At 35.8% G+C, this 450125-nt stretch carries 451 protein-coding genes, 6 pseudogenes, 7 riboswitches and 2 other annotated features (1 of these 466 cut by a window edge); of the genes and pseudogenes, 358 read left to right on the top strand and 99 right to left on the bottom strand.

The features are described 5' to 3' along the window. On the top strand, positions 1-783 hold the 3' portion of the coding sequence (locus BAQ44_RS05980; RefSeq protein WP_000609805.1) for a tripeptidase T. Its footprint begins 336 nt before the window's first position; 783 of the gene's 1119 nt are visible here — the last part of the coding sequence; its start codon lies off the left edge, out of view; the stop codon is at positions 781-783. Between the two features lie 44 nt (positions 784-827). On the opposite strand, the gene BAQ44_RS05985 is transcribed toward BAQ44_RS05980, so the two are convergent. Beyond that, entirely contained in the window at positions 828-1028 is a 201-nt protein-coding gene (locus BAQ44_RS05985) for a hypothetical protein (protein WP_061678090.1), read from the bottom strand. Positions 1029-1169: 141 nt separating this feature from the next. Here BAQ44_RS05985 and BAQ44_RS05990 point away from each other — a divergent pair, with 141 nt between their 5' ends. Next, positions 1170-2408, top strand: coding sequence for a DNA polymerase IV (locus tag BAQ44_RS05990; RefSeq protein ID WP_061678091.1), 1239 nt, complete (start codon positions 1170-1172; stop codon positions 2406-2408). Between the two features lie 41 nt (positions 2409-2449). Here the strand turns inward: BAQ44_RS05990 and BAQ44_RS05995 are convergent, their stop codons facing one another. The 3 genes from BAQ44_RS05995 to BAQ44_RS06010 form a co-directional block, all read right to left on the bottom strand. Further along, complete coding sequence (locus tag BAQ44_RS05995) at positions 2450-3151, bottom strand: MgtC/SapB family protein (RefSeq protein ID WP_061678092.1); 702 nt, start codon at positions 3149-3151, stop codon at positions 2450-2452. A gap of 110 nt (positions 3152-3261) precedes the next feature. Next, on the bottom strand, positions 3262-5967 hold the full coding sequence (mgtA, locus tag BAQ44_RS06000; protein WP_071721203.1) for a magnesium-translocating P-type ATPase: 2706 nt from the start codon (positions 5965-5967) through the stop codon (positions 3262-3264). 328 nt (positions 5968-6295) lie between these two features. Then, a riboswitch (M-box (ykoK) riboswitch) is annotated at positions 6296-6463 on the bottom strand. Positions 6464-6649: 186 nt separating this feature from the next. After that, the gene (locus BAQ44_RS06010) at positions 6650-6901 is read right to left on the bottom strand and encodes a DUF3932 family protein (RefSeq protein WP_000656495.1); all 252 of its coding nucleotides are present in this window, start codon (positions 6899-6901) and stop codon (positions 6650-6652) included. Between the two features lie 189 nt (positions 6902-7090). Between BAQ44_RS06010 and rnz the strand changes: the two genes are divergently transcribed. The 4 genes and pseudogenes from rnz to sdaAA all read left to right on the top strand — a co-directional run bounded on the left by rnz (position 7091) and on the right by sdaAA (position 10206). Further along, positions 7091-8014 carry a ribonuclease Z gene (rnz, locus tag BAQ44_RS06015; RefSeq protein WP_063260855.1) on the top strand — a complete coding sequence of 308 codons (924 nt, stop codon included), beginning with the start codon at positions 7091-7093 and terminating at the stop codon, positions 8012-8014. A 319-nt stretch (positions 8015-8333) separates the two neighbouring features. Then, a pseudogene (locus BAQ44_RS31765) lies at positions 8334-8570 on the top strand (hypothetical protein). Between the two features lie 79 nt (positions 8571-8649). After that, positions 8650-9309: an L-serine ammonia-lyase, iron-sulfur-dependent subunit beta gene (gene sdaAB / locus BAQ44_RS06020; RefSeq protein WP_061678097.1), complete on the top strand. Its 660-nt coding sequence runs from the start codon at positions 8650-8652 to the stop codon at positions 9307-9309. An 18-nt stretch (positions 9310-9327) separates the two neighbouring features. Beyond that, positions 9328-10206 (top strand): L-serine ammonia-lyase, iron-sulfur-dependent, subunit alpha, encoded by an 879-nt coding sequence (gene sdaAA, locus BAQ44_RS06025; protein ID WP_063260856.1) that lies wholly within the window; start codon positions 9328-9330, stop codon positions 10204-10206. Between the two features lie 53 nt (positions 10207-10259). On the opposite strand, the gene proI is transcribed toward sdaAA, so the two are convergent. After that, positions 10260-11099 (bottom strand): pyrroline-5-carboxylate reductase ProI, encoded by an 840-nt coding sequence (proI, locus tag BAQ44_RS06030; RefSeq protein ID WP_000027261.1) that lies wholly within the window; start codon positions 11097-11099, stop codon positions 10260-10262. 165 nt (positions 11100-11264) lie between these two features. On the opposite strand from proI, the gene BAQ44_RS06035 reads away from it, so the two are divergent. Both BAQ44_RS06035 and BAQ44_RS06040 read left to right on the top strand, forming a co-directional pair. Beyond that, entirely contained in the window at positions 11265-12218 is a 954-nt protein-coding gene (locus BAQ44_RS06035) for an MBL fold metallo-hydrolase (RefSeq protein ID WP_001976451.1), read from the top strand. Positions 12219-12227: 9 nt separating this feature from the next. Continuing rightward, positions 12228-13022, top strand: a complete 795-nt coding sequence (locus BAQ44_RS06040) for an SDR family NAD(P)-dependent oxidoreductase (RefSeq protein ID WP_063260857.1) — start codon at positions 12228-12230, stop codon at positions 13020-13022. A 30-nt stretch (positions 13023-13052) separates the two neighbouring features. On the opposite strand, the gene BAQ44_RS06045 is transcribed toward BAQ44_RS06040, so the two are convergent. Continuing rightward, entirely contained in the window at positions 13053-13238 is a 186-nt protein-coding gene (locus BAQ44_RS06045; protein ID WP_063260858.1) for a YqzH family protein, read from the bottom strand. Between the two features lie 224 nt (positions 13239-13462). Between BAQ44_RS06045 and argC the strand changes: the two genes are divergently transcribed. From argC to BAQ44_RS06080, 7 genes are all read left to right on the top strand, one after another. Further along, on the top strand, positions 13463-14512 hold the full coding sequence (gene argC, locus BAQ44_RS06050) for an N-acetyl-gamma-glutamyl-phosphate reductase (protein WP_071721205.1): 1050 nt from the start codon (positions 13463-13465) through the stop codon (positions 14510-14512). A 10-nt stretch (positions 14513-14522) separates the two neighbouring features. Then, on the top strand, positions 14523-15746 hold the full coding sequence (argJ, locus tag BAQ44_RS06055; protein WP_063260860.1) for a bifunctional glutamate N-acetyltransferase/amino-acid acetyltransferase ArgJ: 1224 nt from the start codon (positions 14523-14525) through the stop codon (positions 15744-15746). An 11-nt stretch (positions 15747-15757) separates the two neighbouring features. Then, complete coding sequence (argB, locus tag BAQ44_RS06060; RefSeq protein WP_063260861.1) at positions 15758-16525, top strand: acetylglutamate kinase; 768 nt, start codon at positions 15758-15760, stop codon at positions 16523-16525. Further along, on the top strand, positions 16522-17682 hold the full coding sequence (gene argD, locus BAQ44_RS06065; protein WP_071721206.1) for an acetylornithine transaminase: 1161 nt from the start codon (positions 16522-16524) through the stop codon (positions 17680-17682). The genes argB and argD overlap by 4 nt, the downstream gene beginning before the upstream one ends. Positions 17683-17694: 12 nt before the next feature. After that, positions 17695-18645, top strand: a complete 951-nt coding sequence (gene argF, locus BAQ44_RS06070) for an ornithine carbamoyltransferase (RefSeq protein ID WP_063260863.1) — start codon at positions 17695-17697, stop codon at positions 18643-18645. Between the two features lie 180 nt (positions 18646-18825). Continuing rightward, on the top strand, positions 18826-19386 hold the full coding sequence (locus tag BAQ44_RS06075; protein WP_061678133.1) for a DUF2062 domain-containing protein: 561 nt from the start codon (positions 18826-18828) through the stop codon (positions 19384-19386). 58 nt (positions 19387-19444) lie between these two features. Further along, complete coding sequence (locus tag BAQ44_RS06080; RefSeq protein ID WP_063260864.1) at positions 19445-19651, top strand: hypothetical protein; 207 nt, start codon at positions 19445-19447, stop codon at positions 19649-19651. Between the two features lie 24 nt (positions 19652-19675). On the opposite strand, the gene BAQ44_RS06085 is transcribed toward BAQ44_RS06080, so the two are convergent. Then, positions 19676-20122 (bottom strand): MarR family winged helix-turn-helix transcriptional regulator, encoded by a 447-nt coding sequence (locus BAQ44_RS06085; RefSeq protein ID WP_000445817.1) that lies wholly within the window; start codon positions 20120-20122, stop codon positions 19676-19678. Positions 20123-20196: 74 nt separating this feature from the next. Beyond that, positions 20197-20976 (bottom strand): GDSL-type esterase/lipase family protein, encoded by a 780-nt coding sequence (locus BAQ44_RS06090; protein ID WP_071721208.1) that lies wholly within the window; start codon positions 20974-20976, stop codon positions 20197-20199. Positions 20977-21340: 364 nt separating this feature from the next. Between BAQ44_RS06090 and cpdB the strand changes: the two genes are divergently transcribed. Then, complete coding sequence (cpdB, locus tag BAQ44_RS06095) at positions 21341-23725, top strand: bifunctional 2',3'-cyclic-nucleotide 2'-phosphodiesterase/3'-nucleotidase (protein ID WP_071721210.1); 2385 nt, start codon at positions 21341-21343, stop codon at positions 23723-23725. 49 nt (positions 23726-23774) lie between these two features. Here cpdB and nhaC read toward each other — a convergent pair whose 3' ends face one another. Continuing rightward, positions 23775-25148, bottom strand: a complete 1374-nt coding sequence (gene nhaC / locus BAQ44_RS06100) for a Na+/H+ antiporter NhaC (RefSeq protein ID WP_061678110.1) — start codon at positions 25146-25148, stop codon at positions 23775-23777. A gap of 277 nt (positions 25149-25425) precedes the next feature. Next, positions 25426-25646 (bottom strand) — a binding site (T-box leader). A 142-nt stretch (positions 25647-25788) separates the two neighbouring features. On the opposite strand from nhaC, the gene BAQ44_RS06110 reads away from it, so the two are divergent. The 8 genes from BAQ44_RS06110 (at position 25789) to BAQ44_RS06145 (ending at position 32551) form a co-directional block, all read left to right on the top strand. After that, on the top strand, positions 25789-26145 hold the full coding sequence (locus BAQ44_RS06110) for a hypothetical protein (RefSeq protein ID WP_061678111.1): 357 nt from the start codon (positions 25789-25791) through the stop codon (positions 26143-26145). Positions 26146-26267: 122 nt separating this feature from the next. Continuing rightward, entirely contained in the window at positions 26268-27656 is a 1389-nt protein-coding gene (gene bioA, locus BAQ44_RS06115) for an adenosylmethionine--8-amino-7-oxononanoate transaminase (protein WP_071721214.1), read from the top strand. Continuing rightward, complete coding sequence (bioD, locus tag BAQ44_RS06120) at positions 27656-28384, top strand: ATP-dependent dethiobiotin synthetase BioD (protein WP_061678113.1); 729 nt, start codon at positions 27656-27658, stop codon at positions 28382-28384. Before bioA ends, bioD begins: the two co-directional genes overlap by 1 nt. After that, positions 28350-29537 (top strand): 8-amino-7-oxononanoate synthase, encoded by a 1188-nt coding sequence (bioF, locus tag BAQ44_RS06125; RefSeq protein ID WP_071721216.1) that lies wholly within the window; start codon positions 28350-28352, stop codon positions 29535-29537. Before bioD ends, bioF begins: the two co-directional genes overlap by 35 nt. Further along, positions 29534-30274: an alpha/beta fold hydrolase gene (locus tag BAQ44_RS06130; protein WP_061678115.1), complete on the top strand. Its 741-nt coding sequence runs from the start codon at positions 29534-29536 to the stop codon at positions 30272-30274. Before bioF ends, BAQ44_RS06130 begins: the two co-directional genes overlap by 4 nt. Then, positions 30240-31049: a malonyl-ACP O-methyltransferase BioC gene (gene bioC, locus BAQ44_RS06135; RefSeq protein ID WP_071721218.1), complete on the top strand. Its 810-nt coding sequence runs from the start codon at positions 30240-30242 to the stop codon at positions 31047-31049. The genes BAQ44_RS06130 and bioC overlap by 35 nt, the downstream gene beginning before the upstream one ends. Before the next feature lies 1 nt (position 31050). After that, complete coding sequence (gene bioB, locus BAQ44_RS06140; RefSeq protein ID WP_000815865.1) at positions 31051-32049, top strand: biotin synthase; 999 nt, start codon at positions 31051-31053, stop codon at positions 32047-32049. A 181-nt stretch (positions 32050-32230) separates the two neighbouring features. Beyond that, positions 32231-32551 carry a hypothetical protein gene (locus BAQ44_RS06145; RefSeq protein WP_000549787.1) on the top strand — a complete coding sequence of 107 codons (321 nt, stop codon included), beginning with the start codon at positions 32231-32233 and terminating at the stop codon, positions 32549-32551. A gap of 29 nt (positions 32552-32580) precedes the next feature. On the opposite strand, the gene ribH is transcribed toward BAQ44_RS06145, so the two are convergent. The 5 genes from ribH to BAQ44_RS30265 all read right to left on the bottom strand — a co-directional run bounded on the left by ribH (position 32581) and on the right by BAQ44_RS30265 (position 36854). Further along, on the bottom strand, positions 32581-33042 hold the full coding sequence (ribH, locus tag BAQ44_RS06150) for a 6,7-dimethyl-8-ribityllumazine synthase (RefSeq protein WP_000230901.1): 462 nt from the start codon (positions 33040-33042) through the stop codon (positions 32581-32583). A gap of 18 nt (positions 33043-33060) precedes the next feature. After that, on the bottom strand, positions 33061-34254 hold the full coding sequence (ribBA, locus tag BAQ44_RS06155; protein ID WP_071721220.1) for a bifunctional 3,4-dihydroxy-2-butanone 4-phosphate synthase/GTP cyclohydrolase II: 1194 nt from the start codon (positions 34252-34254) through the stop codon (positions 33061-33063). Positions 34255-34266: 12 nt separating this feature from the next. Then, the gene (gene ribE / locus BAQ44_RS06160; RefSeq protein ID WP_061678118.1) at positions 34267-34911 is read right to left on the bottom strand and encodes a riboflavin synthase subunit alpha; all 645 of its coding nucleotides are present in this window, start codon (positions 34909-34911) and stop codon (positions 34267-34269) included. After that, a complete protein-coding gene (ribD, locus tag BAQ44_RS06165) occupies positions 34893-36005 on the bottom strand; it encodes a bifunctional diaminohydroxyphosphoribosylaminopyrimidine deaminase/5-amino-6-(5-phosphoribosylamino)uracil reductase RibD (protein ID WP_061678119.1) in 1113 nt (370 codons plus the stop codon). Before ribD ends, ribE begins: the two co-directional genes overlap by 19 nt. Before the next feature lie 309 nt (positions 36006-36314). Further along, a riboswitch (FMN riboswitch) is annotated at positions 36315-36458 on the bottom strand. A gap of 189 nt (positions 36459-36647) precedes the next feature. Next, a complete protein-coding gene (locus BAQ44_RS30265) occupies positions 36648-36854 on the bottom strand; it encodes a CDGSH iron-sulfur domain-containing protein (RefSeq protein ID WP_071721222.1) in 207 nt (68 codons plus the stop codon). 139 nt (positions 36855-36993) lie between these two features. On the opposite strand from BAQ44_RS30265, the gene BAQ44_RS06175 reads away from it, so the two are divergent. Continuing rightward, positions 36994-37239: a DUF2552 family protein gene (locus BAQ44_RS06175; RefSeq protein WP_000360810.1), complete on the top strand. Its 246-nt coding sequence runs from the start codon at positions 36994-36996 to the stop codon at positions 37237-37239. Between the two features lie 10 nt (positions 37240-37249). On the opposite strand, the gene BAQ44_RS06180 is transcribed toward BAQ44_RS06175, so the two are convergent. Then, complete coding sequence (locus tag BAQ44_RS06180) at positions 37250-38173, bottom strand: alpha/beta hydrolase (protein ID WP_063260879.1); 924 nt, start codon at positions 38171-38173, stop codon at positions 37250-37252. An 81-nt stretch (positions 38174-38254) separates the two neighbouring features. On the opposite strand from BAQ44_RS06180, the gene BAQ44_RS06185 reads away from it, so the two are divergent. Both BAQ44_RS06185 and BAQ44_RS06190 read left to right on the top strand, forming a co-directional pair. Beyond that, positions 38255-38734 carry a GNAT family N-acetyltransferase gene (locus BAQ44_RS06185; RefSeq protein ID WP_071721224.1) on the top strand — a complete coding sequence of 160 codons (480 nt, stop codon included), beginning with the start codon at positions 38255-38257 and terminating at the stop codon, positions 38732-38734. Between the two features lie 102 nt (positions 38735-38836). Further along, positions 38837-39700 (top strand): LacI family DNA-binding transcriptional regulator, encoded by an 864-nt coding sequence (locus BAQ44_RS06190; RefSeq protein WP_071721226.1) that lies wholly within the window; start codon positions 38837-38839, stop codon positions 39698-39700. Positions 39701-39723: 23 nt separating this feature from the next. On the opposite strand, the gene BAQ44_RS06195 is transcribed toward BAQ44_RS06190, so the two are convergent. After that, a complete protein-coding gene (locus tag BAQ44_RS06195; RefSeq protein ID WP_061678124.1) occupies positions 39724-41043 on the bottom strand; it encodes a Na+/H+ antiporter family protein in 1320 nt (439 codons plus the stop codon). Between the two features lie 130 nt (positions 41044-41173). Next, positions 41174-42172, bottom strand: coding sequence for an alpha/beta fold hydrolase (locus tag BAQ44_RS06200; protein WP_071721228.1), 999 nt, complete (start codon positions 42170-42172; stop codon positions 41174-41176). Positions 42173-42293: 121 nt separating this feature from the next. Here BAQ44_RS06200 and BAQ44_RS06205 point away from each other — a divergent pair, with 121 nt between their 5' ends. Further along, positions 42294-42770: a ribbon-helix-helix domain-containing protein gene (locus BAQ44_RS06205; RefSeq protein ID WP_000151918.1), complete on the top strand. Its 477-nt coding sequence runs from the start codon at positions 42294-42296 to the stop codon at positions 42768-42770. A 124-nt stretch (positions 42771-42894) separates the two neighbouring features. Here BAQ44_RS06205 and BAQ44_RS06210 read toward each other — a convergent pair whose 3' ends face one another. Next, the gene (locus BAQ44_RS06210; RefSeq protein ID WP_071721230.1) at positions 42895-44484 is read right to left on the bottom strand and encodes a bifunctional metallophosphatase/5'-nucleotidase; all 1590 of its coding nucleotides are present in this window, start codon (positions 44482-44484) and stop codon (positions 42895-42897) included. 201 nt (positions 44485-44685) lie between these two features. Here BAQ44_RS06210 and BAQ44_RS06215 point away from each other — a divergent pair, with 201 nt between their 5' ends. The 3 genes from BAQ44_RS06215 to BAQ44_RS06225 all read left to right on the top strand — a co-directional run bounded on the left by BAQ44_RS06215 (position 44686) and on the right by BAQ44_RS06225 (position 46493). Further along, entirely contained in the window at positions 44686-44949 is a 264-nt protein-coding gene (locus BAQ44_RS06215) for a YqkE family protein (protein ID WP_071721232.1), read from the top strand. Between the two features lie 70 nt (positions 44950-45019). Beyond that, complete coding sequence (locus tag BAQ44_RS06220; protein ID WP_071721234.1) at positions 45020-45544, top strand: GrpB family protein; 525 nt, start codon at positions 45020-45022, stop codon at positions 45542-45544. 121 nt (positions 45545-45665) lie between these two features. Beyond that, a complete protein-coding gene (locus BAQ44_RS06225) occupies positions 45666-46493 on the top strand; it encodes an aldo/keto reductase (protein ID WP_071721236.1) in 828 nt (275 codons plus the stop codon). Positions 46494-46522: 29 nt separating this feature from the next. Here BAQ44_RS06225 and lolS read toward each other — a convergent pair whose 3' ends face one another. Next, entirely contained in the window at positions 46523-47437 is a 915-nt protein-coding gene (gene lolS, locus BAQ44_RS06230; RefSeq protein ID WP_071721238.1) for an aldo/keto reductase, read from the bottom strand. A 198-nt stretch (positions 47438-47635) separates the two neighbouring features. Further along, positions 47636-47770 (bottom strand): Z-ring formation inhibitor MciZ, encoded by a 135-nt coding sequence (gene mciZ / locus BAQ44_RS06235; RefSeq protein WP_000870297.1) that lies wholly within the window; start codon positions 47768-47770, stop codon positions 47636-47638. Between the two features lie 74 nt (positions 47771-47844). Between mciZ and BAQ44_RS06240 the strand changes: the two genes are divergently transcribed. Beyond that, positions 47845-48384, top strand: a complete 540-nt coding sequence (locus BAQ44_RS06240; protein WP_071721240.1) for an NUDIX hydrolase — start codon at positions 47845-47847, stop codon at positions 48382-48384. Between the two features lie 24 nt (positions 48385-48408). Here BAQ44_RS06240 and BAQ44_RS06245 read toward each other — a convergent pair whose 3' ends face one another. Continuing rightward, entirely contained in the window at positions 48409-48960 is a 552-nt protein-coding gene (locus BAQ44_RS06245; protein ID WP_061678131.1) for a GNAT family N-acetyltransferase, read from the bottom strand. A gap of 155 nt (positions 48961-49115) precedes the next feature. Between BAQ44_RS06245 and spoIIM the strand changes: the two genes are divergently transcribed. The 9 genes from spoIIM (at position 49116) to corA (ending at position 57324) form a co-directional block, all read left to right on the top strand. Next, positions 49116-49733: a stage II sporulation protein M gene (gene spoIIM, locus BAQ44_RS06250; protein WP_226544967.1), complete on the top strand. Its 618-nt coding sequence runs from the start codon at positions 49116-49118 to the stop codon at positions 49731-49733. 106 nt (positions 49734-49839) lie between these two features. Then, on the top strand, positions 49840-50295 hold the full coding sequence (fur, locus tag BAQ44_RS06255) for a ferric iron uptake transcriptional regulator (RefSeq protein WP_000392657.1): 456 nt from the start codon (positions 49840-49842) through the stop codon (positions 50293-50295). A 103-nt stretch (positions 50296-50398) separates the two neighbouring features. Then, positions 50399-50629, top strand: a complete 231-nt coding sequence (locus tag BAQ44_RS06260) for a YqzK family protein (protein WP_001250433.1) — start codon at positions 50399-50401, stop codon at positions 50627-50629. 6 nt (positions 50630-50635) lie between these two features. Then, positions 50636-51526, top strand: coding sequence for a site-specific tyrosine recombinase XerD (gene xerD, locus BAQ44_RS06265; protein ID WP_000390083.1), 891 nt, complete (start codon positions 50636-50638; stop codon positions 51524-51526). 147 nt (positions 51527-51673) lie between these two features. Beyond that, the gene (locus tag BAQ44_RS06270) at positions 51674-52414 is read left to right on the top strand and encodes a FixH family protein (protein WP_000733664.1); all 741 of its coding nucleotides are present in this window, start codon (positions 51674-51676) and stop codon (positions 52412-52414) included. Positions 52415-52968: 554 nt separating this feature from the next. Then, complete coding sequence (gene deoB, locus BAQ44_RS06275) at positions 52969-54153, top strand: phosphopentomutase (protein WP_061679094.1); 1185 nt, start codon at positions 52969-52971, stop codon at positions 54151-54153. 12 nt (positions 54154-54165) lie between these two features. Then, a complete protein-coding gene (locus tag BAQ44_RS06280; RefSeq protein WP_001078444.1) occupies positions 54166-54987 on the top strand; it encodes a purine-nucleoside phosphorylase in 822 nt (273 codons plus the stop codon). 7 nt (positions 54988-54994) lie between these two features. Continuing rightward, a complete protein-coding gene (locus BAQ44_RS06285) occupies positions 54995-56299 on the top strand; it encodes a pyrimidine-nucleoside phosphorylase (RefSeq protein WP_071721242.1) in 1305 nt (434 codons plus the stop codon). Positions 56300-56361: 62 nt separating this feature from the next. Next, complete coding sequence (corA, locus tag BAQ44_RS06290; protein ID WP_061679123.1) at positions 56362-57324, top strand: magnesium/cobalt transporter CorA; 963 nt, start codon at positions 56362-56364, stop codon at positions 57322-57324. Between the two features lie 35 nt (positions 57325-57359). Here corA and BAQ44_RS06295 read toward each other — a convergent pair whose 3' ends face one another. Both BAQ44_RS06295 and BAQ44_RS06300 read right to left on the bottom strand, forming a co-directional pair. Beyond that, positions 57360-58649 (bottom strand): NCS2 family permease, encoded by a 1290-nt coding sequence (locus tag BAQ44_RS06295; protein WP_061679096.1) that lies wholly within the window; start codon positions 58647-58649, stop codon positions 57360-57362. 134 nt (positions 58650-58783) lie between these two features. Continuing rightward, on the bottom strand, positions 58784-59455 hold the full coding sequence (locus BAQ44_RS06300) for an SIMPL domain-containing protein (RefSeq protein WP_061679097.1): 672 nt from the start codon (positions 59453-59455) through the stop codon (positions 58784-58786). Positions 59456-59768: 313 nt separating this feature from the next. On the opposite strand from BAQ44_RS06300, the gene BAQ44_RS06305 reads away from it, so the two are divergent. Together BAQ44_RS06305 and BAQ44_RS06310 are read left to right on the top strand one after the other, a co-directional pair. Next, positions 59769-60188 (top strand): MarR family winged helix-turn-helix transcriptional regulator, encoded by a 420-nt coding sequence (locus BAQ44_RS06305; RefSeq protein ID WP_061679124.1) that lies wholly within the window; start codon positions 59769-59771, stop codon positions 60186-60188. A gap of 102 nt (positions 60189-60290) precedes the next feature. Further along, a complete protein-coding gene (locus BAQ44_RS06310) occupies positions 60291-60836 on the top strand; it encodes a hypothetical protein (protein ID WP_071721244.1) in 546 nt (181 codons plus the stop codon). Positions 60837-60860: 24 nt separating this feature from the next. Here BAQ44_RS06310 and BAQ44_RS06315 read toward each other — a convergent pair whose 3' ends face one another. The 4 genes from BAQ44_RS06315 to BAQ44_RS06330 are packed head-to-tail and all read right to left on the bottom strand — an operon-like array spanning position 60861 to position 64258. Beyond that, entirely contained in the window at positions 60861-61925 is a 1065-nt protein-coding gene (locus tag BAQ44_RS06315) for an ABC transporter permease subunit (RefSeq protein ID WP_071721246.1), read from the bottom strand. Between the two features lie 12 nt (positions 61926-61937). Further along, positions 61938-63002 (bottom strand): ABC transporter permease subunit, encoded by a 1065-nt coding sequence (locus BAQ44_RS06320; protein ID WP_071721249.1) that lies wholly within the window; start codon positions 63000-63002, stop codon positions 61938-61940. Further along, positions 62992-63873, bottom strand: a complete 882-nt coding sequence (locus BAQ44_RS06325; RefSeq protein WP_071721252.1) for an ABC transporter ATP-binding protein — start codon at positions 63871-63873, stop codon at positions 62992-62994. Before BAQ44_RS06325 ends, BAQ44_RS06320 begins: the two co-directional genes overlap by 11 nt. Beyond that, complete coding sequence (locus BAQ44_RS06330; protein ID WP_063260891.1) at positions 63839-64258, bottom strand: GntR family transcriptional regulator; 420 nt, start codon at positions 64256-64258, stop codon at positions 63839-63841. Before BAQ44_RS06330 ends, BAQ44_RS06325 begins: the two co-directional genes overlap by 35 nt. A gap of 166 nt (positions 64259-64424) precedes the next feature. Here BAQ44_RS06330 and dacF point away from each other — a divergent pair, with 166 nt between their 5' ends. The 14 genes from dacF (at position 64425) to BAQ44_RS06405 (ending at position 75049) form a co-directional block, all read left to right on the top strand. After that, positions 64425-65615: a serine-type D-Ala-D-Ala carboxypeptidase DacF gene (gene dacF / locus BAQ44_RS06340; protein WP_000831998.1), complete on the top strand. Its 1191-nt coding sequence runs from the start codon at positions 64425-64427 to the stop codon at positions 65613-65615. Positions 65616-65785: 170 nt separating this feature from the next. Further along, positions 65786-66136, top strand: a complete 351-nt coding sequence (spoIIAA, locus tag BAQ44_RS06345) for an anti-sigma F factor antagonist (protein WP_000059133.1) — start codon at positions 65786-65788, stop codon at positions 66134-66136. Continuing rightward, positions 66137-66577 carry an anti-sigma F factor gene (spoIIAB, locus tag BAQ44_RS06350; RefSeq protein WP_001243399.1) on the top strand — a complete coding sequence of 147 codons (441 nt, stop codon included), beginning with the start codon at positions 66137-66139 and terminating at the stop codon, positions 66575-66577. It abuts the gene before it with no gap. Positions 66578-66589: 12 nt separating this feature from the next. Further along, complete coding sequence (sigF, locus tag BAQ44_RS06355; RefSeq protein WP_000350734.1) at positions 66590-67348, top strand: RNA polymerase sporulation sigma factor SigF; 759 nt, start codon at positions 66590-66592, stop codon at positions 67346-67348. Between the two features lie 139 nt (positions 67349-67487). Next, positions 67488-69014, top strand: a complete 1527-nt coding sequence (locus BAQ44_RS06360; protein ID WP_061679103.1) for a sodium-dependent transporter — start codon at positions 67488-67490, stop codon at positions 69012-69014. Beyond that, on the top strand, positions 69014-69112 hold the full coding sequence (locus BAQ44_RS06365) for a methionine/alanine import family NSS transporter small subunit (RefSeq protein ID WP_000016829.1): 99 nt from the start codon (positions 69014-69016) through the stop codon (positions 69110-69112). Before BAQ44_RS06360 ends, BAQ44_RS06365 begins: the two co-directional genes overlap by 1 nt. Positions 69113-69228: 116 nt before the next feature. Next, positions 69229-69849: a stage V sporulation protein SpoVAA gene (gene spoVAA, locus BAQ44_RS06370; protein WP_071721256.1), complete on the top strand. Its 621-nt coding sequence runs from the start codon at positions 69229-69231 to the stop codon at positions 69847-69849. Further along, positions 69842-70258 (top strand): stage V sporulation protein SpoVAB, encoded by a 417-nt coding sequence (gene spoVAB, locus BAQ44_RS06375; protein WP_061679105.1) that lies wholly within the window; start codon positions 69842-69844, stop codon positions 70256-70258. Before spoVAA ends, spoVAB begins: the two co-directional genes overlap by 8 nt. A gap of 14 nt (positions 70259-70272) precedes the next feature. Beyond that, the gene (gene spoVAC, locus BAQ44_RS06380) at positions 70273-70731 is read left to right on the top strand and encodes a stage V sporulation protein AC (protein ID WP_061679106.1); all 459 of its coding nucleotides are present in this window, start codon (positions 70273-70275) and stop codon (positions 70729-70731) included. Between the two features lie 13 nt (positions 70732-70744). Beyond that, entirely contained in the window at positions 70745-71761 is a 1017-nt protein-coding gene (gene spoVAD, locus BAQ44_RS06385; protein ID WP_071721259.1) for a stage V sporulation protein AD, read from the top strand. Positions 71762-71764: 3 nt separating this feature from the next. After that, positions 71765-72115, top strand: coding sequence for a stage V sporulation protein AE (gene spoVAE, locus BAQ44_RS06390; RefSeq protein WP_071721261.1), 351 nt, complete (start codon positions 71765-71767; stop codon positions 72113-72115). A gap of 5 nt (positions 72116-72120) precedes the next feature. Beyond that, a complete protein-coding gene (spoVAEA, locus tag BAQ44_RS06395; protein ID WP_071721263.1) occupies positions 72121-72690 on the top strand; it encodes a stage V sporulation protein SpoVABEA in 570 nt (189 codons plus the stop codon). Continuing rightward, the gene (gene spoVAF / locus BAQ44_RS06400) at positions 72677-74149 is read left to right on the top strand and encodes a spore germination protein SpoVAF (protein ID WP_071721265.1); all 1473 of its coding nucleotides are present in this window, start codon (positions 72677-72679) and stop codon (positions 74147-74149) included. The genes spoVAEA and spoVAF overlap by 14 nt, the downstream gene beginning before the upstream one ends. 96 nt (positions 74150-74245) lie before the next feature. Then, complete coding sequence (locus BAQ44_RS06405) at positions 74246-75049, top strand: Cof-type HAD-IIB family hydrolase (protein ID WP_061679111.1); 804 nt, start codon at positions 74246-74248, stop codon at positions 75047-75049. A 31-nt stretch (positions 75050-75080) separates the two neighbouring features. Here the strand turns inward: BAQ44_RS06405 and BAQ44_RS06410 are convergent, their stop codons facing one another. Further along, positions 75081-75947 carry a DUF1002 domain-containing protein gene (locus BAQ44_RS06410; RefSeq protein WP_000850509.1) on the bottom strand — a complete coding sequence of 289 codons (867 nt, stop codon included), beginning with the start codon at positions 75945-75947 and terminating at the stop codon, positions 75081-75083. Positions 75948-76134: 187 nt separating this feature from the next. Here BAQ44_RS06410 and BAQ44_RS06415 point away from each other — a divergent pair, with 187 nt between their 5' ends. From BAQ44_RS06415 to ribT, 3 genes are all read left to right on the top strand, one after another. Continuing rightward, entirely contained in the window at positions 76135-76572 is a 438-nt protein-coding gene (locus BAQ44_RS06415) for a peptidylprolyl isomerase (RefSeq protein WP_000853785.1), read from the top strand. Positions 76573-76793: 221 nt separating this feature from the next. Then, positions 76794-76976: a hypothetical protein gene (locus BAQ44_RS31350; protein WP_071721267.1), complete on the top strand. Its 183-nt coding sequence runs from the start codon at positions 76794-76796 to the stop codon at positions 76974-76976. A gap of 67 nt (positions 76977-77043) precedes the next feature. After that, on the top strand, positions 77044-77412 hold the full coding sequence (gene ribT, locus BAQ44_RS06425) for a GNAT family N-acetyltransferase RibT (protein ID WP_000908397.1): 369 nt from the start codon (positions 77044-77046) through the stop codon (positions 77410-77412). Between the two features lie 20 nt (positions 77413-77432). Here ribT and BAQ44_RS06430 read toward each other — a convergent pair whose 3' ends face one another. Both BAQ44_RS06430 and BAQ44_RS06435 read right to left on the bottom strand, forming a co-directional pair. Next, a complete protein-coding gene (locus tag BAQ44_RS06430; RefSeq protein WP_071721270.1) occupies positions 77433-77951 on the bottom strand; it encodes a DUF309 domain-containing protein in 519 nt (172 codons plus the stop codon). Between the two features lie 97 nt (positions 77952-78048). After that, the gene (locus BAQ44_RS06435) at positions 78049-78144 is read right to left on the bottom strand and encodes a YjcZ family sporulation protein (protein ID WP_000510194.1); all 96 of its coding nucleotides are present in this window, start codon (positions 78142-78144) and stop codon (positions 78049-78051) included. A 169-nt stretch (positions 78145-78313) separates the two neighbouring features. On the opposite strand from BAQ44_RS06435, the gene BAQ44_RS06440 reads away from it, so the two are divergent. The 6 genes from BAQ44_RS06440 (at position 78314) to phnF (ending at position 83575) form a co-directional block, all read left to right on the top strand. Next, positions 78314-79057 (top strand): segregation/condensation protein A, encoded by a 744-nt coding sequence (locus BAQ44_RS06440; RefSeq protein ID WP_061679113.1) that lies wholly within the window; start codon positions 78314-78316, stop codon positions 79055-79057. A 159-nt stretch (positions 79058-79216) separates the two neighbouring features. Next, positions 79217-79789 (top strand): segregation/condensation protein ScpB, encoded by a 573-nt coding sequence (gene scpB, locus BAQ44_RS06450; protein ID WP_061679114.1) that lies wholly within the window; start codon positions 79217-79219, stop codon positions 79787-79789. A 78-nt stretch (positions 79790-79867) separates the two neighbouring features. Beyond that, a complete protein-coding gene (locus tag BAQ44_RS06455; RefSeq protein WP_061679115.1) occupies positions 79868-80770 on the top strand; it encodes a ComEC/Rec2 family competence protein in 903 nt (300 codons plus the stop codon). A gap of 208 nt (positions 80771-80978) precedes the next feature. Then, positions 80979-82121 carry an N-acetylglucosamine-6-phosphate deacetylase gene (nagA, locus tag BAQ44_RS06460; RefSeq protein ID WP_063260915.1) on the top strand — a complete coding sequence of 381 codons (1143 nt, stop codon included), beginning with the start codon at positions 80979-80981 and terminating at the stop codon, positions 82119-82121. Positions 82122-82125: 4 nt separating this feature from the next. Beyond that, entirely contained in the window at positions 82126-82914 is a 789-nt protein-coding gene (gene nagB, locus BAQ44_RS06465) for a glucosamine-6-phosphate deaminase (RefSeq protein ID WP_001024205.1), read from the top strand. Beyond that, positions 82844-83575 (top strand): phosphonate metabolism transcriptional regulator PhnF, encoded by a 732-nt coding sequence (gene phnF / locus BAQ44_RS06470; RefSeq protein WP_002194085.1) that lies wholly within the window; start codon positions 82844-82846, stop codon positions 83573-83575. The genes nagB and phnF overlap by 71 nt, the downstream gene beginning before the upstream one ends. 70 nt (positions 83576-83645) lie before the next feature. Here phnF and BAQ44_RS06475 read toward each other — a convergent pair whose 3' ends face one another. Then, positions 83646-84452 carry a Cof-type HAD-IIB family hydrolase gene (locus tag BAQ44_RS06475; RefSeq protein ID WP_061679116.1) on the bottom strand — a complete coding sequence of 269 codons (807 nt, stop codon included), beginning with the start codon at positions 84450-84452 and terminating at the stop codon, positions 83646-83648. A 165-nt stretch (positions 84453-84617) separates the two neighbouring features. Between BAQ44_RS06475 and glcT the strand changes: the two genes are divergently transcribed. From glcT to ptsP, 4 genes are all read left to right on the top strand, one after another. Continuing rightward, complete coding sequence (gene glcT / locus BAQ44_RS06480; protein ID WP_071721272.1) at positions 84618-85466, top strand: glucose PTS transporter transcription antiterminator GlcT; 849 nt, start codon at positions 84618-84620, stop codon at positions 85464-85466. A 339-nt stretch (positions 85467-85805) separates the two neighbouring features. Beyond that, on the top strand, positions 85806-87869 hold the full coding sequence (gene ptsG, locus BAQ44_RS06485; RefSeq protein ID WP_063260899.1) for a PTS glucose transporter subunit IIABC: 2064 nt from the start codon (positions 85806-85808) through the stop codon (positions 87867-87869). Between the two features lie 135 nt (positions 87870-88004). After that, complete coding sequence (ptsH, locus tag BAQ44_RS06490) at positions 88005-88268, top strand: phosphocarrier protein HPr (protein WP_000411080.1); 264 nt, start codon at positions 88005-88007, stop codon at positions 88266-88268. Beyond that, complete coding sequence (gene ptsP, locus BAQ44_RS06495; protein ID WP_071721274.1) at positions 88268-89968, top strand: phosphoenolpyruvate--protein phosphotransferase; 1701 nt, start codon at positions 88268-88270, stop codon at positions 89966-89968. Before ptsH ends, ptsP begins: the two co-directional genes overlap by 1 nt. Before the next feature lie 97 nt (positions 89969-90065). Here the strand turns inward: ptsP and BAQ44_RS06500 are convergent, their stop codons facing one another. The 3 genes from BAQ44_RS06500 to BAQ44_RS06510 all read right to left on the bottom strand — a co-directional run bounded on the left by BAQ44_RS06500 (position 90066) and on the right by BAQ44_RS06510 (position 91757). Further along, the gene (locus BAQ44_RS06500) at positions 90066-90434 is read right to left on the bottom strand and encodes a DUF3915 domain-containing protein (protein ID WP_000468032.1); all 369 of its coding nucleotides are present in this window, start codon (positions 90432-90434) and stop codon (positions 90066-90068) included. 196 nt (positions 90435-90630) lie between these two features. Beyond that, positions 90631-90849: a hypothetical protein gene (locus BAQ44_RS06505; RefSeq protein ID WP_000100490.1), complete on the bottom strand. Its 219-nt coding sequence runs from the start codon at positions 90847-90849 to the stop codon at positions 90631-90633. Between the two features lie 290 nt (positions 90850-91139). Beyond that, on the bottom strand, positions 91140-91757 hold the full coding sequence (locus tag BAQ44_RS06510; RefSeq protein ID WP_061679120.1) for a nitroreductase family protein: 618 nt from the start codon (positions 91755-91757) through the stop codon (positions 91140-91142). Between the two features lie 331 nt (positions 91758-92088). Between BAQ44_RS06510 and BAQ44_RS06515 the strand changes: the two genes are divergently transcribed. From BAQ44_RS06515 to BAQ44_RS06530, 4 genes are all read left to right on the top strand, one after another. Further along, complete coding sequence (locus tag BAQ44_RS06515; protein ID WP_071721276.1) at positions 92089-93381, top strand: GGDEF domain-containing protein; 1293 nt, start codon at positions 92089-92091, stop codon at positions 93379-93381. Positions 93382-93471: 90 nt separating this feature from the next. After that, on the top strand, positions 93472-94608 hold the full coding sequence (locus BAQ44_RS06520; protein ID WP_071721278.1) for a serine hydrolase: 1137 nt from the start codon (positions 93472-93474) through the stop codon (positions 94606-94608). A 4-nt stretch (positions 94609-94612) separates the two neighbouring features. Next, the gene (locus BAQ44_RS06525; RefSeq protein ID WP_071721280.1) at positions 94613-95491 is read left to right on the top strand and encodes an NAD(P)-dependent oxidoreductase; all 879 of its coding nucleotides are present in this window, start codon (positions 94613-94615) and stop codon (positions 95489-95491) included. Positions 95492-95496: 5 nt separating this feature from the next. Beyond that, complete coding sequence (locus BAQ44_RS06530; RefSeq protein WP_061680346.1) at positions 95497-95829, top strand: DUF3909 family protein; 333 nt, start codon at positions 95497-95499, stop codon at positions 95827-95829. A 42-nt stretch (positions 95830-95871) separates the two neighbouring features. On the opposite strand, the gene BAQ44_RS06535 is transcribed toward BAQ44_RS06530, so the two are convergent. From BAQ44_RS06535 to BAQ44_RS06560, 6 genes are all read right to left on the bottom strand, one after another. Beyond that, positions 95872-96147, bottom strand: coding sequence for a hypothetical protein (locus BAQ44_RS06535; protein WP_071721282.1), 276 nt, complete (start codon positions 96145-96147; stop codon positions 95872-95874). Between the two features lie 306 nt (positions 96148-96453). Then, positions 96454-96966, bottom strand: a complete 513-nt coding sequence (locus BAQ44_RS06540; protein ID WP_061680345.1) for a 1,2-dihydroxy-3-keto-5-methylthiopentene dioxygenase — start codon at positions 96964-96966, stop codon at positions 96454-96456. Then, entirely contained in the window at positions 96944-97582 is a 639-nt protein-coding gene (locus BAQ44_RS06545) for a methylthioribulose 1-phosphate dehydratase (RefSeq protein ID WP_071721284.1), read from the bottom strand. The genes BAQ44_RS06540 and BAQ44_RS06545 overlap by 23 nt, the downstream gene beginning before the upstream one ends. Beyond that, positions 97579-98238, bottom strand: a complete 660-nt coding sequence (locus BAQ44_RS06550; protein ID WP_071721286.1) for a 2-hydroxy-3-keto-5-methylthiopentenyl-1-phosphate phosphatase — start codon at positions 98236-98238, stop codon at positions 97579-97581. Before BAQ44_RS06550 ends, BAQ44_RS06545 begins: the two co-directional genes overlap by 4 nt. After that, entirely contained in the window at positions 98235-99479 is a 1245-nt protein-coding gene (gene mtnW, locus BAQ44_RS06555) for a 2,3-diketo-5-methylthiopentyl-1-phosphate enolase (protein ID WP_071721288.1), read from the bottom strand. The genes BAQ44_RS06550 and mtnW overlap by 4 nt, the downstream gene beginning before the upstream one ends. Before the next feature lie 64 nt (positions 99480-99543). After that, a riboswitch (SAM riboswitch) is annotated at positions 99544-99649 on the bottom strand. 64 nt (positions 99650-99713) lie between these two features. After that, on the bottom strand, positions 99714-100892 hold the full coding sequence (locus BAQ44_RS06560) for a pyridoxal phosphate-dependent aminotransferase (RefSeq protein WP_071721290.1): 1179 nt from the start codon (positions 100890-100892) through the stop codon (positions 99714-99716). A gap of 99 nt (positions 100893-100991) precedes the next feature. Between BAQ44_RS06560 and BAQ44_RS06565 the strand changes: the two genes are divergently transcribed. The 4 genes from BAQ44_RS06565 to BAQ44_RS06580 all read left to right on the top strand — a co-directional run bounded on the left by BAQ44_RS06565 (position 100992) and on the right by BAQ44_RS06580 (position 104669). Then, a complete protein-coding gene (locus tag BAQ44_RS06565; protein WP_071721292.1) occupies positions 100992-101771 on the top strand; it encodes a carbon-nitrogen family hydrolase in 780 nt (259 codons plus the stop codon). A gap of 71 nt (positions 101772-101842) precedes the next feature. Continuing rightward, positions 101843-101985: riboswitch (SAM riboswitch) on the top strand. Between the two features lie 88 nt (positions 101986-102073). Further along, entirely contained in the window at positions 102074-103255 is a 1182-nt protein-coding gene (gene mtnK / locus BAQ44_RS06570) for an S-methyl-5-thioribose kinase (RefSeq protein ID WP_071721293.1), read from the top strand. Beyond that, positions 103252-104313 (top strand): S-methyl-5-thioribose-1-phosphate isomerase, encoded by a 1062-nt coding sequence (gene mtnA / locus BAQ44_RS06575; RefSeq protein ID WP_061680339.1) that lies wholly within the window; start codon positions 103252-103254, stop codon positions 104311-104313. Before mtnK ends, mtnA begins: the two co-directional genes overlap by 4 nt. Positions 104314-104531: 218 nt before the next feature. Then, entirely contained in the window at positions 104532-104669 is a 138-nt protein-coding gene (locus tag BAQ44_RS06580) for a YvrJ family protein (RefSeq protein ID WP_000393345.1), read from the top strand. A gap of 174 nt (positions 104670-104843) precedes the next feature. Here BAQ44_RS06580 and BAQ44_RS06585 read toward each other — a convergent pair whose 3' ends face one another. Continuing rightward, a complete protein-coding gene (locus tag BAQ44_RS06585) occupies positions 104844-105620 on the bottom strand; it encodes a 3-hydroxybutyrate dehydrogenase (protein WP_071721296.1) in 777 nt (258 codons plus the stop codon). Between the two features lie 195 nt (positions 105621-105815). On the opposite strand from BAQ44_RS06585, the gene BAQ44_RS06590 reads away from it, so the two are divergent. The 4 genes and pseudogenes from BAQ44_RS06590 to BAQ44_RS31770 all read left to right on the top strand — a co-directional run. Beyond that, entirely contained in the window at positions 105816-106148 is a 333-nt protein-coding gene (locus BAQ44_RS06590) for a PadR family transcriptional regulator (RefSeq protein WP_063263329.1), read from the top strand. After that, positions 106148-106915, top strand: a complete 768-nt coding sequence (locus BAQ44_RS06595; RefSeq protein ID WP_071721298.1) for a DUF1129 domain-containing protein — start codon at positions 106148-106150, stop codon at positions 106913-106915. The genes BAQ44_RS06590 and BAQ44_RS06595 overlap by 1 nt, the downstream gene beginning before the upstream one ends. A gap of 13 nt (positions 106916-106928) precedes the next feature. Further along, positions 106929-107690, top strand: coding sequence for a DUF1129 domain-containing protein (locus BAQ44_RS06600; RefSeq protein ID WP_071721300.1), 762 nt, complete (start codon positions 106929-106931; stop codon positions 107688-107690). A 10-nt stretch (positions 107691-107700) separates the two neighbouring features. Beyond that, positions 107701-107775: pseudogene (locus BAQ44_RS31770) on the top strand (DNA-binding protein); the annotation flags it as partial. Positions 107776-107853: 78 nt separating this feature from the next. Here BAQ44_RS31770 and BAQ44_RS06605 read toward each other — a convergent pair. Continuing rightward, positions 107854-108471 (bottom strand): ImmA/IrrE family metallo-endopeptidase, encoded by a 618-nt coding sequence (locus BAQ44_RS06605; protein WP_071721302.1) that lies wholly within the window; start codon positions 108469-108471, stop codon positions 107854-107856. A 161-nt stretch (positions 108472-108632) separates the two neighbouring features. On the opposite strand from BAQ44_RS06605, the gene BAQ44_RS06610 reads away from it, so the two are divergent. The 3 genes from BAQ44_RS06610 (at position 108633) to BAQ44_RS06620 (ending at position 110801) form a co-directional block, all read left to right on the top strand. Further along, on the top strand, positions 108633-108926 hold the full coding sequence (locus BAQ44_RS06610; protein WP_000288327.1) for a DUF3928 family protein: 294 nt from the start codon (positions 108633-108635) through the stop codon (positions 108924-108926). A 110-nt stretch (positions 108927-109036) separates the two neighbouring features. Continuing rightward, positions 109037-109486, top strand: a complete 450-nt coding sequence (locus BAQ44_RS06615) for an NUDIX hydrolase (protein ID WP_063263325.1) — start codon at positions 109037-109039, stop codon at positions 109484-109486. 139 nt (positions 109487-109625) lie between these two features. Beyond that, entirely contained in the window at positions 109626-110801 is a 1176-nt protein-coding gene (locus BAQ44_RS06620; RefSeq protein WP_061680446.1) for an acetyl-CoA C-acetyltransferase, read from the top strand. A 28-nt stretch (positions 110802-110829) separates the two neighbouring features. Here the strand turns inward: BAQ44_RS06620 and BAQ44_RS06625 are convergent, their stop codons facing one another. Together BAQ44_RS06625 and BAQ44_RS06630 are read right to left on the bottom strand one after the other, a co-directional pair. Continuing rightward, positions 110830-111582, bottom strand: coding sequence for an AAA family ATPase (locus BAQ44_RS06625; RefSeq protein WP_071721304.1), 753 nt, complete (start codon positions 111580-111582; stop codon positions 110830-110832). A gap of 10 nt (positions 111583-111592) precedes the next feature. After that, a complete protein-coding gene (locus BAQ44_RS06630) occupies positions 111593-111862 on the bottom strand; it encodes a hypothetical protein (RefSeq protein ID WP_063263323.1) in 270 nt (89 codons plus the stop codon). A 148-nt stretch (positions 111863-112010) separates the two neighbouring features. Here BAQ44_RS06630 and BAQ44_RS06635 point away from each other — a divergent pair, with 148 nt between their 5' ends. Further along, the gene (locus BAQ44_RS06635) at positions 112011-112739 is read left to right on the top strand and encodes a DUF4184 family protein (RefSeq protein WP_063263322.1); all 729 of its coding nucleotides are present in this window, start codon (positions 112011-112013) and stop codon (positions 112737-112739) included. Between the two features lie 36 nt (positions 112740-112775). Continuing rightward, complete coding sequence (locus BAQ44_RS06640) at positions 112776-113540, top strand: hypothetical protein (protein WP_063263321.1); 765 nt, start codon at positions 112776-112778, stop codon at positions 113538-113540. 46 nt (positions 113541-113586) lie between these two features. Here the strand turns inward: BAQ44_RS06640 and BAQ44_RS06645 are convergent, their stop codons facing one another. After that, positions 113587-114018: a DUF3997 domain-containing protein gene (locus BAQ44_RS06645; protein WP_000758776.1), complete on the bottom strand. Its 432-nt coding sequence runs from the start codon at positions 114016-114018 to the stop codon at positions 113587-113589. Between the two features lie 131 nt (positions 114019-114149). Between BAQ44_RS06645 and BAQ44_RS06650 the strand changes: the two genes are divergently transcribed. From BAQ44_RS06650 to BAQ44_RS06660, 3 genes are all read left to right on the top strand, one after another. After that, on the top strand, positions 114150-114605 hold the full coding sequence (locus BAQ44_RS06650; protein WP_071721306.1) for an RDD family protein: 456 nt from the start codon (positions 114150-114152) through the stop codon (positions 114603-114605). 333 nt (positions 114606-114938) lie between these two features. After that, the gene (locus tag BAQ44_RS06655; protein WP_063263319.1) at positions 114939-115037 is read left to right on the top strand and encodes a hypothetical protein; all 99 of its coding nucleotides are present in this window, start codon (positions 114939-114941) and stop codon (positions 115035-115037) included. A 64-nt stretch (positions 115038-115101) separates the two neighbouring features. Continuing rightward, complete coding sequence (locus BAQ44_RS06660) at positions 115102-115611, top strand: SDR family NAD(P)-dependent oxidoreductase (protein ID WP_000218416.1); 510 nt, start codon at positions 115102-115104, stop codon at positions 115609-115611. A gap of 65 nt (positions 115612-115676) precedes the next feature. Here the strand turns inward: BAQ44_RS06660 and BAQ44_RS06665 are convergent, their stop codons facing one another. Continuing rightward, complete coding sequence (locus BAQ44_RS06665) at positions 115677-116777, bottom strand: ABC transporter ATP-binding protein (protein WP_071721308.1); 1101 nt, start codon at positions 116775-116777, stop codon at positions 115677-115679. A gap of 260 nt (positions 116778-117037) precedes the next feature. Between BAQ44_RS06665 and malL the strand changes: the two genes are divergently transcribed. Next, entirely contained in the window at positions 117038-118714 is a 1677-nt protein-coding gene (malL, locus tag BAQ44_RS06670) for an oligo-1,6-glucosidase (RefSeq protein WP_071721310.1), read from the top strand. A 38-nt stretch (positions 118715-118752) separates the two neighbouring features. Here the strand turns inward: malL and BAQ44_RS06675 are convergent, their stop codons facing one another. Then, on the bottom strand, positions 118753-120513 hold the full coding sequence (locus BAQ44_RS06675; protein ID WP_063260483.1) for an alpha-glycosidase: 1761 nt from the start codon (positions 120511-120513) through the stop codon (positions 118753-118755). A 324-nt stretch (positions 120514-120837) separates the two neighbouring features. Between BAQ44_RS06675 and BAQ44_RS06680 the strand changes: the two genes are divergently transcribed. The 4 genes from BAQ44_RS06680 to malR all read left to right on the top strand — a co-directional run bounded on the left by BAQ44_RS06680 (position 120838) and on the right by malR (position 125606). Then, positions 120838-122097, top strand: coding sequence for an extracellular solute-binding protein (locus BAQ44_RS06680; RefSeq protein WP_061678308.1), 1260 nt, complete (start codon positions 120838-120840; stop codon positions 122095-122097). 64 nt (positions 122098-122161) lie between these two features. Beyond that, positions 122162-123460, top strand: a complete 1299-nt coding sequence (malC, locus tag BAQ44_RS06685; RefSeq protein ID WP_071721312.1) for a maltosaccharide ABC transporter permease MalC — start codon at positions 122162-122164, stop codon at positions 123458-123460. Continuing rightward, positions 123461-124303, top strand: a complete 843-nt coding sequence (malD, locus tag BAQ44_RS06690; protein ID WP_001022594.1) for a maltosaccharide ABC transporter permease MalD — start codon at positions 123461-123463, stop codon at positions 124301-124303. It begins immediately after the preceding gene. Between the two features lie 280 nt (positions 124304-124583). Next, a complete protein-coding gene (gene malR / locus BAQ44_RS06700) occupies positions 124584-125606 on the top strand; it encodes a maltose operon transcriptional repressor MalR (protein WP_061678306.1) in 1023 nt (340 codons plus the stop codon). A gap of 13 nt (positions 125607-125619) precedes the next feature. Here malR and BAQ44_RS06705 read toward each other — a convergent pair whose 3' ends face one another. Together BAQ44_RS06705 and BAQ44_RS06710 are read right to left on the bottom strand one after the other, a co-directional pair. Next, the gene (locus BAQ44_RS06705) at positions 125620-126783 is read right to left on the bottom strand and encodes an aminotransferase A (protein WP_061678305.1); all 1164 of its coding nucleotides are present in this window, start codon (positions 126781-126783) and stop codon (positions 125620-125622) included. Between the two features lie 125 nt (positions 126784-126908). Then, positions 126909-127109: a protein YkzT gene (locus tag BAQ44_RS06710; RefSeq protein ID WP_000929281.1), complete on the bottom strand. Its 201-nt coding sequence runs from the start codon at positions 127107-127109 to the stop codon at positions 126909-126911. Between the two features lie 310 nt (positions 127110-127419). Here BAQ44_RS06710 and kinB point away from each other — a divergent pair, with 310 nt between their 5' ends. Next, entirely contained in the window at positions 127420-128694 is a 1275-nt protein-coding gene (kinB, locus tag BAQ44_RS06715) for a sporulation sensor histidine kinase KinB (protein ID WP_061678304.1), read from the top strand. Positions 128695-128747: 53 nt separating this feature from the next. Here kinB and BAQ44_RS06720 read toward each other — a convergent pair whose 3' ends face one another. After that, on the bottom strand, positions 128748-129497 hold the full coding sequence (locus tag BAQ44_RS06720) for a DUF3967 domain-containing protein (protein ID WP_063260481.1): 750 nt from the start codon (positions 129495-129497) through the stop codon (positions 128748-128750). Between the two features lie 237 nt (positions 129498-129734). Here BAQ44_RS06720 and nucA point away from each other — a divergent pair, with 237 nt between their 5' ends. Both nucA and comJ read left to right on the top strand, forming a co-directional pair. Next, complete coding sequence (nucA, locus tag BAQ44_RS06725) at positions 129735-130169, top strand: DNA-entry nuclease (protein ID WP_063260480.1); 435 nt, start codon at positions 129735-129737, stop codon at positions 130167-130169. 36 nt (positions 130170-130205) lie between these two features. Then, the gene (comJ, locus tag BAQ44_RS06730) at positions 130206-130595 is read left to right on the top strand and encodes a competence protein ComJ (RefSeq protein ID WP_071721316.1); all 390 of its coding nucleotides are present in this window, start codon (positions 130206-130208) and stop codon (positions 130593-130595) included. A 37-nt stretch (positions 130596-130632) separates the two neighbouring features. Here the strand turns inward: comJ and metE are convergent, their stop codons facing one another. Beyond that, positions 130633-132921 carry a 5-methyltetrahydropteroyltriglutamate--homocysteine S-methyltransferase gene (gene metE / locus BAQ44_RS06735; protein WP_063260478.1) on the bottom strand — a complete coding sequence of 763 codons (2289 nt, stop codon included), beginning with the start codon at positions 132919-132921 and terminating at the stop codon, positions 130633-130635. A gap of 128 nt (positions 132922-133049) precedes the next feature. Continuing rightward, positions 133050-133237, bottom strand: a riboswitch (cobalamin riboswitch). A 330-nt stretch (positions 133238-133567) separates the two neighbouring features. Here metE and BAQ44_RS06740 point away from each other — a divergent pair. After that, positions 133568-133999 (top strand): NUDIX hydrolase, encoded by a 432-nt coding sequence (locus BAQ44_RS06740; protein WP_071721319.1) that lies wholly within the window; start codon positions 133568-133570, stop codon positions 133997-133999. A 186-nt stretch (positions 134000-134185) separates the two neighbouring features. On the opposite strand, the gene BAQ44_RS06745 is transcribed toward BAQ44_RS06740, so the two are convergent. Beyond that, positions 134186-134743 carry a PadR family transcriptional regulator gene (locus tag BAQ44_RS06745; RefSeq protein ID WP_071721321.1) on the bottom strand — a complete coding sequence of 186 codons (558 nt, stop codon included), beginning with the start codon at positions 134741-134743 and terminating at the stop codon, positions 134186-134188. A 90-nt stretch (positions 134744-134833) separates the two neighbouring features. Continuing rightward, positions 134834-136375: an MDR family MFS transporter gene (locus BAQ44_RS06750; RefSeq protein ID WP_063260476.1), complete on the bottom strand. Its 1542-nt coding sequence runs from the start codon at positions 136373-136375 to the stop codon at positions 134834-134836. 421 nt (positions 136376-136796) lie between these two features. Here BAQ44_RS06750 and BAQ44_RS06755 point away from each other — a divergent pair, with 421 nt between their 5' ends. Then, positions 136797-137297 carry a hypothetical protein gene (locus tag BAQ44_RS06755; protein ID WP_063260475.1) on the top strand — a complete coding sequence of 167 codons (501 nt, stop codon included), beginning with the start codon at positions 136797-136799 and terminating at the stop codon, positions 137295-137297. Positions 137298-137329: 32 nt separating this feature from the next. Here BAQ44_RS06755 and BAQ44_RS06760 read toward each other — a convergent pair whose 3' ends face one another. Further along, positions 137330-137563, bottom strand: a complete 234-nt coding sequence (locus BAQ44_RS06760; RefSeq protein ID WP_000939452.1) for an SPP1 phage holin family protein — start codon at positions 137561-137563, stop codon at positions 137330-137332. 164 nt (positions 137564-137727) lie between these two features. Here BAQ44_RS06760 and BAQ44_RS06765 point away from each other — a divergent pair, with 164 nt between their 5' ends. Together BAQ44_RS06765 and BAQ44_RS06770 are read left to right on the top strand one after the other, a co-directional pair. Then, positions 137728-138369, top strand: a complete 642-nt coding sequence (locus tag BAQ44_RS06765) for a diguanylate cyclase domain-containing protein (protein ID WP_063260474.1) — start codon at positions 137728-137730, stop codon at positions 138367-138369. Positions 138370-139028: 659 nt separating this feature from the next. Beyond that, positions 139029-139691 carry a YkyA family protein gene (locus BAQ44_RS06770; protein ID WP_063260473.1) on the top strand — a complete coding sequence of 221 codons (663 nt, stop codon included), beginning with the start codon at positions 139029-139031 and terminating at the stop codon, positions 139689-139691. 31 nt (positions 139692-139722) lie between these two features. Here BAQ44_RS06770 and BAQ44_RS06775 read toward each other — a convergent pair whose 3' ends face one another. Next, positions 139723-140181 carry a YkyB family protein gene (locus BAQ44_RS06775; RefSeq protein WP_000804861.1) on the bottom strand — a complete coding sequence of 153 codons (459 nt, stop codon included), beginning with the start codon at positions 140179-140181 and terminating at the stop codon, positions 139723-139725. Between the two features lie 168 nt (positions 140182-140349). Between BAQ44_RS06775 and ppx the strand changes: the two genes are divergently transcribed. After that, the gene (gene ppx / locus BAQ44_RS06780; RefSeq protein WP_376749164.1) at positions 140350-141897 is read left to right on the top strand and encodes an exopolyphosphatase; all 1548 of its coding nucleotides are present in this window, start codon (positions 140350-140352) and stop codon (positions 141895-141897) included. Between the two features lie 107 nt (positions 141898-142004). After that, positions 142005-144113, top strand: a complete 2109-nt coding sequence (locus BAQ44_RS06785) for a polyphosphate kinase (RefSeq protein WP_071721325.1) — start codon at positions 142005-142007, stop codon at positions 144111-144113. Positions 144114-144288: 175 nt separating this feature from the next. On the opposite strand, the gene BAQ44_RS06795 is transcribed toward BAQ44_RS06785, so the two are convergent. Both BAQ44_RS06795 and BAQ44_RS06800 read right to left on the bottom strand, forming a co-directional pair. Further along, positions 144289-144525, bottom strand: coding sequence for a hypothetical protein (locus BAQ44_RS06795; protein WP_061678291.1), 237 nt, complete (start codon positions 144523-144525; stop codon positions 144289-144291). 94 nt (positions 144526-144619) lie between these two features. Next, positions 144620-145480: a metallophosphoesterase gene (locus BAQ44_RS06800; protein ID WP_063260471.1), complete on the bottom strand. Its 861-nt coding sequence runs from the start codon at positions 145478-145480 to the stop codon at positions 144620-144622. 244 nt (positions 145481-145724) lie between these two features. Here BAQ44_RS06800 and fadH point away from each other — a divergent pair, with 244 nt between their 5' ends. The 3 genes from fadH to BAQ44_RS06815 all read left to right on the top strand — a co-directional run bounded on the left by fadH (position 145725) and on the right by BAQ44_RS06815 (position 148632). Continuing rightward, positions 145725-146489: a 2,4-dienoyl-CoA reductase gene (fadH, locus tag BAQ44_RS06805; RefSeq protein ID WP_063260470.1), complete on the top strand. Its 765-nt coding sequence runs from the start codon at positions 145725-145727 to the stop codon at positions 146487-146489. 254 nt (positions 146490-146743) lie between these two features. After that, entirely contained in the window at positions 146744-147961 is a 1218-nt protein-coding gene (locus BAQ44_RS06810; protein ID WP_000564301.1) for an EAL domain-containing protein, read from the top strand. Between the two features lie 182 nt (positions 147962-148143). Beyond that, positions 148144-148632, top strand: a complete 489-nt coding sequence (locus BAQ44_RS06815; RefSeq protein WP_061678288.1) for a DUF3993 domain-containing protein — start codon at positions 148144-148146, stop codon at positions 148630-148632. A gap of 110 nt (positions 148633-148742) precedes the next feature. Here BAQ44_RS06815 and BAQ44_RS06820 read toward each other — a convergent pair whose 3' ends face one another. Further along, entirely contained in the window at positions 148743-148979 is a 237-nt protein-coding gene (locus BAQ44_RS06820) for a glutaredoxin family protein (protein ID WP_000717880.1), read from the bottom strand. A 233-nt stretch (positions 148980-149212) separates the two neighbouring features. On the opposite strand from BAQ44_RS06820, the gene BAQ44_RS06825 reads away from it, so the two are divergent. The 10 genes from BAQ44_RS06825 to BAQ44_RS06870 all read left to right on the top strand — a co-directional run bounded on the left by BAQ44_RS06825 (position 149213) and on the right by BAQ44_RS06870 (position 156201). Continuing rightward, positions 149213-149449: a YkuJ family protein gene (locus BAQ44_RS06825; RefSeq protein WP_000055151.1), complete on the top strand. Its 237-nt coding sequence runs from the start codon at positions 149213-149215 to the stop codon at positions 149447-149449. Between the two features lie 215 nt (positions 149450-149664). Beyond that, a complete protein-coding gene (locus BAQ44_RS30975) occupies positions 149665-149814 on the top strand; it encodes a hypothetical protein (protein WP_071721327.1) in 150 nt (49 codons plus the stop codon). A 74-nt stretch (positions 149815-149888) separates the two neighbouring features. Continuing rightward, entirely contained in the window at positions 149889-150407 is a 519-nt protein-coding gene (locus tag BAQ44_RS06835) for a ribonuclease H-like YkuK family protein (protein ID WP_000896653.1), read from the top strand. A 108-nt stretch (positions 150408-150515) separates the two neighbouring features. Further along, positions 150516-150707, top strand: a complete 192-nt coding sequence (gene abbA, locus BAQ44_RS06840; protein ID WP_000818083.1) for an antirepressor AbbA — start codon at positions 150516-150518, stop codon at positions 150705-150707. 169 nt (positions 150708-150876) lie between these two features. Then, a complete protein-coding gene (cbpB, locus tag BAQ44_RS06845) occupies positions 150877-151320 on the top strand; it encodes a cyclic-di-AMP-binding protein CbpB (protein WP_016086509.1) in 444 nt (147 codons plus the stop codon). Positions 151321-151461: 141 nt separating this feature from the next. After that, positions 151462-152346 carry a transcriptional regulator CcpC gene (gene ccpC, locus BAQ44_RS06850; protein WP_061678286.1) on the top strand — a complete coding sequence of 295 codons (885 nt, stop codon included), beginning with the start codon at positions 151462-151464 and terminating at the stop codon, positions 152344-152346. Positions 152347-152417: 71 nt separating this feature from the next. Then, positions 152418-153140 (top strand): 2,3,4,5-tetrahydropyridine-2,6-dicarboxylate N-acetyltransferase, encoded by a 723-nt coding sequence (dapD, locus tag BAQ44_RS06855; protein WP_061678285.1) that lies wholly within the window; start codon positions 152418-152420, stop codon positions 153138-153140. Between the two features lie 60 nt (positions 153141-153200). Beyond that, positions 153201-154331, top strand: a complete 1131-nt coding sequence (locus tag BAQ44_RS06860) for an N-acetyldiaminopimelate deacetylase (RefSeq protein WP_071721329.1) — start codon at positions 153201-153203, stop codon at positions 154329-154331. A 254-nt stretch (positions 154332-154585) separates the two neighbouring features. Beyond that, positions 154586-155452, top strand: coding sequence for a hypothetical protein (locus BAQ44_RS06865; protein ID WP_061678283.1), 867 nt, complete (start codon positions 154586-154588; stop codon positions 155450-155452). 83 nt (positions 155453-155535) lie between these two features. Continuing rightward, complete coding sequence (locus tag BAQ44_RS06870; protein WP_000504032.1) at positions 155536-156201, top strand: potassium channel family protein; 666 nt, start codon at positions 155536-155538, stop codon at positions 156199-156201. A 38-nt stretch (positions 156202-156239) separates the two neighbouring features. On the opposite strand, the gene rnjA is transcribed toward BAQ44_RS06870, so the two are convergent. After that, positions 156240-157907, bottom strand: a complete 1668-nt coding sequence (gene rnjA, locus BAQ44_RS06875; RefSeq protein ID WP_000670372.1) for a ribonuclease J1 — start codon at positions 157905-157907, stop codon at positions 156240-156242. Positions 157908-157911: 4 nt separating this feature from the next. After that, entirely contained in the window at positions 157912-158124 is a 213-nt protein-coding gene (locus BAQ44_RS06880) for a DNA-dependent RNA polymerase subunit epsilon (protein ID WP_000576434.1), read from the bottom strand. A gap of 547 nt (positions 158125-158671) precedes the next feature. Here BAQ44_RS06880 and BAQ44_RS06890 point away from each other — a divergent pair. Then, the gene (locus BAQ44_RS06890) at positions 158672-159445 is read left to right on the top strand and encodes a Cof-type HAD-IIB family hydrolase (RefSeq protein WP_061678282.1); all 774 of its coding nucleotides are present in this window, start codon (positions 158672-158674) and stop codon (positions 159443-159445) included. Between the two features lie 59 nt (positions 159446-159504). On the opposite strand, the gene def (BAQ44_RS06895) is transcribed toward BAQ44_RS06890, so the two are convergent. Continuing rightward, complete coding sequence (gene def, locus BAQ44_RS06895) at positions 159505-160059, bottom strand: peptide deformylase (protein ID WP_061678281.1); 555 nt, start codon at positions 160057-160059, stop codon at positions 159505-159507. A 164-nt stretch (positions 160060-160223) separates the two neighbouring features. After that, positions 160224-160304 (bottom strand): annotated as a pseudogene (locus tag BAQ44_RS31775) (YjcZ family sporulation protein); the annotation flags it as partial. 579 nt (positions 160305-160883) lie between these two features. Between BAQ44_RS31775 and pdhA the strand changes: the two are divergent. The 5 genes from pdhA to BAQ44_RS06925 all read left to right on the top strand — a co-directional run bounded on the left by pdhA (position 160884) and on the right by BAQ44_RS06925 (position 166245). Continuing rightward, positions 160884-161999 (top strand): pyruvate dehydrogenase E1 component subunit alpha, encoded by a 1116-nt coding sequence (pdhA, locus tag BAQ44_RS06905; protein ID WP_000536893.1) that lies wholly within the window; start codon positions 160884-160886, stop codon positions 161997-161999. Positions 162000-162002: 3 nt separating this feature from the next. Further along, on the top strand, positions 162003-162980 hold the full coding sequence (gene pdhB / locus BAQ44_RS06910) for a pyruvate dehydrogenase complex E1 component subunit beta (protein ID WP_000068166.1): 978 nt from the start codon (positions 162003-162005) through the stop codon (positions 162978-162980). A gap of 93 nt (positions 162981-163073) precedes the next feature. Next, the gene (gene pdhC / locus BAQ44_RS06915) at positions 163074-164363 is read left to right on the top strand and encodes a pyruvate dehydrogenase complex dihydrolipoyllysine-residue acetyltransferase (protein WP_071721331.1); all 1290 of its coding nucleotides are present in this window, start codon (positions 163074-163076) and stop codon (positions 164361-164363) included. Positions 164364-164368: 5 nt separating this feature from the next. Next, positions 164369-165781 (top strand): dihydrolipoyl dehydrogenase, encoded by a 1413-nt coding sequence (gene lpdA / locus BAQ44_RS06920; protein ID WP_061678278.1) that lies wholly within the window; start codon positions 164369-164371, stop codon positions 165779-165781. 236 nt (positions 165782-166017) lie between these two features. Next, positions 166018-166245: a hypothetical protein gene (locus BAQ44_RS06925; protein ID WP_061678277.1), complete on the top strand. Its 228-nt coding sequence runs from the start codon at positions 166018-166020 to the stop codon at positions 166243-166245. A 1-nt stretch (position 166246) separates the two neighbouring features. Here the strand turns inward: BAQ44_RS06925 and BAQ44_RS06930 are convergent, their stop codons facing one another. Continuing rightward, on the bottom strand, positions 166247-166639 hold the full coding sequence (locus BAQ44_RS06930) for a DUF1885 family protein (protein WP_061678276.1): 393 nt from the start codon (positions 166637-166639) through the stop codon (positions 166247-166249). A 129-nt stretch (positions 166640-166768) separates the two neighbouring features. Between BAQ44_RS06930 and BAQ44_RS06935 the strand changes: the two genes are divergently transcribed. The 4 genes from BAQ44_RS06935 to BAQ44_RS06950 all read left to right on the top strand — a co-directional run bounded on the left by BAQ44_RS06935 (position 166769) and on the right by BAQ44_RS06950 (position 167751). After that, positions 166769-167065 carry a DUF3055 domain-containing protein gene (locus BAQ44_RS06935; RefSeq protein WP_033656384.1) on the top strand — a complete coding sequence of 99 codons (297 nt, stop codon included), beginning with the start codon at positions 166769-166771 and terminating at the stop codon, positions 167063-167065. A gap of 194 nt (positions 167066-167259) precedes the next feature. Beyond that, the gene (locus BAQ44_RS06940) at positions 167260-167388 is read left to right on the top strand and encodes a GapA-binding peptide SR1P (RefSeq protein ID WP_000536778.1); all 129 of its coding nucleotides are present in this window, start codon (positions 167260-167262) and stop codon (positions 167386-167388) included. 59 nt (positions 167389-167447) lie between these two features. Further along, positions 167448-167576 carry a GapA-binding peptide SR1P gene (locus BAQ44_RS06945; protein WP_000536800.1) on the top strand — a complete coding sequence of 43 codons (129 nt, stop codon included), beginning with the start codon at positions 167448-167450 and terminating at the stop codon, positions 167574-167576. A 46-nt stretch (positions 167577-167622) separates the two neighbouring features. Next, positions 167623-167751: a GapA-binding peptide SR1P gene (locus BAQ44_RS06950; protein WP_063260464.1), complete on the top strand. Its 129-nt coding sequence runs from the start codon at positions 167623-167625 to the stop codon at positions 167749-167751. Between the two features lie 40 nt (positions 167752-167791). On the opposite strand, the gene BAQ44_RS06955 is transcribed toward BAQ44_RS06950, so the two are convergent. Beyond that, positions 167792-168622 carry a protein-glutamine gamma-glutamyltransferase gene (locus BAQ44_RS06955; RefSeq protein ID WP_061678274.1) on the bottom strand — a complete coding sequence of 277 codons (831 nt, stop codon included), beginning with the start codon at positions 168620-168622 and terminating at the stop codon, positions 167792-167794. Between the two features lie 75 nt (positions 168623-168697). After that, positions 168698-170170 carry an arginine decarboxylase gene (gene speA / locus BAQ44_RS06960; RefSeq protein ID WP_063260462.1) on the bottom strand — a complete coding sequence of 491 codons (1473 nt, stop codon included), beginning with the start codon at positions 170168-170170 and terminating at the stop codon, positions 168698-168700. 366 nt (positions 170171-170536) lie between these two features. On the opposite strand from speA, the gene BAQ44_RS06965 reads away from it, so the two are divergent. Then, positions 170537-170806: a UPF0223 family protein gene (locus BAQ44_RS06965; RefSeq protein ID WP_000456541.1), complete on the top strand. Its 270-nt coding sequence runs from the start codon at positions 170537-170539 to the stop codon at positions 170804-170806. An 81-nt stretch (positions 170807-170887) separates the two neighbouring features. On the opposite strand, the gene BAQ44_RS06970 is transcribed toward BAQ44_RS06965, so the two are convergent. Then, the gene (locus tag BAQ44_RS06970; protein WP_000175088.1) at positions 170888-171514 is read right to left on the bottom strand and encodes a YktB family protein; all 627 of its coding nucleotides are present in this window, start codon (positions 171512-171514) and stop codon (positions 170888-170890) included. 206 nt (positions 171515-171720) lie between these two features. Here BAQ44_RS06970 and BAQ44_RS06975 point away from each other — a divergent pair, with 206 nt between their 5' ends. Further along, positions 171721-171909, top strand: coding sequence for a YkzI domain-containing protein (locus BAQ44_RS06975; protein WP_001250166.1), 189 nt, complete (start codon positions 171721-171723; stop codon positions 171907-171909). Between the two features lie 88 nt (positions 171910-171997). Further along, the gene (locus BAQ44_RS06980) at positions 171998-172789 is read left to right on the top strand and encodes an inositol monophosphatase family protein (protein ID WP_063260460.1); all 792 of its coding nucleotides are present in this window, start codon (positions 171998-172000) and stop codon (positions 172787-172789) included. A 44-nt stretch (positions 172790-172833) separates the two neighbouring features. Here BAQ44_RS06980 and BAQ44_RS06985 read toward each other — a convergent pair whose 3' ends face one another. Further along, a complete protein-coding gene (locus tag BAQ44_RS06985) occupies positions 172834-173013 on the bottom strand; it encodes a DUF5325 family protein (protein ID WP_000400130.1) in 180 nt (59 codons plus the stop codon). A gap of 140 nt (positions 173014-173153) precedes the next feature. On the opposite strand from BAQ44_RS06985, the gene typA reads away from it, so the two are divergent. The 3 genes from typA to BAQ44_RS07000 all read left to right on the top strand — a co-directional run bounded on the left by typA (position 173154) and on the right by BAQ44_RS07000 (position 175748). Beyond that, entirely contained in the window at positions 173154-174998 is a 1845-nt protein-coding gene (typA, locus tag BAQ44_RS06990) for a translational GTPase TypA (RefSeq protein WP_000914755.1), read from the top strand. 157 nt (positions 174999-175155) lie between these two features. After that, positions 175156-175458, top strand: a complete 303-nt coding sequence (locus BAQ44_RS06995) for a YlaH-like family protein (protein ID WP_000893660.1) — start codon at positions 175156-175158, stop codon at positions 175456-175458. A gap of 14 nt (positions 175459-175472) precedes the next feature. Then, positions 175473-175748, top strand: a complete 276-nt coding sequence (locus BAQ44_RS07000) for a hypothetical protein (protein ID WP_063260459.1) — start codon at positions 175473-175475, stop codon at positions 175746-175748. Between the two features lie 35 nt (positions 175749-175783). Here BAQ44_RS07000 and BAQ44_RS07005 read toward each other — a convergent pair whose 3' ends face one another. Then, complete coding sequence (locus BAQ44_RS07005; protein ID WP_001995040.1) at positions 175784-175984, bottom strand: YlaI family protein; 201 nt, start codon at positions 175982-175984, stop codon at positions 175784-175786. A 145-nt stretch (positions 175985-176129) separates the two neighbouring features. Here BAQ44_RS07005 and BAQ44_RS07010 point away from each other — a divergent pair, with 145 nt between their 5' ends. Both BAQ44_RS07010 and BAQ44_RS07015 read left to right on the top strand, forming a co-directional pair. Beyond that, on the top strand, positions 176130-176585 hold the full coding sequence (locus BAQ44_RS07010; RefSeq protein WP_071721333.1) for a pyridoxamine 5'-phosphate oxidase family protein: 456 nt from the start codon (positions 176130-176132) through the stop codon (positions 176583-176585). A gap of 246 nt (positions 176586-176831) precedes the next feature. Next, entirely contained in the window at positions 176832-178160 is a 1329-nt protein-coding gene (locus BAQ44_RS07015) for a PhoH family protein (RefSeq protein WP_000358079.1), read from the top strand. A gap of 45 nt (positions 178161-178205) precedes the next feature. On the opposite strand, the gene BAQ44_RS07020 is transcribed toward BAQ44_RS07015, so the two are convergent. Further along, positions 178206-178703 (bottom strand): molybdopterin-binding protein, encoded by a 498-nt coding sequence (locus BAQ44_RS07020; protein ID WP_071721335.1) that lies wholly within the window; start codon positions 178701-178703, stop codon positions 178206-178208. Positions 178704-178853: 150 nt separating this feature from the next. Here BAQ44_RS07020 and BAQ44_RS07025 point away from each other — a divergent pair, with 150 nt between their 5' ends. The 3 genes from BAQ44_RS07025 (at position 178854) to pyc (ending at position 184228) form a co-directional block, all read left to right on the top strand. Beyond that, positions 178854-179141: an Fpa/YlaN family protein gene (locus BAQ44_RS07025; RefSeq protein WP_000135698.1), complete on the top strand. Its 288-nt coding sequence runs from the start codon at positions 178854-178856 to the stop codon at positions 179139-179141. A gap of 125 nt (positions 179142-179266) precedes the next feature. Further along, entirely contained in the window at positions 179267-180448 is a 1182-nt protein-coding gene (gene ftsW, locus BAQ44_RS07030) for a putative lipid II flippase FtsW (RefSeq protein WP_061678268.1), read from the top strand. Positions 180449-180781: 333 nt separating this feature from the next. Further along, entirely contained in the window at positions 180782-184228 is a 3447-nt protein-coding gene (gene pyc / locus BAQ44_RS07040) for a pyruvate carboxylase (protein WP_063260457.1), read from the top strand. A gap of 113 nt (positions 184229-184341) precedes the next feature. Here the strand turns inward: pyc and ctaA are convergent, their stop codons facing one another. Then, on the bottom strand, positions 184342-185277 hold the full coding sequence (gene ctaA / locus BAQ44_RS07045) for a heme A synthase (RefSeq protein WP_061678266.1): 936 nt from the start codon (positions 185275-185277) through the stop codon (positions 184342-184344). A 497-nt stretch (positions 185278-185774) separates the two neighbouring features. Between ctaA and ctaB the strand changes: the two genes are divergently transcribed. From ctaB to ctaG, 6 genes are all read left to right on the top strand, one after another. After that, positions 185775-186698: a protoheme IX farnesyltransferase gene (gene ctaB, locus BAQ44_RS07050; RefSeq protein ID WP_071721337.1), complete on the top strand. Its 924-nt coding sequence runs from the start codon at positions 185775-185777 to the stop codon at positions 186696-186698. Between the two features lie 93 nt (positions 186699-186791). Then, positions 186792-187841, top strand: coding sequence for a cytochrome c oxidase subunit II (gene coxB, locus BAQ44_RS07055; protein ID WP_000745278.1), 1050 nt, complete (start codon positions 186792-186794; stop codon positions 187839-187841). Positions 187842-187901: 60 nt separating this feature from the next. Further along, the gene (ctaD, locus tag BAQ44_RS07060; RefSeq protein ID WP_170955056.1) at positions 187902-189737 is read left to right on the top strand and encodes a cytochrome c oxidase subunit I; all 1836 of its coding nucleotides are present in this window, start codon (positions 187902-187904) and stop codon (positions 189735-189737) included. After that, positions 189737-190360 carry a cytochrome c oxidase subunit III gene (gene ctaE, locus BAQ44_RS07065; protein WP_000557861.1) on the top strand — a complete coding sequence of 208 codons (624 nt, stop codon included), beginning with the start codon at positions 189737-189739 and terminating at the stop codon, positions 190358-190360. The genes ctaD and ctaE overlap by 1 nt, the downstream gene beginning before the upstream one ends. Before the next feature lie 3 nt (positions 190361-190363). Further along, positions 190364-190696 (top strand): cytochrome c oxidase subunit IVB, encoded by a 333-nt coding sequence (gene ctaF / locus BAQ44_RS07070; RefSeq protein WP_061678265.1) that lies wholly within the window; start codon positions 190364-190366, stop codon positions 190694-190696. A gap of 85 nt (positions 190697-190781) precedes the next feature. After that, positions 190782-191687 carry a cytochrome c oxidase assembly factor CtaG gene (gene ctaG / locus BAQ44_RS07075; protein WP_061678264.1) on the top strand — a complete coding sequence of 302 codons (906 nt, stop codon included), beginning with the start codon at positions 190782-190784 and terminating at the stop codon, positions 191685-191687. 36 nt (positions 191688-191723) lie between these two features. Here ctaG and BAQ44_RS07080 read toward each other — a convergent pair whose 3' ends face one another. Next, positions 191724-192089, bottom strand: coding sequence for a YugN family protein (locus BAQ44_RS07080; protein ID WP_061678263.1), 366 nt, complete (start codon positions 192087-192089; stop codon positions 191724-191726). Positions 192090-192295: 206 nt separating this feature from the next. Between BAQ44_RS07080 and BAQ44_RS07085 the strand changes: the two genes are divergently transcribed. The 6 genes from BAQ44_RS07085 (at position 192296) to BAQ44_RS07110 (ending at position 195832) form a co-directional block, all read left to right on the top strand. After that, the gene (locus tag BAQ44_RS07085) at positions 192296-193330 is read left to right on the top strand and encodes a CAP domain-containing protein (RefSeq protein ID WP_071721339.1); all 1035 of its coding nucleotides are present in this window, start codon (positions 192296-192298) and stop codon (positions 193328-193330) included. A gap of 186 nt (positions 193331-193516) precedes the next feature. Continuing rightward, complete coding sequence (gene ylbD, locus BAQ44_RS07090; RefSeq protein WP_071721341.1) at positions 193517-193960, top strand: YlbD family protein; 444 nt, start codon at positions 193517-193519, stop codon at positions 193958-193960. Positions 193961-193972: 12 nt separating this feature from the next. Then, the gene (locus tag BAQ44_RS07095; protein ID WP_001200991.1) at positions 193973-194218 is read left to right on the top strand and encodes a YlbE-like family protein; all 246 of its coding nucleotides are present in this window, start codon (positions 193973-193975) and stop codon (positions 194216-194218) included. A gap of 82 nt (positions 194219-194300) precedes the next feature. Continuing rightward, positions 194301-194873, top strand: coding sequence for a histidine phosphatase family protein (locus tag BAQ44_RS07100; protein ID WP_063260489.1), 573 nt, complete (start codon positions 194301-194303; stop codon positions 194871-194873). Between the two features lie 116 nt (positions 194874-194989). Then, on the top strand, positions 194990-195439 hold the full coding sequence (locus BAQ44_RS07105) for a YlbF/YmcA family competence regulator (protein WP_061678260.1): 450 nt from the start codon (positions 194990-194992) through the stop codon (positions 195437-195439). A 126-nt stretch (positions 195440-195565) separates the two neighbouring features. Then, on the top strand, positions 195566-195832 hold the full coding sequence (locus BAQ44_RS07110) for a YlbG family protein (protein ID WP_061678315.1): 267 nt from the start codon (positions 195566-195568) through the stop codon (positions 195830-195832). 53 nt (positions 195833-195885) lie between these two features. Here BAQ44_RS07110 and BAQ44_RS07115 read toward each other — a convergent pair whose 3' ends face one another. Beyond that, on the bottom strand, positions 195886-196275 hold the full coding sequence (locus BAQ44_RS07115; RefSeq protein WP_000616014.1) for a DUF7147 family protein: 390 nt from the start codon (positions 196273-196275) through the stop codon (positions 195886-195888). Positions 196276-196782: 507 nt separating this feature from the next. Here BAQ44_RS07115 and rsmD point away from each other — a divergent pair. Beyond that, entirely contained in the window at positions 196783-197349 is a 567-nt protein-coding gene (gene rsmD, locus BAQ44_RS07120) for a 16S rRNA (guanine(966)-N(2))-methyltransferase RsmD (RefSeq protein ID WP_001266982.1), read from the top strand. Continuing rightward, on the top strand, positions 197346-197837 hold the full coding sequence (gene coaD, locus BAQ44_RS07125; RefSeq protein WP_000200598.1) for a pantetheine-phosphate adenylyltransferase: 492 nt from the start codon (positions 197346-197348) through the stop codon (positions 197835-197837). The genes rsmD and coaD overlap by 4 nt, the downstream gene beginning before the upstream one ends. Here the strand turns inward: coaD and ylbJ are convergent. Then, positions 197829-199058 carry a dipicolinic acid transporter SpoVV gene (ylbJ, locus tag BAQ44_RS07130; RefSeq protein ID WP_063260455.1) on the bottom strand — a complete coding sequence of 410 codons (1230 nt, stop codon included), beginning with the start codon at positions 199056-199058 and terminating at the stop codon, positions 197829-197831. The two genes, coaD and ylbJ, sit on opposite strands and share 9 nt — an antisense overlap. 113 nt (positions 199059-199171) lie before the next feature. Here ylbJ and BAQ44_RS07135 point away from each other — a divergent pair, with 113 nt between their 5' ends. Both BAQ44_RS07135 and BAQ44_RS07140 read left to right on the top strand, forming a co-directional pair. Next, positions 199172-199963 carry a patatin-like phospholipase family protein gene (locus tag BAQ44_RS07135; protein WP_061678258.1) on the top strand — a complete coding sequence of 264 codons (792 nt, stop codon included), beginning with the start codon at positions 199172-199174 and terminating at the stop codon, positions 199961-199963. Beyond that, positions 199956-200981 carry a SepM family pheromone-processing serine protease gene (locus tag BAQ44_RS07140; RefSeq protein WP_061678257.1) on the top strand — a complete coding sequence of 342 codons (1026 nt, stop codon included), beginning with the start codon at positions 199956-199958 and terminating at the stop codon, positions 200979-200981. Before BAQ44_RS07135 ends, BAQ44_RS07140 begins: the two co-directional genes overlap by 8 nt. Positions 200982-201006: 25 nt before the next feature. On the opposite strand, the gene BAQ44_RS07145 is transcribed toward BAQ44_RS07140, so the two are convergent. Continuing rightward, positions 201007-202248 carry a nucleotidyltransferase gene (locus BAQ44_RS07145; protein WP_169833822.1) on the bottom strand — a complete coding sequence of 414 codons (1242 nt, stop codon included), beginning with the start codon at positions 202246-202248 and terminating at the stop codon, positions 201007-201009. Positions 202249-202401: 153 nt separating this feature from the next. On the opposite strand from BAQ44_RS07145, the gene BAQ44_RS07150 reads away from it, so the two are divergent. The 3 genes from BAQ44_RS07150 to BAQ44_RS07160 all read left to right on the top strand — a co-directional run bounded on the left by BAQ44_RS07150 (position 202402) and on the right by BAQ44_RS07160 (position 203774). Beyond that, a complete protein-coding gene (locus BAQ44_RS07150) occupies positions 202402-202902 on the top strand; it encodes a YceD family protein (RefSeq protein ID WP_061678255.1) in 501 nt (166 codons plus the stop codon). 61 nt (positions 202903-202963) lie between these two features. After that, positions 202964-203137, top strand: coding sequence for a 50S ribosomal protein L32 (gene rpmF / locus BAQ44_RS07155; protein WP_001984764.1), 174 nt, complete (start codon positions 202964-202966; stop codon positions 203135-203137). Between the two features lie 130 nt (positions 203138-203267). Further along, the gene (locus tag BAQ44_RS07160; RefSeq protein WP_071721346.1) at positions 203268-203774 is read left to right on the top strand and encodes an RsfA family transcriptional regulator; all 507 of its coding nucleotides are present in this window, start codon (positions 203268-203270) and stop codon (positions 203772-203774) included. A 35-nt stretch (positions 203775-203809) separates the two neighbouring features. Here BAQ44_RS07160 and BAQ44_RS07165 read toward each other — a convergent pair whose 3' ends face one another. Continuing rightward, positions 203810-204283 (bottom strand): N-acetyltransferase, encoded by a 474-nt coding sequence (locus BAQ44_RS07165; RefSeq protein WP_061678253.1) that lies wholly within the window; start codon positions 204281-204283, stop codon positions 203810-203812. A gap of 374 nt (positions 204284-204657) precedes the next feature. Here BAQ44_RS07165 and panE point away from each other — a divergent pair, with 374 nt between their 5' ends. The 39 genes from panE to pyrE all read left to right on the top strand — a co-directional run bounded on the left by panE (position 204658) and on the right by pyrE (position 248270). After that, a complete protein-coding gene (gene panE, locus BAQ44_RS07170; RefSeq protein WP_084669478.1) occupies positions 204658-205548 on the top strand; it encodes a 2-dehydropantoate 2-reductase in 891 nt (296 codons plus the stop codon). A gap of 79 nt (positions 205549-205627) precedes the next feature. Continuing rightward, positions 205628-207244, top strand: a complete 1617-nt coding sequence (gene bshC / locus BAQ44_RS07175) for a bacillithiol biosynthesis cysteine-adding enzyme BshC (protein ID WP_071721348.1) — start codon at positions 205628-205630, stop codon at positions 207242-207244. 368 nt (positions 207245-207612) lie between these two features. Next, entirely contained in the window at positions 207613-208545 is a 933-nt protein-coding gene (rsmH, locus tag BAQ44_RS07180; protein ID WP_061678251.1) for a 16S rRNA (cytosine(1402)-N(4))-methyltransferase RsmH, read from the top strand. A 15-nt stretch (positions 208546-208560) separates the two neighbouring features. Continuing rightward, the gene (gene ftsL, locus BAQ44_RS07185; RefSeq protein WP_000067081.1) at positions 208561-208923 is read left to right on the top strand and encodes a cell division protein FtsL; all 363 of its coding nucleotides are present in this window, start codon (positions 208561-208563) and stop codon (positions 208921-208923) included. Between the two features lie 21 nt (positions 208924-208944). After that, positions 208945-211092: a penicillin-binding protein gene (locus BAQ44_RS07190; protein ID WP_084669479.1), complete on the top strand. Its 2148-nt coding sequence runs from the start codon at positions 208945-208947 to the stop codon at positions 211090-211092. 81 nt (positions 211093-211173) lie between these two features. Further along, a complete protein-coding gene (locus tag BAQ44_RS07195) occupies positions 211174-213090 on the top strand; it encodes a stage V sporulation protein D (RefSeq protein WP_061678249.1) in 1917 nt (638 codons plus the stop codon). Positions 213091-213297: 207 nt separating this feature from the next. Continuing rightward, a complete protein-coding gene (gene murE / locus BAQ44_RS07200; RefSeq protein WP_061678248.1) occupies positions 213298-214773 on the top strand; it encodes a UDP-N-acetylmuramoyl-L-alanyl-D-glutamate--2,6-diaminopimelate ligase in 1476 nt (491 codons plus the stop codon). Between the two features lie 22 nt (positions 214774-214795). Beyond that, on the top strand, positions 214796-215770 hold the full coding sequence (gene mraY / locus BAQ44_RS07205) for a phospho-N-acetylmuramoyl-pentapeptide-transferase (RefSeq protein ID WP_000893058.1): 975 nt from the start codon (positions 214796-214798) through the stop codon (positions 215768-215770). Next, positions 215771-217123: a UDP-N-acetylmuramoyl-L-alanine--D-glutamate ligase gene (murD, locus tag BAQ44_RS07210; protein ID WP_071721352.1), complete on the top strand. Its 1353-nt coding sequence runs from the start codon at positions 215771-215773 to the stop codon at positions 217121-217123. It abuts the gene before it with no gap. Between the two features lie 89 nt (positions 217124-217212). After that, positions 217213-218304, top strand: a complete 1092-nt coding sequence (gene spoVE / locus BAQ44_RS07215; protein ID WP_000753515.1) for a stage V sporulation protein E — start codon at positions 217213-217215, stop codon at positions 218302-218304. A gap of 104 nt (positions 218305-218408) precedes the next feature. Beyond that, positions 218409-219503, top strand: a complete 1095-nt coding sequence (gene murG, locus BAQ44_RS07220; protein ID WP_061678246.1) for an undecaprenyldiphospho-muramoylpentapeptide beta-N-acetylglucosaminyltransferase — start codon at positions 218409-218411, stop codon at positions 219501-219503. Positions 219504-219564: 61 nt separating this feature from the next. Further along, complete coding sequence (murB, locus tag BAQ44_RS07225; protein ID WP_071721354.1) at positions 219565-220470, top strand: UDP-N-acetylmuramate dehydrogenase; 906 nt, start codon at positions 219565-219567, stop codon at positions 220468-220470. A gap of 98 nt (positions 220471-220568) precedes the next feature. Then, positions 220569-221339 (top strand): cell division protein DivIB, encoded by a 771-nt coding sequence (divIB, locus tag BAQ44_RS07230; protein WP_000798232.1) that lies wholly within the window; start codon positions 220569-220571, stop codon positions 221337-221339. A gap of 400 nt (positions 221340-221739) precedes the next feature. Continuing rightward, positions 221740-223047 carry a cell division protein FtsA gene (ftsA, locus tag BAQ44_RS07235; protein ID WP_001087544.1) on the top strand — a complete coding sequence of 436 codons (1308 nt, stop codon included), beginning with the start codon at positions 221740-221742 and terminating at the stop codon, positions 223045-223047. 39 nt (positions 223048-223086) lie between these two features. Next, positions 223087-224241 carry a cell division protein FtsZ gene (ftsZ, locus tag BAQ44_RS07240; RefSeq protein WP_000888981.1) on the top strand — a complete coding sequence of 385 codons (1155 nt, stop codon included), beginning with the start codon at positions 223087-223089 and terminating at the stop codon, positions 224239-224241. A gap of 300 nt (positions 224242-224541) precedes the next feature. Next, positions 224542-225459, top strand: a complete 918-nt coding sequence (gene spoIIGA / locus BAQ44_RS07245; RefSeq protein WP_061678244.1) for a sigma-E processing peptidase SpoIIGA — start codon at positions 224542-224544, stop codon at positions 225457-225459. 19 nt (positions 225460-225478) lie between these two features. Then, positions 225479-226198, top strand: a complete 720-nt coding sequence (gene sigE, locus BAQ44_RS07250) for an RNA polymerase sporulation sigma factor SigE (protein WP_000976947.1) — start codon at positions 225479-225481, stop codon at positions 226196-226198. A 157-nt stretch (positions 226199-226355) separates the two neighbouring features. Further along, complete coding sequence (gene sigG, locus BAQ44_RS07255) at positions 226356-227135, top strand: RNA polymerase sporulation sigma factor SigG (RefSeq protein WP_000197753.1); 780 nt, start codon at positions 226356-226358, stop codon at positions 227133-227135. 165 nt (positions 227136-227300) lie between these two features. Next, entirely contained in the window at positions 227301-227585 is a 285-nt protein-coding gene (locus BAQ44_RS07260; protein ID WP_033665236.1) for a YlmC/YmxH family sporulation protein, read from the top strand. 121 nt (positions 227586-227706) lie between these two features. Then, on the top strand, positions 227707-228525 hold the full coding sequence (pgeF, locus tag BAQ44_RS07265) for a peptidoglycan editing factor PgeF (protein WP_063260450.1): 819 nt from the start codon (positions 227707-227709) through the stop codon (positions 228523-228525). Further along, entirely contained in the window at positions 228522-229196 is a 675-nt protein-coding gene (locus BAQ44_RS07270) for a YggS family pyridoxal phosphate-dependent enzyme (RefSeq protein WP_063260449.1), read from the top strand. Before pgeF ends, BAQ44_RS07270 begins: the two co-directional genes overlap by 4 nt. A 19-nt stretch (positions 229197-229215) precedes the next feature. Further along, positions 229216-229686 (top strand): cell division protein SepF, encoded by a 471-nt coding sequence (locus tag BAQ44_RS07275; protein ID WP_000119136.1) that lies wholly within the window; start codon positions 229216-229218, stop codon positions 229684-229686. Between the two features lie 6 nt (positions 229687-229692). Beyond that, positions 229693-229956 carry a YggT family protein gene (locus tag BAQ44_RS07280; RefSeq protein WP_061678240.1) on the top strand — a complete coding sequence of 88 codons (264 nt, stop codon included), beginning with the start codon at positions 229693-229695 and terminating at the stop codon, positions 229954-229956. A 15-nt stretch (positions 229957-229971) separates the two neighbouring features. Further along, entirely contained in the window at positions 229972-230739 is a 768-nt protein-coding gene (locus tag BAQ44_RS07285; protein ID WP_071721356.1) for a YlmH family RNA-binding protein, read from the top strand. A gap of 89 nt (positions 230740-230828) precedes the next feature. Then, the gene (gene divIVA, locus BAQ44_RS07290; protein ID WP_001131611.1) at positions 230829-231335 is read left to right on the top strand and encodes a septum site-determining protein DivIVA; all 507 of its coding nucleotides are present in this window, start codon (positions 230829-230831) and stop codon (positions 231333-231335) included. A gap of 51 nt (positions 231336-231386) precedes the next feature. Beyond that, positions 231387-231610: a binding site (T-box leader), on the top strand. 71 nt (positions 231611-231681) lie between these two features. Beyond that, the gene (ileS2, locus tag BAQ44_RS07295; protein WP_061678238.1) at positions 231682-234447 is read left to right on the top strand and encodes an isoleucine--tRNA ligase; all 2766 of its coding nucleotides are present in this window, start codon (positions 231682-231684) and stop codon (positions 234445-234447) included. 158 nt (positions 234448-234605) lie between these two features. Next, a complete protein-coding gene (locus BAQ44_RS07300) occupies positions 234606-234935 on the top strand; it encodes a TraR/DksA C4-type zinc finger protein (RefSeq protein ID WP_001004659.1) in 330 nt (109 codons plus the stop codon). Positions 234936-235059: 124 nt separating this feature from the next. Further along, the gene (gene lspA, locus BAQ44_RS07305; RefSeq protein ID WP_000642179.1) at positions 235060-235518 is read left to right on the top strand and encodes a lipoprotein signal peptidase LspA; all 459 of its coding nucleotides are present in this window, start codon (positions 235060-235062) and stop codon (positions 235516-235518) included. 4 nt (positions 235519-235522) lie between these two features. Beyond that, positions 235523-236431, top strand: coding sequence for an RluA family pseudouridine synthase (locus BAQ44_RS07310; protein ID WP_061678237.1), 909 nt, complete (start codon positions 235523-235525; stop codon positions 236429-236431). Between the two features lie 204 nt (positions 236432-236635). Next, a complete protein-coding gene (gene pyrR, locus BAQ44_RS07315) occupies positions 236636-237178 on the top strand; it encodes a bifunctional pyrimidine operon transcriptional regulator/uracil phosphoribosyltransferase (RefSeq protein WP_001156490.1) in 543 nt (180 codons plus the stop codon). A gap of 146 nt (positions 237179-237324) precedes the next feature. Beyond that, positions 237325-238608: a uracil permease gene (uraA, locus tag BAQ44_RS07320; protein WP_063260446.1), complete on the top strand. Its 1284-nt coding sequence runs from the start codon at positions 237325-237327 to the stop codon at positions 238606-238608. Between the two features lie 148 nt (positions 238609-238756). Further along, positions 238757-239671, top strand: a complete 915-nt coding sequence (gene pyrB, locus BAQ44_RS07325; protein WP_071721358.1) for an aspartate carbamoyltransferase — start codon at positions 238757-238759, stop codon at positions 239669-239671. Next, positions 239655-240941: a dihydroorotase gene (gene pyrC / locus BAQ44_RS07330; protein ID WP_063260445.1), complete on the top strand. Its 1287-nt coding sequence runs from the start codon at positions 239655-239657 to the stop codon at positions 240939-240941. The genes pyrB and pyrC overlap by 17 nt, the downstream gene beginning before the upstream one ends. Then, positions 240938-242035, top strand: a complete 1098-nt coding sequence (locus tag BAQ44_RS07335; protein ID WP_000828668.1) for a carbamoyl phosphate synthase small subunit — start codon at positions 240938-240940, stop codon at positions 242033-242035. Before pyrC ends, BAQ44_RS07335 begins: the two co-directional genes overlap by 4 nt. Further along, positions 242020-245238 (top strand): carbamoyl-phosphate synthase large subunit, encoded by a 3219-nt coding sequence (carB, locus tag BAQ44_RS07340; protein ID WP_061678234.1) that lies wholly within the window; start codon positions 242020-242022, stop codon positions 245236-245238. The genes BAQ44_RS07335 and carB overlap by 16 nt, the downstream gene beginning before the upstream one ends. After that, positions 245235-246014, top strand: a complete 780-nt coding sequence (pyrK, locus tag BAQ44_RS07345) for a dihydroorotate oxidase B electron transfer subunit (protein WP_061678233.1) — start codon at positions 245235-245237, stop codon at positions 246012-246014. Before carB ends, pyrK begins: the two co-directional genes overlap by 4 nt. Next, entirely contained in the window at positions 246011-246940 is a 930-nt protein-coding gene (pyrD, locus tag BAQ44_RS07350) for a dihydroorotate oxidase B catalytic subunit (protein ID WP_071721361.1), read from the top strand. The genes pyrK and pyrD overlap by 4 nt, the downstream gene beginning before the upstream one ends. Continuing rightward, a complete protein-coding gene (gene pyrF / locus BAQ44_RS07355; protein ID WP_000083496.1) occupies positions 246925-247641 on the top strand; it encodes an orotidine-5'-phosphate decarboxylase in 717 nt (238 codons plus the stop codon). Before pyrD ends, pyrF begins: the two co-directional genes overlap by 16 nt. Continuing rightward, positions 247638-248270 carry an orotate phosphoribosyltransferase gene (gene pyrE, locus BAQ44_RS07360; RefSeq protein WP_071721363.1) on the top strand — a complete coding sequence of 211 codons (633 nt, stop codon included), beginning with the start codon at positions 247638-247640 and terminating at the stop codon, positions 248268-248270. Before pyrF ends, pyrE begins: the two co-directional genes overlap by 4 nt. Positions 248271-248309: 39 nt before the next feature. Here pyrE and BAQ44_RS07365 read toward each other — a convergent pair whose 3' ends face one another. From BAQ44_RS07365 to BAQ44_RS07375, 3 genes are all read right to left on the bottom strand, one after another. Next, positions 248310-248987, bottom strand: a complete 678-nt coding sequence (locus BAQ44_RS07365) for an HAD family hydrolase (protein WP_071721366.1) — start codon at positions 248985-248987, stop codon at positions 248310-248312. A gap of 22 nt (positions 248988-249009) precedes the next feature. Continuing rightward, on the bottom strand, positions 249010-249264 hold the full coding sequence (locus BAQ44_RS07370; protein WP_025689243.1) for a YbeF family protein: 255 nt from the start codon (positions 249262-249264) through the stop codon (positions 249010-249012). Positions 249265-249431: 167 nt separating this feature from the next. Beyond that, positions 249432-250817 (bottom strand): hypothetical protein, encoded by a 1386-nt coding sequence (locus tag BAQ44_RS07375; protein ID WP_071721367.1) that lies wholly within the window; start codon positions 250815-250817, stop codon positions 249432-249434. A 156-nt stretch (positions 250818-250973) separates the two neighbouring features. On the opposite strand from BAQ44_RS07375, the gene BAQ44_RS07380 reads away from it, so the two are divergent. Together BAQ44_RS07380 and BAQ44_RS07385 are read left to right on the top strand one after the other, a co-directional pair. Next, the gene (locus BAQ44_RS07380) at positions 250974-251339 is read left to right on the top strand and encodes a YoqO family protein (protein ID WP_063260438.1); all 366 of its coding nucleotides are present in this window, start codon (positions 250974-250976) and stop codon (positions 251337-251339) included. Between the two features lie 15 nt (positions 251340-251354). Then, positions 251355-251723, top strand: coding sequence for a YoqO family protein (locus tag BAQ44_RS07385; RefSeq protein WP_071721368.1), 369 nt, complete (start codon positions 251355-251357; stop codon positions 251721-251723). Positions 251724-251755: 32 nt separating this feature from the next. On the opposite strand, the gene BAQ44_RS07390 is transcribed toward BAQ44_RS07385, so the two are convergent. After that, positions 251756-252280, bottom strand: a complete 525-nt coding sequence (locus BAQ44_RS07390) for a DinB family protein (RefSeq protein ID WP_071721370.1) — start codon at positions 252278-252280, stop codon at positions 251756-251758. Between the two features lie 82 nt (positions 252281-252362). After that, positions 252363-253433: a M24 family metallopeptidase gene (locus tag BAQ44_RS07395; RefSeq protein ID WP_071721372.1), complete on the bottom strand. Its 1071-nt coding sequence runs from the start codon at positions 253431-253433 to the stop codon at positions 252363-252365. 435 nt (positions 253434-253868) lie between these two features. Here BAQ44_RS07395 and BAQ44_RS07400 point away from each other — a divergent pair, with 435 nt between their 5' ends. Beyond that, positions 253869-255032: a lysozyme inhibitor LprI family protein gene (locus BAQ44_RS07400; protein WP_071721375.1), complete on the top strand. Its 1164-nt coding sequence runs from the start codon at positions 253869-253871 to the stop codon at positions 255030-255032. Positions 255033-255084: 52 nt separating this feature from the next. Here BAQ44_RS07400 and BAQ44_RS07405 read toward each other — a convergent pair whose 3' ends face one another. Further along, positions 255085-256794: an Rqc2 family fibronectin-binding protein gene (locus BAQ44_RS07405; protein WP_063260433.1), complete on the bottom strand. Its 1710-nt coding sequence runs from the start codon at positions 256792-256794 to the stop codon at positions 255085-255087. 105 nt (positions 256795-256899) lie between these two features. On the opposite strand from BAQ44_RS07405, the gene BAQ44_RS07410 reads away from it, so the two are divergent. The 17 genes from BAQ44_RS07410 to spoVM all read left to right on the top strand — a co-directional run bounded on the left by BAQ44_RS07410 (position 256900) and on the right by spoVM (position 274893). Then, entirely contained in the window at positions 256900-259623 is a 2724-nt protein-coding gene (locus BAQ44_RS07410) for a calcium-translocating P-type ATPase, SERCA-type (RefSeq protein ID WP_071721377.1), read from the top strand. Positions 259624-259723: 100 nt separating this feature from the next. Next, positions 259724-260599 carry a YicC/YloC family endoribonuclease gene (locus tag BAQ44_RS07415; protein ID WP_061678224.1) on the top strand — a complete coding sequence of 292 codons (876 nt, stop codon included), beginning with the start codon at positions 259724-259726 and terminating at the stop codon, positions 260597-260599. Positions 260600-260666: 67 nt separating this feature from the next. After that, positions 260667-260930: an extracellular matrix/biofilm regulator RemA gene (remA, locus tag BAQ44_RS07420; RefSeq protein WP_001251456.1), complete on the top strand. Its 264-nt coding sequence runs from the start codon at positions 260667-260669 to the stop codon at positions 260928-260930. Positions 260931-260943: 13 nt separating this feature from the next. Further along, positions 260944-261561: a guanylate kinase gene (gene gmk / locus BAQ44_RS07425; protein ID WP_001257740.1), complete on the top strand. Its 618-nt coding sequence runs from the start codon at positions 260944-260946 to the stop codon at positions 261559-261561. Positions 261562-261563: 2 nt separating this feature from the next. Beyond that, positions 261564-261776 carry a DNA-directed RNA polymerase subunit omega gene (gene rpoZ / locus BAQ44_RS07430; protein ID WP_000933965.1) on the top strand — a complete coding sequence of 71 codons (213 nt, stop codon included), beginning with the start codon at positions 261564-261566 and terminating at the stop codon, positions 261774-261776. A 172-nt stretch (positions 261777-261948) separates the two neighbouring features. Next, complete coding sequence (coaBC, locus tag BAQ44_RS07435; protein ID WP_071721379.1) at positions 261949-263154, top strand: bifunctional phosphopantothenoylcysteine decarboxylase/phosphopantothenate--cysteine ligase CoaBC; 1206 nt, start codon at positions 261949-261951, stop codon at positions 263152-263154. Further along, complete coding sequence (gene priA, locus BAQ44_RS07440; protein WP_061678222.1) at positions 263151-265556, top strand: primosomal protein N'; 2406 nt, start codon at positions 263151-263153, stop codon at positions 265554-265556. Before coaBC ends, priA begins: the two co-directional genes overlap by 4 nt. A gap of 11 nt (positions 265557-265567) precedes the next feature. Further along, positions 265568-266038, top strand: a complete 471-nt coding sequence (def, locus tag BAQ44_RS07445; RefSeq protein ID WP_061678221.1) for a peptide deformylase — start codon at positions 265568-265570, stop codon at positions 266036-266038. A gap of 23 nt (positions 266039-266061) precedes the next feature. Next, positions 266062-267006, top strand: coding sequence for a methionyl-tRNA formyltransferase (gene fmt, locus BAQ44_RS07450; protein ID WP_000598793.1), 945 nt, complete (start codon positions 266062-266064; stop codon positions 267004-267006). After that, a complete protein-coding gene (gene rsmB / locus BAQ44_RS07455) occupies positions 267003-268337 on the top strand; it encodes a 16S rRNA (cytosine(967)-C(5))-methyltransferase RsmB (RefSeq protein ID WP_071721380.1) in 1335 nt (444 codons plus the stop codon). The genes fmt and rsmB overlap by 4 nt, the downstream gene beginning before the upstream one ends. Before the next feature lie 4 nt (positions 268338-268341). Continuing rightward, positions 268342-269430: a dual-specificity RNA methyltransferase RlmN gene (rlmN, locus tag BAQ44_RS07460; protein WP_000450538.1), complete on the top strand. Its 1089-nt coding sequence runs from the start codon at positions 268342-268344 to the stop codon at positions 269428-269430. Positions 269431-269434: 4 nt separating this feature from the next. Next, on the top strand, positions 269435-270187 hold the full coding sequence (locus BAQ44_RS07465) for a Stp1/IreP family PP2C-type Ser/Thr phosphatase (RefSeq protein WP_000648694.1): 753 nt from the start codon (positions 269435-269437) through the stop codon (positions 270185-270187). A gap of 8 nt (positions 270188-270195) precedes the next feature. Continuing rightward, positions 270196-272169, top strand: a complete 1974-nt coding sequence (gene prkC, locus BAQ44_RS07470; RefSeq protein WP_071721381.1) for a serine/threonine protein kinase PrkC — start codon at positions 270196-270198, stop codon at positions 272167-272169. Positions 272170-272437: 268 nt separating this feature from the next. After that, positions 272438-273319 carry a ribosome small subunit-dependent GTPase A gene (rsgA, locus tag BAQ44_RS07475; protein ID WP_001113938.1) on the top strand — a complete coding sequence of 294 codons (882 nt, stop codon included), beginning with the start codon at positions 272438-272440 and terminating at the stop codon, positions 273317-273319. Between the two features lie 2 nt (positions 273320-273321). Next, positions 273322-273966 carry a ribulose-phosphate 3-epimerase gene (gene rpe / locus BAQ44_RS07480; RefSeq protein WP_061678216.1) on the top strand — a complete coding sequence of 215 codons (645 nt, stop codon included), beginning with the start codon at positions 273322-273324 and terminating at the stop codon, positions 273964-273966. 99 nt (positions 273967-274065) lie between these two features. Continuing rightward, the gene (locus tag BAQ44_RS07485) at positions 274066-274746 is read left to right on the top strand and encodes a thiamine diphosphokinase (RefSeq protein ID WP_061678215.1); all 681 of its coding nucleotides are present in this window, start codon (positions 274066-274068) and stop codon (positions 274744-274746) included. 66 nt (positions 274747-274812) lie between these two features. Continuing rightward, positions 274813-274893 carry a stage V sporulation protein SpoVM gene (spoVM, locus tag BAQ44_RS07490; protein ID WP_001213599.1) on the top strand — a complete coding sequence of 27 codons (81 nt, stop codon included), beginning with the start codon at positions 274813-274815 and terminating at the stop codon, positions 274891-274893. Positions 274894-274966: 73 nt separating this feature from the next. Here spoVM and rpmB read toward each other — a convergent pair whose 3' ends face one another. Then, a complete protein-coding gene (gene rpmB / locus BAQ44_RS07495) occupies positions 274967-275155 on the bottom strand; it encodes a 50S ribosomal protein L28 (protein ID WP_000124776.1) in 189 nt (62 codons plus the stop codon). A gap of 375 nt (positions 275156-275530) precedes the next feature. Here rpmB and BAQ44_RS07500 point away from each other — a divergent pair, with 375 nt between their 5' ends. The 95 genes from BAQ44_RS07500 (at position 275531) to BAQ44_RS07975 (ending at position 388094) form a co-directional block, all read left to right on the top strand. Continuing rightward, positions 275531-275893 carry an Asp23/Gls24 family envelope stress response protein gene (locus tag BAQ44_RS07500; RefSeq protein ID WP_000021109.1) on the top strand — a complete coding sequence of 121 codons (363 nt, stop codon included), beginning with the start codon at positions 275531-275533 and terminating at the stop codon, positions 275891-275893. A gap of 22 nt (positions 275894-275915) precedes the next feature. Continuing rightward, positions 275916-277592, top strand: coding sequence for a DAK2 domain-containing protein (locus BAQ44_RS07505; protein WP_063260424.1), 1677 nt, complete (start codon positions 275916-275918; stop codon positions 277590-277592). 289 nt (positions 277593-277881) lie between these two features. Beyond that, positions 277882-279930 carry an ATP-dependent DNA helicase RecG gene (gene recG / locus BAQ44_RS07510; RefSeq protein WP_071721383.1) on the top strand — a complete coding sequence of 683 codons (2049 nt, stop codon included), beginning with the start codon at positions 277882-277884 and terminating at the stop codon, positions 279928-279930. Between the two features lie 88 nt (positions 279931-280018). Beyond that, the gene (fapR, locus tag BAQ44_RS07515; protein WP_000747352.1) at positions 280019-280612 is read left to right on the top strand and encodes a transcription factor FapR; all 594 of its coding nucleotides are present in this window, start codon (positions 280019-280021) and stop codon (positions 280610-280612) included. Beyond that, on the top strand, positions 280609-281601 hold the full coding sequence (plsX, locus tag BAQ44_RS07520) for a phosphate acyltransferase PlsX (protein WP_000684108.1): 993 nt from the start codon (positions 280609-280611) through the stop codon (positions 281599-281601). Before fapR ends, plsX begins: the two co-directional genes overlap by 4 nt. A gap of 14 nt (positions 281602-281615) precedes the next feature. Continuing rightward, a complete protein-coding gene (fabD, locus tag BAQ44_RS07525; RefSeq protein ID WP_061678212.1) occupies positions 281616-282560 on the top strand; it encodes an ACP S-malonyltransferase in 945 nt (314 codons plus the stop codon). Next, the gene (gene fabG / locus BAQ44_RS07530; RefSeq protein ID WP_061678211.1) at positions 282560-283300 is read left to right on the top strand and encodes a 3-oxoacyl-[acyl-carrier-protein] reductase; all 741 of its coding nucleotides are present in this window, start codon (positions 282560-282562) and stop codon (positions 283298-283300) included. Before fabD ends, fabG begins: the two co-directional genes overlap by 1 nt. A 69-nt stretch (positions 283301-283369) precedes the next feature. Continuing rightward, positions 283370-283603: an acyl carrier protein gene (gene acpP, locus BAQ44_RS07535; protein WP_000786062.1), complete on the top strand. Its 234-nt coding sequence runs from the start codon at positions 283370-283372 to the stop codon at positions 283601-283603. A 58-nt stretch (positions 283604-283661) separates the two neighbouring features. Beyond that, a complete protein-coding gene (rncS, locus tag BAQ44_RS07540) occupies positions 283662-284399 on the top strand; it encodes a ribonuclease III (protein WP_001146868.1) in 738 nt (245 codons plus the stop codon). A 146-nt stretch (positions 284400-284545) separates the two neighbouring features. After that, on the top strand, positions 284546-288115 hold the full coding sequence (gene smc, locus BAQ44_RS07545) for a chromosome segregation protein SMC (protein ID WP_071721385.1): 3570 nt from the start codon (positions 284546-284548) through the stop codon (positions 288113-288115). Positions 288116-288130: 15 nt separating this feature from the next. Continuing rightward, a complete protein-coding gene (gene ftsY, locus BAQ44_RS07550) occupies positions 288131-289120 on the top strand; it encodes a signal recognition particle-docking protein FtsY (RefSeq protein ID WP_000007660.1) in 990 nt (329 codons plus the stop codon). A 134-nt stretch (positions 289121-289254) separates the two neighbouring features. Beyond that, positions 289255-289587 (top strand): putative DNA-binding protein, encoded by a 333-nt coding sequence (locus tag BAQ44_RS07555; RefSeq protein ID WP_000891061.1) that lies wholly within the window; start codon positions 289255-289257, stop codon positions 289585-289587. A 12-nt stretch (positions 289588-289599) separates the two neighbouring features. Further along, positions 289600-290949, top strand: coding sequence for a signal recognition particle protein (ffh, locus tag BAQ44_RS07560; RefSeq protein WP_000863466.1), 1350 nt, complete (start codon positions 289600-289602; stop codon positions 290947-290949). Positions 290950-291049: 100 nt separating this feature from the next. Then, positions 291050-291322, top strand: a complete 273-nt coding sequence (gene rpsP, locus BAQ44_RS07565; protein ID WP_000268750.1) for a 30S ribosomal protein S16 — start codon at positions 291050-291052, stop codon at positions 291320-291322. 14 nt (positions 291323-291336) lie between these two features. After that, positions 291337-291564: a KH domain-containing protein gene (locus tag BAQ44_RS07570; protein ID WP_000737399.1), complete on the top strand. Its 228-nt coding sequence runs from the start codon at positions 291337-291339 to the stop codon at positions 291562-291564. A 121-nt stretch (positions 291565-291685) separates the two neighbouring features. Next, positions 291686-292201 carry a ribosome maturation factor RimM gene (rimM, locus tag BAQ44_RS07575; RefSeq protein WP_000170282.1) on the top strand — a complete coding sequence of 172 codons (516 nt, stop codon included), beginning with the start codon at positions 291686-291688 and terminating at the stop codon, positions 292199-292201. Continuing rightward, on the top strand, positions 292201-292935 hold the full coding sequence (trmD, locus tag BAQ44_RS07580; protein ID WP_061678208.1) for a tRNA (guanosine(37)-N1)-methyltransferase TrmD: 735 nt from the start codon (positions 292201-292203) through the stop codon (positions 292933-292935). Before rimM ends, trmD begins: the two co-directional genes overlap by 1 nt. 146 nt (positions 292936-293081) lie before the next feature. Beyond that, positions 293082-293426, top strand: coding sequence for a 50S ribosomal protein L19 (rplS, locus tag BAQ44_RS07585; RefSeq protein WP_001186518.1), 345 nt, complete (start codon positions 293082-293084; stop codon positions 293424-293426). 101 nt (positions 293427-293527) lie between these two features. After that, entirely contained in the window at positions 293528-294079 is a 552-nt protein-coding gene (lepB, locus tag BAQ44_RS07590; RefSeq protein WP_071721387.1) for a signal peptidase I, read from the top strand. A gap of 20 nt (positions 294080-294099) precedes the next feature. Further along, positions 294100-294990 carry a ribosome biogenesis GTPase YlqF gene (gene ylqF, locus BAQ44_RS07595; RefSeq protein ID WP_000236692.1) on the top strand — a complete coding sequence of 297 codons (891 nt, stop codon included), beginning with the start codon at positions 294100-294102 and terminating at the stop codon, positions 294988-294990. A 51-nt stretch (positions 294991-295041) separates the two neighbouring features. Next, the gene (locus BAQ44_RS07600; protein WP_071721389.1) at positions 295042-295815 is read left to right on the top strand and encodes a ribonuclease HII; all 774 of its coding nucleotides are present in this window, start codon (positions 295042-295044) and stop codon (positions 295813-295815) included. A gap of 194 nt (positions 295816-296009) precedes the next feature. Further along, positions 296010-297170: an ADP-forming succinate--CoA ligase subunit beta gene (gene sucC / locus BAQ44_RS07605; protein ID WP_001020792.1), complete on the top strand. Its 1161-nt coding sequence runs from the start codon at positions 296010-296012 to the stop codon at positions 297168-297170. Positions 297171-297189: 19 nt separating this feature from the next. Next, the gene (sucD, locus tag BAQ44_RS07610; protein ID WP_000115178.1) at positions 297190-298092 is read left to right on the top strand and encodes a succinate--CoA ligase subunit alpha; all 903 of its coding nucleotides are present in this window, start codon (positions 297190-297192) and stop codon (positions 298090-298092) included. 87 nt (positions 298093-298179) lie between these two features. Further along, positions 298180-299049 (top strand): DNA-processing protein DprA, encoded by an 870-nt coding sequence (gene dprA, locus BAQ44_RS07615; protein WP_071721391.1) that lies wholly within the window; start codon positions 298180-298182, stop codon positions 299047-299049. A 144-nt stretch (positions 299050-299193) separates the two neighbouring features. After that, positions 299194-301272, top strand: a complete 2079-nt coding sequence (topA, locus tag BAQ44_RS07620; RefSeq protein WP_001286953.1) for a type I DNA topoisomerase — start codon at positions 299194-299196, stop codon at positions 301270-301272. A 48-nt stretch (positions 301273-301320) separates the two neighbouring features. Continuing rightward, positions 301321-302625: an FADH(2)-oxidizing methylenetetrahydrofolate--tRNA-(uracil(54)-C(5))-methyltransferase TrmFO gene (gene trmFO / locus BAQ44_RS07625; RefSeq protein WP_071721393.1), complete on the top strand. Its 1305-nt coding sequence runs from the start codon at positions 301321-301323 to the stop codon at positions 302623-302625. A gap of 65 nt (positions 302626-302690) precedes the next feature. Next, complete coding sequence (gene xerC / locus BAQ44_RS07630) at positions 302691-303590, top strand: tyrosine recombinase XerC (RefSeq protein WP_063260416.1); 900 nt, start codon at positions 302691-302693, stop codon at positions 303588-303590. Positions 303591-303632: 42 nt separating this feature from the next. After that, positions 303633-304175, top strand: coding sequence for an ATP-dependent protease proteolytic subunit HslV (hslV, locus tag BAQ44_RS07635; RefSeq protein WP_000526271.1), 543 nt, complete (start codon positions 303633-303635; stop codon positions 304173-304175). A 22-nt stretch (positions 304176-304197) separates the two neighbouring features. Then, positions 304198-305589, top strand: a complete 1392-nt coding sequence (gene hslU, locus BAQ44_RS07640; RefSeq protein ID WP_061678204.1) for an ATP-dependent protease ATPase subunit HslU — start codon at positions 304198-304200, stop codon at positions 305587-305589. Positions 305590-305666: 77 nt separating this feature from the next. After that, positions 305667-306446, top strand: coding sequence for a GTP-sensing pleiotropic transcriptional regulator CodY (gene codY, locus BAQ44_RS07645; protein ID WP_000421290.1), 780 nt, complete (start codon positions 305667-305669; stop codon positions 306444-306446). 350 nt (positions 306447-306796) lie between these two features. Next, positions 306797-307498: a 30S ribosomal protein S2 gene (gene rpsB / locus BAQ44_RS07650; RefSeq protein ID WP_000111485.1), complete on the top strand. Its 702-nt coding sequence runs from the start codon at positions 306797-306799 to the stop codon at positions 307496-307498. A 103-nt stretch (positions 307499-307601) separates the two neighbouring features. Beyond that, positions 307602-308489, top strand: a complete 888-nt coding sequence (tsf, locus tag BAQ44_RS07655; RefSeq protein ID WP_001018583.1) for a translation elongation factor Ts — start codon at positions 307602-307604, stop codon at positions 308487-308489. A 66-nt stretch (positions 308490-308555) separates the two neighbouring features. Further along, positions 308556-309278, top strand: a complete 723-nt coding sequence (pyrH, locus tag BAQ44_RS07660; RefSeq protein ID WP_000042667.1) for a UMP kinase — start codon at positions 308556-308558, stop codon at positions 309276-309278. A 2-nt stretch (positions 309279-309280) separates the two neighbouring features. Continuing rightward, positions 309281-309838 (top strand): ribosome recycling factor, encoded by a 558-nt coding sequence (gene frr / locus BAQ44_RS07665; protein ID WP_000531505.1) that lies wholly within the window; start codon positions 309281-309283, stop codon positions 309836-309838. An 85-nt stretch (positions 309839-309923) separates the two neighbouring features. Beyond that, positions 309924-310700: an undecaprenyl pyrophosphate synthase gene (uppS, locus tag BAQ44_RS07670; RefSeq protein ID WP_000971311.1), complete on the top strand. Its 777-nt coding sequence runs from the start codon at positions 309924-309926 to the stop codon at positions 310698-310700. A gap of 17 nt (positions 310701-310717) precedes the next feature. After that, entirely contained in the window at positions 310718-311509 is a 792-nt protein-coding gene (cdsA, locus tag BAQ44_RS07675) for a phosphatidate cytidylyltransferase (protein WP_071721395.1), read from the top strand. Between the two features lie 23 nt (positions 311510-311532). Then, positions 311533-312675 (top strand): 1-deoxy-D-xylulose-5-phosphate reductoisomerase, encoded by a 1143-nt coding sequence (gene dxr / locus BAQ44_RS07680; protein ID WP_061678201.1) that lies wholly within the window; start codon positions 311533-311535, stop codon positions 312673-312675. Between the two features lie 17 nt (positions 312676-312692). Continuing rightward, complete coding sequence (rseP, locus tag BAQ44_RS07685) at positions 312693-313949, top strand: RIP metalloprotease RseP (RefSeq protein WP_063260414.1); 1257 nt, start codon at positions 312693-312695, stop codon at positions 313947-313949. A gap of 109 nt (positions 313950-314058) precedes the next feature. Beyond that, a complete protein-coding gene (locus BAQ44_RS07690) occupies positions 314059-315759 on the top strand; it encodes a proline--tRNA ligase (protein WP_061678199.1) in 1701 nt (566 codons plus the stop codon). A 124-nt stretch (positions 315760-315883) separates the two neighbouring features. Next, positions 315884-320185, top strand: a complete 4302-nt coding sequence (locus BAQ44_RS07695) for a PolC-type DNA polymerase III (RefSeq protein WP_063260412.1) — start codon at positions 315884-315886, stop codon at positions 320183-320185. Between the two features lie 332 nt (positions 320186-320517). Then, entirely contained in the window at positions 320518-320988 is a 471-nt protein-coding gene (gene rimP, locus BAQ44_RS07700; RefSeq protein WP_063260411.1) for a ribosome maturation factor RimP, read from the top strand. A gap of 17 nt (positions 320989-321005) precedes the next feature. Further along, complete coding sequence (gene nusA / locus BAQ44_RS07705; RefSeq protein WP_000102596.1) at positions 321006-322112, top strand: transcription termination factor NusA; 1107 nt, start codon at positions 321006-321008, stop codon at positions 322110-322112. Positions 322113-322123: 11 nt separating this feature from the next. Next, on the top strand, positions 322124-322396 hold the full coding sequence (gene rnpM, locus BAQ44_RS07710; protein ID WP_000071127.1) for an RNase P modulator RnpM: 273 nt from the start codon (positions 322124-322126) through the stop codon (positions 322394-322396). Next, the gene (locus tag BAQ44_RS07715; RefSeq protein WP_001286520.1) at positions 322397-322708 is read left to right on the top strand and encodes a YlxQ family RNA-binding protein; all 312 of its coding nucleotides are present in this window, start codon (positions 322397-322399) and stop codon (positions 322706-322708) included. A 4-nt stretch (positions 322709-322712) separates the two neighbouring features. Beyond that, positions 322713-324773 (top strand): translation initiation factor IF-2, encoded by a 2061-nt coding sequence (gene infB / locus BAQ44_RS07720; RefSeq protein ID WP_061678197.1) that lies wholly within the window; start codon positions 322713-322715, stop codon positions 324771-324773. Beyond that, positions 324770-325051: a DUF503 domain-containing protein gene (locus BAQ44_RS07725; protein ID WP_017151268.1), complete on the top strand. Its 282-nt coding sequence runs from the start codon at positions 324770-324772 to the stop codon at positions 325049-325051. The genes infB and BAQ44_RS07725 overlap by 4 nt, the downstream gene beginning before the upstream one ends. Before the next feature lie 15 nt (positions 325052-325066). Beyond that, entirely contained in the window at positions 325067-325423 is a 357-nt protein-coding gene (rbfA, locus tag BAQ44_RS07730; RefSeq protein ID WP_000776444.1) for a 30S ribosome-binding factor RbfA, read from the top strand. 86 nt (positions 325424-325509) lie between these two features. Then, positions 325510-326433: a tRNA pseudouridine(55) synthase TruB gene (truB, locus tag BAQ44_RS07735; protein WP_063260410.1), complete on the top strand. Its 924-nt coding sequence runs from the start codon at positions 325510-325512 to the stop codon at positions 326431-326433. A 43-nt stretch (positions 326434-326476) separates the two neighbouring features. Next, on the top strand, positions 326477-327448 hold the full coding sequence (ribF, locus tag BAQ44_RS07740) for a bifunctional riboflavin kinase/FAD synthetase (RefSeq protein ID WP_000766716.1): 972 nt from the start codon (positions 326477-326479) through the stop codon (positions 327446-327448). Between the two features lie 100 nt (positions 327449-327548). Beyond that, entirely contained in the window at positions 327549-327818 is a 270-nt protein-coding gene (gene rpsO, locus BAQ44_RS07745) for a 30S ribosomal protein S15 (protein ID WP_001229392.1), read from the top strand. A gap of 160 nt (positions 327819-327978) precedes the next feature. Continuing rightward, positions 327979-330117, top strand: coding sequence for a polyribonucleotide nucleotidyltransferase (gene pnp / locus BAQ44_RS07750; protein WP_061678193.1), 2139 nt, complete (start codon positions 327979-327981; stop codon positions 330115-330117). A 151-nt stretch (positions 330118-330268) separates the two neighbouring features. Beyond that, positions 330269-331168 carry a polysaccharide deacetylase family protein gene (locus tag BAQ44_RS07755; RefSeq protein WP_071721397.1) on the top strand — a complete coding sequence of 300 codons (900 nt, stop codon included), beginning with the start codon at positions 330269-330271 and terminating at the stop codon, positions 331166-331168. A gap of 86 nt (positions 331169-331254) precedes the next feature. After that, positions 331255-332496: a M16 family metallopeptidase gene (locus tag BAQ44_RS07760; RefSeq protein WP_000593004.1), complete on the top strand. Its 1242-nt coding sequence runs from the start codon at positions 331255-331257 to the stop codon at positions 332494-332496. A gap of 130 nt (positions 332497-332626) precedes the next feature. Beyond that, positions 332627-332878 (top strand): YlmC/YmxH family sporulation protein, encoded by a 252-nt coding sequence (locus tag BAQ44_RS07765; RefSeq protein ID WP_060631972.1) that lies wholly within the window; start codon positions 332627-332629, stop codon positions 332876-332878. A 273-nt stretch (positions 332879-333151) separates the two neighbouring features. Next, the gene (gene dpaA / locus BAQ44_RS07770; RefSeq protein ID WP_000954736.1) at positions 333152-334054 is read left to right on the top strand and encodes a dipicolinic acid synthetase subunit A; all 903 of its coding nucleotides are present in this window, start codon (positions 333152-333154) and stop codon (positions 334052-334054) included. After that, positions 334051-334650, top strand: a complete 600-nt coding sequence (gene dpaB, locus BAQ44_RS07775) for a dipicolinate synthase subunit B (protein WP_001049480.1) — start codon at positions 334051-334053, stop codon at positions 334648-334650. Before dpaA ends, dpaB begins: the two co-directional genes overlap by 4 nt. 150 nt (positions 334651-334800) lie before the next feature. Further along, positions 334801-335847 carry an aspartate-semialdehyde dehydrogenase gene (asd, locus tag BAQ44_RS07780; protein ID WP_061678191.1) on the top strand — a complete coding sequence of 349 codons (1047 nt, stop codon included), beginning with the start codon at positions 334801-334803 and terminating at the stop codon, positions 335845-335847. 23 nt (positions 335848-335870) lie between these two features. Next, positions 335871-337103 carry an aspartate kinase gene (dapG, locus tag BAQ44_RS07785; protein ID WP_063260407.1) on the top strand — a complete coding sequence of 411 codons (1233 nt, stop codon included), beginning with the start codon at positions 335871-335873 and terminating at the stop codon, positions 337101-337103. 11 nt (positions 337104-337114) lie between these two features. After that, on the top strand, positions 337115-337993 hold the full coding sequence (gene dapA, locus BAQ44_RS07790; RefSeq protein ID WP_061678190.1) for a 4-hydroxy-tetrahydrodipicolinate synthase: 879 nt from the start codon (positions 337115-337117) through the stop codon (positions 337991-337993). Positions 337994-338743: 750 nt separating this feature from the next. Continuing rightward, the gene (locus tag BAQ44_RS07800) at positions 338744-340414 is read left to right on the top strand and encodes a ribonuclease J (RefSeq protein WP_000823086.1); all 1671 of its coding nucleotides are present in this window, start codon (positions 338744-338746) and stop codon (positions 340412-340414) included. A gap of 104 nt (positions 340415-340518) precedes the next feature. Beyond that, the gene (tepA, locus tag BAQ44_RS07805; protein WP_071721399.1) at positions 340519-341268 is read left to right on the top strand and encodes a translocation-enhancing protein TepA; all 750 of its coding nucleotides are present in this window, start codon (positions 340519-340521) and stop codon (positions 341266-341268) included. Next, positions 341265-341468: a YlzJ-like family protein gene (locus BAQ44_RS07810; RefSeq protein WP_000605027.1), complete on the top strand. Its 204-nt coding sequence runs from the start codon at positions 341265-341267 to the stop codon at positions 341466-341468. Before tepA ends, BAQ44_RS07810 begins: the two co-directional genes overlap by 4 nt. 212 nt (positions 341469-341680) lie before the next feature. Then, entirely contained in the window at positions 341681-344065 is a 2385-nt protein-coding gene (locus tag BAQ44_RS07815) for a DNA translocase FtsK (RefSeq protein WP_071721401.1), read from the top strand. Between the two features lie 203 nt (positions 344066-344268). Further along, a riboswitch (purine riboswitch) is annotated at positions 344269-344370 on the top strand. A 233-nt stretch (positions 344371-344603) separates the two neighbouring features. Next, the gene (locus BAQ44_RS07820) at positions 344604-345329 is read left to right on the top strand and encodes a GntR family transcriptional regulator (RefSeq protein ID WP_061678186.1); all 726 of its coding nucleotides are present in this window, start codon (positions 344604-344606) and stop codon (positions 345327-345329) included. 92 nt (positions 345330-345421) lie between these two features. Then, entirely contained in the window at positions 345422-346498 is a 1077-nt protein-coding gene (locus tag BAQ44_RS07825; RefSeq protein ID WP_063260403.1) for a BMP family lipoprotein, read from the top strand. 118 nt (positions 346499-346616) lie between these two features. Beyond that, entirely contained in the window at positions 346617-348149 is a 1533-nt protein-coding gene (locus tag BAQ44_RS07830; RefSeq protein ID WP_071721404.1) for an ABC transporter ATP-binding protein, read from the top strand. Continuing rightward, the gene (locus tag BAQ44_RS07835) at positions 348142-349200 is read left to right on the top strand and encodes an ABC transporter permease (protein WP_001085261.1); all 1059 of its coding nucleotides are present in this window, start codon (positions 348142-348144) and stop codon (positions 349198-349200) included. Before BAQ44_RS07830 ends, BAQ44_RS07835 begins: the two co-directional genes overlap by 8 nt. After that, complete coding sequence (locus BAQ44_RS07840) at positions 349201-350160, top strand: ABC transporter permease (RefSeq protein WP_071721406.1); 960 nt, start codon at positions 349201-349203, stop codon at positions 350158-350160. A 199-nt stretch (positions 350161-350359) separates the two neighbouring features. Next, a complete protein-coding gene (yfmF, locus tag BAQ44_RS07845) occupies positions 350360-351634 on the top strand; it encodes an EF-P 5-aminopentanol modification-associated protein YfmF (protein WP_061678184.1) in 1275 nt (424 codons plus the stop codon). Continuing rightward, a complete protein-coding gene (yfmH, locus tag BAQ44_RS07850; protein ID WP_071721407.1) occupies positions 351635-352921 on the top strand; it encodes an EF-P 5-aminopentanol modification-associated protein YfmH in 1287 nt (428 codons plus the stop codon). It abuts the gene before it with no gap. Between the two features lie 103 nt (positions 352922-353024). Next, positions 353025-353738 (top strand): elongation factor P 5-aminopentanone reductase, encoded by a 714-nt coding sequence (ymfI, locus tag BAQ44_RS07855; RefSeq protein WP_071721408.1) that lies wholly within the window; start codon positions 353025-353027, stop codon positions 353736-353738. Between the two features lie 75 nt (positions 353739-353813). Next, positions 353814-354062: a DUF3243 domain-containing protein gene (locus tag BAQ44_RS07860; protein WP_000114455.1), complete on the top strand. Its 249-nt coding sequence runs from the start codon at positions 353814-353816 to the stop codon at positions 354060-354062. Between the two features lie 139 nt (positions 354063-354201). Beyond that, the gene (locus BAQ44_RS07865; protein ID WP_000574107.1) at positions 354202-354987 is read left to right on the top strand and encodes a DUF3388 domain-containing protein; all 786 of its coding nucleotides are present in this window, start codon (positions 354202-354204) and stop codon (positions 354985-354987) included. Between the two features lie 21 nt (positions 354988-355008). Further along, positions 355009-355920, top strand: coding sequence for a helix-turn-helix domain-containing protein (locus BAQ44_RS07870; RefSeq protein ID WP_063260399.1), 912 nt, complete (start codon positions 355009-355011; stop codon positions 355918-355920). Positions 355921-355983: 63 nt separating this feature from the next. Next, positions 355984-356562, top strand: a complete 579-nt coding sequence (pgsA, locus tag BAQ44_RS07875) for a CDP-diacylglycerol--glycerol-3-phosphate 3-phosphatidyltransferase (RefSeq protein WP_001052972.1) — start codon at positions 355984-355986, stop codon at positions 356560-356562. A gap of 20 nt (positions 356563-356582) precedes the next feature. Next, positions 356583-357821, top strand: a complete 1239-nt coding sequence (gene cinA / locus BAQ44_RS07880; RefSeq protein WP_071721409.1) for a competence/damage-inducible protein CinA — start codon at positions 356583-356585, stop codon at positions 357819-357821. Between the two features lie 144 nt (positions 357822-357965). After that, complete coding sequence (recA, locus tag BAQ44_RS07885) at positions 357966-358997, top strand: recombinase RecA (RefSeq protein ID WP_063260397.1); 1032 nt, start codon at positions 357966-357968, stop codon at positions 358995-358997. 481 nt (positions 358998-359478) lie between these two features. Beyond that, on the top strand, positions 359479-361044 hold the full coding sequence (rny, locus tag BAQ44_RS07890; RefSeq protein WP_016086643.1) for a ribonuclease Y: 1566 nt from the start codon (positions 359479-359481) through the stop codon (positions 361042-361044). Positions 361045-361188: 144 nt separating this feature from the next. Then, positions 361189-361983, top strand: a complete 795-nt coding sequence (locus BAQ44_RS07895) for a 2',3'-cyclic-nucleotide 2'-phosphodiesterase (RefSeq protein WP_001221093.1) — start codon at positions 361189-361191, stop codon at positions 361981-361983. Between the two features lie 149 nt (positions 361984-362132). Continuing rightward, positions 362133-362393, top strand: coding sequence for a stage V sporulation protein SpoVS (spoVS, locus tag BAQ44_RS07900; protein ID WP_000404341.1), 261 nt, complete (start codon positions 362133-362135; stop codon positions 362391-362393). Positions 362394-362451: 58 nt separating this feature from the next. Beyond that, positions 362452-363375 carry a dipeptidase gene (locus BAQ44_RS07905; RefSeq protein ID WP_071721410.1) on the top strand — a complete coding sequence of 308 codons (924 nt, stop codon included), beginning with the start codon at positions 362452-362454 and terminating at the stop codon, positions 363373-363375. Between the two features lie 227 nt (positions 363376-363602). Beyond that, entirely contained in the window at positions 363603-365360 is a 1758-nt protein-coding gene (locus BAQ44_RS07910) for a 2-oxoacid:acceptor oxidoreductase subunit alpha (protein WP_000625416.1), read from the top strand. Then, positions 365347-366213, top strand: coding sequence for a 2-oxoacid:ferredoxin oxidoreductase subunit beta (locus BAQ44_RS07915; RefSeq protein WP_000190158.1), 867 nt, complete (start codon positions 365347-365349; stop codon positions 366211-366213). Before BAQ44_RS07910 ends, BAQ44_RS07915 begins: the two co-directional genes overlap by 14 nt. A 429-nt stretch (positions 366214-366642) precedes the next feature. Beyond that, the gene (miaB, locus tag BAQ44_RS07920; RefSeq protein ID WP_061678178.1) at positions 366643-368172 is read left to right on the top strand and encodes a tRNA (N6-isopentenyl adenosine(37)-C2)-methylthiotransferase MiaB; all 1530 of its coding nucleotides are present in this window, start codon (positions 366643-366645) and stop codon (positions 368170-368172) included. A 3-nt stretch (positions 368173-368175) separates the two neighbouring features. Next, positions 368176-368607 carry a YlbF/YmcA family competence regulator gene (locus tag BAQ44_RS07925; protein WP_000870464.1) on the top strand — a complete coding sequence of 144 codons (432 nt, stop codon included), beginning with the start codon at positions 368176-368178 and terminating at the stop codon, positions 368605-368607. A gap of 125 nt (positions 368608-368732) precedes the next feature. Further along, positions 368733-369275, top strand: a complete 543-nt coding sequence (gene cotE, locus BAQ44_RS07930; RefSeq protein ID WP_001288800.1) for an outer spore coat protein CotE — start codon at positions 368733-368735, stop codon at positions 369273-369275. Between the two features lie 181 nt (positions 369276-369456). Beyond that, complete coding sequence (mutS, locus tag BAQ44_RS07935; protein ID WP_071721411.1) at positions 369457-372129, top strand: DNA mismatch repair protein MutS; 2673 nt, start codon at positions 369457-369459, stop codon at positions 372127-372129. 8 nt (positions 372130-372137) lie between these two features. Continuing rightward, positions 372138-374081 (top strand): DNA mismatch repair endonuclease MutL, encoded by a 1944-nt coding sequence (gene mutL / locus BAQ44_RS07940; RefSeq protein ID WP_071721412.1) that lies wholly within the window; start codon positions 372138-372140, stop codon positions 374079-374081. Between the two features lie 518 nt (positions 374082-374599). Further along, positions 374600-377728: an anti-phage protein gene (locus BAQ44_RS07945; RefSeq protein ID WP_071721413.1), complete on the top strand. Its 3129-nt coding sequence runs from the start codon at positions 374600-374602 to the stop codon at positions 377726-377728. A gap of 447 nt (positions 377729-378175) precedes the next feature. Continuing rightward, positions 378176-379891: an MORN repeat-containing protein gene (locus BAQ44_RS07950; RefSeq protein ID WP_211274087.1), complete on the top strand. Its 1716-nt coding sequence runs from the start codon at positions 378176-378178 to the stop codon at positions 379889-379891. Between the two features lie 275 nt (positions 379892-380166). Continuing rightward, positions 380167-382101, top strand: coding sequence for an ATP-dependent nuclease (locus BAQ44_RS07955; RefSeq protein WP_084669480.1), 1935 nt, complete (start codon positions 380167-380169; stop codon positions 382099-382101). A gap of 1 nt (position 382102) precedes the next feature. Beyond that, positions 382103-384007: a UvrD-helicase domain-containing protein gene (locus BAQ44_RS07960; RefSeq protein ID WP_161491750.1), complete on the top strand. Its 1905-nt coding sequence runs from the start codon at positions 382103-382105 to the stop codon at positions 384005-384007. A gap of 123 nt (positions 384008-384130) precedes the next feature. Continuing rightward, positions 384131-385645 carry an AAA family ATPase gene (locus BAQ44_RS07965; RefSeq protein ID WP_071721415.1) on the top strand — a complete coding sequence of 505 codons (1515 nt, stop codon included), beginning with the start codon at positions 384131-384133 and terminating at the stop codon, positions 385643-385645. Next, positions 385638-386735 (top strand): HNH endonuclease family protein, encoded by a 1098-nt coding sequence (locus BAQ44_RS07970; protein ID WP_071721416.1) that lies wholly within the window; start codon positions 385638-385640, stop codon positions 386733-386735. The genes BAQ44_RS07965 and BAQ44_RS07970 overlap by 8 nt, the downstream gene beginning before the upstream one ends. Positions 386736-387107: 372 nt before the next feature. Further along, positions 387108-388094 (top strand): choloylglycine hydrolase family protein, encoded by a 987-nt coding sequence (locus BAQ44_RS07975; protein WP_071721417.1) that lies wholly within the window; start codon positions 387108-387110, stop codon positions 388092-388094. 346 nt (positions 388095-388440) lie between these two features. On the opposite strand, the gene BAQ44_RS07980 is transcribed toward BAQ44_RS07975, so the two are convergent. Then, entirely contained in the window at positions 388441-388632 is a 192-nt protein-coding gene (locus BAQ44_RS07980; protein ID WP_071721418.1) for a hypothetical protein, read from the bottom strand. 483 nt (positions 388633-389115) lie between these two features. On the opposite strand from BAQ44_RS07980, the gene BAQ44_RS07985 reads away from it, so the two are divergent. Then, a complete protein-coding gene (locus BAQ44_RS07985; RefSeq protein WP_071721419.1) occupies positions 389116-391899 on the top strand; it encodes a dynamin family protein in 2784 nt (927 codons plus the stop codon). Positions 391900-391983: 84 nt separating this feature from the next. Here the strand turns inward: BAQ44_RS07985 and BAQ44_RS07990 are convergent, their stop codons facing one another. From BAQ44_RS07990 to BAQ44_RS30795, 3 genes are all read right to left on the bottom strand, one after another. Continuing rightward, complete coding sequence (locus BAQ44_RS07990) at positions 391984-393903, bottom strand: LTA synthase family protein (RefSeq protein ID WP_071721420.1); 1920 nt, start codon at positions 393901-393903, stop codon at positions 391984-391986. Positions 393904-394337: 434 nt separating this feature from the next. Then, positions 394338-395675, bottom strand: coding sequence for an NAD(P)/FAD-dependent oxidoreductase (locus BAQ44_RS08000; RefSeq protein WP_071721422.1), 1338 nt, complete (start codon positions 395673-395675; stop codon positions 394338-394340). 254 nt (positions 395676-395929) lie between these two features. Next, positions 395930-396091: a hypothetical protein gene (locus BAQ44_RS30795; RefSeq protein WP_161491751.1), complete on the bottom strand. Its 162-nt coding sequence runs from the start codon at positions 396089-396091 to the stop codon at positions 395930-395932. 135 nt (positions 396092-396226) lie between these two features. On the opposite strand from BAQ44_RS30795, the gene BAQ44_RS08005 reads away from it, so the two are divergent. The 9 genes and pseudogenes from BAQ44_RS08005 (at position 396227) to BAQ44_RS08035 (ending at position 402910) form a co-directional block, all read left to right on the top strand. Further along, positions 396227-398068 carry a S8 family peptidase gene (locus BAQ44_RS08005; RefSeq protein WP_071721423.1) on the top strand — a complete coding sequence of 614 codons (1842 nt, stop codon included), beginning with the start codon at positions 396227-396229 and terminating at the stop codon, positions 398066-398068. Between the two features lie 177 nt (positions 398069-398245). Continuing rightward, positions 398246-399235 carry a phosphatidylinositol diacylglycerol-lyase gene (plcA, locus tag BAQ44_RS08010; RefSeq protein ID WP_071721424.1) on the top strand — a complete coding sequence of 330 codons (990 nt, stop codon included), beginning with the start codon at positions 398246-398248 and terminating at the stop codon, positions 399233-399235. A 31-nt stretch (positions 399236-399266) separates the two neighbouring features. Further along, positions 399267-399341 (top strand): annotated as a pseudogene (locus BAQ44_RS30270) (GntR family transcriptional regulator); the annotation flags it as partial. Positions 399342-399595: 254 nt separating this feature from the next. Then, a complete protein-coding gene (locus tag BAQ44_RS08015) occupies positions 399596-399787 on the top strand; it encodes a hypothetical protein (RefSeq protein ID WP_071721425.1) in 192 nt (63 codons plus the stop codon). 30 nt (positions 399788-399817) lie between these two features. Next, a pseudogene (locus BAQ44_RS30275) lies at positions 399818-399901 on the top strand (bacillithiol biosynthesis deacetylase BshB2); the annotation flags it as partial. Positions 399902-399945: 44 nt separating this feature from the next. Beyond that, on the top strand, positions 399946-401379 hold the full coding sequence (pdxR, locus tag BAQ44_RS08020) for a MocR-like pyridoxine biosynthesis transcription factor PdxR (protein WP_071721426.1): 1434 nt from the start codon (positions 399946-399948) through the stop codon (positions 401377-401379). 33 nt (positions 401380-401412) lie between these two features. After that, on the top strand, positions 401413-401769 hold the full coding sequence (locus BAQ44_RS08025) for a CidA/LrgA family holin-like protein (protein WP_071721427.1): 357 nt from the start codon (positions 401413-401415) through the stop codon (positions 401767-401769). A 23-nt stretch (positions 401770-401792) separates the two neighbouring features. Next, positions 401793-402464 (top strand): LrgB family protein, encoded by a 672-nt coding sequence (locus BAQ44_RS08030; protein ID WP_071721428.1) that lies wholly within the window; start codon positions 401793-401795, stop codon positions 402462-402464. Positions 402465-402484: 20 nt separating this feature from the next. After that, on the top strand, positions 402485-402910 hold the full coding sequence (locus BAQ44_RS08035; protein WP_061678161.1) for a YfmQ family protein: 426 nt from the start codon (positions 402485-402487) through the stop codon (positions 402908-402910). Positions 402911-402932: 22 nt separating this feature from the next. Here the strand turns inward: BAQ44_RS08035 and BAQ44_RS08040 are convergent, their stop codons facing one another. Then, positions 402933-403334 (bottom strand): CBO0543 family protein, encoded by a 402-nt coding sequence (locus BAQ44_RS08040; protein ID WP_116758353.1) that lies wholly within the window; start codon positions 403332-403334, stop codon positions 402933-402935. Next, on the bottom strand, positions 403309-404487 hold the full coding sequence (locus BAQ44_RS08045) for a DUF2515 domain-containing protein (protein WP_071721430.1): 1179 nt from the start codon (positions 404485-404487) through the stop codon (positions 403309-403311). Before BAQ44_RS08045 ends, BAQ44_RS08040 begins: the two co-directional genes overlap by 26 nt. A gap of 310 nt (positions 404488-404797) precedes the next feature. On the opposite strand from BAQ44_RS08045, the gene BAQ44_RS08050 reads away from it, so the two are divergent. The 4 genes from BAQ44_RS08050 to BAQ44_RS08065 are packed head-to-tail and all read left to right on the top strand — an operon-like array spanning position 404798 to position 408151. Further along, positions 404798-405784 (top strand): UDP-N-acetylglucosamine 4,6-dehydratase family protein, encoded by a 987-nt coding sequence (locus tag BAQ44_RS08050; RefSeq protein WP_071721431.1) that lies wholly within the window; start codon positions 404798-404800, stop codon positions 405782-405784. Further along, the gene (locus BAQ44_RS08055) at positions 405781-406692 is read left to right on the top strand and encodes an SDR family oxidoreductase (RefSeq protein WP_071721432.1); all 912 of its coding nucleotides are present in this window, start codon (positions 405781-405783) and stop codon (positions 406690-406692) included. The genes BAQ44_RS08050 and BAQ44_RS08055 overlap by 4 nt, the downstream gene beginning before the upstream one ends. Positions 406693-406717: 25 nt before the next feature. Then, positions 406718-407038, top strand: a complete 321-nt coding sequence (locus tag BAQ44_RS08060) for a DUF6572 domain-containing protein (RefSeq protein WP_071721433.1) — start codon at positions 406718-406720, stop codon at positions 407036-407038. A 48-nt stretch (positions 407039-407086) separates the two neighbouring features. Beyond that, entirely contained in the window at positions 407087-408151 is a 1065-nt protein-coding gene (locus BAQ44_RS08065; RefSeq protein ID WP_071721434.1) for an undecaprenyldiphospho-muramoylpentapeptide beta-N-acetylglucosaminyltransferase, read from the top strand. 83 nt (positions 408152-408234) lie between these two features. Here the strand turns inward: BAQ44_RS08065 and BAQ44_RS08070 are convergent, their stop codons facing one another. Next, entirely contained in the window at positions 408235-410955 is a 2721-nt protein-coding gene (locus BAQ44_RS08070) for a sensor domain-containing phosphodiesterase (RefSeq protein WP_071721435.1), read from the bottom strand. A gap of 422 nt (positions 410956-411377) precedes the next feature. On the opposite strand from BAQ44_RS08070, the gene BAQ44_RS08075 reads away from it, so the two are divergent. The 4 genes and pseudogenes from BAQ44_RS08075 to BAQ44_RS08090 all read left to right on the top strand — a co-directional run bounded on the left by BAQ44_RS08075 (position 411378) and on the right by BAQ44_RS08090 (position 413961). After that, positions 411378-411767 carry a VOC family protein gene (locus BAQ44_RS08075; RefSeq protein WP_071721436.1) on the top strand — a complete coding sequence of 130 codons (390 nt, stop codon included), beginning with the start codon at positions 411378-411380 and terminating at the stop codon, positions 411765-411767. A 195-nt stretch (positions 411768-411962) separates the two neighbouring features. Continuing rightward, positions 411963-412778, top strand: a pseudogene (locus BAQ44_RS08080) (alpha/beta fold hydrolase). A 30-nt stretch (positions 412779-412808) separates the two neighbouring features. Further along, positions 412809-413417: a histidine phosphatase family protein gene (locus tag BAQ44_RS08085; RefSeq protein ID WP_071721437.1), complete on the top strand. Its 609-nt coding sequence runs from the start codon at positions 412809-412811 to the stop codon at positions 413415-413417. A 226-nt stretch (positions 413418-413643) separates the two neighbouring features. After that, complete coding sequence (locus tag BAQ44_RS08090) at positions 413644-413961, top strand: hypothetical protein (RefSeq protein WP_063260665.1); 318 nt, start codon at positions 413644-413646, stop codon at positions 413959-413961. Between the two features lie 92 nt (positions 413962-414053). Here BAQ44_RS08090 and BAQ44_RS08095 read toward each other — a convergent pair whose 3' ends face one another. Further along, positions 414054-414692, bottom strand: coding sequence for a YczE/YyaS/YitT family protein (locus BAQ44_RS08095; RefSeq protein WP_071721438.1), 639 nt, complete (start codon positions 414690-414692; stop codon positions 414054-414056). A 192-nt stretch (positions 414693-414884) separates the two neighbouring features. On the opposite strand from BAQ44_RS08095, the gene pepT reads away from it, so the two are divergent. Further along, positions 414885-416117 (top strand): peptidase T, encoded by a 1233-nt coding sequence (pepT, locus tag BAQ44_RS08100; protein WP_063260664.1) that lies wholly within the window; start codon positions 414885-414887, stop codon positions 416115-416117. A gap of 37 nt (positions 416118-416154) precedes the next feature. On the opposite strand, the gene BAQ44_RS08105 is transcribed toward pepT, so the two are convergent. Genes BAQ44_RS08105 through BAQ44_RS08115 form a run of 3 tightly spaced genes read right to left on the bottom strand, consistent with a single transcriptional unit; the run spans position 416155 to position 418170 of the window. Then, positions 416155-417066: a DNA-3-methyladenine glycosylase family protein gene (locus BAQ44_RS08105; RefSeq protein ID WP_063260663.1), complete on the bottom strand. Its 912-nt coding sequence runs from the start codon at positions 417064-417066 to the stop codon at positions 416155-416157. After that, entirely contained in the window at positions 417063-417593 is a 531-nt protein-coding gene (locus tag BAQ44_RS08110; protein ID WP_063260662.1) for a methylated-DNA--[protein]-cysteine S-methyltransferase, read from the bottom strand. Before BAQ44_RS08110 ends, BAQ44_RS08105 begins: the two co-directional genes overlap by 4 nt. After that, a complete protein-coding gene (locus BAQ44_RS08115; RefSeq protein ID WP_071721439.1) occupies positions 417574-418170 on the bottom strand; it encodes a bifunctional transcriptional activator/DNA repair enzyme AdaA in 597 nt (198 codons plus the stop codon). Before BAQ44_RS08115 ends, BAQ44_RS08110 begins: the two co-directional genes overlap by 20 nt. Positions 418171-418324: 154 nt before the next feature. On the opposite strand from BAQ44_RS08115, the gene BAQ44_RS08120 reads away from it, so the two are divergent. The 6 genes from BAQ44_RS08120 (at position 418325) to BAQ44_RS08145 (ending at position 424055) form a co-directional block, all read left to right on the top strand. Beyond that, positions 418325-419083, top strand: coding sequence for an exodeoxyribonuclease III (locus tag BAQ44_RS08120; protein ID WP_071721440.1), 759 nt, complete (start codon positions 418325-418327; stop codon positions 419081-419083). Positions 419084-419368: 285 nt separating this feature from the next. Further along, positions 419369-420334 (top strand): iron-hydroxamate ABC transporter substrate-binding protein, encoded by a 966-nt coding sequence (locus BAQ44_RS08125; protein ID WP_060631908.1) that lies wholly within the window; start codon positions 419369-419371, stop codon positions 420332-420334. Positions 420335-420361: 27 nt separating this feature from the next. Beyond that, positions 420362-421369, top strand: coding sequence for a FecCD family ABC transporter permease (locus BAQ44_RS08130; RefSeq protein WP_071721441.1), 1008 nt, complete (start codon positions 420362-420364; stop codon positions 421367-421369). Next, positions 421362-422384, top strand: coding sequence for a FecCD family ABC transporter permease (locus BAQ44_RS08135; RefSeq protein WP_071721442.1), 1023 nt, complete (start codon positions 421362-421364; stop codon positions 422382-422384). Before BAQ44_RS08130 ends, BAQ44_RS08135 begins: the two co-directional genes overlap by 8 nt. Before the next feature lie 14 nt (positions 422385-422398). Continuing rightward, positions 422399-423220: an ABC transporter ATP-binding protein gene (locus BAQ44_RS08140; RefSeq protein WP_071721443.1), complete on the top strand. Its 822-nt coding sequence runs from the start codon at positions 422399-422401 to the stop codon at positions 423218-423220. A 16-nt stretch (positions 423221-423236) separates the two neighbouring features. After that, positions 423237-424055 (top strand): alpha/beta hydrolase, encoded by an 819-nt coding sequence (locus BAQ44_RS08145; protein ID WP_071721444.1) that lies wholly within the window; start codon positions 423237-423239, stop codon positions 424053-424055. A gap of 39 nt (positions 424056-424094) precedes the next feature. Here BAQ44_RS08145 and BAQ44_RS08150 read toward each other — a convergent pair whose 3' ends face one another. Further along, positions 424095-424784: a class I SAM-dependent methyltransferase gene (locus BAQ44_RS08150; protein WP_071721445.1), complete on the bottom strand. Its 690-nt coding sequence runs from the start codon at positions 424782-424784 to the stop codon at positions 424095-424097. Between the two features lie 90 nt (positions 424785-424874). Between BAQ44_RS08150 and BAQ44_RS08155 the strand changes: the two genes are divergently transcribed. The 11 genes from BAQ44_RS08155 to BAQ44_RS08205 all read left to right on the top strand — a co-directional run bounded on the left by BAQ44_RS08155 (position 424875) and on the right by BAQ44_RS08205 (position 434677). Beyond that, positions 424875-425939, top strand: a complete 1065-nt coding sequence (locus tag BAQ44_RS08155; RefSeq protein ID WP_071721446.1) for a helix-turn-helix transcriptional regulator — start codon at positions 424875-424877, stop codon at positions 425937-425939. Between the two features lie 187 nt (positions 425940-426126). Continuing rightward, entirely contained in the window at positions 426127-426501 is a 375-nt protein-coding gene (locus tag BAQ44_RS08160) for an ArsR/SmtB family transcription factor (protein ID WP_061678136.1), read from the top strand. 66 nt (positions 426502-426567) lie between these two features. Next, positions 426568-427275: a 2,3-diphosphoglycerate-dependent phosphoglycerate mutase gene (gpmA, locus tag BAQ44_RS08165; protein ID WP_071721447.1), complete on the top strand. Its 708-nt coding sequence runs from the start codon at positions 426568-426570 to the stop codon at positions 427273-427275. A 55-nt stretch (positions 427276-427330) separates the two neighbouring features. Continuing rightward, positions 427331-427573, top strand: a complete 243-nt coding sequence (locus tag BAQ44_RS08170) for a ferredoxin (protein WP_071721448.1) — start codon at positions 427331-427333, stop codon at positions 427571-427573. Positions 427574-427619: 46 nt separating this feature from the next. Next, complete coding sequence (locus BAQ44_RS08175) at positions 427620-428567, top strand: cation diffusion facilitator family transporter (protein ID WP_063260652.1); 948 nt, start codon at positions 427620-427622, stop codon at positions 428565-428567. Between the two features lie 258 nt (positions 428568-428825). Further along, positions 428826-429053 carry a hypothetical protein gene (locus BAQ44_RS08180; RefSeq protein ID WP_071716246.1) on the top strand — a complete coding sequence of 76 codons (228 nt, stop codon included), beginning with the start codon at positions 428826-428828 and terminating at the stop codon, positions 429051-429053. 178 nt (positions 429054-429231) lie between these two features. Further along, a riboswitch (SAM riboswitch) is annotated at positions 429232-429341 on the top strand. Between the two features lie 262 nt (positions 429342-429603). Further along, complete coding sequence (gene metQ / locus BAQ44_RS08185) at positions 429604-430410, top strand: methionine ABC transporter substrate-binding lipoprotein MetQ (protein ID WP_071721449.1); 807 nt, start codon at positions 429604-429606, stop codon at positions 430408-430410. A 397-nt stretch (positions 430411-430807) separates the two neighbouring features. Continuing rightward, entirely contained in the window at positions 430808-431110 is a 303-nt protein-coding gene (locus BAQ44_RS08190; RefSeq protein ID WP_000349636.1) for a metal-sensing transcriptional repressor, read from the top strand. A gap of 202 nt (positions 431111-431312) precedes the next feature. After that, entirely contained in the window at positions 431313-431519 is a 207-nt protein-coding gene (gene copZ / locus BAQ44_RS08195) for a copper chaperone CopZ (protein ID WP_000436980.1), read from the top strand. Between the two features lie 95 nt (positions 431520-431614). Then, positions 431615-434035 carry a heavy metal translocating P-type ATPase gene (locus tag BAQ44_RS08200; protein ID WP_071721450.1) on the top strand — a complete coding sequence of 807 codons (2421 nt, stop codon included), beginning with the start codon at positions 431615-431617 and terminating at the stop codon, positions 434033-434035. Between the two features lie 162 nt (positions 434036-434197). Then, positions 434198-434677 carry a GNAT family N-acetyltransferase gene (locus BAQ44_RS08205; RefSeq protein WP_071721451.1) on the top strand — a complete coding sequence of 160 codons (480 nt, stop codon included), beginning with the start codon at positions 434198-434200 and terminating at the stop codon, positions 434675-434677. A gap of 19 nt (positions 434678-434696) precedes the next feature. On the opposite strand, the gene BAQ44_RS08210 is transcribed toward BAQ44_RS08205, so the two are convergent. Together BAQ44_RS08210 and BAQ44_RS08215 are read right to left on the bottom strand one after the other, a co-directional pair. Further along, a complete protein-coding gene (locus BAQ44_RS08210) occupies positions 434697-434969 on the bottom strand; it encodes a non-specific DNA-binding protein Hbs (RefSeq protein WP_001043902.1) in 273 nt (90 codons plus the stop codon). Between the two features lie 141 nt (positions 434970-435110). Continuing rightward, positions 435111-435926, bottom strand: coding sequence for a formate/nitrite transporter family protein (locus BAQ44_RS08215; RefSeq protein ID WP_071721452.1), 816 nt, complete (start codon positions 435924-435926; stop codon positions 435111-435113). Positions 435927-436121: 195 nt separating this feature from the next. Here BAQ44_RS08215 and BAQ44_RS08220 point away from each other — a divergent pair, with 195 nt between their 5' ends. Continuing rightward, the gene (locus BAQ44_RS08220) at positions 436122-437015 is read left to right on the top strand and encodes a metallophosphoesterase (RefSeq protein ID WP_071721453.1); all 894 of its coding nucleotides are present in this window, start codon (positions 436122-436124) and stop codon (positions 437013-437015) included. A gap of 190 nt (positions 437016-437205) precedes the next feature. Here BAQ44_RS08220 and BAQ44_RS08225 read toward each other — a convergent pair whose 3' ends face one another. Beyond that, entirely contained in the window at positions 437206-438288 is a 1083-nt protein-coding gene (locus tag BAQ44_RS08225; RefSeq protein WP_071721454.1) for a chitinase, read from the bottom strand. A 270-nt stretch (positions 438289-438558) separates the two neighbouring features. On the opposite strand from BAQ44_RS08225, the gene gabP reads away from it, so the two are divergent. The 8 genes from gabP to entD all read left to right on the top strand — a co-directional run bounded on the left by gabP (position 438559) and on the right by entD (position 447537). Beyond that, positions 438559-439953, top strand: coding sequence for a GABA permease (gene gabP / locus BAQ44_RS08235; RefSeq protein WP_071721455.1), 1395 nt, complete (start codon positions 438559-438561; stop codon positions 439951-439953). 133 nt (positions 439954-440086) lie between these two features. Further along, on the top strand, positions 440087-440425 hold the full coding sequence (locus tag BAQ44_RS08240) for a hypothetical protein (RefSeq protein WP_002072695.1): 339 nt from the start codon (positions 440087-440089) through the stop codon (positions 440423-440425). Between the two features lie 317 nt (positions 440426-440742). Then, positions 440743-441285: a DUF420 domain-containing protein gene (locus tag BAQ44_RS08250; protein ID WP_000228316.1), complete on the top strand. Its 543-nt coding sequence runs from the start codon at positions 440743-440745 to the stop codon at positions 441283-441285. 115 nt (positions 441286-441400) lie between these two features. Beyond that, the gene (locus BAQ44_RS08255) at positions 441401-442564 is read left to right on the top strand and encodes an iron-containing alcohol dehydrogenase (protein WP_071721456.1); all 1164 of its coding nucleotides are present in this window, start codon (positions 441401-441403) and stop codon (positions 442562-442564) included. Positions 442565-442722: 158 nt separating this feature from the next. After that, positions 442723-443475: a DeoR/GlpR family DNA-binding transcription regulator gene (locus BAQ44_RS08260; protein ID WP_061680371.1), complete on the top strand. Its 753-nt coding sequence runs from the start codon at positions 442723-442725 to the stop codon at positions 443473-443475. Continuing rightward, positions 443472-444383: a 1-phosphofructokinase gene (gene pfkB / locus BAQ44_RS08265; RefSeq protein ID WP_071721457.1), complete on the top strand. Its 912-nt coding sequence runs from the start codon at positions 443472-443474 to the stop codon at positions 444381-444383. The genes BAQ44_RS08260 and pfkB overlap by 4 nt, the downstream gene beginning before the upstream one ends. Before the next feature lie 13 nt (positions 444384-444396). After that, positions 444397-446256 carry a PTS fructose transporter subunit IIABC gene (locus BAQ44_RS08270; RefSeq protein ID WP_071721458.1) on the top strand — a complete coding sequence of 620 codons (1860 nt, stop codon included), beginning with the start codon at positions 444397-444399 and terminating at the stop codon, positions 446254-446256. A gap of 348 nt (positions 446257-446604) precedes the next feature. Beyond that, positions 446605-447537 (top strand): cell wall-binding protein EntD, encoded by a 933-nt coding sequence (gene entD / locus BAQ44_RS08275; protein ID WP_071721459.1) that lies wholly within the window; start codon positions 446605-446607, stop codon positions 447535-447537. 62 nt (positions 447538-447599) lie between these two features. Here entD and BAQ44_RS08280 read toward each other — a convergent pair whose 3' ends face one another. Beyond that, a complete protein-coding gene (locus BAQ44_RS08280) occupies positions 447600-447845 on the bottom strand; it encodes a hypothetical protein (RefSeq protein ID WP_048545845.1) in 246 nt (81 codons plus the stop codon). A 334-nt stretch (positions 447846-448179) separates the two neighbouring features. Between BAQ44_RS08280 and miaA the strand changes: the two genes are divergently transcribed. Both miaA and hfq read left to right on the top strand, forming a co-directional pair. After that, positions 448180-449133 (top strand): tRNA (adenosine(37)-N6)-dimethylallyltransferase MiaA, encoded by a 954-nt coding sequence (gene miaA / locus BAQ44_RS08285; protein WP_071721460.1) that lies wholly within the window; start codon positions 448180-448182, stop codon positions 449131-449133. A gap of 21 nt (positions 449134-449154) precedes the next feature. Continuing rightward, on the top strand, positions 449155-449379 hold the full coding sequence (gene hfq, locus BAQ44_RS08290) for an RNA chaperone Hfq (protein WP_000813896.1): 225 nt from the start codon (positions 449155-449157) through the stop codon (positions 449377-449379). Between the two features lie 80 nt (positions 449380-449459). Here the strand turns inward: hfq and BAQ44_RS08295 are convergent. Next, positions 449460-450125, bottom strand: a 666-nt coding sequence (locus BAQ44_RS08295) for a Gly-Xaa-Xaa repeat protein (protein ID WP_131801848.1), incomplete at its 5' end; no start/stop codon positions are given.

Consider the following 450125-nt stretch of genomic DNA (forward strand, 5'->3'; position numbering starts at 1 on the left):
GCATCAATGTTCGAAGCAATTCGTGTTTTAAAAGAGAAAAATATCCCGCATGGTAAAATTGAATTTATTATTACAGTTGGAGAAGAATCTGGTCTTGTTGGTGCAAAAGCATTAGATCGTGAGCGCATTACAGCGAAATACGGTTACGCATTAGATAGCGATGGAAAAGTTGGTGAAATCGTTGTTGCAGCTCCAACACAAGCGAAAGTGAATGCAATTATTCGCGGGAAAACAGCTCATGCTGGTGTAGCACCAGAAAAAGGTGTATCTGCAATTACTATTGCAGCAAAGGCAATTGCGAAGATGCCACTTGGTCGTATTGATTCTGAAACAACTGCAAATATTGGACGTTTTGAAGGTGGTACACAAACAAATATCGTTTGCGATCATGTACAAATCTTTGCAGAGGCGCGTTCTTTAATCAATGAAAAAATGGAAGTACAAGTTGCGAAAATGAAAGAAGCATTTGAAACAACTGCAAAAGAAATGGGTGGTCATGCAGACGTTGAAGTAAACGTTATGTACCCAGGATTTAAATTTGCTGATGGCGATCACGTTGTAGAAGTTGCAAAACGTGCAGCTGAAAACATTGGTCGTACACCTTCTCTTCACCAAAGTGGTGGCGGAAGTGATGCAAACGTAATTGCAGGACACGGTATTCCAACAGTTAACTTAGCGGTTGGTTATGAAGAAATTCATACAACAAACGAAAAGATTCCTGTTGAAGAATTAGCGAAAACAGCAGAATTAGTTGTTGCAATTATTGAAGAAGTAGCGAAGTAATGTAATAGAAAAAGCGTGTAAATCATAATTGATTTACACGCTTTTTATTTTGATTCGATTGCTTTTACAAGGCGGATCAGCCAATATAAGAAAATCCATGGCAGTATATCATTTGTTATAATGCCCAGTAGACTTGGAAGAATCCCTGCTACGTTTATATTAAAAATAGGGAGTAATAAATAATTAATTAAAATGATTAATATAATAATGAGAAATGTATAGTTGAGTTTGCTGTGTGATTTCATAACAAATCACTCCTTTTACAATAATATCCATCACTCGTATTAAGTATAGCAAAAATAGGGATAAAAAGAATAAGTAATTATTATATTGTGCATGAATTTGATATAATGAAGGAACAAATGTTCTTCGAAGGGGTGAGTACTATGCGAGAAATGTATCCGAAAAAGGGTCGTGTTATTTTACATGTAGATATGAATTGTTTTTTCGCATCTGTTGAAATTGCTCATGACCCATCATTACAAGGAAAGCCGTTAGCGGTTGCTGGAAATGAAAAAGAAAGAAAAGGAATTATCATAACATGTAGTTATGAGGCGAGAGACTATGGAATACGTACAACGATGCCTCTTTGGGAAGCGAAAAGGTTATGCCCGCAATTAGTTGTAAGGCGTCCTAATTTTACATTATATCGTGAAGCTTCATTTCAAATGTTTCAAATCCTTTCCCGTTTTACGGAAAAAATACAACCAGTCTCAATAGATGAAGGGTATTTAGATATTACAGATTGTTACGCACTCGGTTCGCCTCTTGAAATAGCAAAGATGATTCAACAAGCATTATTAACAGAGTTACAGCTGCCGTGTAGCATCGGAATTGCTCCAAACCTTTTCCTAGCAAAAACAGCTTCTGATATGAAAAAGCCTCTCGGTATTACTGTGCTTCGAAAACGAGATATTCCAGAAATAATTTGGCCACTTCCAGTTGGAGCAATGCATGGAATTGGAGAAAAAACAGCTGAAAAATTAAATGATATTCATATACAAACAATTGAGCAGTTAGCAAAAGGAAACGAACATATCATTCGCGCTAAAATTGGAAAGCATGGTGTTGATTTAAAGCGGCGGGCAAACGGTATGGATGATAGGGAAGTTGATCCGAGTCAAATGGGACAGCATAAAAGTGTTGGTAATTCGATGACCTTTTCAAAGGATATGGATGAAGAGAAAGAATTACTTGATATGTTAGAACGGCTATCAAAATCAGTGAGTAAAAGATTACAAAAGCGAACTCTTGTCAGCTATAATATTCAAATTATGATTAAATATCATGATAGGCGGACAGTAACGCGGAGTAAGCAATTGAAAAATGCGATTTGGGAAGAACGAGATATTTTTCAGGCAGCATCTCGCTTATGGAAGCAACATTGGGACGGTGATTCCGTCCGTTTACTAGGTGTTACAGCTACTGAAATAGAGTGGAAGACAGAATCGGTGAAACAATTAGATTTGTTTTCATTTGAAGAAGATGCGAAAGAAGAGCCACTACTTGCTGTCATCGATCAAATTAATGATAAATATGGAATGCCCCTTTTACAACGAGGTAGTCAATTGTTACGTAAGCAAGAAAAGTCTTTTCAGCAAAAATTAGAAAATAAGTTTATGTAGAAGGTGTCATGAAGCTGTACATATCATGACACCTTTTATTTTTAACTTGCTTCTAAATCTAATGAAGTTTTCCAACCAGCTGCAGTAACGCCAGCTTCTAATAGCATTCTACTCACTATTTTTTCAATTAAGACTGCTGCATTTGTATTGCAATGTAATGTAGCTTGTATACACACTTTTTGCTTAGAATCTACGTCTTCACTATACAATTCTTTTAAACCAATGCCTTCAGAACTGACCATATGCATAAGTAAAAACCGAATATGGGCTTCGTGTTCTTCTGAACAAGTAAGAGAAAGGAAGTAGTTCGTTTGTTCAGGTGATTCTTCTTTTGATTTTTGATTCATAAAGAGAGCGATTGGACGGAGTAGTATATTTGCCAGTAAAACGCCGGTTGCACCTAATATAGCTGCAACGAGGAAACCAGCGCCTGTAAGAGTACCAACAGCAGCTGCGCACCATAGAGTAGCCGCAGTATTAAGCCCTCTAATACTAAAACCATCGCGGATAATAACGCCGCCTCCTAAAAAACCAATCCCACTAACGACTTGAGCGGCAATACGTGAGGGGCTAGCATCGTGATCAAGCATGACGGATAATAAAACAAATATACAGGCACCAAGTGATACGAGAGCATTTGTCCGTAATCCAGCCATCCTGTGTCTCCATTGCCGTTCCATTCCGATGCAAGCACCTACAATAATTGCGATAAATAATCTTAATACAATGTCATACCATACCATCCTGGTCACCTCCATACATATAAGTCCATGTTATGTTTTTGAGAATGAGTGGGTACTCCCACTCATTCTCATTTCTATCCCGCTATTTGCGGGCTGATGAAAGCTTCACTTTATAACCAGCTATGAAACTTTTTAATATAAACTTTTTTTAGGAACTGTGTTAAGAAAGCATAGCCTAATAGTATTCCTATTAACCAAGGGAAATAGCTAAGTGGTAATGCTTGTAATCCAACAGCTGCTCCAAGTGGCGAGAATGGAATATAAATTCCGATTGCCATAATACAAGCGGTTAATAAAAGAACTGGTATTGATGCAGTACTTTGAATGAACGGAATCTTCTGTGTTCTTATCATGTGAACAATTAAAGTTTGTGTTAGTAATCCAACGACAAACCAACCAGATTGGAATAATGATTGTTCGCTAGCTGTATTTGCGCCGAAGACGTTCCACATGACTACATATGTGATGATATCAAATATGGAACTAATTGGACCGATACAAATAATGAAGTTCCGTAAATTCGCAGTATCCCATTTTCTTGGTTTTTCTAAAAACTCTTTATCCATTTTGTCCCATGGAATAGACAGTTGTGAAATATCATAAAGCAAGTTTTGAATTAAAAGGTGAATGGCAAGCATCGGCAAGAAGGGGATGAAAGCACTTGCTACTAACACACTAAATACATTTCCAAAGTTAGAGCTAGCTGTCATTTTAATATATTTTAAAATGTTTCCAAATGTAGTGCGTCCTTCTAAAATACCTGCTTCTAATATGGTTAAACTTTTTTCGAGTAAAATAATGTCGGAAGACTCTTTTGCAATATCGGTAGCAGTATCAACAGATATGCCAACATCAGCTTCACGTAATGCTACGGCATCGTTAATGCCATCTCCCATATAACCTACAGTGTGTCCGTTTCCTTGTAATACTCGTATAATGCGAGATTTTTGCATTGGATTTAGTTTAGCAAATACAGTTGTTTCTTCGGCCAATTTTGCTAATGCTTTATCAGGTAAAGAATCGATTTCGTAACCAAGGACAGGCTCACCGATATTTAATCCAACTTCTTTGCAAACTTTTCTTGTCACGATTTCGTTATCGCCAGTTAAAATTTTTACTTGTACTCCATGTTTCTGTAATGCTTGAATGGCAGTAGCTGCAGATGGTTTCGGTGGATCTAAAAAGCCGATATATCCAGCGAGAATCATATCATTTTCATCTTGTACCGTGTACTCTGTATCATGTATTGGTCTATCTTTTTTATAAGCTACAGCAATAACACGCATACCTTCACTATTTAATGTCTCACTTAGTTGTTTTACATGTGAGCGCATGTCATCGGTAAGAGAATCAACTTTTCCATCTACTTCAGTGTAGTTACAAATAGATAAAATTTCTTCTACTGCCCCTTTACAAACCATTGTATGTTCACCTGAAATATCTTTCACGATGACAGACATACGCCGGCGTGCAAAATCAAATGGAATTTCATCTAGTTTTTGAAAAATGGATGGATTAAACTTCTGGTTTTCTTCTGTATGTTTCATAACAGCTTTATCTATTAAATTTTTCAATCCTGTTTGATAGAAGCTATTTAAATAGGCGAAGTGTAATACACGATTACATGTATTACCGTTTGGATCTAAATGCCGGACAAGTACGACTTTATCTTCTGTTAAAGTACCTGTTTTATCGGTACAAAGAATGTTCATAGCACCTAAGTTTTGAATAGAATTCAGTTGTTTTACAATTACTTTCTGTTTAGACATGTTAACGGCACCTTTTGCTAAATTAGCAGTTACAATCATTGGTAACATTTCAGGTGTGAGGCCAACAGCAATTGCGATAGCGAAGAAGAAAGCCTCTTGCCAATCCCCTTTTGTGAATCCGTTAATGAGAAGAACGATAGGCGCCATAATAAGCATGAATGTAATTAAGAGCCAGCTTACTTTGTTTACACCTTTATCAAAGCTTGTTTCTACTCGTTTGCCGATTACCTTTTTTGCTAAAGAGCCGAAATACGTATCGGTACTTGTGGAGATGACAACAGCTTTTGCACTACCACTTACAATATTTGTACCCATAAAACAAAGGTTTTCCATATCGAGTGGATTGTAATTTTTTTTCATGTTTTTCGGTAACATATGTTTATTCTCTGTATGGTAGCAGTTTTCATACTTTTCCACAGGAAGTGCTTCCCCAGTTAAAGAAGACTGATTCACAAATAAATCTTTAGCTGATAGAATACGCACATCAGCCGGAACGATATCACCGGCTGAAAGTGAAATAATATCGCCAGGTACAAGTTCTTCAATTGGAATTTCGGTTGAATCATTTTGCTTCAAATTCATTACGTTTTTTGTTTCGTGTACAAATCCATCTATTCTAAAGACGCTTGCCGTTGTTCGAACCATAGCTTTTAACTGATCCGCAGCTTTTTGAGAACGAAATTCTTGTAGAAAGCGAATCGTTGCACTTAGCATTACCATTACAGATACGACAATGGTTCCTTGTATGTCATCTGTGAAAAAAGAGAGTGCGCCGAGAGCTAATAAAACAAAAATAAATGGATTTTTAAATGCCAGTAGAAATTGAATGTACCACGGTGATGTTTTATTATGAGCGATTTCATTCGGGCCATATAAAGTAAGTCTACGAGCCGCTTCTTGTTTAGAGAGTCCATCTTCTGTTGTTTCTAAAAGTTGTAACGCCTTGTTTGCACCTTGTGTTGCGACTTCCACCAATAATTCGTTATTTGTTTTCATGCGATCTTGATCGTATGAATGTTTTGTTTCTTGTCTTTGTAAATTTAACATCGGTAGTTCCTCCTTTTTCATGAAGGAGGAAACAATCTGTTACTCGACTATTTAAAATTAGGAGGAACAGCTTCTTTCCTACCTACATGATGAAATATTAATGTAATACATATGGGTATCTGGGCCGAATCATCAATTGCCAACTGTTCCTCACCTCCGTACAATTTAGTAGTTTCTGAATATGCTATGTTTGTTTCATAGTAAGGTGCATATATAAAAAGACCTTTACTCAAAACGAGTAAAGGTCTGAATTCGCAGTTAAAAGAGTCCACAACAAAGACTGTTAGTAAACATAGATAAAAACAGTTTTTGTGTATGACAAAAATACATGCACCTCTCCCTCGTTGAGTTTTAGCACTGTATAGCATAGGTACTGAAACCAGCTACGTTAAGAAAGGCCTTCATTCCGACCTTTCCTGTTGACCCATTGGCGTCTCTCGACATTTTTGGGCAGCAGCGTTTCTCTATACAGGAGCCTCACCTAACAGAGACCATATTCAATTACAATTTGAATGTTAGCACTGTAAATTTATAGTGTCAATATATTTTTTGAAAAATCAAATAGGTTTATGATGGCTATATAGTAGGAAATAAGCGGAGTATTTTTGAAATAGGATTGGAAAATAAATACTGTAATGAACATAAATAAAAAGCACTGATTACAGTGCTTTTTATTTATAGATTATGAGATTGTAGCATTTTCAAAAATAACAATTTCTGAACTGTTTGTTGTTGAAACGCGTTGTGCGTAATATGTTAAAGCTGAAGAAATATATGTTGGTAACGAATCATTTGTATGTGTTGTTGTATATTCATGGATTAATTCTTTCAAAGTCGTCCATTCTAATTGTGCTGGGTGATCAGACACGAAAGAACTTACCCAGCGGTCAAATGAAGATGAAAAATCAGTTTGTAAACGAAATGCTTCTTTCATAATAAAACGCTCCCTTAAAATGTAGTATAATCATTTTAACATAAAACACGAACGATTACTAAGTTTTTTAAGTATAACGTTCGTGATATATAGTTGTCTAGATGATTGGTTATGTAAATTCGATTTGCCATTTGAAATAACATTCCGTAAGATAAAAGGTAGATTATATAAAGAGCTGGAGGAAAGAAAGTGGAATTTGTATTTTTAGGAACTGGTGCAGGTGTTCCTTCGAAAGGAAGGAACGTTTCGGCAATTGCTTTGCAATTGTTAGAAGAACGAGGACAGACTTGGTTATTTGATTGTGGCGAGGCGACGCAACATCAAATACTACATACATCAGTACGCCCACGCCGCATTGAAAAAATATTTATTACGCATTTACATGGTGATCATATTTTTGGCTTACCTGGTTTATTAGGAAGCCGTTCATTTCAAGGAGGGACTACACCTTTAACAGTGTATGGACCAAAAGGAATTAAACAATTTATTGAAGTGGCATTATCAGTAAGTACGACACATGTAAAATATCCACTTAAAATTATTGAGATAACAGAAGAAGGTACTGTATTTGAAGATAATGAATTTCACGTGGAAACGAAAAGATTGTCACACGGCATTGAATGTTTTGGGTATCGAATCGTAGAGAAAGATATACAAGGTGCTCTTTTAGTCGATAAATTGCTGGAGATGGGTGTGAAACCAGGCCCGCTCTTTAAACGTTTAAAAGATGGAGAAGTAGTTGAATTAGAAAATGGTACGATACTAAATGGAAAAGACTTTATTGGTCCGCCTCAAAAGGGAAGAATTATTACCATTTTAGGTGATACAAGATATTGTGAAGCGAGTAGAGAGCTGGCACAAGACGCTGACGTACTTGTCCATGAGGCAACTTTTGCGGCAGAAGATGAACAACAAGCGTATGATTATTTTCATTCTACATCTAAGCAAGCTGCGAGTATTGCACTTCAGGCAAATGCAAAACGATTAATATTGACTCATATTAGTTCTCGTTATCAAGGAGATACATATAAGGAATTATGGAAAGAGGCAAGAGAGCTATTTTCTAATACGGAAATAGCTACGGATTTGAAATCATTTCCAGTGGATAGATAATAATGGTGTAAAAAAATGGTGACAAAAGGTCGCCATTTTTTTATTTCTAAAAAAAAATAAAAATAAATCTGTTATCATTTTATACTTATATGGGATGAAACAGAAAATTTTTATGATGTGAAGATATAGGATAAAAATACATAGTACCGATTATTTAGAGAAACTGTTATATAAGTCAGACGACATACGAGTGGTACAAATACCAAAAACGGATTGTTATTCAGAACTTTTAAAATTCATTAAAAGTAAGCGTTTTATTAAAAACAAGCTATAATGAGGGCAGATTATAATTTATCCGCTATTTGTGGGCTAATAATCAGTGGGATGGATAAGATCTCTACCGATTAAAGTTTCACTTGTTTATGCTATCCTTGTAAGTGGTTCTGTGTTAAACTTTGGATTGCTACCAGACTTTATTCTGGATTAGCTTATATTATTTTTAAATGAAGGTAATGCGAAGTTTCTTATTTATTATGGTCACTAGTATTATTTCAGGATATATTGTTTCACTGTTACTCAAAAACAATCCAATTCGTATAGCGGAATAAGTTCGTAGTACAACTGGAAAAGCAACCGATTTGGTAGCTTAATAGAATAGTAAAAAATTTTTTCATAGAGGTTTAGGGGGAGTTATGATGAAGTATCGCTCAGTATTTGATATTATTGGTCCAGTTATGATTGGTCCATCAAGTTCACATACAGCAGGCGCAGCAAGAATGGGGCAAGTTGCTCGCCAGCTGTTTCGTCATGAACCAGAAAGAGTAAGCATTTCATTATATGGATCATTTGCAAAGACGTATCGTGGGCATGGTACAGATGTAGCACTGATCGGTGGGATATTAGGGTTTGAAACAGATGACTTACGTATTCCAGAGGCGCTAGACATAGCAAAAGAGCGCGGAATTGAAGTAGAATTTATTGAAGAAGATGCAAATGCACCTCACCCAAATACAGCGAGAATTCGTTTGTATAAAGGTGAAGAAGAAATTGAAGTTGTTGCTTGCTCAATTGGTGGCGGTAAAATTGAAGTTGTAGAATTAAACGGGTTCGATCTTCAATTAACAGGCACGAGTCCAGCACTACTTATTGTAAATAACGATCGCTTTGGTGCTATTGCAGCAGTAGCTTCAATCCTTGCGAAACACGAGATTAACATTAGTACAATGAGTGTTTCTCGTAAAGAAAAAGGAAGAAGAGCGCTTATGGTTATCGAAACAGATGAATTATTAGCAGATGAAGTGATTGAAGAGATAAACGCGCAACAAAATATTTGTCAAGTAACTATTATGGAATAATTGCAGGGGGGACACACCATGTTTCGGAACGCAGCGGAACTAGTGGCGCAAGCTAAAGAACAAAATGTAAAAATCGCAGAAATTATGATTAAATGTGAAATGGAAACAAGAAATATTTCACGTGAAGAAGTAATTGCTGGTATGGAAAAGAACTTAGTCGTAATGGAGCAAGCAGTAGAACGTGGTATTCGCGGAGTGAAATCACCAACTGGTTTAACTGGTGGAGATGCTGTAAAAGTTCAGACGTATATGAATAGCGGAAAAGGCTTATCTGGAGATACGATTTTGGACGCAGTGAGTAAAGCTGTTGCAACAAATGAAGTAAACGCAGCGATGGGAATTATTTGTGCAACGCCAACAGCAGGGTCTGCTGGAACAGTGCCAGGTGTACTATTTGCACTAAGAGAAAAATTGCAGCCTACACGTGAAGAAATGATTGAATTCTTATTTACAGCAGGAGCTTTCGGCATGGTTGTTGCAAATAACGCTTGTATTTCTGGTGCAGCGGGAGGATGCCAAGCTGAGGTTGGTTCAGCAAGTGGCATGGCAGCTGCAGCTGCAGTTGAGATGGCTGGTGGAACACAAGATCAAGCAGCTACAGCGATGGCGATTTCATTAAAGAATATGCTTGGTTTAGTATGTGATCCTGTTGCAGGGCTTGTAGAAGTACCTTGTGTAAAACGTAATGCAGCAGGAGCTGCGAATGCGATGATTTCAGCTGATTTAGCATTAGCTGGTGTAACGAGTACAATTCCATGTGATGAAGTAATTGAGGCAATGTTTAGAATCGGACAAACGATGCCAGTAGCACTTCGTGAAACAGCGGAAGGTGGACTTGCAGCAACACCAACTGGCCGTCGTCTGCAAGAAGAGATTTTCGGGAAAACTAATAACTAAACAATATATATTTATAAAAAAATGGAGCTCAAGTAAGATTGAGCTCCATTTTTTTATTTCTCTTTTGTTAGTTGTTCTAATGTTTTTCCAAGATTATGTGATCGTTGTGTAGCCTGTGTAATACAAGAAATAAGTGCTTGTTGAAATTTATGTTCTTGTAATACTTCAATGCCTGCTTCGGTCGTTCCGCCAGGAGAAGTAATTTCCTTTCGCAAAACAGAAGGGTGTTTTTCACTTGCTTTTAGCATTTCAGCAGCACCAATCATCGTCTGAAGAATAAGTGACTTTGCAACATCTTCTTTTAAACCAATTGTTTTTGCGGCTTCTTCCATCGCTTCCACTACGTAATAAATATAAGCAGGTCCACTTCCAGATAATGCAGTGACAGCATGCATATCTTCTTCCTCTACAACAGAGACGAGACCGATCGTTTCAAATAAGGCTATGGCAGTCTGAATATGTTCCGCTGTTGCATGCTTTGAAGGCGAGATAGCAGTGGCTGACTTTAAAATAGCTGCAGATGTATTTGGCATCGCACGAATAATCGGAACATCTTTTTGAAGTAGGTTTCTAATTGAGTGAGTAGAAACACCTGCTAATAACGAAATAATAAGCAGGTTATTATGTATATCTTCTTTAAAAGGAGTCAGTGCTTCTGCAACATCCTTCGGCTTCATTGCTAGAAAAAGAATAGTTGTATCAGTAAGTAGCTCTTTTTTATTATGTGTACCTTTGACGCCGTATTTTTTATGTAGCTCCTGCAACCTTGTCTCGTTAGAACGATTACTTACAGTAATTTGTTCGCCTTTCACAACATTTGCATGTAACAAGCCACCAATAATAGCTTCAGCAATAGAGCCTGCACCGAGAAAGGAAATGTTTTGAATAGACATGATGTTCCTCCTTTAAATTTGGTTAGAAATTCTTATAAATGTACATACATTCGTTTTTTTATAGGAAACACCTCTTTTTATCTGAAAATAATGACAAATATATGTAGAAGATGTAAACTGAAGAAGTATTCATTTTTGAACCGGAAAGAGACAGGGGGGCTAAGCATGACGGCGATTCACCGAATGGAGATTCCTGTGCCATTTGCAGTTGAAACTGTGAATGTGTTTTTAGTTGAGGGGGAGACATTAACATTAATCGATACAGGGACGAAGACAGAAGGGGCAAGAAGTGCGTTAGAAAGTCAATTAGGTGCATTAGGATATACGATAGAAGATATTGAAACAGTAGTCATTACGCACCATCATGCGGATCATTGTGGGCTTTTAAATATATTTTCTGAGAAGACGAACATTATTGGGCACCCTTGGAATGAGCCTTGGATCACGCAAAATCCAGAATTTCTAAAGCGCTATCATGAGTTTTTTAGAGAGACTGCTTTGCAATTTGGTGTGCCAGCAGCATTTTTGAAAGACGAGGCGTTATTGACGTCAAAGACACTGAAGTATTCTTGTAATAGATCGTTAACGCATACTGTGAGAGAGGGAGATCGTATTGATTCTTTACCTGGGTTTACAGTTATTGAAACACCAGGTCATGCTTCCACTCATATTTCATTATATAGAGAATCTGATGGAATATTAATTGGCGGGGATGCTCTCATTAGTCATATTTCTTCGAATCCCATATTAGAACCACCATATGAAGGACAAACAGAAAGGGCACGCCCATTATTACAATATAATCAAACGTTAAAACGTTTAAGTGAAATGAATATTTCACGCATTTTATCAGGACATGGAGAAGATGTTCTAAATGTGAAACAACTTATTGAAACGAGATTACAAAAGCAAGAAACACGTGCGTTTAAAGTGCTTGAGTTATTAAAGGAAAAACCAATGACAGCATTTGAAGTATGTGTAAAACTATTTCCAGTATTATATAAGGAACAATTGCCACTTACTATTTCAGAAACTGTTGGACAATTAGACTTTTTAGCATATAATCAACAAGTGATGATTGATGAATCTTCACAACAATTGATTTATTATGCAAAGTAGGTGACAGCAATGACAGGACGTTTACAAAATAAAGTAATCGTCATTACAGGTGCTTCTAGTGGAATTGGAGAGCAAGTTGCAATGCAAGTTGCAGAGCTGGGGGCGACTCCAGTATTAATGGCTAGAACAGAAGAAAAATTAAAAGCGTTAGCAGAGAAAATTAAAGAAACGTATAATACGCCTTGCTATTACTATGTATTAGATGTAAGTGAAGAGACGGAAGTACAATCTGTTTTTTCAAAGGTATTACAAGAAGTAGGACGTATTGATATATTAGTAAACAATGCGGGATTTGGTATTTTTAAAACGTTTGAAGAGGCGTCAATGGATGAAGTGAAAGATATGTTCCAAGTAAATGTATTTGGATTAGTAGCTTGTACGAAAGCGGTACTACCTTATATGGTGAAAAGAAACGAAGGGCATATTATTAATATTGCTTCACTTGCTGGGAAAATTGCAACTCCGAAATCGAGTGCGTATGCTGCGACGAAACATGCAGTATTAGGGTTTACGAATAGTTTACGCATGGAGTTATCTAGTACAAATCTTTTCGTAACAGCGATTAATCCAGGTCCGATAGATACGAACTTTTTTGAAATAGCTGATCAATCCGGTACATATGTGAAAAATATGGGACGATACATGTTAAAACCAACATATGTTGCAGAGCAAATCGTAAAATCGATGCAAACGAAAAAGCGTGAAGTAAACTTACCGAAGTGGATGGGCATGGGTCCAAAACTTTATGCTCTCTTCCCAGGTTTATTTGAGCGTTTTGCAGGCAAATCATTAAGTAAAAAATAGGAGATTTCCATATGGAAATCTCCTATTTTTTTATTTTCCAGTCACATAATCGTAAACGATATCCTCAACTGCCTCGTATACATCAATTTCAGTATTTGTATGAATTATCGTTTGAATATGTTTAATTAGCATTTCCTGATCCTCATTTGACATAGGATTACATTGATATTGTTGAAAACTTTTTATAATCATTTTCTCAATGAATTTCTCATTCATGTTTTTCCCCGCCTGTATGTACGTATGTATTGTTTTATTGTACTTGAAGTGAAACAAAAAAACTACTATGCAATATTTATGTATAAAAATTCGAATGTGTATATTGTTTTTCTAGTAAAATTAAGTTTTTTAAGTTTGTAAAATTTATAAATATTTAATTGACTCTATAAATATACAATATTATAATCATACTTAATTTAAAGAATTGATATGAGGAGGAGCATATGAAAGTCGCAATTATTGGAGCAACTGGGTATGGAGGTATTGAGTTAATTCGGTTATTAGAGCAACATCCATATTTTTCGATAGCATCTCTTCATTCTTTTTCGCAAGTTGGCGAGTGTATAACAAATGTATATCCACATTTTCAAAATGTTCTTGTTCATACGTTACAAGAAATTGATGCGGAGGAAATAAAGAAGAAAGCAGAAATTGTATTTTTAGCAACCCCAGCAGGAGTATCAGCAGAGTTAACTCCGAAATTATTAGCAGTAGGTTTAAAAGTAATTGACCTATCTGGAGACTTTCGTATGAAAGATCCTTCGACATATGAACAGTGGTATAAAAGGACAGCTGCAAAAAAAGAAGTTCTTAGGGAAGCTATATATGGGTTAAGCGAATGGAAAAGGTCCGAAATTCAAAATGCAAATTTAATTGCAAACCCAGGATGCTTTGCTACAGCTGCATTATTAGCGATATTACCGTTAGTAAGTAGCGGCATAATTGAAGAAGATTCCATTATTATTGATGCGAAATCAGGCGTATCTGGAGCAGGAAAAACGCCAACAACGATGACTCACTTTCCTGAGTTATACGATAACTTACGTATTTATAAAGTAAATGAGCATCAACACGTTCCTGAGATTGAGCAAATGCTTGCAGAGTGGAATAGGGAAACGAAGCCAATTACGTTTAGTACACATTTAATACCGATATCACGAGGGATTATGATTACACTTTATGCGAAAGTAAAACGAGAAATAGAAATAGAAATAGAAATAGAACAGCTTCAAAAGTTATATGAAGAAACGTATGAACAATCGCCTTTCATTCGAATTCGCACACAAGGAGAGTTTCCAAGTCCGAAAGAAGTGAGGGGCTCAAATTATTGTGATATGGGTATAGCTTACGATAAAAGAACAGGAAGAGTGACAGTCGTTTCTGTTATAGACAATATGATGAAAGGTGCTGCTGGGCAAGCGGTTCAAAATGCAAATATAGTAGCGGGACTAGAAGAAACAACAGGCTTACAACATATGCCGCTTTATCTATAAGGGGGACATGATGATTAAAGTAGAGTCTATTACAAAATTAGAAAATGGTTCCATTGTAGCACCAAAAGGATTTTCGGCAATCGGTACTGCAAATGGTTTGAAAAAAGAAAAAAAGGATTTAGGTGTAATCATTTGTGAAGTGCCAGCATCATGTGCCGCTGTTTATACAACGAATCAAATACAAGCAGCCCCGTTGCAAGTAACGAAAGAAAGTATAGCGGCTGAGGGGAAATTACAAGCTATTATCGTCAATAGTGGAAATGCAAACGCTTGTACAGGAATGAAAGGCTTACAAGATGCTTACGAGATGCGTGCATTAGGGGCGGAACATTTTGGAGTGAAAGAACATTACGTTGCAGTAGCTTCAACAGGTGTAATTGGTGTTCAGCTCCCGATGGATATAATTCGAAAGGGAATTGTAACTCTTATCCCGACGAAGGAAGTAAGTGAAGCACGTTCTTTTTCTGAAGCAATTTTAACGACGGATCTTATAACGAAAGAAACGTGCTATGAGATGATTATTGATGGAAAAAAAGTGACGATTGCTGGTGTTGCGAAAGGTTCAGGGATGATTCATCCAAATATGGCAACGATGCTAAGTTTTATTACGACAGATGCTCATATAGAGCATGACGTATTGCAAACAGCATTATCACAAATAACGAATCATACATTTAATCAAATTACGGTAGATGGAGATACTTCTACGAATGATATGGTCATCGTTATGGCAAGTGGATTATCAGAAACGAAACCAATCAATATGGAACATGCAGATTGGGAAACTTTCGTATTCGCTTTACAGAAGGTGTGTGAAGATTTAGCAAAAAAAATTGCGCAAGATGGTGAAGGCGCTACGAAGTTAATAGAAGTAAATGTGCTAGGAGCCCGAACGAATGAAGAGGCAAAGAAAATTGCAAAGCAAATAGTCGGTTCGAGTCTTGTGAAAACAGCAATACATGGTGAAGACCCAAATTGGGGCCGAATTATAAGCAGTATGGGACAAAGTGAAGTAGCGATTCATCCAAATACAATTGATATTACTCTTCAATCTATCGCAGTGCTAAAAAATAGTGAACCTCAAATGTTTTCTGAAGAGGAAATGAAAAAGAAATTAAAAGAACATGAAATTATGATTGATGTGCATTTACATTTAGGAGAAGAGAACGGATCAGCTTGGGGCTGTGACTTAAGCTATGAATATGTGAAAATAAACGCTTGTTATCGTACATAAGGAGAGGGAAGATGAGCGATTATATTGTAGTGAAATGCGGCGGTAGTATGTTGGATCAATTAAATGATGTGTTTTTTGATTGTATAAAGAAATTGCAACAGAAGTATAAAGTAGTGATTGTCCATGGTGGCGGCCCAGAAATTGATGCGCAATTAAAAGATTGTAACATCAAAGTAGAAAAAAGAGATGGGTTACGAGTAACACCAAAAGAAGTTATGGATATTGTTCAAATGGTGCTATGCGGAAGTACGAATAAAAAATTTGTGATGAAGTTGCAAAGGCATAATTTACTTGCGGTAGGTTGTTCAGGGTGTGACGGCAAATTACTTCAAGTTCAACCTGTCAGCGAAGAAATAGGATATGTGGGAGAAGTAAGTTATGTTGAAACATCCTTACTAAAAGGATTGATAAATTTGAACTATATTCCTGTTATTGCTCCGGTCGGGATAAATGATAATGAGATTTATAACATAAATGCGGATACAGCTGCAGCTGGAATTGCGGCCGCATTATCCGCAAAAGAACTCATTTTTATTACGGATGTAGATGGGATATTACATGAAGGGAAATTAGTAAAGAAAACGGATGAATCGGAAATTATTACTTTAATAGAAAAAGGAGTTATTACAGGCGGGATGATCCCGAAAGTACAGGCGGCACTAACGTCATTAAAAATGGGAGTGCAAAAGATAAGTATTGTGAACGGTACAAAAGATTTTACTGAAGTTACGGGCGAGTGTATTGGAACGACGGTAACGAAAGGAGTAAGTATCGTATGACAAGTCATCTTTTTCAAACGTATGGGAGAAGAAATATTGAGCTTGTAAAGGGAAGTGGAACGAAAGTTATTGATGAAAATGGTAAGCAATATTTAGACTTCACATCAGGAATTGGCGTATGTAATTTAGGGCATTGTCATCCTACGGTTATGAAAGCTGTTCAAGAGCAACTTCATGATATGTGGCATATATCTAACCTGTTTACAAACAGCTTACAAGAAGAAGTAGCGTCATTATTAACAGAAAATACAGCGTTAGATTCTGTTTTTTTCTGTAATAGCGGGGCAGAGGCGAATGAAGCTGCTTTGAAGCTAGCTCGTAAGCATACTGGAAAATCTCTCGTCATCACATGTCAGCAGTCTTTTCACGGTAGAACATTCGGAACGATGAGTGCGACGGGGCAAAATAAAGTGAAAGAAGGATTTGGTCCGCTCCTTCCGTCTTTTTTACATACCCCGTTTAACGATATAAAGGAGTTAGAGGAAGTAATGAATGAAGAAGTAGCGGCGGTAATGGTAGAAGTTGTTCAAGGAGAGGGAGGAGTCATTCCTGCTGATCTATCTTTTTTGAAAGCAATTGAAACATTATGTAATAAGTTCGGTTCCTTATTTATTATAGACGAAGTACAAACAGGGATTGGAAGAACAGGGACATTATTTGCTTACGAACAAATGGGAATAGATCCTCATATTGTTACTGCCGCTAAGGCGCTTGGAAATGGCATACCCGTTGGAGCGATGATTGGCCGGAAAGAACTTGGAGCATCGTTTACTGCAGGATCACATGGTTCAACGTTTGGTGGAAATTATATTGCAATGGCTGCAGCGAAAGAAGTATTGCAAGTAAGTAAGAAACCATCGTTTTTAAAAGAAGTAAAGGAAAAGAGCGAATACGTATTAGAGAAGTTGCGAGAGGAATTACGACATGTTGAATGTATTCAAAATATACGTGGTAAGGGGCTTATGATCGGGATCGAGTGTAAGCATGAAGTTGCAAGTTTTATAGAACAACTAGAGAAAGAAGGACTTCTCGTATTACAAGCAGGACCTAATGTGATAAGACTATTACCACCACTTATTGTAACGAATGAAGAGCTAGAACAGGCAGTATATATGATAAAAAAAGTAGTTTGTACAAAAAACGTATCAATCATATAAGGGGGAAATTCCATGTCAACTGTACAAGTACCGAAATTAAATACGAAAGATCTTTTAACATTAGAAGAATTGACGCAAGAAGAAATCATTTCTTTAATTGAGTTCGCTATCTATTTAAAAAAGAATAAGCAAGAGCCTTTATTACAAGGAAAAATATTAGGGCTTATCTTTGATAAACATTCAACTCGTACTCGCGTATCTTTTGAAGCAGGAATGGTACAGCTTGGAGGACATGGCATGTTTTTAAGTGGGAAAGAGATGCAAATTGGAAGAGGGGAGAGCGTTTCAGATACTGCGAAAGTATTATCTCATTATATTGACGGGATCATGATACGTACATTCTCACATGCCGATGTAGAAGAGCTTGCAAAAGAATCGAGCATACCTGTTATTAATGGATTAACGGACGATCACCACCCTTGTCAAGCGTTGGCAGATTTAATGACGATTTATGAAGAAGTGAAGACATTTAAAGGAATTAAATTAGCTTATGTAGGTGATGGGAATAACGTATGTCATTCATTGTTGTTAGCGAGTGCGAAAGTCGGAATGAATATGACTGTAGCGACGCCTATAGGATATGAACCGAATGAGGAAATTGTAAAAAAAGCGTTAATGATTGCTGAAGAAACAGGAGCTGAAATTGAAATTTTGCATAATCCTGAATTAGCGGTGAGTGAAGCAGATTTCATTTATACTGACGTTTGGATGAGCATGGGGCAAGAAGGAGAAGAAGAGAAATATACTTTATTTCAACCTTACCAAATTAATAAAGAACTTGTTATGCATGCGAAGCAAACATATCGTTTCTTACACTGTTTACCCGCCCATCGTGAAGAAGAAGTAACAGGAGAAATTATAGATGGACCACAGTCTATCGTGTTTGAGCAAGCTGGTAATCGATTGCACGCGCAAAAAGCATTATTAGTAAGTTTATTTAAAAATGTAGAAGAACTTTCTTAAATGAGGTGCATCTCCAGTTGTTAGACATGAATAACAATTGGATGTGTACTTTTTTACATTGAAATGTCGTATGTATATTTGGTTAATCATCTCTATATCATTTATAATAAAAGGAGTAAACTACATTTGTTTTTCATATCATGTAAGGACATACTAGATAGAAAAAATATAGTTAAAGAGATGATGAATTTGAAAGCACCTAAGAAAACATATTCGTTTTTTCAGCGGATGTGGAGAATATTAAAGTTTCAATATTATAAGTTGCTTCGATCACCAGAAGGAGCAAAGAAAGTATCGTTAGGTTTTGCGATTGGGTTTGGTTTAGAGATGCTGGTCATATATACGGCATCGCTCGTATATGTCATATTTTATCCGATCGTTCGATTAGCAAAGGGATCTTTTCCTGCTGCGGTTATTGGCAATATTATTGGGAAAATATCGTTTTTACCGGTATTTTTATTTCCAGTTGCTTATGCGTTAGGAAAAATGATTTATCCATTTCATGTGAAAAAAATACATCATGAACCATTTACGATATCTGACTTGTTTTCAAGCCATATTTTCACAATGTTAAAGAGCTTATTACAGAGTGAAGTGTATGTATTAATTGGTATGACGATAATAGGAGTTGTGTTTGGGGTAATTTCATATTTCGTTGTGCATTATTTATATGAAAAGAACCGTAAGTTACGTTTGAAGAATAGAAAGAAACGAGTGAGAGAACCGCTCGTGCAAATATAAAGAGTGTCACATTCATTTTCTCCTCGGAATATGTTTAAGAAAAAGGAGGAGAGAACGAATGTATTATTATTACGTACCGCAAGTATATCCATATGTAAATTATTATCCGGTTTATGATATGAATAGACAATACGAATTATATCGACAACAGCCATTACAGCAATTACCACAAATACCGCCACAACAATCTACTCAAGAACAAAAACCATATTTAACAACATGGCCATATTCAAATGTATACTATGGTAATTATTACGAATCATAAAGCTGCTTCTATTTAGAAGCAGCTTTATGCGTTTGTTTTCAAAATTAAATTTTGAATGGTTTGAAGAGAGTGAATGAGTTTTTCACGTTCTTCCTCAGATAAAGTTTGGAAATTTTCTTTTAATTTGTCTAAAATGAATTGTTGATATTGATTTACTAACAATTTCCCTTCAGCTGTTAGGGAAATTAAAATGACCCGTCGATCTTTTTCGCTATAATGACGCTCTATTAGTTCTTCTTGAATTAGTTTGTTTAATAGAGGTGTCATGTTAGGCCTTGAAATCGCTAGCCGTTTGCCGATTTCGGAAACTGCTAATGTGCCATTTTCATGCAGAAGTAGTAATACTTGTGTATGTGATGGCGGCATATGTCTTTGAGAAGAAAATTCTCCAGGAAGCATAAATTTGCGATAAAAAAGAGGCACTAGCGAAAGAAGATGATCAACAATACGTTCCCACTCGCGTGATTCCATATAAAGGCCCCCTTCCACACTATCATTGTAACAAAAAAGACAGGGTATAAAAATAGAATTGTTTCATGACCGCTTTAATATTTGTAGGATAACACTTGCTTTGTAAACGTATTAGCAATAATCGCGTAGCCGTTATCATTTGGGTGTACTTGGTCAAAGAGTAAATCTTTTTTATCATTTGATATTAATTTACGAATTGGTAAAACGATAGATGGTTGATTTGCTTTTGAAATGGAATAAACGGATTCATTCCAGCCATCTAAAAACATATCTGCATAACTGGCGATGGAGTCATCGAGTTGTAACGGGTTATAGAGCTCTGAGAGAATGAGTAAAGCGTCCGGGTTTTGATCGCGAACTGTCTTTACAATAGTTTTTATATCCGCTTCAAAATGAGCTTTTTCTTTATTTAACATTTTAATACCGTCTATAACACCGACATCACGATTTAAGCGAAATAAATTATTTCCTCCAATATTAATCGTAATGATATTTGCTGCTCTAATCTTTTGTTTTACATCTTCTGATTGAACTTTTTTTGCGAGACGATCTGTTGTAATACCGTTTATTCCAAGGTTTTCTACGGTAATTGGTTTATGAATTTGTGCTTCTATTTGTCTAGAAGCTAATTCAGCAAATCCCCCTTGTGTCGACCCATATCCTTTGGCGAGTGAATCACCTAGTACGAGATGATAGAAGGAATCGTTTGTTTGTTTATCAATCCAACTTGGAGTAGATGTTTTTTCTGTTTTTTCTTCAGGTTCATTTTGTTTTGTCTCATCGTTCTTCTCAAAATAAGAATAAGAAATGATTAGAAGGAGGAGACAAACAATTGTTAAGATGACTTTTTTCATAAATTCATCCTCCTTGTAATTGGTAATTGTATCATATTCAGCAGTATTAACAATGTAAGGGCATATTATATATTTATGAAAAGTTTACAATAACTTTACAGAAAATTTGTAGAAGTATGTCAAAAAATATTGACGATATGAAAGTACATTATATATGATAATGTCAGATAAGGTGAAATTTTAATGAGTAGGACTTTATTTCCTTCTAATTAAAATTTCAACAATCGGGCGTTAAAGGGGGACTACTCATTAGCGCAGGATGAAATGGAAATCTTGTCTCTAATAAAAGAAAAAAAGGTATGTGGTTAGAGACAAATAGAGATTCATTTCATTATTTTGGGTAATTGTATAAGGGGGATTTTTTGTGAAAAAGTCAAAAAAAATGCTAGCTGGAGCAACTCTTGCTATTGGTGTAATAGCACCACAAGTGTTGCCAACAACAGCTTATGCGGAAGAGAACAATGGGGAGAGTACGGTTAACTTACGAATTCTAGAAACATCAGATATTCACGTTAACTTAATGAATTACGATTATTATCAAACGAAAACAGATAATAAAGTAGGTCTCGTACAAACGGCAACACTTGTTAATAAAGCACGTGAAGAAGCGAAGAACTCTGTCCTATTTGATGATGGGGATGCATTACAAGGGACACCGCTTGGAGATTACGTAGCGAATAAAATAAATGATCCGAAGAAGCCTGTGGATCCTAGTTATACACATCCATTATATCGTTTAATGAATTTAATGAAGTATGACGTCATCTCTCTTGGGAATCATGAATTTAACTACGGTTTAGACTATTTAAACAAAGTAATTAGTAAAACAGAGTTCCCAGTTATTAACTCGAACGTCTATAAAGATGATAAAGATAATAATGAAGAGAACGATCAAAATTACTTTAAACCATATCATGTCTTTGAAAAAGAAGTAGAAGATGAATCAGGTCAAAAACAAAAGGTGAAAATTGGTGTAATGGGATTTGTTCCACCTCAAGTTATGAACTGGGATAAAGCGAATTTAGAAGGAAAAGTGAAAGCAAAAGATATAGTTGAAACAGCGAAGAAAATGGTGCCAAAAATGCAAGCAGAAGGTGCAGATGTTATCGTAGCACTAGCGCATTCTGGTGTTGATAAGAGTGGATACAACGTTGGCATGGAAAACGCTTCGTATTATTTAACAGAAGTTCCTGGTGTAGATGCAGTATTAATGGGACATTCACATACTGAAGTGAAGGATGTATTTAATGGTGTTCCAGTTGTAATGCCTGGTGTCTTTGGAAGTAACTTAGGTATTATTGATATGCAGTTGAAAAAGGTAAACGGAAAATGGGAAATACAAAAAGAGCAATCGAAGCCGCAACTTCGTCCGATTGCTGATAGTAAAGGGAACCCATTAGTACAATCTGATGAAAAATTAGTTAATGAAATTAAAGATGATCACCAAGCGACAATTGAGTATGTGAATACAGCTGTAGGAAAAACGACAGCGCCAATTAATAGTTATTTCTCATTAGTACAAGATGATCCTTCTGTACAACTTGTAACAAATGCACAAAAATGGTATGTAGAAAAGTTATTTACGGAAAATGGACAGTACAGCAAATATAAAGGAATTCCAGTTTTATCTGCAGGCGCACCATTTAAAGCAGGTGGCCGAAACGGTGCTACATATTATACGGATATTCCAGCTGGAACGTTAGCAATTAAAAACGTTGCAGATTTATATGTATATCCAAATACGTTATATGCTGTAAAAGTAAATGGGGCACAAGTGAAAGAATGGCTTGAAATGTCTGCAGGTCAGTTTAATCAAATCGATCCAAAGAAAACAGAAGAACAACCATTAGTAAATATAGGCTATCCTACATATAACTTCGATATTTTAGATGGCGTAAAATACGAAATTGATGTAACACAACCAGCGAAATACGATAAAGATGGAAAAGTTGTAAATGCAAATACGAATCGTATTATAAATATGACATATGAAGGTAAGCCAGTAGCTGACAATCAAGAGTTTATCGTTGCTACAAATAACTATCGTGGAAGTAGCCAAACGTTCCCGGGTGTAAGTAAAGGGGAAGTTGTATACCAATCACAAGATGAAACACGTCAAATCATTGTGAAGTATATGCAAGAAACACCAGTTATTGATCCAGCAGCAGATAAAAATTGGACGTTTAAACCGATTGTTGCAGATAAATTAAATACAACATTCGATTCTTCACCAAATGCACAAAAGTATATAAAGAAAGATGGGAAAATATCATATGTTGGGCCATCTGAAAATGAATTTGCTAAATATGCAATTGATATAACGAAGAAGAACGATGATGATAAGGAAACTGGTGGAGAGAATCCAACAACACCGCCAACAGGTGAAGGAAATAATGGAGGAAATCCAACGACACCACCAACAGGTGAAGGAAATAATGGAGGAAATCCAACGACACCACCAACAGGTGAAGGAAATAATGGAGAAAATCCAACGACACCGCCAACAGGTGAAGGAAATAATGGAGAGAATCCAACGACACCACCAACAGATGAAGGAAATAATACAGGATCTGGACAAACTACAACGGATAATCAAAACTCAAAAGAAACAACAACTGTAAGTGAAAATAAAGAAGAACGTGATTTACCGAAAACAGGTACAAGTGTTGCTTCTACAATTGGAGCAGGCTTGGCGTTTGTTGGAGCGGGATTACTTCTGTTATTTAGAAGAAAGAAAGCAAATAGATAGTCGAGAAATATAAAAAGGATTACCGATTCAGGTAATCCTTTTTAGTATATTATGAGATTGTAACTGCTTTTTCTTTCTTCCATGAAAGGCCAAATCCAGTAAAGCCAACGATAATTGTTAAGACTGGGCAAGCTAAACAGAAAATTGCGAATGGAAGGTAATCAAATGTCGGAACGCCAAGGACGTTCGATAAGAATACACCACTTACTCCCCATGGTACGAGCGGGTTAATAACTGTACCTGCATCTTCTAATACGCGTGATAAATTACGACGCTCTAAACCGACTTCATCGTATTTATTAGCAAATGCTTGTCCTGTTAAAACGATGGATAAGTACTGCTCACCAAGTAAGAAGTTTACACCAATTGCAGTTGAAGCAGTAGAAATAATTAAACGTGTGCTATTTTTTACGAAGCTAGAGATAATATTCATTAGCTGCGTGATAATACCCATTCCTTGTAATAATCCTCCCATACAAAGAGCTAGGAAAATAAGGGCAATCGACATCATCATGCTTTGCAGGCCACCGCGAGATAGTAAGCTATCAATGTCTTTAATACCAGTTTTAGAAACGTAGCCGTCTTGCATAATTTTCATTAAATCAGCTAAAGAAGTGCTAGGTTTAAAAATAAAGAGAATAATAATTCCTACCACAATTCCTGCAAGTAATGTTGGAACTGCTGGAACTTTTTTAAATGCGAATAAGAACAGTAATAAAATTGGAATAAGTGTAACGATAGAAATCGTTGCATTTTTCTCTAATGTGCTAATAAAGCTTGTGAAGTCAACGTCTCCACTAGTGCCGCCTCCTAAAATGAAAAAGGCGATAAAAGCAATAATGAATGCTGGAACTGTTGTCCAAAGCATGTTACGAATATGCTCAAATAAATCTACACCCGTAACAGCAGGAGCTAAGTTAGTTGTATCAGATAAAGGAGACATTTTATCTCCAAAGAATGCACCAGAAATAATTGCACCAGCGATTAGAGCCGGATCGTATCCGAGAGCACTACCCATGCCCATAAAGGCAAGTCCTACAGTTGCGGCAGTTGTAAAGGCACTACCGATACTTGTTCCAACAATTGCACAAACAACAAAAACAGTCGGAACGAAAATCTTTGGAGATACAAGCTGGAAGCCGTACACCATTAAAGTTGGAATTGTTCCAGCAGCGATCCAAACACTGATTAATACGCCTACAAGTAAGAAAATAAAAATAGATGGAATACCAGCTGAAATACTACTGATCATCCCTTTTTCCATAGTAGACCAAGAGATTTTTTTCATAAATCCAAATGCTAATAAAAGAACGATACCAAATAAAATTGGGATGTGTGGTGAAACTTCTAATTGAATAACACTAAAGCCAATACAGAAAAAGATAAATAATGTTAAAAGAACAGATTCAATTTTTGAAACCATTGTTTTCCCCTCCTAAGTAATCTAAAATAGCTCTTTTTTATATAAAATTCGCCAATATTGTTTATTTCCTTCTTAAATTTAGAATTTTGTGACAAATTACCGGTAATTGTTGATCCTTCAATATGATACGGAAATGATTGGATAAAAAAACGTCCCTGCATATAATTATGCAGGGACGAAGAAATCGCGGTACCACCCTAGCTTGTGAAATGAATGTATCACAAAATAAAGGGTCGTATGATATGCGCTAATAAAATAAAAACGCCCCTGCAATATATGCAGGGACGAAAAATTCGCGGTACCACCCTAAATTGTGAAACAGTTTCGTTTCACCACTCTTTAGATATAACGGTCTATAACCGTCTTTCACTACTCCTTACGTTTCGCAAAAGAAGCTCCAGGGGGTAATTCATAATTCGCTCTGTACTGGTTCGCACCGACCACCAGCTCTCTGAAATCAGAAATCGAAATACTACTAAATCCTATCAATGCCGATTCATATGATGTTAGTTAAATTTTTATCACATTTTCAACTTATATGTCAATAAAAATGTGCAATATTTTTTTAGGGAAATAAAGGTTAAATGTTTTTAATGTTCTAAATTTGTACGTTATAATGAATTTGAAAGGGGAGGAAAGAGTGAAGAAAAAAATAATTCTTTTTACCACCTTACTAGTCATTGGCGGAAGTGCTGGAATTTACACAGCTTTTGCAGCTGAATCAGAGCAGGCGAAGCAAAAGCAAATACAGCAGTCAGAAGTGAAGAAAGTGAAAGAAACGGAAGAGAAGAAATCGATGGAAAAAGCAGCTGAGAAACTAGGAGTTTCTACTGAAGGGAAAACAAAAGAAGAAGTTACGAAAGAAGTAGATAAGGCTAGATTTGAGCAGCGCCATGATTTATTAATTGAACATGCAAAACAACTTGGAATTGATACAGAAGGAAAAAAAGATGAAGAGATTATTTTAGAAATCGGAAAGATACAACACGGAAAGTAGAACAACTTATCGTATGATAAGTTGTTCTTTTTTAAGAACTATTTGATTTAAAAATAATTGACAGTCATTTGGATTTAATGTTAACTATATCTATAAACTAGTTAACATTAGGGGTGACAATTGTGACTGTTAATAGTAATACGACTGAAAAATCGTCTTATACATATGAAGAATTATCGGAGAAAAATAAAGCTTATGTATGGCATCCGTTTACACAAATGAAAGATTATTTAGAAGAAGATCCTGTCATTATTGAACGTGGAGAGGGAAGAAAGCTATACGATGTAAATGGAAATGAATATTGGGACGGTGTTTCATCTATTTGGTTAAATGTTCACGGACATCAAGTACCAGAGTTAGATGAAGCAATTCGTGAGCAATTAAATAAAATTTCCCATTCTACTATGCTAGGACTTGCTAACGTTCCATCTATTTTATTAGCAGAAAAAATAATTGAAGTTGTACCAGAAGGTTTGAAGAAAGTATTTTATTCAGACTCTGGTTCTAGTGCCGTTGAAATTGCAATTAAGATGGCCTTTCAATATTGGCAGCATAAAGGAAAACCGAAGAAACAAAGATTTGTTACATTAAAAGAAGCGTATCACGGTGATACAATTGGAGCTGTTTCAGTAGGAGCAATAGACTTGTTTCACCAAGTGTATAGTTCACTTTTATTTGAAGCAATTAAAATGCCTTATCCATATACATATCGTTCTCCTTATGGAAATAATAAGGCGGAAATTGTAAAAAAACATTTAGAAGAAATGGAAGAGTTGCTGAAAGACAAACATGAAGAAATTGCGGCGATTATTGTAGAACCTTTAATGCAAGGTGCTGGCGGTATGATTACAATGCCAAAAGGATACTTAAAAGGGCTACGTAATTTATGTACAAAATATAATGTTTTATTTATTACAGATGAGGTAGCGACTGGATTTGGGCGTACCGGGAAAATGTTTGCATGTGAACATGAAAATGTAACGCCGGACATTTTAACAGCCGGAAAAGGTTTAACGGGCGGATATTTACCAGTTGCAATCACCGTAACGACAGATGAAATTTATAATGCCTTTTTAGGCGACTATGAAGAACAAAAAACGTTTTTCCACGGTCATAGTTATACAGGGAATCCGTTAGGGTGTGCGGTAGCAATTGCAAATTTAGAACTATATGAGAAAACAAATTTAATAGAAGAAGTGGCACGTAAAACAGAATATGTGGCGATGCAATTAGAAGAACTCTTTGCATATAAACATGTAGGGGATATTCGTCAGTGCGGGTTAATGGTTGGAATTGAACTTGTGAAGAATAAGGAAACGAAAGAAGCGTTTGAATGGACAGAGAGAGTCGGTGTTCAAGTGTGTAAACGCTCAAGGGAGCTTGGCATGATCTTGCGACCGCTCGGTAATACGATTGTATTTATGCCTCCTCTTGCTTCTACAATTGATGAGATTGATGATATGTTACGTATTTTATATAAAGCAATCTCGGATGTTACGGAGGGAGTATAATGAGTGGTTTTTTTGTAACAGCAACGGATACTGAAGTGGGAAAAACTGTAGTTGCAGGTGCATTAGCAGGTGTATTTAGAGAATTGGGATATAACATAGGGGTATATAAACCGTTGCAAAGTGGACATGTTGCATCTAATCCAGAGGGAGATGCAGCAAGGCTAAAAGCATTATCGGGTGTACCGACAAAAGAAGATGAAATTTGCCCTTATTCTATTGAAGAACCGCTTGCTCCGAGACTTGCCATGAAAAGAGCTGGAAGAGTAGTACATTTAAAGGACATTATGGATCACTATAATGAACGATTGAAAGAGTTTAATAGTCTACTTGTAGAAGGAGCAGGCGGACTGGCTGTTCCGTATACAGAAGATGCTTTAGTAATTGATTTCGCAAAAGAATTACAGCTTCCTCTTATTGTAGTAGCACGTCCTACATTAGGAACAGTAAATCATACCGTTTTAACGATTGCTTATGCGAAGGCACAGGGCTTAACAGTAGCAGGTGTAATTTTATCCGGCTGCAAAGAATGTGAAATGGAAAGAGTACAAGAAAATAAAGAAATGATTGAAGAACTAAGTGGGGTACCGGTTTTAGGATTATTACCATTCTTTGAAGGTGCGTTTACAAAAGAAGAAGTCTTGGAATCTGCTAAAGAGTATATAATGATTTCAAAATTAGAGGAGTTTATCCGAAATGAATCAAACGTGGCGCACACATCTTCAATCTAAATTGCAACAATTAAATGAGCAAGGGCAGTATCGCAATTTGCATGTAACAGAACGAGCAGCAGAGACATGGCTTATTCGAGATGAAAAAAGGATGCTAAATTTAGCGTCAAATAATTATTTAGGGTTAGCTGGAGATGAAAGGTTAAAAGAAGCTGCTATAGCATGCACAAGAAAATATGGAACTGGGGCGACAGCATCAAGGCTCGTTGTAGGAAATTATTCACTGTATGAAGAGGTTGAGAGAAATATATGCGATTGGAAAGGCACTGAAAAAGCCTTAGTTGTAAATAGTGGATATACGGCAAATGTTGGAGTGATTTCTTCATTAGCTAGTCGTCACGATATTGTGTTTAGTGACAAATTAAATCACGCAAGCATCGTTGATGGAATTATATTAAGCGGAGCAGAGCATAAAAGATATCGTCATAATGACTTAGATCATTTAGAGAAGCTGTTGCAAGTAGCGCCGCCAAAAAAGAAGAAATTAATCGTAACGGATACTGTTTTTAGTATGGATGGTGATACTGCATATTTACGAGAGTTAGTGCACATAAAAGAGAAATACGGAGCAATGATTATAGTTGATGAAGCACATGCGAGTGGAATATATGGAATGAATGGAGCGGGATTATCTCATATAGAAAAAGATGTTGCTCAAAAAATTGATATACACATGGGGACGTTTAGCAAGGCTTTAGGGTGTTATGGTGCGTATTTGACAGGCGATGCAATTTATATAGAGTATTTACAAAATATGATGAGAAGCTTTATTTTTACTACTTCTTTACCACCAGGAACGTTAGGGGCGGTACAAAAGGCAATTGAAATTGTGAAAGAAGATAATGAAAGAAGAGAGAGACTTATAGAGAATGGAGCCTATTTTAGGACACATTTGCAAGAAGCTGGTTTTGATATTGGGAATAGCTCAACTCATATTGTACCGATTGTAGTCGGTTCAAATGAAACAGCTTTACGGTTTAGTAAAAGGTTGCAAGAAGTAGGTATTGCAGCAATTGCAATTCGTCCACCAACGGTTCCAGTTAATAGTTCACGGGTCCGTTTTGCAGTTACGTCCCAACATACAATTGCTGATTTGAACTGGGCTATTCAGCATATTATACGTATTGGTAAAGAAGAGGGGTTTTTAGTATGAAAGAGCTAAAGATTATTTTTATTCCTGGGTGGGGAATGGAAGAAGGTGTTTGGACTTTAGTTCTGCCGTATTTTAAAGGATATTCTGTTCAATGTATCAATTGGCGTAATGTGAAAGAACAAAGTGAATTTGCGGGGCGAATAATAGATGCAGCAAAAGATGAAAATGTGATTTTAGTTGGATGGTCACTAGGAGCGTTAGCGGCAGTTCAAGCTCATAAAAAGGTTAAGGCGAAAGGTATCGTATTAATTGGTGGCACTGCTAAATTTACAAATACGAGCGACTATACGTGTGGATGGAATGCTTTGCATGTAGAACGGCTGAAAAAGAATGTAGCGAGAAAGAAAGAAGATACGCTCAAGCGGTTTTATGAAAATATGTTTACAAAAAATGAGCTGAAAGAGAATAAAAGGTTTGAAGATATGATAAAACGCTTTAAAGGTGATTCTATTCAGTCTTTGCAATTAGGTTTGGAGTATTTAATCGAAGCAGATATGAGGGAAGAACTGAAAGAAGTTAAAGTACCTATACTACTTATTCACGGAGAGCAGGATGTCATATGCCCATTATCTGCAGCGCGTAGTATGGCTGAGAATGAGACTGCCACGCTCAAGGTAGTAAGTAAGGCTGGACACGCATTATGTGTAACGAATTTTGAATATTGCGGAAATGAAATAATTCAATTTGTAGAGGGGATACGACATGATCAACAAAACGTTACTACAAAAACGGTTTAACGTGGCAGCTGTATCCTACGATCAATATGCAAATGTACAAAAAAAGATGGCACATTTATTACTTTCTACATTGAAGCGGCGATATAGTGCAAATTCAAGGATACGTATTTTAGAACTTGGATGCGGGACAGGATATGTTACAGAGCAATTATCAAGTTTATTTCCGAAAGCGCATATTACAGCTATTGATTTTGCTGAAAGTATGATTGAGGTTGCGAAAACTAGACAAAATGTAAAAAATGTAATGTTTTACTGTGAGGATATCGAAAGATTACGACTAGAAGAAACGTATGATGTCATTATTTCGAATGCCACATTTCAATGGCTAAATGATTTAAAACAAGTGGTAAGAAATTTATTTCATCATTTGTCTATAGATGGGATATTACTCTTTTCGACGTTTGGACACGAAACATTTCAAGAATTGCATGCTTCGTTCCAGCGGGCGAAAGAAGAAAAAAATATACAAAATGAAACATCGATTGGACAACGTTTTTATTCGAAAAATCAGTTGCGCCATATATGTGAAATAGAAACAGGGGATGTGCATGTTTCTGAAACATGTTACATAGAGAGATTTACAGAAGTTAGGGAGTTTCTACATTCTATTCGAAAAGTAGGAGCGACTAATAGTAATGAAGAATCCTATTGTCAAAGTCCCTCACTCTTTCGTGCGATGCTTCGCATATACGAAAGAGACTTCACGGAAAATGAGGGGATAATGGCGACGTATCACGCTTTATTTATGCATATAACAAAAGAGGGGAAGAGATGAAATGAAACAAGTACAAACAAAAAGGGATTGGAAAAAACTTGCATATGACGTAGTAGAAGAGAAAATGATTACGAAAGAGGATGCAATAGCGATATTAGAAGCTGATGAGACAGAAGTTTTAGAAATTATGAATGCAGCTTACATCATTCGTCATCATCACTTTGGTAAGAAAGTAAAATTAAATATGATTATTAATACGAAATCTGGATTATGTCCTGAAGATTGCGGATATTGTTCACAGTCTATTATTTCAGAGGCGCCGATTGATAAATATGCATGGCTAACGCAGGAAAAGATTGTAGAAGGAGCACATGAAGCAATTCGCCGTAAAGCGGGTACATATTGTATTGTAGCGTCTGGTCGTCGCCCGACGGATAAAGAGGTGAATCACGTAATTGGAGCTGTTAAGGAGATTCGTGAAACGACAGATTTAAAGATTTGTTGTTGTTTAGGTTTCTTAAACGAAGATCAAGCAGGACGTTTAGCGGAAGCGGGTGTACATCGTTATAACCACAACTTAAATACACATGCAAATAATTACGAAAGTATTTGCTCCACTCATACGTATGACGATCGTGTTGATACAGTTCAAAAAGCGAAACAAGCGGGTATTTCACCATGCTCAGGGGCGATTTTTGGAATGGGCGAGACAATAGAAGAACGTGCTGAAATTGCATTTGAATTACAACGTATAGATGCAGATTCAATTCCATGTAATTTCCTTGTTGCTGTAAAGGGTACGCCGCTTGAAGGACAAAAAGAATTAACGCCGGTAGAATGTTTAAAAGTGCTGGCGATGATGCGTTTTGTAAACCCAACGAAAGAAATTCGCATTTCAGGAGGACGTGAAATCAATTTACGCTCTGTGCAGCCAATCGGTTTATTTGCAGCAAACTCTATTTTTGTTGGAGATTACTTAACAACAGCTGGACAAGAACCAACTGCAGACTGGGGTATGATTGAAGATTTAGGGTTTGAGATTGAAGAATGTGCATTATAAGGTAGGTAAAACGCAAACTTGTAAAAGAGTTTGCGTTTTTTGTAAATAAAATGTAATAAATAGTTGTGAACGCTTGATATTATTGGTTTTTGAGCGAAAAAAAGAATTTTGGTGGACGAATTTTCCAAGCCCCAATTGTACATAGTAAATATGTAATTTATATTGGGTTGGAGGATTTTACATGCACAAATATATATTAGCGATTATGACTTGTCTAATTTTACTAAAAGCAATAAGTACTGATCCAGTTAAGGCCGCCGAAAATCCTGAACAAAAAGAGATGCAACAACGAATTGAGCAACATTTTCGAACGAAAGCTGAACATTTTGGATTGAAAACCGAAGGGAAAGATTTAAAGGAAGTTCGAAAAGAAATTACTATTATAGAAGAAGCGAAGAAAAGAGAGAATGTATGGAGAACAGCACAAACGCTTCGTATACAAACAGAAGGAAAAACAATGGATGAATTAATAAAAGATGTACGGAAAAAAGTAAAAAAATAAAAAAGAGGCCGCAGCCTCTTTTTATTTTTTTATGCCCATTGTTTTGATAAGTGAGCCATTTCAATCGCAGCAACGGCAGATTCATAGCCTTTATTACCAGCTTTCGTGCCTGCACGTTCAATGGCTTGCTCAATCGTTTCAGTCGTTAATACACCGAATATAACTGGGATGTCTGTTTGTAGTGATAAAGATGCAACCCCTTTTGCTACTTCATTACAAACGTAATCGTAATGTGTTGTAGCACCGCGAATTACAGTACCTAGCGTAATAACAGCGTCATATTTTCCGCTACTAGCCATCTTTTTAGCAATTAAAGGAATTTCGAATGCGCCAGGAACCCAAGCAACATCGATATCAGTTTCTTCTACACCGTGGCGCTTTAATCCATCTAAAGCTCCGCCGAGTAACTTACTTGTAATAAATTCATTAAAACGTCCAACAACAACCCCAACTTTTAATCCTGTACCAACTAAATGACCTTCGAATACCATAATGAATCTCTCCCTTTATTATAAGTTTAGTAAATGTCCTAATTTGTTTACTTTCGTTTGTAAATACGTTTTATTTTCTTCTTTTGTTGGCATTTGCAACGGTACACGCTCGATTACTTCTAAATCGTAACCTTGTAAGCCAGCAATTTTTCGCGGGTTATTTGTTAATAATCGTAAATGTTGTAAACCTAAATCTTTTAAAATTTGAGCACCAATACCGTAATCACGCAAATCAGCTGGGAATCCAAGTTTTTCATTTGCTTCTACAGTATCGAATCCTTCTTCTTGTAACTTATAAGCGCGAAGCTTATTAAGAAGGCCGATGCCTCGTCCTTCTTGTCTCATATAAAGAAGAACGCCTTTTCCTTCACGCTCAATTTGAGCAAGTGCAGCATGGAGTTGTGGTCCGCAATCACAACGGCATGAGCCAAATACATCACCTGTTAAGCACTCTGAATGAACGCGTACAAGTACAGGCTCTCCTGATGAAATATCACCTTTTACGAGTACGATATGTTCTTTCGTATCTAATGAATTAGAATAGCCAATTGCATGGAAAGTACCGAAATCAGTAGGTAATGTAATTTCTACTTCTCTCGTCACTAATGTTTCATGGTGGCGGCGATAAGCAATTAAATCTTCTATTGTAATCATTTTTATATCAAATTGTTTTGCACACTGTAGTAAATCAGGTACGCGTGCCATCGTACCGTCCTCATTGATAATCTCGCAAATAACTCCAGCTGGTTCTGCTCCGCAAAGCTGTGCTAAATCGACAGCGGCTTCTGTATGACCAGCGCGGCGCAGGACACCACCTTCTTTCGCGATTAATGGAAAGATATGTCCAGGACGATTGAAATCAGCACCTTTTGATGCAGGGTTTAACAATTCTTGTATCGTAGTTGCCCGTTCGTGAGCGCTAATTCCTGTTGTTGTAGAAACGTGATCAATGCTCACCGTAAATGCAGTATGATGCGAATCTGTATTATGAGCTACCATTGGTTCTAACTGTAGACGTTCTGCGTACCCTTCCGTAATAGGTACACAAACGAGGCCACGCCCATGTGTAATCATAAAATTAATCGTTTCCGGCGTAATATACTCTGCTAATGCGATAAAATCGCCTTCATTTTCACGGTTTTCATCATCACATACGATGACGACTTTTCCTTGTTTTAAATCTTCTAGAGCTTCTTCAATACGATGGAACATCATGCTTCCCCCTTATAGAAATCCGTTTTCTTGTAAAAAGCTTTCGTTCATTGAACCTGTTCGTTTTACAGGTTTAGAAATAAAGCGCTCGATATATTTACCGATCATGTCACACTCAATGTTTACGATGTCACCGGCATTCTTTTCTCCGATAACAGATTCACTTACTGTGTGCGGGATGAGTGAGATGGTGATGGAAGATTCATCTATATCAAATATTGTTAAACTCGTTCCATCAATAGCAACGGATCCTTTATGCAAACAATAGCGCAGCAATTCATCAGCAATAGCTATTTTGTAATAGACGGCATTATAGTGTTGTTTTTTATTTAATATTGTTCCGATGCCATCAATATGTCCTGAAACGAAATGTCCACCGAATCGTCCGTTTGCAGCCATCGCCCGTTCTAAATTTACTTTAGAGTGTGGCTTAAGCATGCGAAGTGATGTGGATTGCATCGTTTCAGGCATTGCGTCCACTGTGAATGAAGTTGTTGTGAAACTCGTTACAGTTAAGCAAATCCCGTTAACCGCGATACTATCACCTAAGTGAGCATCTGATAAAATTTTATTTGCGTGGATCGTTAACTTCATCGCTTCTCCGCTTTGTTGCATGTTTGCAATCGTTCCTAACTCTTCTACAATTCCTGTAAACATTCCGTCACCTCGCTTCGGGCATTCGCAACGATTTTTATATCATCGCCAATTTGTTTCATCTCTTGAATTTCCAAGGAAAGTGCATCTTGTAATGCTGCGAAACCATTTCCGCCAAATAAAGTAGGGGCATCATTCCCGCCAATTAATATCGGGCTTATATAAGTTATAATTTCATTGAAATGCTTTGTTTGTAAGAAGCTTGCATGAATCGATTGGCCTCCTTCAACGAATATAGAAAGAATTTGCTTCTCTCCAAGAAAGAAAAGGAGATCCTCAATTTCAATTTGCTTCGTTTTCATTTGGAATATAGCTACATTTTCAGATTCATAAGAAGCTATTTTCTCTTTATTTACATCCTTACCGACAAAAATCCATGTCGGTGCTAAACCATCTGTTATGACATGAGAAGATGGTGGTGTTCGTAAATGGGTATCTAAAATAACGCGTATAGAATGTTTACCCCCGTTAGGAATTCTTGTCGTTAAATGCGGATTATCAGCTATAACTGTATTTACTCCCACGAGAATCGCATCATGTGTATGGCGATATTGGTGAACATCAGCACGTGCTTCTTCACCTGTAATCCACTTACTTTCACCAGTGACAGTTGCTGTTTTCCCATCTAAGCTCATCGCTGTTTTTATGGTTACAAATGGACGTTTCGTTTTCATGTAGTGAAAAAAGAAACGATTTAATAAGGTGGCTTCTGCTTCAAGAACACCGGTAGTTACGTCGATGCCAGCTTTTTCTAATCTCTTTTTTCCATTACCAGAAACGAGAGGGTTGCAATCAAGAGTAGCAATTACAACCCGTTTGACTCCGTTTTTGATGAGCGATTCACAGCAAGGTGGTGTTTTTCCGAAATGGCTACAAGGTTCAAGTGTTACATACACGGTAGCTCCTTTTGCTTTTTCACCAGCCATATGAAGAGCATGAACTTCTGCGTGTTCTTCACCAGCACGTAAATGAGCGCCCATACCGACGATGTTTCCATCTTTTACAACAACAGCACCAACCATAGGATTTGGACTTGTTTGTCCGGATGTTCCTTCTGCTAACTGTAGGGCAATCCTCATATATTCTTGATCTGTCATTCTCTTCACCTCTCCTGAAAAAATCAAAAAACCCCAAGGATTTTATATCCTTGGGGTTTGGGAGACGTGATTTCTAGAAATATAGTTCGAATACGAAAGTATAGGAAAGAAACCTAACGATGATTGATATTTTTGCATAAGGAAAAAACCTAGCAAAATATCGAATTTTTCAAACGCTAGTCGTATCTTTTTATTCCAGTATAGAAACATAAGTATACAAAATAAAACATATATAAAGATTCAAAATGAAACTTTAAAAATATGCATACTGAAATAAAAGTGTATTCGCTATATAAAATTACTAGAAAACATATCCTTCTCCCATCCAGACTATACTGTCGGCCCTAGAGTTTCACTAGATCCACCGTTTTCGAGTTGAAAACGGGTCACGGACTTAGAAGTTTGCACTTCATCACCGCCGGTTGGGAATTTCACCCGACCCCGAAGGATGTTGTTTGCTCAAATTATAGCACAAAAAAGAAAAAAGGCTAGTGAAAAATATTCGAATGTGAAGAATTGTGTGAAAATATATGTAGCCTAGCATGGAGACAAAAGTGTGAGAAATGTTGTAAGGAGAAGGGATATAACGGAGGTGTAAAAAAGAAAAACATGCACAAAAAAATGTGCATGTCACATGTGAAATTATTCTGCCTCTGGTGCTCTAACAACAGATTCGAATTTACCTTTATGCGAAGCATCGCAATAAGGCATATTTTTTGATAAACCACAACGGCATAAAGAAAAAGCCGGTTTTGCTGGGAATATATTCCCTTGTGAATCGACTAATTCCACGTCCCCTGTAACGCGAAAAGAGCCATTATTATTTACTTTAATTTGTACTTTAGCCAACGCTATCCCTCCTTCCCAAACGCTTAATTTCATCATATAATCAAGAGAAGTACTTGACAATATCAAATGAGCACTTTCTTTGGGAGAGAAGAGAGTGTTATAATGTTTTTTATAACTGACTAGAGTAAGGTGACGAAAGATGGATAAACAATTACGTACATTACGAAATATTGCAAATGAGCGCACGTGGGCATCATTTTTGAATGATAATCATCCATATAGTTTGTTACACTGGTCCATTGCAGGTGTAGGACAAGAGTCAAAGGATGTTTGGTTACTTCAAGATGAGGTAACATTTCAAACGACAGAATTTCCAACGTTAGATGATGCAATGCAATGGATTTCTGAAAATATGGAACAAGTTACAGATGTTTTAGCGCAATAAAAAAACAGGCTTATGCAAGCCTGTTTTTTGTTTCTTTTACATATGAGTTTAAAAATTGATCAACGGCTGCTTCATACTCTTCTTTATTTTCGTTATAAGAGCAAGCGTGTGCGCCGCGTTCTGCAATATAAAGTTGTTTATTGTTTTCTTTTGCTTCATATAGTGCTTTCGTCATATCAGCTAAAATATAATCATCATCTTTACTGTGAATAAAGAGGATGGGATTGTTAATATTTTTTATACAATCGATTGGTGAAACTTCGCGAATCGTATAACCGTCACGCACTTTTAAAAAAGCATTTGCTAAAGGTAATAAAGGCCATTTAGGTAAATGGAATTCAACCTTTAAACGGTGTTGTAATTGCCCGTAGAAATCAGAAAAAGGACAATCTGCAATATAGAAATCAGCACCATCTTCTACAAGTCCTGCGTATTGAAGAAGTGTTGCAGCTCCCATAGATTCACCATGAATACCGAGTGTTATATTTGTTCCAAAACGATTTTTTAGCCAGTCAACTACTGATTTTAAATCATGTTTTTCATAGTATCCATAGCTTGTTGTTTTTCCGCCAGTTTTACCATGACGACGATGATCATAAATAATGACATTATACCCTCTGTTTAAAAATAACCGTGCATATTTTACAGAGTTCATTTTATTTACAGTTACGCCGTGACAAAAAATCATAAACTTATTGGAATGACCAGCAGGAATGTAATATCCGTGAAGATCATATCCGAATTGCGAAGGAATGTGAATTTCTTCTTTATGAAGAGCATCAAAATCCTCTATACGAAAATGTTTTTTCGTTTCTCTTTCGAGTACTTCTTCCTCTGTTTTTTTCTTTAAGTACATCACTTTATTTGTAAAGAAAATCCCAAGGGCAGTTATCGCACCTAGTATAGTAAACAATGCTGCAAAAAAACGTTTCATACTTTACCTCATCCTCCAAATACCGTTACATGTGATACACTTATATTGTATCACAATGATAGAAAAGGGGAGAAATAGGAAATGGTGTATATACAAAAAATTACGCCAGCGATGAAAGAAACAATCCGAATGTTCATGTGTGAGAACTGGGGGAGTTCATTGATGGTTTCACGTGGGAAGGGGCATCAGTTAGAAGAGTTGCCAGGATTTGTTGCGCTCTTGGATGACAGAATAATCGGAATTGTAACGTATGAAGTGATCGGAAATATGTGTGAAATTGTGTCGTTAGATAGCTTTGAAGAAAGAAAAGGAATAGGGACAAAACTTGTGGATTGTGTATTACAGGTTGCAGAAGAAGAACGGTGCGGGCGGGTTTGGCTCATAACAACAAATGATAATATGAATGCGTTACGTTTTTACCAAAAACGTAATTTTGTGATGACAAATTTATATGTGAATGCAGTAGAAGAGGCACGAAAAATCAAGAAAGAAATTCCACGTATTGGGTATGATAATATCCCAATTTTACATGAAATTCAGTTAGAGTATCGTTTAGTATGATGATGTAACAATTTTCAGAAATATAAGTTATTAACCTTGACGAATATTGTAATTTAGGTTACCGTAAAATTGTAATCTATTACCATATTAAGGGGTGACGATGTGGCAACTATACGTGATGTTGCAAAATTGGCAGGTGTTTCAGTCGCAACTGTTTCACGAGTTATTAATGAAAAAGGATACGTTCATGAGGACACAGTAAAACAAGTAAAGGAAGCAATTGAGGAATTACATTATAGGCCAAATAGTACAGCAAAGCCATTGTTTAAAGAGAATTCAACAATAATTGCATTACTTGTAGATAATTTATATAACCGATCAAACATCACTTTGCTACATTGTATTGAGGAAATAGCATATAAAGAAGGATATCAAATCATTGTTTGTAATATAGAGAATAAAGATAGATACATACATATGTTGAAGGAAAATAACGTTGCAGGTGTTATTTTGACAAAATCAGTTTTTAAAAGTATAGGAGAAATTCCATTTCCATTTGTTGTGATCGACGAAAAAAAATCCCATACAAATTATTATGAAAGTGGACAAAGAGCGGTTTCTGTATTAAAAGAAAAAGGCTGTCACTTCCTTGCTTATTTCGGTGAGGGAGAAGATAGTGAAGAAATGGAAGAGCACATATCGGGGTTTTTAGATACTGTTTGGGAGGAAGGAATCTCTTATCGAGAAGAATGTGTACAAGGGTATACGAATAAACAGTTTATTACATTATTGCAAACTTATCCGTATATAGATGGCATTGTAACTTCAAGTGATAAGATTACTTTTGAGTTAATGCGAGCAGCGAAAAATTTAAATATCCGTATACCAGATAAATTGAGAATTATTGGACTGAACGGGAGTATAGACAGTGAGTGGACAGGTCCGTCATTCATGCAAATGGAGAGTTGTGTCGAAGAAAATGGGAAAATAGCGTTGCAACAATTAAAAGGAAAAATAAAAAAGTAAAAGGTGCGTATAAAACGCACCTTTTATAATGTAATGGCGGCAATAAAGCCGAATATAAGTAACGGTATATTATAGTGTAGAAACGTTGGTACACATGTATCCCATATATGATGATGTTGACCATCAGCGTTTAAACCGGATGTTGGTCCAAGTGTACTATCTGATGCTGGTGATCCTGCATCCCCTAACGCTCCGGCTGTACCGATAATTGCAATTGTAGCCATTGGACTAAATCCAAGCTGCATGCAAAGAGGTACAAAAATTGTTGTTAAGATAGGGATGGTTGAAAAGGATGAACCAATTCCCATCGTAACGAGAAGTCCAATCACAAGCATAAGAAATGCAGCGAGTGGTTTGTTATTTCCAATTATATGTGCACTCGTTTGCACAAGAGATTCAACATGTCCTGTTTTTCGAAGAACAGCGCCAAATCCAGCGGCAGCGATCATAACAAAACCAATAAAGGACATCATGCGCATGCCGCTTGTTAATATTGCATCTGCTTCTTTAAGAGGTAGACTACCACTTACTGATAAGACGATAATCCCTGCTAAAGCACCGAAAATCATTGATTCTGTTGCTAATTGAACAGTTAATGTAGCTATGATAGATAATAATCCGAAAGTAATGCTACGTTTTGTGTAGGGAACGATTTCATTTGCAGTAGTATGAACTTGTTCTGTTTCATACGTACGAGGTTTCCGATACGTAATGAATACCGCTACACATAATCCAATAATCATACCGATTGCTGGAATAGTCATTGCTTTTGGAATAAGTGTAACATCAAATGTAAGGCCGCTTTGCGCAGCATTTGTTTGCAATACGTCATGATAAATTTTTCCGAACCCCGCTGGAATCCACATATAAGGAGTAATCAATCCGAATGTAATAATACATGTAACAAGTCTGCGATCCACTTTCAGCTCATTTAGTACTTTTAATAGTGCTGGAATTAAGATGGGGATGAAAGCGATATGAACTGGAATCACATTTTGTGAGAAGCAAGCCATCGTTAAAATGATGAATAAAATAAGTATTTTAGAATAAACTTGTTTTTTCGTGTCTTGTTCATTGCCAATCCATTTTAATGCAGTTTGAATCATGGCATCTGGAAGTCCTGTTTTGGAAAGGGAAATAGCGAAACCGCCAAGCATTGCATAACTTAAAGCGATTGGGGCGCTGTTTCCAAGGCCAGTTGTAAAAGTGTTAATCGTTTCTGAAATACCGAGTCCGCCGATAATTCCGCCTGTTAAAGCTCCAACAATGATGGCGACAATGACCTGGACACGTAACAAACTAAGCAATAGCATAACTGCTACTGCGACGAGTACAGCATTCATAATAAATGTAATCTCCCTAAATTTTTATTGTGCTAAGGCAAGTAAATATGAAGCACTTTGCTATATTTATACATAGTTGCGACATATTATTATAAATTGTTTTCTATGAAATGTAAAAGAGCCTTTGTTACTAATGCTGAAAAGCTAGCTCTTGTTTAATTGCTTGTAAAGAATTGGCGAATAATTCTGGTTCTTCTAAATCAGGAGAATGTGCTGAATTTGGGAACCAAATCATTTTTTTTATGGGTGCTGCTATCACATCGCAATATTCCTGAACGAGTGCATAAGGAGTTTGATAATCATATCGACCAGAACAAAAATAAACCGGAATAGATAAACTTGAAATAGAAGAAAAGAAATCGATTGTCAGCATTTCTTCCCATAAAACACCAGATTTTAAATTTCCTGCGAGAAACTTGAACCAATCTAATAGTGTATATTCAGGAGAAAAGAAGCCTTTTCGTATGAAAGAAAAGGAAGATCCGTTTTGGATTGCTCCTCCGAATGTGCCAAGCCATTTTCTTTGAATAATAAGGCGTCTCGTATCTAAAAATGGTGGTTTGCCTAATTTTAAAAGGGACGCTAATGCTTTTTTATGATCATGTTTTTTTGCAGAACGAATTAAATGCTGATATAGCAATTCTTCGTTTTGTTTCATATGTACAATCTGCCCAATACCGATGTAAGCCTCGATATACTGTGGATATTGATGTGCTATGTTAAGCCCAATAATACTTCCCCAAGAATGACCAGCGAGAAATAGTTTCTGTTTATTGAACTTTTTAAGTACATATTGAATCACTTCTTTTGCATCGGAAACGAATTGTTCAATTGTAAAATTCGCTCCGAAATCTTTCATTGAAAAGGATTTACCTGCCCCGCGCTGATCCCAATTAATAACGATGAAGTGTTTCTCCAATTCTTTTTGAAAATGACGAATAAATCCGATTTGTGCCATGCCGGGTCCACCATGGCAGCATAATAAAATAGGTTGCTCTATGTTTTGCCCGCGAATAAGGAGAGTTTGTTTTCGATTATGAATCATAACGCTTTCCATCGTAGCAATACTATTAGGAATGAGTTGTTTATTTTCATTATAAAACTGTGGGGTATGGCTACGAAAAAGCATATTGAAAACCTCCTTTTCTGAAATCGTATGAATCGCACAGGCTATTTGTTTTGCATATACTGTTAGAAAATCATTGTAACATATCATACTAGTGTCATTTCAACACGGGAGGAGGGAAATTGTGACGATTGGAGAAATTATAGATTGCTTAAATAGACGTGAATCCATCGCTATCATAGCAAAACGTCTTGAAATAAGCCCGTATACATTATCAAAGAAGTTAAGATTGATTGGATATGAATATGATGGAGAACAGAAGAAACGTATTTTTGTAGGAGATGGAGAAGAACCTCGTCACTTACAACTCCAAGAAGCGACAGCCCTTCAATATGCGAAAACGGATTATCAATTATTAATTTATGAACAATTACAAAGTATTTATGAATTACTAAGCAAGAGAGAAGAAGTAATCGCGCCCATTATGAGTATAAGTACAGAAAAAAAGAAACGTACTTTTTCTATTAATAAAGAAATATTAGCAAAACTAGACGTTATATCAGAAGCGAAAGGAATTCAAAAATCTAAACTTGTAGAAGAGGCGTTACAACAATTTTTACAGCAATATGACTTTAACAAAACAGCACGTTTGGATGACTAAAGAAAAGGATACTAAGTTCATTGTAAGAACGAGTATCCTTTTTAGGTTTTACTAATATTGTGGATTAAGTAAGTATAAGTGTACCCTTTACAATAAAAATCTGGATCGCATATTAGGGAAATACTTAATTTGTTTTTTGAATTCTACCATCAATAATTGGCTGAATTGGTTCTTTTAATTGTTTTACATAATCGACTAGCGCTTCAAAGTCGTTTGGACCAGTTTCTGAATTCTTCCCATTTTTAAATGATACGAATCCGTCACCGCCAGAAGCTAAGAAAGCATTCGCAACTACGCTATATGTTTTAGTTGGAGATAACTCCTCGCCATTTGTTAAGCGTATATTCGTAACCTTTTCACCGTTTGGTTTATTTGCATCCCACGTATATTGAATACCTGAAATTTGAAGCATTCTTGTTGTTCCTTTTTGCCATTGCTGATTTAAAATGTCGCGAATATCTTGACCTGTTAAATCTACTTTAATCAATTGGTTTCCAAAAGGCTGAATGCCATATAATTCGCCCCAAGTAATATCGCCAGCATCTAAGTCATTACGAATGCCACCAGGATTCATAAGTGCGATTTGAGCTTGCATTGTTTGACGCTGAGCGTCGGCAATTACATTCCCAAGAGTAGATTCACCAGCATCATTTTGTTTACGGTCGATAGGTGCTGTAGATTTTCCTACAACTTCATTTACAAGAGGTGCGATCTTTTCTTTATATTGATCTATTTTTTGTTTTACTTCTTTATCAGGTTCCACACCTTCATGATATGTTGTGATCACTTCAGCTTTTTTCTTTACAATATCTTTTGTTTTACGATCAATTGTTACATCTACGTCTGAGAAAGCTGTTCCGTAAGAGTTCGCTTGGACGATTAGTTTATTATTTACAGTACCATTTACATACGTGTGACTATGCCCACCGAAAATAACATCAACTTCTGGATCTGTTTCATTTGCAATTCGAGTAAGGTCTCCATTTGTCACGCCAGATTCATCAGTTGTTCCGCCGACATGGGCAAGGACGACGATGGATTTAACACCGAGACGCTTTAATTGTTGCGTTGATTTATTAATTGCTTCTACTTCGTCAGTGATCTGTACATTTTTAAGCATAGTAGGCATCACGACATTTGGTGTATCAGTTGTAACAACGCCAATGAATCCTACAGGAACACCATCTACCATTTTTACAGTAAATGGTGGTAAAAATAAGCGGCCAGTTGATTTGTTATAGAAGTTAGCAGCGACGTAAGGGAAGTTAGCACCTTTGAAATTCCCCGTTTTCTCGTGATATCCACCGTAAATGAGGCGTTTCATTTCATCGATACCTTCATCAAATTCATGGTTTCCGATTGTACCGACATCGAATTTTAAGTCATTCAAAAATTCAATCGTTGGTTCGTCTTGTAACAATGCTGAAACTGGTGGACTAGCTCCGACAATATCGCCAGCATGTACGAGAAGTGTATTCGGGTTTTGCTTTTTACGTTCTTTTAAATAAGTAGCTAAGTAATCAGCGCCACCGGCTTCTTTGTTATTAATTTTTTTAACAGTATCTAGTTGTCCATGGAAATCATTAATACCAAGCATTTGTACGTCTATGTAGCGGTTTTGTTCAGCTGGAGTCTGGGATGGGGGAGCGGCAAATACAGTTGAAAAGGTAATGGTGCTTAAAACGGCAACAGTAGGAATGATTTTTTTCCACATAATTCATTTCTCCTTTTTTTATAATCTGACATCATACGACATAATTTTAATAGATTCATAGGATTATATCTATATAAAAATTTAGTTTTTTCGAAAAATTAACATATTTACAAAAGGTGAATAATAGAGTAAAGAACCTTTTTTATTGTCGAGTTCATTGTGTATCTACTATAATGGAGAAAAAAGTAAAAGGTGAGTAGCATGAAGAAAAAGAAACAAAGACAAATGCAAAGACAATCGCAAGTAAATAAACCAGAGAAAGAGTCGCTTACATTAGGCGATCAATTAAATGATTCACTCGTGCAGCAATTAAAGAATAAGAAGAAAGAATTGCAAGTGAGAGAAGAGAAAAAAGAGGCAGCTGAACTGGAAAGAAAGCGTCAAGAACAAAAAGAACGTGAAAAGAATAAATCATTTGAAGAACTGCTAAGTGAAAGTAGCCTTACTTGGAAAGACTTTAAATAATATAAAAAAATGATCAGTGTATATCGCTGATCATTTTTTTGACGAGTTTGTAAGAAAAGGGGAGTGTAAAATGAGAAAAATTGTAGTCGTTCCGCATGAAAATCATTGGAACGAAAAATTTCAAATAGAGGCCGAACGATTAAAATCGGCGATGCCAGAAATGGTGAAAGTCCATCATATTGGAAGTACGTCAGTGCCAGGACTGGCAGCTAAACCAATTATAGATATGATTATGGAAGTAGAGAGTATCCACAGAGTAGATCATTGGAATGAACGTTTTATAGAGCTTGGTTACATCGCAAAAGGGGAAAATGGTATTTCAAGACGTCGTTATTTTATTCATGGAACTGAGGAAAAACGCTCGTATCACTTACACGTGTTTGAAAGAGGAAATCCTGAGATAGTAAGGCATTTAGCATTTCGTGATTATATGATGGCCCATTGCGAAGAAGCTGAGGCATATGCAACTTTAAAGAAAGAATTAGCTGAAAAGTATACATATGATGGCACGTTATATTCGGAAGGGAAAACTGAATTTGTACGTAATGTTGATGAAAAAGCGAAAGAATGGAAAGAAGGAAATGTGAATAATTGAGTTCACGTTTTAGTGTATAAAATTATTATGTAAACTGTACATATGTTTTGACTTTTTGGTTGAATCTTGTTCAAATAAAGTGGTGGCTTATAAAAAATGTAAGAATGAGAGGGAGACGACTGTGCACATTCCAACAACTACACTTCATAATGGCGTGAAAATGCCGATGATTGGTCTAGGCGTTTATAAAGCGAAAGAAGGCGACGAAGTAAAACAAGCAGTAAAAACAGCGTTAGAAGTTGGATACCGTTCGATTGATACAGCGACTGTATATGAAAATGAAAGCGGTGTCGGAGAAGCGGTTCGTGAATCAGGAATTCCGAGAGAAGACATATTTATTACAACAAAAGTTTGGAACGACGATCAAGGATACGAGGAAACACTTGAGGCGTTTGAAAAAAGCTTAAAGAAATTACAAATGGACTATGTAGATTTATATTTAATACATTGGCCAATAAGAGGAAAGTATGTTGATACGTACAGAGCGTTAGAAAAACTGTATGAAGAAGGTAAAGTGCGCGCGATTGGTGTTTCTAATTTTCATAAACATCATTTAGAGCTATTATTACCAAATTGTAAAGTAAAGCCGATGGTAAACCAAGTAGAACTTCATCCGATGTTAGCGCAATTTGAATTGCGTAATTTCTGTCAAGGTGAGCAAATTCAAATGGAAGCATGGAGCCCATTAATGAGAGGCGGGGAAGTATTCGAGCACCCGGTTATTCAGGCCATTGCTACTAAATATGAAAAAACACCTGCGCAAGTTATATTAAGATGGGATATTCAAAGCGGGGTCGTGACAATTCCTAAATCTGTTACACCATCTCGTATTAAGGAGAATTTTACTATCTTTGATTTTGCACTAACAGAAGAAGAGATGAATCAAATTAATACGTTAAATCGTAATTTACATGTAGGAACGAATCCTGATAAATATGATACGCTATAAAAAGACGCTACCAGTATGGTAGCGTCTTTTTAACGATGTAAAGCGTAAGTATCACATTTAGCAATTTGCTGAAGTTGTATATATTCTGCTGTTGTTAACTGTGTTTGTTTACTAGCCTGTACATTTTCTTGCAATTGTTGGATAGAGCTTGCACCAGGTATAACTGCTGCAACAGTTTCGTTATGTAAGCAATATTGAATAGCTGTTCCTGTTAATGAGCTTTCCCCGATTATCTCTTTTACACTTGCGAGTGTCGCATATAATTCATCGTAAGAATAAGAAAGGTAATCTTTTTCTTTTACTCTTTCTATCTTTCTTGCATTATTGTCAGTTAGAATTCCTTTTGCAAGTGGTCCGCGAGCAATAATGCTAATTTGATGTTCACTGAAAAGTGGGAACCATTCTTCAGGGCGACGATTTAAAAGGCTATATTCCATTAGCACACTAACGATATTTGAACGTTTTGCATACTCACGGATGACATTTGGACGTATAGAAGAAATACCGTAATGGCGAATGATCCCTTCTTTTTTTAATTCTTCAAAGGCTTCAATTGTTTCATCTATTGGATCTTCAATCGTCCCGCCGTGAAGTTGATAAAGATCAATATAATCAGTTTGAAGTCTACGTAAACTTTCTTTCACTTCAGCCTTTATGTAATTCTTAGAAGGATCCCAAGACCAGCCGTTTTTTTCTTCTGTCCATCGATTTCCAACTTTCGTTGTAAGAACAATTTGGTCTCGTTTCCCTTTTAATGCTTTTCCAACAAATTCTTCGTTTAATCCATAATCGTATAAATCCGCTGTATCAAAAAAATTGATTCCTAAATCGATTGCTTCATCGATAATACGCATAGCTTCTGTTTCAGATGTACCGAGAGACATACAGCCAAGGCCCATTTCTGTAACAAACAAATCTGAGTTTCCTAATTGACGTTTTTTCATAGGTCAACCTCCTTACCTTTATTGTACGAAAGGGAAAAGAGGTTGACAAACGTTTCCTTTTTACCCCGCTTTAACGGGCAGTAAGACCCCCACTTTAAAATTCAGCTCATACGAGGAAGTTAGGTGGGAGATTAACTGCCCGTAAAAGCCCGATTCGTTCAACTAATAATCAGAGGGGGTGAACAAAACCCCCTCTGATTAAAGTTTCACTTTATTTGCTGTAATCCACTCTTGTACAGTTGTATACTCTTTGCCATATTGTTTTAGTTTATGGCGAATTTGCCATGCTTTTCCGACTAAAGTGACGCGATTTGGTAAAATATAAACTTTCATTTCTATCACGCTCCTTTCAATGTGGTAAAATGTATGAGGAAAGAATAGGAAATAGAACAGGGAGATGAAGTAGTATGAGTAATCTTGCAGAGAGAACAGTAAAAACTGAACCGATTTTTGATGGTAGAGTTATAAAAGTTCGTGTTGATGATGTAGTATTACCAAATGGAGCAATGAGTAAACGTGAAATTGTAAATCACCCTGGTGCAGTTGCTATTATTGCTATTACTGATGAGGGGAAAATCGTACTTGTTGAGCAGTATCGTAAGGCGCTTGAAAAGGCGATTATAGAAATTCCGGCCGGCAAGTTAGAACCTGGTGAAAAACCTGAGGTGACAGCAGTTCGTGAATTAGAAGAGGAAACAGGATATGTATGTGAAAATATGGAGCTTATTACTTCTTTCTATACATCTCCAGGATTTGCAGATGAAATTTTATATGTATATAAAGCGACAGGTTTGACGAAAAAAGAAGATAAAGCCGAGTTAGATGAAGATGAGTTTGTGGAATTGATGGAAGTATCGTTAGAAGAAGCGACTACTCTTATGAAAAATCTTCGTATTCATGATGCGAAAACGATGTTTGCAGTACAATATTTACAACTACAAAAATAAACACTCGCCAAAGGCGAGTGTTTTTTAATTGATTTTTGCGTATACGCGTGCATCACGTAAGCTACCATCTGGTGCTATGAAATCATTTTCCATTGTACCTTCTAGAATAAATTCTAAACGTTCTGCTAGGTTACATGCATTTGTATTTGTTGCATCAATACGAATTTCAATTCTTCTAGCACTTAGCTTATCAAAGGCAAATTGAATGGCACCTTTAATAGCTTCAGTCATATAGCCTTGTTTTGTATACGTACTATGCAGCCAGAAGTGAAGTGAAAACTTTGGAATATCCCAGTTTTCAGGTTTAAGCGTTATAGCCCCGATGAATGTACCAGATACTTTATCGTATAAGTGAAAATCAAGTGTTTCACGAAGTAAAAACTGTCCGTGAGCGTTACGAACGATTTCTTCAGCACTTTCTTCTGTTTCAGCGTTAATTGGCATCCACGGTACTAAGTCTTCTAGAGAAGCTTGGATTGCTTCATACACTTCTGTACCATCACCTGGAAATGGCTTACGAACTTGTAAGCGTTCAGTTTGAAATAATGTTGGAAAATCTAATAATAATGGTTTCAAGTGAAATCCCTCCTATTCTCTACTTTTTAGTTTAGCAAAGTAGAGCGGAATTTCAATGTTAATTCGTCATACTTTTTTCTTTCTTTCATACATTTTTAGTAAGAGTGTGAACGGAGGGAAGAAAAATGTGGAGAAAAACTTGGCAAGACCGTGTAATGTCTCACATACAGGAAAACTCTTCATTATATATATTTAACGCTGTTTTATTATTGATGGGAGTAATATTTGGGGCCATTCTCGTAAATAGTCTACAATTAAATCAAAAACAAGATTTATCATTTTATTTACAACGTTTTTTTGGACAAGTTTCTAAAGGAGAATTTGCTATTGCAAGCGAAATGTTTCGAGAAAGTTACTTTTCGCAATTAAAATACATTGGATTTATTTGGATTTTGGGGATTTCAATTATTGGATTGCCACTTATTTTTATTTTATTGTTTGTAAAAGGAGTAGTTGTCGGATTTACAGTAGGTTTTTTAGTCAGTCAGCATGGATGGAATGGATTATTATTAGCATTCGTTTCTGTATTGCCACAAAACCTCATTATTATTCCAGTATTTCTCGTTATGACAACAATTGCCGCAAGCTTTTCCTTACGCATGATTAGGCATCAATTTATTCGGAAAATAACCGAGCCGCTATTACCGTTATTAATTCGTTATACATGCTTCTTTCTTGTAATTGGAGCGGTGTTAGCTCTTGCTTCTAGTGTAGAAGCTTATGCATCACCAGTTTTAATGAAAGAAGTCGTTGAGGCTATTAATAAACAATAAATACTTTATGAGAATAATTATCAATTTGTTTTTATTGTTTTTCTTTTGACAGAAGCCCTTCTTCTGATATAATGGTGTAAGAGTGGCGAGGAGGGAGTAGTACCGAATGGAAGAAAGAATTGAACGAATTAAGAAGCAATTACATGCAGCGAGCTACAAGTTAACACCGCAACGTGAAGCAACAGTTCGTGTGCTGCTAGAAAATGAAGAAGATCATTTAAGCGCAGAAGATGTTTACCTCCTTGTAAAAGAAAAGTCGCCAGAGATCGGACTAGCAACCGTCTATCGAACTTTAGAACTATTATCTGAGTTAAAAGTTGTCGATAAGATTAACTTCGGAGACGGTGTTTCACGCTATGACTTACGCCAAGAAGGTGCGCAGCGTTTCCACCATCATTTGATTTGTACACAATGTGGTGCTGTACAAGAAATACAAGAAGATTTACTTGGTGAAGTGGAAAGGAAAGTAGAACGTGACTGGAGCTTTAAGGTGAAAGATCATCGTTTAACATTCCATGGGATTTGTAAAAATTGTCAAGAAAATGAAACGGATGAAAAATAACCTTTTCCTATTTATCTAGGAAGAGGTTTTTTATTTGAATAAGGTATAAATTGGTGAAAGCTTGGCATATGTTGTAATAACTTATATTTTGGAGGAGTTTACAATGCGCCGAGCTTTAAAATTAACTTTTGATGGAATAAAAGTATTTTTATTATTTACAAGTTGTACGATTTTGTTTTATTTCGCTATACTATGGATAAATGAAGAATATGAAAGCTATCATCGTTATGAAAAGCCACAAGAAGAGACTGTAGAAAAAGTATCAGGGAATGAAGAGCCGGCAAAGGATGCTTTCGTAAATAGAATGATGTTTTTCTATGAAAATGGGGAGTAGTGTAGATTGGAAGATCAATTAAAAGATTTTATTCATTATATGGTTGTCGAAAAAGGGCTTGCGAAAAATACAGTAGTATCTTATGAACGTGATTTAAAAAGTTATGTAAAGTATTTGCAAAATGTAGAACAGGCGAAAAGCTTTCATGAAGTGACACGCTTACACATTGTTAATTTTCTGCAGCACTTAAAAGAAAACGGGAAATCTTCGAAAACATTAGCACGTCATATTGCATCGATTCGCTCGTTTCACCAGTTTTTACTTCGTGAACGAGCGGTAGAGCACGATCCATCCGTACATATTGAAACGCCGCAAGGAGAACGAAAATTACCGAAAGTACTATCAATCGATGAAGTAGAAGCGTTACTTCAGACACCAAAAATGACGAGTGCTTTTGGGGTTCGTGATAAAGCGATGCTAGAGTTATTGTATGCGACAGGGCTTCGTGTTTCGGAATTAATTGCCTTAAATTTAGAAGATGTACATTTAACGATGGGATTTGTTCGTTGCATAGGGAAAGGGAATAAAGAAAGAATTATTCCACTAGGAAGTTTAGCGACGGAAGCGATTCAAAAGTATATTGAAAAGGGAAGAAGAGAATTGATGGGTAAAAAAGTAGTAGATGCACTCTTTTTAAACCATCATGGGAATCGATTATCAAGACAAGGATTTTGGAAAATTTTAAAACGATTAGCGAAAGAAGCAAATATTGAAAAAGAGCTTACGCCGCATACGTTGCGCCATTCTTTTGCTACGCATTTATTAGAAAATGGAGCAGACTTGCGTGCTGTGCAAGAAATGCTAGGACATGCAGATATTTCAACGACGCAAATTTATACGCATGTTTCAAAAGCTAGATTAAAAGATGTATATAAACAGTTTCATCCGAGAGCATAGTGACTATGCTCTTTTTTTCATAGATTCAAAAGGCTATAGTACTTCACAAAAACTTCACAAACATTTCGTACATTGTTTTCAGCAGAAGACTAGAATATTATAATGTATTTCCTCTATACTAAGGAAAGTATGAAGGAGGAAATACAGATGAAAAAACTTATTATGACTTTATTTATCGCGATGCTAGCATTGGCTGGCTGTAATACAAACAAAGAAGAACCGAAAAAAGAACAGAAACTAGAAGCTGTAAAAGTAGCAGTTCAAACAAATCCGAAAGAAATTAAACCTGGTGAAAAAACAGAAGTACAAGCACTTGTTACGCAAGGAAAAGAAAAAGTAACAGATGCTGATGATGTAAAATTTGAAATTTGGAAAGCTGGCGACGAAAAGCACGAAATGTTAGATGGTAAGCATAAAGGTAAAGGTGTTTATGCTGTAGAGAAAACGTTCGAGACGGATGGCGTGTACCATATTATCGCTCACACAAATGCGCGTGAAATGCATGTTATGCCAGAAGTAAAAGTGGCTGTAGGAAATGCGAAAGTAGAAGATGCGAAAAAAGAAAATAGTGATCACGGTGCAGGGCATGGCGATCATAAAAGTGATACAATGATCCACCTTATGGCTGGTGACATAAAAGCAAACGCTGAATCGACTATGAAAGTTCATTTAAAACAAAAAGAAGAAGCGTTAACTGGTGCTGAAGTACAACTTGAGATTTGGAAAGATGGTGTTGAAAAACACGAATTTATTCCAGCGAAAGAAGGAAATAAAGGAGAGTATGAAACGAAACATACTTTCAAAGAAAACGGTTCTTACAAAGTGAAAGTTCATGTTAAAAAAGGCGAACTGCATGAACATAAAGAAGAAACAGTAGAAGTAAAATAAAAAGTAGCTCTTTAGAGCTGCTTTTTTTATTTTTATCCCGCTTTAATGGGCAGTAAGACCCCCACCTCAAAATTCAACGAAAGCAAAGAAGTTAGGTGGGGGATCAACTGCCCATAAAAGTCCGATTGGTTCAACTAATAATCAGTGGGGGATGAAGAAAACCCCCACTGATTAAAGTTTCACTTTATCTCGTTATTTGTGAGCTAATTAATTTTTTACTTTATATGAAGAAATAAATCATGAAATAATTAGCACTTCTTTGCATAATGGATTACAATAGAAGTGTGAAGAAAATGAGAAAATCTACGAAAATGTATTAAAAAGAAAGCGTAAACATGGTATGATATCCGTATCAGATGTCTGACATCTGACTTAGAAAAAACTAGAAATGTTTTTGAGTCGTTTCAAAGTAAACGAAATAGGTTAGAGAATCATTTAAAGAAGTACTGTTTGACAATGAGAACGAAAGATAATTCTTATGGAGAACAGTTTCACTTTATAGCGTTTTGAACATACTACAAGAAGTAGAACTGAACTTATAGGAGGTCGCAGTTATGAATAAATATAAACGTATATTCCTAGTCGTAATGGATTCTGTTGGAATCGGTGAAGCACCAGATGCTGAACAATTTGGTGATTTAGGATCTGACACAATCGGTCACATTGCTGAACATATGAATGGATTACAAATGCCTAATATGGTGAAATTAGGTCTTGGTAACATTCGTGAAATGAAAGGTATCTCTAAAGTAGAAAAGCCACTTGGATATTATACAAAAATGCAAGAAAAATCTACTGGTAAAGATACAATGACAGGACACTGGGAAATCATGGGTCTTTACATTGATACACCATTCCAAGTGTTCCCTGAAGGATTCCCGAAAGAATTACTTGATGAATTAGAAGAAAAAACAGGTCGTAAAATCATCGGTAATAAACCGGCTTCTGGAACTGAGATTCTTGATGAACTTGGTCAAGAACAAATGGAAACAGGCTCTTTAATCGTTTACACTTCTGCTGATAGCGTATTACAAATTGCAGCACACGAAGAAGTAGTGCCACTTGATGAGTTATATAAAATTTGTAAAATTGCACGTGAATTAACGTTAGATGAAAAGTACATGGTAGGTCGCGTTATTGCTCGTCCATTCGTTGGTGAGCCTGGAAACTTTACACGTACACCAAACCGTCATGATTATGCATTAAAACCATTCGGCCGTACGGTAATGAATGAATTAAAAGATAGTGACTACGATGTGATTGCTATCGGTAAAATCTCTGACATCTATGATGGTGAAGGGGTAACTGAATCACTTCGTACGAAGTCTAATATGGATGGAATGGATAAGCTTGTAGATACATTAAATATGGACTTTACAGGTCTTAGCTTCTTGAACTTAGTTGACTTTGATGCATTATTTGGACACCGCCGTGATCCACAAGGATACGGAGAAGCATTGCAAGAATATGATGCTCGTCTTCCAGAAGTATTCGAAAAACTAAAAGAAGATGACTTATTATTAATTACAGCAGACCATGGTAATGATCCAGTTCACCACGGTACTGATCATACACGTGAATATGTACCGTTATTAGCATATAGCCCAAGCATGAAAGATGGCGGACAAGAACTATCACTTCGCCAAACATTTGCTGATATTGGTGCAACGGTAGCAGAAAACTTCGGTGTGAAAATGCCAGAACACGGAACAAGCTTCTTAAACGAGCTAAAGAAATAGGGGGATAAACAAATGAATCGTGAACTTATTACAAAATCAGCTTCATACTTAAAAGAGAAATTTCAAGAAACGCCACAAGTAGGACTAATCCTTGGATCAGGACTAGGTGTATTAGCAGATGAAATCGAGAACGCAGTAACAGTACCTTACAGTGAAATCCCTGAATTCCCAGTATCAACTGTAGAAGGACATGCAGGTCAATTAGTATTCGGTACACTTCAAGGTGTAACAGTAGTAGCAATGCAAGGACGTTTCCACTTCTATGAAGGATACGACATGCAAAAAGTAACATTCCCAGTTCGTGTTATGAAAGAATTAGGTGTAGAAACAGTTGTTGTAACAAATGCAGCTGGTGGTGTAAATACATCATTCGAGCCAGGCGATCTTATGTTAATTTCAGACCATATTAACTTCATGGGTACAAATCCATTAATCGGACCAAATGATTCTGAGATGGGTGTACGTTTCCCTGATATGTCTACATCATATACGACAGAACTTCGTGAAATGGCGAAACAAGTCGCAGCAGACTTAAATATTAAAGTACAAGAAGGTGTATACGTTGGAATGACAGGTCCTGTATATGAAACACCTGCTGAAATTCGTATGCTTCGTACACTTGGCGGAGATGCAGTTGGTATGTCAACAGTACCTGAAGTAATTGTAGCGCGTCATGCTGGTATGAAAGTACTTGGTATTTCTTGTATTTCAAATATGGCAGCTGGTATTTTAGATCAGCCACTTCACCACGATGAAGTAATCGAAACGACAGAACGTGTTAAAGCTAACTTCTTAGCATTAGTAAAAGCAATTGTAAAACAAATGAAGGGGTGACCTCACAATGAGAATGGTGGACCTAATTGCAAAAAAACGTGACGGACATGCATTAACAACAGAAGAAATTAACTTTATTGTTGAAGGATATACGAATGGTGATATTCCTGATTATCAAGTAAGTTCACTTGCAATGGCAATTTTCTTCCAAGATATGAACGATCAAGAGCGTGCTGATTTAACAATGGCAATGGTAAATAGCGGTGATACAATCGACTTATCAGCTATTGAAGGAGTAAAAGTAGATAAGCACTCAACAGGTGGCGTTGGTGATACAACAACACTTGTATTAGGTCCATTAGTAGCCGCTTTAGGTGTACCGGTTGCAAAAATGTCTGGACGTGGTCTAGGACATACTGGTGGTACAATTGATAAATTAGAAGCAGTTCCAGGATTCCATGTTGAAATCGAAAATGATGAATTCATGCGTCTTGTAAATGAAAATAAAATCGCAGTTATTGGTCAAAGTGGAAACTTAACACCTGCAGATAAAAAATTGTATGCACTTCGTGATGTAACGGCAACAGTAAACTCAATTCCGCTTATTGCAAGCTCGATTATGAGTAAAAAAATTGCTGCTGGTGCAGATGCAATTGTTCTTGATGTAAAAACTGGAGCAGGTGCATTTATGAAAACAGATGAAGATGCAAAACGTTTAGCAGAAGCAATGGTGCGCATTGGTAATAACGTTGGTCGTAATACGATGGCTGTTATTTCTGATATGAGTCAACCACTTGGTGAGGCGATTGGTAACGCACTTGAAGTACAAGAAGCAATTGATACGTTACAAGGTAAAGGACCGAAAGATTTAGAAGAGTTATGTTTAACACTTGGAAGTCAAATGGTATACCTTGCTGGACAAGCTTCATCTTTAGAAGATGCACGTGAGAAATTAATTGAAGTCATGAACAATGGTAAAGCGCTAGAATCATTTAAAACGTTCTTATCAGCGCAAGGCGGCGATGCATCTGTTGTTGATGATCCTTCTAAATTACCACAAGCACAGTTTAAAATTGAAGTAGAAGCGAAGGAAGACGGTTATGTATCAGAAATCGTTGCAGATGAAATCGGAACAGCAGCAATGCTTTTAGGAGCAGGACGTGCGACGAAGGAATCTGAAATTGATTTAGCAGTTGGCTTAATGCTTCGCAAAAAAGTAGGGGACAGCGTGAAAAAAGGTGAATCCCTTGTTACCATTTACGCAAACCGTGAAAATGTGGAAGATGTAAAAGCAAAAATTTATGAGAACATGAAGATCTTTACAGACCACGTAGATGCACCAACTTTAGTGCATGGTATTGTAACGAAGTAATAAAAAAAGGCCAAGGAGTATTTCTCCTTGGCTTTTTTTGCTATTTTTTGTTTATAATAATAATGGGTGAAATTATGATTAGAATTTGTGCAATAACAAAAACAAATGAAGTATTATATGATGTTTCGCTAGAGGAAACAAAGAAAGACCATATTGTATGGTATTGGCTAGATTTATATAAGCCAACGAAAGAAGAGTATACATACATTTTACAAGACCATTTTAAATTCCATCCTCTTGCGATTGAAGACTGTATAGAATATGTACAGAGGCCAAAAGTTGATTTTTATGATGGATATAACTTTTTAGTTCTTCATGCATTTGGTGAGGATGGATTAGAACCGCACGAGATTGATTTATTTATAAGTGATCGTTATATTGTTTCTTTCCACTTTTCTCATAATAATGCAATCGAAAGAGTATGGAAAACACTTGGAGAAAAGAAGCGTATTAAAAATAGTCCTTTACACGTAGCGCATACCATTATCGACCAAATTGTGGACGACTATTTTGCGCCTGTATATTACATTGAGGATCATTTAAATGCCATTGATGATAATTTAACGGGTGAGACAGCAGGAAGTGTACTAGAAGAAGTATTTGATATACGTGCAGATTTATCGAAACTAAGACGTACAATCATTCCGATGCGTGATTTATTGTATCGTATTTTAAATTCGACTCGTTTTTACGGTATAAGTGATCATGAAATTTACTTTAAAGATATACATGATCATTTACTGAAACTGACAGAAATGATTGAGGCAAGCCGGGAGTTAACGGCAGATATTCGAGATAGCTATTTTTCATTAAACTCACATCATATGAATAACATCATGAAAACATTAACTGTATTCTCGACTATTTTCATGCCATTAACATTTATTGCGGGAGTATACGGAATGAACTTTACGCATATGCCAGAGCTTGGTGGACAATATAGTTATTTTGTTTGTCTACTTCTAATGGCACTAATTGGCGGTGGCATGATGGCTTGGTTTTATAAAAAAGGATGGTTTAAGTAAAAAAACACCGAGGAAAATTCCTCGGTGTTTTTTACTTAACCAATAGCATGTAATATAAACATGGCTAAGAATAAGCATGTAACGATATACATAGACGGTGCGACTTCTTTACGCTTTCCAAGAGCAACTTTTAAGATAGGATAAGCAATAAATCCGAACGCAATGCCATCAGCGATACTATATGTGAGCGGGATCATGACGATAATTAAGAACGCTGGAAATCCTTCTGAAAAATCGTTCAGAGGAATTTGCTGAATGCTTGTAATCATCAGGCCGCCAATAATAATTAAGATTGGTGCAATGGCACTATCAGGAATTAGTTTGACAAACGGAAGTGCAAACAATGATGCAAAGAATAACAACCCTGTAACGATAGACGTCAGACCTGTCTTTCCGCCTGCAGTAATACCTGCGGCACTCTCTACTGTTGATACGGTAGGGCTTGTGCCAAATAGACCACATGTCATTGCTGAAATTGCATTGGCTTGGTAAGCACGTGGGAATTTACGGTCATCTTCTAATAAACCGTGCAGAAGTCCCATGTTCTCAAAAATAAGCACCATGCTTAAGGAGAATGTTGCAATCCAAAACGGTAAGGAAGAAAGTTTGCCAAATGACATAGCTCCAAACACATCGCCGTAACTCGCGAATGAGAATGAACTATTTCCGATTTGACTTGTATCAACAAGACCAAATAGCCATGCAATACCAGTTCCTATTGCAATCGTCCATAAAAAGCTTCCACGTACGTTACGAATAAATAGTACAAGTGCAATGATAAGAGTAAGTATTGTCGCAAGAACGACAGGGCTACTTAATTTACCCATTGCAACAGCAGTATTTGGATTCGAAACGACTAAACCACCTTTTTGCAATCCGATAAATGCTAAAAATAATCCGATGCCGACAGTAATAGCTTCCTTTAATGACTTTGGAATCGATACTGAAAGCACGCGAGCGATTGGTGTAAACGCAGCAATTGCAAAAATAATACCAGAGATGAAGACAGCCGCTAATGCTTCCTGCCAAGTTAATCCAAGCGTATGCACAGCAGTGTACGTGAAGAATGCATTTACACCCATACCAGGGACAAGAATAGCAGGTGCATTTGCCCAAAATGCCATGAGCAGACATCCGACAAATGAACTGAAAACAGTTGCTAAAATTCCAGCTTCAAGAGGAATGCCAGCATCGGATAAAATTGATGCATTTACAATCATAATATATACGATCGTGAAGAATGACGTAACTCCAGCTAAAACTTCTTGTTTTGGTGATGTTTCGTGTAAACCTAATTTAAATGTTCTTTCAAGTATTCCTTTCATGTTAAACCTTCTTTTTCATATCCCTCTCCCACCCGTGATATCTCTTTTGTAAGAGCTCACCGTCCTTTATTATATCAGAACATCATGTTTTTACAACAAGGAAAATGATAACGTTTACTTATAAATGAAATTATTTATAAATACGTAAAAATCGCTCGTATTGTTGAAATGATTTCTAATTCTCCCGATTGAATGGGCGGAGCTGCTTGCGCATGTAAAGTAGCAAAGGACGTCACTTCCCGTGGTAATTGGGCAGATTCTTCAACGAATGAGAGTGGAACAGGATTAATGTTTAAATTGTATGTACTCGCAATAGCACGAGCTTTTTCTACCGCTTGTTGCAGAGCTTGAATGAGAGCTTGCTCATAATATTTATTTGGGTGAGATATTCGAAAACGTAAACCTTTTGCTAAGTTTGCTCCATTTGAAACGGCTATATCATATACTTCCCCTGCTTTTTGTACATTTAAAACGGTAATTTCATACAAATGTTCCACACGGTATCCTTGTAGTAATGCTTTATCATTTACATATTCGTACTGGGGCGTAATCGTATATGAAATGGTTTCTATATTTTTGTCGGCAATACCTAGTTGTTTTAGTGCATCTAATAATTGTTGTGATTGCACTGCATTCTCTTCTTGTGCCTGCTTTACATTTTTATGATCTGTACGAATACCAATCGTTAATATAACAACATTTGGTTTTGCTTTTACAACACCTTCACCTTGCACTGTAATGGTAGCTTCTTTTCCAGTATTAGCTGTACGTACATTGTGTAAATAAGGGTTCATTCCACCTTGCATTTTCCATCACCATCCTTATTTATCCCGCTATTTGCGGGCAGTAAGCCCCCCACCTTAAAATTCAGCGGAAGCAAAGAGGTTAGGTTGGGGGATCAACTGCTTGTAAAAGCCCGATTGGTTCAACTAATAATCAGTAGGGGATGAACAAAACCCCCACTGATTAAAGTTTCACTTTATATGTATATGTGTGAACAAAAAAGAAATTTGTATGAAAAAGTTACATAAATGGGAATGTTACAGAAAGAAAGCATATACAACGAGGGTATTTATAGATTATAATATGTGTAAATATGATAAAAAAGGGACGAGGCTAGTGAACGAAAAAAGAGAAACACTGATTTTAGAATTATCCGGATCATTTCGAAAGATGATACGTTTATTACAAAATGATATTAATACACGTTTTGCAGAACATATGCCATACAACGAATTTTCTGTATTACGCGCGTTATTTTTAAACAGTCCACAGATGGCTTCGCAAATTGCGAGTGAAGTAAACGTAACCTCCAGTCATATTACAGCTGTTACTGATCGTCTCGTACGAAAAGGGTTTGTAGAAAGAAAGCGTTCAAATTCAGACCGTCGTATCGTGTACTTAGAAATTACAGAACACGGAAGAGAAGTAACTGAAAAACTTGAAGCTGTGCGTAAAGAATATTATAAAGATAGATTTAAAGGTTGGAGCGACCAAGAAATAGAAATGGTATTAGAGCTATTTGGCCGCGTATTATAATAAATGAGGATAGGAAGCGAAAGCTTTCCTATCCTTTTTCTTTTGAATAAAAACATTTTGAAACTCCAATACTTTAATTAAAAAGAATCGGAGTGAAAAATTATGAAACGTTTTTCTATGCTTCTTATTATGATTGGAAGTTTTTTCTGCTTTTATCAATTCGCGGATGCCGCAACGCCTCTTCAAGTCGTTCAAAAAGAATTACAACATATTTCAAATAAGCAACCTGTTTTATATTCAAAACTATGGATTCGTTCAATGCAGAATGCTATTTTATTTCATCATAGTGATAACATTCGGCATGAAGACACGATCAGTAATGTAACAAAGTCTTCTCTTGTAAAAGTAAAACAACTGCCACTTAAAAAAGCATCGCAGTACATCCCGAGATTATCACAATATATTTCTAAGTTTGAGGCTGAGAATGTGCAAGTATATTATGTTGCAGCTCGTTATGAAGTGAAAAAAGAAAATCCGTATCAGTTAAATGGAATGAATTATTTTATGCAAGTGTTTATTCAACAAGGGGGGGAATGGCGAATTGCTGAGAGCATAGTTGCTCCAACAGATCAAATCGTGGCAAATGGTGATGGATTTGGAACGAAGCAAGAAAAAGAGTATGGGAAAAGAAGAGAGAATGTGAAATAACCTCCTCATCGAGAGGAGGTTATTTTATTTAAAATTCCAAGAGACTTTCCATTTTAATATTTTAGGTAGGAGGAAATACGTAATGAAACTAGTTACTAAAAATCCGATGTAAAAGCTGGACAATGAGTGCGCTCGACTTAGCATTAAACCTCCAACGATCCCGCCAAAGAAAATCGCACAAGCTAAAACTACTTTTTGTAGTTTTGGATATAATAAGTAGTTACCATTTCGCTCATTGACTGAACGGGCATATAAATATATACCGAGTGGTAATAAAATAATGATATGTGCGATAGGGCCAAGCAATGTTTTTGCTGGTGGAATCTTTGTAAAGTTTGGTTCGTTATGACGTACTCCATTTTGATCAGTATAAGCGCTTTGTGGATCATAATTAAAGTTAATAGTAAAATCTTCTGCTGGACTAGAAATACGTATGCTTTCCATCATATCATGTATAAGGCCATTGTCCTCATGAAATTCAGTGTTTGAGTGAACAGCAATGACTCCTGAGATAAGTGATGGAAGTAAAGCTGGGAAGATTAATATAGCTGTAGTGAGAAATCCTTGCGATATAATATTCCCTGTGATTGTACCTATACATAAGGTAAGTGTATAAATAGCAATTAATACAATTAACATGTATATAAAATAACTATGAAAAGGGGAAAATACTTGATATTTATTATGAAAAGTTACCTTTTTCATAATAGCAAATAGCCCCCAGTTTAAAATGACAACAGCGGCAATATTACAGATTCCAAACAACCACTTTGTTATATAGAGGTGTGAACGTTTAAATGGCATAGACCATAACAAGTCGCTAGCGTTATTTTGTCTTTCCCATCCAATTAACGTACAAGCTAGAACGATCAGTACGCTACCTAACAGCATGACAGAATCTAGAAGTGTTAAATCAAAGTGGTAATGATATACATAGTTCCACTTTTTATTGTCATTTAGAAATTGTTGCTCTTGAATAGAAGTCATATAGTAGTTATATGACAAAGTATAGAAGCTGACGAGCCAAAATAACCATACAACATATTTACTTTGTTGATATGTTCTGAGCCACAGTGCTTTTTGAAACATAGGATCTCTCCTTTAAAAAACTTTATAATTTGTTAGGCGTGATAATATAACATAAGTAATGATTCCGGTTAGAAACAAACCTATATAGTAGCTAGGTAAGAAATGAAAATGGTTTATTTTATAGCCGCCTAGTAATGCAAAGTAAATGGTTGTCCCCCATATCCATATTCGTAAATGCTTTTGGAAAATAAATATCTTCTGACCGTTTTCATTTGGCGATCGTGTATATAAATATATCCCAAGTAGTAAATAAAATATCGTATAGAAAATAGGGACTAACATTGATTTGGCTGAATAATATATATGAGATGCTGGATCTCTTAAAGCAGTTGGATTGTTCTCGATCTTACGGGATTCCGGATCATAGTAATAATTAATAGAAAAGTGATTAATTGGTGCAACTGTATTTGTTTTTTGATTGATTTCATAAAGTTGTCGATATAAGTTTTCATTTTTAATATCTGCAGCGTACAAATGGTTTGTTGTAAAAGTGTATAGTAATGTAATAAATGTAACCCCTGCTAGTAACCACGGAATACAAAAAATAATCTGTGAAACAATACTGCCAGTAAAAGTACCGATGCATAGTGCAGCTGTATAGACTGCGATATAAGAAACAATTGCATAAAGAAAGTATCGATGAAACGGACTAAATGATTGATAATCAAAATGAATAGTTGTTCTATAAATAACATACATAAGAATCCAATTTACAAGTAATGAGCTTACAATACAAAAGGAACCGAAAGCCCATTTCGATAAGAAAACATCTTTTCTTTTAAACGGCATCGTCATAAGTAGTGTATTAGATTGGTTACTACGTTCCCAACCTATCAATAAGCAGGCTAAAGCGATGATAAGAAGAGTTAACCAAAAACTATTACCTTCTCCTGAAGTAAAGGTATAAAAATAATAATACTGTTTCCCTTTTTCTTGTAATTCGTAATATTTATCGAGTTCCATCTGAGCACTTCTATAGTATCCTAAAGATAAAAGATAAAGCGAACTAAAGAAGAATAGTAACACAGCATATTTCCCGCGTTTCCAATTCCACATCCACAACGCCTTATGAAACATACCCATCCTCCTCCAGTGTCGTAACGAAGACATCTTCAAGTGACATTGTTAATTCCTCAATGAGTATAGGTTGTTCTTTATAAAACTTCTCCAGTGTTGTAGCTACATTTCCCTCAATTAAGATTGTAAATACTTTTCCTGTTTGATTTAATATTTTAATATTGCTTAAGTTTTCTAGTTTTTGAGGTAATGACCGTTCATAAGCTACTTGTATTTTTGCAAATCGTGATTTTGCATCATCTAGTGATGTAATAGACGAGATAGTATGGCCTTTTAATATAATGATTGTATCTGCGATTTGTTCCACCTCATCTAAATGGTGAGTTGAGATGAAAATGGTAATCTCTTTATCTGCAACTTCTCCAACGAGAAATTGGAGGATCTGCCGTTTGACGATAGGATCAAGTCCGTTTGTCGGTTCATCTAAAATGATATAGTCTGCTTTTGTAGAAACAGCTAAAATGATGGCAAGCAGTGCTTTCATTCCTTTTGAATAGCTACGAATTCGTTTGTTTGGTAAGTTAAAACGTTCTAACAGTTCATAGAAATATGCTTCATCAAATGCGGTATAAACTTGCTTGTAAAACTTTACAATTTCTTTTATCGTATATCCGTTCAATATGTTAGTAGAATCCGGAACATATACGATTTTTTGCTTTATTTCAGGACACTGATGAATGTTTGTATCTTCATATGTAACAGTCCCTGCATCAGGGTCTAAAATGCCGACCATCGTTCGTAATAAAGTTGTTTTCCCTGCGCCGTTTCTTCCGAGTAATCCGATGATACTTCCTCTTTGTAATGTGAAAGAAACATCATCTAAAATCGTTTGATTATCAATTGTTTTCTTCACGTTCGTCACTTTCAGCATCCGCATTTCCTCCAATCTCTTTATAGTATGAATCTATCCAATCATGAATTTTATCTTTCGTAACACCAAGATAAGAGGCTTCTAATAGTAATTGATGAAATTGCTTTTCAACCATAGCGATTTTCCTTTCGTCTAATGTTGGGGTAATCGATTGGGATACAAATGTTCCTTTTCCTCGTAATGTTTCAATAATCCCTTGTCGCTCTAACTCTTGGTACGCTTTACTTACTGTATTTGGATTTATAACGAGTAAAGAAGCGAGTTCGCGTACAGAAGGTAGTTTGTCACTTGGAGCTAACATGTTCTTTAATACGAGTTCTTTTATATTTTGAACAATTTGTTCCCATATCGGAGTGTTGCTTCTTGGATCAAGTTGAATATGCAAGAGCAATGTCTCCTTTCTGACTTGTATTAAGTGTACTACTTCATGTAATACACTTAATACAATATAGGCGATGAATGTATTTGTCAACTGAAAATGTTAGAAAAATATGGTATTAAAAAATGAGGAATTGGAAAAAATAGGTCTGATATAGAATGGAGGGTTAGTCATGAAGCGAGTTTTTGGAATACTTGTTTGTTTCATGTTATTGCTTTCTGGTACTTCAGTTAGTTTCGCACAATCTGAGAAAACGAAGCAGGAGAAAACAGAAGAAACAACACCGAAGTTAGCGGAACAAGCGTCGTCAGCAATTGTAATTGAACAAGATACAGGTAAAGTTTTGTTTGATAAAAATCCAAATGAGAAGTTACCACCTGCTAGTATGACGAAGATTATGACAATGCTATTAATTATGGAACAAGTTGAAAAAGGAAAACTAAAACTGACCGATAAAGTTAGAGCAAGTGAGCATGCAGCTTCAATGGGTGGATCACAAATCTTTTTAGAGCCTGGGGAAGAGATGACTGTAAATGAAATGCTAAAGGGTATTGCCATTGCATCTGGAAATGATGCATCTGTTGCAGTAGCGGAGCATATCGCTGGTTCAGAAGAAGGTTTTGTAAATATGATGAACAAAAAAGCGAAAGATTTAGGATTGAAAAACACTCATTTTCAAAACCCAACAGGTCTTCCGGCTAAAGACCATTATTCTACAGCAAATGATATGGCTATAATGGCGAGAGAATTAATGAAGTACCCACTTATTCGCAAATACACAGGTAAATATGAAGACTATTTACGTGAAGATACGGATAAGAAGTTTTGGCTCGTGAATACGAATAAGTTAGTACGTTTTTATCCTGGAGTAGATGGCGTGAAAACGGGCTTTACGACAGAAGCAAAATATTGTTTAACAGCATCGGCTGAAAAGAATGGGATGCGTGTTATTTCAGTTGTTATGGGTGCACCTACATCGAAAGAACGGAACAATCAAGTAACGAAGCTTCTTGACTATGCATTTGGTCAATATATGACAAAGAAATTGTATACACGAGGCGAAAAAATTAAGACTGTCCAAGTAGGAAAAGGGAAAAAAGAAAAAGTAGATTTAGTTGCGTCTGACAATGTGTCTCTTCTTATGAAGAAGGGCGAAAATATGGACAAAGTAAAGCAAGAAGTAATTGCTGAAAAGAAAGTGAAAGCGCCGATTAAAAAAGGCGATGCACTTGGTACACTTGTTATTAAAAAAGACAAAGATGTTTTATTAAAACAAACAATTGTAGCAAAAGAAGATGTTGCTGCAGCGAGCTGGTGGGAGTTATTTAAAAGAAGTTTTGGGATGTTTTCAACATCAAAATAGCGGCAAACATTTTGCCGCTTTTCTATTCGTATGAAAGTAAATAATTGCTGAATGGTTTCACTTTATGGCGAAATAGTTCTTCTTTTGTCGGTAGGAAGGATTCTTATGTTGAATCACGAAAATCTTTATGTATGTAAATGAGTAAAGTTTGAGCATAAGGAGGAAATCGTGTGAGTCTTTCCATGCAATTAGAAGTAAAACGTGACGTCCTATGTGTGAGACTAGCGGGTGAATTAGATCATCATACTGCTGAAGAGTTGCGAACGAAAGTAACAGATATGATTGAGACACATGGTGTTCATCATATTGTTTTGAGCCTAGAGAACTTATCGTTTATGGATAGTTCTGGTTTAGGTGTTATATTAGGCCGATATAAGCATGTAAAGGGATTAGGTGGAGAAATGGTTGTTTGTGCAATTTCACCACCTGTTAAACGTTTATTTGAAATGTCGGGCTTATTTAAAATTGTTCGCTTAGAAGAAAGTGAAGCGCATGCGCTCGCGACGTTGGGGGTGGCATAAATGAGAAATGAAATGAACCTTCAATTTTCAGCATTAAGTCAAAATGAATCGTTCGCTCGCGTTACAGTAGCTGCTTTCATTGCGCAACTAGACCCAACGATGGAAGAACTTACGGAGATTAAAACAGTTGTGTCAGAAGCAGTTACAAATGCAATTATTCATGGGTACGAAGGAAATGCAGAAGGTGTTGTTTATATTTCTGTAATTTTGGAAGAAGCAATGGTGAAACTCACGATTCGAGATGAAGGGATTGGCATCTTTGATTTAGATGAAGCAAGACAACCCCTTTTTACAACTAAACCTGAATTAGAGCGTTCCGGAATGGGATTTACTATCATGGAAAATTTTATGGATGAAGTAGAAGTTATTTCAAACGAATCTTTCGGGACAACAATCCATTTGACAAAATACTTATCAAATAGTAACGCTCTATGCAATTAAGGAGAATAGCCTATGGACATAGAGGTCAAAAATGAGAAGAAGAAACCTCAGTTAAAGGACCACGAGCTAAAAGCGTTAATTCAACAAAGTCAAGATGGAGATCAACAAGCGAGAGATACAATCGTTCAAAGTAATATGCGTCTCGTATGGTCGGTTGTGCAGCGTTTTCTTAATCGAGGATACGAACCAGACGATTTATTTCAAATTGGATGTATTGGGCTCTTAAAATCGGTAGATAAATTTGATTTATCTTTCGACGTGAAATTTTCAACATATGCAGTTCCAATGATTATTGGAGAAATACAACGATTTTTACGTGATGATGGATCGGTGAAAGTAAGTAGATCTTTAAAAGAAACAGGAAATAAAATTCGAAAGATGAGAGACGAGCTTTCGAAAGAATTCGGAAGGGCCCCAACGATTAATGAAGTAGCAGAAGCGTTAGAACTAACGCCAGAGGAAGTGGTTCTGGCGCAAGAAGCGAGTCGAGCTCCTTCATCTATACATGAAACGGTGTATGAAAACGACGGGGACCCAATTACTATTTTAGATCAAATTGCAGATCAATCTGAAACGAAATGGTTTGATAAAATTGCTTTAAAAGAAGCAATTAGAGAATTAGATGAGCGAGAACGTTTAATTGTGTATTTGCGCTACTATAAAGACCAAACGCAATCTGAAGTAGCGGAGCGAATAGGTATTTCGCAAGTACAAGTTTCAAGACTCGAAAAGAAAATATTAAAACAGATGAAAGATCGAATAGATGAATAGCTATCTATTCGATCTTTTTTTATGGCTTTAAATAGGAGTAGATTGGTAAACTTTCGTAAAAGTTTACAGAATTTATTGATAATTTAGTAAATTTAAAATATAATCCAATTATGAACTTGTCACAAAGGGGGAAGGAAATATGGAAACGAGGCAACAATGGGGAACGAGGGCTGGATTTATTTTCGCAGCGGTCGGCTCTGCCGTTGGATTAGGAAACATATGGCGTTTTCCTTATACAGCGTATGAAAATGGAGGAGGCGCATTCTTTTTACCGTACTTATTCGCATTATTAACGACTGGTATTTCATTATTGGCGTTTGAATTTGCTCTTGGGCATCGTCACCGTGGTTCAGCGCCACTTACGTTCTTCCGTATTCATAGGCGTGCTGAATTCATTGGATGGTGGCAAATGTGTGTAACGTTTATCGTTTCAACATATTATGCAGTAATTATTGCTTGGTCTATTTCATATACGTACTTTGCAATTACTGGAGCATGGGGGAAAGACACGCAATCATTTTTATTTAAAGAGTACTTACATGTTGCAGATAAGCCAGGGCAGTTTGGGGGGCTTGTGCCGGAAGTATTAATTCCATTAGCTCTCGTTTGGATTATTGTGCTTGGTGTTGCATTCAAAGGAGTTAAAAAAGGAATTGAAGTAGTTAACCGTATTTTCATCCCTTTACTAGTAGTTATGTTCCTTATTATCGTAGTTCGTGCAGTGACGATGGAAGGTGCGATGCAAGGATTAGATGCATTTTTCAAGCCAGATTGGAGTCGTATTTTTGATGGAAAGGTATGGCTTGCTGCTTATGGTCAAATTTTCTTTAGTTTATCTTTAGCATTTGGAATTATGATTACGTATTCTAGTTATTTACCGAAAAACTCAGATACAACAAATAATGCCTTTATTACTGGTTTTGCAAACTCAGGATTTGAATTATTAGCAGGGATTGGGGTCTTTGCAGCTCTTGGATTTATGGCAAACAATATGGGAGTACCAGTTGATAAAGTAGCGAGTGCTGGTGTAGGACTTGCATTCGTAGTATTCCCGCAAATTATTAATGAATTACCGATGTCACCGTTATTTGGCGTATTATTTTTCTTATCATTAACAGTTGCCGGAATTACATCCCTCATTTCGCTTGCGGAAGTATGTTTTGCTGCCGTATCTGAAAAGTTCAGCTTAAGCCGCCAAAAAACAATTGGAATTATGGGGACGCTCCTCGTGCTAGTTTCTCTTGTTTTTGCAACACGTGGCGGGCTTATGTTCCTAGATGTTGTTGATTATTTCGCTAATAACTTCGGATTAATTTCAATTGCATTAGCGGAAGTAGTTACGATAGGACTCATTTTACGCCGTTTACCAGTTTATCAAAATCACGCAAACTTCGTATCTGATATTAAGTTAGGGACGTTTTGGAGAGTGAGTTTACTCGTTATTACCCCGCTTATGTTAGGGTACATGTTAATTGATGGTACAATCCAAAATATTAAAAAGAACTATGGAGATTATCCAACGGAGTTTGTCGTAACATATGGTTGGTCAATTGCAGCAGCGTTCCTTATCATTGCGCTAATCATTAGTCTGAAGAAATGGAATGCACAAATACATTCAGATTCTGCTAAGCTTGAAAAAGAATGGAAAGATCGGGGTGTTTCATAATGAGTGGATCAGCGATTATGATGATGGTTATTGGTATGGTAGTCATTTGGGGAGGACTCGCATTAAGTATTGCAAATTTATTTAAGAAAAAGGCATAAACTAAAAAACATCTGTACCGAAATGGTACAGATGTTTTTTTATGAAAAAATTGTATTAGAAAAAAATTCAATAACCATACTACAACTACGAGGAAGAGTGAAGAGGTGAATGAAAATTGGAACAAACAATTTATATTAAAATGCGTAATCGATTAAAAGTTTCTCCTATGTATGAAGTGAAGCTGGGTGATGTTGCTCAACTTGCGGGAGACGCTCTCGTAGTTCAGTCGTTACAGGATGAGGTAGTTTACAAAATAACAGCTCATGATAAGACGCATGTCGTAATTGATGTTATGAAAATAATTGAGATTATTAGGAAAAAAGCGGCTCATATACAAATTAATTTACTCGGTTCTGGACAAACTCTTGTTGAAATTATATATGAAAAAAAGAAAGTGCATCCAATTTTCTTCGGACTTGTATGGTTGTTACTTTTCATTGGAGCGGCCCTTGCGATCATTTATTTCCATGAAGATGTAAGCATGCAACAAGTGCACCAGCGCCTATATTACATGATTACGGGAGAATTTAAGGCACAACCACTTTTATTTCAAATTCCTTATTCATTAGGTCTTGGGTTAGGTATGGTCTTATTTTTTAATCATGTATTTCAAAAGCGAATTAATGAAGAGCCGAGTCCGTTAGAAGTGGAGATGTTCCAATATCAGCAGTCACTTGACCAATATGTAATTGTTCATGAAAACAAGGACAATATGAAACAACTTGCCGATGATTGAGTCTGGGCTTGTTATTTTAATTGGTTTAGCGGGAGGGATTGCAGTAGGTAGCGGATATGTCGCATTTTTAGCTGTACTTGGCATAATCCCTCGTCTAGCTCAATTAACGAGAAGTGGAAAGCACATTCAATATTTTGAGTGGGCAGTTATTGCAGGTACGTTAACAGGGGCTTGGTGTAGTTTGAAAAACCTTACATTTCAAACGTCGCAATATTGGCTTGTTATATTAGGGATATTTTGTGGCACATTCGTAGGAATGCTTGCAGCCGCATTAACAGAAGTGTTAAATGTTTTACCTATTTTAGCGAAACGAGTAGGGGTAGAGGGGAAAATTGTTGTTTTACTCGTTGCTCTTGTACTTGGGAAAGTAATAGGCTCGTTGTTTCACTGGATTTATTTCGTAAAGTAGGAGGCAATATATAAATGACAGGGCGAAAACTAAAGGATGATTACATAAATAAAGTGAAGGAGTACCATCCGAAACCAAATTATTTCATAAATTGTGTTAAGGCATTTCTTGTAGGTGGACTCATTTGTACTGTCGGAGAAGTATTGATGAAATTTTATATACATTATTTTCATTTCAGTGAACAAGAGGCAGGAAATCCGACAGTTGCAACGCTTGTATTGTTATCGGCGATTTTAACAGGTTGTGGTGTATATGATAAAATCGGTCAATTTGCTGGAGCGGGATCAGCAGTACCTGTTACGGGATTTGCGAATTCTATGGCGAGCGCTGCGCTAGAACATAAGAGTGAAGGAATTGTGCTTGGGGTTGCTACAAATATGTTTAAGCTAGCGGGAAGTGTTATCGTTTTTGGAGTCGTTGGTGCATACGTTATTGGGTTAATACGATATACTTTTAACATTTTTATGTCTTAAAGGAGGGGCTAGTATGAGGTTGACCGGAAAACAAACGTGGGTATTTCAAAATGATATTTATGTGAATGCAACCGGTACTGCTGTCGGTCCAAAAGAAGCTGAAGGCCCTCTTGGAAAGGATTTTGATATTTCATACGATGATTTACATTGCGGAGAGGAAAATTGGGAACTTGCTGAACGAAGATTAATGTCAGATTCAATTCAACAAGTCTTGCAAAAAGGAAATGTAAAAACATCACAAATTGATTTCTTTCTAGCGGGTGATTTATTAAATCAAACAGTGACAGCAAATTATGTTGCGCGTAAGTGGGAGATTCCCTTTTTAGGGATGTTTAGTGCTTGTGCAACCTCGATGGAGACTTTAGCGGTTGGATCAGCCTTTATAGATGGTGGATTCGCAAATCGTGTTTTAGCGACAGTAAGTAGTCATAATGCGACGGCTGAAAGACAGTTCCGTTATCCAACAGAGTATGGGGGACAAAAACCAGGAACAGCAAATTGCACTGTTACAGGTGCGGGATCTATATTAATTAGTAAAGAAAAAAGTGCCATTAAAATTACGGCAGCTACGATTGGAAAAGTACAAGATTTAGGGATTGCAAATCCTTTAGATATGGGATCAGCGATGGCACCTGCTGCTGCTCACACAATTCAACAACATTTTGAAGATTTGAAGAGAAGTGCAGCAGATTATGATTTGATTGTTACCGGTGATTTATCAGCTATTGGGACACCAATTGCGAAACAGCTTTTACTGGAAGAAGGTTATGGTCTTGGGCATATATATAATGATTGCGGATTAATGATCTATAATTCCGATCAAGAAGAAGTATTCGCTGGTGGTAGTGGTTGTGCTTGTTCAGCTGTTGTCACATATGGTCATTTATTAAGTGAGATGCAAAAAGGGAATTTACAACGGATTTTTGTTGTTGCTACTGGTGCGTTATTAAGCCCGATGATGATGCAGCAGAAAGAAACCATTCCAACAATTGCACATGGTGTTGTATTTGAGAGAGTGAAGGGAGAGTGAATTGTGGATTTTATATATGCATTTCTTGTAGGAGGCGCTATTTGTGTAGTTGGACAAGTATTGTTAGATTTCGCAAAGCTAACACCAGCCCATTTAATGGCTACCTTTGTAGTACTAGGAGCAGCTTTAGATGGATTCGGATTGTACGATAAGCTTATAAAGTTTGCTGGTGCTGGTGCGACAGTTCCTATTACAAGTTTTGGACATTCCCTATTACACGGGGCAATGCATGCGGCAGAAAAACACGGATATATAGGGATTGGTATGGGTATGTTTAGTTTAACGTCTGCAGGCATTTCAGCAGCGATATTATTTTCATTTTTTGTAGCACTTATATGTAAACCGAAAGGATAAATCAAATGAGACGAAGGGTTATTTTGGTCACAGATGGAGATGAATATGCAAAGCGAGCAATTGAGCTTTTAACGAAGGAATTTGGGGGAAGGTGTATTTCAGCATCACAAAGTAATCCAACCAAATTGACAGGGAAGAAAGTTGTTGAGCTTATTATGCAAACGCCATATGACCCTGTATTTGTTATGTTTGATGACAGTGGATTTATTGGAGAAGGATCTGGTGAAAAGGCTTTAAAATATGTAGCTACACATAAACAAATTGATGTACTGGGGATTTTGGCAGTAGCATCTAATACACATCATTGGGAATGGGCACGTGTAGATGTAAGTGTAGATCGAAACGGGAATTTAACCGAATACGGTGTTGATAAATTTGGACTTCCAGATGGTGAAATTGGCAGGATTAGCGGAGATACAATTTATTGTTTAGATGATTTGAATGTCCCTGTCATTGTTGGAATTGGTGATATTGGTAAGATGTGTGGAAACGATGAATGGGAGAGAGGATCACCCATTACTAAAAAAGCGATTCAGTTAATTTTGGAAAGGAGTGGGTTTTATGACGAAGCCTAAAAAAGTAGAGATCCCTATTTCAACTTTCATAAGTGACAATGAAAATTATTTAAAACAAACGGTTGGATTAGGCGTTACATTTGATGTTGGTATTCGTAAATTTCAAATTTTGAATAAAGAAATTGCTGTGTTATTTGTAAATGGACTTTGTGATACCAATTATATCATTCCTATTTTAGAAGAAGCTGTAGATACAAATGAAATTCGAGATGTTGAAGAAGAGACAGTGAAGCTTTTAGAGAATCGTTTAATTCATCAGCAAGTAAGTAAAGTGAAAACGATGGATGAAGTAATGGTTCAAGCGTTATCGGGACTTATTATTATATTTGTGGAAGGAGAAACAGAAGCGTTTGCGATAGATGTTCGTAGCTATCCAGGACGAACACCGACAGAGCCAGATACCGAAAAAGTAGTGCGCGGTGCGAGGGATGGATTTGTTGAAAATATCGTTGTAAATACGGCATTAATTCGTAGGAGAATTCGAGATCCACGTCTTCGAAATGAAATTATTCGAGTAGGAGATAGATCGCAAACAGATATTTGTATTACATATGTACAAGATGTTGCAAATCCAGATTTAGTAAAGATTATAAAACAAGAATTAAATAACATCGATGTAGATGGAATTACGATGGCGGATAAAACAGTGGAAGAATTTGTTGTAAAGCAAAGCTATAATCCATTCCCACTTATTCGATATACAGAAAGACCAGATGTAGCGGCAAATCATCTATTAGAAGGACATGTGTTAGTACTAGTTGATACATCACCGAGTGCTATGATTACTCCAACAACATATTTCCACCATTTACAGCATGCAGAAGAATTTAGACAAAATCCGGCTGTCGGTACATTTTTACGCTGGGTACGCTTTTTAGGTGTCTTATTTTCCTTGTTTTTACTACCATTTTGGTTAGTATTTGTATTTGATCCAACTCTTTTACCAGCAAATCTTGCTTTCATTGGACCGAATAAGATGACGCATTTACCGATTTTATTACAAGTGTTGATGGCCGAAATCGGACTTGAGTTTTTAAGGATGGCAGCCATTCATACTCCAACGCCGTTATCGTCTGCAGCAGGATTAATTTCCGCTATATTAATTGGTCAAATAGCAATCGATGTAGGTTTGTTTGTACCAGAAGTTATTTTATATGTAGCAGTTTCTATGATCGGTGCATATGCAACACCGAGTTATGAATTAGGACTCGGAAATAAGGTTGGAAAGTTATTTGTTATTATTTTGACAGGTCTCTTCCATGAGATGGGATTTGTAATTGGTATGACAATATTGCTTTTATTTTTAACATCGATAAAGAGTTTACAAACACCATACTTATGGCCATTTCTACCATTTGATTGGGGAGCTTTAACGAAGATTCTAATCCGCCCAACAATGTCTAGTTTAAAAGTACGTCCAAGTATCGTAAGACCTCAAAATGTAAAAAGACAAAAATAAACGGGATTATACACCCGTTTATTTTTTTAACAAAAATTTATTGTTTTTTAACAAAAATCAAACATTTTTTGTGTACACTTAGAGTAGATATTGTGTATGGAAGGGGAAGAGGACATGATTAAATTATTTGTAAGTGATTTAGATGACACGCTCGTTTACAATGTGAATCATATGCAAAAAGAAGATGAACGTGCAATTAGTTGGTTAGCTGAAAAAGGGACAAATATTTGTTTTGCCTCTGGCCGCTTTACTCATCGGATTGATGAAGTTGTAAATAGGTTTGCATTCCCGTATTACACAACGAGTTTAAATGGAGCGACGATGTTACTGCCGGATGGACAAATATTTCATGAATCAAGTTTTGAAGATGGGATTGCCCAGGAAATATATCGATATATCCATAAAAAGGGACTAGCAGATATTGTTTGTGCAAATGAGCAACGGTATACAAAAAGAAAGAATGAACATCATCATAATTTTGAAACGTATATGGGCGTGCATATTGCTGAGATAGAAGCGTTAGAAGAGGAATTTGGTAAGACTGTACATCCTGCGAAATTGTTTGTTTTTGGGGAAGAGGAGACAATTGCAGCATTAGATCAAGAGTTACGAGATACATTTCAGAGCGAAGCAGAAGTTTTTATGTCTGGTAAACGCTATGTTGATATTATGCCAAGGGGAGTAAGTAAAGGAAGTGCTTTAAGGCGATTAATGGAACATTTACAAATTGAAGCAAATGAAGTTGCATGCATTGGAGATTCTTTCAATGATATTTCTATGTTTGAAGTAACCCCGCATTCATTTACTCTTCATCATGCTCATCCATATGTGAAGGAGAAGGCAAATCATGTTGTTCGTTCGGTTGAAGAAGCTGTTATGAAATTGCCGTTACTTGTATAAAAAAAGAAGCTCGCTATTAGCGAGCTTCTTTTTACTTGAATAACGATTTAACAAAATCAATGATACTTGAGAAGAAATCTTTAACTTTATCTAGGAAACCTTGCCCTTCTTCAGATCCTAAAAAGGCAGAAACATGTTCTTTTGCTTTATTTAACTGACTGCCAACTTGATTCCAATCGATATTAAGATTTTTCATTTTATCAAATAACGCAACTAAGTTATCTAACTGTTCATCCGTTAATGTAATACCAAGTTGATCCGCAATTTTTTTAATTAATGAACGTAAATCTTCAGTCGTTTTTGGCTGTTCTTTGGCAATTTCTTCTTTAATTTTTGCAACAAGTTGAACTGCTTTTTCTTCACCAATTTTATCGCCGAGCTGGGCTGTTTGCACCATTTCTTCATTGGCTACTTTTTTTACTTCCTCAGGAATTGCTTTGTTCGATGTTGTTTCGTAGGCTTTCATTAAACCGGTTAAAGCAGCAGTTCCTGAAACTTTAAATGGTGCAGTAATTTGAATTTCTGCATCTTTTACACCTGCTGTAATAAGTGCATTTGTGTACATTGCATCTGTTATCGAATTAATGTTTTTTGAACGTACAATGAGACCAGATCCTGGCTTTGTGTATGTAATCATAGAAGAGGAAATTGCTCTCGTACCAATTTGCGCTTTTGGAACAATCCCTTCTAGAAATTTATGTTCTTCCGCATTAGACACAGTAATAATTGTAGCATCTTTTGGTGCTTTCATTTCTTTTAACAGATCTTGTTTTTGTTGTTCAGACAAGTTTTCTCCTAGTGTAACAATTGATTCTCCTTCGATGATGTCTGCAAACGAAGCTGTTGGCATCATAAATACCGTTACAGCTAATAGCAGAGCTAGTAATTTCGTTTTCACGAAAAATCGCTCCCTTTCTCTTTCTAAAATTTTCGGGCAACACAGTTATTATAGTATATATTTCTTATTTGTCACCTAGCTTTTACCACATTTCAAAAAAGAAGTATGTAGATTGTCGGATTCTTTTTGTTTCTAGTCATGAATGTGGTAATATAGTGCTGAGATAGTTGAAAGGAGACATATACATATGAAAACTTTAGGATACATATTAATGGAAAATGGTGAAAAAATCGATTTAGAATTTTTCCCAGAAGAGGCACCAAAAACAGTAGAAAACTTTAAAAAACTAGCAGAGCAAGGATTTTATGATGGTGTGACATTCCACCGCGTTATTCCTGGCTTCGTAAGCCAAGGTGGAGATCCAACAGGAACAGGTGCAGGTGGCCCAGGCTACTCTATCCCATGTGAAACTGATGGAAATCCTCATAGACACCTTGTAGGATCACTTTCTATGGCTCACGCTGGCCGTAACACTGGCGGTAGCCAATTCTTTGTTGTTCATGAGCCACAACCACATTTAGATGGTGTACATACTGTATTCGGTAAAGCAACAAGTGGTATTGAAACAGTATTAAACATGCGTCAAGGCGATGTAATGAAAGAAGTTAAAGTTTGGGAAGAATAAGTGAATGGGAAAAGAGAGCTATGGCTCTCTTTTTTGTTTTTTTTAATAGGAATGGGGATTTCGTTTGCGGTACATGATACAAGTAGTACTGTTATTGTAGTGAAAATATGGCGCTTATGAGAACAAAATTTTAACATATTACATAGAATACATTAGATTACATGTTTCAATAAATATTTTTTATTACATTCATTTCGCTAGAATTCATTTGCTCTCAGGTGATGAATATTGAAGTGATAATGAGTGGTGGCTGTATCTTTTCGCTTTCATATAACAACGTTTCACCTTCTATCTACTTAGCAAAAATAGTACTGAAACATATATTTGACTTTCTTCTTTTCGCTTTGTATGATTATCAAGTTGTTTTAAGCCCTTCTCACTCTGTTGAAAATATTGTAAAATGAATGTGATATGAAAAGAGTGGTTGAGGGGATTAATAGTTTGTAACTTTTGTAAGAAGGGATAAGGGTTATGTTAATTCGTTTTAAAAAAAGTTATGAAAAGATTGCAATGGGGCTTCTTTCATTTATGCCAACGGAAAAAGATGTGAAAACATTACAATTGACTATGAAAGATTATGAAGCAAAAGATGATTGGCAATTGTATTTGTGGAAACAAAACGAAGATTTTGTTGGGATAATGGGGATTGTAAAAAAAGAGAATCAAGTTTTGGAAATTCAGCATTTGAGTGTGAATCCATCTCACCGTCATATGGGTATTGGGACGAAGATGGTACAAGAGTTAAAGAGCAAATTTCTTGAGTTTACAATTTGCGGAAATGAGCAAACAGCAAGTTTTTGCAAAAAGTGTAAAGGGCTTGAACAAAATATACATTCGTGAAAGCAGAGATAAGTAGTTTATTATCTCTGCTTTCTTTTTTGTAATTGCTCGTTTCGTTCAGTAATGACTTCTGTTCGATCACGTAATGTGTGCTTATGTACTATATATTCACTAGAAGAAGCATTCACGTCTTTCCAAGGTAGGTTTTGTTTCTGACATAATTCCATGCAATGCTTTTCTAATGTTGTATCTGATAATGGTAAAAATAACGGTGTGAAATTTTCTTCTTTCTGTATAGATTGCAATCTATCCTTGAGTAAGAATGGGAGTTGTGTGGCATTTATTCCTAAACGTAGTAAAGGTGCACTGTTTTTTTCTAAAATCGTTATGGCACTTTTCATCATTTTTTCTGCGCCATTCCAGTTAGAGCGTCTTTGATGGTATAAAGAAACTGCAATTTGAATGAGACCAACTAAATAATGATCGCGATCTCCTCTTGGTTTTTCTTTCCAATATTCTTCCAGTATTTCATGGCATTCAAAATAATCATAATCTCCGTGAAAATGAATTAAAAATTGTATGTATTCGGTAGGATACATGTTCTTCACCCCTGTTTAACGGTTATAAATACAAGTGTATCATAGAAATATGAACAATAAACGACTAGGGACATATCCCTAGTCGTTATTGTTCATATTAGCAGAAGCAAGCTGCCCCTACAATAATTAGTAAAATAAACAATACAACAAGTAATGCGAACCCACCGCTAAAACCGCAATCAACGTGACCCATAGTTTTTTGACCTCCTACATTGTTCTTACTACACTGTTATCATATGAAGCGATGGGCATGATGACATAGGCATCGGTCTATTTTTAATTAAATTTCTTAAAAAGGTTGGATAGAACATGAGTATGCTCTATACTTATGATGTTATAGAAAAAATGTGGTGGGATGCTTTGTGCAGTATAATTTTAAAGTAGAGGCTTTTGAAGGGCCTTTAGATTTATTGTTACATTTAATACATCGTTATGAAATTGACATATATAATATTCCTGTAGCGGAAATTACAGAGCAATATTTATCTTATGTACATACGATGAAAGAACTACAATTAGATGTTGCAAGTGAGTATTTAGTAATGGCTGCGACTTTATTACAAATTAAAAGTAAAATGTTGTTGCCGAAACATGAAGAAGATGTACTTGATAACGGTGATGACTTTATAGATGATCCTCGTCAAGAATTGATGGAGAGGTTAATTGAATATAAGAAATATAAGCAAGTTGCTACTGAACTAAAAGAAAGAGAACTAGAAAGAGCACAGCTATATACACGTCCGCCAATTGATTTTACATCATTGCAACAAGAAGAGGAGACAAACTTGCCTCTTGATGTTACGTTATATGATATGCTAGCGGCATTTCAAAAATTAATGCGCCGTAAAAAAGCAAAGAAACCTGTAACAACACGTATTACTCGTCAAGAAATACCAATTTCACAGCGCATGACTGATATTTTAAAGCAGTTAGAAATACAAGGTGGTCGTCAAAGTTTTTATGATTTGTTTGTTGATGATGAACGGGAAATAATGGTTGTAACATTTTTAGCGGTTCTTGAGCTTATGAAAAATCAACAAATTATAATTGAACAAGAACATAATTTTGATGAAATTTTCGTATCAAGCTCTACTAAATCTGCATAGAGTTAGTATGGTAAATGAGATAGCAATAGTTATATCTCATGCTAGGTTTGAATGTATCGTTTGGAACAAGAGAAAAAATATTGAACCGAACGCATGAATTGTGATTCGGTTTTTTGATGTGTATTTTTATGGAGAAAATAGGAGGAAGGAGCTCGTGAAATGGATAGAGCAGAACAGAAATCAATCATTGAAGGGCTTTTATTTGTGTCTGGTGATGAAGGAATTTATCCAGAACAAATAGCGAAAGTCCTTGAAATTGAAGGAAATGAAGTAATCGATATTTTAGAAGAAATGCAACAGGAATGTGAAGGTGTACACCGAGGCTTGCAAATTGTACAGTATGCAAAAGTATATCGTTTTGCTACAAAGAAACAACATGCTTCGTACTATCAAAAATTAATAGATACCCCAACAGCTGCTTCACTCTCTCAGGCTGCTCTAGAAACGTTAGCGATTGTGGCATATCGTCAACCCATTACAAGGACTGAAATGGAAGAGATTAGAGGCGTAAAAACCGATAAGGCGTTACAAACGTTAGTTTCACACTTACTTATAAAAGAAATGGGAAGAGCAGAAGGGCCCGGGCGTCCTATTTTATATGGAACAACGAAAGAGTTTTTAGATACATTTGGACTGAAAACATTAGATGATTTACCAGCACTTTCTGAAGAGAATGAACAAATGAATGAAGCAGATTTATTCTTTGGTTCTTTACAGGAGATATCGAAATAAAAGCTTAGCATTTTGCTAAGCTTTTTTTGTATATCAATTTTATACCGTGCCATACTAATTGAAAAAAGGAGACGAGTTATGAGAGGTATGCGAAGTATCTTATTGTTAGTTTCTGTTTTGTTATGCTTTTCTTTAAATAGTACATCGGCCAAAAGATATATGATGTCTATTCATACCACGTCTCCTTTACATACGCAGCGGCAACATCTTGGTAAAATGAAAGTGAGTTTTTTAAAAGTTGGCCAAGGTGATGCAACACTTATTACATTGCCAAATGGACAAACGATGTTAATTGACGGAGGACCTTATGAAGCTGGTGAGGTTATTATTCAAAAACTAATCGAAAAAGGGATTAATCATTTAGATGCTATCGTCAGTACGCATCCTGATATGGATCATATTGGAGGATTGATTCCGATTGTAGAGCAAATGCCGGTATCACTTATATTAGATAGTGGAAAAACGTATAGTTCTTTTACGTATCACACATACCGGAATCATATTAAAAAAAGAGGAATTCCTTTCGTTTCAGTAAAAGAGGGACAATACATACCACTAGATCCGCATGTTTCCATACAAGTATTAAACAATGGGAAATCAAAAGATGAAAATAATGAATCTTCAATTGTGTTAAAGGTACGATATGGAAAAGCGGATTTTTTACTAATGGGTGACGCTGATGTGCGGACGGAAACGGAAATATTAAAGCAATTTGATGTACATGCAGATGTGTTAAAGGTGGGACATCATGGCTCATATACTTCAACAAGCGAAATGTTTCTTAAGAAAGTAGAGCCACAGTTCGCAATTCTTTCATATGGAAGCAGAAATCCGTATGGGCATCCGCACCAAAGTGTAGTGAGACGCTTAAACAGACATGGTATAATGATATATGGAACAAATAAACGTACAGTAGAAATGGAAACAGACGGCGAGCATATTACAATAGGCACTAGTGGATTAATGCCATTACTTAAATGAGTAATAGGATACGAGGATATTCTCCCTTTTTAGAAAACTGAATAACATATATTATAATTGAGAGAGACGCAGCAAGTGTCCTTTTTGTTAAACAAAAAGGAAATTTCATTCGAATGTCTAGACAACTACTCGTGCATATATTAAGATGGAATTAGGCGAATAAGGTAATAATAACAAGTAGGTATTTCATGGGAAAGGATCGATGAAAATGAAAACGCAAGTTGTCATCAATGCCAAAATTTATACAGGTCAAGAAGTAGTGGAAAACGGATTTATTCGTTACGCAGAAAAAATTAAAGAAATTGGTTTGATGGCTCAATATGTATCACAAGAAAATGAAGCGGTTTTAGATGCGGCAGGTAAAATTGTGATTCCAGGTATGATCGATGTTCATATTCATGGTGGATACGATATTGATGCGATGGATGCAAATAGCGATGGATTAGTAACTCTAGGTAAAGAAATGTTAAAAGAAGGAGTTACAACTTACTTTCCAACAACAATGACACAAGCTCCAGAAGCAATCGAAGCAGCACTACATGCTGCGAAGGAAGCGAAAGAAAAAGGAGCACATTTCGAATATATTCACTTAGAAGGACCGTATGTTTCAAAAAAACGTGCAGGTGCACAACCACTTGAACATATTGTTCCTGCGAATATTGAACAATTTAAACAATGGCAGGAAGCAAGCGGGAATCTAATTAAATTAGTAACATATGCACCTGAAGAAGAAGGTGCGTTAGAGTTTGAACAGTATCTTGCTGAAACTGGTGTTGTGGGCACAATGGGTCATACAGATGCAATTGATGCGCAACTAAAAAATAGAAACATTACACATGCAACGCATTTATACAATCAAATGCGTGGATTACATCACCGTGAACCAGGAGTTGTTGGTCATGTGTTATTAAATCCAGATGTAATGGTTGAAGTAATTACAGATGGTATTCACATTCACCCTGATATGGTGAAATTAGCATATAAATTAAAAGGACCGAAAAAAGTAAGTGTTATTACTGACGCAATGCGTGCAAAAGGTCTTGAAGATGGATTATATGAGCTTGGCGGACAGCCAGTACATGTAAAAGATGGTAGTGCTCGATTAGAAGATGGAACGTTAGCTGGTAGTATTCTAAAAATGGATCAAGCTTTCCGAAATGTAATTGAATTTACAGGTTGTTCAATCGAAGATGCGGTACTAATGACATCAGTTAACCAAGCAGAAGAGTTTGGATTAAATCATAAAGGTGCATTAGCGGTAGGAAAAGATGCAGACTTTGTTGTGATGAATGAAGATTTACATGTATATGATACGGTTCGTTTAGGAATTCATATGAAGGAAGGGAAGTAATTAAATGAATATTCTTGTTGTAAAAACTCCAGAAGAACTAGCAGAAGCAGGTTATAAATTAATTGAAGAAGTTGTAAAAACAAAAGAAAATCCAACATTAGGAATGGCTACAGGAAGCTCTCCATTAGGTATTTATGCAGAAATGCGAAAAAATAAACTTGATACAAGCCGTGTAACCACTGTAAACTTAGATGAGTACGTAAATTTACCACATGAAGATAAAAACAGCTATCACTATTTTATGCAAGAACAGTTGTTTGATCATCTTCCATTTAAACAAACTTATGTACCAAACGGGATGGCAAGTGATTTAGAGGAAGAGTGCAAACGTTACGAGGGCATTCTAGCTGCTAACCCAGTTGACCTACAGATTCTTGGAATCGGTGAAAACGGTCACATCGGATTTAACGAACCAGGAACACTGTTTAATTCTCCAACAAACATTGTTGAATTAACAGAATCTACACGCCAAGCAAACCTTCGCTTCTTCGAAAAAGAAGAAGATGTGCCAACTCATGCGATTACAATGGGAATCGGAAGCATTATGAAAGCGAAACAAATTCTACTTGTTGCTATGGGTTCTAAAAAGGCAGAAGCTGTTAAAGAATTATTGCAAGGTGAATATAGTGAAGCGTGTCCTGCTACAGTTTTACAACGTCATCCGAATGTAACCGTAATCGCTGATCAAGAAGCTCTATCTTTATGCAGTGAGGCGATTGCTGATGAACATCGACAAGTATTCACCATTTCCGATCTATTATCAGATTCAAGAGTGGGTGAAACAGCTAATTGAGGACGGCGAATGGAAGCCGGGAGATAAAATCCCATCTGAGAATGAACTTTGCGATAAGTTCGAAGTGAGTCGTATGACAATCAGACAGGCGATTAATAATTTAGTGGAACAAGGTTATTTATATCGGAAACGTGGAATCGGTACGTTTGTCCAACTTCCGAAAGTGGAACAAAAATTGCAAGGAATGACGGGATTCACAGAAGATATGATTTCTCGTGGGATGAACCCAAGTAGTCAATTACTTAGTTTCCGCCTAGTTCCAGCTACTGCGAAAATCGCAGACCGGCTGAGAATACAGGAGGGAGAGTCGGTTTATGAAGTGAGGCGTATTCGCTTAGCTGATGATGAACCGATTGCTTTTGAGACGACATATTTGTCGCCAGCTCTTGTAAAAGATATTAACGAAGAAATATTGCAACAATCTTTATATGAACATTTAGAGAAAAAACTGGGCTTTAAACTTGTTAGCGCTACTCAATCGATTGAAGCTTCAATTGCAACGGATAATGAAGCGGAACATCTGCATATTCCTAAAAAGGCGCCAGTGCTTGTAATGCGTCAATGGTCATATTCAGAAGGTGAAGTACCGTTAGAGTATGTGAAATGTATTTATCGTGGAGATCGTTATAAGTTTATTACAAACATCGCACGTAACAAATAATATATTTCAGTTCGTGAAGTACAGTTAATGTCAAATTGTTTAACATGTAAAGAAAAAATACGACTCATCCTTACAAGGAGTGAGTCGTATTTTTATTATGAGCAATTACGTGGTTAACAGCATCTTTAACTGTATTTACTACATAGTGAGCGTGTTCTTTTACTGCGTCATCTGCTTGAGACATAGCAAAACTGTGAGGAGTTAAAGAAAACATTGGGATATCATTATAAGAATCCCCTATGCAAGCAACTTCATCTGGCTGTATTTGAAACTCTTTTAATAAAACAGAAATAGCAGCCCCTTTACTAATATTAGGTGGCATTACATCTAAACATTGTTCTGCTGAAATGAATGTACTAACTTTTCCGTGGAATTTTTCATCAATTTTTTTCTGAAGGATTTGTAAGCTTTCCTTTGTTCCACCGACAGAGATTTTATTTGGAAAAATTGTATCATCAATTTTCTGTAATAGATGCGGTTCTTCAACAGAAGTCATCGTGACTTGTTGTTCGAGCTCATGAATAAACGGTGTTTTTTCTTCAATGTAATAATTATGCTCATCACTTACATAACGAAAATAAGGATCTTCATTTGTCATTGCTAACAGATCAGGTAGAATACTCGAATCGAATGTTGCGGATAATAGTTGCTCGTTTTCATGTGTGTACACGAAAACACCATTTACACTAATGCGATGGAAATTTGTATTTATAGCTTTCATTAAGTCTGCAATCTCATTATCAAGTCGGCCAGAAGCGAAACAAAGAATAACATTTTGCTCAGCAAGACTACGAAGTGCTACAAAATCCTGTTCGTCAATTAATCCTCCGTGTTGCATCATTGTACCATCGATATCACTTACAAACATTTTAATCATGTTGTTATCCCCTTTCTATGTACAGTTGCTCTTACATTATACGCATCATATATAAACATGTCTAAAAAATGAATTTTTATGAAATGGTAGATGTTTTACATTGACGACAAAGAAGAATGTTCTGTAACATAAAAGCAGGCTATTTAAGTACGAGGGTGGTGTTATATGAGTAATTATCTAGAAATTAAAAAAGTTTTAAATAATAATGTCATCATTGCTAGCCATCCTGAACACGAGGAAGTAGTAGTGATTGGTAAAGGAATTGGATTTGGGAAAAAAGCGAAAGACGTATTGGAGCAAGAACAAATTGAAAAAATGTTTGTTTTGAAAAATGAACGTGATCGTGAACAATACAAACTGTTAGTGCCGCATGTGAGTGAAAAATTAATTGAATTAATGAATGATATTATGTTCTACATTCAAGAAAAAGCAAAATCACCATTGAATGAACATATTCATATCGCTTTAACAGATCATATTTCTTTTGCAATTAAGAGATTAAAACAAGGACTTACAATTGATAATCCTTTTTTAGTTGAAACAAAAATGCTCTATCCAGAGGAATATGAAATTGCTGAAGGTGTTGTAGACCTTTTAAATTCTCGTTTGCAAATTATATTGCCAGAAGGAGAAATTGGGTTCATTGCACTCCATATTTACAGTTCACTTACAAATTCAGATTTATCTTCAGTTAATCAAAACTCCCGTCTTATTGCACAGCTTGTATCTTTAATTGAGACAAACTTACAAATTACATTAGACCAAGAAAGTATCCACTACTTACGCCTTATCCGTCATTTACAATATGCTATTGAACGGGTGAAAAAAGGGGAGAAAGTAGAGGAATCACAAAGCTTTGCTGATTTATTAAAGGCGGAATATCCCGTCTGTTATAATTTAGCTTGGAAACTAGTAAAGGTCATGCAAAAAGAATTGCAACTTCCTGTGTATGAAGCAGAGAGCATATATTTAACGATGCACCTGCAGCGCTTAGTGAAAGCAGAGCATGTGTAAAAAGACATATATTTTTGTCTAAAATGAAAACGTTAAAAAAAATCATTGAATCGCTTACAATAGTTATGTATAATAACTAATGCAAAGTTATACAAATTTCGACAAACACATTAAGGTAAGTAACGAAAACGTTTGCCTTAATTATAGTGAACTTATAAGTAATCCTATTTTTGACACGTGTTACTGATTCGATCAGGCATGAGTGGAGAAAAGTAAGGAATGTAAGCTTGAGAAAGGGATATACTACCCTTTGTATAGCTATCGTTCTATCTTTTTTTCCTCATGTCTTTTTGGCGTTTGTCGGAAGGTATCAATATAGATAAGAGAGGAAGGGTTTCCATGTTTAAGAAGATCTTTGGTGTTCTTCAAAAAGTCGGAAAAGCGTTAATGCTTCCAGTAGCGATTTTACCGGCAGCAGGTATTTTACTTGGATTTGGTAATGCATTTCAAAATCCACAGTTAACAAATGTTATTCCTGCTTTAAAAGCAGATTGGTTCGTAATGGTAGCAAAGATTATGGAACAATCTGGTGATATTATTTTCGCTAACCTTGCATTATTATTCGCAGTTGGGGTAGCAATTGGTTTAGCTGGTGGAGACGGAGTAGCTGGATTAGCAGCATTCGTCGGCTACTTAATTATGAACAAAACGATGAGTGTGTTCTTAGAAGTAGATAAGCTAGTGAAAGTAACAAGTTCTGGAGCAGATCCAGTAAAAATTGGATTTTCTGATCCAGCATATGCAAACGTATTAGGAATTCCAACGCTACAAACGGGAGTATTTGGTGGTATTATCGTCGGTATAGTAGCCGCATATTGCTACAATAAATACTTCAACATTGAATTACCATCATACTTAGGTTTCTTCGCAGGTAAGCGTTTCGTACCGATCGCAACTGCAACATTCTCTTTAGTAGTAGGTATTATCATGTGTTTCATTTGGCCATACATTCAAGGTGGCTTAAATACGTTCTCACATCAAATGATTGATGCAAATAGAACATTAGCAGCATTCATATTCGGTTTAATTGAACGTTCATTAATTCCATTTGGATTACATCACATTTTCTATTCACCGTTCTGGTTTGAATTCGGTCAGTATACAAATGCAGCTGGCGAATTAATCCGTGGTGATCAAAAAATCTTTATGGCACAGTTAAAAGACGGTGTAGAATTAACAGCAGGTACATTTACAACTGGTAAGTATCCGTTCATGATGTTCGGTCTTCCAGCAGCAGCATTAGCAATGTACCATGAAGCACGTCCAGAAAATAAAAAATTAGCAGCAGGTATTTTAGGTTCTGCCGCATTAACATCTTTCTTAACAGGTATTACAGAACCACTTGAATTTTCATTCTTATTCGTAGCACCAGTACTATTCGGAATTCATGCCGTATTCGCTGGTCTATCATTTATGACAATGCAAATTTTAGGTGTTAAAATTGGTATGACATTCTCTGGTGGTTTAATCGACTTTATGTTATTCGGTGTACTACCAGGCCGTACAGCATGGTGGTGGGTAATTATTGTTGGTCTTGTACTAGCAGTTATTTACTACTTCGGATTCCGCTTTGCAATCCGTAAATGGGATTTAAAAACACCTGGTCGTGAAGTAGCAAATGCGAATGACGGCGCAGGTAAAACAGAAGCGGGTGAACTTCCTCGTGAGGTATTAGTGGCACTTGGCGGTAAAGAAAACATTGCTTCTTTAGATGCTTGTATTACTCGTTTACGTGTGCAAGTTAACGAACAAAAGAATGTAAACAAAGATCGCTTAAAAGAGCTTGGAGCAGCTGGTGTACTTGAAGTAGGAAATAACATTCAAGCTATTTTCGGACCTAAATCTGACACATTAAAATCACAAATTCATGATATTATGTCAGGTCGTACACCTCATGTTGAAAAAGAAGAGCCTGTAAAAGTAGAAGAAGCTCCTCAGCAAGTTGATGAAAACGAAACAATCGTTTCACCAATTGAAGGGAAAATCTTACCGATTACAGAAGTACCTGATCAAGTATTCTCAGGAAAAATGATGGGAGACGGATTTGCAATCGAGCCAACAGAAGGAACAGTAGTTTCTCCAGTTAACGGTGAGATCGTCAACGTATTCCCTACAAAGCATGCGATTGGCATTCAATCTGAAGGCGGAAAAGAAATTTTAATCCATTTCGGTATTGATACTGTAAAATTAAATGGTGAAGGTTTTGAAGCACTTATAGCACAAGGCGACAAAGTGAAACAAGGACAACCATTATTAAAAGTAGATCTTGCATTTGTAAAAGAAAATGCACCATCTATCATTACACCAATTGTCTTTACGAATTTACAACAAGGACAACAAGTCGAATTGAAAAAAGATGGAAATGTTAAGAAGGGCGAAAACGCTATTATTGACATTCAGTAGGAATTTGACGCAAAATGTTTATAATTATAATAGGCGATGTGGTTGACCGAACATCGCCTATTATATACAATAGATGATGTAGTACTCACGTCTATACAACTAAAAAATACTGTAATTTAAAGGAGATAAATTATCATGGAAAAAATCTTTAAAGTAACTAGCGACTCAGGAATTCATGCTCGTCCAGCAACTCTACTTGTAAACACTGCAAGCAAATTTGGTTCTGACATTAACTTAGAGTATAACGGAAAAAACGTTAACTTAAAATCAATCATGGGCGTTATGTCTTTAGGTATTCAACAAAACGCAGAAATTAAAATCACTGCAAATGGTGATGATGCAGCTCAAGCACTAGCAGCTATCGAAGAAACTATGAAAAACGAAGGATTAGGAGAATAATGACTCTTAACATTCAAGGGATCGCTGCATCAAGTGGGATTGCTATTGCAAAGGCTTTCAGACTTGAGAATCCTGAATTTAACATTGAAAAGAAATCAATTACAAACGAAGCTGCTGAAATTGCACGCTTAGACGCTGCGCTTGAGAAAGCAAAAACTGAATTAGAAGCTATTAAGGACCACGCTTTTGCTGAGCTAGGTGCTGATAAAGCTGCGATCTTTGAAGCACATTTATTAGTGTTAAATGATCCAGAACTAGTAAACCCAGTAAAAGATAAAGTAAATAGCGAAAAAGTAAATGCTGAATTTGCAATGGATGAAGTTGCATCAATGTTTATTTCTATGTTTGAAAACATGGATAACGAATATATGAAAGAACGTGCTGCGGACATTCGTGACGTAACAAAACGCGTTCTTGCACATTTACTAGGAATTAACTTCTCAAACCCTGGTACAATTTCTGAAGAAGTAATCATCATTGCTGAAGATTTAACACCATCTGATACAGCTCAGTTAAACCGTAAGTATGCAAAAGGTTTTACAACTGATATCGGTGGACGTACATCTCACTCTGCAATTATGGCTCGTTCTATGGAAATTCCAGCTGTTGTTGGTACGAAAGTTGTTATGGAGAAAATCCAAAACGGCGATATCGTAATCATCGACGGTTTAGATGGAGAAGTAATTGTTAATCCATCAGAAGAAACTCTTCGTTCTTTTGAAGAAAAGAAAGCGAAATTTGAAGAGCAAAAAACTGAATGGGCAAAATTAAAAGACCAAGCTACTGTAACAAGTGATGGACATCACGTTGAGCTTGTTGCAAATATCGGAACACCAAATGATGTACAAGGTATTATCGATAATGGCGGAGAAGGCGTTGGTTTATACCGTACAGAATTCTTATACATGGGCCGTGACAATCTTCCAACAGAAGAAGAGCAGTTCGAAGCGTATAAAGCAGTTCTTGAAGGTGTAAAAGAAGGTCAACCTGTTGTTGTTCGTACACTTGATATCGGTGGAGATAAAGAGCTTCCATACTTACATTTACCAAAAGAAATGAACCCATTCTTAGGATACCGTGCAATTCGCTTATGTCTTGATGAGCAAGATGTGTTCCGTACACAACTTCGTGCTAGCGTATACGGTAACTTAAAAATTATGTTCCCAATGATTGCAACTCTTGATGAGTTCCGTCAAGCGAAAGCAATCTTATTAGAAGAGAAAGCGAAACTTGTAGAAGCGGGTACAACTGTTTCTGATTCTATTGAAGTGGGTATGATGGTTGAAATCCCAGCTTCAGCAGTATTAGCAGATCAATTCGCAAAAGAAGTTGATTTCTTCTCTATCGGAACAAATGACTTAATCCAATACACAATGGCTGCAGACCGTATGAACGAACAAGTAGCTTACTTATACCAACCGTATAACCCATCTATTTTACGTCTTGTAAAAATGGTTATCGAAGCGGCTCATAAAGAAGGAAAATGGGCTGGTATGTGTGGTGAGATGGCGGGAGATTCACTTGCTATCCCATTATTATTAGGATTAGGTTTAGATGAGTTCAGTATGAGTGCAACATCTATTCTTCCTGCAAGAACACAACTAAGCAAGTTGTCAAAAGCAGAAATGGAAACATTAGCAGAAAAAGCATTAATGATGTCAACTGCTGAAGAAGTTGTTGAACTAGTTAAAAGCATATAATCAATAAAAAAACCTGAGTCGATTTGAAATCGGTCTCAGGTTTTTTCTATGAGAAAAGTAAATCTTATTTTCTTACTATAGAGGATAAGGAACAGAATTAGATAGCGATAGCAACGATATCAGTTGGGCATACACGTAAAATACCAGTAAAAGTATTTCGGTTTTGATTGTTCTTATCGTCTTTATTGTTATCTTTGTTATCTTTGTCGTTATTACGAGCTAAAGCAGAGAAAAGAGCAACACCGTTAGCGAAACCTTCAAAAATTACATTGTTGAATGTGCCGTTACCTCTAATGCTTAAAAGAGAAAGCTCTGTTCCAACTGAAATGCTAGCAAGTACGTTACATACAGCTGGTTGTTGTGGTTTTACCTCTCTCTCTTTCTCGCGATGGTCACGATGGTCACACTCTCTTTCACGATGATGACAGTCTCTAAAGTTATCACAGCATCCAAATGATCCAAACATAATCCTCATCACCCCCTTCACACTTATAATCTATGTAAGTTCGGTAGTGAGTGACTGGACAGAGAGTGGAATTTTTTCTAGGGGATTTTCTCATTTTAAATGACTAGCTGGGTGTTTATTACGGGATGATGTTTAAAATAGGATAGATATCACAAAAAAGTGTAAGGACCACCGGAATGAATGAAATAGGTAGCCTTTACACTTTTTTGCTTTTATATAAAACGATGATATATACAGGAAGAGCTAAGAGTAGTGGTGCAATGGATCTTGCAGTATGTTTTTCCGCTTCTAATTGAAACGCTTCTTCTTTTGGGAATTGTAACACTGATATGTTTGCAGCATCGCCAATAAAATATAACAGCAGTACAGTTACTATGTAGCTTAAAAGTGCGATAAAGCTTCCGTATGAACTCAATGAAAATCCCTCTCTTGTTATCTATTTGTTATCATTGTATCATAATTGTAACAAAAACACACGGTTATATTTCGTTGTTTTAACAAATTTCGACATGAAACGCCATTTTTGTTTATGGAAATAGCATAAAATTTACTATTTTTTTATGTAAAGCTGTCGAATAATACATTGTAATATTACGGATGTGTGACAGAAGAAAAAGAAACGAAGGTAATGAAATTACCTTCGTTTCTTTTTTATCCCGCATTAACAGGCAGTAAACCCCTCATATTGACTAAAGGTTCACTTTCTTATTTTGCCCATTCACTCACTTGTTCTACGCTCATTCGTGGTGCAGGGTGGCCTTTTAAAGTTGATTCACCAATTGTAATAAGCATAATTGGTACGTAACGAGATGAAACATTGAATTCTTCTATAAGTGCTTGTGGGTTGAAACCACCAATAGCACAAGTATCCCAGCCAGTTGCTTTAGCTGCAAGCATAAGTTGCATTGCTGCTAAAGATGCATTTGAAAAGGCTGCATCTCTTGGGAATTGCTCACGAGCATATGCAGACTCAATATTTTTAGCTAAGCGCTCTTTAGCTTCTTCTTTCATGAATCCTTGTTCTACAATTGGACCATAAACCGGTTCAACGTTTTTATAAGCTTCTAAATCACCTAAAATAGCGACTACAGCAGAAGCATCAAGTATTTGTTGCTGGTTATAAGCAATTGGATGTAATCGTTTCTGTACATCTTCACCTTGGAATACGAGGAATTTCCAGTGCTGCAAGTTCCAAGCAGAAGGTGCTTGAGCAGCTCCCTTTAAAATCTCGTGTAACTCTGTAGATGAAATTTCTTTCTCCGGGTTGAATGCACGTGTAGATGTGCGTTCATATAGAACATTAAAAAAATTATCGTTTGTCATTATATATCCTCCAAATTACATATCAAATTATGAAAAAATACATGTAGTATATTCTACTTACATTTTGTAAGTTATCGAATTTAAGAATATAATATCTTTATTTTAATTGTCAAGTTTTAAAGAGGAAGCTAGGGCATTCATACAAACGATACAATTCCGATAATCATACACTAAAAAAGGAATTTATAGAGTGAAAAAGAAAAGAGAACATTCTCAATTAGCTTGTTAATATGTATCCCTCACTCATTAAAATTTTTTGAGAGCAGCTTTTTATAAAATGTTTGTGAGGAATTCAGTAGAACAAGATATATGAAGTGAGTGAAGACTAGTGATGAACATACTACATTTTTTATTAGAGAATACGGTTTTCCAAAATGTATTACAAGATCTTCAGTTAAATGTCCTTTATATAGAAAATGGATGTACACATCAACAAACGATAGAAAATATTCATCCAAAATGTATGTTTATAGCAAATAGTTTTGAAGAAGGAGAATTATTGTTTCAGAGGACTAAACCACATATTGTAATTATGTATGTAACAGATTTTTCTCAAATAAAATATATAAAGAATATGTATAATCCACAGAGTACATTTATTGTCATTTGGGATCAACAAATAACAAGCGAGTTTGCAGAGGTGCTTACGTTAGGAATACGTAATATTGTGATAGCCCCTGTGACCCCACAAATGGTGTTAGAGGAAGTGAATAAGAGTTTGTATCAGCTTTCTTTAGTACGGCAAGTAAGTTTGCAACAAGAACTACTTCAAATGATGTTTGATTTTCAAAATGATCTATTATTTATAGTAGAAGACGATGAGATCGTTGATTGTAATACAAACTTTTTAGAGTTTTTCGGATATGAAAATTTGTTTGCCTATCGTGAGCAACATTTAGTATTTGCTGAACATTTTATTCGAGAAAATGGATACTATTCAACAACCCATGATATAACATGGTTAGATGATACATTATCATATGATAGAAGAATTAAGATGTCCAATTATGAAGGGGAAGTGTCAACTTTTTTATTGCGTGCGACACCACTGCCAGAAGATTTATCAAGATTTATTGTGAAGTGCACAGAGATTACAGAATTAGATGAAATCTATCAAGAACAAGAAAGGCTTGCGATGATAGATTCGTTAACAGAGATTTATAATCGTTTGAAGTTCCAACAAATACTAGAGGCAGAATGGGATAATGCAATGCGTAACGATGAAAAAATAGCGCTCATTTTATTTGATATAGATAATTTTAAAACAGTAAATGACACGTATGGTCATGATTTTGGTGATTTAGCGTTAATTCAGCTTGCAGAGCTTATGAAATCTAAAGTGGAGGAGCAACATGTATTTGCAAGGTGGGGAGGAGAAGAATTTATTATATTAGTAACGAATACTGTAGAAAAAGAGGCATTTCAGGTTGCGGAATCATTACGATTTTTCATTGAAACAAAGCAATTCTCAGGGATTTCGAAATTAACAGCCAGTTTTGGAGTTGCATTATATGAACAAGGGATTACAAGAGAAGAATTAATGCAACGAGCGGATATTGCATTATATGAAGCGAAAAAAAATGGGAAAAATCAAGTATGTGTATATAGAAAAGAAAAAAAATAAATTTTCGCAACAAATTGTTGCGATTTTTTTTTATTGTTTGATAATAGAATGTGGGGGGGATTTTGGAAGAAGGAATTATGGAGGAACAATATGATAAAAAAAATAATGACGATGGCTTTGCTGTCTGCTGTAGTTGGTGGTGGAGTATACTATTTTCTCTATAATCCCAATATAAAGGAAAGTACTGTATTAACAACTAAGGTGAATCCTACTATTGAATCAGAAGTACAAGAGAATATAGAAGAAAAAGAAGAACAACAAATTGATTATGCTAGTATATCTCAAAAGTTAGATCAATATTTAATAGGAAAGCAATTTAATGGAACAGTTTTAGTGACAGATAAAGAGCATGTTATATTGAATAAAGGATATGGGTATGCTGATGTTCAAAATAAGATAGAAAATACGCCTCAAACCAAATATCGTATCGGTTCTATTACGAAAACAGTCGTGGCCACATCTATTTTACAGCTGCAGGAACAAGGGAAGTTAAATATTCAAGACAATGTAAATAAATATATTCCCTCTTTTCCGGTAGATAAAAATATCACCTTATATCATTTGTTAACACACACATCAGGTTTACCAGAAAGCGGAAAAGGGAAAGTGAATGCCGCTTCTCGTATAAACTTAGTAAATTGGATTGGAAGTCAAAAATTAGAATTTCCACCAGGCGCAGGTTGGAGATATACAGATTATAATTATATGGTGCTTGCCTATATTATAGAAAGCATATCAAAAAAAACTTTAGGAGATTACATAAAAGAAAATATATTTACTAAAGCAGAAATGCATGAATCTGGTATGGGAAATATGGCTCAGGGAGATCAGCATTTTACTAAAGGATATGTAAAGAAAGAGAATGTCCTTGAACCTGCACAAAAATTGTTAATGGAGTGGTTATACGGATGCGGTGAGATGTATACGACAGTTGGCGATATGAAGAAATTAGACGAAGCGATTATAAATGGGAAACTTCTTTCTGAACAAAGTATACAAGCGATGTTTTCACCTTCAACAGAACGAAAATATGCATTTAGTTTTTACATATATCCGGATTATTTTTATAATCATGGTGTACTATCTGGTTGGAATACTTTCAATAATTTTAATAAAGAAAAAGGCACTTTTGTTATTTTATTTTCAAATGTGAAAAATAGTATAGATGATGATTTTAATAATGAGTTTCGAAAGATGGTAAGTAATTTATTAGAACAAAGGGGATGAGAAAATGGAACGTAAAAATGTATCAATAGGTTTTATCGGTATTGGTGTAATGGGAAAAAGTATGGTGCGTCATTTAATGCAAGGCGGTTATAAAGTATATGTATATAATAGAACAAAAGCGAAGACAGACTCTTTAGTGCAAGATGGTGCAAATTGGTGTGATACACCGAAAGAGTTAGTAAAACAAGTTGATGTTGTAATGACTATGGTTGGATATCCACATGATGTAGAAGAAGTATACTTTGGGATAGATGGAATTTTGGAGAATGCAAATGAAGGTACGATAGCAATTGATTTCACGACATCTACACCAACATTGGCAAAACGTATTAATGAAATTGGTAAAAGTAAGAATGTATATACGTTAGATGCACCTGTATCAGGAGGAGACGTTGGTGCGAAAGAAGCAAGACTTGCAATTATGGTCGGTGGCGAGAAAGAAATATATGAAAAATGTTTACCTTTATTTGAAAAGTTAGGAACAAATATTCAGTTGCAAGGGCCAGCTGGAAGTGGACAACATACAAAAATGTGCAATCAAATAGCGATTGCTTCAAATATGATTGGAGTATGTGAAGCTGTTGCTTATGCGAAAAAAGCTGGACTAGATCCAGATAAAGTATTAGAAAGTATTTCAACGGGAGCAGCAGGTAGCTGGTCATTGAGTAATTTAGCTCCTCGAATGTTAAAGGGAGATTTTGAACCAGGGTTTTATGTAAAGCATTTTATGAAAGATATGAAGATTGCTTTAGATGAGGCGGAAAACTTGCAATTACCAGTACCAGGTTTAAGTTTGGCGAAGGAATTGTATGAAGAGTTAATGAAAGATGGGGAAGAGAATAGCGGAACACAAGTGTTATACAAAAAGTACATAAGGGGGTAAATGAGATGGATCTTCAAAAATTTGATGAGATGATTGATACTGTACAACGAGCAACTTGTATAAAAATTAATGAAAAACAAAAAGAAGCTTTTAAACAAAAATATGATTTTGAGCCGAAATTCGAATATGGAAGAGATGAAAAGGGGCATTATGTTATTCGATCTTCAAAAAAGATGCTAGAAGAAATGGAGTTTTATTTGGCATTGAAATATGATCGAGATGGAGTTGATCTATATATGCAAGCTGAGATTGACGGTATATGTCACGTATCTGTTAGCTATAGTGAAGACGTCTTGCACCTACAAGAATTGTTTCAATTTCTAGAAGAAAATAAATAAAAGTCCTCATTTGAGGACTTTTATTTATTTTTAATTTTATAATTATAAGTTAGAAGCCCGGCGGCATCGTTCGATTGGGAATGGAATAACTTGTGCGATATGATTAGGACCGAATTGTTTTGCACGAGCATGGCGTACTATATAAAATGCACACAGAATTGAAACAGGAATAGCACCGAATAAGCCGAAAAATAAAGCGCTTACACAAGATGCAACAAAACCTAAAACACCAACTTCCAACTCTTCCATAATAGCTCCTAGAATAACAGGAAGTGCTCCACACGTAACCCCTAGTATAAGTGCGATAAGTAAACTCATGATTATCCCCCTCTGTTTGCGATATTCTTTTCCTTATTAGTTAATTGTAGTATATCATATACAAAACAGAATTTTCAGAAAAAATTCAAAAAAAGTTCAATAAATGTTCAAAAAGTGTTAAAAAAATCACTTAAAAAATAGAAGGAGAGATTGTTTTTGAATAGAAGGACTCATATGTTTGAGAAAATAAAAAATCAGGCTTATTTCATTTTTCGAAATAAGCCTGTTCCATAGGAGGATGTATATATGTAGAGTGAATAAAAGGTTGGAAAAGGGGATCCAAGTCCTTTTATTCAACTAACTACCTTAATAAATTGGAACCCAGCCTTCAGTTGTAACAAAAATACGAATAGCTACAACTTGACGATCATCTTGCAAGGTAAAATAATGTCTTGCATTTTCAGGAACAGATATGAGATCGCCTGGCTCAAGTTCAACGTCAAAGAATTTCCCATCTTTTCCTTCAATGGCAAAGATGCCATGCCCACTAACAATAAAGCGAACTTCATCATCAGTATGATGGTGTTCTTTTTGGAAATTAATTAATAATTCGTCAAGGTTAGGTGTGCTATTTGAAAGGGAAATTACATCATGTGCTTTATAACCTCGGCGCGCTGAAACATCAGCGATTTCTTTTGAAAACACAGCTAATATTTCAGCTTTGTTTTCATCTGTTAACGAATAATTTTCATTTAAATGAGTAGGAAGATGAGCGATATTCCATCTCTCATATAAAACACCTTCCTCTTGTAGAAATTTAGATACTTCCACTTCATTTTCGATGCGAGTATTTACTTCATGAATACGAATTTGCGCCATTAGAAACGCCTCCTTGAATTGATAATAGTTTTATATGAAATTGGAATAAAAACTCATAAGCTTCTAATCTTTTCTTTGTATCAAAGCTATCACGGCCCCATACGGTAATACCGTGGTTACGGATTAATACTGCTCCAGAATCTCCTTGTATATGCTTGCGGAAGTTTTCACCAAGCGTTGGGATATGGGCATGGTTTTCGATAATAGGAATGTGAATTGTTGCGCCTTCTTCCCAAATATCGAGAGCTTTAATAATTTCTTGATTTTGAAGGGTGACTGCATCACTATATAAATTTGTGATGACATTATTATCAGTTGTATGAACATGAAGTACGCACCCGGCATTCGTATTGTTATAAATATGTGCATGTAATATTGTTTCTGCTGAAGGGCGTAATTCAGTCTCTAATACGGGAACCCCTAGATGATCTACTAATAGAAAATCATCTGGAGTAGTTTTTGTTTTATCTTTACCACTTGCTGTAATAAGAAAAGTAAGTGGCTCATGACTAACCTTTATAGAAATATTACCACTCGTTGCTGGAAACCAATTTCGTATTGTTAACTCTTTTTTTATCTCGCTTAAGTCATACCACTGACGAAAAAGTTGTTTCATGATTTCACCTCCAACAAATGTTTTAATTCAGTTTGAACATCATGGAATGTTTCAAACGGTGTATAAGCAATAGCATTCTCTTCACACTTTGTAATAAGGAAGTCACGAGCAAATACTTTATCTGCTTGTTTCGCAGCTTGTAAATCAGTAATTGAATCTCCAATCACAATATGGAAGTCATTCGAATCACTTAATTTACGGATTAACGATGATTTGCATAATCCGCAATGATTTTGACAATGGTGATCACAAGGATGAGGCCACTTAACGGTAATAAATTCACGTGAAAAGTCTGTTTCATTACAGTAAATTTTCTCTTTTGGAATGATTTCTTGTAAGAGTGGATAGACGAAGAAGTCCATTCCACCTGATATAACGTAAAAAGAAATGTTATTTTCATTTACAAATTGTATAAATTCATGAAAGCCACTACGGATTTCAGCAGTTTCTATTAAAAATTGAATCATATCATCGTGTAGACTAGTAGGTATTAATTGAAATAATTGAGAAACACCTTCTTGAATAGACAACTCTTGTGATAAAATTCTATTCTTTACTTCTTCCGCTTCTGGTGGTGCAAATTTTTCCATAATGGACATAATGTTATCATTATTTGTAATCGTGCCATCGAAATCACAAAATACTTGAATACTCATAATTTCACCCCATGAGAAGGGTTTCCCCATATTTGTAGTGCACTATGCAAATTTATATCATCCACTTCATGGAGTGGTGTATTTTGCAAAGTAGCATCAATTGCAGTACGGAAAGCTTTACCACCGCCTTGCGCCCCGCTTGGATGTCCATGTATCCCGCCGCCAGCATTAATAACAACATCTTTACCAAAATCTCTTAAAATAAAGGGAACGAAACCAGGGTGAATACCAGCAGACGGAACAGAAAAACTCTTCTTGAAAAATGGATCGTCTTCAGTTAAATATTTTGAGATAGCAAGAGCTTCTTCTTTTTCTAGTGCAACACTTCCGTATGGAGATGGGAATAATGAAAAGTCAGCCCCAGCATAACGTAATAGCTTTCCTAGTAATAATGGAGATGAAACGCCATATAACTTGGAGGCTGAGTAAGCACCACTTACAGCAGGGTGTGCCATAATAGGAACTGGGATTTCATCATCTTCTGCTAGTGATTGTAGTACATCTAGTCCATAAGCAAATACGTTAAATAATAGAATGTCAGCTCCAGCGTGCACGGCGCGTTTCGCATTTTCTTTTAAATCAAAAGTTCGACCTGTTAAATTTACGGCATATAACGTTTTATGGCCGTATGTTTCATATACGGATTGTAAAACTTCTTTTCCAGATACAATGCGTTTCGTAAGTGGTGTTAATGTATTCTCAAATAATATTTCATCATCCTTTACGATATCTACACCACCAATTGCTTGATCACGTAATTGTGTTTTTAAATACCCAATATTTCGTCCAATCATTCCTTTAAAAATGCTCATTAAAAGGGGACGCTCATGTACTTGTAAAAGATTTCGAATACCATCTATCCCGAACTTTGGACCAGGGAAATACTTTTTTAACTCGTCTGAAAAGGTTAAGTCAATTAATTTCACTTCGCCATCAAGTGACAGTTTTCCGAATGTAGTTGTTAAAATTGCTGGTAAGTCTGGACTGAAGTTTAATAACGGATATTCAATTTTAATAATCCCGCGTTTAACTTTTTTACGTAAATACGAATTGGTATGTTCTTGTTCAGCTAATTCTTCAACATGAATGACGTTGCCTTTATGCTGTTTTAATTGTTCTTGCAGTAAGTGTGGCAAGTGAGTCCAAGAGCCAATTGTTAAACCGAGTGCAATTTGCTCGGCCTTTTTTTCTAAGTTATGTGAATCATCATGGATTAAATACGTTGCTATAATTCCGCTCATTGTTAAAACCTCCTAGTTAAATAAAAAAACCTCTCAGCTAAGGAGAGGTTTTTTTACAACCAGCTCCTTATCTGTCAGCATAACGCTGCGAGAATTAGCACCGTGTCTACAATTGTAGATCGGTTGCCGGGTTTCGTCGGGCTCGTCCCTCCACCTGCTCTTGATAAGAAGTATTTAGAAATGTTCAAATTTTTAAGATAACTGAATTTTGTCAGATATTTTTCGTGTTGTCAATTACTTTTTGAAAAAATTTAATTTATCAATTCGATTAATGGCTTCTCGTAATCTATCTTCTGTATGTAAGAGACCAACACGGACATACCCTTCGCCATGTTCACCAAATCCAACACCAGGGGCAACTGCAACGTGTGCTTTTTCTAGTAAAATATCAGAAAATTGTTCAGATGTATAACCTTCTGGTACAGGAAGCCATGCAAAGAATGATCCTGTTGGAATGTCTACATCCCAACCAATTGAGTGACAAGCTGAAATAAGAGCGTTTCTGCGAGATTCGTAACTATTTACAAGGTCTACGACGCAAGATTGTGAACTTAATAGTGCTTCACGGGCAGCATCTTGAACTGCACCAAAAATACTAACATACATATGATCTTGTAATAAGTTAATTGTTTCAATGACACTTGCATTTCCCACAGCAAAAGCAATACGCCATCCAGCCATATTGAAAGTTTTTGATAAAGTGTAAATTTCAATACCTGTATCTTTAGCACCGTCTGCTTGCAAGAAACTAACAGGCTTTTGACCATCGAATCCAATTGCACCGTAAGCAAAATCATGAACGACTAATATATTATGTTCATTAGCAAAATGAATCGTTTCATCAAAGAAATCTTTTGATGCAGTAGCACCAGTAGGATTGTTTGGATAATTTAAAAACATTAACTTTGCACGCTCAGCGATAGTGTCATCAATTTTCGTATAATCCGGCAAAAAATTATTCTCTGCAAGTAGCGGCATTGTTTCAAATTGTGCTTTTGCTAAAGCAACTCCAGATAAATAATCTGGATATCCTGGATCTGGAACGAGAATGGTATCACCAGGGTTTGTAAAACAAATTGGTAATTCTACTAATCCAGCCTTTCCACCAAACAAAATAGCAACTTCTGTTTTTGGATTTAATTCTACGCCGTATTCACGATTATAGAATGTTGCCACAGCTTCTTTTAAACTTTCATGTCCACGAAATGGCGGATATTTATGATGAATGGCCTTTTCAGCAGCGTCTTGCAAAGCTTTTACGATATGATGCGGTGTTGGTTGATCTGGATTACCTTGTCCTAGATTAATAACATCGTGACCTGCTGCAACGACTTTGTTAACTTTTGCAACAAGTGAAGCGAAAAATTGTGTTGGCAATGATGTTACTATCTCAGAAGGTTGAAATAATTTCATACTTTCCACCTCTTTTGAAAGTTGTTACAATTCTAGTGACAAATGATATAATCTTTCCAGTATTTTGTAAAGGAAAAAATTAAGAATGGGGCTGACAAAATGAAAGTCGCATGTATTCAAATGGATATTGTCTTTGGAGATGTAGAAAAAAATATTGAAAATGCTAAAAATAAAATAAGTGAAGCGATGAAAGAAAGACCAGATGTGATTGTCTTACCAGAACTGTGGACAACAGGATATGATTTAACTAGGCTTTCTGAAATTGCAGATAGGGATGGATTAGAAACGAAAGAAAAGCTGAAAGAGTGGTCGAAACAATATGGTGTACATATTGTCGGTGGCTCTATAGCGAAGCAAACAGATCAAGGTGTTACAAATACAATGTATGTTGTAACGAATAAAGGTCAGCTAGTCAATGAATATAGCAAAGTGCACTTATTTCAGCTCATGGATGAACATAAATATTTAATCGCTGGAAATAGTACAGGCGAATTTAAGTTAGATAATATAGAGTGCGCTGGTACAATTTGTTATGATATTCGTTTTCCGGAGTGGATGCGTGTTCATACTGCTAAAGGTGCAAAAGTTCTATTTGTTGTAGCAGAATGGCCATTAGTTCGTTTAGCACATTGGCGTTTGCTATTGCAAGCAAGAGCAGTTGAAAATCAGTGTTATGTTGTTGCATGTAATAGGGCAGGAAAGGATCCGAATAATGAGTTTGCGGGTCATTCTTTAATTATCGATCCTTGGGGTGAAGTTGTTGTAGAAGTGAATGAAGAAGAATCAATTTTATTTGGAGAGCTTCATTTTGAGAAAATTAAAGAAGTACGCAAAGGAATTCCAGTTTTTGCAGATCGTCGTCCAGAATTATACAAATAAAATGTTGACAAGTGATTTTTATTCTTGGTATAGTCTTCAACATAAAGTTAAAAATTCAAAAAATTATACAACTCTTATCAAGAGCAGGTGGAGGGATTTGGCCCGATGAAGCCCAGCAACCGACCGTAATACCATTGTGAAATGGGGCGTTTATTTACGCCAAAAGGCACGGTGCTAATTCCAGCAGAAAGTAAAACTTTCTGGTAGATAAGAGGGGAGAAGATAAACTTCAAACCTCTTTCTTTGTGGAAAGAGGTTTTTCTATTTTAGAAAAACCTCTGAATAAAAAGGGGGAGAAGACGATGGGATATTATTCATTAACTGAAACGACAGCTATACAATATGCGAAAGAACACGATTATTTTGAAAAGAAAGCAAATGTAGTTTGTCATGAAATTGGAGATGGCAATTTAAATTACGTGTTCAAATTAGATGATGGAGAGAAGTCTATTATAATAAAACAAGCACTGCCATATGCGAAAGTAGTTGGTGAGAGCTGGCCATTGTCTATAAAAAGAGCGACGATTGAAAGTAAAGCATTACAAATTTTTGCGAAGTATGTGCCGGAATATGTGCCGGTAGTGTACAGTCATGATGAAGAGTTAGCAGTAACAGTTATAGAAGATTTATCAAGACTAACAATTACAAGAAAAGGATTTATAGATGGAGAGGAGTACCCACTTTTATCCCAACATATCGGTCGTTTTCTAGCACATGTGTTGTTTTATACTTCAGATTTCGGGTTAGAGTCAGAAGAGAAGAGGGTACTAGAAGGTGCATTTGTAAACCCAGACCTTTGCAAAATTACAGAAGATTTAGTGTTTACAGATCCGTTTGGTCATTACGATACGAATGATTATGAACCAGATTTGCAGCTAGCTGTAGATGAACTATGGAGTGACAAAACTGTCAAACTAAAAGTGGCACAGTATAAATATAAATTTTTAACGAGAAAAGAAGCACTCATTCATGGAGATTTACATACGGGAAGTATTTTTTCATCACCTTCTGAAACGAAAGTGATTGATCCAGAATTTGCAACATATGGTCCATTTGGATTCGATCTTGGGCAATTTATTGCAAATTTATTATTAAATACGTTATCACGTGAAGAGGCAAAAAGAAATGTGCTATTTTTCCATATTGAAAAAACATGGAGTTATTTTGTAGAAACTTTTACGAAGTTATGGATTGGAGAAGGTGTAGAAGCATATACGAAAGAGAAACAATGGTTGCCAATTATTTTGCAAAATATTTTTACGGATGCCGTTGGATTCGCTGGATGTGAGCTTATCCGTAGAACGATTGGCTTAGCGCATGTAGCTGATTTAGATGAAATAGCAAATAAAGAAACGAGAATTCAAGCTAAGAAACAAGCGTTAACCTTAGGTAGAGAACTAATAAAATATGAATCTAAGAATGCTGATATTCAACTGTTCCGAACACTATTCCAACAGACAGTTTCTGGAGGGGTAAAAGCATGAGTACAATTGTTACTATTCCGAGGTCTGTTAGTTGGAAAGGGGATGCTATTGCAGTATTAAATCAAACAAAGTTGCCACACAGTACAGAATACAAAACATTAACGACGATTGAAGAGGTATGGAAAAGTATTATCATGCTAGAAGTAAGAGGTGCACCTGCAATTGGAATTGTAGCTGCATTTGGTTTGGCGCTTGCATCCAAAAAATATAACACTGTACATATTGAAGAATTTCAAAAGAAGTTTAATAGAGATTGTAATTATTTAGGAACGTCACGCCCAACAGCAGTCAATTTATTTTGGGCAATCGATCGTATGAGAGAATCCATTCGAGAAATTACTACAATAAAAGAAGCACAAAAAAAATTAGAAGAAGAAGCGCTTCTCATTCAGCAAGAAGATGAATCCGTATGCCGGAGTATTGGAGAACATGCATTAACATGTTTTAAAGACGATGATAACATTTTAACAATTTGTAACGCTGGCAGTATTGCAACTGCTAGATATGGTACTGCATTAGCACCGTTTTATATTGGGAAAGAAAAAGGTGTACGTTTACATGCGTATGCGTGTGAAACGAGACCGGTTTTACAAGGTGGACGTTTAACAACCTGGGAATTAAAACAGGCAAATATTGATGTAACACTTATTACAGATAATACGGCAGCTCATGCTATTCAAACGAAAGAAATAAACGCGATTATAGTAGGAGCGGACCGAATTGTCGCAAATGGAGATACAGCAAATAAAATTGGAACAATGAATTTAGCTATATTAGCAAAGTATTTTGATATCCCGTTCTATGTTGCAGCTCCGCTATCCACATTTGATATTACGAAACAAACAGGTACTGAAATTGTTATTGAAGAAAGAGATGAAACAGAAGTTACGAAAATTTTTGGAAAACAAGTGGCGCCAATTGGAACTGATGTTTATAATCCTGCATTTGACGTAACGCCGAATGAATTAATTACAGGTATTATTACCGAGAAAGGTATTATACGGGGGGATTATGAACAGGAAATTGCATCATTATTTGAAAGACAAGCTAATACATAATAGCTTGTCTTTTTATCCCGCATTAACGGGCAGTAAGACCTCCACCTCAAAATTCAGCGGAAGCAAAGAAGTTAGGTGGAGGTCAACTGCCCGTAAAAGCCCGATTGGTTCAACTAATAATCAGTGGGGGATGAACAAAACCCCCACTGATTAAAGTTTCACTTTATGCCTAAATGTTTTCTTTTCTCTTATTTATATAGTGGAAGGAGGCGGAAAAGATGGAAGAGTGGATCAGGATGGTAGGTAATGTAGGGTTTCCGATTGTTGTAACATTGTATTTACTCCATCGTATTGAAAGCAAATTAGATGGGGTAATTGTTGCAATCGAGAAACTCCCTAAACAATTACTAAAGTAGGAAGGTCCTCGCGGTAAAAAATAAAGTTTGCTCTTCGGGAGCAAACTTTATTTTTTATCCCGCTTTAATGGGCAGTAAGACCCCCACCTCAAAATTCAGCGAAAGCAAAGAATTTAGGTGGGGGTCGGGCTGTCCATTAAAGTCCGATTGGTGAGGGCTGATTAAAGTTTCACTTTATTGAGCAGTATAACCACCATCGATAACGACAGCTTGACCAGTTATACCTTTCGCCTTTTCGCTCGCTAAAAACATAGCATAATCAGCGATTTCTTGTACTTGCAATAAGCGTTTTTGTGGTACAAGTGGATAAATAACATCTTCTAAAACATTTTCAAGCGGTACATTTCGTGTAGTCGCTAAATCTTGTAGTTGATTACGTACAAGAGGGGTATCCACATAACCAGGGCAGAGCGCATTAACGGTAATTCCGTGAGTAGCGCCTTCTAAAGCGGCGACTTTTGTTAATCCAATTACGCCATGTTTCGCGCTATTGTAGGCGGATTTTCCTGCAAATCCAACGAGGCCATTAATGGAGGCTACATTAATAATTCGGCCATACTTTTGTTTTTTCATAATTGGGAAGGTATGTTTAATTGCGATAAAAGGAGCGATTTGCATAATTTTAATAAGTAGTTCAAACTTTTCGGTTGGAAAATCTTCAATTGGTGAAACGTGTTGCATTCCTGCGTTGTTAATTAATATATGTAATGAACCGAAATGAGTAACGGTTTGAGAAATTGCAGCTGTAATTTCTTCTTCAGATGTAACATCACATTTTAAACCGATAGCTTGATAGCCTTCTTTTTGTAATTGTTCAGCAGCTTCTTTTGCACGTTCTTCAAGACGATCGGTAATAACAACCTTTGCACCTTCTTTTGCAAAAGCGGTTCCCATTTCATAACCAATGCCACTTGCAGCACCTGTTAAAAAGACAACACGATTTGTAACCATGGTGAAAAACATCCCTTCGTAATAAAGTTCTCATATTGCTCTATTTAGAGAGCGGATAATAAAATTCCTGCAAAGATTTGGAAAAATATTGTTAGCTATCTTGTTTTGCAAAATAGTCTCTGCTATACTATTTTGTAAAGCAAGATACTTACGCTTATCTATCTTGTAAAACAAGATAGTGGGAGGATTTGAATTATGTCGACAAGTCAAATGCTGAAAGGGATTTTAGAAGGATGCTTACTTGCTATTATTTCTGAAGGTGAAATATACGGTTATGAAATGAGTGAAAAGCTAGCGAAGTATGGCTTTACAATGGCGAGTGAGGGAAGTATTTATCCGTTATTAATACGAATGCAAAAGGAAGGATTAATAACAAGTGTAATGAAGGAATCTCCATCTGGCCCAAAGCGAAAATATTATACATTAACAGAAAAAGGCGAGGAAGCACTTAATGAATTTATGGATCGCTGGGAAGCGATGCAAAGTAGTGTAGAGCGTCTACTTGAGGGGAAGGGGAGCAAAAAATAATGCTATCAAATGAAGCACGAAAGTTTTTATTAGATATGAGATTATTTTTAGTGGCAAAGGGTGTGAAAGAAAGCGATATTGAAAATTTTATAGAAGATGCAGAACTTCATTTAATCGAGGGTGAGAGTGATGGGAAAAGTGTAGAAGATATTTTTGGAAGCTCACCGAAAGAATATGCAAATGAACTTGTAAAAGTAATGGAAAAGGATAGACAGGAGACGTGGAAGCAAATTGGTTTTACAGTAATGAATATCGTATCGTTTTGGATCATTGCTTCTATCTTAATAGTAAATAACGGAATGTTACAGATATCACTTATTCAGTGCGTGGGGTATAGTTTGTCATTGATTTTAGTTGTTATGGGCCCTAATTTTCTACTCCGTAAAATGACCTTCGTAACAAGTTTTACAAAAACGTGGTTTTCTATGTGGTTTTTAGTTATGATTGCGCCAATGTTTTTAATAGGAGTTGTTACGATATTAGATGTGATCTATCCTACAAAAATGTTTACATTCACCCAAACACAAAGTTATATATTAGCTGGAGCTATTTTTATTATTACAATAGCAATAAATATATATTTTGAAGGATGGTTTAAAAACTTATATTTAATCATTCCACTTTCAATTATGTTACTGTTTAAAACATTTACTTCGGAAGATCTCATGCCAATGTTATTTCAAATTATATGCTTATACGGAAGTTTGTTTATTTTAATTTTCCTTGAAATTATGCTGAAGACGAATAGAAGAGAAGCGGTTAAATAAGGGAGGGGTTATCATGCAGATTTCTAAAGAAGGAGAAAAGTTTTTAATCGATACGAAAGTGTATTTAATAACAAAAGGAATAAAAGAAGAAGATGTGGACGCCTTTCTAGAAGATGCAGAACTTCATTTAATAGAAGGCGAGAAAGAGGGAAAGACGGTAAAGGATATATTCGGTGATTCACCAAAAGAGTATGCGGAAGAATTAGCGAAAGAGATGGAAAAGGATAAAGGCGGGAGTATAAAGAGTATTCTTGCGATGATAATTGGTATTGGCGGGTATTGGATATTAACTCATATTTTATTTAATAATCCAAATCAGCAATTTACACTAACGAATATACAGTTAATTGGCTATCCTATCGTCTTAATCATTACGATTATTGGAACCATTGTTGCGTTTAGAATGTCTTCTTTTAAAAATAAATTTGTAGAGTTCGGGATTATTTACATAATAGTAATGGTTCCCATTTTATTATTAGTATTATTGATGTTTGTTGATAAATGGTACGGTACACCTATTTTGCAATTGTCGACAATGCAAACATATATATTAGCAGCGAGTATCTTTTTAATACTTTTCGTTGGAGAAGTGTATGTCCTTGGTTGGATGGGTGTTTTGGTGCTAATTGTTCCTTTAGCGATTATGTTTATATTTAAAGGCTTAGAAGAAAAAAATGGATTTTGGGGAATTGCAAAGATATTACTTATGTATGGAAGTATATATGGATTAATGAGATGGTCTTTAAAATTTGAAGAGAGAAAAAGTGTAAACTAGTATTTCAAAAAAAAGGCTGCTCTGGATATACAAAAAATTATTTCCAAAGAAATACTATATTTTGATTTTTAGAGGGATTCGGTTTAGGTGTGTAGTGTATCCTTTGCAGCCGTGCTTTCGTTTGGTAATTGGAATAAGTTGTTTTTAAACAGTAACATGACGGTTACTGTTTTTTTCTTTGTAATAAAGAACTTTGTAAAGAGAGTGTTTTTTGTTCGTTCGTTAATAGGGACTGAATATGGACATTTTCAGGGTGCGGGACTATTGGATACATAAGATTTGATGGAGAAGGATGGTGCTCCGAGCCAGTTGGGGAATGAGGATCTGCGTGAGTAAGTTTTCCATGAATACGTCTTGTAAATAAAATATGACCGATTTCATGAGCGAGCGTATATATATTTTTCATAGGAGCAGCCGAATTTGTTAAAACGATATAACCAGTAAGTTGCTGTTGTTTTGCTAAAGAGTAAGCGCAGGCAATTACTGCTGTTTCTTTGAAATAATCACTGCCAATATAACAAATGTAAAGGGCGCATTCAGGAGCTTCATTTACACACGTTTGGAAAAAGGATGCTAATTTTTCCTGACTTTGAATAGAATTTTTATAACTAATTTCACGGTCAGAAAAACGAAAAAGTTCATTTAAAATAATTACGTCTTTAATTTGAAATGTAATCGGGTGCCAAATTGACTCTGCAACTGCTAAATCTTTTGCGATACGGTCATCAGAAATATCGGCGCCTGGAGTAATGCAAATACATATATTGACGTATGGATCCATAAGGAACACCTCAACTGAAAAAATTCTTCTTATAATATATGTTAGGAAAAGACCCGATGTATGGATAAACGCCTTGTTTATTACAAGTCGAAAAAATTTCATAGTTCTATAACGTAGTGTGATCATCTTTTTGATATAGTAAAGAAAAGGGGGGAGAATATATGTATACATTAAAAATCGTTTCAGACAGAGAAGCTCTTTATCAATTTGCAAGTTATGTAAGAGTTGTACAAGGGGTGGAAGATGTATATGTAGAGGTGGGAGAACCTTTATATGAACATCCGTTGATGAAGTTTTATGTACATATTAAGCTGGAGGAAACATATGAGCAACATAAAGCGTTACAAGAAATAGCAAGATTAGTAGAGTTAGGACGTTTTACATATGTTCATTATCGTAATGATGAAATTGAAGAAGCTTTTGAAGCTGTAAAATATGAAAGTTTTAAGAAATAAGGATGAAAAAAGGGAGGCGAAAGCTTCCTTTTTTTTCTTGGAAATTACATCAACAAAAGGAGAAAAATTTTGTTATGATAAGGGAGGGTGAGGAAAGGAGAGTTTACATAATGGGGTATATTGAAGAGTTACGCAAAGTCGTTGGGACAAGACCGCTTATTCTCGTTGGATCAGCAATAATTATACTAAATGATAATCAAGAAGTATTGCTTCAATATCGTTCAGATACATATGATTGGGGTGTACCTGGCGGTGCGATGGAACTAGGAGAAACGACAGAAGAAACTGCTCGCCGAGAATTATTCGAGGAGACGGGATTAACTGCAAAAATAATGCAATTTCTAGGTGTCTTATCAGGAAAAGAAGTATATTTCCGTTATCCTAATGGGGATGAAATTTTTAATGTTATTCATCTGTATCAGGGGCATCATGTGAGTGGAGAATTAAGGCTTGATCATGAGGGATTGAAGCTTCAATATTTTCAGGTAGATAAGTTACCAAAATTGAATGAAACGACAGAGAAAATTTTACAAAAATTTTTATATGCATTAACAGAATAGAAGGTTAATTCCTTCTATTTTTATTATATTAAATATTTTGATTTTTTAGTATGTTTATAGTATGATAGATGTAGACATACATCTTATGGAATTTCACCTAAAAACTGACTAGGGTACATAAGAGAGGGGCAAGTGCAAAATGCATAATGTTGTTATTACAGCTGCAGTTCGTTCGCCAATTGGAACTTTTGGAGGAGCGCTAAAAAATGTAACGCCAGTAGAATTAGCGGTTCCTGTACTTCAGGAAGCTGTAAAACGAGGCGGGGTAGAACCACACGAAGTTGATGAAGTAATTTTAGGTCATTGTATTCAAAGAACTGATGAAGCAAATACTGCAAGAACAGCTGCATTAGCGGCAGGATTTCCTGACACAGTTACGGGTTATACAATCCAACGCCAATGTTCTTCAGGTATGCAAGCAATTATGTCAGCTGCAATGCAAATTCAATTAGGTGTAAGTGATGTTGTTATTGCAGGTGGAGTAGAAGCAATGAGTTCAAGCCCTTATGCATTAAAACAGCACCGCTGGGGACAACGTCTACAGCACGGAGAAATTCGTGATACGGTGTGGGAAGTACTAGAAGATCCGATTCACCATATTATGATGGGTGAAACAGCTGAAAATCTAGTTGACCAATATGAAATTACAAGAGAGGAACAAGATGAAGTTGCGCTTCGTAGTCATACATTGGCACTGCAAGCAATTGAGTCTGGATACTTTGACGATCAAATTGTTCCTATTACGATAAAAGAACGTAGAAAAGAAATAGTATTTTCGAAGGATGAACATCCACGTGCAGATATTACAGCGGAAAAATTAGCAGGATTAAAACCAGCTTTCCGTAAAGACGGATCAGTAACGGCAGGGAATGCATCTGGCCTGAATGATGGAAGTGCGGTTCTAGTATTAATGAGCGAAGAAAAAGCGAAAGAAAAAGGCTTACAACCGTTAGCTAGAATTGTTGGATATTCAGTAGCTGGAGTAGATCCGAAAATTATGGGTATTGGACCAGCACCAGCAATTCGTAAAGGATTAGAAAAAGTAGATTGGTCATTAGAAGATGCAGATTTACTTGAAATTAATGAAGCTTTCGCGGCTCAATACCTAGCTGTAGAGAAAGAATTAGGTTTAGACCGTGAAAAAGTGAATGTAAACGGTAGTGGTGTAGGACTTGGACATCCAATCGGTTGTACAGGAGCTCGTATTACGGTAAGTTTAATTCATGAATTGAAGAGACGTGGTTTAGAAAAAGGAATTGCCTCTCTATGCGTCGGCGGCGGTATTGGGGTAGCATTATTTATAGAAGCACTATAAAAAAGAAGCAGCGCTTGCTGCTTCTTTTTTACGATTCAAATAGATGCTGGAATAGTCGATCACGGTTTTCAAAGAAAAGTTTTGTTGTTTGGTAATGCTCAGTGTCTTCTAAGGCGGATTCATGAATCCCTTCTTGTGTTAAAGAGTATATAGTGGATTCAGGGTAAGCCATTAAAATAGGAGAATGCGTCGCGATAACAAATTGTGAACCTTGTTCCGCTAGTTCGTGCATTCGAATGAGCATGGAAAGTTGTCTCATTGGTGATAAAGCGGCCTCAGGCTCATCTAAAATGTATAAACCTTGTCCTGAAAAACGATGCATAAATAAGGAGAAAAATGATTCACCGTGTGATTGGTTGTGTAGTGAGGTGCCGCCATATGAGTCAATAACTGGATTTCCACGTGCGTATGGATCGGCATCCATTTCATCAATATAAGAAGCAACGTTATAAAATGATTCAGCGCGAAGAAAGAAACCATCACTTGGTGTATTGAAACTTTTGGAAATGCGAAGGTATTCATGTAAAGATGAATGTGAATTGTTTGTGCTAAAGCGGAAATTTTTCGTTCCACCTTCTGCATTAAATCCTAAAGCGATTGCAATCGCTTCGAGTAATGTTGATTTACCCGTTCCGTTTTCTCCAATAATGAATGTTACATTTGGGTGGAAAGCTAGAGATTGTAATGTTCGGATAGCGGGTAGACAGTAAGGATATGCAGAAAAACTAGAGATATTTTCTTTTTTTAATGTGACATTTTTTAAAAAGGGTACGTCAATCAATATATAAACCTCAATTCATAACGGATTTTGATTCTAAAAAAGTAGCAAATACAAGGGTAAGACAACTTGCAAATAGTATTGTATATTGAAGTGCGCCAAAGCCAAGACCTTCCCAGCCGAAAGTCATTCTCTTCCATATGAAAATAAAAAGAACGCTTATAAAACCAACGAGAGCAGGCATATATTTTATAATTTTTAAGTGCTTCCACAGAAAAAAGCCGATGTATGTAAGTACAAAGAAGATAAGCAGAATGAGAAAAAAGACAAGTGTTAATGACACGTGACCCCCTCCTTATTTTCTGAATATTTCATGTGGATTATAACATGTAAACTACCATATTCCAATGTGAAAATAAATATTGCATCAAGATCAATTCTCTCGTTATGATAGATGGTATCCTATTGAAGATTTGAAAAGGAGTTAAAACATGCCGTTTACATTTGCACATCCAGCAGCAATTCTTCCTTTGGTGAAAAAGCGTTCTCAATATATTTCAGTAACGGCTCTTATATTAGGGAGTATGGCGCCTGATTTTGAATATTTTTTACACTTTAGACCGTATGGTGTTATTGGCCATACATGGCTTGGGTTCTTATATTTAAATTTACCTCTTGTATTTTTACTCGCATACATATATCATTACATTTTAAAAAAGCCGTTTATAACACATTTACCTAAACCGTTTGCTGGCTACTATACATATGCAGTAGATGAGAGGTGGGGGCTTCATACATGGAAGGATTTCTTTGTATTTTGCTATTCCGCTTTATTTGGTATGCTCACGCATGTCGTTTGGGATGCGTTTACTCATCATACAGGCTACTTCGTTATGAAAATAGCATTGCTACAAAGAGAATTACATAGTATTCCAGTGTATAAATACATGCAACATGGAAGTACATGTGTAGGTTTATTATTACTATTATACGTACTATGGAAGTATAAAGATGAAACAGGGAAAGATATTATGATAGCTTCAGAAAAAAGGAAGTATTGGGTTTCGTCAATCAATGTCGCAGCTCTAGTATTTATCGTTCACGCGTTTATAGATCCCTATTTTCATATTTTCCAAATAGGAGGTATAATAGTATCTGGACTGACAAGTTCATTTTGTGGACTTCTCATTGTTTCTATAGTTTACAAAGCAAGGGACTAATTTACATTACTGAATGATAGTGTTAGGAGAAATTATATGATGAAAGCATGGAAAAGTATTTTTGTTTTATGTAGTTTTCTTCTTATGTTAAGTGGTTGCTTCCATCAAGAAGAAAAGAAAGCTGAACCGAAGAAGAAAGAATCTATTCCTGAAACAAAAGAATATGGTGGGCGTGAGCTGAAAAAAGTAGGACAAAAAGTGAAAGAAACAGGATGGGGTACTTTTAAATTAGAACAGATTCATCCTGTGAATCAAACATTTGAAGTAGCACCAATGAAAATTCACGTACAAGATGTGAAAGTAATCTCTTTATCGCAGATGAGTAAAGATGCAAAAAATACATTAAAAGTATATACGGCATTAACTCCTGAAGAAGTAAAGCGTAGATTAGGAGATAAAGTAAGTCAAGAAGATGCGGAGTTATATGCATCGATCAGTGGTACTGAGATTAGTGATACGATTCGTTACGTTGAAATTACATATAAGGTGGAAAATAGCGGGAATAAAAATATGCAATTTTTCTCTATGAATGATGTTACGATTAATGATAAGCAACATTTTAAAGTAGCAACTCAAAACTTTTTATATGATGAAGATACGCTCGTTGGTACAAAAAATGTATCAAGAGAAGACTATAAGCCTGGTGAAACAAGAGATGGTATTATCGGCTTAATACTTGATGATGGAAAAGAAAAGGTAAAGGATATTAAGTTTACAACAGATAATGTAATCGCAGCAGATACAGAAACGCAAGATGTTGTAAAAGAGCCACAAACTTTTAACATCTCACTTTCTGAGTAAGAGTGTTTTAAAAATATGTAAGAAAAAACAGTCAGCGCTTAAACAACTATGCTGACTGTTTTTTCTGTTCTTTTATGTATGAATCTACACTTTGAAAAGGTACCTTAATTTTAAACGCATCTTTTTGTTCATTAAATTGCTTTTCATTATAGGGGCCAAACCGTTTATTATGCTTTACGTCGATAATCCAATAATGCTCACTTTTTTTATTTGCAATTGCCCCGTCAGGGTTATTCGGATCTGATTTTTCCTCAATTTGTTTTGCAATAATGTATTTATCATCCCAAGCTATGTCTGTAAGTTTTGCAGGAATGTATTGTGTGGCATATACAGCATCTTGCGATGGGAAAAGTTCAAATGCATTTCCAGAAGTACGTATGAGTTCGTATTCATCGTTAATCGTATAAGTTATATGATTTGTATTTCCAGCACAACCGGCTAATAGGAATGCGACGAATAGGATTATCCATTTTTTCAATATGGGAACCTCCTTTATAATGCTGTTGTAACACATTGTACAAGAAAAGTAAGAGAAACGCTAGTTTACAATGTTTTTTAGAAGTGGTACGATGAGACGGGTAAAGAAGGATATGAAGGAGTCGACATAAAATGAAGTTAAAGATGCATCGTCCAGCGCTTGTAATGAATCGCATAGGTGCTTCCCTAATTGACATGTTTTTAATCTCGGTTATGTATGGCGCAGTAGTAGCTATTATGACCGGAAATTATAGTGCTATTTTTAATCGCTTTAATATTAGTTTTGGTGATTATAGATATGATCTCGCAGTAGTTTTTATATTAATGGCGATATATTTTATTTTGGTACCCTTTATTTGGAACGGTGTTACACTTGGTAAAAAGGTAACGAGAATAAAATTAATTTCATTGAAGAGTGAAAAATTAACAATACAAACATTAATTATAAGATTTTTTGTATTGTTATTACCGAACATATTGCTACTTGGAATTCCGGTATTATGTAACGTATATATGATGTTATTCCGCAAAGATAATTGTGGTTTTCAAGATTTAATTACAAAAACAAAAGTGATAAGTCTTGTATAATAAAACAGAGACCTTTTTATACTTAAAATAAGAGGGTCTTTTTTTATCCCGCTTTAATGGACAGTAAGCCCCCCACCTCAAAATTCAGCGAAAGCAAAGAAGTTAGGTGGGGATCAACTGTCCATAAAAGTCCGATTGGTGAGGGCTGATAATCAGTGGTGGATGAAGAAAACCCCCACTGATTAAAGTTTCACTTTATTATTCAAATATATTTTAAAGGATATATAATAAGGAAAAGTTAATCCATATCATTTTTGGTTTTAATAGATTGAAAATTAAGAAAATGTTATAATAATTAAAATAATATCTTTATATAATAAGGGGGAAATTGAAATGACTGGAGGTAGCGTAATCTTTTGGGGGATTTTAATTTTCATCGGTTTAGTTTTTGATCAGCGTAATAGTAAGAAAAAAGAAGGAACAAAAAAGTAATCGCTTACAAATAAATAAGCAACTTTTCTTGCTTGCAGACTAATCTCATAAAGCAGTATACTGAATAACGGTAAGACTTATAGAAGGGGTAATGAAAATGAAGCTTGCAGGAAAAGTTGCTATCGTAACTGGCGGTGGCATCGGTATTGGACGTAATACAGCTCTTTTGTTGGCTAAACAAGGCGCAAAAGTAATTGTGACGGACATTGATCAAGAAAGTGGACAAGCAACAGTGGAGGAAATTACGAATCTAGGCGGAGAAGCCCTTTTTGTATCCTATGATATGGAAAAGCAAGGAGATTGGCAACGCGTTATCAGTATTACTTTGAATGCATTCAGTCGCATTGATATGCTTTTTCAAAATGCTGGTTTATATAAAATAGATTCTATTTTTTCTCGCCAACAAGAGAACGATTCCAATGTACTTTGTATTAATGACGTTTGGATAGAGATAAAACAATTAACGTCATCTTTTATGAAACAGCAAGAAGAAGTGGTGCTGAGTGACTTACCGATTTTCGGTATTATTGGCACGAAAGGACAATCATTTCATACAGTAGAAGCCCTCGTATAATAATGAAAACCGCCCTCAAAATATGTGGACGGTTTTTTTGTATGTTATATAGGGAAAAATTATTTTTAACGGATACGTTGTTCCGTTTGACTATCAAAGAAATGCGCTTTATTCATATCAAATGCTAGTTTAATTTCGTCACCAGGTGAAAATGTATGTCTTGCATCAACACGTGCTGCAAAATCTTGATCTCCAAGTTTCATATATAAAATAGATTCAGCACCAAGTAACTCAGCAACTTCGATTTTTGTTTTGAAAGTAGTAGATTGAGAAGCTTCTAAAAATAAGAGTTCATCATGAATGTCTTCAGGGCGAATGCCTAAAACAATTTCCTTATTCACATAGCCTTGTTCACGTAACATCTTCATTTTTCCTTCAGATACTTTGACCTTTATTGTATTGTCTATAACAAAATCGTTTTCAGTTAATTTACCACGGAAGAAATTCATCGCTGGAGAGCCGATAAATCCACCAACGAAGATATTTTCAGGTGTTTCATATACTTCTTTTGGAGTTCCGATTTGTTGAATCTTTCCGTCTTTCATAACAACAAGGCGTGAAGCCATTGTCATTGCTTCTGTTTGATCATGTGTTACGTAAATTGTTGTCGTTCCAAGACGATGGTGTAATTTAGAAATTTCTGAGCGCATTGCAACACGTAATTTAGCGTCTAAGTTGGATAAAGGCTCATCCATTAAGAAAACTTTCGCGTCTCGAACAATTGCTCTACCTAACGCAACACGTTGACGTTGTCCACCAGATAATGCTTTCGGTTTTCTATCTAAATATTGTTCCAGTCCTAAAATTTTTGCTGCATCTTTCACACGACGATCGATTTCATCTTTTGGTATTTTTCTAAGTTTTAATCCAAATGCCATATTATCATAAACACTCATATGTGGATATAGAGCATAGTTTTGGAAGACCATTGCGATATCGCGATCTTTTGGAGGGACATCATTCATTAGCTTACCATCAATTGAAAACTCTCCTTTTGAAATATCTTCAAGCCCAGCCACCATTCGTAATGTTGTAGATTTTCCGCATCCAGAAGGACCGACAAATACGATAAACTCTTTATCTTGAATGTGTAAATTGAAGTCTGTTACAGCCGTTACGTTATTATCATATATTTTATAAATGTTTTCTAATTTCAGTTCTGCCATGGTATTTCCCCCTAGAAATAATTATGCAAACGTTTTCTTTGAGTTCATTATAAACTAATAGATTTAAAAAATAAACAAAAAAATAAAACGTTTTCATTTATTGGAGGAATATTAGTACTTTTCATATGTTTTCTTAGAAAAATAAGAACAAAAGTTGTAAGCGCTATTTTAAATTAAGATAGAATCTGTTATCATTCATTAATGAAAACGTTTGCGCCTTAAAAAAGAAAATCGAATTATTAATGAAATGGGGTAGCATAATGGAAAAACAATGGTGGAAAGAAAGTGTAGTATATCAAATTTATCCTCGTAGCTTTATGGATAGTAACGGTGATGGTATTGGAGATCTTCGTGGTATTATTTCAAAGCTAGATTACTTAAAAGAATTAGGGATTGATGTCATTTGGTTATCGCCGGTCTATGAATCTCCAAATGATGATAATGGTTATGATATAAGTGATTATTGTAAAATTATGAATGAGTTCGGAACGATGGAAGATTGGGATGAGCTACTACATGAAATGCATGAACGTAATATGAAACTTATGATGGACTTAGTTGTTAACCATACTTCTGACGAACATAATTGGTTTATTGAGTCACGTAAATCAAAAGATAATAAATATAGAGATTACTATATATGGCGTCCTGGAAAAGAAGGAAAAGAGCCGAACAACTGGGGCGCAGCTTTTAGTGGATCAGCATGGAAGTATGATGAAATGACAGATGAATATTATTTACATCTGTTTTCTAAAAAACAGCCGGATCTAAATTGGGATAATGAAAAGGTAAGACAAGATGTTTATGAAATGATGAAGTTTTGGTTAGAAAAAGGAATTGATGGCTTTCGTATGGATGTTATTAATTTTATCTCTAAAGAAGAGGGCTTACCAGCTGTAGAAACAGAAGAAGAGGGGTATGTTTCAGGCCATAAGCATTTTATGAATGGCCCAAACATTCATAAATATTTACATGAAATGAATGAAGAAGTATTGTCTCATTATGATATTATGACGGTTGGTGAAATGCCTGGTGTAACGACAGAAGAGGCGAAAATGTATACTGGGGAAGAACGAAAAGAACTGCAGATGGTATTCCAATTTGAACATATGGATTTAGATTCAGGAGAAGGCGGGAAATGGGATGTAAAACCATGTTCACTCCTTACTTTAAAAGAGAATTTAACGAAATGGCAAAAAGCATTAGAGCATACTGGATGGAATAGCCTGTATTGGAATAACCATGACCAGCCTCGCGTTGTATCTCGTTTTGGTAATGATGAAATGTATCGCATTGAATCTGCTAAAATGTTAGCGACGGTACTTCATATGATGAAAGGAACACCGTATATTTATCAAGGAGAAGAAATCGGAATGACAAACGTTCGATTTGAATCGATTGATGAATATCGAGATATTGAAACATTAAATATGTATAAGGAAAAAGTGATAGAGCGCGGTGAAGATATAGATAAAGTGATGCAGTCTATTTATATAAAAGGCCGAGATAATGCTAGAACACCGATGCAGTGGGATGATCAGAATCATGCTGGATTCACAACAGGTGAGCCTTGGATTACGGTAAACCCTAACTATAAAGAAATCAATGTGAAACAAGCGATCCAAAATAAAGATTCAATTTATTATTACTATAAAAAATTAATTGAGTTACGTAAAAATAATGAGATTATTGTGTATGGATCATATGATTTAATATTAGAGAATAACCCTTCTATTTTTGCATACGTAAGAACATATGGAGAAGAAAAACTTCTTGTCATTGCAAACTTTACGGCGGAAGAATGTGTATTTGAATTGCCTGAGGACATTAAGTATAGTGAAGCAGAGTTATTCATACACAATTACGACGTAGAGAATGTATCGATAGATAACATGACATTACGTCCGTATGAAGCGATGGTATTTAAATTGAAATAAGAAAAAGCCTTATACCACTTGGTATAAGGCTTTTTTGATTACCATTTTAAGATTGAGAATCCATATGGAGGAAGTGTAACTTGTAATACACTTGCTTCCGCTGAAAATTCTTCGTTTGTATAAATGTTAATGATTTTCTTTCCAGTAACATGGAGAGGGAGGGAAGCAGTGATTTCACTATCAGTCGGATTTAAAACGAAAAAGATAGTTTCATCTTCATATGTTTTCGTATAAGAAATATAATTATGTTCATCATTTGCTTCGATGAATTGGAAAGTACCATGTCCTCCAAATGCTTTATATTGCTTTCGTAATGAAATTAATGTTTGTACATGTGTAAATAATGTATGATCTTGTTTTTTCGTATCCCAAATCATGCATTTGCGGCAAGCTGGATCCATACCGCCGTCCATACCAATTTCGTCTCCATAATAAATACAAGGAGAGCCGATGAAAGAAAGGTGGAATACATAAAGTAACTTTAACTTATTTTTATCTCCGTTACATGTTGTCAATATTCTTGGTGTATCATGGCTGTCTAATAAATGAAACGCTGCTTCATTTACGTTCATAGAGTAGGAATGTAGAGATTCTGTAATTTGTTTCATAAATTCATTTGCTTTAATGGAATCGTTAGCAAAGTAAGACAGTAGAGCGTTTGTAACAGGATAGCTCATTACAGCATCAAATTGATCTCCTTGTAGCCAAGGAAGTGCATCATGCCAAATTTCTCCTAAAATATATACTTCAGGATTTAATGTCTTTATCTCGCTTCGGAATTCTCTCCAAAAGCTATGATCGACTTCATTTGCTACATCAAGGCGCCAACCGTCTATATTGAATTCTCTTACCCAGTAACGCCCAACTTCAAGTAAGTATTCTTTTACATCAGGATGTGCTGTATTTAATTTAGGCATATACGGTGTAAACGCAAAAGTATCATAATTCGGAAGTGGCTCAGTTCTAATCGGAAATTCATGAATATGGAACCACTCTTTATAAGCAGACTTCTCACCGTTTTCTAGCACGTCTTGGAATTTATCGAAAAAGTATCCACTATGATTAAACACGGCATCGAGCATTACTTTTATACCGTGTGTATGACATGCCTGAACGAGTTCTTTGAACGTTTCTTTCGTCCCGAATTGCGGATCGATTTCCATGTAGTCAATTGTGTCATATTTATGGTTTGAATGTGCTTTGAAAATAGGTGTGAAGTATATCCCTGAAATTCCAAGCTTCACAAGGTAATCAAGGTTTTGAATAATACCAGCAAAATCTCCACCGAAAAAATTAGTTGGAGTTGGCTCAGCACAGCCCCAAGGAAGAGTGTTTTCTGGATTTAGTGCAGGATCACCATTCGCGAACCGTTCTGGGAAAATTTGATACCAAACGGTTTCTTTAATCCAAGAAGGTGCTTTGAATACATCATTTGCATGAATAAATGGAAAACAGAAAAAGTTACCAACGTCATCATTTGGAATGGTAGAGAAAAATCCGCGTTCTGAATAAATAAGCGTTTCTGTATCATTTTTTAATTCGAATCCATAACGTAAGCGCTTAAATTTCGGTTCGATAGAAATGGACCAATAATCAAACAATGCGGTAGAACCAGTTTTTTTCATCGGTGTATTTGATGTAATCCATTTCCCGTCTTTCCAGTCATAAGGATCACCGTAAATAAGAGTGGCGCTTTGAACATCGTCTCTTTGAGTACGTATTCGGATGTGAATCGTTTTTTCATCGTAAGCGTATGCGTAATTATCTTTTGGCCTATGATAAATGGCTTCTTTAAGCATATAGAAAATCCCCCTTTAATATCTCCATACTTATTGTTCCCTTACGTGTAATAATAAAGCATATGTTGCAAACGATTGCCTTTTGCATAGCTTTAATATTGCTTATAAGAGTAGTATTCATTTCATATAAAGTCAATGTATAAGGAGTATAGTAATAATATTTTAAAAATTAATATTTGCAAAATGAATAAAAGAATGTATAATGATAGACAAATAGCGCAAACGTTTTCATAGATTGAGATATTGTTTGCGCTTCTATTAAACCATTCAATGCAAACGTTTTCAATTAGTAAGGTACATATACAACTTAGGGAGGTTTTTGGGATGAAGAAAGCATTATCATTATTAACGATTTCAGCATTATCAATTGGTATGTTATCTGCATGTGGACCGAAAGATTCAGGGAAGAAAGAAGAAAGTAAAGCAAAGAAAGATTACGATCTTCTCGTTTGGGAAGATGATAAAAAAGGTGTTGCTTTAGAACCAGCAGTGAAAAGTTTTGAGGAAAAATATAAAGTAAAAGTAAAAGTTGTTGAAATGCAAATGACAGATCAAGTGAAGAAGTTACGCCTTGATGGACCAGCGGGGACTGGACCAGATGTTGTAACATTGCCACATGATCAAATCGGAAACGCAGTAACAGAAGGTTTACTTTCAGAAGTGAAAGCTGATGATGCTGTAAAGAGTAAATTTACTGATTCATCAATAGCAGCACAGACATATAACGGGAAATTATATGGTTTACCAAAAGCAATTGAGACACCAATCTTTATTTACAATAAAAAATTAATGCCAAAAGCACCAGAAACGATGGACGAGCTGTTTAACTTCTCGAAAGAATTTACGAAGGATGGCAAGTACGGATTTTTAACACTAGGAGATAACTTCTACTTTGCTAATGCATTCATGGCAGGTATGGGTGGCTATGTGTTTGGTGAAAAAGATGGAAAGCCAAATGCAAGTGATGTTGGATTAAATAATAGCGGAGCAGTACAAGGTGCGGAATACCTTCAAAAATGGTACAAAGAAAAGTTATTCCCGAAAGGTATTATCGGTGAATCTGGTGGACCTGCTGCTGATGGACTATTTAACGAAGGAAAAGCAGCATCTATCATGAATGGTCCATGGGCGTTCCAAGCAATGGAAAAGAACGGAATTGATTATGGTGTTGCTCCAATGCCAAAATTACCAAATGGTCAACCAATGAAAACGTTTGTTGGGGTTAAAGGATGGCATGTAACAAGTTTCTCTAAACAAAATGATTTAGCTACAAAGTTCACTGAATGGGTAACGAATGAAGAAAACGCAAAAATTCGATTTGAGAAAACAAAAGAAATTCCTCCAGTAAAATCAGTGATGGAAGATCCAATTATTAAAGATAATGAAGCTGCAAAAGCAGTTGCAACGCAATCTGAAAATGGAATTCCAATGCCAAACATTCCGGAAATGCAAGAAGTATGGAAACCAGCTGGAGATGCGCTTCAATTAGTTGTTACGGAGAAAGAGGCACCAAAAGCAGCACTTGATAATGCTGTGAAGCTAATTAAAGGTAATATTGAGGCAAACCATAGTAAGCAAAAATAAGGTGAAATTCGTGCCTCTAATATGAGAGGCACGAATTCTCTCCCAGAAAAAAGGGGGAAGGAACATGCAAACATTGGAACCAGCAAACGGCTTAAACGGTTCAAAACATAGGAAAATGGCAACCATGTTATCAATCATTCCAGGCATGGGCCAAATGTATAATAAACAATTTGTAAAAGGTCTTATTTTTCTAGTATTAACAGGTTCATTTATTGTAGCATTTGCTGATTTATTAAATATGGGATTATGGGGAATTGTAACGCTTGGTACAGAAGTTCCACGTGACCATTCTGTCTTTCTATTAGTAGAAGGAATCTTGGCACTCATTGTCATCGTGTTTGGACTCGGAATATATGCATTTAATTTATATGATGCATACCAAAACGGGAAGAAACGTGATATAGGAACCCCATTAAACTCTGTAAAAGAGCAATACCGTAATTTACTAGATCAAGGTTTTCCATATTTAATGGTTTCACCAGGTTTTCTATTACTTATCTTTGTAGTTGTATTTCCAATCATCTTCGTAATTTTAATTGGATTTACGAATTATGATTTATACCACTCTCCTCCAGCTAAATTAGTAGATTGGGTGGGCTTCAAAAACTTTATTGATATCTTTACATTACCGATGTGGAGAGAGACATTTTTAAGCGTATTTTCTTGGACTGTCATTTGGACATTCGTTGCAACGACATTACAAGTTGCGCTTGGTATTTTCTTAGCGATTATCGTAAATCAGCCTGGTATTAAAGGGAAGGCAATTATTCGAACAATCTTCATTTTACCGTGGGCGGTCCCAGCATTCGTATCTATTCTTGTTTTCTCTGGTATGTTTAATGAAACATTTGGAGCAATTAACAATCAAGTATTGGCGTTATTTGGAATCGAAAAGATTGCTTGGATGACAGATCCGTTTTGGGCAAAAATCGCTTTAATTATGATTCAAACGTGGCTTGGATTCCCGTTCGTCTTTGCAATGACAACAGGTATACTGCAATCGATTCCAGGGGAGTTATATGAAGCTGCTACAGTAGATGGAGCTACAGCTTGGCAACAGTTTCGTAAAATTACATTGCCACTTGTTCTATATGCAACAGCACCAATATTAATTACGCAATATACGTTTAACTTTAATAACTTTAGTATCATCTATCTATTTAACGGCGGAGGTCCTGCTGTAGCTGGACAAGACGCAGGTGGAACGGATATTTTAATTTCATGGATTTATAAGTTAACGATGACTTCAGCGCAGTACGGGAAAGCAGCAGCTCTTACAATGATATTATCGTTAATCGTTATTACAGTTGCGTTATGGCAATTTAAGAGAACAAAATCATTCCAAGAAGAGGATATGATGTAAATGAATATTAAAAGACAAAAGATGTTACGTCTCTCATTAAGTTATTTCGTTATTTTCGTAATGTGTGCCATCATTTTCTATCCGTTATTATGGATTATTGGCTCATCGTTTAATCCAGGAGATAGTTTATCTGGATCAAGTATTATTCCGCAAAATGCAACGTTAGATCATTATCGTAAGTTATTAGATTTAGAGAATAGTAATTATTTACTATGGTATAAAAACACATTAAAAGTAAGTGTTATAACGATGATTTTCTCAGTGTTAGCAATTAGTTTTACTGCTTATGCATTTTCAAGATACCGTTTTGTTGGAAGAAAAAATGGATTATTAACATTTTTAATTCTACAAATGATCCCGAACTTTGCGGCGCTAATCGCTCTATACGTATTAGCACAGTTAACAGGGTTAATCGATACGCACCTTGCATTAATTTTAATTTATGTAGGCGGGGCAATTCCAATGAATACATGGCTTATGAAAGGATATTTTGATACGATTCCGAAAGAATTGGATGAGTCAGCTCGTATGGATGGGGCAGGACATTTCCGTATTTTTTGGCAAATCATTATGCCACTTGCAAAGCCAATCGTAGCGGTTGTGGCGTTATTTACTTTCATCGGTCCATTTACAGATTTCATTTTAGCGAGTGTTATTTTGCGCACACCAGAAAATTATACGTTAGCAGTTGGCTTATATGAAATGGTAGCGAAGAAATTTGGTAATGAATTTACAACGTTCGCAGCGGGTTCAGTATTGATTGCAATCCCAATTTCAATTTTATTCCTATCACTACAAAAATACTTTATCTCTGGTTTAACTGCTGGAGGTACGAAAGGATGAAAAATGGGACGTTACGTCCCATTTTTCTTTTCATCGCCCTATAAAAAATTTTATAGGGCGATGAAAAGAGATTTGACATCACATATGAAAAGAAGTGAAATAAATAGTATATTATTGTATAGGAAAAAAGAGCTATATCCCTTACAATACATGGAGAGGGAGAATATGATAGGTTTTACAAGATAGACTCAATAAAAGTTAATGACTTCTCCTATTACTTGCAACGGGTGCAAGATTAAAATATAAAAAATGACAGAGAAGTGAGAGGAGGGGGATTTTTATGACAGTTACAATTAAAGATGTGGCGAAGAAGGCTAATGTAGCACCATCTACCGTTTCTCGTGTAATTGCTGATAATCCAAGTATAAGTGAAAAAACAAAGCGTCGTGTTCGGAAAGTAATGAGTGAACTAGGGTATCATCCCAATTTAAACGCAAGAAATCTAGCTAACCAAACAACGAAAACACTTGGACTTGTTATGCCAAGTTCTGCAAGTAAAGCTTTTCAAAATCCGTTTTTCCCAGAAGTTATAAGAGGGATTAGTTCATTTGCACATGTGGAAGGGTATGCGCTTTATATGTCGACAGGTGAAACGGAAGATGAAATTTTTAATGGTGTTGTAAAGATGGTACAGGGACGCCAAATTGGTGGCATTATTCTTTTATATTCAAGAGAGAATGATCGGATTATTCAATATTTGCATGAACAAAATTTCCCGTTTGTTTTAATCGGGAAACCGTATGATCGAAAAGATGAAATTACATATGTAGATAATGACAATTATACAGCTGCAAGAGAAGTAGCAGAATATTTGATTTCATTAGGTCATAAACAAATCGCGTTCATCGGCGGTGGATCAGATTTACTTGTAACGAGAGATCGTTTGGCTGGTATGAGTGATGCTTTAAAATTAGCAGACATTGTATTACCAAAAGAGTATATTTTACATTTTGATTTTTCGAGAGAAAGTGGTCAACAAGCCGTTGAGGAGCTAATGGGGCTGAAGCAACCACCGACAGCAATTGTGGCAACGGATGATTTAATTGGACTTGGTGTGTTAAGTGCACTTTCTAAAAAAGGATTCGTTGTACCGAAGGATGTTTCTATTGTAAGCTTTAATAATGCTTTATTATCAGAAATTGCGAGTCCGCCACTTTCGACAGTTGATGTGAATATATATCAACTAGGGTATGAGGCAGCAAAAGCTTTAGTGGATAAAGTAGAGAATGCGGAGTCTACTGCAAAGTGTATTATTATTCCTCATAAATTACTGAAGCGCCAAACTTGTGATCATTATGCATAAAAAAGCTAAGAGTTTAACTCTTAGCTTTTTGTTGTAGAAAGGCCTCTAATCGATCGCAGCCTTCTTTTAAAGTTTCAATACTATATGCATAGGACAAGCGAAGATAGCCTTCACCATATTCAGAAAATGCTGTCCCAGGAACGACAGCTAATCCAGCTTCTTTTACAAGATCAAGTGCAAAATCAAATGATGAAGATGTTAAATGCCCAACATATGGGAATAAGTAAAATGCACCTGTGGGCTTTTCAACTGTTAAGCCCATTTGAATGAGTCTATTATATACGTAATCACGGCGCTTTTTGTATTGATGACGCATCATTTTTGGTGCATCTTTAGCAGCTGTTAATGCTTCAATTGCAGCATACTGAGCGATTGAAGTAGCGCACGTTACGTTGTACTGATGAACTTTTAGTATATGTCCTGCTAAATAGCTTGGTGCGAATAATAGACCGATACGCCAGCCAGTCATAGAATGAGATTTTGATAAACCGTTAATGACGATAGTTTTTTCACGCATTTCTGGGAAATGAGCGATAGACGTATGTTTTTGTTCATATACAAGTTCGCTATAAATTTCATCAGAAAGGACGAAAATATTTTTATCTTTTAAAACATCTACAATATCTTGTAGTTCTTCTTTTGATAAAGTTACACCAGTTGGATTAGAAGGATACGGCAAAACGACGCATCTTGTTTTTTCTGTAATAGCATTTTCTAGTGCTTCGGCTGTTAAACGGAAGCCAGTTTCACGAACATCGATAAAAATAGGTGTTGCGCCGCATAATCGAATAATTGGTTCGTATCCTGGATAAATAGGCGCAGGTAAAATAACTTCTGTTCCTGGCTCTAAAATTGTTCGGAATGCTACATCAATAGCTTCACTGGCACCGATTGTAACGATGGTTTCGTTTTCAGGTGAATACTGTAAATCGTAGTTATCTTTTACAAAGTTACAAGCTGCCTTGCGTAATTCTAATAAACCAGCGTTATGTGTATAGCTCGTGTAATTTTCTGTAATAGCCCGTTTTGCCGCTTCTTTTACGAGAGAAGGTGTAGGAAAATCGGGTTGTCCAATTGTTAAAGAGATAAGATTATCATAGTTTTGAATCATGTTAGAGAATTGACGGATTCCAGAAATTTGGATGTCCTTTACTCTAGGATTAATGAATTGTTCCATTGTATCTCCCTTTCTTCCGTTTGAAAATTAAGTTCATTTTAACATATTTTCTATGATTTCGCTTGCGTATATGTTATGTAGAAAGAGAGAGAGAATAGAAAAAAAAAGCCGCTATAAGCGACTTTTTAATATCCGTACTCCCAATCTATTTCATCTTCATTCCATAGTACAGAGGATACTTTGCCAAGGTGAACAACTGATTCATTCACAGCACATGTGCAATTTTCATCTCCTGTTTTATGCTGTAACTCTTCATATACCGATTTTTCAACATTTTCTAGAACGACCAAATTTTCTTCTTTTAAAACAAGCGTAGTACCCGCCATATTTATCTTCCTCCTACTAAAATAATGATCACTTATTTGTAAACATAGATAGTATGGATTATATGCTGTATTTTGCTATAGTTGTCCGTCTCATGAAGTATTTTTTTATTTTCTTTGTAATCCGTATTCATTGTATACTGCCAGGCAGAAATTTGGTACAGGGTTTACATTCATTTCGAAAATCTGTAACAATTATTATGTGATGTTAACAAAGAATTAACAAATATGTTAAGAAAAATCAAAATTTTAAAACAAATAAAGCCGTAAAATGATATAATCATATCAAAATACATATAGGGGATGAGAGGCTATGGAGCTTATCCGTGATTTAATGATCCAAATTGCCATCATTATTTTGCCACTATTTTTATATGAAGCGATTCGCCTAAATCGTTATCAAGAAATGCCTCCGAAGCCGAACCGCTACTTTATTATGTTTCTATCTAGCATTACACTCGTTCTCTCCATGACATACTCTATTTGTTTTGGTGACATTTGTGGGTATAACTTTCACCCAATCCCGATTGTTAGTGGTTTTTTATATGGTGGGATTGTTGGTTTAATCCCGGCCGTTATTTTTGTTGCATATGAATGGGCACTAAAAGGAATGAACCTTCTTCCAGTCATAGAAGTAATATTTCTATTAATCGTTCCATTATTTTTATCAAAGAAATGGTCTCTATTTTCAAGAGATAAGAAGCTAATTTTAGCATTTATGATTTCATCATTGTACGTACTTGTTTCTCTAGTGATTGGCATAATTACTGTTCTGTTAGAAACGGGGTTTACACCGCATATTTCGCACATATATAGCGGATATATATTTGCTTCGCTTATTATGGTTATGACAATGGTATTTCAGGTGTACTTAACAGAATATTTAAATGAAAATGCAATACTACGTACAGAGATGCAAAAGTCAGAAAAGCTTAATATTGTAAGTGAGTTGGCAGCAAGTGTTGCACATGAGGTTCGGAATCCGCTCACTGTTGTTCGTGGCTTTATTCAATTGCTAGAAAGTACGGAAGATGTGAAGAATAAGGATTATATGCGTCTCGTCTTAGCAGAATTGGACCGGGCAGAACAAATTATTTCAGATTATTTAAATTTAGCAAGGCCACAAATTGAGAAAAAAGAACACATTTGCTTATCCGCTCAATTAATAGAAATGACAACTCTTATGTCATCATTTGCAGCGATGCAAGGTGTATATTTGCAAGTTGAGATTTCTGAAAGTCTTTATACGATTGGCGATAAGACGAAATTGAAACAAGCTATTATGAATGTTGTTAAAAATGGTATTGAAGCAATTCAAGGAAATAAAGGGTATTTAAAAGTAACGGCTATGCAAAAAGATGAAACGATTGTAATAAGAGTTAAAGATAGTGGTGTTGGAATGACGAAAGAACAGTTAGCTAGGCTAGGACAACCATATTATTCTTTAAAAGAAAAAGGAACAGGATTAGGGCTTATGGTAACATTTAGTATTTTACAAGCGCATAATGGTACGCTGGAATATAAAAGCGAAAGTGGGAAAGGGACGGAAGCGATTATTATATTGCCAGCTGTACGAAATAAGGAATAAAAGTTACCGTTGGAAGGTAACTTTTTATTTTATATAGGAAAAAATATATTATTTTATTCAGTTGTTTTTCCTTCTTTTGTTCTGCTAAATAAACTCCTAAATGATTGGAAAAAGCTTTGTTCTTTTGAAGCTGCGACTAATCGTTTTGTTTCTTGAATTTCACGAATCACTTGCATAAGTTGTGCATCGCGGTTGCTGTCTTTATTATAAATTTGATTTACGAGTTTATTCATTTTTTCTTCTTGCTTAGATTCTCGTTTATACATATGATTCATTAATAAGTCCATCTTTTCTTTTTGTAGGGCATCTGTTTGAGCGGCATGATCTACTAACTCTTGTAGCATTTTTTCTTGAGAGCCTTCTTTTACATAGACTTGTTGCATCAATTCATCTAGCTTTTCATCTTTTAAACGATTTTGGGTAATAAGGGTAGAATTTTGATGAATAATTGCTTCATTTAATTGAGCGAGCATTTCAAGCTTTAACATGAACTCCTCAAAGTTACGCCCATCTTCTTTTTCTTTCGGTTGTATTTCTTGCGTATCTTGTATAACTGGTACAGGTGGGGCCTCTTTTTCTTTTAAAATAAGGGGTATTGTTTCTGAAATGTCTTCTTGCAATGTAGCAGCTCTTTCATGTATAGATTTCAATAGTTTTAAATCATCCAATTTATAAATACGAGCATCAGCTGTTTTGGAAATCATATAACCATGTTCCTCTAACAGTTGACTATATTTGCGAACTATATGTTTTGGGATGCCTGTTTTATTCGTGACATCTTTCGTTTTATAGGTAGCTTCCATAATATTTCCTCCCCAAAAAGTATCGTATATATCATTTCAATCTTTTATGAGGACTTCCTTTGAAAAAGAATGTCGGAAGGTTATTAGTTTTCTACAGCATTAGTGAAAAGATGAAGGAAAATGAGAGTTTTTTGGCGGAATGGCGAAGAAGAGCTAAAATAATGTCTGAAAACATATACAGGAGAAGTTTGTTATAATAACTGAGGAAAAGAAACTGGTAGAATCATGGAGGTATACATGAAGCAATTAAAAGGTATTATCATTTCAATTATTGCAATTCTTTCTATTGTAGTAGCGGTTTATGAAGTACTTGTTCCAGGGGAAACAAGTATCAAAAAAACAAATGCGTATGATCAAGTTCTAGAATTTCCGAAAGAGCGATATCCAGAGACAGGGAAACATATTACGGATGCTATAAAAGAAGGACATTCAGAAGTTTGTACAATCGACCGTGGTGGTGCTGCGGATAGAAGAAAATTATCGTTAGCTCCATATCCATCAAAAAAAGGGTATGATCGTGATGAATGGCCAATGGCGATGTGTAAAGAAGGCGGAAAAGGAGCACATATTGAATATATAAGTCCAGCGGATAACCGCGGGGCAGGGTCTTGGGTAGGAAATAAGTTAGACAAATACCCAGATGGTACACGTGTGAAATTTGACGTAAAGTAGTAGTTGCATATTTCATAATGAAGGAGAAGGGGAACGATGGAGTTAACAATTTCGTATTCGCAATTAATGTTGATGAACTATGACGGTGAGCAGCCTTACGTTGACTGGACAGATGAAGATTTTGAAAGAGGTTATGCGAAGGCGGATGGAACTGTTATTTTTGAAGCACTCTCTGATTATACTTGTGAAGTAAAAGTGACCCAAGGGAAACATATTGAAAAAGAAGAAGTGATTAGAACGGTTACAGTTCCTTTCACAGTTGAAAATGAATGTATCGTTGTAACAAGTATTCTTTCAAATAAATTTCAAATCCCTATTCCAAATGGTGAGTATACAGTTGTATTACAAGCAACTCCTCTTGAAGAACCAACGGATGATGAATTATATAAAATACAATACGAATTCTTTTTTGAAAGTAAAGAATAAAAAATGGGTTATCCTCAAAAAGGATAACCCATTTTTGTTATGCGTTTGTTTTTAGCAGGGAACGAGCATCTTTTGCTGCTTGCACCATGTGTTCTAAAGCTGGAATAACTTCTTCTGTTCTTCTCGTTTTTAAACCACAATCAGGATTAATCCAGAAATATTTAGGATCGCATACTTCTAAAGATTGTTCTACGATTTTATACATTTCATCTTTACTCGGTACACGTGGGCTATGAATATCATATACACCTAGACCGATGCCTTTTTCATATGTTGTATGTTTTAATGTATCAATAAATTCACCGTGACTTCTTGAAGTTTCGATAGAAATCACATCTGCATCTAATGCACGAATTGCGTCAACAATATCTTCGAAGTTACTGTAACACATATGAGTATGAATTTGTGTTTCATTTGCTACAGAAGAAGTTGCTAAAAGGAAGGATTGTACTGCCCATGTAATATAAGCGTCCCAATCTTTTTCTTTTAGTGGCATTCCTTCACGAAGTGCTGGCTCATCGACTTGGATTACTCGAATTCCGGAAGATTCAAGTAATTCAATTTCGTGACGAAGAGCTAATGCAATTTGATACGAAACTTCTTTTCTTGGAATGTCATTTCGAACGAAGGACCAATTTAAAATTGTAACAGGTCCAGTTAACATTCCTTTTACAACTTTCTCTGTTAAGCTTTGTGCATAAACAGTTTCCTTAATAGTCATTCCGTTAATAAAGGCTACATCACCATAAATAACAGGTGGTTTTACGCAGCGGGAACCGTATGATTGCACCCAACCGTTTTTAGTGAATGAGAAACCAGCAAGACGCTCACCGAAATATTCGACCATGTCAGTTCTTTCGAATTCACCATGTACAAGGACATCAAGACCAATTTCTTCTTGGTAACGAATCCATTTTTCTGTCTCTTTTTCAATGAATTGTTCATATTGTTCATTTGAAATAACACCGTTACGCCATTCTTTTCGCGTTTGACGAACTTCAGTTGTTTGCGGGAAGCTACCGATAGTCGTTGTTGGTAACAATGGTAACTCCAGGGCAACTTGTTGTAATTCATAGCGCTTTTCAAATGGAAGAGGACGTGAAAAATCTTCTTCTTTTAGTGCTGTACGTGCTGCTTTCACATCTTCTCGGTTACGTGCAGCAGACGACCGAATTGTATGATGTACATTTCGGTATGTTTCCAGCTCATTACTAATGCTTTCTGTACCTTGAGTCAGAGCGGAATGAATAAGAACTAACTCTTCTAATTTTTGATTTGCAAATGCTAACGCATCAAATAGCTCAGTCGATAAGTGAGTTTCTTCTGTTTTATCGATTGGTGTATGCAATAAGCTACAAGAAGGCTGAACGATGAAATCTTTCGTTTGGACTTGTTTTTGTAACGTTGTAAATAACGTAAGAACTTCATCAAGGTCAGCTCTCCAAATGTTACGGCCATCTATACAACCGACAGCTAAAGTTTTATCAGCTGGGAATCCGTATTTTGAAATAGCATTTAGATTACCTTCTTTACCATGAACGAAATCTAATCCAATACCGGATACAGGGAATGTAATAATTTCTTCATAGTTTTCTTCTACACTATCAAAATATGTTTGTAAAAGAAGAGTCGCATTTGGAACATCTTTACGAATAGCTTCATAAATTTCTTTTGCTTGTTGTACTTCTTCTTTCGTTAAAGAAGCGAAAATCGGTTCATCAATTTGAATGACTTGTGCACCAGCTGCATGTAGTTCTGAAAGCAGTTGTACGTATGGTGCAACTAATTGTTTTAAAATTGTAGCGAATTGTTCTTGTGTATACCCTTTAGCTAATTTCAAGAAAGTATATGGTCCTAAAATAACAGGCTTTCCATCTACTCCTAATTCTTGTTTTGCCTCTTCGTATAAGCGAAGTGGACGATTATCTTTTAAAGAGATTTGTAATCCCTCTTCATATTCAGGAACTATATAATGATAGTTTGTGTTAAACCATTTTGTCATTTCGGAAGCTACGTGATCTTTAGAGCCACGCGCCATTGCGAAATATACATCAAGATAAGATGTAAACTCAGAAAAACGTGATGGAATAAATCCTAGCATATAAGCAGTATCCAAAACGTGATCATAATATGTAAAGTCGCCAACTGGAATGAGTTCAATCCCTTTTTCTTGCTGTACTTTAACGTGTTGAAGGCGAATTTCTTTCATCGTTGTTAAAAATTGTTCTTCATCGATTTTATTGGACCAAAAAGCTTCCAATGTTTTTTTCCACTCTCGTTGTAGTCCGATACGTGGATAACCTAAATTACTTGTTTGAATTGCCATTTCAAATTCCTCCCTAATTGAAAGTAAGCATTTCCGTTTACTAGGAAATACCTATAACAAAAAGTATAAAGGCATAGAAAATAAGCCTTCCTTTTTGTTTTAACACCTCATCATCATCCGTGAATCTATCAGTGTTGTTAAAACAGGCAGGTCTCCTGACTTATGCTTCATATAATTTCTTTCACCTTCCCGTTTTCACAGTGGCACTAAAAAGAAATCTCAGCATTTACAGTGGCGGGACCGTGTTGGATTTTCACCAATCTTCCCTTTTAAACACGAAACGAAATTTTCGTGTACCTATTTTCCTTTTGAAAGGAATTTAACAAGCGATATGATATTGAAACAAATTCTAACACAATTTTTGGAATTTTGTCTACTGTTTTAAAATAAGAAAATTCTAAAGTTTTTTTATTTTTATTATTCGGATTCTTCTGATTTTTTAGGGGGTGAATCGCGGTTAAACATACAAAGAAAATGTACTTGTACAGAGATAAGATGATAGTTATGTTATTTGAAAATTCGTCCATATTTTGGAATGAGGAAGGGAATTGGATGGTTCATTTTGAAATAGTAAGTTATTACAAGAAAGAACAAGATTTCTGTATAAAGATACATAAACTAAGTTTATAGAAATGGGGAATTTCAATTGGAACAAAGTACACAAAATATATATTCACCGCCAAAACATATAGTTTCAGCAGCGACAATTGTAATGAATGAACAAAATGAAATCCTATTAATTAAAGGACCTAGAAGAGGATGGGAAATGCCAGGTGGACAAGTTGAAGAAGGGGAGTCTTTGAAAGATGCTGCAATAAGGGAAACGAAAGAGGAAACGGGTATTGATATTGAGGTTTTAAAATTTTGTGGAGTATTTCAAAATGTGAACCATTCAATATGTAACACATTGTTTTTAGCTAGACCAGTTGGAGGTAAATTAACGACTACACCAGAAAGTTTGGAAGTAGGGTTTTATCCTATTGAGCAGGCGTTAGAGATGGTGAATTTTATGAATTTCAGACAAAGAATTGAATATAGCTTGGATGAAAATCGACAACCTTTTTATATAGAGTTTTAAGAAATAATCTTCCATTATGGGACTATGGTGATGAAGAAATCCTTGTTATATTTTTGAGCGCAGTGAAGTATCTTATAACCAAAATTAAACAAGCATAATCCGTCCTAAATTAGAACAGGGCTATGCTTGTTTTAGATTATCAAATGAAATAACTTTATTATCTTTTACAGTTGCTTCTTTATAACCTCAACCTTCATTTTTATCAATTTCTGAAAGGCGTCCTGCAACTGCATCTGTAAGGAGGGTGTTTAACCATTGCAATTCAACTGTAATATGTTCAATAACACTTTGTAAAATATATAGTTGTGCACGTGGGATTTGTCCTTTGCTACAATCATGAATAGTTTGCATTTTATGTAAATATTGAACGGTATCATTTTTCTTTTTTTCTAAAATCGGAACTAACTCTTGGTCATCACCAAAATGAGCGAAAGAGAGTGCCGAATAAATTGGTTTATATATTTGATTTTTTGCTTCGAATTGTTTTAATAGTAACTTGTGAAATAATTGTTTACCTTCTTCTGTTATATGAAAGATTGTTTTATCTGGTCTATTCGTATCTCGAACAATAGTTGTAATACTAATTGCACCTTGCTTTTCTAATTGCTCGAAGGCGTAATAAAGTGATCCTTTTGCATATTTAATATAACAATCCATTTGTCTTTCTTTCATGATGTGTTGCACTTCATATGGATGTTTATCCCCTTCGAGTAGCAAGCCGAGAATGACTAATTTCATGCTCATGCTATCTCAACTCCTATAAATAAAAACTTTATACATATTATAAACGGCATACCCTTTTTCATAAAGGATATGCCGTTTCTTTTTTCTATACTAACTTACTTGCTTTTGTTTTTGTTTCGTTTTTGGACCTGTAAAGAGGCGTTCATTTCCCATAAGTAAAATACAAATAATACTTAGTACAGCGGGGATAAGTGCCCAGAAGAATGTGCTGGCAATAGATGTTGCTAGAGCCTCTTTAATACCAGTTAATATTTCAGCTGGTATTTTCTCGGTAGCACCTTGTGATAATAAGAAACTTGTGTCTCCACCTTTTGGAGCTAATTTTGCTAGTTCAGGAGGGAATACAGTGTTTAGTTTATCCGTAAAAGTATGATTTTGAATGGTACCAAAAATTGTTACACCAAGAGTCATACCGAGTGAACGGAAGAATGAGTTTGTTGATGTAGCAGAACCACGGTCTCGCATTTCTAACTTGTGGATAGAAGACATACTTAAAACTGAGAACGAGAAACCAACTCCAAGTCCAGTGAGAACCATAAATAGCGTTACAAGTAGACGAGGTGTATCCATTGTTAACGTGCTTAGTAAATAAATACCAATTACGAAGAAAACACCAGATACCACCATGATGTTACGATAACTTGTTCGAGAAGCTAACTGTCCACCTGTTTGGCTTCCAATTACAGAGCCAACCATCATAGGTGTTAAAATTAATCCAGCATTTGAGGCTGAACCACCGAGAACACCTTGAACGAAGATTGGGATATAAACAGTACAGATAATAAAAGCGGCACCATAGAAAAAGGCAACGCCTTGGCTAGCTGCGAATAAAGGCTTTTTAAATAGATGGAAAGAAATGATAGGTTCAGTTGCTTTTCGTTCTACGAAGAAGAAAATAATAAGCATAATAACAACTGTTGTAAATAAACCGATAATTACAGTGGAATTCCATGCATATTCTTTACCGCCAAGTTCTAAGGCAAACATTAAGCACACGATACTAATAACAAGTGTAATAGCGCCAGCCCAATCGATTTTTTGTTTTCTAAATTCTAGAGATTCACTGTAGTATTTAGTAATGAAGAAGAAGGAGATAAGTCCTAATGGAATATTAATATAGAAGACCCAATGCCAACTTATATAGTCTGTAATATAAGCACCTAATAAAGGACCGAATACACTAGATGTCCCGAAAACCGCACCGAATAGCCCTGTCATTTTTCCGCGCTTTTCTGGTGGGAATATATCGTACATAATTGTAAAGGCGATAGGCATAAGAGCACCGCCACCGATTCCTTGAATTGCTCTATAAATACTTAGTTGCTCAATACTAGATGCTGTTCCGCAAAGTGCAGAACCGAATAAGAAAAGAATAAGACCACCAATATAAAAGCGTTTCCGTCCGTACATATCAGAAAGTTTTCCGAAGATAGGCATCCCTGCCATTGTTGCTACCATATATGCAGACGTGACCCAAACGAACTTGTCAAATCCTCCTAGGTCTCCAACAATCGTTGCCATTGCTGTTGCAACGATTGTATTATCCATTGCCGCCATTAAAATACCAAGTAATAAACCTGCAACAACAAATTTTGTATTGTTGGAGTCTGTTTTTGATAATTGAGATTCCAAATATAACCCTCCTTTAATAATAAGTAAACTATATGAAGTTTTGAGTGCAGCGCATAAAAATGTAAAGTATAGTTCTTTCAAATCAATTTACACAAGTGCACAAGCCATAAAGAATATTATAGTCAAATTTGACTAAAAGGCAAACTTTTTCTTCCGTCAAAATATTCTGTTGTATGGACTGTGAAAGAGTGAGTAATACTTAATATTGGTATAAAGTCAATGAAGGAAATTGTAAAAAAATATTTCAGTAAGAATACCGTCTGTGAACAGATGAAAAATGGTTTTTTCTTTACATTGTCGAATAGGATAAAAGGAAGAGTAATAATTATATATCGTTTGTAACAAACTTTATTAATATGGTGTAGAGAGGCAGAATAAGGTCGTATGGATATGATGCATCTGAAATGGGGTGAATATTATTATGAAAATATGGAAACGAATTTCGGATCAAGGAAGGCGTTCAATACCGCTACAACCGGTGTTATGGATTGATGGCTCAAAAAAGGAAAACGAATGTCCTAATGTAGCAGTTACATTGCAAATCCGTAGTATGTATAAAGAAAAATTTTCATATGAACTGACCTATGATGTAAATGACATACTTATTATTCGAATGGAAGTTGAAAATAAAGGAATGGAAATGATTTCACGAGTTGTAGTAAGTCATATGATTCGAGATTATTTTGCCTATATTCCAAACTCATTAAAGGCTGATAAGGGGATGAGTGAGTTCCTGTTCCAGCTTGTAAGGTGGCGGATTGATAATTTGTTACCGAATGAGAAGGTGGAACTAATTTGTAAAATAAAAGCAAATAAAGATAAAGCACTTAAAAACGCATTATTTCAGGCTACATATACATTTCAATATAAAGGAGTATCATATGGTCCACTGCAAACAAATGAAGTTGTAGTGCGGCAATGAAAAAAAGGAACCTGTACGAAAGGTTCCTTTCTTTAATGGAGGTTGTGTTTTTTGAGTACTTTTTTTTGCTCGATTCCTTTTTTTCCTACATAATTATTTTTATAACCAAAATATAGGATGAAAAGAAAGGAAGCAACATTTACAATAGCGTCTATTTGATCGTTGGTAATAAAGTTCACTCCGAAAGAATTAAACAGTAATTTTAATGATAATAGAAAGCCTGCTAGTAAACGTATAATATCTGATAGATTTTCTTTTTGTAGCATACAGATCACCTCTTCCTAAAAACGATATATAGTATATATATGAAATGGAATAGAAATGGTAGACAAGCTTAAGCGGAAATGTACACTCAATATGTACATTTTTTATTTTGTAGAAAAACATAATTGTTATAGAAACATATATTGGTATAGAAGGGAGGAAAAGTATGAAACATAAAGGGAAAATTAGTGGATTATTACTTGGGAATACAGTGGCAGTTACAGAATGGATTGCGCTTCAGGATGTAATTACAAAACTGGATTCGCGATCATTTTATACCGTCTTTATTATTTATATATTGCAAATGATACTCAGCTATTATTTTGGACATTGGTATGATAAAAGAGCGAGTGGGCGTCTGGATACGGAAGTAGGAGGAATGGCAAGTAATGATTTTGTAGTTGATTTCTTTGAGAAAGTAGCTGCTTTATCAGAGCGGGATTCTCATAATATTACAGTGTACATTCTTTCTGTGAAAGAATGGAAAGGACTAAAAGAAACAGTGCAAGAAAAAAAATTGGAGGTGCTAGTACAAAAATTGGAGAGTACGATTGTAAAGACAATTCGTAAAGGAGATGTCGTTACTAAGTGGGATGAAAATAAGTATGTTATTGTGGCGATTGATAACGGACATGAAAAGTCGACAATAACAAACCGATTAATGAAAAGTATTGAAAGCGAAATAGAAAATGGTTTGTTAAGTATAACCCTATTATTTGGAGCTGCTAGTTATCCAATAGAAGGAAAAACTTTTGAAGAATTGTTAAGAAAGGCACAAAATCAATTGTACCAACATAGGGATTTGTAAGGAAATGAGTGAAACTTTGATTTAAAGAAATATGAAATGAAGAAGTTTTAAATGTAACATTTTTTTGACTTTTATTACAAAAAGAACTTTTATTGTAATAAAAGTCTTTAAAAATATATAGAATAAGCATATAATTATGATGGATGTGTCAATGCATTTTGCACAATGTGTTTCATTTTAAAAGTGTAGAGGAAAGCATGCTCTACACTTTTCCTTTTTAGGGGATAATAAGAATAATTGTAAGTTGTTGCAAGGTAGCATTTAAACTGTGTAAAATGAACAAAGAAATTATTTGATAGAAAGCGGAAAGGGAATGATAGAATGATAGACGTGAGAGAACAACGAACATCTTTTATCAGGTGAATTATTACTGTTGTTCTTCAAATTATTATGGCTGTGATGAATTCCGTTGTACTTTTATGTAATACATAGTATGAACAAGTTTTAAAAAGTGCCAAGTAAAAGTATATGTAAAGATGGATACGAAATTGCTATTGAGCTCAAAGACGTAAAATGTAATTTCAAGTAATACAATTTGACAAGTATTAATAAATAATATCAATGATTTTCGTAAAAAAGGTGCGAGTGTGGAGTTTATAGAAGGATATATAATTTTCATAGCTTTTTACACGATGATCGTATATAAGTAGGAGGAAAAGATGTTGAAGTATAGTAAATTAGCAATTGTAACTGCATTATCAATGACTTTATTAGCCGGTTGTTTCGGGCCGAAACCAGAAGAGGAATTATATGTTGCGTTTGAAAATGCTGCAAAGCAAGAAAAAACAATGTTTGAAGATGCAAAAAAACTTGAAACTTTAGAGAAAGAGGGACAAGAATTATATAACCAGATTGTTCAAGAGGGAAAAGATAATAATCAAACTGTTAAGGAAAAACTGAATCAAGCAGTGAAAAATACAGATGAACGAGAAAAAGTGCTTACAAAAGAAAAAGAATCTTTAAATAAGGCACAAGAAGAAGTGAAATCAGCAGATAAATATGTGAAGAAAATTGAAGATAAGAAATTGAAAGATCAAGCGGATAAAGTGAAAAGTACATATGAGAAACGACATGATTCATTTAACAAAATGTATGATAGCTATGGTAAATCGTTAAAACAAGAAAAAGAATTATATACAATGCTACAAGATAAAGGTACAAAATTAAAAGATATTAGTGAAAAAGTAAAAGTAGTAAATCAATCTTATAAAGATATTGAATCAGAAAAAGATAAGTTTAATGAATTTACGAAATCTTATAATACAGAAAAAATAGCTTTTTATAAACAAGCAAATATTAAAATTAAAGAAGAGAAAAAATAAAACAGTTTGGCCTACAATTGGCCAAACTGTTTTATTTTTTTGTATAAGTACGACTATACCATGGGACAGGTTCACTTAATTTTTTCTCTTGTTTCAGTGCTTCAGGACCAATATAATCTTGAAGTGTCTTTTTTGCTACTGTTAAAGATAAGTTTGTTTTCGGATTTCGATAGGAGGATTCAAGATGACCAAGATGTGGTAGGATTCGAAAATCTTCTTTTGTAGGAGGAATATGGAAAAAATAATCACCTAAACGGATAAGAACATCCGATTGTTGTTGGCTAAAGCGTGGATTTCTAGAAAAATGTAATCCTTCTTTAATAGCTTTTTTTTCAGCAATTAAGCGTTCTAAAGCCGTCTTTTTTAACCAATATAAATACTTCGGATTAGTTGCAGCTTTAGCATGACGATTCACAACGAAAATAGATTGAGCTAGTCGATTAATAGAATGTTGGTTTTGTAATTGAGATTGTGGTTGTGAAGGTTTCATATGGAATCTCCTTTCAATTTTTCATTATTATAACATAAATAAAATAGATTTTTATTATATGCAAAAAGTGATTGTATATATTTTCAATATTAAAGCAATATTGTTACAAAAAACAACTATTTTGTATAATAGTAATAGAATGTGCTTTAGAAATTTGATAATGAAAGAGTGAGAAGTTTGAAAGAAATATTAAAACAGCAATATGCCATTATAGATATTGGATCTAATACAATGCGTTTAGTTATTTATGAAAAGCAAAACGGAGGTTTTTATAAGGAGATTGAAAATACGAAAGTGGTTGCTCGGTTAAGGAATTATTTAATCGATGGTGTGTTGATTGAAGAAGGAATAGACGTGTTGTTACGAACATTATTTCAATTTCAAGAAAGTACACGATTCCACCAGTTGCATCATGTACTTTGTGTTGCAACAGCAACAATTAGACAGGCCGAGAATCAAGAGGCTATTAAAAAGCTTGTTGAAGGACAAACAGACTTTACTCTTAGAGTATTATCAGAATATGAGGAAGCACGTTACGGCTATTTAGCGGTTATGAATTCAACTTCGTTCTCTGAAGGAGTTACAGTAGATATTGGTGGAGGAAGTACGGAAGTTACATACTTTCGAAATAGAGAAATTTTAGAGTACCATAGCTTTCCTTTTGGAGCACTTTCTTTAAAGCAACAATTTATTAAAGAGGATATACCTACTAAAGACGAATTGGAAAAGATTCAAACGTACTTAGAATATCAATTTCGAACATTACCATGGTTAATTGATAAGAAATTGCCTCTTATTGCAATTGGTGGTAGTGCGAGGAACTTAGTGAAAATCCATCAAAATTTAATTTGTTATCCTATAGCAGGGGTACATTTATATAAAATGAAAGAAGAAGATATTAAACATGTGAAAGAAGAATTGGAAGCATTGTCGTTCATAGAACTTCAAAAATTGGAAGGATTGGCAAAAGATCGAGCAGATACAATTATTCCAGCAGTCGAAGTTTTTCATACGCTTGTTAATGTTATAGAGGCACCAGCATTTGTATTAAGTAGAAAAGGGTTACGAGAAGGTGTTTTCTATGAAGAGTTGACAAAAGATTTGGGGATTTCATATTATCCGAACGTAGTCGAAGAAAGTCTGCATTTATTATCACATGAATATGAAATGGATATGGAATTTGTAATTCAGCTTATTAAACATGGAAGATTGATTTGTCAACAGCTTGAGGAAACAGGGCTAATTTCTATGTCAGAAAAAGACTGGGAAGTATTCCATCAAGCGGCGAAAGTATTTAATATAGGTAAATATATAGACGAAGAAGCGAGCCGCTTACATACGTTTTATTTATTAGCGAATAAAACAATCGATGGTATGATGCATAAAGAGCGAGTTAGATTAGCGCTTATTGCGTCTTATAAATCAAAAATGTTATTTAAACAACACTTGTCCCCATTTGAAGGATGGTTCGATAAAAATGAACAAAAAAAAATTCGTCTATTAGGGGCTGTTTTACAATTTTCAGCAGCTCTAAATATAAGGCAAAGATCGCTTGTTGAATCGATATCTATAACAGATAGTAAAGAGGGATTAACATTTACAATTGTATGTGAGCAATCGGCATTAGCGGAAAAAGTGCAAGCTGAAAAGCAAAAAAAGCAGCTGGAAAGAGTGTTGAAAACGACTATTCACTTATCCTTCGAATCAAACTGTTAAGTTGTACGGATGTCTTTACAAAAAATTAACACTTTGGAATATTGTAATTTGCTAAAATGAAAGTAACTAAATTATAGTAAAAAAGTTTCAAGGGAAGTGTGAAGAGGATGGAAATGTTGAAGGGGAATATAGTTAATTTAAATGATACAGCTTATTACAATAATCGAGAATTAAGTTGGTTAGCATTTAATGAACGTGTACTGCAAGAAGCACAGGATGAAACGAATCCGCTCTTGGAAAGATTAAAGTTTATTAGCATTTTCAGCTCAAATTTAGATGAATTCTTTATGGTACGCGTGGCAGGATTGAAGGATCAAGTGAGTGCTGGGTTTAACCAACCAGAAAATAAGGCTGGATTAACACCAAAAAAGCAATTAAACAAAATTGCGATAAAGGCCCATGAATTAATGACTGTACAATATAATACGTTTAAAAATTATGTGTTGCCAGCGCTGGAGATAGAAGGAATTGAGCGTTTAACATTCCATGATTTGACGAAGGAACAGAGAGAATTTATAGAAGAGTATTTTGATGAGCAAATTTTCCCAGTCTTAACACCTGTAGCTATCGATGCATATCGTCCATTTCCAATGTTATTAAATAAAAGTTTGAATTTAGCTACTCTTTTATATGATGAGAAACAAGTGGAGGAGGAAAACCGTACAAAGTTAGGAATTGTACAAGTTCCTTCATTACTTGAACGTTTCATATTTTTACCGAGTGAAGGGCAAAAGCATAAATTTATTTTATTAGAAGATGTAATTAGTGGTTTTACTCATAAATTATTTACAGGATATAATGTATCATCTGTTACTCGTTTCCGTATTACACGCAATGCGGATTTAACAATTCATGAAGAAGGTGCGAGGGATTTATTAAAGGTAATTGAAAAAGAATTAAAGAAGCGTAAGTGGGGAGCTGCTGTACGTTTAGAAGTTGGCAAAGAGCATATTGATGAAAGAGTATTAGCATTATTATATGAGGTGTTGGAAGTAAAAGATGAAGATGTGTATATAATGGATGGACCGCTAGATTTAACATGTCTATTTTCTTTATATAAAAAACTAGCTCCTTTATATGAACATTTAGTATATCCGGCTCTTATTCCGCAAAGGCCTCAAGACTTAGGGGATGCGGAAGATGTATTTGAAAAAGCAATTGAGCATGATATTTTATTACATCATCCCTTTGAATCGTTTCAGCCAGTAGTTGATTTTGTCCGTGATGCGGCAGACGATCCGAATGTACTTGCGATCAAACAAACATTATATCGAGTAAGTGGGGATTCGCCGATTATTCAGGCGCTAAAAGTAGCGGCTGAAAAAGGAAAGCAAGTGACGGTATTAGTTGAGTTAAAGGCAAGATTCGATGAAGAAAATAATGTGCATTGGGCTAAAGAATTAGAAAAGGCAGGCTGTCACGTTATTTACGGTGTAAGTCATTTGAAAACACATAGTAAAATTACACTAGTTGTAAGAAGAAAAAACGGAAAAATCGAAAGGTTCGTACATCTTGGGACTGGGAATTATAATGACGCAACAGCAAAGTTATATACTGATTTCGGGTATATTACATCACGAAAAGACTTTGGGGTCGATGCAACAAATTTCTTTAATTATTTGAGTGGTTATACAACAAAGCCACATTTTCATCATTTATCGGTTGCACCATTTGATATAAGAGAGCAATTTATGGATTTAATAGATGAAGAAATTCGTTATCATAGGCAATATGGAAATGGATATATTATTGCTAAGATGAATTCATTAACAGATAAGCCATTAATAAAAAAAATGTATGAAGCATCACAAGCTGGAGTGAAGGTAGAGCTCATCGTTCGAGGAACATGTTGTTTAAGGCCTGGTATTCTAAATGTAAGTGAAAATATTCGGGTAGTTAGTGTTGTCGGGAGATATTTAGAACATAGCCGAATTTATTATTTCCATCATAATGGAGAGGAAAAGATATATTTATCTTCAGCTGATTGGATGACGCGAAATATGGAAAAACGAGTAGAAATATCTTTCCCGATATTAGATATTGAAATGAAGGCGAGAATTAAGGCGATTTTACAGCTTACATTAGCTGATAATGTGAAAACGCGTGAACAAAATAAAACTGGTGATTATTATTATGTTATTAATAGTAGTACAGAAGAAATTGATAGCCAAGTGAAGTTGTTTAAGATGGCGTATCAAAACACGGATGCTGAATAATGAGAACAAAGAAAAAAACCTCTTAAAAAAAGAGGTTTTTTTACTTTGTTCTCTACTTATTATACGTTCTCTAAATAGAAGAATCTGTAGAGAGAATAGTTTTTATTGTAAGCATGTTAATAGATTATAGATTAGTCAAGAGAGGGAATAACATTGGTAGAATTGTTACAGTACATTAATAATAGTATGGTTGTTGACAAGGTCCACCATAACAAGGGAAAGGTGTTGGCGGTGGGAAAGGTGGTGGATATGGTGGGTAATACGGTCTAGGACCGAAAGCCAATGCTCCGCCGAGCAGTCCACCAGCAATGCCAGCTAGAAATGGGACGCCAAAAAACGGAAAGAAGCGTGAGTCGCCTACTGGACCAATAGGTGCTGAACGGACTGGGATTGGTTGATAATATGGATACATGAACAAACCTCCTTTATTGGACTCACTTTTATCATATGGTAAATGAAACGTGGATGAGCGCGTACAAGAAAGGATATGTAAGAAAATAGGCGAATTATTGCGAATGTTGGAGCGTGAAAATCGTAATTTCAGGTTTTGACATAAATCGGAATGGGACACGTGTTCTTCCAAGGCCTCGATTGACATAGAGAGCTAAATCTTGAATCGTATAGAAGCCCTCAACATAGTTTTTAGCAAGTGATGGGGTAATGATAGCGCCTACAAAAGGAATTTGTACTTGTCCGCCATGGCTATGACCAGAAAGTTGCAAGTTAACTGGATACTTCGCTATTTGAGGTGCAATATCTGGCTCGTGAACAAGAACAATGTTATAAGTGTGTTCCCTTGCGTGCTGTAGTGTCTCCTCTATTTTTGGTTTACCTAGTAGTATATCATCGAGCCCGAAAATGGAGATTTCACTATTATCCAGTAGACGAATTTTCTTTTCGCTATTTAGCAATAGTTCAAATCCAGATTCACGCATGATGTGCTCGTAGTATTCCGTCCCATATCCACCGTGATCGTGGTTACCATAAATAGAAAATTTACCGAAGGGTGCTTGTATATTTTTTAAAATAGATGCAACGAAAGGAGTGTCAGTATATGTTTGATAATTATCAATGAGATCACCAGTAAAAAGAACAATATCTGGCTTTACATCATTAATTTTAGAAACGATTTGAGATAAATGTTGGAGAGAGAAATAGTATCCAAGATGTAAATCGCTAAATTGAAGAATCTTCATACCATGAAAACTTTTTGGTATGAGCTGTGATGTAAGTGTATGTTCTGTCAAAGCGAGTAAATGAGGCTCAATATATTTAGCGTAATAGTATCCGATACTAGTGGTTATAAATGAATATAGACAAGTGCGCATGCCAACTTTTAAAAAATCTCTTCTTGTAATTTTCTTCATAAAAATATGAGTATACCTATTTGACTTATATTACATATGTTTGTTACATTTGCAGGTTACTCAAATCTCCTTTCAGTTTATTTAAAATATATTTTAAATAATAAAAAAGTAGTATAGATTACGAAATAAACAAATGAAAAGAAACCTCTTTACGTTAAAATATCAGAAAAGTTTAAAAATATAAAGATTTCTATCAAATAAAATGATAAAATGAATGTGTATTCATTTTTTGGAGGGGATGTATGTGAAAGAAAAGGTAGTTATTATAACAGGTGGATCAAGCGGAATGGGAAAAGGAATGGCAATTCGTTTTGCAAAAGAAGGGGCACGAGTTGTTATTACAGGACGTACAAAGGAAAAACTAGAGGAAACAAAGTTGGAAATTGAACAATTTCCAGGGCAAATATTACCTGTACAAATGGATGTAAGGAGTACGGACGATATTCAGAAAATGATTGAACAGATTGATGAGAAGTTTGGACGAATTGATATTTTAGTAAATAATGCAGCTGGAAACTTTATTTGTCCAGCAGAAGATTTATCCGTAAATGGCTGGAATTCGGTCATTAATATTGTGTTAAATGGTACATTTTACTGTAGCCAGGCTGTCGGAAAATATTGGATTGAAAAAGGTATAAAAGGGAATATCATTAACATGGTAGCAACATATGCATGGGATGCAGGTCCAGGAGTTATTCATTCGGCTGCAGCGAAGGCTGGAGTATTAGCAATGACGAAGACGCTTGCTGTTGAGTGGGGACGTAAATATGGAATACGAGTAAATGCTATCGCACCAGGACCAATTGAACGTACAGGCGGTGCTGATAAATTATGGATTTCAGAAGAAATGGCTAAGCGTACGATACAAAGTGTTCCGCTTGGAAGGCTGGGTACGCCAGAAGAAATCGCAGGTTTAGCTTATTATTTATGTTCAGATGAAGCTGCGTACATAAATGGAACTTGCATGACAATGGATGGAGGACAACATTTACATCAATATCCATTTTAAAAGGGATGAGAAAATGAATGTTAATTCATTTTTCTACGGTTAAATGTGACGGAATTGTGACATATGAAAGAAAGGTGTTTACAAGAGGTCATATATACGTTATATTTAAGACCTCTTTTTTCTTCATAGTAGAATTGCTAATTCCCCTTAGCATTTTACCCCTCTAATCCCTTCAGGAAAACTGAAGGGATTTTTTATTATTTTTCCGTAAATATCATGTTATAATTTTTGAAAAGTAAAGGGAGGGAAGCACGTTGATAGATGCATTAGATGTAATGAGTAACTTGGATAAAGTCCTTCCTTATTATCAAGCTATTTTTAGTGCTGATGAGCATACTGTAATCGGATATGAAGTAGTAGGACGTATTCAAACAGAAGAGGGCATACAAAGTTTAGCTTCTTTCTTTCATGATGATTCTATTCCAAGTGAGTTTCAACTGGAAGCGGACAATATTATAGTAGAAAAAGCTTTAAATCGTTATTTAGAAAGTGATCAAAAACTATTATTATTTATACATCGGAATGCTAACGTATTAATGAACGATGATGATGAAAGTTTACTTCAACTTTTATTGATGTATGAAGAGCAAGGTTTAAATTTGAAACACATTGTTTTAGAAATTACAGAACATGAATGCAAAGAAGATATAGAGCAATTTAATCATTTGCTTATGTATTATCGTACATATGGTATTCAAATTTCGATTAATAAAGTCGGAACGGGTACAAGTAATTTAGAACGTATTAGCGTGTTAGCGCCAGATATTTTAAAAGTAGATTTAACAAACTTAAGGCAAACTGCACTTTTACAATCTTATCAAGATATTTTATATTCTTTATCATTACTTGCTAGAAGAATTGGTGCGACATTGTTGTATGAAGAGATAGATGCTTTTTATCAACTACAATATGCTTGGAAAAACGGTGGTAGATATTATCAAGGGAATTATTTGAAAGAGTGCTTACCTGATTTTATTGAAACGAACGTTTTGAAAGAACGACTTGGTAATGAGTGTCATCAATTTATTCAACATGAGAAGAAGAAATTACAAAAAATTTATAATTTAACAGAAATGTTACGTGATCGAATTGGTGATGTTCTAGCCAAACAGAAAAAGAATGAAGATATAAATGATTGGTTATTACAATTTAGCCAAAGTGTATCACAGTATAGTTTCCGCATATTTATTTGTAACGAAGATGGTTTCCAACAATCAGGAAACGTTATGAAAAAAGATGGGGAATGGATTGTGATGCCCGAGTATTATATGAAAAACTGGAGTTGGCGTCCGTATTTTCTAGAAAATATTATGAAAATGCGTTTTGAGAATAAGGCAAGACTTTCAGATTTATATGCTGATATTGAAACCGGTGAGATGGTACGAACATTTTCTTTCCCAATTGATGATGAAAACTTTTTATTTATAGATTTATCGTATGAATATTTATATGAAGAAGATGTTTTATTTTAATGCACGAAGAGATTCGTGCATTTTTTGTTTGTTTTTATCATAAATTGGTAATAGTGAAAATGGTGATGAAAATGCTGTCTATCGTTGTAAAGATTTTACGAACGAAACCAGCCCTTTCTTGGCATAATCATTGTTACAATGAATACTACAAAGACAAGTTCTCTTAAAAGGAAGGTGAAAAAATGAGGAAATATGGAATATGGTTAGTTCTATTTGTATGCGTTGCCTTTCTAGTTGGTTATAGTGTCACAACTGTTTTAGGTAAAGAGGAAGTGAAAATCGATCAGAAAGAAGTGTTTACAACGATACAAAAAGGCTATGAAACCCAATTCTCAATTCGTGGGAAGCATTTGCCGATGAATAAGATGATAGAAACGTTATCACCATATTTTACAGAGAATTTCCTTCAAGTATTTACAGATGAAAATAGTAGAAGTGATAAACAAAGTGGTGAATATTTACTTCCGGCAAAAGAAGCACCGTTTTCTTTTCATTCAGAAACGAAAATGTCATATGATGAAGAGCATAAAATTTTATATGTATATGAGCGGGCAAAAAGTGGACAATATCAAATTGTAACATTGCAAAGAGATCAAGGGAAATGGAAAATGGCTGGATATCATGAAAGTCAAGAACTTTTAACTGAAATAAAAAGATTACAACAATTATAAAGTAAAATTTTAATTGGTGGGGGATATTCACTTCTAACTGAGTAATAGCCTGCACCAATTGGGCTATTACTACCCACAAATATTGAATAAGAATAGGTCTTCACCTATTCTTATTCAATATTGAGTAGCTGTTGTAATTTTTCAATTTGAAAACCAGCAACAACTTCTCCATCAATTACAACTGTTGGAGTTGAATATGAATCATAGTCATATAAAAGACGATTGCGTGCAGCAGCGTCTTTTTTTACGTCAAATTCTTCATATACAACGTTATTATGCTTTAAAAATTCTTTCACAATGACACATGGCGGACAATCAGGTTGTGTGTAAACCTCAATTTTTTTCATTGTAATTCCTCCTTTTTTCTGTTTTTTATTATATTCTTCCAGTATAAAAATCGCAATAAAGAAGGGAAAAGATGTTCTTTCTGTTTTTTCCTTCGCATTTCGACAAATTTTTAGTTGAGTTTCTGGCCAATAACCTTTATCCTAGACTGTGGAACATTTTTTCTGTTATGACGGATAGAATGAGTATAGCTGTAAAACCTATTGGTAGGAAGATCAGAGAAAGGAGAGATTTCATGTCTCTACTCCAAGGAATTTTAACTCGACTTGTTAGTCTACAAGAACAAGCTGAAAGCGGTGAAGTAGCACAACGCTATTTTGAAGTGAACGGTGAGCGCAAATGTAGCGTGAAATTTTTCGATAAAAGTGAAATGTATGAGTTAGAAGTGTATCAACAAGGTGAAAAACCTCAAGTGTATCAATTCGATAATATCGACATGGTTGCAATTGAGATTTACGATATCATTTCTTGATACATATAAAAAAGGTGTTGCCATATGGCAACACCTTTTTTAGTTCTATTACTTTTTAGGATATATGTATAGGGATTTTTCATTTTTCCTACAATGGTAATAAAGTAACATTGTAATCAGTAGGGATTCTTCGTCCTATACTGATTATTAGCCATCACCAATTAGTTGTTTACAGATAGCAAAAGCGTGATAAAGATAACGAGGAGGTGTGTTGTATGGAACGTTTACCAGTTGTGATTTGTCCTAAATGTCACAATTCTGCTGAGATTATTCATGTATTAACGGCTCAATCGAATCAAAATGTAATTTATACGTGCCAAGTTTGCCAGTATATAATTCGAAATATTGAAACGAATAAAGGATAGGAAGTTATAATTTTTATTTTTGTCCCATACAATGAGAATACGAAAAGTCTGTCTAATTGAAAGGACGTGACTATGTGGCCGGTGAACATACATTTTATAATGTTTCAGAGAGACATTTAAATTTTGATATGGTCTTTAGCCGTATTTGTAGCTTCATTGAAAAGGATCCACGAAATTTGTATCGCTTATCTATTGGGACAGACTCACAAGCACATCAAAAGGATACGAGGTTTATTACGGCAATTCATATTCATCGCGTTGGAAAAGGTGCCTGGGGGTGTTTACACCATAAATCAGTGAAAGATAAGCCAGCAACTTTACGTGAGAAAATATATTTAGAGACGCAGTTTAGCCAAGAAATCGCATGCCTATTTACTCCAAAACATATACAAACAATATGGGATTTATTGCATCCATATGCTCAAGATGGGGCTGGATTTATAATGGAAATTCACTTGGATATCGGAAATGATGGTTTAACAAAAGAATTTATTCTAGATATGACAGCGAAAATTCAAGCGATGGGATTAACTGCAAAAATTAAGCCAGATGCTTATGCGGCGTTTAGTTATGCAAATCGATATACGAAATAAAAAACAATTTTTATATATCTTTCACTAAAAACTGAATATTACATCTATTAAATAGGCTGGAAATTTTATATAATAAGAGTAACGATGCGAGTATAAGGAGAGGGGTATATGAAAAGGGAAGTTGTTTTAACAGAAGAAGAAGAGAGTTTGTTACTAGATATTTTATTTCAGCAAAATTATGCGAGTGAAATTTTAGCTGTGGAACTTACAGATATTGAGAATGGTTTAAAACGGACAGATGTGACGCAATATAAAAAAATTACAAGGTTATTTTACAGATTAAAAAATAAGGGGTATTAAGCGCTACCGGAATGGTAGTCTTTTTTTTGTGTTGTATGCTAAAATAGCTGTGTAATTTTGTTTTTATTGAAATAAAGTAAGGACAAAATAATAATATGAAAACGCTATCATAAAATGTGAATAGAGTCGGTGATTAAAAGTAGGAAAAAGGGAAGATGGGGGATGTAACATGATTAGTATTCCGAAAGACGAGTTTCAACAAATTTTTGTGAAAGATTTAATGATTTCATCAGAAAAAGTAGCACATGTCCAAATGGGGAATGGTTTAGAGCATGCTTTACTCGTTCTTGTGAAATCTGGATATTCGGCGATACCTGTTTTAGACCCGATGTATAAATTGCACGGGTTAATTAGTACTGCTATGATTTTAGACGGTATGTTAGGGCTAGAGCGCATTGAGTTTGAAAGACTTGACGAAATGAAAGTAGAACAGGTGATGAAGGAAGACATTCCGGTTCTTAAGTTAGAAGATTCATTTGCGAAAGCTTTAGAAATGACAATTGATCATCCTTTTATTTGCGCTGTTAATGAAGAGGGATATTTTGAGGGGATTTTAACACGTCGAGCTATTTTAAAATTGTTGAATAAAAAAGTAAGACAACATAATCGATAATGTGAGAAAAGTGACTTCATAGAAGCGGAGAAGTCACTTTTTTTCGTGCATATCAGTTGTGTATGTATTATATTTAAAAAGATAAAAAATATAAGAGTATATAGTTAAATTAAGGATGAAAAGCTTATTGAGATAAGGTGTATGGAAGCTAAGGAAAGAGGGAGAAAGTTGCAAATTGATGATTTTCAAATGATGGTTGTGTTAGCTCAGGAATCAAATATGAGAAAAGCAGCGGAACGTTTATTTGTTTCACAACCTGCGCTTAGTCAACGATTACAATCTATGGAGAAGCAATGGGGAATGAAGTTTTTTATTCGCTCGCAAAAAGGATTGACAATTACACCTGAAGGGGAAAAAGTCGCAAATTATGCAAAAGAGATGCTACAAAAAGAAGAGGATATTAAAAGTGAGCTAGCTGTTTTTAGAACAGAAACTCACGGAACGTTAAAAATAGCTGTTGCATCAGTTATTGGTCAATATTGGCTTCCGCCCGTTTTGAAGAAGTTTGTACATAAATACCCTTCTGTGAAAATATCGCTGTTTACTGGCTGGAGTAGTGAAGTGCAAAAGCAATTTTATGAAGGGGACGTTCATGTTGCTATATTGAGAGGCACACAAGAATATAAAGGTCAGAAACAACAATTATTTGAAGATGAACTTTATTTAGTGGACAAAGAAATAAAAGATATTTCGATGTTAAAAGAAACAAATAGACCATTTATTCAATTTAAAAGTGATTCGACTTATTATGGACAAATACAAAATTGGTGGTATGGTTTATTTTCTAATCCGCCTAAGAGAACAATTGTGGTTGATCAAATTGAGACGTGCAAACAACTCGTTTTAAATGGTATAGGTTATGCTCTTTTACCTTCTACTGTTTTAAAAGAAGTACAGGAAAATATGTATAAAACACCTGTTCAATTAACGAGAGAAACATGGTTATTGACGAGTGAATCGGCCAGACAATTGAAGCAAGTACGGGCGTTTTTAGAAATTATAGAAGAAATTCAAATGGAAAAATAGGATTATTATCTTGCTACTCGCTCTATCGTTTGGTAGAGTAACATTATAAATGGATTTAGGAGGCAACAAGAATGAAAATGATGGACGCTAACGAAATTATTTCGTTTATTCAAAAAAGTGAAAAGAAAACTCCTGTAAAGGTATACATAAAAGGGGATTTAAAAGAAGTAACATTCCCTGAAACGGTACAAGCATTTGTAAATAAAAAGTCTGGTGTATTATTTGGAGAATGGTCTGATATTAAGACAATTCTTGATGAAAATAGCAAGCACATTGTTGATTACGTTGTTGAAAATGACCGTCGTAATTCTGCGATTCCAATGCTTGATTTAAAAGGTATTAAAGCTCGTATTGAGCCAGGCGCGATTATTCGTGACCACGTTGAAATCGGCGACAACGCTGTTATTATGATGAATGCAACAATTAATATCGGTGCTGTAATTGGTGAAGGTACTATGATTGACATGAACGCGGTACTTGGTGGACGTGCAACAGTTGGTAAGAACTGTCACGTAGGTGCGGGTGCAGTACTTGCAGGTGTTATTGAGCCGCCGTCAGCAAAACCAGTTATTGTTGAAGATGATGTTGTAATTGGTGCTAACGTAGTTGTGTTAGAAGGCGTTACAGTAGGTAAAGGTGCAGTTGTAGCAGCAGGCGCTGTTGTAACAGAAGATGTGCCTCCATATACAGTTGTTGCGGGTACTCCAGCACGTGTAATTAAAGAGATTGATGAGAAGACAAAAGCAAAAACTGAAATTAAACAAGAGCTTCGTCAATTAAACCCAGAGAAATAAAAACAAAAAAGCGTAAGAGCATAACTGGCTCTTACGCTTTTTATAGATAGAGGTGCAAAAATGGCAGTAAGCAAATTCATTCAAATACGTAGAGACTTACACAAAATACCGGAAATTGGATTTAAAGAGTGGAAAACACAACAGTATATTTTAGATTACATAGGAACGCTTTCGAATGAGTATGTGGAAGTGAAAGTATGGAAAACGGGTGTCATTGTTAAAGTAAATGGAAAGAATCCAGAAAAAATTATTGGTTATCGTGCAGATATAGACGGTTTACCAATTACCGAAGAAACTGGATATGAATTCGCTTCTATTCATGAAGGAATGATGCATGCATGTGGACATGATTTACATACAACAATCGGTTTAGGCCTTCTAACAGCAGCTGTAACAGAAAGAATAGATGATGACCTTGTGTTTCTATTCCAACCAGCTGAAGAAGGTCCAGGAGGGGCTCTTCCTATGTTAGAGAGTGAAGAGTTAAAAGAATGGAAGCCGAATATAATTCTTGGCCTTCATATTGCACCTGAATATGCTGTAGGAACAATTGCGACAAAAGAGGGGCTATTATTTGCGAATACATCAGAGTTATATGTTGATTTAAAGGGGAAAGGTGGACATGCAGCCTACCCGCATACTGCAAATGATATGATTGTTGCAGCAAGTCACCTTGTTACACAACTTCAATCCGTTATTAGTCGTAATGTGAATCCACTTGATAGTGCAGTAATTACAATCGGAAAAATAACAGGTGGTACAGTTCAAAATATCATAGCAGAAAAGTCTCGGTTAGAAGGAACGATCCGAACGTTATCAGTGGAATCAATGAGTCGTGTTAAAAGTAGGATTGAGGCAATTGTTGCAGGTATAGAAGCTTCCTTTCAATGTGAAGCCGCCATTGACTACGGGGCGATGTATCATCAAGTATATAACCATGAAGCATTAACGAGAGAGTTTATGCAGTTTGTAAGTGAACAAACTGATATGAATGTAATTACATGTACTGAGGCAATGACAGGAGAAGATTTTGGTTATATGCTTCAAGAGATTCCTGGCTTTATGTTTTGGCTTGGGGTAAATTCAGAATATGGTTTACACCACGCAAAATTAAAACCAGATGAAGAGGCTATTGAGAAAGCTATCGCATTTTTAGGTCAATATGTGAAGTGGAAAGGGACTAGAAAGTAAACTTGCTCGCCAAATTTGCAAAAATTTAAAGTGGGTACTTTTTAGTTCCAAGATGGAAACATCTTTTATATTTGTTTTGGATATTCATCGGCATACAAATGGATAAAGTAATGAGCAGTGGTTTTGAGCCGCTGCTCATTATTCATTATCGCTTATTGAGAAGATGATTAGTTAACTAGCTTATATATGTTTACATTTCGTGTAAAAAGTGTGTAAAATCAATGTGAAACATAGAAAAAAGGGTGGGGAATTACGTGCAAATTAGCAGTGCAATCTTGTGTTTCGTCTTATATGCGTATGTAATTATTGCGGCGGTGTATTTTGGGATAAGTTTTTATGCCTACCGTTTAGTAGATAATCATGAATATGACGAAACATATAAATGGGTGAAGAGATATTTATCACCTGTATTAGAAATTATGAATGGGTTTGTGCTTTTTTTATTTATTGGATTGATTGCTTTCTCAACGAGTTTAGTAGGGAATAAAACGACATTATTTGTACTAGGTATCATTATTTTTATGTTGTTAGGAATACGGATTGGTAACACGGTGTTTTGGAATGAAAGAAAAGTAGATGGTTGGACTGGAATGCTAATCCCGTGTATGTTAGCGGCTATCGTGACAAACATAGAGCATGAGTATTATCAATTGCATTTTTGGCTTATTATCGTTTTAACAATTCTTTCAGTTTTGTATATAAGTACGGTAGTACTAACATACATTGCACATGAAAAAGGTGATGTTAAAGGAACTCTCTTCTTTAGAGGACGAGCATTATTTTGGAGTGTGCCAACGATGGCGGTTATAGGGATTATTGCGATATTAGTAAATGGATATCAATTTACTAATTGGCAACTATTTTTAGAAAATTGGTGGATTTTCATCATTTCGTTTATCGCTTTTTTAGGCGCAACACATTATTTATTCCATCAACATCATTATATATTGGCATTACTATTCGCATTTACACAATTATTATTTGCTTTCTTCGGACAAGAAACGTTATTATTCGTTTTTGAAACATTTAGTTCATTTGGAAATATATTTGTATTTGGTATGTTAATTTTCAGTATCGCATTTTATTTACAACAGTATTTTTATATGCAAAAACAAAAATAAGAATGATATACAGGTTTTTGTAGCAAATCTAAAGTATGTTACAATAAAAATACATAGTATTCGATGTTATTGGAGGAATTCCTGTGGGTGAAAAAGAGAAAGAATTTGCTGTCATTGGGCTTGGACGTTTTGGTGGAAGTATTTGCCGGGAACTTGCTCAATTAGGTATGGAAGTAATGGCAATTGATTCAGATGAGGATAAAATTAATGAGTTTGCAAATATAGCTTCACATGCTGTAATTGCAGATTCGACAGATGAGATGGTATTAAAAAGTCTTGGTATTCGTAATTTTGACCATGTAGTCGTTGCTATTGGAGACAATTTAAATTCAAGTATTTTAACAACATTAATTCTGAAAGAGTTAGGTGTAAAAAATATTACTGTAAAAGCTCAAAATGATTACCATGAAAAAGTGTTAAGTAAAATAGGGGCAGATCACATTGTGCACCCAGAGCGTGATATGGGAAAAAGGATTGCTAATAATATTGCATCAAGTAATGTATTAGACTATCTTGAGCTTTCAGATGAGCATAGTATTGTAGAGATTATTGCAAATAAAAAAATTGATGGTCATTCTTTAATCGAATTAGATATTCGTGCGAAGTTTGGATTGAATATTGTAGCGATTAAACGTGGTAAAGAAGTTATTGTATCTCCTCGAGCTACGGAAAATATTCAAGCGGGAGATATATTAATTGTAATTGGTCATGACGATGAAGTAGATCGTTTTAAACACTTTTTAAGATAAGAGAAAAGGACAATACCATGAAGGTATTGTCCTTTTTCTTATATTTCCATAATGATTGGTAAAATCATTGGGCGACGTTTCGTTTTTTCATATAGGAATGGTGCTAATGTGTCTGTAATTTCATTTTTAATTTCAGACCATTGTGTTGTTTTACGCTCCATTACTTTTTCTAAATGAGTTGTAATTAATGTTTGAGCATCATTAATTAAATCACTACTTTCGCGCATATACACGAAACCACGTGAGATAATATCAGGTCCTGCTGCAACTTTAAACTCTTTCATATCAATGCTTACAACTACAATAACAAGTCCTTCTTCAGAAAGAATACGACGATCGCGTAATACGATATTACCGATATCTCCAATACCATTTCCGTCAATATAGACAGATCCGGATGGTATTTTACCAGCTACGCTTGCTTCATCTGAACGAAGAGCAAGAACATCTCCATTATCCATGATGAAACAGTTTTCTTCTGGAATACCACAATCATTTGCTAACTTCATATGCATACGTTGCATACGATATTCACCATGAATTGGCATGAAATACTTCGGTTTAATTAGACGAAGCATTAGTTTTTGTTCTTCTTGTCCACCGTGTCCACTCGTATGAATGTTTGACAGTTTTCCGTGGATTACATCAGCACCAGCACGATACAACATGTTAATTGTACGGCTTACACTAATTGTGTTACCAGGGATTGGTGAAGAAGAGAAAACAACTGTGTCGCCAGGAATGATTTGAATTTGACGATGAGTACCATTAGCAATACGTGAAAGTGCTGCCATTGGTTCACCTTGACTACCTGTACATAAAATAACAACTTTATTAGCCGGTAGGCGGTTTAGTTGAGATGTATCTATGAATGTATCTTTCGGACAGCGAATATAACCGAGGTTTTGTCCGATTTCAATCGCTGCTTCCATACTGCGACCGAACACAGCAACTTTACGATTGTTTTCAACAGCCGCTTCAACAACTTGTTGTAGACGATGGATATTTGATGCAAAGGTTGCGAAGATAATACGACCTTCTACTTTGCGGAAAATATCTTGAATACTATCACCAACACGGCGCTCAGACATTGTAAAGTTTGGAACTTCACTGTTTGTACTGTCAGATAAGAGACAAAGTACACCGTCTTTTCCGATTTCAGCCATTTTTGTTAAGTCCGCTGGTTCACCAACTGGTGTGAAATCAAATTTGAAATCACCAGTATGAACAACTTGTCCTTGAGGTGTTTTCACAACAACTCCGTATGAATCTGGAATACTGTGAGTTGTACGGAAGAAGGAAACAGATGTCTTTTTAAATTTAATAACATCATCTTCTTGAATTTCATAAAGTTTTGCTTTACGAAGTAATCCGTGCTCTTCTAATTTGTTTTTGATTAGCGCAATTGCTAATTTTCCGCCATAAATCGGGATGTTTACTTGACGTAATAAGTAAGGAATTCCACCAATATGATCTTCGTGACCATGTGTAATGAATAATCCTTTAATTTTATCTTCGTTTCGCACAAAGTAAGTGTAATCTGGTATTACATAATCGATTCCGAGGAGTTCGTCTTCTGGAAATTTAATTCCAGCATCAATAATAATAATTTCATCTTGAAATTGAACAGCATATGTATTTTTACCGATTTCACCAAGTCCACCTAAAGCAAAAACGGCAGCCTGATCATTCTTTAGAAATTTCATATGACTATACGATTTCCGCTAATGTTAAATCAGCGTTTTCTTTTTCATATTCAAGATGTGCACCAGTAACAGACTGAACGAACTCGATATTATATGCGAACTTATTTAATTTCTTACGAACATCCTTTTCAGACGTAGCCTCTAAATATAAAACTTTTGTATTTTCACGTACTGGAACCTCAGTCATTTTGTCTTGATAAAATACTTTAAAAATCATTTGGAAAACCTCTCCTTGTCTATGTTTTGCATTATCTGTTACTTATTATAAAGCAAACAGTCACGATTTTCATGTTTTTTCGAATGAGAATGAAGAAAAAGCCCGAAATGGGCACAATTTAAGCGATTGTCTTTTTACGGACTAGATCTTTTAAATAACGCTTGAGCTTTTTCTTCAGCTTCTTCAGCATGATTACTCCTTCCTTTCCTTATTTTAAACATGCATATTACTAGTGAAAACTCCGCCTCTGATATAAGAAAGAAGACAAAAGTGAATGTTGAATCTTGTCCTTTCTCATACAGGGAAAGTTATTCTATAGCAACGATTAGTAGCCGTTAGTTATAGGTATAGTATGAGAAAGAATAGAAAAGAAAATTCATACGAACAAGTATCCACATTTTTTACTAATATATATATGCAGGTTTCATAAATAAGGTCAGAAAGTGAACGCTTTCTTCACAGATGTTTAATATGTTATACTTTTTTTTAGAATTTGAAAAGCGATAATCAAAATGGGAATATAGAGTAACAGAAAGGATTTTGACAAATGAATGATAAAATTGTCTTTTTTGATATTGATGGAACATTATTAGATCATGATAAGAAGATTCCGCAATCTACACGAGATGCAGTAAGACATTTACAAGAAAAAGGCGTGCATGTAGCAATTGCGACAGGACGTGCGCCATTTATGTTTGAAGATATTCGTGAGGAACTCAATATACACAATTATGTTAGCTTTAATGGACAGTACGTTGTATTTGAAGATGAGGTAGTATTTAATAACCCGTTACATCCAGCTGCCTTACATAAGTTTACTCAATTTGCAAAACAAGAAGGATATCCACTTGTATATCTTGATCATCAAGAAATGAGAGCATCAGTGGAATATCATGATTATGTGAAAGAAGGTTTTGGAAGCTTAAATTTTGAGCATCCGGCATATGAACCTGATTTCTATGAGAAACGTAATATTTATCAAACGCTTCTTTTCTGTGAAGTGAATGAAGAGGAAAAGTTTATTAATCAGTATCCAGACTTTCATTTCATTCGCTGGCATGCATATTCAATGGATATTATTCCAAATGGTGGTTCGAAGGCGAAAGGAATTGAGAAATTCATTGAAAAATTAGGATTTAACCGTGAACAAGTGTATGCATTTGGAGATGGCTTAAATGATTTAGAAATGATTGAAGCAGTTGGGACAGGTATTGTGATGGGGAACGGTCATGAAGACTTGAAAAAACTTGCAAATCATGTGACAAAGGATGTTAGTGAAGACGGCATATATCATGGCTTAAAATGGGCTGGATTGCTATAAGTGAATATGGAACCCATTTCATAAAAAAAGGCGGAAGATTTACTCCCGCCTTTTTTTTATTATCGCTCTAGAGGTTTTGAATCGTCAGGAGCAGCAAATGGATTTTCTTTATTAATGTGGTCATAGAACATAACACCATTTAAATGGTCAATCTCATGCTGAAATACGATTGCTGGTAAACCTTTTAAACGTAATTTTAATTCCTCGCCGTTGATAGATGTTGCTTTCACTGTAATTCTTGTGTAACGAGGGACATAACCAGGTACTTCGCGGTCTACTGATAGACAGCCTTCCCCACTTTGTAAAAATGTACGTTCAACAGAATGACTAATGATTTTTGGGTTGAATAATGCATGACTATATAACGTACCGTCCGTATCTGTTACGTGAACTGCAATCATTTTCTTTGAAATACCGATTTGCGGAGCAGCTAATCCGATTCCAGGGCGTAAACTATATTTTTCAGCCATTTCAGGATCTTGGCTATTGATTACAAATTCAATCATTTCTTTAAGGGCAGTTGTATCTTCTTCGCTCGCCGGCATTGATACCTCTTCTGCAACGTTTCGCAAAATAGGATCTCCTTCGCGAATGACATCTTTCATTGTAAGCATATGTAATCTCTCCTTTCTTCTTTAGTCTACCAAAGGAGATGGAAAAAGTCATCGACAAGTAGGGAAGCGCTTTGGAAAGCGTTTTACTATAGAATATTTATGTATGTAATAAAAAAACAGACGGCAAAGCCGTCTGTTTTTTTCCATAGTTGTTTCATTTTACATTAGCGAATGCAAGCAGCACCAACGATAATTAAAAGAATAAACAACACAACGATTAAGGCGAAGCCGCGTCCAGACCCACCACAAGAATCGCCATAACCGTAGGAAGGATATGAACAAGTTGGATAGCAATATGAGTATCCGTACATGAGATGACCTCCTTTATCATTTCCCGCTAATATTGCGGTTACTATAATGTATGGAGGGAAGAGTAGAAATGTATGGGTAATTACCTATAAAAGGAAGAAGAGTTTGTATATTTTTGTTAAGAAGAGAGAAAAACTAAAAAGAATTAAATCGTTTACATATTATTCTAAGAGAAAAAACAAGTTAAAAAGGGAATAATATAACAGCAGGTTAATGCTTACTAATACAGATGTGAAAAATAAAAACACGTTTGTGTAGAAGAAACCTGCAGATTATTTATAAAAAAACGTATTCAAAGTAATTGACATCGTAATTAGAATAGTTGTAAACTAAAAAACGTGATCAAGATTGTATTAATATGTTTCTGAAAAAACATTAGTACAGATTGTTAGGTACACAAAATTATTCTCAACCGACAGATAAATTTGTTGGTTTACATTGTTGCGTTTTCAGTCTAGCTAATAGATAGTGAAAGCGTTTCAGAATATGGTTCAAGAGAGGAAGAGGTGAACGGAATGGGTACTAAAACAAAAAAGACCCTATTTAATGTTGATGAGCAAATGAAAGCTATCGCAGCTCAATTTGAGACATTACAAATTTTAAATGAAAAAGGCGAAGTTGTGAATGAAGCAGCTATGCCTGAATTATCAGATGATCAATTAAAAGAATTAATGCGCCGTATGGTGTATACTCGCGTACTAGATCAACGTTCTATTTCTTTAAACCGTCAAGGACGTTTAGGTTTCTACGCACCAACAGCTGGACAAGAGGCTTCTCAATTAGCAAGTCATTTCGCACTTGAAGCAGAAGATTTCATCTTACCAGGATATCGTGATGTGCCACAATTAGTATGGCACGGTTTACCATTATACCAAGCATTCTTATTCTCTCGTGGACATTTCATGGGTAACCAAATGCCTGAGAATGTAAATGCACTTGCTCCACAAATCATTATCGGTGCGCAAATCATCCAAACTGCTGGTGTTGCGTTAGGTATGAAATTACGTGGTAAAAAATCTGTTGCAATTACTTACACTGGTGACGGTGGTGCTTCACAAGGTGACTTCTACGAAGGTATGAACTTTGCAGGTGCTTTCAAAGCTCCAGCAATCTTCGTTGTACAAAACAACCGTTATGCAATCTCTACTCCAGTAGAAAAGCAATCTGCAGCTAAAACTGTAGCACAAAAAGCAGTAGCAGCAGGTATTTACGGAATTCAAGTAGACGGTATGGATCCATTAGCTGTATACGCAGCAACTGCTTTCGCTCGTGAGCGTGCAGTAAATGGCGAAGGCCCTACTTTAATCGAGACTTTAACATTCCGTTACGGTCCACATACAATGGCTGGTGATGACCCAACTCGTTACCGTACAAAAGATATCGAGAACGAATGGGAACAAAAAGATCCAATCGTACGCTTCCGTGCATTCTTAGAAAACAAAGGCCTATGGTCTCAAGAAGTTGAAGAGAAAGTAATCGAAGAAGCAAAAGAAGATATCAAACAAGCAATTGCTAAGGCTGACCAAGCTCCAAAACAAAAAGTTACTGATTTAATGGAAATCATGTACGAAAAAATGCCTTACAACTTAGCTGAACAATATGAAATTTACAAAGAAAAGGAGTCGAAGTAAGCCATGGCTCAAATGACAATGATTCAAGCAATCACTGATGCTTTACGCGTTGAAATGAAAAATGACCCTAACGTACTTGTGTTTGGTGAAGACGTTGGTGTAAACGGCGGTGTATTCCGTGCTACTGAAGGTTTACAAGCTGAATTCGGTGAAGATCGTGTAATGGATACTCCACTTGCAGAGTCTGGTATTGGTGGACTTGCAGTTGGACTTGCATTAGAAGGTTTCCGTCCAGTTCCAGAAATCCAATTCTTCGGTTTCGTTTATGAAGTAATGGATTCAATTTCTGGTCAATTAGCTCGTATGCGTTACCGTTCTGGTGGACGTTGGACTGCTCCAGTAACAGTTCGTTCTCCATTCGGTGGCGGTGTTCATACTCCTGAACTACATGCTGATAGCTTAGAAGGATTAGTGGCTCAACAACCTGGTCTAAAAGTTGTTATTCCATCTACTCCATACGATGCAAAAGGTCTTTTAATCTCTGCGATTCGTGACAACGATCCAGTTATCTACTTAGAGCATATGAAATTGTACCGTTCATTCCGTCAAGATGTACCAGAAGGCGAATACACAATTGATTTAGGTAAAGCTGATATCAAACGTGAAGGTACAGATGTATCTGTTATCGCTTACGGTGCTATGGTTCACGCTGCATTAAAAGCTGCTGAAGAACTTGAAAAAGAAGGTATCTCTTTAGAGGTTGTTGACTTACGTACAGTTCAACCATTAGATATCGAAACAATCATCGCTTCTGTTGAAAAAACAGGCCGCGTAGTTGTAGTTCAAGAAGCGCAAAAACAAGCTGGTATTGCAGCTAACGTTGTAGCGGAAATTAACGACCGTGCAATCTTAAACTTAGAAGCTCCAGTTGTACGTGTTGCAGCTGCTGATACAGTATTCCCATTCTCTCAAGCTGAGAGCGTATGGTTACCAAACCATAAAGATATTGTTGAAGCTGTTAACAAAGTAATGAACTTCTAATTTTTAGCTTTTCATGTGCAAAAGAAATCAGCACATGCTGGTTTCTTTTGTACATATTCCATAATAATGAAATGAATCAGGGGGCTGAATTCCGTGGCATTTGAATTTAAACTACCAGATATCGGTGAAGGTATCCACGAAGGTGAAATCGTAAAATGGTTTATTAAACCAGGCGATGAAGTAAACGAAGACGATGTACTTCTTGAAGTACAAAATGATAAAGCAGTAGTAGAAATCCCTTCTCCTGTTAAAGGTAAAGTACTTGAAGTACTTGTAGAAGAAGGAACAGTTGCAATTGTAGGAGATACATTAATTAAGTTTGATGCTCCTGGATACGAAAACCTTAAATTTAAAGGTGACGATCATGACGAAGCTCCAAAAGCTGAAGAAGCAGTAGAAGCTCCAGCAGCGGAAGCTACTCCAGCAGCAACTGCAGAAGTAGTAAATGAGCGCGTAATCGCTATGCCATCTGTTCGTAAATATGCTCGTGAAAACGGCGTAGACATTCATAAAGTAGCTGGTTCTGGTAAGAACGGCCGTATCGTTAAAGCTGACATCGATGCATTTGCAAATGGTGGACAAGCAGTAGCAGCAACTGAGGCTCCAGCAGCAGTAGAAGCTACTCCAGCAGCAGCGAAAGAAGAAGCAGCACCAAAAGCACAACCTATCCCAGCTGGTGAATATCCAGAAACTCGTGAGAAAATGAGTGGTATCCGTAAAGCGATTGCGAAAGCAATGGTTAACTCTAAGCACACAGCTCCTCACGTAACATTAATGGATGAAGTTGATGTAACTGAGCTTGTTGCTCACCGTAAGAAGTTCAAAGCTGTTGCAGCTGACAAAGGTATTAAATTAACTTACCTTCCATACGTTGTTAAAGCTTTAACATCTGCATTACGTGAATTCCCAATGTTGAATACTGCTTTAGACGATGCTTCTCAAGAAATCGTTCATAAACATTACTTCAACATCGGTATCGCAGCTGATACAGACAAAGGTCTATTAGTACCAGTTGTTAAAGATACAGATCGTAAATCAATCTTCACTATTTCTAACGAGATCAATGATCTTGCTGGTAAAGCACGTGAAGGTCGTTTAGCTCCGGCTGAAATGAAAGGTGCTTCTTGCACAATTACAAACATTGGTTCTGCAGGTGGACAATGGTTCACTCCAGTTATCAACCACCCAGAAGTAGCAATCCTTGGTATCGGCCGTATCGCTGAGAAGCCAGTTGTGAAAAACGGTGAAATCGTTGCAGCTCCAGTATTAGCATTATCTCTAAGCTTTGACCATCGTTTAATTGACGGCGCAACTGCTCAAAAAGCATTAAACCAAATTAAACGTCTATTGAATGACCCACAATTATTAGTAATGGAGGCGTAATAACAATGGTAGTAGGAGATTTCCCAATTGAATTAGATACAGTCGTTGTTGGTGCAGGTCCTGGTGGATACGTTGCGGCAATTCGTGCAGCACAATTAGGTCAAAAGGTAGCAATCATTGAAAAAGCTAACCTTGGTGGCGTATGCTTAAACGTTGGATGTATTCCTTCAAAAGCGTTAATCAATGCAGGTCATCGTTATGAGAATGCAATGCATTCTGATGACATGGGTATCACTGCAGAGAACGTAAAAGTTGACTTTACAAAAGTTCAAGAATGGAAAAACGGCGTAGTTAAGAAATTAACTGGCGGTGTTGAAGGCCTTCTTAAAGGTAACAAAGTTGAAATCATTCGCGGTGAAGCTTACTTCGTAGATGCTAACACATTACGCGTAATGACTGAAGATGCAGCTCAAACGTATACGTTTAAAAATGCTGTTCTTGCAACTGGTTCTACACCAATCGAAATTCCAGGATTCAAATACTCTAAACGTGTTATCAACTCTACAGGTGCTTTAAGCTTACCTGAAATTCCTAAAAAACTTGTTGTAATCGGCGGCGGTTACATCGGTATGGAATTAGGAACTGCATATGCTAACTTCGGTACAGAAGTTACTGTAGTAGAAGCTGGCGACGAAATCTTAGCTGGTTTCGAAAAAGCTATGAGCTCTGTTGTTAAACGTGCTCTTCAAAAGAAAGGTAACGTTAATATCCATACAAAAGCTATGGCTAAAGGCGTTGAAGAAACAGAAACTGGCGTAAAAGTTAGCTTTGAAGTTAAAGGTGAAATCCAAACTGTAGAAGCAGATTACGTATTAGTAACTGTAGGTCGTCGTCCAAACACTCAAGAAATCGGTCTTGAGCAAGTTGGAGTTAAAATGACTGACCGCGGCATCATCGAAATCGATGAGCAATGTCGTACAAACGTACCAAACATCTATGCAATCGGTGATATCGTTCCTGGACCACCATTAGCTCACAAAGCTTCTTACGAAGGTAAAGTAGCTGTTGAAGCAATTAGTGGCCATGCATCAGCAATCGATTACATCGGAATTCCTGCAGTATGCTTCACTGATCCAGAATTAGCATCTGTTGGTTACACTAAGAAACAAGCAGAAGAAGCAGGAATGACAGTAGCTGTATCTAAGTTCCCATTCGCTGCTAACGGTCGTGCGTTATCATTAAACAGCACTGACGGTTTCCTACAACTTGTAACACGTAAAGAAGACGGTCTTCTTGTAGGTGCTCAAGTTGCAGGTGCAGGCGCTTCTGATATTATCTCTGAGATTGGTTTAGCTATCGAAGCAGGAATGACTGCAGAAGATATCGCTCAAACAATCCATGCTCACCCAACATTAGGTGAGATCACAATGGAAGCAGCTGAAGTTGCTCTTGGAATGCCAATTCACATTGTAAAATAATTTAAGTAATGAAAATAGCCCATCTCTTATTTAAAGAGATGGGCTATTTTTTATTTTAATAAAATGGCTTGCAAGGTCTTTAAATGTACTTGTCGAATGAATATATAATACTTTAAATGAATCGGTAGAACATATATGAATCCAAAAGCTGTATACATGCTTTCGTATAATATGTAATTGATTCAAACATAATCCCATATATTAATAAAATAGAGCATGTCAAAGGAGAAGATTCCATGAGAATATTACATGTTATATTTTATCATTTTTTATTATGGAGTGGTTTTTCTGTTGTATTATCATTGTCAAATGGTGATAAGTTGCATTACAAAGTCATTCTATTTTTTGTATTCCTTTATTTAGCATATGTGATTGCATATTTTGTATTGCATATCAGAAAGCAGGCTTTATTCCTTACGTGTTCAAATTGCATACTTTTCTTAATTATATTTTCTGTTTTTTAAATTAACGTTTATAGAAATACATTGTTCTTCCATTAAATAATTGTAATTCTCCTTCTAATTTCTTCGCTAGAAAACGGCAAAATTCATTTGCTTTTCCTTTATCACCAAATGTTGCATTAGGTGGTAAAGAAATCTGAATAAAAGATTGTTCCTTTTCTATACCAACACCAACATAAATAGAGTCATATCGATCGTGAGTAGATTGTAGTTTTAATGTTGTTGCTGATGTATCCAAAATTTCATAAGGAAAAGCGGTATTTGTATAAGCGTAATTGATTTGAACACCAGTTTTGGAAGTAACTGTTTTATAGTACTGAAAAAGTTGTTTTATATCATCTGTTGAAACAGCTTGTTGATTGGATTTAGGTACAAGCGTAATAAAGGCATGTTGCATATAAGTTTCCTCCTAACCTTAGTAGAATACTCTCATTCTACATCCTACTGAATTTTTTGACAATTAAAAGGAGTATTCCTTTTTTTGTTTAATATACTAATGAAAGGTGATGTAGAAAGGTGGAAACCGATGTTTGAAAAATTGTATGATGAGCATGAAAGTGTGAAGGTACGATTTTTGGGGTTTATGACACATGATACTCGTTATGATTTTGGCGTTATTTATACAAATATGTTTTTTGGAAAGCCACTCATTGTTTGCATGCAAACAGGAAGATCTACTTTACTTGGACGAGATGATGTAGAGAATGTGCAACATATACAGGAAGTTTTTAAATTAGGATCAGAAGAGGAAGCGGCAGAGTTAGCGCAGTTTTTTAAATTTTTAGTCCCATCTACTTCTTTGCATGCGGAATATGAAGAATAATTAATGTAAAACAGTCGTACGTATAAATATGGCTGTTTTTTTGTTTGAATATCGCATACTAATTTAAATTAAAAATATTTAATGTGTTATACTAAAAACCTATTGACGTAAAAAGTATAACATATTAAAATAAAGACAGAAAGTTAAGCGGTTACAAAAGTTTTTGGGATTATAAACTTAGGGGGAAATGAAAAATGGGAACGATCGTATGTCAAGATTGTGAAGGTACAATTGCACACTTCGAGGATGAGAAAGTAACGGTACTTTACGGGAAATGTGGATCTTGCGGATGTGATCACACAGAGCATACAAAAGCCCAATAATTGATAGGAAATGGACAGCTAAAAGTTTTTAGGACCATAAACTTAGGGGGAAATGAAAAATGGGAACAATCGTATGCCAAGTATGTGAAGGAACAATCGGTCATTTTGAAGATGAAAAAACGACAGTGCTTTACGGAAAATGTGGTACAAATTGTGACTGTGCTAATAAAGACAAAGCGAAAGCTTAATTATAAATAAGTAGATTATTATTAAAACTCAGGGGGGAAATGAAAAATGGGAACAATCGTATGCCAAGTATGTGAAGGAACAATCGGACATTTTGAAGATGAAAAATCAACAGTACTATACGGGAAATGTGGATCTCATTGCGAATGTGACCATAAAGAACATAAAAAAGCTTAAATAAGAAAAAGCGCCTACATATACACATGTAGGCGCTTTTTTAATAAATTGTAGTTGTATGACCAACTGTTGCAACGATTGCATCATCTCTAATCGGAATAAATCCTATCGATGTCTGTGGAGTGCTAGGAGAGGCGTAGTGGCTCATGAGACGGCTATCAATACGGGTAATAGTATCGGTCAAGAAAGCTGAAATAAAAGCGTAAGGGACGCGTCGTTCATTTAATGCGTATATAATTTCTTCTTTTGTTTTTACACCTACGCCATGTCCGTAAAAAAAGAAGTTTCCTAGATAGATTGTATTTTCTCCTTGCCACTCGATTGTAGCTGGATTCACTTGTGGATTTTTAAAATAAACGAGGTCGCCGGGAACTAGATCGCCACCCGTTTTTGTTATGAGCTTTAAATCTTGATCGTAGTCCCACGTATAAAGTAAAAGGTTTGCAAAGAGACGGTTGAACGTTTCTTCCTCATACAAGGATAGTAAAGCTTTGTAAAAAATAATGATCATAGCGGTGGCACATTCAGTTCCATATAGTTTTCCGTTTTTGAAAATATCTTGTATGGCAATGGAAGGGGGTATGTTTGGGAGGAGCTCGAATCCCCCAAGTGACGTTCTTTTCCAATACTGGGGGTTGCAAAAGGACTGTTGAAATGTGCGAAACTGAAATCCACTTTGAAAAAGTTCTAATGCAGAAGTAATAATATTAACGCGCAAATTTAGATCAAAGCTGAGTTCATCAGCTGTTCGGAAGGAATAGATTTCTTGATTTCCTGCCATTATAGATAAAATTTGTTGTTTCTCAGATGCAAATGGCTCATATTCATTTGTGATATAAGGATGTACAATAGAACGGCCTATTACAATCATAATAGTATCCCCACCTATACATTACATTACTTCATATCGTATGAGAAAAGGGGAAAAGGGTGAAAGAAAAGCCTATCAACTGATAGGCTTGTACTCTTTAATCACACGTAATGTTTGTAATGTCATATCTTCAGGACCTTGTACAGGTAAACCTGCTTCTAAGTTTTTACGAATATACTCTAAGTTATCTTGTGTAATAATTTCCCCCGGAGTAAAGATTGGAATCCCTGGCGGATAAACCATAACGAAATCAGCTATAATACGACCTGCTGCATTTTCAAACGGAATGACTTCTGTTTCCGAATAAAAAGCATCTCGAGGAGAAAGTGCTAGCACTGGTATTTCTGGGATTTCTACTTGTATTTGAACACCTTTATCGGCTTTATTTCTAAATGTTGCTGCTAAATCTTGTAATGCCGCAATAAGTGTATTTGTCTCACTTTCTGTATCTCCGAAAGTGACAAGGCATAGTATGTTGTATAAATCTGAGAGTTCTACTTCAATGTTATATTGCTCTCTAAGCCACACTTCAGCCTGATGGCCTGTAATACCTAAATCTTTTACAGATACGATTATCTTTGTAGGATCATAGTTAAAAGTAGCATCCGTACCTAGCATTTCTTTCCCAGGACAGTAAAGATCCTCAATAGCATTAATAGCATCACGAACTTGTTCCGCTAATTGTATTGTTTGTTCTATGAGTGCTGTTCCTTCTGTAGCAAGACGTTTTCTAGCAGCATCTAGGGATGCTAACAAGATGTAAGAAGTTGATGTCGTCGTAAGCATGCTAATAATAGATTGAACATGTTTTACGTTCACAAGACCTTCCTTCACGTTAAGAATAGAACTTTGTGTTAAAGACCCTCCTAATTTGTGAACACTTGTTGCTGCCATATCTGCACCGGCTTGCATCGCTGACATCGGCAATTCATCGTGAAAATGAATATGAACACCATGAGCCTCATCAACGAGTACAGGGATATCGTAAGAATGTGCTAATTGGACAATCTGTTCTAAGTCCGCAGCAAAGCCAAAGTATGTTGGGTTAATAACAAGTAAGCCTTTTGCATCTGAATGCTCTTCAAGTGCCTTTTTGACAGATTGAATTGTGATTCCATGTGAAATACCAAGTTTTGGATCGATTTCAGGATGCATGAAAATCGGTTTTGCACCTGAGAAAATAATAGCTGACATTACTGATTTATGCACGTTTCGTGGCACTAGGATTTTGTCACCAGGACCGCAAACGCTCATCACCATTGTCATTATTGCACCACTTGTACCTTGAATAGAAAAGAAAGTATGATCCGCACCAAATGCAGCGGCTGCTAAATCCTGTGCTTCTTTAATCATACCTTTTGGATGATGTAAATCATCGAGCGGCGCAATATTAATTAAATCAATTGCTAATGCATTATGCCCAATAAATTCGCGAAATGTAGGATCCATACCCTGTCCTTTTTTATGACCAGGAATATGGAATTGAATTGGATTTCGCTTACTGTGCTCAACTAAAGCGGTAAACAATGGTGTTTCGTATTGGGACAATCTATACACTCCTTCTTCTTCATAATATTTAGTATTATTTGTTTTATATAATCCTGTTCTAAAAAAGTTAAATCCTTTTTAGTATGAGGCTTGTTTTTCTGCCATTCACAAAAGTGTTTTTGAGATGGTAGGTTCACTTTGTTTTCTATAAAACAAAAGCATTATATCACCAATAATTATAGATGTATAGAAAAAAATATTTTTACAGTGAGTATGTTAAATAGTTATTTCCAATTATCTTATAGAGGAAGACAATTCCATCATAAGGAATAAATAGTGTATAATGCAAAGTGGCTATAGTGAAGAAGAAAAAATTCCTTTAAGATAGCATATTGAAATAAGAAGAAATGATAAATGAGGTGCAAAATGGAATATCAATATCCGCTAGATTATGATTGGTCAAATGAGGAAATGGTTGCAATTGTGAAGTTTTATGAAGCAATTGAGAAAGCATACGAAAAAGGAATTATAAGAGAAGAATTAATGGGATTATATCGTCGTTTTAAAGAGATTGTTCCATCTAAAGCAGAAGAGAAGAAAATTGATAAAGAGTTCCAAGAAGTAAGTGGATATTCTATATATCGTGCGATTCAAAGGGCAAAAGAAACTGAAGAACAAAAGCTTGTGAAAATGTAAAAAATATTTTGAAAAATGAAAACTGAAGTGATATAATGTGATAACAACTAAAAACGGACAATATAAATTGTCCGTTTTCTACTATCGATTACAAAGTGCATATAAAGGAAGGAGTGATTGCATCGTAGATTCAATCTTAGCAAGGAATTGTTCGTTGGTCATTGCTGAAAACTCCTCTGGTGATATATGAATACCAACTAATAATTCTGCTTTTTTCACAGTAGCTAGACGTTCAATCATCTTTTGTAAGTCTTCTGTTTCAAGTGTTCTATGTAATTTTACACTTGGTTTAGTATGGTCAATGGACCAAACGAAGTCATTTGGAATATTTGTTTTTAAATCATTTAAATGTTCTAAGAAGGCGTGAGCCGTCTCCACTTTTTGTGGACACTCATAGATTAATCCAAAGTATATGAAGGCATGAGTACCCCATAATCCAATTTGGAAATGTGGTAGCATTTTATATCCGCGTTTATTTGTTGAAAAAGCAACCCAAGTATCGTTTGGTGGATTGACTTTGCGACGTGCATGTTTTGCTACATGATAAAAAAAGTTCTCATCAGTTTGTTTGGATAAATACGTTGCAAACTGTTCCCCTAAAGCTTCCAGCTTAGGATGAATGTTCGTTTTAATTGCACTCATTCGTTCTTCGAGACCATCAACTGTAAAGACCTCAAAATCAGTTGACTTGAATGTTTGTAGTGTCATGATTGTTCCTCCAACTCCTATTTTGCTTTTATTTTAGCATAGCTTGTACTATTCATAAAAAAAACAGCACAAAAAATTTTAAATAAAAAAATATAATTTTGTTGCATAGATGATTTATCCAACATAGTATAGTATAAAACAAAAAATCAGAAAATTGAATCAATTCTAGTCCGAGGGCAGACGAATATTGGGAGGAGGCAAATAATATGAGACAGGTGATTAATGCGTTAAAGAGAACAGATGCTGAAAAGAGAATACCGGTGCTACGTTTGGAGCTAGATTATGAATTAGCAACTTTATATGATGCGATGATGGAAAATGATAAACTGAAAAAAGAAGAGTGTGTACAAAAGTTAGAAGTGTTAAGACTTGAAATGATTCGTTTAGAGGCGTAATAATAGTATATGTATAAAAAATTAGTTGGTGCGAACCTTATAAAGGGTTCGTTTTTTCTGTGAACAGTATAGATCGGAGTGTTTAAACATGCAAGAAGTATGGAAAGACATCGATGCACACGCCAAACAGTGGATTCGAGATGCAGGAGAGTTTTTAATGGCATCAATGGAAAAAGCACTTATTATAGAAACGAAATCTAATGCAGCTGATTTAGTAACAAATATGGACCGAGAAATAGAACAGTTTTTAATTGGGAAAATTAAAGAAACATTCCCGAACCATAATATTTTAGGAGAAGAAGGTTATGGAGATGAGGTAACTTCGTCTGATGGGGTTGTTTGGTTAATTGATCCAATTGATGGCACGATGAACTTTGTTCATCAAAAAAGAAATTTCGCAATTTCAATTGGAATTTATGAGAACGGTATCGGAAAGGTTGGACTCATTTATGATCCAGTTCATGATGAATTATACCATGCGGTAAAGGGAGCTGGAGCATTTTGTAATGAAGTACCAATACCTTTATTGGAAAAAGGAACTGTAGAGCAAGGTATTGTAGCTTTAAATGCGATATGGCTTACCGACAATCCATTGCTGAATAAGGAAAGTATGATGGCACTGGTTAAGAAAGCAAGAGGCACGAGATCATATGGTTGTGCAGCGTTAGAGATGGTATACGTTGCAACAGGAAGAATAGATGCATATGTAACGCCGAGATTATCACCATGGGATTTTGGTGGGGGACAGATAATTGTAGAGGAAGTTGGAGGCAAGGCGACAACATTTGCTGGATCCTCGCTTTCTATCGTAGAAAAGAGCAGCGTATTAGTTGCAAAACCAGGAGTGTACGAAGAGGTGTTACGATTTATAGCGGAGTAACAAAAAAAGTAAGAGGCTGTATAAGCGCTTCTTACTTTTTGACGTTATTGCGATTTACGCATTTTTCTTTTTGTTACAAAACCGTATCCAACTGTAACAAATGTGCCGATAATGCAAATAATAACACCGATGGGACTATTTTCAGCAACCATAATACCGATACCGATTAAGAAAATAACACCGATAATTGCAGTTAATAAAAAGCGATATTGAATGTGTTCCATTTCTTCACCCTCCAATTTTATTTTACTTTCACAAAAGTAAGAATACAACTATATTTTCATTCTTGATTTTATTTTGATTGCCATTGTATCCCCTTCGCTCTTATAATAGAGAAGGATTAAAAAGACATTAGGAGTTGGACATGTTGAAAAAACGACAAGATTTACGAAATATAGCAATTATTGCCCACGTTGACCATGGTAAAACAACACTTGTTGACCAGTTATTACGTCAAGCGGGGACGTTCCGTGCGAATGAACATATTGAAGAACGCGCAATGGACTCAAACGATCTAGAAAGAGAACGTGGTATTACAATTTTAGCGAAGAATACTGCGATTCACTATGAAGATAAAAGAATTAACATTTTAGATACACCTGGTCACGCTGACTTCGGTGGAGAAGTAGAACGTATCATGAAAATGGTTGATGGTGTTCTACTTGTTGTTGATGCATATGAAGGTTGTATGCCACAAACACGATTTGTTTTAAAGAAAGCTCTTGAGCAAAACTTAACTCCAATCGTTGTTGTAAACAAAATTGACCGTGACTTCGCTCGCCCTGATGAAGTAGTTGATGAAGTAGTTGACTTATTCATCGAACTTGGTGCAAACGAAGATCAATTAGAGTTCCCAGTTGTATTTGCATCAGCAATGAACGGAACAGCAAGCTTAGATTCAAATCCAGCAAATCAAGAAGAGAATATGAAATCATTATTTGACACAATTATTGAACATATTCCAGCACCAGTTGATAACAGCGAAGAGCCACTTCAATTCCAAGTAGCACTTCTTGATTACAATGACTATGTTGGTCGTATCGGGGTTGGACGCGTATTCCGTGGTACAATGAAAGTAGGACAACAAGTTGCATTAATGAAAGTTGACGGAACTGTAAAACAATTCCGTGTAACGAAATTATTTGGTTACATTGGATTAAAACGTCAAGAAATTGAAGAAGCAAAAGCTGGAGATTTAGTAGCTGTTTCAGGTATGGAAGACATTAACGTAGGTGAAACAGTATGTCCGGTTGAGCATGAAGAGGCTTTACCATTATTACGTATTGATGAGCCAACACTACAAATGACATTCCTTGTAAACAACAGCCCATTTGCAGGTCGTGAAGGTAAATTCATTACATCTCGTAAAATTGAAGAGCGTCTTCGTTCACAATTAGAAACAGATGTAAGTTTACGTGTAGATAATACAGATTCTCCTGATGCTTGGATCGTATCTGGACGTGGGGAATTACATTTATCTATCTTAATTGAAAACATGCGTCGTGAAGGTTATGAACTACAAGTATCTAAGCCTGAAGTAATTATTAAAGAAGTTGATGGCGTAAGATGTGAGCCTGTAGAGCGCGTACAAATCGATGTACCTGAAGAATACACTGGTTCTATTATGGAATCTATGGGTGCACGTAAAGGTGAAATGTTAGATATGGTGAATAACGGAAACGGTCAAGTTCGCCTTACTTTCATGGTTCCAGCACGTGGTTTAATTGGTTACACAACAGAATTCTTAACATTAACTCGTGGTTACGGTATTTTAAACCATACATTCGATTGCTACCAACCAGTACACGCTGGACAAGTTGGTGGACGTCGCCAAGGTGTTCTAGTTTCACTTGAAACAGGAAAAGCATCACAATACGGTATTATGCAAGTTGAAGACCGTGGTGTAATCTTCGTTGAACCAGGTACAGAAGTATATGCTGGTATGATTGTCGGAGAACACACTCGTGAGAACGACTTAACAGTTAACGTTGTGAAAATGAAACAACAAACTAACATTCGTTCTGCGACGAAAGATCAAACTTCAACAATGAAAAAACCACGCTTAATGACTTTAGAAGAGTCATTAGAGTACTTAAACGATGATGAGTTCTGTGAAGTAACTCCAGAATCAATTCGTTTACGTAAAAAGATTCTTGATAAGAGTGAGCGTGAAAGAGCTGCTAAGAAAAAGAAATCTGTAGAAGCGTAAAATAATAGAACAGCTACCTTTGAGGGGTAGCTGTTTTTTTTATTATATTTATTTTTGGAATATTTACTCTTTTTTGTGGACAGTATTTTTTTTGCAGGTTACTCTTGTATTAAGTACATAAATAAAATTTGTTTTTTGTGAGAAAGGGGGATGAATGATGTTAGAAAGAATGTCGTTTTTTGCGAAATTATGTAAAGTTGATGAAAATCCAGAACTAGGGATGTGGTTACTATATGGCACCATTATTATATTAAGCGCACTTGTGTATAATTTAGGTTTTGCAAGAAAACTATCAATAATAAAAAATATAGTGATATATATATCGTTAGCGATTGGGTGTACAGTTTTAACTTTCTTTGCAGTTTTTTTACCTGTTGGAGAGGGGCTTGTTGTAGCGGCGATTGTACTTGGGATTTATAGGTTGCGTTTACGTCAAGCAAGACAACAAAAAGCAGGATAAGGGGGCGGATTTTTATGCGTTCAGTACAAGATGCACTATATAATTGGTTAACAATTAAAACAGTTGCCGAAGCACGTCCAGATGATCGTGCTGCAAAAGAAACGTATTTGTTATTTCAAAATATGATATATGAAGAACATAAATTAAAAAATGTGGAAGTTAAAAAGAACGAAGAAATGTATTTAATTACATATGAAATGAATGGAGAAAAAAAATCTGCCAGGTTTCCATTAGAAGCTATTGATTGCTTTTTGGATCAAATGAATCGTGAACCTGAAAAATATAAATAAGTCCTTATCTATGTGATTAAGGACTTATTTATATTTTACCAATCGTCTTCGACTTTTTTATCACGATATAATCGGAAATTACCACTTGCATGACGTTCCATCGTACGTTCTGCAATTCGTTCCGAACATTCCATGCACATATATGTATGAATAGGGCGGTTACGCAGTTTTTTTGCCATAGGATTTTCATCATCTAACATATCTTTTTTATCACAAATCATACATTTGACTCTCATTTCGTCACCTCAATACGAATTCTATCAGTATAAGTATATCATGGAAGTATAATGTTTTTGAATAATAGCGGGAAAAAATAATATTTTCGCAATTCGAAAAATAAGTTATGATAAGGATATATTAAGTATATTTGGAGGTGGAAATATGGCGAATGTAGTAGAGCCTACATTAACAGATGATTTAGTACAAACGTTACGTAAAGAATGTATTGTTATGATAGCAACAACAGACTTCGAAAAACAAGTTCCTAACGTAAGTGCTATTTCTTGGGTGTATGCAGTGAGTAAAACTAGTATTCGATTTGCAGTAGATCAGCGTTCGCGTATTGTGGAAAATATACGGCATAGTACTGGGGTGGTATTGACTATAATGGCGAATGAATCCGTATTTTCCATAAGTGGTGCAGGTGAAATTTTGACTGATAGAATGGAAGGCATTCCTCTAAAATTAACTGTAATAGAAGTAAATGTACAAGAAGTGCGTGATGTTATGTTTTATGGAGCCAAACTTGCAATTGAACCAACGTATGAAAAAACATATGATATTCGCGCAGCGAAGAAGTTGGATAACCAAGTGTTAGTAGGAATAAAAGAATTATAAATGTGATAAATAAGAAATTCAGTTATTAACTTTTGTAATCGGTTATTGTGATTTTATGTTAATAATTATAATTAAAAGTAATATATTGAATAGAAATGAATAAAAAATAAATAAAAGGTTTAATGGCTATGGATTTCGATTCTACCTCGTTTATACGGTACATATAATTATAACAATGGTTCGTCCATATTTTATGGATGAAACCCTTGTTCTACAAATTTAAAAGTGGAGTCAGGGGGTAACAGGTTGGATAAAATTTATGTGTTAGATACGAATGTACTTTTGCAGGATCCTTTATCTATTTTTTCATTTGAAACAAATGAAGTAGTGATTCCAGCAGTTGTATTAGAAGAGGTTGATTCGAAAAAACGTTATATGGATGAAGTAGGACGAAATGCTCGTTATGTATCCAAGTTAATAGACAAATTTCGTGAAATAGGAAAGCTGCATGAAAGTATTCCGCTAGAAAACGGCGGTACATTTCGTATAGAATTAAATCATCGTTCATTTGTTCAACTACAAGATATTTTTGTAGAAAAAACAAATGATAATCGAATTTTAGCTGTAGCAAAAAATTTATCTTTAGAAGAGCAAGAAAAAGAGGATGGGAAGTCTGTTATTTTAGTAAGTAAAGACGTGCTCGTAAGGGTAAAAGCTGATGCAATTGGTTTGAAGGCGGAAGATTATTTAAGTGATCGTGTAATTGAAGTAGATAATATATATTCAGGATTTTTAGAAGGGTATATATCAAAAGAGCAATTGGATTATTTTTATGAAAAAGGTGAATTACCTTTATCCGAAATTGCAAATCACCCTTTTTATCCAAATCAATTTGTAGTAATGAAAGATGCATTAGGGGGATCTAGTTCAGCACTTGGTATTGTGGATCACTTAGGTAAGAAGGTAAAGAAACTTATTTTTCACAATGAACAAGTATGGGGGATACGACCACGAAATGTGCAGCAAATTATGGGATTAGAATTGTTGCTTCGTGAAGATATTCCGCTAGTAACGTTAACAGGGAAAGCTGGTACAGGAAAAACATTACTAGCTTTAGCTTCGGGGCTCATGCAAACTGAAGATTTAGGGCTATATAAAAAATTACTTGTCGCAAGACCAATTGTTCCAGTCGGAAAAGATATCGGTTATTTACCAGGAGAAAAAGAAGAAAAGTTAAGACCGTGGATGCAACCGATTTTTGATAATCTAGAGTATTTATTTAATACGAAAAAGCCAGGAGAGTTAGATGCTATTTTAGCTGGAATGGGTTCGATTGAAGTAGAAGCTCTTACCTATATACGTGGGAGAAGTATTCCGGATCAGTTCATTATAATTGACGAAGCACAAAATTTAACGAAACATGAAGTGAAAACGATACTAACGAGAGTAGGAGAAAAAAGTAAAATCGTATTAATGGGAGATCCTCAGCAAATTGATCATCCGTATTTGGATGAGTATAATAACGGTTTAACATATGTTGTAGAGAAGTTTAAAGAGCAGCGTATTAGTGGTCATGTAAAGTTTGTTAAAGGGGAGCGATCGAATTTAGCTCAACTAGCAGCAGATTTATTATAAAAGGAGTGAGCTGAGGCTCACTCCTTTTTCTTCCAATTATACACTTTAAATAATTGTGAATTTACGGATGTTACGGATTGGATCTTGTCTATTAGATCCATCATTGTAATATAGATGAACAGGTCCATCCTCTTTTAATGGCTTTCCTTCTTTTGAAAAACCAAGAATAGCATTTTCTACAGTTTCTAATGGAAGTATTATCGTTTGATCTACTGTTTCAATTTCGACTTGCGTAGCGTCATCTGAAATTTCGGCGTTAGCAAGGAATGGATGAAATGGTATACCGAACGTTCCAGTAATTAGTTGTTCTTTTTTATATTTTTTTACACTTTGTTGTATCGGTGGAAACGCAGCACCATCACGAATTTCGCGATCCCAATGTTCTGAAGTGTTTTTTAAATAAGTTTCTAGTTCTGATGTGTTTTCTCTTGTTTCATTAAAGTAAGTTGTCAAATCTACTTTTCGATCATCAAAGATCCAAACAGTTGGATCGATAGTGATTGGAAAACGAACTTTTCCATTAATAAATAAAATTTCGCTCATTGTTGTTCCCCCATTTGTATTATACTCCCACTTTTCAGTATAATAGCATTAGACACGGTTGTCACAAAAAATGTTTCTATTGCAATTTACTAAAACTATCGCTAATATTAATAGATAGGAGAGAGTAGGACGGAAACGGAGGGAATCAATTTGGCGTCTGAGACAGTATCAAATCATCAGGAAAAGGCACTAGCCCTTCTACAAGCGGATGCGGAGAAGATTTTAAGACTTATTAAGGTGCAAATGGACAATCTTACAATGCCGCAATGTCCATTATATGAAGAAGTGTTAGACACACAAATGTTTGGACTATCCCGCGAGGTCGATTTTGCAGTTCGCCTTGGTCTTATTGCAGAAGAACAAGGGAAAGCAATGTTAGGAGAGCTTGAACGTGAGTTATCTGCACTTCATGAAGCATTTACAAACAAACAACAATAACGGGTTCAAATAGGGGAGCTCAAACTGAAATAGTTTGGGCTTTTTATTTGTATAATAAAGCAGGAAGAATCAATGTACATATGGAATACAACAATAATTAAATTGAAACAGAAAGAGGAAATGAAATGAAAAGAGTATGGAAATCAATGGATTATTCATTATTACTTCCTCTTGTTATCTTATGTGTTTTGGGAGTTATAATGGTATATAGTTCTAGTTCCATTGTCGCGATTTCGTCGAAAAATAACTGGCCAGCAGATCACTTTTTTAAAAAACAATTAGTTGCTCTTGCTATTGGAACGGTAATACTAGTGATTGTCGTTATAATCCCTTATAAATTTTGGAGAGAACAAATAGTTCTAGCAGCAATTGGGTTCGGGAGTCTAGCCTTACTAACAGCAGCCTTAGTTTTCGGGCAGGTTATAAATGGTGCAAAAGGATGGATATTAGGTATACAACCGGCTGAGTTTGTAAAAATAACGGTTATTATTACGCTAGCAACCTTTTTTGCTAAGAAACAAGAGAGGCAAACCCCTTTTTTCCAAGGGATAATACCTCCCCTGGTTATTGTCGGTGGATCGATGGTATTAATTTTATTACAAAATGACTTAGGGACTGACATTTTAATAGGTGGAACAGTGTTAATCATGTTCTTTTGTTCAGGGGTTAATGTGAACTTGTGGATAAAAAGATTTTTATTAACATCTGTCGTGTGGATTCCAGCGTTGTATTTTATTGGAAACTACAAATTAAGTGACTACCAAAAAGCTCGATTTTCAGTTTTTCTTGATCCGTTTAGTGATCCTCAAAATGATGGATTTCAATTAGTTAATTCTTTTATTGGAATTGCTTCAGGTGGGCTAAATGGTAGAGGATTAGGAAATAGTATACAAAAGTATGGCTACTTGCCAGAGCCGCAAACGGATTTTATTATGGCGATTATATCTGAAGAACTCGGGTTTATAGGAGTAGCTATCATTTTAATCTGTTTATTACTTATTATTATTCGTTCGTTTAGAGTGGCACAAAAATGTAAGGATCCATTTGGAAGTTTAGTTGCGATTGGAATTGCAAGTTTACTTGGGATACAAACCTTTGTTAATGTTGGTGGTATGTCTGGATTAATACCGCTTACAGGGGTACCTTTACCGTTTATTAGTTATGGTGGTAGTTCCTTGTTGGCTAATCTAATCTCGATGGGTATATTGTTAAATATTGCTAGTCATGTAAAACGACAAGAGAAGCAGCAAAATGAGGAAATGAAAGAAAGAGAACAAGATGGACCACGTCTTGTTGTTGTAAAATAAAAACACATTGTGCTTTAGAGCGCGATGTGTTTTTTATTTTTAAAAAATATTAAATAGGATACATTAATCGGTATTCATAATAAAAAAATATATCACATTCGAATTAATGTGATATACAATTAAGTTGTTAGAAAAGGAAGAGGTATGCTATACTATTTTTGTGAAACAAATTGATCAGAAAACTTATCATTTGTTAAAAAATAAGGTATGATGGATAAAAATAAAGTGAAGCTTTCTAAGTATAATATAATGTAGAAAGTGAAGAACTTCACGCTCTTTATGGTGTGTATATATTTTATCTCTAGAGTGGTAGGAAAGTAGAGGGGGAAAATCATGACAAAGCTGCAACGTATTCAAAAAGTATTGGTAGCTAACCGTGGAGAGATTGCAATTCGTGTGTTTCGAGCTTGTTCGGAACTTGGATTAAAAACAGTTGCAATCTATTCTAAAGAGGATAGTGGTTCTTATCATCGTTATAAAGCCGATGAGTCCTATTTAGTTGGGGAAGGGAAAAAGCCAATTGATGCTTATCTAGATATTGAGGGCATTATTGAGATTGCGAAAAGTAATCATGTAGATGCAATCCACCCTGGATATGGTTTCTTGTCAGAAAATATTCAATTCGCAAAACGTTGTGAAGAAGAAGGAATTATCTTTATCGGTCCAAAGAGTAAGCATTTAGATATGTTTGGAGATAAAGTGAAAGCAAGAACACAAGCGCAGCTAGCACAAATTCCAGTTATTCCTGGTAGTGATGGGCCAGTAAATTCAATAGAAGAAGTCAAAGAATTTGCTGAAAAGTATGATTACCCGATTATTATTAAAGCTTCCCTTGGTGGTGGCGGTCGTGGTATGCGTATTGTACGTACTAGTGAAGAATTAAGAGAGTCGTATAATCGAGCGAAGTCAGAAGCAAAAGCAGCCTTTGGTAATGATGAAGTATACGTAGAAAAATTCGTTGAAAAACCTAAACATATAGAAGTTCAAATTTTAGCAGATGAAGAGGGCAATGTTGTTCATTTATACGAGCGTGACTGTTCTGTACAACGTCGTCACCAAAAAGTTGTAGAAATTGCACCTAGTGTGTCACTTTCAGATGATTTGCGTCAGCGTATTTGTGATGCTGCTGTTAAGTTAACGAAAAATGTAAATTATTTAAACGCAGGAACAGTAGAATTTCTTGTAAAAGGTGATGAGTTTTACTTCATAGAAGTAAATCCACGTGTTCAAGTTGAACATACGATTACAGAAATGATTACAGGAGTGGACATCGTTCAATCGCAAATTTTAATAGCTGATGGACATGCATTACATAGTAAAATAGTGGGTGTTCCGAAGCAAGAGGAAGTAGTTGTACATGGATTTGCAATACAATCTCGTGTAACGACTGAAGACCCATTAAATAATTTTATGCCGGATACAGGGAAAATTATGGCATACCGCTCAGGTGGTGGTTTCGGTGTTCGTCTTGATACAGGTAATAGTTTCCAAGGTGCTGTTATTACACCGTACTACGATTCTTTACTTGTAAAAGTTACAACATGGGCACTTACTTTTGAACAAGCTGCTGCGAAAATGGAACGTAACTTAAAAGAATTCCGTATTCGTGGTATTAAAACAAATATTCCATTCCTAGAGAATGTAGTAAAACATAAGAACTTCTTATCAGGAGAATATGACACTTCATTTATTGATGCGTCACCTGAACTATTCTTGTTCCCGAAACGTAAAGACCGCGGAACGAAAATGTTAAATTACATTGGGACAGTAACGGTCAATGGCTTCCCAGGAGTAGGAAAAAAAGAGAAACCAATTTTCCCGGATGCTCGTATACCGAATGTATTACACTCAGAGCCGATCCAAAATGGAACGAAACAAATTTTGGATGCGCGTGGAGCAGACGGATTAGTAAAGTGGGTACAAGATCAAAATCGTGTACTTTTAACGGATACAACATTCCGTGATGCGCATCAGTCATTACTTGCGACGCGTATTCGTACAAAAGATTTACATCAAATTGCAGAGCCGACAGCGAGAATGTTACCGAACCTATTCTCAGCGGAAATGTGGGGCGGTGCAACGTTTGATGTTGCATATCGTTTCTTAAAGGAAGATCCATGGGAACGATTACTAGATCTTCGTGAAAAAATGCCAAACGTTTTATTCCAAATGTTACTTCGTTCTTCAAACGCAGTTGGTTACAAAAACTATCCAGATAATTTAATTCAAAAATTTGTGGAATGTTCTGCTCAAGCTGGAATTGATGTGTTCCGTATTTTTGATAGCTTAAACTGGGTAGAAGGTATGAGAGTTGCGATTGATGCTGTGCGAGATACTGGCAAAATTGCAGAAGCAACAATGTGCTACACAGGAGATATTCATGATCCGTTACGTAGTAAATATGATTTAAATTACTATAAAAACTTAGCAAAAGAGTTAGAAGCATCAGGAGCACATATATTAGGAATTAAAGATATGGCAGGCTTATTAAAACCTAATGCGGCATATGATTTAGTTTCTGCATTAAAAGAGACGGTATCGATTCCGATTCACTTGCATACACACGATACGAGTGGAAATGGTATATTAACGTATACAAAGGCAATTGAAGCAGGTGTTGACATTGTCGATGTAGCAGTAAGTTCTATGGCTGGTCAAACGTCACAACCAAGTGCGAACACGCTATACTATGCATTAGGTGGAAACGAAAGACAGCCAGACGTTAATATAGATTCATTAGAAAAATTATCTCATTACTGGGAAGATGTACGTAAATACTACGCACCGTTTGAAAGCGGTATGAATGCACCCCATACAGAGGTATATATGCACGAAATGCCAGGCGGACAGTATAGTAATCTACAACAACAGGCGAAAGCGGTTGGCTTAGGAGATCGCTTCGATGAAGTGAAAGTAATGTATCGCCGTGTGAATGACATGTTTGGCGATATTGTTAAAGTAACACCATCATCTAAAGTTGTCGGTGATATGGCATTATTTATGGTTCAAAACCACTTAACAGAACAAGATGTTTTAGAACGTGGGCATTCTATGGACTTCCCAGGATCTGTTGTTGAAATGTTCTCAGGGGATTTAGGACAACCATACGGTGGTTTCCCGAAACAATTACAAGAAATTATTTTAAAAGGGAAAGAGCCATTAACAGTAAGACCGGGTGAATTATTAGAGCCAGTAGATTTCGACGCGTTAAAAGAAGAGCTATTCCATAAACTTGGACGCGAAGTGACGATTTTTGATGTCGTTGCATATGCATTATATCCAAAAGTATTTATGGATTACGAAAAAGTTGCTGAGCTTTATGGAAGTGTATCTGTGCTTGATACACCGACATTCTTCTATGGTATGAGACTTGGTGAAGAAATCAATGTGGAAATCGAACAAGGTAAAACATTGATGGTAAAACTAGTATCAATCGGAGAGCCTCAGCCAGATGGAAATCGTGTTCTTTACTTGGAGTTTAACGGTCAACCACGTGAGATTGTTGTGAAAGATGAAAGTGTGAAAGCAACAGTGGCACAACGTGTGAAAGGAAACCGTGAAAATCCAAACCACATTAGTGCAACAATGCCAGGAACGGTTATTAAAGTAGTTGTTAAAGAAGGCGATGAAGTGAAAAAAGGCGATTCTATGGCAATTACAGAAGCGATGAAAATGGAAACGACAGTTCAAGCGCCGTTCAATGGTAAAGTGAAAAAAGTATATGTTAACGATGGAGATGCAATTCAAACGGGTGATTTACTGATTGAATTAGATCACTAAAATAGAAAAAGAGCTGTGTACATGCAGCTCTTTTTCTTTATCCCCATTGATTAAAGTTTCATTTTATCGCAAAAAAATACCTTGCCAATTCGGCAAGGTATTTTAATTTGAATTTATTTTGTTTGTTTAGAAGTTGATTCAGCCTCTTTTGCATTCGCTTTACTTCTTGTACCTAACATAACTAAATAGCATAGTACAGCAAACAAGCAAGAAATGAATAGTGAATGTAATAATGCCATTGCTAAACTAGCATTTGTAAATACGACTAAAATTCCTACGATAGCTTGAAGTGTAACAAGGATAAATGAAATGATCCATCCCCAGTATACGACAGGCTGCTGTTTGTAATGGCGAATAGCGAGAATCATCGCGTATAGTATCCAAGCGAAAATTAACATCGCTGCAACTCTATGTCCCATTTGAACCCATTCATGGAGTTGAGTTGGCATAGGTCTATTTTTGCTACATAAAGGGAAGTCTGGACAGGCTAAGCTAGCTCGTTCGTGGCGTACTAAAGCTCCTGTGTAGACAACGAGATAACAGTAAATTGTTACACCATAAATATGAAATTTCATTTTTTTGTCCATAATAAGTGAACGTGCATCAAATTTTTGGTCAATTTCAAAGATAAGACACGTTAATAAAATAACAGAAGCAAATGAAATTAAGGAAATACCGAAATGGATAGCAAGTACAGCTGGCATTTGTCCCCAAACAACTGCTGCAGCCCCCATTAATGCTTGTGCAACTAAAAATACGAAGGATAAAATTGCTAACGTTTTTGTTTCGCGCACATGTTTATAATATTTCCAGGACAAAATACAAAGGAGAGTGACAAGAATTCCTGCGGATCCTGATGTAAGGCGGTGACTCAGTTCAATAATAGTTTCCATTGATAAATTAGATGGAACAAATTCACCGTTACAAAGTGGCCATGATTTACCGCAGCCTTGGCCAGAACCCGTTTTTGTAACTAAGGCGCCTCCTAGTAAAACTATTAATAAATCAAGACTTGTAATGACTGCTAACCATTTAATAAAGCGTTGCAATCTCTTTCACCATCTTTCTGCTATGAAGTTATTGCGAAATATTTTCATTCCATTATGTATAGAATAAAACGCGCTAGTTCCTATGATATATAAAAAATAATAAAATAGCAAAGAAATGGCGGGGGAAGACAGGGGAGAGAAAATGGGTGTAGAAATAGGATATATAAGGAAAAAAACAGGGGGAAAATAGGCTATTTTGAAAAGAAATGGGGAGAATACGTGTTAAATATGACAAAAAAGTTTATGATAGAAGGTAACATCATGTTATGATAAGGACAAGTAAGAATTAAGTTTTTTATGTTCGACACAAAAAGTTCATGTTTTCTTCACAAAATGTTCGGGAAATATGATTTAATATATTGGAGTATGGGCGTAGATTAGTAGTAGAATGGGTTAACAATGTTTCTACTGTAATAATATTGCTATATAGAAGCGAAATATTTCATTCGAAATAGGCGCAAAAAGAAAGATGAAAGTTTTAAGAGGGGGTTAAAGTGATGAACCATGCAACAAGTGAGCTGCATGATGAGTCTGCTGTTACAAGTGTACCGGAAACAACTCGGTTACAAGATTTAAAAGCGCTCGTTAAAATGGGGATTGTAAACTCAAATACACTTACTGTATTTACAGGATTTTGGTTGGCATTACACTTCAATGGATTAAATGTGATGGACAATCTGGATAAGTTATTTTTTACAATCGTTGGTTCTGGATTAGTTATGGCAGGGGTATGTTGTTTAAACAACTACATTGATCGAGACATCGATCCATTAATGGAAAGAACAAAGACCCGTCCAACGGTTACTGGAAAGTATAAACCAGGATTTGCACTTACATTTGGATTAGTTATATTACTTCTTGGGTTTGTATTTTTATTATTAACAACACCAATGGCAGTATTAATGGGCTTTATTGGTGCTTTCACATATGTTGTTCTATATAGTTTATGGACAAAGAGAAAGTATACACTAAATACTGTTGTAGGTAGTATCTCTGGTGCAGTTCCACCTTTAATTGGATGGGCAGCAATCGATCCATCTTTAGGCCATCCAATTGCTTGGATGCTATTTTTGATTATGTTTATTTGGCAAATCCCACATTTCCTTGCATTAGCAATGAAACGTGTTGATGAATATCGAAATGCAGGAATTCCAATGCTTCCTGTAGTTCATGGATTTGAAATTACGAAACGCCAAATTATGATTTGGACAGTATGTTTATTACCACTACCATTTTATATGAGTGGTCTAGGGATAACATTTATGGTAATTGCAACATTGTTAAACATCGGATGGATCGTTTTAGGATTTTATGGCTTCCGTAAGAAAGATGACATCAAATGGTCCGTACAAATGTTTGTTTATTCCCTAAATTATTTAACAATCTTATTTGTATCAATGATTGTAGTTACATTCTTCTAAGACAACGACATAATTGGATTTCTTTACGTTGAGATTTACTTTACTTAACTATAAAGTACAATCTAATTCACAAGGAAAGTGGGGGTTGTTTGTATGAAGAAACAGTGGCGACTGCTTTCGTTCGTTTCACTGCTGGCTTTACTGTTAGGGGGATGCGGTAAAGCCTTTCAATCTACTTTAATTCCGCAAGGAGAAGTAGCAAAAATGCAATATGATTTGCTCTTACTAGCAACTGCGATTATGGTAGGAGTAGTACTAGTAGTTACTATTATTTTCTTATATGTAATTGTGCGTTTCCGACAAAAGAAGGGTCAGGAAGATTATATTCCGGAGCAAGTTGAAGGGAATCACAAACTAGAAATTATATGGACAGTTATTCCGATTATTCTTTTGTTAATCTTAGCTGTTCCAACGGTTACATATACATTCAAACTTGCTGATGTAAGTGCGATGGAGAAAAAGAATATTGATAAAGATACTATCGTTGTTGATGTAACAGCGAATCTTTATTGGTGGGAATTTTCTTATAAATCAGAAAAAATAGTAACTTCTCAAGATTTAGTCATCCCCACAGGTAAGAAAGTGTATTTGAATTTGAAGGGTGCCGATATTAAACATTCGTTTTGGGTTCCATCTTTAGCTGGGAAAATGGATACAAATACAGATAATGTGAACAAAATGTGGTTAAAGGCAGATAAATCGGGCACTTATAATGGTTTTTGTACAGAATTTTGCGGCCCATCACATTCTTTAATGCAATTCAAAGTGAAAGCTTTAGATGAAAGCGAGTACAAAAAATGGCTTGCTGATATGAAGAAGATTGATGGGAAGAAAGAAGTAGCTTCAACAAAGGCGCAAGAGGGCCAAGAAATATTTAATAAAAGCTGTATTGGTTGTCACGCAGTTGGATCTAATGATAGTAGACCACCTTCCGCTCGTATCGCACCAAACTTAGCAAACTTTGCGGATCGCGATATGGTTGCCGGTATTGCCGAAAACAATGAAGAAAACTTAAAAAAATGGCTGAAAGATCCTGAAAATATGAAACCAGGAAATAAAATGACTGGTAAATATGGCAACTTAACGGATGATCAAATTGATGCATTAAATGCATACTTACAAACGTTAAAAGTTGAAAAGTAAAGAGGGATTATTCGCGAAGGGGAGGTTGAAAACGTGAGTTCTGTAGCAAAAAAACAGGGGATGGGTGCTGTCATATGGGATTATTTAACGACAGTAGACCATAAAAAGATTGCCATTCTCTATTTAATTGCAGGTGGATTGTTTTTTGTAATAGGCGGAATAGAAGCTCTATTTATTCGCCTTCAATTAGCGATTCCTAACAACGCTTTTCTTGTTGGGGATGCTTATAATCAAGTATTAACGATGCACGGTACAACAATGATTTTCCTCGCAGCTATGCCACTCGTGTTCGCATTTATGAACGCCGCTGTACCACTTCAAATTGGTGCACGCGATGTAGCGTTCCCGTTTTTGAATTCACTCGGATTTTGGTTGTTTTTCTTTGGTGGAGTATTTTTAAATTTAAGTTGGTTTTTAGGTGGAGCACCTGATGCAGGATGGACGTCTTATGCATCTTTAGCTTTAGCCTCTAAAGGCCATGGTGTTGATTTTTATGTACTCGGTTTGCAAATCTCTGGTATTGGTACATTAATTGGAGGTATTAACTTCCTTGTAACCATTATTAATATGCGTGCGCCAGGGATGACGTATATGCGTATGCCGATGTTTACATGGACGACATTTGTAACATCTTCGCTAATATTATTCGCTTTTCCGCCGTTAACTGTAGGATTAGGACTTTTAATGTTAGATCGTTTATTTGGAACAAGTTTCTTTAATCCAGCATTGGGCGGGAATACAATTATATGGGAGCATTTATTCTGGATTTTCGGTCATCCGGAAGTATACATTCTTATACTCCCAGCTTTCGGAATATTCTCAGAAATCTTCGCGACATTTTCGAAAAAGCGATTATTTGGTTATTCATCGATGGTGTTTGCGACGGTATTAATTGGATTCTTAGGATTTATGGTATGGGCGCATCATATGTTTACTGTTGGGCTTGGTCCAGTTGCAAATGCTATTTTCTCAGTTGCAACAATGGCGATTGCGGTTCCGACCGGTATCAAAATATTCAACTGGCTCTTTACAATGTGGGGCGGGAGTATTCGTTTTACGACACCGATGATGTGGGCAGTAGCTTTCATTCCATCATTCGTAATGGGTGGAGTTACAGGTGTTATGCTAGCATCTGCACCAGCTGATTATCAATTTCATGATAACTATTTCGTAGTAGCACACTTTCATTATGTAATTGTCGGCGGTGTTGTATTTGGTTTACTAGCAGGAGCTCATTATTATTGGCCACTGATGTTTAATAAAGTATTGAATGAAACGTTAGGGAAGATAACGTTTTGGCTATTCTTTATCGGTTTCCATTTAACGTTCTTTATTCAGCATTTCCTAGGGTTAATTGGTATGCCTCGTCGTTACTACACATATCTTGAAGGTCAAGGATTGGAAATGGGGAATATGATTAGTTCTATTGGAGCGGTGTTTATGGCTCTTGGAACGATTGTTCTTCTATTCAATGTAATTAAAACAACGGTATCAAAAGAAAAGGCTGGTCGTGATCCATGGGATGCACGTACATTAGAATGGACAATGCCAGCACCTACACCGGAATATAACTTTAAACAATTACCATTTGTGCGTGGATTAGATCCGTTTTGGATTGAAAAACGTGAAGGGAATAAAGAGATGACAGCGGCGGAACCAGTTGGCGATATTCATATGCCAAATCCATCGTTTTCACCATTTATCATTTCGTTAGGATTGTTTATAGCGGCATTCGGTGCAATGTATATGCAGGGCGGAAAAGATAAGTTTTGGTTATTAGTAGCAATTATTGGTTTAATCATTACCTTTGGAACGATGTTCCTACGTTCAGTAATCGATGATCATGGATATCATATTCATAAGGAAGATTTAGAAGATAAGGGGGGCAAGGCATAATGCATGTAGATGAAAAATTAACGAATGAAACATTTCCAGCAGAGCCTGAAAAAGCAACCCTTGAGGGAAAAAATAAGTTTGTCGGTTTTTGGTTATTTCTTGGAGGCGAAACAGTATTGTTCGCTTCCTTGTTTGGCACATATTTAGCGTTAAAAAATTCTACAAATGGTGGACCGACATCTCAAGAGATGTTCCAAATGCCACTCGTTTTCATTATGACGATGCTTTTATTAACGAGTAGTTTAACGAGCGTATATGCGATGTATCATATGAAAAACTTTAACTTTAAGAAAATGCAACTTTGGCTACTAGTAACAGTGTTGCTAGGTTTAGGATTTTTAGGGTTTGAGATATATGAGTTTTATCATTATACGCATGAATTTAAGCATACTATGAGAAGTAGTGCGTTTGGTTCCGCGTTTTATGCTCTTGTTGGTACGCATGGACTCCACGTATTGTTTGGATTGTGTTGGATTTTAACATTAATCTTTAGAAATGCGAAGAGAGGGCTAAATTTATACAATGCACCGAAGTTTTATGTTGCATCGATTTATTGGCACTTTATTGACGTAGTTTGGGTGTTTATTTTCACTGTAGTATATTTGATGGGAATGGTGGGATAAACAATGGCGATAAAGCAAACGAATAATCCTAAAGTTGATCTTGTTTATCGGAAGAGAAAAAGTGCGGAGGAAATGAAGCATCAAGTTATTACATTTACATTAATGATTTTTTTAACATTAGTTGCATTTGCAGCAGTAGCATATCCGAAAACTTTTAGTCCGACTTTCTCAGTACCATTTATTTTACTATTAGCAGTGGTACAAGTAATTTTTCAATTGTATTATTTTATGCATATGAGTCATAAAGGACATGAAGCGGCGAGTTTCTTTCTTTATTCTGGTCTGTTAATCGGGTTAATTACAATTTTAGCTTTTATGACAATTGTGTGGATTTGAAAAGTGAAAAATAAGGGAGCTTGTGTTGTCACAGCTCCCTCTTCATATTATGTGAAAGGGTAACCTTCAGAAGGTGGGTGTGGCAATGAGCAACTTGTGGATATTTGGTTTTCAAGCTTTATGGAGTCCAATCTTTTTATTATTTATGCTTTCGATTCTTATTGGGTACTTTTTAATTATTGGGCCATATAGAACGCGATTTGAAAATGCGACGAAGGTAAGTAAGAAGCAAATTTTTTATTTTACGACCGGGATTGTTCTTTTGTACTTTGTAAAGGGAGGGCCTATTGATTTAATTGGTCATATTATATTTAGTGCACATATGTTTGAAATGGCAGTTATGTATATTGCAGTTCCGCCGTTATTGTTGCTTGGTATACCAGTTTGGTTATATCGTTATATTACTTCTTTTAAGTTCGTTCAAATTATATTAAAGGTATTTGCTAAGCCGCTAATTGCATTGTTTGTATTTAATGGCCTGTTTTCTTTTTATCATTTACCAGTTGTTTTCGATACAGTAAAACAAAGTCAAATTGCACATCCTATTTGTCTTGCTATATTGTTCTTTACGGCAATCATGATGTGGTGGCCGATGCTAAATCCATTACCCGAATATCAAACGTTAAGTGATATAAAGAAACTTGGTTATATGTTTGCTAACGGTATATTATTAACGCCAGCTTGCGCGTTAATCATTTTTGCGACTGCACCGTTATTTGCAACGTATACGGATTCAGCTGCTTGGATGAAGGCGATGGAACTATGTGTACCGGCGGGAACTTTATCAGATTTAAATATAACAGGACCAGAATTTTTACACTGGATGCCAGTCGTACAAGACCAACAAACAGGTGGCATCATTATGAAAATTGTCCAGGAAATAGTGTATGGTACAATTATCGGCTATGTATTCTTTCGATGGGCGCGTCGAGAACGTGAAAAGGATAAAGAGCAGTTGCAACAATTGCCGCCGTATTTACAAACGAAATAAAAGTGAGTGCATCATATTGATGCACTCACTTTTATTTTATTCAATGATTTGGAACTCTTTTAACTCTTTTTCGACATTTTGTAGGAGTTGTTCGCTTTTTTGAAGTACATTCGTTGGGAAAGTTTCACCATCACCATATTCAACGCCATGAGGATAATAATGTTTTCCTAATAAGGGAGGAAGTAACTTTACTTCAGCGTGTCTGCTACCAATGTCACCTTCAACAGCAAAACCTTGTACACGCAAATAATAAACATCGTCTAATATTTCGAATTTATAATCGTATGTAACCCGCTCATAATCCCATTGTCCAGCAAGTACAAAATGGTTCTTTTCCATAATTTCTGTTAATAGTGTTAAATCAACGACTGCCCCATTAAATTTCGTATTTGTAAATTGCATATAATACCTCCTCTTTTCATGTTATGTCATTGTTTTTATAATAGTATGAATAATAAGAAAGTGCAATTCATATTGAGAGAAAAGGGATAATCCAGACTTTTTTTGCGAAAATATGATATAGTGAAAAGAGTACGGTACACACAAAAAAGGAAAGAAAAGGATTTGTGTATATCTCAATTTTATGTTTTGTGCAGGAGGTATATCGAGTGAAGAAATTATTGCGTATCGTAATGATTACATTTTTAATTTTAGCTATTGATTTATACGGGAAATTACTCGTTTCACAATATATATTAACCCCATCTCAATCAAAGCAAGAAAATAAAATTGTGAAAAAGAAAAAACAAGTAAATGAAGACTCGTCTGATACTGTTTTAAGTATAATTGGTGGGGACTCTGAAAATTTATTAGCAAAATGGGGAGAACCATCTCGAATAGAGCCATCTGCTTACGGATATGAATGGTGGGTATACAATCAAGATTTAACTCAGTATGTGCAATTTGGGGTTGCAGAACGAAAAGTTGTAACAGCGTATGTTGCTGGAGAGCAAGTTAAGGTGCCGCCTTATTATATAAATGAAAAGTATGAAGAAGTGTATAAAAAGAATCCACTCTCGCATGAGATTTCGTTAAAAAGAGGGAAAAATAGTTATCAATTTGAGTTATCTGACACGGAAGTGATGGAACAACCATTAATACCTGTAGAAGATGGCTGGGCACAATTATATTTTGATCATTTTACACATGAGCTTGTTGGTGTTCGTTATATGGATGATGAAACATTATTACGCCAAAAACCGTATCAGCTTGTTTATTCAGGTGAATTACTAGCGGAACAACCATTGACTCCAGATAAAATGAAACAAATAGAGAATGGGAATATGCAACAAATTTTTGATTTAACAAATATTATTCGAAGTCGTCATAAGTTACCGTTGTTAGCTTGGGATCAAGAAACAGCAGATGTGGCTATAGGGCATAGTAAAGATATGAAGGATAATAATTACTTTGCACACGATTCACCTATACAAGGTACGTTAGGAGATCGTTTACAGCGCGGGAAAGTAGGGTTTCAACTTGCTGGTGAGAACATAGCGGCGCAACATAGTGATGGAATTGCGGCGGTGCAAGGTTGGTTAAATAGCGAAGGGCATAGAAAGAATGTATTAAATGAACAATTTACAGGGTTAGGTGTCGGAGTATACGATAAGTTTTATACACAAAACTTTATTCGAAAATAAAGTGAAACTTTAAGTTGTGTAGGGGACACCTGACGTTTCAGTACTTCGTATTTACTGAATTGTAGGTGAGAATCTTACCGTATGCAAATAGCAGGATAAAAAGGTGCATGAATCGTCTAAAAATAGGCGAACCATGTGCCTTTTTTTTCTTACTATATAGTAGATATACATGAAGAGGTGAGGATTATGCCAACAACAAAAGGACCGTTACATCCATCGGTTCAACAGTTTAAAGAGTTTGTAAACCATCACCCTAAAATGGTTCATGAGGTTAGAAGTGGTCACAAAACTTGGCAACAGTTTTATGAAGAATGGTACTTACTTGGTGAAGAAGATCCGATATGGGAAACTTTCAGACCGGATGGAGCGCCAGCTTTTTCTTCGGTAAAAGAAAATAAACAAGAAAAAGAAAAAGATAATCGAACTGAAGAGGAAAAAACTGCTGATGTGATGGGGCAAATGCTTTCTTTCTTTAAAAAGCTAGATGTGGAACAGATGCAACACCATTTAGCGAATGTGACGAGTGCTATTGGTAGTGTGCAACAAGTGTTTCAACAATTTCAAGGGAAGCCCGCGCGGCAAGAAGAAAGTACTTCCGAAAATAATCCATTTTTCTTTCAGAAGGATTAGGGGGGAAAGCGGATGAGAGCAGAAATTATGGAGTTTATAAAGGCGGATGAGGATTTATCTCGCTATATTAGGGAGCAACCGTACTGGTATAGAAAATTAACGCGAAACCCTGAAGAAAAAGAGGCATTTGAGTTAGCGGCTATGCAACATTTCAAAAAAACGATACCAGATAAAGTTGAGAAATTTCAAAATCAATTGGCAGTGGCTTCCATTATGATCGATATGTTTCAGTATATGAAGCAGCAAAATACAACATAATTGGAAGGGAAAACTATGTCCGTCATGCAGAACTTTTGATACAATAGAAGCGGATTATTTAAAAAGGAGTTGCAGCATGAGCATGACGGAAATTTGTTTAGTACGACATGGACAAACTGATTGGAATTTTCAAGAGATTATTCAGGGACGTGAAGATATTCCACTTAATGAAGTGGGAAAGAAGCAAGCAAGTCAAAGTGCGGCTGCTTTGCAAGCGGAAGCATGGGATGTAATTATAAGTAGCCCATTAATTAGAGCGCACGAAACAGCTAAGGAAATCGCAGGGGCTACAGGACTGGAATCGATTTTATTAGATGAGCGATTTGTTGAACGTAATTTTGGTGAAGCTTCTGGGAAGCCGGTTGCGACTGTTAGGGAGCTAATTGCAGAAGGTAAAGTAGAAGGTATGGAGCAAGATGAAGAGATTGTAACTCGTTGCTTTGCTGCTGTAAAAGATGTTGCAGAAACTCATTCTGGCAAACGTATTATCATTGTAGCTCATTCACATGCGATAAAAGCAATTTTACATGCAATTGCACCGGAAGATATTTCGTTTAAGACACCATTAAAAAATGCATGTATTAGTTACGTGAAAGAAAATAGTGGGAAATGGGATGTTCTGAAATATAATATTGCGGAACATATTAATGTATAAGTATGTGCTAGAATTATATGGAAAATAGTTAGAGTGATATCTTTCTGTTTAGTGAGGCACTTCAATTAGTAGTTCTATTCTAAATGTGGTATGATGGATACTCGGAGGTGTCTCTCATGATTGTAGCGACGCTGGAAAGCGTATTGATATTAGATAAGGCAGAGCAGCTTGCAAAAGCGATCATCTGTTCAGATATAGCAGAAGATTATCGTAAGTGTTATAAAGAATTGCATGAAGATGTGGAAGTTCAGACGTTAATTCAGCAATTTACAGCGATGAAAGAACGATATGAAGAAGTGCAACGTTTCGGTAAATACCATCCTGATTATACTTTTGTTTCGACGAAAATGAGGGAGTTAAAGCGTTCTATAGACTTACACGATAAGATTGCAGCTTTTAAACGAGTAGAAACAGCTTTGCAAAAGTTGTTAGATGAAGTTAGTGTAGCAATCGGTTCGGAGGTGTCTTCTTCCATCAAAGTTCCAACAGGAAATCCATTTTTTGATGCTGGTGGCTGTGGTGGCGGTTGTGGTACTGGCGGAGGTTGTGGCTGTAAAACGGGGTAAATCACCCCGTTTTTTAGAAGGTAGAAGAAAACGTATACAGAGTTTGTCCTGTAATGTCATAAATTTCTGATTGGTTTTCATAAAATATAAAATATATGTTTTTAAAAGGAGAAGATGGAGAAGATTATGTTCGGGCAACGACAAAGTATGATTGTTTATTTACATTCATTGAAACATGCCAAGATTTTAAGGAAATATGGTAACATACATTACATATCAAAACGCTTAAAATACGCAGTAGTATATTGTGATATGGAACAAATTGAGCATATGATGCAAAAGTTGAACAAACTTCCTTTTGTGAAAAAGATAGAACCGTCGTACCGCCCGTATTTAAAAACGGAATTTGAAAATTCACGTCCTGATCGGGCAAAAGAATACGATTATAGCTAATAAAAAAATCCCTTGCTAATTTTAGCGGGGGATTTTTTATTTGAAATAAAGTGTTATTTCATTGGAGGAATGAAATTATTCATTCGTAAAATACCAATTAAATGATTGAAGAATAGTTCTTTTTCTGGGAAAGTTGTGGATGGTTTTACCGTAAAGGTAGTTACTTTTTTTCCTAGTTGTTCAGCTGTTTCTTCAAATAAAATGACGCGTTTACTTTTTTTATTTTCAAGTACAGGAATGCCTTCACGACATATGTATAATGGTTGGAAATCACCAGTAGTAGTTGGTTTTAATATTACAACAAGTGAGCACACTTTTTTTTCATTTTTAATCGTTTCAAATTGTAACATATGTGTTATACGTTCTTGATTTGATTTGGCAATTTCAAGTAATTCATATAAATCAGAGTAGCCTTCTCCGAGTTCTATAAAGCGTTGAATCATATTTTTTCCTCCTCTTTCTTTTACTTACTGTACCATCTCATTTTTTAAATGAAAAGTAGACAAAGAAAAAAAACCCTGCAAAGCAGGGCCCTTCTTATACTAGCTTGTACTAGTAAGAAGGCAAAGGGAGAGGAGAAACCGGAGGAAGAACTTATGGGGAAACGTAAGTCTTCTCCGCGGTTGGCAACAACATCGAAGGTGATGTTGTTATAATTATTTATGTCCAATCTAAATGAAGATATACATCATGAAATTAAATTTTATGTTTGGCTTTTTATTTTTCTTTTTTTTATTTTATGATAGGATAAAAAAGGTAAAGTGAAATGAATAGTTCGTGTTAGCGAATAGTGAAATGAATACATAAAAATGCAGAGCGGTTATTTTAAGCTAAGTTCTTCTAGTGTTCGTTGAAAGATGAATGGAATCGTATAGTTTGGTAGCGGTTACTGAATGGAGAAGGGCTTTCTATAATTGCTCGATAGATTGAAATAAAGGTAGTGACAACAGATGAGAGTAGTTTCAGGAAAATGTAAAGGGCATCCACTTAAAGCGGTGCCAGGTAATACAACACGTCCAACGACAGATAAAGTAAAAGAATCAATTTTTAATATGATAGGCCCTTATTTTGATGGTGGTACCGCTCTTGATTTATTTGGCGGTAGTGGTGGTCTTGGAATTGAGGCTATAAGTAGAGGGATTGATAAAGCAATCTTTGTTGATCGAGATAATAAAGCGATAAAGGTAATCCATCAAAATTTAGAAAGTTGTCGCATACAGGAACAAGCTGAAGTATATCGAAATGATGCAGAACGTGCGGTAAAGGCTCTTATAAAACGTGAAATATCATTCGATCTTATATTAATTGATCCTCCATATAAAGATCAAAAAATTGTATCTTTAATTAGTGTGATGGATCAACATGGATTGTTACATAGAGATGGATTAATTATGTCAGAGCATGGTAATGATGTGGTTTTACCTGAGTCTATAGGGAGACTTGTAAAAGTAAGAGCTGAAAATTATGGGATTACAGCAATATCGATTTATAAGTATGAAGGTGAGGGGACGGAATGACTAGTATAGCTATTTCTTCGGGAAGTTTTGATCCAATTACCCTTGGGCATCTGGATATTATTAAAAGGGGAGCAAAAGTATTTGATGAGGTATACGTAGTAGTTTTAAACAACTCGTCAAAAAAACCGTTCTTTTCAGTTGAAGAGCGCTTAGATTTAATTCGAGAAGCAACAAAGGATATCCCGAATGTAAAGGTAGATTCACATAGTGGACTATTAGTGGAGTATGCGAAAATGCGTAATGCAAACGCGATTTTACGTGGGTTACGAGCGGTTTCTGATTTTGAATATGAGATGCAAATTACTTCTATGAATCGAAAATTAGATGAAAATATTGAAACATTTTTTATTATGACAAACAATCAATATTCATTTTTAAGCTCGAGCATTGTGAAAGAAGTTGCGAGATATGGCGGAAGCGTAGTAGATCTTGTACCTCCTGTTGTAGAACGTGCTTTAAAAGAAAAGTTTCAAACCCCGTTAAAGTGAACGGGGTTTTTCTTTGTTGCTACGAAAAAATAATAAGATAACATATACATATAAACAAAATAATGTGAATATCGGTCCATAATGCACAAAGGATGTCCAAATTTCATGCAATATAGAAGAATGATTTGGTAAAAATACGGGGATATCTTTTTGCATGGGTGAAAAAGATGTTACTTTTTCATAAAATGGTTTCCAAAATATAAGAGTGAAAATAGGAGCAAGAATACTTTGAATAATTCGCGCGAAAAAATAGGGCTTAAATCGGATGTCTGTTTCAGCTAATATGCTAGCAACTTGTGCCTGAATAGAAAGGCCGCTAAATGCTAAAATAAAGCTTGTTACCATAGCTTGCTGCAGGAGGGGTGTTTCATTTACTTGACTAATCATTTGGCTTCCGAGTGTCATTTCAAAAATGCCTGATAATATCGGAAGGCTAAATTCTGTAGTTAGTTGGAAGAATGATAAAATATGTTGCATAATAAAAGAAAGTGCTGCTGTAATATGGAATACAGTAATCATTTTATTTAAAACAGAGAATAAAATAATAAATCCACCAATCATAAGTAACGTTTGAATAGAAGAAACGATAGCGTCCCCAAGTAATTTTCCTATTGGTCTTTTTTCTTGCATGCGTGTCTCGTGTAGGATTGAAAAAGGGTTTTGAAAAGGACGTTTTTTAGTAGTATGTTTATCATTCGTGGAAACGTTGTTATTGCCGTAAAAACGCATCAATAACCCGACGGCAAAGTTACTTAAATAATGTGCAGCAGCTAATACGATTCCTAATTTCGGATTATTGAAAAAACCGATAGAAACAGCTCCAAAAATAAAGAGTGGATTAGATGAGTTTGTAAAAGATACGAGGCGCTCTGCTTCGATTTGTGTTAGCTGATTACTTTTACGCAGTCTAGCGCTTAATTTGGCGCCAGCAGGGAATCCTGAAGCCATTCCCATTGCCCAGACAAATCCGCCTATCCCTGGAACGCGAAAAAGTGGTCGCATGAGTGGTTCTAATATAACACCTATAAATTTTACAACACCAATACTAATTAGAAGTTCCGCAATGATGAAAAACGGTAAAAGTGAAGGGAATACAACTTCCCACCATATATTTAACCCTCGAATGGAAGCTTGCAAAGCAGCTTGGGGGTGGAGTACAAGAGAAAAGGTTAAAAACAATGTTGATATGGTAAGGAAAGCCGTTTTCCATTTTTCATACATGTAAGTAAATCCCCCTTTGTCCCAAAAACGTTCATTTCAGTATACGTGGATACGTGGTGAATTTAGACCATAAGTATGAAAAAAGGAATGAAAAAAAATAAAGGGTGAGAAAAATGAAAGAACCGAAAATTGGTTTAGCTCTTGGGTCTGGGGGGGCAAAAGGATTTGCTCATATTGGTGTTATAAAAGTTTTAAGGGAAAATGGTATACCGATTCATATGATTGCAGGAAGTAGTATGGGGGCATTAGTTGGTACATTTTATGCAGCTAGCTCAAACGTTGAAAGGCTGTATAAACTGGCAAATGTTTTTAAGAGGAAATATTATTTAGATTTTACGGTTCCGAAAATGGGATTTATTGCTGGAAAACGTGTCAAAGATATGATTAAAATGTTTACATATAATAAAAATTTAGAAGAGTTAGATATCCCGACGGCTGTTGTGGCTACTGACATCTTGAAGGGGGAAAAAGTAGTTTTTACAAGTGGTCCTGTTGCAGAGGCGGTGAGAGCTAGCATATCTGTACCTGGAGTGTTTGTGCCAGAAAAAATAGATGGACGATTATTGGTGGATGGCGGAGTGATTGATCGCATTCCAGTATCGGTTGTGAAAGAGTTAGGTGCCGATATTGTTATTGCTGTTGATGTATCCCCGATTAAAGTGAATGGAGAGGTTACGTCTATTTATGATGTAATTATGCAGAGTATTGAAATTATGCAACATGAGCTTGTGATGAATCGGCAAATTGCATCGGATTTAATGATGCGACCAGCTGTAGAACAATTTAGTTCACGTGCTTTTACAAATATTGAAGACATTATTCGAGTTGGAGAAGTAGAAGCTGAAAAACATGTTGCAAATATTTTTTTATTAATTGAGCAATGGAAGGAGAAACATAATGTTTAAGCGTTTTCGGTTTATATATGCAATTTTAATAGGGGTTATATTGGCGATGTTACTTGTTTACGTACGTTTACCTTATTATGTAACAAAACCAGGAATGGCGGCCAAATTAGAGCCATACGTTCAAGTGGAGGGTGGAACGAAAGAATCTGGTGATTTTATGCTTGTTACGGTTTCAATGGGACCAGCAAATGTGGTGAATTTAATAGCGGCACAGTTTAATAAATATACACATATTTCGAAAGCGGAAGAAATATTGCAAAAAGGTGAAAGTGATGAAGAATATCAATTTCGCCAAAATTATGCGATGAAAGATTCGCAAAATGCAGCCATCTATAATGCTTATAAACGTGCAAATCGTACTGTTTCTTTTGAAAATAAAGGTGTATTGGTTGCTGGTGTAGCGAAAGGGATGCCGTCAGAAGGAAAGCTTAAACTTGGAGATGTTATCGTAGCTGTCGACGGAAAAACTTTTGAAAAGACGGAGCAATTTATTGAATATATGACAGGGAAAAAAGAAGGAGATACAGTAAATATTGAGTACAAGAGGAATGGAAAACAGTTAAAAGAAGATCTAAATGCAAAGACCATCCCAAATGGAAATGGACGCGTTGGCATAGGGGTTTCTATCGTTACGGAAAGAGAATTAGTGGTAGATCCGAAAGTGAAAATTGATTCTCATGAAATAGGCGGACCATCGGCAGGCCTAATGTTTACATTAGAAATATATAATCAACTTGTGGAAGATGATTTAACAAGAGGGCATGAAATAGCTGGAACAGGGACGATTAATGAAAAGGGAGAAATTGGACCGATTGGTGGTATTCAGCAAAAAGTGGTCGCTGCAAGTGATGCTGGTGCTGAAGTGTTCTTTGCGCCAAATGAAAAAGGTGCGGAGAAATCGAATTATAAAGATGCACTTGAGGCTGCGAAAGATATTAAAACAAAAATGAAAGTTGTGCCAGTAGATACGCTGGATGATGCATTACTGTATTTGGAAAAAATGGGCGAGAAAAAATAAACCTCTCTGAAAAAGAGAGGTTTTTTTATAGAAATTTTGCAGTTGATTCATCATAACGAATTGGGTGGTGTGTTGCATCTTGTTTTAGTAGTTGTGTTCGTAATGGTTCTTGCATGATGGAGAAATATACAGAATTGGCTTTTCTCTCTATATGTAAAATAGGATGGTCAAATGTTTTTGTATGGGTAAGGATGGGAAGTTCTATTTTTTTCTTGTTTTTTGAAAGGTAAGTTTGTCCTTTTTGTGACATGCCTAGTAGACGAATGTACGGTGCATGCTGCTCTATATTTGCGCTATGTATTTCTTCTTTTGTTGTATTTGTTAAAATGTGTGTACAAGCTCTTTGTAATCTAGTCCACGTATAACGCTTCGTTTTTAATGCTTCCATGAATGAATGGAAGGAGGAGCTGGTTTGTATTTTTGATAAAATACGATGCTCTAAACCTTCTTCTATTTCATATATATGTCGTAAGTCTTCCGGAGACATCGTCATGAGTTTGTATTTAAAAAATGGAAAGTATTGTTCCCAATTATGTAAAATCCCGTAGTTTTGTTTGTAACTTGCTAAAAGAGAAGCAGTCGCTTTTGGGATAAAAGGTTTAATTTCTGCAAAAGAACTATTTTCGCTAAAAAGTTGCTTACGAATACTAGTTGCGCTTGCAATATGTTGATCGCTAAATGTTTCATCATGATAATGAGATGCGAATCTTTTTATCGTTTGTGCTTGTATAGAACTATTTTGTAAGAAAATTGATTTCATGTATTGGAATCCTAATATGTTATTCGGTTGTGACATGTCTATGTTTTTTTCGGATGGTAAAATGTGTAGGAAGGCGTCAGATGTAGCTTTTGCGTAACTGTTACCCGCATTCATAAATTGCTTTACAAGACGATTAAAAGTCTCTTCTTCATTTTTTTGCACAGAGATGGTGTTATGAAAATTTTCGATCTGTCCATCTTCACTACCGAAACAAATTTCAGAAACGTGTAGAGCGTTTAAAATGGAAATAGCACCATTTGCAAAGGTTTCAGCCTTTTGTGTTGAAAAGGCATATGGAAGCTCTACAACAAGGTCTACACCGCATGATAAGGCCATTTTGGTACGATACCATTTGGATAGGAGCGCTGGCTCACCACGCTGTAAAAAAGGGCCACTCATAACAGCGATTGTAATATCAGCGTGTGTTAACTTTTTTGTTTGTTGCACATGATAATCATGACCGTTATGAAAAGGGTTATATTCAACAACAATACCACTGGCTTTTATGGTAATCTCTCCTTTCGATGTAGCATCTTTTTGAAAAACGTGATACTCTATATATTATTTACTATGATGACTTCATTATAGTGTAAAGAAAAAACATTGACAAATATAAAATGGCTAGCTATAATTTTGTTTGTTGCCTTGAGGTGATATGATATGAAATGGTCCATCCATCAATTGAATAAATTGAGAAATAAAGGATTGACATTGGATGAGATGGTAGATGTAAGTGAGCTACAAGAGGTCGAGAAAGATATTCGTGAAATTAATCCTGTTCATGTAACAGGAAGGGTTGATTTTGGCTCCGGTAAGTTTACGTTCCATCTACATATAACTGGAAGCATGGTTTTACCATGTTCTCGCTCTTTAGTAGATGTGACATTACCATTTGACATTAAAACAACTGAGGTGTTCCAAACTTCACAAGAAGAATTTGAAACTGAAGCTGAAATTCATTGTTTAGAAGGAGAAGTACTTGACTTACTGCCCGTAATCAAGGAAAATATACTTTTGGAGATTCCAATGCAAATTTTCAGTGATGATGTTTCTGGTGGAGCACCGATGCAAGGTCAAGACTGGCAAGTGATTTCGGAAGAAAACAAAGAAAAGACTGTTGATCCACGATTAGCAGGACTTGCAAAGTTTTTTGACAAATAATCGGAAGACTGGTTTAGGCCTTCATATGAAAATAACTATTTCTTTTAAGGAGGTGGGAAGAATGGCTGTACCTTTTAGAAGAACTTCTAAAACAGTAAAAAGAAAGCGTCGTACGCATTTCAAATTATCAGTACCTGGTATGGTAGAGTGCCCAAGCTGTGGTGAAGCGAAATTAGCTCACCGTGTATGTAAAGCATGCGGTACTTACAAAGGTAAAGAAGTAATCAGCAAGTAATTGCGGGAAATAAACGTAGAAGATATCTTCTACGTTTATTTTTTTTTTGTCTTATTCTTCATTTGTTGTATTCTATCTTTTCTAGTAACTGCATATGTTTAATAAAAAATGCATAGGGAGGACTAGAGAGATGGCGACAACAAGACAAGATGCTTGGACTGATGATGAAGATTTGCTTCTGGCAGAAGTAGTACTCCGGCATATTCAAGAAGGTGGAACGCAATTATCTGCCTTTAAAGAAGTGGGAAGACATTTATCTCGTACACCAGCAGCATGTGGATTTAGATGGAATTCTTACGTTAGGAAGCAATACAAAGAACGTATCGAAGAAGCGAAGCAACTACGTAAAGTAGAAAATTATGAAGTGAAAGAGACGAAAGTATTAGAGCCCACGTCAATTACTTTGAATGATGTTATTGATTTCTTGCAAAATTATAAAGATGAAAACTCCTTAATGATGTTGCAACAGCAAATTGAATCGTTACAAACAGAGAGAGAGAGTCTTTTGGAGCGATTATCAGTATATGAGGAAGAATATAGAACATTGCTTGATTATATCGATCAAAAAAGAAGTGTAATGGTAGCAGAAAGAAATAGTGTTCGTTCGAATGGGAAGTTAGAAAAGTTAAAGAAATAAAAAAACAGCTGCTATGTAGCTGTTTTTTTTATTTCTTATGCAGACTCTTCATTTGTAACCGCATTCAAATTTGTTTCTGGTTTCCAAACATAAAAATCACCATCGGGTACTGATACAGGCTGGAAATTTAATTTATCCCAAAAACCAGCTGAATGGATACGTGCGATCGTTTTAATTGGGAACTGTAGCCCCTTCGCATAATTTACAAGCATTTCTCCGAATCCTTGTTTTTGGAAAGTTGGTAATACTTCAAGTTTATAGAGTTCTAGGTAAGTACCTGTAATTTCGAATGGTTCCCCGCCGTTTCTTTTCATATATAGACTCATACGTGCAATTAGTGATCCGCCATAATAAATACCGTAATATGGAGATTCACTATCATTTTCAATAATATTTGCCTGTAATTCTTCTAACATGGATAGTTCTTGAGCTCCGCAACCTTTAAATTTTTTAAACTCGTCTAATGTTTTATAATTGATGAGCAAGCGCTCAACTTTTGGGAATCCCATAACATCACATCCTTTTCTTGTCTCGTTGAATGCAGAAAAGTAAAAATATTTATAATAATATTATAACTCATTTTTTTATTTTTATGAAGATTATAGTATATTTCTTTTATTATTTTTTTGAGGATTTGCTAAACTAAGAGTAGAAGTATATGAATAGGTAGTATATACATATTGAAGAAGAGGTTGCATTTGTTTGTCAAAGAGCAATGAAATTGTAAACTGTATTCATGCAATTAAGGAAGATAAAGTGAAACTGTAATCGGTGGGATTTGTTCACCTGTAGTTAATTATGATTCCGCGCCAATCAGGTTTTTGCGGGATGAAAAGGGGGAGGGAAAAGGGACTTATGTAACGTGTTCATATGAGTTCCTTGTGTGAAAATGAAAATCGGAATTGTAGGACCAGGAGCGATCGGTCTATTGTATGCATTTTATTTACAAAAAAGTAAGCAAAATGTTACGTTGTTTACAAGGACAGCTAAACAGGCTGAGGAATTGAATGTAACGGGTGTAACTTGTATGAGGGAGGGGGAATCTGAAACGGTATTCCCGCCTGTTTTACCAATAGAAAGTATGCTAGATCAGAAGCTAGACTATATATTTATTGCTGTTAAGCAATATCATATAACTGACATACTGCCTTTTGTGCGAGGGGAATCCTCATTAATCTTTTTGCAAAATGGAATGTCGCATCTTCATGCTATGAAGCAAATCGGGAATGAAAATATTGCGGTTGGGATTGTAGAGCATGGTGCGAAAAAAGAAGAAAAACATATCGTTTATCATACAGGGATAGGTGTAACGAAGTTTGGAATCGTGCACGGCCAGTCTATGCAGTTTGAAAAAATATTTAATTGTTTTCCTTTTCCTCATTTTCCGATTCAAATAGAAGATGATTGGAAGAATGTTATGCACAAAAAATTAGTAGTTAATGTATGTATCAATCCATTGACAGCATTATTACAAGTTCAGAACGGAGAGTTGATTACGAACCCATTTTTTTATCGATTGATGGAACAAGTATTTCAGGAAGTCGTCTTTCTCGTTAAAGAAGAAAAAGAAATGGTATGGGAAATGGTACGCCGCGTATGTGAAAGAACGTCTCATAATACATCATCTATGCTGGCGGATGTCAGAGCGAATAGACAAACGGAAATTGGTGCGATTGTTGGATATGTGATAGAAGAAGCTAAGAAACAGCAACGATCTGTTCCAACACTTCAATTTTTGTTCAATGCAATAAAAGGATTAGAAGTAAAAGAATAAGTGTAATTCTTTGCTTTTACGGGCAACATTGACTACAATGTGGATTGGTGAGAGAACAGGATACGAAAGGAAGAATTATATGGAGATAAAAGAGATCTCTGTTCCGCAACAAGGTGTTGTAGCGGACTATATGAACGGTAAAAAAGAGATACAGTCGTGTTTTGACTATATGTTAACAGAAGATGCTTTTAAGCAGCGTGTACATGATTTGCGTGAGAGGGAGTTTTTCCGCCAAGATTTAGTAGCGCATTTATTAGAATATAATACAAAATTACAAGCGGGAGAAGCTACGATTCAAAATGTAAAAGCGCTTGGAGATGAAAATACATATGTTGTTATAGCTGGACAACAAGCTGGGTTATTAACTGGACCACTTTATACAATTCATAAAATTATTTCAGTTTTACAGCTTGCCAGAGAAAAGGAAGAAAGTTTAGGTGTTAAAGTTGTTCCTGTTTTCTGGATTGCTGGTGAAGACCATGATATGGATGAAATTAATCATACTTTTGTAACGAAGAATAAAAAAATAAAAAAGACTATTTTTCATGATCGTAATCCGAAAAAAGCGAGTGCTTCAGAGTCTGAGCTTTCTTTGGAAGACTGTAGAAAGTGGATTGAAGAAATTTTCAAAACATACCCTGAAACGAATTTTACAAAGGATGTATTGCAATTTATTGATGATTCTTTGGGGAAATCGAATACGTATGTAGATTTCTTTGGCCATCTTATTATGAAAATGTTCGTGAATTCTGGTTTAATTCTTGTCGATTCGCATCATCCTGAATTAAGAAAATTAGAAGTGCCGTTTTTCAAGCGAATTATAGGTAAGTATAAAGAAGTGCAAGAGGGGCTTCATAACCAACAGGAAGTAATTAAAGAATTAGGATATAAACCGATTATTGAAACAAAGTATAATGCAGTGCATATATTCATGGAAATTGATAACGAGCGAGTGTTACTTGAAGATAATCAAGGAAAGTTCGTTGGGAAGGATGGAGCGTATTCCTTTTCGTATGAGGAATTGATGGAAGAGATGGAGAGAAGCCCGGAACGCTTTAGTAATAATGTCGTAACGCGCCCTCTTATGCAAGAGTATGTATTTCCTACGCTCGCGTTTATTGGAGGGCCAGGGGAATTAGCTTACTGGAGTGAATTACAACAAGTCTTCCATACTATCGGTTTCCGAATGCCACCTGTCGTTCCGCGTATTACAATCACTTATATAGAGAGGGATATTGCGACAGATTTACACGATTTACAATTGCAAGACAGTGATCCGTTTTTAAATAACGTGGATACGCTGCGTGAAAACTGGTTATCTAATCAAATAGAGGAACCGATAGATGATCGATTTGTAGAGGCGAAAAAAGAAATCATTGATATCCATACGTCATTGCAACAGTTTGTGAAGAAAATAGATCCTGGATTAAGTACGTTTGCAGGGAAAAATGAATTCAAAATTAATGAACAAATTGAACTGTTGGAAAGAATGTTGAAAAGAAATGTTGAGAAAAAACATGAAGTGCAGTTAAATAAATTCCGTCGCATACAATTTGCGCTTCGTCCATTAGGGGCGCCGCAAGAGCGTGTGTGGAGTGTATGTTACTATTTAAATCAGTTCGGTTTGGATTTTGTTGATCGTGTAATGGAAAACCCGTTTTCTTGGGATGGAAAACATCATGTTATAAAACTATAGAATCTTGCTCTTAGGAGCAGGATTTTATTTTTGTTCCGTTGAATTTACTGTGAAGTGAAATTTTTCTGAATTATTAATTTAAAAATAATGGATATCGTAATTATGCAGGATACTTAAATATATGACAAAATAGCACAAAATGTAAACGTATTATTATCTTTTTCGACAGTTTTTTATTTAAATTCCCGCAAAAGATGATAAAATTTAGTATATAATAAAAGAAAATAGCGATTTGTATAGTATGCTGCCTTTGTAGGCAAGTTAAATGAGTCGTTCTTTCATAGTATTTCGTTCTCTAATCGTGAAATGTGCGTTTAGGGGAAGAGATGCATTCAACATAATTAATTGAAAAAAGAGTAGGTGCAACAATGTTTAAACACGTAACAGTGCTTTTAAAGGAAACAGTAGACGGCTTAGATATAAAGCCAGGTGGTACATATGTAGATTGTACACTGGGGGGAGGAGGACATAGTTCTTATTTATTATCCCAATTAACTGAAGGTGGAAAATTAATCGCGTTTGATCAAGATGAGATAGCGATTCAAAATGCGAAAGAAAAGTTTTCTTCATACGGTGAGCAGTTCATAACAGTAAAAAGTAATTTCCGTTATTTATCTGAAAAACTACAGGAATTAGGTATAACAGAAGTAGACGGTATTTTATTTGATTTAGGTGTTTCATCCCCGCAATTAGATACACCAGAGCGTGGCTTTAGTTATCATCATGATGCACCGTTAGATATGCGAATGGATCAAGATGCCCCCTTAACAGCATATGATGTTGTAAACAGCTGGTCATATGAGCAACTTGTAAGAATTTTCTTCCAGTATGGTGAAGAGAAATTTTCAAAACAAATAGCTAGGAAAATTGAAGCATACCGTGAGAATAAAGCTATTGAAACGACAGCGGAATTAGTAGAACTAATTAAAGAGGGTATCCCAGCTCCTGCTCGTAGAACGGGTGGACATCCTGCGAAGCGAGTGTTCCAAGCAATCCGTATTGCCGTAAATGATGAATTGAAAGTATTTGAAGAAGCGTTGGAATCTGCAATTGAGATGGTCAAGCCAGGCGGAAGAGTTAGTGTTATAACATTCCATTCTTTAGAAGACCGTATTTGTAAAACGACGTTTAAGCGAAATAGTACAACTCCACAATTGCCACCAGGATTACCGATTATTCCTGACGAATTTAAGCCGAAATTAAAGCTTATTACAAGAAAACCGATTTTACCTTCTGATATAGAGTTAGAAGAAAATAATCGAGCGCGTTCTGCGAAATTGAGAATCGCTGAAAAACGATAAAAAGGGGAGAGAGGTATGAGTAACTTAGCTGTAAAGTACAAACAACAAGCGCAAGAAGAGGTACAGATTCAAACGCCCCCACAGCAAATGGTTCAGCCAAAAGCTAAAGCGAAGATTACAAGAATCGAAAAACTGTTGTATGTAGCATTTATTGGCTTTTTATTGTATGCCTGTGTAGCGTTTATTGGAAATAAAGCAGGCCTTTATCAAGTTAATGTAGAAGCAGCGACGATAGAACAAAAGATTGTGCAGCAGCAAAAAGAGAATCAAGAGTTACAGGCTGAAGTAGAGAAGTTAAGTCGCTATGAACGAATCGCTGAAGTTGCAAAAAAACACGGGCTAGAAATTAATGCGAATAATGTGAAGGGCCTCAAATAAGGCAATAGGTGTGAAGGGAAAATGAAGAGAAATATGACTAAATTTCATACCAATAAGGGAGCAGGGTACTTTATGATTTTATTCCTCCTGCTCTTTTTGCTATTATTAGCCCGATTTTTCTACATACAAGCAACAGGAACAGTGCATAATCAAGATTTGGATAAACTCGCTCAGCAAAAACATAGTAAAGCAGGAGTTCTCGAAGCAAATCGAGGAACGATTTATGACCAAAATGGTCATGTATTAGCGCAAGATGCAAACTCTTATAAACTTGTAGCGGAATTAAAAGGTGCGAAGCCGGTTGAGAATAAAGAGGACACTGCAAAGAAAATTGCAGGAGTACTTGGAAAAGGCGAAGAGGATATTTTAGCTGCGTTAAATAAAGATAAAAGTCAAGTGGAATTCGGGAAATTAGGTAGGGGCTTGACGAAAGAACAGAAAGATCAAATAGAAGCATTAAAAATGCCAGGTATATCTTTTATTACTGAAAATGCCAGAGTATATCCAAACGGTGATTTCGCATCTTATGTCGTAGGTCATGCGAGACCTGATGATAAGGGGATTGCTATAGGACAATTTGGTTTAGAAAAGAGTTTGGATAAGTATTTAGGAGCTTCTAACGGAGAAGTAGCTTATACAGGCGATCGTAGAGGTGTATCTCTTGACGGCGGAAAAGTGAATGTAAAGGCACCTAAAAATGGAGATAATGTATATTTAACGCTTGACCAGCGTATTCAAAGTTATTTAGAAGACGCAATGAAAGAAGCGAGTAAACATTATGAACCAGAAAGTTTAATAGGGATTGTTGCGGATCCAAAAACAGGGAAAATACTAGGGATGTCTAGTAAGCCTAGTTATGATCCGAACCAAGAGAATAATAAGTACTTTTATAATGACGCAATTGCAAATGCATTTGAACCTGGGTCAACAATGAAAATATTCACGCTAGCAGCAGCTATTAATGAAGGTGTGTATAAAGGGCAAGATTATTATCAGTCTGGTACATATCAAGTCGGCAACCGAAAAATAAAAGATCATAACGGCGGCGCTGGATGGGGATCTATCACATTTGATGAAGGGGTAGAGCGTTCTTCAAACGTAGCGTTTGCAATTTTAGGGGATCAAAAACTTGGTCCAGAACGTTTCCGAAAGTATATTCATAGCTTTGGATTAGATGAAAAAACGAACATTGATTTACCTGGTGAAGGTTCAAATACAATTATATTCGATCAGCAAATACAGCAAGTTACAACAGCATTTGGACAAGGTTCTACTGTAACGCCAATTCAGCTTGTGCAAGCTGCAACTGCTATTGCAAATGATGGGAAAATGATGAAACCTTATACAGTTGATAAAATTGTAAATCCAATAACAGGCGAAGTAAAATTAGAACATAAGCCAGAAGAAGTGGGAAAACCTGTTACAAAAGAAACAGCAGCGCAAGTAAGACAGTTATTAGAACGTGTTGTTACATCGCCGAAAGGAACAGGAACTGCTTATAAAGTCGATGGTTATTCAGTTGGTGGTAAAACAGGAACAGCGCAAATTCCGGATGGAAAAGGTGGCTATATGACAGGGAGAGAGAATTATATATTCTCGTTCTTAGGTATGGCACCTATGGATGATCCGCAACTTGTTGTATATGTAGCTGTTAAACAACCGAAATTGAAAGATGATGAGAGTGGCGCACAACCTTTAGCTGATATTTTTAAATATGTAACGAAGAATAGTTTAGAGTATTTAAAGATTAAGCCTAATGAAGTGAAAGATCCGAAGAAATATGTGAAAGAGCAGCAAACTGCTGTTCCAGATGTAACCGGAAAAACGATGGAAGAAGCGAAAAAAGCTATTGATAAAGCAAAACTTCGTCCAATCGTATTAGGTGAAGGGAAAGTGCAGCAGCAAGTACCGAAAGCGACTGAACAAACATTGAAGGGTGACCGAGTCTTCTTAGTAGGAGATAAACCTACAATGCCAAATATACAAGGTTGGGCGCTTCGTGATGTTATGAATTTAGCAAAAACATTAAAGCTTAACTTAAAACCTACTGGTACAGGGTACGTAACCGAACAAAGTGTGCCAGAAGGAACATTGTTGCAACCTGGTACAGAGTTAGGTGTAACACTTATACCGCCACTTGAACCACAACAAGAAGCAGAAAAACCGTAATGGTAAAATAGAAGAAGTTCTAATTAAATAAGTACAAGCATATATTGGAACAAGCTAGGCGTAAGGGAGGCTTGTTCCAATATGCGTGTATCAAATGTAACGGTTAGAAAACGACTTATTTTTATACTTATATCAGGTATACTTATTTTCACTATCATCGATATTCGTCTTGGATATGTGCAATTTTTTCTTGGCAATATGTTAACAGATCGTGCGAAGGATTCGTGGAGTCGTAATATTACTTTTGAACCTGAACGTGGTAAAATTTTAGACCGAAATGGTGTGGAACTTGCTACGAATAAAAGTGCCCCAACTGTCTTTGTTGTACCGAGGCAAATTGAAAAACCAGCAGAGACTGCAGAGAAGTTAGCTGCAGTATTAGGTGTGGAAAAAGATGAGATTTATAAAAGAATTACAAAAAAAGAATCAATTGTAAGGTTAGATAAAGGCGGAAGGAAAATATCACATGATAAAGCGAAAGAGGTACGAGGTTTAAGTTTGAAAGGTGTTTATATCGCAGAGGACTCGATCCGGTACTATCCATTTGGCAACTTTTTATCACACGTATTAGGGTTTGCAGGTAGTGATAACCAAGGTCTTATGGGACTAGAAAAATATTATGATAAAGAGTTAAATGGTGATGACGGTCATGTGCGTTTTTTTGCAGATGCAAAAGGACAAAGGATGCCTAATGTTGGTGATGATTTCAAAAAACCAGAAGCTGGTTTGAATTTAGGTTTAACAATTGATGCACGTATTAATAGAATTATGGAAAGAGAAATGAATATTGCAGAGTCGACATATAATCCAGATGGTATGATTGCGATTGCAATGAATCCGAAAAATGGTGAAATTTTAGGTATGTCGAGTCGGCCGAGCTTTGATCCAGCAGATTTTCAAAGTGTTTCTCCAGAAGTGTATAATAGAAATTTACCAGTATGGAGTACGTATGAGCCTGGTTCAACGTTTAAGATCATTACGTTAGCAGCAGCCTTGAATGAAAATTTAGTAGACTTAGAGAAAGATACGTTTTATGATGATGGAGCAGCTGAAGTGGGTGGAGCTAGATTGAAATGCTGGAAAGCAGGAGGCCATGGTAGCCAAACGTTTTTAGAAGTAGTTCAAAACTCATGTAACCCAGGATTTATTGAACTTGGTGATCGTCTTGGTAAAGACCGATTGTTTAAATATATTCGTAATTTCGGCTTTGGACAGAAAACCGGAATTGATTTGCAAGGTGAAGGTAGTGGGATTTTATTTAATTTAGATAAAGTCGGTCCAGTCGAGCAAGCGACAACTTCATTCGGTCAAGGTGTTTCTGTTACGCCAATTCAACAAGTAGCGGCAGTAGCAGCGGCTGTGAATGGTGGAACATTGTACCAGCCGTATATAGCTAAGGAATTTATTGATCCGAAGAACAATCAAGTTGTAAGCAAAAAGACACCTGTGGAAAAAAGAAAAGTTATTTCCAAGGAAACTTCAGAAAAAGTTCGGTATGCATTAGAGAATGTTGTAGCAAAGGGATCTGGTAAAGGTGCTTTCATTGATGGCTATCGTGTAGGTGGAAAAACAGGTACGGCTCAAAAAGTGAAAGATGGTAAATATTTAGAGAATAATTATATAGTATCTTTTATCGGCTTTGCTCCAGCGGACGATCCGGAAATTGTTGTTTATGTTGCTGTTGATAATCCGAAAGGTGTAACGCAATTTGGTGGAGTGGTAGCAGCGCCAATTGTTGGGAACATTCTTCGTGATGCACTTCCTGTTATGGGCGTGAAACCGAGAACAGAACAAGTTGAGAGAGAATATAAATGGGGCGATATACCAACTGTGGAAGTTCCGAATTTAATTGGTATGAAAAAGAAAGATTTACAGACGCAACTCGTCGATTTGAAGCTTGATATAAGCGGAGACGGAGATAAAGTTATTAAACAATCCCCAGAAGCAGGAGCTAAAGTAAAAGAGGGCTCAAAAATTAGAATTTACTTCGGGAATTAAAGGTAACCTAGTACGTTTTATGGTACAATTGGTGGAAGTGAGTTCTTTATAGAAGAGTTACTTAATTTGAGACCGTAAGAGTTTCAATTATAAATAAGTCTATTTATTAGACACAGTAGCACTTACCTCCTATTTTACATATTTAGGAGGTAACGTGTTGCTTATTAAAAAAGAGATAAATACACAATGTAGAGAGGGTTTAGTGAAATGAAGTTGCATACACTTGTATCATGTTTGCATGATTTTCCAGTTGTTCCAAAAGAAAATCCAGAAATCACATCTATAGAAGCTGATTCACGTAAAGTGAAAGAGGGAAGCTTATTTATATGTATGAAAGGATATACGGTTGATAGCCATGATTTTGCTAAGCAAGCAGCGGCACAAGGAGCGGCTGCTATTGTTGCGGAAAGACCAATTGATGTTGACGTTCCAGTTGTACTTGTGAAAAACACTTTTCGTTCGTTAGCGATTTTAGCTGATTATTTTTATGGTCAACCAACACACAAGTTACATTTAATCGGAATTACAGGTACAAATGGAAAGACAACAACATCGCATATTATGGATGAGATTATGCGCGCACATGGTCATAAAACGGGGTTAATTGGAACGATTAATATGAAAATCGGTGATGAAACATTTGAGGTGAAAAATACAACACCAGATGCACTAACACTTCAACAGACATTTTCAAAAATGGTTGAGCACGGTGTAGATAGTACAGTAATGGAAGTTTCGTCACATGCTTTAGATCTTGGTCGTGTACACGGATGTGATTACGATGTAGCAGTGTTTACAAATTTAACACAAGATCATTTAGACTATCATAAAACGATGGAAGAATATAAACATGCAAAAGGGTTGCTATTTGCACAACTTGGCAATAGTTATAATCATAATCGTGAAAAGTACGCGGTACTGAATAACGATGATGCTGTAACTCCGGAATATATGAGAAGTACTGCGGCGACTGTTGTAACGTATGGAATTGATACAACAAGTGATATTATGGCCAAAGATATCGTTATGACGAGTGGTGGAACTACATTTACGCTTGTCACACCGTATGAAAGTGTAAATGTTACGATGAAATTGATTGGGAAATTTAATGTATATAACGTATTAGCGGCAACAGCGGCAGGACTTGTTTCTGGTGTAAGTTTAGAAACGGTTATTGATGTAATCAAGCAACTAGCTGGAGTTCCGGGACGTTTTGAAGTAGTTGATGGTGGACAAAATTATACAGTTATTGTTGATTATGCACATACACCAGATAGCTTAGAGAATGTATTAAAAACAGCAAAACAGTTTGCAAAAGGCGATGTATATTGTATCGTCGGTTGTGGCGGAGATAGAGATCGAACAAAAAGACCAATCATGGCAAGTGTTGCAACAAAATATGCAACTCACGCAATTTACACTTCAGATAACCCAAGAAGTGAAGAGCCGGGGGCTATTTTAGATGATATGGTGCAGGGTGCAAATGGGAATAATTATGAAGTAATTATTGATAGAAAAGAAGCGATATACCATGCAATTGCTAACGCGAAAGCTGAAGATATCATCATTATTGCTGGTAAGGGTCATGAAACGTATCAAATTATTGGTAAAGATGTTCATCATTTTGACGATCGTGAAGTCGCTAAAGAAGCAATTACAGAGCGTTTAAACAACGAAGAGTAACAACGTGAGAGGAGGACTACATGTGCTTGAGCAAGGTTTATTAGTAACGGCTGGGGTAGCATTCTTAATTTCTGTTGCCCTTTCGCCATTGTTTATTCCATTTTTAAGGAAATTAAAGTTCGGACAGAGTATTCGTGATGAGGGACCAAAGTCACATCAAAAAAAATCAGGGACACCGACAATGGGTGGTATTGTCATATACGTATCTATGATGGTAACTTCACTTATTATGGCAATTAAATTTAATCATTTAGGTGCAGAGGTTTCGTTATTATTATTAGTGACTTTTGGCTACGGATTAATTGGATTTTTAGATGACTACATAAAGGTAGTTAAGAAGAGAAATCTTGGTTTAACATCAAAACAAAAACTAGTAGGTCAGCTTGTTATTGCTATTGCGTTCTTTTTAATTGGAAAAGGGCAAGCGTTCCACACATACATCATGATTCCGGGAACAGACGTTAAGTTTGAACTAGGTTGGGCGTATTTTGTACTTGTATTATTTATGCTTATTGGTGGATCAAATGCAGTTAACTTAACTGACGGTTTAGATGGTTTATTATCAGGAACAGCTGCTATTGCATTTGGAGCGTTTAGTATTATTGCAGTCGCACAAGAGCAATTTGGAGTAGCTATATTCTGTATGGCAGTTGTAGGAGCTGTACTTGGATTTTTAGTATTCAATGCAAATCCAGCGAAAGTGTTTATGGGAGATACAGGTTCTTTAGCTTTAGGTGGAGCCATTGCAGCTGTAGCGATTTTATTAAAACAAGAATTACTACTTGTAATCATTGGTGGAGTATTCGTAATGGAAACTTTATCTGTTATTATTCAGGTCATTTCTTTTAAAACAACAGGAAAACGTGTCTTTAAAATGAGTCCATTACACCATCATTATGAATTATGTGGTTGGTCAGAGTGGCGTGTTGTTGTGACGTTTTGGTCTGTAGGATTTTTATTAGCTGTGTTAGGAATTTATATCGGGGTGTGGATGTAATTGAAAACTGTAACTGAATTTCAAAATAAAAATATTCTTGTATTAGGCATTGCAAAAAGTGGTTATGCAGCAGCGACGCTGTTACAAAAATTAGGGGCAAATGTTATTGTAAATGACGGAAAGCCTTTAGCGGATAATGTACTTGCTGCAGAATTACAAGCAAAAGGAATGGACGTTGTATGCGGTGGTCATCCTTTAGAATTGTTAGAGAGAAATATTTCTCTTGTAGTAAAAAATCCAGGAATCCCGTATTCTAATCCAATATTAGTAGCTGCGAAAGAAAAGCAAATTCCGATTGTTACGGAAGTGGAATTAGCATATCGTATTTCAGAAGCTCCATTTGTTGGGATTACGGGGTCTAACGGTAAAACGACGACGACAATGCTTACATTTGAAATGCTAAAAGAAGGACAAAAGCATCCTGTAATTGCAGGGAACATTGGAACTGTAGCGTGTGAAGTAGCACAGGATGCAAAAGAAAATGAAGTTGTAGTTACAGAACTTTCATCTTTCCAATTGATGGGAGTAGAATTGTTCCAACCTAAAATTGCTGCGTTTTTAAATTTATTTGAGGCCCACTTAGATTATCACGGGACGAAGAAGGAATATGGTTTAGCAAAAGCAAATATCTTTAAAAACCAAACAGAAAATGATTATAGTGTAATAAATGCAGATGATGCAGATGTGATGGCTTTATCTGCTTATAGTAAAGGGCAAAAAGTACTATTCTCGACAACGAAAGAAATTGAAGATGGTGCGTGTATAAAAGAGAATGCTCTTTATTTTAAAGGTGAAAAAGTTGTTGAATTAGGCGATATCGTTTTACCTGGTCAACATAATTTAGAAAATATTTTAGCAGCGATGAGTATCGCAAAATTATTGGGTGTTTCTAATGAAGCGATTACGGCGGTGTTAAAACGTTTTACAGGTGTAAAACATCGTTTAGAATATGTAACAACTATTAACAATCGTAAGGTTTATAATGACTCAAAAGCAACGAATATGTTAGCGACTGAGAAAGCTTTATCTGCGTTTACACAACCGATTGTGTTATTAGCAGGTGGGCTTGATCGTGGAAATGAATTCGATGATTTAATTCCGTATTTCAAAAATGTAAAAGCAATTGTGACATTTGGACAAACAGCTCCAAAATTAGTAAGAGCTGCAGAAAAAGCGGGATTAGATACAATTGAAAGTGTCGATACTTTAGATGAAGCTGTAGTGAAAGCTTATGCTCATTCTACAGATGGCGATGTAATCCTTCTTTCTCCAGCATGTGCAAGCTGGGATCAATTTAAAACATTTGAAGAAAGAGGAGACATTTTTATACAAGCTGTGCATAAACTTATATAAAGTAAATCAAAACATCAGTAGGCTAACACCTACTGATGTTTTGTTACATAGGCAAAAGTTTCTGCCTAAAGAGGTGGTGTTTATGGGTAATGAAGAAAACGCCTGATTTTATTCTCATCATCGTTACACTTGCGTTGTTAACAATCGGAATGATTATGGTGTATAGTGCGAGTGCGGTTTGGGCCTCTTATAAAATGGGGGATTCATTCTTTTTTGCAAAAAGGCAATTACTATTTGCAAGTCTAGGTGTAGTGGCTATGTTTTTTATTATGAAGATTGATTATTGGGTGTGGCGTACGTATTCAAAAGTAATTTTGCTAGTTTGCTTCATTCTTCTTATTCTTGTTCTTATTCCTGGAGTAGGACTTGTTCGAGGAGGAGCGCGAAGTTGGATTGGAATCGGGGCATTTTCCATTCAACCGTCAGAATTTATGAAGTTTGCGATGATTATTTTTTTAGCGAAGTTTTTAGCGGAACGACAAAAATTAATTACCTCTTTTAAACGTGGCTTACTACCAGCACTAGGTTTTGTATTTCTTGCTTTTGGAATGATTATGTTACAGCCAGATCTTGGGACAGGAACGGTAATGGTTGGGACATGTATCATCATGATATTTGTCTCGGGAGCAAGGGTCTTTCACTTTGCAATGTTTGGTTTGCTTGGTGTAGCAGGATTTGTAGGGCTAATTGCATCAGCACCGTATCGGATGAAACGTATTACATCATATTTAGATCCGTGGTCAGATCCGCTTGGAAGTGGATTTCAAATTATTCAATCGTTACTCGCAATTGGACCTGGTGGATTATTCGGGCTCGGACTTGGACAAAGTAGACAAAAGTTTCTTTATTTACCTGAACCACAAACAGACTTTATATTTGCAATCTTATCTGAGGAATTAGGTTTTATTGGTGGTTCATTTGTGTTATTATTATTTAGTCTGTTATTATGGCGTGGGATTCGTATAGCTTTAGGAGCGCCAGATTTATATGGTACGTTTTTAGCAGTAGGTATTGTGGCGATGATTGCGATTCAAGTAATGATTAATGTTGGTGTTGTAACAGGATTGATGCCTGTTACGGGTATTACTTTGCCGTTTTTAAGTTATGGTGGATCAAGTTTGACATTAATGTTAATGGCAGTAGGTGTATTATTAAATATAAGTCGCCATTCTCGCTACTAAACCCTGTTTTATAAGACAGGGTTTTTCGTATGTGCAAGAAGAAACATGATGTATATAGAAATAAATACGACTGAAATCAGAAAAGAGAAGCGGAGGAGTTAGTAGTGCGTGTATTAGTAAGTGGTGGGGGCACTGGAGGTCATATTTATCCGGCTCTTGCTTTAATAAGAGAAATAAAAAAATTAAATCCGGAAGCAAGGTTTTTATATATTGGTACGGAGAGTGGATTAGAGAGCACAATCGTTCCAAAAGCAGGTATACCGTTTCAATCTATTGTTATAAGTGGATTTAAGCGTAAAATATCGTTAGATAATGTGAAAACGGTGATGCGTTTCCTAAAGGGTGTACAAGATAGTAAACGATATATTCGTCGTTTTAATCCGGATATTGTGATTGGAACGGGTGGATATGTATGTGGACCAGTTGTATATGCTGCGGCAAAATTAGGTATTCCAACTATTGTACATGAACAAAATAGTGTACCTGGTGTAACGAATAAATTTTTAAGCCGCTATGTTGATAAAGTTGCAGTTTGTTTTGAAGCGGCTGCAGAACATTTTCCACAGTCAAAAGTGGTAATGACAGGAAATCCACGAGCATCAGAAGTAATGGATCAGAATGGAATGAAAGGAAAACGTTCCGTAGGTTTATCTCTTCCTAAAAAGTCCGTACTTATTTTTGGTGGAAGCCGTGGGGCTAGACCAATTAACGATGCTTTCGTTGAGGCAATTGAACAGTTTGGAAATAAAAGTTACGAAATATTGTATGTAACCGGTGAAGTTCATTATGATAAAGTGATGGAAGCTGTGAAGCAAAAAGGGAATCCGAATAATGTTATTATTAAACCTTTCATTCATAATATGCCAGAGGTACTTACAGGTGTAGACCTTGTTGTTTCAAGAGCGGGGGCAACAACACTTGCAGAATTAACAGCGCTAGGTAAGCCAAGTGTGTTAATTCCGAGTCCTTACGTAACAAATAACCATCAGGAAAAAAATGCGCGTTCTGTTGTCGATAAAGGAGCAGCAAAAATGTTACTTGAAAAAGATTTAACAGCAGAAACGCTTATTCGTGATATTGATGAAATTTTATTAGATGCACAAACATTACAAAATATGAAGCTGGCTGCGGCACAATTAGGTATTCCAGATGCAGCAAATAAGCTGTATGAAGTAATGAATAAGCTTGTAAAAAAATAACGTTAGGTGAACGCCCTGCATACTACTGTAATAAGGATAATTAGTATGGGGGAGATTGTTTATGGAGCAATTAGTAAATGAGCTTATAGAAGCAAAAGTTGGTCGCGTGTTAGTGAATGAAGCGTTAGCGCGTTATACCACTATGAAAATAGGTGGACCAGCTGATATTTTAATTGTGCCAAAGCATGTTGCCGGTATTGAAAAAACGTTGCAGTTAGTAAAAAAATATAAAACAAAGTGGACAGTAATTGGTCGCGGTTCGAACCTTCTTGTATCTGATTTAGGTATAGAAGGTGTCGTTATTCGTTTAGGAGAAGGATTAGACCACTTAGAAGTCGAAAAACATAGAGTAAGAGTTGGTGGTGGGTATCCCCTTATTAAATTATCAACTTTACTTAGTCGTCAAGGGTTATCCGGTCTGGAATTTGCCAGTGGTATTCCAGGAAGTGTTGGTGGTGCAGTGTATATGAATGCAGGAGCACATCAATCGGATATATCAAACATATTATCAAAAGCTCTTATTTTGTTTGAAAACGGAACAATTGATTGGTTAACGCATGAAGAAATGGGGTTTTCCTATCGTACTTCTGTATTGCAAACGAAACGTCCTGGTATTGTTTTGGAAGCTGAGTTTCAATTGCAGGTAGGAGAGCGTGAAGGAATCGTAAGTGTCATGCAAAAGAATAAAGACTACCGCCGTGAAACACAGCCGTGGAATCATCCTTGTGCAGGAAGTATATTTCGGAACCCAATCCCATACTTTGCAGGAAACTTAATAGAAAAGGCGGGGCTTCGTGGTTATCAAATAGGCGGAGCTCAAATTTCTGAAATGCATGGGAATTTTATTATTAATACTGGGGGAGCCAGTGCGCAAGATGTCTTATCTTTAATTGCATTCATAAAACAAACAATCAAGGATAAATTTGGCGTAGAAATGCATACAGAAGTAGAAATCATTGGAAGATAACGGTTATTCGTTCCGCTCATTATCATTTATGTTATAATAAGAAGATAAGAACGGCATGAGGAACATGCCGTTCTTTATGTTACGTAGGGGGATCGTACATGAAAAATAGTAAAGTGATTAAACTACAGGATCGTGTACCAAAGTTAAAAAATCAACAGAAGAAAAACAAGAAAAATGTTAATCATCGGTTGATTCTATACATATCAATTTTATTTTTATTAGTGCTCTTTTTAATTTACTTTCGGTCTCCACTAAGCAATATCAAAAAGATAAGTGTGTTTGGAAATCATTATATGACAGATGAACAAGTGATGAAAGAATCAGGTGTGACGTATGATACAAGTTATTTCCGAGTGACAGCACATAAAGCAGAAGAAAACCTAACGAAACGAAAAGAAATTAAAGCGGTAAATGTAAAAAAACGTTTTCCAAATAAAATTGATGTTCATATTGAAGAATATTTAACGATTGGTTATATAAACAAAGATGGGAAATTACAACCGTTATTAGAGAACGGGAAAACACTCGATGTACTTCCGAACGGAAAACTCCCTGTTGCAGCGCCAATTTTTGAACCTTTTAAAGAGGAGAAAATGAAGGAGTTAATTGCTGAGCTTGAAAAATTAACACCAACTATTTTAAGATCTATTTCTGAGATTCGTTATTCACCGACGAATGCGAATGAAGATCATCTTACTTTATATATGAACGAAGGATACGAAGTGAGCACTACGATTCAAAATTTCGCAAAGCGTATGGAAGCTTATCCGCTTATCCTAAAAACAATTGAGCCGGGTAAAAAGGTATTAATTGACTTAGAAGTAGGGGCATATACGAAAGAATTAGGAGCGGAAGAAAAAAAAGAATAGAAAGATAGTTTTCACTACGTCATGGTAGAAAAAACGAAACGAATGTTCTGCTTGATGCATCTGAATTTACAAGAATGGTTCATTTGATGAAAAAGATGTAAAAATTCTTAGATTCATACTAGGATTGGTACAAGTTTCACTTTTCTATGAGTACATCTTAGTGTAGACTTATACTTGGCGGTAATCTTTACACTTGAAATAGAATTATTTCAAGATAAGCAGTTATTCACAGTTTACTGCGATATTCTTAAATGAATGTTAAATAAAAATAAGAAAAATATAGGGTTAAAAAAGGGAAACGTATAAAGACGTTGAATATTTTTCTTATAAATAGTAAAGTTGCGATTGTTGTTCCATATATTGAGTTGTATGGTATAAATAAAGAAGGAGGTGCCAAAGAATGAACAGCAATGAAATATATGTTAGTCTTGACATCGGTACATCCAATGTTAAAGTCATCATTGGTGAAATGGTTAATGACAGCTTAAACATTATTGGTGTTGGAAATGTAAAATCAAATGGTTTAAAGAAGGGATCGATAGTTGATATAGACGAGACTGTTCGATCAATTAAAAAAGCAATTGAACAAGCTGAGCGCATGGTGGGAATCCACATTGAGCAAGTTGTAGTAGGTGTCAATGCAAACCAGGTACAGCTACTTCCTTGTCATGGAGTAGTCGCTGTTTCAAATGAAGATCGTGAAATCGGGAATGAAGATGTCTTACGCGTTCTAGATGCAGCACAAGTTGTGTCAATTGCTCCAGAACGTGAGTTTATTGATGTGGTACCTCGACAGTTCATTGTAGACGGTCTTGACGAGATTAACGATCCACGCGGGATGATCGGTGTAAGATTAGAAATGGAAGGTACACTTATAACAGGCTCGAGAACTTTACTACATAACCTACTTCGTTGTGTAGAAAAAGCAGGTCTTGAAATAGTTGATATTTGTCTTCAACCTTTAGCGGCTGCAACAGTTGCTATATCTTCAGATGAAAAACATAGAGGAGTAGCCCTTGTTGATATGGGGGGAGGATCTACAACTTTATCTATTTTTAAAGATGGAGAGTTACAAGCGACGAGCGTATTACCGTTAGGTGGAGACCATATAACGAAGGATATTGCGATTGGGTTGAAAACTTCAACAGAAAATGCAGATCAAATTAAGTTGAAATATGGACATGCTTTTTATGATACAGCATCTGAAGAAGAGATGTTTACGGTTCCTATTATGGGAAGCGATCAAACAGAACAATATTCTCAGTTGGAATTATCGGATATAATAGAGGCTCGTGTAGAGGAAATTTTAATGTTTGTTCAAGATGAAGTGCGTAAGTTAGGAGTAAAGCAAGTAGCTTCTGGTTATGTACTAACTGGTGGAATTGCTTCTATGCCTGGTGTTCTTGATCTTGCATATGATATTTTACATGAAAATGTTCGTATAGCGACTCCTGATTATATTGGTGTGCGTGAGCCCCAATATACAAGTGGAGTAGGATTAATTAAACATTCTTATCAAAAAGCTAAATTACGTGGAAAAAATGTGCAGGAAAAGCAAGAACATTTTGAACCAGTACCAGCACCAGCACCAACGCCGGTACAACAGCAACCTGCGAAACAAAAAACTCGTAATCAAAACAATAATAATCAAAATGATGACCGTATGATGTCAAAAGTAAAACGTGTATTCCGTTATTTATGGGATTAAAATTGGACACGAAAAATGAGGTTCTAGGGGGATTTCGACATGTTAGAGTTTGATACTACTCAAGATCAATTAGCGAATATAAAAGTTATCGGTGTCGGCGGTGGCGGAAACAATGCTGTAAACCGTATGATTGAACACGGTGTACAAGGTGTAGACTTTATCGCTGTGAATACTGATGCACAAGCATTAAATCTATCAAAAGCTGAAACAAAAATGCAAATTGGTGGAAAATTAACACGTGGACTTGGTGCAGGTGCAAACCCTGAAGTAGGGAAAAAAGCTGCAGAAGAAAGTAAAGAACAGATCCAAGAAGCACTTCGTGGTGCAGATATGGTCTTCGTAACTGCTGGTATGGGCGGCGGAACTGGAACTGGTGCAGCTCCAGTTGTTGCCCAAGTTGCAAAAGAATTAGGTGCATTAACAGTTGGTGTTGTAACACGTCCATTTACATTTGAAGGACGCAAGCGTGCAACACAAGCAGCATCTGGTATTGCGGCATTTAAAGAAAATGTAGATACACTTATTGTAATTCCAAATGATCGCTTATTAGAGATTGTTGATAAAAATACGCCGATGTTAGAAGCATTCCGTGAAGCAGATAACGTATTACGTCAAGGTGTTCAAGGTATTTCTGATTTAATTGCAACACCAGGTTTAATTAACTTAGACTTCGCAGACGTAAAGACAATTATGTCTAATAGAGGTTCTGCTTTAATGGGTATTGGTTCTGGTAATGGAGAAAATCGTGCTGCTGAAGCTGCGAAAAAAGCGATTTCTAGTCCATTATTAGAAACATCTATTGATGGAGCTCAAGGTGTTATCATGAATATTACGGGTGGAGCTAACTTAAGCTTATATGAAGTACAAGAAGCGGCAGACATTGTAGCTTCAGCTTCAGATCCAGAAGTAAATATGATCTTCGGTTCTGTTATTAATGAAGGATTAAAAGATGATATCGTTGTAACTGTAATTGCAACTGGTTTTGATGATAGTGCTGCGACGCAGCCACCAAAACCAATTATCCGTCCGACTGCGAATCACACGCAACAACAGCAACAGCAAGTAGCTCAACCTTCAAAACAACGTGAAGTTAAGCGTGAAATGAAACGTGAAGAGCCGGTTGTGCATGAGCGTCATACAGATTCAGATGACATCGATATTCCAGCATTCTTACGTAACCGTCGTAGACGATAAAAGAAAAGGAGCTTTCATGCTCCTTTTTTGTTTTATAAAGGAAAAAGATCTGCTAAGCAGGTCTTTTTTTATTTTGTATATTTCGATTTATCCAGCTGTTTTTCGGGCAGTAAGCCCCCAATCTGAAAATTCGGCGAAAGCAAACAAGTATAGTATTCTATGAAACATATACTTTTATTTTTTACCGACAGATTCTGTCTAGAAAGCACAAAATAACAAAAAAACACCTCCGCAAATTGACACACTTTCCTATTGGATATGCATTATACTAGTCTCAACTCAAAAAAAGAGGTGAATTGTTTGGTTGTTTACGCCGACGTTGTTTGGTTGCTAAACGCCTGCATTGATTTTCTTTTACTTTTATTAACAGCTACCGTGTTAAAAAAGAAGATCAAAAGATGGAGGCTTGTGTTAGGGGCATTTATAGGTTCAACCATTGTTATTTTTGCCTTTACTCCTTTTGCTTCTATGATGACACATCCAATTATGAAACTACTGTACTCGTTACTAATTGTGTATACAGCATTTGGGTTTACAACGTTTAGAAATTATGCACAAACTGTTTTTACTTTTTACTTTGTAACCTTTATGGTTGGCGGAGGGTTAATTGGCACTCATTTCTTTTTGCAAACGAATGAAATGGTAAATGGATTGGTTCAATCTCAATCCATTTCTTATGGTGATCCAATTAGCTGGTTGTTTGTCGTTTTTGGTTTTCCAGTAATTTATTATTTTTCTAAAAAGCGTATTGAAAGCGTAGAGGTTACAAAAATACACTATGATCAAATTGTGAAATTGAAAATTCAATTAGCTGAAGAGGAACTAGAACTTGCAGGTTTAATTGATAGTGGGAACCAACTTTACGACCCGTTAACAAAAACACCCGTTATGATTATGCATATTTCATCATTAGAACATTGCTTGCCAGCGTGGTTAACAGAACAAATTTATTCCAAAACAGAGATTCCTCAAATACCAGAGAATGATTCTGGGTGGGCGACAAAATTACGATTAATTCCTTTCCGAGCAGTAGGAGTAGAGAGTCAATTTTTATGGGCCGTTAAGCCAGACAGTGTGCAAATTGATTATGAAGGTAGTTCTATTGTAGTCAGCAAAGTATTGATTGGATTAAATACACAACAGTTGTCAACCAATGGAGAGTATCAATGTATTGTGCATCCGAAAATGTTAATTTCGCAAAAAGTAGTAATTGCTTAATAATGGGAGGCGGGATAATATGATGAAATTAAAATTTTATTTAGTATACCTTTGGTATAAAGTATTGTTGAAATTAGGAATTAAGACCGATGAAATTTATTATATTGGTGGAAGTGAAGCGTTGCCACCACCGTTAACGAAAGAAGAAGAGGAAGTTCTTTTGAATAAATTGCCAAAAGGAGATCAGGCAGCAAGGTCGTTACTGATTGAACGAAACTTACGGCTAGTTGTATATATAGCAAGAAAGTTTGAAAATACAGGGATAAATATTGAAGATTTGATTAGTATTGGAACAATCGGCCTTATTAAAGCGGTTAATACATTTAATCCAGAAAAGAAAATAAAATTAGCAACGTATGCCTCACGTTGTATAGAAAATGAAATTTTAATGCATTTGCGCCGAAATAATAAAAACCGATCAGAAGTTTCTTTTGATGAACCGCTTAACATCGATTGGGACGGGAATGAACTTTTATTATCGGATGTATTAGGTACAGACGATGATATTATTACAAAAGATTTAGAAGCTACTGTAGATCGTCATCTTCTAATGAAAGCATTGCATCAATTAAATGATCGTGAAAAACAAATTATGGAACTCCGGTTTGGGCTTGCTGGCGAAGAGGAAAAGACGCAAAAAGATGTGGCAGATATGCTTGGGATTTCACAGTCATACATTTCGCGTTTAGAAAAAAGAATCATAAAAAGATTACGAAAAGAATTTAATAAAATGGTGTAAAGAAGAAGACCAGCCGTTATCTAGGCTGGTCTTCTTCTCTTTCGTTGTATGGGAAGAGACAACGAAAATGAAAAATGAAGAGAAAACCGCATGCATAAAATCCCCTCCAAAGGAAATACTTTACACTGTACAGCAACTCCCGATAGGAGGGAACACTTTGACGAGAAACAAAGTAGAAATTTGCGGTGTTGATACAGCTAAACTTCCCGTACTAAAAAATGATGAAATGCGTAAATTATTTCGTGAAATGCAAAGTGGAGAGATAAGCGCAAGAGAGAAATTAGTGAATGGAAACTTACGTCTTGTACTGAGCGTCATCCAAAGATTTAATAACAGAGGAGAATATGTTGACGATTTATTTCAAGTTGGTTGTATCGGACTTATGAAATCCATTGATAATTTTGATTTAGGCCAAAATGTAAAATTTTCAACGTATGCTGTGCCGATGATTATTGGGGAAATACGCAGATATTTGCGTGATAACAATCCGATTCGCGTATCTCGATCATTACGAGATATTGCGTATAAAGCGTTACAAGTAAGAGAGAAATTGATTGCAGAAAATTCAAAAGAACCAACAGCAATGGATATTGCAAAAGTGCTTGAAGTGACTCATGAAGAAATTGTTTTTGCTTTAGATGCGATTCAAGATCCAGTTTCATTATTTGAGCCGATTTATAACGATGGGGGAGATCCTATTTTTGTTATGGATCAGTTAAGTGATGAAAAACAAAAGGACGAGCAGTGGGTTGAAGAGTTAGCATTGAAAGAAGGAATGAAGCGTTTAAATGATCGTGAGAAAATGATTATTCGAAAACGTTTCTTCCAAGGAAAAACACAAATGGAAGTCGCAGAAGAAATTGGGATTTCTCAAGCGCAAGTGTCACGTTTAGAGAAATCGGCTATTAAACAAATGAATAAGACGATTCAAGGATAAGGTTTCACCATTTATGGTGAAACCTTTTTATATGTAATATAGTTTGTCTTCGCTCATAGTAGGGAAGTTGTGTTCATATAATGAAAATCATATGGGGTTAGTAGAGGTGCTTCCTGTAAATTTGAGAAACGGTGTTTTTTCAATTCGTCATATATAAGGGAGAGGATGAAAGTGATAAGAATTTCGGAGTTGCAGATGAAAGAGATAATAAATGTTTCGGATGGAAAAAGGCTTGGAAATATTGGAGATATCGAAATTGATATAAACACAGGGAAGATCGGGTCTATTATTATTTCCAAACAGGCACGCATGTTAGGGATTTTTGGGAAAGATGTAGAAATTGTAATTCCTTGGAAGGAAATTGTGAAAATTGGGGAAGATGTCATACTTGTTAGAGTAAATCCGGTTAATTCTGTAACAGAATCAATACAAACACCGACAATTTCATAAAGAATATTACAAATTCCTCTTTTTTTTCTGTTGGGATTATGAAAAAATAAAAGTATGGTAAAATAGACAGGAAGTACCATGCTTTTTTATGTTATTTTAATTAAAAAGGGGTCGCTTTGTTATGAGAGAACCATTTAAATATGTGGACGGTATACTGTATTTACAAGCGTGGAAAGAACTTGGAAACATTACTGCTGGATTTACGACAAAAGATGATGGGATAAGTACGGGCTCCTTTCATGCGATGAATTTAGGATTACATGTGAATGATATCGTGGAGAACGTTCATGAAAACAGACGTATTTTAGCAAATAAGTTACAAAAACCATTAGAAAACTGGATTTGCTCTGAACAAGTTCATGATCATCATGTTGAAAAAGTAGGACAACAGGAAAAAGGAAGTGGCGTCTATTCATATGAAGACGGTATTTCAAAAACAGATGGCATTTATACGACTGATAATGATGTTCTTTTAACATCATGTTACGCGGATTGTGTTCCACTCTATTTTTATGCGCCATCACATGGTATGATAGGACTTGCGCATGCTGGATGGAAAGGGACTGTAAAAGAGATTGCAAAGGAAATGATTCAAAAATGGAATGCAGAAGGGATTTCAAGTGATGAAATTCATGTTGCAATTGGACCAGCAATTGGATCTTGTTGTTACGTTGTTGATGATAGAGTGTTAACAGCAGCAGAGCAAGTAGTAAACGGTTCTGTCCCTTATAAAAAAATTTCTGATGGGCAGTACGCAATTAATTTAAAAGAAATTAATCGTATATTATGTGTGCAAGCAGGCATAAAAGAAGAGAATATTGTAATGTCATCTCTTTGTACAAGCTGTGAAGAGCAACTATTTTTCTCTCATCGCCGTGATCAAGGTAAGACAGGGAGAATGTTGAGTTTCATAGGTTTTAAGGAGGAAGAAAGCAAGTGACAGTACAAAAAAATTTAACAACTGTAAACGAAGCAATTAAACAATCTTGCGCACGAGCAGGACGTTCGTTGCAAGATATTAAACTCGTTGCAGTTACAAAAACGGTAGGAATTGAAAAGACAAACGAAGTAATTGAAGCTGGAATTATTGATTTAGGTGAAAATAGAAATGAAGGTTTCTTACAGAAGTACGAACATTTCGGTTCAAAAGTGAATTGGCATTTTATTGGATCATTACAAACGAGAAAAGTAAAAGAAATCATTAATGAAATTGATTATTTACATTCGTTAGATCGCCTTTCACTTGCAAAAGAAATTCAAAAACGTGCTGATAAGAAAGTGAAATGTTTTATTCAAGTGAAAACATCATCTGAAGAATCAAAGCAAGGATTGGCAATAGAAGAAACTATTTCTTTTATTCAAAGTTTGCAAGAACTGGATAAGATTGAAGTGGTTGGACTAATGACAATGGCTCCGTTTACAGAAGAAGAGGAAGAAATCAGACGCTGTTTTAAGGAGTTACGTAAGCTACAAACAGAGGTGCAGGAGCTAGAGTTATTACATGCGCCATGCAGAGAGTTATCAATGGGAATGTCCAATGATTACACGATTGCAATTGAAGAAGGTGCTACATATATTCGTTTGGGGACGATTTTAGTAGGAAAAGCGTAAAAGGAAGGAGAAACTTATTATGAGTTGGTCAAAAGTAAAATACTTCTTTTTTGATACACCGGAAGAAAAAGAAGCAGCTCAATATAGTTATGAAAAGGAGCAAACAGACATGAAGAAGCAGCAAGATCCGCCAGAACAACAAGATGTTACGTTTCCAAAAGCGCAACCGAAACAAAATGTTGTGAGCATTGAAACGGCAAAGCAATCTTCAAAAGTTGTTTTATTAGAACCACGCACATATTCAGAGGCGCAAGGGATTGCGGACCATTTAAAAGGTAGACGAGCTGTTGTAATTAATTTACAACGAATGTCTACTGATCAAGCTGTACGTATCGTTGACTTTTTAAGTGGTACTGTATACGCTATAGGCGGGGACATTCAAAAAATAGGACCGAAAACATTTATGTGTACCCCTGAAAATGTAGATATTGTTGGTGCAATTTCAGAGTTATTCGGTGAAGAAGAAGACACAAATATAAAGAGGTGGTAATACGCCATGGAAACAGTTTTAAGGCTTTTAGTTTATGCTATCGAGATTTACTCGTGGGCACTTATTATTTACATTCTCCTATCATGGTTCCCGGGTGCAAAGGAATCAACTTTTGGAGATGTTCTTGCGCGTATTTGTGAACCGTATTTAGAACCATTTCGCAGATTTATCCCGCCGCTTGGTATGATTGATATCTCTCCACTCGTTGCGATTTTTACATTAAAGCTTGCTACGAAGGGTTTAGTAAGTATATTCGGCTATTTCTTATAGTAAGAGGTTAAATACATGAGCATCTATGAACATTTCAGACCCGATGAAGAGGTCTTTGTGGATAAGGTGTTAGAGTGGAAGCGAGTAGCGGAGTACCATCAAGTGAAGTTAACAGACTTCCTTGATCCAAGACAACAACAAATTGTCACTATGGTGATAGGACAAGGGGATGTTTCTGTACAGTTTGATGGTGCAACGCCTCATGCGGAGCGCAAAAGAGCACTCATTTATCCGGACTATCTAGTAGTAAATGAAGAAGAATTTCAAGTAGAAGTATTGGAAATTGACTATCCTTCCAAGTTTTATACGCTAGAACATAGGCAAATATTAGGTACATTTATGTCTCTCGGTTTAACGAGAGACAAGTGTGGTGATATTTTGCTTCAAGAAGATCGTGCCCAAATTGTAGTCGCAAAAGAAGTTGTATCTTATATTGAGATGAACTTACAATCTATAGGGAAAACGAAAGTTTCCTTATCGCCAGTGCAAGGAGAAAAAATTCTACAGATGCAAGAAACATGGGGAGAGAAATCTGGAACGGTTTCTTCACTTCGTTTAGATGTTATGTTAGCTGAAATGTTACATATATCCAGACAAAAAGTACAACCTTTCATAAAAAATGGTTTAGTAAAAGTGAACTGGAAAACAGTGGAGCAAACTTCTTATGAATGTTATCCAGGAGATGTTTTTTCAGTGAGAGGATATGGCCGAAGTAAATTGTTTTCTGTAGAAGGTAGAACAAAGCGCGACAAATGGAGAATTTTGTATGGTATACTAAAATGATTGGTTTTTTAGAAGGAAATCCTCCTATTTTGTCGAAGAAAAGATATAATTGAAAGAGGAAATTTAGATAATTACTTGGAGGTGGCGTTGTGCCGTTAACACCATTAGATATTCATAACAAAGAATTTGGTCGCGGATTCCGTGGCTATGATGAAGATCAAGTAAATGAGTTTCTTGATCAAATTATCAAAGATTATGAATTAGTCATTCGTGAGAAAAAAGCTTTAGAAGAAAAAGTTGCGCAATTAGAAGGAAAGTTAGATCATTTCTCTAATATTGAAGATACGTTAAACAAATCGATCGTTGTTGCACAAGAAGCAGCGGAAGAAGTAAAACGTAATGCGCAAAAAGAAGCAAAATTAATCGTACGTGAAGCTGAAAAGAATGCAGACCGTATTATTAACGAAGCGTTAGTAAAATCAAGAAAAGTTGCTTTTGATATTGAAGAGCTAAAGAAACAAGCGAAAGTATTCCGCACTCGTTTCCGTATGTTACTAGAAACACAGCTTGAAATGTTAAACAACGATGATTGGGATAAACTAATTGAGCTAGAAGACGAAGTAGATGAACTGTTGAAAAAAGAAGAAACAGTGTAAGCTTGACGTTTTTCTCATTATTACATATAATTTTAAACAACATATTTATTAAGAAAAACGAAGATAGGGATAAGTACCTTTTCATACCTTATATAGCGAACTGAGGATGGTGTAAGCTCAGGATAAGGAGATAATGGGAATATCACCCTGGAGTTCCGCGCTGAACAAATAGAGTAAGCGTAGGCGTATATTCGCGTTAAGAATATAAAGAGGATTGTATACATATGTATAGGATCTACTAGGGTGGTACCGCGGGAGACTTTCTCGTCCCTTTTTGGGATGAGAAGGTCTCTTTTTTATTCCGTTTTTTAAGTGTTTCTTTTATACATGTAAGGAGGAATTGAGCATGGAGTACAAAAATACATTACTAATGCCAAAAACAGAGTTCCCAATGCGTGGGAATTTACCAAAACGTGAGCCTGCAATGCAAGAACAGTGGGCTGAAATGAATATTTATGAAAAGGTACAAGAACATACGAAAGGTCGTCCTTTATTTGTATTGCATGATGGCCCTCCATATGCGAATGGTGACATTCATATGGGACATGCGTTAAATAAAGTGTTAAAAGACTTTATTGTTCGTTATAAATCAATGACTGGTTACTGTGCACCATATGTACCAGGTTGGGATACACACGGTTTACCAATTGAGCAAGCTTTAACAAATAAAGGTGTAAAGCGTAAAGAAATGACAGTTGCTGAGTTCCGTAAGTTATGTGCAGAGTATGCATATGAACAAGTAGAACGTCAACGTGAACAATTTAAGCGTTTAGGTGTACGTGCTGATTGGGATAACCCATACATTACTTTAGAGCCAGCTTATGAAGCGCAACAAATTAAAGTGTTTGGTGATATGGCGAAAAAAGGTTATATCTATAAAGGGCAAAAACCAGTTTATTGGTCTCCAACGAGTGAATCTGCTTTAGCAGAAGCTGAAATTGAATACCAAGATAAAAAATCAGCATCTATTTACGTAGCATTCCCTGTAAAAGACGGAAAGAACGTATTAGAAGGTGATGAGAAATTCATTATCTGGACAACAACACCTTGGACGTTACCTGCAAACTTAGGTATTTCTGTTCACCCAGAACTTGAATACGCTATTGTAAAAGTAAATGATGAAAAATATATTATTGCTTCTGAACTATTTGAGACAGTTGCAAAAACGTTAGAGTGGGAAAATACTGAAGTTGTGAAAACGGTAAAAGGTAGCGAACTTGAGTATACAGTTGCAAAACATCCATTCTACGATCGTGATTCATTAGTTATGCTAGGAGATCACGTAACAACAGATGCAGGTACAGGTTGTGTTCATACAGCACCAGGACACGGGGAAGATGACTTTGTTGTTGGTAAAAAGTATGGATTAGAAGTACTTTGTCCAGTTGATGATAAAGGTGTATTAACAAATGAAGCACCTGGATTTGAAGGCTTATTCTATGATAAAGCTAACAAGCCAATTGCAGAGAAATTAGAAGAAGTAGGCGCGTTACTGAAATTAACATTCATTACGCATTCATACCCACATGATTGGAGAACGAAAAAACCAATTATTTTCCGTGCGACAGCACAGTGGTTTGCATCTATTGAAGCGTTCCGTAAAGAATTATTAGAAGCAGTTGCGGAAACAAAATGGGTACCAGCATGGGGAGAAACTCGTCTTCATAATATGGTTCGTGACCGTGGTGACTGGTGTATTTCTCGTCAGCGTGCATGGGGTGTACCAATCCCTGTATTCTATGCAGAGAATGGCGATCCAATTATTACAGATGAAACAATTAACCATGTAGCAGATTTATTCCGTGAGCACGGTTCTAACGTATGGTTCGAGCGTGAAGCGAAAGATCTATTACCAGAAGGATTTACACATACAGGTAGCCCGAATGGTGAATTCCGTAAAGAAACAGACATCATGGATGTATGGTTCGATTCAGGTTCTTCTCACCAAGCGGTATTAGAAGAGCGCGATGACTTACAACGTCCAGCTGATTTATATTTAGAAGGATCTGACCAGTACCGTGGTTGGTTTAACTCTTCATTATCAACAGCAGTTGCTGTAACAGGTAAAGCTCCATATAAAGGCGTACTAAGCCATGGTTTCGTATTAGATGGTGAAGGACGTAAAATGAGTAAGTCGATTGGAAATATCGTCGTACCGAAGAAAATTATGGATCAACTAGGCGGAGACATTTTACGCTTATGGGTATCTTCAGTTGACTATCAATCTGATGTACGTATTTCAGATGATATTTTAAAACAAGTAGCAGAAGTGTATCGTAAAATCCGTAACACATTCCGTTTCTTATTAGGAAACTTAGATGACTTTAAGCCAAGTGAAAATACAGTAGCTGTAGCTGAACTTCGTGAAGTAGATCGTTACATGTTAGTGAAATTAAATGACTTAATTACAAAAGTAAAAGAAGCATATGAAACATACGACTTCGCTGCTGTATATCATGCAATTCATAACTTCTGTACAATTGATTTAAGTTCATTCTACTTAGACTTTGCAAAAGACATTTTATACATTGAAGGTGCAAACCATGAAGATCGTCGTGCAATTCAAACTGTATTATATGATGTTCTTGTTGCGTTGACGAAACTTGTAACACCAATCTTACCGCATACGGCTGATGAAGTATGGCCATACGTTCCAGGTGTAACAGAAGAAAGTGTACAATTAACTGATATGCCAGAAGCTGTACAATTAGATGGTGCGGAAGAATTAAAAACAAAATGGGATGCATTTATGACATTACGTGATGATGTATTAAAAGCGTTAGAAGTAGCTCGTAATGAAAAAGTAATCGGTAAGTCATTAAATGCAAGCATTACACTATATCCAACTGCAGAAATGAAAGCTATGTTAGAGTCTATTAGTGAAGACTTAAAGCAATTATTCATCGTCTCTGAGTATAAACTTGGTGGCATGATGGAAGAAGCGCCAGCAGATGCGCCGAAGTATGAGCATACAGCGGTTGTTGTTGCTCAAGCAACTGGTGAAACATGTGAACGTTGTTGGGTAGTTTCAGAAACAATTGGTAAAGATGCTGAACATGAAACATTATGTGAGCGTTGTGCAACAGTTGTTAAAGAAAACTATGTAAAATAATAAAAAAACTGACTGTGCCTAAGTGCAGTCAGTTTTTTTTATTGACGATATATTGAAATAACTTTCACTCTCTTTCCTATGAAGGAAAAATGTGTGTGAGGTAAGCATAGAAATTTCGGACACACTAATCGTACATTGCAGCTGGGAGGAATGTACACGTGAATGAAATGTATATGGAAATCAAAGAAGAATTGCAATTGATGCGAAAAGAGTTACAAGAGAGGCTAGCTAAAGAGGTCATGCACAAATATGATACAGAGTTTAGCGAAGAGCTTGGATATGAAATTAAGGAAGAGATAAAGAAAAAACTCCTATTACATGATATAAAAGAGGACTTAAAAGATGTAGAACGTGCATTATTTAAAATGGAAATAGATATGTATGGTATTTGTGAAGAGACAGGGAGAGTAATCTCGGTAAAACAAATGAAGACGATGCCGACTGCCCGTACCATTCATGAATTTTTCTATGAAAAAGTAAATGTATGAATGCGCACAACGATATTATATTACCTTTTTTTAATTTATTTTATTCTTCTATAAAGGTTCATTGTGAAAAGGTTGCAGCTATGCTAAAATTTTGAGGTACACTGTCTTTGTGGGGGAAATGAAAATGATATATTATGTAATAGCGTTATTTGTCATTGCCATCGATCAAATATCGAAATGGCTAATTGTAAAGAACATGGAATTGGGTACGAGCATTCCGATTATCGATAATGTATTATACATAACATCACATCGGAATAGAGGAGCTGCCTGGGGGATTTTAGAAAACAAAATGTGGTTCTTCTACATTATTACAGTCGTTTTTGTAGCATTTATCGTAATTTATATGAAAAAATATGCGAAAACAGACAAACTTCTAGGAATTTCATTAGGTCTAATATTAGGCGGAGCAATTGGTAATTTCATTGATCGTGTATTTAGACAAGAAGTAGTGGATTTCATTCACGTGTATATTTTCTCGTACAACTATCCAGTATTTAATATAGCTGATTCAGCATTATGTATTGGTGTTGTATTAATTATTATTCAAACATTATTAGAAGGCAAGAAAACGAAGGAGTAATTGAATGAGTGAAGTAGTACAAGTAACAGTTGCAGAAGAACAAAAAAGCGAGCGAATTGATAAATTCGTTGCAGAAATAAACAGTGAATGGTCACGTTCACAAGTACAACAATGGATTAAAGATGATGTTGTTACAGTTAATGGAAAGTCGGTAAAAGTGAATTATAAAGTTAGAGAAAACGATGAAATTACAGTAACGATTCCTGATCCAGAAGAGTTAGATATTCAAGCAGAAGATATGAACTTAGAAATTTATTATGAAGATGCAGATGTACTCGTTGTTAACAAGCCGCGTGGTATGGTTGTACATCCAGCACCAGGTCATACAAGTGGTACGCTTGTGAACGGTCTTATGCACCACTGTACAGACTTATCAGGCATTAACGGTGTAATGCGTCCAGGTATCGTGCATCGTATTGATAAAGATACATCAGGCCTATTAATGGTTGCTAAAAATGATGTGGCGCATGAATCACTTGTAAATCAACTTGTAGCAAAAACAGTAACAAGACGTTACAAAGCGATCGTACACGGTGTTATTCCGCATGATAAAGGAACTATCGATGCACCAATTGGTCGCGATAAGAAAGAGCGTCAAAGCATGACGGTTGATGAAAATGGTAAGAATGCTGTTACGCACTTCCAAGTGTTAGAACGTTTTAAAGACTTTACACTTGTAGAATGTCGCTTAGAAACGGGACGTACGCACCAAATTCGTGTTCATATGAAATATATTGGTTATCCACTTGCTGGAGATCCAAAGTATGGTCCGAAGAAAACATTAGACATGAATGGACAAGCGCTTCACGCAGGTATTTTAGGATTCGATCATCCTCGCACGGGTGAGTATATTCAGTTTGAGGCACCGATTCCAGAAGTGTTTGAAGATGCATTAAATATTTTAAGAAAATAGTATTGACAAATCATAAGAAAACTGAGATACTGACAACAGTTAAATAATGATCCTTTAACACAGCCCCGTGAGGTTGAGAAGGTAACGGTTTGAAATACATAGGGTATGCTGTACCCTTTTTTCAAAAGTCCTCTCGCACACGCTGAGAGGACTTTTTTTATACCATTACTCTCACGCAAGAAAAAAAGCTTGGAGGTGTAGAGCATGCAAGAGAAAGCAGTCGTTTTAGATGACCAAATGATTCGCCGCGCTTTAACACGAATTAGTCATGAAATCGTGGAACGAAATAAAGGTGTCGATAATTGTGTTCTTGTCGGAATTAAAACTCGTGGAATTTTTATTGCACAACGTTTGGCAGAACGAATTGGTCAAATTGAAGGAAAAGAAATGGAAGTTGGAGAGCTAGATATTACGTTATATCGTGATGATCTAACACTACAATCAAAAAATGAAGAACCACTTGTAAAAGGTTCTGATATCCCTGTAGATATTACGAAGAAAAAAGTTATCCTTGTAGATGATGTATTATATACAGGAAGAACAGTTCGAGCAGCAATGGATGCTCTTATGGATTTAGGTAGACCATCACAAATCCAACTGGCGGTTCTTGTTGATAGAGGTCATCGTGAACTACCAATTCGCGCTGATTATGTAGGGAAGAATATTCCAACATCAAGTGAAGAGCGTATCGAAGTTGATTTGCAAGAGACAGATCAACAAGATCGAGTAAGCATATACGATAAGTAAAGCCCTTTTAAATGTAGTCCTGTGAGGCTGCCAAAGGGTCTTGGCTTTCATATGTCAAATTTGGCATACGAAAGTGTAGGACTCTTTGTGCACAGGCACAAAGAGTTTTTTTATTGCAAAGAATTAAACTGAAGGAGGATGTAACAATGGAACAAAAGCCAGTGTTAGACGTTAATGAAGTACCGAAACCGGGAAAATGGTTATTTTTAAGTATACAACATTTGTTCGCGATGTTTGGATCAACAGTGCTGGTTCCGTTTTTAACAGGATTGAATCCGTCAGTAGCATTAATATCAAGTGGATTAGGAACGCTAGCGTTTCTTCTTATAACGAAAGGTCAAGTACCTGCCTATCTAGGATCATCATTCGCCTTTATCGCACCGATAATAACAGCGAAAACAGCAGGTGGACCTGGAGCAGCAATGCTCGGTGGTTTGTTAGCGGGACTTGTGTATATCTTAATTTCACTCGGAATTAAGAAGTCAGGATCACAGTGGATTATGAAATTACTTCCGCCAATCGTAGTTGGTCCAGTAGTAATGGTAATCGGTCTAGCTTTAGCACATACAGCAGTTAACATGGCGATGAACGGTGCGGATGGCAAATATAGCTTTACACACTTTTCAGTAGCGTTAGTAACATTAGCAATTACAATTATCTGCTCTATATTCGGAAGAGGGTTTTTCAGTATCATACCAGTGTTACTGGGCATTATCGGCGGATATATCTTCGCTTACTTCCAAGGGCTAGTAAACTTAAAGCCGATAGCTGAGGCAAAATGGTTTGTTGTACCAGATTTCACAGTACCATTTGTAACATATACTCCGGAATTTTCGTGGAAGATTGTACTCTTGATGGTACCAGTTGCACTAGTAACAATTTCAGAGCATATCGGACATCAAATTGTACTTGGAAATGTTATTAAAAGAGATTTAATTGAAAAACCAGGTTTACACCGTTCAATCTTCGGTGATGGAGTAGCAACATTAATCGCATCACTTATCGGTGGACCACCGAATACAACGTATGGTGAAAACATCGGTGTGCTAGCAATTACGAGAGCATACAGTGTATACTTATTCATCGGTTCAGCAGTGTTCGCAATCATGTTCGGGTTTATCGGTAAGATTTCTGCACTGATTCATTCGATCCCAACACCGGTTATGGGTGGTGTATCAATCTTACTATTCGGTGTAATCGCATCAAGCGGATTACGCATGATGGTAGATGATAAAACAGACCTAAGTGACAAACGAAACTTAATGATTGCATCAGTAATACTAGTAATCGGTATTGGTGGAGCGGTACTTCACGTAGGAGAATCGTTCCAAGTAGAAGGAATGGCACTAGCAGCAATTGTAGGTGTACTGTTAAATCTACTACTACCAGAAACGAAACAAATAACACAATCTAAGCAGATTGCTTCATAATAATAACCTTTTAATTCAGTCCTGTGAGACCGGAAAGGGTGGCTTCTTTCTTGCACCCTAGTCTCACATGACTAGGGTATTTTTATACAAAGGTTGTTATAAATATACAAAAGTGGTAACATAAAAATCAGAAAGATGAGGGATGACGATGAGCCATTTGTTAACGATGAGTGAATTATCGGAAGTAGAAATTTCAGAAATCCTAAAAGACGCAGAAGATTTCGCGAATGGAAAAGAGAGCAAAACGACAGAGCAAACTTTTGTTGCGAACTTGTTCTTTGAGAATAGTACGAGAACGAGATTTAGCTTTGAAGTTGCTGAGAAGAGATTAGGACTTGAAGTTTTAAACTTTTCAGCTGATGCATCTAGCGTACAAAAAGGAGAAACTTTATACGATACGATAAGAACACTAGAATCAATCGGAACAAAAGCGGTAATCGTCCGCCATGAGAAAGATCGCTACTTCGATGAACTGAAAGATCAGGTAAATATCCCAATCTTAAACGCTGGAGATGGATGTGGAAACCACCCAACGCAGTGCCTACTCGATCTTCTTACAATTAAACAAGAGTTTGGAAGATTTGAAGGATTAAAGATTGCGATAGTAGGAGATGTTCGTCATAGCCGAGTAGCACGTTCTAATGCAGAAGCATTAACGAAACTGGGTGCAACAATTTACTTTGCAAGTCCAGAAGAGTGGAAAGATGAAGACAGCACATTTGGAACATACAAACCATTAGATGAACTTGTTCCAGAAGTGGATGTAATGATGTTACTTCGTGTACAACATGAGCGTCATGATCATTATGAAACAGACATTATGAAAGAGTATCATGAGAAACACGGATTAACAGTGGAAAGAGAAAAGCGTATGAAAGAAGGAAGCATTATTATGCATCCAGCTCCTGTAAACCGTGATGTTGAAATTGCAAGTGAACTTGTTGAGTGTGAGCGTTCACGCATATTTAAACAAATGGAAAATGGAGTTTACGTAAGAATGGCTGTACTAAAACGCGCCTTACCAAATGTATTAGGAGGAATGAAACATGAATTACTTGTTTAAAAATGGTCGTTATATGAATGAAGAAGGAAAAATCGTAGCAACAGATCTTCTCGTACAAGACGGTAAAATCGCTAAGGTAGCAGAAAATATTACGGCAGATAATGCTGAAGTAATCGAAGTGAACGGAAAGTTAATCGCACCTGGATTAGTAGATGTACACGTACATCTTCGTGAACCAGGTGGTGAACATAAAGAAACAATTGAAACAGGTACACTAGCAGCGGCAAAAGGTGGATTCACTACAATTTGTGCAATGCCAAATACACGCCCAGTACCAGATTGCAGAGAACATATGGAAGACTTGCAAAATCGTATTAAAGAAAAAGCGCATGTCAACGTACTACCATACGGAGCAATTACAGTACGCCAAGCGGGTTCTGAAATGACAGATTTCGAGACGTTAAAAGAACTTGGAGCATTTGCTTTCACTGATGACGGTGTAGGCGTACAAGATGCTAGCATGATGTTAGCTGCTATGAAGCGTGCAGCGAAATTAAATATGGCAGTGGTTGCGCACTGTGAAGAGAATACTCTTATTAATAAAGGTTGTGTACATGAAGGGAAGTTTTCTGAGAAACACGGATTAAACGGTATCCCATCAGTATGTGAATCTGTACATATTGCAAGGGATATACTGCTAGCTGAAGCGGCAGATTGTCACTATCACGTATGTCACGTAAGTACGAAAGGATCTGTACGTGTAATCCGTGATGCGAAACGCGCTGGAATTAAAGTAACAGCAGAAGTAACACCTCACCATCTAGTGTTATGTGAAGATGATATCCCATCAGCTGATCCTAACTTTAAAATGAACCCACCGCTTCGTGGAAAAGAAGATCACGCAGCATTAATTGAAGGTTTACTAGATGGAACAATCGATATGATCGCAACTGATCATGCACCGCATACAGCGGAAGAGAAAGCACAAGGAATTGAAAGAGCACCATTCGGAATTACTGGTTTTGAAACAGCATTCCCACTTTTATACACAAACCTTGTGAAAAAAGAAATTATTACATTAGAACAGTTAATTCAATTCTTAACAGAAAAGCCAGCTGATACATTCGGCTTAGAAGCAGGTCGCCTGAAAGAAGGCAGAACAGCTGATATTACAATCATTGATTTAGAACAAGAAGAAGAGATTGACCCAACAACATTCTTATCAAAAGGAAAAAATACACCATTCGCAGGTTGGAAATGCCAAGGATGGCCGGTAATGACAATCGTTGGTGGTAAGATCGCATGGCAAAAGGAGAGTGCATTAGTATGAAAAGACAACTTATCTTAGAAGATGGAACAGTATTAATTGGAAAAGGTTTCGGAGGAGAAATCGAAAAGTCAGGTGAGGTTGTATTTACAACAGGAATGACTGGATATCAAGAAACATTATCTGATCCATCATATTGCGGTCAAATCGTAACATTCACGTACCCATTAATCGGAAACTACGGCATCAACCGTGACGATTTTGAATCGATTCATCCATCTGTAAATGGTTTAATCGTAAACGAAATTTGTGATCACCCATCAAACTTCCGTAATGAAATTTCGTTAAATGATTACTTAAAAGAAAGAAATATCCCAGGCTTAGCAGGAATTGATACGAGAAAATTAACGAGAAAAATTCGTCAATACGGTACATTACGTGGGCGTCTATGTAACATGGATGCAGATGTAGAATACATCGTGAGCCAATTAAAAGCGACAGTATTTACAGATCACGTGAAACGCGTATCAACGAAAGATCCATACCCAAGCCCAGGCCGTGGACACCGAGTTGTACTTGTAGACTTCGGAATGAAACATGGTATTTTAAGAGAATTAAATAAACGTGATTGTGATGTAATTGTAGTACCTTACAATACAACAGCAGAAGAGATTTTACGCCTTAGCCCAGATGGAATTATGTTAAGTAACGGACCTGGGGATCCAAAAGATGTACCAGAAGCAATTGAAATGTTAAAAGACATTATCGGTAAAGTTCCTTTATTCGGAATTTGCCTAGGACATCAATTGTTCGCTCTAGCATCTGGTGCGAATACAAGTAAGTTAAAATTCGGTCACCGTGGTTTAAATCATCCAGTAAAACATCTTGCAACTGGAAAAGTAGCAATTACATCTCAAAACCATGGTTACGCAGTAGAAGAAGAATCAGTTAAAAATACAGAACTTGAAATTACACATGTCGCTTTAAATGATGGAACAGTAGAAGGTCTTCGTCATACGAAGTTCCCAGCATTTACAGTACAATACCATCCAGAAGCTTCAGCAGGACCAGAAGATGCAAATGATTTATTCGAAGATTTCTTAGCAATGATTGAAAACTTCAAGAAAGAAGGGGAAGAGTTATGCCAAAACGCCTAGACATTAACACAATTTTAGTAATCGGATCAGGACCAATTGTAATTGGGCAAGCAGCAGAGTTTGACTACTCTGGTACACAAGCTTGTCAATCTCTTAGAGAAGAAGGTTACAAAGTAATCCTTGTTAACTCTAACCCAGCAACAATTATGACAGATACTGCAACAGCAGATAAAGTATACATTGAGCCTTTAACATTAGAATTCGTAAGCCGAATCATTCGTAAAGAACGTCCAGATGCAATCTTACCAACATTAGGTGGTCAAACAGGCCTGAATATGGCTGTTGAACTTGCGAAATCAGGCATACTTGAAGAGTGCGGAGTTGAAATTTTAGGAACAAAATTATCAGCAATTGAGCAAGCGGAGGATCGTGATTTATTCCGTACATTAATGCAGGAATTAAATGAACCAATTCCATCTAGTACCATTATCCATACGCTAGAAGAAGCACATGAATTTGTAAAAGAAATTGGATATCCAGTTATTGTTCGCCCAGCATTTACAATGGGGGGAACAGGTGGCGGAATCTGTAGTAATGAAGAAGAACTAATTGAAATCGTATCAGGTGGATTAAAACATAGTCCAGTAACACAATGTTTATTAGAAAAGAGTATTGCTGGTTGTAAGGAAATTGAATATGAAGTAATGCGTGATTCAAATGATAACGCGATTGTAGTATGTAACATGGAAAATATCGATCCAGTTGGAGTTCACACAGGTGATTCTATCGTTGTGGCACCGAGCCAAACATTAAGTGACCGTGAATATCAAATGTTACGAAACACTTCATTACGAATTATTCGTGCATTAGGAATTGAAGGTGGATGTAACGTTCAGCTTGCACTTGATCCACATAGCTTCCAATACTATGTAATCGAAGTAAACCCACGTGTAAGTCGTTCATCTGCACTAGCATCTAAAGCAACTGGATATCCAATTGCAAAGCTAGCGGCAAAAATTGCAGTCGGTTTAACATTAGATGAAATTATAAATCCAGTAACACAAAAAACATACGCTTGTTTCGAACCAGCATTAGACTATGTTGTTTCAAAAATTCCGCGCTGGCCATTTGATAAGTTTGAATCAGCAAATAGAACGCTTGGAACGCAGATGAAAGCAACTGGTGAAGTTATGTCAATCGGACGTAACCTAGAGCAATCATTATTAAAAGCGATCCGTTCTTTAGAACTTGGCGTTTATCACTTAGAGTTAGCGCATTTAAAAGAGCTTGATAAAGAGACAATGAAAAAACGCATTATAAAAGCTGATGATGAGCGACTGTTTATTGTAGCAGAAGCAATTCGTCAAGGTGTAACGAAAGAAGAAATCAACGATTGGTGTGAAATGGACTTCTTCTTCTTACAAAAAGTTGAAAACATCGTAAATATGGAACGCGAAGTAAAAGCAAATGTAGGAAATATGGAAGTACTACAATCTGCGAAAGAAATGGGCTTCAGTGATCACTACATTGCAGCAGCTTGGAACAAAACAGAGCGTGAAATTTACGATATGCGTAAAGAAAGCAATATAACTCCTATTTATAAAATGGTAGATACTTGTGCGGCAGAGTTTGAATCTGCAACACCATACTACTACAGCACATATGGTGACGAGAATGAATCGGTTAGAACAGATCGTAAGAGTGTTGTCGTACTAGGGTCTGGTCCAATCCGTATCGGTCAAGGTGTTGAGTTTGACTATGCAACAGTTCACTCTGTATGGGCAATTAAAGAAGCTGGATATGAGGCAATCATTGTTAATAATAACCCAGAAACAGTTTCAACAGACTTCAGTATTTCTGACAAATTATACTTTGAACCATTAACAATCGAAGATGTAATGCACATTATCGATTTAGAAAAGCCAGAAGGTGTTATCGTCCAATTCGGTGGACAAACGGCGATTAACTTAGCGGCTAAATTAGAAGCTCACGGTGTGAAAATCTTAGGAACATCACTTGAAGATTTAGACCGTGCAGAAGATCGTGATAAGTTTGAAGCAGCTCTAACACAGCTTGGTATCCCGCAACCAGTTGGTAAAACAGCAACGACTGTAGAGCAAGCAGTAGCAATCGCTGACAAAATTGGTTACCCAGTATTAGTAAGACCATCTTACGTACTAGGTGGACGTGCGATGGAAATCGTATATCGTCAAGAAGAACTGCTGCACTACATGAAAAATGCGGTTAAAGTTCACGCTGATCACCCAGTATTAATCGATCGTTACATGGTTGGTAAAGAAATTGAAGTAGATGCAATTTCAGACGGTGAGAATGTATTCATTCCAGGTATTATGGAACATATTGAACGCGCTGGAGTTCACTCTGGTGACTCAATCGGAGTATATCCACCGCAAAGCTTATCTGCAAAACTGAAAGAACAAATTATTGAACATACAATTGCACTTGGAAAAGGTTTAAATATTGTTGGATTACTAAATATCCAGTTTGTAGTATTTGAAGATCAAGTGTATGTAATTGAAGTAAACCCACGTGCGAGCCGTACAGTACCATTCTTAAGTAAAATTACAGGTGTACCGATGGCGAATGTTGCAACGAAAGTTATTTTAGGTCAAAATCTTGTAGAACAAGGATACGGAACTGGTTATCACCCAGAAGAGAAAGAAGTGTATGTAAAAGCACCGGTATTCTCATTTGCGAAACTACGTTCAGTTGATACAACATTAGGACCTGAAATGAAGTCAACAGGGGAAGTAATGGGGAAAGACTTAACACTTGAAAAAGCATTATACAAAGGGTTAGTTGCTTCTGGAATTAACATTCCAACGCACGGATCAGTAATCATTACTGTAGCGGATAAAGATAAAGAAGAGGCGATGGAAATTGCAAAACGTTTCCATGAAATCGGCTATAACTTATTAGCAACAGCTGGAACAGCACAATCGTTAGCAGAGCAAAACATTCCAGTACAAGTTGTAAACAAAATTGATTCTGAAGACTACAACTTACTAGACATTATCCGTCAAGGAAAAGCGCAGTTTGTAATCAATACATTAACAAAAGGCAAACAACCAGCGCGTGATGGTTTCCGCATTCGCCGTGAATCAGTAGAAAATGGTGTGGCTTGCTTAACATCACTTGATACAACGAGAGCAATCTTACGAGTACTAGAATCTATGACATTCTCAGCTCATTCAATGAAAGAAATTACGCAAACAAAGCGTCACGAGGTGGTACATGCATGATGCAAAAGCAAAATATGATCGTCGTTAATCAAAAAGAAATCGCAAAAAACATTTACGAATTAGTGCTTCAAGGAACGTTAGTACAGCAAATGAACGAACCAGGGCAGTTTGTACACATTAAGGTAGCAGAGGGCATTGCGCCCCTTCTGCGCCGCCCGATTAGTATTTGTAATGTAGATCAAGAGAAGAACGAATTTACAATGCTATATCGTGCAGAAGGACAAGGGACAAAAACATTAGCAACTAGAAAAAAAGGTGAAATGGTAGACGTACTAGGACCACTAGGACACGGTTTTCCTGTAGAAGAAGCAGAAGCTGGTCAAACAGCTTTACTAGTCGGCGGGGGGATTGGCGTACCACCACTTTATGAATTATCACAGCGCCTTGTTGCAAAAGGTGTACGCGTAATTCACATCTTAGGTTTTCAAACGAAAGATGTCGTTTTCTATGAAGAGAAATTTGCAGAACTTGGTGATACGTACGTTGCGACAGTAGACGGTACACACGGCACAAAAGGATTTGTCACAGATGTAATTGATAATTACGGAATTGACTTTGATATTCTTTATTCATGTGGTCCGTTAGCGATGCTTCGTGCATTAGAAGGACGTTACAAAGAGAAAAAAGCTTATATTTCTTTAGAAGAACGTATGGGCTGTGGTATTGGAGCTTGTTTCGCATGTGTATGCCACTTACAAGAAGATCCAAGTGGACATTCTTACAAGAAGGTGTGTAGCGACGGACCAGTATTTCCAATCGGGGAGGTTGTACTATGAACAGATTGCAAGTTGAATTACCGGGATTATCATTAAAAAATCCAATTATACCGGCATCTGGATGCTTTGGATTTGGTCGTGAATATGCACAGTTTTACGATTTAAGTGTACTAGGATCAATCATGATCAAAGCGACGACAGAACAACCACGTTATGGAAATCCGACGCCTCGTGTTGCTGAAACACCGGGCGGCATGTTAAATGCAATCGGACTTCAAAACCCAGGGTTAGAAAAAGTAATGAATTCTGAATTACCATGGTTAGAACAATTTGATCTTCCAATCATTGCGAACGTTGCAGGCTCACAAGCTGAGGATTACGTAGCGGTTGCAAAGGAAATTTCTAAAGCGCCTAATGTCCACGCACTAGAATTAAATATTTCTTGTCCGAACGTAAAAACAGGTGGTATCGCCTTTGGTACAAATCCTGAAATTGCTGCTGATTTAACGAAGCGAGTAAAAGAGGTTTCTGAAGTACCTGTATACGTGAAGTTGTCACCGAACGTGGCAAACATTGTGGAAATTGCAAAAGCGATTGAAAATGCAGGTGCAGACGGTTTAACGATGATTAATACATTGCTTGGTATGCGTCTAGATTTAAAAACAGCTAAACCAATTTTAGCAAACCGTACAGGCGGATTATCAGGTCCTGCGATTAAGCCAGTAGCGATTCGTATGGTACATGAAGTAAGCAAAGCGGTTAACATTCCAATTATCGGAATGGGTGGTATTGAAACAGCGGAAGATGTAATTGAATTCTTCTACGCTGGCGCAAGCGCAGTTGCAGTAGGTACAGCGAACTTTATCGATCCGTTCGTATGTCCAACAATTATTGAAGAGTTACCAAGACTATTAGATGAATTAGGATTTGATCACATTTCGGAATGTCAAGGAAGGAGCTGGAAGCAAACATGTCACAGTCGTTAATCGTTGCACTAGATTTTCCAGGGAAACAAGATGTAGAACAATTCTTGCGCCACTTTGAAGGGGAAGAGTTATTTGTCAAAGTTGGTATGGAGTTATTTTATAAAGAAGGTCCTGCGATTATTACGTACTTAAAAGAAAAAGGACATAAGATCTTTCTAGATTTAAAACTTCATGATATTCCGAATACAGTAAAAAGCGCTATGCGTAGCCTAGCTAGTCTAGATGTTGATATGGTAAATGTTCATGCTGCTGGGGGAAGCAGTATGATGAAAGCTGCGATTGAGGGATTAGAGGAAGGTAAGCAAGAAGGAAAAGAGAGACCGATTTGTATTGCAGTTACACAACTAACAAGCACTTCGGAAGCTATGATGAAAAAAGAGATCGGCATTGAGAAAACGTTAGAAGAAGCGGTTGCTCATTATGCAAAACTAACGAAAGAAAGTGGACTTGATGGCGTTGTTTGTTCAACACTTGAAGTTCCAAAATTACGTGAAGTATGCGGAAATGAATTTGTAACAGTAACACCGGGGATTCGTCTTGCAAGCGATGATGTAAATGACCAGGTGCGCGTAGCAACACCGAAACGTGCGAGGGAACTTGGCTCAAGCTACATCGTAGTTGGACGTAGTATTACAAAAGCAGAAAATCCGCTTGAAGCGTATAAAACAGTAAAACAACAGTGGGAAGGTGTAACAGTATGAAAAAAGAAATCGCATCGCATTTATTAGAAATTGGAGCAGTATTTTTACAACCGAATGATCCATTCACTTGGTCTTCAGGTATGAAATCACCAATTTATTGTGATAACCGTTTAACTTTATCTTATCCAAAAGTACGTCAAGCAATTGCAGCTGGATTAGAAGAGTTAATTAAAGAGCACTTCCCAACTGTAGAAGTTATTGCAGGAACAGCAACTGCTGGTATTGCGCACGCTGCATGGGTAAGTGATCGTATGGATTTACCAATGTGCTACGTACGTAGTAAAGCAAAAGGTCACGGTAAAGGGAACCAAATCGAAGGAAAAGCTGAAAAAGGTCAAAAAGTAGTAGTAGTAGAGGACCTAATTTCAACTGGCGGTAGTGCAATTACATGTGTAGAAGCACTTCGCGAAGCTGGCTGTGAAGTATTAGGAATCGTATCAATCTTCACATACGAGCTAGAAGCAGGAAAAGAAAAACTAGAATCAGCTAACGTAGCATCATATTCTTTAAGCGACTACAGTGCATTAACTGAAGTAGCAGCAGAAAAAGGTATGATCGGACAAGGTGAAACGAAAAAATTACAAGAGTGGCGTAAAAATCCAGCTAACGAAGCTTGGATCACAGCGTAACACGAAAAAAAACGACCGCGGGGGAACGCGGTCGTTTTTTTATATTATTGTTAAAAATTCATGTAAAGAACAGATAGTAGGAACATCACAATTGAGTTGCAAGTTATCCCGATTTAACCATACCCCTTGCATTCCAGCTGCTGTACTACTAATTGCATCTGTTTCTAATCGATCGCCAATATAATAGCAATCTTTCATTTCAAGATTCGATTGTAATACAGCTCTTTGAAAAATTTCAGGGTTTGGTTTCGATATACCAATTTCACTAGAAGTAAATATGCATTTGAAATATTGTAGAATGTTTAGAGCGGTTAATTTTTCGACTTGTTGTTCATAGTCACCATTACTAATGATACCTAATGAGTGTCCACCATGCTGCAAGGTCTGTAATGTATAGTGTACATCTTCAAACAAGGTCCAGTTGTTCTTATATAGTTCTATATATTGATTGAATCTGTGCTGAGATTCCTCGGGTGATAAGTTTAATCCATATGTTTTAAATAAATGATACATTCGCATCCCTTGTTGTTCTTGAAAAGATAATTCTTTGGATAAAAATTTGTTGAAATATTCTTCGGATAATTCATGCCAGACTTTCATGGCCTCTAATTCATTATCTGAAAAAATAGTACTATATACTTGAAAGAAATCTATAATACCATTTCTTTCCGCGGTCTCATAATCAAGTAAAGTTCCGTCGATATCAAAAAAAATCATATGACAATCTCCTCGTTAATAACTATTTAGCGTTTTCCGCAACCTCATATCCTTTCACAAACAATAGCGTCATATAAGAAACAATAAATGAGAAGATGCTGTACATGCCAACCCAAAAGAAAAATTTTGGAGTAAAGGCGATAACACCTATTATTAAAAAACTAGCAAACGTTACAATCGGCATGACGTAATACGTTTTCGTCTTGCGTGTTCCAATAACAGAAACGATAAAGATAAGTAATGGACAAATTAATAAGACGAAAATCAATTCATTCATAGTTATGTCCCCTTTGCGAATGGAAGTAATCTGTTTCTCGTAAACGTTTTGAAATAAATACTCTCCTAATATAACTTCGCTAACATATACATAATCCCTTTTGAAAGCCAACAATTCATGATGAATTTTACAATGAAAAAACATAAGCAAGAGAACACTTGCTTATGTTATAGGATAAACATCGCAACGATGGTGGTGACAATTAAGCCAATCACAACTGGTAAAAAGTTTCGGCGTGCAAGTTCAAACGGATCCACTTTACAAATGGCAGCGGCAGGAATAAGCGCCCAAGGAATTAAAGTCCCGCCTCCGGTCCAGATTGCAGCAATTTGCCCAAGTGCTGTTAAGGTAGCTGTTCCATGCCCAAGTGCTGTTCCGAAAAGATTGGCAATCGAACCAGCAAGTGATATACCAGAAAAGCCAGATCCATCTAAGCCTGTTATGACACCAACGATCGTTAATGTTCCCGCTGATACATATTGGTTTAAAGGGACAGTTTGAGATAAGGCGATCCCTAAGTCGTTAATGATTCCATGTGAACCTTTCGGTAAATAGTCCCCAATAATTTTCACAAACCCGCTATCTCCTAAATAAAAGAGTGCAGCAATTGGGATAACTGGACCAAAGATTTTAAATCCAAACTGGAGCCCTTCTATAAAATAATCGGTCGTTTTATTTAGTCCATTACCTTTGTAGGCGATAAGGGAAATGATGATAATCATAATAACAGTTGTCCCGCCGATAAGTGCAGTTGCGTCGCTTCCTTGTAATTTAAATTGAATCATGCAAAGGATATCGATGGCATATACGATCGGAATGCAAATAGCGAGCCATTTTTTTGTCCGAGAAGATAATGAAGTGAGAGTTTTAGAAGACTCAGTTGATGGAATAGATTCTTGTATAGATAAGCCTGTATGAAATTCTTTTCGTAAGAAGAAAAATGCGACGGAAGTTGTCACAATGCCCATAACGATTACGAGGGGAACACTGGCAGAAACAACGCTGGAAACAGGAAGACCAGCAGCATCCGCTGTTAATTTCGGTGCACCTTGAATAACGAAGTCACCAGATAAGGCGATGCCGTGTCCGAATAAGTTCATAGCAATGGCAACTCCAATTGGCGGAAGACCGACGCGTACAGCGACGGGTAATAAAATAGCTCCCATTAAAGCGACAGCTGGGGAAGGCCAAAAGAAGAAAGAAATTGTCATCATCAAAAGGCCGATAATCCAGTAGGCGAGGGTAGGGGTACGAATCATTTTTGTAAATGGTGAAATCATCGTATCATTTATGCCTGTATGAACGAGTAGATTGCTTATTGATACGATAATGGAGATGATTAATATAGTTGGTAATAGCTCAGTAATAGCGTAAATGAAACTTTGAAAAATACCGCTAATGGCAAGAGGGATAGAACTTGTAGCGGTTAATGCTAATAAAAAGATAAAAACGATACAAATAATCGTCGTATCTTTCCGGAGAATAAAAAAGGCGATAATAGTGAGTAAACAAAGAATATAGAGAGCGTGTAACAGCGTTAATTCAACTCCCATAACATTCACATCCTTTAGGCATTCGTGTAGTTTATTGTATGAAAGCAGTGAAAGTATGTGAGTATAGGAAAAAGAAAAAGTGAAATTTCATGTACTGTAATGGTAAATGGATGTTACAATACAATTAATCCTAAAAATGGAATTTGAGGAGGGCTTATGCACAAAAAAATTGGATTTTGGGGATTCGTTATATCTTGTAGTCTATTAATCATTTTAAACCTGTTTACAAATAATGAATGGATCAGTATCATACCTGTTTTCGGGTTTGTATTTGTACTTTTATATAACTGGGATGATATGAAACAATATAGCAAGAAAAGTATTGGAATTATGATAGGTATCATTGTTGTTAGTTCGTTTGTCATAGGGTTTGTTTTAATAGAAGGTCAGAAGCAAATGGAGAAAATGTCTATTTTTCAAGAATGGATGTCGTCTGCAAAAGGTCTTTATATTGTCATTGTAGTAGTTATTTTTCTAAAAATTGTTATAAGCATAGCAAGTTACATATTAAAGGGAAAGTAGAATGGGGGAGTATGAATGAGAGAGAGAATAGGTTATTATGGTGTGCTCGTTTGTTTACTGTTATCTGTTATTTCAGGGCAATTTCTTAAAAGTGAATGGGTACCAGTTATATTATGTATAGGAGTATTGATTTTTGCACCTATGTATCGCTGGAATGAATGGAAAGCATATAGCCGAAAAAAGAAAATTGTTTTCAGCATCGAGTTTGTCATTATAATTAGTACAATTCCATTTTTATTATTGAAAGGGAATGAGATAATAGATGGAATTGTAATGTTTCAAGGATGGTTATTTATTGCGAAATTGATATATTTAATATGCATTTTAATGTTGGTAGCGGTAGTGGCCAAAAAAGTAAATGAAAAGCTTTTCGCTAATGAATAAAAGAAAATGCCACCTTATTCGGTGGCATTTTCTCATTTTACTGAATGAGCTTTTTGCATCTTTTTAATTAAACGAATTTGTCCGCGATGATTGATTTCATCTTCAAAAACGTGAAACCATTTAAAGTAGTTGTTTGCAGGTTTGTCATACCAAAATTCTGTCGTTTGAAATAGCCATTCATCAGGTAACGATTGAAAAGTCTCGATCGTCTTGGAACGTACTTCTTGTAATGAATTTATGTAAAATTCTATCGAGTTTCCTTTTATTTTCTCGCGTCCAAGATCACCTAACTCAATAGCAGGTAACCACCGTACTAACTCAGCCTCCGTTGGTTCACGGTCTTCAAAAGTATGAATCTGGTAGTAAAATTCAATAGCAGCCATATGGTACAAAAGCATGCCAATTGAGTTTGCTTCCTCATCATATAAATAATCAAGTTCTTCAATTGTTAAACCTTCCACCGCTTGCATTGTTGTGTAGCGAGCGTAATTCATCATGGAAACAAGTTTAGAAAATTCAGGATGTAAACCATCTATTTTATCAATTACAAAATTCAATTTAAATTCCCCCTCTTTAAACGATGACTCCAGAGAAAGAATTCTATGTGCAACGAAAAACTCCTTTAAATAGGCTATGATTTTAACAAGGGATAACAATTAGTTCCCGATTTGATTTTGTAATAACTTCATATCCGTCTTTTGTAATGACAATATCATCTTCAATTCTACAACCGCCCCAGTTTGGTATATAAATGCCTGGTTCCACTGTAACAACCATACCTTCTTCTAAAGTAGCTTTACTTTCTTGGGATAAGCGGAGAGGTTCATGAATTTCTAACCCAAGACCATGACCAGTAGAGTGTCCAAAATATTGACCGTATCCATGTTCTGTAATGTAATCTCTCGTTATATCATCGATATTTTTCGCAGTTTCCCCAGGTTTAATTGCTTCCGTCCCACGTTTTAACGCTTCTCGTACAATATTGTATATCTTTTTGAATTCTTCTGACGGTTCTCCAATTGCTACAGTACGTGTTATATCGGAACAATATCCATTATAAAGTGCACCGAAATCTAATGTAACGACGTCGCCTCGTTCGATTATTTTATTTGATGCAACTCCATGAGGAAGTGAAGAACGGACGCCAGAAGCTACAATGATTTGGAAGGAAGAGGATGTAGCCCCTTTTTTTCGCATGAAAAATTCTAATTCATCTCGTACATCATTTTCACTAATTCCTGGTTTTAGAAACGTAAGGATGTGGTGAAATGCTTCGTCAGCAATATTAGCTGCGATTTTCATTGTTTCTATTTCAGGCGTGTCTTTAATGATACGAATATTTTCGATGATTTCGCACACTTGAACCAATTCCGCATGTACGTATTTTTGTAAGTTTTTATATTGTTGCAATGTCATGTTGTTTTCTTCAATTCCGAGTTTTTGAATGTTTAATTTCGATACTTGATTTGCAATTTCTTTTTCTAAATTTCCTGTATGCATAATAATTTCAGCATCTTTTATTTGTGATTTCGCTTGATCTATATAGCGAAAATCAGTGATAAAAACAGCTTTATCCGCAGAGATTAAGACGACGCCAGCACTACCTGTAAAGCCTGTTGCATATTGGCGATTTTCTTTTTTTGTAATCAGTAATCCGTCAATTTCATAGTTTTGAAGTTGATTTTGGATTTTATTAATTTTCAAAGTCATGTTAATTCCCCCTATTCACAGTATTGAATAAAGCAAATAGCGTGCCAAAAAAATATTTTTAGAGAAAAAATAGCAGAAGTTGCATATATTTTAGGTAGGCAATTTTGCCCGCTATTTGTGGGTGGTGGGCTGCTCGTGAAATACAGATTATTTCAATTATCAGTGGGAGAATGAGAAAAATATCGATCCAAATTCACTTTCTTCACAAGGTGTCAAAAAATTTATACAAATTCGGAATAGCACTGTCAATTTTTTTGACAATATGGAAGAAAAGGATAAGAGATTTTTTAGTATATATTTTGAAAGTATGTCCTTTGTTTTAATATAAAATTAAATATATAAATATATAGCTGTTATTGATATAATAGGTAATTGTTGGATTTCTCTCGAAAATAGGGAAACGTAACGAATATGAAGGAATAAGGATTGTGAGTAATGAAGAAATTAAGTAAAGTAATGTCATTTTACTTGGTGGCTAGTATGCTAGTTGTAACAGGCTGTGAAAAAAGTGAAAACAAAGTTCAAGTAAATGAAACGATTGAACAGCTTGATGAAGCGCCAGAAGTGACAGAAAAAGAAGCGAAAAAGATTGTAAGAAAGAGTGTAGATGCAATAGCAAATGCATTTAGTGAGATGGAAAAAGAAAATGGATGGAGCCGAAATAATCCTGGAGATTTAGGTACAGCTAAAAAAGGCGTTAAGGGGCTAGTTTCAGATAAGTTTGTGGAGAAGGAGCTTCCAGGATTGCTTGATACATTTAATAGATCAAGGGAAACTGATATGTTACCATTTCCGATTCATATTGAGCCGGACGTGAGGATAACTTATTCACAGAAAAATGATGTTTTAAAGAGTGAGACGCTTACTCTTGCAAATGATATGGGGAATGAAGCGCAGATGTGGGAATTTGTTTTAGTGTATATCGATGGAAAATGGTTAATGGATAGATGGTCATCAAATACGTCAGTAGATTTAAATTTAACTAAAGAAGAAGCTAAAGAACTTCTTAGAGTACAAGGTTTCAAGAATGTCTCTTTTGTTAGAGAAGAGAATAGTGTAAATAAAAAATATATTTTTAAAGAAAGTAACGGAGTAGTTGCTGTCGACGCAAAAAACTTGGTTATTACTCACAATGTAGATGATGAAGAGCAAGAAAAGGTAACGAAAAAAGATTTTGTTCAAGAGCAAGAAACAGTTAAGGGGAATGATTCTAGTACGTATACTAGTTCAAAAAAAGAAACTTCATCAACTGTAAGTAAAACTAAGGTTTTAAATGAGTTAGCAGCTCTAGAAAACCAAGAAAAACATATAAATGCTATATCAACAAATGACATAGTAAATGAAATAGAAGAAAATTATCAACTGTGGGATAATAAACTAAATGAAATTTACAGCACATTAAAAAATACGATGTCAGCTGATGCGTTTCAGTCGTTGAAAACGAAACAAGTTGCATGGGTTAAAGAAAAGGAAAGTAAGGTTAAAGCCATTGCTATGGATGAAAATAATGGAACGATGAAATACATTGAAGCTGCAGATGAAAAATATAAGATGACAAAAGAAAGATGTTATGAATTAGTGAATGGGTACATGAACTAGTGTGAACGAATACAAAAAATGCGCTGCTTATAAGCAACGCATTTTTTTATATTTACGCTTTTAATTTCATTACAGTATCAGCATCCGGCGTTACATATACGGTTTGCTGATTGTCGTACGTAACAAAACCAAGTTTTGCACCACTCGGTTTTTTGACATGGCGTATTTTGGTGAAATCTACAGGAACAGAACTAGAATCTTTTGCTTTACTGAAATAGGCAGCGATTTTAGCAGCTTCTAACACAGTTTCTTCGGTAGGTTCAAGAGAACGAATGACAACATGAGACCCAGGGATATCTTTCGTATGTAACCAAATTTCATCACGACGGGCAAACTTCGTTGTTAAATAATCATTTTGCTTATTGTTTTTACCAACGAAAATCTCTGTACCATCACTTGCAAAATATTTATCTAATACTGGTTTGGTTGGCTTTTTCTTTGCGTTTTTCGTTTTACGATTGCGCATATAACCTTCTTCAGCTAATTCCTCACGAATTTCTTCAATATCTTTTGAAGATGCAGCTTCCATTTGTTGAAGTAAGCTATCAAAATAAAGAATTTCTTCATTTGTTTTTTCGATTTGTTCTTCTACAACAACAACTGAATTTTTTGCTTTTTGGTACTTTTGGAAATAGCGTTGCGCATTGTCAGATGGTGTTTTTAAAGGATCTAATGTAATTTTTACAGTTCCGCCATTTTCGTCGTAATAGTTAACGACTTCAATATCTTTATCACCTTTTTTCAAAGCGTACATATTGGCTGTAAGTAGTTCTCCAAATAGTTGATATTTATCTGCTTTTCCGGCATCTTGTAATGTTTTTTCTAGTTTAATGAGTTTTTTCTCATTTTTATTTTTTTCGTTTTGCATAAAGCGCTCTAAATCATAAGCTTGTTGTTTTACACGATCGCGCTCTGCTTTTCCGAAAAAGAAACGGTCTAGCAATTCACTAACAGATGAGAAGGTCTTGTCTTCTCCTTGCAAGTGTGCAAGAGGGAAAAGATAAAAGAATTCTTTCCCATTTGAAGTAGTCATTGTTGGTGAATATGTATGAGTTAGTAATGGTTTTTGTATGGAGAAAAATGCGTCCGCTAATGCTTTTTCATTTACCATACCTGCTTTTTTCACTACTTCTTTTGCGAATAACGGCGATATTCCCGTAAAGGTGCCGACAAGCTGTTTATCCATGTTTCCAGATAGAAAGTCTAGCGGCCTAATAAATTCATCATTTGTTTCAATCTGAAGTGGGTTAATTTTATGTTGTGCTGGTGGTGCAACATATTCCGCCCCGGCGTATACAGTTCGATGTCGGTTTACTGCTAGAGAAACGTGTTTTAAGCTATCTAAAATATTGTTTGTTTTTGTGTCTATTAAAATGATGTTACTATGTCGTCCCATTATTTCAATTACTAATGTTTTTAGCGATTCGTCACCAATTTCATTTCTGCTGCGAACTGTAATTTGAATAATGCGCTCTAAATCAATTTGTTCAATTTTTTCAATGAATCCACCTTCTAAATGCTTGCGAAGAAGCATACAAAACATTGGCGGAAGTGCGGGTGAATCGTAATTTTGATTTGTTAAGTGTAAACGTGCATATGTCGGATGAGCGGAAAGAATCAGTTTTTGATTTTTTCCGTTTGCTCGAATATGTAATAAAATCTCGTATTTTGAAGGTTGGTATATCTTGGAAATTCTTCCTGTGTAAAGAGAATTTGCAATTTCATGTGTAATTGCTCTTGTAAATAATCCATCGAATGCCATAAATGAACACTCCTTTCTAACTAAAAGTTAATTATAGCATTTTTTTGGACGAGGCTGAATAAGCTTTGAATAGAGTATGTCTGGAATCAGGAGGTCGATAGCGGGATGAACTGGTATGAAATGCGTGCACACGAAGTGGAAGAAAGAACGAATACGAATGTGAAGGTTGGACTTACAGAGAAGGAAGCAGAAGGGCGAATAAAAAAATTTGGTACAAATGAATTAGATGAAGCCAGAAGGCCTTCTGCACTGATGGTATTTTTGGCGCAGTTTAAAGATTTTATGGTACTTGTTTTATTTGGTGCAACAATCGTTTCAGCTTTTTTAGGTGAATACATTGATTCTATTGCGATTGTTGCGATTGTTATTATCAATGGTATTCTAGGCTTTTTTCAAGAAAGAAAGGCTGAAAAGTCACTGGAAGCTTTAAAAGAGCTAGCCGCCCCGCAAGTTACTGTAATGCGGAATGGAAAGTGGGTAAAAGCACCATCTAAAGCACTCGTTTTAGGGGATGTTATTAAATTTTCTAGTGGTGATCGTATTGGGGCAGACGTACGTCTTGTTGAGGCATCAAGTTTATATATCGAAGAATCAGCTTTGACAGGAGAGTCAGTACCAGTGCAGAAGAAGGTAGAAGCTCTGCAAGGGCAAGATGTTTCAATTGGTGATCAAAAAAATATGGCTTTTATGGGTACGATGATTACACGAGGAGCTGGAACAGGGGTCGTTGTAGCAACTGGTATGAATACAGCGATGGGCCAAATTGCAAATATGTTACAAAATGCAGAGCAGATGGAAACGCCACTGCAAAGAAGATTAGAGCAACTCGGAAAAATATTAATTATTGTGGCACTTATTTTGACAGCGCTTGTCGTATTAGCCGGTGTGTATCAAGGGAATGAAGTATATCATATGTTTTTAGCAGGCGTGTCGCTAGCTGTTGCTGCTATTCCTGAAGGATTACCAGCAATCGTTACAGTAGCTTTATCGCTTGGCGTACAGCGTATGATTAAAAAGAGAGCAATTGTAAGGAAGTTACCAGCGGTAGAAACGTTAGGATGCGCTTCTGTTATATGCTCTGATAAAACAGGAACAATGACGCAAAACAAAATGATGGTAACACATATGTGGTCAGGTGGAGAGTTATGGAAAGTGACGGGTCAAGGGTATGAACCTAATGGCTCTTTTTTGAAAGGTGAAAAAGAATGCGATCCAGCTAAAACAAAAGCACTGTATCAACTACTTACATTCGGTTCACTATGTAATAACGCAAATATTATTCAAAAGAAAAAGGCGTATGTATTAGATGGAGATCCAACTGAGGGAGCGCTTGTAGCTGCAGCAATGAAAGCAGGGATAACGCGTGAGGCACTGAAAGGGAAATTTGAAATTATTCGTGAATTTCCATTCGATTCAACTCGGAAAATGATGAGTGTTATTGTGCGAGATGGAGAAGGGAAAAAGTTTCTTGTTACGAAGGGAGCGCCAGATGTCCTCCTGCAAATGAGTCAAACGATTTTATGGGGGGATAAGCAACAACCGTTAAGTGAGTTATATAGAAAAGAAGTACAGGCAGCTATTCATAGCTTAGGTAGTCAAGCGCTTCGAACAATTGCAGTAGCATTTAAGCCGTTAAAAGTAACGGATTCTATTGAACATGAAAGAGACGTTGAAAAAGATTTTATGTTGGTCGGGATACAGGGAATGATTGATCCGCCAAGACCAGAGGTAGAACAGGCTGTAAAAGAGTGCAGAGAAGCTGGTATTCGAACAGTGATGATTACAGGAGATCATAAAGTAACAGCGATGGCAATTGCGGAACAATTAGGGGTTTTACCAACTGGTGGACGTGTTGTTGAAGGAGTAGAACTCGCGAATATGGATGTAGAGGAACTAGAAAGTGTTGTAGAAGATACGTATGTATTTGCTCGAGTATCACCCGAACATAAATTAAAAATTGTTAAGGCGTTGCAAAATAAAGGGCATATAGTAGCGATGACAGGTGATGGAGTAAACGATGCTCCGGCTATAAAAACAGCGGATATTGGGATAGCGATGGGAATTACAGGAACAGACGTTGCGAAAGAAGCTTCTTCTCTTGTTTTGTTAGATGATAATTTTGCTACGATTAAATCAGCAATTAAAGAAGGTAGAAATATATACGAGAATATACGTAAGTTTATTCGATATTTATTAGCATCGAACGTAGGAGAAATTTTAGTCATGTTATTTGCAATGTTACTTGCATTACCGCTGCCGATGGTTCCCATTCAAATTTTATGGGTGAACTTAGTTACTGACGGTTTACCGGCGATGGCATTAGGATTGGATAAGGCGGAAGGGGACGTGATGAAGAGAACGCCGCGTCATCCGAAAGAAGGGGTATTTGCTAGAGGGCTTGCATGGAAAATTATAAGCCGTGGTTTTCTAATTGGAGCAGTGACGTTAGTGGCGTTTATTATTGCTTATAATCAACATCCAAATGAGCTGAAATATGCACAAACTGTGGCGTTTGCGACGTTGGTACTTGCACAACTTATTCATGTATTTGATTGCCGAAGTGAACATTCTATCTTCCACCGTAATCCGTTTGGGAACGTGTATTTAGTAGGAGCGGTTATCATTTCTTTACTGTTAATGTTAGTGGTTATATATTACCCACCGCTACAACCGATCTTTAGTACAATGCCAATACAAGCGAGAGATTGGTTGTTAATTGGAGGCTTGTCATCAATTCCGACCTTCTTATTAGTAGGTTCTTTATTAACAGGGAAAAAGGGGAAGAAGGAAAAGCCAGTATTATATAAGAAGGGATTAAACTTGAAATAGTCAATGATATGAAAATGTGATATAATTTACAGAAGGTAGTAGAGCCTTGTCTCTATTACCTTTTTCATTGAGTTATTTCATGGCTTGGATGTGATAAAAAATGATTTGTAGTATGACAGGATTTGGAAGGTCGAGAGTGGAAAATGATACTTTTCAAATTACAGTAGAAATGAAATCGGTGAACCACCGTTTTCTAGAGATGAGTATTCGACTTCCGAAGCAAATGATGGTATTTGAAGACAAAATTCGTAAAATAATTGCAGAACAAGTTCGACGTGGGCGCATTGAAGTGTCTATTAGTATAACGGGTGAAGGGCTTGTTGAAAGAAAATTAAGTGTGAATTGGTCGCTTCTTGAGCAGTACCAATCGATTATGGAAGATATAAAAGGAAAATTTCAATTACAAGATTCTATTACACTTCAGCAATTAATGGCAATGCCAGAAGTAACAGCTATTGAAGAAGTAGAAAATGTAAATGAACAATTTGAGAACAGTTTATATGAGGCTGTTCGCCAAGCTGCTCATATGTTAAAAACGATGAGAGATGGCGAAGGAGAACGATTACATAAAGATATAGCGTATCGTTTACAAGAGATTCACAATTGTGTAAATGCAATTATTCCGCATGCACCGATTGTTACGCAAAAATATCGTGAACGATTAGAAAATCGCTTAAAAGAATTACATAATCAAGAACTAGATGAACAAAGATTGTTAACAGAAGTCGCAATCTTTGCAGAGCGTTGTGATATTCACGAAGAGTTAGTTCGTTTGCAAAGTCATTTAGAGCAATTTCGTGAAACACTGCAGATTGAAGAGCCTGTTGGAAGGAAAATGGATTTCATCGTACAAGAGATGCATAGAGAAATTAATACGATTGGTTCTAAGGCAAATGACTTAACAATTTCAAAATATGTTGTAGAAATGAAAAATAACCTTGAAAAAATTCGTGAACAAGTACAAAATATTGAGTAGCTTTCAAAAAATATATAAAGTTATACGTGGTGGAGAAATCGGATAGACTTACTAGGAGGCGCAAACTATGGCCATGCGGTTTTTAAATATTGGATACGGAAATATTGTATCTGCTCATCGAATTATTGCTATTGTAAGTCCGGAGTCAGCTCCTATTAAACGAACAGTACAGGAAGCACGCGAACATAATGCTTTGCTTGATGCTACGTATGGGAGAAAAACAAGGGCGGTTATTGTTATGGATGATGGGCATGTGGTATTAAGTCCAATTCAGCCAGAGACGATTGCACATCGTTTGAATAATAAAGAAGATTTAAGTGAGGAAGGGTAGGTTTTACATATTTATGAGAAGTAGAAGAGGATTGCTCATCGTTCTTTCAGGACCTTCTGGGGTTGGTAAAGGAACGGTTCGAAAAGAGCTGTTTAGTCATGAGGATACACGTTTTCAGTACTCCATTTCAGTAACGACACGTAAGCCACGTGAAGGTGAAGTAGATGGTGTGGATTATTTCTTTAAAGAGAGAGAAGAATTTGAGGAAATGATTCGTAATGAAAAATTACTTGAGTGGGCTGAGTTCGTAGGTAATTATTACGGAACACCGATTGACTATGTTGAAAAAACATTACAAGAAGGAAAAGATGTATTCTTAGAAATTGAAGTGCAAGGAGCAATTCAAGTTAAGAAAGCATTCCCAGAAGGTGTATTTATTTTCTTAGCACCTCCAAGTTTATCTGAACTAAAGAACCGTATTGTCGGTCGTGGTACAGAAACTGAAGATGTTATTGAAAATCGTTTAACGGTAGCGAAAGAAGAAATCGAAATGATGGACGCTTACGACTATGTTGTAGAAAACGATCAAGTTGAACTAGCTTGTGAAAGAATTAAAGCAATTGTGGTTGGTGAACATTGCCGCCGCGAAAGAGTAGCAAAATATTATAAAGAAATGACGGAGGGTCTATAATTATGTTAAATCCATCAATTGATTCATTATTAACAAAAATCGATTCTAAATATACACTTGTAACAGTAGCTGCAAAACGTGCGCGTGAAATGCAACTTGCTGATAACTGTGTTATCGAGCAACCTGTTTCTCATAAATGTGTAGGTAAATCACTAGAAGAAATCGATGCAGAAGTATTAAAATATGTACCAAGCGAAGGCAAAATCATCGATTAAGACATTCTTTTCGACAAATGAAAACATAGACTTTATAATTTTCTATGTAACGGTAACAACCTATTTACAAGTAGGTTGTTATTTTTTTACGATAGGGAAGAAATATTGGTACTGACGAGCTGGGAATTCTGATTCAGTATTATAAGTTTGAAAAAGAAAGAGGACGAGCCATATGCTAAAAGGGAAAAAGATACTTCTATGTGTAACAGGAGGCATTGCGGTCTTTAAAGCGGCTGCGTTAACTAGTAAATTGACACAAGCTGGTGCTATTGTAAAAGTAATGATGAGTGAGTCGGCAATGAAGTTTGTTACGCCTCTTACATTTCAAGCACTTTCTCGCCATGACGTATATACAGATACATTCGATGAGAAAGACTCAGCTGTTATTGCACATATCGATTTAGCGGATTGGGCAGATGTAGTACTTGTTGCACCAGCTACTGCCAATTGTATTGGGAAGTTAGCTGGCGGTATTGCAGACGATATGATTACAACTACTTTGTTAGCTACTACAGCCCCAGTGTGGATTGCACCAGCTATGAATGTGCATATGTATGAAAATAAAATTGTTCAAAAAAACATGATGACGTTAAAAACATTAGGATATACATTTATTGAGCCTGGAGAAGGCTTTTTAGCGTGTGGTTATGTAGCGAAGGGAAGACTAGAAGAACCGGAAGCAATTATTGCACGGTTAGAAGAGGTTTTTTCAGAACAAAAACCATTGCAAGGAAAAAAAATATTAATAACTGCTGGCCCAACTCGTGAAAAGATTGATCCAGTACGTTTTATGACCAATTTTTCTTCTGGGAAAATGGGATATGCAATAGCGGAAGTGGCAGCGAACTTAGGTGCTGATGTCATACTTGTTTCGGGACCGACAGCATTAAACCCGCCATTACATGTAAATACGGTACAAGTGGAATCTGCACAAGATATGTTAGAAGTAGTTCTGCAACAGTATCAAAACGTAGATGTTGTCATTAAAACAGCAGCAGTTGCAGATTATCGCCCGAAATATGTTCATGATAATAAAATGAAAAAGAAAAATGGTGATGCTGTAATCGAACTCGAGAGAACAGTAGATATTTTAAAAACGTTAGGTGAGATGAAGGACAAACAGTTACTGATCGGTTTTGCGGCTGAAACGACAAACGTAGAAGAATACGCAACAAAAAAATTACGTGAGAAAAATGCGAATATGATTGTTGCGAACGATGTAAAGGCGCAAGGAGCTGGATTTGGTACAGATACGAACATTGTAACAATGTATAGAAAAGATGGAGAAGTTATAGAGTTGCCACTTTTAACGAAGAAAGAGGTTGCTCGTGAAATATTAAAGCAAATTGAAATGATGTTAGAAGATGATCGTCTATGAAATTTGCAAGTGTAATTGTTGATGTACCTGCACGTCAGACAGATCGACCATTTGATTATATTATCCCTAAAAAGTGGGAAGATATTGTCCAGACAGGCATGCGTGTAGTAGTTCCATTTGGCCCAAGGAAATTGCAAGGCTTTATTATTGGGATCAAAGATTCGGCTGAAGTAGAAAGTAAGAAATTAAAGACAATCCATGAAATATTAGATGTAACACCAGTTTTAAACGAGGAATTATTAAAGCTTGGATATTGGCTTACAAGCGAAACGTTATGTTATATGATTTCAGCCTTTCAAGTCATGCTTCCAACGGCGATAAAAGCGACGTATAAAAAGCGTCTACAACTTCGTAAACAAGAAGAAGTAGCACCTGAACTACTGTTTTTATTTCAGGACAAAGAAGCGATAGATTGGGAAGTTATTGAGACGCAGCCACATCTATACCGCACGATTCAACAAGAAATTAAAAATGGCACGATTGAAGTTGTTTATCAAGTAAAAGATAAAGTGCAAAAGAAGAAACAAAGAGTCGTCCAACCGGAGTTGCCAGAAGATAAATTGGAATTAGCAGCATTTGAACTGAAAAGTAAAAAACAACAAGATGTACTCTATTATTTTGTGGAAAATTATAAAAGTGTGCCGTTGAAAGTGATAACAGAAGAGTTGCAAATAACAGATGCTCCGATTAAAGCACTTGTTAAAAAAGGGATAATCTCAGAAAAGTATGTGGAAGTATATCGGAATCCGTATGACGATGATGATTTTGAACAAACGAAACCATTCCCACTTACGGAGGAACAAAAGCAAGTTATTACACCGATTTTATCATCAATTACAAATGAAACTTACAATCCATTTTTACTATATGGTGTTACAGGAAGCGGAAAAACAGAAGTGTATTTACAATCTATAGCAGCGGTACTCGCGAAAGGGAAAGAAGCTATTGTGCTTGTTCCTGAAATTGCACTAACGCCTCAAATGGTAGATCGTTTTAAAGGCAGATTTGGCTCGCAAGTTGCGGTTCTTCATAGTGCGCTGTCTGTTGGAGAAAAATATGATGAATGGCGTAAGATTTTAAGAAAAGAAGTGAAAGTTGTAGTTGGTGCACGTTCAGCCGTATTTGCACCTTTTGAAAATTTAGGGATTATTATTATTGATGAGGAGCACGAATCGAGCTATAAGCAAGAAGATAATCCGAGGTATCATGCAAGGGATGTAGCTGTGTGGAGGGGACAATATCATAAATGTCCTATTGTTCTTGGTAGTGCAACACCGACACTTGAATCGTTTGCAAGGGCGAAAAAAGGTGTGTATGAATTACTAACGATGGAAAAACGTATGAACGAACAAGCTTTACCAACAGTAGAGATTGTTGATATGCGTGAGGAACTTCGTGACGGGAATCGTTCAATGTTTTCGAAGGCATTGCATGAAAAAATAGCAGATCGATTAGAAAAGAAAGAACAGATGGTGCTCTTTTTAAATAGAAGAGGTCATTCTACATTTGTTATGTGCCGTGATTGCGGGTATGTTGTACAATGTCCGCATTGTGATATCTCGCTGACATATCATAAAATGAACCATCGTTTAAAATGTCATTATTGCAGTCACGAAGAGAATATGCCGACTGAGTGTCCTGCTTGTCAAAGTACATATATTCGTTTCTTTGGTACAGGTACACAAAAGGTAGAAGAAGAAATTACAAAACTATTTCCAGAGGCACGAGTCATTCGAATGGATGTAGATACGACAAGTCGCAAAGGAATGCATGAAAAATTATTAAAGGCGTTCGGGGAAGAAAAAGCAGATATACTACTTGGAACACAAATGATTGCGAAAGGATTAGATTTTCCTAAAGTAACGCTTGTCGGGGTTTTAACTGCAGATACGATGCTTCACTTACCTGATTTTCGAGCGAGTGAAAAGACGTATCAGTTATTGACGCAAGTAAGTGGACGGGCAGGCAGACATGAATTGCCAGGGGAAGTTATAATTCAAACGTATACGCCAGAACATTACAGTATAGAATTAGCAAAGAACCAACATTATGATGTGTTTTTTGATCAAGAAATGCAAATGAGACGAACAAGACAATATCCACCTTATTACTATGTTGTACTTGTAACAGTATCTCATCCAGAATTATTAAAGGCAGTGCAAGTGACGGAAAAAATTGTCGGTCATTTACGGGCGCACTGCACGCAGCAAACGATGGTGTTAGGACCGGTTGCTTCAGCAATTCCAAGGATAAAAGATAGATATCGTTATCAATGCATGATAAAATACAAACGGGAACCAAACTTAAAGAACGTGCTCAAAATGGTAAATGAACATTATCAAGCAGAAATGCAAAAAGAGCTACAAATCTCAATTGATTTTAATCCAACAATGTTAATGTAGCGGAGGGAAATATGGCAGTTTTAGAAATAGTAAAGCATCCAAATGAAGTGTTAGAAACACCATGCGAAAGAGTAATTAACTTTGATAAAAAGTTAGTGAAATTGTTGAAAGATATGCATGAAACAATGTTAATTGCGGACGGAGTCGGTTTAGCCGCGCCTCAAGTAGGTGTAAGCTTGCAAGTAGCGGTAGTTGATATCGATGATGATACGGGGAAAATCGAGTTAATCAATCCATCGATACTAGAAAAACGTGGTGAACAAGTAGGTCCCGAAGGTTGTCTAAGCTTCCCGGGACTTTATGGTGAAGTGGAACGTGCGGATTATATTAAAGTACGTGCGCAAAATCGCCGAGGTAAAGTATTTTTACTAGAAGCAGAAGGATTTTTAGCACGTGCCATTCAACATGAAATCGATCATTTACACGGTGTGTTATTTACATCGAAAGTGACAAGATATTATGAAGAAAACGAATTAGAATAGGTATTAAAAGGAGCGGTTTTTTAATGATAAAAGTAGTATTTATGGGAACACCGGACTTTTCAGTGCCGGTGCTTCGTCGTCTTATCGAAGATGGCTATGATGTAATAGGTGTTGTGACACAGCCTGATCGTCCGGTAGGTAGAAAAAAAGTATTAACACCTACACCTGTTAAAGTTGAAGCAGAAAAACATGGTATTCCGGTGTTACAACCGTTAAGAATTCGTGAAAAAGACGAATATGAACAAGTCTTGGCATTAGAGCCAGATTTAATTGTAACAGCTGCTTTCGGTCAAATTGTACCAAATGAAATTTTAGAAGCACCGAAGTATGGATGTATTAACGTCCACGCGTCTTTACTACCTGAACTTCGTGGTGGTGCACCAATCCATTATGCAATTATGGAAGGTAAAGAAAAAACGGGTATTACAATTATGTATATGGTAGAGAAATTGGATGCTGGTGATATCTTAACGCAAGTAGAAGTGGAGATTGAAGAGCGTGAAACGACAGGTTCTTTATTCGATAAGTTAAGTGAAGCAGGGGCACACCTTCTATCTAAAACAGTACCTTTATTAATCCAAGGTAAGTTAGAACCAATTAAACAAAACGAAGAAGAAGTAACGTTTGCATATAATATAAAACGTGAGCAAGAGAAAATTGATTGGACAAAAACAGGTGAAGAAGTATACAATCACATTCGCGGATTGAATCCATGGCCAGTTGCTTATACGACTTTGGCAGGACAAGTTATTAAAGTATGGTGGGGAGAGAAGGTCTCTATTACAGAGAAAGCTGAACCAGGTACAATAGTAGCTCTTGAAGAAGATGGATTTGTTGTTGCAACAGGGAATGAGACAGGTGTTAAAATCACTGAATTGCAACCTTCTGGTAAAAAACGTATGAGTTGTTCGCAATTTTTACGCGGCACAAAACCTGAAATTGGAACGAAGTTAGGAGAAAATGCATGAGTAAAAATGTTCGTGAGTTAGCTCTTGATGGCTTAATTCAAGTAGAAAAAAGTGGTGCATACAGTAACTTACTTTTAAACAATCTAATTGAAAAAAATGCAATTGATAGAAAAGATATTGGTTTGTTAACTGAAATTGTATATGGAACGATTCAACGTCGTGACACATTAGATTATTATTTACAGCCTTTTTTAAAAAAGAAGGTTGAGGCGTGGGTAAGAGTATTACTTCGCTTATCTTTATACCAAATGATTTATTTAGATCGAGTGCCCGAAAGAGCGGCTATTCATGAAGCAGTTGAAATTGCAAAGCGTCGCGGGCATAAAGGGATTGCTGGTATGGTAAACGGGGTATTACGTTCGATTCAGAGAGAAGGAGTACCTTCTGTAGATGAAATCAAGGATCCAGTAGAACGTTTGGCAATTGCAACAAGTCATCCAATGTGGCTTGTTCAAGACTGGGCATCTGAATATGGTTTAGAGACAGCAGAGAAAATGTGTGAAGTGAACATGTTACCCCCAGTACCAACAGCGCGTGTAAATGTTGATAAAATAACAGTAGAAGAAGCGATTGAGTTGTTGGCTAGTGAAGGTATTGAAGCGAAGCGCGGCGATTTATCAGAGGATGCAATTCAAATTGAAAGAGGGAATGTAGCGCATACAGATGCGTTCAAAAAAGGTTTTCTTTCTATTCAAGATGAAAGTTCTATGCTTGTAGCGCGCGCTTTAGAACCAAATGAGGGAGATGTAGTTCTTGATAGTTGTGCTGCTCCGGGCGGAAAAACAACGCACATTGCAGAGCGATTAAAAGGAACAGGTCAAGTTATGTCTCTTGATTTACATGCACACAAAGTACGTTTAATTAAACAACAAGCAGAGCGACTTGGTCTAGAAAATGTCGAAACAAAAGCACTAGATGCTAGAAAAGTGCAAGAACACTTTGCAAATGAAACATTTGATAAAATATTAGTAGATGCACCATGTTCTGGATTTGGTGTGATTAGACGTAAACCTGATATTAAGTTAGGTAAAAATAAAGGCGATAGTGAAAGATTATCGACGATTCAACTTGCAATACTAGAAAAAATAGCACCATTGTTAAAACAAGGTGGTCGCCTTGTTTATAGTACGTGCACAATAGAAAAAATAGAAAATGAACAAGTAATTAAGCAATTTTTACAAGAGCATCCTGAATTTGAATGGGATACTACGATAAAAGATCGCATGCCAGAAAAGTTAAATCCGTATATTGATGAAGGTCAAGTACGAATTTTACCGCATTATTTTGCAACAGATGGCTTTTATATTGCTTGTTTAAGGAAGAAGGTGTAGCATCGTGGAAACGACTGTGAGAAAACAAAAGAAAAATCTAGAAACGAAGAAACCATCAATTTATTCTTTACAACTTCATGAAATGCAAGATTGGTTAAAGGAACAAGGAGAACCAAAGTTCCGTGCAGGACAAATCTTTGATTGGCTATATAAAAAACGTGTAAAAAATTATGACGACATGTCGAATCTTTCTAAAGGATTACGCGACAAATTGTCGAATTCCTTTGATATTACTACTTTAAATACATTGGTAAAACAAACGTCTTCTGATGGAACAATTAAATTCTTATTCCAATTATATGATGGGTATTCTATTGAAACAGTGTTAATGCGACATGAATATGGAAATTCTATTTGTGTAACAACACAGGTCGGATGCCGTATTGGTTGTACGTTCTGTGCATCTACACTTGGTGGGTTAAAACGAAACTTAGAGGCTGGAGAGATTGTAGCGCAAGTAGTAGAAGTGCAACGTGCACTTGATGAAACAGAAGAACGTGTAAGTTCACTTGTTGTTATGGGGATTGGAGAGCCGTTTGATAATTACGACAACTTAATGTCATTCTTACGCATTATAAACCATGAAAAAGGAATTCATATTGGCGCAAGACATATGACAGTTTCAACAAGTGGAATTGTTCCAAAAATTTATAAGTTCGCTGAAGAAGATATGCAAATTAATTTTGCGATTTCATTGCATTCTGCAAATACAGAGTTACGTTCAAAATTAATGCCGATTAACCGTGCTTATAAGCTACCAGACTTAATGGAAGCTGTTAAATACTATGTAAATAAAACAGGGCGTCGTATTACGTTTGAATATGGCTTATTTGGAGGAGAAAATGACCAAGTTGAGCAAGCTGAAGAACTTGCTGCGCTTTTAAAAGGTGTAAAATGTCATGTAAACTTAATTCCGGTAAACTACGTACCTGAACGTGATTATGTACGTACGCCACGTGAACAAATTTTCTTATTTGAAAAAACGTTAAAAGATCGTGGAGTGAATGTAACAATTCGCCGTGAACAAGGTCATGATATTGATGCAGCCTGCGGTCAGTTACGTGCGAAGGAGCGTAAAGAAGAGACGAGGTGACGAGATGAAAGCCGTGTTTCTATCGGATAAAGGAAAAGTTCGTCAACATAATGAAGATAGTGCAGGAGTTTTTCACAATTTAGATGGAAATATTTTAGCGGTAGTAGCAGATGGAATGGGAGGTCATCGAGCTGGTGATGTGGCTAGCTCGATGACCATTCAATTATTCCATGATTATTGGAAGCAAACGCATAATATGAATGAACCAAAAAAAGTAGAAGAGTGGTTACATACGAGTGTTGGGATTATTAATGAGCGTATATATGAGTACTCTAAACAACATGTAGAATGTAATGGTATGGGAACAACACTTATAATAGCGATTTGTACGCCAAACTTTGTGACAATAGGTCATATAGGAGATAGTCGTTGTTATATGGTATCAGAGGGGGAAATCTCGCTTGTAACGGAAGATCATTCCCTTGTAAATGAACTTGTGAGACATGGTGAAATTTCAAAAGAAGACGCAGAATATCACCCGAAGAAGAATGTTTTGTTAAGGGCATTAGGAACAGAAGAAAAAGTCGGATTAGATGTGAAAACATTGGTACTTGAGGAAGATGATCAGTTACTTCTTTGCTCTGATGGATTATCTAACAAAGTTTCTATTGCTGATATGCAACAAATTTTACAGTTAAATGAACAGCTTGAAACTAAGGGACAACGTCTCATTCAATTGGCGAATGATCGTGGCGGGGAAGATAATATCACCCTTGTTCTTATTGATTATGCGGGTTCGACAAACGAAAGTAGGTGAAGTGCAACGTGCTGATTGGAAAACGCTTAAATGACCGTTATAAGCTACTGAAAATGATTGGTGGCGGTGGAATGGCCAATGTGTATTTAGCTCATGATGATATACTTGGCCGAGATGTAGCGGTAAAAATATTAAGACTCGACTATTCAAATAACGAAGAGTTTATTAAACGTTTCCATCGAGAAGCGCAGTCTGTTACAACGTTGTCGCATCCAAATATTGTGAATATGTATGATGTCGGAGAAGAAGATGGTATATATTATCTTGTAATGGAGTATGTACCAGGACAAACATTGAAGCAATACATAATTGAGAGAGGGATGTTACCTATAGGAGAAGCTCTTGATATTATGGAGCAGTTAACATCCGCCATGGCACACGCCCATCATTTTGAAATTGTGCACCGTGATATTAAACCACACAATATTTTAATTCGAGCTGATGGAGTAATAAAAGTAACAGATTTTGGAATTGCGACAGCTACAAGTGCAACAACAATTACACATACAAATTCGGTACTTGGTTCGGTGCATTATTTATCACCAGAACAAGCACGCGGTGGGATAGCAAATAAACAATCAGATATTTATTCTCTAGGAATCGTTATGTTTGAGTTGTTAACAGGAAGACAACCGTTTTCTGGCGAATCTGCTGTTGCTATAGCTTTAAAACATTTACAAAGTGAAATTCCGTCTCCAAAGAGATGGAATGAAAATATTCCGCAAAGTGTCGAAAATATTATATTAAAGGCAACTGCGAAAGATCCGTTTCACCGATATCAATCTGCCAATGCGATGAAACGAGATATTGAAACTGCGCTATATCCAGAGAGGATAAATGAGCAGCCATTTTACATACCGGAAGATATGGAAGCGACAAAAGCGATTCCTATTATTCAACAAGAACAATTATTCGAAAATGTAACTGATGAAACAATTGTTTTAAAAGGAAATAAAGTGGACGAACAGAAAAGAAAAGAAGAAACGGAATTAAATAAGAAGAAAAAAAGAAGTAATAAATGGATTAAAGTTTTAATAACGACATTTTTACTTTTAGCAATTGGAATAACGTTAGCGCTTACTGTTATTCCAGGATTCTTTATTCCAAAAGATGTAAAAGTACCTGATGTGGCTGGTATGAAGTATGCGACAGCAGTAAATAAATTAGTTGAAAAGGGTTTTGAGGTTACGGAACCCAATATTGTATATACAGATGATGTTGAAGCCGGTGATGTGATAAAAACAGACCCTGTGGCAGGAAGAGTCGTGAAAGAAAACTCTAAAATTACTATCTATCAATCAGGCGGAAAAAAGAAAAGTAAGATGAGTGATCTCACAGGAAAAGATTTTGAGAGTATAAGGGCTGAATTAGAAGAAAAATATAAGCAAGTAACAATAAATTATATTGAAAATGATAGGCCAAAAGGTGAAATCGTAGAGCAAATTCCGACGCCGGATCAAATGGTAGTAGAGACGGAACAAGAACTGAAGATTTGGGTAAGTAAAGGTCCTTATCAAATTAGGCCAGGTGATTTTTCAGGATGGACTGAAAATAGCGTAAATGGTTATTTGAATGAGAGAAAACTAACTCCAGATATAAAACGAGAGTATTCCGATACTGTTGATAAAGGACTTGTAATTTCGCAATCTCCAAAACCAGGAACACCGTTAAAAGAAGGAGATAAAGTGACGATTGTCATCTCAGAGGGTCCTAAGCCGAAAGTAACGAAAACAGTGAAAGTGGATAATATTTCTATTCCGTATGAGTCTTCTATAATAGGTGAGAAAAAACCGCAAACAATAGAAATTTATAAAGAAGATATGCAACAAAAAATGGATAGACCAATTGAAACTAGAACAATTTCAGAGTCGGCAACTATTTCTTTAGAATTTGTAATTCAAGAAGGTACAAAAGGACACTATAAAATTGTACGAGATGGTGTAACGATTATCGACAAAGAAGTACCATACCCAACTCAATAATAATGACTTCCATTTCCTTTCTAGAGGGGATGGAATGTATTACTCTTGCCTGTTATGCTGTCCACTTATAGTGGAATGTATAACAGGCAAAAATATATGATTCAAAAAGTTATAAAAGTGATACTGTTATAAATAATATGTTGAATTTGATGGTAGATTAAATATATTAACTTGTATATATGACGGGTTTTGAAATAAGTATTTAAAGAATTCTAATCCATTCAATATGAATTACAGGTTCACTTTATACAAAATAAAGGAGAATTATATGCCAGAAGGAAAAATTGTAAAAGCTCTAAGTGGGTTTTATTATGTGCAGCATGAAGAAGGGATTACCCAATGCCGCGGGCGTGGTGTGTTCAGAAAAAATAAAATTACACCACTGGTAGGAGACCAAGTTGTTTTTCAAGCAGATAATCCGAGTGAAGGATACGTGCTTGAAGTATTTGATCGAAAAAATGAACTTGTTAGGCCTCCTATTGCTAATGTTGATCAAGCAATTCTCGTTTTCTCAGCAGTAGAACCAGATTTTAATCCGGGACTGTTAGATCGATTTTTAGTGCTGATTGAATATCATAATATTAAGCCGATTATTTGCATTAGTAAGATGGATTTAGTGGATGAAAGAATGAGAGAGACTGTTGAATCTTATGCGAATGACTATCGTGAGATGGGATATGATGTATTATTTACTTCTATAAATACATCGGAAAGTATTGATATTTTAAAACCATTCTTAGAAGGCTGTGTTTCTGTTGTAGCAGGGCAATCTGGTGTTGGAAAATCTTCTATGCTTAACGTTTTACGCCCAGATTTAGAATTGAAAACGAATGATATTTCCTCGCATTTAGGACGCGGGAAACATACGACAAGACACGTAGAATTAATTGCGGTTGGAAGCGGACTAGTTGCAGATACACCTGGTTTTAGTTCACTTGATTTCATAGATATAGAGGTAGAAGATCTTACATATTGTTTTCCAGAGTTGAAAGAAGCGAGCCAATACTGTAAATTTAGAGGGTGTACACATCTTTCTGAACCGAAATGTGCTGTGAAGGCTGCGGTTGAAGAAGGAAAAATTACAGAATATCGTTATAAGAATTACAAACAATTCGTAGAAGAAATTAGAGAGAGAAAGCCGAGGTATTAGTTATGATTAAAATTGCACCATCGATCTTATCAGCAGATTTTTCAAAATTAGGGGAAGAGATTAAAGATGTAGAAAAAGGCGGAGCGGATTACATTCACGTCGATGTAATGGATGGACATTTCGTACCAAATATTACGATTGGACCATTAATTGTAGAAGCTATCCGTCCGATTACATCGTTACCATTAGATGTACATTTAATGATTGAAAATCCTGATAACTATATCCCGACTTTCGCAAAAGCGGGAGCGGATATTATCACTGTTCATGTAGAGGCGTGCCCTCATCTGCATCGTACAATTCAGTTAATTAAATCTCATGGCATTAAAGCGGGAGTTGTATTAAATCCGCATACGCCAGTTTCAACGATTGAGCATGTATTAGAAGATATAGATATGGTATTACTTATGACAGTAAACCCAGGATTTGGTGGGCAGAAATTTATCCATTCTGTATTACCGAAAATTAAACAAGTTGCAGAAATGGTTAAAGAGCGCAATCTAGAAGTAGAAATTGAAGTTGATGGTGGTGTAAATGCTGAAACAGCAAGACTTTGTGTTGAAGCAGGAGCAAATGTGCTTGTAGCTGGATCAGCAGTATACAATCAAAAAGACCGCGGTGAAGCAATTCGTGTCATTCGTGGATAATGAATGAACGAGTCTTTATCCTAGTGAAACTTCTAGTGTAGTAAGTTTTCACTATTTATAAAGGATAGAGAAAAAATATGTAAAAAGGCAATCTACCGAATGGCAGATTGCCTTTTTACAATAGAAGGGGAAGGAAACATGATTATTCATATTTTAGCGGGCGGACCTGCGGAATATTGTGCAGATTTTTCTCGATATGAAAGTGAGAAAGTAGTGTGGGCGGCAGTTGATAGAGGCGTATATCGTTTATTAAAAGGAGGAATTACTCCAGCTGTTGCGTTTGGAGATTACGATTCAGTTACTGAAGAAGAATTAGTATGGATGGGCCAGCAAACAAATGACTTACATATTGTTCCTCGTGAAAAAGATCAAACAGATTTAGAAATTGCGATTAACTGGGCGTTAGAACAAAATCCGACATTGATTCGTATTTTTGGTGCCACTGGTGGAAGGCTGGATCACGGTTTAGCAAATATACAGATGCTTTTAAGAGGGTTAGAAGTAGAGATAGAAATGTGTATTGTAGACAATAAAAATGAAATAAGCGTGAAAAAAGTGGGTACACATATAATTGAAGACAATAAAAATTTCCCTTATGTATCTTTTGTGCCGGTTACTGAAATAGTGGAAGGGATTACATTGCTTGGATTTAAGTATCCTCTAACTAATAAAACAATAGAATGGGGATCAACACTTTGTATTAGTAATGAACTCGTTGAGGAAAAAGGTACTTTTTCATTTACTTCTGGCATATTAATGGTGATAAGAAGCACTGATTAAAGAAACAATTTTGCTCCTTACATCATATAGTGAACAAGTGGAGTAATGGGGATTAGGAGGGAAACCATGAGATTTTATACAATTAAGTTACCTAAATTTCTTGGTGGAATTGTTCGTGCCATGTTAAATACCTTCAAAAAAGATTAAAAAAAGCACCTATTACCGGTGCTTTTTTCATTGTCATAGTAAAAAAAGAGCCTAGAGGCTCTTTTTTTTATTATTAAACACGTTCGATTTTGCCAGATTTTAATGCTCTAGCAGAAACGTAAACACGTTGAACTTTTCCGTCGATGCGTACGCGAACTTTTTGAAGGTTAGCGCCCCATTTACGTTTTGTAGCGTTCATTGCGTGAGAACGAGAGTTACCAGAACGAGCTTTTCTTCCAGTGATAGCACAAACACGAGCCATTTATATTTCCCTCCCTTGATACCTTACCATACGTAATTTTTCAATGTTAGTCTTTTTTGCGATGCTAAAAACACTACTATAATTTAACACAACTAAAAAGAGAATGCAACACCGTAGAAAAAAGAAATCAAGAAAAATTACTTGACACCATATGTCGATGATGAAAAGCTGAAATCAAGAAAAATTACTTGACATATTATAGTGGTACATGTTGTATAATAACAATGGACTATTTTGCTCATCATAAAAAATGTGATTTAAAACATAAAATATGAGAGTGAAAAGAAAGAACGATGGAATTTTCTTTAAAAAGATTATATGATAGTAACTAAAGTAGTCTAGCTCACTTTCACCATTTATGAAGGGGGAAACGAGATGTCAATTGAAATTAAAACGAAGTATGGTCAAATTGATATTAGTACAGATGTAATTGCAACAATTGCTGGAGGTGCCGCAGTAGATTGCTACGGTATCGTAGGTATGGCATCAAAAAATCAGTTAAAAGATGGTTTAACAGATATTTTACGAAAAGAAAACTTCACTAGAGGTGTTATTGTTCGTAAAGATGAAGATGAAGTACATATTGATATGTATATTATTGTGAGCTATGGTACGAAAATTTCAGAAGTAGCACATAACGTGCAGACGAAAGTGAAATATACATTAGATCAAACTGTAGGACTAGCAGTAGATTCTGTAAACATCTACGTACAAGGAGTTAAAGTAATAAACTTGTAATGTGCATTAAGGAGGAAAATCTGTGTCAATTCAAAAAATTGATGGGAAACGTTTATCACAAATGATCATGCAAGGAGCGAATAATTTAACAAATAATGTTCAGCTTGTTGATGCATTAAACGTATTTCCAGTTCCAGATGGCGATACCGGTACAAACATGAACTTATCAATGACTTCAGGCGCACGTGAAGTGAAAGAAAATCCTTCACAGCATGCTGGTAAAGTCGGCGTAAGTTTAGCCAAAGGATTATTAATGGGAGCTCGTGGTAACTCTGGTGTTATTTTATCTCAGTTATTCCGTGGTTTCTCTAAATCCATTGAACAAAAAGAAGAATTAACAACAGTTGATTTTGCTGCAGCTTTAGATGCTGGGGTAGAAGCGGCTTACAAAGCGGTTATGAAACCGATTGAAGGAACGATTTTAACGGTTGCAAGAGAAACGGGTAAATATGCAGTGACAGTTGCGAAAAAACAGCGCGACTTTGTTTTGTTTATGGAAGACGTTGTGAAAGAAGCAAATGCATCGTTAAATCGTACGCCAGATTTATTACCTGTATTAAAACAAGTTGGCGTTGTAGATAGCGGTGGTAAAGGTCTTGTTGTTGTATATGAAGGATTTTTAGCTGACTTAAAAGGAGAAACGATTTCTTCTAATGTGTCTGCCCAACCATCTATGAATGACATGGTACGCGCAGAACATCACCGTAGTGTACAAAGCCAATTGAGTACAGAAGATATAAAGTATGGATATTGTACGGAATTCATGGTGAAATTAGAGCCTGAAAAAATGAAAGAGCATAATTTCTCTGAACAAAAATTCCGTGAAGATATTAGTGTATACGGAGATTCACTACTTGTTGTATCAGATGATGAGGTTGTTAAGGTTCATATTCATGCGGAACATCCTGGAGATCCTATGAATTATGGACAACGCTATGGTAGTTTAATTAAGATTAAAGTAGAAAATATGCGTGAACAGCATACTGCTTTATTAGATGAGCCTACTATGATGCCTGAGCCGACTAGCCAGTCCAAAGAGAAACAACCGTACGGTATCGTAACTGTAGCTATGGGATCTGGTATCAAAACTTTATTTGAGAGCATTGGCGCGACGAAAGTGATCGAAGGTGGCCAAACGATGAATCCAAGTACGGAGGATATTGTGAAGGCGATTGAAGAAGCGAACGCTGAAAAAATCATTATTTTACCGAATAACGGAAATATCGTGATGGCAGCAGAACAAGCAGCGTCAGTTGTTGATCAAGAAGTGATTGTGATTCGTTCGAAAACAGTTCCTCAAGGTATGGCTGCAATGTTAGCATTTAATCCAGTTGGAACGTTAGAAGAGAATGAAGAAAACATGAAAGAAGCTTTATCTCATGTGAAAACCGGTCAAATTACGTATGCGGTACGTGATACGGAAATTGATGGTGTAGCAATTCAAAAAGATGACTTCATGTGTATTGCAGATGGAAAAATCGTATCAACAAATGCAGAAAAAGTTGGAGCTGCGAAGCAATTACTTGAAGCACTTATTGATGAAGATTCTGAAATCGTAACGATTCTACAAGGTGAAGATGCAACTGATGAAGAAGTAGCTGAGTTAGTTGAATTTGTAGAAGAGAAATTTGAAGATGCAGAAGTAGAAGTACATGCTGGAAACCAACCGGTGTATTCTTTCATCTTCTCTGTAGAATAAGAAAAATTCGTTTTGAAAATAAATGGATTACTTACTTGCTAATGGATAAGAAGTAGTAATATGAAGTTTATTACTAGTTTTTATTCAAAAGGCTAGCATATTGAAGATAAAAAAGAGCCTTGCTGCTAATAGTGAGGCTCTTTTCTTTCGTGTTGCTTATGAGGGATTTGAGTAGTTTCTCTTAGAATGCCTATGATAGAATATATAAGGTGAAAAAGAGCGATTACAGATGTCAATCGTGTTAGTCGATAATGTATCAAAGAAAATAATGTGACGGAGCGTGAGAATCTTGAATGAAGTTGTACAAGTTCCTGTTACGGATGTAAAGGGAATCGGAGGAGAAACATCTGAATTACTACACGAGATGGGAATTTATACAGTTTCTCATCTATTAGAACATTTTCCGTACCGTTATGAAGATTATGCGATGAAAGATCTTGCTGAAGTAAAGCATGATGAACGGGTAACAGTTGAAGGGAAAGTTCATAGTGCTCCTTTACTACAATATTATGGGAAGAAAAAGTCGCGCCTTACGGTTCGTGTCCTTGTCGGTCGTTATTTAATTACAGCTGTATGTTTTAATAGACCGTACTATAAGCAAAAGTTAACTTTAGATGAAACGGTAACGATAACAGGTAAATGGGATCAGCACCGTCAAACGATTGCGGTATCAGAGCTTCATTTCGGACCAGTTGCACGCCAACAAGACGTAGAGCCTGTATACTCAGTGAAAGGGAAACTTACAGTAAAACAGATGCGCCGTTTTATTGCCCAAGCATTCAAGGAGTATGGAGAATCTATAGTTGAAGTGTTGCCTGATGGATTGTTAAGTCGATATAAATTATTGCCGCGTTATGAAGCGCTCAAGGCGCTTCATTTTCCAGCAGGACAGGAAGATTTAAAACAAGCGCGTCGCCGTTTTGTATATGAGGAATTTTTCTTATTTCAGCTGAAAATGCAAACATTACGGAAAATGGAGAGGGAAAATTCGAAAGGGACGAAAAAAGAAATTCCTTCAGCAGAATTGCAAGAGTTTATCGATGCACTTCCGTTTCCGTTAACTGGTGCGCAGAGCCGGGTAGTAGATGAAATTATGAAAGATATGACATCTCCTTATCGAATGAATCGTCTGTTGCAAGGTGATGTAGGTTCTGGGAAAACAGTCGTTGCAGCGATTGGCCTTTATGCAGCGAAATTAGCACATTATCAAGGTGCTTTAATGGTTCCTACAGAAATTTTAGCGGAGCAACATTATCAATCGCTCGCAGAGACGTTCTCACACTTTGGTATGAAGGTTGAATTGCTAACAAGTTCTGTTAAAGGTGTAAGGCGTCGAGAGATTTTGGCGAAATTAGAACAAGGAGAAATAGATATCCTTGTCGGAACACATGCTTTAATTCAAGATGAAGTTATCTTTCATAGGTTAGGTCTCGTTATTACTGATGAACAACATCGATTTGGTGTAGCACAGCGACGAGTTTTAAGGGAGAAAGGTGAAAGTCCAGATGTATTATTTATGACAGCGACCCCAATTCCGCGTACGTTAGCAATTACTGCATTTGGAGAGATGGATGTTTCTATAATCGATGAGATGCCAGCTGGTAGAAAGGTAATTGAAACATACTGGGCAAAACATGATATGTTAGATCGAGTTCTCGGTTTTGTGGAGAAGGAGATAAAAAAAGGAAGACAAGCATATGTAATTTGTCCCCTTATTGAAGAATCTGAGAAACTTGATGTACAAAATGCGATCGACTTACATAGTATGCTGACTCATCATTATCAAGGGAAATGTCAAGTTGGATTAATGCATGGAAGATTATCATCTCAAGAAAAAGAAGAGATAATGGGACAATTTAGTGAAAATAAAGTGCAAATTCTCGTGTCGACAACGGTTGTTGAAGTAGGTGTGAACGTACCGAATGCGACTGTAATGGTTATTTATGATGCAGAGCGTTTCGGTTTATCGCAGCTTCATCAGCTCAGGGGACGTGTTGGGCGTGGTAGTGAACAATCATATTGTTTATTAATCGCGGATCCAAAATCGGAAACGGGAAAAGAGCGAATGCGTATTATGACCGAAACGAACGATGGATTTGTATTGTCAGAAAAAGATTTAGAGTTAAGAGGTCCTGGAGATTTCTTTGGAAGTAAGCAAAGTGGTTTACCAGAATTCAAGGTTGCTGATATGGTACATGATTATCGAGCGTTAGAAACTGCAAGACAAGATGCAGCATTACTAGTAGATTCCGAAGCGTTTTGGCATAATGATCAATATGCTTCGCTGCGTACTTATCTTGACGGGACAGGTGTGTTCCAAGGAGAGAAGCTCGATTAAAGGGAGGCAACAAAAGTTTTTGTTGCATTCTACTTTTAATGATTATATACTACTGTTAGTACCTAGTCATAAAAATGGATGGTGCGGTATGAAAAAAAGAAGAAGTAAAAAAGAAAGACAAGAATTATTACAACAAACAATAGAAACGAATCCTTTTATTACGGATGAAGATTTAGCAGAAAAATTTCAAGTGAGTATACAAACCGTACGTCTTGATCGTATGGAATTATCTATTCCTGAATTAAGAGAAAGAATTAAACATGTAGCTACGAAGCAACATGAAGAAGATGTGAAATCTTTACCGTTAGAAGAGGTTGTCGGAGAAATTATCGATATAGAATTAGATAGACATGCGATTTCTATCTTTGAAGTGAAGGTAGAACACGTATTTAAAAGAAATCAGATTGCCCGTGGGCATCATTTGTTTGCACAAGCAAACTCACTAGCTGTTGCAGTTATTGATGAAGAATTAGCTTTAACTGCAAAGTCTACCATTCGATACATTCGTCCTGTAAAATTAGGAGAGCGTGTTGTTGCAAAAGCACGCGTTGAAGATGTAGAGAATGATAAAGGACGGACCGTTGTAAAAGTGCGTAGCTTTGTTGGAGAAGAACTTGTTTTTACAGGCACTTTTGAAATGTATCGATCTAGTAATTATAGTGAGGAAGGTAACAACTTATGAAAATCGCAATAGATGCAATGGGCGGCGATCACGCTCCAAAGGCTGTCGTATTAGGAGCAATGAAAGCTATTAAGGAATATTCTGATTTACATATTACGTTAGTAGGGAAAGAAGAGGAAATTCGTCAATACTTAACGAGTGAAGAACGAATTACTATACTTCATACAGATGAAAAAATCGAATCGACAGATGAACCAGTAAGAGCGGTTCGTCGAAAAAAACAAGCTTCAATGGTACTAGCAGCGCAGCAAGTGAAAGATGGCGTAGCGGATGCTTGTATATCAGCTGGTAGTACAGGAGCTTTAATGGCGGCTGGATTGTTTGTTGTAGGTCGTATGGAAGGAATTGAGCGACCAGCTTTATCCCCTACAATGCCAACTGTTGATGGAGAAGGTTTTGTTATGTTAGATGTTGGAGCGAACGTTGATGCAAAACCAATTCATTTATATCAATATGCAGTAATGGGATCTGTATACGCTGAGAAAGTAAGGGGGATTAAAAATCCTCGCGTTGGACTTTTGAACGTTGGAACAGAGGATGGCAAAGGGAACGAGCTTTCAAAACAAGTCTTTGCAATGCTTAAGGATGCCCCAATTAATTTCGTTGGGAACGTTGAATCAAGAGATTTATTGCAAGGTGTAGCAGATGTTGTTGTGTGTGATGGTTTTACAGGGAATGTAGCGCTAAAATCATTAGAAGGAACGGCACTTGCATTATTCTCTATGTTAAAAGAGCAGTTAATGAGTTCGTTTACGAGTAAATTAGCAGCAGCGGTATTAAAGCCAAAACTTATGGTATTAAAAGATAAAATGGATTATTCGGAGTATGGGGGAGCGGCATTGTTTGGATTGAAAGCTCCTGTCATTAAGGCTCACGGTTCTTCCAATGACCAATCGATATTTAGTGCGATTCGTCAAACGAGAGAAATGGTAGCGAAAGAAGTAATTCCTACTATTTCAAGTGTAATGGAGAAAGAGCCACTCCAATAAGAGGAGGATTTGAAATGGGAAAACTAGCATTTCTTTTTCCGGGCCAAGGTTCACAGGCAGTTGGAATGGGTAAACAGTTAGCGGAGAATAATAAAGAGGTTGCAAATGTGTTTGCAAAAGCAGATGAGGTGTTGCAAGATTCACTTTCAGAAGTGATTTTTGAAGGACCGCAGGAAAAGCTTACGTTAACGACAAATGCGCAGCCTGCCTTATTAACAACGAGTTTTGCTATTTTGACAGCTTTGAAAGAGTATGATATTACACCAGATTTTGTTGCAGGACATAGTTTAGGTGAATATAGCGCACTTGTAGCAGCGGGTGCAATAACTTTTGAAGACGCTGTATACGCTGTAAGGAAACGTGGGGAATATATGGAAGAAGCTGTTCCTGGCGGAGAAGGTGCAATGGCCGCTATTTTAGGTGCTGATCCACATATGCTGAAACAAGTTACAGAAGAAGTAACAAGTGAAGGATATGCAGTACAAATCGCTAATATGAATAGTACGAAGCAAATTGTGATTTCTGGAACAAAGCAAGGAGTCGAGATTGCTTCTCAAAGAGCGAAAGAAAATGGTGCAAAGAGAGCAATTCCGCTTAAGGTAAGTGGACCGTTCCACTCTTCACTTATGAAGCCGGCAGCTGAGAAGTTCCAAAGTGTCCTAAATGAAATTACAATTCAAGATACGAATATTCCTGTTATCGCAAATGTAACAGCAGACGTTATTACAAGCGGTACACATATTCAAGAAAAGCTAATTGAACAGCTCTATTCGCCTGTCTTATGGTACCCGTCCATTGAAAATATGGTGAGTCAAGGTGTAGATACATTTATTGAGATTGGACCTGGGAAAGTACTTGCTGGACTGATGAAGTCAATTGATTCATCAGTGAAAGCATATGCGATATATGATGAAGAGACATTAAAAGATACCATTTCAAATCTGAGAGGAGAAAACTGATGTTAAAAGGGAAAGTAGCATTAGTAACTGGCGCGTCACGTGGAATTGGTCGTGCGATTGCGATTGATTTAGCGAAACAAGGGGCAAATGTTGTAGTAAATTATGCTGGTAATGAGCAAAAGGCAAATGAAGTAGTTGATGAAATAAAGAAATTAGGTTCGGATGCAATTGCTGTAAGAGCAGATGTTGCAAATGCTGAAGACGTTACAAATATGGTGAAACAAACTGTAGATACATTCGGACAAGTTGATATTCTTGTAAATAATGCAGGTGTAACAAAAGATAATTTATTAATGCGTATGAAAGAAGAAGAATGGGATACAGTTATTAATACAAACCTAAAAGGTGTATTCTTATGTACGAAGGCAGTATCTCGATATATGATGCGTCAACGTCATGGACGTATTATTAATATCGCTTCTGTTGTTGGAGTAACAGGTAATCCAGGACAAGCAAACTATGTTGCTGCTAAAGCGGGTGTAATTGGATTAACAAAAACATCAGCAAAAGAGTTAGCGAGCCGTAATATTACTGTAAATGCAATTGCTCCTGGGTTTATTGCCACAGATATGACAGACGTATTAGATGAAAATATAAAAGCTGAAATGTTAAAATTAATTCCTGTAGCTCAGTTTGGTGAAGCGGAGGATATCGCAAATGCTGTAACTTTCTTTGCTTCTGATCAAAGCAAATATGTTACAGGTCAAACGTTAAATGTTGATGGCGGTATGGTAATGTAATAAAAGAATGGATTTCAGCTAGTTTTTTTGGCCAATATTTAATATAATATTTGAGGGGAGGTGAATGGAATGGCAGATGTTTTAGAGCGTGTAACAAAAATCATCGTTGATCGTTTAGGTGTAGAAGAAACTGAAGTAGTACCAGCTGCGAGCTTTAAAGAAGATTTAGGCGCAGACTCCCTAGATGTAGTAGAACTTGTAATGCAATTGGAAGATGAATTCGAAATGGAAATTTCTGATGAAGATGCTGAAAAGATTGCTACTGTTGGCGATGCTGTGACTTACATAGAGAGTCATCTATAATGCTTAAGTGAAGTCCCGTTTTTTAGCGGGGCTTCTCGGCTTATATCTGGAGGGACTTATGCCGTACCGAAAACATAGAGAAAAAAAATACGAAACAAAATATCGTGAAGCGTTTAAAGTATTTCAAGAAGAAATAGGTATTACGTTTTCAGATGAAAAATTATTGATTCAAGCATTTACGCATTCATCGTATGTGAATGAGCATCGAAAAAAACCGCATGAGGACAATGAGCGTCTTGAATTTCTTGGTGATGCTGTATTGGAACTCACTGTATCGCAGTATCTGTTTCAAAAATATCCGACAATGAGCGAAGGAGAGTTAACAAAACTACGTGCAGCTATTGTATGTGAACCATCTCTTGTTCGTTTTGCAAACGAATTGTCATTTGGTAGCCTTGTTTTATTAGGAAAAGGCGAGGAAATGACGGGTGGACGTGAACGACCAGCTTTATTAGCGGATGTCTTTGAAGCGTTTATTGGTGCCCTTTATCTTGATCAAGGGCTTGAAACAGTTTGGGGATTCTTAAAAGAAGTTGTATATCCGAAAATTAATGAAGGTGCTTTTTCTCATGTGATGGATTATAAGAGTCAATTACAAGAGTTGATTCAGCGTGATGGTAGTGGCAATATTGAGTATCAAATTTTGCAAGAAAAAGGACCGGCTCATAACCGAGAATTTGTGTCACGTGTTACGTTAAATAACGTGGCTTTAGGTCTTGGTAGTGGCAAGTCGAAAAAAGAAGCAGAGCAACAAGCTGCTGCAGAAGCATTGAAAAAATTAAAAGAACAACTATAAGGAATCCCCCTTTGAATGAGGGGGATTCCTTATGCATAGAATGAAACTTTCTTTTGTTTGTGAATAAAGGGAAGGGAAATCCGTATAATAGCTCGTTTTTGTATAGATAACAGTTATAACAACGGAGAATAGGAGGAAGGCCTTTCGTGTTTTTAAAAAGATTAGAAATAGCAGGATTTAAGTCGTTTGCTGAGCGCGTATCTGTTGATTTTGTCCCAGGTGTAACTTCTGTAGTAGGACCTAATGGAAGTGGGAAAAGTAATATTACTGATGCGATTCGCTGGGTACTTGGTGAACAATCTGCAAAATCATTACGTGGTGCAAAGATGGAGGATATTATTTTTGCGGGCAGTGATACGAGAAGAGCAGTTAATGTTGCTGAAGTAACATTAACTTTAAATAATGAAGATCAACGTTTACCGATTGAATATAATGAGGTGTGTGTAACACGTCGTGTATCTCGTTCTGGTGATAGTGATTTTTATATTAATAAACAATCATGTAGATTGAAAGATATTATCGATTTATTTATGGACTCTGGTATGGGAAGAGAAGCTTTTTCGATTATTAGCCAGGGGAAAGTTGAAGAGATTTTAAGTAGTAAATCGGAAGAACGTCGTGGTGTATTTGAAGAAGCCGCTGGAGTGCTGAAATACAAACTTCGTAAAAAGAAAGCTGAAGCAAAATTAGCAGATACACAAGAAAACTTAAATCGTGTACAAGATATCATTCACGAATTAAGTAGTCAAGTAGAACCTTTAGAAAGACAAGCTTCTATTGCGAAAGATTATCTTGAGAAAAAAGAAGAATTAGAGAAAGTAGAAGCGGCGCTTATTGTACATGAAATTGAAGAATTACATGAGAAATGGGAAGCGCTTCGAAATCAGTTTGGACATAATAAAAACGAAGAAGCTAAAATGTCAACGCATTTACAAAAAGGTGAAGAAGAGCTAGAGGAATTACGAGGACAATTACAAGCAGTAGATGAGTCGGTAGATTCCTTACAAGAAGTACTTCTTCTTTCTAGTAAAGAGCTAGAAAAGTTAGAAGGACAGCGTGAGTTATTAAAAGAGAGAAAACAAAATGCAACGACGCATTGTGCGCAACTCGAGCAGTTAATTGTTGAATTAACAGAGAAAGCTACAAGTTATGATGGTGAAATTGAATCCAGTACAGAAGTGTTGATGCAATTTGTAAATCAAGTAAAAGAGTTGGAAACGAAATTGCATGATAATGAGTTACTGCTTGCAACTTTTGCTGACAATTTAGAGGAACAAATTGAGAATTTAAAAGGTGACTATATTGAACTTTTAAATCAACAAGCTAGTCATCGCAATGAGTTGTCTATGATTGAAGAACAATCTAAACAACAAAACTCTAAAAATGAACGCCTTGATGAAGAAAATGCGAAATATGTAGAAATGCGTATGGAAATTACCGCGAAAAAGACTAAGCTTGTGGAAAGTTATGAACAAGTGAAAGAAAAAGTAGCTGGTATCCTTTCGAATATACAAAAGACAGAAGCGGCACTTGGGAAATGCAAGACGCAGTATAGTGAAAATGAAACAAAACTGTATCAAGCGTATCAATTTGTACAACAGGCACGTTCTCGAAAAGAAATGCTAGAAGAGATGCAAGAAGATTACTCTGGTTTCTATCAAGGAGTACGTGAAGTATTAAAAGCTAGAGAAAATAAGCTGCAAGGTATCGAGGGTGCTGTCGCAGAACTGCTAACAGTACCGAAAGAATATGAAATTGCAATGGAAATTGCTCTAGGTGCAGCAATGCAGCATATTGTCGTACAAAAAGAAGAACATGCTCGTAATGCAATTGCGTTTTTAAAACAAAATAAGCATGGACGAGCAACGTTTTTACCGCAAGCTGTTATTAAAAGTAGATCGTTATCATTTGAACAATTACGTATTGTAAATCAACACCCATCGTTTGTAGGTGTGGCGGCAGAACTTGTGCAATATAATAATAAATATGAAAATGTAGTTTCGAATTTATTAGGTACTGTTATTGTTGCAAAAGATTTACGCGGGGCAAATGAGTTAGCGAAACAACTGCAATACCGTTATCGCATTGTAACAATCGAAGGTGATGTAGTGAACCCTGGTGGTTCTATGACAGGTGGAGCGGTAAAACAGGCGAAATCTTCTTTATTAGGACGTCAACGTGAACTAGAAGAGTGGACGAGCAAGTTAACTGATATGGAAGAGAAAACAACGAAGTTAGAAAACTTTGTTAAAGCAGTAAAGCAAGAGATTCAAGAAAGAGAAGTGCAAATACGCGAACTAAGGCAAAGTGTAGAAGTAGAGCGTGTAGATGAACAGAAATTAAGAGAAGAAATTAATCGTTTAGAATTAGAAGAACATCGTATTAATGATCGTTTATCTATTTACGATTTAGAGATTGAAGGATTCTTACAAGATCAAGTGAAGATACAAGGGCGTAAAGAAGAGCTAGAAAAGATTTTAGCGACTCTTCAAGCTGAGATTACGGGATTAGATAGCAAAATTGTCGCTTTAACAAAACAAAAAAGTGAGCAGCATTCTTCTAAAGAAAAAGTTCAAAAAGAAATGACTGAGTTAAAAGTGCTGGCGGCTGAAAAGCAACAACGCTTATCTAATCAAAAAGAAAAAGTTGAACGATTGACTAAGGAAAAAGAAGAAACGGATGCAACGCTTGTCAAAACGAAAGAGGATTTAGCATTCTTAAAACAAGAAATGACATCGAATTCAAGTGGTGAAGAACAAATTACGAATATGATTGAGAAGAAAGCATATGATCGTAATCAAACTTCAGAGTTAATTCGCTCTCGTCGTGAACAACGCTTATCGTTACAAGAAAGAGTAGAACAGTTAGAGCGTAATCTGAAAGAAACAACAGGTAAGCATAAATACATTCTTGAGATGTTGAAAGATCAAGAAGTAAAAATAAACCGACTTGATGTAGAGTTAGAAAATAGATTACAACATTTACGTGAAACATATACAATTTCATTTGAAGCAGCAAAACTGAAGTATACAATGATAATGCCTGCCGAGGATGCACGTAAAAAGGTGAAACTAATTAAACTATCCATCGAAGAGCTAGGCACAGTAAACTTAGGGGCAATTGAAGAGTATGAGCGTGTAGCAGAGCGTCATACATTCTTACTAGAGCAAAAAGATGACCTAGAAGAAGCGAAAACGACATTACACCAGCTTATTACTGAAATGGATGAAGAAATGAAAAAACGCTTTTCTACTACGTTTGAAGGAATCCGAATGGAGTTTCAATCAGTATTCTCTGAATTATTTGGAGGCGGTAGAGCGGATTTAGTCATGACGAATCCAGAGGACTTATTAAATACGGGTATTGATATTGTAGCGCAACCGCCAGGGAAGAAACTACAAAACTTAGGTTTACTTTCAGGTGGAGAGCGTGCTTTAACAGCAATTGCGCTGTTATTTGGTATTTTAAAAGTGCGTCCAGTTCCATTCTGTGTACTAGATGAGGTAGAGGCGGCTCTTGATGAGGCGAATGTTGCCCGTTTTGCACAGTATTTAAAGAAATTTAGTGATGAGACACAGTTTATTGTCATTACACATAGAAAAGGTACAATGGAAGAGTCTGACGTATTGTACGGTGTAACAATGCAAGAGTCAGGGGTATCTAAACTTGTTTCGGTTCGTTTAGATGATGGAGAAGAACTAGTGGCAAGTAATTAGGAAGGATGGGACAGTATGAGCTTTTTTAAAAAATTAAAAGAAAAAATTTCAAAACAAACAGATACGGTAACAGAGAAATTTAAACAAGGGTTAGAAAAGACGAGGAATTCGTTTGCAGATAAAGTAAATGATTTAGTTTATCGTTATCGTAAAGTAGATGAAGATTTCTTTGAGGAACTAGAAGAAATTTTAATCGGTGCAGATGTCGGAGTTTCGACGGTAATGGAATTAATTGATCAATTGAAAGAAGAAGTGCAACGTCGTAACATCCAAGATCCAAAAGAAGTACAAGCTGTTATTTCAGAAAAGTTAGTAGGAATTTACAAAGGTGACAGTGAATTTAGCAACGAAATTAATATGCAAGAGGATCAATTAACAGTTGTTTTATTTGTCGGTGTTAATGGCGTAGGAAAAACGACGACGATTGGTAAACTAGCACATAAATTCAAAACAGAAGGTAAGTCTGTCCTATTGGCAGCAGGAGATACATTCCGCGCGGGAGCGATTGAACAATTAGAAGTATGGGGCGATCGCGTTGGTGTAGAAGTGATTAAACAAGGATCAGGATCTGATCCAGCGGCGGTTATGTATGACGCTGTACAAGCTGCGAAAGCACGTAAAGTAGACGTATTACTATGTGACACAGCAGGGCGCTTACAAAATAAAGTAAACTTAATGAAAGAGTTAGAGAAAGTGAAGCGTGTAATTGAGCGTGAAGTACCGGGGGCTCCTCATGAAGTATTACTTGTTATTGATGCAACAACAGGACAAAACGGTTTAAGTCAAGCGAAAACATTCCGTGAAGCAACGAATGTTACTGGTATTGTTTTAACGAAGTTAGATGGAACTGCTAAAGGTGGTATTGTATTAGCGATTCGTAACGAAATGGATGTACCGGTGAAATTTGTTGGATTAGGGGAGCAAATGGATGACTTGCAGCAGTTTGATCCAGAACAATATGTGTATGGTTTATTTGCGAACTTAGTAGAAACAGAAGAAGTGTAAGTGAAAGAAGCGGTATTTTCCGCTTCTTTTTCTATAAAAAATATGTGATGTTAAGAAAAAAACTTGACACTCTTTTGTACTCCATGTAAACTAATTCATGTAAAGGGAAATCACTTAACAAAGGATGATCCAACATGCTCGAGAAAACAACGAGAATGAACTATTTATTTGATTTTTATCAATCGTTGTTAACGCAAAAACAAAGAAGTTATATGTCGCTTTATTATCTAGATGATTTATCTCTTGGTGAAATTGCGGAAGAATTTGATGTAAGTCGCCAAGCCGTGTATGATAACATTAAACGGACTGAAGCGATGCTTGAAGAATATGAAGATAAATTAGTATTACTTCAAAAGTTTCAAGAGCGACAGCGACTTGTTGCAAAGCTAAAACAGCTAATCAGCGAAGAAGAGCATGTGAATGAAGAAATGAAACAAGTTGTTGAAGCTATCGAAAAATTAGATTAGGAGGGCGGCAATATGGCATTTGAAGGATTAGCCGACCGACTTCAACAGACAATGCAAAAAATCCGCGGCAAAGGAAAAGTTTCTGAAGCCGATGTGAAAGAAATGATGAGAGAAGTTCGTCTAGCTCTTTTAGAAGCGGACGTTAACTTTAAAGTAGTAAAAGATTTTGTAAAGCGTGTGTCTGAACGTGCTGTCGGACAAGATGTAATGACAAGTTTGACACCTGGACAACAAGTAATTAAAGTCGTACAGGAAGAACTTACAGAACTTATGGGCGGAGAGCAAAGCAAAATTGCTGTTGCTAATAGGCCACCGACTGTTATAATGATGGTTGGTCTGCAAGGTGCGGGTAAAACAACGACGACAGGTAAGCTTGCGAATTTGCTTCGTAAAAAGCATAATCGTAAACCAATGCTTGTTGCAGCGGATATTTACCGTCCAGCAGCGATTAAACAGCTTGAAACATTAGGGAAGCAATTGGACATGCCTGTATTCTCTTTAGGAGATCAAGTAAGTCCTGTTGAAATTGCGAAACAAGCGATTGCAAAAGCAAAAGAAGATCATCACGATTATGTTTTAATCGATACAGCAGGTCGTCTGCATATTGATGAAGAACTAATGGATGAATTAGCGAAAGTGAAAGAAGTTGCGAAACCGGATGAAATTTTCCTTGTTGTCGATGCGATGACGGGTCAAGACGCGGTAAATGTTGCACAAAGTTTCCATGAACAGTTAGGTTTAACAGGTGTTGTATTAACGAAATTAGATGGTGATACGCGCGGTGGTGCGGCATTATCTATTAAGGCTGTAACAAATACACCGATTAAATTTGCTGGTATGGGTGAAAAACTAGATGCGATTGAAGCGTTCCATCCAGAGCGTATGGCATCCCGTATTTTAGGGATGGGAGACGTCTTAACATTAATTGAAAAAGCGCAAGCTACAGTTGATGAAGAGAAAGCAAAAGAACTTGAGCAAAAAATGCGTACGCTTTCGTTTACGCTTGACGATTTCCTAGAACAACTTGGACAAGTGCGTCAACTTGGACCGCTTGATGAATTGTTAGGAATGCTTCCTGGTGCAAATAAAATTAAAGGGCTGAAAAATGCGCAAGTTGATGAAAAACAAATTGGGCATATTGAGGCAATTATTCGTTCTATGACTAAATTAGAGCGAGAACAACCGGAAATAATCAATGCTAGTCGCAAAAAGCGCATTGCCAAAGGTAGCGGTACAACGGTACAAGAGATCAATCGTTTAATCAAGCAATTTGATGATATGAAAAAGATGATGAAAACGATGACTGGCATGCAAAAAGGTAAGAAAAAAGGACTAGGTGGATTGAAGTTTCCATTCATGTAAGGAAAAAAGATGGCTCTGTTAAGAAAAAATACTTTACAAAGCAATAGTCTTTTTGCTAATATAATTATCTGTGTGAAATAAATTCGGAGGTGCTTTATAAATGGCAGTTAAAATTCGTTTAAAACGTATGGGAGCTAAAAAAACTCCTTTCTATCGTGTAGTTGTTGCAGATTCTCGTTCTCCTCGTGACGGACGTTTCATTGAGGAAATCGGTACTTACAATCCGGTTGCTCAACCAGCTGAAGTTAAGATCAACGAAGAAGCAGCATTAAAATGGTTAGGAAATGGTGCTAAACCATCTGATACAGTTCGTAACTTATTCTCTAACCAAGGTATCATGGAGAAATTCCACTTATCTAAACAAGGTAAGTAATTGAGGCAATGACTATGAAGAAGTTAGTCGAGACGATTGTCAAGCCTCTTGTCGATCATCCTGAAGATGTAAAAGTTACACAGGAACTTTACAACGGAGAGATAAAGTATCGATTAACTGTACATCCTGAGGATGTTGGAAAAGTCATTGGAAAGCAAGGGAGAGTTGCAAAAGCAATTCGAATGCTCTTGTATTCAGTGGGACATCATAATGATGAAAAAGTAACACTGGAAATTCAATAAACGTAAAAAGGGCGAGGAGTTATTTCCTCTCCCTTTTTTAACATTTAAAGAGAAGTTGCATGTTCCATATATGAAATGGAAATGCTTAATTTATATAGAAACCAGGGGTGACATACTATTTATGACAAAGTGGTTTAACGTAGGGAAAATTGTAAATACTCATGGCGTAAGAGGAGAAATTCGTGTTATTTCTCGTACTGATTTTCCAGAAGAGCGATATAAAGTAGGAAACACATTATACATAAGTAATGAGAAAAGTACAGACTACCTTCCGGTGAAGGTAACTTCTCATCGTCAACATAAGACATTTGATTTATTAACATTTGAAGGATACAACAATGTAGATGAAGCAGAGAAATTTAAAGGTTCTTTAATAAAAGTACCAGAAGAGCAGTTAGGTGAACTAGCTGAAGGCGAATACTACTACCATGAAATTATTGGTTGCAGTGTTGTAACGGAAGAAGGAGAAGCGTTAGGAACAATAAAAGAAATTTTATCTCCTGGTGCAAATGATGTTTGGGTAATTAAACGTCCAAAAGGTCAAGATCTATTAATTCCTTATATTGATGATGTTGTACTTCAAGTTAACATTGAGAATAAATTAGTAACCATTCATGTAATGGAAGGATTGCTATAATGAAAATTGACATTTTAACATTGTTTCCAGATATGTTTACGGGTGTGTTTGGATCTTCAATTTTAAAGAAAGCACAAGAAAAAGAAGCGGTAGAGCTTCGTGTTGTCAATTTCCGCGATTATACAACGAGTAAGCATAATAGCGTAGATGATTATCCGTATGGTGGTGGAGCTGGGATGGTATTAACCCCTCAGCCTATCTTTGATGCAGTGGAAGAGTTAACGAAGGAAACAGACCGTAAACCGAGAGTTGTTTTAATGTGTCCACAAGGAGAGCGTTTTACGCAGAAGAAGGCAGAAGAGCTTGCTGAAGAAGAGCATGTTATTTTTGTGTGTGGTCATTATGAAGGGTACGATGAACGAATTCGTGAGCATCTCGTAACAGATGAGATTTCTATTGGTGACTACGTATTAACCGGCGGAGAGTTAGCCTCTATGGTTATTACTGATAGTGTCGTGCGTCTTCTGCCAGGAGTGTTAGGAAATCATGCTTCACAAGTTGAGGATTCGTTTAGTACAGGTCTATTAGAACATCCTCATTATACACGTCCAGCTGACTTTCGTGGTATGAAGGTACCGAATGTATTAATGTCAGGAAATCATAAAAATATTGATGAATGGCGACACAAAGAATCACTACGTCGTACGTACACGCGTAGACCGGATTTACTGGAAGAACGAGAATTATCTAAGCAAGAAGTGAAATGGCTAGAACAGATTAAAGAAGACAAGTAAGGGCTAGATATATTTTCTATTGCAACAGTCCTAGCAATATGCTATTATAACACTTGTGCTACTGAAATCAGTGGCCGTATTAACGATGTTCCGCTGTAATTTATTAAGACTTTATAAGAGCATCTGTTTAAAGGAGAGAATTTAATATGCAACAATTAATCGCAGAAATTACTCAAGGCCAATTAAAAACTGACCTTCCTTCATTCCGTCCTGGAGACACTTTACGTGTACACGTAAAAGTAGTTGAGGGAACTCGTGAAAGAATTCAGCTTTTCGAAGGTGTTGTAATTAAACGTCGTGGTGGCGGAATCAGTGAAACATTCACAGTTCGTAAGATTTCTTACGGTGTAGGTGTTGAGCGTACATTCCCAGTTCACACGCCAAGAATCGCGAAACTTGAAGTACTTCGTCGTGGTAAAGTACGTCGTGCTAAGTTATACTACTTACGTAACCTTCGCGGTAAAAAAGCACGTATTAAAGAAATTCGATAAGACATGTATGGGAGCTTGTAAATGCACAAGCTCCCTTTTTCCAATCTATATAAAATTTTGATATAATACGAGCAGCTTACATAATCGTGGAGGGGAAATGCATGAAGAAAGAAAAGAGTTCACTTTGGGAATGGATCAAGGCAATTTTGATTGCTGTTGTATTAGCGGGTGTTATTAGACAGTTTTTCTTTGCGCCAATTCTCGTAGATGGAGTGTCGATGGCGTCTACTTTACATGATCGCGATCGAATGATTGTCAATAAAATTGGTTATCACATAGGAGATCCGAAACGATTTGATATTATCGTATTCCGAGCAACGGAAGATAAGGATTATATTAAGCGCATTATCGGCCTGCCAGGCGATGAAATAGAGTATCGTAATGATAAACTATATGTTAACGGAGAGGCTTATGAGGAGCCGTATTTAGACAAGCAGAAAAAACAAATTGCTGACGGACCGCTTACATATGATTTTACTCTTGAAGAAATGACAGGGAAGAAAACTGTTCCAGAAGGTCAATTATTTGTTTTAGGCGATAATCGTCGTTTTAGTAAAGATAGTCGCTCGATTGGTACAATTTCAATGGACCAAGTGATTGGAAAAGCAAATATACTATATTGGCCGTTAAAAGATGCTCGTATTGTGAAATAAAAGAAAAAGAAGGTGGCAACATGGTAATTCAATGGTTCCCGGGACATATGGCAAAGGCTAGACGCCAAGTAACAGAAAAATTAAAGTTAATTGATGTTGTAATTGAGCTTGTAGATGCTCGATTACCTTTATCTTCTCGAAATCCAATGATCGATGAGATCATTACACATAAACCGAGGCTTGTTGTTTTAAATAAAGCGGATATGGCAGATGATCGTTTAACAAAGCAATGGATCGCATATTTTAAAGAAAAAGACCAAATGGCAATTTCAATTAACGCACAAGCTGGACAAGGTATGAAGGAAATTGCAGCGGCTTGTAAAGTGTTGGTGAAAGAAAAATTTGATAAAATGGCTGCAAAAGGTATTAGACCGAGAGCGATTCGTGCATTAATTGTAGGTATACCGAATGTTGGTAAATCTACGTTAATTAATAAGTTAGCGAAGAAAAATATCGCTAAAACAGGAGATCGCCCTGGTGTGACAACAGCTCAACAATGGATTAAAGTTGGGAAGGAAATGGAACTGTTAGATACACCTGGTATTTTATGGCCTAAATTTGAAGATCAATTAGTCGGTCTTCGTTTAGCGACAACGGGCGCAATTAAAGATTCAATTTTAAATTTACAAGATGTTGCTGTTTACGCACTACGTTTTATGGAGAAACATTATCCAGAACGTTTGAAAGAGCGATATAATTTAAATGAAATTCCAGAAGATATTGTAGAGTTATTCGATGCAATTGGAAAAAATAGAGGCTGTTTAATGGGCGGCGGAATGATTGATTATGATAAAACATCTGAGCTTGTACTTCGTGAGCTTCGCGGTGGAAAACTTGGAAAAATGACGTTTGAAACACCGGAAGAGTTTGCAGAGCAGACAGAAGATGTAGAAAAAATAGAAGAAGTATAAGACGTGCGTTAGTGCGTCTTTTCTTTTTTGTATATAAAGGGAGTGGCATGAATGCAAAAAGTGACTATTCAAGAAGCGGAACGTTTACTGCATGAAATAATGAGTGAAGAAGATGATCGCTTTCAACTATTAATGAAAGACGAACGAAAAGGGATACAAAAGCTCATTTTGAAGTGGCATAAACAAAAAGAGCTAGCGCAGAAAGAAAAAGAAAAGTTTTTCGAAATGTCTAGGTACGAGATTGCATTACGTGAAAAAGGGCTCAAACTTATCGCGGGTATAGATGAAGTAGGGCGTGGGCCACTAGCTGGGCCTGTCGTGACAGCAGCTGTTGTCCTTCCGGAAGATTTTTATATTCCAGGGTTAAATGACTCGAAAAAGCTGAGTGAGGCGAAGCGAGAGCGTTTTTATGATGAAATCAAAGCACAAGCAATTGCAATTGGAGTTGGAATTGTATCACCACAAATGATTGATGAGATAAATATTTATCAAGCGACGAAACAAGCGATGTTAGATGCTGTTGCGAATTTATCTTGTGCACCAGAATATTTATTAATTGATGCGATGAAACTTCCTACACCAATTCCGCAAACATCCATTATTAAAGGTGATGCGAAAAGTATTTCTATTTCAGCTGCATCCATTATTGCGAAGGTAACGAGAGATCGTATGATGAAAGAACTTGGAGAAAAGTATCCTGCATATGGATTTGAACAACATATGGGATATGGTACAAAACAACATTTAGAAGCGATTGAAGCGCATGGAGTATTAGAAGAACATCGGAAATCGTTTGCACCAATTAAAGATATGATTCAAAAATAAGCTGCGAATATGCAGCTTATTTTTTTATTTTGGTATATGAACATTACTATTTTCAAAAAAGAATAAAGCGATTTCAGTTTTCTGACACTTTATTGTAGACAGCGTGCCAATCATCTTATACAATGGCAATGTAATGTTTTTTAAACATTAAAAAACTTTTCGAGTAAAACAGGAAAACAGGGGAGGATGGGACCATGAATATCCATGAGTACCAAGGTAAGGCAGTCCTTAGAAGCTATGGGGTTAGCGTTCCGAACGGGAAGGTTGCATTTACAGTAGAAGAAGCTGTAGAAGCAGCGAAAGAATTAGGAACGGATGTATGTGTAGTAAAAGCACAAATTCACGCTGGTGGACGCGGCAAAGCTGGCGGAGTAAAAGTTGCAAAAAATTTAGATGAAGTTCGTACATATGCAGAGAGCATTTTAGGAACTACACTTGTGACACATCAAACAGGTCCTGAAGGTAAGGAAGTAAAACGCTTACTTATCGAAGAAGGTTGCGATATTAAAAAAGAATATTATGTTGGTCTAGTTTTAGATCGTGCAACTTCTCAAGTTGTTTTAATGGCATCTGAAGAAGGTGGAACAGAAATTGAAGAAGTAGCAGAACAAACACCTGAAAAAATCTTTAAAGAATATATTGATCCAGCAGTAGGCTTACAAGGCTTCCAAGCACGCCGAATCGCATTTAACATCAATATTCCAAAAGAGCTTGTAGGACAAGCTGTGAAGTTTATGATGGGCTTATACCGTGCGTTTATCGAAAAAGATTGCTCTATCGCGGAGATTAATCCACTTGTTACAACAGGTGACGGTAAAGTTATGGCATTAGATGCGAAATTAAACTTTGATTCTAATGCTTTATATCGCAATAAAGACATTTTAGAACTTCGTGATCTTGATGAAGAAGATTCAAAAGAAATTGAAGCTTCTAAATATGACTTAAACTACATTCCTTTAGATGGAAATATCGGTTGTATGGTTAATGGTGCAGGTTTAGCGATGGCAACAATGGATATCATTAAACATTACCATGGCGATCCAGCCAACTTCTTAGATGTTGGTGGCGGTGCAACGGCTGAAAAAGTTACAGAAGCATTCAAAATTATCCTTTCTGACAAAAATGTAAAAGGTATCTTCGTTAACATTTTTGGTGGCATTATGAAGTGTGATGTTATCGCAGAAGGTGTTATTGAAGCGACGAAACAAGTAGGTCTTGAATTGCCTTTAGTTGTACGTCTTGAAGGTACAAACGTAGAGTTAGGTAAGAAGATTTTAAATGAGTCTGGCTTAAATATTGTTGCAGCAGAATCTATGGCAGACGGTGCACAAAAAATTGTTTCACTAGTGGGCTAATAGAAAGCGGGGGAGAAAAATGAGCGTATTAGTTAATAAAGATACAAAAGTTATTGTTCAAGGTATTACAGGTTCTCAAGGATTATTCCACACAAAACAAATGATTGAATACGGTACGAAAATTGTCGGTGGTGTAACGCCAGGTAAAGGTGGCACTGATATTGAAGGTGTACCAGTATTTGATACTGTAGAAGATGCAGTGAAAGCAACAGGCGCAAATGCTTCAGTTGTATACGTTCCACCCGCTTTTGCGGCTGATGCAATTATGGAAGCAGTTGATGCAGAAATCGATTTAGTAGTATGTATTACTGAAGGAATTCCTGTATTAGATATGGTAAACGTAAAGAGATATATGGCAGGTAAACATACACGTTTACTTGGACCAAACTGTCCTGGTGTTATTACGCCTGATGAATGCAAAATTGGTATTATGCCAGGTTACATTCATAAAAAAGGCCATGTAGGTATCGTATCTCGCTCTGGTACATTAACGTATGAGGCTGTACATCAGTTAACACAAGAAGGTATTGGCCAATCTACTGCTGTAGGTATCGGTGGGGACCCAGTTAACGGTACGGACTTTATTGATGCGTTAAAAGCATTTAATGAAGATGAAGAAACGCATGCTGTAATTATGATTGGTGAAATCGGTGGTACAGCGGAAGAAGAGGCAGCTGAATGGGTGAAAGCTAATATGACAAAACCTGTTGTAGGCTTCATTGGTGGCCAAACAGCGCCTGCAGGCAAACGTATGGGCCATGCTGGTGCAATCATTTCTGGTGGTAAAGGAACTGCTGCTGAAAAGATTAAAACAATGGAAGCTTGTGGTATTAAAGTAGCGGAAACTCCAGCGGTTATGGGCGAAACGCTAATCTCTGTCTTAAAAGAAAAAGGTCTATTTGAGACTTGTAAAAACTACTAATCTGTTGAAAGACACCTTCTTGTTTGAAGGTGTCTTTTTACGTAATTCTTGTTTACATAATAAAAATTATGGGTAAGGAGAATTGATATGAAAAGAGAACGATTATTACACCTTCATTATTTTTTAGCAGATCATTGGAAGGCGATGGAAAGACTACTATATGTTGATCCTGAATTGAAGGGAATATACACTTTTAATGCAGCACAAATGGAATACTACACTGGAATATCCTCGAAAAAATCTTCAGAATTAGTACGTTTTCTTCAAAGTTCAAATCTTTCGCAATATATATCTTATTTAGAGAAAAATCAAATCTTTTATATGACTATCTGTGATGAAGATTATCCACAATTATTACGTGAAATACAAGATCCGCCCTTTGTGTTATATGGAAAAGGTGAGAAGGATTTTCTCAATAAGGCGAATAAATTAGCGGTTATTGGAACGAGAGAACCGACTTTATATGGGCATGAGAGTTTACAATTTATTTTACACCCATTATTAGAAAGAGAATGGCTTATTGTCAGTGGGTTTGCAAGAGGGATAGATACAATGGCTCATGAAATTACAGTAAGACGGCATTGTCCGACTATTGCAATACTAGGACATGGATTATCGTATATGTATCCAAAAGAGAATAGACATTTATATGAAACATGGAATGAATATATATTGTTATTAACAGAGTATCCGCTGCACTATGCACCGAAAAAATGGTATTTTCCAAAAAGGAACCGAATCATTAGTGGTATAAGTAAAGGTGTTTTAGTTGTAGAAGCGAAATCAAGAAGTGGAACACTTATTACTGCGGACCTTGCTTTAGAGCAAAATAGAGAGGTATTTGCACTTCCTGGACCTATATTTATAGATAGTGCATCAGGAACGAATCATCTAATTCAACAAGGAGCAAAACTAGTAAGAAATGCAGAAGATATCTTGGAAGAGATTTTAAATTAACCTTATATTTTCATGTTTTTATTAAACAATTATTGACAAATGGTAGAAAGGCACTGTATGGTATATTCATTCTTGATTGACAAAAACAAGAGAAATCAATAAGATTGATGAAGACTTGAATCCACCTCTTAAGGAGGCACTAGCATGTCAGATTACCTCGTAATCGTGGAGTCGCCTTCTAAGGCGAAGACCATTGAGAAATATTTAGGGAAAAAATACAAAGTTGTCGCGTCTATGGGACACGTTCGCGATTTACCTAAAAGCCAAATGGGGATAGAAGTAAAGAACAACTTCACCCCGAAGTATATTACCATTCGTGGTAAAGGTCCCGTCTTAAAAGATTTAAAATCAGCGGCAAAAAAAGCAAAGAAAGTCTATCTCGCGGCCGATCCAGACCGCGAAGGGGAAGCAATTGCTTGGCATTTAGCCAATACGTTAAATGTGGACGTTGAATCAGATTGCCGAGTTGTGTTTAATGAGATTACAAAAGATGCAATAAAAGAATCATTTAAACATCCTCGTGCGATTAATATGGATTTAGTAGATGCACAACAAGCAAGACGTATACTAGATCGTCTTGTGGGTTACAATATTAGTCCTTTATTATGGAAGAAAGTAAAAAAAGGATTAAGTGCAGGACGCGTACAATCTGTAGCAGTTCGTTTAATTATCGAACGTGAAAAAGAAATTCAAATCTTTGAGCCTGAAGAATTCTGGACAATCAAGACAGAATTTGTGAAGGGGAAAGACACATTTGAAGCAAGTTTTTACGGTGTAGATGGTGAAAAAGTTCAATTAACGAATGAAACGCAAGTGAATGAAATAATTGAACAGATGAAAGATAATGCGTTTTCAGTTGAAAATGTAACGCGAAAAGAGCGAAAACGTAATCCTGCATTACCGTTTACAACATCTTCCTTGCAACAAGAGGCAGCTCGTAAGTTAAACATGCGAGCAAAGAAAACAATGATGCTCGCGCAGCAATTGTATGAAGGGATAGATCTTGGCAAGCAAGGAACTGTAGGTCTTATTACGTATATGAGAACTGACTCAACACGTATCTCAGAAACAGCTCAAACAGAGGCGCGTACTTACATTACTGAGGCGTTTGGTGCGGAATACATAGGAACAGAAAAGAAGAAAGAAACGAAAAAGTCGAACGCACAAGATGCGCATGAGGCAATTCGTCCTACTTCGGTAATGAGAAGGCCAGAGGAACTAAAGAGTTTCTTAAGTCGTGATCAACTTCGGTTGTATAAACTGATTTGGGAGCGATTTGTTGCAAGTCAAATGGCGTCTGCTATAATGGATACTGTGACAGCTAGACTCATTAATAACAATGTTCAGTTCCGTGCAAGTGGATCGGTTGTAAAGTTTCCAGGATTTATGAAAGTGTATGTAGAGTCGAAAGATGACGGGGCTGAAGAAAAGGATAAAATGTTGCCACCTTTAGAAGTAGGGGAAACGGTATTTTCGAAGGATTTAGAACCGAAGCAACACTTTACACAACCTCCGCCGCGCTATACAGAGGCTCGTCTAGTAAGAACACTTGAAGAGCTTGGAATTGGAAGACCATCGACTTACGTACCGACACTTGAAACGATTCAAAAACGTGGATACGTAGGTTTGGATAATAAACGCTTTGTTCCAACTGAACTTGGTGAAATAGTAATTGAACTTATTTTAGAGTTTTTCCCAGAAATTATTAACATTGAATTTACTGCTAACATGGAGCAAAGTCTTGATGAAGTAGAAGAAGGAAATGCGAATTGGGTAAAAATTGTTGATGATTTCTACGTAGGCTTTGAACCGCGTTTAGAAAAAGCGGAAAAAGAAATGCGTGAAGTGGAAATTAAAGATGAACCAGCTGGGGAAGACTGTGAATTGTGTGATCACCCAATGGTCTTTAAAATGGGTAAATACGGGAAATTTATGGCTTGTTCGAATTTCCCAGATTGTCGTAATACAAAACCGATTGTGAAAGAAATCGGTGTTACTTGTCCGAAGTGTGATAAAGGTCAAATTATTGAACGCCGTAGTAATAAAAAGAAACGTCTTTTCTATGGATGCGGTACGTATCCAGAGTGTGACTTTGTATCTTGGGATAAACCAATTGGTCGTAAATGTCCGAAGTGCGAAGGTATGCTTGTAGAGAAGAAGTTGAAAAAAGGCGTGCAAGTACAATGTATTTCGTGTGATTATGAAGAAGAACAACAAATGTGAGCGTAACTGCTCACATTTTTTTCGGGAAGAAAAGGAAAGGTGATTAATATGACAACACAAGTAGTAAACGTCATTGGCGCAGGTCTTGCAGGAAGTGAAGCAGCTTACCAAATTGCAAAACGTGGTGTCCAAGTAAAATTATATGAAATGAGACCAGTAAGGCAAACACCAGCTCATCACACAGATAAATTTGCAGAGTTAGTATGCAGTAACTCGCTTCGCGCAAACACATTAACAAACGCTGTTGGTGTTATTAAAGAAGAAATGCGTCTAATGGACTCTGTTATTATTCGTGCAGCTGATGAGTGCTCTGTACCAGCAGGAGGAGCTTTAGCTGTAGATCGTCATGAATTTGCGGCAAAGGTAACGGAGTATGTGAAAAAACATCCGAACGTAACTGTGATGAATGAAGAAATTACTGAAATTCCAGAAGGGCCTACTGTTATCGCGACAGGTCCACTTACGTCTCCTGATCTTGCTGCACAATTAAAAGAATTAACAGGTGAAGATTATTTTTATTTCTATGATGCTGCAGCACCGATTGTTGAGAAAGACAGCATTGATATGAATAAAGTATATTTAAAATCTCGTTACGATAAAGGTGAAGCTGCATATTTAAACTGCCCAATGACGGAAGAGGAATTTGACCGTTTTTACGAGGCTTTAATTGCTGCTGAAACAGTACCTTTAAAAGAATTTGAAAAAGAAATTTTCTTTGAGGGTTGTATGCCAGTAGAAGTTATGGCGAGTAGAGGAAGACAGACGTTAGTATTTGGACCGATGAAACCTGTTGGATTAGAAGATCCGAAAACAGGGAAAACGCCATATGCTGTTGTTCAGTTACGTCAAGATGATGCAGCAGGAACGTTATACAATATCGTAGGTTTCCAAACGCATTTAAAGTGGGGACCACAAAAAGAAGTGTTACAGTTGATTCCAGGACTGGAAAACGCAGAGATTGTACGTTATGGTGTAATGCATCGTAATACGTTTATTAATTCACCTAACTTACTTCGTCCAACATATCAATATAAACAACGTGATGATTTATTCTTCGCTGGTCAAATGACTGGAGTAGAGGGATATGTTGAATCGGCAGCATCAGGATTACTAGCAGGTATTAACGCTGCTCGACTTGTGAAAGGTGAAGAGCCGGTTGTATTACCATCTGTAACTGCAATGGGAAGTATGGCGAATTATATTACTGCGACAAATGCGAAAAACTTCCAACCAATGAATGCAAACTTCGGTCTGTTTGCACCGTTAGAGAAGAAAATTAAGAAAAAAGCAGAACGAAATGAAGCCTATGCAACACGCGCTTTAGAAACAATTCAAAATTTTGTAAATATTTAGTTAAATTTCTTGCAAAGGCTACTAAGTTGTGATACGATTTAGTAGCCTTTATTGAGGTGAATTGTGTGAATGTGAAGAAATTGTTACAATTATTCGTTGGATATTTACAAATTGAAAGAAATTATTCAAAATATACAATTGCAAGTTATCAAAATGATTTAGAACATTTTGTGCAATTTATGGAGCGAGAAGGCATATCCTCTTTTTTAGATGTTACATACGCGGATGTTCGTTTGTACTTAACGACGTTGCACGATGAAAAGTTAGCCCGTAAATCTGTCGCGAGAAAAGTATCAAGCCTACGAAGTTTATATCGTTTTTTGATGCGTGAAGGTTATCGGAAAGATAATCCGTTTGCACTTGCGTCACTCCCCAAAAAAGAATTGTCAATCCCAAAGTTTTTATATGCTGAAGAATTAGAGGAATTGTTTGAAGTTTCTGATACGGAAACGCCGCTAGGTCAAAGGAATCAAGCTTTATTAGAATTGATGTATGCGACTGGAATCCGTGTGAGTGAATGTGTCAATTTACAACTTACCGATATTGACTTCGCGGTGGGAACAATTTTAGTAATGGGAAAAGGAAAAAAACAAAGGTATATTCCGTTCGGAAGCTATGCGCAAGATGCTTTAATTACTTATATAGAGAACGGGAGAAAACAGTTAGCTCGCAAAACTGAAGAACACTCTCATATGGTATTTTTAAATGCGAAAGGCACGCCGCTAACAAGTCGAGGGGTACGCTATGTATTAAACGAACTCATTAAGAAAGCTTCACTGACAATGCGGATCAGTCCCCATATGTTAAGGCATACATTTGCTACACATATGTTAGATGAAGGGGCAGATTTGCGTACTGTACAGGAGCTACTCGGTCATGAGAATTTGTCGACGACACAAATTTATACGCATGTCTCTAAAGAAAGATTGCGTTCGGTCTACATGAAGCATCACCCACGGGCATAAATTGCTTTTAAAGCTATAAAAACATATAAAGGAGTTTTTTCTATGGGAAATTTCCACGCTACAACGATATTTGCAGTTCATCATAATGGAGAATGTGCAATGGCTGGAGATGGCCAGGTGACGATGGGAAATGCAGTTGTAATGAAACATACAGCTCGTAAAGTCCGTAAACTTTTCCAAGGGAAAGTTTTAGCTGGCTTTGCAGGTTCCGTTGCTGACGCATTTACTCTTTTTGAAATGTTTGAAGGAAAATTAGAAGAGTACAATGGAAACTTGCAGCGTGCTGCAGTTGAGATGGCAAAACAATGGCGTGGCGACAAAATGTTACGTCAACTAGAAGCGATGCTCATTGTCATGGATAAAACAACTATGCTTCTTGTTTCAGGTACAGGAGAAGTAATCGAACCAGATGATGGTATTTTAGCGATTGGATCTGGTGGGAATTATGCGCTTTCTGCAGGTCGTGCTTTAAAACAATATGCAAGTGAACATTTAACAGCGAAGCAAATTGCGAAAGCGAGTTTAGACATTGCTGGCGATATTTGTGTTTATACAAACCACAATATAATTGTGGAAGAATTGTAGAATCGTAAGGGAGGCATTTTATATGCATTTACATTTTACTCCGCGTCAAATTGTGGAAAAATTAGATCAATACATTATCGGTCAAAAAGATGCGAAGAAAGCGGTTGCTGTAGCTTTAAGAAATCGATATCGTCGAAGTAAATTAGCTGAAAATCTACGTGATGAAATTGCGCCTAAAAATATTTTAATGATTGGACCAACGGGTGTTGGTAAAACAGAGGTAGCACGACGAATGGCGAAACTCGTTGGAGCACCTTTTATTAAGGTTGAAGCTACGAAATTTACAGAAGTTGGATATGTAGGTAGAGATGTAGAATCGATGGTACGTGACCTTGTGGAAACGTCAGTTCGTATCGTGAAAGAAGAAATGGTAGTTAAAGTACAAGATAAAGCAGAAGAACAAGCGAACCAACGTCTTGTAGAAATTTTAGTGCCGAGTCCAGAGAAACAATCTGGATTTAAAAACCCATTAGAAATGCTATTTGGTGGTGCTCAAAATTCGAATCAAACATCTGATGCACAGGAAGATGTTGAAATCGAAAAGAAACGTCAAGATGTGGAAAGAAAGCTTGCTGCAGGACTTCTTGAAGATGAAATTGTATCGATTGAAGTGACTGAGCAACAGTCTTCCATGTTCGATATGTTACAAGGAACTGGCATGGAACAAATGGGGATGAATTTCCAAGATGCATTAGGAAGTTTTATGCCGAAAAAAACAAAAAAACGTAAACTTTCTGTAAAAGAAGCAAGAAAACTCTTGACAAATGAGGAAGCACAGCGCTTAATTGATATGGATGAAGTTACACAAGAGGCTGTTTATCGTGCTGAACAGCTCGGGATTATTTTTATCGATGAAATTGACAAAATTGCTGGTAAGCAGTCGAATAGCGTAGATGTATCACGTGAAGGTGTGCAACGTGACATTCTGCCGATTGTAGAAGGATCGAATGTTGCGACAAAATACGGATCAGTAAAAACGGATTATATTTTATTCGTTGCAGCTGGAGCGTTTCATATGTCTAAACCGTCGGATTTAATTCCGGAACTGCAAGGGAGATTTCCGATTCGAGTAGAATTAACAAAATTATCGACAGATGATTTTGTTAAAATATTAATCGAGCCTGACAATGCGTTAATTAAACAATATATGGCTTTATTAGCGACTGAAGGTATAGAAATTGAATTTTCAGACGAAGCTATTCGTAAGATTGCTGAGATTGCTTATCAAGTTAATCAGGATACAGATAATATTGGAGCAAGAAGACTTCATACGATTATGGAGAAGCTCCTTGAAGATTTATCGTTTGAAGCATCTGAAATTACGTTAGAGAAAATAACGATAACGCCTCAGTACGTTGAGGAGAAATTAGCAACGATTGCTAAAAATAAAGATGTGAGCCAGTTTATTTTGTAATTGTGTCATCAGGTGACTCGCCCTAGTTTCCAAGTGATGAAAAAATATGTGAGTAACATGTAGGAGGAACTTTTGAAATGGAATTATTAGCAAAAACAAGAAAATTAAATGCGTTATTACAGAGCGCAGCAGGAAAGCCTGTAAACTTTAGAGAAATGTCTGACACAATGTGTGAAGTAATCGAAGCGAACGTATTCGTAGTAAGTCGTCGTGGTAAATTACTAGGTTATGCAATTCACCAACAAATTGAGAATGAGCGTATGAAACAAATGCTTGCAGAGCGTCAATTCCCGGAAGAATACACACAAAGCTTATTCAACATTACAGAAACATCTTCTAACTTAGATGTAAACAGTGCTTACACAGCATTCCCAGTAGAAAATAGAGAATTATTCGGTCAAGGTTTAACTACAATCGTACCAATCGTTGGTGGCGGTGAGCGTCTAGGTACATTAGTATTAGCTCGTCTTGGTCAAGAGTTCTTAGACGATGATTTAATCCTTGCTGAATACAGTTCAACTGTAGTAGGTATGGAAATCTTACGTGAAAAAGCGGAAGAAATCGAAGAGGAAGCACGTAGTAAAGCTGTTGTTCAAATGGCGATTAGCTCATTATCTTACAGTGAGTTAGAAGCAATTGAGCATATCTTCGAAGAATTAAATGGAACAGAAGGTTTACTAGTTGCAAGTAAAATTGCTGATCGCGTAGGAATTACTCGTTCTGTAATCGTAAATGCATTACGTAAATTAGAAAGTGCTGGTGTTATTGAGTCTCGCTCTTTAGGTATGAAAGGAACATACATTAAAGTGCTAAACGACAAGTTTCTACAGGAACTTGCTAAATTAAAAACAAACTAATTTATAAAACTCTCCTCATTTTTTGAGGAGAGTTTTTTGTGTATAAAAGATTGCTGGTGTTGGCAAGTAGCGTCATAATCGTGTTTTTCGGAAAAGCTATGAATTGAATTTCATTTCTTTGCTTAAAAGAAATACAGGTTGGTAATACTAGAATTCGAGTGTGAACAAAGAAAGTTTTACATTCTTCGCATTTTCGACTTGATTGTAATATTTCAGTATGATATAGTAAGCAGTGGTGTCAGTACAAAGTACACACGTTTACTGATTTAAGTGTTGGTGCTACGTTTGTAGTTTCGCTTAGAGATGAAGTAAACGGAGGATATCAAAAACCATTTAGGAGGAACTATATTATGTCAGTAATTTCTATGAAGCAATTGCTTGAAGCTGGTGTTCATTTCGGACATCAAACTCGTCGTTGGAACCCAAAAATGAAGCGTTACATTTTCACAGAGCGTAACGGTATCTACATCATCGACTTACAAAAAACTGTGAAAAAAGTTGAGGAAGCTTACAGAACGATGCGCGACATCGCTGCTGAAGGTGGAGACATCTTATTCGTAGGTACTAAAAAACAAGCACAAGAAGCTATTAAAGAAGAAGCAACTCGTGCTGGTATGTACTTCGTTAACCAACGTTGGTTAGGTGGAACTTTAACAAACTTCCAAACAATCCAAAAACGTATCAAGCGTCTTAAAGACATCGAAAGAATGCAAGAAGATGGTACTTTCGAAGTACTTCCTAAGAAAGAAGTTGTTCAACTTAAAAAAGAGTTAGAGCGTCTTGAGAAATTCTTAGGCGGTATTAAAGATATGAAAGGTCTTCCAAGTGCATTATTCGTAGTAGACCCTCGTAAAGAGCGTATTGCAGTTGCTGAAGCACGCAAATTACACATTCCAATCATCGGTATCGTTGATACAAACTGTGATCCAGACGAAATCGATCACGTTATCCCAGCAAACGATGATGCAATTCGTGCTGTAAAACTTCTTACATCTAAAATGGCAGACGCGATCCTTGAAGCAAAACAAGGTGAAGAAACTGTTACTGCGTAACAAAGTTGGAAAGGTGATAAGGGGTTCGGCCTTTTATCACCTTTTTTAAGGTATAAACACCTTTATAAAAGGTATAAATACATATTTTAGGAGGATGAATAGTATGGCAATCACTGCACAAATGGTAAAAGAATTACGTGAAAAAACTGGCGCAGGTATGATGGACTGCAAAAAAGCTTTAACAGAAACTAATGGCGACATGGAGAAGGCAATTGACTTCTTACGTGAAAAAGGTATCGCGAAAGCTGCTAAAAAAGCAGACCGCATCGCTGCTGAAGGTTTAACTTTCATCGAAACAAACGGTAACGAAGCTTTAATCTTAGAATTAAACTCTGAAACTGATTTCGTTGCGAAAAACGAAGGTTTCCAAGCGTTAATTAAAGAATTAGCTGCTCACTTATTAGCTAACAAACCAGCTAACATTGAAGAAGCTATGGCTCAAACAATCGAAGGCGGCAAAACAGTAGAAGAGCACATCAACGAAGCAATCGCTAAAATTGGTGAAAAACTTACACTTCGTCGTTTCGAAATCGTATCAAAAACTGATGCTGATGCATTCGGCGCTTACCTACACATGGGTGGACGTATTGGTGTATTAACAGTTCTTGAAGGTTCTACTGACGAAGCAGCTGCTAAAGATGTAGCAATGCACATCGCAGCAGTTAACCCTAAATACATCGACCGCGATGCTGTAACAGCTGAAGAAGTTGAGCATGAGCGTCAAGTATTAACACAACAAGCTTTAAACGAAGGCAAGCCTGAAAAAATCGTTGCAAAAATGGTTGAAGGACGCCTTGGCAAATTCTTCGAAGAAATTTGCTTACTTGACCAAGCATTCGTTAAAAACCCTGATATGAAAGTTCGTCAATTCGTTGAGTCTAAAGGCGGAACATTAAAAGGATTCGTTCGCTACGCTGTTGGTGAAGGTATCGAAAAACGCGAAGACAACTTTGCTGAAGAAGTAATGAACCAAGTAAAAGGTAGTAACTAATAAAGATTAGGGAACACATTGTGTTCCCTTTTTTAAAATAAAGATGTAAGCAATTGGAGGTTCATTATGAGTAAACCGAAATATAATCGTGTCGTATTAAAGCTAAGCGGAGAAGCGTTAGCTGGCGAACAAGGATTTGGAATTAACCCATCTGTTATTAAATCAGTTGCGGAACAAGTGAAAGAAATTGCAGAACTTGATGTAGAAGTTGCTGTTGTTGTTGGTGGCGGAAACATTTGGCGTGGAAAAATCGGAAGTGAAATGGGAATGGATCGTGCTGGAGCAGATTACATGGGTATGTTAGCAACAGTTATGAACTCATTAGCTCTTCAAGATAGCCTAGAGAACATTGGAATTCAAACTCGTGTTCAAACTTCAATTGAAATGCGTCAAGTAGCAGAGCCTTACATTCGTCGTAAAGCAGTTCGTCATCTAGAGAAAAAACGTGTTGTGATCTTTGCAGCAGGTACAGGTAACCCGTATTTCTCTACAGATACAACGGCAGCACTACGTGCAGCGGAAATCGAAGCAGACGTTATCTTAATGGCGAAAAACAATGTAGATGGCGTATATAATGCAGATCCATCTCTTGACCCAACAGCTACGAAATACGAAACACTTACTTACTTAGATGTATTAAAAGAAGGTTTAGGTGTAATGGATTCAACAGCTTCTTCTTTATGTATGGACAATGATATTCCATTAATTGTATTCTCTGTTATGGAAAAAGGTAACATTAAACGTGCCGTTTTAGGCGAAAATATTGGAACAGTTGTAAGGGGGAAATAAATATGGGACAACAAGTATTGAAGTCTTCAAATGAAAAAATGGAAAAAGCAGTTGCTGCTTACTCTCGTGAATTGGCAACAGTTCGCGCAGGTCGTGCAAGCTCGTCTGTATTAGATAAAGTACAAGTTGATTACTATGGTGCACCAACACCTGTTGTGCAATTAGCGAACATTACAGTTCCAGAAGCACGTTTACTTGTAATTCAACCGTATGATAAAACTTCTATCGGTGATATCGAAAAAGCAATTTTAAAAGCAGATTTAGGCTTAAACCCTTCTAATGATGGAACTGTAATTCGTATTGCATTCCCTGCATTAACAGAAGAGCGTCGTCGTGATCTTGTTAAAGTTGTGAAAAAATATGCTGAAGAAGCGAAAGTTGCTGTTCGTAACGTACGTCGTGACGGTAACGATGATCTTAAGAAGCTTGAAAAAGCTGGCGAGATTACAGAAGATGATTTAAGAGGATATACTGAAGATATCCAAAAAGAAACAGATAAATATATTGCAAAAGTTGACGAAATCGCAAAAAACAAAGAAAAAGAAATCATGGAAGTGTAATAGCGATACCTTCGCAAATATGACCCTCTTCTTAAGGGGGTCTTTTTACACTTTTAGGCATACGTCTGCTTGCTGGAGGGTATGAATGATGTTTAAAAACTTTCCTTTTTTTAAAAGTAAAAAGGTCGCATCGTTTGATCATCTCGTTGAAAAAGTGAAAAAAGGATATATCCCAGAACATATTGCCATCATTATGGATGGTAATGGAAGATGGGCAAAGAGGAGAGCGATGCCTCGTATTGCGGGACATCATGAAGGCATGCAAGTTGTAAAGAAAATCACAAAATTTGCAAGCAAACTTAATGTAAAAGTATTAACTCTTTATGCTTTTTCAACTGAGAACTGGAAAAGACCTAAAAAGGAAGTTGACTATTTAATGAGGCTTCCAGAAGAATTTCTAGGTACATTTTTACCAGAATTGATTGAAGAGAACGTACAAGTCCGAGTAATAGGACAACAAGATCGTCTTCCTACGCATACACGCAGAGCGATGGAAAAGGCCATGGAAGATACGAAAGAGAATACGGGATTAATTCTTAATTTCGCGTTAAACTATGGAAGTCGAGATGAAATCGTTTCTGCTGTGCAACATATGGTGAAAGATAGTGAGGAAGGAAAAATTCGTGTTGAAGATGTAAGTGAAGAAATGCTTTCTTCCTATTTAATGACGAGTTCTTTACCTGACCCAGAGTTGTTAATCCGTACGAGCGGAGAGCTACGTATTAGTAATTTCATGTTATGGCAAATTGCATATTCGGAATTTTGGTTTACAGATGTGTATTGGCCAGATTTTACCGAGGAGCATTTGCTAAATGCGATTACAGACTTTCAGCATAGAGGGCGCAGATTCGGAGGCGTGTAGAAAGAGAGGGTTTGGTAGTGAAACAGAGAATTATTACTGGAGTGGTTGCTGCCGCGCTATTCATTCCCATCGTAATTTACGGTGGCGTGCCTTTTACGGTTTTAGTGTATGCACTTGCTTCTATAGGTTTATATGAATTAATTCGTATGAATAAGCTTACGCTTATTTCAATACCAACAGTTTTAGCTGCAGTATTATTATGGATTATTTTAATTCCAAGTAGTGCATCAGAACTGTTTACGCAGATTGGATTAGGTAAATTAGAAATCACATTTGTGATTGTTTTATTACTTTTATCATATACAGTCCTTTCTAAGAATACATTTACTTTTGACAATGCTTCATTTTTACTAATGGCAACAGCATATGTTGGAATGGGATTTCTATATTTGAATGAAACGAGAATATTAGGAATTAAATATGTGTTTTGTGCATTATTTGTTATATGGGCTACTGATTCAGGCGCATATTTCGTAGGAAAAGCATTAGGAAAAAGAAAATTATGGCCAGAAATTAGTCCTAATAAAACGATTGAAGGTTCATTAGGCGGCATCGTTTGTGGAATTATTGTGGCAGTTGTTTATAATATGTTCTTCCCAGTTGAGGCTAATGTAGGGATTTTAATTGTGTTGACAATTATCATTTCTATTTTTGGACAAATTGGCGATTTAGTACAATCTGCATTTAAACGTCATTATGGCGTAAAGGATTCAGGTACGATTTTACCTGGGCATGGTGGTATATTAGATCGAACAGATAGTTGGTTATTTGTTTTACCAATTCTCTACTTCTTATTACAATATAATTAATAAATGAACGAGGGGTTGGAGTCATGAAAAACATTAGTTTATTAGGTGCAAGCGGATCAATTGGTACACAAACTTTAGATGTATTACGCTCGCACCCAGACCAATTCCGTCTCGTTGCTTTTTCTGTAGGGAAAAATATTGACTACGCAGTAAAGGTAATTCAAGAATTTTCTCCGCAAATCGTCTCTGTGCAAAGAGAGGAAGATGTTTTAAAATTACAAGCTGTTTCTGGTAATACAAAAATTGTATATGGTAGTGAAGGGCTTTTAGAAGTAGCATTACATCCAGATGCGGAGATTGTAGTAAATGCTGTTGTAGGTAGCGTAGGGTTGTTACCAACACTTCGTGCAATTGAGGCGAAAAAAACAATTGGAATTGCAAATAAAGAAACGTTAGTAACTGCAGGGCATCTTGTAATGGAAGCAGCGCGAAAACATAATGTTTCGTTACTTCCAGTAGATAGTGAACATTCAGCTATTTTTCAATGTTTGAATGGTGAAAATGAAAAAAGAATTTCTCGACTAGTTATTACGGCTTCTGGTGGAAGTTTTCGTGATAAAACGAGAGATGAATTGCATCATGTGACCGTAGAAGATGCGCTTCGACATCCAAACTGGTCAATGGGTTCGAAAATTACAATTGATTCTGCTACAATGATGAATAAGGGGCTAGAAGTAATTGAAGCACATTGGCTTTTTGGTATCCCTTATGAGCAAATCGATGTTGTTTTACATAAAGAAAGTATTATCCATTCTATGGTTGAATTTGAAGATCGTAGTGTAATGGCACAGCTTGGCTCACCTGATATGCGAGTACCAATTCAATACGCACTTACATATCCTGATCGATTGCCTCTTTCAGACACAAAACAGTTAAACTTATGGGAAATAGGAACGTTGCATTTTGAGAAAATGAACCAAGAACGATTCCGTTGCCTACGTTTTGCGTATGAAGCTGGAAAAGCAGGTGGAAGTATGCCAGCTGTAATGAATGCAGCGAATGAAGTAGCTGTTGAAGCTTTTTTACAAAAGAGAATTGGTTTCTTAACAGTGGAAGACCTCATTGAAAAAGCAATGAACCATCACAATGTCATTGCACGTCCGAGCTTAGAGGAAATTCTGGAAATTGATGCAGCCACAAGACGGTTTGTGATGGAACAAATTTAGCAAAGGTGGTTATGGAATTGAATACAGCGATTGCCTTTATATTAATTTTCGGTGCACTCGTATTTTTCCATGAGCTAGGGCATCTATATTTCGCAAAAAGAGCAGGTATTTTATGCCGTGAGTTTGCGATTGGTTTTGGTCCGAAAATATTCTCATTTGAAAAGAATGAAACGGTGTATACGATTCGATTACTGCCCCTTGGCGGCTATGTAAGAATGGCTGGCGAGGATGCAGATACAGTTGAGTTAAAGCCTGGTAAAAAGGTTGGCCTTGTATTAAATGAAAAAGACGAAGTTGCGAAATTAGTTTTTGATGGATATGAAAAGTATCCAAATGTTCGCGTCATTGAAGTCGAACAAGCTGATTTAGAGCATAATTTAACAATTTCGGGCTATGAAGAGTACGAGGAAGAGCTTCAAACATTCCGAGTGAATGAAAAGGCTCGTATCATTACTGCTGGTGAAGAAATTCAAATTGCTCCGTATAATAGGCAGTTCGGCTCCAAGAAATTGGGTCAACGTGCTTTAACAATCTTTGCGGGTCCTGCGATGAACTTCATTTTAGCATTTGTTATTTTTGTGATTCTTGGATTTGTACAAGGTGTTCCCGTTGACAAGCCAATGGTCGGAAAAGTAATGGAGAAAAGTGCAGCACAGCAAGCTGGATTAAAAGAAAATGATACAATTCAAGCAATCGATGGGAAAAACACAAGTACATGGAAAGATGTTGTTTCTATTGTACGTGAAAATCCAAATAAAGAAATTACGTTACAAGTAAAGCGTGATAGTGAACAGTTGAATGTGAAAGTAACGCCAACGCTCGATAAAGAAGGTAAAGAAGAAGTTGGTAGAATTGGTGTTTACTCTCCAGTAGAGAAAACAGTAATGGGTTCTATTAAATCAGGTTTTGAACAAACATACCAATGGACGAAACTAATTTTTGAGTCTCTTGTGAAATTAGTAACTGGTCAATTCTCTATTAATGAGTTGTCAGGTCCAGTAGGAATTTATAATCTAACAGATCAAGTTGTAGATTATGGATTTACACGTGTATTAAGTTTAGCAGCAGTTTTAAGTATTAACCTTGGTTTATTTAATTTACTACCAGTCCCTGCTTTAGACGGTGGACGTTTGTTCTTCTTCTTAATTGAGGCGTTACGAGGGAAACCAATTGACCGCCAAAAAGAAGGCATGGTTCACTTTATTGGTTTTGCATTACTAATGTTACTAATGTTAGTTGTAACTTGGAATGACATTCGTAAGTTTTTCTTGTAAAATAAAGTGAAACTTATAATGAAATAGAGATCGTAGAATAAAATCCCTCACCTAACTCGAGGTGAGGGGTTTTACTGCGTATAAGAGTAAAATGAAGAGGTGCGAATAAATGAAACAAAGTATGGTATTCAGTCCTACATTACGTGAAGTTCCAGCTGATGCGGAGATTAAGAGTCATCAGTTATTACTTCGTGCAGGTTTTATGCGTCAAAATGCTTCAGGTATTTATAGTTTTCTACCATTTGGTTTAAAAGTACTACACAAAGTAGAACGTATCGTTCGAGAAGAAATGGAGCGCGCAGGTGCTGTAGAATTATTAATGCCAGCGATGCAAGCTGCAGAATTATGGCAAGAGTCAGGCCGTTGGTATTCTTACGGATCTGAATTAATGCGTATGAAAGATCGTAACGCTCGTGAATTCGCATTAGGAGCGACACATGAAGAAGTAATTACGGATCTTGTACGTGATGAAGTGAAGTCATATAAAAAATTACCGTTAACATTATACCAAATTCAAACAAAATTCCGTGATGAACAAAGACCTCGTTTCGGTTTATTACGTGGAAGAGAGTTTCTAATGAAAGATGCATACTCTTTCCATGCTACACAAGAGAGCTTAGATGAAGTGTATGATCGTTTATACAAAGCATACTCTAACATTTTTGCTCGTTGTGGCTTGAATTTCCGTGCGGTTATTGCTGACTCTGGAGCAATGGGCGGAAAAGATACACATGAATTTATGGTATTATCTGATGTTGGTGAAGATACAATTGCATACTCTGATACATCTAATTATGCAGCGAACATCGAAATGGCTCCTGTTGTAGCTACGTATACGAAGAGTGACGAAGCAGAAAAAGCACTTGAAAAAGTAGCAACACCGGATCAAAAAGCAATTGAAGAAGTATCTACATTCTTAAACATTGAAGCTGACAAGTGTATTAAGTCTATGGTATTTAAAGTAGATGAGAAATTAGTAGTTGTACTTGTTCGTGGTGATCATGAAGTCAACGATGTAAAAGTGAAAAATGTATACGGTGCTTCAGTTGTTGAGCTTGCTTCTCATGAAGAAGTGAAAGAACTATTACATTGTGAAGTTGGTTCATTAGGACCGATTGGTGTAACAGGTGACATCGAAATTATCGCTGACCATGCTGTAGCATCAATTGTTAACGGATGTTCAGGAGCAAACGAAGAAGGATTCCATTATGTAAATGTAAATCCAGAACGTGACTTTAAAGTAAGTCAATATACAGATTTACGCTTCATTCAAGAAGGAGACCAATCTCCGGACGGAAACGGAACAATTCTTTTCGCACGCGGAATTGAAGTTGGTCATGTATTCAAATTAGGAACACGTTATAGTGAAGCAATGAACGCAACATTCCTAGATGAAAACGGAAAAACACAACCACTTATTATGGGTTGTTACGGTATCGGTGTATCTCGTACAGTGGCAGCAATCGCAGAGCAGTTTAATGATGAGAACGGTTTAGTTTGGCCAAAAGCTGTTGCACCATTCCATGTGCATGTAATTCCAGTAAATATGAAATCTGATGCACAACGTGAAATGGGTGAAAACATCTACAACTCATTACAAGAGCAAGGATATGAAGTATTACTAGATGATCGTGCAGAACGTGCAGGTGTTAAATTTGCAGATGCAGATTTATTCGGCCTTCCAGTTCGTGTGACAGTTGGTAAAAAAGCAGACGAAGGTATTGTAGAAGTGAAAGTACGTGCTACAGGCGAGTCTGAAGAAGTGAAAGTAGAAGAACTTCAAACATATATTGCAAATATTTTAAAATAAGAAGAGGTACCTCGCAATGAGGTACCTTCTCTTTCTTTGTAAACGTATTTTGTAAAAGAAGAAGGGAGAAATCTTTCTTTGTAGTACGTTTCAATTTATAATAGCAAATGGAAGGAGAGTGCTTATGTCTTTAACAAATGAACAACAAGAGCGATTTCAAATTTTGCTCCAGCAGTTGCAAATACCAGATGACCTTATAAATCAATATTTACAAGGCGGTGGTATTGAAAGACTCGTTATTGATAAAGCGAATAAAAGTTGGCATTTTAATTTACAAGTGCCACGTATTTTGCCTACAGAATTATATGAATTGCTAGAAACAAAGCTTAAGCAATCATTTTCTCATATTGCAAGAACAACATTTGCATTAGAAGCAGAGAATAAACAATTTACAGAAGAAGAAGTGAGGGCGTATTGGCCGCTTTGTACGGAACGAATTACATTTTCACCTATGTTTGCTTACTTAAAGAAGCAGCTTCCGCAGGTGAATGGAGTGAAGTTGCTAATAAATGTGAATAACGAGCTGGAATCTACCGCTTTAAAGAAAAACGTTGCGAAACCAGTAGGAGATCAATACGAAGCTTTTGGATTCCCGCGTTTTCAGTTAGACACACATATACAGCAAAATACAGAAGAAATGCAAAAGTTTCGTGAGCAAACGCAGCAAGAAGACCGTGAACGTGTTATACAAGCTATGGAAGAAATGGCGAAGAAGCAAGCGGAAGAAAGTAGCGTTGTGCATGAAGGACCGGTTGTGCTTGGGTATCTTATTAAGCCAGATGAAGAGATTACACCGATGCGAGAAATTCAAGATGAAGAAAGAAGAAAAACAGTTCAAGGGTATGTCTTCCATGTAGAAACGAAAGAGCTTCGTAGTGGCCGTACGTTATTAACTTTAAAAATAACAGATTATACGGATTCAATTATGATCAAAATGTTCTCACGTGATAAAGAAGATATTCCTATGCTGCAATCCTTGAAAAAAGGAATGTGGGTGAAAGCGCGTGGTTCTGTTCAAAATGATACGTTTGTTCGAGATTTAGTAATGATTGCAAATGATATTAATGAAATAACAGGACCATCTCGTAAAGATAAAGCGCCAGAAGGTGAAAAACGTGTAGAGCTGCATCTTCACACACCGATGAGCCAAATGGACGCTGTTACTCCTGTTTCTAGACTTGTTGCTCAAGCAGGTAAATGGGGACATGAGGCAATTGCTGTTACAGACCATGCTGTTGCGCAGTCTTTCCCAGAGGCATATTCTGCGGGAAAAAAGGCTGGGGTTAAAGTTATATATGGTGTAGAAGCGAATTTAGTTAATGATGGTGTACCAATTGCATATAACGAAGCGCATCGTTTACTTGCAGAGGAAACGTATGTTGTTTTTGACGTTGAGACGACAGGTTTATCAGCTGTATATGATACTGTTATCGAGTTAGCGGCTGTAAAAGTAAAAGGCGGCGAAATTATTGACCGCTTTGAATCTTTCGCAAATCCGCATCAACCATTATCTGCGACGATTATTGAATTAACAGGTATTACAGATGATATGTTAACGGATGCACCAGAAGTGGACGAAGTGTTTAAAAAGTTTGAAGAATGGATGGGCGACCATACACTTGTTGCGCATAACGCAAGTTTTGATATGGGCTTTATTAACGTAGGTTTTAAAAAGGCTGGACTAGAAAAAACGAATAATCCTGTTATTGATACGTTAGAACTTGCAAGATTTTTATTCCCAGAAATGAAAAACCATCGATTAAATACGATGTGTAAAAAGCTTGATATTGAATTAACGCAACATCACCGTGCGATTTATGATACAGAAGCAACGGGATACTTACTTGTGAAAATGTTAAAAGATGTGATTGAAAAGGGATTTGAATATCACGATCAATTAAATGATAGCATGGGGCAAGGGGATGCGTATAAGCGTGGACGTCCAAGTCATATGACGTTACTTGCCACATCAGATGTAGGATTGAAAAATTTATATAAACTTGTTTCCTATTCTCACCTAAATTACTTTTACCGAGTACCACGAGTACCAAGGTCACTATTAAAAAAATATCGCGAAGGAATTTTAGTAGGAACGGCTTGTGATAAAGGTGAAGTGTTTGAGGCGATGATGCAAAAAGCGCCTGAAGAGGTAGAAGAAATTGCGCAGTTCTATGATTACATTGAAGTAATGCCTCCAGAGGTGTTACGTCATTTAGTAGAGCGTGAACTTGTTCGAGATGAGGGACAGTTAAAAACAATTATTTCTAATTTAGTAAAACTTGGTGAGACGTTAGATAAACCAGTTGTTGCTACAGGAAACGTGCATTATTTAGATCCAGAGGATGGAATGTATCGCAAAATTTTAGTTAGTTCGCAGGGCGGAGCCAATCCGTTAAACCGACATTCATTACCGCCTGTACATTTCCGTACAACGGATGAAATGTTAGAGTGTTTTTCATTCTTAGGTGAAGACGTTGCGAAAGAAATTGTTGTAACGAATACACAAAAGGTTGCATCATTAATTGGTGATGTTCATCCAGTAAAAGATGATCTATATACACCGAAAATTGAGGGTGCAGATGATGAAACGCGTGATATGAGTTATAAAATGGCGCGTAGCATTTATGGTGAAGAGTTACCTGAAATTGTAGAAGCACGTTTAGAAAAAGAATTAAAAAGTATTATTGGGCATGGATTCGCCGTAATTTATTTAATTTCACATAAGCTTGTGAAAAAATCGTTAGTAGACGGATATCTAGTAGGTTCGCGTGGATCGGTAGGTTCTTCATTCGTTGCAACGATGATGGAAATTACAGAAGTAAACCCATTACCACCACACTATGTATGTCCGAAGTGTAAGCAATCAGAATTCTTTAATGATGGTTCTGTAGGTTCTGGTTTTGACTTGCCGGATAAAGAATGTCCTGCATGTAATGTTCCATACGTGAAAGATGGACATGATATTCCGTTCGAAACGTTCCTTGGATTTAAAGGAGATAAGGTACCCGATATCGATTTGAACTTCTCCGGGGAATACCAGCCACGTGCCCATAACTATACGAAAGTACTGTTTGGTGAAGATTATGTATACCGTGCGGGTACAATAGGTACAGTTGCGGAAAAAACCGCTTATGGGTATGTAAAAGGTTATGCAAATGATCATAACTTAACGATTCGAAATGCAGAGATTGACCGTTTAGTATCAGGATGTACCGGTGTAAAACGTACGACTGGACAGCATCCAGGTGGTATTATAGTTGTGCCAGATTACATGGATATTTTTGATTTTTCACCAATTCAGTTCCCGGCAGATTCAATAGGTGCTGAGTGGAGAACGACACACTTTGATTTCCACTCGATTCATGATAACTTATTGAAACTTGATATACTAGGACACGATGATCCAACTGTTATTCGTATGTTACAAGATTTAAGCGGTATTGATCCGAAAACAATCCCAACAGACGATCCGGAAGTAATGAAAATTTTCTCAGGACCTGAATCGTTAGGTGTAACGGAAGAACAAATTAACTGTAAAACAGGTACACTTGGTATACCAGAGTTTGGTACGAAATTCGTAAGGCAGATGTTAGAAGAAACGAAGCCTACGACATTCTCTGAGTTAGTCCAAATTTCAGGACTATCGCATGGTACGGATGTATGGCTTGGTAATGCAAACGAGTTAATTTATAACGGTACATGTACGCTGAGTGAAGTTATCGGTTGTCGTGATGACATCATGGTATATTTAATCTATCAAGGTTTAGACCCATCATTAGCCTTCAAAATCATGGAGTCGGTTCGTAAAGGTAAAGGTGTACCAGAAGAATGGGAAGAGGACATGAAAAGTAATAATGTACCGGGTTGGTATATTGATTCATGTAAGAAGATCAAGTACATGTTCCCTAAAGCCCATGCGGCTGCTTACGTACTTATGGCTGTACGTATTGCATATTTTAAAGTGCATTTCGCGCTTTTATTCTATGCGGCATACTTTACAGTTCGTGCAGATGACTTTGACGTAGAGGCGATGGCGAAAGGCTCAGCATCTATACGTGTAAAAATTGATGAAATTGCACAAAAAGGTTTGGATGCAGCGCCGAAAGAGAAAAGTTTATTAACAGTACTAGAAATGACACTTGAAATGTGTGAGCGTGGATACTCATTCCAAAAGGTTGATTTATACCGTTCGCATGCAACAGAATTTATTATTGATGGGGATTCTTTAATTCCTCCATTTAATGCAGTGCCTGGACTTGGTACAAACGCAGCTTTAAGTATTGTAGAAGCACGCAAAAATGGAGATTTCTTATCAAAAGAAGATTTACAGCAGCGCAGTAAGGTTTCGAAAACAATTATTGAGTATTTAGATAGTCAAGGTTGCTTAGGCGATCTACCTGATCAAAACCAGTTATCACTGTTCTAGTAGGTAGGAAAAGTCTTTGCAAATCAACATTTGCTATGGTATACTATTAACCGAGATAACCATGTCATGTATATTGTGTAAAAAAAAGAGTGGGGAAACCCACTCTTTCGTGTTACTATCTACGTTTTATTGATGTGGAGAGGTAAGAAATTTCTGTCGTATATACATATTTTGTTACAAGTTTTACTTCTTAAATTTGGTAATACTAAGACAGATATTCCCTGCTTAACGGCAGGGGCTTTTGTTAGCTAACGAGAAAGAATAAGATAAACCGTTTTATGGACGGAGTCTTTTCTTGTAAATGGTACATGGCGGCAGGAAGGAGGCTGTTTATGGATAAGAAAGTCACAGAAGTTGTAGAAGCATTTGCGCAGCCAATCGTTGAAGAGTTAAATCTTGAACTTGTAGATGTAGAGTATGTGAAAGAAGGACAAGACTGGTTCTTACGCGTATTCATCGATTCTGATAAAGGAGTCGACATTGAAGAATGCGGTGCGGTAAGTGAACGTTTAAGCGAAGCTTTAGATAAAGAGGATCCAATTCCTCATCTTTACTTTTTGGATGTATCATCTCCTGGAGCGGAACGCCCATTAAAGAAAGAGAAAGACTTCCAGCAAGCGGTAGGAAAACAAGTGGCAATTAAAACATATGAGCCGATTGATGGTGAAAAAATGTTTGAAGGAAAACTACTTTCCTACGATGGTACTACAATTACACTATTATTAACAATTAAAACACGTAAAAAAGAAATCCAAATTTCAATGGACAAAGTTGCAAATGCGCGACTTGCTGTTACGTTTTAGTTAGAAGGGGGATCTTCATGAGCACTGAGTTGTTAGATGCCTTGCTCGTATTAGAGTCAGAAAAAGGAATTAGCAAAGATATTATTATTGATGCGATTGAAGCAGCGTTAATCTCTGCTTATAAACGCAATTTTAACCAAGCACAAAACGTTCGTGTGAGCTTTAACCCAGAAGTGGGAACAATTCAAGTATTAGCACGTAAAGACGTTGTTGATAATGTGTTTGATCCACGTCTTGAAATTTCTGTTGAAGAAGCAAGACAAATTAATCCAAACTATCAAGATGGTGACGTACTAGAAATTGAAGTAACACCAAAAGATTTCGGTCGTATTGCAGCACAAACTGCAAAACAGGTTGTAACACAACGAGTGCGTGAAGCAGAGCGTGGTGTTATTTACTCTGAGTTTAGTGACCGTGAAGAAGATATTATGGTAGGTATCGTACAACGTCAAGATGCTCGTTTCATCTATGTAAGCTTAGGGAAAGTAGAAGCTTTATTACCTGTAAGTGAGCAAATGCCAAACGAACAGTACAAACCACATGATCGTATTCGTGTATTCATTACGAAAGTAGAAAAAACAACAAAAGGACCACAAATTTACGTATCACGTACACATCCTGGTCTTTTAAAACGTTTATTCGAAATGGAAGTTCCTGAAATTTATGATGGAACTGTTGAAATTCGTTCTGTAGCACGTGAAGCAGGCGATCGTTCTAAAATTTCTGTACATGCAGAGAACATTGATGTTGATCCAGTAGGTTCTTGTGTAGGACCAAAAGGACAACGTGTACAACGCATTGTAGACGAACTAAAAGGCGAAAAGATTGACATCGTTCGCTGGTCAAATGATCCAGTAGAATATGTTGCAAATGCTTTAAGCCCATCACAAGTTGTTAAAGTACTTGTAGATGAAGAAGAAAAAGCAACAACTGTTGTTGTTCCAGACCACCAACTGTCATTAGCTATTGGTAAGCGTGGACAAAATGCACGTCTTGCAGCTAAATTAACAGGTTGGAAAATTGATATTAAGAGTGAGTCTGATGCGAAACAACTTGGTATTGTAACAGAAGAAGATAGCGTAATCGCATTCGGATTCGATTCAGTTGAAGACGAAATCGAATAGAGGTGATGAGTATGAGCAATCGAAAAGTTCCGTTACGAAAATGTGTTGCAACGCAAGAAATGAAATCAAAACGAGAGCTCGTTCGCATTGTTCGTTCCAAAGAGGGAGAAGTGTCCATTGATTTAACTGGAAAGAAATCAGGACGAGGTGCTTATTTATCAAAAGATAAAGAAAGCATTCTTCAAGCCCAAAAGAAAAATGTTTTGGAACATCATCTAAAAGCGAAAATCGACGGTTCTCTATACGAAGAGCTTCTTGAGCTTGTTGAGAAGGAGTCGAAATAAGTGTCCGATTGGAAATCGTTTTTAGGACTAGCAAACCGGGCTCGGAAAATTATTTCGGGTGAAGAACTTGTTTTAAAAGAAGTACGAAGTGGCAAAGCAAAGCTTGTATTGCTATCTGAAGATGCGTCAGCAAATACTACAAAACGCATCATGGATAAAACGACGTATTACAACGTACCAATGAGAAAGGTCGAAAATCGACAACAATTAGGGCATGCGATTGGGAGAGATGAGCGAGTCGTTGTAGCTGTGTTAGATGAAGGCTTTGCGAAAAAGCTGCGTAGCATGCTCGATACAAATTACCGGGGGTGAAGGTATGAGTAAAATTCGAGTGCATGAATATGCAAAACAACATAATATCTCAAGTAAAGATCTTATGACAAAACTAAAAGAAATGAATATCGAGGTTTCGAATCATATGACAATGTTAGAAGATGAAGTAGTAAATAAATTAGATAATGCGTATCAAACTGAAAAACCTTCTGTTGCAGATGAGTTTGAAGTAGAAGAAAAAGTTGTTCGTAGTAAAAAGAACAGCAATAAGAAAAAGAAAAAAGGCAAAGGAAATGAAGACAAACGTCAAGATAACTTTGCTGGAAGACAACAAACACAAACTGTAGAAACACCAGATAAAATTACTTTCTCTGGAAGTCTTACAGTAGGTGAGCTTGCTAAAAAATTAAGCAAAGAGCCGTCTGAAATTATTAAGAAGCTCTTTATGCTTGGAATTATGGCAACAATTAACCAAGACTTAGATAAAGATACAATTGAATTAATTGCTACTGATTATGGTATTGAAGTAGAAGAAGAAGTAGTTGTAAGCGAGACTGAATTCGAAACATTCATCGATGAGCAAGACGATGAAGAGAACTTAAAAGAACGTCCAGCTGTAGTTACAATTATGGGACACGTTGACCATGGTAAAACAACTTTACTTGACTCTATCCGTAATTCAAAAGTAACTGCAGGCGAAGCAGGTGGAATTACTCAGCATATTGGTGCATACCAAGTTGAAGTAAATGACAAGAAGATTACATTCTTAGATACGCCTGGTCACGCGGCATTTACAACGATGCGTGCTCGTGGTGCGCAAGTAACAGATATTACAATCCTTGTTGTTGCAGCTGATGACGGTGTTATGCCTCAAACAGTTGAAGCGATTAGCCATGCGAAAGCAGCTGGAGTACCAATTATTGTAGCTGTGAATAAAATGGATAAACCAGCGGCAAATCCTGATCGTGTAATGCAAGAATTAACAGAATATGAATTAGTTCCAGAAGCTTGGGGTGGAGATACAATCTTCGTACCAATTTCTGCAATTCAAGGTGAAGGAATTGACAACTTACTAGAAATGATTCTTCTTGTAAGTGAAGTTGAAGAATATAAAGCAAATCCAAACCGCTATGCAACTGGTACTGTAATTGAAGCACAGCTTGATAAAGGTAAAGGAACTATCGCGACATTACTTGTTCAAAACGGTACACTTCGAGTTGGAGATCCAATCGTTGTTGGTACTTCATTCGGACGTGTTCGTGCAATGGTAAGTGACATTGGTCGTCGTGTAAAAGTTGCTGGACCATCAACTCCTGTTGAAATTACAGGTTTAAACGAAGTACCACAAGCGGGAGATCGTTTCATGGCATTCGCTGATGAGAAGAAAGCTCGTCAAATCGGTGAATCACGTGCACAAGAAGCGTTACTTGCTCAACGTGGTGAGAAATCTAAATTAAGCCTTGAAGATTTATTCCAACAAATCCAAGAGGGCGATGTAAAAGAAATTAACTTAATTGTGAAAGCAGACGTACAAGGTTCTGTAGAAGCAATGGCAGCGTCACTTCGTAAAATTGATGTTGAAGGTGTTAAAGTTAAAATTATCCATACAGGCGTAGGTGCGATCACAGAATCTGATATCATTTTAGCTTCTGCATCTAATGCAATTGTAATTGGATTTAACGTACGCCCTGATGTGAATGCGAAGCGTACAGCTGAATTAGAGAATGTTGATGTTCGTTTACACCGTATTATCTATAAAGTAATCGAAGAAATCGAATCAGCAATGCAAGGTATGCTGGATCCAGAATTCGAAGAAAAAGTAATCGGTCAAGCGGAAGTACGCCAAACATTCAAAGTAACAAAAGTTGGAACAATCGCAGGTTGTTACGTAATTGACGGTAAAATTACACGTGATAGTGGCGTGCGTATTATCCGTGATGGCGTAGTAATTTTCGAAGGACAACTTGATACGTTAAAACGTTTCAAAGACGACGTAAAAGAAGTTGCACAAAACTATGAGTGTGGTATTACAATTGAGAGATATAATGATCTTAAAGAAGGGGACATCATTGAAGCGTACATTATGGAAGAAGTGAAGCGATGATTATCGCTTCACTCTCATTCGAGTGTATGATTTACGATGTGCATTCTTTAAAAGAGAAACGAGCAATTTTGCAACGGGTGCTAACTCGTGTGAAGCAGCGCTATAATGTAGCTGTTTCAGAAGTAGGGCATCAAGATGTATGGCAACGTACAGAAATTGCAATTGTTTCTGTATCCTCTAATCGTGTTGTTTGTGAAAAAGAAATGAATCGTGTACTCGAGTACATCGATTCATTTCCTGAAATTGAACGTACAATAACACAATTGGAATGGTATTGAATGAGGTGAAGAGTTATGAAATTACGTGCAAACCGTGTAGGCGAGCAAATGAAAAAAGAATTAGGCGACATCATCAGTCGTAAAATTAAAGATCCACGTGTCGGATTTGTTACAGTAACAGATGTACAAGTGAGTGGGGATTTACAAATTGCTACAGTATATATTTCTGTTTTAGGTGATGAAGAACAGAAAGAAAGTACATTAAAAGGTTTAGCGAAAGCAAAAGGCTTCATTCGTTCAGAAATTGGCCAACGTATTCGTCTTCGCAAAACACCGGAAATTTCCTTTGAATTTGATGAGTCTATCGGATATGGTCATCGAATTGATACACTTTTACATCAAATTAATAAAGACGATAAACGTGAAGAATAATGGATAGACATTTGTCTATCCATTTTTTCAATGCAAAATAAATTTTGGATAATTACTATGAAAGAATTATGATGAGGTGAACATATATGGAAGGTGTAGTATTATTACATAAGCCAAAAGGCATGACATCACATGATTGTGTATTTAAATTAAGAAAGATATTGCGTGAGAAACGAATTGGTCATACAGGAACATTAGATCCAGATGTAACAGGAGTATTACCTATTTGTGTGGGACGAGCAACGAAGATTGCACAATTTTTAACAAGTGAGACGAAAACATATGAAGGTGAAGTAACACTTGGATTTTCAACAACAACTGAAGATGCTTCTGGTGAAGTTGTTGAAACGAAACATGTAGATCGCGTTATTACTCGTAAGGAAGTAGAAGGGGCTCTTGCTGCATTAACAGGTACGATTGAACAAATGCCTCCGATGTTTTCGGCTGTAAAAGTTAACGGGAAAAAATTATATGAATATGCAAGAGCAGGACAAGAAGTTGAACGTCCAGTTCGTACAATTACAATTCATGAATTTGTATTACTAGATGACCGTGAAGTGTTTGAGGGGGAAAATATTTCATTCCGTTTCCGTGTAACGTGTAGTAAAGGAACATATGTAAGAACGTTAGCAGTAATGATTGGTGAAAAACTTGGTTTTCCATCACATATGTCTCACCTTGTAAGAACAGCTTCTGGAGAATTTTTATTAGAAGATTGCATATCATTTGAAGAAATTGAAGAAAACGTGCAAAATGGAACAGTAGAGTCTATCTTCATTTCAATTGATGAAGCATTAAGTAAGTTCCCGAAAATTGTTGTAGATGAAAAGCAAGCAGAGAAAATAAAGAATGGTATGTTCTTAAAAAATGAATTGCAAATAACAGCACCATTTATAACAGTATTTGATAAAAATGATCGATGCCTTGCAATTTTTGAGCACCATCCAAAACACCCTGGTATGCTAAAGCCGATGAAAGTACTTGTGAATAATCAAGAACTAAAGCTATAATGAATTATTGGAAGGATTATTACAGAAAAAGGTGAATTCAAGCGTGAAACTTATTCATTTAACTCATCCACATGAACAAAATAAATTAGAATTACCACCGACTGTAATGGCATTAGGATTTTTTGATGGCATTCATTTAGGACATCAATGTGTAATTCGAACTGCGAAACAAATAGCGGATGAACGGGGATATAAAAGTGCAGTTATGACATTTTATCCGCACCCATCTGTTGTTTTAGGGAAAAAGGAAGCCCATGCGGAGTATATTACACCCATGTGTGATAAAGAAAAAATAGTCGAAAACTTAGGGATCGATATATTATATGTTATTAAATTTGATGAATCGTTTGCAGGCTTATTGCCACAACAATTTGTAGATGATTATATTATTGGTTTAAATGTAAAGCATGTAGTAGCAGGGTTTGATTATTCATATGGACGTTTAGGAAAAGGAAAGATGGAGACTTTACCATTTCATGCAAGAGGGGAGTTTACACAGACTGTGATTGAAAAAGTTGAATTTCAAGAAGAGAAAGTAAGTTCTACAGCATTACGAAAGTTAATTCGAAATGGCGAAATGGAACAAATTCCATCTATTTTAGGTAGAGCATATACAGTAGGGGGAACGGTTGTACACGGTGATAAACGTGGACGTCAAATTGGTTTTCCTACAGCAAATGTAGGTTTAAGTGATGAGTATCTATTGCCACCTGTAGGTGTTTATGCAGTGAGATTAAAGGTTCACGATGAATGGTACGATGGTGTATGTAATATTGGATATAAACCAACTTTTAAAGAAGATGAGCGTCAATTATCTATTGAAGTGCACTTATTTGAATTTAACAAAGACATATATGATCAAAATGTTACAGTAGAGTGGCATATGCGTATAAGAGAAGAGAAGAAATTCAATGGCATCGATGAGTTAGTTGAACAAATCGCAAAAGATAAGAAAACAGCACAAGAATATTTTGCGAACGAAAAGAATATACTTGCTTTTTCAAATGAAAAGTAGTATTCTATGTTATGTACTTTATGACAACCATTGCTTGGCATTGCGACTCACCGACGCTTGCTAGGTAATTGGGGGTTTAATTAATAGGAGGTGAAATAGGATGGCTTTAACACAAGAGCGTAAAAATGAAATCATTGCACAATTTAGAACTCATGAGACTGATACTGGTTCTCCAGAGGTTCAAATTGCTGTCCTAACGGAGCAAATTAACACTCTAAACGAGCACTTACGTACTCACAAGAAAGATCATCATTCACGTCGTGGTCTATTAAAGATGGTTGGTAAACGTCGTAACTTACTAACTTACCTTCGTAATAGCGATATCACACGTTACCGTGAATTAATCACAAAGCTTGGCTTACGTCGATAGTCAAAGAAGCGGGAATATTCCCGCTTTTTTGTTAGGTAAAAATATATCTTCTACCCTTTATAGCTTACTTCATTTTCGGTAATACTAGAGGTAGAATATTGTGATATACTATCCATTTACATAGAAGAATTGAATACTTTAAATTGAGAGGGGTACTTAAATGAGTCAAGAAAAGCAAGTCTTCTCGATAGATTTAGCTGGTCGCCAGCTAACAGTTGAAACAAGTCAGCTTGCGAAGCAAGCGAACGGAGCAGTATTAGTAAGATATGGCGATACAGCGGTTCTATCTACAGCAACTGCATCAAAAGAACCAAAAAATGTAGATTTCTTCCCACTTACAGTAAACTATGAAGAGCGTTTATATGCAGTCGGAAAAATTCCTGGCGGTTTCATTAAACGTGAAGGTCGTCCAAGTGAAAAAGCAATTTTGGCAAGTCGTTTAATCGACCGTCCAATTCGTCCACTTTTCGCAGATGGTTTCCGTAACGAAGTACAAGTTGTCAGCATTGTAATGAGTGTTGATCAAGATTGTTCTTCTGAAATGGCAGCTATGCTTGGTTCTTCATTAGCGTTATCGATTTCAGATATTCCATTTGAAGGTCCAATCGCGGGTGCAACAGTTGGTCGTATTAACGGCGAATTCGTTATTAATCCAACAGTAGAACAGCAAGAGCAAAGTGATATTCACCTTGTTGTAGCTGGTACGAAAGATGCAATTAACATGGTTGAAGCAGGAGCAGATCAAGTGCCTGAAGAAACGATGTTGGAAGCAATTATGTTTGGACATGACGAAATTAAACGTCTAATTGCATTCCAAGAAGAGATTGTACAAGCTGTAGGTAAAGAGAAATCAGAAGTGAAACTTTATGAAGTTGACGCTGATCTTAATCAAGCTGTACGTGAAATGTCTGAGAAGGATATGCATTCTGCAATTCAAGTACATGAGAAACATGCACGTGAAGATGCAATTAACGAAGTGAAAAAGCGTGTAATTGAGCATTATGAAGCGCAAGAAGCTGACGCTGATACATTAGGACAAGTAAATGAGATTTTATATAAAATTGTAAAAGAAGAAGTACGTCGTCTTATTACAGTTGAAAAAATCCGCCCAGATGGCCGTAAAGGTGACGAAATCCGTCCATTAGCATCAGAGGTTGGCATTTTATCTCGTACACACGGTTCTGGTTTATTCACACGTGGACAAACACAAGCATTAAGTATTTGTACATTAGGTGCATTAGGCGATGTGCAAATTTTAGATGGTCTTGGTGTAGAAGAATCAAAACGCTTCATGCACCATTACAACTTCCCATCATTTAGTGTTGGTGAAACAAGACCGATGCGTGGACCAGGTCGTCGTGAAATTGGTCACGGTGCACTTGGAGAACGTGCTCTTGAACCTGTAATTCCATCTGAAAAAGATTTCCCATATACAGTACGTCTTGTATCTGAAGTTTTAGAATCAAATGGTTCTACTTCACAAGCAAGTATTTGTGGTAGTACTTTAGCAATGATGGATGCTGGTGTTCCACTTAAAGCTCCAGTTGCAGGTATTGCAATGGGTCTAGTTAAAACTGGTGAGCATTACACAATTTTATCTGATATTCAAGGTATGGAAGATCATTTAGGTGATATGGACTTTAAAGTAGCAGGTACAGCAAAAGGTGTTACTGCACTACAAATGGACATTAAAATCGATGGTCTATCTCGTGAAATTTTAGAAGAGGCATTACAACAAGCGAAAGTTGGTCGTGTGCACATTCTAAATCATATGTTATCTGTTATTGGAGAGCCACGTACTGAATTATCAGCTTACGCTCCAAAGATTATTACAATGACAATTAACCCAGATAAAATCCGTGACGTTATTGGGCCGAGCGGTAAACAAATCAATAAAATTATTGAAGAAACTGGCGTTAAAATTGATATCGAGCAAGATGGTACAGTATTCATTTCTTCAATAAATCAAGAAATGAATGACAAAGCTAAGAAAATTATCGAAGATATCGTTCGCGAAGTACAAGTAGGTGAAATCTACGAAGGAAAAGTGAAACGTGTTGAGAAATTCGGTGCTTTCGTTGAACTATTCAGCGGTAAAGATGGATTAGTTCACATTTCTGAACTTGCACTTGAGCGTGTAGGTAAAGTAGAAGACGTTGTGAAGATCGGTGATGTAATTACAGTTAAAGTTATCGAGATTGACAAGCAAGGTCGTGTGAATCTATCTAGAAAAGTATTGCTAAAAGAAGAGCAAGAAAAAGAAGCTGCTAAAGAAGAAAACAAACAAGAGCAGCAATAAGTAAAAGCCAGTTGAACTGGCTTTTTTTGTTATGTAAAAAATATGATTTATATATATTTTTATGTCAGTTTAGGTATAGTTTTCATTATAACGCTCAAATTAACAAAGATAAGAAGAAAAAGGCATTTATATAGTTAATGGGAGGGTTTATATGAAAGCTCGTATATTGGCATACATATGTATATTTTTTTTATATGTCAGTGTAGGCTCTTATTCCGTTTTTGCACAGGATAACTTGTATGAAGAAATTCAAAAACATGCAAAACAATATGAGATTGCACCTCAAAATGCGATGATTGATAAAATATGGAAAGCAACACCGGGATATAATGGAAGACAAGTTGATATCGAAGCATCTTATAATAATATGAAGAAGCTAAAGAAATTTGATCAAAAAAATCTTGAATTCAAGGAAGTATCCCCAAGTGTTCACTTAAAAGATTTATCACCAGCTCCAATTTATAGGGGACATCCAAATAAAAAGATGGTGGGATTAACAATAAATGTGGCATGGGGAAACGAGTATTTGCCGCGTATATTAGAGATATTGAAAAAACATGATGTGAAGGCGACTTTCTTTTTAGAAGGACGCTGGGTGAAAGAAAATTTGCGATTTGCAAAAATGATTGTCGATGCAAATCAAGAAGTTGGAAATCATTCTTATACACACCCTAATATGAAAACGCTATCGTCTGATGAAATACGAGATCAGTTACTAAAAACAAATCGAATGATTGAAGTTGCAACGAATCAAAAGGTGAGATGGTTTGCCCCGCCGAGTGGAAGTTTTCGGGATGAAGTCGTGAAAATTGCTGATGATTTCCAAATGGGAACGATCATGTGGACTGTCGATACAATTGATTGGAAACGACCTGATCCAGATGTACTATTGCAGAGAGTAATGAGAAAAATACATCCAGGTGCTATCGTATTAATGCATCCAACTTCATCTACAGCAGAAGCATTAGATACAATGATTACAAAATTGAAGGAACAAGGATATCGAGTAGGGAATATAACAGAATTACTGGATGAAAAACGTGTGGATTAAATACATTTGCATGACATTCATCCTTAAACTTGTTATCATTAAATAATAGCACTTATTTAGAGAAACTGGCAGTAGGAGGAAAGTTTTTGATTAAAAAATATACTTGTAAAAATGGTGTAAGAATCGTTATGGAGAATATACCAACCGTAAGATCGGTTGCGATTGGTATTTGGATTCATGCGGGGTCAAGAAATGAAAATGAAAAAAATAATGGGGTTTCTCACTTTTTAGAGCATATGTTCTTTAAAGGGACAGAAACACGTAGTGCACGCGAAATTGCAGAATCATTTGATAGCATTGGTGGGCAAGTGAATGCTTTTACTTCAAAAGAATACACTTGTTACTATGCAAAAGTGCTAGATGAGCATGCTAAATATGCTTTAGATGTACTAGCAGATATGTTCTTCAATTCAACATTTGATGAGGAAGAACTGAAAAAAGAGAAGAATGTCGTATGTGAAGAAATTAAAATGTACGAAGATGCTCCAGATGATATTGTACATGATATGTTAACGAAAGCAACATATGAAACGCATCCGCTTGGATATCCTATTTTAGGAACTGAAGAAACGCTTGATACGTTTACAGGTGATACACTACGCCAATATATAAAAGATCATTACACACCTGAAAATGTCGTTGTTTCAGTTGCAGGAAATATTGATGAAGCCTTTTTACAAACGGTAGAGCAATATTTCGGTAGTTATGAAGGAACAACAAACCGTGAACAAGTACATAGCCCAATTTTCCATTTTAATAAGGTAGCACGTAAAAAGGAAACAGAACAAGCTCATTTATGTTTAGGATATAAAGGCTTACAAATGGGACACGAAGATATTTATAACTTAATTGTATTAAATAACGTTTTAGGCGGTAGTATGAGTAGCCGTTTATTCCAAGAAGTACGTGAGCAACGCGGGTTAGCCTACTCAGTATTTTCTTACCATTCTTCTTATGAAGATACAGGTATGTTAACGCTGTATGGTGGAACAGGAAGCCAACAATTAGATACACTGTATGACACAATGCAGGAAACATTAGAAACATTGAAAAATACAGGTATTACAGAAAAAGAGCTTATTAATAGTAAAGAGCAATTAAAAGGAAACTTAATGTTAAGCTTAGAAAGTACGAATAGCCGTATGAGCCGCAATGGTAAGAATGAATTGCTACTTCGTAAGCATCGTTCACTTGATGAGATTATTGAAAGTGTAAACACTGTAACGAAAGCAAATGTTGATGAGTTAATTCGTAACATGTTTACAGATGAATTCTCTGCAGCATTAATTAGTCCAGATGGAAAACTTCCAAAAGGAATAAAACTATAATTGCTTTATATAAAGTATGTAAAAATAACCGTATCTCTTTTAAATGAGATACGGTTATTTTTTTGGGATATACAGAATAGGTACTAATTATAGATAACTTACATTCATAACTTCTGTAGGGGGAGAGCGTATGCGATTAAGTGAATTAAGCGGTAAAGAGATCGTAAATTTAGAAAGAGCCGAAAAAATGGGGGTTCTAGGTTATGTGGATTTAGAAATTGATGAGAAGGATGGTCAAATACAGGCTCTTATCATACCTGCTGGGAAATGGGGAGGCTTTAAAAAGGAACCACAAGAAGTAAGAGTCACGTGGAGCCAAATTAAGAAAGTAGGGCATGATATGATCCTTTGTGATATTACAGATCGTCCAAATTCGAAGTGAAAGATGGCCATTTTGGTCATCTTTTTTTGCGCATTCCCCGCAGAGTATTAGCTCACATGAATCGAGCTTTTACGGGCAATCAATTTCCTACATAATGTCCTCTCATATGCGGAATTTTGAGGGGAGGTCTTTCTGCATACAAAGAGCGGGATCAATCATGTGTGCTTTTTGTTTTTCAATCACCTAAAACTCGTACATTACATATGATGTGGAGGAAAAAGAAAAAGTAGGCACTTTTCTTATAAATGACAGAAAAAGAAGGTGAATTAGGGAATGTTGACTGAGATGCATATTGCTGTCATAGGAGGAGATGCAAGACAGCTAGAAGTAATTCGCAAGCTAGTTGAATTGGATGCGAAACTTTCATTGATAGGGTTTGACCAGTTAGATCATGGCTTCACAGGGGCAGCAAAAGAAAGTATACAAAATTTAGATTTCACTTCTGTAGATGCAATTATTTTGCCAGTTGCAGGTACAAATGCCAAGGGAGAAGTAGATACTATTTTTTCAAACGAGAAAGTTTCTATAACGAAAGAACAAATTGAAAATACACCAGAACACTTTACTATATATTCAGGTATTGGCACGCCTTACTTGGAAAATCTCGTATCTACTACAAACCGAAAACTTGTTAAATTATTTGATCGTGATGATGTCGCAATCTACAATTCTATTCCGACTGTAGAAGGTACATTAATGATGGTAATTCAACATACCGACTATACAATTCATGGTTCCAATGTAATGGTTTTAGGATTTGGTAGAACAGGGATGAGTGTTGCCAGAGCGTTTCAATCATTAGGAGCCCATGTCAAAGTTGGAGCAAGACGATCGGAACATATTGCACGTATTACAGAAATGATGTTTTCTCCTTTTCATATGCAAGATATTGAGAAAGAAGTAGGGAATATCGATATTGTCATTAATACAATTCCGCATCTCGTTGTGACAGCGAATGTCATTTCAAAAATGCCGGCTCATACGTTAGTAATTGATTTAGCTTCTAAACCAGGCGGTACCGACTTTAGATATGCGGAAAAAAGAGGAGTTAAAGCGCTGTTAGCACCTGGATTACCAGGTATTGTTGCTCCGAAAACAGCAGGACAAATTTTAGCGAACGTTCTTTCTCAGTTGTTAGCAGAAGATGTAATCGCAAGAAAGGAGAATGGGGAATGAATTTAAAAGGGAAAAGAATAGGATTTGGTTTTACTGGTTCACATTGTACGTACGAAGAAGTAATGCCTCATTTAGAAAAATTAATTGCTGAGGGAGCAGAAGTACGTCCCGTTGTTTCTTACACTGTTCAATCAACAAATACGAGATTTGGAGAAGGGGCAGAGTGGATTAAAAAGATTGAAGAAGTAACAGGCTTTAAAGCAATTAATTCCATCGTTGGCGCAGAACCACTAGGACCTAAAATTCCACTAGATTGCATGGTAATTGCACCGCTAACAGGAAATTCTATGAGTAAATTTGCAAATGCAATGACAGACTCTCCAGTATTAATGGCAGCGAAAGCGACGCTAAGAAATGGCAAGCCTGTTGTGTTGGCTGTTTCGACGAATGATGCTTTAGGGCTTAATGGGGTAAACCTCATGCGCCTAATGGCAACAAAAAACATCTACTTCGTCCCGTTCGGCCAAGATGCACCAGAGAAAAAACCGAACTCAATGGTAGCTCGCATGGAGCTGCTGGAAGATACAGTATTAGAAGCGCTGCAAGGGAAGCAATTGCAACCGGTTGTCGTAGAAAAATTCAGATATATGAATTAAAAAACGAAAAAAAACGGACAATTTTTGATGAAACCATCATTCTTACTGTAGAATATGATAAAATTAACGTTATTAAGATTAGAAGGGGTATTGTATACTCCTTCTAATTCTAAGTTATAGAAGGATTGGTATCTAGAAAGGGGCATAGTGATGGAAAAGCAAAAAACTTTTCATGTCGCTGTAGTTGGAGCAACCGGCGCAGTTGGTGAACAAATGTTAAATACTTTAGAGAAACGAGAATTTCCAATCGGGAAGTTAACGTTACTTTCATCTAAACGATCTGCAGGTAAGAAACTTGTATTTAAAGGCGAAGAATTTACAGTTCAAGAGGCAACTCCTGAAAGTTTTGAAGGAGTAGATATTGCACTATTTAGTGCTGGTGGATCTGTATCAAAACAATTAGCGCCAGAAGCAGCAAAGCGCGGTGCGATTGTTGTTGATAATACAAGTGCATTCCGTATGACAGAAAACGTGCCACTTGTTGTACCTGAAGTAAATGAAAACGACTTAAAAGAACATAATGGTATTATTGCAAATCCAAACTGTTCTACAATTCAAATGGTAGTAGCTCTTGAGCCAGTTCGTCAGCAATATGGTTTAAAACGAGTAATCGTTTCCACATATCAAGCTGTATCAGGTGCTGGTGCGGCAGCGATTGAAGAACTTCATGAACAATCACAAGCAATCTTAAATGGCGAAGAAGTGAAGGCAAATGTTTTACCTGTATCAGGTGATAAGAAACATTTCCAAATTGCTTTCAACGCGATTCCACAGATTGATAAATTCCAAGATAATGGATTTACGTTTGAAGAAATGAAAATGATTAATGAAACGAAAAAAATTATGCATATGCCTGAATTAGAAGTAGCGGCAACATGTGTACGTTTACCAGTTGTATCAGGTCACTCTGAGTCTGTTTACATCGAAGTAGAAAAAGAAGGTGTAACAGTAGAGGAATTCAAAAACTTACTTGCGAATGCAGAAGGTATTGTTCTGCAAGATAACCCAGAAGAGCAATTATATCCAATGCCAGCTACTGCAGTAGGTAAAAACGAAGTATTCGTTGGAAGAATCCGTAAAGATTTAAATAACGATAAAGGATTCCATCTTTGGGTCGTATCTGATAACTTATTAAAAGGCGCTGCATGGAATTCTGTTCAAATTGCAGAGCGCTTAGTAAAATTACAATTAGTGTAAACGGCTAAGAGAAGGTGCAAAATATGAAAATTATTGTTCAAAAATTTGGTGGCACATCCGTACGTGATGAAAATGGACGTAAGCATGCGCTTCATCATATAAAAAAATCGCTAGATGCGGGTTATAAAGTAGTTACTGTCGTCTCTGCTATGGGCCGTAAAGGTGAACCATATGCAACTGATACTTTGTTAAGTCTTGTAAATCAAGAGGAATCTCACATTTCTAATCGTGAGCAAGATTTATTATTATCATGCGGAGAATTAATCTCAGCAATCGTTTTCTCTAACATGTTAAATGAGAGCGGTATAAAAGCAGCGGCATTAAATGGTGCACAAGCTGGTTTTGTAACAAATGATGATTTTACAAATGCTAAGATTATTGAAATGAACTGCGATCGTATACATGAAGAGCTAGAAAATGTAGATGTAATCGTCGTTACAGGATTCCAAGGACAAACGAAAAAAGGTGATACGACAACACTGGGACGCGGAGGTAGCGATACTTCAGCTTCTGCATTAGGTGTTGCGCTTCATGCTGAATTTATTGATATCTTTACAGATGTAGAAGGTGTTATGACTGCGGATCCTCGTATTGTAAAAGATGCACGTCATCTTCAAACGGTAACATACAATGAAATTTGTAACATGGCATATCAAGGTGCAAAAGTCGTTCATCCACGTGCAGTTGAAATTGCGATGCATGCGAAAGTACCACTTCGTGTACGTTCTACGTATTCTGATAGTGAAGGTACGCTTATTTCAGCATCGGACGGTGCGACAAAAGGCCGTGATGTAGAAGAACGTCCTGTTACAGGTATCGCTCATGTATCAAATGTGACGCAAATTAAAGTGCTGGCAAAAGAAACAGCATATGATTTACAACAGCATGTGTTTAAAGAAATGGCGAATGAAGGAATCAGTGTCGATTTAATTAACATTTCACCTACTGGGGTAGCTTATACGGTGAGTGATAGTGTATCAAGTCGTGCAGTTGAATTATTAAAAAACCTTGGATATGAGCCAATTGTGACAGAGCATTGTGCAAAAGTATCTATTGTAGGAGCTGGAATGGCAGGCTACCCAGGGGTTACTGCGAAAATCGTTACAGCTTTAGCGGAAAAAGGTATTCAAATTCTGCAATCGGCAGATAGCCATACGACAATTTGGGTTCTTGTAAAAGAAACTGATTTAGTGGAGGCTGTAAATGCATTACATAGTGCGTTTGAGCTTTCAAAAGAAAAGCAACTGGAACAATAAGGAGTGAGACCATGATAGATTTTGGGACAATTGCAACCGCGATGGTAACTCCGTTTGATAAAAACGGAAATATCGATTTTGCAAAGACAACGAAATTGGTAAATTATTTAATAGATAACGGTACAACAGCAATCGTGGTAGGAGGAACGACAGGCGAATCTCCTACATTAACTTCAGAAGAAAAAGTAGCGTTATATCGCCATGTCGTATCTGTTGTCGATAAAAGGGTGCCCGTAATCGCTGGAACAGGTAGTAATAATACGCATGCTTCTATTGACTTAACTAAAAAGGCAACAGAAGTTGGTGTTGATGCAGTAATGCTAGTAGCACCGTATTATAACAAACCGAGTCAAGAAGGAATGTATCAGCACTTTAAAGTAATTGCTGAAAGTACGCCGCTTCCGGTTATGCTATATAACGTTCCAGGACGATCTATTGTACAAATCTCCGTTGATACAGTTGTTCGTTTATCAGAAATAGAAAACATTGTTGCGATTAAAGATGCAGGCGGCGATGTGTTAACAATGACAGAAATCATTGAAAAAACAGCGGACGACTTTGCAGTATACAGCGGTGATGATGGTTTAACGTTACCAGCTATGGCAGTTGGAGCGAAAGGTATCGTTTCTGTAGCATCTCATGTGATTGGAAATGAAATGCAAGAAATGATTGCAGCATTCCAAGCAGGAGAATTCAAGAAGGCGCAAAAATTACATCAATTACTTGTAAGAGTAACGGATTCATTATTTATGGCGCCAAGCCCAACGCCAGTAAAAACAGCGTTACAAATGGTTGGATTAGACGTAGGTTCTGTACGTTTACCACTTCTTCCGTTAACAGAAGAAGAAAGAGTAACGTTACAATCTGTTATGCAATCTATCCCTCGTTAATAAAAAATGACCTAGTGTAGAACTGGGTCATTTTTTATTGGTAAGAAAATCTTTGCCGTTCTTTTCTTACCTACATGAATACTTATAAGATTATTAACCGCTTTTTCATTATGTATTGCAATGTGTATAAGAAAATAATCGTACCCCTTTAAAAGGATCAAAAAATCATAGTTATTTTAGAATAAACATAATAAACCACCGCTTCTGTTTTTTAGAGAAATCCCCTCAGATGTGACGTAATTCATAAAAAAACTCCATTTTGTAAGTGTTTTTGTTCAATTCTAGAAAAATAAGTCTTGAAAATCCATATTATGAAATGAATTTAGCGTATGTATGGCTATTTCTTCAAAATAATATGGAGTATAAAATCGAAGTAAATATAAAGGAAATACGTTCGATACTTTTGTTATAATTCCGTTCTTTTACCTATTCTTTCGCACGATTTAACTTGTGTTCTATTTCTTGTATCAGGTATAATATGGCTAAGTAGCTTAGTACGGGTATGCTTAGCAAAATTGGTAAAAAATTATAATTTGATTACATTTTCATATCATATCGAATAAGATATTTGATTTATATAATGAAAGAGAGGTGAAACCTGGTTTAAAAAATAAACAAGGACATGATATCGCATAACGGTAAGGACATTCGTCTTGGACGGTGAATATATGGTGGTTGTAGAGTTTCCCCTGGTGTCTCTGCAATTTTAGTGAAATCAGTGTTTGAAAGATTTTTAAACCAGGCAACAACATGAAGAGAAAAGAGAATGAGTCTGTTAAAGTATTTGCTCTTGGTGGAGTAGGTGAAATCGGGAAAAACATGTACTGTGTTGAAATTGATTCTGAAATCTTTATTGTAGATGCAGGGTTAATGTTCCCGGGAGATGAAATGTTTGGAATTGATATCGTTATTCCTGATATTACATATTTAGTGGAAAACCAAGAGCGAGTAAAAGGTTTATTTATTACTCACGGTCATGAAGATCATATCGGTGGTATTGTTTACGTACTTCGTAAATTATCTATTCCAGTGTATGCAACGAAATTAACAGTAGGACTTATACAAGAAAAACTTGGCGAAGCGGGTATGTTAGGCCGTGTAGACTTAAAAACAATCGATTCAAATTCAACAGTAGAGTTTAATACTACAACGGTGTCATTCTTTGGAACGACACATAGTATTCCAGATTCTGTTGGTGTTTGTTTCCATACATCAAAAGGTGCGATTGTATATACAGGAGACTTTAAATTCGATCAAACTCCAATTGGAAATAGTGGAGCAGATCTTGGGAAAATGGCGCAAATTGGAAACGAAGGCGTACTGTGCTTATTATCTGATAGTACAAATGCTGAGCGTCCAGGCTATACAGGTTCTGAAAAAGAAGTTGGTGTAGAAATTTCTAAAGTGTTCTACGGCGCAGAAGGACGTATTATCGTTGCTTCATTTGCATCGAATGTACATCGTATTCAACAAGTATTTGATGCAGCTGCTGAAACAGGACGAAAAGTAGCGGTTGTAGGACGTAGTATGGTGAAAGTAGTAGATATCGCAAGACGTCTTGGTTATTTAGATGTTCCAGAAGGTATGGTTATTTCACTACAAGAAGTAGACAATTTCCCAGAGAAAAAGGTAGCTATTTTAACGACAGGTAGCCAAGGTGAACCGATGGCGGCCCTTTCTAGAATGGCGAAGCAAGCTCATAAACAAATTTCAATTCGTAAAGGTGATACGGTTATTATTGCGGCTTCTCCAATTCCGGGTAATGAAATATCTGTATCAAAAATTATCGACTTGTTATTTAGAGCGGGAGCTGAAGTTGTTTATTACGGTGAAAGAAAAGTTCACGTTTCAGGTCATGGTAGCCAAGAAGAATTAAAATTAATGTTAAATTTAATGAAACCGAAATATTTTGTACCCGTACATGGTGAGTTCCGTATGCAAAAAGCACATGCATATTTAGCTGAAGATGTAGGTATTGCAAGAGAAAATATCTTTATCGTAGAAAAAGGCGATGTAATCGGTTTTGGTGACGATGAAGCGAACTTAGTTGGTAAAGTGCAAGCGGGCAATGTATTAATTGATGGATTAGGTGTAGGTGACGTTGGTAATATCGTTCTTCGAGATAGAAAAATGTTATCTCAAGATGGAATATTAGTAGTTGTTGTAACACTTGGTAAGGATGAAAAGAAAATTGTTTCTGGCCCAGAAATCATTTCACGTGGTTTTGTGTATGTACGTGAATCAGAAGCGTTAATTGACCGCTCTACAGAGATTGTACGTATGATTGTTGAGCAATCAATTAAAGAATATTCAATTGAATGGTCTATGTTAAAACAAAATATTCGTGAATTATTAGGACAATTCTTGTACGAAGAGACAAAGAGAAAACCTATGATTTTACCGATTATTATGGAAGTTTAAAAAAGGTCACCTTTACGGGTGATCTTTTTTTCTTTTTAAACTCTATCGAATGAAATTTATAACTTAAGAAATAATAGTGATATACGAGTGAAAGGGGATGCGATATGACAGAACGTGATCGTTATACAAATGAAGAGAAAGAGGCTGAGCCGAAAGAAACTGGAAAAGAAGCTTCAATAGTGGAAAAAATACAACAGCTTGGACAAACGAATGTACCACAAATGAATGAATCGCGTATTCATTGTTTAACAATCATTGGACAGGTGGAAGGTCATGTTCAGTTGCCGCCGCAAAATAAAACAACGAAATATGAGCATATCATTCCGCAAATTGTTGCGATAGAACAAAATCCGAAAATTGAAGGTTTACTTTTAATATTAAACACGGTTGGTGGTGATGTTGAAGCTGGGCTAGCAATTTCTGAAATGGTCGCTTCGCTTTCAAAGCCAACAGTATCACTTGTTCTGGGCGGAGGACATTCTATCGGTGTACCGATTGCTGTCTCTACGGACTATTCATTTATTGCGGAAACTGCGACGATGACAATTCATCCTATTCGTCTAACAGGTCTTGTTATAGGTGTGCCGCAAACATTTGAGTATTTAGATAAAATGCAAGAAAGAGTCATACGATTTGTGACGAAGCATTCGAAAGTAACGGAAGATCGTTTTAAAGAGCTTATGTTTGCGAAAGGGAATTTGACGCGAGATATTGGAACGAATGTAATTGGCGGAGATGCAGTGAAATATGGTCTTATAGATGATGTCGGTGGTATCGGAAATGCGATTCGAAAATTGAACGAATTAATAGATGCACGCGGGGATGATTGTGCAGAAGGGACAATGTTGCAATGATTTTATATACAATTATGCCGGAGCAACTTGTCTATCCAGCCGATTATTCGCAATGTGAAAGTCAAAAAGTTGTAAATATAAACGGTGTTGAGTTAATGGTTTCTGAAGAAGAACATGGGTATTATTCTATTGTACGTGTGCTAAGTACGGATCCGCTTCACTACTTAGAGTTTGAGCCTGGTCAGAAAATAACCTTTTAGCAAAAAGAAGGATTTTGTTTAGAAGCTATGGTATAATATAAAAAACAAGACGGTTGAGCAGCCATGAGAGGGCTGCTTTCTTCTGTTTATTTAACAATTTACAAGAAGTGTAAAAATAGAAGATATAAGACCTGAAAAAATAGAGAAAACAGACATATAAGTAGAGCTTTTTTCAGGAAGCTCTATTTACATGTAGAACACGAGGTGAAGAAATGGCAAAACAAAAGCAAAGAGGGACGAAAGCAAAAGCAAGACGCGCGATAAAGCCAACTTTATATTATGAAATCGTCGGTTTAACTCTTTTTGCACTTTCAATCATTACGATTTTACAGCTAGGCGTTGTAGGAAAATCGTTTGTGTTATTTTTTCGCTTCTTCTTTGGTGAGTGGTACATAATTGGTGTGTTAGGTGTAATAGCTTTATCGGTTTCGTTTGTTATCAAACGTGGATGGCCGAACCTTTTAAATAAACGGTTAATCGGTTTTTATTTAATAGTATTGGCGATATTAATGTTTAGTCATATTACATTATTTAACCTACTTACGAAAGATGGAGCAGTGCAAAATACTTCTGTTATTGTGAGTACGAAAGATAACTTCTTTCTTGAAATGAAAAAGGGTCCAGATAGCGTTCATTTAGGCGGTGGTATGTTTGGCGCGCTTATGTTCGCGACATGTTACTTCTTATTTGATGAAGTAGGAGCCTATATTATTGGAATTATTTTAGTGATTCTAGGCATACTTTGTATAACAAATAAGCATATTGGGGAAGTACTTGCCCCTGTAGGAAGAATCCTTAGAAGTCAATTTGAGGTAATGCAAGGGGATTATAAAGATTGGAGATCCAAAAGAACGGCTGAACAAACAGAAAAGAAAAAAACAACGAGAAGCACAAGGAGCAAACGTGCTGCAGAACAAGAAGAAATTATTGAGCCGATGGAAGAAATCTCAATCGATCCTCCCATTATTTCGAATTTCACTGAGAATTATCCAGTAAATGAAGAAGAGGATAAACGAATTGGCGAAATACAGGAAGCAGAGTTGATCACTTCACCGTCTATTGAAGAGGCTCCGCCTGTTGAAGAATCTAAGAAAAAGCGTGGAGAAAAAATCGTTGAATCGCTAGAGAGTGAAACACAAGCGCCTCCTATGCAATTTTCAAATGTAGAAAATAAAGATTACAAGCTTCCTGCACTTGATATATTGAAATTTCCAAAGAATAAGCAAGTTACAAATGAAAATGCGGAAATTTATGAGAATGCTCGTAAATTAGAACGTACATTCCAAAGCTTTGGAGTGAAAGCGAAAGTAACAAAAGTACATAGAGGTCCTGCAGTCACAAAATATGAAGTATATCCTGATATGGGAGTAAAGGTAAGCAAAATCGTTAGTTTAAGTGACGATTTAGCACTTGCTTTAGCTGCGAAAGACATTCGTATCGAGGCACCAATTCCCGGGAAATCAGCTGTAGGGATTGAAGTTCCGAACTCAGAAGTTTCTATGGTAACACTTCGAGAAGTCCTTGATTCTAAGGCTAATAATCATCCAGAAGAGAAGTTGTTAATTGGTCTTGGACGAGATATTACAGGTGAAGCTGTATTAGCCCGCTTAAATAAAATGCCCCATTTACTAGTAGCCGGTGCGACGGGTAGCGGGAAAAGTGTATGTATTAACGGTATTATTGTTAGTATTTTAATGCGTGCAAAACCACATGAAGTAAAGTTAATGATGATTGACCCGAAAATGGTAGAGTTAAATGTATATAACGGTGTTCCACACTTATTAACACCAGTTGTAACTGATCCGAAAAAAGCATCGCAAGCTTTGAAAAAAGTTGTGAGTGAGATGGAGCGTCGTTATGAGTTGTTTGCTCATAGTGGCACGCGTAATATCGAAGGGTATAACGACTATATAAAAGAACATAATAGTCAATCGGAAGCGAAACAACCGGAATTACCTTATATTGTAGTCATTGTGGACGAGTTAGCAGATTTAATGATGGTTGCTTCATCGGATGTAGAGGATGCAATTATGCGTCTAGCGCAAATGGCCCGTGCGGCTGGTATTCATTTAATTATTGCAACGCAACGTCCTTCAGTTGATGTTATTACGGGAGTTATTAAAGCGAATATTCCATCACGTATTGCATTCGCTGTATCTTCTCAAACAGATTCTCGTACAATTCTTGACGGTGGTGGTGCAGAGAAACTACTAGGTCGTGGAGATATGCTGTTTATACCAATCGGTGCATCGAAGCCTGTACGTGTACAAGGTGCGTTTTTATCAGATGATGAAGTTGAGAGAGTTGTAGAATATGTTATTGGTCAGCAAAAAGCGCAATATCAAGAAGATATGATTCCGCAAGATGTTCCTGATACGAAGCAGGAAGTAGAAGATGAATTATATGATGAAGCAGTTCAACTCGTAGTGGAAATGCAAACAGCATCTGTTTCTATGTTGCAACGTAGGTTTAGGGTAGGTTATACGCGAGCTGCCCGTTTAATTGATGCAATGGAAATGAATGGTGTAGTAGGTCCGTATGAAGGTAGTAAACCACGAGAAGTGCTCATTAATGATGTACAAGAAAAAAGTTCATAAAAAAAGCCTAATTGTTTTTACAATTAGGCTTTTTTATATACTGGTTTTGTTATATACTATATTCAGTGATTAAGAAAGGGCTTACATTGGAAGGGGTTCTTTAGAATACGAATGCTTTGAATATGTTTTTGGTGAATGTTCGATATTTAATGTAGAAAAATGTTAAATTTTGTTGACACGTATGAGAGCAAGTGGTAAGATTACTTCGAAAAGAATCACTGCCTCATATAATCTTGGAGATAAGGTCCATAAGTTTCTACCTGGCAACCATGAATTGCTGGACTATGAGGGGAAAAGTGTGTAACAAAGGATGTAAGAGATCTTTGTGCCGAACTTTTTCTCGAAATGAGGAATGTTTATGGTGCAAAGTTTTTTTTATGCAGTAAAGAGTGAAAATTTTATCTTAAAAAATTATTAATATTTATTCGACAATTAAGTTTATTTTTAGTGTTTAGCAATTTTTATTATGTTGTAAGTTGAAAAAAGAGAAAAGAAGTCTTACATCAGAGGTCGAATAATTGAAATGCGGGGGAGTCTTATGTCAGTAAAATCCGATAGTCGTCACCTATATTTACGGGTGATTGATCACATCAAAGAAAAAATTAAAGATGGAGCTTACAAAGAAAGACAGAAGTTACCATCAGAGTTTGATTTAGCGAAAGAACTTGGTGTAAGTAGGGCGACTTTAAGGGAAGCGCTGCGTATTTTAGAAGAAGAAAATGTTGTCATTCGTAGACATGGTGTAGGGACATTTGTAAATGCAAAGCCGTTATTTTCTTCTGGGATTGAACAACTTTCCAGCATTACAGATATGATTTCTAGTGTGGGGAAAACACCAGGAACTATCTTTTTATCATCATCTACAACAAGTTTAACAGAAGAAGAAAAAGAGAAGTTTAATAGTGACGATGGTTTTAATGCAGTAATGATTGAGCGTGTGCGTACAGCAGATGGGGAACCTGTTGTATATTGTATCGATAAACTTGCAAAAGAAATCTTGCCGGATTTATCGGGATACAACGAAGAATCATTGCTTACAGTGATACATAACAATACGCATAAACGTATCACATACGCGGTTGCACACATTGAGCCAATTGGCTATCATCCGAAAATCTCACCGATTTTAGAATGTGAACCAGAAACAGCACTGCTAGTTTTAAAACAAATGCACTATGATCAAAATGATGAGCCAATCTTATATTCTATCAATTACTTTAGAGCTGACAAGTTTAGCTTCCACGTATTAAGAAAACGTATGTAGGTAAGTTCCATTTTAGGGAGGTGACAGCAAGAAGTTAGGGACAGCAGCGTAAGAATAAAGAGAGATATATAATTTCAGGAGGGGTTTCTAGTATGAAGAAAAAAACAGGTCTTTTATTATCATTAACATTAGCAGCAAGCACGGTTTTAGGTGCATGTGGTAACTCGGATAAGGCGAGCAGTGACAAGAAAGAAGATAAAGAATTCAAAGTTGGTATGGTAACAGATGTTGGGGGCGTTGATGATAAATCATTCAACCAATCTTCTTGGGAAGGTTTGAAAAAGTTTGGTAAAGATAATGGATTAAAGGAAAAAACAAATTATCGTTACCTACAGTCTGAAAAAGAAGCAGATTATATTCCGAACTTAAAGAAATTCTCAAAAGATAAGTATGATTTATCTTTCGGAATCGGTTATAAATTAGAAGGTGCAATTAAAGAAGTTGCAAAAGAGTCTCCAAAACAACAATTCGCAATCGTTGATACTGTTGTAGATGCACCAAACGTAACAAGCATTACATTTAAAGATCATGAAGGATCATTCCTTGTGGGTGCGGTAGCAGCTATGTCAACAAAATCGAATAAAGTAGGATTTGTTGGTGGAATGAAGAGTGATTTAATTAGTAAATTCGAAAATGGATTTAAAGCCGGTGCAAAGGCAGTAAATCCAAACATTGAAATCGTATCTGAATATGCGGAAGCATTTGATAAACCTGAAAAAGGTACAGTTCTTGCATCAGCAATGTATGGTCAAGGTGTAGATGTAATTTATCATGCTGCTGGTGGTACAGGTAACGGCGTATTCACTGAAGCGAAAAACCGTAAGAAAAAAGGTGAAAATGTTTGGGTAATCGGTGTTGACCGTGACCAAAACCAAGAAGGTATGCCTGAAAATGTAACATTAACTTCAATGGTAAAACGTGTAGATATCGCTGTTGAAAAAGTAGCACAAGAAGCGAAAGATGGTAAATTAAAAGGCGGTAAAGTAGAAGCGTTTGGCTTAAAAGATGACGGTGTTGGTATAGCAAAAACAACTGACAACGTGAAAAAAGTTAACCCTGAAATTTTAACAAAAGTAGAAGAGCTTGAAAAGAAAATTACAGATGGTGAAATTAAAGTACCAGCTACAGATAAAGAGTATAAAGAATATGAAGCTTCTCTAAAAAAATAAATAGAGAAATAGCAAAGGTTAGTTCATAGAACTAACCTTTGTATGTATAAAACTTCCAAATTGCTTAATAAGTTAATAGTGTAATAGGGGAATGTTCCCTGTTAAAAGGAGGAACACAATGGAATACGTAATTGAGATGAATAACATTACGAAAGTATTCCCAGGCATTGTAGCGAATGATGATATTACGCTGCAAGTAAAGCAGGGAGAAATACATGCTTTACTTGGAGAAAATGGTGCAGGGAAATCCACATTGATGAATGTACTATTTGGTTTGTATCAACCGGAACAAGGTGAAATTAAAATTAAAGGAAAGTCTGTAAACATTACCAATCCAAATGTGGCAAATGACCTTGGTATTGGAATGGTTCATCAGCACTTTATGCTTGTTCATAATTTTACAGTTACAGAGAATATTATTCTCGGAAATGAACCGAAGAAAAAAGGGAAAATTGCTGTTGAGGAAGCTGCTAAAGAAATTCAAAAACTGTCTGAACAATACGGATTAGCTGTAGATCCATATGCGAAAATACAGGATATTTCAGTTGGTATGCAGCAGCGTGTAGAGATTTTAAAAACACTTTACCGTGGTGCAGAAATTTTAATATTTGATGAACCGACAGCTGTGTTAACACCGCAAGAAATTCATGAGCTAATTCAAATTATGAAGAAGCTTGTACAAGAAGGAAAATCTATTGTTCTTATTACACATAAGTTGAAAGAAATTATGGAAGTTTGCGATCGTTGTACGATTATTCGTAAAGGAAAAGGGATTGGAACGGTTGACGTTGCAAATACGGATGAAAATAAACTTGCAGAATTAATGGTCGGACGTCAAGTGAATTTTAAAACAGAAAAAATAGACGCGAAGCCAAAAGAAGAGGTACTTTCAATTGCAAATCTTGTTGTTCACGATGCACGTCAACTACCTGCTGTAAAAGGCCTTGACTTAACTGTTCGTGCGGGGGAAATTGTTGGAATTGCAGGGATTGATGGAAACGGACAAAGTGAATTGATAGAAGCAATTACTGGTTTACGAAAAGTTGAGTCAGGTTCTATTGCAATTAAAGGAAAAGAAATAACAAATTGGCCTGTTAGAAGGATAACAGAAGAAGGAATTGGTCATATTCCGGAAGATCGTCATAAACACGGCCTTGTTCTTGATTTTTCTGTTAGAGATAATATAGTTCTGCAAACGTACTATAAAAATCCGTTTTCAAAGAAAGGGATTTTAAATTTTAGTAAAATTACAGAAAAAGCAAAGGCACTTATTGAACAGTTTGATGTACGTACACCTAGTGAGCAAACGTTAGCGCGCGCTTTATCTGGGGGGAATCAACAAAAAGCAATTATTGCACGTGAAGTAGACCGTGATCCAGATTTATTAATTGCGGCACAGCCAACACGTGGTTTAGATGTAGGAGCAATTGAATTTATTCATAAGAGATTAATAGAGCAGAGGGATAAAGGAAAAGGTGTATTACTTTTATCTTTAGAGTTAGATGAAATCTTAAATGTTAGTGACCGAATTGCTGTTATTTATGAAGGGGAAATTGTAGCAATTGTTGATGCGAAAGAAACGAATGAACAACAGCTTGGATTGTTAATGGCTGGAGGAACAAAGAAGGAGCAGGTGGGTACAAATGGCTAAAAAACTTTTAACAGAACGAACGATAAATATTTTAGTCCCAGTACTATCCGTTATTTTCGGCTTACTTGTCGGAGCAATTGTAATGCTAGTTAGTGGCTATGATCCGATTGTTGGTTATAGTGCACTTTGGACAGGAATGTTCGGTAGCCCAAGTGCAATAGGTGAAACGCTTCGTACAATGATCCCGCTTATTCTTGCCGGCTTATCAGTGGCGTTTGCATTTCGTACAGGTTTATTTAATATCGGGGTAGAGGGTCAATTACTAGTTGGTTGGCTTGCAGCAGTTTGGTTCGGTTATGCAGTTTCGCTACCAGCTGTTCTTCACATTCCGTTATCTATTTTATTTGCAGCATTGGTAGGTGGAATTTGGGGTTTCATCCCTGGGTATTTAAAGGGGAAATTTCAAGTTAATGAAGTTATTGTAACAATTATGATGAACTATATTGCGTTATACGTAACATATGACATTATTAAGCGTTTCTTGCATGAGGGTAATGATAAAACGTACGACATCAAAGCGAGTGCGTCATTATCTTCAGACTGGCTTGCTGCCATCACTGATGGTTCGCGCCTTCACTGGGGAATTGTTGTAGCAATTTTAATAGCTATTTTAATGTGGTTCTTATTAGATCGAACAACTTTAGGGTATGAATTAAAGTCGGTAGGATTTAATCAACATGCTTCCCAATATGCTGGTATGAAGGTTTCTCGCAATGTAGTATTCTCTATGACAATTGCTGGTGCATTTGCGGGGATTGGTGGAGCGATGGAAGGGTTAGGAACATTCCAAAGTATGACAGCAATGTCTTCGTTTACAGGAGTAGGATTTGACGGGATTGCCGTAGCCTTACTTGGGGGGAATAATCCGTTTGGTATTATCCTTTCAGCTTTATTATTTGGTGGTTTGAAAAGTGCTTCCCCTCAAATGAACTTTGAGGCAGATGTACCATCAGAGCTTATTAATGTGATTATTGCATGTATCATCTTCTTTGTTGCATGTAGTTATGTGTTAAGATGGGCGCTTACACGCATGAGCAAGGAGGGGAAATAAATGAGCTTTTTAGATATATTAGCCATTCTTGTGACGGGTACGTTATATACATCAGCACCTATAATTTTTACAGCACTAGGTGGTGTATTTAGTGAACGGTCAGGTGTTGTAAATATAGGGTTAGAAGGACTAATGCTATTTGGTGCATGTATTGGAGTTGTTACAAACTTATTAATGGGTGATACTTGGGGAACGATGACTCCGTGGATTGCGTTATTATTTGCGGCAATTGGTAGTGGATTATTTGCATTACTTCATGCGGTAGCATCTATTACATTCCGAGCGGATCAAGTTGTAAGTGGTGTAGCGATTAACTTCTTATCTCTTGGATTAACGGTATTTGCAATTAAGAAGATTTTTGATAAAGGACAGACTGACTTTATTCAGTACCGTATTGAAAAGATTGATATTCCAGGCCTTTCGGATATTCCGGTTTTAGGGAAGATATTCTTCTCGAACGTACCGATAACGTCGTATATTGCTATTATTTTAGCATTCGTTGTTTGGTATGTTATTTATAAAACACCGTTCGGTCTGCGTCTTCGTGCGGTTGGTGAGCATCCAATGGCAGCTGATACGATGGGGATTAACGTATATAAAATGCGCTATATTGGTGTTTGTATATCAGGTGTGTTTGCTGGAATTGGTGGAGCAATTTTTGCGATGTCAATTTCTAATAACTTCTCAGGGGCAACTATTACTGGACAAGGTTTCTTAGCGTTAGCTGCTATGATCTTTGGGAAGTGGAATCCACTAGGTGCATTAGGTGCAGCGCTATTCTTTGGTTTTGCACAATCGTTAAGTGTAACAGGTGGAACAATTCCTGTGTTAGATCAAATTCCGAGTGTTTTATTAACGATATTACCGTATGTATTTACAATATTAGCACTTGTTGGTTTTGTAGGTCGTTCTGAAGCTCCGAAAGCATTAGGAACACCTTATGAAAAAGGAAAACGATAAGTATAAAAAAAGCTCGCACATTAGTGCGGGCTTTTTTACATAGACTATATTTAATACGGAATTTTACGATGTTCCTTACAAATGAAAGTTTTTAGAAAGAGCCTAATGTAAGTATAGTGAGGAAGAAAAGTTGATTTTTTATTTCTAAAAACTGTATATTGAAGAGGAATATTCCTACATACGCAAAGGAGGGCTATAAATGAAACTAATGGAACAACAGTTACATGAGTTAGGTGGTTTACGAGTACATATTATTCCAACAGATAAATATAAAACAAATACTTTTGTATTTCGTTTGAAAGCACCTTTAAATGAGGAGACGGTGACAGAGCGTGCCCTATTGCCATACGTATTGCAAAGTGCGACAGAAAAGCTTCCTTCTGTAATTCGTCTTCGTCAATATTTAGAAGAATTATACGGATCTTCTTTGGCAGTAGATGTAAGTAAAAAAGGTGAAGACCATATTATCTCTATTTATGTGGACATTGCAAATGAAGTATATTTGCATGATGCACCACCGTTATTTGAAAAAGCGCTTTCTATGTTATCGGATATAGTTTTACATCCAGCGACAGAAGGGAACGGTTTTCTACCTTCTATCGTAGAAAGTGAAAAAAGAGCGCTCTTGCAACGAATTGAAGCTACGTATGATGATAAAATGCGCTATGCAAACGAGCGTTTAATTGAAGAAATGTGTAAAGTAGAACCGTATCGTTTAAGTGCAAATGGGAAAAAAGAGAGTGTTTCTTCTATTACAAATGAAAGTTTGTATCAATATTATCAAAAAGTGTTAGCGGAAGATGAAATGGATCTATACATTATTGGTGATATTTCAGAAAACGCAGTGGATCTTGTAAGTAAGTATTTTTCTATTTCGGAGCGTCCTGTGAGGGAAAGAAATGTACTTCTTCATAAGAGAAATAATGAAGAGAAAGAAGTTGTAGAAAAACAAGAATTAAAGCAAAGTAAATTACACATCGGCTATCGTACGTTTATTACGTATAAAGATGAAGATTATTTTGCGCTGCAATTGTTCAATGGATTGTTTGGAGGATTTTCTCATTCGAAGTTATTCGTTAACGTCCGTGAAAAAAATAGTTTAGCGTACTATGCGGCATCCCGCTTTGAAAGTCATAAAGGCTTATTGTTTGTCATGTCAGGGATCGAAGCGAAAAATTATGAAAAAGCTGTTGAGATTATTAAAGAACAAATGTTAGCGATGCAAAATGGTGATTTTTCTGAAGAAGAGATGCATCAAACGAAAAGTGTCATTCAAAATCAAATATTAGAGGCGATTGATACACCGCGCGGATTTGTGGAAATGCTGTATCATGGCATTATTTCAGACCGTACGCGTCCGGTTGAAGAATGGCTTACAGGTATTGAAAGCGTGACGAAAGAAGAGATTGTGAAAGTTGCTAAAAATATTGAACTAGATACAATTTACTTTTTACAAGGAACGGAGGGAGAATAAATGGAGAAAATTGTTTATGAGCAATTAAAAGAGACACTCTATTATGAAAAACTTCCTAATGGATTAGATGTATATATTTTACCTAAGCAAGGATTTAATAAAACATTTGCAACGTTTACGACAAAATATGGTTCTATGGATAATACATTCGTACCATTAGGTAAAGAAGAAATGATTCGTGTGCCTGATGGAATTGCTCATTTTCTTGAGCATAAATTATTTGAAAAAGAAGATCATGATGCTTTCCAATTGTTTAGCAAACAAGGAGCATCGGCAAATGCTTTTACATCTTTCACAAGAACAGCTTACCTTTTTTCATGTACATCAAATGTAGAACAAAATTTAAATACATTGCTAAACTTCGTACAAGAGCCTTACTTCTCTGAAAAAACAGTTGAAAAAGAGAAGGGGATTATTGGGCAAGAAATTCAAATGTATCAAGATAATCCAGATTGGCGTTTATACTTCGGTTTAATTGATAGCTTGTTTGTAAAGCACCCAATTAAAATCGATATTGCAGGGACAATCGAGTCTATTAGTAAAATTACGAAAGACCTATTGTATGAATGTTATGAAACATTTTATCATCCGAGCAATATGTTACTATTTGTTGTGGGTGCGATTGATCCAGAGAAAACAATGGATTTAGTACGTGAAAATCAAGCGAAAAAAGATTATAAAAACCAACCAGAAATTGTACGTTCATTTGAAGAAGAACCAGATGAGGTAAATGAAAAGAAGAAAATTATTTCAATGCCTGTACAAACACCGAAATGTTTAGTCGGTATTAAGGCGACGAATTTAAAAGAAAAAGGGAAAGCTCTTTTAAAACAAGAAATTGCGCTTACGTTACTTTTAGATTATTTATTTGGAAAAAGCTCCGTTCATTACGAATCTTTATATAACGAAGGGCTTATTGACGATTCGTTCTCGTATGATTATACGGAAGAGAATAACTTCGGTTTTGCAATGGTTGGCGGCGATACGAAGCAACCTGATGAGCTGGAAGAGCGTTTGAAAGGTATTTTATTAAATACAAATTATGATCAATTAGATGAGGCGGCATTAGAACGAGTAAAGAAAAAGAAAATAGGTGGCTTTTTACGCTCCTTGAATTCACCGGAATATATTGCAAATCAGTTTACACGATATGCATTTAATGAATCGAGTCTGTTTGAAGCATTAACTGTATTAGAAGGGTTAACTGTTCAAGATTTACAAGAAGTAGCGAAAACATTATTATCAGAAGAAAGAATGAGCGTTTGTCAGGTTTTACCGAAGAAATAAAAGGTTTCATAATAATACCCTCATCTTATCATTGATAAATTGTAAGATGAGGGTATTATTTATTTGTAGGATAAAGATTTTGTTGAGATAAGAGAGGAATTATATGAAAAAGTATGCATTAGTAACTGGAGGGAGCGGAGGGATTGGCTCTGCTATTTCAAAACAATTAATTCAAGATGGATATACAGTATATGTTCATTATAATAACAGTGAAGAGAAAGTGAATGAGTTGCAGAAAGAATGGGGTGAAGTGATTCCCATTCAAGCCAATTTAGCTTCTGCTGATGGAGCAGAGCAATTGTGGGAACAAATTGAACAGCCTCTTGATGTTATCGTATATGCAGCTGGGAAGAGTATATTTGGACTCGTAACAGATGTAACGAACGATGAATTAAATTATATGGTAGAACTTCAAGTGAAGAGTATTTATAAATTATTATCAAAGGCACTGCCATCTATGATTCAGCGGAGAAGTGGCAATATTGTACTTATTTCGTCTATATGGGGACAAATTGGCGCATCATGTGAAGTGCTTTACTCGATGGTAAAAGGTGCACAAAATTCATATGTTAAAGCTTTAGCAAAAGAAGTATCATTAAGTGGAGTAAGAGTGAATGCGGTATCGCCAGGTGCAATTGAAACGGAAATGTTAAACGTATTTTCAGAAGAGGATAAGAATGGGATTGCTGAAGAGATTCCGTTAGGCAGGTTGGGACTACCAGACGAAGTAGCGAAAACAGTGTCATTCCTCGTATCGCCAGGTGCATCTTACATAACGGGACAAATTATCGGAGTGAACGGCGGTTGGCATTGCTAAAAATTTCTTACATAAAAAATAAAAAACTGTACAAATTAAGCATGATTCTATTACTAAGTAGTGAGGTGCTTACACATGTCAGTTTTAGATAATTTTGATCAATGGAAGAGCTTTTTAGGAGAAAGATTAGAACAGGCATCAGGAAAAGGTCTTGATGGCGGTGCTGTATCAGATATGGCATTTCGTGTTGGAGATTATTTAGCAAATGAAGTAGAAGCGCGCAACGATCAAGAGAAATTATTGTCTGAGCTTTGGAAAGTTGCTGATGAACAAGAGCAACATACAATCGCAAACTTAATGGTGAAGTTTGTACAACATAAGTAAAAAATAGAGAGGAGATTCTCCTCTCTATTTTTTTTGTATAATAATAACGCGGGTTAGATTATACATTTAGCTTCCCTATTAAGGTGAAATCATATAATATAGTACGTAGGTGTAAAGTAAGCAAGGGGAGTGATCTTGGATGATTGAATGGTATTTTGAATACGAAATACATAAAAACCGACCTGGCTTGCTTGGTGACGTTTCTTCGTTAATCGGTATGCTCGGCATTAATATTGTCACAATTAATGGTGTAGATAATGCACGACGCGGATTACTCCTTATGTGTGATAATCAAGAGCAAATCTCTAGACTTGAATCAATTTTAAATACGATGGATAACATAACGGTAACGAAATATCGTCCGCCAAAGCTAAGAGATAAGCTAGCGGTTAGACATGGTAGGTACATACAACGAGATGCAGATGATAAGAAGACATTTCGATTTGTACGTGATGAATTAGGATTACTTGTAGACTTTATGGCTGAAATCATGAAAAAAGAAGGTCATAAACTAATCGGGATACGAGGAATGCCTCGTGTCGGAAAAACAGAATCCATTGTTGCCGCAAGTGTTTGTGCAAATAAAAGATGGTTATTTGTATCATCTACTCTTATTAAGCAAACTGTTCGTAGTCAATTGATTGAAGATGAGTATAGCGACGACAATATTTTCATCTTAGATGGAATCGTGTCAACAAAGCGTGCTAACGAAAGGCATTGGCAGCTTGTTCGTGAAATTATGAGATTACCTGCAACGAAAGTTGTGGAACATCCTGACGTATTTGTGAGTCAGTCAGAATACACATTGGATGATTTTGATTATATTATCGAGTTGCGTAACGATTATGATGAAGAAATTCAATATAATTTAGTAGATGAAATTGAGCAAGGTACGCAAAATAATTTCTCTATGTTTGACTTTTAAAGAAATATTGAGGTGTTAGTAGTGACAGAATTAGGACAAAAGCTGAAAGAAGCAAGAGGAACGAAAGGCTTGTCTATTGATCAGCTGCATGAGGTTACAAAAATTCAAAAACGCCATTTAGTAGCGATTGAGGAAGGCAATTATGATGTATTGCCAGGAGCTTTTTATGCGCGTGCATTCATTAAACAATACGCAGATGCGGTTGGATTAAATGGAGAGGAACTGCTTGTAGAATATCAGAGTACGATACCACAATCTGAAAAACGCGACGTTCCACAAGTATCAACAGGACAAAAAACACAAGAAACAATGCAAAAATCTTCATCATGGCCAATTGCAGATCATATGCCGAAAATTTTAGTAGCGTTGTTAGTAATCGCATTTGGAGTGGTGATTTGGTTTGTTTTCCAAGCGTTAACTGGAAAAGATGATGAAAAAGTTCCGAACGCTCAAAGTGAGAAAATTGAGGTTAAAAAAGCAGAAAACTCTCCGTTAGATACGAAGAAAGATGAAGTGAAAGCGGAAGAGCCGAAAAAAGAGGAACCAAAGAAAGAAGAGCCAAAGAAAGAGGAACAACCAGCACAACCAACTGGACAAGAAGAAGTGAAAGTAGTTGGAACAGCCGGTAAAGTATCTACTTTGGAAATTCATAACAATAAAACATTAGAACTGGAAATATCGGGTAAAGGTGCGAGTTATGTAGATGTTAAAGATGATACTGGTAAAGTAATTTTAAACACTACAGTACAAGAGGGTCAAATAGAAAAACATGATGTATCAACAATAAAAGAAGTGCGACTTAATATTGGAAATGCAACGAATGTTGAAGTTAAACTGAATGGCCAAGTGGTCGCTTATCCATTGGATCCAGAAAAAGAACTTCACCAAAGATTGGTGATAAAAAACCAAGGGATAGAGCAACCTGCACAATAACAGTCATCGCTTCGATGACTTTTTTCAATGAACAAATGTTTTTGATATGATGGAGGAATAGCTGTGAATTTACCAAATAAAATTACAATATCTAGAATCTTCTTAATTCCAATTTTTATGGTAATTATGTTAGCGCCCTTTGATTGGGGTTCATACACAATTGGTGATGTTGATTTACCAATTCAACATTTAGTAGGGGCACTTATCTTTATTATTGCTTCGGCTACAGATTGGATTGATGGATATTACGCAAGAAAGTATAATCTTGTAACGAATTTAGGGAAGTTCCTTGATCCGTTAGCTGATAAATTACTTGTTTCAGCAGCACTTATCACGTTAGTTGAGATGCAATACGTACCTGCTTGGATCGTTATTGTAATTATAAGCCGTGAGTTTGCAGTAACAGGTTTACGCCTTGTACTTGCTGGAACAGGAGAAGTAGTGGCGGCAAATCAGTTAGGAAAAATTAAGACGTGGACACAAATTATTGCGATTGCAGCGTATTTATTACACGATGTACCTTTAAATTTAATCCATATTCCAGTTGCTGATATCTTTATATGGATTGCATTATTCTTTACTGTTATTTCAGGGTGGGATTATTTCTGGAAAAATAGAGCTGCTTTTGTAAACTCAAAATAGAAGTTTATGGGGGAATTGGGATGAATGCTGAAATTATTGCGGTTGGAACTGAATTATTACTTGGACAAATTGCAAATACAAATGCCCAGTTTTTATCTGAAAAGTTAGCTTCAATTGGAATTAATGTGTACTACCATACTGTAGTTGGAGATAATAACAAGCGATTACAGCAGGCGATTGAAGTTGCGGAAGAACGTGCTGACATACTTATTTTCACAGGTGGATTAGGCCCGACAAAAGATGATTTGACGAAAGAAACGATATCTTCTAGTTTGGGTGGAGAGCTAGTGTATGATGAACAGGCATTAGCATCGATAAGCGAGTACTTTAAGCGTACAGGTCGTGAGTTCACAGAGAATAATAAAAAGCAGGCGCTCGTTTTAGATGGAGCAACTGTATTTGCGAATGATCACGGCATGGCACCTGGTATGGGGTTAAATAAGAACGGGAAAGTTTATATTTTATTACCAGGACCACCGAAAGAGATGAAGCCGATGTATAACAGTTATGTAGAGCCTTTTTTACGTAACTTTACAACAGGAGAAAACATTTATTCTCGTGTGCTTCGCTTCTTCGGGATTGGGGAATCTCAATTAGAAGTGAAAGTTCAAGATTTAATTGATGGACAAACGAATCCGACAATCGCCCCCCTTGCGAATGATGGAGAAGTGACATTACGTTTAACTGCCAAACATCAAAATGCTGATGAAGCGGCGAAACTCATTCAGCATATGGAAGATTTGATTTTAGAAAGAGTAGGAGAATTTTTCTACGGGTATGATCAAGAGTTTCTGCATGATAAGGCGATAGAGTTATTGAAGAAAAAAGAATTAACTTTAGCGTGTGCAGAAAGTTTAACTGGTGGACTCTTCGGGAATCAAGTAACAGAAAGTGCTGGGGTGTCTTCAGTATTTAAAGGCGGTGTCATTTGTTATCATAATGATGTGAAGCAACATGTTTTACATGTACCTGAGGGAGTGTTGTCTACTGATGGTGCAGTAAGTAAAGAATGTGCTCGTTATCTTGCTGAAAATGTTAAGGGCTTATTAAAAGCAGATATCGGCATTAGTTTCACTGGGGTAGCAGGACCGGATGCTTCAGAACATAAAGAGCCGGGAACAGTATTCGTTGGATTGGCGATGAAGGATGAACCAACTGTAGTCTTTTCTCTTAATTTAAGTGGAAGTCGTCAACAAATCAGGGAACGTTCGGCGAAATATGGATTTTATCATTTATATAAAAAGCTAGAAGAGATATGAGTCTCTTCTAGCTTTTTTTAATGCTTAAATTCAGTTTTATTTAACGGAAAATAAAAAAATCGAATAAATGTTCGATTTTTGTTGGCAAATTGAATTGAAAATAGGTATAATAAGATTAGCAATTCAGTTAAGGAGGAATTTTGAATGAGTGATCGTCAAGCGGCATTAGATATGGCGTTAAAACAAATAGAGAAGCAATTCGGTAAAGGTTCAATTATGAAATTAGGAGAACAAGCGGAGCGTAGAGTTTCTACAATTTCAAGTGGTTCTTTAGCACTTGATGTGGCACTAGGGGTAGGCGGATACCCACGCGGCCGTATTATTGAAATTTACGGACCTGAAAGTTCAGGTAAAACAACAGTTTCATTACACGCAATCGCTGAAGTACAGCGTCAAGGTGGACAAGCAGCGTTCATTGATGCGGAGCATGCGATGGATCCTGTATATGCACAAAAATTAGGCGTTAACATAGATGAATTACTATTATCACAACCTGATACAGGGGAGCAAGGTTTAGAAATCGCAGAAGCACTTGTACGAAGTGGCGCGGTTGATATTATCGTAATTGACTCTGTAGCAGCTCTTGTACCGAAAGCTGAGATTGAAGGAGACATGGGTGACTCACACGTAGGTTTACAAGCTCGTTTAATGTCTCAAGCACTTCGTAAACTTTCAGGTGCAATTAATAAATCAAAAACAATCGCAATCTTTATTAACCAAATTCGTGAAAAGGTTGGGGTTATGTTCGGGAACCCAGAAACAACTCCAGGTGGTCGTGCGTTGAAATTCTATTCAACAGTTCGTCTTGAAGTACGTCGTGCGGAGCAATTAAAGCAAGGTAATGACATCGTTGGTAATAAAACGAAAGTAAAAGTAGTTAAGAATAAAGTAGCACCACCATTCCGTGTTGCTGAAGTTGATATTATGTATGGAGAAGGTATTTCAAGAGAAGGTGAAATCTTAGATATGGCTTCTGAACTTGATATCGTTCAAAAGAGTGGTGCTTGGTACTCTTATAATGAAGAGCGTTTAGGACAAGGTCGTGAAAATTCGAAGCAATTCTTAAAAGAGAATACGGATTTAAGAGAAGAAATTGCCTTCTTTGTTCGTGATCATCACGGAATTGGTGAAGACTCTGGTGTGGAAGACACGGAAGATTCAAATCTTCAAGATTAAAAAATAAAAGACACGGGACCGTGTCTTTTATTTTTAATTATTATGAAAGCGTTGTATATCGTTGGCGAAAAAATATTTAATCTGCTTAAAAGGCTATGTATAAAGAGGAATATATGCATGTTTTATATGAATAAACTGGAATTTACTAAGGTTTTCCAGGATAATATGCTGTCTGCTTTTTAAATTCATATATGAATTAGGGCTGAAGGTAAAGAAAGTAAAAGTAGACAACGCTTGACAATGAAAATTGCGATAGATACAATGAGAATGTATATTTTTTCTTATATACGAAACACTCTTCTCAAGAAGAGAAGTAATATTCGGAGTAAGACTTAAATCTTGCCGAAATAATAATATGACATTTTAATTGTGAAATGAAGAAAGTCCCTTAAAAAAGTGGGACGACGGTCTTTGCTGTATGTTGGTATTCAATGTACATGCCGACAGTCTTTTTTCATTCATAGCAAGGGGAGGTGAAATCATGAGTAGTACTACAGTTTGGATACTCATCTCCATTTTGCTTGCAACAGTCGGTGCAGTTGTTGGCTTTTTTGTTCGAAAGTCTATTGCTGAAGCGAAGATTAATGGTGCAGCTAATGAAGCGAAACGTATTATAGACGAAGCGAATCGTGAGGCTGAAGCACTTAAGAAAGAAGCGCTTTTAGAAGCAAAGGATGAAATTCATACACTTCGTACAGAAGCTGAATTAGAAATTCGTGACCGTAGAAGCGAATTACAAAAACAAGAAAATCGTTTAATGCAAAAAGAAGAGAACCTTGATCGTAAAGACGAAACGCTCGATAAACGCGAGCTGCAGTTAGAAAAGAAAGAGGATTCTCTTGTAGCGAGACAACAACAGATTGAAGAGTTGGAAAGCAAAGTGGGAGAGTTAGTTCAAAAGCAACAAACAGAATTAGAGCGCATTTCCAATCTGACACGCGAACAAGCGAAAGCAATTATTCTTGGTAAAGTAGAAAGTGAAGTTTCTCATGAAATTGCCGTAATGGTAAAAGAAAGTGAAGTTCGTGCGAAAGAAGAAGCGGATAAGAAAGCAAAAGAAATCTTATCTCTTGCAATGCAAAGATGTGCAGCTGATCATGTTGCTGAAACAACCGTTTCGGTTGTAAATCTTCCAAATGACGAAATGAAGGGACGTATTATCGGACGTGAAGGTCGAAATATCCGTACGTTAGAAACGTTAACAGGTATTGACCTTATTATCGATGATACACCAGAAGCGGTTATCCTTTCTGGATTCGACCCAATTCGTCGTGAAACAGCTCGTATCGCTCTTGATAAACTAGTACAGGACGGACGTATTCACCCAGCGCGTATTGAAGAGATGGTCGAAAAATCAAGACGTGAAGTGGACGAGTATATTCGCGAAGTCGGAGAGCAAACAACGTTTGAAGTGGGTGTTCACGGATTACATCCAGATTTAATTAAGATTTTAGGTCGTTTAAAATACCGTACAAGTTACGGACAAAACGTCTTAAAACACTCTATGGAAGTTGCATATTTAACTGGACTTATGGCAGCGGAGCTTGGTGAGGATGAAAAACTAGCAAGACGTGCTGGTCTATTACATGATATCGGTAAAGCGATTGACCATGAAGTAGAAGGTAGCCACGTTGAAATTGGTGTCGAACTCGCAACGAAATATAAAGAGCATCCTGTAGTTATAAACAGTATTGCATCTCACCATGGGGACACAGAACCAACTTCTATCATTGCAGTTTTAGTTGCAGCAGCAGATGCATTATCAGCTGCAAGACCTGGAGCTCGTAGTGAAACGCTTGAAAACTATATTCGTCGTCTTGAAAAGTTAGAAGAAATTTCAGAGTCTTATGAAGGCGTAGAAAAATCTTTCGCAATTCAAGCAGGACGAGAAGTTCGTATTCTGGTAAAACCAGATACAATTGATGATTTAGAAGCTCATCGTTTAGCTCGTGATATTCGAAAACGTATTGAAAATGAACTGGATTACCCAGGACATATTAAAGTAACTGTTATTCGTGAAACACGTGCAGTGGAATACGCAAAATAAAGTGGTGAAACACCACTTTATTTTTTTGTGTTGGAATTGGTTAAAATAAAGGAAATTAGCATACAAGTGAAACAAACTTTATTGTAAGGAAATCACTTGAAGCTATAGTAATAAAAAATGTAGTACATAGGAAGGGTAAGACATATGAGAATATTATTTGTTGGGGATGTAGTAGGATCTCCTGGTAGAGGTATGATTCAACAATACGTACCGGCATTAAAGAAAAAATATACACCTACAGTAACCATTATTAATGGAGAAAATGCAGCAGGTGGACGTGGAATTACGGAAAAAATATATCGAAACTTTTTAGAATGCGGGGCACAAGCGGTTACACTTGGAAACCACGCTTGGGATAACCGTGAAGTATTTGAATTTATTGATGATGCAAAATATCTTGCAAGACCAGCTAACTTCCCAGAAGGAACTCCAGGAAAAGGACTTATCTTTGTGAACTGTAATGGAACAGAAGTCGCAGTTATTAACTTACAAGGACGTACATTCCTTCCTCCAATTGATTGCCCATTCCGTAAAGTGGATGAATTAATAAACATTGCAAAAAAACGTACGAATATTATCTTTATTGATTTTCATGCGGAAACTACAAGTGAAAAACAAGCGTTAGGTTGGTATGTAGATGGTCGTGCTACAGCAGTAGTAGGTACACATACACATGTTCCTACAGCAGATAATCGTATTTTACCAAGCGGAACGGCATATATCACAGATGTTGGTATGACAGGTCCTTACGATGGGATTTTAGGTATGGACCGAGAAGCAGTATTGAAGAAGTTTTTAACAAACTTACCAGTACGATTTGAAGTGACAAGTGGTAGAACACAATTAAGTGCAGTGCTAGTTGATGTGGATCCGAATACAGGAAAAGCTAAGAAAATTCAGCGTATCTTAATTAATGATGATCAACCATTTTTTGAGTAATTTCTAGGTAAAAATTAGAAAAGTTATTATTTTTTAATTTTTTAGAAAAATTACAGAAATTTAGCAGGAATACGCGTCATTCCTCGTGAATATAAGTTAAAGTGAAATAATTGCTAATACTTTTTATAGAAACGAGGAGGAAACGCGGAATGGAAATATTAAAAGTTAAAGCAACGTCGGTCCCTAATTCTGTAGCTGGTGCACTTGCAGGTGTTATTCGCGAACGCGGAACAGCAGAAATTCAAGCCATTGGTGCAGGTGCATTGAACCAAGCGGTAAAGGCAGTAGCGATTGCAAGAGGATTTGTAGCGCCTAGTGGTTTGGACCTGATTTGTATCCCAGCGTTCACGGATATTATGATTGATGGGGAAGAGCGTACAGCAATAAAATTAATTGTAGAACCTCGTTAAGTTTAAACAACCTGTTTGCAGTATGCAAACAGGTTGTTTTTATAATGGAGGAATGGAAATGAAAATTTTTGATGCTCATTGTGATGTACTCTTTCAGTTATGGAGTGCACAGGGGAAAAAGAATTTTAAAAACGATCCGCAATTACATATTACATTTGAACAATTAAAGAAAAGAAAAGGGAGTATACAATGTTTTGCTATATATGTGCCAGAAACGGTGCTATATGAAAAACGCTTTGAAGTAGCATTACAGATGGTCGATATTTTTTATAATGAAATTTTATCATTACCGGGTGTGAAGTTTATTCAGACAAAAGATGATATTAACGTGTTAAAACAGGACGAGATTGGAGCGATATTAACACTAGAAGGATGCGAAGCAATTGGAAAAGATGCAATGAAATTACGGTTGTTTTATCGTCTAGGAGTACGCTCTTTTGGACTAACATGGAATTATGCCAATTTATTAGCTGATGGTGCGCTAGAGACACGTGGGGCGGGTTTAACGACCTTTGGTAAACATGTTGTACAAGAACTTAATACGTTACATGTATGGACTGATGTGTCTCATCTGAATGAAAGAAGCTTTTGGGATGTGATAGAAATTGCAAAAAATCCTATTGCCTCCCATTCAAATTGTATGAAACTTTGTCAGCATCCACGTAATTTAAAAGATGAACAACTTAGAGCTCTTATAAAGCGAAATAGCATGATTGGTGTTACTTTTGTACCACAGTTTCTAACAAGTGAAAAACAAGCGAATATAGCGGATATAGTAAACCATATCGAATATATTTGTTCATTAGGTGGAGAGAACAATATAGGATTTGGTTCGGATTTTGATGGAATTTTAGAAACAGTTGTAAATGTATCAGCTTATAGAGAATACGAAAATGTAATAAATGAGCTTTGTAAACACTATACAGCATCTACTGTAGAACGATTTTTACATGATAACTTTGTGGAACGTATAAGCTTTTAAGATTTTTGTTTTAAAAATCCAGAAAAATTAGAATTAATTCATTTGATATTATTGCTTTTTTTAAGACCTAATACTAGAATGAAAAACAAAATAGCTTTATACTAAAGATTCAGGGAAATCAGAAGAGGCATAATTTGCGTCCGTTGTAGTTTATTTGTATAAAAAATGCTAAACTATTACTGTAAAAAAATACACTACAATGAATGCAGCCAAAAGGGGTGTAGGAGATGATTAGTCAACTTTCATGGAAAGTTGGAGGCCAACAAGGTGAAGGAATTGAAAGTACAGGAGAAATCTTCTGTATTGCATTAAACCGATTAGGGTATTACCTATACGGTTACCGCCACTTCTCATCACGTATTAAAGGCGGCCATACAAATAATAAAATTCGTGTAAGTACAACAGAAGTACGCGCGATCTCAGATGATTTAGATATTTTAATTGCTTTTGATCAAGAAACTATTGATTTTAACTTCCACGAACTACGTCCAGGTGGAATTGTAGTTGCGGATGCGAAATTTAATCCGACAATACCTGATAATACAGATGTAAATCTATATGTGATACCGTTTACAGATATTGCTTCAGAATTAGGCACATCATTAATGAAAAACATGGTTGCTGTTGGGGCATCAAGTGCGGTATTAGGATTAGATGAAACAGCTTATCTAGATGTTGTTGAAGAGATCTTTGGTCGTAAAGGAGAGCAAGTTGTTCAAAAGAATATGGACGCAATTAAGCGCGGCTCTCAATATATGAAAGAATTGCTAGGTGAAAAAGTAAACATGATGCAGCTTGAAAAAGCTGATGGTAAGAAACGTATGTTTATGATTGGAAACGATGCAATCGCATTTGGTGCCGTAGCTGGTGGTGCTCGCTTTATGTCTGCATATCCAATTACACCTGCATCTGAAATTATGGAATACTTAATTAAAAAATTGCCAAAAGTTGGCGGAACAGTAATCCAAACTGAGGATGAAATCGCAGCTTGTACAATGGCAATCGGTGCAAACTATGCTGGTGTTCGTACATTAACTGCATCTGCTGGTCCGGGTCTATCTTTAATGATGGAAGCGATTGGTTTAGCAGGTATTACAGAAACACCATTAGTAATTGTTGATACACAACGTGGTGGTCCAAGTACAGGATTACCAACGAAACAAGAGCAGTCTGATTTAATGGCGATGATTTACGGTACGCACGGTGAGATTCCAAAAATCGTAATGGCGCCAAGTACAGTTGAAGAAGCTTTCTATGATATTGTAGAAGCATTTAACCTAGCTGAAGAATATCAAGTTCCTGTTATTTTCTTAACGGATTTACAGCTTTCTTTAGGGAAACAAACGGTAGAACCGCTTACTTTAGATAAAGTGGAAATTCGTCGCGGTAAGCTTGATTTAGAAGCGGAATTACCAGAACGTGAAAATAAAGCATACTTCAAGCGTTATGAAGTAACAGAAGATGGCGTTTCACCACGTGTTTTACCTGGTATGAAAAATGGTGTTCACCATGTTACAGGTGTAGAACATGATGAAACTGGTAAACCATCTGAATCAGCTATAAACCGTAAAAATCAAATGGACAAACGTTTCCGTAAAATGGAGAACTTGAAGTTTAATACCCCTGTTTATAAAAATGTTAAGCATGAAGAAGCAGACGTATTGCTTGTTGGATTTAACTCAACTCGTGGCGCGATCGAAGAAGCAATGGAGCGCTTAGAACAAGAGGGTATGAAAGTAAACCATGCTCATGTGCGTTTAATTCACCCGTTCCCAACAGCTGAAATCGATCCACTTGTGAAAAATGCGAAGCGTGTTGTAGTGGTAGAAAACAACGCAACAGGTCAGCTTGCTAACATTATGAAAATGAATCTTGGTAACGGTGAGAAAATTTCTAGTCTTTTAAAATATGATGGGAACCCATTCTTGCCGAAAGAGATTTACAACGAATGCAAAAAAGGGGTTGTATTAAATGGCAACATTTAAGGACTTTCGTAACAGTGTAAAACCAAACTGGTGCCCAGGTTGCGGAGACTTCTCGGTGCAAGCTGCAATTCAACGTGCGGCAGCTAACGTTGGCTTAAATCCAGATGAACTTGCTGTTATTTCTGGTATCGGCTGTTCAGGTCGTATTTCAGGTTATATTAATTCATATGGTGTGCATAGTATTCATGGTCGTGCCCTTCCAATTGCACAAGGTGTAAAAATGGCAAATCGTGATTTAACAGTTATCGCATCAGGTGGCGATGGTGATGGATTTGCGATTGGTATGGGACATACAATCCATTCTATTCGTCGTAACATCGACATTACGTACATCGTAATGGATAACCAAATTTACGGATTAACAAAAGGGCAAACTTCACCACGTAGTGAAGCTGGATTTAAAACGAAGAGCACACCACAAGGTTCAATTGAGCCATCACTAAATGTTATGGAAATGGCTTTAACAGCTGGTGCGACATTTGTGGCGCAAAGCTTTTCAAGTGATTTGAAAGAATTAACACAAATTATTGAAGCTGGTATTAACCATAAAGGTTTTTCATTAATTAACGTATACAGCCCATGTGTTACTTACAATAAAGTAAATACTTACGATTGGTTTAAAGAGAATTTAACAAAACTAAGTACAGTAGAGGGATATGATCCATCTAATCGCATGATGGCTATGCAAACGTTAATGGAAAATAACGGATTAGTAACAGGTTTAATTTATCAAAATACAGCGCAACCTTCATACCAAGAACTTGTAAAAGGTTATAGTGAGAAGCCTTTAGTGCAAGCTGATTTAAACATGGATCAGAAAATGTTTGATGAACTTGTTGCTGAATTTATGTAATATAAGAAGAGGAGGTTGCCATGTGGCAGCCTTTTTTTATAAGAAAATATAGGATAGTCTTATTTACTTAGAAAATTCAGAATGGTAAAATAATATATAAATCGTTGTATGAAAATGGTGAGTTCATTGCTTATGAAATGTAAGATCCAAACAGAGCATCTTTCTTGTTAAAATTGGCGAAACGCTTCATACTATGGTAATGTTTATAAGGATAAAGCAATATGCTTTTGGGTAGGACAAAAAGAAATATTAAAAGGGAATGTCTATTTGTGTGTGGGGAAGACTTCATTTTTATGAATGATTAGATTGACTACTCAAGTTTCAAAGGACAAGTTATCTCTCAAGCTATCTAACCATTTTTGAGGTGAGTCAAAGCGCATTAAAATGGACTATAGAGTGTGTATAGTTAAGGGTGAAAGGAGATTACCGATGAACGAGCAACAACGATTAGCAAGTCAACAAGCAAATTCCTCTACGAAAAAAGAAGAGAAAGATTATAGTAAATACTTTGAAAGTGTATACCAACCACCTTCCTTAAAAGACGCGAAAAAACGAGGGAAAGAAGAAGTTAAAATTGAACGGGATTTTGGCTTACCTGAAGAGTTTCGTAATTTTGGTACAGGAAGAAAGTTCTATATTCGTACATATGGTTGTCAAATGAATGAGCATGATACAGAAGTAATGGCGGGTATTTTCACTGCACTTGGATATGAACCAACCTTTTCAACTGAAGATGCAGATGTAGTGTTATTAAATACTTGTGCCATTCGTGAAAATGCTGAAAATAAAGTGTTCGGTGAACTAGGTCATTTAAAGTCATTAAAAAGAAGAAATCCGGACCTTTTAATTGGTGTATGTGGTTGTATGTCGCAAGAAGAATCTGTTGTAAATAAAATTATGCAAAAAAATCAGCATGTAGATATGGTGTTTGGAACGCATAATATTCATAGATTACCGTACATTCTAAAGGATGCAATGTTCTCGAAGGAGACGGTAGTTGAAGTTTGGTCAAAAGAAGGGGATGTAATTGAAAACCTTCCGAAAGTACGCCGTGGTGATATTAAAGCTTGGGTAAATATTATGTATGGCTGTGATAAGTTCTGTACATATTGTATTGTGCCGTATACACGTGGAAAAGAGCGAAGCAGACGTCCAGAAGACATTATCCAAGAAATTCGTCATTTAGCTGCGAATGGTTATAAAGAAATTACATTACTTGGCCAGAACGTAAATGCATATGGTAAAGACTTTGAAGATTTTGAATATGGACTTGGCGATTTAATGGACGAACTCCGTAAAGTTGATATTGCCCGTATTCGTTTTACAACGAGTCATCCACGTGATTTCGATGATCACCTAATTGAAGTGCTTGGAAAAGGTGGAAACTTAGTAGAACATATTCATTTACCAGTTCAATCTGGAAGCACAGATATGCTAAAAATTATGGCGCGTAAATATTCACGTGAGCATTATTTAGAGCTTGTAAGAAAAATTAAAGAAGTAATTCCAAACGCGGTATTAACGACTGATATTATCGTCGGTTTCCCAAATGAAACAGATGAGCAATTTGAAGAAACGATGTCGTTATATCGTGAAGTAGGATTTGATACTGCCTTTACCTTTATTTATTCTCCGCGCGAAGGTACACCAGCTGCAAAAATGAAAGATAATGTACCGATGGAAGTAAAGAAAGAACGTCTTCAACGCTTAAATACATTAGTAAATAAATTGGCAGTTGAAAAGAATGATCGTTATAAAGGTCAAATTGTAGAAGTGTTAGTTGATGGGGAAAGTAAAAATAACGCGGAAGTACTTGCAGGTTATACTCGTACGAATAAACTTGTAAACTTCGTTGCACCAAAATCTTTAATTGGTCAGCTTGTGAAAGTAAAAGTAACGGATGCGAAAACTTGGTCTCTTAACGGAGAATTAGTTGAAGAGCCGATCGAGGTGGAATAATAGATGAAAGTATATACGAAAGATGACATTGTTGAGCAAGCGAAAGAATTAGCAAAAATGATTTCTGAAACAGAAGAAGTTGATTTCTTTAAGAAAGCAGAGGCGCAAATTCATAAAAATGAAAATGTAAAGCGCGCAATTGATGAAATTAAAGCACTGCAAAAGCAAGCAGTAAACTTGCAGCATTACGGGAAATGGGAAGCTTTGAAAAAAGTAGAAGCTGAAATTGATGCATTGCAAGATAAGTTGGATAGTATCCCAGTTGTACAAGAATTTAAATCTTCACAAACATATGTAAATGACTTACTACAGCTAGTTGCCAGTACGATTTCTAACAACGTAACAGATGAAATATTAATTTCAACGAATGGCGATGTATTGAAGGGCGAAACGGGCGCAGAGGTAGAAAGTAAAAAAGGAAATTGTGGTTGTTAAAGAGATGTCGAATTGACATCTCTTTTTTTAGTGGGTTAAACGTAAGTTCTTCTCGAAAAAAGAATGACACATTCCGCTATTGTCACGCATATGATTAAGTGAATAGTGATTGAGGAGGGTTACGAATGTCCGAATTTAGAGAGATTATTACAAAAGCAGTGGTTGGAAAAGGACGTAAGTATACAAAGTCAACGCATACATGTGAATCGAATAATGAGCCAACAAGTATTTTAGGGTGCTGGGTAATTAACCACTCGTACGAAGCAAGAAAGAATGGAAAGCATGTGGAAATTGAAGGTTTCTATGATGTGAACACTTGGTATTCATTTGATGGTAATACAAAGACAGAAGTTGTAACAGAACGTGTGAACTACACTGATGAAGTGAGTATTGGGTATCGTGATAAAAACTTTTCTGGTGATGATTTAGAAATTATTGCTCGTGTCATTCAGCCACCAAATTGTTTAGAAGCTCTTGTATCACCAAATGGTAATAAAATTGTTGTGACTGTAGAACGTGAATTTGTAACAGAAGTAGTTGGAGAAACGAAAATTTGTGTAAGTGTAAATCCTGAAGGTTGTGTAGAATCAGACGAAGATTTCCAAATCGATGATGATGAGTTTGAAGAATTAGATCCGAACTTTATCGTTGATGCAGAAGAAGAGTAATAGAAAGCTAGGGAGAAGTTCTTCCTAGCTTTTTACTTTACATAAGTAGTACGTGAATGAACATGATTCTTTATGAAATGTGCTATAATGAAGAAAGACTCCTGAAATAGGAGATATGGATGTCCGTGAAGTGTGACATATATGAAAATTGATTACTATGTAAGAATTACGGAGGATAAGTATGACGCAATATACCCCTATGATACAGCAATATTTAAAGGTTAAGGCAGACTATCAAGATGCCTTTTTATTTTTCCGATTAGGTGATTTTTATGAAATGTTCTTTGAAGATGCGGTTAAAGCAGCTCATGAACTTGAAATTACATTAACGAGCCGAGATGGTGGTAGTAGTGATCGTATACCGATGTGTGGTGTACCGCATCATGCGGCTAAAAACTATATTGAACAACTTGTTGAAAAAGGCTATAAAGTAGCGGTTTGTGAGCAAGTAGAAGATCCAAAAACAGCTAAAGGTGTAGTGCGCCGTGAAGTCGTACAACTCATTACGCCAGGAACGATGATGGAAGGGCGTACGATTGATGAGAAAGAAAATAACTTCTTAGCAGCATTAACACATTTTGAAGATGGATCGTATGCTTTAGCTTGTAATGATTTAACGACTGGACAAAATACAGTAACGTTGTTAACAGGTTCAGTAGAAGATATTTTATTAGAAGTGTATGCAACTGGTTCAAAAGAAATTGTTGTAGATTCTACATTTTCAAAAGATGAATTAAATAAATTAACTGAAACATTAAAAATGACGATTTCGTATGAAGATGCAACAACGATTCCAGAGGGATTAGAACATCTTGTGAAAAATGTTTCACAAGCAAAGTTAATTAAAGCAATTGGTCGTTTATTTAACTATGTAATAAGAACGCAAAAACGTTCGCTAGATCACTTGCAACCAGTGGAAATTTATTATACGAATCAATTTATGAAAATTGATGTGCATTCAAAGCGAAATTTAGAGCTGACAGAAACACTTCGAACGAAAGAAAAAACAGGATCATTATTATGGCTATTAGATAAAACGAAAACAGCTATGGGGGGTCGTATGTTAAAACAGTGGATGGAACGTCCACTTATTCAAAAAGAAAAAGTTGAAGAGCGTTTAGAAATGGTTGAAACATTTGTAAATGACTACTTCTTACGTGAAGATTTAAAAGAAAAATTAAAAGAAGTATATGATTTAGAACGTTTAGCAGGGAAAGTTGCATTTGGTAATGTGAATGCACGGGACTTATTACAGTTAAGACGATCTTTACTTCAAGTGCCAGCTATTTTAGAAGCGATTAGTTTGTTAGATAATGCTTATGCAGCAAGGTTAATTCAAGGTGCGGATCCATGTGAGAGCTTAACTGAATTACTAGGAAGAAGTATTCAAGAAAACCCACCGCTTTCTATTAAAGATGGAGATATTATTAAAGACGGTTATAATGACAAGCTTGATCAATATCGTTACGTTAGTAAAAACGGAAAAACGTGGATTGCTGAGCTTGAAAAACGAGAGCGTGATATTACAGGAGTTAAATCATTAAAAATCGGGTACAACCGTATTTTCGGTTATTACATTGAAGTAACGAAAGCGAACCTTGCAGCATTACCAGAAGGCCGCTATGAGCGTAAACAAACACTTGCTAATGCTGAACGTTTCATAACAGATGAGCTGAAAGAAAAAGAAACGTTAATCTTAGAAGCAGAAGAAAAAATTGTACAACTAGAATACGATTTATTTACAGCGCTTCGTGAAGAAGTAAAAGTATTTATTCCGAAATTACAGCATTTAGCGAAAGTAATTAGTGAATTAGACGTACTGCAAAGTTTCGCGACAGTTAGTGAAGAAGAGCAGTTTGTAAAACCTGTTTTAACAACGAAGCGCGAAATCTTTATTAAAGATGGTCGTCATCCTGTCGTTGAAAAAGTATTGAACGGGAAATTGTATGTACCGAATGATTGTATTATGCCGGAGAAGATGGATGTCTTTTTAATTACAGGACCGAACATGTCTGGTAAAAGTACGTATATGAGACAATTAGCACTTGTGACGGTTATGTCGCAAATCGGTTGTTTCGTACCAGCAACAGAAGCAGTATTACCTGTATTTGATCAAATCTTTACGAGAATTGGTGCAGCGGATGATTTAATTTCAGGTCAAAGTACATTTATGGTCGAAATGTTAGAAGCAAAAAATGCGATTGCAAACGCATCAGAAAGAAGTTTAATTTTATTTGATGAAATTGGACGAGGTACATCTACGTATGATGGTATGGCACTTGCACAAGCAATCATAGAACATATTCATGACCAAATTGGGGCAAAAACGTTATTCTCTACGCATTATCATGAATTGACGGTGCTAGAAGAAAGTTTAGATCAACTGAAGAATGTACACGTTTCAGCTATTGAAGAGAACGGAAAAGTAGTATTCCTTCATAAAATTCAAGATGGAGCAGCTGATAAAAGTTACGGAATTCACGTTGCGCAACTTGCGGAGCTTCCAGATAGCTTAATCGCTCGTGCGAAAGAAGTGTTAGCGCAACTAGAAGGACAAGAAGAAATTATTATTCCAAAGCGTACAGAAGTAAAAGTACAAGAAGTTGCTCCAGAACCAGCTGTTGTAAAAGAAGAACCAGCAGAAATACAAGAGACGAAAGTAGAGACTGAGGAAGAATCGCAATTATCATTCTTTGGTGGAGAACAGTCTTCGAAAAAACAAGACAAGTCAGTTCTAGATGCAAAAGAAACGGCAGTACTTGCGCAAATTAAAAAAATTGATTTACTTGATATGACACCTTTAGAGGCGATGAACGAACTGTATCGCTTGCAGAAAAAGTTAAAGAAAGGATGAGTAAGTAGATGGGGAAAATTCGCAAACTCGATGATCAACTCTCTAACTTAATTGCGGCAGGGGAAGTAGTAGAGCGCCCTGCCTCAGTCGTAAAAGAACTTGTGGAAAATTCTATCGATGCGAATAGTACATCTATTGAAATCCACTTAGAAGAAGCTGGTTTATCAAAAATTCGCATCATTGATAATGGGGATGGCATTGCAGAAGAAGATTGTATTGTAGCTTTTGAACGACATGCAACGAGCAAAATTAAAGATGAGAACGATTTGTTTCGCATTAGAACACTCGGTTTCCGTGGTGAGGCATTGCCGAGTATTGCCTCAGTTAGTGAATTAGAATTAATCACTAGCACAGGTGATGCGCCTGGTACGCACCTTATGATTAAAGGTGGAGACATTATAAAGCAGGAGAAAACAGCGAGCCGAAAAGGAACAGATATTACAGTACAAAATTTATTCTTTAATACACCAGCGCGTCTTAAATATATGAAAACCATTCATACAGAGCTTGGGAATATTACAGATATCGTGTATCGTATCGCAATGTCACATCCAGAAGTATCGTTAAAGCTGTTTCATAATGAAAAGAAATTGCTTCACACATCAGGAAATGGTGATGTAAGGCAAGTACTTGCATCGATTTACAGCATTCAAGTTGCGAAGAAGCTTATTCCGATTGAAGCTGAATCTTTAGATTTCACAATTAAAGGATATGTAACATTACCAGAAGTAACGAGAGCATCTCGAAATTATATGTCAACGATCGTAAATGGTCGCTATGTTCGAAATTTCGTATTAATGAAAGCTATTCAGCAAGGATACCATACATTATTGCCAGTCGGGCGATATCCAATCGGCTTCTTATCGATTGAAATGGATCCAATGCTTGTTGACGTTAACGTACATCCTGCGAAATTAGAAGTTCGTTTTAGTAAAGAACAAGAATTGCTAAAACTTATCGAAGAAACATTGCAAGCAGCATTTAAAAAAATACAGCTCATCCCAGATGCAGGTGTAACAACGAAGAAAAAAGAAAAAGATGAAAGTGTGCAAGGACAGTTCCAATTTGAGCATGCGAAGCCGAAAGAGCCATCTATGCCGGACATCATTTTACCGACGGGCATGGATGAAAAACGAGAAGAACCACTGGCAGTGAAACAGCCAGCACAACTGTGGCAACCGCCGAAGCAAGAATGGCAGCCACCACAGTCGCTCGTAAGAGAAGAACAAAGTTGGCAGCCATCTACTAAACCGATAATGGAAGAACCAATTCGAGAAGAGAAACCGTGGAACAGTAACGATGAAGACTTTGAATTAGAGGAATTGGAAGAAGAAGTTCAGGAAATAGAAGAGATTGAAATGAACGGTAATGACTTACCACCGCTTTATCCAATTGGACAGATGCATGGAACATATATTTTCGCTCAAAATGATAAAGGCTTATATATGATTGACCAACATGCCGCGCAGGAACGTATTAATTATGAATACTTCCGTGATAAAGTAGGAAGAGTAGCGCAAGAAGTACAAGAGCTACTTGTACCATACCGTATTGACTTATCTCTTACTGAATTTTTACGTGTCGAAGAGCAACTAGAAGAACTGAAAAAAGTTGGACTGTTCCTAGAGCAATTCGGTCATCAATCCTTTATCGTCCGCTCACATCCAACGTGGTTCCCAAAAGGTCAAGAAACAGAAATTATCGACGAAATGATGGAACAAGTCGTCAAACTAAAAAAAGTTGATATTAAAAAATTACGTGAAGAAGCAGCCATCATGATGAGCTGTAAAGCGTCCATTAAAGCAAATCAATATTTAACGAACGATCAAATATTTGCTTTACTGGAAGAACTACGTACAACAACAAACCCGTATACATGCCCACATGGAAGACCGATTCTTGTGCATCATTCTACTTATGAGCTGGAGAAGATGTTTAAGAGGGTTATGTAGGGATACTGTGTTGAGATGAAAATTATCATATTGTGAATTTGACAAAATATTAGAATAGATTATAAAAAAACAAGGTGTAGTTATGCCTTGTTTTTTTATTTGTTTTGAAACATTTTGGTTAACAGTATGCAATAAAATTAAAAACTCACTTATAAATCTTTTTCGTAAAGTTATAAAAAGCAATGTTAGAAAGTAAGTTCTTGAATTTAAACTGGAAGATAGATGCTGTTGCCGATTATAAGGGAGGTATCGATAAAATGAAGATTGAAGGAAACGTACAAGTCTGAATAATTTTCTCAAAATGACAAATAAAATTTATTAATGGAAGTATATTTATGGGATGTTTAGATGATAAATAGATGGTACTCATTTTTATTTAATATCATTTAGTAGTCTTAAATGATATTAAATACGCTACCTTCCTGACTAGCTGAATATTACACATATAAAAGGGCTATTATGGTAAAATGAATTAGTGGATTTATACAAAAGTAGAATATATAGGGAGTGGGGAGTTTTTGAGTACGGTTTCAGTTATACATTTTACGGATATACATTTAGCAGATACTGATAACTCTATTATGGACAAACAAAATGCATTATGGAGGGCTTTAAAATCTGAATTGAAATCATCGGATTACATTGTTTGTTGTGTATCGGGTGATATTGCACAAAGTGGAAAAGAAGATGAATATTGTAATTTTGCTATTCCTTTTTTTGATAATCTACAAATTGAAATAAAAAAGGAATTTAATCAGCATCTTGAATTTTTGTTGATTCCGGGCAATCATGACTGCGATTTTTTTGGGGATTCAGGAAAAAATGCAACTCGAGATGTCTTAATAAAAGCAATTAACAATCAAGATAGTGAACAGCTTTCAATACATACAATTGATACTATTAGAGTTCAAGAGAATTTCGATAATTTTAAAAGCCTGTACCATGAGCAATGGGAAAATATAGAGTTAATTCATGATGATCCTCTCCTTCAAAGAGCAGTTCTTAAGATAGGTGAGAAACAAATTATTTTTAATTTAATGAATTCTTCGTGGATATCAACTTTAAGAGAACAACCAGGGAAAATGTGGTTCCCAGTTAAGCAATATCGCCCTATTATGGAGACAACATTAGGCGATGTGAATGTCACTATGATTCATCATCCTGATCATTGGTTGGACCCTGATAATAGAAGAGAGTTAAGAAATTTACTAGAAAGTTCTTCTGATTTTATTTTAAGTGGACATGAACATGCTCATACAAACACTATTCTTACAGATTGGCAGAATAAACGTGTTCAATATATTGAGGGAGGAGTTCTTCAAGAACGTTGGGATCCAGAGGTAAGCTATTTTAAAGTATTACATTTAAATTTAGAAGATGATACACAACGTATTAAAGAATATTCTTGGAATGGGGATTTATATAAAGAGATAGATGATACAGATTGGTGTGATCTCCAAACAGCTTTAATGGCAAAGGGGAAACACCGTACAACTTTAAATATAGTAGAAGAATTTAACTCGTTTATTTATAATATAGGGCTTCCATATACACATCCAAGAAAAAACAAGTTAGATTTAATTGATTTATTTGTAGCTCCAGATCTCAGAGAAATTATTTTACGTGGAAATAGTGGAAGTGAAGTGACTGAATATGTTTCCTTTGATCAAATGCTCGTAGAACTGCAAGAAGATGAGCATTTGTTAATTATAGGAGATAAGGAGTCTGGAAAAACGGCATTAAGTAAGCAATTATTTACTCATTCTTTTAATATGGGAAAAAAGCCAATCTTTATTGAGGGGGCAAAGATAAAAGGAGATCACATTAAAGGAATTGACAAATTAATTAAAACTGCAACTAAACAAATTTATGGAGAAGGAACCAATGATCAATATGTTCAACTTGATAAAAAGGACAGGGTGTTAATAATTGATGATTGGCATAAATGTATCCTAAATGCAAAATTTAAATCCTTATTTTTTGAAGAAGCGGCTAAATGGTTTGGGAAGATAATAATAATGGCGGATGAAATTTCAAATATGAGAGAATTATTATTGATTCTTTCAAATCATGAACAGCATAAAGTACGCCAATTTGAAATCCAAGAATTTGGTCATGTAAAGAGAGCTGAACTTATTGAAAAGTGGATATTATTAGGACAAGAATCTACTATAGATGAAAGTAAACTTATAGTAATTAAAGATCAATTAGAAAGATCTGTGGATTCAGTCATTGGGCAAAACTACGTCCCTACATTTCCGCTATATTTACTTATAATTTTACAGGCTTTTGAAAGTAGTACACCTCATAATTTAGATCGTAGTACAAATGGATATTATTATGAATTATTAATAAAACAGGCATTGACAAAGATTCAAGTTACAAATGAAGAAACAGATGCTATGTATAATTATTTGACAGAATTAGCTTATAATTTTTATAAAAATGAAAAACAGGTAATAACCAAAGAAGAATGGTATAAGTTTCATAAGTTATATACAGAAGAATATGCTTTACAATTTAGTAGTCAATTTGAATTCACTAAATATAAAACTAAAATCTGCAATGCGCTTATTTTGCAAAGATCTGGTGAAGGTTATGTTTTTGCATATTCTTATATATATTATTATTTTGTAGGACAGTACTTAGCTAGACATATAGGTGAAGAAGAAGTTAGAAATACAATTTCAAAAATGTGTTTCAATCTACATTTATCTGACTATGCTCATATATTGATGTTTTTGACCCATTTATCTAAAGATAATTTTATTATTTCACAAGTAATTAATGTAACGAAATCTCTTTTTGAGGATGTACCAATTTTAAAATTAGAGTCAGATATTGATGTGTTTAATAATTTATTAGATGAAATTCCTCAGTTAGTTATTGAGAATATAGATGTAAATGAGAATAGGAAAAAAGTTCATGAACAGAAAGATGAATATGAAAGAGAGTTGAAAGTTCAGAAAACTGAGTTACCTTCAAATGAAGTGGAAGTTGGAAGTGAAATACAAACAATTTCTGAATTCAATAAATCATTAAAGATGCTTGAAATTGTCGGTCAAATCTTGAAAAATTACTATGGGTCAATAAAAGCACAGGAAAAAATAGAATTGTGTATTGAGGCATATGCTGTGGCATTAAGAACAAATAATGCATTCTTGGAAAGATTTAAAGAAGATAAGGATTACATTGTAAAATTCCTATGTTCGTTGGCAGAAGAGAAAGGTTATTATGATAGGGAGAAAGTAGAAAGTGAAGCTAAAAAATTCTTGTTTATGTTAGCACAGGCTATTACATATTCATCTATAAACAAAGTAAGTACTGCTGTAGGCTCAAGAAATTTAGATGAAATTTTTAAAAGAGTATATGATGAAATGAGAAGTACATCAGTTAATTTAATTAATGTAGGAATAAAATTAGAACATTATCATCAGTATCCTTATCATGAAATTGCTCAATTATATAATGCTTTATCGGGGAATAAAATGGCACAAGATATATTACGACGTATGGTGGTGAAATATTTATATATGTTTAAAACCACCTTTAAGGATCAACAACGTATTTGTGATTCTGTAGGTATTCAATATACACCACAAAAAATGCTACAGGTGATAAGTCCTAATAAAAGATTTAGGGATTAGCTTTAGAAAAATTAAGTTAACATTGTTTTGAGTAAAGACAAAAAAATTGTTTGATTTTAGTCTTGGAAATGCAAAAACCACCTACAAGTTTATCGAGTAGGTGGTTTTAATATAGAATTAGAATAAAGTTTGATTAAATGATCTTTATAATTTCTAAAGGCTAAATAAAATACGTTTATAATGCTTTAATTTAAAATATAAAGTATTACCTTTTTGTATAAATGTCATGACTTAATTTGAAAAGTATATTTGTTTTATAACAATTTCACCTTTATTCGTTACCCATAAAAAATATTATCCATCTCTATAGTGCCTTTTTATTATTGCGTACTTACAATGCATACCATAAAACAGAATTATATTACAAATTAATATAGTATTTTATGTCATTAAAACATGAATAGTATATTATTTACACTGAGAAAACTTTTTTGGAGGAAACGTACCATGCAAGTGAAAAATGAATTTAAAATTTCTAAGAAACAAAAAACTATGATCGCCTGCTTTTTTCTGATACCCTTAATTATTAGTCTAGCTATCAGCTATATGATTTTTGGTAATTATTCAGAAGCTCTATCTAAAATGTGGGCATACAAAGGGAAACCAAATGCTACCGCTAGTTCTATAACATCCTTATCTTATATATTTACAATTCTAATTGCATTTTATACTTTTGGTACGACATTCGTTTTTAGTTATTTAGTATGGAAGGCCAGTAAAGGTAGCCTAGCAGTTTCTGAAAAACTACAAAAATTAGAATTCCAACGTGAAGAAGAAATTACTAGAGAAAATGCACTTATTGTATATTATGATCTTCAACGAGGTATTACTAATTTACAAGACATATATATAAATTACGAACTAAAAGGACTAGAGGCAAAGCCAAGTAAAATCTATTTCAGTACAGATTGGATTAAAAATGTAGCGAATTTAAGAGATCAACTTACAGAACAAGAATTAAATAAAGTATATAAATTATATGAACAATTTCATGTTTTGCAAAATTTATTAGAAAAACATGAATCTAATACATATGACGAAGAATTAAAAACACAACTTAAAATATTAACTGAAGAGGTTTTCGCTAATTTTATACCTCTCCAAGTACTAAAAAAACATAATGTTTCCTCAGCAAATGAATTAGTAAATATTGATTTATATGTTATTTTGAAAAAAATATACCGTTTTACATTTCCCTCTTCTAAACGAAAAACAAAGAAAAATGAATCAACTGGACTGTATGAGACAACTTTAAATGGTAATCTTTTCTTTACAGGGGATAATGAGGAACTATTTATAGGAAAAGGAACTCTTTATAATACTAATAAAGAAGTAAAATGCTCAGGGGAATTTAAAGAAACACAATTTAATAAAGGGTTAATCTATGGGTATTATTCTCAAGGATATAAATTTTACATTGCTAATTATTCTAGATCACTAGAACCGGATGAATTGGAACATGTTACAGTATATCAATTAAGTAGCGTTCGAACAGATAAATATTATTATAGTGGTCAAATTAAACACGGTAAGATTTATGATGGAATTTCAACTTTATTTAATATGGATCATGACATTATATATCAAGGTAAAATAAAAGATGGTTACAGAGATGGTAAGGGGATATCCTATGACTTTAAAGGCGAAAAAGAATTTGAAGGTATTTGGAAAGAAGATTACATCTATAATGGAACTCAATATTCAAATGGTAAAAAATTATTTGAAGGGGAATTTAAAATAGTCAAAGACCCAAGCGCTTTTAGTGGCAAAAGGGCAAAACCATGGGATGGAGCAGTAACCAACTATGATATTTCGTACGAAGTTAAAGACTTTACAGGGGAGATATGTAGCGGGATACCATATACAGGATATGGGCATCTTCTTCATCTTGATTACGATGGGAAAACTTTCAAAGAATATACGCAAATTGAAGTGCAGACTATGGAGCGTGCAGAAGATGAAGCTGAAAATCCAATAGAACTAAGTTCAATAGAAATTGAGGAATGGGCAAAAGAAAATAATGATGAGGCTCGTAAGGGGTATCAGTCTCACACCGAATATATTAAGGCAGATTGGGAGCAAAAAGAAGTAACTGCTAGAGAAGCTAATGAAATCAATATAAATATTTATAATGCGAGCGGTGAAAAGGTTACAAACCATTAAAGAGTGTGTAAAGGGCGATTTTAATAATGAGGTAGTTAAATATGTAAATGACTGTAATTTATTGAAGTTTTAAAAGAACTATTTGAAATTGGAGTTGATTAAGAGTTGCTATTTATGGTAACTCTTTTTTAGTATGGATATACGATCGGGTTTAAGTGTTAGAGTATATGGTCCTTATAGAAAATTCATATTGTTATTTTCGTGAAACATTTGAGTGCTGTTTTAGATTTCAATAGTTAAAGTGTTATAATCATGGGAGGTATTGGTAATAATTAATGAATGAAAGTGGGATAAAAATTATGTACTTATCAGAGATAAATGCCTGGAATTTTAGAAGATTCGGAATGGGGGAAGATGGTAAGCCAGGCGTTCATTTGAAATTTAATCAAGGGTTAAATTTGCTAGTTGGAGAAAATGATTCAGGAAAGACGACAATAGTAGATGCAATAAAATATACAATATTAACACAAAGCTATGAAAATTTAAGAATAGAACTAGAAGATTTTCATATTCCAGTAGGTGAAAGTGATGAAGATAAAAGAGCTCAAGAGTTACGTATAGAATGTATTTTTCGAGGTTTTTCAGATCTAGAGGCTAAAAATTTTTTAGAATGGCTTGGAATGGAAAAAAATTCAGATGAAATATATGAATATTACCTTAAGGTTTTTTTAATTGCTAAGAGAAAAGGGAATCATGTATATTACGATATTAAAGCAGGATCAGATCAGGAAGGTAAAGCATTGAATGGAGAAGCGAGAAGTTTATTAAGAACAACGTACCTTAAACCATTACGAGATGCAGAAAAAGAAATGGCTTCAAAAAGAAATTCTCGATTATCTCAAATATTGGAAAGCCATGAGGCTTTTAAAGGAAAAGAAGACCATTATTTATATGAAATCATTCAAGAAGCAAATGATAAAGTAAAGAGTTATTTTAAAGGAAGAGATACAAATGGTGAGGAGTTAACCGATCAAGAAGGCAAAAAAATATTAGAACAAATCAATGTATATTTAGAAAGTTTTGCTGGGGAAAATAAAATGCTTAGTTCAAATTTTAACATATCACCATTAAGATTAAAAAATATTTTAGAACGGCTCAATTTAGAGTTAATTGAAAGTAAGTCTGGTTTAGGCTCTCATAATTTGCTATTTATTGCAACAGAATTATTATTATTGAAAAGGGATAACTATCAAGGCTTAAAATTAGCACTTGTAGAGGAAATTGAGGCGCATTTACATGTACAAGCACAAATGAGATTGATAGATTTTCTTCAGGAAGAAGTGGAAAACTCTAATTTACAATTAATTATGACTACACACAGCACAGACCTTGCATCAAAAGTGAATTTAAGCAATTTAATTATCTGTAAAGATGGTGCAGCTTTTCCAATGGGATACGGATACACAGAGTTAAGTAAAGGAGATTATTTATTCTTAGAACGCTTTTTGGATTCGACTAAAGCGAATTTGTTTTTTGCTCAGGGAGTTATATTAGTTGAGGGAGATGCAGAAAATTTATTAATACCTACTATAGCAGATATTATTGGAAAACCATTATCAAAATATGGAGTATCAATTGTTAATGTAGGAAATACAGCCTTTTTAAGGTACTCTAGAATATTTAAAAGAGATAGTCCTGAAATAGGAAGTTTAAATATCCCTGTTGCTGCAATAACTGATAATGATGTCAGACCAAATTTATATAAGAGAAAAGATCCTCAAGCAAAGACATGGGAAGACTTAGAAGCTGAAAAAACAATTGAACAAAGAAGAAAAGAAAGAAAATCAAGAATTGAAGGACAAGATGTGAAATTATATATATCCCCAGTGTGGACATTAGAATATGATATAGCATTAGGTGTTCTTCAAAAAGAATTATTTGAGGCGGTACTTAGGGCTGAGAAGGTTCAAAATAGTGATTCGATAGGTTTGACTCCAGTAAAAATCGAGGCTGTTAATAAAATCATAGAAGAAAAATATAAGAGTTGGGATGAACAAAACATTTCTAATGAAGAGCGGGCATTTTACATATATAGTGATTTGATGTTAGATAAAAGTATTTCTAAAGCAATAACCGCTCAATGCTTTGCGGAAGTTTTAATACAAAAGCCAAAAGAGAAGCGAGAAGTTCTAAAAGAGAAAATCTTAAAAGATGAAAATTTACAATATATTGTACAAGCTATTAATTATGCTACAAATGGAGTTGGATAAAATGACACAAATTGATAGTCGAGATATTTCGTATGCTGAACAAATGTTGTTACATGCTGGTGATAGATTTGATGATGAACGTAGAGCTGTTATTCAATGTCTAGAGAGTAAAGATATAATGGCTTGTCCAGGGAGTGGGAAGACAACAACATTGTTAGCTAAACTTGCTATATTGGCAAGTAAATTACCTTTAGAAAATAACAAAGGAATTTGTGTCCTTACTCATACTAATGTAGCAATTGATGAAATTAAAAACAGATTGGGAATACATGGTGAAAAATTATTTAATTATCCAAATAACTGTAGTACTATACAATCTTTTGTGAATCAATTTTTGGCAATTCCAGCACATATACACTTTTATGGAAAAAAACCTATTAGAATTGATGATGAAATTTATAATGAGGAAATAAGAAAGAAGTATTATCAAATTGTTCCTCGTAATTTACGGTTTGGGATGGAACAAAGTGGGATTGATGTAGGGTCTATTCGTTTTAATTTAGAAAATGAAACTTTACAAAAAAGTTTATATGGTACAAAAATCTATGCTAACGAACAAAGTAGAAGTTATTTGGCGCTTAAAACATTAAAGGAACAAATGTTACAAGATGGAATTTTATGTTATGATGATGCGTATTTCTTAGCTTATAAGTACTTAAGAGAGAATCCTAACCTTAAAGGAGTTTTTTCAAAGCGCTTTTCATATGTTTTTATAGATGAAATGCAAGATACTATGAAACACCAAAAGGAACTATTAGAATTATTATTTGATGATTCCGTAGTAATTCAAAGGATTGGAGATCTCAATCAATCAATATATGATCAATCAGGTGCAATTGGTTCTTGGGAAGTGGATTTAGAATCATGTTTGGAGATTTCAGACAGTAAAAGATTTTCTAAGGCAATTGCAGATATTGTGAAAAATATTTGTGTTACTCCTCAAAATCTCAATGGAAATAATAATATAGAAGATATAAGACCATATCTTTTGGTTTATAACTCAACGAATATTCAAAATGTATTGCAAAAATTTGCGAGAATTATAGTAGAAAGAGATTTACATAACTTAGATCGTAAAGTTTTTAAAGCTATAGGATGGGTATCTGAACACGAAAGAGAAATTGGGATAAAAGATTATTGGGAAGAATTTAAAACTAGTAGACGAAAGCGTAGTGATTTTAATAGTTTGATAATGTACTTGTTGAAGGAATCATCCGAAGATCTAGAAAGATTTGGAGCTAACTTATACAATGACAAGGTATTAAAAGGAATTTTAAAAGCATTAAGAATAATGAACGAAAAAAATGAAGGAAAGCATTATACAAAACAGACGTTTTTAAATTATTTGAAAGAATCTAATAATGAAGTATATGAAGATTTAATGCTCAAACTTTCGAGATGGTGTTTAATGATTCAGAATCGTCAAGAAGTAGTGGTGGAAGTTGAAGAATTTATTACAGAGAAATTAAAAAGGATATTTAATTGGAATGATATTAGTCAATTGACATCTTTTTTTAGTAATACAGAAGAAGAATTAACTGAAGCATATAGTGTACAAACAAATGTAATGAAATTTTTAGAAGAAGAGAATGAAGTTAATATAGAAGTAGCATCAATACATTCTGTAAAAGGAGAAACGCATACAGCAACGTTATATTTAGAAACTTTCTATTTTGAATATGATATAAAACGTATTGTTGCATATTTAAAGGGAAATCATACGAATACTAATCGTTCAAGAATGGTACAAAATTTAAAAATGGCGTACGTTGGGATGACGAGACCCACACATTTATTATGTGTAGCAGTTCGAGAGGAATCTATTAATGGGCACGAAGCAGAATTAAATGCTGCAGGATGGGATATTAAATATGTTGAAGAAAGAGTGCCAGTAACGCAGGCGTAATATTAGACTGGATTAAGGTATTGTAACTGAATGAGTTGATATAGATTTATCTTTACTCTGATTTTCGTAAATTTGATTCTATAATCTTTAATGATAAAGGAGAATATAAAGAAAGATGAGGTAATGGTAAAAATGTTTATAAAGAAAATAGAAATTAAGTCCTTTAGAAAGCTGAAGAATTTTACTTTGGATTTATCAAAAACTGATAAGTTAGATGAAAATAAAAATATGAATCTGACAATAATGGTTGGGGAAAATGGAACGGCTAAAACGACAATATTTGAAGCAATTATTTCCAGTTTCTTAAATGATAAAAACGACTGTAATCCGGAATATAAAATCGAGTATTTATATAATGGTGAATTATATCATAGTAATATAAACAATTCTCCCATACCTTATAAGGTTATAGTTTCCACTTATACACCAATTGATAAATTGGAAGAGGTTGAAATAAAATGGGAAAACAGACATGTGTTATATAAGACTAGTGTAGATCGGATTAAATTACAGTATGTTGCGACAAGAATTTTAAAACACTATGCTATAGGTAATAAATCGGAGATTGATGCCATTTTTGAATATATTGGTTATGGAAATAATAACGTGGCATTAGAAATATCAGAATATAAATTAAACACCGTTTCGCATATGGTACATAAAGTATTAAAAAGAATTAAATACAATTATCCAAGTCCAGAGTGTTTACTTGACCATGATAATATAATTGGAGATTTTAAATATTTTATAAGCAAATATCAATGTGAGTTAGTCGAGTTTAAATCGCAGATAGAAGATAAAATAGGAAAAAGGATTACTTATAAGATTGACTTAGCAGCAGGATTTAAATCCAATGCCTATTTTATAGAGGGGAAAAAACATATTGATAAAATGATAGAACTAGAGGTTCGTTTTATAATACATAAGATGAGAATCTTTTTAAAGCTATCTAAGGTGTCTGATACAATGGATGGAAAGCAAAGAAAATTTTTATCCATTGACGATATAAATTTATATCATGGTGGAGCAACTGCATTTAGAAAAGATGTGGAGTTACTTGAAGCCTGTTCTGTAACCTACTGGAAGGATTTGTGGATTGGTGATGAAGAGAATAGAATTCCTTTATCAATGATGAGTTCAGGAGAATTAAGTCTATTTTTAAGAATCTTTGATTTATATGATTATGTAGAAGATAACTCAATTGTTCTAATTGATGAACCCGAAACACATTTACATCCAAAATGGATAAAAGGGTATATAGAAATACTAAATAGATTACTGGGGGCAAAAAGATGCCATGTAATTATTGCTACTCACTCTCCTTTGATTGTATCTGATGTTCCAAAAGATAGTATTGTAGCTTTAAAAAATGACCGAAATAAAATTGAACAAATAAAGGTAAATGAAAGAACATTAGGATTAAATTATGATGAAATTCTATCAGAGGTTTTTGGGCTGGATGATGATAAAGGGAAAATGGTTCACGAATATGCTAAGTTAATAGAATTTGCACTAGAAAATGATGATTTTGATAAAGCGCTAGAAATATATGCACAAATGGCTGATAGTAATGTTAGGTATAATTTATACTCTAAATTAAAAGCATATAAGAAACGAAAAGGTGAAATAGATGTATAAAGTTCCATGGGTAGATAGAATGGAAAAACTGGTAGGTCCGTATCATGCGTTTGTATTGGAACTATTAAACTGTATAAATAAGTTATCTCCACTTGAAAGGCCCATAAAAATAAAAGATAAAGAATTAGAAGAGAAGCTGGATGCGGATTTAGAGATTGTCATTAAAGAACTTGAGATTTTAAAAATTAACAGGGAATGTTCTGACGATTTTTTAAAAGTGGTTAAACAGACAGGTTTGAAAGAGCATATAAGGGATTTAAAATATGAAGAATATGATCTTTTAAAAAAATACAGAACTATAACTAATAAGTATGAAATGATTCTTTCGAACTTGTATCTTGATCAAACGCTATATTCAAAAAATATAAAGCAAGCATTTGTATATTTATATGAAAATTTATTGAGTGGAAAATTTTTTAACGAAGCTATAAAAAGTGAAGGGGAAATTGCAGTAAATGAATTTAAAAAATTTCTAACACTAGAAAATAATATTTGTCCGTATTGCGATTGGCATGAAATGGAACTTGCAGGGGTATCAATTGATCATTTTTTACCTAAGTCTAAGTATCCACTATTATCAATCTATCCAAGGAATCTTGTTGTGGCATGTACAGCATGTAATGATCGTATAAAAAGAGATAATATGAATTTACCAATTGCTCACCCTTATTATACTGAAGCGGCCAACTTTTTTAATTTTAGGTTAGTTAATGAGGAAATAATAATAGAGTTTAAAGATGGAATTACACTTATAGATAAAAAAAAGGTGAAGAATTTTCTTGATTTATTCCATATAAGAGAGAGATTTAATCAATCTCATATTAGAAAATTAAATGATTTATACAGAAGGATTCGACAGGGGATTTTTGAAGAATTAAAGAATAAAAAGGTAGAGTTATTGGACGTGGAAAAAACTATAAAATATAAGATTGAAAAAGAGAAAAAAGAATTATCCGAATATAAAAGAAAAGCCCCTTTGACAAAATTAAAATTAGACTATTTGAATCAAATAAATAATATATTAGAAATAAAAGAATTGGCAGGGTATATCTTATGGGATATTGAATTGTATCAAAAATCAATGAAATAAAATTGAATTATTATAAGGAAACTATTAAAAGTAAACATTTAAATACGAATAAAACAATGTAATGTTCAAGCGTATTTGTTATCATATCCAAATAATATATAGTAATTTTTCTTTGGTCACAGATACTGTCCATAGAGAAAAAATGTTACCGGTTATTAAAATATAGAGAAATAAAAAGGAGCGATAGTAACAAGTCGCTCCTTTTAAATATAATTCTTTTACAAATATATATAATTCATTTATAAACTAGAAATAATCTATTTGTAGTTTATATGTGTTTTCTTATTTTTTTGTAAAGAAAGAGGTTTTTAATTTACAGATTTATCAGAATTATGTAAAGTGTAGATAAAATCATAAAATGGGGTGTTCTTTATGTGTACTAGTTTGACATTACAGACAAAAAACGGTCAGCACCTTTTTGCAAGAACGATGGACTTCACATTAGATATGAATCAAGAAGTAATAATTATTCCTCGACATTACCAGTGGAATAATATAACTGGTGAAATCATTAATACGAAACATGCTACGGTTGGAATGGGAATTAATCATCAAGGAAGGATCATTATGGCGGACGGAGTAAATGAAGCAGGTATGACATGTGCAACACTCTATTTTCCAGGATTCGCTACTTATAGTCAAAGCATAGATGACAACAATACGAATTTAGCTCCATTTGATTTTGTGACTTGGAGTCTCACGCAATTCAATTCTGTCGAAGAGTTAAAGAAATCTGTAGATAGCCTTACCTTTTTGGATATACCATTACCGGATTTAGGACTTACGCCACCGCTACATTGGGTTTTAGCGGATAAATGGGGAGATTGCATTGTGCTGGAGCCGACAAATGAAGGGTTAAAAATGTATGATAACCCACTAGGAGTGATGACGAATAGTCCAGAGTTTAATTGGCATTTACAAAATTTAAGACAATATATAGGCCTTAAATCGCAGCCATTCGCGCCAACTGAGTGGAGTAACGTACCATTAAGTGCTTTTGGTCAGGGCTCAGGCTCAATGGGACTTCCAGGGGATTTCACCCCGCCATCAAGGTTTGTGCGGGCAGCATATGGTAAACAAAACATTCAAGGTATAGATAGTGAAGAAGAGGGAGTATCGGCTCTATTTCATATCTTATCAAATTGCGAGGTTCCTAAAGGCGGAGTAATAACAGAAGAAGGTGCATTAGATAATACCATTTATACAAGCGTAATGTGTATGGAGTCCGGAACATATTATTATCATACTTACGATTGTAGACAAATTATAGCCGTTCATTTATTTCATGAAAATTTAGATACAGATGAGATTAAAGCCTATCCGTTCCAGCGGAAACAAAAAATATTTTATGAAAACTAAGTTGCTTTGAAACTGCGTTTAGTAAATTTCAAATATATATAATAGAGTAATAATAGGGAGTGGAAGGAGTATAAATTCAATCCAATAACTTCTAGAAGGCCCATTAAAGTATCATTAGGTGAAATAAACATGGACGTACGCCATTTATAAATAGTAAAGAACAAAAAAGGTGTGGAAAATATCCATACCTTTTTTGTTCTTCTATTATCTATGTATAAAAAAGCGCTGTATATCAGCACTTTTTAAAAGTACATGAGTTGTATAAGAAAGATTTATTTATTACATATAACTATACAAGGTCTAATATAGATTCTTATTTGATTAATTGTTATAAGGGCCTATAAGGTTATTTATTTTTATTTTTATTATTATTTATTTTTTCCGTATATAACACCTGTTCTTTATAGTGTTTTTTAATTGGGAAAGTATGTGTACCAGAGCCGTTTTTGAAGTTTTTATTGATGGGATTTTTTAGCGGGATTGTTGTAGTTTCAGTAAATTCATATGGGTAGTTTATTTTAGATTTATCTTCAAACATGAAAATGCCTCCTTTTAGGATTTCCTGAATTCTTTACTATAACATGATATGCATATAGATTTTTTTTGGACTAGTTATTTATAGAGGTTAATGGAATTTAATTCCGTACTTACTGAAATATTTCAAAGAAAAACAATGTGAGAAATGTATGATAATGATTTTTTTCATTTATTAGTGAAGGGAATTTTGCATATATATTCGTTATAAATTGTTTTTATAATATGGTTTATATAGGTTTTTCTTGATAATATAATTCGGGAGATTATAGTGTTATTAAGTTATTAGGAACATTTAATGCTGTTTCAAAACTGAAAGGGAATTGAAAAAAAACTGAAACTTTTCTCATAAAAATTCAATCTTACTTAAAAAATGAAAGGAAAATGAAATTTTCCAAAAGATATTCTTTGTTAAGATAAAAAGCATACATACAAAAAGTATTGACATATCTTAAAAATGTATTTTCAAGATATAGTGGGGGAAAAGATGAGAGTAGAAAAACAATTAATAAAAAAGATGTATTATGAAACATTCCTAATGGAGAATGAAACGAAACCACCTCTTGACGTACTTGGGGAAGTTTATGTAAACGAAGAAAGAAATGAGATTTCTGATGGATCTTATATTCGTTTTGCACAAGGTGAGTTTTATTATCGTCATCAAGATTTTGAAGCTGCTATTTTTAAATGGGAAAAAGTTAGTAATGAATTAGCGCCGTGGGCACAAAAAAATATTGCGGATGCTTATTTCGAACTGAATCAATTATCAGTTGCTGAAAATGTGTATACTTCTATTACTACTGATAATAAAATATTGATGACCGAAATTGGATTACAATTACTTTCTCTTTACATAGAGCAAAATAATTTTGATTCCGCTTTCTCTGTTATTAAAGAAGCGGTTTCTTTAAATCCCGATTACCCGAATGTCACAAAAATTGCCCGTTCTTTTTATGAGGAGCAGCAAGATTTTGATAGTGCAGTAGAGCTTGCTGTGAATGAGTTAATTCGAACAGAATCTTATCCGTGGTTTGAGGTTTTAAAAGGATATATTGATAAAGGATTCACTAAACATATTTCACCAGATTATTTCTATGAAGTATTAGTTACGTTAAATACTGTAGATCAAGTACAATTTACGCAAATGGTTTTATCACTTTGGAATAGTTATAAAAATGAACAAAATTACTTATTATGGCTTAATACAATAAATGAATTTTTCTTACATATTGAAATATATTCGTCCGATATATGGAACAAAATTTCTTCTCTTTACGAAGAAACGTACTTTGAATTAATTCAAGGTCAATATATGCTTACACAATTGCACGACATCATTCCAAACTTGTTAACAAATTGGTTAAAGGTAGTCAATCCATCTTATGCTGTATTTCCATCAGCAGCTGTATTGGCATGGGATGAGATTTTCCCTTCTAAAATAGATTCAGCAAATATAAAACATGCGGAAAACCTGTTGTTATATTCTATTAATCATGTGAATGGCTTAGAGTATAGTTTGCATCTTTTTGAATCTATTACAGAGTGGGCACAAGAGCATAATATAGAAATGGGTCACCGATTTAGATGGCTAGTTGGCGAACTCGCAGATTTAAGTACAAACCGCATTTTAGTAACAGGAACTTCAGGGAACGGAAAAACTACATTTATTAACTCTATATTAGGAGAAAATATAGTAGAAAAATCAATTTCAAATGTATTAGTTTTAAAAAATGATGCTCATACAGAAATTAACGCCATAACAGACTCTGCAGTTACAACAACGGAAGATGTCTCTGATTACCATAATATGATGTCTCAACACCATCAATCATATAGAGAGAGGGCATGTGTAGAATTTAAATTACCATGCAGATTTTTAAGTGAAAATAAACTTACATTTGTAGTTACACCTGGTTTTAATAGAAATAACGATACCAGGGATGAAATATTCGAATATTTAAATTCTGTAGACGAATTACTATTCGTACTGAATGCGGATTCGCCTTTTACTGACAAAGAACGTGACATTCTATTAAGCATTCAAGAACATACACCAAATTTACAAATTCATTTCTTATTAAATAAAATCGATAACATATACAGTGAAGCAGAAGTGAAAAGAGTATTATATGATACGCAAGCTAGAATAAACACATATTTCCCGCATGCGAGAATTTCCCCTTACTCTTCGCTATATACAAGTAGTCAACAATTAACTGAGTTAACTGAGTTTATTCATTTTAACTGTAATCATAAAGATATCGATGTAGAACGTACTGAAAAGCTATTGTTTTTCATCCGAAAAACAATTACATATCTTTTGGATAAACGCGTTGAGAAAGAAAATAATTTAGTGGATGCGATTAATTGGAATGAAGATATGCTAGTGAAACTAAATGGTAGTATTAATAATCTTACTGCTTTTGAGAAGGAAAAAATTCATTTCATTACACAATCATATCGTACAATGAAAACTGAAATTACGAATGATCTTACTGAAAATATTCCGAAGATATTACAAGGTTGTTCGGATTTAATTAGTGAAGAAAGTAATTTCGGGCACATGGATACGGAATTAAATACAGCAATGAATGAAAGAGTGCATAAATACTTAGAACAAACGGTATTACCTAATCTTGCTCTTTCTATGCAAAATTGGATTGCAACTTCTAATAATGAGCTCCTTCAAAGTCAATCGTACCTAGAGGAACTTAGTGAAGGACTTAATTCTTTATTTGGAGAAAATCGAATACAGTTAGCATGTGATTTTAAAGTGCTTGATGACTGGCGCAGAGATACTGACAGAATGACGACTAGAATACAAATGGATGAAGTAAATATTTTACGTCGATTTACGCCAGCACAATTTTTACTGAAAAGTGCCGGTAAATTATTTGGGGTTCTTCCTAAAAACAAAACTATGCTATATAACAAATATAAACAGTATGTTGAAAATGAGGATTATACCGAGGTAACAGCTTCTATTATGAGGAAGTTTTTCTTGCAATTTGAGCTATTTGAGAACACGCAAGAGAGGGATATTCATATATTCTTTAGGAATCCATTTAACTCCTTGAAACAAGCTGTAGAAAACACTCATTTGGAAATACAAGAAAAACAAGAGATGTTACATAAAATGAAATCAAATCCTGAAGTCTATCATGATTCTATCAAGCTCTTTGAATTGAGATTACGTCAATGTGAAGTAATTTTAAATATAGGTGACAATCATACTTATACAGATGTAACTTTGGAAACAAGCGTAGAATAAAAGTTCTTATACGACATTGCATCATATGTTATAAGAGAGTAAAAGGGAGCAACTGTAATGAGTTGCTCCCTTTTCATATTTAAATTATTTTTCAGTCTCTTTAATTTTAGTTTGTACTTCGCCAGTTTTAATTTTATTACTTTCTGAGAAACGTAATAAATCACCTTCAATAATTTTGTCAGACATTCGTAATTCATTTTGTGCACGGTTAATGAGTACTTGTGCTTCTTTTTTTGGTAAATCTACAATTTCACCTGTTATGCGGTCGTAGAAAGTGTTGTTTGTGTATGCATACTTGTCTGTAATAAAGCTACCATCACGTAAAACAACAAATCCGGTATATTCATCTGAAAACATATCATGGCCAAAACGAATATCGTTCGTAGTATCAATCCCAAGTAAATTTAGAATAGTAGGTTTCATATCGATTTGTCCTGTAGGCTTTGAAATCGTTTGACCTTCTGTTTGGCCAGGCATATGAATATATAAAGGTGTGCGTTGTAAATTTAAAGTATCAAATTCTGTTATTTGATCTTTTTCTAAAAACTGTGCCATTGCGCGATTATGTTTTTCAGAAATACCATAATGATCACCATACAATACAATAATAGAATCATCATACATTCCCTCGGCTTTTAAACGCTCAATAAATTTTTTGATGGATTCGTCTAAGTAACGTGCTGTTACGATATAACGATCAAATACGCCATTACCAGAGTTGTATGGTTCAATGAATTTTGTATCTTCATCATACGTAAATGGATAATGGTTCGTTAGCGTAAGGAAACGAGCGTAAAATGGTTGATCAACAGTTTTTAATATATCTACAGATTGATCAAAGTATTCGATATCTTTTAATCCCCAATTTAAATTTGTTTCGGGCGTAATTTTGTAATCAAGTTCGTTATAGTAACGATCATAACCAAGAGCAGAGTACATAATGTTACGATTCCAAAATGTTGCGTTATTCGCATGGAATACAGAAGTGTAATAACCTTGCTGACGTAAAATTTCTGGAGTCGCAGTATAATCATTGTTACCGTGTGTGAAAAATACAGCTCCTCGATTTAATGGATACAACGACGTATCAATTAGAAATTCAGAATCGGATGTTTTTCCTTGCCCAGTTTGGTGGAAAAAGTTATCGAAGTAATAGCTTTCGTTTATGAATTGATTCAAGAATGGTGTAACTTCTTGACCGTTAACTGATGCGCCTATTAAGAAGGTTTGTAGGGATTCAAGAGTAACGACAATTACATTTTTTCCTTTCGCTGCACCAAACATGTTAGGATTCGGTTCACTTTGGTTTGCCTTTACGTAGTTTTCCGTTTCTTGTAATTTACTGCTATCAGCAAGTGCTTTTTGTGATCCTGCTTTTACTTGTAGTGTTAAATCATATATTTGATGAGTGTATAGTCCTAAATTTTTAACAAGCATGACGCGGTCGAATGATCTCGTTAATAGTTCAGGTCGCTCTTTTTCTGCAAGATGTAGATTCGCAAAAAATACACCAACCGTTAAAAGAAAATATAACAAGCGTGCCGGATGAGTTACACGTTCTGTTTGGAAGACTATTGATTTCCTCTTCAATAAAATAAAGAAGAAAATAATGTCTACGAATGCGAGTATAACTTTGTAGTTCAATATTTCTAGAATACTGCCGCCTAATTGGCCAAAGTTTGATGTTTGTCCAAGTACTGGTAACGTAACGAAATCGCTATAAAAATCATAGAACATTACATTCCCAACCAGTACGATTGTTAATAAGAAATTAATACATAGTGCGATATAATTTCTCTTTTCACCGGTTGCAAATAATGCTAATCCGACAAATGCTAATGATGCAGCGAGAGGGCTAATAAACAAAATAAGCTCTTGTGTAGAAGACTCAATTTTTAAATCAAAACTGAATCTTGTAATAAGATATGTTTTTAACCATACTGCTAAAGCAATTATTAAAACAAAGCTTATATTTTTCATTTGTAAATTGATTTTATTTTTCATTTTTACACCTTCTTTATACAATTTATTTAACTCGTGTTATATATTATATTTTTATAACTATTAGAGTATAATGAAACATTTAGCTTATATTTTCTAAAGGTAATAATGTGAAGTATTCATATACGTACAATGAGGAATTTTAAAGCATAAATCTATTTTTTAGAAACAGAGCAGAAAAAGTCATAGTTGTAGTAAAAAATACTTATAGACATCCTAACATATTAAACACTATGATGATGTTACAAAATATCGAACAAATGAAAAGGGAAATGAATAGAGGCTTTTAAACCTGTTGACATTCAATTTGTTAGAATTGAATGTCAATGGTTATGTTAAATATGTATCTCATAAAACTCGGATTCTTTGCGGCAGAATCGTTAGTAAGCTATTACTATGGAAGTTAAAATATTTGATTGCAATCTTAATGAAAGAAATTAAATATGAGATAAATATTTTCCAACATACAACCCACTTGCAGCAGCTTGAGATAATGAATGAGTGACGCCTGAACAATCTCCAACTAAAAATAGTCCATGCATACTTGTTTCAAAATGGTTATTGATTTTTATCGTAGGAGCATAGAATTTTCCGTCAATTCCGTATAATAAAGTATCTGTATCGATCGGTTCTTGGATGAATTGTTCTAAGCGTAATAAAAATTCTTTAAGTCCTTCAATATAGAATGGGGGAATTTCTGTATTTAAATCTCCATAATCTCCTTGTAGTGTAGGTTGTATACGGTTATGTTTTATGTCGTTCTCTGTTGTAGGTTGTTTATTTAGTAAATCCTCTAAGCGCTGAATAACAATTCGATCTCTTCCTTGGTTAATGTTTTTAATAATTGAACTTGCGTATATATTAGCTTCTTTGAGAGTTGAAAAATAGCGCGGGATAAATAAAGTGAAATTTAAGTTAGGTGTGCCAGTTCCTTTCTCTCGAAAATTTTGACCGTCAGGCATAACTAAACCTTCTTCGTACTTTCTAATGATGCGTCCTTTTGGATTCATACAGTACGTAGTTGCTGTGAAGTGTTCATGCTCATAAGAAAGTTTAGTCTCAAACGTATCTTTTAATATAGAACGTAATTGGTGTTCTTTCATCTCTACTCGAACACCTAGATCTACACGAGTTTGTTCCTGAGAGATATTGAGAGAAGTGCACATTTCTTTTAACCAATCTGCTCCAGAACGTCCAGTTGCAAATACTAGTTGCTTAGATTTAACTGTTCCTTCATTTGTCTCTATTGTAAAATGATCTTTCTGTTTCATAATATGTTGCACATCTATATGAAATTGTATATTTATTTTCGTAAGTAAAAATTCATAGAGTTGCTGAAAAATCTCACTTGAAAGGGTAGTGCCAAGATGTCTTACTTCTGTTGTTAGCATTTGTAAGCCACACGCTTCAGCTCTCTTATTGAGAGTTGGATTTTCTGTAGAATATTTCGAAACAGAACTTCCTCCGAACTGACATAGAATTTCATCTACTTCAGCCATGAGTTGTATAAAGCCTTCTTTACCGACTTTTTGCTCAAGTTCGCCGCCAAATCCGTTTGTATAATTAAATTTCCCTTCAGATTTTCCTAAACCGCCAAACCCAAAATATTTATCACATGTAGTACAAGTACATGCTTTTCCTTCGTCTAAAGGACAATGACGATCTTCTAGCGCTTTACCTTTATCCAGAATTAAAACTTTTTTGTTACTTTTAGCTAGTGAATAAGCCATAAAAATGCTACTTACTCCAGCGCCGATAATTGTAACATCATACATATTCTTTCACCTGCTAACGAATAGTTTGTTTTTATTTCTCTAGTGTATAACAATTTTATGAAGTTAAGAAATAGCTTTTATTAATAAAGGGGTAGTTTTGAACCTGATGCTTTTTTAATTTCTCAAAGTGGTGGAGTAAATACAAATGTTTGAAAGAATAGTTTTTAAAAATCACTATGTCATATGATAAATAAATTTTTACATACAAAAAAACAGACCTTTTAAGTAAAGAGGTCTGTTAATGATTGCAACTCTTATTTAGCAAACGCATGGTTACCAATTACTGCTACTGTTTGACGTGTCGTAATCCATTTGTCTGTTGATGTTTTCGGATTAGAGAAATAAAGCCAATCAGAATGTATTCCATATAAGTTTTTTATAAATGCAATATAGAGCTTGAATATGAAATATTGCATATAAAAATACATTGAAGTTCATAGTGCTGATTACTATAATCTAATTGGTAGAAAGATAACTTTATATGTTATAGAAATTAAATTATTATAGATTAATATAATGATTTAATGTTTATTAATTTGAGGAGTGATGTAATGAATGTATTTAAAAGAATATCTGTTTCAGCTGTAATTATTTCAACATTTTTAGGAATAGGGGACACTGTCAATATTGTAAATGCTGATTCTGTAGAACAGCAGAGTAAATTAGGGATAGAACAAGAAACAGATAAGCAAATCATTGTAAAATTCAGAGCGGATTTGAAATTGCCATATGAAGATGGTATTGAAAAACAAATACAATCTCAAGCGAGCGATAAAGTACTAGAAGATTTTTTTGCAGAATATCCAGATGTAACATTTAATCGTTTATTCACATCTGTAAGCCCGGAACAAATACAAAACCTTGAAGTGAAAGCACCTAATAATGTATCTACAAGTTTATTAAACTACTATATTCTTCAAACTCAAAATGGTGAGCAGGAAGAAGAACTAGTAGATAAGTTAAAGACATCTTCTTTAATAGAAGATGTGTATGTGAAGAAACAAGAAAAAATAACGCCACCGGAAGTACAACCATTAAGTGTATCTTTTAATCCTAATAACAATCCTAGATATAAAAAACAAGGTTACCTTGATGCAGCACCATACGGTATTAATGCGCCTTTTGCCTGGGGAGTCCAAGGTGGTAATGGAAGTGATATAACCTTTGTTGATATGGAATATGGATGGCTATTAAATCATGAGGATTTAATACATCAAAATATTGAATTAATGTCTGGAAGAAATATAGATCAGCATGTTGGACATGGAACGTCTGTACTAGGGATTGTATCCTCTGAGGATAATGAGGTTGGGAATATTGGGATTGCGCCAAAAGCGAAAGCGAAAGTGATTTCTCAAATAAGAGATAACGGACAGTATAATACAGCTGATGCAATATTAAGTGCTGTAAATCAGTTAGAAGCTGGGGATGTTTTATTATTAGAGGCACAAGCTTCCTTTGATGGATATGGTGATAAATATTTACCTGTTGAAATACAACCAGATATCTTTGATGCGATTCGTGCTGGTACAGATAAAGGTGTTGTCATTATAGAAGCTGGAGCAAATGGGTGGAATGATTTAGATCAATTTAAAGATAGAAATGGTAAACAAGTCTTAAATCGTAATAGTAAAGATTTTAAAGATTCAGGTGCAATTATGGTAGGCGCGGGTTCTTCATCTTTCCCTCATGAGCGTATGTGGTTTTCAAATTATGGAAGTCGGATTGATGTGTACGGGTGGGGAGAAAATGTAGATACAACTACAGCCGAGCAAAGTCGAAGTGCTGTAAATCTTTATACTTCAAGCTTTAGTGGAACATCTAGTGCTTCACCCATTATCGCAGGAGCAGCGACTTTAGTACAAAGTATTGCTAAAGAAAATTTAGGACAACCATATAGACCAAGTGAATTAAGAACGATATTAAGTAACCGTAACACTGGAACGAGATCTAAAGATCCATCTTCAGATAAAATTGGTGTTTTACCAGATTTGAAGTCTATACTAGTAGATTTAGGGTATGAACGAAGAGAACCAAACGGTGGGAATGAGTTACAAGTAACAGAAAATGAACCAAATAATGAAAGTAGACAGGCAAATAAAGTCTCCTTTCATACACCAATGAAAGGAGAACTAGATAATCATGATAAGGTAGATGTATTTACTTTCCAAATTGACTCACCCGAAAATATTAAAATTTCTCTACTAAATGAACAAAACATTGGAATGACATGGGTACTTCATCATGAATCAGATTTAAACAACTATGTAGCATATGGTGAAAATGAAGGGAATGTAGTTAAAGGAACTTATAATGCAAAGCCAGGTAAATATTATTTATATGTCTATAAGTATGAGAATAAAGATGGTTCATATGTATTGAACATAAAATAAACAAAAGGAACTTCAGATGAAGTTCCTTTAAATTTTTCTAATTCAGTATATGTGAATGATTTTTTAACTTTACTTCTATGCAATATTTCATATTGATAAAATGTTATTTATTTTTTATGAACTAGCTTATATTATATTCAATAAGTTTAATATAAAACAGAAAAAGGAGAAATAATAGTGAGCAATAAGAAATTTACTTTGAAATTATTCATATGTAGTATGATATTTATCACATCTGTATTTGCTTTACATGATAAGCGAGTCGTTGCAGCTAGCTCTGTTAATGAGTTTGAAAATTGGTCAAAATGGATGCAACCTATACCTGATAACATCCCATTAGCACGAATTTCAATTCCAGGAACACATGATAGTGGCACGTTCAAATTACAAAATCCAATTAAGCAAGTATGGGGAATGACGCAAGAATATGATTTTCGTTACCAAATGGATCATGGAGCTCGTATTTTTGATATAAGAGGACGTTTAACAGATGATAATACGATAGTTCTTCATCATGGGCCATTATATCTTTATGTAACATTGCATGAATTCATAAGCGAAGCGAAACAATTTTTAAAAGATAACCCCAGTGAAACGATTATTATGTCTTTAAAAAAAGAGTATGAGGATATGAAAGGGGCAGAAGGTTCCTTTAGTAATACGTTTGAAAAAAATTATTTTGTTGATCCTATCTTTTTAAAAACAGAAGGAAATATAAAACTTGGAGATGTTCGTGGGAAAATTGTACTATTAAAAAGATATAGTGGTAGTAATGAATCTGGAGGATATAATAATTTTTATTGGCCAGATAATGAGACGTTTACGACAACTGTAAATCAAAATGTAAATGTAACAGTACAAGATAAATATAAAGTGAGTTATGATGAGAAAGTAAAATCTATTAAAGATACGATTAATGAAACGATGAATAATAGTGAGGATTTAAATCACCTATATGTTAATTTTACAAGCTTGTCTTCAGGTGGTACAGCATGGAATAGTCCATATTACTATGCCTCTTATATAAATCCTGAAATTGCAAACTATATAAAACAAAAGAGTCCTACAAGAGTAGGTTGGATAATTCAAGACTACATAAATGAAAAGTGGTCACCATTGCTGTATCAAGAAGTTATAAGAACAAATAAGTCATTAATAAAAGAATAAAGATGATGAGAGTAAGAAGCGATAAAATACGTCGATTCTTATTGAAAATACAGTGTATCTTGTAAACGGAACAATTATCGAGTTATTTCAATTGATGTTTCATTAAGAAAAGACTAAACTTTTAAATCGGATTAATTTTAAGTGGAAAATGAGTATAATTAACTTTGCGAAAAAGCAACTGATCATAAGTGATTAGTTGCTTTTTTATTGTTAAAGTGGATGAGCAAAAAAACATAAAAGTGGTTGGTCCGTTTTTTGCAAACATCCATTATGATAAGAGAAGAAAGGTAGTATGTTATTAACGTTTTAAAGAGGAATTTCTTTATTAAAATAGATTGTCTTTAGAGGGGTGAAAATACAATGATTTTTGCAATTTCACTAGTGGTAATTATTGTGATTGGATCGCTGTTTGGGACCGTGCTAGTTGCAAGAAATGTGGAGGAGAATTACGGGAAATCTACAAAGAGAAATGTGAAAAACTTATCAACTATTTATATTTTTCTTCTTTTCGTACTACTTATTGGGGTAACGTGGTATGCAGTAGTGATTTAATAGTTTTGAAAGAAAAAGGTTAACATTGTGTATGAAGAAGGTGTGCGAGAAACAGTTGAATGGTTAGAGGAAGAACCGTTTTGGATATATTCATTTAAGGATAAGAAAATGTGACTGATTCATACTATTATTACTTGAATAAGGGAGGGGGCAACAGGATGGAATGGAAACCAAATCGTACAGATAAGACGCCTGTATATAAACAAATAGCTGATTATATTGAAAGGGGTATTTCTTCAGGTGAGTTTCCTTCTGACAGCAAGTTACCTTCTGAGCGTATGTTAGCAAAAGAATTGCAGGTGAACCGGAGTACAATAGTAGCTGCGTATGAAGAATTAAAATCACTTGGAGTAGTAGAACGGCAAAAGGGAAGCGGAACACGGGTGAATACAGACATATGGGGTGTTTCACATAAACGAATACCGAACTGGGGTAGGTACGTTGAGGATGGATCGTTCTTACCTAATGTGCCACTCGTTCAACAAATTCGAACGGAAACACAAAAAGATGACTTAATTAATTTAGCAAGTGGTGAATTGTCACCAGAGTTAATTCCAAGTGATAGATTCCGAACGATTTTGTCGGAGAAAATATTTATGGAAAACCTCGGTTATGACCATCCACTTGGAAATGAAATGTTGAGGAAAACAATTGCAGCACATGTTCAGCAATATAAACAAATTGAAGCAGATTCGAATTCTATCCTTATTACATCTGGAGCACAACAGGCACTGAATCTTATCGTTCAATGTTTATTAAAACCTGGCGATGCGATTGCAATTGAAGATCCGTCGTATTGTTTTTCATTGCCGATGTTTAAATCCGCGGGCTTACAAATATTTCATCTACCTGTTGATCAGCATGGAATGAATCCAGATGATTTAATTGATTTGCATAAAAAGCATCGTATTCGCATGGTATTTTTGAATCCAGATTATCAAAATCCAACGGGAACAGTGCTTTCATTAGCAAGACGTAAAAAGATTTTAGAACTGTCTTCTGAATTTGGTATACCGATTGTAGAAGATGATCCGTATAGCTTAACGTCATTTAATGGAGAAGTGAATCCAACATTAAAATCAATGGATCAAAACGGGAATGTTCTTTATATAAGTTCATTATCAAAAATTGTTGCATCAGGATTACGTATTGGCTGGGTAATTGGCCCTACACGTGTAATTGAACGTTTAGCGGATGCGAAGCAGCAAGTTGATTTTGGCCATAGCGTATTTACGCAGTGGGTGGCAAATCAATTTTTAGAATCAGAAGATTTTCATGCACATATTACAATGCTTCGTGAACAATTGAAAGAAAGAAGAGATGTGTTAATTAGAAAGCTTGAAGAAATATTGGGGGACCAGGTTGAATTTTTTGTTCCAGAGGGTGGAATACATTTATGGTGCAAAGTGCAAGGAACGTTTGATGAATATCATTTATTAGGCGAATCTATACGAAATGGTGTAGCGTTTGTCCCGGGTAGTGTTTTAGGTACTAAAAGTGAATATATTCGTTTTACTTTTGGGAGAGTAAATGCCGAACAAATTCAGCTGGGAATGACAAGGTTTGCTAAAACGTTAAATGAGATTTCATAATAGAGATGCGTAATATTGAAATGAGGGAAAGAAATGAAGTACGTGACGTTTTTACTTCAAGTAGGAGTGCTATATGTATTTAGTTTAGTTGGTACGTGGATTCAGGGAGAATTCCATCTATCAATGCCAGGAAGTTTAATTGGGATGTTAATGCTGTTTCTACTCCTTTCTACTCGTATTTTACCATTAAAGTGGTTTGAGGACGGGGCGGAAAAATTAATTGTCTTTTTACCGTTATTTCTAATTCCTTCGACAACAGGGCTGATGGAATATGGGTCTTTTCTTTTCAGTAAAGGGAGCGTTATATTTCTTTTAGTAGTTGTAAGCACGGTAGTAACTTTGATTATTTCAGGGTATATAAGTCAATTATTAGTAACATCAAAAAAATAAAATCGACAAGGTGCAAGATGCAAATGGTCTTAATTATTATTACTGTAGTAATGTATGTATTGGCGACAAAGTTATATAAAAAAATTCCGTTTCCATTTACGTTACCGGTGCTAACAGTTACAGTAAGTATGATTTGCTTATTTTTAATTTTTGGTATTTCTCATCATGAGTATAGAGCAAATGGGGGAGATATTCTTTCCGGTTTATTGAGTCCTGCAATTGTAGCGTTAGCGATACCATTATTTAAAGAGCGAAACATACTTATGAAAAACTTTTTGTCGATACTTATCGGCGTAGCTGTAGGTATAGTGGCTTTAACGAGTATGAATGTAGTGATTGGCGGTATGTTAAATATAGATAAGGAACTCATATTAACGACACTGCCGCAATTAGCGACGATGCCTATCGCCATATCATTAGCGGATCAAATTGGTGGTATTCCATCTATGACTTCTAGTTTCGTAGTAGTTGCAGGAATAACAGGTGCTATGATCGGACCGACAGTACTGAAGTTTTTCCGAATAACAAGTACGATTGGAAAAGGAGTGGGGATGGGATGCGCATCACATATTATTGGTGTGAGCCGTCTCGTGAAGGAAGGCGAGAAAGAGGCGACAATCGGTTCGGTGACGATGATTGTAACAGGAATACTCATTAGTATATTTATACCGTATGGAACGAAATTTTTATTTTAAAATGTAATGGAGATGAGAAAATGACAACATGGTTTATAGTTACTTTATTTATTTTTGGCGCTCTTAAAGTACTAGTTTCTAGTATGCCAACTTCTGTTGTAGAATCAATTATTAGTAGATTTGAATTGCATCAAAAACTTGAGGAAGAGAATACCTCTATATCAATAGATGGAAAAAATATAGAGGGAGAAATGAAACTACAAGTTATTCATGAATTTAATGAAGCTTTATTTTTAGATAAACATTATTTCCCGCCGCACGGGGAAGGAACACCGATCGTTATTAACACGAAGAAGGGGAACAAAGAGATTAGGTTTTCTCTATATAGCTATGAGGAACATGTTGATGTAATCAAGCAATATAAGAAGAAAATCGTTGCCTACCGTTTGCGTTCAAAAAGTCTTCAAAATCCCGCATCATTAGCAATAACTGAAGATTATGCTTAGGAAGAGATCTATAATGGTCTCTTTATTTTTGTATGAAATGATATGCTTTCCAAATAAAAGAAAAGAAAATCATATAGCCGAATAAAGAGTATGTATGATTCCAATCCAAGCTATGAATAAATAAACCGAAGCTTTCAGCAACCTGTTCAAAAATGCTGGCACAAATACCTATTGAAATAATAAATAGAATTCTAGAAACTGTAGATAATGTTTTTGAAATTTGTATGAAAATCGTTGTTAAAATCGGTAGTACAAACAAAGTAAAACCAATGTTAACTGAAAATATGGATGAGAATGGTCTAACCGGAAAGGAATACATTTGTGTTGCAACAAAGAAAGCATCTAAGCAAGTTCCGATCATAGAAGAGAGTAAAATTGTAACGACTAATGCGGAAAGACTATTCTTCTTCTCGAAGGAGAACATTTTTCTTTGCAAGAATGGCGAGTTCAATTTTTTCGAGCGTTTTACAGTAGTCTTCTGTAATTTGTCCATTTATATTTTCCTCCTTATCTACTAAGTAATTTACAACTTGCCAGTCCGTAAACCAATCTTCACTGTCAACTTCTTCATGCTTCATATCTCGCCATGCATAGATGAGTGCAGGACTGTAGATACGATGAGCGCCATTACGCAACTGGCATTTCTTTATTCGACGCTTATAAAATTCACGGGAAAAAGATTCATTTACACTTGAAAATAAATGAGGCCAGTAATCTTTCCTTGATCCTGTATGTGGATGGTGCTGGGCCCAGCTTATTATTTGAGATAAGACATGTGTGTCTCGAAATAATAATGAATACAACCTTTTTCCAATTAAGATTCGTTCGTGTAAGGAAGTGAAATGTTTCATTGTATCACCAAATAGTAATACTTTGTGTTTCTTATCATTTTCGTAGAATGGGAAAAGGATATGATTAAACTGAAAGAAATCAAAGAGTTTAAATCCAATACTATTAAGTACAGTCTTTTGAAATTGTATATTTTGTATCACTCTTTTTTCTAAGTAGTTTTGTTCATTAATAATAGTTGCAATGGCTAATGTTTTTTTGTTACCTGTTTTCCAAAAATCGTTCCACATCGTTTCCATAAATGTAGAAACATTTAGGTGAGGAAGAAGGTGAAATAGTTTTTGTGCTCTTTTTACACTTTGTTCATAAAGCAGAAATTGAGGATATACATCTTGGAAAATAAGCCAATTCCCTCTTTCTAAAAAAGAAAAAAATGTGATTTGCTCTTTCTCTGATAAAATTTTCGTATATAAATCGCCCTTTAAATCAGTCATATTCCAACCGCCGTTACGTGATACCATATGCCCAAGTAGTGCCCAATGTATTTCTGGATATTGAATGTAAAATTGGTAGTATGCGCGTGTTCTCGTCACATTATTTTTATTTAGCTGTTCTGTTTGTATTTTTATGTTGTTGATGATGAGTTGCTCTTCTTTCGTTAATTTATACATCGTGCCAGAATGAATGAACTTGCTTTTTTGTTTCAATTCATTTTTTACATCGAATAGGGAGAGAGGCAGGGCTTTGGAAGGTCCGTTATATGTATGATTTGAATTGCTTCGGTACATTCCATTACCTCCCTTTTTCATAAAATTAAACATGATTATTGGCTATGAGTCATTCTATTTATTTTATTACGAGTATAAGAAATAAATGAGCGGTGTTTTTTACAAGGATTTAGTTATCATACAAAAAGCATAAAAAATCTTACTGTTGTGAGGTGAAATGAAAAACAGAAACTATGTTTAATAGTTTCTGTTTTTTTATTTTGTCAATTAAATGTAACAAACGACGATTATGATTTAAATCAATTGAAAATAATTCAATAAATTTTTATAAATACAATTTTAATTGAAATGTGTAGTAGGAGGAAAAGAAATGCTAAATAAAATAATTTTAATTACTGGTGGTACAGGTTCGTGGGGACATGAACTTATAAAACAACTATTAGAAAAATCACCGAAAGAAATTAGGGTTTTTTCAAGAAATGAAACGGTTCAGTTTGAAATGCAGCAACAGTTTATAAATGATGATAGATTAAAATTTATTATTGGAGATATTCGTGATAAAGATCAACTAGCCTATGCTTGCCAAGGTGTACATTATGTATTCCATCTTGCAGCTTTAAAACATGTTCCAGTATGTGAGTATTATCCTTATGAAGCTATAAAAACTAATATACATGGTACACAAAATGTAATTGAAGCATCTATACAGATGCAAGTTGAGAAAGTTATATATGTTTCAACGGATAAAGCGGCTGATCCATCAAATACGTATGGGATGACAAAAGCAATTGGTGAGAAATTAATGGTCCATGCAAATATGCAAACGAAGAAAACAAAATTCATTTGTGTTCGTGGTGGAAATGTTTTAGGGACGAGCGGAAGTGTGGTACCACTTTTTAAAAAACAAATTAAAAAATCTTCACAAATAGGGATTACCGATGCAAATATGACTAGATTTTTCTTAACGATTGAAGATGCTGTCGGATTGTTATTTAAAGCCGTATATCAAGGTAGAGGTGGAGAAATCTTTGTTATGAAAATGCCGGCATGCAAAATAACAGATTTAGCAGAAGTGTTAATTGAAGATTCAAAAAAGGAAAACGTGAAGGTAAAAGAGGTAGGGATAAGACCGGGTGAAAAAGTAAGTGAAATGCTTTTATCTGAGGTAGAGAGTAAAACAAGTATAAGCTTTGATCAAAATTATTTTGTGGTACTACCGACTATTCCTATAGAAGGGCTGCAGGAATATTATGCTAGTTATCGGCTAGTGGATGTAAAGAGTTTTAGTTCTCAACAAGACTTACTTACAAAACGTGAGGTGAAACAAATGCTAGAAAAAGGAGGGTTTTTACGATGAAAAAAAATGCGAGCCTTTTAATAACTGGTGCAAATGGTTTCACAGGACGCCATGCTTGCCAATATTTTTTAGAGCAGGGCTTTCATGTAATCCCTATGTTTCAAAATCGTGCATATAGAGAAACAATTGGGAATGGTATTACTTGTAATTTAACTAATAAGAGCGAAGTAATGAAGGTAATGAAACGAATAAAGCCAGATTATGTATTGCATTTAGCAGGAAGAAATTCGGTCATAGAGTCTTGGACAGCTGCTCTTGAATATGTAGAGATTAATGTAATAGGGACATTATATTTATTAGAAGCAATTAAGCAAGAAGCACCTCACTGTAGAACGTTGGTTATAGGATCTGCTTTGCAAGCAGATAGTATGAACGAAATAAAAATTTCAAATCCATATAGTTTAAGTAAAACGATGCAAGTCATTATTGCAGAAGCGTGGAGTGAATTAATGAATTCAAATATTATCATTGCAAAGCCCTCGAATTTAATTGGTCCAGGAGTATCGAATGGTATTTGTTCTATTCTTGCAAAAAAAATGATAACTATAGAGTCGAATAAAAGTGAAGCAATTATTGAAGTAAACAGTTTGAAAGATAGTAGGGATTTTTTAGATGTACGTGATGCGGTTAAAGCGTATCATGTGTTATTACGCGATGGAACAAATGGAAAACAATATAATATTGGATCAGGGGTAAAACGGTCTTTATTAGATGTAATAGAACAATACAAAGAATTAACACAGCTGAATTTTTCCATAAAAGAAGCAGAGCATAGTGGGAACGAATCAAATGAGAGTTTAGTAATAGAGGATATAAAAAGGTTAGGTTGGGTCCCAGAAATTCAATTTCATCAATCATTAAAAGATGTACTCGAGTATGCGAAGTGTAGTGAAATCTGCATTCAATGAAAAATAAAAAGGGTGTAAGAAATATATGAATGGCTATAAAACAATAGATAATCAAAATACGCTATTTCTTTTAATTGTTGATACGCTGAACTGGAAAGATGAGGAAGAGCATGTTTTGTGCCTCTATGAGGCGATAAATAAATGTCGAGCTTATGTGGAAGGTAAAAAGGGTGATAGGAAAAGTCCAGTAATAGGTACAGGAACTAGGGCGGTAATTCAAGTCTTTGCTCAGTATGAATGTAGTGAGTATGGAAATGATTTTTATGGTCTCGTTAAAGATTTTTTGCAAGATATAGGATTTGAGTTAAATGTTTATATAAATAATAGTAAGTTTACTTACATTTAATAGATAAGTATAAAACAAGATTTTTAATGATAAAGGTGGATATAAATTATGAATAAAAAGATTCTCTTTACTGGGGGCGGTACAGCTGGACACGTAATGATTAATATGGTATTGATTCCTAAATTTATGGAAAAAGGATGGGGAGTTGAGTATATTGGATCTCAAAATGGAATTGAAAAACTATTAGTTCAAAATGTGAAATACAATAGTATTTCAACGGGAAAGCTTAGGAGATATTGGGATTGGGAGAACTTTAAAGATCCTTTTAAAATAATAAAAGGTTGCATACAAAGTTATAAATTGATGAAACGAATAAAACCAGATGTTATTTTTTCGGCAGGAGGATTTGTGTCCGTTCCTGTAGTAATAGGAGCGTGGATGAATAAAGTACCCGTAATAATACGTGAACCAGATAGTACGTTAGGATTAGCAAATAAAATAGCATTACCTTTTACTACAAAACTATGCACAACATTTCCTCAGACAGGAGAAAATGTAAGTAATGAGAAGAAGGTTTATGTAGGACCAATTGTAAGGGAAGAAATTGAGAGGGGCAACGTATTGCGGGGAAGAAGCTATTGTAAATTTCAGCAAGATAAACCAGTATTGTTAATTATGGGTGGGAGTCAAGGTGCTCAATGGATAAATAATATGGTAAGGGAAAGTTTGGAAACATTACTATTAAATTTTAATATTGTTCATATGTGCGGTAAAGGGAAGGTGGATTCATCTATTGGTATGGAAGGTTATATGCAATTTGAATATATAGGGGAAGAGTTGCCACATATACTAAATATGGCGAGTGTTGTAGTTTCGAGAGCGGGTTCTACTGCTATTTCTGAATTGCTATTCTTGAAGAAACCAATGTTGCTTATCCCGCTAACTAACAGTTCCAGTAGGGGAGATCAAGTTTTAAATGCTGAATATTTTTCTCGGCAAGGATATGCAGAAGTTATACTCCAAGACAAAGTAAGTATGAATGTATTCATACATGCAGTAAATAAGTTGTATGCAAATAAGGAGAGATATATTCAAAACATGACTGGCTATACGAAAACAAATGATGAGGGGATTCATCAATTAATAGATATAATAAATGAAGTGGTGCAGTAATAGAAATTTAAATAGTAAAAAGGAAAGAAGGTATCTTCTTTCCTTTTTACTATAGTTGTTCAAATTCATTATTACTTATCCTATTATGGGTGAATCCCACTTTCTAATAGCTCAGTAAATGCATTAGTATGAATAGGTTTACTGTAATAGTAACCTTGAATAAACTGACATTTATTTTTTTGAAGGAAATCCACGTGTTCTTTCGTTTCTACCCCTTCAGCAATGACAGACATTCCTAATGTATTTGCTAATGTGATGATTGTTTTAATAATTTCCATTCCATCGTCACATGTTTCAGACATTGTAATAAATTCTCTTGGGATTTTTAACGTATCGATTGGATATAAAGGTAAGTAAGCTAGCGAAGAATAGCCTGTACCAAAGTCGTCGATTGAAATGTGAATCCCTAAACTTTTTAGTGTGCGCAATTTTATCAATGTTTCTCGTTCATCCATCATTGCAATTCGCTCTGTTAACTCAAGATCGAGAGAACTTGCTGGTAAACCTGTATTTGCTAAAGTAGAAGAAATAGACTTTACAAAATCCTCTTGTTCAAATTCTTTAGCAGATAAATTTACACCTATTTTTAAATGTGAATATCCGAGTGCATGCCAACGTTTCATTTGCTCGCAAGCTTGCTCTAATGTCCATTTTCCTATTGGAATAATTTGTAGTGTTTCTTCTGCAATCGGAATAAACTCGTATGGAGAAATAACGCCTAATTCAGGATGATTCCACCTGATTAAAGCCTCTGCACCAATAATTTTATTAGATTCACTATCAACTTGAGGTTGGTATAAAAGGAATAATTCTTCATTTTGTATTGCGTTTGGTAAATCTTTTTCTAATCGTAATCGTCTTTCAATTTTTTTAGCGATTACATCGTCATAAATAGAGACAGAGTTAAGCTCTTTTGCCTTTGCATCATACATTGCAACATTAGCGTTTTTCAGAAGTGTAGCGGTATCGATTCCGGAATGTGGATAAATTGCGATGCCGATACTTAGTGATAAAGTTAATGTATGCTCATGTATGACAAACGGCTTTTCCATGCATTCAAATAACCGGTTACATAATTGGAATAAGGAATCTTCGTCAGTATAGTTTTCAATTAAAATTGTAAATTCATCGCCACCGATTCTTGACAGATGAGTATGTGATGGAAGACAGGATTGGAATCGCTTTGCTACTTCTTCTAATATGTAATCTCCTGACGAATGTCCCAGTGTATCGTTAATTGCTTTAAAGCGATCTAAATCTAAATATAATAATGCGAACTCACTGTCTGTTGTTCTAGCATTTTTTATAACTCTTTTTAATTTCTTATGGAAAAAGGCACGGTTCCCAATTTTCGTTACAGTATCATGGAATGCTAAATATTTTATTTCTTCTTGCTGTTTTTTTAGTGCAGTAATATCTTTCACCATTATATAGCTTCCTGAAATTTGCCCGTCTATCATAATAGGGACGATGGTAACGTATAAAAAATAAGTAAAGCCATCTTTATATTGAGAACTGAGTTGTAAGGATGCCGATTCTTGTTGTTTCACTTTTTCTAATGCAGATGCTAGTTTATGTTTATCTTCATCTAAAATAATCGAAAAACAAGTTTCACCGAGTAACTCATTCGTTGGTGCTCCCAGTAACATACTTCCAGCTTTATTTACATTTAAGAAGATTCCATTCAAATCAATCGTAAAAATAGGATCAGGATGATATTCATATAGTGATTTGAATTTTTGTTGTTTCTGAGATAGAGCCTCTGATTTATAAACTAAATCAGAAGTTCGTAAAGTCACTTTTTCTTCTAGTTGAGCATTAAATGCCTGTAAATGTTTTGTTAGGGAATTGTTTTGCATACGTACAATAGAATGACGAATGAGTACGAAAATAAAAGTAATACAATTTCCTGTAATGAGAGTTGAAGATGCTGTTTGTTCTTTTAGTGTAAACCCGATTAGTATTGTAACGGCAAGATAGGGGAATACAACTAAAACTTTTTTTCCTAGTTTAGGGTGTACAATAAAGTAATTTTTAGTGCTATTATAATCATCTGAAATAGAACCAGCTATTGCAATAAGTAATATAGGTATTCTATATAAAAGACGTAATAATGTTATCGTTTCAGTTGATAAATGATTATTTAAGTAAAAATAAATATAGTTAAAAGTTGCAGAACTTATTAATACAAAAATAAAGATATAAATCTTCCGTTTGGAATTAAAAATTGTCGGACGGAAAAAGAGACTAACGCCTAGTAGAAGAAATAATAAATCTGCAATTGGGTATAGAAATGAAAGGAAAACATCTCCTAGTGAAAGAGAGAATATATTTAAATTTGGCTGATTAAATAAATACCACTCCAATGTGAATATGGAAGTAAGTACAATGCATATATCACAAATAAAGAACGCTTTTTCCCATTTATCGCATTCTTTTAAAATTTTATAACAGAAAGCGATAAGACAGAAAAATAAGAAAAACATGTAAAATACATCAGAAATAGTAAATCGATGTATTGGAATTTCGAAGAAGCTATCCTCATATGTGTATACTATTTTCCCTAATAAAAAGCTACCGATTGCTATTGTGATACATATCCAAAATGGATTTGAACTAACTTTTTTAGAATATATAGAGTAAATGAGCGATACAAATGTAATGGCTTCAACGATAAGTGAAGCGAAGCGTACATCCGAATTTGAAAAATGAGTAGGGAACAGATAAAAAAATATAAAATAGATTGAATAGCATATTAATGTTCCAATTAATATATATAGTTGTAAATTTTTATTTAATTTCAATAAAATCACCTTCTTTAATTATGCACTATATTCGTAATATCTATACATAATAATATTATTTAAGAATTGTATCAGATTTCCTTATAAAAATCATGTTTATAAGGAAAGTGTTAAAAAGTGTAATACTTCTTAAAATTAAAAAAGTGTTGTTTTTAATAATATGTACTTCATCAAGATTTTAAATGGGAATTGTATATTTAGTCATCCTTTGGATTCTATAGGTTTTTTAATATTTCGCAAGTGAATATGCATAATTGCATAAAGATAATACATTCAATTTTATATAAAATATTTTCATTATAAAGTATGAACTAAACTTTTGTATGTATTTATTCTCATACTAATGAGGGATTTCAAAAAGAGGTTACGTATATACAATAATACGTAAGCATGTATGAAATTTTTAGTATGGGAGGAAAAGCATGAAGAATTGGGTGAAATTTCGAATAGCACGTCCAACTGATCAGTTTGAAAAGGTTATAGAATTCTATGAAAAAGGATTAGGATTAAAACGTATAGGTGAATTCTACGATCATGAAGGTTATGATGGGGTCATGTTTGGACTCCCAGATGAAGAATATCATTTAGAATTTACAAGACATATAGATGGGAGCCCATGCCCAGCTCCGACAAAAGATAATTTACTCGTATTTTATATGAGTGAAGATAGTGAAATGAAAAAAATGAGTAAAAGGCTGCATGCATTGGGATATAATGAAGTCGAACCTGAAAACCCATACTGGAAAGACAAGGGGATAACGATAGAGGATCCAGATGGTTGGAGAATTGTGTTGATGAAACTAGAGGAATAATGGGTAATGATGCTTGAAGTTCAAGTAGGAGGAAATACGTAAGAGGGCTTTCTTTTGAGGGGATACACTCATGGAAAGCTCTTTTATTTATAATTTGAAATTCTATTCTGAAAATTATAAAATGAGAACATGTATTCCTGTTGGTTTGAGAGGAATGTCTGTAAAGATGAAGAGAACACTAGGGGGGCTTTTTTTATGATATGCCGGATTAAGGATGCGGAAATATATTATGAAATCATTGGCGAAGGAAAACCAGTCATTATTATACATGGCTGTGCACCTGATCATAGGTTAATGAAGATATGCATGGAATCAGTATTTCAAAAATATAAAGGTCACCAAAGAATATATATTGATTTACCTGGCAGGGGGAAATCGAATGCTCCAGATTGGATACATAGTTCAGATCATATGTTAGAACTGTTACTTGCATGTATTTAAGAAATTATTCCAACGAAAAACTTTTTATTAGTAGGGGAGTCCTATGGCGGATATTTAGCCAGAGGCATACTCACAAAGCTGTTTGAAAGAGTAACCGGATTACTATTGGTATGTCCTGTTGTTGTAGCGGAGCAAGAAAAAAGGGATCGCCCGAATAAACAGGTAACTGTACAAGATAAGGAGTTTTTAAATACACTAACTTCCACTGATAGAGAAGAGTTTTGCGAGTTAGCAGTAGTCGCGAATGAATATACATATACGAGATTTAAAGAGGAGATTAAGCCGGGACTAGATATTGCTAATTATGAATTTATTGAAAGGTTGCAACAGAATTACTCTCTTACTATGAATTTTCATCATATGAAATATGAGAAACCCGTTCTTTTACTAGCCGGAAGACAAGATATATCGGTAGGTTATCAAGATATTATAGGAATTATTGATGATTATCCAAGAGCGACATTAACGGTGTTAGATATGGCAGGGCATAATTTACAAATTGAACAACCTGAAGTATTCGAGAGTTTAGTAGGCGAGTGGATTAGACGAACAAATCAACAAAGTTTATAAAAGACGAATGAATATTTTCGAGGAGGAATTATGAGTACATATATCTATATGGTTAGACATGGTGAATCACCAAAATTAGAGGGAAATGAAAGAACGCGTGGGTTAACTGAGAAGGGACATATGGAAGCCTGTCGAGTAACTGACATATTAAAAGAGGAGAGGATTGATACTTTTATTTCCAGTCCCTATAATCGGGCTATGTTAACGATAGAAAAAGCAGCTGATTTCTATGAAAAAGAAATAGTAGTATATGAAAATCTCAAAGAGTGTATGTTTTCAAATGAGGATCAGATTTTATCAGATAAAGAGGTATATCCACTTGTAAAGAAAATGTTCGCAAATCACGATTTTACACTAACGGAAGGAGAGTCATATAAGGATTGTCAGAGACGGGTGGTGAAAGTGTTAAAGGAAATATTAATGGATTTTCAAGGGCAAAAAATTATAATTGGTACGCATGGGCTTGTAATGACTTTAATGATGAATTACTTTGATAATCAATACGGGTTTGAATTTTTAATGCAGACATCAAAGCCTGACATATATAGGTTGGAATTGAAGGATGAGCAATTAATGAATGTAGAAAGATTATGGATAGGAGATAGAAAGAATCTTTATCAACTATTTTTAGAATCTTAAATCAATAAGTAATTATTCAGTTTCTGAATAATATAATTGGAAGTTGGTTTAAGTAAACAATTTTTAATGTGACAAAACTCCAAACGCTGGATTTATATTCAATTGGAGAAAAAGATGTAGAATTTTGTCTTACGGTCCCCGTTTACTTTTCATTTCATTACATATAGGCTTTGTGGTGTAAAGGAGAAAATCACCTTTACACAAAATTTATAAGGAGGGCATTGTGATGAAAAAGATTAAAAAGTTTGCGGGAGTTGCTTTAGCGGGGACGATTGGATTAAGTGGACTACTGTTTTTAGAACCAAGTGTAAGCGCTGCAGAAATACAGCCGGTGAAAGAAGAAAACTTCAATGCAATTGATGTAACGATGAATCAAAGTGAATTTTATGTATTGAGTGGTAGAAGTATTGATGTTCTTTCTGGGGATAAAGAAGCAATTCAGCTAAATAAATACACAATTCGTTTTAGTAAACCGGGGAAGTATGTTGTTAGAGTAAACGGTTGTATTTATGATGATGTATATACTTTTATTGTGAATAAATAGTATATATTCTTAAACCGTGGGATGAAAAAAGAAACACCCTATTTGCGGTGAGAATCGTAAATAGGGTGAATTTATTTGGATTAAGCTGTACTTTAAATATGTTCACTAATGTTCTTTTTGCTATGTAAAGTATGTAAAAGTGTTTGAAACATCTTAAATGATTGTTGAAAGATTGGACTTTGAATAAAGGTGTACAGAAAAGTTACGATGAAAACAGGACCTCCTAGCATAAATCCAATAACTAGTACAACACATTCTACTATAATTCTAGCATGGCTAATAGACAGCCCTGTTTTGTCGGAAATAGTAAGCATGAATCCATCGCGAGGTCCAGCACCAATTCCAGCCGCAACGTACATCCCTCCCCCGATACCTGTAATTGCGATACCAGCAAATAAAATGAGTAAGTTTATCCATAAAAAATCACTAGCGTTTGGAAGGATATTTGATTGTAAGAAAAAGTCCATAATGGGACCGATAAGTAGTGCATTTAAAAATGTACCCACATTTATATATTTTCGATCTACTAGTAAAGAAATGAGAACGAGACATAATCCACATATGACACTCCACGTACCAATCGTCAATCCAAACCTTTGGTAGAGAGCCATGTTTAAAACTTCCCAAGGATGTAAACCGAGAAATTTAACTTTGACTGCAAGAGCATTTCCAAGGCCGAAAAAAATTAATCCTAAGAAAAAAAGAAAATAGCGAAAGAGAGTTAGCCTCATCTTTAAACCTCCCATATTGTATAATTATGTATATTACATGTAAGAGTTTTAATGTACAAATATTACGACTTTTTAGCTGTTATTTATAATTTCTAAAATACAAATGAAATATATATTCACAGTCAAAAAAGTTAAAATATTTTGTCTCAAGGATTATAATAGAGAAAGAAATATAAAAGGGAGTGAATGAATTTGAAACAAGAACTTATTGAAAGATTTACGAGATATGTAAAGATTGACACACAATCAAATGAAGAAAGTCATACAGTACCAACAACACCAGGACAAATTGAGTTTGGTAAGTTATTATTGGACGAGTTAAAAGAGATTGGGTTAACAGAAGTAACTATGGATGATAATGGGTATGTAATGGCAACACTTCCTGCTAATACGGATAAGGATGTTCCAGTAATCGGCTTTTTAGCACATTTAGATACGGCAACAGACTTTACTGGGAAAAACGTAAAACCACAAATTCATGAAAATTTTGATGGCAATGCGATTACGTTAAATGAAGAGCTAAATGTTGTGTTAACGCCAGAACAGTTCCCAGAGTTACCATCATATAAAGGACATACGATTATTACAACAGATGGTACGACACTTCTAGGAGCAGATGATAAAGCAGGTCTGACTGAAATTATGGTTGCAATGAACTATTTAATACATAATCCGCAAATTAAACATGGGAAAATAAGAGTAGCATTTACGCCGGATGAAGAAATCGGTCGTGGGCCAGCGCATTTTGATGTAGAAGCGTTTGGTGCATCATGTGCTTATACGATGGATGGAGGGCCATTAGGTGGTTTAGAGTATGAAAGCTTTAATGCTGCAGGTGCTAAGTTAACGTTTAACGGAACGAATACACATCCTGGAACAGCGAAAAATAAAATGCGTAACGCAACTAAACTTGCTATGGAGTTTAATGGGCATTTACCAGTAGAAGAGGCACCAGAATATACAGAAGGCTATGAAGGATTCTATCATTTACTTTCATTAAATGGTGATGTTGAACAAAGTAAAGCGTATTATATTATTCGAGATTTTGATCGTGAAAATTTTGAGACGCGTAAACATAACGTTGAAAATATTGTGAAGCAAATGCAAGAGAAGTATGGACAAGATGCAGTCGTTTTAGAAATGAATGATCAATACTATAACATGCTTGAAAAAATTGAACCAGTGAGAGAAATTGTTGATATTGCATATGAAGCGATGAAAAGCTTAAATATCGAACCAAACATTCATCCGATTCGTGGTGGAACAGATGGATCACAATTATCGTATATGGGATTACCAACGCCGAATATTTTCACAGGTGGTGAAAACTATCACGGTAAATTTGAATATGTTTCGGTGGATACGATGGAAAAAGCTGTTCAAGTTATTGTGGAAATCGCAAGACGATTCGAAGAACAAGCTTAAAAAAGAACCAAGTAGTGCGGATGCGCTACTTGGTTTTTTAGTATAATATCCGCCACAAATAAAAAGTTGCGTAAGACTCCCAGTTGGTCCAATTTACCGCAAAATCTTTTATTTCACGTTTAGTCGGTTTACTTTCAGAACCTGTTATATATTTAATTGCATTATGCAAACCAACATCGTCAATCGGAAAAGCGGAAGGAAATCGTAAACAGCGCATTAAAACATAGTTGGCAGTCCACGGCCCTATACCATGTATAGCAGTTAATTGCTTTTCAGCTTGTTTCACGTCTTGTATTTGCAGTAAAGCTTCTTTTGATAGTTTTCCTTCTGTAATAAGCTTTGCAATACCGATTATATATTCACATTTTCTAGTCGTCATTTTTAAGTTTTTGAGATCCTCTACGTGTAAATTGGCAATTGTTTCAGGAGAAGGGAATATCCAATGTTTTCTATCATTCCACTCTACATAACTTCCAAAGTGTTCGACTAATCTTCTTTTTAGTGTATAAGCATATGTGAGGTTAATTTGCTGACCGATAATTCCCCAGGAAAGTGCTTCAAATAAGTCTGGAATACCTAAAGTGCGAAGGCCATAATATTGTTCAATTGGTCTTTGAAGGAGTACATCATGTTTAGCTAATGTATAAAAGGGAGCTAAATCAGTAGTTAAATCAAACCACTCTTTCACATAGTGAGCTACAGCTTCGCATATCGATTCTTCAGATGTATATAATTCTTCTAAAAAACGTATTTGGATATGTCCATCCATATTCATACTAATTTCCACCAAAGGATTTACATCCTGAACAGGGATCACTTTATAAATTTTGTTATCTTCAATGTGGAACATACATTCATTGTTAGAGCGCGATAGATAGCGTAAATTTTCTTGGAAACTAAATTCTGTTGGAACTACTAAAGTTAATGCGCTAGTATGTTCTGCTGTCATATGCATTTTACCTGCGACTTTTCTAATGTAAGTAATTCTTTCTTCATTGCTAATCCACCTCTAAATCCGGTTAATTTACCATTCTTTCCAATAACACGATGGCAAGGAATCGTAATGAGAAGAGGGTTGGCAGCAATAGCGGTAGCAACAGCACGTACAGCCGTAGGCTTTTGCATTCTTTCAGCAATTTCTGAATAAGAATATGTTTTCCCATAAGGAATTTCACGTACCGTATTCCAAACAGATAATTGAAAATCAGTTCCGTAAGCATCGATAGGGAATGTAAAAGTTTCTCGTTTACTTTCTAAATACTCGGTAACTTCTTTCGCATATGATTGCAGATAATTTGGATTACAGGCCAATATATATTGTGGCAATTTTTTTCTAGCCCATATATTTAGTTCTTCAAAATTTTCATCTTGTGATCCAATGAAGCATAGCCCATTTTCTGTTGCAGCAATATGAAATTGCCAATTTTTATGTGTAAGTAGCGTCCAATAAATAAATTTATTTTTGTTGGAATTCATTATTATATCCTTCTTTCATTTCGTTCTTTTTTCGATATTCAGTAGGAGTAAATCCAGTTTTCTTTTTAAATAAAGTTGCGAAATACTCGGGGTTTTCTATCCCGACAGCAGTACTAATTTCTTTAATGGATTGATTTGTTTGTAATAGCTGTTCTGCTGCTTTAACAATCCTGAATTGTAGTATATATTCTATTGGACTTATTCCTGTTGTTTTTTTGAAAGTACGTTGTAAATGAAATGGGCTACCATGACACATTTCTGCAAGTATGTCGAGAGTTAATAATTCATCGAAGTGTTTTTCAATATAATTTTTAATTTGTTCTATCCACTCTTCATTAGGTAAAGTGAGCCCATTTGGCTTACAACGTTTGCACGGGCGAAAGTTTTCACTTAATGCTTGCTCTGCATGATGAAAAATTCGTACATTGTTTCTATTCGGTATTCTTGATTTGCATGAAGGCCGGCAAAAGATTCCGGTTGATTTCACAGCATAAAAGAATTTGCTATCATAGGAAGAATCATTATGAATAATTGCTTGCCAATGCTCATTTGTTAACGTAACTCCTTCATTGTGCAAAGAACATCACCTCTGAAATTAGTATAACCTGAATAAAGTGCGTATGTATGTATTCACAAATGTAAGAGCAAGATTACAAAGATGAAGATATGATTGTTTTTCTATTTTGTGATAGCATGAAATTTGGAAATAAACATCAAGAGGAGGACTATAGGTGAAGTTAATTTCGTGGAATGTAAATGGTTTGCGAGCAGTTATCGCAAAAGGTGGATTTTTAGAATATCTTGAGGAAGCAAATGCTGATATATTTTGTTTACAAGAGATTAAACTACAAGATGGGCAAATTGATTTAAATCCAGAGGGATATTATACATACTGGAATTATGCTGTGAAAAAAGGCTATTCAGGAACGGCTATTTTCACGAAAAAAGAACCGCTTTCTGTTACATACGGTTTAGGCATCGAAGAGCATGATCAAGAAGGCCGAGTTATTACTGTAGAATTCGAAGGTTTTTATATGATAACGTTATATACACCAAATTCAAAACGTGGATTAGAACGATTAGATTACAGAATGAAATGGGAAGATGATTTCCGGGCGTATATAAAACGGTTAGATGAGAAGAAACCAGTTGTTTTTTGCGGTGATTTAAACGTTGCTCATAAAGAAATCGATTTAAAAAATCCAAAAAGTAATCGTAAAAATCCTGGATTTTCTGATGAGGAACGAGAGAAATTCACACGTATTTTAGAAGAAGGATTTATTGATACATATCGTTATCTGTATCCTGATCAGGAAGGCGCATACTCATGGTGGTCGTATCGTATGGGAGCGAGAGCAAAAAATATTGGATGGCGTTTAGATTATTTTGTTGTTTCCAAAAGAATGAAAGACCAAATAACAGAGGCGAAAATTAATAGTGAAGTAATGGGATCAGACCATTGTCCAGTTGAATTACATGTAAATTTCTAAAAAAAGAAGTATCTTCCTGATAATAGGAGATACTTCTTTTTTGATTCAGTTTGTTAAAATTTTTCAAATCATTCTTGAAATTATTTCATATTAAATATATACTTAGTAACGATAATCATTATCAGTATAAAGGTTATCAGTGGATGAGGTGTAAAAGAATTATAGTTTAGGGGAAGTGAACGAGAATGAGTTCTGGCTAGAATTATTAATCTAATGAAATATATGTGTAAGACAAGTTTCATATAGTTAATTTTTTATTGAAAATTCGAGAGGAGATATATAAAGATGAACAAGAAGTTATTTACATTAGGGATGGTTACAGTTTTAAGTGTAGGGTTAGCAGCATGCAATAGTGCGGATAAGACTTCAGGAGAGCAAAAGCAACAGACAAAAGCTACGGAAACGAAAAAAGACGAAAAACGAAAAATTACATATTTAGGTAAAGAATATACAGTGCCAGCAAAAGTAGATAAAATTGCAACAGCTAGTTTAGAGTCAATGGAAGATGCGGCAGTACTTGGAATTAAACCAGTAGGTGCTATTACTGTAGGTGGTAAATTACCGAAGTATCTTGAGAAAGATTTAGAGGGTGCGAAATCTGTTGGTGAGAAAATGGAGCCGAATTTTGAAACATTACTTCAATTAAAACCAGATGTTATTACATCAAGTACGAAATTCCCAGCAGAAACAGCTGAAAAATTTACGAAAGTAGCGCCTACATTCCCGGTATCACACGTTTCAACAAATTGGGAAGATAACTTAAAGTTAATGGGAGAATTAACTGGTAAAAAAGATAAAGCAGAAAAAATTATTAAAGATTACAATGCAGATGCTGAAAAAGCAAAAGCAAAACTAGGAGATAAGTTAAAAGACAAAAAAGTACTTGTCATTAGACTAAGAGCAAACGAATTATTCCTATATCCAGAAGGAGTATATTTCAACCCTGTAATTTATAAAGATCTTGGATTAACTGCTCCAGAACAACTGAAAACTGTAAAAGCACAAGAGAAAATTTCGTTTGAAAAACTTGCTGAGCTTAACCCGGATTATATTTTCTTACAATATGAGACAACTGAAAATAAAAATCCGAAAGTACTAGAAGAAATTGAAAAGAATCCAATTTGGCAAAGTATGAATGCTGCGAAGGAAAAGAAAGTATTTGTAAACGTTGTGGATCCAATGGCACAAGGTGGTACAGCTTGGAGTAAAACAGCATTCTTAAAAGAAGCAGTGAAAAATTTATCTAAATAATACAATAAGTAAGGTGCGTTGAATGATATGCAGAAAACAAATGCAGTGCCAGTAACCATATTATGTATAGCACCCATACTCATCTTATTTACAGTTATACTTTCTATTTTGTATGGGGCGAAAAGTATTGATGCTGAAACAGTGTGGAACGCATTATTTCATTTTGATTCAAGCGATGTAAATCATAATATTATTATTACTTCACGTTTACCAAGGGTAGTTGCAGCTCTTTTAGTCGGAGCATTTCTAGCTATATCAGGAGCACTTATGCAGGGGATGACAAGAAACTATCTTGCATCCCCTTCTATTATGGGTGTGACGGATGGGGCAGCCTTTGTTATTACACTTTGTATGATTTTTCTTCCGGGAATGTCATCAATAGGCATGGTTGTATGTTCAATGATTGGTTCTGCACTAGGGGCAGGTATCGTGTTTGGTTTTGGTTCGCTCCTTCAAAATGGCTTATCGCCAGTTAGGTTAGCGATTATCGGAACAGTTATCGGAACATTTTTAAGCAGTGTATCGGCCGCGATGGCTTCGTATTTCCAAATTTCTCAAAATGTTAGTTTTTGGTTTAATGCAAAGTTAGATCAAGTGGACCCTAATGTCATTAAGATTACGATACCGTTTGGGATAATTGGAATCATTTTAGCACTGTTAATATCAAAATCTATTACGATTCTTTCTTTAGGCGAAGAAGTTTCTATTAATTTAGGGCAACGTACAAAACTAGTTAAAGCGATGGCAATTTTATCAGTTATTTTCTTAACAGGGACAGCAGTTGCTTTAGTCGGGAAAGTAGGTTTTGTAGGTTTAATTATTCCGCACATTACTCGCTTTATAATTGGGGTAGATTATAAGTGGATTTTGCCATGTGCAGGTGTTATTGGTGGCGTCTTCTTAGCATTATGTGACGTTTTGAGTAGATTTGTAAACTATCCATTTGAAACACCAATTGGAGTCGTTACCTCCCTAATTGGAATTCCTTTCTTCCTTTATTTAATCCGTACAAGAGGAGGAGAGAGACATGCTTAAAAGTTCAAGTCAACGTTTCGTAATGACGATGGGGATTATTATATTTTTAATATTATGTGCTATTTATATTAGTTTAACGAATGGTACGTTTGATATTACGATTAAAGATGTATTTAAAACACTCTTTAGAATAGATCCAGTACCAGACCATGATTTAGTTATTTTTGAGTTTCGTCTTCCGCGCATCGTAATTGCTGGATTAGTAGGATTAGGCCTAGGCGTTGCAGGTGCTGTTATTCAAGGGATTACGAGAAATGGATTGGCAGACCCAGGTATTTTAGGAGTAAATGCCGGGGCAGGAACAGCAATCGTCATCTTTATGTTTTTCTTTCAAGGACAATTAAAGAGCACAGACTGGGTTTCTATTATGATGATGCCGATGTTTGGTTTAGTTGGTGGATTAGGTGCAGCTATCATCATTTATCTGTTTTCTTGGAAAAACGGTAAGTTAGATTCGCAGCGTCTTTTATTAACAGGGATTGCAATTGGATCAGGATTTGGAGCGTTTTCTATGTACCTATCACTCAAAATGAAGTCAACTGATTTCGAGATGGCTGCAGTTTGGGTGTCGGGAAGCATATATAATGCAAACTGGAAGTATATTATTGCAATGTTGCCGTGGCTTATCATATTAATTCCGCTTATACAAAAGAAAGCTTATTTATTAGATTTATTTCAATTGGAAGAAACGAGCATTACAAGTTTAGGTGTTTCAGTAGAAAGAGAGAAATCTATTTTACTACTAAGTAGTATCGGACTTGTCAGCGCATGTGTTGCAGTTTCAGGAAGTATTGGTTTCATTGGACTAATGGCACCGCATATAGCGAAAAGGCTTGTCGGTATTCAGCATAAGCATATCATTCCTACGTGCGGAGTAATCGGAATGTTCCTTGTAATTGCTTCAGACTTTATTGCAAAAACAGTCTTCACACCTGTAGAGTTACCAGTTGGAATCGTTATTTCTATTGTCGGTGTACCGTATTTCTTATATTTACTTTATAAGGCGAAAGCGTAAGAGGAGGAATAAAAGTGAGTATTTTAAGTGCAAAAAATTTAGAAACGAGTTATGAAAAGCTTACAGTGTTTCGCGATTTAAATGTGGAAATACAAGAAGGAAAAATAACGACAATTATAGGACCAAACGGCTGCGGTAAATCCACACTGTTAAAAACGATGGGAAGAATTTTAAAGCAAAAGAGCGGTAAAGTATATTTACAAGGACAGGATTTAAATACAATTCCAACGAAAGAAATTGCGAAGCAGTTAGCGTTACTTCCGCAAACTCCAATTGCGCCAGGAGAGCTTAAAGTAGAAGAGTTAATTTCCTATGGACGCTATCCACATCGAAATAACGTAAATAAGTTAACTTCAAAAGATAAAGAAATGATTGATTGGGCATTAGAAATAACGAAAACTTCTGAATTTCGAACGAGACAAATTGCAAATTTATCAGGTGGTCAAAGGCAAAAGGTATGGCTAGCGATGGCTTTAGCACAAGAGACAGAAGTGTTACTACTAGATGAACCAACGACATATCTTGATATGTCTCATCAATTAGATGTATTGCAAATTGTGGAGAAGTTAAATAAAGAACATAATTGTACAGTTGTAATGGTACTACATGATATTAACCATGCAGCAAGGTTTTCAGATGAGATTATTGCAATGAAGGAAGGGGAAATCGTTACAACTGGTATCCCAGAAGAAATCATTACAAATGAAGTGTTAAAAGAAGTATTTCATATTGATGCGCGTGTCATGATTGATCCGTATAATGGATCTCCCGTTTGTTTTGGGTACGATAGTGTTGTCGCTCAAGAAGAGAAAGTAGAAATATATGTAACGAGTTAAGGGGGAGGGATATAAGATGAATACTACTATTGAAAAACAGCAGATTATAACAACTAATACAGAACAGTGGAAAATGTATTCGAAATTAGAAGGTAAGGAATATCAAATTCATATTTCAAAACCGAGGCAACCAGCGCCAGAGTCAGGATATTCTGTTATATACGTATTAGATGGCAATGCCTTTTTTCAAACATTCCATGAAGCGGTTAAAATACAAGCAGTTAGAGCAGAAAAAACAGGTGTTTCACCAGCCGTTATAGTAGGTATTGGTTATCCAATTGAAGGGGCATTTTCAGGTGAAGAAAGATGCTATGATTTTACTCCTAGCATAATTTCAAAAAATGCCCCTTTAAAACCAGACGGTAAACCGTGGCCTAAAACAGGAGGAGCAAATAATTTCTTTACTTTTATTGAAGAAGAATTAAAGCCGCAAATTGAAAAGAATTTTGAGATTGATAAAGGAAAACAAACGTTATTTGGGCATTCACTAGGTGGTCTATTTGCTTTACATATACTATTTACAAACGTAAATGCTTTTCAAAATTATTTTATTAGTAGTCCATCTATTTGGTGGAATAACCAATCTGTGCTTGAAAAAGAAGAGAACCTTATAAGTGAATTGAATAGTGCCAAGTTTGAAACGGGGGTGTTCCTTACAGTTGGGTCACTAGAACGAGAGCATATGGTTTTAGGAGCAAACAAATTGTCAGAGCGCCTTCTCCAAGTAAAACACGATCAGTTTAGATTTACGTTTTATGAGGCTGAAGGGGAGAATCATGCATCAGTTGTGCCCACATCTTTAAGTAAAGGATTAAGATTTATTAGTCACGTATAGAAGATGGAAAAAAGGTAAGCAATTGCTTACCTTTTTTCATTATTGTTTAAAGGCAACGTATCCATCAATTAAAAAGCTACTGAAAAAGCGAGTGATGTGAGTAAAGCTACATTCCTCCATAATAGTTAGAAGATTCGTTTCGGGAATAGGGAATATTTCCGTTTCAAAAGAATTTTCAAATCGGTTCCAATCTTGTAATGGAATTTGATTTTGCATCATATGGTTGCGCCAAGCATTTAATTGTGCAGAAAACATACTTGTGTGGGGTATACCATTTATTGAAGAGAGAAAGAATGGAGCACCGGGCTTTAAGCGACTACTAATTTCATTAAGTAACTCTTTTTTCTCCTTCATAGTTGAGATGAAGTGAAGAACAAGCATACAAGTAGCAGCGTCAAATAATGAATTGGTTAATAATGAATGTACAGTTCCATGTACAAAGTGAATTGGATTTTGTATGCCTTCGTTTTCAATTCTTTTTTTAGCTAACTGTAGCATGCTTTTAGATGGATCAACACCTGTAAAAGATAAGTTGCTATTTTGTTTACCTATTGAGAGAATTTCTTGTCCACCACCAGCACCTATAACTAGTAAATTTGGATTCATGTTTTCTTTAGGGAGTGTCGTAAATAAAAAATGGTTCACCATTTCATAAAGGGTAAAATATCCAGGGATTTTCAACGGAATTGTTCGTTCATATGTATGTACAGTACGATCATTCCAGCTCATTTTTTAGCCTCCTCTTTACAATAAGTTTCACTTTATTATGAAATGAAATGGTTAGAGGAAACAATCCCATAAATCTGGGGGGAAATCAAGATGCTTTATGAACAGGCAACGAAAGAAATAACAGTGTTGATGAAAAGTGAGAGATCAATTAGACAATTTCAAAAAGAGTTTTTAAATATTTTAAAAAAGGTAATTCCTTTTGATGCTTCCTGTTTTACCGCTATAGACCCGCGCACATTTTTATCAACCGGGGCATATACAGATCGAAGAATTGAACAACTGCATTCGCAGTTATTTATGAATGAATTTTTAGAGGATGATTACAACAAATTTAAAGACTTAGCACGAAATCCTCCTCATGTTGGTGCGATGTGTATTATCACAAATGATAACCCAATAAAAAGTACTAGGTATCGAAACATTTTAAAACCAGCTGGTTTTATAGATGAAGTAAGAGTGGTTTGTATGAGTAAAGGAAAATGTTTTGGACATTTAAGTTTGTTTCGAGATAAGACAAAAGTATCTTTTCAGCATGATGAATGTAAGTATTTATCGAAGGTTGGTTTATTGGCAGGAGATACTTTAAGAACATCCTTTATAATCAGGTCAGAAGAACAAGTAAAAGTAGTAGGAAGGGGCATGATTGTATTAAATGAAAATCTTAGACTAAATTATTGGGATGAAACAGGATACATATGGTTATCCAACTTTAGAAAATATGAACAATTGAATGAAGATGACATTCCGAGGCCGATACGGGCAGTTTGTTCGCAAGTAAAAGCGAATGAAACTAATAAAGAAGCAACAGTCTGTATAAGTTTAACGTGTGGGCAATTTTTGGTTATTCGTGCGAGCAGGCTAGAAGGCTATAGTAGTTGTCATACAGGATATAGGGTTTTGTTCGAAAGTGCACGGCCAGAAGAAGTTTTTCCACTTCTTGCAGATTCTTATTGTTTGTCTCAAAGAGAGAAAGAAGTGATAGTAGGAATTGTTAGAGGGATGTCAACGAAAGAAGTGGCAAAAGAATTGTGTATTTCTACGTATACAGTTCAGGATCATTTCAAGTCAATTTTTGAAAAGGTCGGAGTATGCAGTAGAAACGAACTTATATGGGAGCTCTTTACAAAGTTTTGTTTTTCTCAGGACGAATACTAAAAGAAAAACGGTTTGATTTATTCGGTATTAACAATCGGAAAGCTCATAAGATGGATAGCTGCGGGTTAATAATCAGTGGGATTTTTAGTATAAACGAGAAACATTCAAATAAACATTTGAATGTTTCTCGTTTATACTGTATACTACATACATAATCAAATATGTATTTGAATAAGAGGTGTTACATATGAAGGAAGAGCATTGCGAGCTTTGTTATCATGATGAGAAGAAAGTAAAACATGCAAGTGACATGCTTGAGAAAGAAAATATAAGTAGTGTAGCGAAAATGTTTAAGGCGCTTGCAGATGAAACACGTTTGAAAATTGCTTATGCGTTGTATACGGAAAAAGAGCTTTGCGTGCGTGATGTCGCAAGCATTATTCATAGTAGTATTGCAACAGCTTCACATCACTTAAGACTATTACAAACGATAGGATTGGCGAAAAAGCGTAAAGAGGGGAAACTTGTTTTTTATTCATTAGATGACTCCCACGTAAATGGATTAATTGAATTAGCGTTTAGTCACAGTAGTGAAATGAAGCATAAAGATCTTGATATGTAATTATGCATTTTCATAAAGATACTTCTTTATGAAAATGCAACTTTAAAAAGAGAGGAGATAATAAGTATGGTAAAGCTAGTTTTAATACGACACGGACAAAGTGAATGGAATGTTGAAAATAGGTTTACAGGTTGGACGGATGTTGATTTATCTAGTAAAGGTTTGGAAGAAGCAAGAGAAGCCGGAGTAATGCTGAAAGCTAATGGTTTCTCATTTGATATCGCATATACATCTGTTTTGCGAAGAGCGATGCGTACTTTATGGATTACTCTCGAAGAAATGGATTTGATGTGGATACCTGTTCATAAAACATGGAAATTAAATGAGCGACATTACGGTGCGCTTCAAGGATTAAATAAGGAAGAAACAGCGAGAAAATATGGGGATGAACAAGTAACCTTATGGAGACGTTCAACAAATGTACGCCCACCAGCACTTACAAAAGATGACGAAAGATATGAAGCAGCACATCCGAAATATAGAGATGTAAAAGAGTATGAGTTTCCTCTTACAGAAGATCTAGAAGATACAGAAAAACGAGTTGTTTCATATTGGAATGAAGAGATAGCCCCTAATGTAAAAGGTGGTAAACAAGTAATTATAGCAGCCCATGGCAATACAATACGTGCTTTAGTAAAACATTTAGATCAAATTTCAGATGAAGATATAGAAAATCTAAACATTCCAACAGGAACACCATTGGTTTATGAATTGGATAAAGATTTAAAACCGATAGGCCATTATTATTTAAATAGGGAAATTTGTATACAATAAACACTTTTATATACCCTACCTATGTATTGTATGTTTGTAACGGAGGTGAGTTAAATTGCTACATTATACGGTTGTAAATAAAAAGAATTGTGAGGCATGTGGACTATGTATTTCTATAGCACCTGATATATATCAATTAGACGGAAGAGGAAAATCATTTGGTGTATTAGATAACAACCAAGGAATAATGGGTATTCCAAAAACTTTCTTGCAAGCAATGTTGGCGGCAAGTGACGGCTGTCCAACAAGTTCGATTCAGATAAGAAAAGAGCCATTTGTAAATAAAGTGAAAATTTAATAGTGGAATTATGAAAGACAAAACAAAATTAAAAGGAGGCATTTATATGGGACATCATCACGGTCACCAACATCATGGGCATGCTCACGGGCATTCCCATGGACATCATCATTTTGAGGAGAGTAGGAAAGGAAATAGAAAAGGATTAATTACAGCTTTAGTCATTACAGCAACTATTATGTTCCTTGAATTTTTCGGGGGACTAGTTACAAATAGTTTAGCTTTATTATCAGATTCAGGACATATGTTAAGTGATACAAGTTCATTGTTATTAAGTTTAATTGCTATTGGATTAGCAGCTAGAACAGTTACTTCTACAAAAACGTATGGATATTATCGTTTTGAAATTTTAGCGGCACTAATTAATGGTATTACGTTATTTGTTGTAGCAGGGCTTATCGTATGGGAAGCAATTGATCGTTTTTTTGAACCGCCAACTGTAGCAAGTGGTCCAATGATGTTAATCGCATCAATTGGTTTACTAGCAAATTTAATTAGTGCATGGGCACTTATGAGACAAGGTGACGTGAAAAATAATGTGAATTTACGCAGCGCGTATTTACATGTTCTTGGGGATGCTTTAGGATCAGTGGGCGCATTAGTAGCTGGTGTACTTATGTCATTATTTTCATGGTATATAGCAGATCCAATTATTTCAGTAGTTGTAGCTTTATTAATTTTAAAGAGTGCATGGGGCGTAACAAAACATTCTATTCATATACTTATGGAGGGTACACCGGTTGCAATTGAACTAGAGAAAGTGAAGCAAGCGATTAAAGGAGTAGAAGGTGTACGTGATTTACATGATCTTCATATTTGGACAATTACATCAGGATTAGATGCATTAAGCGTCCATGTAATGATTGATAAAAAGCAAGATGATCAAGAAGTACTTCAAAATATTATCAATATGTTAAAGCAAGAGTTCCATATTGAACATGCTACCATTCAAATTGAAACACTTAATATTAAACATAATGAAATGATTGTCTAGTAACATGCAAACAAAAGGCTATGGAGAATTTCTCCATAGCCTTTTGTTTGTTCAAGTAGAATTGTCCTTTTTGAACGTTTTGTTTCAACTTTTCGTCTAAAGAGACAAAAAGTTGTCACAATTCGGTCACAATTAGCATAAACATAAAATAGACGAAATGAACTTATTTCCAAAAAGCTTGATTCATTCCATTCATGATTAGTAGAGCTGAAAAAGCATGGATTAAAAGTTCACTATATTCTCAAGGAGGTAGATCGTATGAAAACTATTCTTGCTATCGCTGGGCTTATTTGGGTTTTATCACATGGCATTCCAATTTATGAAGGAGAACAAATTCGCAGTGCTCTAAATAAAAATTTTAATGAATATCATATCATTGATCGGCAAGATAATGTTGTGACAGTTCGTGTAAATGACTGTTTTCATACGGTAACCGTTGAAGGAACTTCAGTAGTGGATGATACAAAAGTATGTGATCAGCAGTAATTATATATAGGAAGAAAGAAGTCTCAATTTACACGTGTGAATTGAGACTTTTATATTTGTGATTGAAGTTTTTTTCATAAACAATTATTGACATAACGATTTTATGTTGATAAAATTCAATTCATAAAATATAGATAATTTAATAGATTTTGAATCAGATGAAAATTAAATCTGATTTCTCTTATCCAGAGAGGTGGAGGGACTGTGCCCTATGAAACCCAGCAACCATCAATTTTTACATTGAAATGGTGCTAATTCCTGCAAAGCAAATGCTTTGAGAGATGAGAGAAAGGGATAGTATCGATATATGCATACAAACCTTTCTGCTCATTCTAAGGGCAGAAAGGTTTTTTGTTGTTCTACTGTGAGTGAAGACTATTCTGAGGGGAAATAGAGCGATTTATACAGTCCGTGTGCAGGAGGAATAACGATGTGAAAATCAATGAACCAATTTGTGCATGTCCTAGTGTTGTTCTAATAAAATGGATTATTGATTTGTTACAGCGTGAATTAATAAATAAATACATAAAAGAAGAAGGGTGTTTACAACATGAAAAAACTATTACTATCAGGACTTATTACAACGGCAATTTTTGGTTTAACTGCTTGTGGAGGAAAAAGTGAAGATAAGCTTGTTGTTGGTGCTTCTAATGTACCTCATGCAGTTATTTTGGAAAAAGCAAAACCATTACTTGAGAAAAAAGGTGTGGAACTAGAAATTAAAAAATTCCAAGATTACGTATTACCAAATAAATCATTGGCAAATAAAGAATTAGATGCAAACTATTTCCAAGGTATTCCATACCTAGAGAAAGAAATGAAAGACAAAAAATATGATTTTGAAGTAGCTGGAAAAATACATATTGAACCAATCGGTTTATATTCTCAAAAATATAAAAATCTAAAAGAGCTTCCAGATGGTGCAACAATTATTATGAGTAATGCAATTACTGATCATGGACGTGGTTTAGCGATTTTACAAAAAGAAGGTATTTTAAAAATTAAAGATGGTATAGATCCTGTAAAAGCAACCGTAAAAGATATTGCGGAAAATCCAAAAAATTTGAAATTCAAAACAGACATTGAGCCTGGTTTATTAACACAAATGTATAAAAATAAAGAAGGTGATGCTATTTTAATTAATGCTAACTATGCGATTGATGCAAAATTAAATCCAAGAAAAGATGCAATTGCGATTGAAGGTAAGGATTCTCCATATGTAAACGTAGTTGCAGTTCGTAAAGGTGACAAAGATAAGAAAGAAATTAAAGCACTTGTAGAAGTATTACATTCGAAAGAAATTGAAGATTTTATTAATAAGGAATATAACGGTGCTGTTATTCCTGTAAAAGAATAAGTTTGAAAACTAAGGAATTGAGTTTTTTACAACTACGTATTTTATAACTGGTGAAAATTAATTGTTATATTAAGGGCTACTAAGGTAGCCCTTTTATATTTGCAACGAAAATTTGTCAGGGAATGTACATTAATGGAGGATTTAGTTGAAGAATATAGCACAAAAGTGATTAAACATTTTACTTTATTAAGTTTTGATGGAGAATGTATTGTTTTTTGAAAAAAGGAAAGGGTATCATGATAATTGAGACTGAGAGGCTAATAAATTGTTAAGAATAAGCATAGAGTGGAAATATACTCTTATGGGGTATCATACGTAGATAATTAGTGCTATAATTGGTATACTCGTAAAAGCAATTGTTTTATTGGATGAAGAGAAACTTTAAGAAGGTGATAATATGGATCATAAAGAGCATGAAGCGGTAACACATAGATCAGAAAAAGAAAAAGAACAAATTATAAATAGATTAAAGAGAATTGAAGGACAAGTCCGCGGTATTCAAAATATGATTGAAAATGATCGTTATTGCGTGGATATTTTAGTGCAAATTTCAGCGATTAATGCAGCGATGAAAAAAGTAGGAATGGGTGTATTAAAAAACCATACAAGTCATTGTGTTTCAGGTGCCATTAAAGATGGCAATGGTGACGAAGCAATTGAAGAATTAATGACAGTATTTGAACGTTTTTCAAAAGCGTAAAAACAAGCTAGTATGTAACTGGCTTGTTTTTTGTTTACCTTCATATAGGATTTAGGGGTATTGGTGTGAAAAAATGTGTGTAAAATAAACTTTTAGAAAATAATTGAAAAATCATGATACAAAACCATTGATTACCTTAGGGGGGTATGGTAAAATGAAATTGTGATTAACAAACAATGAAGAAACAAGAGGAGGATTTTAAATGGAACAGTTAACATTACAAGTTGAAGGTATGTCTTGTGGACATTGTGTAAATTCAATTGAAAGCAGCGTGAAAGAACTAAACGGTGTTGAACAAGTGAAAGTTCAATTGGCAGAAGGAACTGTTGAAGTTACTATCGACTCATCAGTTGTAACGTTAAAAGATATCGTTGCTGTAATTGAAGATCAAGGATACGATGTTCAATAATTATTTTTAGATATGGAAATAAATCGTACTTTATAGGAAGTACGATTTATTTTGTTAATAATTATACCTTATGAGGGTATATAGAGGTGAGAGACATGAATGAACAAAAAGAGGCCAATCTTCAAATATCAGGAATGACATGTGCGGCATGTGCGAATAGAATTGAAAAAGGTCTGAAAAAAGTAGAAGGTGTTCATGATGCAAATGTAAATTTTGCACTTGAAAAAACAAAAATAATGTATGATCCCCAAAAGACAAATCCGCAACAATTTAAGCAAAAAGTTGAATCGTTAGGATATGGAATTGTCAGCGATAAAGCAGAGTTTACTGTTTCAGGGATGACATGCGCAGCATGTGCCAATAGAGTAGAAAAGCGTTTAAATAAGTTAGAAGGTGTGAACGGAGCGACAGTGAATTTCGCTTTAGAATCAGCTACAGTAGATTTTAATCCTGATGAAATTAATGTAAATGAGATGAAGAGTGCAATTACGAAATTAGGATATAAATTAGAAGTGAAATCAGATGAGCAAAATGGATCAACTGATCATCGCTTACAAGAAATTGAGCGACAAAAGAAGAAATTTATCATTTCGTTTATTTTATCATTTCCGTTATTGTGGGCAATGGTAAGTCATTTCTCATTTACATCGTTTATTTATTTACCTGATATGCTTATGAACCCTTGGGTGCAGCTAGCTCTTGCAACTCCAGTTCAGTTTATCATTGGTGGGCAGTTTTATGTTGGGGCTTATAAAGCGTTACGTAATAAAAGCGCTAATATGGATGTTCTCGTGGCACTTGGAACGTCTGCAGCGTATTTCTACAGTGTGTATTTAAGTATTAGGTCGATTGGTTCTTCGGAACATATGACAGACTTGTATTTTGAAACGAGTGCAGTACTTATTACATTAATTATTTTAGGTAAATTATTTGAGGCGAAAGCAAAAGGACGCTCGTCAGAAGCAATTAAAAAATTAATGGGATTACAGGCGAAAACCGCTACTGTTGTACGAGATGGAACAGAAATAAAAATTTTAATTGAAGAAGTGGTAGCTGGTGATATCGTTTATGTGAAACCAGGGGAAAAAATCCCGGTAGATGGGGAAATTGTAGAAGGAAAGTCAGCAATTGATGAATCGATGTTAACGGGAGAGAGTATCCCGGTTGATAAAACAATTGGGGATGTAGTAATCGGTTCTACAATAAATAAAAATGGCTTTTTAAAAGTGAAAGCAACTAAGGTAGGAAGAGATACTGCATTAGCTCAAATTATTAAAGTAGTAGAAGAGGCTCAAGGTTCAAAAGCTCCTATTCAAAGGGTAGCAGATCAAATTTCAGGTATTTTCGTACCGGTTGTAGTTGTGATTGCTATTATCACATTTGCAGTGTGGATGCTATTTGTTACACCTGGTGATTTTGGCGGAGCACTTGAGAAAATGATAGCCGTACTTGTTATCGCTTGTCCGTGTGCATTAGGTCTTGCAACGCCTACGTCTATTATGGCGGGATCAGGAAGATCGGCTGAGTATGGCATTTTATTTAAAGGCGGGGAGCATTTAGAAGCAACCCACCGATTAGATACAGTTATTCTAGATAAAACAGGTACTGTGACAAATGGGAAGCCGGTGTTAACAGATGTAATTGTAGCAGGTGGATTCCATGAAGAAGAAATACTACGTTTAGTAGGTGCGGCAGAAAAAAATTCTGAACACCCACTTGCAGAAGCGATTGTAGAAGGAATTAAAGAAAAGAAAATTGATATCCCAAGTTCAGAAACGTTTGAAGCAATTCCAGGATTCGGTATCGAATCAGTTGTAGAAGGAAAACAATTATTAATTGGTACACGTCGATTAATGAAGAAATTCGATATTGATATTGAAGAAGTTTCTAAATCGATGGAAGCGCTAGAACGAGAAGGAAAAACAGCGATGCTTATTGCGATCAATAAAGAATATGCTGGTATAGTTGCCGTTGCGGATACTGTAAAAGATACTTCAAAAGCAGCTATCGCAAGACTTAAGAAAATGGGTCTAGACGTTGTTATGATTACAGGAGATAATACACAAACCGCTCAGGCAATCGCTAAGCAAGTTGGTATTGATCACGTAATTGCAGAAGTATTACCAGAAGGAAAAGCAGAAGAAGTGAAAAAACTGCAAGCGCAAGGTAAGAGAGTAGCAATGGTTGGAGATGGAATAAATGATGCTCCTGCACTTGCTACGGCGGATATCGGTATGGCAATTGGAACCGGAACGGATGTAGCGATGGAAGCGGCAGATATTACGTTAATCCGTGGTGACTTAAATAGTATTGCGGATGCAATCTTTATGAGTAAGATGACGATAAGAAATATTAAGCAAAATTTATTCTGGGCACTAGCTTATAACGGCTTAGGAATCCCGATTGCCGCGTTCGGTTTCCTGGCACCTTGGGTTGCTGGAGCTGCGATGGCATTTAGTTCTGTATCCGTTGTATTAAATGCATTACGACTGCAAAGAGTGAAATTAAAAAAATAAAAATCTATAGAGTAATTGCATATGCTTTTATACAAAAAACAATACTTATTTCAAAGTATTGTTTTTTTGTTTATATAGAAAGAAAAAAGATATAATAAAGCAGAAATATTGAATACTAGATGGTAGAAAAGTTAAATGATAGTTTAGTAAGGAGGTTTATATATGTTAAAAGACACGATCATTAGAACATTCCATAAAGAGGATTTAGAACAAGTTTTGCAGTTGTTCTATGAAACAGTTCATACAATTAATGCAAAAGATTATAACGTATTACAGCTACAGGCATGGGCACCAGAGCGACTAGATAGAGAAAGCTGGTTACAGTCTTTAGAGAAGAATATTAGTTATATAGCGGATCATACCGGTGTAATAGTGGGATTTGGTGATTATAATGATGAGCATTACGTAGATCGTCTATTTACGCATAAAGATTATCAAGGAAAAGGGATAGCTTCCTACATACTACAGAAGTTAGAAAAAGAAGCAGTAAACGTGGGGCATAGGGAGATATATACAGAGGCGAGTATTACAGCAAAACCTTTCTTTGAAAGTAACGGTTTTATTTGCATAAAGGAACAAAAGAAACAGCATAATGGTCAGATTTTTATTAATTATGTAATGAAAAAAATAGCCCTCTCATAAACGAGAAGGCTATTTTTCATTATTTTACAGCTTCTTTTAGTTCTTTACCAGCTTTGAAAGCAGGTACTTTAGAAGCTGCGATTTGCATTTCTTCACCAGTTTGTGGGTTACGGCCTGTACGAGCAGCTCTTTCGCGAACTTCGAATGTACCGAATCCGATAAGTTGTACTTTTTCACCAGCAGCTAAAGTGTTAGTGATTGATTCTACTACAGTTTGTAAAACTACAGTAGCTTCTTTTTGAGAAATCTCAGCATTTTGTGCTACGTTTTTGATTAATTCTGTTTTGTTCATGTTTTTCACCTCATATGTAAATAATGCTATTTAAGTTGTTATTATAACGTATAAAACATTCGAGAACAAGTGTACGCACATATATTCGTAAAAAAAATGAAATTTGTAATATTTTTTAGAGCTACTGTATAGACAGTTCATTTAAGCAGATACAGATTGTTTCTTTAATTCGGTTTGCTCTGTATTGGAAGGTTGTTTCTTATTATAAGATATGAAATAAGGTAACGCTACAAATAACATACCGCCTACTAAGTTTCCGAAAAAAACAAAAATGAAGTTTGGAAAATATTCAATCCAAGTTAACTGTCCAGCAAAAATTGCAGCTGGGATAACAAACATATTGGCTACAACGTGTTGAAAGCCAATCGCAACAAAAGTCATAACTGGGAACCAAATACCGATAATCTTCCCGATAAATTCTTTACTTCCCATACTGAGCCAAACGGCTAAACAAACGAGCCAATTACATCCGATGGCAGAAATGAAGGCTTGCAGTGGTGTATCTTGTAGTTTAGCTTGTGCAATAGAAACTGTTTTCGCTAAAAAAGCGCCTTCTGTTAATCCGACGATATGACCGAAAAAATAAGCAACGAATACAGCACCTATGAAGTTGCTAAACGTAACAATAATTAAATTTCGTATGAAATGAAATAAAGTAATTTTCTTTTGAAGCCAAGCCATAGAAACTGTCATCATGTTGCCGGTTACTAGTTCACCACCTGCAAGAATAACAAGTATAAGACCGATAGGGAATACAGCAGCGCCTAGAAAACTAGTAAATGATCCCCAAGACTTTGGCATTGTTCCAATAACATGAATATCGAGTAAATACCCTAATGCTATGAAAGCACCACCAAAAAAACCGAGAATTAGCATAGGGAGTAATGATAAATGAGCTTTTTTTCTTCCGGAATTCGCAGCAAGTTCCGTAATTTCTTCTGGTGTAAATACAGACATGAATAATCTCTCCTCAATAAAATGATAGAATGAATAGAAGGAACATTTTTAAAAATCTATGTATTATAAAAATATGTTATGACTTCTGCATAAGTTTGTCAAAGTGAATGGGGTAGAATTGGATATAACTAACATTGTTCATGTTGTCACATTAATGTAACAATAAGGCTGTAGAGTACTTCTAGAGGTGAGAACATGAATCCGCATCATGTAAAAATAGAACAAAAAAAATCAATCATAAAAATATTTATAATCAGTTTTATAAGTATAGTAATGATTTCAGTAAGTTTGTATTTCTATGCGACAGAAATAGAAAGAAAACTAGTAACAGTTACGTGGAATGAAATAGAAGCATCTACAATTCCTAAAGAGTTTAATAATAAAAAGATATTGCAATTCTCAGATGTGCATTTAGGGCCAGAATTTACACTGAAACAACTAGAAAATTTGGTGGAGAAGATGAATGCGTTACATCCAGATATAGTAGTTTTTACAGGGGATTTAATAGATAAGTTTGGATCGTATAAGGCGGAAAGAGAAGAAGCGAAAGGTATATTACAAAAAATACATGCACCCTTAGGGAAATATGCAGTGTTTGGGAATCATGATAGAGGCGGGGGAGGTAGTTTATTTTATAAAAAGTATATGGAGGAAGCTGGTTTCTCTGTGTTAGTAAATGAAATGCAAAAAATTAAAGTAGAAAACGGAAAATATATTACAATATCAGGTTTGGATGATTTCTTATTAGGAAAGCCGCAAATAGATTCGACTTTAAAACATGTGAGACAACAAGATTTCAATATGCTCTTAGTACATGAGCCGGATGTTGTAGACAAAGTAGCTCGTTACCCAGTTGATTTTCAAATGTCAGGCCATAGTCACGGAGGACAAGTTCAAATTCCTTTTATAGGTCCATTAATTACTACAAAATTAGCTGAGAGCTATGTGGAAGGTATGTATGAATTAGGAGGGAAGTATAAGCCGTTACATTTATACGTAAATCGTGGTATTGGGACAACTCGAATGCCTGTTAGATTTTGGAGTGTACCTGAACTTTCAGTATTTGTGTTAAAGCAAAATAGCAACTAGACTATTCAAGAGTAGTAGGACTTTCAGAGAAAGTTCTCTTTTTTTATTAGTTAAACAGGGAATATTATGTGAGTTTTATTTGAAGTGTTAACATGGAAAAGAATCTTTTCATCAAGTAGAAGTGAAAAAGTAATTTACATAAATAAAAAACCAACAATAGATCATTTAAAACCTATTGTTGGTTTTTATATTATTTTTGCAAGGGAATCGCATCAAAATATGTTCTGTAGTTATTAGAGAATTCAAAGTTGTTTTTTGCATCCCAATTAATAGACCAGGACATTAGGCCACGGAATGCAGGATAGCCACTCTGATTTGAAAGTTTATACTTTCCTCCGAAAGGAATTCCTTTAATGATATAATCTAAAGCTTTTTTCATTTCAGTTGGAGAAATATATCCGCCACTTGGAGCGGCAGCTGGTGCTGCAGGAAGTCCAATCATGACTTGATCCGAACGAAGAGCTGGGAAAATGTTATTTGCATTACCACCTACTGGAAAACCATGTAAGAGCATATCTGCCATAGCGACTTCGTAGTCTGCAGTACCTTGATTGTAGTTATTACCGTCAATTCCAATCCCACTACCAGCGTTGTAGTGTTGAACGTGAATGTATGTTAGTTTGTCTTTCACTCCGTAAATAATCGGTAAATATGCACCCCATATGCTTCCATATGCGCTATAACCGCCTTGAACATAAGCTGTTTCAGGAGCCATGCTTAATAGAAAATTTGTACCATAATGATCTGAGATTGTCCGAATAGCTGAAATAAGATTTACGATTTGAGGAGTCGTTGGGTTTTTGAAATTAGTGTCATTTCCGTTTAAGTAAATTCCTGATTCAAGGTCGATATCTATTCCATCAAAACCGTATTTATCAATTAGAGATTGTATGGAATTAATAAAACGTTGCTTAGCGGCATTATTAGGAAGTAAAACGACCCCATTTTGTCCACCTATTGAAAGAACTACTTTCTTTCCTTTACTTTTTAAATAAGCAATATCTGATTTGAATTCTGCATCCGTACCATACACAGGAGAAAATTCAACAGTGGAACGATCACCACCAGTTTCACCGAAAGATACATTGATTACATCCCATTTCGGTGAAACGTCTCTTAATTTAATAATACCAGTACCATTATCGAAGTTATGCCAGTATCCAACGAGTAATTTTGATCCTAAATTGTTTGCTGCTTGTGCTTGAAAGGGAGCTAGCGGTAGCAGTAAGAAAATTACTAAAGTACAACAAATGAATTTGAACTTGTTTAACATATCAACACTCCTATACAAAAAGTTGTCTAGATGTATAATCTTGTTTATTTAATAATATCTAAAAATTCACCCTTTTGTAAGGCGACTATAATTTTCTCAACAATTGTGTATGGGAAATTATTAAACCTAATGAAATAATTTCTGGAGGAGGTCGAATTACGATTGTTAAATTCAGAATATTTTGATATATTTTAAAGTATAGGACAAGATTTTTCGCATAATACTCTTACATAAATTTCAAAATTAAGTTTGGAAGGGGATGTACAAGAGTTGGATAAAAATCTTAAGAAAGACCTCAAAATACGCCACATTACAATGATTTCCATTGGCGGCGTAATAGGAGCTGGTTTGTTTGTTGGAAGTGGTGCGGTTGTGCATTCAGCAGGTCCAGGTTCTATCGTTTCATATGCATTAGCAGGACTTCTAGTTATTTTCGTTATGAGAATGCTAGGAGAAATGGCAGCTATTAATCCGACAAGTGGTTCATTTGCAACATATGCAAGAGAGGCAATTGGTCCATGGGCAGGTTATACAATTGGCTGGCTATATTGGTTTTTCTGGGTAATTGTTATTGCAATAGAAGCTACAGCAGGTGCTGGTATTATTCAATACTGGATTCCAGAAATCCCGCTCTGGTTATTAAGCTTAATATTAACGATTTTATTAACATTGACGAATGTTTTCTCGGTGAAATCATTTGGAGAATTTGAATATTGGTTTTCATTTATTAAAGTAATAAGTATTGTTTTGTTCCTTTGTCTTGGACTAGCTGTTATTTTAGGATTTGTACCAGGAACGGAAGCACCTGGCACTTCGAATTTAGTAGGTCAAGGAGGATTTATGCCAAATGGTATAAGTTCGGTGTTACTTGGAATCACCGTCGTTATATTTTCATTTATGGGATCTGAGATTGTTGCAGTAGCCGCTGGAGAGTCTGCCGAACCTGTAAAAGCCGTAAAAACAGCAACAAATAGTGTAATTTGGCGTATTCTCGTATTTTTCATTGGATCGATCGCTGTAGTTGTTACACTCCTTCCGTGGAATTCGGCGAACATACTAAAAAGTCCGTTTGTGGCGGTACTGGAACATATAGGGATACCAGCGGCAGCGCAAATTATGAATTTTATCGTTTTAACAGCTGTACTTTCTTGTTTAAATTCGGGTTTATATACGAACTCAAGAATGCTTTTTTCAATGGCAGAAAGAGGAGATGCGCCAAAGGCATTTTTGAAATTGAATAGTAGTGGTGTTCCAGTTCGGGCGGTTTTATTTGGAACTTTCTTTGCTTACGTTGGAGTTGTTTTTAGTTACATATCTCCAGATAAAGTATTTTTATTTTTAGTGAATGCATCTGGTGGGATTGCGTTACTCGTTTATCTCGTTATAGCAGTTTCACATTTCAAGATACGTAAAAAAATGGGAAAAGCGGAACAACAAAATTTGAAAGTGAAAATGTGGCTTTTTCCATATGTAACATATGTTACAATTGCTGCGATTATAGCAGTTTTAGTTGCAATGCTCGTAATTGAATCTTTACGTTCACAGGCACTATTAACGATGCTTGTTACTGTTCTTATAATACTTTCTTATTTTATTTTCAATAGAAATAAAAATAGTACAGTGTTGAATCCTAAAAGTAAAAATGAGGAATCTGTTCGATTCTAATTTCTTGTTTTAGAAGAGAGTTACACCCAATCATTGCTATAAAAGAATCATATATAATCATAGAAACAAGTAATTACTATTGTCATAGTGAATATAAACTTTTTTCTTGACTTTTTATACGAAGGCGAGCAAAATGGTAAAAAAGGAAGGGGGGATGACAATGGAAGAGTACGTATTAGAGCTATATAATCTGTTATATACGACAGAATGGCAAGATATTGTTTCGTTTCTAGGAATAATGTTTTGTATGAAAATCGTAATTGTATATATGGAAGAGCAAGGTATGTTCTATTCCTTCTCATCCCCGTTCGATGTGCAGCGCGAGCCGTTGCCAAACTATGCCAAGGTAAATTACGAACAAATTCCTTTTGTTATATTCTTTATGATTCGATTTATAACAGCAATTGTAAAGAAAAAGGAAAGTGACGATGAAGAGTGCCACTCAACTTGTAATATAGCGACTGCTTTTTAAGCTAAATACAAGGAGGAGATTTATATGTGGTTTCGATTTCTTATGATTGGTTTCTTTTCATTAACAGCAATTTCTTTAATGGGATATCAAGTGTCTGAAATTTTTCAAGCATATAGCAATACGTTTTTCAACAAAAACTAATTACATTGCTATTTAAATAATAAAGCGATAAAATCCTTCTTAAGAAGTTTTATTAAGAAGGATTTTTTTCTTTGCTCTGTCTTACTGTGTCAAACTATTGTCACATTTACACTGTGAATAATATGTTAAAATAGTGAGGTTACGTATACATATTTGAAGGAAGAGGAGTGACCATTTTGGTGGATCAATCAACTAATCAGAAAAGCTATGCTCCTATTGTGATAACGCTTTCTGTAATTGTAAATGCGATTATTTTATTTTTGTTCTTTGGACCTGTTGGCTATGAAGGAGAAGTACATTTTGATGTAACAATTTTACCAATGTTAAATGCAATTTTTAATAGCTTTACATTCGTATTCTTATTAGCAGCTTTATACTCGATTATTAAGAAGAATGTGAAAATGCACCGCGGTTTCATCCTGGCAGCATTTACAACGACGTTGCTATTTTGTGTTTCTTATTTATCGTATCATTACTTGGCGCCGGCAACACATTTTGGTGGGGAAGGATTCATTAAATATGTGTACTTCATTATTTTAATTACACATATTATCCTGGCAGCAATTATTGTACCACTTGCATTGTTTGCACTTGTATTTGGTTTTACAAATCAATTAACACGTCATCGTAAAATTGTACGTTGGACGATGCCGATTTGGTTATATGTAAGTTTATCTGGTGTTATTGTTTACTTAATGATCTCGCCTTATTACCAATAAAAAATCTCAGCCTGTAGGCTGGGATTTTTTTGTTAGGCAAATATTTTTGTGAAATGAAAAAAATATGGTATACAAAAGTATAGTTGCTTTTCATATAGAAGGGATGGTAAGGGATATGCAAAATTTTGTATTTCGTAATCCGACGAAACTTATTTTTGGTAAAGGTCAATTAGAACAGTTAAAAACTGAAATTCCACAGTTCGGTAAAAAAGTTCTTCTCGTATATGGGGGAGGAAGTATTAAAAGAAACGGTATTTATGATAATGTACTTTCTATTTTAAAAGATATAAATGCAGAGGTATTTGAATTGACAGGTGTTGAACCGAATCCACGTGTATCAACTGTAAAGAAAGGGATTCAAATTTGTAAAGATAATGGCGTCGAATTCATATTAGCAGTTGGCGGGGGCAGTGTAATCGACTGTACGAAAGCAATTGCTGCTGGTAGCAAATATGATGGAGATGTATGGGATATTGTAACGAAAAAAGTATTTGCTAGTGAGGCGTTACCATTTGGTACGGTGCCTACTCTTGCAGCGACAGGGTCTGAAATGAATGCGGGTTCTGTCATTACAAACTGGGAAACGAATGAAAAATATGGCTGGGGTAGCCCAGTTACTTTCCCGCAGTTTTCGATTTTGGATCCAGTTCATACTGCATCTGTACCGAGGGATCAAACAATTTACGGTATGGTAGATATTATGTCACACGTATTAGAGCAATATTTCCACCACGGAACAAATACAGAACTACAAGATCGTTATTGTGAATCTGTATTAAAAACAGTAATTGAAACCGCCCCTAAGCTTTTAAGTGATTTAGAAAATTATGAGCATAGAGAAACCATTTTATATTGCGGTACTATGGCGTTAAACGGCATTTTAGCGATGGGAGTAAAAGGAGACTGGGCAACTCACAATATTGAGCACGCAGTTTCTGCGGTTCATGATATACCACACGGGGGTGGCCTTGCGATTTTATTCCCGAACTGGATGAAGCATGTCGTAGATGAAAATGTAAGTCGTTTTAAACAGTTCGCTATTCGTGTATTCGATGTAGAAACAGATGGGAAAACTGATCTAGAAATTGCGTTAGAAGGAATTGAGGCGTTACGTCAATTTTGGACTTCAATTGAGGCGCCGGTAACATTAGCTGATTACGCTATTGGGGAAAATGAAATTGATTTAATGGCGGATAAAGCGATGGCTTATGGTGAATTTGGTAACTTTAAAAAATTAAATAAAGACGATGTTTTAAGCATATATAAAGCTTCTTTATAAGTGAATCGAGCAAAGAAACCCATTTGATTGGTATATCAAATGGGTTTCTTTTTTGTTGTTTATAACTGTTTGTGATTGATTTTGATTATTTATGAATGTTTATGATTGATTTTTGTGATCGTTTTCATTATACTGTAATCAAAGAAGAGGTGAATGAAATGTTAACTCCTGAACGTCATCAAATGATATTGCAACTTGTAAAAGAGCTGAAGGTTGTTAAATTACAACAATTAGTGGAAAGAACAGAAAGCTCTGAATCAACAATTCGTCGTGATTTAGCACAATTGGAAAAACAAAGGTTATTAAAAAGAGTTCACGGTGGTGCGGCTGTTTTAACAGGAAAAGGACAAGAGCCGACGATGGTTGAAAAATCATCCAAAAACATTCAAATAAAACAACAAATTGCGAAGCATGCGGCTAGTATTGTTGAACAAGGTGATTGTATTTATTTAGATGCAGGAAGTACGACATTTGAAATGATTCCATTTTTAATAAATAAAGACGTTACTGTCGTTACAAATGGACTTATGCATATTGAAGCTTTAGTTGAAAATAATATTCGTGCATATTTACTAGGCGGAATGATGAAAAGTAGGACGAAAGCTTTAATTGGTGCTATGGCACAGGAAAGTATGCAAAAGTATCGTTTTGATAAATGTTTTTTAGGCGCGAATGGTGTGCATGAACAACTTGGTTTTACAACACCGGATCCAGAAGAGGCGCTTTTAAAACAAATGGCATTAACATTAGCAAACGAAGGATATTTCTTAATTGATGAAAGTAAGTTTTCAGAAGTTGCGTTTGCGAAAATTGCCAATGTTGAAGAGGCAAATATTATTACAAACCATTTAGAAATTGATTTAGAAAAATATAAAAGACAAACCAATGTAATTGAGGCTGATAAACAATGATCTATACAGTTACTTTAAATCCATCTATTGATTATGTAGTACAAGTTAATTCCTTCGATTTAGGCGCGGTAAATCGAGCAAAGAAAGATATGAAATTTCCTGGAGGAAAAGGGATTAACGTTTCTCGCGTTCTTCATCGTTTAGGTGTTGAAAATGTAGCACTTGGATTTACTGGTGGATTTACCGGTCAATTTATTAAAGATGTATTACAGGCGGAAGGTGTAACAACAAACTTCGTCCAAGTAGACGGAGATTCCCGAATTAATGTGAAAATAAAAGGACAAGAAGAGACGGAATTAAATGGGCAAGGTCCTAATGTAACAAAAGAGCAATTTGAACAATTAATGAAACAGATTGAAAGTATGAAGCAGGGAGATTGTGTTGTACTGGCTGGAAGTGTACCGGCGTCTATCTCAACTACTTTTTATGAATCGATTGCAGCGCTCGGAGCTGAAAAAGGTATTCGCGTAGTGGTTGATGCAAGTGGTAGTGCACTGCAGCATGTAATTAAAAATAAACCATTTTTAATAAAGCCTAATCATCATGAACTTGGTGAGTTATTCGGTGTAGAGATTTCCACAGTAGAAGATATTTTACCGTATGGAAGAAAATTAATTGAACAAGGTGTAGAGCATGTGATTGTATCAATGGCTGGAGATGGAGCTTTACTATTTACGGCAGAAGGTATATATGAAGCAACTGTTCCAAAAGGTGTTGTAATTAATTCGGTTGGGGCTGGAGATTCTCTCGTTGCAGGATTTGTAGGGAAATATGAACAGACGAAAGATATTGAAAAGGCATTTCAATATGGCGTTGCAACAGGGAGTGCAACAGCATTTTCAGCTGATTTATGTGAAAAGGAAAAAGTAGAAGAATTATTGTCGCAAGTAATTATAACTAAGCGATAGGGGGAAGCAACATATGAAAATTACAGAACTATTAAAAAGGGATACAGTTATTATAAATTTGACAGCTTCAAATAAAGAAGCTGTCATAGATGAATTAGTTGAGAAATTAGACGGTGCAAATCGTTTAAATAGTAAAGCGGAATTTAAAGAAGCTATTTTAAAGAGGGAGTCACAAAGTACGACTGGAATAGGGGAAGGGATTGCAATCCCTCATGCGAAAACAAAAGCTGTTAAGCAGCCAGCGATTTGTTTTGGTAGAAGTGTAAGCGGTATCAACTATGAATCGCTTGATGGACAGCCAGCGCATTTATTCTTTATGATTGCTGCGAGTGAAGGGGCGAATAATACTCATTTAGAAACGTTATCCCGCTTATCTACTTTATTAATGGATGAAGGATTTCGTAAGCAATTATTAGAAGCAAAGGATGAAGAGGAACTTCTTCGTTTATTTGATGAAAAAGAGAATGAAAAAGAAGAAGAAGAGGTTGAAGTTGCAAAACCAGAAGGAAATGAACCATACGTATTAGCGGTTACGGCTTGCCCAACTGGAATCGCTCACACGTATATGGCGGCGGATAGCTTGAAAGCAAAAGCAGCAGAGCTAGGTATAGCAATTAAAGTTGAAACGAATGGATCAACAGGTATAAAAAACGGTTTAACGAAAGAGGACATTGAACGCGCAACGGCTATAATTGTTGCGGCAGATAAACAAGTAGAAATGAACCGTTTTGCTGGGAAACATGTCATTCAAGTGCCAGTCGCTGATGGGATTAGAAAAACGGAAGCGCTTCTTAATCGAGCTGTAAAACAAGATGCGCCAATCTTTAAAGGAATAAAGGAAGATGGGAAGATAGAGAGCGCCGAGAAAGAAAAAGGGTTAGGAATTTATAAGCACTTAATGAACGGTGTAAGTAATATGCTTCCATTCGTTGTTGGTGGCGGAATTTTAATTGCATTAGCATTTTGGGTTGGTGGTATAAAAGCAGAAGGGCCATTGGCTGAATTGTTAATGTCTATTGGTGGAGGTAAAACAGGGGCGTTTTTATTCCTCGTACCAATTTTAGCTGGATTTATTGCAAGTTCTATTGCTGATCGTCCTGGTTTTATGCCTGGTGTTGTCGGTGGATTTTTAGCAGCACATGCGAATGCTGGGTTTTTAGGTGGATTAATTGCTGGTTTCTTAGCTGGGTATGTTGTTGTAGGATTGAAACGATTGTTCTCAGGATTACCAGTACAGTTAGAAGGAATTAAGCCTGTATTGTTATATCCAGTCTTTGGATTATTGATTACAGGAGTTGTTATGCAAAAAATAGTAATTCCGCCTGTAGTAGCATTGAATGAAATGTTAACAGGATGGTTAAATGGTTTGAACGGTACAAATGCTATATTATTAGGTCTTATTTTAGGTGGCATGATGGCAATTGATATGGGTGGTCCAATTAATAAAGCTGCATTTACATTTGGCATTGCTGCAATAGAAGCGCAGAACTTTGGAATTCACTCAGCAGTTATGGCTGGTGGTATGGTACCGCCGTTAGCGATTGCATTCGCAACTACTTTCTTTAAATCAAAATTTACTGAGGCAGAACGTAAATCTGGTTTAACAAATTATATTATGGGAGCGTCGTTTATTACAGAAGGTGCGATTCCATTTGCAGCTGCAGATCCGATTCGAGTAATAGTAAGTTGTGTTGTTGGTTCAAGTATTGCGGGTGCATTATCTATGTTATTCCAAATTACATTACCAGCGCCACATGGTGGATTGTTTGTTATCGCATTAGTAAATAAACCGGTGTTATATATTTTCTCGATATTGATAGGGACAGTTGTTTCAGCACTTATGATGGGGATTTGGAAAAAGAAAGTTAAATAACACATGAAAAAGGAGGAGCTTTTATTAGCTGCTCCTTTTTATTACAAAAAAGAAGGTTAATAATTGGAGAATGATGGATTTTGGTAAAAGATGTAATGAAATATGAATTTTTTGTAACAAAAAAGTAATACTGTAATTTTTTCTGGAAAAAAATTCTGGTGCTTGTACGTGGAAAATATATGAAAACTATTGGGAATTCTATTGGAAAGAGAATTCATTAATATGGAAATTTATGTTACAACTCATTAATCGCATATTACGAATGGTTTGTAATTGTGTGATTTCTAAAAATCTCAAAAATCTGTTGCTATAATGAAAATACGAAAACAAAGCAAATGGAGGCTATTCATGAAAAAATTATTAGGTATAGCAACAGCAGCAGTTTTTGGTCTTGGGATTTTTGCGGGTTCTGCGAAAGCAGAAACGATTGTAACAACAGACGTATTAAATGTTAGAGAAAACCCAAATGTAGAATCAAAGCTTGTAGGTAAAATGTTGAGTGGAAATACATTAGATGTGGTAAATACAGAAAATGGATGGACAAAAATTAAATTAAATGGTCAAGAAGCGTTTGTGAGTGCTGAGTTTACAAAAAGTACATATTATGTAACAGCGGGCGTGTTAAATGTTCGTGCTGGAGCGAGTACGGACTCTGAAATTCTTGGTAAACTTAATAAAAATGATGTAATTGAAACGACAAATCAAGTTCAAAATGAATGGTTACAATTTGACTATAATGGAAAAACAGGATATGTTCACGTGCCATTTTTAACAGGGACGGCACCTGTGATTGAAAAGAAAGAAGTTGTCACGCAAGAAGAAGCACCGGAAAAAATAAATGCGCCGGTTAAAAATAATAAAGCAGTTAAGAGTAAAGAGTCTGTTAAGAATGTAGAATCAAGTAAACCTGTGGCAAAAGAGAAGACAACTGCGAAACCAGTTGCGAAATCTGCTGAAACAAGTGCGCCTGCTGGTGGACGTGAAATAACAGTAGAAGCGACAGCGTATACAGCGCACCCAAGTGAGAATGGTACGTATGGTGGTCGTGTATTAACTGCAATGGGGCATGATTTAACAGCAAATCCAAATATGAAAGTCATTGCTGTTGATCCTAAAGTGATTCCACTTGGATCAAAAGTATGGGTAGAAGGATATGGAGAAGCGATTGCTGGAGATACAGGTGGCGCGATTAAAGGAAATCGTATTGATGTTTTAGTTGGTTCAGATGGTAGTGCTGATAACTGGGGGCGCAAATCTGTAAAAGTGAAAGTTATAGAGTAGTATATATGTATGAATATGAAATGCGGTTGCTTGAAATTGTATAAGCAACCGCATTTTGTGGATTATTGAAAAGGATAAATCGTTTTACCTGTAATAATTTTATATGCACTGCAAAATTGATTTTGAATATATTCTGTATTTTCATTTTCTGGATGTAATGTTGTTTCTTGGAGAGTAGAATGAAAAGAACGTAGCAAACAATTTAAGGCGAAGTATAATTCTTCTTGTGAGCAATTTTGTTCTTTTGTAGCAGTAGCTAAAATGAGGTCTTTTGTTAAAGATGAAAAATTAATGGTGGATTGTTTCATAGTCAACTCATCCTCTCGAAGGTATTTTTTATCATGTATATGCGGAATTGGACAAACTATGTTCTTTTTTATTTATCCCGCTTTAATGGGCAGTAAGACCCCCACCTCAAAATGCAGCGAAAGCAAAGAAGTTAGGTGGGGGATCAACTGCCCCTAAAAGTCCGATTGGTGAGGGCTGATAATCAGTGGGGGATGAAGAAAACTCCCGCTGATTAAAGTTTCACTTTATAATTTCATGTACCGGAATGAAAGAACTTGCAATCATGCCGTTAAAATTGGTAAGATTGGATATAATCAATAGATGGAGTACATCACATAAAGAGAGTTGAATGATATGGGAGAAGTGCAACGTGAAAAAGTTGCTGTCATCATTGGACCAACTGCTGTTGGGAAGACGAAGTTAAGTATTGATCTTGCTAAAGCGTTGAATGGTGAAATTATAAGTGGAGATTCCATGCAGATTTATCGTACGATGGATATTGGAACTGCAAAGGTGACGAAAGAAGAGATGGACGGAATTCCACATTATATGGTTGATATAAAAAATCCGGAAGAATCATTTTCTGTTGCCGAATTTCAAGAACGTGTTCGTAAGCATATTCGAGAGATTACAGAGCGTGGTAAATTGCCAATTATCGTTGGTGGAACTGGCCTGTATATACAATCTGTTTTATTCGATTATCAGTTTACGGATGATGCTGGTGATACTATATACCGAGAACAAATGGAACAGTTAGCATTAGAACGTGGTGTGGAATATGTACATAAAAAGTTACAAGAAGTAGACCCAGAAAGCGCTGAGCGTATTCATGCAAATAATGTACGCCGTGTCATTAGGGCGTTAGAAATTTTCCACACGACGGGTGAAAAAATGAGTGATCAACTTGAAAAACAAGAAAACGAGTTATTATACGATGTTTCCTTGATTGGCTTGACAATGGATCGAGAAATGCTATACGATCGCATTAACTTGCGAGTTGATATAATGATGGACCAAGGTTTATTAAAAGAAGTAGAAGGATTGTATAATAGCGGGATACGAGATTGTCAATCTATTCAAGCGATTGGGTATAAAGAGATATATGATTATTTTGAGGATCGTGTCTCTTTAGAAGAAGCGGTATCACAATTAAAGACGAATTCACGTCGTTATGCAAAGCGTCAATTAACATGGTTCCGTAATAAGATGGATGTCACATGGTTTGATGTTACAGACGGTGAAAAAACGTCAGAAATTTTACGATACATAGAAGGAAAGTTACAACTAAAGTCGAATAATAGTAAGTAGAGAAAAAGAGGAGGATTCGACATGAAGCAATCAATCAATATTCAAGATCAGTTTTTAAATCAACTCCGTAAAGAGAATACGTTTGTTACGCTGTACTTATTAAATGGTTTCCAGCTTCGTGGATTAATTAAAGGATTTGATAATTTTACAGTCCTACTGGAAACAGAAGGTAAGCAACAGCTTATTTATAAACATGCAATTTCTACATTTGTACCACAAAAAAATGTTTCAATCGAATTAGAGTAGTAATGAATTATTGTACATAACAAAAAAAGAGCGAGTTTCTCGCTCTTTTTTTATTTGCCATAAACAATAGATCGTGGAATTTAAGCGATTCTAAATACAGTAAGACGAATGTTAGTGTTGCCTGTTTCAGGAATTGTAATTTCGCTAAGAGTAGATTTAACAGAAATGTTTGCGCCGGCAGCTAATGTTTCGATCGTAGTGAATGAAAGTGAGTCGCCTATTAGATTTGAAGAGAAGTTGTCAGTTGCGACTGCTCCATTTATTGAAATTCCTACTCCAAGTGGGGCACATCCTGGTGCAGTTGTAGAGATGGATACGCTAATGACATAAATACCAGCGTTGATAACAGTAACTGTATCTGTCCCGTTGAAGATAATGTTGTTTATGTTAATTGCAGTATTAAAAATGAAGTTGTTAAATTGAAGTATTGTTTGCTGAATGTTGTTTGTAACGACAATTGTTGCCACAGGGAAGCTAGGTCCGGTAGGCCCAGTAGGTCCAGTTGGTCCACCAGAAGGTCCGGTAGGCCCAGTAACTCCTATACCAGTAGCGCCGGTAGCACCTGTTGGACCTTGAATACCTTGAGGTCCAGTAGCGCCTGTGTTACCTTGAACACCTTGAGGTCCAGTAGCACCCGTGTTACCTTGAGCACCCTGAGGTCCAGTGGCACCCGTGTTACCTTGAGCACCCTGAGGTCCAGTGGCACCAGTAGCACCTGTGTTACCTTGAACACCTTGAGGTCCAGT

Source organism: Bacillus mobilis (assembly GCF_001884045.1).
In the GTDB taxonomy this organism is placed as follows: domain Bacteria; phylum Bacillota; class Bacilli; order Bacillales; family Bacillaceae_G; genus Bacillus_A; species Bacillus_A mobilis.

Bases quoted from the DNA above. Each gene is read 5' to 3' on its own strand.
- rplS (WP_001186518.1), top strand. From the start codon at position 293,082: ATGCAACAATTAATCGCAGAAATTACTCAAGGCCAATTAAAAACTGAC.
- dpaA (WP_000954736.1), top strand. From the start codon at position 333,152: ATGTTGACTGAGATGCATATTGCTGTCATAGGAGGAGATGCAAGACAG.
- BAQ44_RS08125 (WP_060631908.1), top strand. From the start codon at position 419,369: ATGAACAAGAAGTTATTTACATTAGGGATGGTTACAGTTTTAAGTGTA.
- hslU (WP_061678204.1), top strand. From the start codon at position 304,198: ATGCATTTACATTTTACTCCGCGTCAAATTGTGGAAAAATTAGATCAA.
- spoVE (WP_000753515.1), top strand. From the start codon at position 217,213: ATGAAGAAAACGCCTGATTTTATTCTCATCATCGTTACACTTGCGTTG.
- BAQ44_RS06880 (WP_000576434.1), bottom strand. From the start codon at position 158,124: ATGATTTTTAAAGTATTTTATCAAGACAAAATGACTGAGGTTCCAGTA.
- kinB (WP_061678304.1), top strand. From the start codon at position 127,420: ATGGAGCTTATCCGTGATTTAATGATCCAAATTGCCATCATTATTTTG.
- rpsB (WP_000111485.1), top strand. From the start codon at position 306,797: ATGTCAGTAATTTCTATGAAGCAATTGCTTGAAGCTGGTGTTCATTTC.
- ctaD (WP_170955056.1), top strand. From the start codon at position 187,902: ATGGGTGCTGTCATATGGGATTATTTAACGACAGTAGACCATAAAAAG.
- BAQ44_RS07910 (WP_000625416.1), top strand. From the start codon at position 363,603: ATGATTAGTCAACTTTCATGGAAAGTTGGAGGCCAACAAGGTGAAGGA.
- sdaAA (WP_063260856.1), top strand. From the start codon at position 9,328: ATGTTTCGGAACGCAGCGGAACTAGTGGCGCAAGCTAAAGAACAAAAT.
- BAQ44_RS06500 (WP_000468032.1), bottom strand. From the start codon at position 90,434: ATGTTTGGATCATTTGGATGCTGTGATAACTTTAGAGACTGTCATCAT.
- BAQ44_RS08065 (WP_071721434.1), top strand. From the start codon at position 407,087: ATGAATAAAAAGATTCTCTTTACTGGGGGCGGTACAGCTGGACACGTA.
- infB (WP_061678197.1), top strand. From the start codon at position 322,713: ATGAGTAAAATTCGAGTGCATGAATATGCAAAACAACATAATATCTCA.
- frr (WP_000531505.1), top strand. From the start codon at position 309,281: ATGGGACAACAAGTATTGAAGTCTTCAAATGAAAAAATGGAAAAAGCA.
- BAQ44_RS07690 (WP_061678199.1), top strand. From the start codon at position 314,059: ATGAAACAAAGTATGGTATTCAGTCCTACATTACGTGAAGTTCCAGCT.
- pyrC (WP_063260445.1), top strand. From the start codon at position 239,655: ATGAATTACTTGTTTAAAAATGGTCGTTATATGAATGAAGAAGGAAAA.
- BAQ44_RS07600 (WP_071721389.1), top strand. From the start codon at position 295,042: ATGCAAAAAGTGACTATTCAAGAAGCGGAACGTTTACTGCATGAAATA.
- copZ (WP_000436980.1), top strand. From the start codon at position 431,313: ATGGAACAGTTAACATTACAAGTTGAAGGTATGTCTTGTGGACATTGT.
- coaBC (WP_071721379.1), top strand. From the start codon at position 261,949: ATGCTAAAAGGGAAAAAGATACTTCTATGTGTAACAGGAGGCATTGCG.
- BAQ44_RS08110 (WP_063260662.1), bottom strand. From the start codon at position 417,593: ATGAATTCCAACAAAAATAAATTTATTTATTGGACGCTACTTACACAT.
- ptsH (WP_000411080.1), top strand. From the start codon at position 88,005: ATGGAAAAAATCTTTAAAGTAACTAGCGACTCAGGAATTCATGCTCGT.
- BAQ44_RS07800 (WP_000823086.1), top strand. From the start codon at position 338,744: ATGAAGAGAAAAGAGAATGAGTCTGTTAAAGTATTTGCTCTTGGTGGA.
- BAQ44_RS06825 (WP_000055151.1), top strand. From the start codon at position 149,213: ATGTCTCTACTCCAAGGAATTTTAACTCGACTTGTTAGTCTACAAGAA.
- BAQ44_RS06745 (WP_071721321.1), bottom strand. From the start codon at position 134,743: ATGAGCATGAAATTAGTCATTCTCGGCTTGCTACTCGAAGGGGATAAA.
- BAQ44_RS07815 (WP_071721401.1), top strand. From the start codon at position 341,681: ATGGCAAAACAAAAGCAAAGAGGGACGAAAGCAAAAGCAAGACGCGCG.
- BAQ44_RS07915 (WP_000190158.1), top strand. From the start codon at position 365,347: ATGGCAACATTTAAGGACTTTCGTAACAGTGTAAAACCAAACTGGTGC.
- BAQ44_RS07375 (WP_071721367.1), bottom strand. From the start codon at position 250,817: ATGGGAGTTGAATTAACGCTGTTACACGCTCTCTATATTCTTTGTTTA.
- sigF (WP_000350734.1), top strand. From the start codon at position 66,590: ATGGACATAGAGGTCAAAAATGAGAAGAAGAAACCTCAGTTAAAGGAC.
- BAQ44_RS06285 (WP_071721242.1), top strand. From the start codon at position 54,995: ATGAGAATGGTGGACCTAATTGCAAAAAAACGTGACGGACATGCATTA.
- BAQ44_RS06145 (WP_000549787.1), top strand. From the start codon at position 32,231: ATGCACAAATATATATTAGCGATTATGACTTGTCTAATTTTACTAAAA.
- BAQ44_RS06180 (WP_063260879.1), bottom strand. From the start codon at position 38,173: ATGAAACGTTTTTTTGCAGCATTGTTTACTATACTAGGTGCGATAACT.
- pdhA (WP_000536893.1), top strand. From the start codon at position 160,884: ATGGGTACTAAAACAAAAAAGACCCTATTTAATGTTGATGAGCAAATG.
- BAQ44_RS06185 (WP_071721224.1), top strand. From the start codon at position 38,255: ATGGTGTATATACAAAAAATTACGCCAGCGATGAAAGAAACAATCCGA.
- BAQ44_RS06320 (WP_071721249.1), bottom strand. From the start codon at position 63,002: ATGTTTCATAAGGCGTTGTGGATGTGGAATTGGAAACGCGGGAAATAT.
- BAQ44_RS06890 (WP_061678282.1), top strand. From the start codon at position 158,672: ATGAATGATAAAATTGTCTTTTTTGATATTGATGGAACATTATTAGAT.
- BAQ44_RS06040 (WP_063260857.1), top strand. From the start codon at position 12,228: ATGACAGGACGTTTACAAAATAAAGTAATCGTCATTACAGGTGCTTCT.
- BAQ44_RS08075 (WP_071721436.1), top strand. From the start codon at position 411,378: ATGAAGAATTGGGTGAAATTTCGAATAGCACGTCCAACTGATCAGTTT.
- BAQ44_RS06665 (WP_071721308.1), bottom strand. From the start codon at position 116,777: ATGGCAGAACTGAAATTAGAAAACATTTATAAAATATATGATAATAAC.
- ctaB (WP_071721337.1), top strand. From the start codon at position 185,775: ATGAACCATGCAACAAGTGAGCTGCATGATGAGTCTGCTGTTACAAGT.
- spoIIAB (WP_001243399.1), top strand. From the start codon at position 66,137: ATGAGAAATGAAATGAACCTTCAATTTTCAGCATTAAGTCAAAATGAA.
- dprA (WP_071721391.1), top strand. From the start codon at position 298,180: ATGAAAAGAGAACGATTATTACACCTTCATTATTTTTTAGCAGATCAT.
- malD (WP_001022594.1), top strand. From the start codon at position 123,461: ATGAATATTAAAAGACAAAAGATGTTACGTCTCTCATTAAGTTATTTC.
- tsf (WP_001018583.1), top strand. From the start codon at position 307,602: ATGGCAATCACTGCACAAATGGTAAAAGAATTACGTGAAAAAACTGGC.
- BAQ44_RS06530 (WP_061680346.1), top strand. From the start codon at position 95,497: ATGGATCTTCAAAAATTTGATGAGATGATTGATACTGTACAACGAGCA.
- hfq (WP_000813896.1), top strand. From the start codon at position 449,155: ATGAAGCAATCAATCAATATTCAAGATCAGTTTTTAAATCAACTCCGT.
- BAQ44_RS07115 (WP_000616014.1), bottom strand. From the start codon at position 196,275: ATGATTCAACGCTTTATAGAACTCGGAGAAGGCTACTCTGATTTATAT.
- cotE (WP_001288800.1), top strand. From the start codon at position 368,733: ATGTCCGAATTTAGAGAGATTATTACAAAAGCAGTGGTTGGAAAAGGA.
- BAQ44_RS05995 (WP_061678092.1), bottom strand. From the start codon at position 3,151: ATGGTATGGTATGACATTGTATTAAGATTATTTATCGCAATTATTGTA.
- BAQ44_RS06935 (WP_033656384.1), top strand. From the start codon at position 166,769: ATGTTTGAAAAATTGTATGATGAGCATGAAAGTGTGAAGGTACGATTT.
- tepA (WP_071721399.1), top strand. From the start codon at position 340,519: ATGACAGAACGTGATCGTTATACAAATGAAGAGAAAGAGGCTGAGCCG.
- fur (WP_000392657.1), top strand. From the start codon at position 49,840: ATGGAAGAAAGAATTGAACGAATTAAGAAGCAATTACATGCAGCGAGC.
- mtnW (WP_071721288.1), bottom strand. From the start codon at position 99,479: ATGAGCGGAATTATAGCAACGTATTTAATCCATGATGATTCACATAAC.
- BAQ44_RS06200 (WP_071721228.1), bottom strand. From the start codon at position 42,172: ATGCTTTTTCGTAGCCATACCCCACAGTTTTATAATGAAAATAAACAA.
- mutS (WP_071721411.1), top strand. From the start codon at position 369,457: ATGACGCAATATACCCCTATGATACAGCAATATTTAAAGGTTAAGGCA.
- bioC (WP_071721218.1), top strand. From the start codon at position 30,240: ATGATCAACAAAACGTTACTACAAAAACGGTTTAACGTGGCAGCTGTA.
- BAQ44_RS07570 (WP_000737399.1), top strand. From the start codon at position 291,337: ATGAAGAAGTTAGTCGAGACGATTGTCAAGCCTCTTGTCGATCATCCT.
- rpoZ (WP_000933965.1), top strand. From the start codon at position 261,564: ATGTTAAATCCATCAATTGATTCATTATTAACAAAAATCGATTCTAAA.
- BAQ44_RS06970 (WP_000175088.1), bottom strand. From the start codon at position 171,514: ATGACACTACAAACATTCAAGTCAACTGATTTTGAGGTCTTTACAGTT.
- BAQ44_RS07335 (WP_000828668.1), top strand. From the start codon at position 240,938: ATGAAAAGACAACTTATCTTAGAAGATGGAACAGTATTAATTGGAAAA.
- BAQ44_RS07500 (WP_000021109.1), top strand. From the start codon at position 275,531: ATGTCAATTGAAATTAAAACGAAGTATGGTCAAATTGATATTAGTACA.
- BAQ44_RS07135 (WP_061678258.1), top strand. From the start codon at position 199,172: ATGAAAGAACCGAAAATTGGTTTAGCTCTTGGGTCTGGGGGGGCAAAA.
- yfmH (WP_071721407.1), top strand. From the start codon at position 351,635: ATGGAGAAAATTGTTTATGAGCAATTAAAAGAGACACTCTATTATGAA.
- argB (WP_063260861.1), top strand. From the start codon at position 15,758: ATGAGCGATTATATTGTAGTGAAATGCGGCGGTAGTATGTTGGATCAA.
- metE (WP_063260478.1), bottom strand. From the start codon at position 132,921: ATGGCAATTCAAACAAGTAATTTAGGTTATCCACGTATCGGACTACAA.
- BAQ44_RS06860 (WP_071721329.1), top strand. From the start codon at position 153,201: ATGGCAGTAAGCAAATTCATTCAAATACGTAGAGACTTACACAAAATA.
- rimP (WP_063260411.1), top strand. From the start codon at position 320,518: ATGGATAAGAAAGTCACAGAAGTTGTAGAAGCATTTGCGCAGCCAATC.
- BAQ44_RS08180 (WP_071716246.1), top strand. From the start codon at position 428,826: ATGAAAACTATTCTTGCTATCGCTGGGCTTATTTGGGTTTTATCACAT.
- ccpC (WP_061678286.1), top strand. From the start codon at position 151,462: ATGGAAGCTAAGGAAAGAGGGAGAAAGTTGCAAATTGATGATTTTCAA.
- BAQ44_RS07725 (WP_017151268.1), top strand. From the start codon at position 324,770: ATGATTATCGCTTCACTCTCATTCGAGTGTATGATTTACGATGTGCAT.
- yfmF (WP_061678184.1), top strand. From the start codon at position 350,360: ATGAAACTAATGGAACAACAGTTACATGAGTTAGGTGGTTTACGAGTA.
- BAQ44_RS08030 (WP_071721428.1), top strand. From the start codon at position 401,793: ATGGTCTTAATTATTATTACTGTAGTAATGTATGTATTGGCGACAAAG.
- lspA (WP_000642179.1), top strand. From the start codon at position 235,060: ATGATATATTATGTAATAGCGTTATTTGTCATTGCCATCGATCAAATA.
- ileS2 (WP_061678238.1), top strand. From the start codon at position 231,682: ATGGAGTACAAAAATACATTACTAATGCCAAAAACAGAGTTCCCAATG.
- topA (WP_001286953.1), top strand. From the start codon at position 299,194: ATGTCAGATTACCTCGTAATCGTGGAGTCGCCTTCTAAGGCGAAGACC.
- ptsP (WP_071721274.1), top strand. From the start codon at position 88,268: ATGACTCTTAACATTCAAGGGATCGCTGCATCAAGTGGGATTGCTATT.
- BAQ44_RS07400 (WP_071721375.1), top strand. From the start codon at position 253,869: ATGAAGAAATTAAGTAAAGTAATGTCATTTTACTTGGTGGCTAGTATG.
- rny (WP_016086643.1), top strand. From the start codon at position 359,479: ATGAGTAGTACTACAGTTTGGATACTCATCTCCATTTTGCTTGCAACA.
- ftsY (WP_000007660.1), top strand. From the start codon at position 288,131: ATGAGCTTTTTTAAAAAATTAAAAGAAAAAATTTCAAAACAAACAGAT.
- truB (WP_063260410.1), top strand. From the start codon at position 325,510: ATGGAAGGTGTAGTATTATTACATAAGCCAAAAGGCATGACATCACAT.
- nucA (WP_063260480.1), top strand. From the start codon at position 129,735: ATGAAGCAATTAAAAGGTATTATCATTTCAATTATTGCAATTCTTTCT.
- BAQ44_RS06405 (WP_061679111.1), top strand. From the start codon at position 74,246: ATGGAAGGGGAAGAGGACATGATTAAATTATTTGTAAGTGATTTAGAT.
- nhaC (WP_061678110.1), bottom strand. From the start codon at position 25,148: ATGGTTTCAAAAATTGAATCTGTTCTTTTAACATTATTTATCTTTTTC.
- BAQ44_RS06770 (WP_063260473.1), top strand. From the start codon at position 139,029: ATGTTGAAGTATAGTAAATTAGCAATTGTAACTGCATTATCAATGACT.
- BAQ44_RS07755 (WP_071721397.1), top strand. From the start codon at position 330,269: ATGAAAGCTCGTATATTGGCATACATATGTATATTTTTTTTATATGTC.
- fapR (WP_000747352.1), top strand. From the start codon at position 280,019: ATGAAAAAAAGAAGAAGTAAAAAAGAAAGACAAGAATTATTACAACAA.
- rbfA (WP_000776444.1), top strand. From the start codon at position 325,067: ATGAAATTACGTGCAAACCGTGTAGGCGAGCAAATGAAAAAAGAATTA.
- argJ (WP_063260860.1), top strand. From the start codon at position 14,523: ATGATTAAAGTAGAGTCTATTACAAAATTAGAAAATGGTTCCATTGTA.
- BAQ44_RS30795 (WP_161491751.1), bottom strand. From the start codon at position 396,091: ATGCAATATTTCATATTCAAGCTCTATATTGCATTTATAAAAAACTTA.
- gpmA (WP_071721447.1), top strand. From the start codon at position 426,568: ATGGTAAAGCTAGTTTTAATACGACACGGACAAAGTGAATGGAATGTT.
- BAQ44_RS06785 (WP_071721325.1), top strand. From the start codon at position 142,005: ATGGAAATGTTGAAGGGGAATATAGTTAATTTAAATGATACAGCTTAT.
- ffh (WP_000863466.1), top strand. From the start codon at position 289,600: ATGGCATTTGAAGGATTAGCCGACCGACTTCAACAGACAATGCAAAAA.
- lolS (WP_071721238.1), bottom strand. From the start codon at position 47,437: ATGAAAAAACGTCAATTAGGAAACTCAGATTTGTTTGTTACAGAAATG.
- carB (WP_061678234.1), top strand. From the start codon at position 242,020: ATGCCAAAACGCCTAGACATTAACACAATTTTAGTAATCGGATCAGGA.
- BAQ44_RS08090 (WP_063260665.1), top strand. From the start codon at position 413,644: ATGAAAAAGATTAAAAAGTTTGCGGGAGTTGCTTTAGCGGGGACGATT.
- BAQ44_RS08260 (WP_061680371.1), top strand. From the start codon at position 442,723: ATGTTAACTCCTGAACGTCATCAAATGATATTGCAACTTGTAAAAGAG.
- pyc (WP_063260457.1), top strand. From the start codon at position 180,782: ATGACAAAGCTGCAACGTATTCAAAAAGTATTGGTAGCTAACCGTGGA.
- BAQ44_RS07010 (WP_071721333.1), top strand. From the start codon at position 176,130: ATGGCGAATGTAGTAGAGCCTACATTAACAGATGATTTAGTACAAACG.
- BAQ44_RS06510 (WP_061679120.1), bottom strand. From the start codon at position 91,757: ATGACAAACGATAATTTTTTTAATGTTCTATATGAACGCACATCTACA.
- BAQ44_RS07080 (WP_061678263.1), bottom strand. From the start codon at position 192,089: ATGCAATTTACAAATACGAAATTTAATGGGGCAGTCGTTGATTTAACA.
- pyrD (WP_071721361.1), top strand. From the start codon at position 246,011: ATGAACAGATTGCAAGTTGAATTACCGGGATTATCATTAAAAAATCCA.
- coxB (WP_000745278.1), top strand. From the start codon at position 186,792: ATGAAGAAACAGTGGCGACTGCTTTCGTTCGTTTCACTGCTGGCTTTA.
- rsmH (WP_061678251.1), top strand. From the start codon at position 207,613: ATGTTTAAACACGTAACAGTGCTTTTAAAGGAAACAGTAGACGGCTTA.
- pyrH (WP_000042667.1), top strand. From the start codon at position 308,556: ATGAGTAAACCGAAATATAATCGTGTCGTATTAAAGCTAAGCGGAGAA.
- mtnA (WP_061680339.1), top strand. From the start codon at position 103,252: ATGAGTACAATTGTTACTATTCCGAGGTCTGTTAGTTGGAAAGGGGAT.
- dapG (WP_063260407.1), top strand. From the start codon at position 335,871: ATGAAAATTATTGTTCAAAAATTTGGTGGCACATCCGTACGTGATGAA.
- rnpM (WP_000071127.1), top strand. From the start codon at position 322,124: ATGAGCAATCGAAAAGTTCCGTTACGAAAATGTGTTGCAACGCAAGAA.
- dacF (WP_000831998.1), top strand. From the start codon at position 64,425: ATGAAGCGAGTTTTTGGAATACTTGTTTGTTTCATGTTATTGCTTTCT.
- BAQ44_RS06075 (WP_061678133.1), top strand. From the start codon at position 18,826: ATGATGAATTTGAAAGCACCTAAGAAAACATATTCGTTTTTTCAGCGG.
- BAQ44_RS08000 (WP_071721422.1), bottom strand. From the start codon at position 395,675: ATGTATGATGTTACAATTATCGGCGCTGGAGTAAGTAGCATTTTTATG.
- BAQ44_RS08145 (WP_071721444.1), top strand. From the start codon at position 423,237: ATGAATACTACTATTGAAAAACAGCAGATTATAACAACTAATACAGAA.
- spoVAD (WP_071721259.1), top strand. From the start codon at position 70,745: ATGAGGTTGACCGGAAAACAAACGTGGGTATTTCAAAATGATATTTAT.
- BAQ44_RS06220 (WP_071721234.1), top strand. From the start codon at position 45,020: ATGAGAAAAATTGTAGTCGTTCCGCATGAAAATCATTGGAACGAAAAA.
- dxr (WP_061678201.1), top strand. From the start codon at position 311,533: ATGAAAAACATTAGTTTATTAGGTGCAAGCGGATCAATTGGTACACAA.
- BAQ44_RS07370 (WP_025689243.1), bottom strand. From the start codon at position 249,264: ATGAATGAATTGATTTTCGTCTTATTAATTTGTCCATTACTTATCTTT.
- mgtA (WP_071721203.1), bottom strand. From the start codon at position 5,967: ATGTTAAATTTACAAAGACAAGAAACAAAACATTCATACGATCAAGAT.
- BAQ44_RS06035 (WP_001976451.1), top strand. From the start codon at position 11,265: ATGACGGCGATTCACCGAATGGAGATTCCTGTGCCATTTGCAGTTGAA.
- phnF (WP_002194085.1), top strand. From the start codon at position 82,844: ATGAACATCGACAAGTATTCACCATTTCCGATCTATTATCAGATTCAA.
- BAQ44_RS07380 (WP_063260438.1), top strand. From the start codon at position 250,974: ATGCACAAAAAAATTGGATTTTGGGGATTCGTTATATCTTGTAGTCTA.
- BAQ44_RS08160 (WP_061678136.1), top strand. From the start codon at position 426,127: ATGAAGGAAGAGCATTGCGAGCTTTGTTATCATGATGAGAAGAAAGTA.
- BAQ44_RS06240 (WP_071721240.1), top strand. From the start codon at position 47,845: ATGAGTAATCTTGCAGAGAGAACAGTAAAAACTGAACCGATTTTTGAT.
- BAQ44_RS06525 (WP_071721280.1), top strand. From the start codon at position 94,613: ATGGAACGTAAAAATGTATCAATAGGTTTTATCGGTATTGGTGTAATG.
- ribH (WP_000230901.1), bottom strand. From the start codon at position 33,042: ATGGTATTCGAAGGTCATTTAGTTGGTACAGGATTAAAAGTTGGGGTT.
- typA (WP_000914755.1), top strand. From the start codon at position 173,154: ATGTTGAAAAAACGACAAGATTTACGAAATATAGCAATTATTGCCCAC.
- miaA (WP_071721460.1), top strand. From the start codon at position 448,180: ATGGGAGAAGTGCAACGTGAAAAAGTTGCTGTCATCATTGGACCAACT.
- BAQ44_RS08085 (WP_071721437.1), top strand. From the start codon at position 412,809: ATGAGTACATATATCTATATGGTTAGACATGGTGAATCACCAAAATTA.
- BAQ44_RS06540 (WP_061680345.1), bottom strand. From the start codon at position 96,966: ATGGCGCAAATTCGTATTCATGAAGTAAATACTCGCATCGAAAATGAA.
- abbA (WP_000818083.1), top strand. From the start codon at position 150,516: ATGAAAAGGGAAGTTGTTTTAACAGAAGAAGAAGAGAGTTTGTTACTA.
- BAQ44_RS06600 (WP_071721300.1), top strand. From the start codon at position 106,929: ATGCAGATTTCTAAAGAAGGAGAAAAGTTTTTAATCGATACGAAAGTG.
- divIB (WP_000798232.1), top strand. From the start codon at position 220,569: ATGAAAAATAGTAAAGTGATTAAACTACAGGATCGTGTACCAAAGTTA.
- BAQ44_RS07005 (WP_001995040.1), bottom strand. From the start codon at position 175,984: ATGAGAGTCAAATGTATGATTTGTGATAAAAAAGATATGTTAGATGAT.
- def (WP_061678281.1), bottom strand. From the start codon at position 160,059: ATGCTTACAATGAAAGATGTCATTCGCGAAGGAGATCCTATTTTGCGA.
- BAQ44_RS07465 (WP_000648694.1), top strand. From the start codon at position 269,435: ATGAAAGCCGTGTTTCTATCGGATAAAGGAAAAGTTCGTCAACATAAT.
- ptsG (WP_063260899.1), top strand. From the start codon at position 85,806: ATGTTTAAGAAGATCTTTGGTGTTCTTCAAAAAGTCGGAAAAGCGTTA.
- BAQ44_RS06655 (WP_063263319.1), top strand. From the start codon at position 114,939: ATGACTGGAGGTAGCGTAATCTTTTGGGGGATTTTAATTTTCATCGGT.
- BAQ44_RS06635 (WP_063263322.1), top strand. From the start codon at position 112,011: ATGCCGTTTACATTTGCACATCCAGCAGCAATTCTTCCTTTGGTGAAA.
- ftsL (WP_000067081.1), top strand. From the start codon at position 208,561: ATGAGTAACTTAGCTGTAAAGTACAAACAACAAGCGCAAGAAGAGGTA.
- BAQ44_RS06615 (WP_063263325.1), top strand. From the start codon at position 109,037: ATGGGGTATATTGAAGAGTTACGCAAAGTCGTTGGGACAAGACCGCTT.
- rpsO (WP_001229392.1), top strand. From the start codon at position 327,549: ATGGCTTTAACACAAGAGCGTAAAAATGAAATCATTGCACAATTTAGA.
- corA (WP_061679123.1), top strand. From the start codon at position 56,362: ATGGGTGAAATTATGATTAGAATTTGTGCAATAACAAAAACAAATGAA.
- malC (WP_071721312.1), top strand. From the start codon at position 122,162: ATGCAAACATTGGAACCAGCAAACGGCTTAAACGGTTCAAAACATAGG.
- BAQ44_RS06800 (WP_063260471.1), bottom strand. From the start codon at position 145,480: ATGAAGAAAATTACAAGAAGAGATTTTTTAAAAGTTGGCATGCGCACT.
- bioD (WP_061678113.1), top strand. From the start codon at position 27,656: ATGAGTGGTTTTTTTGTAACAGCAACGGATACTGAAGTGGGAAAAACT.
- rnjA (WP_000670372.1), bottom strand. From the start codon at position 157,907: ATGAAATTTCTAAAGAATGATCAGGCTGCCGTTTTTGCTTTAGGTGGA.
- BAQ44_RS06945 (WP_000536800.1), top strand. From the start codon at position 167,448: ATGGGAACAATCGTATGCCAAGTATGTGAAGGAACAATCGGTCATTTT.
- BAQ44_RS07000 (WP_063260459.1), top strand. From the start codon at position 175,473: ATGCGTTCAGTACAAGATGCACTATATAATTGGTTAACAATTAAAACA.
- nusA (WP_000102596.1), top strand. From the start codon at position 321,006: ATGAGCACTGAGTTGTTAGATGCCTTGCTCGTATTAGAGTCAGAAAAA.
- murB (WP_071721354.1), top strand. From the start codon at position 219,565: ATGGAGCAATTAGTAAATGAGCTTATAGAAGCAAAAGTTGGTCGCGTG.
- BAQ44_RS31350 (WP_071721267.1), top strand. From the start codon at position 76,794: ATGAATATTGAAGTGATAATGAGTGGTGGCTGTATCTTTTCGCTTTCA.
- fabG (WP_061678211.1), top strand. From the start codon at position 282,560: ATGTTAAAAGGGAAAGTAGCATTAGTAACTGGCGCGTCACGTGGAATT.
- BAQ44_RS06930 (WP_061678276.1), bottom strand. From the start codon at position 166,639: ATGCAACATGCCTTTATTACGCTTGTACCTAAATCCAATCAACAAGCT.
- BAQ44_RS05985 (WP_061678090.1), bottom strand. From the start codon at position 1,028: ATGAAATCACACAGCAAACTCAACTATACATTTCTCATTATTATATTA.
- sucD (WP_000115178.1), top strand. From the start codon at position 297,190: ATGAGCGTATTAGTTAATAAAGATACAAAAGTTATTGTTCAAGGTATT.
- BAQ44_RS08280 (WP_048545845.1), bottom strand. From the start codon at position 447,845: ATGAAACAATCCACCATTAATTTTTCATCTTTAACAAAAGACCTCATT.
- BAQ44_RS07810 (WP_000605027.1), top strand. From the start codon at position 341,265: ATGATTTTATATACAATTATGCCGGAGCAACTTGTCTATCCAGCCGAT.
- fabD (WP_061678212.1), top strand. From the start codon at position 281,616: ATGGGAAAACTAGCATTTCTTTTTCCGGGCCAAGGTTCACAGGCAGTT.
- BAQ44_RS06315 (WP_071721246.1), bottom strand. From the start codon at position 61,925: ATGTTTCAAAAAGCACTGTGGCTCAGAACATATCAACAAAGTAAATAT.
- BAQ44_RS07095 (WP_001200991.1), top strand. From the start codon at position 193,973: ATGAGAGCAGAAATTATGGAGTTTATAAAGGCGGATGAGGATTTATCT.
- BAQ44_RS06675 (WP_063260483.1), bottom strand. From the start codon at position 120,513: ATGCTTAAAGAAGCCATTTATCATAGGCCAAAAGATAATTACGCATAC.
- uppS (WP_000971311.1), top strand. From the start codon at position 309,924: ATGATGTTTAAAAACTTTCCTTTTTTTAAAAGTAAAAAGGTCGCATCG.
- BAQ44_RS06535 (WP_071721282.1), bottom strand. From the start codon at position 96,147: ATGAGTTTACTTATCGCACTTATACTAGGGGTTACGTGTGGAGCACTT.
- BAQ44_RS06975 (WP_001250166.1), top strand. From the start codon at position 171,721: ATGAGACAGGTGATTAATGCGTTAAAGAGAACAGATGCTGAAAAGAGA.
- pyrE (WP_071721363.1), top strand. From the start codon at position 247,638: ATGAAAAAAGAAATCGCATCGCATTTATTAGAAATTGGAGCAGTATTT.
- dapA (WP_061678190.1), top strand. From the start codon at position 337,115: ATGATAGATTTTGGGACAATTGCAACCGCGATGGTAACTCCGTTTGAT.
- mciZ (WP_000870297.1), bottom strand. From the start codon at position 47,770: ATGAAAGTTTATATTTTACCAAATCGCGTCACTTTAGTCGGAAAAGCA.
- BAQ44_RS06175 (WP_000360810.1), top strand. From the start codon at position 36,994: ATGGATAAACAATTACGTACATTACGAAATATTGCAAATGAGCGCACG.
- BAQ44_RS08240 (WP_002072695.1), top strand. From the start codon at position 440,087: ATGGTAAAAAAGGAAGGGGGGATGACAATGGAAGAGTACGTATTAGAG.
- rncS (WP_001146868.1), top strand. From the start codon at position 283,662: ATGCCGTACCGAAAACATAGAGAAAAAAAATACGAAACAAAATATCGT.
- BAQ44_RS06545 (WP_071721284.1), bottom strand. From the start codon at position 97,582: ATGAAACAACTTTTTCGTCAGTGGTATGACTTAAGCGAGATAAAAAAA.
- sigE (WP_000976947.1), top strand. From the start codon at position 225,479: ATGATGAAATTAAAATTTTATTTAGTATACCTTTGGTATAAAGTATTG.
- argC (WP_071721205.1), top strand. From the start codon at position 13,463: ATGAAAGTCGCAATTATTGGAGCAACTGGGTATGGAGGTATTGAGTTA.
- BAQ44_RS06210 (WP_071721230.1), bottom strand. From the start codon at position 44,484: ATGTGGAAAAAAATCATTCCTACTGTTGCCGTTTTAAGCACCATTACC.
- ribBA (WP_071721220.1), bottom strand. From the start codon at position 34,254: ATGTTCCATCGTATTGAAGAAGCTCTAGAAGATTTAAAACAAGGAAAA.
- pyrR (WP_001156490.1), top strand. From the start codon at position 236,636: ATGCAAGAGAAAGCAGTCGTTTTAGATGACCAAATGATTCGCCGCGCT.
- BAQ44_RS08200 (WP_071721450.1), top strand. From the start codon at position 431,615: ATGAATGAACAAAAAGAGGCCAATCTTCAAATATCAGGAATGACATGT.
- BAQ44_RS06280 (WP_001078444.1), top strand. From the start codon at position 54,166: ATGAATCGTGAACTTATTACAAAATCAGCTTCATACTTAAAAGAGAAA.
- recA (WP_063260397.1), top strand. From the start codon at position 357,966: ATGAGTGATCGTCAAGCGGCATTAGATATGGCGTTAAAACAAATAGAG.
- BAQ44_RS06415 (WP_000853785.1), top strand. From the start codon at position 76,135: ATGAAAACTTTAGGATACATATTAATGGAAAATGGTGAAAAAATCGAT.
- sdaAB (WP_061678097.1), top strand. From the start codon at position 8,650: ATGAAGTATCGCTCAGTATTTGATATTATTGGTCCAGTTATGATTGGT.
- BAQ44_RS07840 (WP_071721406.1), top strand. From the start codon at position 349,201: ATGAGCTTTTTAGATATATTAGCCATTCTTGTGACGGGTACGTTATAT.
- pdhB (WP_000068166.1), top strand. From the start codon at position 162,003: ATGGCTCAAATGACAATGATTCAAGCAATCACTGATGCTTTACGCGTT.
- BAQ44_RS08270 (WP_071721458.1), top strand. From the start codon at position 444,397: ATGAAAATTACAGAACTATTAAAAAGGGATACAGTTATTATAAATTTG.
- spoIIM (WP_226544967.1), top strand. From the start codon at position 49,116: ATGTCTCACATACAGGAAAACTCTTCATTATATATATTTAACGCTGTT.
- BAQ44_RS06360 (WP_061679103.1), top strand. From the start codon at position 67,488: ATGGAAACGAGGCAACAATGGGGAACGAGGGCTGGATTTATTTTCGCA.
- BAQ44_RS06130 (WP_061678115.1), top strand. From the start codon at position 29,534: ATGAAAGAGCTAAAGATTATTTTTATTCCTGGGTGGGGAATGGAAGAA.
- BAQ44_RS06595 (WP_071721298.1), top strand. From the start codon at position 106,148: ATGCTATCAAATGAAGCACGAAAGTTTTTATTAGATATGAGATTATTT.
- BAQ44_RS06650 (WP_071721306.1), top strand. From the start codon at position 114,150: ATGAAGTTAAAGATGCATCGTCCAGCGCTTGTAATGAATCGCATAGGT.
- BAQ44_RS06765 (WP_063260474.1), top strand. From the start codon at position 137,728: ATGAAACATAAAGGGAAAATTAGTGGATTATTACTTGGGAATACAGTG.
- BAQ44_RS08190 (WP_000349636.1), top strand. From the start codon at position 430,808: ATGGATCATAAAGAGCATGAAGCGGTAACACATAGATCAGAAAAAGAA.
- codY (WP_000421290.1), top strand. From the start codon at position 305,667: ATGGAATTATTAGCAAAAACAAGAAAATTAAATGCGTTATTACAGAGC.
- BAQ44_RS06640 (WP_063263321.1), top strand. From the start codon at position 112,776: ATGATGAAAGCATGGAAAAGTATTTTTGTTTTATGTAGTTTTCTTCTT.
- BAQ44_RS06515 (WP_071721276.1), top strand. From the start codon at position 92,089: ATGAACATACTACATTTTTTATTAGAGAATACGGTTTTCCAAAATGTA.
- spoVAEA (WP_071721263.1), top strand. From the start codon at position 72,121: ATGAGACGAAGGGTTATTTTGGTCACAGATGGAGATGAATATGCAAAG.
- BAQ44_RS06955 (WP_061678274.1), bottom strand. From the start codon at position 168,622: ATGATTGTAATAGGCCGTTCTATTGTACATCCTTATATCACAAATGAA.
- dpaB (WP_001049480.1), top strand. From the start codon at position 334,051: ATGAATTTAAAAGGGAAAAGAATAGGATTTGGTTTTACTGGTTCACAT.
- BAQ44_RS07140 (WP_061678257.1), top strand. From the start codon at position 199,956: ATGTTTAAGCGTTTTCGGTTTATATATGCAATTTTAATAGGGGTTATA.
- BAQ44_RS06430 (WP_071721270.1), bottom strand. From the start codon at position 77,951: ATGTATCCTACCGAATACATACAATTTTTAATTCATTTTCACGGAGAT.
- BAQ44_RS07965 (WP_071721415.1), top strand. From the start codon at position 384,131: ATGGTAAAAATGTTTATAAAGAAAATAGAAATTAAGTCCTTTAGAAAG.
- BAQ44_RS06045 (WP_063260858.1), bottom strand. From the start codon at position 13,238: ATGAATGAGAAATTCATTGAGAAAATGATTATAAAAAGTTTTCAACAA.
- murE (WP_061678248.1), top strand. From the start codon at position 213,298: ATGAAGTTGCATACACTTGTATCATGTTTGCATGATTTTCCAGTTGTT.
- plsX (WP_000684108.1), top strand. From the start codon at position 280,609: ATGAAAATCGCAATAGATGCAATGGGCGGCGATCACGCTCCAAAGGCT.
- BAQ44_RS08045 (WP_071721430.1), bottom strand. From the start codon at position 404,487: ATGTACCGAAGCAATTCAAATCATACATATAACGGACCTTCCAAAGCC.
- BAQ44_RS07865 (WP_000574107.1), top strand. From the start codon at position 354,202: ATGATTGAATGGTATTTTGAATACGAAATACATAAAAACCGACCTGGC.
- BAQ44_RS06980 (WP_063260460.1), top strand. From the start codon at position 171,998: ATGCAAGAAGTATGGAAAGACATCGATGCACACGCCAAACAGTGGATT.
- trmD (WP_061678208.1), top strand. From the start codon at position 292,201: ATGAAAATTGACATTTTAACATTGTTTCCAGATATGTTTACGGGTGTG.
- ribT (WP_000908397.1), top strand. From the start codon at position 77,044: ATGTTAATTCGTTTTAAAAAAAGTTATGAAAAGATTGCAATGGGGCTT.
- rimM (WP_000170282.1), top strand. From the start codon at position 291,686: ATGACAAAGTGGTTTAACGTAGGGAAAATTGTAAATACTCATGGCGTA.
- BAQ44_RS07765 (WP_060631972.1), top strand. From the start codon at position 332,627: ATGCGATTAAGTGAATTAAGCGGTAAAGAGATCGTAAATTTAGAAAGA.
- BAQ44_RS06590 (WP_063263329.1), top strand. From the start codon at position 105,816: ATGTCGACAAGTCAAATGCTGAAAGGGATTTTAGAAGGATGCTTACTT.
- comJ (WP_071721316.1), top strand. From the start codon at position 130,206: ATGGAGTTAACAATTTCGTATTCGCAATTAATGTTGATGAACTATGAC.
- BAQ44_RS06085 (WP_000445817.1), bottom strand. From the start codon at position 20,122: ATGGAATCACGCGAGTGGGAACGTATTGTTGATCATCTTCTTTCGCTA.
- argF (WP_063260863.1), top strand. From the start codon at position 17,695: ATGTCAACTGTACAAGTACCGAAATTAAATACGAAAGATCTTTTAACA.
- BAQ44_RS08095 (WP_071721438.1), bottom strand. From the start codon at position 414,692: ATGAGGCTAACTCTCTTTCGCTATTTTCTTTTTTTCTTAGGATTAATT.
- BAQ44_RS06965 (WP_000456541.1), top strand. From the start codon at position 170,537: ATGGAATATCAATATCCGCTAGATTATGATTGGTCAAATGAGGAAATG.
- lepB (WP_071721387.1), top strand. From the start codon at position 293,528: ATGAAGAAAGAAAAGAGTTCACTTTGGGAATGGATCAAGGCAATTTTG.
- BAQ44_RS07165 (WP_061678253.1), bottom strand. From the start codon at position 204,283: ATGGGATTCCCAAAAGTTGAGCGCTTGCTCATCAATTATAAAACATTA.
- BAQ44_RS06560 (WP_071721290.1), bottom strand. From the start codon at position 100,892: ATGAAATTATTTCAACCTTCTGAGATAGTAACATCATTGCCAACACAA.
- BAQ44_RS07405 (WP_063260433.1), bottom strand. From the start codon at position 256,794: ATGGCATTCGATGGATTATTTACAAGAGCAATTACACATGAAATTGCA.
- BAQ44_RS07905 (WP_071721410.1), top strand. From the start codon at position 362,452: ATGAAAATTTTTGATGCTCATTGTGATGTACTCTTTCAGTTATGGAGT.
- BAQ44_RS07975 (WP_071721417.1), top strand. From the start codon at position 387,108: ATGTGTACTAGTTTGACATTACAGACAAAAAACGGTCAGCACCTTTTT.
- BAQ44_RS06620 (WP_061680446.1), top strand. From the start codon at position 109,626: ATGCATAATGTTGTTATTACAGCTGCAGTTCGTTCGCCAATTGGAACT.
- bshC (WP_071721348.1), top strand. From the start codon at position 205,628: ATGGAGATAAAAGAGATCTCTGTTCCGCAACAAGGTGTTGTAGCGGAC.
- BAQ44_RS06820 (WP_000717880.1), bottom strand. From the start codon at position 148,979: ATGAAAAAAATTGAGGTTTACACACAACCTGATTGTCCGCCATGTGTC.
- cinA (WP_071721409.1), top strand. From the start codon at position 356,583: ATGAATGCTGAAATTATTGCGGTTGGAACTGAATTATTACTTGGACAA.
- BAQ44_RS06995 (WP_000893660.1), top strand. From the start codon at position 175,156: ATGTTAGAAAGAATGTCGTTTTTTGCGAAATTATGTAAAGTTGATGAA.
- BAQ44_RS07990 (WP_071721420.1), bottom strand. From the start codon at position 393,903: ATGAAAAATAAAATCAATTTACAAATGAAAAATATAAGCTTTGTTTTA.
- BAQ44_RS08005 (WP_071721423.1), top strand. From the start codon at position 396,227: ATGAATGTATTTAAAAGAATATCTGTTTCAGCTGTAATTATTTCAACA.
- BAQ44_RS06365 (WP_000016829.1), top strand. From the start codon at position 69,014: ATGAGTGGATCAGCGATTATGATGATGGTTATTGGTATGGTAGTCATT.
- BAQ44_RS07195 (WP_061678249.1), top strand. From the start codon at position 211,174: ATGCGTGTATCAAATGTAACGGTTAGAAAACGACTTATTTTTATACTT.
- rpe (WP_061678216.1), top strand. From the start codon at position 273,322: ATGATTAAAATTGCACCATCGATCTTATCAGCAGATTTTTCAAAATTA.
- BAQ44_RS06270 (WP_000733664.1), top strand. From the start codon at position 51,674: ATGAAAAAACTTATTATGACTTTATTTATCGCGATGCTAGCATTGGCT.
- ftsA (WP_001087544.1), top strand. From the start codon at position 221,740: ATGAACAGCAATGAAATATATGTTAGTCTTGACATCGGTACATCCAAT.
- glcT (WP_071721272.1), top strand. From the start codon at position 84,618: ATGAGTAATTATCTAGAAATTAAAAAAGTTTTAAATAATAATGTCATC.
- BAQ44_RS06755 (WP_063260475.1), top strand. From the start codon at position 136,797: ATGAAAATATGGAAACGAATTTCGGATCAAGGAAGGCGTTCAATACCG.
- BAQ44_RS08210 (WP_001043902.1), bottom strand. From the start codon at position 434,969: ATGAACAAAACAGAATTAATCAAAAACGTAGCACAAAATGCTGAGATT.
- rpsP (WP_000268750.1), top strand. From the start codon at position 291,050: ATGGCAGTTAAAATTCGTTTAAAACGTATGGGAGCTAAAAAAACTCCT.
- BAQ44_RS06580 (WP_000393345.1), top strand. From the start codon at position 104,532: ATGGAAGAGTGGATCAGGATGGTAGGTAATGTAGGGTTTCCGATTGTT.
- rsgA (WP_001113938.1), top strand. From the start codon at position 272,438: ATGCCAGAAGGAAAAATTGTAAAAGCTCTAAGTGGGTTTTATTATGTG.
- ctaF (WP_061678265.1), top strand. From the start codon at position 190,364: ATGGCGATAAAGCAAACGAATAATCCTAAAGTTGATCTTGTTTATCGG.
- BAQ44_RS08025 (WP_071721427.1), top strand. From the start codon at position 401,413: ATGAAGTACGTGACGTTTTTACTTCAAGTAGGAGTGCTATATGTATTT.
- spoVAB (WP_061679105.1), top strand. From the start codon at position 69,842: ATGATTGAGTCTGGGCTTGTTATTTTAATTGGTTTAGCGGGAGGGATT.
- trmFO (WP_071721393.1), top strand. From the start codon at position 301,321: ATGACAACACAAGTAGTAAACGTCATTGGCGCAGGTCTTGCAGGAAGT.
- BAQ44_RS06760 (WP_000939452.1), bottom strand. From the start codon at position 137,563: ATGCTACAAAAAGAAAATCTATCAGATATTATACGTTTACTAGCAGGC.
- BAQ44_RS07410 (WP_071721377.1), top strand. From the start codon at position 256,900: ATGAACTGGTATGAAATGCGTGCACACGAAGTGGAAGAAAGAACGAAT.
- BAQ44_RS08225 (WP_071721454.1), bottom strand. From the start codon at position 438,288: ATGTTAAACAAGTTCAAATTCATTTGTTGTACTTTAGTAATTTTCTTA.
- ymfI (WP_071721408.1), top strand. From the start codon at position 353,025: ATGAAAAAGTATGCATTAGTAACTGGAGGGAGCGGAGGGATTGGCTCT.
- BAQ44_RS06710 (WP_000929281.1), bottom strand. From the start codon at position 127,109: ATGGCGGGTACTACGCTTGTTTTAAAAGAAGAAAATTTGGTCGTTCTA.
- pyrK (WP_061678233.1), top strand. From the start codon at position 245,235: ATGATGCAAAAGCAAAATATGATCGTCGTTAATCAAAAAGAAATCGCA.
- entD (WP_071721459.1), top strand. From the start codon at position 446,605: ATGAAAAAATTATTAGGTATAGCAACAGCAGCAGTTTTTGGTCTTGGG.
- BAQ44_RS08155 (WP_071721446.1), top strand. From the start codon at position 424,875: ATGCTTTATGAACAGGCAACGAAAGAAATAACAGTGTTGATGAAAAGT.
- mtnK (WP_071721293.1), top strand. From the start codon at position 102,074: ATGGGATATTATTCATTAACTGAAACGACAGCTATACAATATGCGAAA.
- BAQ44_RS06795 (WP_061678291.1), bottom strand. From the start codon at position 144,525: ATGTATCCATATTATCAACCAATCCCAGTCCGTTCAGCACCTATTGGT.
- BAQ44_RS06520 (WP_071721278.1), top strand. From the start codon at position 93,472: ATGATAAAAAAAATAATGACGATGGCTTTGCTGTCTGCTGTAGTTGGT.
- rsmD (WP_001266982.1), top strand. From the start codon at position 196,783: ATGAGAGTAGTTTCAGGAAAATGTAAAGGGCATCCACTTAAAGCGGTG.
- proI (WP_000027261.1), bottom strand. From the start codon at position 11,099: ATGTCTATTCAAAACATTTCCTTTCTCGGTGCAGGCTCTATTGCTGAA.
- lpdA (WP_061678278.1), top strand. From the start codon at position 164,369: ATGGTAGTAGGAGATTTCCCAATTGAATTAGATACAGTCGTTGTTGGT.
- BAQ44_RS07310 (WP_061678237.1), top strand. From the start codon at position 235,523: ATGAGTGAAGTAGTACAAGTAACAGTTGCAGAAGAACAAAAAAGCGAG.
- asd (WP_061678191.1), top strand. From the start codon at position 334,801: ATGGAAAAGCAAAAAACTTTTCATGTCGCTGTAGTTGGAGCAACCGGC.
- BAQ44_RS07985 (WP_071721419.1), top strand. From the start codon at position 389,116: ATGAGAGTAGAAAAACAATTAATAAAAAAGATGTATTATGAAACATTC.
- ftsW (WP_061678268.1), top strand. From the start codon at position 179,267: ATGAAAAGAGTATGGAAATCAATGGATTATTCATTATTACTTCCTCTT.
- BAQ44_RS07105 (WP_061678260.1), top strand. From the start codon at position 194,990: ATGATTGTAGCGACGCTGGAAAGCGTATTGATATTAGATAAGGCAGAG.
- BAQ44_RS06815 (WP_061678288.1), top strand. From the start codon at position 148,144: ATGAGGAAATATGGAATATGGTTAGTTCTATTTGTATGCGTTGCCTTT.
- BAQ44_RS07395 (WP_071721372.1), bottom strand. From the start codon at position 253,433: ATGACTTTGAAAATTAATAAAATCCAAAATCAACTTCAAAACTATGAA.
- ribE (WP_061678118.1), bottom strand. From the start codon at position 34,911: ATGTTTACAGGAATTGTAGAAGAGTTAGGAACGATTGCAAACATGCAA.
- BAQ44_RS07955 (WP_084669480.1), top strand. From the start codon at position 380,167: ATGAATGAAAGTGGGATAAAAATTATGTACTTATCAGAGATAAATGCC.
- BAQ44_RS06295 (WP_061679096.1), bottom strand. From the start codon at position 58,649: ATGAAAGGAATACTTGAAAGAACATTTAAATTAGGTTTACACGAAACA.
- BAQ44_RS06720 (WP_063260481.1), bottom strand. From the start codon at position 129,497: ATGGAAGCTACCTATAAAACGAAAGATGTCACGAATAAAACAGGCATC.
- BAQ44_RS06550 (WP_071721286.1), bottom strand. From the start codon at position 98,238: ATGAGTATTCAAGTATTTTGTGATTTCGATGGCACGATTACAAATAAT.
- BAQ44_RS07100 (WP_063260489.1), top strand. From the start codon at position 194,301: ATGACGGAAATTTGTTTAGTACGACATGGACAAACTGATTGGAATTTT.
- spoVM (WP_001213599.1), top strand. From the start codon at position 274,813: ATGAGATTTTATACAATTAAGTTACCTAAATTTCTTGGTGGAATTGTT.
- BAQ44_RS07020 (WP_071721335.1), bottom strand. From the start codon at position 178,703: ATGAGCGAAATTTTATTTATTAATGGAAAAGTTCGTTTTCCAATCACT.
- BAQ44_RS06680 (WP_061678308.1), top strand. From the start codon at position 120,838: ATGAAGAAAGCATTATCATTATTAACGATTTCAGCATTATCAATTGGT.
- BAQ44_RS08040 (WP_116758353.1), bottom strand. From the start codon at position 403,334: ATGTTCTCCTTCGAGAAGAAGAATAGTCTTTCCGCATTAGTCGTTACA.
- BAQ44_RS06080 (WP_063260864.1), top strand. From the start codon at position 19,445: ATGTATTATTATTACGTACCGCAAGTATATCCATATGTAAATTATTAT.
- cbpB (WP_016086509.1), top strand. From the start codon at position 150,877: ATGATTAGTATTCCGAAAGACGAGTTTCAACAAATTTTTGTGAAAGAT.
- BAQ44_RS07415 (WP_061678224.1), top strand. From the start codon at position 259,724: ATGATTTGTAGTATGACAGGATTTGGAAGGTCGAGAGTGGAAAATGAT.
- BAQ44_RS08135 (WP_071721442.1), top strand. From the start codon at position 421,362: ATGCTTAAAAGTTCAAGTCAACGTTTCGTAATGACGATGGGGATTATT.
- BAQ44_RS07980 (WP_071721418.1), bottom strand. From the start codon at position 388,632: ATGTTTGAAGATAAATCTAAAATAAACTACCCATATGAATTTACTGAA.
- BAQ44_RS07150 (WP_061678255.1), top strand. From the start codon at position 202,402: ATGAAATGGTCCATCCATCAATTGAATAAATTGAGAAATAAAGGATTG.
- deoB (WP_061679094.1), top strand. From the start codon at position 52,969: ATGAATAAATATAAACGTATATTCCTAGTCGTAATGGATTCTGTTGGA.
- BAQ44_RS06610 (WP_000288327.1), top strand. From the start codon at position 108,633: ATGTATACATTAAAAATCGTTTCAGACAGAGAAGCTCTTTATCAATTT.
- BAQ44_RS06325 (WP_071721252.1), bottom strand. From the start codon at position 63,873: ATGCTGAAAGTGACGAACGTGAAGAAAACAATTGATAATCAAACGATT.
- BAQ44_RS08055 (WP_071721432.1), top strand. From the start codon at position 405,781: ATGAAAAAAAATGCGAGCCTTTTAATAACTGGTGCAAATGGTTTCACA.
- ctaE (WP_000557861.1), top strand. From the start codon at position 189,737: ATGCATGTAGATGAAAAATTAACGAATGAAACATTTCCAGCAGAGCCT.
- BAQ44_RS08175 (WP_063260652.1), top strand. From the start codon at position 427,620: ATGGGACATCATCACGGTCACCAACATCATGGGCATGCTCACGGGCAT.
- ftsZ (WP_000888981.1), top strand. From the start codon at position 223,087: ATGTTAGAGTTTGATACTACTCAAGATCAATTAGCGAATATAAAAGTT.
- ylbD (WP_071721341.1), top strand. From the start codon at position 193,517: ATGCCAACAACAAAAGGACCGTTACATCCATCGGTTCAACAGTTTAAA.
- dapD (WP_061678285.1), top strand. From the start codon at position 152,418: ATGAAAATGATGGACGCTAACGAAATTATTTCGTTTATTCAAAAAAGT.
- mutL (WP_071721412.1), top strand. From the start codon at position 372,138: ATGGGGAAAATTCGCAAACTCGATGATCAACTCTCTAACTTAATTGCG.
- BAQ44_RS07695 (WP_063260412.1), top strand. From the start codon at position 315,884: ATGTCTTTAACAAATGAACAACAAGAGCGATTTCAAATTTTGCTCCAG.
- BAQ44_RS08205 (WP_071721451.1), top strand. From the start codon at position 434,198: ATGTTAAAAGACACGATCATTAGAACATTCCATAAAGAGGATTTAGAA.
- BAQ44_RS07260 (WP_033665236.1), top strand. From the start codon at position 227,301: ATGAAAGTGATAAGAATTTCGGAGTTGCAGATGAAAGAGATAATAAAT.
- BAQ44_RS07275 (WP_000119136.1), top strand. From the start codon at position 229,216: ATGAGTTGGTCAAAAGTAAAATACTTCTTTTTTGATACACCGGAAGAA.
- BAQ44_RS07860 (WP_000114455.1), top strand. From the start codon at position 353,814: ATGTCAGTTTTAGATAATTTTGATCAATGGAAGAGCTTTTTAGGAGAA.
- ribD (WP_061678119.1), bottom strand. From the start codon at position 36,005: ATGACAGATCAAGAATATATGAGGATTGCCCTACAGTTAGCAGAAGGA.
- BAQ44_RS07190 (WP_084669479.1), top strand. From the start codon at position 208,945: ATGAAGAGAAATATGACTAAATTTCATACCAATAAGGGAGCAGGGTAC.
- BAQ44_RS07825 (WP_063260403.1), top strand. From the start codon at position 345,422: ATGAAGAAAAAAACAGGTCTTTTATTATCATTAACATTAGCAGCAAGC.
- BAQ44_RS06215 (WP_071721232.1), top strand. From the start codon at position 44,686: ATGAAGAAAAAGAAACAAAGACAAATGCAAAGACAATCGCAAGTAAAT.
- BAQ44_RS06985 (WP_000400130.1), bottom strand. From the start codon at position 173,013: ATGGAACACATTCAATATCGCTTTTTATTAACTGCAATTATCGGTGTT.
- BAQ44_RS08215 (WP_071721452.1), bottom strand. From the start codon at position 435,926: ATGTCTGTATTTACACCAGAAGAAATTACGGAACTTGCTGCGAATTCC.
- pgeF (WP_063260450.1), top strand. From the start codon at position 227,707: ATGAGAGAACCATTTAAATATGTGGACGGTATACTGTATTTACAAGCG.
- ctaG (WP_061678264.1), top strand. From the start codon at position 190,782: ATGAGCAACTTGTGGATATTTGGTTTTCAAGCTTTATGGAGTCCAATC.
- BAQ44_RS07485 (WP_061678215.1), top strand. From the start codon at position 274,066: ATGGCAGATTGCCTTTTTACAATAGAAGGGGAAGGAAACATGATTATT.
- BAQ44_RS07950 (WP_211274087.1), top strand. From the start codon at position 378,176: ATGCAAGTGAAAAATGAATTTAAAATTTCTAAGAAACAAAAAACTATG.
- BAQ44_RS07280 (WP_061678240.1), top strand. From the start codon at position 229,693: ATGGAAACAGTTTTAAGGCTTTTAGTTTATGCTATCGAGATTTACTCG.
- coaD (WP_000200598.1), top strand. From the start codon at position 197,346: ATGACTAGTATAGCTATTTCTTCGGGAAGTTTTGATCCAATTACCCTT.
- BAQ44_RS07960 (WP_161491750.1), top strand. From the start codon at position 382,103: ATGACACAAATTGATAGTCGAGATATTTCGTATGCTGAACAAATGTTG.
- BAQ44_RS07285 (WP_071721356.1), top strand. From the start codon at position 229,972: ATGAGCATCTATGAACATTTCAGACCCGATGAAGAGGTCTTTGTGGAT.
- hslV (WP_000526271.1), top strand. From the start codon at position 303,633: ATGGGAAATTTCCACGCTACAACGATATTTGCAGTTCATCATAATGGA.
- BAQ44_RS06585 (WP_071721296.1), bottom strand. From the start codon at position 105,620: ATGGTTACAAATCGTGTTGTCTTTTTAACAGGTGCTGCAAGTGGCATT.
- argD (WP_071721206.1), top strand. From the start codon at position 16,522: ATGACAAGTCATCTTTTTCAAACGTATGGGAGAAGAAATATTGAGCTT.
- priA (WP_061678222.1), top strand. From the start codon at position 263,151: ATGAAATTTGCAAGTGTAATTGTTGATGTACCTGCACGTCAGACAGAT.
- BAQ44_RS06435 (WP_000510194.1), bottom strand. From the start codon at position 78,144: ATGGGTCACGTTGATTGCGGTTTTAGCGGTGGGTTCGCATTACTTGTT.
- rpmB (WP_000124776.1), bottom strand. From the start codon at position 275,155: ATGGCTCGTGTTTGTGCTATCACTGGAAGAAAAGCTCGTTCTGGTAAC.
- BAQ44_RS07835 (WP_001085261.1), top strand. From the start codon at position 348,142: ATGGCTAAAAAACTTTTAACAGAACGAACGATAAATATTTTAGTCCCA.
- BAQ44_RS06475 (WP_061679116.1), bottom strand. From the start codon at position 84,452: ATGATTAAAATGTTTGTAAGTGATATCGATGGTACAATGATGCAACAC.
- BAQ44_RS06455 (WP_061679115.1), top strand. From the start codon at position 79,868: ATGAGAGGTATGCGAAGTATCTTATTGTTAGTTTCTGTTTTGTTATGC.
- BAQ44_RS06565 (WP_071721292.1), top strand. From the start codon at position 100,992: ATGAAAGTCGCATGTATTCAAATGGATATTGTCTTTGGAGATGTAGAA.
- metQ (WP_071721449.1), top strand. From the start codon at position 429,604: ATGAAAAAACTATTACTATCAGGACTTATTACAACGGCAATTTTTGGT.
- BAQ44_RS08035 (WP_061678161.1), top strand. From the start codon at position 402,485: ATGACAACATGGTTTATAGTTACTTTATTTATTTTTGGCGCTCTTAAA.
- pdxR (WP_071721426.1), top strand. From the start codon at position 399,946: ATGGAATGGAAACCAAATCGTACAGATAAGACGCCTGTATATAAACAA.
- pnp (WP_061678193.1), top strand. From the start codon at position 327,979: ATGAGTCAAGAAAAGCAAGTCTTCTCGATAGATTTAGCTGGTCGCCAG.
- BAQ44_RS08150 (WP_071721445.1), bottom strand. From the start codon at position 424,784: ATGAGCTGGAATGATCGTACTGTACATACATATGAACGAACAATTCCG.
- BAQ44_RS30975 (WP_071721327.1), top strand. From the start codon at position 149,665: ATGGAACGTTTACCAGTTGTGATTTGTCCTAAATGTCACAATTCTGCT.
- acpP (WP_000786062.1), top strand. From the start codon at position 283,370: ATGGCAGATGTTTTAGAGCGTGTAACAAAAATCATCGTTGATCGTTTA.
- BAQ44_RS07895 (WP_001221093.1), top strand. From the start codon at position 361,189: ATGAGAATATTATTTGTTGGGGATGTAGTAGGATCTCCTGGTAGAGGT.
- spoVS (WP_000404341.1), top strand. From the start codon at position 362,133: ATGGAAATATTAAAAGTTAAAGCAACGTCGGTCCCTAATTCTGTAGCT.
- BAQ44_RS07970 (WP_071721416.1), top strand. From the start codon at position 385,638: ATGTATAAAGTTCCATGGGTAGATAGAATGGAAAAACTGGTAGGTCCG.
- fmt (WP_000598793.1), top strand. From the start codon at position 266,062: ATGATAAAAGTAGTATTTATGGGAACACCGGACTTTTCAGTGCCGGTG.
- malR (WP_061678306.1), top strand. From the start codon at position 124,584: ATGACAGTTACAATTAAAGATGTGGCGAAGAAGGCTAATGTAGCACCA.
- BAQ44_RS06950 (WP_063260464.1), top strand. From the start codon at position 167,623: ATGGGAACAATCGTATGCCAAGTATGTGAAGGAACAATCGGACATTTT.
- remA (WP_001251456.1), top strand. From the start codon at position 260,667: ATGGCCATGCGGTTTTTAAATATTGGATACGGAAATATTGTATCTGCT.
- BAQ44_RS08255 (WP_071721456.1), top strand. From the start codon at position 441,401: ATGCAAAATTTTGTATTTCGTAATCCGACGAAACTTATTTTTGGTAAA.
- BAQ44_RS06010 (WP_000656495.1), bottom strand. From the start codon at position 6,901: ATGAAAGAAGCATTTCGTTTACAAACTGATTTTTCATCTTCATTTGAC.
- BAQ44_RS07160 (WP_071721346.1), top strand. From the start codon at position 203,268: ATGGCGACAACAAGACAAGATGCTTGGACTGATGATGAAGATTTGCTT.
- BAQ44_RS06705 (WP_061678305.1), bottom strand. From the start codon at position 126,783: ATGGAACAATTCATTAATCCTAGAGTAAAGGACATCCAAATTTCTGGA.
- bioF (WP_071721216.1), top strand. From the start codon at position 28,350: ATGAATCAAACGTGGCGCACACATCTTCAATCTAAATTGCAACAATTA.
- rpmF (WP_001984764.1), top strand. From the start codon at position 202,964: ATGGCTGTACCTTTTAGAAGAACTTCTAAAACAGTAAAAAGAAAGCGT.
- BAQ44_RS05990 (WP_061678091.1), top strand. From the start codon at position 1,170: ATGCGAGAAATGTATCCGAAAAAGGGTCGTGTTATTTTACATGTAGAT.
- BAQ44_RS08220 (WP_071721453.1), top strand. From the start codon at position 436,122: ATGAATCCGCATCATGTAAAAATAGAACAAAAAAAATCAATCATAAAA.
- pfkB (WP_071721457.1), top strand. From the start codon at position 443,472: ATGATCTATACAGTTACTTTAAATCCATCTATTGATTATGTAGTACAA.
- BAQ44_RS08050 (WP_071721431.1), top strand. From the start codon at position 404,798: ATGCTAAATAAAATAATTTTAATTACTGGTGGTACAGGTTCGTGGGGA.
- spoVAC (WP_061679106.1), top strand. From the start codon at position 70,273: ATGACAGGGCGAAAACTAAAGGATGATTACATAAATAAAGTGAAGGAG.
- nagA (WP_063260915.1), top strand. From the start codon at position 80,979: ATGAAAACGCAAGTTGTCATCAATGCCAAAATTTATACAGGTCAAGAA.
- BAQ44_RS08060 (WP_071721433.1), top strand. From the start codon at position 406,718: ATGAATGGCTATAAAACAATAGATAATCAAAATACGCTATTTCTTTTA.
- BAQ44_RS07555 (WP_000891061.1), top strand. From the start codon at position 289,255: ATGCTCGAGAAAACAACGAGAATGAACTATTTATTTGATTTTTATCAA.
- sucC (WP_001020792.1), top strand. From the start codon at position 296,010: ATGAATATCCATGAGTACCAAGGTAAGGCAGTCCTTAGAAGCTATGGG.
- BAQ44_RS06925 (WP_061678277.1), top strand. From the start codon at position 166,018: ATGAGAATATTACATGTTATATTTTATCATTTTTTATTATGGAGTGGT.
- BAQ44_RS07830 (WP_071721404.1), top strand. From the start codon at position 346,617: ATGGAATACGTAATTGAGATGAATAACATTACGAAAGTATTCCCAGGC.
- BAQ44_RS07385 (WP_071721368.1), top strand. From the start codon at position 251,355: ATGAGAGAGAGAATAGGTTATTATGGTGTGCTCGTTTGTTTACTGTTA.
- malL (WP_071721310.1), top strand. From the start codon at position 117,038: ATGGAAAAACAATGGTGGAAAGAAAGTGTAGTATATCAAATTTATCCT.
- BAQ44_RS06260 (WP_001250433.1), top strand. From the start codon at position 50,399: ATGCGCCGAGCTTTAAAATTAACTTTTGATGGAATAAAAGTATTTTTA.
- rsmB (WP_071721380.1), top strand. From the start codon at position 267,003: ATGAGTAAAAATGTTCGTGAGTTAGCTCTTGATGGCTTAATTCAAGTA.
- BAQ44_RS07365 (WP_071721366.1), bottom strand. From the start codon at position 248,987: ATGATTTTTTTTGATATCGACGGAACTTTACTTGATTATGAGACCGCG.
- uraA (WP_063260446.1), top strand. From the start codon at position 237,325: ATGGAACAAAAGCCAGTGTTAGACGTTAATGAAGTACCGAAACCGGGA.
- gmk (WP_001257740.1), top strand. From the start codon at position 260,944: ATGAGAAGTAGAAGAGGATTGCTCATCGTTCTTTCAGGACCTTCTGGG.
- def (WP_061678221.1), top strand. From the start codon at position 265,568: ATGGCAGTTTTAGAAATAGTAAAGCATCCAAATGAAGTGTTAGAAACA.
- ylbJ (WP_063260455.1), bottom strand. From the start codon at position 199,058: ATGTATGAAAAATGGAAAACGGCTTTCCTTACCATATCAACATTGTTT.
- scpB (WP_061679114.1), top strand. From the start codon at position 79,217: ATGGATAGAGCAGAACAGAAATCAATCATTGAAGGGCTTTTATTTGTG.
- pyrF (WP_000083496.1), top strand. From the start codon at position 246,925: ATGTCACAGTCGTTAATCGTTGCACTAGATTTTCCAGGGAAACAAGAT.
- ylqF (WP_000236692.1), top strand. From the start codon at position 294,100: ATGGTAATTCAATGGTTCCCGGGACATATGGCAAAGGCTAGACGCCAA.
- BAQ44_RS06310 (WP_071721244.1), top strand. From the start codon at position 60,291: ATGAAACGTTTTTCTATGCTTCTTATTATGATTGGAAGTTTTTTCTGC.
- BAQ44_RS07925 (WP_000870464.1), top strand. From the start codon at position 368,176: ATGAAAGTATATACGAAAGATGACATTGTTGAGCAAGCGAAAGAATTA.
- BAQ44_RS06605 (WP_071721302.1), bottom strand. From the start codon at position 108,471: ATGGATCCATACGTCAATATATGTATTTGCATTACTCCAGGCGCCGAT.
- BAQ44_RS08130 (WP_071721441.1), top strand. From the start codon at position 420,362: ATGCAGAAAACAAATGCAGTGCCAGTAACCATATTATGTATAGCACCC.
- BAQ44_RS06090 (WP_071721208.1), bottom strand. From the start codon at position 20,976: ATGAAAAAAGTCATCTTAACAATTGTTTGTCTCCTCCTTCTAATCATT.
- BAQ44_RS08015 (WP_071721425.1), top strand. From the start codon at position 399,596: ATGATTTTTGCAATTTCACTAGTGGTAATTATTGTGATTGGATCGCTG.
- nagB (WP_001024205.1), top strand. From the start codon at position 82,126: ATGAATATTCTTGTTGTAAAAACTCCAGAAGAACTAGCAGAAGCAGGT.
- BAQ44_RS07820 (WP_061678186.1), top strand. From the start codon at position 344,604: ATGTCAGTAAAATCCGATAGTCGTCACCTATATTTACGGGTGATTGAT.
- BAQ44_RS06775 (WP_000804861.1), bottom strand. From the start codon at position 140,181: ATGAAACCTTCACAACCACAATCTCAATTACAAAACCAACATTCTATT.
- BAQ44_RS07110 (WP_061678315.1), top strand. From the start codon at position 195,566: ATGTTCGGGCAACGACAAAGTATGATTGTTTATTTACATTCATTGAAA.
- BAQ44_RS06940 (WP_000536778.1), top strand. From the start codon at position 167,260: ATGGGAACGATCGTATGTCAAGATTGTGAAGGTACAATTGCACACTTC.
- BAQ44_RS08105 (WP_063260663.1), bottom strand. From the start codon at position 417,066: ATGACAGCAGAACATACTAGCGCATTAACTTTAGTAGTTCCAACAGAA.
- miaB (WP_061678178.1), top strand. From the start codon at position 366,643: ATGAACGAGCAACAACGATTAGCAAGTCAACAAGCAAATTCCTCTACG.
- spoVAF (WP_071721265.1), top strand. From the start codon at position 72,677: ATGACGAAGCCTAAAAAAGTAGAGATCCCTATTTCAACTTTCATAAGT.
- BAQ44_RS06300 (WP_061679097.1), bottom strand. From the start codon at position 59,455: ATGCAAGGTGGAATGAACCCTTATTTACACAATGTACGTACAGCTAAT.
- pyrB (WP_071721358.1), top strand. From the start codon at position 238,757: ATGAGCCATTTGTTAACGATGAGTGAATTATCGGAAGTAGAAATTTCA.
- BAQ44_RS06195 (WP_061678124.1), bottom strand. From the start codon at position 41,043: ATGAATGCTGTACTCGTCGCAGTAGCAGTTATGCTATTGCTTAGTTTG.
- bioB (WP_000815865.1), top strand. From the start codon at position 31,051: ATGAAACAAGTACAAACAAAAAGGGATTGGAAAAAACTTGCATATGAC.